The organism is Stenotrophomonas sepilia, assembly GCF_003244875.1.
Taxonomy (GTDB): Bacteria; Pseudomonadota; Gammaproteobacteria; order Xanthomonadales; family Xanthomonadaceae; genus Stenotrophomonas; species Stenotrophomonas sepilia.
Genome location: NZ_LXXZ01000026.1, coordinates 1 through 349,174 on the forward strand (window position 1 = coordinate 1; position 349,174 = coordinate 349,174).

At 66.6% G+C, this 349,174-nt stretch carries 330 protein-coding genes, 17 tRNA genes, 1 other RNA gene, 4 pseudogenes and 1 riboswitch; of the genes and pseudogenes, 143 read left to right on the top strand and 209 right to left on the bottom strand.

Annotation, left to right across the window (positions count from 1 at the left end; all coding sequences use genetic code 11):
- Positions 1-165 precede the first annotated feature (165 nt).
- Positions 166-1,365: an MFS transporter gene (locus A7X97_RS02250; protein ID WP_072168302.1), complete on the bottom strand. Its 1,200-nt coding sequence runs from the start codon at positions 1,363-1,365 to the stop codon at positions 166-168.
- A 72-nt stretch (positions 1,366-1,437) separates the two neighbouring features.
- Here A7X97_RS02250 and A7X97_RS02255 point away from each other — a divergent pair, with 72 nt between their 5' ends.
- Positions 1,438-2,235, top strand: coding sequence for an AraC family transcriptional regulator (locus tag A7X97_RS02255; RefSeq protein ID WP_065179663.1), 798 nt, complete (start codon positions 1,438-1,440; stop codon positions 2,233-2,235).
- A 122-nt stretch (positions 2,236-2,357) separates the two neighbouring features.
- Here A7X97_RS02255 and dnaJ read toward each other — a convergent pair whose 3' ends face one another.
- The 4 genes from dnaJ to hrcA form a co-directional block, all read right to left on the bottom strand.
- On the bottom strand, positions 2,358-3,482 hold the full coding sequence (gene dnaJ / locus A7X97_RS02260; protein ID WP_072168303.1) for a molecular chaperone DnaJ: 1,125 nt from the start codon (positions 3,480-3,482) through the stop codon (positions 2,358-2,360).
- Between the two features lie 154 nt (positions 3,483-3,636).
- Positions 3,637-5,559: a molecular chaperone DnaK gene (gene dnaK, locus A7X97_RS02265; protein WP_005416183.1), complete on the bottom strand. Its 1,923-nt coding sequence runs from the start codon at positions 5,557-5,559 to the stop codon at positions 3,637-3,639.
- Positions 5,560-5,740: 181 nt separating this feature from the next.
- Positions 5,741-6,256, bottom strand: a complete 516-nt coding sequence (grpE, locus tag A7X97_RS02270; RefSeq protein ID WP_061477936.1) for a nucleotide exchange factor GrpE — start codon at positions 6,254-6,256, stop codon at positions 5,741-5,743.
- Between the two features lie 63 nt (positions 6,257-6,319).
- Positions 6,320-7,384 carry a heat-inducible transcriptional repressor HrcA gene (hrcA, locus tag A7X97_RS02275; protein WP_005416180.1) on the bottom strand — a complete coding sequence of 355 codons (1,065 nt, stop codon included), beginning with the start codon at positions 7,382-7,384 and terminating at the stop codon, positions 6,320-6,322.
- Between the two features lie 115 nt (positions 7,385-7,499).
- Here hrcA and recN point away from each other — a divergent pair, with 115 nt between their 5' ends.
- Positions 7,500-9,161 carry a DNA repair protein RecN gene (gene recN / locus A7X97_RS02280; protein ID WP_111007560.1) on the top strand — a complete coding sequence of 554 codons (1,662 nt, stop codon included), beginning with the start codon at positions 7,500-7,502 and terminating at the stop codon, positions 9,159-9,161.
- A 134-nt stretch (positions 9,162-9,295) separates the two neighbouring features.
- Here the strand turns inward: recN and A7X97_RS02285 are convergent, their stop codons facing one another.
- The gene (locus A7X97_RS02285) at positions 9,296-10,213 is read right to left on the bottom strand and encodes a LysR family transcriptional regulator (RefSeq protein ID WP_111007561.1); all 918 of its coding nucleotides are present in this window, start codon (positions 10,211-10,213) and stop codon (positions 9,296-9,298) included.
- Positions 10,214-10,310: 97 nt separating this feature from the next.
- Here A7X97_RS02285 and A7X97_RS02290 point away from each other — a divergent pair, with 97 nt between their 5' ends.
- Entirely contained in the window at positions 10,311-11,555 is a 1,245-nt protein-coding gene (locus tag A7X97_RS02290; protein WP_111007562.1) for an SGNH/GDSL hydrolase family protein, read from the top strand.
- A gap of 58 nt (positions 11,556-11,613) precedes the next feature.
- Here the strand turns inward: A7X97_RS02290 and fur are convergent, their stop codons facing one another.
- Positions 11,614-12,021, bottom strand: a complete 408-nt coding sequence (gene fur / locus A7X97_RS02295) for a ferric iron uptake transcriptional regulator (protein ID WP_005409235.1) — start codon at positions 12,019-12,021, stop codon at positions 11,614-11,616.
- A 103-nt stretch (positions 12,022-12,124) separates the two neighbouring features.
- On the opposite strand from fur, the gene A7X97_RS02300 reads away from it, so the two are divergent.
- Positions 12,125-12,517 (top strand): outer membrane protein assembly factor BamE, encoded by a 393-nt coding sequence (locus A7X97_RS02300; protein ID WP_005409234.1) that lies wholly within the window; start codon positions 12,125-12,127, stop codon positions 12,515-12,517.
- Positions 12,518-12,551: 34 nt separating this feature from the next.
- Here A7X97_RS02300 and A7X97_RS02305 read toward each other — a convergent pair whose 3' ends face one another.
- A complete protein-coding gene (locus A7X97_RS02305; protein WP_072168307.1) occupies positions 12,552-12,809 on the bottom strand; it encodes an RnfH family protein in 258 nt (85 codons plus the stop codon).
- A gap of 3 nt (positions 12,810-12,812) precedes the next feature.
- Positions 12,813-13,238, bottom strand: a complete 426-nt coding sequence (locus tag A7X97_RS02310) for a type II toxin-antitoxin system RatA family toxin (protein WP_061477941.1) — start codon at positions 13,236-13,238, stop codon at positions 12,813-12,815.
- A gap of 57 nt (positions 13,239-13,295) precedes the next feature.
- Between A7X97_RS02310 and smpB the strand changes: the two genes are divergently transcribed.
- On the top strand, positions 13,296-13,799 hold the full coding sequence (gene smpB, locus A7X97_RS02315) for an SsrA-binding protein SmpB (RefSeq protein WP_005416174.1): 504 nt from the start codon (positions 13,296-13,298) through the stop codon (positions 13,797-13,799).
- 75 nt (positions 13,800-13,874) lie between these two features.
- Here the strand turns inward: smpB and A7X97_RS02320 are convergent, their stop codons facing one another.
- Positions 13,875-14,447, bottom strand: a complete 573-nt coding sequence (locus tag A7X97_RS02320) for a hypothetical protein (RefSeq protein WP_061477942.1) — start codon at positions 14,445-14,447, stop codon at positions 13,875-13,877.
- Positions 14,448-14,667: 220 nt separating this feature from the next.
- On the opposite strand from A7X97_RS02320, the gene ssrA reads away from it, so the two are divergent.
- Both ssrA and A7X97_RS02330 read left to right on the top strand, forming a co-directional pair.
- Positions 14,668-15,021, top strand: a transfer-messenger RNA (tmRNA) gene (gene ssrA / locus A7X97_RS02325).
- 165 nt (positions 15,022-15,186) lie between these two features.
- Entirely contained in the window at positions 15,187-16,392 is a 1,206-nt protein-coding gene (locus tag A7X97_RS02330; protein WP_245884929.1) for a tyrosine-type recombinase/integrase, read from the top strand.
- 3 nt (positions 16,393-16,395) lie between these two features.
- Here A7X97_RS02330 and A7X97_RS02335 read toward each other — a convergent pair whose 3' ends face one another.
- Positions 16,396-16,899, bottom strand: coding sequence for a hypothetical protein (locus A7X97_RS02335; RefSeq protein ID WP_088497207.1), 504 nt, complete (start codon positions 16,897-16,899; stop codon positions 16,396-16,398).
- Positions 16,900-17,178: 279 nt separating this feature from the next.
- Between A7X97_RS02335 and A7X97_RS21660 the strand changes: the two genes are divergently transcribed.
- Together A7X97_RS21660 and A7X97_RS02340 are read left to right on the top strand one after the other, a co-directional pair.
- Positions 17,179-18,027, top strand: coding sequence for an SEL1-like repeat protein (locus A7X97_RS21660; protein WP_143592539.1), 849 nt, complete (start codon positions 17,179-17,181; stop codon positions 18,025-18,027).
- A gap of 657 nt (positions 18,028-18,684) precedes the next feature.
- Positions 18,685-18,894: pseudogene (locus tag A7X97_RS02340) on the top strand (SOS response-associated peptidase family protein); the annotation flags it as partial.
- 3 nt (positions 18,895-18,897) lie between these two features.
- Here A7X97_RS02340 and A7X97_RS02345 read toward each other — a convergent pair.
- Genes A7X97_RS02345 through A7X97_RS02380 form a run of 8 tightly spaced genes read right to left on the bottom strand, consistent with a single transcriptional unit; the run spans position 18,898 to position 22,596 of the window.
- On the bottom strand, positions 18,898-19,245 hold the full coding sequence (locus A7X97_RS02345; RefSeq protein WP_088497206.1) for a tail fiber assembly protein: 348 nt from the start codon (positions 19,243-19,245) through the stop codon (positions 18,898-18,900).
- Positions 19,235-20,068 (bottom strand): hypothetical protein, encoded by an 834-nt coding sequence (locus A7X97_RS02350; protein WP_088497205.1) that lies wholly within the window; start codon positions 20,066-20,068, stop codon positions 19,235-19,237. The genes A7X97_RS02345 and A7X97_RS02350 overlap by 11 nt, the downstream gene beginning before the upstream one ends.
- Positions 20,068-20,931 (bottom strand): hypothetical protein, encoded by an 864-nt coding sequence (locus tag A7X97_RS02355; protein ID WP_088497204.1) that lies wholly within the window; start codon positions 20,929-20,931, stop codon positions 20,068-20,070. Before A7X97_RS02355 ends, A7X97_RS02350 begins: the two co-directional genes overlap by 1 nt.
- Positions 20,931-21,161: an Rz1-like lysis system protein LysC gene (lysC, locus tag A7X97_RS02360; RefSeq protein ID WP_242015785.1), complete on the bottom strand. Its 231-nt coding sequence runs from the start codon at positions 21,159-21,161 to the stop codon at positions 20,931-20,933. Before lysC ends, A7X97_RS02355 begins: the two co-directional genes overlap by 1 nt.
- A gap of 8 nt (positions 21,162-21,169) precedes the next feature.
- On the bottom strand, positions 21,170-21,604 hold the full coding sequence (locus A7X97_RS02365; protein WP_088497202.1) for a hypothetical protein: 435 nt from the start codon (positions 21,602-21,604) through the stop codon (positions 21,170-21,172).
- Positions 21,591-21,833, bottom strand: a complete 243-nt coding sequence (locus A7X97_RS02370; protein WP_111007564.1) for a hypothetical protein — start codon at positions 21,831-21,833, stop codon at positions 21,591-21,593. The genes A7X97_RS02365 and A7X97_RS02370 overlap by 14 nt, the downstream gene beginning before the upstream one ends.
- Positions 21,830-22,147 carry a hypothetical protein gene (locus A7X97_RS02375; RefSeq protein ID WP_005412901.1) on the bottom strand — a complete coding sequence of 106 codons (318 nt, stop codon included), beginning with the start codon at positions 22,145-22,147 and terminating at the stop codon, positions 21,830-21,832. The genes A7X97_RS02370 and A7X97_RS02375 overlap by 4 nt, the downstream gene beginning before the upstream one ends.
- Complete coding sequence (locus A7X97_RS02380) at positions 22,144-22,596, bottom strand: lysozyme (protein ID WP_049404266.1); 453 nt, start codon at positions 22,594-22,596, stop codon at positions 22,144-22,146. The genes A7X97_RS02375 and A7X97_RS02380 overlap by 4 nt, the downstream gene beginning before the upstream one ends.
- A 118-nt stretch (positions 22,597-22,714) precedes the next feature.
- Between A7X97_RS02380 and A7X97_RS02385 the strand changes: the two genes are divergently transcribed.
- The 4 genes from A7X97_RS02385 to A7X97_RS02400 all read left to right on the top strand — a co-directional run bounded on the left by A7X97_RS02385 (position 22,715) and on the right by A7X97_RS02400 (position 24,412).
- Positions 22,715-23,032, top strand: a complete 318-nt coding sequence (locus A7X97_RS02385) for a hypothetical protein (protein WP_088497201.1) — start codon at positions 22,715-22,717, stop codon at positions 23,030-23,032.
- A 277-nt stretch (positions 23,033-23,309) separates the two neighbouring features.
- Complete coding sequence (locus A7X97_RS02390; protein ID WP_111007565.1) at positions 23,310-23,534, top strand: hypothetical protein; 225 nt, start codon at positions 23,310-23,312, stop codon at positions 23,532-23,534.
- A gap of 94 nt (positions 23,535-23,628) precedes the next feature.
- Positions 23,629-24,117: a hypothetical protein gene (locus tag A7X97_RS02395; protein ID WP_111007566.1), complete on the top strand. Its 489-nt coding sequence runs from the start codon at positions 23,629-23,631 to the stop codon at positions 24,115-24,117.
- Between the two features lie 61 nt (positions 24,118-24,178).
- Positions 24,179-24,412: a hypothetical protein gene (locus A7X97_RS02400; protein ID WP_088497199.1), complete on the top strand. Its 234-nt coding sequence runs from the start codon at positions 24,179-24,181 to the stop codon at positions 24,410-24,412.
- Here the strand turns inward: A7X97_RS02400 and A7X97_RS02405 are convergent.
- The 4 genes from A7X97_RS02405 to A7X97_RS02420 are packed head-to-tail and all read right to left on the bottom strand — an operon-like array spanning position 24,359 to position 28,604.
- Entirely contained in the window at positions 24,359-26,515 is a 2,157-nt protein-coding gene (locus A7X97_RS02405; RefSeq protein ID WP_111007567.1) for a hypothetical protein, read from the bottom strand. The two genes, A7X97_RS02400 and A7X97_RS02405, sit on opposite strands and share 54 nt — an antisense overlap.
- Complete coding sequence (locus A7X97_RS02410) at positions 26,515-27,768, bottom strand: hypothetical protein (protein ID WP_088497197.1); 1,254 nt, start codon at positions 27,766-27,768, stop codon at positions 26,515-26,517. Before A7X97_RS02410 ends, A7X97_RS02405 begins: the two co-directional genes overlap by 1 nt.
- Positions 27,768-28,412, bottom strand: a complete 645-nt coding sequence (locus tag A7X97_RS02415; protein WP_088497196.1) for a hypothetical protein — start codon at positions 28,410-28,412, stop codon at positions 27,768-27,770. Before A7X97_RS02415 ends, A7X97_RS02410 begins: the two co-directional genes overlap by 1 nt.
- A gap of 3 nt (positions 28,413-28,415) precedes the next feature.
- A complete protein-coding gene (locus A7X97_RS02420; RefSeq protein ID WP_245884933.1) occupies positions 28,416-28,604 on the bottom strand; it encodes a hypothetical protein in 189 nt (62 codons plus the stop codon).
- 280 nt (positions 28,605-28,884) lie between these two features.
- On the opposite strand from A7X97_RS02420, the gene A7X97_RS02425 reads away from it, so the two are divergent.
- Positions 28,885-29,367: a hypothetical protein gene (locus tag A7X97_RS02425; protein WP_088497195.1), complete on the top strand. Its 483-nt coding sequence runs from the start codon at positions 28,885-28,887 to the stop codon at positions 29,365-29,367.
- A gap of 14 nt (positions 29,368-29,381) precedes the next feature.
- On the opposite strand, the gene A7X97_RS02430 is transcribed toward A7X97_RS02425, so the two are convergent.
- Positions 29,382-29,843, bottom strand: coding sequence for a methyltransferase family protein (locus tag A7X97_RS02430; protein WP_088497214.1), 462 nt, complete (start codon positions 29,841-29,843; stop codon positions 29,382-29,384).
- A 147-nt stretch (positions 29,844-29,990) separates the two neighbouring features.
- Between A7X97_RS02430 and A7X97_RS02435 the strand changes: the two genes are divergently transcribed.
- Positions 29,991-32,012 (top strand): esterase/lipase family protein, encoded by a 2,022-nt coding sequence (locus A7X97_RS02435; protein ID WP_111007568.1) that lies wholly within the window; start codon positions 29,991-29,993, stop codon positions 32,010-32,012.
- A gap of 17 nt (positions 32,013-32,029) precedes the next feature.
- Here the strand turns inward: A7X97_RS02435 and A7X97_RS02440 are convergent, their stop codons facing one another.
- Positions 32,030-33,253: a cytochrome P450 gene (locus tag A7X97_RS02440; RefSeq protein WP_245884935.1), complete on the bottom strand. Its 1,224-nt coding sequence runs from the start codon at positions 33,251-33,253 to the stop codon at positions 32,030-32,032.
- 379 nt (positions 33,254-33,632) lie between these two features.
- Here A7X97_RS02440 and hchA point away from each other — a divergent pair, with 379 nt between their 5' ends.
- The 3 genes from hchA to A7X97_RS02455 all read left to right on the top strand — a co-directional run bounded on the left by hchA (position 33,633) and on the right by A7X97_RS02455 (position 36,312).
- Positions 33,633-34,505, top strand: a complete 873-nt coding sequence (gene hchA / locus A7X97_RS02445; RefSeq protein WP_111007570.1) for a glyoxalase III HchA — start codon at positions 33,633-33,635, stop codon at positions 34,503-34,505.
- A gap of 4 nt (positions 34,506-34,509) precedes the next feature.
- Positions 34,510-35,214 carry a PA1136 family autoinducer-binding transcriptional regulator gene (locus A7X97_RS02450; protein ID WP_072168312.1) on the top strand — a complete coding sequence of 235 codons (705 nt, stop codon included), beginning with the start codon at positions 34,510-34,512 and terminating at the stop codon, positions 35,212-35,214.
- Between the two features lie 240 nt (positions 35,215-35,454).
- On the top strand, positions 35,455-36,312 hold the full coding sequence (locus tag A7X97_RS02455; protein ID WP_072168313.1) for an endonuclease/exonuclease/phosphatase family protein: 858 nt from the start codon (positions 35,455-35,457) through the stop codon (positions 36,310-36,312).
- A gap of 19 nt (positions 36,313-36,331) precedes the next feature.
- Here the strand turns inward: A7X97_RS02455 and A7X97_RS02460 are convergent, their stop codons facing one another.
- Complete coding sequence (locus A7X97_RS02460) at positions 36,332-36,595, bottom strand: hypothetical protein (protein WP_049414598.1); 264 nt, start codon at positions 36,593-36,595, stop codon at positions 36,332-36,334.
- 142 nt (positions 36,596-36,737) lie between these two features.
- Here A7X97_RS02460 and A7X97_RS02465 point away from each other — a divergent pair, with 142 nt between their 5' ends.
- A complete protein-coding gene (locus A7X97_RS02465) occupies positions 36,738-37,115 on the top strand; it encodes a VOC family protein (RefSeq protein ID WP_005416164.1) in 378 nt (125 codons plus the stop codon).
- A gap of 42 nt (positions 37,116-37,157) precedes the next feature.
- Here the strand turns inward: A7X97_RS02465 and A7X97_RS02470 are convergent, their stop codons facing one another.
- From A7X97_RS02470 to A7X97_RS02495, 6 genes are all read right to left on the bottom strand, one after another.
- Positions 37,158-38,579, bottom strand: coding sequence for an efflux transporter outer membrane subunit (locus tag A7X97_RS02470; protein WP_111007571.1), 1,422 nt, complete (start codon positions 38,577-38,579; stop codon positions 37,158-37,160).
- Positions 38,573-39,310: an SDR family oxidoreductase gene (locus A7X97_RS02475; RefSeq protein ID WP_072168315.1), complete on the bottom strand. Its 738-nt coding sequence runs from the start codon at positions 39,308-39,310 to the stop codon at positions 38,573-38,575. The genes A7X97_RS02470 and A7X97_RS02475 overlap by 7 nt, the downstream gene beginning before the upstream one ends.
- A gap of 67 nt (positions 39,311-39,377) precedes the next feature.
- On the bottom strand, positions 39,378-42,548 hold the full coding sequence (locus A7X97_RS02480) for an efflux RND transporter permease subunit (RefSeq protein WP_072168316.1): 3,171 nt from the start codon (positions 42,546-42,548) through the stop codon (positions 39,378-39,380).
- A gap of 127 nt (positions 42,549-42,675) precedes the next feature.
- On the bottom strand, positions 42,676-43,899 hold the full coding sequence (locus A7X97_RS02485) for an efflux RND transporter periplasmic adaptor subunit (protein WP_088497191.1): 1,224 nt from the start codon (positions 43,897-43,899) through the stop codon (positions 42,676-42,678).
- A gap of 91 nt (positions 43,900-43,990) precedes the next feature.
- Positions 43,991-44,761: an SDR family NAD(P)-dependent oxidoreductase gene (locus tag A7X97_RS02490; protein WP_072168317.1), complete on the bottom strand. Its 771-nt coding sequence runs from the start codon at positions 44,759-44,761 to the stop codon at positions 43,991-43,993.
- Positions 44,758-44,985, bottom strand: a complete 228-nt coding sequence (locus A7X97_RS02495; protein WP_049414419.1) for a hypothetical protein — start codon at positions 44,983-44,985, stop codon at positions 44,758-44,760. The genes A7X97_RS02490 and A7X97_RS02495 overlap by 4 nt, the downstream gene beginning before the upstream one ends.
- Before the next feature lie 147 nt (positions 44,986-45,132).
- On the opposite strand from A7X97_RS02495, the gene A7X97_RS02500 reads away from it, so the two are divergent.
- Positions 45,133-46,164 (top strand): LysR family transcriptional regulator, encoded by a 1,032-nt coding sequence (locus tag A7X97_RS02500; protein ID WP_061477953.1) that lies wholly within the window; start codon positions 45,133-45,135, stop codon positions 46,162-46,164.
- Between the two features lie 202 nt (positions 46,165-46,366).
- Here the strand turns inward: A7X97_RS02500 and A7X97_RS02505 are convergent, their stop codons facing one another.
- Both A7X97_RS02505 and A7X97_RS02510 read right to left on the bottom strand, forming a co-directional pair.
- Positions 46,367-47,062 carry a YiaD family glycine zipper/OmpA-like lipoprotein gene (locus tag A7X97_RS02505; RefSeq protein ID WP_005416156.1) on the bottom strand — a complete coding sequence of 232 codons (696 nt, stop codon included), beginning with the start codon at positions 47,060-47,062 and terminating at the stop codon, positions 46,367-46,369.
- A 139-nt stretch (positions 47,063-47,201) separates the two neighbouring features.
- Positions 47,202-48,617 (bottom strand): cryptochrome/photolyase family protein, encoded by a 1,416-nt coding sequence (locus A7X97_RS02510; protein ID WP_088497190.1) that lies wholly within the window; start codon positions 48,615-48,617, stop codon positions 47,202-47,204.
- Positions 48,618-48,726: 109 nt separating this feature from the next.
- On the opposite strand from A7X97_RS02510, the gene A7X97_RS02515 reads away from it, so the two are divergent.
- Entirely contained in the window at positions 48,727-49,311 is a 585-nt protein-coding gene (locus A7X97_RS02515) for an SMI1/KNR4 family protein (RefSeq protein WP_053499158.1), read from the top strand.
- Positions 49,312-49,330: 19 nt separating this feature from the next.
- Here the strand turns inward: A7X97_RS02515 and A7X97_RS02520 are convergent, their stop codons facing one another.
- The 4 genes and pseudogenes from A7X97_RS02520 to A7X97_RS02535 all read right to left on the bottom strand — a co-directional run bounded on the left by A7X97_RS02520 (position 49,331) and on the right by A7X97_RS02535 (position 54,995).
- A complete protein-coding gene (locus tag A7X97_RS02520) occupies positions 49,331-49,945 on the bottom strand; it encodes an inorganic diphosphatase (RefSeq protein WP_088497189.1) in 615 nt (204 codons plus the stop codon).
- Positions 49,946-49,955: 10 nt separating this feature from the next.
- Positions 49,956-51,323, bottom strand: a complete 1,368-nt coding sequence (locus A7X97_RS02525) for a purple acid phosphatase family protein (protein ID WP_072168320.1) — start codon at positions 51,321-51,323, stop codon at positions 49,956-49,958.
- Positions 51,320-52,435: an NHL repeat-containing protein gene (locus tag A7X97_RS02530; RefSeq protein WP_111007572.1), complete on the bottom strand. Its 1,116-nt coding sequence runs from the start codon at positions 52,433-52,435 to the stop codon at positions 51,320-51,322. The genes A7X97_RS02525 and A7X97_RS02530 overlap by 4 nt, the downstream gene beginning before the upstream one ends.
- Positions 52,435-54,995: pseudogene (locus tag A7X97_RS02535) on the bottom strand (TonB-dependent receptor). The gene A7X97_RS02530 and the pseudogene A7X97_RS02535 overlap by 1 nt, the downstream one beginning before the upstream one ends.
- A 169-nt stretch (positions 54,996-55,164) precedes the next feature.
- On the opposite strand from A7X97_RS02535, the gene upp reads away from it, so the two are divergent.
- Positions 55,165-55,797, top strand: a complete 633-nt coding sequence (gene upp / locus A7X97_RS02540) for a uracil phosphoribosyltransferase (RefSeq protein WP_088497186.1) — start codon at positions 55,165-55,167, stop codon at positions 55,795-55,797.
- Between the two features lie 185 nt (positions 55,798-55,982).
- A complete protein-coding gene (locus A7X97_RS02545) occupies positions 55,983-56,276 on the top strand; it encodes a PsiF family protein (protein WP_049413317.1) in 294 nt (97 codons plus the stop codon).
- Positions 56,277-56,317: 41 nt separating this feature from the next.
- On the opposite strand, the gene A7X97_RS02550 is transcribed toward A7X97_RS02545, so the two are convergent.
- The 6 genes from A7X97_RS02550 to rsmD form a co-directional block, all read right to left on the bottom strand.
- Positions 56,318-57,205 (bottom strand): MBL fold metallo-hydrolase, encoded by an 888-nt coding sequence (locus A7X97_RS02550; protein ID WP_072168323.1) that lies wholly within the window; start codon positions 57,203-57,205, stop codon positions 56,318-56,320.
- Between the two features lie 117 nt (positions 57,206-57,322).
- On the bottom strand, positions 57,323-59,053 hold the full coding sequence (gene ggt / locus A7X97_RS02555; protein WP_072168324.1) for a gamma-glutamyltransferase: 1,731 nt from the start codon (positions 59,051-59,053) through the stop codon (positions 57,323-57,325).
- Complete coding sequence (locus tag A7X97_RS02560; protein ID WP_004153175.1) at positions 59,050-59,331, bottom strand: YfhL family 4Fe-4S dicluster ferredoxin; 282 nt, start codon at positions 59,329-59,331, stop codon at positions 59,050-59,052. Before A7X97_RS02560 ends, ggt begins: the two co-directional genes overlap by 4 nt.
- Before the next feature lie 132 nt (positions 59,332-59,463).
- Positions 59,464-59,955: a hypothetical protein gene (locus A7X97_RS02565; RefSeq protein ID WP_005409092.1), complete on the bottom strand. Its 492-nt coding sequence runs from the start codon at positions 59,953-59,955 to the stop codon at positions 59,464-59,466.
- A 59-nt stretch (positions 59,956-60,014) separates the two neighbouring features.
- Positions 60,015-60,524 (bottom strand): pantetheine-phosphate adenylyltransferase, encoded by a 510-nt coding sequence (gene coaD / locus A7X97_RS02570; RefSeq protein WP_005416145.1) that lies wholly within the window; start codon positions 60,522-60,524, stop codon positions 60,015-60,017.
- Positions 60,525-60,550: 26 nt separating this feature from the next.
- Positions 60,551-61,129 (bottom strand): 16S rRNA (guanine(966)-N(2))-methyltransferase RsmD, encoded by a 579-nt coding sequence (gene rsmD, locus A7X97_RS02575; RefSeq protein ID WP_072168325.1) that lies wholly within the window; start codon positions 61,127-61,129, stop codon positions 60,551-60,553.
- Between the two features lie 641 nt (positions 61,130-61,770).
- Here rsmD and htpG point away from each other — a divergent pair.
- Positions 61,771-63,663: a molecular chaperone HtpG gene (gene htpG / locus A7X97_RS02585; protein WP_088496300.1), complete on the top strand. Its 1,893-nt coding sequence runs from the start codon at positions 61,771-61,773 to the stop codon at positions 63,661-63,663.
- A gap of 153 nt (positions 63,664-63,816) precedes the next feature.
- Here htpG and A7X97_RS02590 read toward each other — a convergent pair whose 3' ends face one another.
- A complete protein-coding gene (locus A7X97_RS02590) occupies positions 63,817-64,116 on the bottom strand; it encodes a hypothetical protein (RefSeq protein WP_088496299.1) in 300 nt (99 codons plus the stop codon).
- Positions 64,117-64,245: 129 nt separating this feature from the next.
- On the opposite strand from A7X97_RS02590, the gene ftsY reads away from it, so the two are divergent.
- The 3 genes from ftsY (at position 64,246) to A7X97_RS02605 (ending at position 67,016) form a co-directional block, all read left to right on the top strand.
- Positions 64,246-65,532: a signal recognition particle-docking protein FtsY gene (gene ftsY / locus A7X97_RS02595; protein WP_111007574.1), complete on the top strand. Its 1,287-nt coding sequence runs from the start codon at positions 64,246-64,248 to the stop codon at positions 65,530-65,532.
- Between the two features lie 84 nt (positions 65,533-65,616).
- Positions 65,617-66,741: an A/G-specific adenine glycosylase gene (gene mutY, locus A7X97_RS02600; RefSeq protein ID WP_088496297.1), complete on the top strand. Its 1,125-nt coding sequence runs from the start codon at positions 65,617-65,619 to the stop codon at positions 66,739-66,741.
- A gap of 5 nt (positions 66,742-66,746) precedes the next feature.
- On the top strand, positions 66,747-67,016 hold the full coding sequence (locus tag A7X97_RS02605; RefSeq protein WP_014036808.1) for an oxidative damage protection protein: 270 nt from the start codon (positions 66,747-66,749) through the stop codon (positions 67,014-67,016).
- A gap of 74 nt (positions 67,017-67,090) precedes the next feature.
- Here the strand turns inward: A7X97_RS02605 and A7X97_RS02610 are convergent, their stop codons facing one another.
- The 10 genes from A7X97_RS02610 to A7X97_RS22230 form a co-directional block, all read right to left on the bottom strand.
- A complete protein-coding gene (locus A7X97_RS02610) occupies positions 67,091-67,540 on the bottom strand; it encodes a DUF6491 family protein (protein ID WP_065195830.1) in 450 nt (149 codons plus the stop codon).
- A gap of 186 nt (positions 67,541-67,726) precedes the next feature.
- Entirely contained in the window at positions 67,727-68,440 is a 714-nt protein-coding gene (lolD, locus tag A7X97_RS02615) for a lipoprotein-releasing ABC transporter ATP-binding protein LolD (protein WP_032954095.1), read from the bottom strand.
- Entirely contained in the window at positions 68,433-69,674 is a 1,242-nt protein-coding gene (locus A7X97_RS02620) for a lipoprotein-releasing ABC transporter permease subunit (protein ID WP_005416136.1), read from the bottom strand. The genes lolD and A7X97_RS02620 overlap by 8 nt, the downstream gene beginning before the upstream one ends.
- Positions 69,675-69,697: 23 nt before the next feature.
- Positions 69,698-70,147: a hypothetical protein gene (locus A7X97_RS02625; RefSeq protein WP_072168330.1), complete on the bottom strand. Its 450-nt coding sequence runs from the start codon at positions 70,145-70,147 to the stop codon at positions 69,698-69,700.
- Positions 70,098-70,346 (bottom strand): FAD assembly factor SdhE, encoded by a 249-nt coding sequence (locus A7X97_RS02630; protein WP_049413478.1) that lies wholly within the window; start codon positions 70,344-70,346, stop codon positions 70,098-70,100. Before A7X97_RS02630 ends, A7X97_RS02625 begins: the two co-directional genes overlap by 50 nt.
- A 98-nt stretch (positions 70,347-70,444) precedes the next feature.
- Positions 70,445-71,230 (bottom strand): succinate dehydrogenase iron-sulfur subunit, encoded by a 786-nt coding sequence (locus A7X97_RS02635; protein ID WP_005409079.1) that lies wholly within the window; start codon positions 71,228-71,230, stop codon positions 70,445-70,447.
- Between the two features lie 66 nt (positions 71,231-71,296).
- The gene (gene sdhA / locus A7X97_RS02640) at positions 71,297-73,087 is read right to left on the bottom strand and encodes a succinate dehydrogenase flavoprotein subunit (protein ID WP_014036803.1); all 1,791 of its coding nucleotides are present in this window, start codon (positions 73,085-73,087) and stop codon (positions 71,297-71,299) included.
- A 31-nt stretch (positions 73,088-73,118) separates the two neighbouring features.
- Entirely contained in the window at positions 73,119-73,505 is a 387-nt protein-coding gene (gene sdhD, locus A7X97_RS02645) for a succinate dehydrogenase, hydrophobic membrane anchor protein (RefSeq protein WP_005409077.1), read from the bottom strand.
- Positions 73,502-73,894 carry a succinate dehydrogenase, cytochrome b556 subunit gene (gene sdhC, locus A7X97_RS02650; protein ID WP_005416132.1) on the bottom strand — a complete coding sequence of 131 codons (393 nt, stop codon included), beginning with the start codon at positions 73,892-73,894 and terminating at the stop codon, positions 73,502-73,504. The genes sdhD and sdhC overlap by 4 nt, the downstream gene beginning before the upstream one ends.
- Positions 73,895-73,950: 56 nt before the next feature.
- Positions 73,951-74,121 carry a DUF1674 domain-containing protein gene (locus A7X97_RS22230; RefSeq protein ID WP_005409075.1) on the bottom strand — a complete coding sequence of 57 codons (171 nt, stop codon included), beginning with the start codon at positions 74,119-74,121 and terminating at the stop codon, positions 73,951-73,953.
- A 39-nt stretch (positions 74,122-74,160) separates the two neighbouring features.
- Between A7X97_RS22230 and ygfZ the strand changes: the two genes are divergently transcribed.
- Positions 74,161-75,036 (top strand): CAF17-like 4Fe-4S cluster assembly/insertion protein YgfZ, encoded by an 876-nt coding sequence (ygfZ, locus tag A7X97_RS02660; RefSeq protein WP_088496296.1) that lies wholly within the window; start codon positions 74,161-74,163, stop codon positions 75,034-75,036.
- A 74-nt stretch (positions 75,037-75,110) separates the two neighbouring features.
- Here the strand turns inward: ygfZ and A7X97_RS02665 are convergent, their stop codons facing one another.
- On the bottom strand, positions 75,111-76,193 hold the full coding sequence (locus tag A7X97_RS02665) for an ABC transporter ATP-binding protein (protein WP_072168333.1): 1,083 nt from the start codon (positions 76,191-76,193) through the stop codon (positions 75,111-75,113).
- A 352-nt stretch (positions 76,194-76,545) separates the two neighbouring features.
- On the opposite strand from A7X97_RS02665, the gene zwf reads away from it, so the two are divergent.
- From zwf to eda, 5 genes are all read left to right on the top strand, one after another.
- The gene (gene zwf, locus A7X97_RS02670; protein ID WP_072168334.1) at positions 76,546-77,982 is read left to right on the top strand and encodes a glucose-6-phosphate dehydrogenase; all 1,437 of its coding nucleotides are present in this window, start codon (positions 76,546-76,548) and stop codon (positions 77,980-77,982) included.
- Positions 77,979-78,986: a glucokinase gene (glk, locus tag A7X97_RS02675; protein WP_072168335.1), complete on the top strand. Its 1,008-nt coding sequence runs from the start codon at positions 77,979-77,981 to the stop codon at positions 78,984-78,986. The genes zwf and glk overlap by 4 nt, the downstream gene beginning before the upstream one ends.
- A complete protein-coding gene (pgl, locus tag A7X97_RS02680) occupies positions 78,983-79,705 on the top strand; it encodes a 6-phosphogluconolactonase (RefSeq protein WP_049413491.1) in 723 nt (240 codons plus the stop codon). The genes glk and pgl overlap by 4 nt, the downstream gene beginning before the upstream one ends.
- 58 nt (positions 79,706-79,763) lie before the next feature.
- On the top strand, positions 79,764-81,680 hold the full coding sequence (gene edd / locus A7X97_RS02685; protein ID WP_088496295.1) for a phosphogluconate dehydratase: 1,917 nt from the start codon (positions 79,764-79,766) through the stop codon (positions 81,678-81,680).
- A gap of 204 nt (positions 81,681-81,884) precedes the next feature.
- The gene (eda, locus tag A7X97_RS02690; RefSeq protein WP_049429315.1) at positions 81,885-82,544 is read left to right on the top strand and encodes a bifunctional 4-hydroxy-2-oxoglutarate aldolase/2-dehydro-3-deoxy-phosphogluconate aldolase; all 660 of its coding nucleotides are present in this window, start codon (positions 81,885-81,887) and stop codon (positions 82,542-82,544) included.
- A 100-nt stretch (positions 82,545-82,644) separates the two neighbouring features.
- Here the strand turns inward: eda and A7X97_RS02695 are convergent, their stop codons facing one another.
- From A7X97_RS02695 to ispG, 3 genes are all read right to left on the bottom strand, one after another.
- Positions 82,645-83,292, bottom strand: coding sequence for a response regulator (locus tag A7X97_RS02695; RefSeq protein ID WP_005416124.1), 648 nt, complete (start codon positions 83,290-83,292; stop codon positions 82,645-82,647).
- Positions 83,293-83,462: 170 nt separating this feature from the next.
- Positions 83,463-84,242 carry a phosphatase PAP2 family protein gene (locus A7X97_RS02700; protein ID WP_088496460.1) on the bottom strand — a complete coding sequence of 260 codons (780 nt, stop codon included), beginning with the start codon at positions 84,240-84,242 and terminating at the stop codon, positions 83,463-83,465.
- On the bottom strand, positions 84,223-85,488 hold the full coding sequence (gene ispG / locus A7X97_RS02705; RefSeq protein ID WP_049414673.1) for a flavodoxin-dependent (E)-4-hydroxy-3-methylbut-2-enyl-diphosphate synthase: 1,266 nt from the start codon (positions 85,486-85,488) through the stop codon (positions 84,223-84,225). The genes A7X97_RS02700 and ispG overlap by 20 nt, the downstream gene beginning before the upstream one ends.
- Positions 85,489-85,602: 114 nt before the next feature.
- On the opposite strand from ispG, the gene A7X97_RS02710 reads away from it, so the two are divergent.
- Together A7X97_RS02710 and A7X97_RS02715 are read left to right on the top strand one after the other, a co-directional pair.
- Positions 85,603-86,829: an ATP-binding protein gene (locus A7X97_RS02710; protein ID WP_049414674.1), complete on the top strand. Its 1,227-nt coding sequence runs from the start codon at positions 85,603-85,605 to the stop codon at positions 86,827-86,829.
- The gene (locus tag A7X97_RS02715; RefSeq protein ID WP_005409063.1) at positions 86,826-87,389 is read left to right on the top strand and encodes a response regulator transcription factor; all 564 of its coding nucleotides are present in this window, start codon (positions 86,826-86,828) and stop codon (positions 87,387-87,389) included. The genes A7X97_RS02710 and A7X97_RS02715 overlap by 4 nt, the downstream gene beginning before the upstream one ends.
- A gap of 102 nt (positions 87,390-87,491) precedes the next feature.
- Here A7X97_RS02715 and pgi read toward each other — a convergent pair whose 3' ends face one another.
- The 6 genes from pgi to pcnB form a co-directional block, all read right to left on the bottom strand.
- Positions 87,492-89,006, bottom strand: coding sequence for a glucose-6-phosphate isomerase (gene pgi / locus A7X97_RS02720; RefSeq protein WP_072168337.1), 1,515 nt, complete (start codon positions 89,004-89,006; stop codon positions 87,492-87,494).
- Positions 89,003-89,383 carry an aspartate 1-decarboxylase gene (gene panD, locus A7X97_RS02725; protein ID WP_006432456.1) on the bottom strand — a complete coding sequence of 127 codons (381 nt, stop codon included), beginning with the start codon at positions 89,381-89,383 and terminating at the stop codon, positions 89,003-89,005. Before panD ends, pgi begins: the two co-directional genes overlap by 4 nt.
- A 161-nt stretch (positions 89,384-89,544) precedes the next feature.
- Entirely contained in the window at positions 89,545-90,384 is an 840-nt protein-coding gene (panC, locus tag A7X97_RS02730) for a pantoate--beta-alanine ligase (protein ID WP_061480289.1), read from the bottom strand.
- A complete protein-coding gene (panB, locus tag A7X97_RS02735; RefSeq protein WP_014646749.1) occupies positions 90,381-91,196 on the bottom strand; it encodes a 3-methyl-2-oxobutanoate hydroxymethyltransferase in 816 nt (271 codons plus the stop codon). The genes panC and panB overlap by 4 nt, the downstream gene beginning before the upstream one ends.
- 34 nt (positions 91,197-91,230) lie before the next feature.
- Positions 91,231-91,716, bottom strand: coding sequence for a 2-amino-4-hydroxy-6-hydroxymethyldihydropteridine diphosphokinase (folK, locus tag A7X97_RS02740; protein ID WP_072168338.1), 486 nt, complete (start codon positions 91,714-91,716; stop codon positions 91,231-91,233).
- Positions 91,717-91,719: 3 nt separating this feature from the next.
- Positions 91,720-93,093 (bottom strand): polynucleotide adenylyltransferase PcnB, encoded by a 1,374-nt coding sequence (gene pcnB / locus A7X97_RS02745; protein ID WP_088496465.1) that lies wholly within the window; start codon positions 93,091-93,093, stop codon positions 91,720-91,722.
- Between the two features lie 52 nt (positions 93,094-93,145).
- On the opposite strand from pcnB, the gene A7X97_RS02750 reads away from it, so the two are divergent.
- Positions 93,146-93,220, top strand: a tRNA-Glu gene (locus tag A7X97_RS02750).
- Positions 93,221-93,570: 350 nt separating this feature from the next.
- Here the strand turns inward: A7X97_RS02750 and A7X97_RS02755 are convergent.
- Positions 93,571-94,995: a sugar porter family MFS transporter gene (locus A7X97_RS02755; RefSeq protein WP_072168339.1), complete on the bottom strand. Its 1,425-nt coding sequence runs from the start codon at positions 94,993-94,995 to the stop codon at positions 93,571-93,573.
- A 194-nt stretch (positions 94,996-95,189) separates the two neighbouring features.
- Between A7X97_RS02755 and fdxA the strand changes: the two genes are divergently transcribed.
- The gene (fdxA, locus tag A7X97_RS02760; RefSeq protein ID WP_005409054.1) at positions 95,190-95,513 is read left to right on the top strand and encodes a ferredoxin FdxA; all 324 of its coding nucleotides are present in this window, start codon (positions 95,190-95,192) and stop codon (positions 95,511-95,513) included.
- Positions 95,514-95,711: 198 nt separating this feature from the next.
- Here fdxA and A7X97_RS02765 read toward each other — a convergent pair whose 3' ends face one another.
- Together A7X97_RS02765 and dapA are read right to left on the bottom strand one after the other, a co-directional pair.
- Positions 95,712-96,227, bottom strand: coding sequence for a hypothetical protein (locus A7X97_RS02765; protein ID WP_005416115.1), 516 nt, complete (start codon positions 96,225-96,227; stop codon positions 95,712-95,714).
- 32 nt (positions 96,228-96,259) lie between these two features.
- Positions 96,260-97,153 (bottom strand): 4-hydroxy-tetrahydrodipicolinate synthase, encoded by an 894-nt coding sequence (dapA, locus tag A7X97_RS02770; protein WP_111007575.1) that lies wholly within the window; start codon positions 97,151-97,153, stop codon positions 96,260-96,262.
- A gap of 164 nt (positions 97,154-97,317) precedes the next feature.
- Here dapA and A7X97_RS02775 point away from each other — a divergent pair, with 164 nt between their 5' ends.
- The 10 genes from A7X97_RS02775 to A7X97_RS02820 all read left to right on the top strand — a co-directional run bounded on the left by A7X97_RS02775 (position 97,318) and on the right by A7X97_RS02820 (position 103,277).
- Positions 97,318-97,878 (top strand): glycine cleavage system transcriptional repressor, encoded by a 561-nt coding sequence (locus A7X97_RS02775; RefSeq protein WP_005409051.1) that lies wholly within the window; start codon positions 97,318-97,320, stop codon positions 97,876-97,878.
- 79 nt (positions 97,879-97,957) lie between these two features.
- The gene (locus tag A7X97_RS02780) at positions 97,958-98,437 is read left to right on the top strand and encodes a peroxiredoxin (RefSeq protein WP_005416113.1); all 480 of its coding nucleotides are present in this window, start codon (positions 97,958-97,960) and stop codon (positions 98,435-98,437) included.
- Between the two features lie 84 nt (positions 98,438-98,521).
- Positions 98,522-99,922: a PhoH family protein gene (locus A7X97_RS02785; protein WP_111007576.1), complete on the top strand. Its 1,401-nt coding sequence runs from the start codon at positions 98,522-98,524 to the stop codon at positions 99,920-99,922.
- Positions 99,919-100,425, top strand: coding sequence for a hypothetical protein (locus tag A7X97_RS02790; protein WP_088496462.1), 507 nt, complete (start codon positions 99,919-99,921; stop codon positions 100,423-100,425). Before A7X97_RS02785 ends, A7X97_RS02790 begins: the two co-directional genes overlap by 4 nt.
- Positions 100,426-100,437: 12 nt before the next feature.
- A complete protein-coding gene (locus A7X97_RS02795; protein ID WP_053500054.1) occupies positions 100,438-101,106 on the top strand; it encodes a YoaK family protein in 669 nt (222 codons plus the stop codon).
- Positions 101,107-101,233: 127 nt separating this feature from the next.
- A complete protein-coding gene (gene thiD, locus A7X97_RS02800; RefSeq protein ID WP_088496463.1) occupies positions 101,234-102,043 on the top strand; it encodes a bifunctional hydroxymethylpyrimidine kinase/phosphomethylpyrimidine kinase in 810 nt (269 codons plus the stop codon).
- Positions 102,040-102,966, top strand: coding sequence for an alpha/beta hydrolase family protein (locus A7X97_RS02805; protein WP_088496464.1), 927 nt, complete (start codon positions 102,040-102,042; stop codon positions 102,964-102,966). The genes thiD and A7X97_RS02805 overlap by 4 nt, the downstream gene beginning before the upstream one ends.
- Positions 102,957-103,033: transfer RNA gene (locus A7X97_RS02810), tRNA-Arg, on the top strand. Before A7X97_RS02805 ends, A7X97_RS02810 begins: the two co-directional genes overlap by 10 nt.
- A gap of 58 nt (positions 103,034-103,091) precedes the next feature.
- A tRNA-Arg gene (locus A7X97_RS02815) sits at positions 103,092-103,168 on the top strand.
- A 32-nt stretch (positions 103,169-103,200) separates the two neighbouring features.
- Positions 103,201-103,277: transfer RNA gene (locus A7X97_RS02820), tRNA-Arg, on the top strand.
- A 577-nt stretch (positions 103,278-103,854) separates the two neighbouring features.
- Here the strand turns inward: A7X97_RS02820 and A7X97_RS02830 are convergent.
- A complete protein-coding gene (locus tag A7X97_RS02830) occupies positions 103,855-104,775 on the bottom strand; it encodes a LysR substrate-binding domain-containing protein (protein WP_111007578.1) in 921 nt (306 codons plus the stop codon).
- 140 nt (positions 104,776-104,915) lie between these two features.
- On the opposite strand from A7X97_RS02830, the gene A7X97_RS02835 reads away from it, so the two are divergent.
- Entirely contained in the window at positions 104,916-105,617 is a 702-nt protein-coding gene (locus A7X97_RS02835) for a pirin family protein (RefSeq protein WP_005416106.1), read from the top strand.
- Between the two features lie 169 nt (positions 105,618-105,786).
- Positions 105,787-106,926 carry an MFS transporter gene (locus tag A7X97_RS02840; RefSeq protein ID WP_088497758.1) on the top strand — a complete coding sequence of 380 codons (1,140 nt, stop codon included), beginning with the start codon at positions 105,787-105,789 and terminating at the stop codon, positions 106,924-106,926.
- An 81-nt stretch (positions 106,927-107,007) separates the two neighbouring features.
- Here A7X97_RS02840 and A7X97_RS02845 read toward each other — a convergent pair whose 3' ends face one another.
- Entirely contained in the window at positions 107,008-108,126 is a 1,119-nt protein-coding gene (locus A7X97_RS02845) for an alpha/beta hydrolase (RefSeq protein WP_088497757.1), read from the bottom strand.
- Positions 108,127-108,308: 182 nt separating this feature from the next.
- On the opposite strand from A7X97_RS02845, the gene A7X97_RS02850 reads away from it, so the two are divergent.
- The 4 genes from A7X97_RS02850 to A7X97_RS02865 all read left to right on the top strand — a co-directional run bounded on the left by A7X97_RS02850 (position 108,309) and on the right by A7X97_RS02865 (position 115,189).
- Positions 108,309-109,655 (top strand): c-type cytochrome, encoded by a 1,347-nt coding sequence (locus tag A7X97_RS02850; RefSeq protein WP_088497765.1) that lies wholly within the window; start codon positions 108,309-108,311, stop codon positions 109,653-109,655.
- Positions 109,652-110,578 (top strand): c-type cytochrome, encoded by a 927-nt coding sequence (locus tag A7X97_RS02855; RefSeq protein WP_088497756.1) that lies wholly within the window; start codon positions 109,652-109,654, stop codon positions 110,576-110,578. Before A7X97_RS02850 ends, A7X97_RS02855 begins: the two co-directional genes overlap by 4 nt.
- Positions 110,579-110,693: 115 nt before the next feature.
- Entirely contained in the window at positions 110,694-113,072 is a 2,379-nt protein-coding gene (locus tag A7X97_RS02860) for a TonB-dependent receptor (protein WP_088497755.1), read from the top strand.
- 8 nt (positions 113,073-113,080) lie between these two features.
- Positions 113,081-115,189 (top strand): phosphocholine-specific phospholipase C, encoded by a 2,109-nt coding sequence (locus A7X97_RS02865; RefSeq protein ID WP_088497754.1) that lies wholly within the window; start codon positions 113,081-113,083, stop codon positions 115,187-115,189.
- Between the two features lie 109 nt (positions 115,190-115,298).
- Here A7X97_RS02865 and A7X97_RS02870 read toward each other — a convergent pair whose 3' ends face one another.
- The 4 genes from A7X97_RS02870 to A7X97_RS02885 form a co-directional block, all read right to left on the bottom strand.
- Positions 115,299-116,894: an alkaline phosphatase D family protein gene (locus A7X97_RS02870; protein ID WP_088497753.1), complete on the bottom strand. Its 1,596-nt coding sequence runs from the start codon at positions 116,892-116,894 to the stop codon at positions 115,299-115,301.
- Positions 116,895-116,904: 10 nt separating this feature from the next.
- On the bottom strand, positions 116,905-119,850 hold the full coding sequence (locus A7X97_RS02875) for a TonB-dependent receptor (protein WP_111007579.1): 2,946 nt from the start codon (positions 119,848-119,850) through the stop codon (positions 116,905-116,907).
- Positions 119,851-119,990: 140 nt separating this feature from the next.
- Positions 119,991-121,013: a FecR family protein gene (locus A7X97_RS02880; RefSeq protein ID WP_088497751.1), complete on the bottom strand. Its 1,023-nt coding sequence runs from the start codon at positions 121,011-121,013 to the stop codon at positions 119,991-119,993.
- Positions 121,010-121,525, bottom strand: a complete 516-nt coding sequence (locus tag A7X97_RS02885; RefSeq protein WP_072166673.1) for an RNA polymerase sigma factor — start codon at positions 121,523-121,525, stop codon at positions 121,010-121,012. The genes A7X97_RS02880 and A7X97_RS02885 overlap by 4 nt, the downstream gene beginning before the upstream one ends.
- A gap of 327 nt (positions 121,526-121,852) precedes the next feature.
- On the opposite strand from A7X97_RS02885, the pseudogene aceE reads away from it, so the two are divergent.
- Positions 121,853-122,191: pseudogene (aceE, locus tag A7X97_RS02890) on the top strand (pyruvate dehydrogenase (acetyl-transferring), homodimeric type); the annotation flags it as partial.
- 68 nt (positions 122,192-122,259) lie between these two features.
- On the opposite strand, the gene A7X97_RS02895 reads toward aceE, so the two are convergent.
- The gene (locus A7X97_RS02895; RefSeq protein WP_061480151.1) at positions 122,260-122,742 is read right to left on the bottom strand and encodes a hypothetical protein; all 483 of its coding nucleotides are present in this window, start codon (positions 122,740-122,742) and stop codon (positions 122,260-122,262) included.
- 223 nt (positions 122,743-122,965) lie between these two features.
- Between A7X97_RS02895 and A7X97_RS02900 the strand changes: the two genes are divergently transcribed.
- The gene (locus A7X97_RS02900; protein ID WP_111007580.1) at positions 122,966-125,296 is read left to right on the top strand and encodes a TonB-dependent receptor; all 2,331 of its coding nucleotides are present in this window, start codon (positions 122,966-122,968) and stop codon (positions 125,294-125,296) included.
- 119 nt (positions 125,297-125,415) lie between these two features.
- On the opposite strand, the gene A7X97_RS02905 is transcribed toward A7X97_RS02900, so the two are convergent.
- The 15 genes from A7X97_RS02905 to rlmE all read right to left on the bottom strand — a co-directional run bounded on the left by A7X97_RS02905 (position 125,416) and on the right by rlmE (position 140,841).
- Positions 125,416-125,508 (bottom strand) — tRNA-Ser (locus tag A7X97_RS02905).
- A gap of 78 nt (positions 125,509-125,586) precedes the next feature.
- Positions 125,587-125,790: a carbon storage regulator CsrA gene (gene csrA, locus A7X97_RS02910; RefSeq protein WP_004152909.1), complete on the bottom strand. Its 204-nt coding sequence runs from the start codon at positions 125,788-125,790 to the stop codon at positions 125,587-125,589.
- Positions 125,791-125,937: 147 nt separating this feature from the next.
- Positions 125,938-128,586 carry an alanine--tRNA ligase gene (gene alaS / locus A7X97_RS02915; RefSeq protein ID WP_088497749.1) on the bottom strand — a complete coding sequence of 883 codons (2,649 nt, stop codon included), beginning with the start codon at positions 128,584-128,586 and terminating at the stop codon, positions 125,938-125,940.
- Positions 128,587-128,695: 109 nt separating this feature from the next.
- Positions 128,696-129,187, bottom strand: coding sequence for a recombination regulator RecX (gene recX / locus A7X97_RS02920; RefSeq protein ID WP_061480154.1), 492 nt, complete (start codon positions 129,185-129,187; stop codon positions 128,696-128,698).
- A 110-nt stretch (positions 129,188-129,297) separates the two neighbouring features.
- Entirely contained in the window at positions 129,298-130,335 is a 1,038-nt protein-coding gene (gene recA / locus A7X97_RS02925) for a recombinase RecA (RefSeq protein WP_005416046.1), read from the bottom strand.
- Positions 130,336-130,539: 204 nt separating this feature from the next.
- Positions 130,540-131,175 carry a transcriptional repressor LexA gene (lexA, locus tag A7X97_RS02930; RefSeq protein ID WP_005416045.1) on the bottom strand — a complete coding sequence of 212 codons (636 nt, stop codon included), beginning with the start codon at positions 131,173-131,175 and terminating at the stop codon, positions 130,540-130,542.
- Between the two features lie 182 nt (positions 131,176-131,357).
- Positions 131,358-133,040, bottom strand: a complete 1,683-nt coding sequence (ubiB, locus tag A7X97_RS02935) for a 2-polyprenylphenol 6-hydroxylase (RefSeq protein ID WP_072166933.1) — start codon at positions 133,038-133,040, stop codon at positions 131,358-131,360.
- A gap of 34 nt (positions 133,041-133,074) precedes the next feature.
- Positions 133,075-133,569 carry a CinA family protein gene (locus A7X97_RS02940; RefSeq protein WP_088497763.1) on the bottom strand — a complete coding sequence of 165 codons (495 nt, stop codon included), beginning with the start codon at positions 133,567-133,569 and terminating at the stop codon, positions 133,075-133,077.
- A gap of 122 nt (positions 133,570-133,691) precedes the next feature.
- Positions 133,692-135,002, bottom strand: a complete 1,311-nt coding sequence (gene hflX / locus A7X97_RS02945) for a ribosome rescue GTPase HflX (protein WP_111007581.1) — start codon at positions 135,000-135,002, stop codon at positions 133,692-133,694.
- 14 nt (positions 135,003-135,016) lie between these two features.
- Positions 135,017-135,292, bottom strand: coding sequence for an RNA chaperone Hfq (gene hfq, locus A7X97_RS02950; RefSeq protein ID WP_004152891.1), 276 nt, complete (start codon positions 135,290-135,292; stop codon positions 135,017-135,019).
- Between the two features lie 96 nt (positions 135,293-135,388).
- Positions 135,389-136,342 carry a tRNA (adenosine(37)-N6)-dimethylallyltransferase MiaA gene (gene miaA, locus A7X97_RS02955; RefSeq protein ID WP_111007582.1) on the bottom strand — a complete coding sequence of 318 codons (954 nt, stop codon included), beginning with the start codon at positions 136,340-136,342 and terminating at the stop codon, positions 135,389-135,391.
- On the bottom strand, positions 136,342-137,238 hold the full coding sequence (gene folP / locus A7X97_RS02960; protein ID WP_072166686.1) for a dihydropteroate synthase: 897 nt from the start codon (positions 137,236-137,238) through the stop codon (positions 136,342-136,344). Before folP ends, miaA begins: the two co-directional genes overlap by 1 nt.
- A gap of 678 nt (positions 137,239-137,916) precedes the next feature.
- A complete protein-coding gene (locus A7X97_RS02975; protein ID WP_049482998.1) occupies positions 137,917-138,102 on the bottom strand; it encodes a hypothetical protein in 186 nt (61 codons plus the stop codon).
- Positions 138,103-138,204: 102 nt separating this feature from the next.
- A complete protein-coding gene (gene ftsH, locus A7X97_RS02980) occupies positions 138,205-140,139 on the bottom strand; it encodes an ATP-dependent zinc metalloprotease FtsH (RefSeq protein WP_005416038.1) in 1,935 nt (644 codons plus the stop codon).
- Between the two features lie 69 nt (positions 140,140-140,208).
- The gene (gene rlmE, locus A7X97_RS02985) at positions 140,209-140,841 is read right to left on the bottom strand and encodes a 23S rRNA (uridine(2552)-2'-O)-methyltransferase RlmE (RefSeq protein WP_005409014.1); all 633 of its coding nucleotides are present in this window, start codon (positions 140,839-140,841) and stop codon (positions 140,209-140,211) included.
- A 65-nt stretch (positions 140,842-140,906) separates the two neighbouring features.
- On the opposite strand from rlmE, the gene yhbY reads away from it, so the two are divergent.
- Both yhbY and A7X97_RS02995 read left to right on the top strand, forming a co-directional pair.
- Positions 140,907-141,212 (top strand): ribosome assembly RNA-binding protein YhbY, encoded by a 306-nt coding sequence (gene yhbY / locus A7X97_RS02990; RefSeq protein WP_019658872.1) that lies wholly within the window; start codon positions 140,907-140,909, stop codon positions 141,210-141,212.
- 13 nt (positions 141,213-141,225) lie between these two features.
- Positions 141,226-141,600: an Mth938-like domain-containing protein gene (locus tag A7X97_RS02995; protein ID WP_061480160.1), complete on the top strand. Its 375-nt coding sequence runs from the start codon at positions 141,226-141,228 to the stop codon at positions 141,598-141,600.
- Between the two features lie 28 nt (positions 141,601-141,628).
- On the opposite strand, the gene A7X97_RS03000 is transcribed toward A7X97_RS02995, so the two are convergent.
- The 5 genes from A7X97_RS03000 to surE form a co-directional block, all read right to left on the bottom strand.
- Positions 141,629-142,117, bottom strand: a complete 489-nt coding sequence (locus A7X97_RS03000; RefSeq protein ID WP_088497745.1) for a YqhG/Tai3 family protein — start codon at positions 142,115-142,117, stop codon at positions 141,629-141,631.
- Between the two features lie 190 nt (positions 142,118-142,307).
- Positions 142,308-143,090, bottom strand: a complete 783-nt coding sequence (locus tag A7X97_RS03005) for a peptidoglycan DD-metalloendopeptidase family protein (protein WP_005416034.1) — start codon at positions 143,088-143,090, stop codon at positions 142,308-142,310.
- Positions 143,087-143,701 carry a YqaA family protein gene (locus A7X97_RS03010; protein ID WP_005416033.1) on the bottom strand — a complete coding sequence of 205 codons (615 nt, stop codon included), beginning with the start codon at positions 143,699-143,701 and terminating at the stop codon, positions 143,087-143,089. Before A7X97_RS03010 ends, A7X97_RS03005 begins: the two co-directional genes overlap by 4 nt.
- 18 nt (positions 143,702-143,719) lie before the next feature.
- Positions 143,720-144,397: a protein-L-isoaspartate(D-aspartate) O-methyltransferase gene (locus A7X97_RS03015; RefSeq protein WP_005416032.1), complete on the bottom strand. Its 678-nt coding sequence runs from the start codon at positions 144,395-144,397 to the stop codon at positions 143,720-143,722.
- Positions 144,394-145,173, bottom strand: a complete 780-nt coding sequence (surE, locus tag A7X97_RS03020) for a 5'/3'-nucleotidase SurE (RefSeq protein ID WP_005416031.1) — start codon at positions 145,171-145,173, stop codon at positions 144,394-144,396. The genes A7X97_RS03015 and surE overlap by 4 nt, the downstream gene beginning before the upstream one ends.
- A gap of 209 nt (positions 145,174-145,382) precedes the next feature.
- Between surE and A7X97_RS03025 the strand changes: the two genes are divergently transcribed.
- Positions 145,383-145,922 (top strand): Smr/MutS family protein, encoded by a 540-nt coding sequence (locus A7X97_RS03025; RefSeq protein WP_072166690.1) that lies wholly within the window; start codon positions 145,383-145,385, stop codon positions 145,920-145,922.
- 70 nt (positions 145,923-145,992) lie between these two features.
- Here the strand turns inward: A7X97_RS03025 and truD are convergent, their stop codons facing one another.
- The 10 genes from truD to A7X97_RS03075 all read right to left on the bottom strand — a co-directional run bounded on the left by truD (position 145,993) and on the right by A7X97_RS03075 (position 153,886).
- On the bottom strand, positions 145,993-147,024 hold the full coding sequence (gene truD, locus A7X97_RS03030) for a tRNA pseudouridine(13) synthase TruD (protein WP_111007584.1): 1,032 nt from the start codon (positions 147,022-147,024) through the stop codon (positions 145,993-145,995).
- Positions 147,021-147,518, bottom strand: coding sequence for a 2-C-methyl-D-erythritol 2,4-cyclodiphosphate synthase (ispF, locus tag A7X97_RS03035; RefSeq protein ID WP_061480165.1), 498 nt, complete (start codon positions 147,516-147,518; stop codon positions 147,021-147,023). Before ispF ends, truD begins: the two co-directional genes overlap by 4 nt.
- Before the next feature lie 34 nt (positions 147,519-147,552).
- Positions 147,553-148,251: a 2-C-methyl-D-erythritol 4-phosphate cytidylyltransferase gene (gene ispD / locus A7X97_RS03040; protein ID WP_005416029.1), complete on the bottom strand. Its 699-nt coding sequence runs from the start codon at positions 148,249-148,251 to the stop codon at positions 147,553-147,555.
- Positions 148,248-148,601 (bottom strand): cell division protein FtsB, encoded by a 354-nt coding sequence (gene ftsB, locus A7X97_RS03045; RefSeq protein WP_005416028.1) that lies wholly within the window; start codon positions 148,599-148,601, stop codon positions 148,248-148,250. Before ftsB ends, ispD begins: the two co-directional genes overlap by 4 nt.
- 4 nt (positions 148,602-148,605) lie before the next feature.
- Positions 148,606-149,898 carry a phosphopyruvate hydratase gene (gene eno, locus A7X97_RS03050; protein WP_111007585.1) on the bottom strand — a complete coding sequence of 431 codons (1,293 nt, stop codon included), beginning with the start codon at positions 149,896-149,898 and terminating at the stop codon, positions 148,606-148,608.
- 96 nt (positions 149,899-149,994) lie between these two features.
- Positions 149,995-150,324 carry a hypothetical protein gene (locus A7X97_RS03055; RefSeq protein ID WP_061480167.1) on the bottom strand — a complete coding sequence of 110 codons (330 nt, stop codon included), beginning with the start codon at positions 150,322-150,324 and terminating at the stop codon, positions 149,995-149,997.
- Positions 150,324-150,671, bottom strand: a complete 348-nt coding sequence (locus tag A7X97_RS03060; protein ID WP_072166696.1) for a hypothetical protein — start codon at positions 150,669-150,671, stop codon at positions 150,324-150,326. Before A7X97_RS03060 ends, A7X97_RS03055 begins: the two co-directional genes overlap by 1 nt.
- On the bottom strand, positions 150,668-151,498 hold the full coding sequence (kdsA, locus tag A7X97_RS03065; RefSeq protein WP_049412800.1) for a 3-deoxy-8-phosphooctulonate synthase: 831 nt from the start codon (positions 151,496-151,498) through the stop codon (positions 150,668-150,670). Before kdsA ends, A7X97_RS03060 begins: the two co-directional genes overlap by 4 nt.
- 89 nt (positions 151,499-151,587) lie before the next feature.
- On the bottom strand, positions 151,588-153,252 hold the full coding sequence (locus A7X97_RS03070) for a CTP synthase (protein WP_005408998.1): 1,665 nt from the start codon (positions 153,250-153,252) through the stop codon (positions 151,588-151,590).
- Positions 153,253-153,652: 400 nt separating this feature from the next.
- A complete protein-coding gene (locus A7X97_RS03075) occupies positions 153,653-153,886 on the bottom strand; it encodes a hypothetical protein (protein WP_005408997.1) in 234 nt (77 codons plus the stop codon).
- A 172-nt stretch (positions 153,887-154,058) separates the two neighbouring features.
- Between A7X97_RS03075 and parE the strand changes: the two genes are divergently transcribed.
- The 3 genes from parE to A7X97_RS03090 all read left to right on the top strand — a co-directional run bounded on the left by parE (position 154,059) and on the right by A7X97_RS03090 (position 158,310).
- The gene (gene parE, locus A7X97_RS03080) at positions 154,059-155,948 is read left to right on the top strand and encodes a DNA topoisomerase IV subunit B (RefSeq protein WP_061478449.1); all 1,890 of its coding nucleotides are present in this window, start codon (positions 154,059-154,061) and stop codon (positions 155,946-155,948) included.
- 176 nt (positions 155,949-156,124) lie between these two features.
- Positions 156,125-156,703: a GNAT family N-acetyltransferase gene (locus A7X97_RS03085; protein WP_111007621.1), complete on the top strand. Its 579-nt coding sequence runs from the start codon at positions 156,125-156,127 to the stop codon at positions 156,701-156,703.
- A gap of 110 nt (positions 156,704-156,813) precedes the next feature.
- The gene (locus tag A7X97_RS03090; RefSeq protein WP_088497742.1) at positions 156,814-158,310 is read left to right on the top strand and encodes a S10 family peptidase; all 1,497 of its coding nucleotides are present in this window, start codon (positions 156,814-156,816) and stop codon (positions 158,308-158,310) included.
- A gap of 390 nt (positions 158,311-158,700) precedes the next feature.
- Here A7X97_RS03090 and A7X97_RS03095 read toward each other — a convergent pair whose 3' ends face one another.
- Complete coding sequence (locus A7X97_RS03095; RefSeq protein WP_019658889.1) at positions 158,701-159,822, bottom strand: inorganic phosphate transporter; 1,122 nt, start codon at positions 159,820-159,822, stop codon at positions 158,701-158,703.
- A gap of 13 nt (positions 159,823-159,835) precedes the next feature.
- Positions 159,836-160,462 carry a DUF47 domain-containing protein gene (locus A7X97_RS03100; RefSeq protein ID WP_004152833.1) on the bottom strand — a complete coding sequence of 209 codons (627 nt, stop codon included), beginning with the start codon at positions 160,460-160,462 and terminating at the stop codon, positions 159,836-159,838.
- A 292-nt stretch (positions 160,463-160,754) separates the two neighbouring features.
- On the opposite strand from A7X97_RS03100, the gene A7X97_RS03105 reads away from it, so the two are divergent.
- Both A7X97_RS03105 and A7X97_RS03110 read left to right on the top strand, forming a co-directional pair.
- Entirely contained in the window at positions 160,755-162,059 is a 1,305-nt protein-coding gene (locus A7X97_RS03105) for a hemolysin family protein (protein ID WP_088497741.1), read from the top strand.
- Complete coding sequence (locus A7X97_RS03110) at positions 162,043-162,702, top strand: exopolysaccharide biosynthesis protein (RefSeq protein ID WP_053501113.1); 660 nt, start codon at positions 162,043-162,045, stop codon at positions 162,700-162,702. Before A7X97_RS03105 ends, A7X97_RS03110 begins: the two co-directional genes overlap by 17 nt.
- 112 nt (positions 162,703-162,814) lie before the next feature.
- Here A7X97_RS03110 and A7X97_RS03115 read toward each other — a convergent pair whose 3' ends face one another.
- The 4 genes from A7X97_RS03115 to A7X97_RS03130 form a co-directional block, all read right to left on the bottom strand.
- Entirely contained in the window at positions 162,815-163,312 is a 498-nt protein-coding gene (locus A7X97_RS03115) for a pyridoxamine 5'-phosphate oxidase family protein (RefSeq protein WP_005416015.1), read from the bottom strand.
- 69 nt (positions 163,313-163,381) lie between these two features.
- On the bottom strand, positions 163,382-164,377 hold the full coding sequence (locus A7X97_RS03120) for an LLM class flavin-dependent oxidoreductase (protein ID WP_088497740.1): 996 nt from the start codon (positions 164,375-164,377) through the stop codon (positions 163,382-163,384).
- Positions 164,378-164,569: 192 nt separating this feature from the next.
- A complete protein-coding gene (locus tag A7X97_RS03125) occupies positions 164,570-165,337 on the bottom strand; it encodes a sulfurtransferase (protein ID WP_088497739.1) in 768 nt (255 codons plus the stop codon).
- A 457-nt stretch (positions 165,338-165,794) separates the two neighbouring features.
- A complete protein-coding gene (locus A7X97_RS03130; RefSeq protein ID WP_111007586.1) occupies positions 165,795-166,160 on the bottom strand; it encodes a DUF6164 family protein in 366 nt (121 codons plus the stop codon).
- Between the two features lie 70 nt (positions 166,161-166,230).
- On the opposite strand from A7X97_RS03130, the gene A7X97_RS03135 reads away from it, so the two are divergent.
- Positions 166,231-166,665: an FKBP-type peptidyl-prolyl cis-trans isomerase gene (locus A7X97_RS03135; RefSeq protein ID WP_005416011.1), complete on the top strand. Its 435-nt coding sequence runs from the start codon at positions 166,231-166,233 to the stop codon at positions 166,663-166,665.
- Positions 166,652-167,899, top strand: a complete 1,248-nt coding sequence (locus A7X97_RS03140; RefSeq protein WP_111007587.1) for a TIGR03862 family flavoprotein — start codon at positions 166,652-166,654, stop codon at positions 167,897-167,899. The genes A7X97_RS03135 and A7X97_RS03140 overlap by 14 nt, the downstream gene beginning before the upstream one ends.
- A 39-nt stretch (positions 167,900-167,938) precedes the next feature.
- On the opposite strand, the gene A7X97_RS03145 is transcribed toward A7X97_RS03140, so the two are convergent.
- From A7X97_RS03145 to A7X97_RS03160, 4 genes are all read right to left on the bottom strand, one after another.
- Positions 167,939-168,400: a GNAT family N-acetyltransferase gene (locus A7X97_RS03145; protein WP_111007588.1), complete on the bottom strand. Its 462-nt coding sequence runs from the start codon at positions 168,398-168,400 to the stop codon at positions 167,939-167,941.
- 100 nt (positions 168,401-168,500) lie between these two features.
- Positions 168,501-170,123 carry an FMN-binding glutamate synthase family protein gene (locus tag A7X97_RS03150; RefSeq protein WP_061478458.1) on the bottom strand — a complete coding sequence of 541 codons (1,623 nt, stop codon included), beginning with the start codon at positions 170,121-170,123 and terminating at the stop codon, positions 168,501-168,503.
- Between the two features lie 55 nt (positions 170,124-170,178).
- Positions 170,179-171,465 (bottom strand): nucleotide sugar dehydrogenase, encoded by a 1,287-nt coding sequence (locus tag A7X97_RS03155; RefSeq protein WP_072166707.1) that lies wholly within the window; start codon positions 171,463-171,465, stop codon positions 170,179-170,181.
- Between the two features lie 143 nt (positions 171,466-171,608).
- The gene (locus tag A7X97_RS03160) at positions 171,609-172,043 is read right to left on the bottom strand and encodes a BLUF domain-containing protein (RefSeq protein ID WP_088497736.1); all 435 of its coding nucleotides are present in this window, start codon (positions 172,041-172,043) and stop codon (positions 171,609-171,611) included.
- 131 nt (positions 172,044-172,174) lie between these two features.
- Here A7X97_RS03160 and A7X97_RS03165 point away from each other — a divergent pair.
- Positions 172,175-172,261, top strand: a tRNA-Leu gene (locus A7X97_RS03165).
- Positions 172,262-172,282: 21 nt separating this feature from the next.
- Here the strand turns inward: A7X97_RS03165 and hemN are convergent.
- Together hemN and A7X97_RS03175 are read right to left on the bottom strand one after the other, a co-directional pair.
- Entirely contained in the window at positions 172,283-173,692 is a 1,410-nt protein-coding gene (gene hemN, locus A7X97_RS03170; RefSeq protein WP_072166936.1) for an oxygen-independent coproporphyrinogen III oxidase, read from the bottom strand.
- A gap of 44 nt (positions 173,693-173,736) precedes the next feature.
- Positions 173,737-174,177, bottom strand: coding sequence for a group III truncated hemoglobin (locus A7X97_RS03175; RefSeq protein ID WP_088497761.1), 441 nt, complete (start codon positions 174,175-174,177; stop codon positions 173,737-173,739).
- 178 nt (positions 174,178-174,355) lie between these two features.
- Here A7X97_RS03175 and A7X97_RS03180 point away from each other — a divergent pair, with 178 nt between their 5' ends.
- Together A7X97_RS03180 and A7X97_RS03185 are read left to right on the top strand one after the other, a co-directional pair.
- Entirely contained in the window at positions 174,356-174,643 is a 288-nt protein-coding gene (locus A7X97_RS03180; RefSeq protein WP_014036651.1) for a hypothetical protein, read from the top strand.
- Positions 174,640-175,689, top strand: a complete 1,050-nt coding sequence (locus A7X97_RS03185; RefSeq protein ID WP_111007589.1) for a 4Fe-4S dicluster domain-containing protein — start codon at positions 174,640-174,642, stop codon at positions 175,687-175,689. The genes A7X97_RS03180 and A7X97_RS03185 overlap by 4 nt, the downstream gene beginning before the upstream one ends.
- Positions 175,690-175,698: 9 nt before the next feature.
- Here the strand turns inward: A7X97_RS03185 and A7X97_RS03190 are convergent, their stop codons facing one another.
- Together A7X97_RS03190 and A7X97_RS03195 are read right to left on the bottom strand one after the other, a co-directional pair.
- A complete protein-coding gene (locus A7X97_RS03190; protein WP_005416001.1) occupies positions 175,699-175,935 on the bottom strand; it encodes a hypothetical protein in 237 nt (78 codons plus the stop codon).
- 359 nt (positions 175,936-176,294) lie between these two features.
- Positions 176,295-176,498 (bottom strand): helix-turn-helix domain-containing protein, encoded by a 204-nt coding sequence (locus A7X97_RS03195; protein WP_061478465.1) that lies wholly within the window; start codon positions 176,496-176,498, stop codon positions 176,295-176,297.
- A gap of 111 nt (positions 176,499-176,609) precedes the next feature.
- Between A7X97_RS03195 and A7X97_RS03200 the strand changes: the two genes are divergently transcribed.
- Entirely contained in the window at positions 176,610-177,011 is a 402-nt protein-coding gene (locus tag A7X97_RS03200; RefSeq protein WP_061478466.1) for a helix-turn-helix domain-containing protein, read from the top strand.
- A gap of 22 nt (positions 177,012-177,033) precedes the next feature.
- Positions 177,034-177,097, top strand: a riboswitch (Fluoride riboswitch).
- A gap of 81 nt (positions 177,098-177,178) precedes the next feature.
- Positions 177,179-177,571, top strand: coding sequence for a fluoride efflux transporter CrcB (gene crcB / locus A7X97_RS03205; RefSeq protein WP_088497734.1), 393 nt, complete (start codon positions 177,179-177,181; stop codon positions 177,569-177,571).
- Positions 177,572-177,574: 3 nt separating this feature from the next.
- On the opposite strand, the gene A7X97_RS03210 is transcribed toward crcB, so the two are convergent.
- Positions 177,575-178,408, bottom strand: a complete 834-nt coding sequence (locus A7X97_RS03210) for an AraC family transcriptional regulator (RefSeq protein ID WP_088497733.1) — start codon at positions 178,406-178,408, stop codon at positions 177,575-177,577.
- A 184-nt stretch (positions 178,409-178,592) separates the two neighbouring features.
- Between A7X97_RS03210 and A7X97_RS03215 the strand changes: the two genes are divergently transcribed.
- Positions 178,593-179,669: an alpha/beta hydrolase family protein gene (locus A7X97_RS03215; protein ID WP_072166719.1), complete on the top strand. Its 1,077-nt coding sequence runs from the start codon at positions 178,593-178,595 to the stop codon at positions 179,667-179,669.
- A 22-nt stretch (positions 179,670-179,691) separates the two neighbouring features.
- Here the strand turns inward: A7X97_RS03215 and A7X97_RS03220 are convergent, their stop codons facing one another.
- The 5 genes from A7X97_RS03220 to A7X97_RS03240 form a co-directional block, all read right to left on the bottom strand.
- On the bottom strand, positions 179,692-179,961 hold the full coding sequence (locus A7X97_RS03220) for a hypothetical protein (protein WP_088497732.1): 270 nt from the start codon (positions 179,959-179,961) through the stop codon (positions 179,692-179,694).
- 218 nt (positions 179,962-180,179) lie between these two features.
- Positions 180,180-181,094, bottom strand: a complete 915-nt coding sequence (locus tag A7X97_RS03225; protein ID WP_072166721.1) for an ADP-ribosylglycohydrolase family protein — start codon at positions 181,092-181,094, stop codon at positions 180,180-180,182.
- A gap of 122 nt (positions 181,095-181,216) precedes the next feature.
- Positions 181,217-181,290, bottom strand: a tRNA-Cys gene (locus tag A7X97_RS03230).
- 66 nt (positions 181,291-181,356) lie between these two features.
- Positions 181,357-181,432: transfer RNA gene (locus A7X97_RS03235), tRNA-Gly, on the bottom strand.
- Positions 181,433-181,574: 142 nt separating this feature from the next.
- Positions 181,575-181,650: transfer RNA gene (locus tag A7X97_RS03240), tRNA-Gly, on the bottom strand.
- 131 nt (positions 181,651-181,781) lie between these two features.
- On the opposite strand from A7X97_RS03240, the gene A7X97_RS03245 reads away from it, so the two are divergent.
- The gene (locus tag A7X97_RS03245; RefSeq protein ID WP_088497731.1) at positions 181,782-182,231 is read left to right on the top strand and encodes a hypothetical protein; all 450 of its coding nucleotides are present in this window, start codon (positions 181,782-181,784) and stop codon (positions 182,229-182,231) included.
- A gap of 4 nt (positions 182,232-182,235) precedes the next feature.
- Here A7X97_RS03245 and A7X97_RS03250 read toward each other — a convergent pair whose 3' ends face one another.
- The 21 genes from A7X97_RS03250 to A7X97_RS03355 form a co-directional block, all read right to left on the bottom strand.
- A complete protein-coding gene (locus A7X97_RS03250; protein ID WP_088497730.1) occupies positions 182,236-183,156 on the bottom strand; it encodes an HlyD family secretion protein in 921 nt (306 codons plus the stop codon).
- Positions 183,153-183,881 (bottom strand): ABC transporter ATP-binding protein, encoded by a 729-nt coding sequence (locus tag A7X97_RS03255; RefSeq protein WP_088497729.1) that lies wholly within the window; start codon positions 183,879-183,881, stop codon positions 183,153-183,155. Before A7X97_RS03255 ends, A7X97_RS03250 begins: the two co-directional genes overlap by 4 nt.
- Positions 183,882-183,891: 10 nt before the next feature.
- A complete protein-coding gene (locus tag A7X97_RS03260) occupies positions 183,892-185,031 on the bottom strand; it encodes an ABC transporter permease (RefSeq protein WP_088497728.1) in 1,140 nt (379 codons plus the stop codon).
- A complete protein-coding gene (locus tag A7X97_RS03265; RefSeq protein WP_088497727.1) occupies positions 185,028-186,491 on the bottom strand; it encodes an efflux transporter outer membrane subunit in 1,464 nt (487 codons plus the stop codon). The genes A7X97_RS03260 and A7X97_RS03265 overlap by 4 nt, the downstream gene beginning before the upstream one ends.
- A 605-nt stretch (positions 186,492-187,096) precedes the next feature.
- Positions 187,097-187,172 (bottom strand) — tRNA-Gly (locus tag A7X97_RS03275).
- A 114-nt stretch (positions 187,173-187,286) separates the two neighbouring features.
- Positions 187,287-188,570: a type II toxin-antitoxin system HipA family toxin gene (locus tag A7X97_RS03280; RefSeq protein WP_088497726.1), complete on the bottom strand. Its 1,284-nt coding sequence runs from the start codon at positions 188,568-188,570 to the stop codon at positions 187,287-187,289.
- Entirely contained in the window at positions 188,563-188,865 is a 303-nt protein-coding gene (locus tag A7X97_RS03285) for a helix-turn-helix domain-containing protein (RefSeq protein WP_242015856.1), read from the bottom strand. Before A7X97_RS03285 ends, A7X97_RS03280 begins: the two co-directional genes overlap by 8 nt.
- Before the next feature lie 170 nt (positions 188,866-189,035).
- Entirely contained in the window at positions 189,036-190,142 is a 1,107-nt protein-coding gene (locus A7X97_RS03290; RefSeq protein WP_088497724.1) for an NAD(P)/FAD-dependent oxidoreductase, read from the bottom strand.
- Between the two features lie 227 nt (positions 190,143-190,369).
- A tRNA-Gly gene (locus A7X97_RS03295) sits at positions 190,370-190,445 on the bottom strand.
- 235 nt (positions 190,446-190,680) lie between these two features.
- Entirely contained in the window at positions 190,681-191,307 is a 627-nt protein-coding gene (gene pgsA / locus A7X97_RS03300; protein ID WP_005412825.1) for a CDP-diacylglycerol--glycerol-3-phosphate 3-phosphatidyltransferase, read from the bottom strand.
- Positions 191,308-191,325: 18 nt separating this feature from the next.
- On the bottom strand, positions 191,326-193,170 hold the full coding sequence (gene uvrC / locus A7X97_RS03305; RefSeq protein ID WP_088497723.1) for an excinuclease ABC subunit UvrC: 1,845 nt from the start codon (positions 193,168-193,170) through the stop codon (positions 191,326-191,328).
- Positions 193,167-194,579, bottom strand: coding sequence for a hypothetical protein (locus A7X97_RS03310; protein WP_053500512.1), 1,413 nt, complete (start codon positions 194,577-194,579; stop codon positions 193,167-193,169). Before A7X97_RS03310 ends, uvrC begins: the two co-directional genes overlap by 4 nt.
- The gene (locus A7X97_RS03315) at positions 194,576-195,064 is read right to left on the bottom strand and encodes a low molecular weight protein-tyrosine-phosphatase (protein ID WP_072166737.1); all 489 of its coding nucleotides are present in this window, start codon (positions 195,062-195,064) and stop codon (positions 194,576-194,578) included. Before A7X97_RS03315 ends, A7X97_RS03310 begins: the two co-directional genes overlap by 4 nt.
- Positions 195,061-195,834 carry a 3-deoxy-manno-octulosonate cytidylyltransferase gene (gene kdsB / locus A7X97_RS03320; RefSeq protein ID WP_088497722.1) on the bottom strand — a complete coding sequence of 258 codons (774 nt, stop codon included), beginning with the start codon at positions 195,832-195,834 and terminating at the stop codon, positions 195,061-195,063. The genes A7X97_RS03315 and kdsB overlap by 4 nt, the downstream gene beginning before the upstream one ends.
- 75 nt (positions 195,835-195,909) lie before the next feature.
- The gene (gene lpxK / locus A7X97_RS03325; protein WP_072166738.1) at positions 195,910-196,929 is read right to left on the bottom strand and encodes a tetraacyldisaccharide 4'-kinase; all 1,020 of its coding nucleotides are present in this window, start codon (positions 196,927-196,929) and stop codon (positions 195,910-195,912) included.
- Positions 196,929-198,677, bottom strand: a complete 1,749-nt coding sequence (gene msbA, locus A7X97_RS03330; RefSeq protein ID WP_049438204.1) for a lipid A export permease/ATP-binding protein MsbA — start codon at positions 198,675-198,677, stop codon at positions 196,929-196,931. Before msbA ends, lpxK begins: the two co-directional genes overlap by 1 nt.
- The gene (locus tag A7X97_RS03335; RefSeq protein ID WP_005415977.1) at positions 198,674-199,096 is read right to left on the bottom strand and encodes an ExbD/TolR family protein; all 423 of its coding nucleotides are present in this window, start codon (positions 199,094-199,096) and stop codon (positions 198,674-198,676) included. Before A7X97_RS03335 ends, msbA begins: the two co-directional genes overlap by 4 nt.
- A 3-nt stretch (positions 199,097-199,099) precedes the next feature.
- Complete coding sequence (locus tag A7X97_RS03340; protein WP_061478482.1) at positions 199,100-199,762, bottom strand: MotA/TolQ/ExbB proton channel family protein; 663 nt, start codon at positions 199,760-199,762, stop codon at positions 199,100-199,102.
- Positions 199,763-199,765: 3 nt separating this feature from the next.
- Positions 199,766-202,165 (bottom strand): DNA internalization-related competence protein ComEC/Rec2, encoded by a 2,400-nt coding sequence (locus A7X97_RS03345; RefSeq protein WP_111007590.1) that lies wholly within the window; start codon positions 202,163-202,165, stop codon positions 199,766-199,768.
- 59 nt (positions 202,166-202,224) lie between these two features.
- Complete coding sequence (locus A7X97_RS03350; protein WP_072166740.1) at positions 202,225-203,568, bottom strand: sensor histidine kinase; 1,344 nt, start codon at positions 203,566-203,568, stop codon at positions 202,225-202,227.
- 1 nt (position 203,569) lies between these two features.
- Positions 203,570-204,241, bottom strand: coding sequence for a response regulator transcription factor (locus A7X97_RS03355; protein WP_111007591.1), 672 nt, complete (start codon positions 204,239-204,241; stop codon positions 203,570-203,572).
- 176 nt (positions 204,242-204,417) lie between these two features.
- Here A7X97_RS03355 and A7X97_RS03360 point away from each other — a divergent pair, with 176 nt between their 5' ends.
- Positions 204,418-204,702 (top strand): hypothetical protein, encoded by a 285-nt coding sequence (locus A7X97_RS03360; protein ID WP_111007592.1) that lies wholly within the window; start codon positions 204,418-204,420, stop codon positions 204,700-204,702.
- A gap of 96 nt (positions 204,703-204,798) precedes the next feature.
- Here A7X97_RS03360 and A7X97_RS21875 read toward each other — a convergent pair whose 3' ends face one another.
- The gene (locus A7X97_RS21875; RefSeq protein ID WP_005415970.1) at positions 204,799-204,939 is read right to left on the bottom strand and encodes a hypothetical protein; all 141 of its coding nucleotides are present in this window, start codon (positions 204,937-204,939) and stop codon (positions 204,799-204,801) included.
- A gap of 182 nt (positions 204,940-205,121) precedes the next feature.
- On the opposite strand from A7X97_RS21875, the gene A7X97_RS03365 reads away from it, so the two are divergent.
- Complete coding sequence (locus A7X97_RS03365; RefSeq protein WP_088497720.1) at positions 205,122-205,424, top strand: hypothetical protein; 303 nt, start codon at positions 205,122-205,124, stop codon at positions 205,422-205,424.
- Between the two features lie 126 nt (positions 205,425-205,550).
- On the opposite strand, the gene A7X97_RS03370 is transcribed toward A7X97_RS03365, so the two are convergent.
- The 3 genes from A7X97_RS03370 to uvrB form a co-directional block, all read right to left on the bottom strand.
- Positions 205,551-205,625, bottom strand: a tRNA-Val gene (locus tag A7X97_RS03370).
- Positions 205,626-205,723: 98 nt separating this feature from the next.
- Positions 205,724-205,798 (bottom strand) — tRNA-Val (locus tag A7X97_RS03375).
- A 106-nt stretch (positions 205,799-205,904) separates the two neighbouring features.
- Entirely contained in the window at positions 205,905-207,929 is a 2,025-nt protein-coding gene (uvrB, locus tag A7X97_RS03380) for an excinuclease ABC subunit UvrB (RefSeq protein ID WP_072166743.1), read from the bottom strand.
- A 92-nt stretch (positions 207,930-208,021) separates the two neighbouring features.
- Here uvrB and A7X97_RS03385 point away from each other — a divergent pair, with 92 nt between their 5' ends.
- Positions 208,022-208,594, top strand: coding sequence for a GspH/FimT family pseudopilin (locus A7X97_RS03385; RefSeq protein WP_306341169.1), 573 nt, complete (start codon positions 208,022-208,024; stop codon positions 208,592-208,594).
- A gap of 75 nt (positions 208,595-208,669) precedes the next feature.
- Here A7X97_RS03385 and A7X97_RS03390 read toward each other — a convergent pair.
- The 11 genes from A7X97_RS03390 to grxD form a co-directional block, all read right to left on the bottom strand.
- A tRNA-Asn gene (locus tag A7X97_RS03390) sits at positions 208,670-208,746 on the bottom strand.
- A gap of 80 nt (positions 208,747-208,826) precedes the next feature.
- Positions 208,827-209,249 carry a type IV pilin protein gene (locus tag A7X97_RS03395; protein WP_061478489.1) on the bottom strand — a complete coding sequence of 141 codons (423 nt, stop codon included), beginning with the start codon at positions 209,247-209,249 and terminating at the stop codon, positions 208,827-208,829.
- Positions 209,250-209,287: 38 nt separating this feature from the next.
- On the bottom strand, positions 209,288-213,034 hold the full coding sequence (locus A7X97_RS03400) for a pilus assembly protein (protein ID WP_088497719.1): 3,747 nt from the start codon (positions 213,032-213,034) through the stop codon (positions 209,288-209,290).
- Between the two features lie 11 nt (positions 213,035-213,045).
- Entirely contained in the window at positions 213,046-213,561 is a 516-nt protein-coding gene (locus tag A7X97_RS03405) for a pilus assembly PilX family protein (protein WP_072166745.1), read from the bottom strand.
- A gap of 2 nt (positions 213,562-213,563) precedes the next feature.
- A complete protein-coding gene (locus A7X97_RS03410; protein WP_061478492.1) occupies positions 213,564-214,724 on the bottom strand; it encodes a PilW family protein in 1,161 nt (386 codons plus the stop codon).
- A gap of 2 nt (positions 214,725-214,726) precedes the next feature.
- Positions 214,727-215,200, bottom strand: coding sequence for a type IV pilus modification protein PilV (gene pilV / locus A7X97_RS03415; protein ID WP_061478493.1), 474 nt, complete (start codon positions 215,198-215,200; stop codon positions 214,727-214,729).
- Positions 215,197-215,712 carry a GspH/FimT family pseudopilin gene (locus A7X97_RS03420; RefSeq protein WP_088497718.1) on the bottom strand — a complete coding sequence of 172 codons (516 nt, stop codon included), beginning with the start codon at positions 215,710-215,712 and terminating at the stop codon, positions 215,197-215,199. The genes pilV and A7X97_RS03420 overlap by 4 nt, the downstream gene beginning before the upstream one ends.
- Positions 215,713-215,873: 161 nt before the next feature.
- Positions 215,874-217,262, bottom strand: coding sequence for a nucleotide 5'-monophosphate nucleosidase PpnN (ppnN, locus tag A7X97_RS03425; RefSeq protein ID WP_088497717.1), 1,389 nt, complete (start codon positions 217,260-217,262; stop codon positions 215,874-215,876).
- Between the two features lie 253 nt (positions 217,263-217,515).
- On the bottom strand, positions 217,516-220,719 hold the full coding sequence (locus A7X97_RS03430; RefSeq protein WP_245884940.1) for a TonB-dependent receptor: 3,204 nt from the start codon (positions 220,717-220,719) through the stop codon (positions 217,516-217,518).
- A 232-nt stretch (positions 220,720-220,951) separates the two neighbouring features.
- Complete coding sequence (locus A7X97_RS03435; RefSeq protein ID WP_088497715.1) at positions 220,952-221,728, bottom strand: SDR family NAD(P)-dependent oxidoreductase; 777 nt, start codon at positions 221,726-221,728, stop codon at positions 220,952-220,954.
- Positions 221,725-222,045 carry a Grx4 family monothiol glutaredoxin gene (gene grxD / locus A7X97_RS03440; protein WP_005415957.1) on the bottom strand — a complete coding sequence of 107 codons (321 nt, stop codon included), beginning with the start codon at positions 222,043-222,045 and terminating at the stop codon, positions 221,725-221,727. Before grxD ends, A7X97_RS03435 begins: the two co-directional genes overlap by 4 nt.
- 120 nt (positions 222,046-222,165) lie before the next feature.
- Here grxD and A7X97_RS03445 point away from each other — a divergent pair, with 120 nt between their 5' ends.
- The gene (locus A7X97_RS03445) at positions 222,166-222,744 is read left to right on the top strand and encodes a superoxide dismutase (RefSeq protein ID WP_111007593.1); all 579 of its coding nucleotides are present in this window, start codon (positions 222,166-222,168) and stop codon (positions 222,742-222,744) included.
- Between the two features lie 114 nt (positions 222,745-222,858).
- On the opposite strand, the gene A7X97_RS03450 is transcribed toward A7X97_RS03445, so the two are convergent.
- The 3 genes from A7X97_RS03450 to purE all read right to left on the bottom strand — a co-directional run bounded on the left by A7X97_RS03450 (position 222,859) and on the right by purE (position 224,974).
- Positions 222,859-223,200, bottom strand: a complete 342-nt coding sequence (locus tag A7X97_RS03450) for a carboxymuconolactone decarboxylase family protein (protein WP_088497714.1) — start codon at positions 223,198-223,200, stop codon at positions 222,859-222,861.
- A 125-nt stretch (positions 223,201-223,325) separates the two neighbouring features.
- Positions 223,326-224,474: a 5-(carboxyamino)imidazole ribonucleotide synthase gene (locus A7X97_RS03455; RefSeq protein WP_111007594.1), complete on the bottom strand. Its 1,149-nt coding sequence runs from the start codon at positions 224,472-224,474 to the stop codon at positions 223,326-223,328.
- Entirely contained in the window at positions 224,471-224,974 is a 504-nt protein-coding gene (purE, locus tag A7X97_RS03460; protein WP_005412808.1) for a 5-(carboxyamino)imidazole ribonucleotide mutase, read from the bottom strand. The genes A7X97_RS03455 and purE overlap by 4 nt, the downstream gene beginning before the upstream one ends.
- A 58-nt stretch (positions 224,975-225,032) precedes the next feature.
- Between purE and A7X97_RS03465 the strand changes: the two genes are divergently transcribed.
- From A7X97_RS03465 to A7X97_RS03480, 4 genes are all read left to right on the top strand, one after another.
- Entirely contained in the window at positions 225,033-225,302 is a 270-nt protein-coding gene (locus A7X97_RS03465) for a Trm112 family protein (RefSeq protein ID WP_088497712.1), read from the top strand.
- Positions 225,299-226,150: a carboxylating nicotinate-nucleotide diphosphorylase gene (gene nadC, locus A7X97_RS03470; RefSeq protein WP_005415952.1), complete on the top strand. Its 852-nt coding sequence runs from the start codon at positions 225,299-225,301 to the stop codon at positions 226,148-226,150. The genes A7X97_RS03465 and nadC overlap by 4 nt, the downstream gene beginning before the upstream one ends.
- Positions 226,151-226,267: 117 nt before the next feature.
- Positions 226,268-227,257, top strand: coding sequence for a DUF2272 domain-containing protein (locus A7X97_RS03475; RefSeq protein WP_072166751.1), 990 nt, complete (start codon positions 226,268-226,270; stop codon positions 227,255-227,257).
- Positions 227,258-227,324: 67 nt separating this feature from the next.
- Entirely contained in the window at positions 227,325-227,675 is a 351-nt protein-coding gene (locus A7X97_RS03480; RefSeq protein WP_072166752.1) for a DUF3301 domain-containing protein, read from the top strand.
- 85 nt (positions 227,676-227,760) lie between these two features.
- On the opposite strand, the gene A7X97_RS03485 is transcribed toward A7X97_RS03480, so the two are convergent.
- The 7 genes from A7X97_RS03485 to A7X97_RS03515 all read right to left on the bottom strand — a co-directional run bounded on the left by A7X97_RS03485 (position 227,761) and on the right by A7X97_RS03515 (position 233,818).
- Positions 227,761-228,213, bottom strand: a complete 453-nt coding sequence (locus A7X97_RS03485) for a ClpXP protease specificity-enhancing factor (RefSeq protein ID WP_005412806.1) — start codon at positions 228,211-228,213, stop codon at positions 227,761-227,763.
- 84 nt (positions 228,214-228,297) lie between these two features.
- Entirely contained in the window at positions 228,298-228,933 is a 636-nt protein-coding gene (locus A7X97_RS03490) for a glutathione S-transferase N-terminal domain-containing protein (protein WP_005415948.1), read from the bottom strand.
- A gap of 134 nt (positions 228,934-229,067) precedes the next feature.
- Positions 229,068-229,817: a cytochrome c1 gene (locus tag A7X97_RS03495; protein WP_088497709.1), complete on the bottom strand. Its 750-nt coding sequence runs from the start codon at positions 229,815-229,817 to the stop codon at positions 229,068-229,070.
- A complete protein-coding gene (locus A7X97_RS03500; protein ID WP_005408840.1) occupies positions 229,810-231,069 on the bottom strand; it encodes a cytochrome b in 1,260 nt (419 codons plus the stop codon). Before A7X97_RS03500 ends, A7X97_RS03495 begins: the two co-directional genes overlap by 8 nt.
- Entirely contained in the window at positions 231,069-231,689 is a 621-nt protein-coding gene (petA, locus tag A7X97_RS03505; protein ID WP_004151998.1) for a ubiquinol-cytochrome c reductase iron-sulfur subunit, read from the bottom strand. The genes A7X97_RS03500 and petA overlap by 1 nt, the downstream gene beginning before the upstream one ends.
- Positions 231,690-231,883: 194 nt before the next feature.
- Positions 231,884-232,804, bottom strand: a complete 921-nt coding sequence (locus tag A7X97_RS03510; protein WP_088497708.1) for a lytic transglycosylase domain-containing protein — start codon at positions 232,802-232,804, stop codon at positions 231,884-231,886.
- A gap of 45 nt (positions 232,805-232,849) precedes the next feature.
- Positions 232,850-233,818, bottom strand: coding sequence for a helix-turn-helix transcriptional regulator (locus tag A7X97_RS03515; protein ID WP_072166755.1), 969 nt, complete (start codon positions 233,816-233,818; stop codon positions 232,850-232,852).
- An 80-nt stretch (positions 233,819-233,898) separates the two neighbouring features.
- Here A7X97_RS03515 and A7X97_RS03520 point away from each other — a divergent pair, with 80 nt between their 5' ends.
- Positions 233,899-234,519, top strand: a complete 621-nt coding sequence (locus A7X97_RS03520; RefSeq protein WP_088497707.1) for a glutathione S-transferase family protein — start codon at positions 233,899-233,901, stop codon at positions 234,517-234,519.
- Between the two features lie 195 nt (positions 234,520-234,714).
- Positions 234,715-236,133: a tRNA (N6-isopentenyl adenosine(37)-C2)-methylthiotransferase MiaB gene (miaB, locus tag A7X97_RS03525; RefSeq protein WP_111007595.1), complete on the top strand. Its 1,419-nt coding sequence runs from the start codon at positions 234,715-234,717 to the stop codon at positions 236,131-236,133.
- Positions 236,134-236,212: 79 nt separating this feature from the next.
- Here the strand turns inward: miaB and A7X97_RS03530 are convergent, their stop codons facing one another.
- From A7X97_RS03530 to A7X97_RS03540, 3 genes are read right to left on the bottom strand one after another with little or no spacing between them, the layout of a single operon-like run.
- Positions 236,213-237,325 (bottom strand): ABC transporter permease, encoded by a 1,113-nt coding sequence (locus tag A7X97_RS03530; protein ID WP_088497706.1) that lies wholly within the window; start codon positions 237,323-237,325, stop codon positions 236,213-236,215.
- Entirely contained in the window at positions 237,322-238,245 is a 924-nt protein-coding gene (locus tag A7X97_RS03535) for an ABC transporter ATP-binding protein (RefSeq protein WP_088497705.1), read from the bottom strand. The genes A7X97_RS03530 and A7X97_RS03535 overlap by 4 nt, the downstream gene beginning before the upstream one ends.
- Before the next feature lie 20 nt (positions 238,246-238,265).
- Positions 238,266-239,222 carry an HlyD family secretion protein gene (locus A7X97_RS03540; protein WP_088497704.1) on the bottom strand — a complete coding sequence of 319 codons (957 nt, stop codon included), beginning with the start codon at positions 239,220-239,222 and terminating at the stop codon, positions 238,266-238,268.
- A gap of 441 nt (positions 239,223-239,663) precedes the next feature.
- On the opposite strand from A7X97_RS03540, the gene A7X97_RS03545 reads away from it, so the two are divergent.
- The 6 genes from A7X97_RS03545 to A7X97_RS03570 all read left to right on the top strand — a co-directional run bounded on the left by A7X97_RS03545 (position 239,664) and on the right by A7X97_RS03570 (position 245,034).
- Positions 239,664-240,650: a PhoH family protein gene (locus tag A7X97_RS03545; protein ID WP_005415936.1), complete on the top strand. Its 987-nt coding sequence runs from the start codon at positions 239,664-239,666 to the stop codon at positions 240,648-240,650.
- The gene (gene ybeY / locus A7X97_RS03550; protein ID WP_072166760.1) at positions 240,647-241,132 is read left to right on the top strand and encodes an rRNA maturation RNase YbeY; all 486 of its coding nucleotides are present in this window, start codon (positions 240,647-240,649) and stop codon (positions 241,130-241,132) included. Before A7X97_RS03545 ends, ybeY begins: the two co-directional genes overlap by 4 nt.
- Before the next feature lie 107 nt (positions 241,133-241,239).
- Entirely contained in the window at positions 241,240-241,806 is a 567-nt protein-coding gene (locus A7X97_RS03555; protein WP_270067132.1) for a hypothetical protein, read from the top strand.
- Between the two features lie 64 nt (positions 241,807-241,870).
- Positions 241,871-242,752, top strand: coding sequence for a CorC family transporter (locus tag A7X97_RS03560; RefSeq protein ID WP_088497702.1), 882 nt, complete (start codon positions 241,871-241,873; stop codon positions 242,750-242,752).
- Positions 242,749-244,005 (top strand): lipoprotein N-acyltransferase Lnb domain-containing protein, encoded by a 1,257-nt coding sequence (locus A7X97_RS03565; RefSeq protein WP_088497701.1) that lies wholly within the window; start codon positions 242,749-242,751, stop codon positions 244,003-244,005. Before A7X97_RS03560 ends, A7X97_RS03565 begins: the two co-directional genes overlap by 4 nt.
- A gap of 6 nt (positions 244,006-244,011) precedes the next feature.
- Entirely contained in the window at positions 244,012-245,034 is a 1,023-nt protein-coding gene (locus A7X97_RS03570) for a magnesium and cobalt transport protein CorA (protein WP_065195776.1), read from the top strand.
- Between the two features lie 75 nt (positions 245,035-245,109).
- On the opposite strand, the gene A7X97_RS03575 is transcribed toward A7X97_RS03570, so the two are convergent.
- The 4 genes from A7X97_RS03575 to A7X97_RS03590 all read right to left on the bottom strand — a co-directional run bounded on the left by A7X97_RS03575 (position 245,110) and on the right by A7X97_RS03590 (position 249,462).
- The gene (locus A7X97_RS03575; RefSeq protein WP_111007596.1) at positions 245,110-246,474 is read right to left on the bottom strand and encodes an NAD-dependent succinate-semialdehyde dehydrogenase; all 1,365 of its coding nucleotides are present in this window, start codon (positions 246,472-246,474) and stop codon (positions 245,110-245,112) included.
- A gap of 83 nt (positions 246,475-246,557) precedes the next feature.
- On the bottom strand, positions 246,558-247,400 hold the full coding sequence (locus A7X97_RS03580) for an ABC transporter permease subunit (protein ID WP_005415928.1): 843 nt from the start codon (positions 247,398-247,400) through the stop codon (positions 246,558-246,560).
- Complete coding sequence (locus tag A7X97_RS03585) at positions 247,397-248,329, bottom strand: ABC transporter permease subunit (RefSeq protein ID WP_049469494.1); 933 nt, start codon at positions 248,327-248,329, stop codon at positions 247,397-247,399. Before A7X97_RS03585 ends, A7X97_RS03580 begins: the two co-directional genes overlap by 4 nt.
- Positions 248,326-249,462, bottom strand: a complete 1,137-nt coding sequence (locus A7X97_RS03590; RefSeq protein ID WP_111007597.1) for an ABC transporter ATP-binding protein — start codon at positions 249,460-249,462, stop codon at positions 248,326-248,328. The genes A7X97_RS03585 and A7X97_RS03590 overlap by 4 nt, the downstream gene beginning before the upstream one ends.
- 291 nt (positions 249,463-249,753) lie before the next feature.
- Between A7X97_RS03590 and A7X97_RS03595 the strand changes: the two genes are divergently transcribed.
- Positions 249,754-251,142, top strand: a complete 1,389-nt coding sequence (locus tag A7X97_RS03595; RefSeq protein ID WP_227837370.1) for a flavin-containing monooxygenase — start codon at positions 249,754-249,756, stop codon at positions 251,140-251,142.
- A gap of 43 nt (positions 251,143-251,185) precedes the next feature.
- Here A7X97_RS03595 and A7X97_RS03600 read toward each other — a convergent pair whose 3' ends face one another.
- From A7X97_RS03600 to A7X97_RS03610, 3 genes are all read right to left on the bottom strand, one after another.
- Positions 251,186-252,295 (bottom strand): polyamine ABC transporter substrate-binding protein, encoded by a 1,110-nt coding sequence (locus tag A7X97_RS03600; RefSeq protein WP_005415924.1) that lies wholly within the window; start codon positions 252,293-252,295, stop codon positions 251,186-251,188.
- A gap of 91 nt (positions 252,296-252,386) precedes the next feature.
- Complete coding sequence (locus A7X97_RS03605; protein ID WP_049416306.1) at positions 252,387-253,784, bottom strand: glutamine synthetase family protein; 1,398 nt, start codon at positions 253,782-253,784, stop codon at positions 252,387-252,389.
- The gene (locus A7X97_RS03610; protein WP_088497698.1) at positions 253,781-254,542 is read right to left on the bottom strand and encodes a gamma-glutamyl-gamma-aminobutyrate hydrolase family protein; all 762 of its coding nucleotides are present in this window, start codon (positions 254,540-254,542) and stop codon (positions 253,781-253,783) included. Before A7X97_RS03610 ends, A7X97_RS03605 begins: the two co-directional genes overlap by 4 nt.
- A 161-nt stretch (positions 254,543-254,703) precedes the next feature.
- Here A7X97_RS03610 and A7X97_RS03615 point away from each other — a divergent pair, with 161 nt between their 5' ends.
- On the top strand, positions 254,704-255,981 hold the full coding sequence (locus A7X97_RS03615) for an NAD(P)/FAD-dependent oxidoreductase (RefSeq protein ID WP_088497697.1): 1,278 nt from the start codon (positions 254,704-254,706) through the stop codon (positions 255,979-255,981).
- Between the two features lie 222 nt (positions 255,982-256,203).
- On the top strand, positions 256,204-257,796 hold the full coding sequence (locus A7X97_RS03620; protein ID WP_088497760.1) for an MASE1 domain-containing protein: 1,593 nt from the start codon (positions 256,204-256,206) through the stop codon (positions 257,794-257,796).
- A gap of 160 nt (positions 257,797-257,956) precedes the next feature.
- On the opposite strand, the gene A7X97_RS03625 is transcribed toward A7X97_RS03620, so the two are convergent.
- Positions 257,957-258,415, bottom strand: a complete 459-nt coding sequence (locus A7X97_RS03625; RefSeq protein ID WP_229766026.1) for a hypothetical protein — start codon at positions 258,413-258,415, stop codon at positions 257,957-257,959.
- Between the two features lie 489 nt (positions 258,416-258,904).
- Here A7X97_RS03625 and A7X97_RS03630 point away from each other — a divergent pair, with 489 nt between their 5' ends.
- The 3 genes from A7X97_RS03630 to A7X97_RS03640 all read left to right on the top strand — a co-directional run bounded on the left by A7X97_RS03630 (position 258,905) and on the right by A7X97_RS03640 (position 262,453).
- Positions 258,905-260,467, top strand: a complete 1,563-nt coding sequence (locus A7X97_RS03630) for an MASE1 domain-containing protein (protein WP_111007598.1) — start codon at positions 258,905-258,907, stop codon at positions 260,465-260,467.
- A gap of 95 nt (positions 260,468-260,562) precedes the next feature.
- Positions 260,563-261,906, top strand: coding sequence for a diguanylate cyclase (locus tag A7X97_RS03635; RefSeq protein WP_049416322.1), 1,344 nt, complete (start codon positions 260,563-260,565; stop codon positions 261,904-261,906).
- Between the two features lie 85 nt (positions 261,907-261,991).
- On the top strand, positions 261,992-262,453 hold the full coding sequence (locus A7X97_RS03640; protein WP_049416324.1) for a bacteriohemerythrin: 462 nt from the start codon (positions 261,992-261,994) through the stop codon (positions 262,451-262,453).
- Here the strand turns inward: A7X97_RS03640 and A7X97_RS03645 are convergent.
- Together A7X97_RS03645 and A7X97_RS03650 are read right to left on the bottom strand one after the other, a co-directional pair.
- Entirely contained in the window at positions 262,434-263,735 is a 1,302-nt protein-coding gene (locus tag A7X97_RS03645) for an MFS transporter (protein ID WP_072166939.1), read from the bottom strand. The genes A7X97_RS03640 and A7X97_RS03645 overlap by 20 nt on opposite strands.
- A 243-nt stretch (positions 263,736-263,978) precedes the next feature.
- Entirely contained in the window at positions 263,979-265,475 is a 1,497-nt protein-coding gene (locus A7X97_RS03650) for an aldehyde dehydrogenase (RefSeq protein WP_072166770.1), read from the bottom strand.
- Positions 265,476-265,579: 104 nt separating this feature from the next.
- Here A7X97_RS03650 and aptA point away from each other — a divergent pair, with 104 nt between their 5' ends.
- From aptA to A7X97_RS03685, 7 genes are all read left to right on the top strand, one after another.
- Positions 265,580-266,932: an omega-aminotransferase AptA gene (aptA, locus tag A7X97_RS03655; RefSeq protein ID WP_088497696.1), complete on the top strand. Its 1,353-nt coding sequence runs from the start codon at positions 265,580-265,582 to the stop codon at positions 266,930-266,932.
- A 63-nt stretch (positions 266,933-266,995) separates the two neighbouring features.
- The gene (locus A7X97_RS03660) at positions 266,996-267,874 is read left to right on the top strand and encodes a hypothetical protein (RefSeq protein ID WP_061478525.1); all 879 of its coding nucleotides are present in this window, start codon (positions 266,996-266,998) and stop codon (positions 267,872-267,874) included.
- A 124-nt stretch (positions 267,875-267,998) separates the two neighbouring features.
- Complete coding sequence (locus tag A7X97_RS03665; protein ID WP_088497695.1) at positions 267,999-269,285, top strand: DUF445 domain-containing protein; 1,287 nt, start codon at positions 267,999-268,001, stop codon at positions 269,283-269,285.
- Between the two features lie 244 nt (positions 269,286-269,529).
- Entirely contained in the window at positions 269,530-269,844 is a 315-nt protein-coding gene (locus A7X97_RS03670) for a DUF3649 domain-containing protein (RefSeq protein ID WP_053498676.1), read from the top strand.
- The gene (locus A7X97_RS03675; RefSeq protein ID WP_111007599.1) at positions 269,841-271,478 is read left to right on the top strand and encodes a PepSY-associated TM helix domain-containing protein; all 1,638 of its coding nucleotides are present in this window, start codon (positions 269,841-269,843) and stop codon (positions 271,476-271,478) included. The genes A7X97_RS03670 and A7X97_RS03675 overlap by 4 nt, the downstream gene beginning before the upstream one ends.
- Positions 271,475-271,804 carry a DUF3325 domain-containing protein gene (locus A7X97_RS03680; protein ID WP_005415908.1) on the top strand — a complete coding sequence of 110 codons (330 nt, stop codon included), beginning with the start codon at positions 271,475-271,477 and terminating at the stop codon, positions 271,802-271,804. The genes A7X97_RS03675 and A7X97_RS03680 overlap by 4 nt, the downstream gene beginning before the upstream one ends.
- 29 nt (positions 271,805-271,833) lie before the next feature.
- Positions 271,834-272,307, top strand: a complete 474-nt coding sequence (locus A7X97_RS03685) for a hypothetical protein (protein WP_088497693.1) — start codon at positions 271,834-271,836, stop codon at positions 272,305-272,307.
- Between the two features lie 121 nt (positions 272,308-272,428).
- On the opposite strand, the gene rlmKL is transcribed toward A7X97_RS03685, so the two are convergent.
- Positions 272,429-274,567 (bottom strand): bifunctional 23S rRNA (guanine(2069)-N(7))-methyltransferase RlmK/23S rRNA (guanine(2445)-N(2))-methyltransferase RlmL, encoded by a 2,139-nt coding sequence (gene rlmKL / locus A7X97_RS03690; RefSeq protein ID WP_111007600.1) that lies wholly within the window; start codon positions 274,565-274,567, stop codon positions 272,429-272,431.
- A 145-nt stretch (positions 274,568-274,712) separates the two neighbouring features.
- The gene (locus A7X97_RS03695) at positions 274,713-275,240 is read right to left on the bottom strand and encodes an alpha/beta hydrolase (RefSeq protein WP_024958728.1); all 528 of its coding nucleotides are present in this window, start codon (positions 275,238-275,240) and stop codon (positions 274,713-274,715) included.
- 72 nt (positions 275,241-275,312) lie between these two features.
- Here A7X97_RS03695 and A7X97_RS03700 point away from each other — a divergent pair, with 72 nt between their 5' ends.
- Positions 275,313-275,879 carry an N-acetylmuramoyl-L-alanine amidase gene (locus A7X97_RS03700; RefSeq protein ID WP_111007601.1) on the top strand — a complete coding sequence of 189 codons (567 nt, stop codon included), beginning with the start codon at positions 275,313-275,315 and terminating at the stop codon, positions 275,877-275,879.
- Between the two features lie 303 nt (positions 275,880-276,182).
- Here A7X97_RS03700 and A7X97_RS03710 read toward each other — a convergent pair whose 3' ends face one another.
- The 3 genes from A7X97_RS03710 to A7X97_RS03720 form a co-directional block, all read right to left on the bottom strand.
- Complete coding sequence (locus tag A7X97_RS03710; protein WP_072166777.1) at positions 276,183-277,085, bottom strand: sulfurtransferase; 903 nt, start codon at positions 277,083-277,085, stop codon at positions 276,183-276,185.
- Positions 277,082-277,885 (bottom strand): CoA pyrophosphatase, encoded by an 804-nt coding sequence (locus tag A7X97_RS03715; RefSeq protein ID WP_088497690.1) that lies wholly within the window; start codon positions 277,883-277,885, stop codon positions 277,082-277,084. Before A7X97_RS03715 ends, A7X97_RS03710 begins: the two co-directional genes overlap by 4 nt.
- 144 nt (positions 277,886-278,029) lie before the next feature.
- A complete protein-coding gene (locus A7X97_RS03720) occupies positions 278,030-278,731 on the bottom strand; it encodes an FKBP-type peptidyl-prolyl cis-trans isomerase N-terminal domain-containing protein (protein ID WP_005408797.1) in 702 nt (233 codons plus the stop codon).
- Between the two features lie 167 nt (positions 278,732-278,898).
- Between A7X97_RS03720 and A7X97_RS03725 the strand changes: the two genes are divergently transcribed.
- The 15 genes from A7X97_RS03725 (at position 278,899) to rnt (ending at position 291,983) form a co-directional block, all read left to right on the top strand.
- Positions 278,899-279,681, top strand: coding sequence for an enoyl-CoA hydratase-related protein (locus tag A7X97_RS03725; RefSeq protein ID WP_088497689.1), 783 nt, complete (start codon positions 278,899-278,901; stop codon positions 279,679-279,681).
- 4 nt (positions 279,682-279,685) lie between these two features.
- Complete coding sequence (locus A7X97_RS03730; RefSeq protein ID WP_005415900.1) at positions 279,686-280,039, top strand: hypothetical protein; 354 nt, start codon at positions 279,686-279,688, stop codon at positions 280,037-280,039.
- Positions 280,039-280,728, top strand: coding sequence for an endonuclease III (nth, locus tag A7X97_RS03735; RefSeq protein ID WP_053501078.1), 690 nt, complete (start codon positions 280,039-280,041; stop codon positions 280,726-280,728). The genes A7X97_RS03730 and nth overlap by 1 nt, the downstream gene beginning before the upstream one ends.
- A gap of 196 nt (positions 280,729-280,924) precedes the next feature.
- A complete protein-coding gene (locus A7X97_RS03740; protein WP_111007602.1) occupies positions 280,925-282,136 on the top strand; it encodes an OprO/OprP family phosphate-selective porin in 1,212 nt (403 codons plus the stop codon).
- Between the two features lie 222 nt (positions 282,137-282,358).
- A complete protein-coding gene (gene pstS / locus A7X97_RS03745; protein WP_072166779.1) occupies positions 282,359-283,375 on the top strand; it encodes a phosphate ABC transporter substrate-binding protein PstS in 1,017 nt (338 codons plus the stop codon).
- Positions 283,376-283,783: 408 nt separating this feature from the next.
- On the top strand, positions 283,784-284,872 hold the full coding sequence (gene pstS / locus A7X97_RS03750) for a phosphate ABC transporter substrate-binding protein PstS (RefSeq protein ID WP_072166780.1): 1,089 nt from the start codon (positions 283,784-283,786) through the stop codon (positions 284,870-284,872).
- Between the two features lie 82 nt (positions 284,873-284,954).
- Positions 284,955-285,923, top strand: a complete 969-nt coding sequence (gene pstC, locus A7X97_RS03755; protein ID WP_012479635.1) for a phosphate ABC transporter permease subunit PstC — start codon at positions 284,955-284,957, stop codon at positions 285,921-285,923.
- Positions 285,923-286,786, top strand: a complete 864-nt coding sequence (pstA, locus tag A7X97_RS03760; protein ID WP_005415894.1) for a phosphate ABC transporter permease PstA — start codon at positions 285,923-285,925, stop codon at positions 286,784-286,786. The genes pstC and pstA overlap by 1 nt, the downstream gene beginning before the upstream one ends.
- A gap of 19 nt (positions 286,787-286,805) precedes the next feature.
- On the top strand, positions 286,806-287,636 hold the full coding sequence (gene pstB / locus A7X97_RS03765; RefSeq protein WP_049411272.1) for a phosphate ABC transporter ATP-binding protein PstB: 831 nt from the start codon (positions 286,806-286,808) through the stop codon (positions 287,634-287,636).
- Positions 287,637-287,712: 76 nt separating this feature from the next.
- Positions 287,713-288,420, top strand: a complete 708-nt coding sequence (phoU, locus tag A7X97_RS03770) for a phosphate signaling complex protein PhoU (RefSeq protein ID WP_005415893.1) — start codon at positions 287,713-287,715, stop codon at positions 288,418-288,420.
- Positions 288,421-288,657: 237 nt separating this feature from the next.
- Entirely contained in the window at positions 288,658-289,011 is a 354-nt protein-coding gene (locus A7X97_RS03775) for a hypothetical protein (RefSeq protein ID WP_069137970.1), read from the top strand.
- Positions 288,998-289,873 (top strand): HvfB family MNIO-type RiPP peptide maturase, encoded by an 876-nt coding sequence (locus A7X97_RS03780; RefSeq protein ID WP_072166781.1) that lies wholly within the window; start codon positions 288,998-289,000, stop codon positions 289,871-289,873. The genes A7X97_RS03775 and A7X97_RS03780 overlap by 14 nt, the downstream gene beginning before the upstream one ends.
- Entirely contained in the window at positions 289,866-290,621 is a 756-nt protein-coding gene (locus tag A7X97_RS03785) for an HvfC family RiPP maturation protein (protein WP_072166782.1), read from the top strand. The genes A7X97_RS03780 and A7X97_RS03785 overlap by 8 nt, the downstream gene beginning before the upstream one ends.
- Positions 290,622-290,646: 25 nt before the next feature.
- Complete coding sequence (locus A7X97_RS03790) at positions 290,647-291,168, top strand: HvfX family Cu-binding RiPP maturation protein (RefSeq protein ID WP_072166783.1); 522 nt, start codon at positions 290,647-290,649, stop codon at positions 291,166-291,168.
- 230 nt (positions 291,169-291,398) lie between these two features.
- The gene (gene rnt / locus A7X97_RS03795; RefSeq protein ID WP_005408782.1) at positions 291,399-291,983 is read left to right on the top strand and encodes a ribonuclease T; all 585 of its coding nucleotides are present in this window, start codon (positions 291,399-291,401) and stop codon (positions 291,981-291,983) included.
- A gap of 332 nt (positions 291,984-292,315) precedes the next feature.
- On the opposite strand, the gene A7X97_RS03800 is transcribed toward rnt, so the two are convergent.
- The 3 genes from A7X97_RS03800 to A7X97_RS03810 all read right to left on the bottom strand — a co-directional run bounded on the left by A7X97_RS03800 (position 292,316) and on the right by A7X97_RS03810 (position 297,663).
- Positions 292,316-295,342: a ligand-binding sensor domain-containing diguanylate cyclase gene (locus A7X97_RS03800; protein WP_111007603.1), complete on the bottom strand. Its 3,027-nt coding sequence runs from the start codon at positions 295,340-295,342 to the stop codon at positions 292,316-292,318.
- 176 nt (positions 295,343-295,518) lie between these two features.
- The gene (locus A7X97_RS03805) at positions 295,519-296,928 is read right to left on the bottom strand and encodes an ATP-binding protein (protein WP_111007604.1); all 1,410 of its coding nucleotides are present in this window, start codon (positions 296,926-296,928) and stop codon (positions 295,519-295,521) included.
- A 6-nt stretch (positions 296,929-296,934) separates the two neighbouring features.
- Positions 296,935-297,663: a response regulator gene (locus tag A7X97_RS03810; protein WP_005415886.1), complete on the bottom strand. Its 729-nt coding sequence runs from the start codon at positions 297,661-297,663 to the stop codon at positions 296,935-296,937.
- A gap of 204 nt (positions 297,664-297,867) precedes the next feature.
- Here A7X97_RS03810 and A7X97_RS03815 point away from each other — a divergent pair, with 204 nt between their 5' ends.
- The 3 genes from A7X97_RS03815 to A7X97_RS03825 are packed head-to-tail and all read left to right on the top strand — an operon-like array spanning position 297,868 to position 302,497.
- Positions 297,868-299,106, top strand: a complete 1,239-nt coding sequence (locus tag A7X97_RS03815) for an efflux RND transporter periplasmic adaptor subunit (RefSeq protein WP_111007605.1) — start codon at positions 297,868-297,870, stop codon at positions 299,104-299,106.
- Positions 299,103-301,061 carry a MacB family efflux pump subunit gene (locus A7X97_RS03820; RefSeq protein ID WP_111007606.1) on the top strand — a complete coding sequence of 653 codons (1,959 nt, stop codon included), beginning with the start codon at positions 299,103-299,105 and terminating at the stop codon, positions 301,059-301,061. Before A7X97_RS03815 ends, A7X97_RS03820 begins: the two co-directional genes overlap by 4 nt.
- The gene (locus A7X97_RS03825) at positions 301,058-302,497 is read left to right on the top strand and encodes an efflux transporter outer membrane subunit (protein ID WP_111007607.1); all 1,440 of its coding nucleotides are present in this window, start codon (positions 301,058-301,060) and stop codon (positions 302,495-302,497) included. The genes A7X97_RS03820 and A7X97_RS03825 overlap by 4 nt, the downstream gene beginning before the upstream one ends.
- A gap of 81 nt (positions 302,498-302,578) precedes the next feature.
- Here the strand turns inward: A7X97_RS03825 and rlmB are convergent, their stop codons facing one another.
- The 3 genes from rlmB to rnr form a co-directional block, all read right to left on the bottom strand.
- Positions 302,579-303,322, bottom strand: a complete 744-nt coding sequence (rlmB, locus tag A7X97_RS03830; protein WP_005408775.1) for a 23S rRNA (guanosine(2251)-2'-O)-methyltransferase RlmB — start codon at positions 303,320-303,322, stop codon at positions 302,579-302,581.
- A gap of 94 nt (positions 303,323-303,416) precedes the next feature.
- On the bottom strand, positions 303,417-303,899 hold the full coding sequence (locus tag A7X97_RS03835; protein WP_088497683.1) for a GFA family protein: 483 nt from the start codon (positions 303,897-303,899) through the stop codon (positions 303,417-303,419).
- A gap of 94 nt (positions 303,900-303,993) precedes the next feature.
- Positions 303,994-306,459: a ribonuclease R gene (rnr, locus tag A7X97_RS03840; protein WP_111007608.1), complete on the bottom strand. Its 2,466-nt coding sequence runs from the start codon at positions 306,457-306,459 to the stop codon at positions 303,994-303,996.
- Between the two features lie 128 nt (positions 306,460-306,587).
- Between rnr and A7X97_RS03845 the strand changes: the two genes are divergently transcribed.
- A tRNA-Leu gene (locus A7X97_RS03845) sits at positions 306,588-306,672 on the top strand.
- A 205-nt stretch (positions 306,673-306,877) separates the two neighbouring features.
- Positions 306,878-306,962, top strand: a tRNA-Leu gene (locus A7X97_RS03850).
- Positions 306,963-307,046: 84 nt separating this feature from the next.
- Here the strand turns inward: A7X97_RS03850 and A7X97_RS03855 are convergent.
- A complete protein-coding gene (locus tag A7X97_RS03855) occupies positions 307,047-307,793 on the bottom strand; it encodes a sulfite exporter TauE/SafE family protein (RefSeq protein WP_111007609.1) in 747 nt (248 codons plus the stop codon).
- 99 nt (positions 307,794-307,892) lie between these two features.
- Between A7X97_RS03855 and A7X97_RS03860 the strand changes: the two genes are divergently transcribed.
- Together A7X97_RS03860 and A7X97_RS03865 are read left to right on the top strand one after the other, a co-directional pair.
- On the top strand, positions 307,893-308,792 hold the full coding sequence (locus A7X97_RS03860; RefSeq protein ID WP_088496949.1) for a LysR family transcriptional regulator: 900 nt from the start codon (positions 307,893-307,895) through the stop codon (positions 308,790-308,792).
- Positions 308,793-308,842: 50 nt separating this feature from the next.
- Positions 308,843-308,927, top strand: a tRNA-Leu gene (locus A7X97_RS03865).
- Between the two features lie 157 nt (positions 308,928-309,084).
- Here A7X97_RS03865 and emrB read toward each other — a convergent pair.
- Genes emrB through emrR form a run of 4 tightly spaced genes read right to left on the bottom strand, consistent with a single transcriptional unit; the run spans position 309,085 to position 313,808 of the window.
- Positions 309,085-310,674 carry a multidrug efflux MFS transporter permease subunit EmrB gene (gene emrB / locus A7X97_RS03870; protein ID WP_072166793.1) on the bottom strand — a complete coding sequence of 530 codons (1,590 nt, stop codon included), beginning with the start codon at positions 310,672-310,674 and terminating at the stop codon, positions 309,085-309,087.
- Positions 310,675-310,681: 7 nt separating this feature from the next.
- Entirely contained in the window at positions 310,682-311,863 is a 1,182-nt protein-coding gene (gene emrA, locus A7X97_RS03875; protein WP_111007610.1) for a multidrug efflux MFS transporter periplasmic adaptor subunit EmrA, read from the bottom strand.
- 11 nt (positions 311,864-311,874) lie between these two features.
- Positions 311,875-313,368 carry a multidrug efflux transporter outer membrane subunit EmrC gene (gene emrC / locus A7X97_RS03880; RefSeq protein ID WP_072166795.1) on the bottom strand — a complete coding sequence of 498 codons (1,494 nt, stop codon included), beginning with the start codon at positions 313,366-313,368 and terminating at the stop codon, positions 311,875-311,877.
- Entirely contained in the window at positions 313,365-313,808 is a 444-nt protein-coding gene (gene emrR / locus A7X97_RS03885) for a multidrug efflux system transcriptional regulator EmrR (RefSeq protein WP_005415875.1), read from the bottom strand. Before emrR ends, emrC begins: the two co-directional genes overlap by 4 nt.
- 172 nt (positions 313,809-313,980) lie before the next feature.
- On the opposite strand from emrR, the gene A7X97_RS03890 reads away from it, so the two are divergent.
- Both A7X97_RS03890 and parC read left to right on the top strand, forming a co-directional pair.
- The gene (locus A7X97_RS03890; RefSeq protein WP_180884620.1) at positions 313,981-314,862 is read left to right on the top strand and encodes a helix-turn-helix domain-containing protein; all 882 of its coding nucleotides are present in this window, start codon (positions 313,981-313,983) and stop codon (positions 314,860-314,862) included.
- A 59-nt stretch (positions 314,863-314,921) separates the two neighbouring features.
- Entirely contained in the window at positions 314,922-317,165 is a 2,244-nt protein-coding gene (parC, locus tag A7X97_RS03895) for a DNA topoisomerase IV subunit A (protein ID WP_111007612.1), read from the top strand.
- Between the two features lie 285 nt (positions 317,166-317,450).
- Here the strand turns inward: parC and bfr are convergent, their stop codons facing one another.
- On the bottom strand, positions 317,451-317,939 hold the full coding sequence (bfr, locus tag A7X97_RS03900; protein ID WP_072166798.1) for a bacterioferritin: 489 nt from the start codon (positions 317,937-317,939) through the stop codon (positions 317,451-317,453).
- Between the two features lie 123 nt (positions 317,940-318,062).
- Here bfr and A7X97_RS03905 point away from each other — a divergent pair, with 123 nt between their 5' ends.
- Entirely contained in the window at positions 318,063-320,390 is a 2,328-nt protein-coding gene (locus A7X97_RS03905) for a penicillin acylase family protein (RefSeq protein WP_088496945.1), read from the top strand.
- Positions 320,391-320,472: 82 nt separating this feature from the next.
- Here A7X97_RS03905 and A7X97_RS03910 read toward each other — a convergent pair.
- From A7X97_RS03910 to map, 8 genes and pseudogenes are all read right to left on the bottom strand, one after another.
- Positions 320,473-321,860: pseudogene (locus tag A7X97_RS03910) on the bottom strand (cation:proton antiporter domain-containing protein).
- Between the two features lie 101 nt (positions 321,861-321,961).
- Positions 321,962-323,653 (bottom strand): asparagine synthase B, encoded by a 1,692-nt coding sequence (gene asnB / locus A7X97_RS03915; protein ID WP_072166802.1) that lies wholly within the window; start codon positions 323,651-323,653, stop codon positions 321,962-321,964.
- Positions 323,654-324,030: 377 nt separating this feature from the next.
- Positions 324,031-325,158 carry a succinyl-diaminopimelate desuccinylase gene (dapE, locus tag A7X97_RS03920; protein WP_111007613.1) on the bottom strand — a complete coding sequence of 376 codons (1,128 nt, stop codon included), beginning with the start codon at positions 325,156-325,158 and terminating at the stop codon, positions 324,031-324,033.
- Entirely contained in the window at positions 325,155-325,526 is a 372-nt protein-coding gene (locus tag A7X97_RS03925; protein WP_172412123.1) for an arsenate reductase, read from the bottom strand. Before A7X97_RS03925 ends, dapE begins: the two co-directional genes overlap by 4 nt.
- A 31-nt stretch (positions 325,527-325,557) precedes the next feature.
- On the bottom strand, positions 325,558-326,424 hold the full coding sequence (locus tag A7X97_RS03930; RefSeq protein ID WP_111007614.1) for a hypothetical protein: 867 nt from the start codon (positions 326,422-326,424) through the stop codon (positions 325,558-325,560).
- A gap of 2 nt (positions 326,425-326,426) precedes the next feature.
- Complete coding sequence (dapD, locus tag A7X97_RS03935; RefSeq protein ID WP_111007615.1) at positions 326,427-327,506, bottom strand: 2,3,4,5-tetrahydropyridine-2,6-dicarboxylate N-succinyltransferase; 1,080 nt, start codon at positions 327,504-327,506, stop codon at positions 326,427-326,429.
- Complete coding sequence (locus A7X97_RS03940; protein WP_447897401.1) at positions 327,506-330,115, bottom strand: [protein-PII] uridylyltransferase; 2,610 nt, start codon at positions 330,113-330,115, stop codon at positions 327,506-327,508. The genes dapD and A7X97_RS03940 overlap by 1 nt, the downstream gene beginning before the upstream one ends.
- A gap of 20 nt (positions 330,116-330,135) precedes the next feature.
- Complete coding sequence (gene map / locus A7X97_RS03945; RefSeq protein ID WP_032955117.1) at positions 330,136-330,921, bottom strand: type I methionyl aminopeptidase; 786 nt, start codon at positions 330,919-330,921, stop codon at positions 330,136-330,138.
- Between the two features lie 230 nt (positions 330,922-331,151).
- On the opposite strand from map, the gene A7X97_RS03950 reads away from it, so the two are divergent.
- The 16 genes from A7X97_RS03950 to bamA all read left to right on the top strand — a co-directional run bounded on the left by A7X97_RS03950 (position 331,152) and on the right by bamA (position 348,885).
- Positions 331,152-331,682, top strand: a complete 531-nt coding sequence (locus A7X97_RS03950; protein WP_072166807.1) for a Csu type fimbrial protein — start codon at positions 331,152-331,154, stop codon at positions 331,680-331,682.
- Complete coding sequence (locus A7X97_RS03955) at positions 331,682-332,431, top strand: fimbrial biogenesis chaperone (protein ID WP_072166808.1); 750 nt, start codon at positions 331,682-331,684, stop codon at positions 332,429-332,431. The genes A7X97_RS03950 and A7X97_RS03955 overlap by 1 nt, the downstream gene beginning before the upstream one ends.
- 7 nt (positions 332,432-332,438) lie before the next feature.
- On the top strand, positions 332,439-334,811 hold the full coding sequence (locus tag A7X97_RS03960) for a fimbria/pilus outer membrane usher protein (RefSeq protein WP_111007617.1): 2,373 nt from the start codon (positions 332,439-332,441) through the stop codon (positions 334,809-334,811).
- Positions 334,808-335,845, top strand: coding sequence for a Csu type fimbrial protein (locus tag A7X97_RS03965; RefSeq protein ID WP_111007618.1), 1,038 nt, complete (start codon positions 334,808-334,810; stop codon positions 335,843-335,845). Before A7X97_RS03960 ends, A7X97_RS03965 begins: the two co-directional genes overlap by 4 nt.
- 42 nt (positions 335,846-335,887) lie before the next feature.
- The gene (locus A7X97_RS03970) at positions 335,888-336,214 is read left to right on the top strand and encodes a hypothetical protein (RefSeq protein ID WP_245884942.1); all 327 of its coding nucleotides are present in this window, start codon (positions 335,888-335,890) and stop codon (positions 336,212-336,214) included.
- Positions 336,214-336,912: a fimbrial biogenesis chaperone gene (locus A7X97_RS03975; RefSeq protein WP_111007619.1), complete on the top strand. Its 699-nt coding sequence runs from the start codon at positions 336,214-336,216 to the stop codon at positions 336,910-336,912. Before A7X97_RS03970 ends, A7X97_RS03975 begins: the two co-directional genes overlap by 1 nt.
- A gap of 219 nt (positions 336,913-337,131) precedes the next feature.
- A complete protein-coding gene (gene rpsB, locus A7X97_RS03980) occupies positions 337,132-337,938 on the top strand; it encodes a 30S ribosomal protein S2 (protein ID WP_005408748.1) in 807 nt (268 codons plus the stop codon).
- Between the two features lie 125 nt (positions 337,939-338,063).
- Positions 338,064-338,939 (top strand): translation elongation factor Ts, encoded by an 876-nt coding sequence (gene tsf / locus A7X97_RS03985; RefSeq protein WP_053463562.1) that lies wholly within the window; start codon positions 338,064-338,066, stop codon positions 338,937-338,939.
- A gap of 259 nt (positions 338,940-339,198) precedes the next feature.
- The gene (locus tag A7X97_RS03990) at positions 339,199-340,734 is read left to right on the top strand and encodes a GGDEF domain-containing protein (protein ID WP_005415855.1); all 1,536 of its coding nucleotides are present in this window, start codon (positions 339,199-339,201) and stop codon (positions 340,732-340,734) included.
- Between the two features lie 120 nt (positions 340,735-340,854).
- Positions 340,855-341,583 (top strand): UMP kinase, encoded by a 729-nt coding sequence (pyrH, locus tag A7X97_RS03995; protein WP_005415854.1) that lies wholly within the window; start codon positions 340,855-340,857, stop codon positions 341,581-341,583.
- 96 nt (positions 341,584-341,679) lie between these two features.
- Positions 341,680-342,234 carry a ribosome recycling factor gene (gene frr, locus A7X97_RS04000; protein ID WP_005415853.1) on the top strand — a complete coding sequence of 185 codons (555 nt, stop codon included), beginning with the start codon at positions 341,680-341,682 and terminating at the stop codon, positions 342,232-342,234.
- 5 nt (positions 342,235-342,239) lie between these two features.
- Positions 342,240-343,007, top strand: coding sequence for a polyprenyl diphosphate synthase (gene uppS / locus A7X97_RS04005; RefSeq protein ID WP_049412139.1), 768 nt, complete (start codon positions 342,240-342,242; stop codon positions 343,005-343,007).
- Positions 343,004-343,840 (top strand): phosphatidate cytidylyltransferase, encoded by an 837-nt coding sequence (locus A7X97_RS04010; protein ID WP_061480179.1) that lies wholly within the window; start codon positions 343,004-343,006, stop codon positions 343,838-343,840. The genes uppS and A7X97_RS04010 overlap by 4 nt, the downstream gene beginning before the upstream one ends.
- 2 nt (positions 343,841-343,842) lie before the next feature.
- Positions 343,843-345,033: a 1-deoxy-D-xylulose-5-phosphate reductoisomerase gene (locus tag A7X97_RS04015; protein WP_111007620.1), complete on the top strand. Its 1,191-nt coding sequence runs from the start codon at positions 343,843-343,845 to the stop codon at positions 345,031-345,033.
- A 55-nt stretch (positions 345,034-345,088) separates the two neighbouring features.
- On the top strand, positions 345,089-346,447 hold the full coding sequence (rseP, locus tag A7X97_RS04020) for an RIP metalloprotease RseP (RefSeq protein WP_061480177.1): 1,359 nt from the start codon (positions 345,089-345,091) through the stop codon (positions 346,445-346,447).
- A 74-nt stretch (positions 346,448-346,521) separates the two neighbouring features.
- Positions 346,522-348,885, top strand: a complete 2,364-nt coding sequence (bamA, locus tag A7X97_RS04025) for an outer membrane protein assembly factor BamA (protein ID WP_053497093.1) — start codon at positions 346,522-346,524, stop codon at positions 348,883-348,885.
- The last annotated feature ends 289 nt before the right edge of the window (positions 348,886-349,174 follow it).

Here is a 349,174-nt window from a genome sequence, read left to right on the forward strand (position 1 = left end):
GGTTGCGGGGGCGTGAGCGCCATGGATGGCGCGACCGAGCCTGCAGGGACGTATTCACGGCGTCCCCCGCAACCGGACCCACCCCGCCAATCCACGGATAGCGCGCTTCGGCTGTTGCCGTTGCCTCTGCGGGTGCAGGGCTGCAAGCCCTGCAACCCAACCCCCTCAGCGAGCAGCAGGCCGCGACGGCGGCAGCCACGCCGCCACGATGCCCAGCAACGGCAGGAACGCGGTCAGCTGGTAGACGTACTCGATGCTGGTCCTGTCCGCCAACAGGCCGAGCACGGCGGCACCCAGCCCGCCCATACCGAACGCGAAACCGAAGAACAGGCCGGACACCATGCCGATGCGGTGCGGCATCATCTCCTGCGCGTACACCACGATGGCCGAGAATGCCGAGGACAGCACGAAGCCGATCAGTACCGCGAGCACCGTGGTCCACAGCAGATCGGCATGCGGCAGCATCAACGCAAACGGCGCCACGCCGAGGATCGAGGTCCAGATGATCGGCTTGCGGCCGATCCGGTCACCCAACGGGCCGCCGAGGAAGCCGCCAGCGGCGGACGCCACCAGGAACGCGAACAGGTGCAGCTGCGCCTGCGCCACCGGAATGCCGAAATGGTGGATCAGGTAGAAGGTGAAGTAGCTGCCGATGCTGGCCATGTAGAAGTACTTGCTGAAGATCAGCACCAGCAGGATCGCCAGCACCTTGGCCACCGTGCGTGGTGGATGGCGCGGCGCCATCGAGGCGGTACTGGCTGGGCGCGGCGTGCCCAGATGCAGCGCGTACCAGCGGCCGACATAGGTCAGCAGCGCGATGCCGATCAGGGCCGCGCCTGCGAACCACGACGCGGCATGCTGGCCGTACGGCACGATCACTGCCGCCGCAATCAGGGGGCCCAACGCGGTACCGAAATTGCCCCCCACCTGGAACACCGACTGCGCGAAGCCATGACGGCCGCCCGAGGCGAGCCGCGCGATGCGCGAGGCCTCCGGATGGAAGATCGCCGAGCCGATGCCGACCATTGCCGCTGCCAGCAGCACCATCGCGTAGTTCGGTGCGAAGCCGAGCAGCAGCATGCCGCACAAGGTCGAGGCCATGCCGATCGGTAGCGAATACGGTGCCGGGCGGCGGTCGGTGGCTACACCGATCAACGGCTGGAAGATCGACGCAGTGAGCTGATAGGTCAACGTGATCAGGCCGATCTGGGTGAAGCTGAGACTGAAGCCACCCTTGATCACCGGATAGATGGCCAGGATCAGCGACTGCATCATGTCGTTGACGACGTGCGAGGTGGAAATGGCGGCCAGCACGCCGGGGGCCGCCGGGCGTGAGGTCGTTGCGGGAGAAGCCAGGGTCGACATGGACGCAGTCAGGTTGGGGGCGAGCCCCGCATGCTACGGTTGCCCTTCCCTCCCTTCTGCCGCGTTCAGGTCATGCCCTATCGCAAAAAGGACATAGCCAGTGACGTCGATCCGGCCGCGCCCTGGCGGGAGGTTCCACTGCATCGCCCGGTCACCTATCGGGTCACCCAGTACCCAGTAGGTACCCACATCCCTGGTCACAAGCATCAGCGCCACCAGCTGGTCTACGCCATCTCCGGCCTGATGGTGGTGCGGTCGGAAGTCGGGCGCTGGGTGGTGCCATCGAACCGCGCGATCTGGATGCCGGCCGGCATGGTGCACGCGGTGGACTGCATCGCCGCCGTGCACATGCGCAGCCTGTACATCGACCCGCCGTTTGCCCCGCACCTGCCGACCGAGCCGTTCGCGGTGCAGGTGTCGCCCCTGCTGCGCGAACTGCTGCAGGCCGCCACGCTGGTCAAGGGCGAGCACATCGAGGACAGCCGCGATGGCCGCGTGGTGCGCCTTCTACTGGACGAACTGCATCGCATGGACGTGCTGCCTCTGCACCTGCCTGCGCCAAGCGACCCGCGCCTGCTGCGGATCTGCCAACACCTGCAGAAGCACCCCGGCGACGACGCCACACTGCAGGACTGGGCACAGGCGCTGGAGGTGGACGTGAAAACCATCCAGCGGCGCTTCGCCACCGAGCTGGGCATGACCTTCGGCCAGTGGCGGCAGCAGGCACGGCTGCTGGCCGCGATGGAACGGCTGGCGGTCGGTGACAAGGTCATCGATGTCGCGCTGGCGACGGGCTACGACAGCCCCAGCGCGTTCACCAGCATGTTCAAGCGCCAGCTCGGGCAGACACCTGCGGCGTTTTTCCGGTAACGGCATCCACGCATGGCGTGGATCCACCATCGCGGCGCATGCCCGGCGGAAACCATCGCGGATCGCAAACGAGAACGCCGGGCATGGCCCGGCGCTTCCGCTTAACGCTTCGGTTGAGAAACTCAGGACGTCATCCGGTCCCAGAAGCCCTTCACGCCGTCGATGAAGGTGGCCGACTTCGGCGAATGCTTGCGCGCTTCCTCGCCGACGAAGGTGGCTTCGAACTGCTCCAGCAGCTTGCGCTGTTCGGTGGTGAGGTTGACCGGAGTCTCCACCACCACGCGGCAATACAGGTCGCCTTCGCTGCGGCTGCGCACCGAACGCACACCCTTGCCGCGCAGGCGGAACAGCTTGCCGGTCTGGGTCTCGGCCGGAATGCGGATCTCCGCTTCGCCGCCGAGGGTAGCCACGCGCACGGTGTCACCCAGTGCCGCCTGCGAGATGCGGATCGGCACTTCGCAGTGCAGGTCGTCGCCATCGCGCTGGAAGATCGCATGCTCGCGCACGCGCACTTCCACGTACAGGTCGCCCGGCGGCGTACCGGCCGGCCCGGCTTCACCCTCGCCCTGCAGGCGGATGCGGTCACCGGTATCGACGCCCGCCGGCACCTTCACCGACAGCACCTTGTCTTCCTCGACGCGGCCGTTGCCGTGGCAGGTCTTGCAGGGCTTGGCGATGATCTGGCCACGGCCGCCGCAGTTGTGGCAGGCCTGCTGCATGGCGAAGATGCCGCGCTGGATGCGCACCTGGCCGCGGCCATGGCACACGTTGCAGGTCTCGACCTTGCCGTCCTCGGAGCCACTGCCATCGCAGTCGCCGCACTCGGCCAGGGTCGGAATCTCGATGCGGCGCTCGACGCCGCGCACGGCCTCTTCCAGATCCAGCTCCATCACGTAGCCGATGTCGGCGCCGCGACGGGCCTGGCGCGGACCACCGCCGCCACCGCCAAAGATGTTGCCGAAGATATCGCCGAAGATATCGTTCATGTCCGGGCCGCCCGGGCCGCCGCCGCCCATGCCGTGCTCGAACGCGGCGTGGCCGTGGCTGTCGTACATGCGGCGCTTGTTGCCGTCGGACAGCACTTCGTAGGCTTCCTTGCACTCCTTGAAGGAGGCCTCGGCCGCCGCATCACCCGGGTTGCGGTCCGGATGGAACTTCATCGCGCAGCGACGGTACGCCTTCTTCAGCTCGTCGTCGGTGGCGGTGCGGGCAACGCCCAGCACTTCGTAGTAATCGCGCTTGCTCATATCGTGAATCGGGTTCCGGAAAGTCGGGATTCGTCAAAGCGGAAGAGCGGAACCAGGTCCGCTCTTGCGTCGGGCGCCCCGACACGCCGGTGGGCGGTCAGGACCCTGATGCGACAACGGGACGCTGGTGGCCAGCGTCCCGCGTCGGTCCGGATCAGGACTTCTTGTCGTCCTTGACTTCGGTGAACTCAGCGTCGACCACGTCATCCTGCGCCTTGCCGGCATTGCCGGCGTCGGCACCCGGGGCACCGCCCTGGTCGGCCGAAGCAGCGGCGAACAGCGACTGGCCAGCTTCTTCCAGTGCCTTCGACTTGGCTTCGATCTGTGCCTTGTCGTCGCCCTTCATCGCGGTTTCCAGATCAGCCAGCGCTGCCTCGACCTTGCCGATGACATCGCCGCCGACCTTGCTGCCGTGCTCGGTGATGGCGCTGCGGGTGCCGTGGATCAGGGCGTCGGCCTGGTTGCGGGCCTGCACCAGTTCCTGGAACTTCTTGTCTTCCTCGCGGTTGGCTTCCGCGTCGGCAACCATGCGCGCGATCTCTTCCTCGGACAGGCCCGAACCGGCCTTGATCTCGACCTTCTGTTCCTTGTTGGTCTTCTTGTCCTTGGCCGACACGTGCAGGATGCCGTTGGCGTCGATGTCGAAGGACACTTCCACCTGCGGCAGGCCACGCGGGGCCGGCTCGATGCCGGACAGGTCGAACTTGGCCAGCGACTTGTTGAAGCGGGCCTGTTCGCGCTCACCCTGCAGCACGTGCACGGTCACGGCCGACTGGTTGTCCTCGGCGGTGGAGAACACCTGCGAGGCCTTGGTCGGGATGGTGGTGTTCTTCTCGATGATCTTGGTGAACACGCCACCCATGGTTTCGATACCCAGCGACAGTGGGGTCACGTCCAGCAGCAGCACGTCCTTGACGTCGCCGCCCAGCACGCCACCCTGGATCGCCGCACCCAGTGCCACGGCTTCGTCCGGGTTGACGTCCTTGCGCGGTTCCTTGCCGAAGAACTCGGTCACCGCCTGCTGCACCTTCGGCATGCGGGTCTGGCCGCCGACCAGGATCACTTCGCTGATGTCGCTCGAACGCAGGCCGGCATCGTTCAGGGCGACGCGGCACGGCTCGATCGACTTCTTGATCAGGTCGTCCACCAGTGCTTCCAGCTTGGCGCGGGTCAGCTTGATGTTCAGGTGCTTCGGACCCGACGCGTCAGCGGTGACGTACGGCAGGTTCACTTCGGTCTGCTGGGCGCTGGACAGCTCGATCTTGGCGCGCTCGGCAGCATCCTTCAGGCGCTGCAGGGCCAGCGGATCCTTGCGCAGGTCGATGCCCTGGTCCTTGTTGAATTCTTCAACCAGGTACTCGATGACGCGGTTGTCGAAGTCTTCGCCACCCAGGAAGGTGTCGCCGTTGGTGGCCAGCACTTCGAACTGCTTCTCGCCGTCGACATTGGCGATCTCGATCACCGAGACGTCGAAGGTGCCGCCGCCCAGGTCGTACACCACGATCTTGCGATCCTTGTTGTCGCCCTTGTCCAGGCCGTAGGCCAGCGCAGCCGCGGTCGGCTCGTTGATGATGCGCTTGACGTCCAGGCCGGCGATGCGACCGGCGTCCTTGGTCGCCTGGCGCTGGCTGTCGTTGAAGTAGGCCGGCACGGTAATGACCGCTTCGGTGACCTTCTCACCGAGGAAGTCCTCGGCGGTCTTCTTCATCTTCTCCAGCACCTTGGCCGAGATTTCCTGCGGGGCCATCTTCTTGCCGTCGCTGGTGGCGACCCAGGCATCGCCATTGTCATGGGCCAGGATGCTGTACGGGACGTGGGCGATGTCCTTCTGCACCTCGCCATCGGTGAACTTGCGGCCGATCAGGCGCTTCACCGCGTAGAAGGTGTTCTTCGGGTTGGTCACGGCCTGGCGCTTGGCCGAGGCACCGACCAGGACTTCGCCGTCCTTGGTGTAGGCGACGATCGACGGGGTGGTGCGATCGCCTTCCGAATTCTCGATGACGCGGGCCTTGCCGCCGTCCATGATCGCCACGCACGAGTTGGTGGTGCCGAGGTCGATACCAATGATCTTGCCCATGGGGGAGACTCCTGAGGATGCTTGTTGGGGTCAGTCCGGCCGTTCGGCCGGTGGATGAATACGATGTGGGGGAGGCCCGTGGAACATTCAAGCCACCTCCCGAACGCTGTGTTTCCGGTCGCCCGGCGCGTTCAGCGTCGGGCCGGGTCGCAGGTGATTCCCGCCGCCCGGCCCGGCAGGGTCAGTCGGCGGCCACCACCACCAGCGCCGGCCGCAGCAGGCGCTCGTTGAGCAGGTAGCCCTTCTGGAACACGGTCACCACGCTGCCCGGGGCAGCGCCCGGGGTCGGCGCCTGGCTGATGGCCTGGTGGTGCTCCGGGTTGAACGGCTGGCCGATCGGGTCCAGCAGGACCAGGCCGTTGTCGGCAGCGACCTTGAGCAGCTGCTTGTAGGTCAGCTCCAGGCCTTCGCGCAGCGGGTGCGGGTCGTCGCCGGCGGCCTTCAGGCCGGCATCCAGGCTGTCGAACACCGGCAACAGCTCGCCCAGCAGCTTCTCGTTGGCGAACTTGCGGGCCTGCTCGATGTCACGGGCAACACGCTTGCGCTGGTTTTCCAGGTCGGCGCGCTCACGCAGCGCATCGGCCTTGACCTGCTCGACTTCGGCGCGCAGGCGCTCGACTTCGTCGTTGACGCCGGCGGTGGCAGCCGCATCGGCGGCACTCTGCTGGGATTCGATATCTGGATGTTCGTGGTTCATGTCTGGGTCCCTGGCGGTCACTCTCCGCCTCCACCCACCCTAGTGTGGGCGGGATGCTGCGTTTCAAGCGTCGGATGTTCCCGGCGTGCGTCCGGCCGGCGAAAAGGCCGCGCCAAGCACATCGGCGGTGGCCTGGACCAGTGGGATCACCCGGTCGTAGGCCATCCGCTTGGGACCGATCACGCCCAGCACGCCCAGCACCTGGCCATTGGCGGTATACGGGGCAGTGACCAGCGAGACGCCCTGCAGCGGCATCATTCCGGTCTCTTCGCCGATGAAGATGCGCACCCCCGGCGCCTGGATGGTCCGCTCCAGCAGCTGCAGGATTTCGCGCTTGCTGGAGAACAGCTCGAACAGTTCGCGCAGGCGCTCCAGGTCGGACAGGTCCTGCACGCCCATCAAGCGGGTCTGCCCGGCCACCAGCATGTCGTCGGCCGCCGGCTGCAGGGCCTGCTCGGCCAGTTCGATGCTGTGGGCCAGCAACTGCTCCAGTTCGGACCGGGCGTCGCGCAGCTCCAGCAGCAGGCGGGTACGGATCTCGGCCATCGGCAGGCCGGCGAAATGCGCATTGAGGTAATTGGCGACCTGCTCCAGCTGGCCTGGCGCAAACTCCTGCCGGGTCTCGATCACCCGGTTCTGCACCTCGTTGTCGGCAAATACCAGGATCGCCAGCACCCGGCGCCCGTCCAGCGCCACGAAATCGATCTGGCGGAAGGCGAACTGCTCACGCCGCGGGGCGCTGACCACGCCGACGAAGTGGCTCATCGCCGACAGCAGCTCCGAGGCGCTGCCGAGCAGGGCCTGGGTACTGCCGCCGCCGGCCAGTTCCTGGCGCAACCGGGCCAGCTCGCCCTCGCCCGGCGGCTGCATCTGCAGCAGGCTGTCGACGAACACCCGGTAGCCATGCGCGGTCGGGACGCGGCCGGCCGAGGTATGTGGCGAGGCCAGCAGGCCCAGATCCTCCAGGTCGCCCAGGATGTTGCGGATGGTGGCCGGGCTGACCTCCAGGCCGGCCACGCGCGCCAGCGTCTGCGAGCCGACCGGCTCGCCGTCCTGGATGTATCGCGCGATCAGCGTGCGCAGCAGGTGGCGCGCACGCGGGGCAAGCTGGTCGGGAGAACCGTGCATGGAATCAACCTGTGAGACACGGACACTAGATAATGGCGGCGCATCGCCTTGGCAAGTCATTGGACCTCCCGCGCCCGCGTGCTAGCGTTGCGCGGCTGCTGACACCCCCTTACCCATGCTCAGACATCTTTCGATCAAGGATTTCGCCGTCGTCCGCGCCACCGAACTGGAGTTCGGGCCAGGCATGACCGTGGTTTCAGGCGAGACTGGCGCCGGCAAGTCGCTGATGGTCGACGCACTGGGCTTCCTGTCCGGCCTGCGCGCCGACAGCGGCGTGGTCCGCCATGGCGCCGCCCGCGCCGAGCTTTCCGCCGAGTTCGCGCTCGAGCAGCTGCAGGCCGCCCGCCAGTGGCTGGCCGACAACGAGCTGGACGACGAGGACCAATGCCAGCTGCGCCGCGTAATCCGCGCCGACGGCGGCTCGCGGGCCTGGATCAATGGCCGCCCGGTGACGCTGGCACAGCTGGGCGACCTGGCCTCGCTGCTGGTGGAGATCCACGGCCAGCATGAACAGCAGGCGCTGCTGGCGCGCCCGTCGCAGCTGGCCCTGCTGGATGCCTATGCCGGCAACGAGAACGAGCGCCGCCAGGTGCGCCATGCCGCCGCGGCTTGGCAGGCACTGGTCGATGAATCGCTGGCGTTGTCGCAACAGGGCGACGTCAGTGACCGGATCGGCTTCCTGGAGCACCAGCTGCGCGAACTGGACCGCGAGGACCTTGAACCGGAGTCGATCGCCGCACTGGGTGCCAGCCACCGCCGCCAGGCCCACGCCAGCGCCCTGCTGAGCGCCTGCCAGGCGGCCAGCAACCAGCTCAACGGTGAAGACGGCAGCTCCGCGCTGGACCTGCTGCAGCAGGTGCGCCACGAGCTGTCGCGGCTGGTCGAGCACGACCCGCGCCTGGGCGAGGTGGACGGCCTGATCGAGAACGCCTCGATCCAGCTGCACGAAGCCCTGTCGCTGCTTGATCGCGTGCACGACGACCTCGACGCCGACCCGGAACAGTTCGAGGAGAACGAGCGCCGCCTCGGCCGCCTGCACGACCTGGCCCGCAAGCACCGCGTGCCGATGGACGAACTGGGCGCGCAGCGCGAGCGCATGCATGCCGAAGTGGAGCAGCTGCGTGGCGCCGACGAGCGCCTGCAGCGCCTGGCCGGCGAGATCGACAAGGCCGCCGCCGCCTGGCGCGTACAGGCTGAAGTGCTGACCGCCAGCCGCCGCAGCGCCGCCGCCGAACTGTCGGCCACCACCACCAGCATCATCGCCGAGCTGGGCATGGGCGGCGGCCAGTTCCTGATCGAACTGGAGCCACAGGACAGCGGCAAGCCCGACCCGCAGGGTGCCGAGCGCGTCGAGTTCCTGGTGGCGGCCAACGCCGGCCAGCCGCCGCGCGCCCTGCGCAAGGTGGCCTCGGGCGGTGAACTGTCACGCATCTCGCTGGCCATCGAAGTGGCCGCGCTGGACCTGGATGCAGTGCCAACCATGGTGTTTGACGAGGTCGACTCCGGCATCGGCGGCGCGGTGGCTGACATCGTCGGCCAGAAGCTGCGCGCGCTCGGCGAGAAGCGCCAGGTACTGTGCGTGACCCACCTGCCGCAGGTCGCTTCCAAGGGCCATGCCCATTACCGGGTCAGCAAGGCCCCGGTGGAAGGCATGACCCAGAGCGCAGTGGAAAAGCTGGACAACAAGGCGCGCGAAGAAGAGCTGGCGCGCATGCTCGGCGGCGTGGAAGTGAGCAAGGAAGCGCGCGCCGCCGCCCGCAAGCTGCTGCAGGCCTGAGGCCTGTTCACGGTTATCCACGCATGGCGTGGATCTACAACCCACCCGCACGGTAGTGCCGGACGCTGGCCGGCAACCCAACACCGGTGGACGATGATCGTGAGGTTGCCGGCCAGCGGCCGGCACTACCCGTATCACCCCAACGGCCGCGCCAGATCCACGTTCTCCACCAGGAAATCGAGGAACGCGCGCACCCGCAGCGGCAGGTAACCGCCCTGCCCCAGGAACACCGCGTGCACCTCTTCCAGGTCACCGGGATTGGCCTCTTCCAGCACCGGCAGCAAGCGCCCGGCAGCAATGTCCTCCTGCACCTGGAATGCCGCCAGCCGCGCCATGCCCAGCCCGCCCAGCACCAGCTGGCGCAGCGCATCGCCGTTGCTGGCGCGGGCATTGCCACTGGGCAGCAGCATCCGCTCGCGCCCCTCCTGCAGCAACGGCCACCCCTGCATCGCACGCGCGTGGCCGATGTCCAGCCGGTTGTGCGACTGCAGTTCCTCGGCAGTGCGTGGCAGCCCGTGCCGCTGCGCGTAGGCCGGTGCAGCCACGATCATCATCCGCGTCGCGCCCAGCCGTCGCGCCACCAGACTGGAGCTCTTCAGCGGCCCGGCCCGCACTGCCACGTCGGTGCGCTGCTCAAGCAGGTCGATCACCTCGTCGTTGAGGGTCAGGTCCACGCCCACCTGCGGGTTACGCTCAAGGAACGCCGGCAGCAGCGGCAACAGGAAATGGCGGCCAAACGGCACGTTGGAGTTGACCCGCAGCCGCCCGCGCGGCTCGGCATGGGCGCTGGCACAACGCTCGGCCTCCTCCAGGTCGGCCAGCACGCGCAGGCCACGCTCATAGAACGCGCAGCCTTCCGGGGTCAGCTGCAGCTGGCGGGTGGAGCGTTGCAGCAGGCGCGTGCCCAGCCGATGCTCCAGCCGCGCCACCAGCTTGCTGACCGCCGACGGCGTCATGTCCAGCGTGCGGGCCGCAGCGGAAAAGCCACCGGTCTCGATCACGCGCACGAACACTTCCAGTTCGCCGGATCGGTTGATGTCAGGTCGCGCCATGGCAATGAATCCAGTTCACAGATGATTGTCCATGCGCAGTCTAGTTCACAGATAAGCACGGAATCACCATGGCGGTCCCTCCACTCGGGACTGCCCGATGAACCGCTTGAGCCAGCTCACCGCCACCGCCCTGCTCGCCGTGTCCGGCGCCGCCAGTGCCGCATCCGCCCCGCACTGGGTCGCCAGCTGGCAGGCCAGCCCGCAGCCGGTCTGGAACGCGGATTTCCTGTTCCCGACCCTGGTCCCGGCCACACTGCAGGACCAGACCTTCCGCCAGACGGCGCGCATCAGCCTGGGCGGCCCGCGGCTGCGGGTGCGGCTGAGCAATGCCTACGGCACCCAGCCGCTGCGGATTGGAGCAGCCAGCGTGGCCGCACGCGCGGGCGCCATCCCGCAACCGCTCAGCTTCGGCGGCCAGCCCGGGGTGTTGATCGGGCCCGGTCAGGAACAGCTGAGCGATCCGCTCCCGCTGGCCACGGATGACCGCCAGGCAGTGCAGGTCAGCGTCTTTGTGCCGGGGCCGGCAACCGTTCAGACGTTCCATTGGGAAGGCCGCCAGACCAGTTGGATCGCCCCCGGCGACCAGAGCCGGGCCCAGGCCCTGAACGCAGCCAGCAGCACCACCGCCCGCCTGCTGCTGACCGGAATTGACGTCGAGGCCGGCGCCGACGCGCGCAGCGTGGTGGTGATCGGGGATTCGATCACCGACGGTGCCACCGCCAGCCTCGACCAGGACCAGCGCTGGACCGATCATCTGGCCGCGCGCCTGGCAGCGCGGGGCATAGCCGTGGTGAACGCCGGCATTTCCGGGGGGCGGCTGCTGCGCGACGGCATGGGTGAATCCGCCCTGGTCCGCTTCCGGCGCGACGCGCTGGACCAGCCTGCGGTATCCAGTGTGATCGTGCTGATGGGCATCAATGACATCAGCTGGCCAGGTACCGCATTCGCCCGCAACCAGGCCCGGCCCACGCTGGCCGAACTGCAGGCGGGGTATCGCACGCTGGCAGAACAGGCCCGCCACCGTGGCGTGCGGATCATTGGCGCCACCCTGCCGCCGTTTGCCGACGCCCTGCCCGGCACGCCACTGGACGACTACTACCACCCGGACAAGGATGCCCTGCGCCAGCGGATCAATGCCTGGCTGCGCACGGACAGCCCGTTCGACGCGGTGATTGACCTGGACGCGGCGCTGCGCGACCCGGCCGATCCCTCACGGATGGCCGCCGCCTACGACTCCGGCGACCACCTCCACCCGGGTGATGCCGGCAACCGGGCCATGGCCGAGGCGGTCGATCTTGAGGTGCTCATGGGGCCATCCACGCATGGCGTGGATCTACCGTAAGCAACGAAAAACCCCGGGCAGGCCCGGGGTTCCGTCGCATCCAGCTGGCCGGAACGGCTTACTTGCGCTTCTTGCGCACGTACAGCACCAGCGAGTGCTCTTCCAGCTCGTAGCCATGGTCTGCGGCGATCTTGCGCTGCAGCTCCTCGATCTCGTGGCTTTCGAACTCGATGATCTTGCCACTGTCCACGTCGACCATGTGGTCATGGTGGCCGCCACGGTCCAGTTCGTAGACCGCCTGGCCGCCCTCGAAATTGTGCTTGAGCACGAGGCCGGCGGCCTCGAACTGGGTCAGCACCCGGTACACCGTGGCCAGGCCGATCTCGTCGCCGTGCTCCAGCAGCTGGCGGTAGATGTCTTCGGCGGTCATGTGGTGCTGGGCATTGCGCTGCTCGAGCAGCGCCAGGATCCGCATCCGCGGATGGGTCACCTTCAGGCCGACTTTACGCAGGTCGTGGGTTTCCATAGGTCTCCGTTCATTGGCGATTTAGCGCCAGCTGCCTCGGATTGGGTCGCGGTGGCACGCCGGGAGTGTATCATCGGTTTGATTTCCCCAACCGCCAGTCCCGATGCGCAATCTCCTGTTGGTCGCCGCCGTCGCCCTGTCCACCACCGGGTGCGGCATCATCTACAAGCAACCCATCTATCAGGGCAACCTGATCCGGGAAGATGCCGTGGCCAAGCTGCAGGTCGGGCAGAGCAAGCAGCAGGTCACCGCGCTGCTGGGCACCCCGTCCATTCCCGACCCGTTCCACGCCCAGCGCTGGGACTACACCTCCAGCCAGCGCGTGAACCGCCTGGGCCGTACCGAAGTGAAGAACTTCGTGGTGTTCTTCGAGAATGACACCGTGACCCGCTGGGAAGGCGATTACTTCCCGGGCAACGACAAGGCCCTGGCCCAGCAGACCGTGCGCCAGTTCGGCCGCAATCTGCCGAAGGACAAGAAGAAGAAGGGCCGCTGAGCCCCCTGCCCGTCCGCAGGTACGGCTGCCGGAATCAACCGCCGAGCGCGCGACGCCGGCGGTTATCCTTCGGATCTGCCAGCAGCGGGCGCAGCAGTTCGATGCGGTCGCCGTCCAGCAGAACCTGGTGCGGGCGTGCCACTACGCCATGCACGGCGACGGCGGGACAATCGGCACTGCCTTCCAGTGCGGCCGCCGCGACAGCATCGGCGACGGTGGCCCCCTCTTCCAGCTGCAGGCGGCACGACAGCACCCGCTGCGGCCAGGCCAGTACCACCTCGACCTCGATCATCGCTCAGCCCTCGTCGGCGACGCGGACGAAATCGTTGACCATGCGATCGGCCAGCCCCTGGAAGCCGATTGCCAGCGCCGGACCGAGCAGGCGCGAGCTGGGTTCGAACTCCAGGGTCAGGGTGACCTTGCAGGCATCCTCGGCCAGCGCATGGAATTCCCAGCGGCCGTGCAGCTGCTTGAACGGGCCATCGCGCAGCTGCATATCAATGCTGTGCGGTCGCCGCAGCGTGTTTTCGGTCTGGAACCAGGTGCTGAAAGAGCCCAGGCCGAGGTCCAGGCGCGCCACCAGGCGGTCCTCGCCCTGCTCCATGATCTGGGCAGCCGAGCACCAGCGGAAACGGCTCGGATAGGCCTGGACATCATTGACCAGGTCGAACATGCGCGCGGCCGAATGTTCGACCAGGGCGCTGCGGCGGATAGTAGGCATGAATACAGGACGTTTCGGCAATCGACCGGGCGGGCCCGAATCGGAGACAATACGGAAATGAGCAAGAACAGCGGCAAGGATAAAGCAAAGAGCGCGACGGCCAACAAAACCATCGCGTTGAACAAGCGTGCCCGCCACGAGTACCACATCGAAGAGCGCTTCGAGGCCGGCCTCGCCCTGCAGGGCTGGGAGGTCAAGTCGATCCGCGCAGGCCGCGGCAACATCATCGACGCCTACGCCTATGTGAAGCGCGGCGAGATCTACCTGATCGGCGCACAGATCACCCCGTTGATCCAGGCCTCCACCCACGTGGTGGCCAATGACCGGCGCGAGCGCAAGCTGCTGCTGCACCGGAACGAGATCGACAAGCTGATCGGCAAGGTCGAGCGCGATGGCTACACGATCGTGCCCACTGCGATGTACTGGAGCAAGAACAAGATCAAGCTCGAAGTCGCGCTGGCCAAGGGCAAGCAGACCCATGACAAGCGCGATGCCGCCAAGGACCGCGACTGGGCGATCGAGAAGCAGCGTGTGATGCGTCGCGGCAACCGCGACGCGTAAGGCTGTAGCGCCGAGCCATGCTCGGCTTCGGCAAGAAGGGCAGCCGAGCGCAGGCTCGGCTCTACAAAAGGCGGGTCACCCCGCCAGCATGCCCTGCCCGCGCATGCGCGGTGCCAGCGCCGCGTGCATCACGGCCAGGTGCATCACCACTGCCAGTTCCGGGGCATGCCGGTCATCGCCCGCGCGCCACTGCTGTGCCATCTGGGCCGCATCGGCCGGCAACAGGGCCAGCAACTGGGCGTCATCCAGCGAATCGGCAGCGCCCTGCAACTGGCGCGCCAGCTGCCGCGACTGCCACACATGCACGCCGATGCTGAGGCTGGCCAGCGACATAAGGACCACGGCCAGCCCGTGCTCGAACCACTGCGACAGCACTTCCGGCCCCCACAGCAGGGCCGCCAACACCGCCATGCCGGGCAGACGCCAGCCCAGCCAATGGATGCGACCGCGTTGCGACCAATGCACCACCACCGCACTGGCGACCAGTGCTGCGGCCGCTGTGGCCGGCAGTTCGGTCAGCGCGGTGGCCGCAAGCAACGCCGCCAGTACCGCCCAGACCCAGCCGGGCGGCAGCGCGCGCCGCTGGTAGTCGGCCCCGACGGGCCCGACCAGCTGTCGCAGGCTGCGTTGTTGGCTTGCCTCGGTCACCCACAGTCTCCGTGTTTGTCCTGGCCCGGATGGTCGCCGCCAGTGTGTCGCAAATTCGTGCCCATGACGTTACCAATCCGCTATGACGGAGGCTCTACAACTTGTTGTGGATTGCCAAGGTGACTGTTCAGCTGTTTTGCCGTAGCATTGCCACTGTTGGGCAGGCACTGACCGTGGCGACACGAAACAGGCCTTGTACCTTGCAGAACTTGAAGAAACCGGGGGTGCATTGGTTTCGACGGGGGTTGTGAAGTCGCCTGGCGCATGCCGAGGGGGTAGCTTTCCTCGTAAATCCAGCTGCAAAACTCTAGTTGCCAACGACGACAACTACGCTCTGGCCGCTTAAGGCCTAAGCCTCGAAACCGCTTGTGTCCATGCTCGCGGTGTAGAGTCACTATCATGGAATCGCGCTGGACGGCTGCCTGTCAGTCCGGCACTAGAACACAACAGGCTGGTTCCCGGATGCGCTTTGCGCACCGTGCTGTTCGGGGGCGAGATCCAACGGTGAGCTAAGCATGTAGTGCTGGGGATGGAGTGCCTTCGGACGGCGGTTCAATTCCGCCCACCTCCACCAACGAACGGTTCGTCAAGGACCGGAGAAGCCCGGAAACCCCCGCATCACAAGGGTTTCCGGGCTTTTTTATTGTCCGCAGCAGACCGGGGCAATCCGTTTCAATCCATGAGACGGTGGGGGTATATCAAGGGGTATCCGACCGCACCCACTGAAGCGATACCCCCAATGCCTCTGACCGACGCAGCCATCAGGCGCGCCAAGCCCAGCGACAAGCCGCAGAAGATCACCGACGGTGGCGGCCTTTACCTCTACCTCACCCCGACCGGCGCACGCAGCTGGCGCTGGAAGTACCGCATCGCCGGCAAGGAGAAGCTGCTGTCGATCGGCCTGTACCCGGATGTCTCCTTGGCGCGCGCCCGCGAGGCCCGCGACGAAGCCCGCCGACTGCTGGCCCGAGGCGTCGACCCTGGCGCGCAGAAGAAGGCCGCTGCCCTCGCCCACTCCGCCCTTGGCTCGGACAGCTTCGAGACCATCGCCAATGAGTGGCTGGCCACACGCCCATGGGTGCCCAGCTATGCGGAGAAGGTCGAAGCCTGGATGAAGAATGACGTATTCCCGTGGATCGGGTCGCGCTCTGTAGCTGACCTCACCGCGCCGGATTTCCTCCGGGTGGCCCGACGCATCGAGGAACGCGGCGCAATCGAATCCGCGCATCGGATCATGCAGAACTGCGGCCAGATCATGCGCTACGCCGTGGCCACTGGCTGCGCCGAGCGAAACCCGGTTGCCGACCTGAAAGGAGCGCTCGCGCCGCCTAAGGAGGCCAACCATGCGGCGATTACTGACCCCGTGCAGCTGGGTGGCCTGCTGCGCTCCATCGAGGCATACAGCGGATCTGCCATCACCCGCGCGGCGCTGCGACTGGCGCCGCTGGTGTTCCTGCGTCCTGGCGAACTGCGACATGCGGAATGGGAGGAATTCGACCTCGACGCGGCCGTGTGGACTATCCCTGCCAGCAAGATGAAGATGCGTGCCGCACATTTGGTGCCGCTGTCCAGGCAGGCGCTGCAGATCCTGGAGGACATCAAGCCGATCACCGGCCGACACAAGTGGGTGTTCTCTGGCGCCCGCGATTCCAAACGCCCGATGTCAGAGAACGCCGTTACCGCAGCGCTGCGCAACATGGGTTACGACCGCACGATGATGACCGGCCACGGCTTCCGCGCGACGGCTCGCACCATTCTGGACGAGGTCCTGCACTTCCGCCCGGACATCATCGAGCACCAGCTTGCTCACGCGGTGAAGGATCCCAACGGCCGGGCCTACAACCGCACGTCGCACCTGCAGGAGCGCGTGCGGATGATGCAGGTCTGGGCGGATTACCTCGATGGTCTGCGCGACGGCAACGTGGTGAAGCTGCGGGCAGGATGAGGCCTACACGCCCCGCCGCATCTGCTGCAGCCCTGCCCTCACCCAGGCCTTGGTGCGAGCGTCCCTCGCTCGGGGTTTCGTCTCCGCTGGCGGCTTGCGCGGTTCAAGCGCCGCCTTGATCCGCTCGACCTCCTTCGCCCCTGCCTCGGCCAAGCGCCGGGCCTGTTGCTGCTGCTCGCGGGTTGGTGGCAGGCCGGGCAGCGGCGGCTCGGGCTGGATCGGGGTGCTGTCGGTCAGCCGGGCGACTGCCTGGCGCAGAGGCAGATCGGGATAGAGCCTGGCCGCACACCAGCGCTCGGCGTACCGCTTCGCCTGCCGGACGTTGGCCGCGCGCACTTCCTTCACCTGCCACATCTTCTGGCCTTCCATCCATAGCCGGACCCCAGGACCACCGTCGGGCGTGACGCTGGCCGTCTCGCGGCCGTTGTACCAAAGCGCCCAGCGCTCACCGGTTTGGACCCAGCCAGAGGGGATCGGGGCGGTGCGGAAGCCGTGGGAAGATCGCATGGCCGGAAGGATACGGCCGGCGGTCGCAGATCCTGCGAACACGGCGGCGACCTGGCTGAATCGTTCGGACTGGATGCCGGCGCGGCGCCACTCGGCGCTCCCGCTGAGCCAGCTGTGGCCCGACCTCGACTTTTAGCCTCAGCGCCATGAGAGCTCTGACGAGCGATATTGCGCGCTTCATGAATAGAAGCTAAATTCTACTCGCCCAGCCCTGCCAGCAAAATGTAAAGCTCACTGTGGAGCGATCGTAACGTGCTTAAGAGGAGCTAAGGAAATCGCATGAGAACCGGCCTGTCTGTTCTTTTAGGTGCGCTACTAGGTGCGCTGCTCATCATTGGCATCGGGATATGGTTTTCAGAAAGCCGAGCGGAGTCCAGTGCAGTCCCGCCGGCTGCAGTGCAACGTGCAGCCCAACCACCCAGACAGGCCGAACGCCGCCCTCTGACTACCCAGCGGGTTAATGGGACAAGCAACAACTACGTCGTGATGCCCGGACGTGCGATTGATGTCGAAGCACAACTGAGGAACTCCGCCACTGCCGGCGACGCGGATGCCGCTTTCAAAATCTACCTCAAGCTAAACCAATGCTCTGATTCCATTGTCAATGGGGTTAGTGAGCAGGAACTTGCCATGTACCGCAAGGCTGGTGTTGACACCAAAACCCTTGAATCAATGGCTTCCAAACTTCGGTCTGACTGTGAGGGGGCACAGCAGTTAATTGCCGAACGCGGACGGTGGCTGGACAAAGCAGCCTCGGGAGGTCTTGAAGAAGCCCAAAAGCTATTCGCTGCCGATCCTAGCGCAATTCTTGGGACAAGTGACGTAACCAAGATTGATCCAGCAGCCGCGGACGCTTACGCAGAACGGAGCGAAGGATACATGACAGCCCTAGCGCGGACAGGGGACGTTGACGCCATGCTCTCACTATCACTGATGTACAAGGCAAGCGAGTTTACCCCGCGGGATCCGGTGCGATCAGCCGCCTATCGCTTGGCTGCTGAAGGGGTCGCACCTCTACAGATTAGACCTCAGCCGATTGAAATGACCATGAGGGGATTGAGCTCCCGGGAACAGGCTGAGGTGACACGATTGGCCAGAGAGATTCAGTCTCTGTGCTGCAAGAACTAGGCACGTCTTGCCTAGGGCGTCCTCGCCCCATCCAACGCAGGGATGAAGGTGGACGGAACTTTTCAATCAGAAGGATATGATTGTGATCAAAAAGACCCTAGCCTTAGCTTGTGTGTTTGTCTCGGGAATCGGCGCAGGCATCGCCGGCAACTACGTCTTCGGAACACCTGAATTGTATGGTCCATTTGTGTGCCAGGACTGCACACTCCGAACTCCCGCGCCAGACGCGGGGTCAAGAGCATATATCGACTATACAGACAATTGGCTCAACGACGGGCCCAATTACACTCGACTGACTGGCGACAAGTTCGTCGTGTGCAACGCGACACACTGTGCGACTTATACGCGCACTGCGAGTGGAGACTATATGGGAAGCCCTGCGGTGCCCCAAGACATGGGAACTGGCAGCGGAGGCGACGGCAACGACGGTGGCGGTGCCGCAGGCGGAAATGGCGGGATGGATACTCCCGGCAGCAACTGGGGCAACGAGCCACCAACATGCGGCAGGACCCACTGCAGCGGCACAGTAACCGTTGGCGGCTAACCAAGCTGACCAAAGCGATGGGTCTGCGGCAGACCCATCGCATCAGTTCATGATCCTGTAGGCTAGAGATTCTCGCCTCTCACATCGAGCTCAGTATTTTCTGACACGATACAAACAGCAGCGGCGTCTCGGCCGACATCCACGACCGCATGCCGGTGTGGCTGCAGGCCAGTCAGATCGATGAGTGGATGGCCGCCAGCCCCGACGATGCCATAGCCATGCTGCTTGCCAGCGAGCCGCCGGCGATGGAGGCCTACCGGGTCAGCCGCGCGGTGAACACGCCTCGCAACAACCACGAAGATCTGCTGCAGCAGGTCGCCTAGCGATCAGGGATAGACAGCGCCCTCTCCAGAGCTGGCCGTGCCGTCCCTGATGGTGGGTAGCGTCGGCCACGGCACGTCGGGGAATCCTGGGAGGCTGGGCAAATCTCGCAGCGCCTGTCGGTAGGTCTGATAGGCGGCCTTCTCCAGCGCCGTCAGCGAAGCATCAGCCATCTGGGTCCAGTCAGTCGCGCGAAGGCGCCTACTCCGCTCGGTCCGCATCTGGTCAGCACGTATCCGAACAAGCAGGACATCAGGAATCTGAGTAACCTGCTGCTCGCCAGGCAACAGGGGCGCCCCTTTTTCAATCGCCCGATAGCCGGATTCGGATATAGCGTAGAACTCACCGCTCATAGGAATACCCCATTACACGGATGTATGCGCCAGTTCCTGCTGACGGGGTTGCGCTCAGCCGATATGAGATCGCCTGGCTTGAATCGACAGGGTGTCCGTCCATGCGGCTTACCGAAACCTGCGTGGATGACTCGGTGTAGCCGAGGAAATTGTTACTTGCCAATGCGGTCACAGGCATCTCTGAGTTGCCTGTAAATAGCGACGCTCCAGAGGCATCGAGGCTGATAATGAGTGTTGCTGCTACCGAAGTTACCGGGATGGTCGCGCTCAGGCTGACCGTGGTAGTTGTTGTCTGGGTCCCCGCATTCAGAGAAAGGTCCCGAATCGCAAGGTACGCAACATAGCCATTGCTGACGTTGTGCTTGAACTTAGCAATGGTGCCCGATGGGTCTGTCCGGAAGCTCCCGATGTACCGGCGCGAGGTGTCGCTAGTCTTGGTGCGGGCGGTGCCGCTGTAGGGGGTATCCGGCGCTGTGGTAGTCACCTCCACATCAGGCGTTCCGGCATTGCTGTAGAGGTAGGCGTGATACCAGGTGTTGGCGGCGAGCGTCGGCGTCTTCGTGACAGCCGCAGCGAGTGCCAGCGCTCGCCCCAGCGACGGGATGTATGCCGAGCCACTGGTGAAGCGCATCTGCGTGCCCGATACCCACTCCATCTTCAGGCCATCGATGTAGCCCGACGGGATCGGCTGACCGGTCATCGGCGTGACCAGGCCGGTGTCATCCTTGTACGACGGGATGCCTGTGTCGCTGACGAACAGCGTCACCTTGTTGGTGGCGGGAGTGGGGATCAGCGACGCCAGCCGCTTGAACATGGTCAGCATTACGAAACCTCCACCAGCGCGCCGTCCAGAACGATGCTGGACCCGTCGCCGAGGTTGATGGGGAGAGTGAACAGCGCCTGCTGATTCAGTGGCACTTGGAATGATTGCCCGTCAGGGATGTTGTAGGGCACAAAGCCCCCACCTGAAGCAGTCACGACGGTCCATGCGCCGCTCTGGCGGGCGTACTGTTGGCCGTCCGTCGGCGCCTCGGGGAAATACTTGTTGGTGCTGCCAGCAGGGAGGTCATCCGTGGTAGCCGACTGAGTGCCAGACACCCTGCCCTTTGTGTCCCGGGTGATCTTGACCAGCGCGGCACCTACGCCCGAGTTGGCGAGGTCGGCCAGCGAGATCGTTGGCAGACCAGCTGCGGCATCCCCGTTGGCCACGCCAATCTGGCTGGCGGTCCCCGTGATTGTGGCCGGCCGTGTTCCGGTCACCCTGCCCTTTCCGTCGCGCGTGACCGCCAGGAGCGTGCCAGTACCCGAGTTCGCGACGTCCTCCAGCCCGATCGTCGGGTTCCCTGCATCGCCGTCAGGGTTGGCGATGTCGATGCCAGTACCTTCCTGCAGCGTCCGCAGCGCCCAATCGCCGTTGCTCTGCCTCGCGGCGAAGCCGGCGCCGATCAGCGCTGCCAGCTTCTGGATGTTGGACGGGACTTCGCGGATCAGCTTCCAGATGGTCGAGGCGATGCTGCTAGGGCCGCCGCTACTGCCGCCGGTGGGGTTGATCACCTGCGCCGCAGTCAGGATCTGGCCATCGGGCCCACGCAGATTGACGCCTACCTGGGCGCCATTGGTCGCGTCGGGGTCGACATCAACGAAGCCGCGGGGATTCTGGTGCAGCGGGACGCGCTTCTTGCCCATTACCGCCCCAGCGCGCGGATCTCGCCCATGCGGGTGTTGCAGTCCTGCAAGGCGACCAGGTTGGCGTTGTACGCGCTGACCACCGCCTCGATTGTGCGCGATGCTGCCCGGGTTGCCGGGCACGGCTGCGTCAGCCGGTCATCGACCGGGACCAGCTTCTCCACGGTCACATGGACCTTTTCGGGCAGCTTCGGCCGCTCGGGCTGGTGCGCGCAGCCGGTCAGCAGCATGGCGGCGATCAGAGCAAGGGAATGGAATCGCAAAGCTGCATCTCCAGTTGGGACCGGCATGCCGGCGTGGTCTTGGCGGCCTGCAGCGCCTTCTCGGCGGCGGTGGCCCGGCGCTGACCCTCAGCCGCTGCCGCTTCAGCCCGGCTGGCTGCTGCAGCGGATGCCTTGCGCGCCGCCTCGGCAGCGTCGATCGATGCCTGGGTCTGCCGGTTGACCTCCTGCAGGAGCTGGCCGGCGGCGTTGGCCGCGCGCAGGTTCTCGGCCGCCTCGGCGCGCGCGCCATCGAGCTGGCGTTGTACCGCGCTGATCTGCTCCCGGTCGGCCGCAGCTTGGCGATCCTCGCCGCGCTGGCAGCCGGCCACGTACAGACCTCCGGCCAGTAGGCACCACAGGCCAAGGCGGATCAGCTTCGCGTAGGGTGCCAGCGGGTCAGGGATCAGCATGGCGCGCCGCCTTCGCCTTCTGTTTGAAGCTGGTGGCCACCGGTACCAGGAACGCCGACCCCACGGCCAGCACGCCCATGCCGATCAACGCCCACTCTGGGAATGCGTTCTGGGCTCGCTCGGGCATCAGCGCATAGGCGCCAAGGCCGGCCGTCGCGGCCGCCGAAAGGATCGCCAGCCAGGTGCTGGCGCGACCGGCCACGCCCTGCCAGTTGAATCGGTCCTTCACTTCAGCCCCCTGAGCTGCTTCAGCTCCTTGATGTCCTGCTTGTTCTGCTCGACCTGCACGGCCTGCTTGGCCAGTTCGAGCTTCAGCGCCGGCACGTCGGCCAGCTGCGTGTTGAAGGTCTGCAGCTGCTGCTGCACCGTCGCCATCTGCTGGTTCGTGACCTGCTGCTGCGTCAGCACGGCCTGCATGGAGCTGATCAGCCAGTAGCCGCCGGCGATCATGAAGCTGGCGAAAGCGCCAACGATCCATTTCTCGACCGGGCCGAGTGAAATACGGGTGCGGCCGTCCTGGCTCGGCTGGGCTTCCATGCTCATGCGCTCCCGCCCTGGCCTTCGAACACGCGGCGCTCATCGGCTCGGCGGTTGGACAGACCCTGCATGACCCTGCCGTTTGCCCTGTTCCAGCGCGGAAACTGAGCCGCAGCCCCTGCTACATCGCCGGCGTTGAACAGCTTCAGCAGGGTCGAGCTGCGGAATGCCGAGACGCCGATGTTGTAGGCCAGGCTGACCATCGCCCCCAGTTGCCGGTCGGTTGCCGGCCGTCGCAGCGCCGAACGCACGCCCTTGGCGAACCGGTCCAGATCGAGGGCCAGCCGGTCGTCGGCCTGCTTCTGGCTCCAACGGACGCCCTTTTCGATGCCAGGACCGGTGGCGCCGTAGCCGATGGTCCATGGCGCTCCGCCGGTGGCAGGGTCGGGGTATGCCTCCAAGCGGCACCCCTCCCACTTCTTCACCAGCTGTACCGCATATGCCAGGGCGCTCATGCCCGCTCCCCCGTGTGTGATGGGGCCATGCTGCCGGGGCTGGCGGGGGCTTCAACGGAGGCGCTAGGATTCAGCCAGGCCTCGGATTGGCCGCGGCCCAAACGGAGCAGGGGAAAGCATGAAGACGTTCTGGATTACTTTTCGCATTGCCGACCATGTGGCTGGCGGAAGGAGCTACGAAGCACGCTACGACGCGCTAAGCGACGCCGTGCACAGGCACGCAGGCACCCACTGGTGGGCCGAGCCAACTTCCTTTTGGCTCGTGAATAGCGAATCGAGCCAAGGCCAGATCGCCGCCAGCATTAAGCAGGCGATCAACACTGGCGTAGACCTGGCTGTGATCGGCACTGTCGATTACAAGGGGATAACCGTGATCGGCAATGCAGAGAAACTGGACGACCTGAAAGCGCTTGTACCCGACATCCGCCAGGCCTAATTGCGAAAACGCTTGATGAAGTAGCTGGAATGCACGTCCACAGGCACACCGAGGACGCGCGCTAACCACATCACAAGTTTCACTTTCATCGGTGCCTCTCCTCTCGGTAGGAGAGGTCACCCTACCCCCGCACCGGGCGGCTTCAACGGAGGCGGTTAGGAGGGCGGGCGGTAAAATGGAGATGAGATACCAGACCTGCCCATGATCTATTTACCACCACTACTGCTACTGGGGCTGTCCGATCTCACCCACTATTTCACTACCGATGAGAAGCCAAATGACCAAAGATGAACTTGCGCTAGCAAAGGAGATTTTCGTAGCTGCTGCTGCGAGAGTCGCCACTCACCATACCGCGATCATTGATTTCCCGGCGATAGCGGCAAAATCCATCGAAGCCGCCTGCGCATTCACGAAGGTATCGGCCGAAACTGCCAAACAGGGTGCCTACCCGAAGGGCTTTGACGTTGTGGCAGCAGTCCGCGGGACTGGGAAAGACGCTTGATTCCGCGGACGTCCGCTCGGCCCCATCCGCATTCGTTGGTCAGTGCTACGATGCGATGGGCCCTGGATTGGCCGGGGCTGCCAAGGAGATGGTGATGAGCTACTCGCTTGATGCGTTTGAATATCGGGATTTCGGCGAGCTGGAGCCTGGTACGGTCTTCGCAGACGAACGGGGGCGCTGGTACATGGCAGCCCGGCTGTTAGGGCGCAATGAGACCATGGCCCTGCGCTTGGACAGCGGCGAGCATGACAATGGGATTGGCGATCTGATCGCAAACGTCAGTGAGCGTGTTTTTGCCGTGGCAAAGCCTTATGGCACTTCGATCTACGTCGATGACCTCTTTGATCTTAGGAGATCAACCAGCGGTCCCTTCCCAGGCTGCATAATGCTTGCCTCACCCTTGGCCATCTTCGGGTTTGGCCATGAGCGACGCATGATCGGCCTAAACGGCTACGAAATCGACGAGGGGTCTGTTCATCGTGAGCGTGCCCGGTATCTGAAGTGGTCGGTTTGGCTGGTCGATGCTGACCGCAAGAAGGTCGGCGATTCACCACTGGTTAGCGTCGACGCGAGCCAGCAGTGAGCCCTGCACCGGCCAGCCCAGCGGCCGGTGCTACTATCCGCCCACCATCCGAGGCCGCGCCATGACCGACCAGACCGAAGACCGATTCAAGGGGACCGGCCAGTTCCACCCGGAGAAGACCTGGGCGAAGCTCGATCGTGAGGCCAAGGACCGAGCGTTCGAAGCAAAGTATCCGACCAAGTGGTGGCATAGCCTTTACTTCACGACGTGGGGGCTGGCTGCGATCGGACTGATTGCGTTCTCAGTCATCGGCCTGTTGATCTGGCTGTTCAGCGCTCCCTTCGCTCCACGCTGAGAGTTGGTCGGCTACATCCGAAACGCTTTCGTCTCCACCCTCTGAGGCCATCCTTTTCAGGACGTTGATCTGAGCTGGCAGCGCGCCGACGGGGATGTCGGTGCTCTTGGCCAGCCACCTGACAAACGTCGGGTTGGTCATCGCCCTGGCCAGACTGTTGGCCGCTGCGCCGCCCCCAACCGCCAGCCCAGCAGCACCAAGCTGGCCTGTGATAAGAAGGCCACCTATGGTCGCCGGATATGCAAGGGCCGCACCGCGGTTCACCGTTCCGCTTGGGTTTCGATACACCTCCGACCCTGTCTTGATTCGGTCCGCCACACGCGCGATCTTGTCCATGTCCTCGCTGAAGCTGGTGCCATAGCGGCCGAACAGCGTCCGACGCGCTTCGGGGCTCAGGTCGCTCCAGTTCTTCAAAAAGGTGTTCGGGCTGAAGGCATCACCCGCTGCGTTCTGCGCTCCCGAGTTGGCCAGGCCCATCCGCTTGATCACGGCAGCGCTGACCGCCTTCTGACCATCCTCCGGCAGTGAGCGCATCACCGCGCGCAGCGTCGTCGCACCGTCCTTCGTGCCCGACATGGCCGCCTGGAACACCTTTTCGGGGCCGCCGTTCTTGTCGACCACGCGCTCCAGCGTTTCCAGCCGATCGGCCGACGCCTTGAAGTAGTTGTTGGCACGGCGGACCGCGGCGACCGCGCTCGGCCCCTGTGCCTGAGCGGCAGCCTCCAGGTCCTGAGACAAGGAGCCGTAAAGGCGCTTCAGCTGTGCCGTCGGCCGATCAGTGGACAGCGAGAAATCAGACAGCTCCTCACCGATCTGGCTGCGAATCCGCTTCACGGCCTCATAGGGGATGCCAGCGAGACCGGCCTGCTGCGCTGCTGCTACGTCTTGGGTCAGGTTGTCGGCCATCTGCTGGATCTTGGGGCTGATCTGGGCGCCGGTGGTGGCTTCAGCGCCTGCAATGGGCGTAGTGAGGTCGGCAAGCGCCCGCTGGGTGTTCGATACACCGATCGGCGTGTCGCTGGGAATGTGCTGGTCAGCCTGCCAGTAGAGCGCCTTGCGCATGGCGTTCGTGTTCTTGGAGAACGTCTGGACACCGCGCTCGATCGCACGGCCAGCACGCTCGCCGCTGATGTTCCTGGCTAGCTGGTTGCTGACATCTGCCAAGCCGCTACCGATCTGCTCGTTCTGCGCCTCGGCAAAGCGGCGCATCACGCCGCCGCTGGTGGGCGTCCCACTCAGTACGCTCTCGACGCCCTGACGTGCCCAGCTGCCGGTTCCTTGACCCACAGAGGGCGTTGCTCCGAGCACGTCAAAATCCCGAATGGCATCACCGAGCGCTTGTCGGTTCGCCTCGCCTCCTCGGAAAGCGCCACGCAAGGCCGCCGGCGCACCAGCAGTGATTGATGCGGGCGCCAAGCCACCCAGCACGCCCGCAACAGTCTGGCCGAGCGCGCCCGCTCCGCTCTCCCTGGCCAACGAGCTAGCACCAGCGCCGGTGGCAGCGCTGGCCGTCTGCAGGATCGGCTGGGCCGTCAGCACCTCGGCCGCCCGCTCGCCCAGAGTCGGCGCAAGCTGTGGTGCGGGCGCAGCGCGAGTCAAGGTCGGTGCCAGGGCACGGCTCGCGCCGAGCGCGCCGCCGGCGCCCAGCGTCAGGCCGGTACCGGTCAGTGCCTCGCCCACGTCGCCGAGGACGCGGTCGCCGGAGGTCTGCGCTTTGGGCAGCCCGAGGGCGTCGCCCAGCGTCGCGGCGTTGTCGCGGAAGCTGGCCACGGGGCGGCCAGTGATCTTGGTCTCCAGCGCGCCGAGGGCGTCGCCACCGACCGCACCCAGAAGGCTGCCAACGCCCTGCAGCACCGAACGAGCTCCGAACGCCAGATCGCGCGGGATACCTGCCTTCCAGCCGTCAGCCTGCCGCCCATCGGCGGTGCTGGAAACGCTGCCGGTGACTTCGGAGAAGTCCGGCGGCAGGGCCTGGACGGTCCCGAGGGTCGGGATGTCCTGGTACTCCGTCCAAGGGCCAGCGTCCTCGGCCACCTGCGGCGCGCGCGGCGCAGGCTTGGCCTGCAGCTGCTGATACTCCTCCCACGGCAGCGGACCGGCCATCAGATCTTCTCCCACGCGTTTCGGTCGGCGGGATTGCCGCCACGGAAGCGGTAGCCGTTGCGCACAGTCCCTGGCGCCGGGCCACCTTGGGCCGGCAGGCCAGGGCCGCGAGCAGCGGGCGGATCGCCGAGCGTCCCACCGAAGCTCCTCGGCTCAACTCCAGGCGTGCTGGAGCGCCCGTAGTTTGCGTTGATGATGTCCTGCTTGCGGGTCTGCAGCTCAACCGCCTGACGGTTGAACTTGGCAAGCCTTGCGAGCGCGGCAGCCGCAGTCCTGGGATCATTGGCAGACATCAACTCATTCGCGGCACGCTGTGCGTCACCCTCGGTCTGGACACCCTTGTTGAGGCGCAGCGACTCGTTGACGATCTTGGTCAGGTCCGACTTCCATTCGTTCAGCGCCACGTCGCCTTCGGTAGCCACACCCAAGCCAGTGCGCCCCCATGCGAGAGCGGCGTTCTGCGGGCTGATCTTCAGCGTGCCGTCGGCCAAGCGCGCAGCGTTCTTCTGGATGATGTCATTGAGGACGGCCGTGCCGCCCAAGGCGTCTTCCACGGCCAACAGGTCCTTCAACGCACCCACCGGCAGCGGCTTGCCGCTGTCCCCAAGCGTGCCGGCAGACTTGCCGCTAGGGTTCCACTGGCCGCTGCGCTCCAGCCCGAACTTCGCCGCGTCGATGCCGGCCGCCTGCCGGGTGCGCGCCGCGCTGGCGTTGGAGTTGTTGGCGCTTGCGTAGCTCGATGCAGCCGAGGCATTGCGCTGTCCGATTGCGGCCTCGCCCAGGGGGGTCACGTTGACGGTCTGGTCCGACTGCGCATAGGGGTTATAGGCCACGTCGCCGGCGATCTTGGTCATCTCCAGCGGCTTGGTCGTGAGGCCGAGAGATGCGGCGCCGGCCCCGGCTAGGTCACCCAGCGTCGCGCGGTCGTACACGGCCTGGCGCATGATCGCGTCCTGACCCTCGCCGAGCGTCTTCAGGCTCACTTCCGGGTTGGACAAGAGCGCGGCGGTGAGAAACTCGTTCCTCGCTCCGAGGTCCCCTCCGAGAACACGGCCGAGCAGGTCTGGGTTATCAAGGGCCTGTCGCTTGGCCACATTTTGCTCGCCAAGCACAGCCTTCGAACGCGCCTGACGAGCCTCCTGCAGCGCCTGTTCGACCTGATAGTTCCGGCCCAGCTGATCCGTGTAGGTATCGCGCGTGTTGCCGAACAGCGCGACGCCGAGGGCCTGACCGGCCTGGTATGGATTGGCCATCAGGCATACCCCGTGGTGAGTGGATCGTAGGACCCGTAGAAGTTGGCGCCTGCTCGTGGGGCTGCCGCGGCGAATCCGCCGCCGCCTCCAGCCATCGCGCCGCCGGCGGAAGTGGCAAGGCCGGCCAGCAGATCGACTTCGGGCCGCCGGCGGATCTGCCGCAGGCGCAACTGGTCGATGAACTGTTGGCCGCGGCTCGCGCGCGCCTCCATGTCCAAGTCCGTTGCCAGCTTCCCGTACCCGAATGCCTCCTGCTGCCGCTGCAGCTGTGGCGCGTCGATGCGCGACATCAGCCCCGCAGTCGTGGCAGCGGCGTTGTCCGCGCCGGCGCGCGCGGCGCCGGCATCAGCCTGGAAGGTCGCGCCGCCGATCGGGCTGTTCAAGCCAGACAGGGCCTGCCTCTGGCCGCGCTGCAGCTGCTGCATGTACTGCCCCAGCCGCTGGGCTCGGTCATCCGCCGCTGTGCTGGTCTCCAGCTGGGCGATCTCGTCGTTGACGCGGCGGTCAGCGTCCTGCTGGCGGCGCGACTGATTCAGCAGGCCCTGCGCAGTCGCCTCGTCCTGCTTGCGCTCAACGCGCTGCGTTTCTGCTTGCTGCGCCGCCGTGCCGGCCAGAGCGATCGCGATGGGAATGAACTGGCCCATGAGTTACCCGCCGTATGCGGCACCGCCGCCGTAGAGGTTGAAATTCGCGTCCCGATTCGCCTGGCGCCGCGCCGCTTCCTCCCGGCGGTTCTTCACGAACCCGCCGATGGTCGCGAACTGGTCGCCCAGCTGCTCGCCGAAGGTCTGAGACTTGGCGTTCTCGAAGTTGGAGCGCAGCCCGGCCGCCGCCATTGAACCCGCCAAGGCTGCCTAGAGTGGGGGTATTGCTGGGGGTATCGGTTTCGGACACCAGCACCAACCAACATAACCATCAACAACTTACGTTCACATTGCGGTAGGGCCCACCTCCACCATCTGTAAGGCCTGTCGAGGCCGCAAGAAGCCGGATCTCCCGTCAACTGGGGTTCCGGCTTTTTTGTGCCTGCACGTCGCGCAGGAGGTGTGGCGCATAATCGGGATGACACCTCCAACACAGCAGTCCCTCCATCCGCGACCGCCAGAAGGATCTGCCATGAAAGCCCCCCTCGCGATGTCCCTGCTCCTCACCGCGCTCGCCGCAGCCCCAGCCACGCACGCCGCAGCCCCGGCCATCGCGCCGCCCGGCATCGCCACGCTGGAGGCGCTGCTGGCCTGCAAGGCAGGCTCGGATTTCAGTGCGGCCGACGCCATCGATGCGCTGCAGGCGGCCGGCCTGGCCAAGAAGCCGGGCGGCACGTTCGAGCCGGAGGACAAGCCGGTCGCGCTGTTTGGTGGCACGGTCAGCAGTGCCGATGTGAACGTGGCCGAAGGCGAGAAAGGCCTCTTCGTGTACTTGAACGGCGTCGATCCCAAGCGCCTGGCCAGGGCCTGGTCGATGACCGAGGTCAACGAGCATGCCAATACCGAGGAACCTTCCTACGTGAAGCGCATCGACAAGCGCCACACCCTGCACGTGATCGCGGGTGACGATTACGAGGGCTATTCGGCGGCGGTGAAGTGCCAGATCAGCCGCTGATGGCGTAGCCGACGCTACAGCCAGCGTGGCACGCGATGACGGTACTGCGCGTACGCCTCGGGAAAGCGGACCATCAGTGCCCGCTCCTCCGGCAGGATCTGCAGCCAAGTGATGTACGCCAGGAACAGCGGCACCACCAGCAGCGCGATCAGGTTCTGCAGGTACACCATGGCACCAAACAGGACCAGCGCCTGGCCGAGATACATCGGGTTTCGGGTGCGGCGACAGATTCCGCTGGTAACCAGCGCGCTCGACGCCGAAGGTCGCAGAGGATTGACGGTGGTACCGGCGCGTCGGAAAGAGATCTTGGGCAGCAAGTTGAGCACGACACCCAGCGTCACCGTCACCCCTGCCAGCAGAACCGGCACCGGCACCCGAAGGTGCAAACCCGGCCACAGCCAGCGTGCTGCAAAGCCCATAGCGGCGAACAGCAGCATTACCACGGGCGGGGGAATACGGGTTTCCAGCCAGACCATCGCGATCACCGTGTCCTTTCCATTGGCCGCAGTGTCACACGGGAATGGCTGAATCGCCCCAAGCGGCCAGGCGCAAACCGACCCGTCCGGTCTATTCCGCTTTGACAGGCCGGCCGCTAGAGTGGCGCCACCGCGCAGGAGGATCGCATGGCTACCACGGGCTTGGGCTTCATCGGCCGCACGACCCTCATCATCACCGTGCTGCTCACCCTGGGCGGCTGCGCGACGCTGCGCCAGTTCGGGCCGTCGGTGCAGGTTGCCTCAGTCACGCCCGGCCAGTACATCGCGCTCAAGCGCGGTGACATCCTGACCTCCGGCAAGCTCAGCGCGGCGACCATTGAGACCCTGCGCGTGGCCGGGCTCGATGAGGGCGTCTGTGCCAAGCCCGGCCTGCCCTGCATCGAGGCGATGGAAGGCAGCATCGTGGTGCGCGAGGAAGACAAGCGCTCCAGCCTGGCCGAGCTGTGGCTGCAGTATGCGATGACCCTGCCGGCGCCAAAGCGCGAGTACTCGGCATCCGGCCGCGCCAAGACCGCAGTCACCGAGCTGGATGCCGACTTCCAGCCACGCCTCGATGCGTGGATGCAGGTCGCGCGCCAGGCCTATGCCTATCTGTTCTTCACCGAGCGCACCGCCAACCAGCGTGGTTTCGAAGACCGCCAGACCCAGGTGCGCGACTACTACAACCTGGCGGTGCAGGAAGCCTCGGTGCAGCTGTACAACGCGTATGCCACCGGGCGCGTGCACGGCCAGGCCAGCCATTTCCAGCTGGGCCGCTGGACCTTCGTGCTGGCCCCTTCAGACCAAGCATCGGCGCTGGACCAGCGTTCCCCCAGCGAGCTGGTACCCGCCGCCTCGCTGTCGTTCACCGGTACGCTGCGCAGCGTGCATCGCCGCGATGGCTTCGGTGCCGAGCTGGTGGCGGTGATGGAGGACCCGGCCGGCAGCACGGCCACCACGCTTCGGGCAGCGGCGCAGGCAACGCAGGCCAGCACTTCGGCCACGCAGAGCTGGAGCGAGATGCCCTCGCCATCGATGACGGTGCTGCTGCGCTTCTCGGGGACAAACCTGTGGGAGGTGCTGCACGATGACGAGCCGGAGCTGGAGATCCACGATCCCTACCAGGTTTCGGAAGTGACCCTGCACGGCCAGCAGGTGCCACTGGCGGCCAACTTCACTGCCGGCTATGCGCTGTGGCTGGCCCGCTCCAACTTCAGCCGACAGTCGCTGCGCACGCTGTTCGGCGGCAAGGGCGGCATCGACACGCCGCATCTGTACATGATGCAGCCCTATGACCCGAACCGCCGCGTGCTGCTGATGATCCATGGCCTGGCCAGCAGTCCGGAAGCCTGGGTCAACGTGGCCAACGAACTGCTGCGCGACGACGAGATCCGCCGGGACTTCCAGGTCTGGCAGTTCTATTACCCGACCAACATGCCCATCGCGATGAGCCACGATGCGATGCGCCACACGCTGGCTGAAGTGTTCAAGCACTTCGACCCCAGCGGCAAGGCGCAGGCCTCGCATGACATGGTGCTGGTGGGGCACAGCATGGGCGGGGTCATCGCACGGTTGATGATCTCCTCCTCCGGCGACCACCTGGTCGACACCCTGCTGGCCACCGCGCAGATGACGCCCGCCCAGCGCGAACTGCTGCGCACCAAAGGCGCACCGGTGCTGACCTTCCTGCCGGAACCGGAAGTGTCCCGCGTGGTGTTCATCGCCACGCCGCATCGCGGCACCGACGTGGCGGGCACCCGCCTCGGCCGATGGATCGGCCGGCTGGTGCGGTTGCCACTGACCGTGCTGGAAGACGTCGCCACCATTGCCAACGATGGCCAGATCGACCGCAATGACGGCAAGCACGGCTACCAGATGAACAGCATCCAGAACCTGGACAAGGACGACCCGTTCGTCCGCGCCGTGGCTGACCTGCCGATGTCACCGAAGGTGCACTACCACTCGATCATCGCCCGCGCCAAGGCCGATGGCCCACTTGAGAAGACCGATGACGGGCTGGTGCCCTACTGGAGTTCACACCTGCCGCACGCGGATTCGGAGAAGGTGATCGTGTCCGGACACAGCGTGCAGGAAGCTACGCCGGCCATCGTCGAGCTGCGGCGGATCCTGCATGAGGACATGCAGGCACACGGGCGAACGGGAAAGTAAGCCGCCGTCCCGACAGATCAGGCACCGGCCGTACGCCGCGAGAACGTGCCATGCAGCGCCGCCGGAATCGCAAAGCCCTCCATGCGCACCTCGGGCCGATAGTCGGCGCTGGGGGTGAAGCGGAACTCGCGTGCCAGCAGCGCGCACAGCAGTACCAGCTGTGCATTGCCGACCGCCGACCCCACGCAGGAACGCGTTGGGAAGCCGTAAGGCACATAGATGCCGGCGGTACGCTTGCGCCGTTCGGGCAACCAGCGATCAGGATCGAACTGCAGCGGGTCATCCCAGTACTTCGCCGAGCGGTGCTGGATGAACGAACTCAACTCGAACACTGTGCCTTCGGCGATGGCCTCCCCTTCCACCTGCAGATCGCAGGCGGCCACCCGGCGGTTGTTGAAGGGCGTGGAGTACAGCCGCATCACTTCCTTCAGGAAGCGCATCGTGCAGGGAATCCTGGCGATCGGCAGCGCATGGATCTCCGCATCCGAGAGCGGCGCGAATTCCTCCTCGATGCGCTGGCGCCAGTGTGGATGCATCTGCATCGCCAACAGCAGGCAGGCGGCCATCATGCCGGGCACGCCGGAAATGGCGATCAGCTGCACGGTGACCAGGTAGGTGACCTTGTCCAGGCCGATGCGCTCTCGCAGGCTCAGCAATGACTGCGCGTAGTCCAGCGCCGAACGTCCGCTGCGGACCCGGCGCTTGAGTTCGGCGGCGATCGCCCGTGATTCGGCACGGCCGATGAGGAAGTTGCGCAGCAGGTGGCGCCGATGGATGACCTGCTCGACCTGGGTGGTGTAGCGCAGATGCAGGGCGCGTTCGATGGCTGCGGTGCCGCGTGCGTCGAGCCCATCGATCACCAGTGGCACCAGCGGATGCGCCATCACCTTCCACACGGCTGGCGTGGCATCCAGCTCGCGCCCGCACAGTGCGTCCAATGCCTGCCGCATGCGCGACTGCAACGCCTCCAGAGTCTGTGCACTGGTGAGTTCAGCACTGCGCGTGGCAATCAGGCTGCGCACTTCGGTCCAGCGCACGCGTTCGTGCCGGCGGAACAGGTCGGCCAGCGACTCGACCACGAACAGGTGCTCGGAATTCTCCTTATCGACCTTGCCGGCCAGTTCCGGGCAGAACACCCCGATTCCACCGGTTTCCAGCTTCAGCACAGGCCCTTCGCGCTCCACGCGCGCAGCCAGGCGCTCGGCAGCAATGGCGCTGCCTTCATTCGACATCCCTTGCATGCAGTGCGTCTCCGGCAGGAAGGGACTCGAAAGACGAGTCCCTTCGTCTTGCTACCGCTCAATCGCGGGTTTGGCCCGCAGGATCAGAATTCGACCCACAGAGGCCAGGTATTCCACACGCTGCTCTTTTCGTTCGGATGAATATTCAGAGTGACGCGCAATGCTCGGGCGAATCTTTTCATTTTCATTCCTTTGCTTGCTGTGTGGTTATGCCGGGATTATCCCGGCACCGGCTAGATAACACGACATAATCCCGCTGTCCAACCGGCCGGGTGGCGCACTGCAGCATCCTGGTTGCGGCCGATTGAGGGGAATCCCTCATCGCGCCTGCGCGTCCGGCCTCCTATGCTGGGCTCACTTTCCCCCAACGGAGGTCTGCATGAACACGCAAGAGTCCAGCCGCCAGCCCAGCCCCGATCCGGCCGAGCGCGATGCCTTCTTCCCGTCGCCGTATTCGCTCTCGCAGTTCACCTCGCCCAAGAGCGACCTGTCCGGCGCCGACTATCCGGATGCGCGCCGCGATGGTCGCTGGAAGGTGCTGATGATCGCCGCCGACGAGCGCTATCTGCCGACCGCCAATGGCCACCTGTTCTCCACCGGTAACCATCCGGTGGAAACCCTGCTGCCGATGTACCACCTGGACAAGGCCGGCTTCGACATCGACGTGGCGACGCTGTCCGGCAACCCCGTCAAGTTCGAATGGTGGGCCTTCCCACACGAGGACCGCGAGATCGGCACCCTGTACGAACGCTACCAGGCACGCTTCCGCCAGCCGTTGCAGCTGGACCAGGTGGTGGCCGGCCTGGGCACCGATTCGGACTACGCCGCTGTCTTCATTCCCGGTGGGCACGGCGCGTTGATCGGCCTCCCGGAAAGCCGCGCTGTGAAGGCCACCTTGCAGTGGGCCATGGCCGAGCAGCGCCACATCATCACCCTCTGCCATGGCCCGGCGGCGCTGCTGGCAGCGGGCGTCGACGAAGCCGAGGGTGACTCGTTGTTCCGTGGCTACCGCATCTGCGCCTTCCCCGACGCAATGGACCGGCAGACACCGGAGATCGGCTACATGCCCGGGCAGCTGCGTTGGTTCTTCGGCGAACGACTGGCCCAGCAGGGCGTGCAGATCGTCAATGAGGGCATCGATGGCAGCGTGCTGCAGGATCGCCTGCTGCTGACCGGCGACAGCCCGCTGGCCGGCAATGCGTTGGGCAAGCTGGCCGCGCGTACGCTGCTCGATGCACTGGCGGGGCGCTGAGCCCATGCCTGCGCTGGTGCCCGCGCTGCTGGAACTGGAACAGGCTCGGTCATTGCCTGCGGTGGGCGGCGTGCTGCGCGCCGCCGCCTCACCCTTGGGCTACGACCGCCTGTTGGTGTTTGCCACCGGAACCGGGCTGGAGCGCGGCGCACAGCGCGTGTACTGGATCGAAGGTGACTGGTTCGGTGACGGCAGCGATACCGCACTCGCCCGCTACCTGCATGCCTGCCCGGTCAACCGTCATGTGCTGGACAGCACTGCGCCGTTCTTCTGGAGCAAGCGCCAGGGCGTGCGCGGCGAACGCTATCAGGTGGTGAAGCAGCCGCGCGGCGATGGCCTGCATGGGCTGCAGGTTCCGGTGTTCGGCCCGACCGGTCTGGAGGGTGCGGTCAGTTTTGCCGGCACCTCGATTGATGCATCCGCCAGCGCGCGTGTGCTGCTGGACATGGTCGGCACCTCCGCCTTCCGTGCGGCGCGGCGTCTGGCCGAAGCGCCGGCCGACATCCGCGCGGGCGCGCTGAGCGCACGCGAACGCGAGGTGCTGCGCTGGGTCGCCGCTGGACGGCGCCAGGCAGAGATAGCGGCCACGCTGGGGCTGTCTGCGCGCACCGTTGAGAACCACCTGCGGCGAGCACGGCAACGACTTGGCGTGGCCACCACCGCTCAGGCAGTGCGCGCGGCAGGCCGCCGTGGCGAGATTGAAGACTGATCAGGATGGAGACACTTCCTGCTGCCTGATCAGCGTGCTGCATACGCGCTGGGCATCTGCGCGATTGCAGAAGGCAGGCGACGGGATGAGCTACGACCCGTGATCGCCGGTGCGCGGTCCACCGGGTGGGACGTTCATCGCCCGCCCGGCATCCGCGAGCCACCCATCCCTGCATAACGCTGTCCGCGCATTCGTGGCATGCTCTGTGAAACCGTTTTCATGGAATGGAGGGATTCCACGATGTTGTCGCGTTTCCGTCGCCCCGTACTCTGTGCCCTGCTGGCGCTTGCCCTGCCTGCGACCAGCGCCTGGGCCGCAGCCCCTGCGCCGTTGAAGGTGATGTCGTTCAATGTGCGCACCCCGGCCGATACCGAGCCCGGCAAGCGCTGGCCCGATCGTCGCGATGCGATGGTGAAGGTCATCCTCGATGCGCACCCGGCGGTGATCGGTACCCAGGAGCTGGTGCAGGAGCAGGCCGATTACCTTGCCCAGCACCTGCCCGGCTACCGCTGGTTCGGCGAGGGCCGCCGCGGCGGCAGCGGCGACGAGCACATGGGCGTGTTCTACGACAGCAAGGTGCTGGCGATCGAGGAATCAGGCAACTTCTGGCTGTCTGATACGCCCGATGTGCCCGGCAGCATCACCTGGGGCAACCTGTATCCACGCATGGTCACCTGGGCGCTGTTCCGCCGCATCGATGACGGCCGCCGCTTCTATTTCATGGATACCCACCTGCCCTACCGCGACGAGGACGAACCACGACGGGTGAAAGGTGCCGAGCTGATCGGCAGGCGCGTGGCCGGCCTGCCGGCCGACCTGCCGGTGGTGCTGACCGGTGACTTCAACAGCGAACCCGGCGGCGACACCTACAAGGCATTCACCCGCGTATTGCACGACACCCGTACCCAGGTGAAGACACCGCAGGGCCCGCGACTGACCTTCCACGATTTCACTGGCAAGGCCACCGCGCAGCTGGACTGGGTGCTGGTGCGCGGTTTCCACGCGCGCAGCTTCCTGACCGATGACCGCCGCATCGATGGCGTGCTGCCATCGGATCATTTCCCGCTGGTGGTCGAACTGGACTGGCCACAGCACTGACCCCGCACGGCAGCCGCAGCTACAGCGGCGGCTGCCGCGACAGCAGGCGATACAGGGCCTGATGCTGATCGCGCGCCTGGCAGATGCGGGCCCCTATCGCCAGGAACACGGCGACGCCGATCAGGCCCAGCCCCAGCATCGAATCCTGCAGGCGCAGGAAACCGACCGCTGCGGCCATCGTCGCCAGCACCAGCAGCACCACGACCGCCACTGACAGACCCGCACCCGGTGGACCCGGATCGCCGAACAACATCCGTTGGGTATCCCGCCTTCCGTCCGCCATTGCCTGTCCTCCCGAGTGCCTGACCCACTAGTTACACGGCGAGCCCGCAATCCGGCAGAGTCAGAAACGTCACGAAGGTGAAGACGTACGCGAAATGCACCGCGCTACCCTGCCGCGTACCCCTCGAACTGCGGAGCAGCACATGGCACACCAGAGCCGGCTGGCAGGATTCATCATCGACTGCCAGGACCTTCCCGCCGACGAAGGCGCCCGTTTCTGGGCCGCCGCGCTCGGCCTGCAGGCACAGGCGGCGCGTGCCGAAGGGGGCGCCGAGTATGCCGACCTGCTGGGCGCACCGGCGGGCCTGGACGTTGAAGTCCAGCGGGTCGATCACCCGTCACGGGTGCATCTGGACATCGAGAGCGACGACATCGATGCCGAAGCCGACCGCCTGGAGAAGCTCGGCGCGCGACGGATAGGCTTCGTCAAGCGCTGGTGGGTAATGGAAGCACCGACCGGCCATCGCTTCTGCATCGTGCGCATGCGCGAGCGCGAGGTGCCGGCCAATCAGTGGCCCTGAAAGAGTAAGGGGACGGAAGCCACGGCCTCCGTCCCCCCGGAGTCACTGCACCTGCGCCACGCTCGGTTGCTGCGGTGATTGCCCCCAGCCTCCGAGCGCCTTGTACACGCCCACCACGCTGACATTGACCTCGGACTCGGCCGCCGCCAACGCATCATCGGCTGCCAGCTGCGTGCGCTGCGCATCCAGCAGTGTCAGGAAGTCCTCCGAGCCCTCGCGATAGCGGATCTGAGCCAGCGATTCGGCACGCCGTGCCGCCTGCGCCTGCTCGACCACGATCGCCAACCGTGCCTGCTGCTTGGAATAGCGGGTCAGTGCGTTCTCGGTGTCTTCCAGGGCCAGCAGTACCGCCTGCTCATACTGCGCGGCCACGCCTTCGGCTTCAGCCTTGCTGGCACGCAGGCGTGCACGCACGGTGCCGAAGTCGAATGCCGCCCAGCTCAGCGATGGGGTCAGCGACCAGGCCTTGTTGTTGCCATTGACCAGGCCGCTGGCATCGCCACCGAGGAACCCGACGAAGCCGGACAGCGACAACCGCGGGAACAGGTCCGCCGTGGCCACGCCCACGCGTGCGGTCGCAGCCGCCAGGCGACGCTCGGCCACGCGCACGTCGGCACGCTGGCGCAGCAGTTCGCGGGTATCGCCCAGCGGCAGTGCCTTGGCGAAGGCCGGTACGTCGTGCGGCGCGAGCATGTCAGTCAGCACTTCCGGGCGCTGGCCGAGCAGCACGGCCAGCCGGTTGCGCGACTGCGCCTCGGCCACTTCCAGCAACGGGATGTCAGCCTCGATCGCCTTCAGGCGGGCACGGCTGCTCTGCACATCCAGCTCGCTGCCTGCGCCCAGCTCCCAGCGCGCCTCAGTCAGCTTCTGCGTATCGCGCAGGTTTTCCAGCGTGTGCTGGGCCACCGCGATGCGCTTCTGCGTACCACGCAGCTCGAAGTAATTGCGTGCCACTTCAGCGGCGACCAGGACCTGCGCATCGGCCAGGTTGGCCTGCTCGGCACCGAGGTCGGCGCGCGCGGCTTCAGCAGCACGGCGCTTGCGGCCGAACAGATCCAGCTCCCAGCCGGCGTCGAAGCCGAGCTGGTAGCTTTCACTGAACACCCGCTGCCCACCCAGCTGCGGATCGGGTTGCTTGCGGCGGTCGTAGCTGCCGCCAGCGGTGACGTGCGGAGCCTGGTCGAGGCGGCTTTCCACGAACACCGCGCGGGCCTGGCTGACGCGGGCCACGGCCACGCGAAGGTCCAGGTTGTCCGACAGTGCGCCGTGCACCAGCTGTTCCAGCACCGGATCATCGAACTGCGCCCACCAGCTGGCGACCGGCGAAGCGGTACTGAACACCGGCTGCTGTGCACCCTGCAGGACCACCGGTTCCTGCACCGGGGCCTTGTAGTTCGGGCCGACGCTGACACAGCCCGCCAGCACCAGGCTGGAGACGGCCATCGCCAACGTGCGGATCACCATGGCAGCACCTCGCCCAGGTAGGTGAAGCTGCCGTTCGGGCCTTCATGGCCGATCAGCGCCATCTGCACGCTGGAGCGCGCGCCTTCGGCGATTTCGATTTCGCCGTGGCCGCCGTTCATGTCGGTCTTCACGTAGCCCGGGTGCACGGTGTTGACCTTGATCGGCGTGTTGCGCAGTTCGTGCGCCAGTGCCAGGGTCCAGCTGTTCACAGCGGCCTTGGAGGCGTTGTAGGCCGGAACCTTCATGTCGTAGATGCCCGACGCCGGATCGGCATGCAGGGTCTGCGAACCGAGGATGCTCGAGACATTGACGATGCGGCCTGCCTTGGCCTGCTGCAGCAGCGGCAGGAAGGCCTGGGTCACCGCGACCAGTGCGTAGACGTTGGTCTCGAAGGTGCGGCGCCAGGTGTCCAACGACTGCTCCGACGGCCGCTGCGCCGGATTTTCCAGCAACACGCCCGCATTGTTGACCAGGATGTCGAGGCGGCCGTGGCGCTCGCGCACCTGCTGCACCGCCTCGGCGATGCTGGCGCTGTCGGTGACGTCCAGCTGCAGTGCTTCCACCGGCAGGCCCTCGGCCTGCAGCTTCAGCGCCTGCTCCACGGCGGCCTCACGCTTGCGCCCGGCCAGCAGCGTATGCACGCCGTTGCTGGCCAGCTGGCGTACCGTTTCGGCGCCGATGCCACGGGTGGCGCCGGTAACCAGTGCGATCTTGTTCTGATGGGAGTTCATGGAGTCATGCCTTGATGAGGGGGAAAACCGACACCGACCGGGCGGCCAGTGTCAGCAACGTTCCCTGTCAGTGATGGATGGTCGGTTCGCCGTGCTGCACCAGCTGGCCACCACCGTTGCGGGTGACGAACTTGCGCAGGGCCACGTAGAACACGGGGGTGAGGAACAGGCCGAACAGCGTCACACCCAGCATGCCAGCAAACACGGTGATGCCGGTCACCGAGCGCACTTCGGCGCCTGCACCGTGAGACAGCACCAGCGGCACCGTGCCGGCGATGAAGGCGATGGAGGTCATCACAATCGGGCGCAGGCGCAGGCGGCAGGCTTCCAGCGCGGCTTCAACGATACCCTTGCCGCCCATCTCCAGCTCTCTGGCGAATTCGACGATCAGGATCGCGTTCTTGCACGCCAGGCCCATCAGCACCACCAGGCCGACCTGCACGAACACGTTGTTGTCACCGCCGGTCAGCCACACGCCGAACAACGCGGACAGCAGGGTCATCGGCACGATCAGGATCACCGCCAGCGGCAGCGACCAGCTCTCGTACAGCGCGGCCAGCACCAGGAAGGCCAGCATGATCGCCACCGGGAACACGATGAAGGCGGCCTTGCCCTGGGTTGCCTGCTGGTAGCTCAGGTCGGTCCATTCGGTGGTCATGCCCACCGGCAGCACCTTGCCGGCGATCTCGGTCAGCTTGGTCATCGCTTCGGCCGAGGACAGAAGGCGCGGGTCGGCTTCACCGGCCAGGTCCGCTGCCGGATAGCCATTGAAGCGCAGCACCGGGTCCGGGCCGAAGGTCTGCTTGATGGTGACCATCGAACCGATCGGCACCATCTCGCCGCGGTCGTTGCGGGTACGCAGCTTGCCGATGTCCTCGACCGTCTCGCGGTACGGACCATCTGCCTGGGCGATCACCTGCCAGGTGCGGCCGAACTGGTTGAAGTCGTTGACGTAGGCCGAACCCAGGTAGGTCTGCAACGTGTCGAACAGCTCGGTGAGCTGCACGCCCTGTGCCTTGGCCTTGACGCGGTCGACCTCGGCATCGAGCTGCGGCACGTTGGCCTGGTAGCTGGAAATCGGGAAGGCCATGCCCGGCGTCTGCGCAACGGTGCCCTGCATGGCCTGCACCGCATTCTGCAGCGCGCCGTAACCCAGGTTGCCACGGTCCTCGATGAACATCTGGTAGCCATTGCCATTGCCCAGGCCGAGGATCGGCGGCGGCATCATCGCGAACGCGAAGCCTTCCTGCAGGCCGGCGATCTTCTGGTTGATCTCGGCATTGATCTGCGCGGCGGTGCGGCCATGGCGCTCGGCGAACGGCTTGAGTGGGATGAACGCCACACCGGTGTTCGGCGTATTGGTGAACTGCAGCGCGTTCAGACCGGGGAACGAGATGGTGTGAGCGACGCCATCGGTTTCCTGGGCGATCTTGGCGACCTTGCGCAGCATTTCATCGGTGCGGGCGATCGACGAACCTTCCGGCAGCTTCACACCGGCAATCAGGTACAGCTTGTCCTGGGTCGGAATGAAGCCCGGAGGCACCAGCTTGAAGATCACGCCGGTACCGACCAGCAGGATCGCGTAGACCACGAACACCGCACCGCGGCGGCCGAGGATGCGGGCCACGCCACGCTCGTACTTCTCCGAGCTGGACTTGAAGAAGCGGTTGAACGGACGGAACACCCAGCCGAACAGGCGGTCGATCAGGCGGCTCGGGCCGTCCTTCGGAGCGCCATGGGCCTTCAGCAGGCGCGCGGCCAGGGCTGGCGACAGGGTCAACGAATTGATCGCCGAGATCACCGTGGAAATGGCAATGGTGACCGCGAACTGCTTGTAGAACTGGCCGGTGACACCGGACAGGAAGGCCATCGGCACGAACACGGCACACAGCACCAGCGCGATCGCCACGATCGGGCCGGACACTTCGCGCATGGCCTGGTGGGCCGCGGCGGTGGGTGACAGGCCTTCCTCGATGTTGCGTTCAACGTTCTCCACCACCACGATCGCGTCGTCGACCACGATGCCGATCGCCAGCACCAGGCCGAACAGGCTCAGCGTATTGATCGAGAAGCCCAGCAGGTACAGCGCGGCGAACGTACCCACCACCGACACCGGCACCGCGATCAACGGAATGATCGACGCACGCCAGGTCTGCAGGAACAGGATCACGACCAGCACCACCAGGGCGATCGCTTCCAGCAGCGTGGAGACCACGGCCTTGATCGAGTCGCGCACGAAGATGGTGGTGTCATACACCGCTTCGTACTTCACATCGGCCGGCATGGTCTTCTGCATCTCGTCCATCGTCGAGATGACCTGATCGCGGATTTCCAGCGCGTTGGCACCCGGCGACTGGAAGATACCGATACCCACCGCGTTCTTGCCGTCCAGCTGCGAGCGCAGGGTGTAGTCGCCCGCACCCAGTTCCAGGCGGGCCACGTCGGACAGGCGCACGATCTCGCCATCGGTGCCGCTCTTGAGCACGATGTCGCCGAATTCCTTTTCGGTCTTCAGACGGCCCTGGGCATTGATCAGGGTCAGGAACTTGCTGTCCGGCAGCGGTTCGGCGCCGAGCTGGCCGGCCGAAACCTGCACGTTCTGCTCGCGCATGGCACGCACCACGTCGCTCGCGGTCAGGCCGCGCGAGGCCACCTTGTCCGGGTCCAGCCAGGCACGCATGGCGTAGTCGCCGCCACCGAAGATCTGCGCGTCACCCACGCCCGGAATACGCGCCAGCGCATCCTTGACGTGCAGGCGCGCGTAGTTGCGCAGGTACAGGGTGTCGTACTTGCCTTGCGGCGAGGTCAGGTGCACCACCATCAGGAAGGTCGGCGACTGCTTCTGCGTAGTCACGCCCTGCCGGCGCACGTCCTCGGGCAGGCGCGCCTGCGCCTGCGCCACGCGGTTCTGCACCTTCACCGCCGCTGCGTCCGGGTCCGTGCCCGGGCGGAAGGTGACGGTCATCTGCAGCACGCCGTCCGAGCCGGCCACCGACTTCAAGTACATCATGCCTTCGACGCCGTTGATGGCCTCTTCAAGCGGCGTGGCGACGGTCTCGGCAATGACCTTGGGGTTGGCGCCCGGATACACCGTGCGTACGACCACCGACGGCGGCACCACTTCGGGGTACTCACTGATCGGCAGGATTGGAATCGTGATCAGGCCTGCGGCGAAGATCACGATCGACAGCACCGCCGCGAAGATCGGCCTGTCGATGAAGAAGCGGGAAAAGTCCATGGAGGAATTCCTGGGAAAGGCATTCGGCGGGCAACAGCCACCCCGCCCCTCGCCGGGATGACGAAGGCAGGGAAGGCTGCCGCTGGCGCCGGCAGCTAAGCGGAAACGCGGATCAGGAGACGGCGGATCAGTGCTTCAGGGCAGCGGTGGCATCGCGGCCCGGTGCCGGCGCCGGCTGTGGCTGCATCGCCACCGCCTTGGCCTGCACCGGCATGCCCGGCATGAAGACCTTCTGCACGCCATCGATGATCACCTTGTCACCGGCGGCCAGGCCGTGCTCGACGATACGCAGGCCGTCGGCGGTGCGGCCGAGCTGGATGTCACGGCGCTGGGCCTTGCCATCCTTGTCGACCACGTACACGTACTTGCGGTCCTGGTCGGTCAGCACGGCCTTGTCGTCGATCAGCAGCGCCTGGAACTGGCCGCTGCCAAGCAGCTGCACGCGGGCGAACAAGCCCGGCGTGAACTGGCGATCGGCGTTGTCCAGCAGCGCGCGGACGCGGATGGTCCCGGTACTGCGGGCGACCTGGTTGTCGAGGAAGTCGACCTTGCCCGTGTGCGGGTAGCCTTCTTCACCGGACAGGCCGACCTTCACCGGCAGCGCGCTGTCACGCTCGCTCGGGCGCTCACCCTTGCGTGCCATCTGGGCGTAGCGCAGGAAGGTGCCTTCGTCGGCATCGAAGTAGACGAACACCGTGTCCAGCGAGACCAGCGTGGTCAGCACGCTGGCGCTGTCGCCGGCGGTGACCAGGTTGCCGGCGGTGACCATCGCGCGGCCGGCACGGCCGTCGATCGGTGCCCGCACCTTGGTGAACTCAAGATTGAGGCGGGCGGCATCCAATGCTGCCTGCGCGGCCTGCACGGCGGCGCCGGACTGGTCGGCAGCCGCACGGCGCTGCTCGGCGGTCTCGGTGGAGATCGCCTGCTGCTCGGACAGCCGCTTGGCGCGCTCGGACTCGCTGCGGGCCAGCGTGGCCTGGGTACGGGCGCGGGCCAGTTCGGCGGCTGCCCGATCGTACTCGGCCTGGTAACTGCGCGCGTCGATGGTGAAGAGCACTTCGCCCTTCTTCACTTCCTGGCCTTCAACGTAGTTGACCTTGTCGATGTAGCCGGACACGCGCGGACGCAGTTCAACGCTCTGCACCGCTTCGACGCGGCCACTGAACTCGTCCCACTGGCTGACCTGCTTGACCAGCACCGGCGCGGCGCTGACCTGCGGCGGCGGCGGTGCACCGCCTTCTTCGGCATGGCCGCCGCTGCAGGCTGCAAGCACGGCCGCGGCGAGGATCGACACGCCGGCCATCGCAATGCGATGGCCGAAACGATGTGGGGTGGTATTGGGGGAAGTCATGGCATGCATCCGTACGGAGGGGTGGTACAGCGATATGAGAACGTGTTGCAAAAATCGGCGGCGAATACTGCGACCTCAACCATGGTCGAGGTCAAGCGATGCCTGCGGTGTCGCGCCACAGCGGAGGAACTTCCAGGTGCAGCAGGCCACGCGGCAATTCGGCATCGCTGCTGTCGCAGCGGACGATGGCGCGGTTGTCGCGGCACCCATCAAGCAGGGAGACCACACGACGACCGACCAGCAGCGAGCTGGGCCACTCGATGCAGGCATTGGCCGCGTTGGCCGGGGTACACACCGGGCTGCAGACTTCCAGCATCTGCGCGCGCACGCCCAGCGCCTGCGCTTCCTGGTGCACCACCTGCGCGTACATGCGCAGTGCGGCGGTGGTGATCGAGGTCTCGCCGTAGCCCGCCCAGGGCTTGGCGTTGGCCGGGCTGCCGATCATCACGTAGCGGCGCGCATGCACGTTGTCCTGCAGCAGCGGCAGCAGGTGGCGCACGGCGTGCACGTGCGGCATCAGGTCGGCCTGCATCGCGCCCAGCAGCTCATCGCCCTTGCGGTCGATCACCCGGCCGCGACGGTAGGGGCCACCCATGGCCGCGATCACGGCGGCCAACGGACGCGGGCGCTGCGCGATGCGTTCGGCCAGCGCGCGTGCCGAGCCGTCATCGCTGAGCGAACCCAGCAGCGTCTCCAGTCCGGGCTCATCCGCGAACTGCTCATGCAGCGCGGCCAGCCGGCCCGGATCGCGGCCAACCACCAGCACCGGGCTGCCGGCTTCCAGCAACGCGCCGACCACGCCCTGGCCGACGGCACCGGTACCGCCAAGGACCAGGACTTCGGGCGTCAGTATCCCATTCACGGGACATTTCCTCCCAAATCCGGGATAGTCCCGATTCGACGCAGCCGGTCGCCCTTGTGCGGGACCAGGCGGATGGCACCGCCACGCTGCTGACGCATGGGCGCGGTAAACTCACGAAAGTCCTTGTGTACCAAGGAACTCGGACGGGCTTCGACGGTCATCGCCAGGTCCAGGGTGTTCTGGCCGGCGTTCCGGAGTCGGGCAAGAATGTTGCGCAGGCTCATGGCGGACGGGCTCCAATTAACGAATGGCGCCACGATAGACCTCAAACCTTTACTTGATTAGTCCTGATTAAGGGGAATAATCATCCCGCACCCGGTCCAATCGTTCTGTCACGATTGTCCCATCCCCGACGTCCAGGACCCCCGACCATGTCCCACGATCTCAACGAGACGCTGATCTTCGTCAAAGTGGTCGAGCAAGGCAGCTTCATTGCTGCTGCCAAATCGCTCGGCCTGCCCAAGACCACGGTCAGCCGCAAAGTGCAGGAGCTGGAAACGCGCCTGGGCGCGCGCCTGCTGCACCGGACCACGCGCCGCCTCGGCCTGACCGAAGCCGGTTCGATCTACCACGAGCACTGCCAGCGCATCGCGCGCGAGCTGGAAGAAGCGGAGAGCGCGGTGAGCCAGCTGCAGTCCGGCCCGCGCGGCTGGCTGCGCTTCACTGTGCCCTACTCGATCGGCATCACCTGGATTGCGCCGCTGCTGGGCCAGTTCCATGCGCAGTATCCAGAGATCCGCCTGGACATGCACATGGGCAACGAGAAGCTGGACCTGATCGCCGGTGAAGCGGACCTGGCACTGCGCGTGGGTGCCCTGCCCGATTCCAATCTGGTCGCGCGCAAGCTGGGCAGCCTGCGCACGCAGGTGTTCGCCAGTCCGGCCTACATTGAGCGCTATGGCGAACCGCTGCATCCGGAAGAGCTGCAGTTCCATCGCATCCTGGCGATGCGCAAGCCGTACCATACCGGCAACTCGCCGCGCTTCACCTGGCAGCTGGGCGAGAACGGGGGCGAACTGCGCGACTTCCCGGTCACCCCGCTGATGACCGCCAACGACATGTCTGCGTTGAATGGTGCATTGGTCTGTGGCGAAGGCCTGCTGCTGACCGGTGATGTGATGGCCAAGCCGTTCGTCGAATCGGGCATGGTGCGCCGCGTGCTGGCCGGCTGGACCGGCCCGGAAGTGGATTTCAATGCCGTATTCGCCGGCGGCCGCCTGGTCTCGCCGAAGGTGCGTGCATTTGTCGACTTCCTGGTCGAGAAGCTCAACTTCGATGCCAACTACATGCTGGCGCAGTGCCCCGGCGCGAAGCTGGCACAGCAGCAGAAGGCACAGGAAGATGCCGCGCTGGAGAACAGTGGCAAGCGGATCCTGGAGAAGGTGGCCGCTTCGGCGGCGTAACCTGCAACAAGAGCGCCTATCCATCTCCTGGTAGATGCCGACCTTGGTCGGCATGGCTTACAGAGGGAGTCGAGCGCGGCTCGACTCTGCATGCGCTGTCGGCGTGCCGAGCAACGCTCGGCACCCACAAAAATGCCGCCTGCAAGGGCGGCATTTTCGTTCCGGCCGATGCCCGGACCGGCTCAAGCAGCAACGCTACGCGTTATTGCTTGAGCGGAATCACCCGAATCTCGACGCGGCGGTTCTTGGCGCGGCCGGCGTCGGTGCTGTTGTCGGCAATCGGGTACGCCTTGCCGGCGCCCAGCGTTTCGATACGCACGCTCTGCACGCCCTGGCCGATCAGGTACTGCGCGACCGAGTCGGCGCGTTCCTTCGACAGGCGGTTGTTGACCGCGTCGCTGCCGATGCTGTCGGTGTGGCCAACCACCTCGATCATGGTCTGGTTGTACTCACGCAGCGTACCGGCCACGCCGTTGAGCGAGCCATAGAACTGCGGCTTCAGGGTCGCCTTGCCGAAGTCGAAGGTAATCCCGTCCGGGAGGTTCAGCATGATGTTGTCGCCCTGGCGCTGCACATCGATGCCGGTGTTGGCGGTGCGCTCGCGCAGTGCGCGTTCCTGGCGATCCTGGTACTGGCCGACGGCGGCACCGCTGAGTGCGCCGATACCGGCACCGATCAGCGCGTGCTGGCGCCGCTCGGTAGCACTGTCGCCGGTCAGCAGGCCGGCCGCCACGCCGATGGCGGTACCGATCAGCGCGTTGCGGCCGGTCCGGTTCTGCTGTTCGGTCGGGTTGCCGTACTGGTCACTCTGCACATAGGAGCCGCCGGTGGCGCAGGCCGACAGGACGGCCGCACTCATCAGGGCCAGTGCGACGTTGCGGGTGGTGTTGCGGATCATGAGGTTCTCCTTGGTTTCCGGTCGGCCGGCGGCTTGCGGGCGCAGAGAGGATAAACAGCCGAATGCGATGTCGGGATGATGATCCGGTGCGCCGACAGGGCCGCGTTCAGCTAACTGACCGGATCGCTCGGGTCACCCTTTACCCCGCCCCCGACTGGCGGTATGCCGCCAGCGCAGCATCGCGGCCCTCTGCCAGGTCCACCATCGGCGTGCGTGGGTAGTCAGGCGCGTGTGCGGCCAGGAGCAGAGGATGCTGCCACGGCGCAAACCGCGCCTTCACCGGCAGCGCCGCCAGCTCGGGCACCCAGCGGCTGATGTAGCGGGCCTGCGGATCGAACTTCTCGGCCTGGGTGACCGGGTTGAACACCCGGAAGTACGGCGCGGCATCGGCGCCGGTCCCGGCCACCCATTGCCAGCCCATCGTGTTGTTGGCCAGATCGGCATCGACCAGGGTGTCCCAGAACCAGCGCGCGCCATGCAGCCAGTGCGCGCGAAGGTGCTTGCACAGGTAACTGGCCACGATCATCCGAACCCGGTTATGCATGTAGCCGGTGTGCCACAGCTCGCGCAGTCCGGCATCAACGATCGGCACGCCGGTGTTGCCGCGCTGCCAGTCGTGCAGTTGCGCTGCAGTCGGCGCCGCCCAGGGGAAGCGGTCAAAACGCGGATTGAGGTTGTCCGTGGGCGTCTTCGGAAAGTGATGCAACAGGTGGTAGGCGAAATCACGCCAGCCCAGTTGCCGCAGATAGCCGTCGATGTCGGCATCGGTGCCGGCACTGCGCCGTCTTTCCAGCGCATGCGCGATGCGCCACGGTGCGATCTCACCGAAATGCAGGTGCGGCGACATCCGCGAGGTGCCCACGCGATCGGGCAGGTCTCGCTGCTCGCGGTAACCGCGCAAGGCGCCGTCCTCGAACACCGACAGCGCCTCCAGCGCACCGGCTTCGCCCGGCTGCCAGTGCTCCCAGAAGCCGGTATCCCAATCCAGCGTCGGTGCAAGCTGTAGATCATCAATTGCGAGGCTGTCGACCGCGTGCGTCGCCAGTGCCTGCGGTGCGGCCTGCAGTGCCGGCAGGCGCCAATGACTGAGCACGTTGCGCCAGTACGGCGTGAACACCTTGTACGGCTGTCCCTGCTGGGTGGCGATGTCCCAGGGCTCGAACAACAGGCTGCCATTGCAGCTCTGCGCGTCGACGCCCTGCTCGCGCAGCGTGCGCTTGATGGTGGCGTCGCGAGGCTGGGTGGCCGGCTCGTACTTGCGGTTCCAGTACACCGCCTCGGCGCCGGTCTGCTCGATCAGCAACTGCAGGGCCGGCAGGCTGTCACCACTGCGCAGCACCAGCGACGAGCCGCGCGTGCGCAGGTCGGCATCCAAGGCACCCAGTGAACGGTGGCGCCACGCATCGGAGGCGGCACCCGGCGTCCACTCCCCCTCTTCATGCGGCGCGTGGATGTAGACCGGCACCACATGGTGACCGGCATCCAGCGCGGCCTGCAGGGCCGGATTGTCCTGCAGCCGCAGATCACGGCGGAACCATACCAACGCTACCGACACAGGCAATGCCTTCGTTGTGGAAGGCGCACATGATAGCCAGCGGTGGTGAAGGCGATGCGCGCAGACGCCGTCTGCTAGGCTGCACGGCCGCTACCCGATGGACTCTGACATGGATGATCTTCACGCCTCATTCGCCCGCTTCGGGCTGCTGCATGCCCAGCACGAGAGCGACTGGCAGGGCCCGTTCCCGCTGCCCCCGGTACTGGCACGCTTCTACGCGCAGGTCGGGCCGCTGGGCGAAGTGATCAATGCCCGGGTAGGCACCGCCGGCATCACCGTTCCCGGCCTTGATGTCTGGATACCGCCGCTGCAACGCCTGTGGAGCCATCAGGCCGGCTATCGATGGCATGGCATCAGCGGCGAACGGATCAACGACTGGCCCTCGAACTGGCTGGTGATTGCCGATCGCAGCGCTGATCCGTTCATCCTCGATCTGGACGACGGCCGTGTGCTGTTCAGCCATCACGGTGCCGGCCTGCTGGATGCCGACGAAATGGCTGCCGACGTGCCGACCCTGATGGCAGCTCTGGCTGCAGCAGGCACGGTGTACCTCGATGCCGGCGATGACCTTTACAACGACGATGACGATGGCGGCATCCGCCCTGAACACCAGGACGCAGCCGTACAGGCGGTGGCCCGGGTACTGGGCGACCGCCTGCAGGCCGAATCGTTCATCGAGACGTTGCTGGACTGAATCCACGCATGGCGCGGATCTACCTTTCGAAGCGCTTCATCGCTTCGCTGATCAGCGCCCGCGCCTCGGCGGCGTTGCCCCAACCGTTGAGCTGCACCGCGTTGCGCCCGGCCGGCAGGTCCTTGTAGACCCGGAAGAACGCTTCGATGCGCTGTCTTTCGATCTCCGGCAGATCGGCCAGGTCGCGGATGTTGGCGTAGGTCGGGTCAACCTTGTCGGTCGGCACGCCGATGATCTTCTCGTCGTGCTCGCCGCCGTCGATCATCTTAAGGTAGCCGATCGGCCGGAAGCGTACGATCACGCCCGGATGCAGGGGTTCACGGGTCAGCACCAGCGCGTCCAGCGGATCGTTGTCGCCAGCCAACGTGCGCGGCATCGAACCGTAGTTGGCCGGATAGGCGACCGGCATCGACTGGAAGCGGTCCACATGCACCAGGCCGTCTTCCTTGATCTCGTACTTGGTCACGCTGCCGGCGGGAATCTCCACCGCCAGATTCACCTCCTGCGGGGCTTCCCTTGGCTGGGCCACCAGGAACGGATGCAGCACGGTATCGGCAGCGGTCACCGCACTGGTCAGCAACAGCAGAGCGGCGCCGATGGCAGCGAGAGGAAGGATGCGACGGGGCGTGGTCATCGGCGTGTCCTCATTCCCAGCAGCGATCGGCGCGACCCTTGGCGGTCTGCGCACGCGGGCAATCACGCGGCGTGATGCGGCCTTCGGTCAGCTCCATGCGCTGTTTTCCCCCCTTGGCATCGCGGCGCAGTTCGAAGGCATCGTAGAGACGGCCGGTCACGGTGCGCGCTTCATAGCGCAGGCGCTGCGGGTCGATGTTCAACACCTGGAACAACTGGGTGTCTTCGGCCACTGGGTTCATCGTCCTGCGCGCTTCATCGGACAGGCGGTACTGCTTCGGTCCGGCTACAGTCACCACGTACTGCGGCGTTGCGGCCTGCCCCTCGCCACGACGGCCATAGGTGTGGTCGTGGCCCTGCAGCACCAGATCGACGTTGTGGCGGCGTACCACCGGCAACAGCACCTCACGCAGCGCGGCGTTCTCGCGCCCTTCGCGCGGCGAGTAGAACGGCTGGTGCAGCAACACGATGGTCCACGGCTGCGGATTGCCGGTCAACACCTTGTCCAGCCATTGCGCCTGTGCCTTGGCCGTGCCAAGGTCGAGTGCCGAAGTGCCATCGACCACCGCCACGCGCACGCCCTGCGCATCGAACCAGTAGCTGCTCTGCTGCGCAGCGCTGGCACCATTGCCCGGCAACGCGAACGTGACCGGCCAGTGGCGGCCCAGCACCCGGCGCTCCTGCGGGGTGTCCTCGAATTCCTCGAAGTACTCGTGATTGCCTATGGCCGGCGCCACCAGCATTTCCTGCGCCAGCCAGCCGACGGCGGCAAACCATTCGCCCCACTCGCTGTCATCCATGTTGTCGCCGCCGCTGACCAGGTCGCCGGCAAACAGGCTCATGCGTGCCTGCGGTGCGGCCTTCTGCGCGGCACGCACCACGCGGCTGACATGGCTGACGTTCTTGTTCTGGGTATCGCCGAAGTACAGCAGGGTCAGCGGCTGGTCGGCGGCAGCCAGCGTGCGCAGCTGGTTCCATGCACTCCAACTGCCGTTGCCCTGCACACGGTAGACGTACTGGGTATCCGGCTGCAGGCCATCGATATCTGCACGATGGTGGTGCGACAGGCCGTTCTCGGTCTGCAGCGCGCGGGTCGTCGCACGAACCTGGCGGATGCCTTCGATGGCCGGCGAATCTGCGGCCATTGCGATCTCCAGCAGCGGCGCCTGCACGCTGCCATCGGTGCGCCAGGCCACTGCGAACCCATGGCTGGAATCGGCCGCCGGCGAGGCGACGATGCGGTCCGGCACCGTCGTCGCTGCGTAGTGGCGGCTACCTGCCGGCACCTGGGTATTCGGTTCGGCCGCCGCGATCGACAGCGACGGCAGCGCCAGCAGCAGGCCCAGGGCCAGCGTGCGCATCACGAGCTGCCGGCTCATGCACCACACTCCAGCGGCAGCGCCAGTTGCTTGGCGATGCTTTCCCAGTCGAAGGCCACCACACCCTGATCGTCGTGTACGGCATACAGCGCGCCGTGCGGGAAGCGCGTGCTGGCTTGCTGCATCATCCAGATGCCGTCGGTGTTGGCCACGGTATTGCCCTGGAACGCGCCGACCGGCTTCAGCGTGTGCCGGTCGAACAGATGGAACACGCTGCGCTGCTTGCCCTGTTCGGTGGTGATCCACCAGCCATCCTTGCCGCAGGTGCGCAGGGTCACGCCTTCGGCCTGCGCCTTGAACACGTCGCGGCCGAAGGTGGTGCCGGTGAAGCGGCCCGCCAGGGTGTAGACCTTGAACTCGCTGGCGTAGCTCTCGTCTTCTTCGGCAATCAACAGGCGGTCGTTCTCGGGATCGCCCCAGATCGACTCGACCACGCGCAGCGCTCCCGCCTCGGTGGTATCGCCGATGCTGGCCACCCGCTTCGCGTCGACCTTCTCACCATTGCGGGTCACGTGATACTGGCGCACGCGCTTGTCCAGCTCGGCCAGCGGCGGCAGGACGTCACGCCCCTGTGCATCCTCGCCGTTGTCCCAGGAGTCGGTGACGTAGACGCTGTAGCCATCGGCACGACGGTCGACCCACAGTCCGTAAGGCTTGCGCAGGTCGTCCGCAGCGAACGTCGCCAGCGGCGTGAAGTCCGGCAGGCGCAGTACCTGCACGCGGTGATTGTCGCGCTCCACGATCCACAGCAGGTCGTCGATCACCGCGATACCATTTGGGCGGTCGAACTGCCCCGGTGCGGTGCCGCTGCTGCCGACGTCACGCAGGTGCTGTCCGGTGCTGCCGTCGTAGACCACCAGCTTGTCGGTGGCCTTGGCGGTGGCGATCAGCCACAGCGCGCCGTCCGGCGCGCGCCAGGCCGCGGGGGAATCGATGTTGTCGGCTGGGGTCATCGGTGACAGGAAGGCTTCGGCGATGGTGGTCACCACGCGCTCGCCTCCGGCGGCCGGCGCGGCCGCTCCCGCAACCGGATCGGTGCCGGTGGCCGGCGTGCAGCCGGCGACCAGCGTAGCTGCCAGCGCGGCGGCCAGGACGGTGACGCCACGCCCCATCACAGCGCCACCTTCAGGCCCAGCGCATAGGTGCGGCCGTACTCTTCCATCTGCAGGGTGCGCGAACGCGTGCCCTGGTACAGCTCCAGCGGCTTGTCCAGCAGGTTCTGCGCTTCGAAGTACACGCTCACGCGCGGGGTGAACCTGTAGTCAAGCGAGAAATCGAGCTGGGTATTCGGCGCAACGTAGATATCGAACGCGCGGCCCTTGCCGATGCTGTCCAGGTACTCGCTGCGGTACACGGCCGCCAGGCGCGTGCTCAAGCCGTACTTCTCATAGCCGATGTGCGCGCTGTAGACGTGCTTGGAGGCGCGTGGCAGGGTGAAGTCCTCACCCGCACGGTCCTTGATGCCGGCATCGAACTTCGTATCCAGCCAGGTGCCACTGGCGCCGACCAGCAGGCCACCCAGGCCGTCCGGCAGGAAGGCCAGCTGCTGCTGCCAGTTGAACTCCGCACCACGCACGGTGGCCTCGCGACCATTGATCGGCTGCGTCACATCGAATCCACCGTAGGCCGGATCATTGGTGCGCACGGTTCCGACGATGTAGCCATCGATCGACTTGTGGAACAGGCCCAGCGAAACGATGCCGCTGCTGCCGATGTACTTCTCCACCGACAGGTCGATGTTCTTCGACTCGTACGGATCCAGTTCCGGGTTGCCCAGGCGCACTTCCTCGTCACCGCGGCTGTAACCCACGCGCGGCGAGACGTCGCCGAAGGACGGGCGCGATACGGTCTTGTTGGCCGAGGCGCGCAGCACCCAGTCATCAGCCGCGTCATAGCGCAGGTGCAGGCCCGGCAGCACGTTGGTGTAGCTGCTGTTGGCCACGCGCGGGGTGACGGTGAAGCTGCGGCCGTTGGCGGCCACGTCCACCTGGTTGCCGATCGCCTTGAAGCGGGTGTTCTCCACGCGCACGCCGCCGATGATGCGCAGCGCACCCACGTCCCAGGTACCCATGGCATAGCTGGCGAAGATGTCCTCGCTGGCCACGTAATCCTCTTCCAGCGACGTCATCGCATTGCCGCCGACGTCCTGCGGGCGGGCGCTGTACTGGCTGCCGTTGGCTGCCCAGAAGGCACGCATCGCAGCCGAATCCATACCGTCGCCGAAGTTGCCGTGGCGATGTTCGGGCGAGGAGGTGGTCCAGCCCGCCAGCGTCACCTTCGGGCCGACGCGCAGTTCGCGCTCATCCACATTCACGTCGCGGTCGCGCCAGCGGCCCAGCAGACCGAACTTGATGCTGCTGCTGTCGCCGTCGAAGCGCACGTTGACCTGCGCGCTGTGCTCCTTGTCGTTCACCTGCTTGGGCGAAAGCACGAAGCGGTCGAACGCGTAGTTGCTGTTGTCCAGCCACTGCGGGTTGTCGAAGCTGTAGCTGGGCAGCCGGCTGCTCTGGTCCAGGCTGCCGTTGAACGCCTTGCCGTTGAGCTTGAAACGCGCCTCCATCTCGTCGTTCACGCGCTCTTCGGTACGGGTGTAGCCGATCCGGTAATCGACCACGGCGTTGGTCAACTTGTTCTCGCCGCCCAGGCTGGCCGCGAAGGTGTTTTCCTTCTTGGTGCGGTAGCGCATGCGCTTGTCGATCGAATCCTCCGGCATGCCATCCAGGCGGTACTGGTCGGTGCCGGTCTTGACCATCTTCGCGTCGTCGAAGTTGAAGATCACGCGCTGGCGGGTCTCCGCATCGTCGAACTGGCTGTACAGCGTGCGCAGGTAGTACCGGCTGTCTTCGTCCGGCCGCCAGTCGAGGTTGAGGTTGGCGCCGATGCGCTTGCGCTCGATCTCGTACTTGCGGTGCTGCAGGTTGATCGCGGTCACGTCACCGGGGGCGGCATCGTCCTCGCCGTCGTACTCCACTTCGGTGTTGTCCGACTCGAACCTGCGCTTCTGGTAGTTCACGCCCAGCGCCACGCCGAAGGTGTCGTTGAACACTTCGCTGTAGTTGAAGGCCGCCTTCGGGCTGGTCTCGCCGGACAGCTGCTGGTGACTGCCCTCGATCTTGCCACGCAGGCTGCGACCGTCGCGGTCGAAGGCCGAGGCCGATTCCACCAGCACGGCACCACCGATGGCATCACCGGGCATGTCCGGGGTCGGCGACTTCACCACGCGAAGGCGTTCGGTGGAATCGGACGGGATCACGTCCAGCGGCGCGGCACGGCTGGAATCCTCCGGCGTGCCCACGGCGATGCCATCCACGCTGACGCTGTTGAGATTGGCGTCCAGGCCACGGATGACCACGAAACGGCCCTCGCCCTGGTCACGGGTCACGCTGATGCCCGGCAGGCGCTGCAGTGATTCGGCCACGTTCTTGTCCGGGTACTGGCCCAGGGCATCGGAGGACACCGCGTCTTCGATGGCGTCGCTGCCGCGCTTGAGGTCGACCGCTCGGATCTGCGATTCGAGCTGGGCGCGCACCTCGATACGGTCCAGGTCGACCGCGTCGGCCGCCACGGCGCCGGTAGCGGCTACCGCCTGCTGCCCGGCGGCCTGCAGCGGTGCCGCACCCCCATTGCCAGGGTCAGGGTGATGGCAACGGCCAACGGAGTCTTGATATGCACTGGGAATCCCCATTCCTGTTAAGAATGGGTCTGCACGGTATGTCCGCAAGGTTGCATGGCCGTGACATGCCTCTGCACATTTCATGTACAGCGGCCCCGGGCCCGGTTTGGGCTTCGCCCCGCCAATCCGGCAAAATGGCGGCCTCTCTCCCTATTCCCCTTCCCGACCATGAAGATCGTCGAAGTGCGCCACCCGCTGGTGCAGCACAAGATCGGCCTGATGCGCAACGCTGCGCTCAGCACCAAGGATTTCCGCGAGATGGCCAACGAGCTGGGTACGCTGCTGGCCTACGAGGCCACCGCCGACCTGGATACCGAGCCGCACACCCTGGCCGGCTGGGCCGGCCCGGTGACGGTGCAGCGCATTGCCGGCGCCAAGATCACCGTGGTGCCGATCCTGCGTGCCGGCCTGGGCATGCTCAGCGGCGTGCTGTCGCTGATTCCGGCCGCCCGTGTCAGCGTGGTCGGCCTGCAGCGCGATGAAGAAACCCTGCAGCCGGTGCCCTACTTCGAGCGCCTGACCGGCCGCCTGGAAGAGCGCGACGCACTGATCCTCGACCCGATGCTGGCCACCGGCGGCACGCTGATCGCCACCATCGACATGCTCAAGCGCGCCGGCGCCCGTCGCATCAAGGGCATCTTCCTGGTGGCCGCGCCCGAAGGCATCGAAGCAGTGAAGGCCGTGCACCCGGACGTGGAAATCTACACTGCGGCCATCGATGCCCAGCTCAACGACAAGGGCTACATCCTGCCCGGACTGGGCGACGCAGGTGACCGCATCTTCGGCACCCGCGTCGGCTGATCCGGCAAACCGCGGTCGGATCCCTCTCCGCAGGAGAGGGCTCTGACTCGACAACCGTTCGCGGGCGCGCTTCGCCGCGGCACGTGAACGCCCGTGGACGCGGGTGTGGCCGACGCGTGATTCTTCACGTGGCCTTGCCGGCCGGAGGCGAATGCTCCGCGCACCCGCCACCCTTGGAGCTCGCGATGAAGGCCTCATTCCTGCTGGCCGCCGTCCTGCTGGCCGGCCTGCCCCTGGCTGCCAACGCCACCACCCCGCAGCAGCAACGCATGGCCGAATGCTCGGCCAAGAACAAGGGCTTGAAGGGGGATGCCTACAAGACCGCGCAGAGCTCCTGCCTCAGTGGCCAGGCTGCCGAAACCAAGCCGGTCAATACGCAGCAGGAACGCATGCGCAAGTGCAACGCTGACGCGGGCGCGAAGAAACTGGCAGGCGATGCGCGCAAGACCTTCATGAGCAGCTGCCTGAAGGCGTCGTAACGACGAGTGATGCAGAGCCGAGCCCACGCTCGGCTCTGCCATTACCCCAGGGCGCGCGCCTTCAGCTCGCCCTGTTCGTGCAGGGTCACGAAACGTCCCTTGTCATCACGGCCCAGCTGCGCCAGCGCCACCTGCGGGTCGTGGGTGAAGAACAGCCGCACGTTGCGCGCCAGCTTGTCCTCAAGGAACTGCCGTTTCTCGTCGATCAGCAATTCGGCATTGCGGTCATAGCCCATGGTGATCGGCACGTGCACCCATGAACGACCTGGGATGAGGTCGGCACAGAACACCACGCCACCGTGCGCATCTTCACCGGCATGCGCGTGGCCAACGATCTCGGCCAGCATCAGCCCCGGCGTATGCCCATCGCTGTAGCTGAAGCGCACGCTGCGGCCGAGCGCCTTCGAGTACTCGCCATCCACCACTTCCAGGCGGCCACTGGCCTGCAGCAGGCCGGGCAGCTCAGGTATGAAACTGGCCCGATCGCGCGGGTGTGGCTGCACGGCGCGCTGCCAATGCTGCGCACCAACCACATAGGTTGCGTTGGGGAACAGCAGCTCGGGCTCACGCCCTTCGCTCCATGCGGCAAGCAGGCCACCGGCATGATCGAAGTGCAGGTGGCTGAGCACCACCACGTCGATGTCCTCGTGCTCGAAACCCGCTTCGCGCAGTGAATCGATCAGCACGTGCTGGCTTTCCTGCACGCCGTAGCGCTCTCGCATGCGCGGGTCGAAGAACGCACCGATACCGGTTTCAAACAGTACCGTCTTGCCTTCCAGCGGACTGGCAAGCAACGCACGGCAGGCCAGCTCAATGCGATTGAGCTCGTCCGGAGCCGCCCATTTTTCCCACAACGCACGCGGCGCGTTGCCGAACATCGCGCCGCCGTCCAGGCGCTGCGAGTTTCCACGAATAGACCAGAGTTTCATGCGTCGATTATCGGCGCCGGACCGTTAAATAATCGCTAGAAAGGAAACAGGAAACCCCGCCGGTTGGCGGGGTCCTGGTGATCTGCGGATTGCCGGCCAGTGGCCGGCACCACCACATCAGTGGGCCGGCACGACCTGGGCACTGCCCACCGGATTGCGCGGGTCGCTGCCACCGAACAGCTTGTTCGCCTTGCGGTCCCATTCCACGGTCTGCAGGTTGCCCCACACGTGGCTGGAACCGCGACCGCCGGCGGCGACATCGCCCGGCAGGTCGATCCTGTGGCCCATCGCCTGCAGCTGCTTCACCGTCGCCGCGTCGAACGCATCATCCTCGGCTTCGATCAGGTCCGGCAGCCACTGGTGGTGGTAGCGCGGCAGCGCGGCAACCTGCTGCGCGTCCAGGCCAGCGTCGTAGCCGAGGATGCCCAGCAGCACCATGGTGATGATGCGGCTGCCACCCGGGGTGCCCAGCACGATCACCTTGTCGCTGTTTTCCATGAAGGTCGGCGTCATCGAGCTGAGCATGCGCTTGCCCGGCTTCGGCGCATTGGCCTCGTAGCCCATCACGCCGAAGGCATTGGGCGTACCCGGCTTCAGCGCGAAATCGTCCATCTCGTTGTTCAGCAGCACACCGGTGCCCTTGGGAATGAGCCCCGAGCCGTACAGCAGGTTGACGGTCTGGGTGGCGCCGACGCGGTTGCCGTCGCGGTCGATGATCGAGAAGTGCGTGGTCTCGTCGTCTTCCAGCGGCGTCGGGTTGCCCGACAGCAGGTCGCTGGGCGTGGCCTTCTCTGGATGGATGGTCGCACGCAGGCCCTGTGCGTAGTCCTTGCTGGTCAGCACCTTCTGCGGGATCTGCACGAAGTCCGGATCGCCGAGGAAGAACGTACGGTCGCGGTAGGCACGACGCATCGACTCCACCACCAGGTGGGTACGGTGCGCCGGATCCATCTTCCTGATGTCCCAGCCTTCCAGGATCTGCAGCATGCTGGCCAGCGCAATGCCACCGGACGACGGCGGCGGCGCGGTGGTGATCTTCCAGCCGTTGTAGTTGAACACGATCGGCTCGCGCTGCTTCACGCGATAGCCGGCCAGCTCTTCGGCGGTCCACTTGCCGCCGGCCTGCTTGACGCCCGCCAGCAACAGCTTTCCGGTCTGGCCCTTGTAGAAGCCGTCGAAACCTCCAGCGGCCAGGCGCTCCAGCGTCTGCGCCAGCTCCGGCTGCTTGAACAGGTCACCGCTGGCGATCGGCTTGCCGTTGCGCAGATAGACTTCACGCGTGCCGGGATAGCGCTCCATCACTTCACGGCGCGACGCGTAGCCCTTGGCCATGCGGTCGTACACCGGGAAGCCTTCGCGTGCGATGCGGATCGCCGGCTGCAGCGAGGCCGACAACGGCAGCTTGCCGTGCCGGGCCGACAGTTCGACCAGCGCTGCGGGCAGGCCGGGAATACCCGCCGACCACGCACCGTTGACCGAGCGGTCGCGGTCCAGGTTGCCCTGCTTGTCGAGGAAGGCCTGCGGCGTGGCCGCCGCCGGTGCGGTCTCGCGTGCATCCAGCATCACGTCCTTGCCGGTGGCCGCGTCGTGCAGAAGGAAGAAGCCGCCGCCGCCGAGTCCGGAACTGATCGGCTCGACCACCGCCAGCGTGGACGAGACCGCCACCGCAGCGTCGAAGGCGTTGCCGCCCTGCGCCAGGATATCGATACCGGCCTGGGTGGCCAGCGCGTGGCCGCTGGCAATGGCTGCGCCGTCGGGGCGCTCGGCACGGGCCGGGCTGTCGGCCCAGGCCATCGGGCTCAGCAGCAGGCCGAGCAGCAACAGGGGGCGGACGATCAGCGTCTTCATTCGGATGGGGGCTCCGCATAGAGTTCGGGGTGATCGTGCTGCAGCTGGCGCAGCTTGGCCAGCAGCTGGTCTTCCGTTTCCACGATCTCCGGATCCGGGTCGATGCACTCGACCGGGCAGACGACCACGCACTGTGGCTCGTCGAAATGACCCACGCATTCGGTGCAGCGCGCAGGGTCGATCACGTAGATGGTTTCACCCATCGCAATGGCCTGGTTCGGGCAGGCCGGCTCGCAGACGTCGCAGTTGACGCAGAGCTCGTTGATTTTCAGCGACATGGCGATACTCCTCGCCCGCGCCTTGGGACAAAGGACCGGCCAGCGCGGGCGCGCGGGCCGGTCAGGTCATCAGCGGCGCCCTGGCAGGACGCCGCCCGGGCCATGCCGGAGCATGGCCGCCATGGCTCGGTATTACTTGGCTTCGACGAAAATGTACTCGGCACCGGTCGGCTGGATCGCAGCCTGCACGCGGGCGTTGTCGGCCGACTGGCCGATGAAGACGACGCGCACGCCCTTCATCGAATCCGGCGAAACGTCCTTGAACACGGCCTGGATCATGTCAGCCATCTTGCCCGAGGCCGACGAACCGAAGGCCAGCATGTTGCCCGGCTGCACGCCACGGGCCACGGCCTGGGTCGCGCTCTCGGTCTGGCGCTCGTACTTGGCCTGGAAGTCCGGGTCCGATTCCGGCGAGAGGTAATACAGGAACGGGCTGTTGGTGATGTTGCCCATGTTCTGGATGGCCACTTCCTGCAGGTACTTCTTCCAGCCTGCATCGTCGTCCTTGGCCGGGGCGACCAGGGCCTGCTTGGCCTCGTCGACCGGAGCGGCCTCTTCCTTCTTGCAGGCGGTGAAGGCCAGGGCCAACGAAGCGATCAGCATCGCGCGCATGGTGGTGTTCATGGATTTCCTCCCGGAATGGTGCGTGGTGTTGTACGTAATGGGGTGCAGGTACGGCGGGCTTACGACTGTGCCGCCTTCGCTTCGCGGACCTTGCGCAGGGCTTCGAGCACCGCGGCCGGCACGAAACCGGACACGTCGCCGCCCAGGCGCGCGATCTCGCGGACCAGCGAGGACGAAATGAAGCTGTGCTGCTCGGCCGGGGTCAGGAACAGGGTCTCGACCTCGGGGATCAGGTGGCGGTTCATGCTGGCCATCTGGAACTCGTACTCGAAGTCGGACACCGCGCGCAGGCCGCGCAGCAGCACCCCGCCCTGGACCGAACGTACGAAATGGGCCAGCAGGGTATCGAAGCCGATGACTTCGACATTGCCATGGTGGGCCAGGGCGCCACGCGCCAGCTGCACGCGCTGTTCCAGCGGCAGCGCCGGGCCCTTCGACGGGCTCTGCGCCACGCCGACCACGACCTTTTCGAACAGCGGCGCGGCCCGGCTCACAAGGTCGATGTGACCGTTGGTGATCGGGTCGAACGTGCCGGGATAGACGGCGATGCGGCGGTTGGCCACGGTCATGGGCGGTAGCAGATGTTCAGATGAGGTCAAAGTGTAGCAGTGGCACGGCGGTACAGGGCAAAGCGCACCTCACGGGTGCCGCCCTCGCGGTGCAGCAGCCAGCCCTGCGGCAGCACCGGCACGTGGCCGGCCGGCGACTCCAGGTACAGCCAGGCGTCGGCGGCCAGGTGCCGCGGCAGCTGGGCCAGCACGTCCTGCCACAGGCCATCGGCGAACGGCGGGTCGATGAACACCAGATCGGCCTGCTGCGCGGGCGCACCCTGCAGCCAGCGCAGGGCATCGGCCTGCACGACGCTGATCTGGTCGCTGGCCTGCAGCTTGGCGACGGCGGCGGTCAGGTTGCGTCCCAGCTGCGCATCGCGCTCGACCAGGGTGGCGTGGGCGGCACCGCGCGAGACCGCTTCCAGGCCCAATGCGCCGCTGCCGGCGAACAGGTCCAGCACACGGGCCCCGCCGAGCTTGGGCATCAGCCAGTTGAACAGGGTTTCGCGCACACGATCGCTGCTGGGCCGCAGTCCCGGCAGGGTCGGCACCGGCAGGCGGGTATTGCGCCAGCGACCGCCGATGATGCGGACCTGCCCGTCGTTGCCCCCACGGCCGCTCATTGGCGCCCCCGGCGGGAGGTATTCAAGAATTTCAGCATGAGTGGGATTGTAGTTCGGCCGGGCTTTGCCCGGCACCCGCAGAGTCCGAAGCAACGGCCGAAGCAACTTCAAAAGCTGGTTTCCTGTGGGTTGGCGGGGCGGGTCAGGTTGTGGGGGACGCCGTAAACCCGTCCATGGGGGCTTGGCCGCGGCATCCATGCCGCGGACACCCCCACAACCTGACCCACCCCGCCTTCGACAGTTTCCTGCGATCTGTCGGAACGGCTTTCTGCTCTCGTGGGTGCCGACCGTTGGTCGGCACAAATGAATTCATTCGATATCTGACAGATGTACCGACCAACGGTCGGCACCTACCAACAGCCGAGTGAACCTGTCAGAGGCGGGGCGGTGTGGGTTGGCAGGACCGTTGGCGCCATGGATGGCGCCATCGAGCCCCCATGGACGGGTTTACGGCGTGTCCTGCCAACCCACACCGCCCCGCCATCCCACGCAATGCCCGCTGTTGCTGTTGCTGTTGCTGTTGCCTCTGCAGGTGCAGGGCTGCAAGCCCTGCCGACCAGCCCCTTGATTTCGGGACAATCATCCCTACCCCTTGGCGAGGCCGCACGCGCTGGCGCGGCATTGCACATGGAGCCCTATCGATGACCGAGACCACCCAGACCGAAACCCTTGGCTTCCAGACCGAAGTCAAGCAGCTGCTGCAGCTGATGATCCACTCGCTGTACTCCAACAAGGAAATCTTCCTGCGCGAGCTGGTCTCCAACGCTGCCGACGCCGCCGACAAGCTGCGCTTCGAGGCCCTGACCCAGCCGGCGCTGCTGGAAGGCGACAGCGAGCTGCGCGTGCGCGTCAGCTTCGACGCCGCCGCCCACACCATCACCATCGAAGACAACGGCATTGGCATGAGCCGCGCCGAAGCCATCGCCCACCTCGGCACCATCGCCAAGTCCGGCACCGGCGACTTCCTGCGGCAGCTGTCCGGCGACCAGAAGAAGGATTCGCAGCTGATCGGCCAGTTCGGCGTCGGCTTCTACAGCGCTTTCATCGTCGCTGACGAAGTGGAAGTGACCTCGCGCCGCGCCGGCCTGGCTGCAGCCGAAGGCGTGCGTTGGAGCTCGCGTGGCGAAGGCGATTTCGAAGTGGCCACCGTCGACAAGGCCGAGCGCGGTACCCGCATCGTGCTGCACCTGAAGGACGGCGAGCACGACTTCGCCGATGGCTGGCGCCTGCGCAGCATCCTCAAGAAGTACTCGGACCATATCGGTCTGCCGATCCAGATGCCGAAGGAAGGTGGCGAAGAAGGCACCGCCGTCGAGTGGGAGACCGTCAACCGCGCCAGCGCGCTGTGGACCCGCCCGCGCACCGAGATCAGCGACGCCGAGTACACCGAGTTCTACAAGCACGTAGCGCACGACCATAGCGACCCGCTGGCGTGGAGCCACAACAAGGTCGAGGGCAAGCTGGAGTACACCTCGCTGCTGTACGTGCCCGGCCGCGCGCCGTTCGACCTGTACCACCGCGATGCGCCCAAGGGCCTGAAACTGTACGTGCAGCGCGTGTTCGTGATGGACCAGGCCGAGCAGTTCCTGCCGCTGTACCTGCGCTTCATCAAGGGCGTGGTCGATTCCAACGACCTGTCGCTGAACGTCTCGCGCGAGATCCTGCAGTCCGGCCCGGTCATCGATTCGATGAAATCGGCGCTGACCAAGCGTTCGCTGGACATGCTGGAGAAGCTGGCCACCGACAAGCCCGAGCAGTACGCCACGTTCTGGAAGGAGTTCGGCCAGGTGCTGAAGGAAGGCCCGGCCGAGGACTACAACAACCGCGAGAAGGTGGCCGGCCTGCTGCGCTTCGCCTCCACCCGCGGCGACGGCGATGCGCAGAGCGTGTCGCTGGCCGATTACATCGGCCGCATGACCGAAGGCCAGGACAAGATCTACTACCTCACCGGCGAGAGCTACAGCCAGGTACGCAACAGCCCGCACCTGGAAGTGTTCCGCAAGAAGGGCGTGGAAGTGCTGCTGCTGACCGACCGCATCGACGAGTGGCTGATGGGCTACCTGACCGATTTCGACGGTAAGGGCTTCGTCGACATCGCCCGTGGCGATCTCGACCTGGGCGCACTGGAAACCGATGCGGACAAGCAGGCACAGGAAGCGGCAGCAAAGGACAAGCAGGGCCTGGTCGAGCGGCTCAAGACGGTCCTGGGTGACGAAGTGGCCGAGGTGCGCGTGTCGCACCGCCTGACCGATTCGCCGGCGGTGCTGGCCATCGGCGAGCAGGACCTGGGCCTGCAGATGCGCCAGATCCTGGAAGCCAGCGGGCAGAAGGTGCCGGACAGCAAGCCGGTGCTGGAGATCAACCCGGGCCATCCGCTGATCGCCAAGCTCGACGCCGAAGCCGATGGCGCGCGCTTCGACGACCTCGGCCGGGTGCTGTTCGACCAGGCCGCACTGGCCGCCGGTGACAGCCTGAAGGACCCGGGTGCCTATGTGGCGCGCCTGAACAAGCTGCTGCTGGAGTTGTCGGCCTGATCGACAGATCGGGTGCCGGGCAGCGTCCCGATGGAGGCCAACCCTGGTTCACGCGCATTTGTAGAGTCGAGCCATGCTCGACTGCTCCATGAGTGCCGACCAAGGTTGGCACCTGCCAGGGGCAGCGGTTGGCACCGGCCAAAGCGGTGTTGCTCAGGTCTCCCGATCCAGCAGCGAGCCCAGCATCTGATCGTGTCGGCGGATCACCGAGGCATTGGCGGCGAAGGCCACTACCTCGGCTTTCGCCGCCAGCAGATCTCCCAGCAGTGCACCGACATCGACGCCGGCGGCAGTCACCGAGGCCTGCACCCCGCCCTGTCCAGTGGCACCGCGCTGCAACTGCAGGCGCTGCGCATCGGGGGTCGCCAGATTGGCCACGTTGTGCGCTGCAACCTGCACGCCCTGCTGGGCCGCACGCATGCCGCCTAGGGCGATTCCCATCACGTTGTTCATGGCGGTCTCCGGGCCGCTCCGCGCAACCCTCCGGACCGGTTAGCGGCCGGCCGGCCGCGATCTTGAGTCCACATCGGCCCGACAGGCCCGAGTGGTAGCATATCCCTCTGATTTCAGCGCCTTTTGCCAATGCTCAGTTTTTTCCGCCGCAAGAAGCCCCAGGATGCCCCCACCACGGAGGCGCCCAAGACCCAGCACTACTCGGCTGAAGAGCTGGCGGCGGCGTTCCCGCCGGCCGCCCCGGCCGAAGACGCACCCACCGCCGCGGTGGTCGAAGCCAAGGCACCGGAACCGGCCACCGTCGCCGTACAGCCCCCCGTCGCCGAAGTGCCTGCCGTGCCAGCTGCGCAGCCGGCCATTGCGCCCGAGGACGTCCAGGCTGAAACGCTCGCCGCGGCCGCTGTGCTGGCTCCTCTGGCTCCGGTCATTCCGGTCGAGGAACCAACCGCCCCGGCCACCGATCTGCCGGCGCTGGTGGATGCCCTTCCGGCGCCCGCCGGCAAGCCCGGCTGGCGCGAACGCCTGCGCAACAGCGTCATCGCGCGCAGCTTCGGCGGCCTGTTCTCGCGCAACCCCAAGCTCGACGACGATCTGCTGGACGAGCTGGAAACCGCCCTGATCACCGCCGACGTCGGTGTGGGCGCCACCACCGATCTGGTCGAGGGCCTGCGCAAGCGCATGAAGTCGCGCGAGTTCGCCGACGCCAATGCGCTGCTGGCCGCGCTGCGCGCCGAGCTGATCGCAATCCTGCAGCCGGTGGCCAAGCCGCTGGTGATCGACCGCAACGCCAAGCCCTTCGTGGTGCTCACCGTCGGCGTCAACGGCGTCGGCAAAACCACCACCATCGGCAAGCTGGCCAAGCGCTTCAAGGATGACGGCCACAGCCTGATGCTGGCTGCCGGCGATACCTTCCGCGCCGCCGCCGTGGCCCAGCTGCAGGCCTGGGGCGAGCGCAACGGCGTGGCCGTGGTCGCGCAGGGGCAGAACGCCGATGCCGCTTCGGTGGCATTCGACGCACTGCAGGCCGGCAAGGCCCGCGGCACCTCGGTGCTGATCGCCGATACCGCCGGCCGCCTGCACACCCAGTCAGGCCTGATGAACGAGCTGGGCAAGATCCGCCGCGTGCTCGGCAAGATCGATCCCACCGCCCCGCACGAAGTGCTGATGGTGATCGACGGCACCACCGGCCAGAACGCGCTGTCGCAGCTGCGCCAGTTCAATGCCGCAGTGAACGTGACCGGCCTGGTGGTGACCAAGCTGGACGGCACCGCCAAGGGCGGCGTGGTATTCGCACTGGCCCGCGAGTTCGGCATTCCGATCCGCTTCGCCGGCATTGGCGAGCGCCCGGAAGACCTGCGCGTGTTCGACCCGGAAGCCTTCGTCGACGCCCTGCTGCCCGAAGCATTGGGCGCCTGATACACCGTGCAGCCACGCATGGCGTGGCTCTACTGCGATCTGGTAGAGCCACCCCATGGGTGGCTGCCTCCTTCCGGAACACTCATGCCCCGCCAGCCGCACGCCAGCGCCGACACTGCCAAGGAAGACGACTTCGTCGCCCGCCTGCTGCACTGGTTCGACGACCACGGTCGCCATGACCTGCCCTGGCAGCACCCGCGCAGCCCCTATCGGGTCTGGCTGTCGGAAATCATGCTGCAGCAGACCCAGGTGGCCACGGTCATCCCGTACTTCCAGCGGTTCCTGCAGCACTTCCCGACCCTGCCCGACCTCGCTGCCGCCAGCAATGACGCAGTGATGGCGCAGTGGGCCGGGCTCGGCTACTACGCCCGCGCACGAAACCTGCATGCCGCGGCAAAGCGCTGCGTGGAACTGCACGACGGCGACCTGCCGCGCGATTTCGATGCACTGCATGCCCTGCCCGGCATCGGCCGCAGCACCGCTGGCGCGATCCTCAGCCAAGCCTGGAACGACCCGCTCGCGATTCTCGACGGCAACGTCAAGCGCGTACTCAGCCGCTATCACGGCATCGACGGCTTCCCCGGCCTGCCGGCCATCGAGAAACAACTGTGGGCGATTGCCGACGCGCACGTCACGCAGGTGCCGGCCGGGCGCATGGCCGATTACACCCAGGCGCAGATGGACCTGGGCGCGACGGTATGCAGCCGGGCCAAGCCGGCCTGCGTGATCTGCCCGCTGCAGGACGCATGCGTGGCGCGGCGCGAAGGCCGCACCGCTGAACTGCCCACGCCCAAGCCCAGCAAGACCCTGCCCGAACGCGAAGCAGTTGCACTGCTGCTGCGCGACGCCCAGCAGCGCGTGCTGCTGCAGAAGCGGCCGGACACCGGCATCTGGGCGCAGCTGTGGACGCTGCCGCAGGCCGAGGCCGGCAGCGACCTGCAGGACTGGTTCGACGCACATGTCGACGGCTCGCTGGAAGATGCAGAGGAACTGCCGGTGCTGCAGCACACCTTCAGCCACTACAGGCTGCACCTGCAGGTACTGTCACGGAAGGTGCGCGGCCTGCGCGTGGAAGAACCCACGCTGCGCTGGGTCGCCAACGACGAGCTACCCGCATTGGGCCTGCCGGCACCGATCCGCAAACTGCTCGACGGCGCCACGATCAAGACGCCGAAACGAAATTCCAGCAAACCCCGCAACCACGAGTGAATGCCATGCCCCGAACCGTCTTCTGCCAGTACGAACAACGCGATGCCGAGGGCCTGGACTTCGTGCCCTACCCCGGCGAGCTGGGCCAGCGCATCTTCAACAACATCGGCAAGCAGGCCTGGGCCGCGTGGCTGGCCCACCAGACCATGCTGATCAACGAGAACCGGCTGTCGCCGCGCACGCCGGAACATCGTGCGTTCCTTGAAGGCGAACTGGTCAAGTTCCTGTTCGAGAAGGACGCGGAAAAGCCGGCCGGCTTCACCCCGGAAGCCTGACAGGCAGGTCGTGCAGGCCGCTGGCCGGCAATCTGGCATCTGCGCGATGCCGGCCAGCGGCCGGGACTACCGCGCTATTTCGCGTTTTCCTCGCGCTCCTGCACCTGCGCCTGGCGCAGCTCCTGCTCGGACGCGCGCAGCGCCTTCACATCCAGCTTGCGGATGCTGTTGATGAAGCACGGCAGGCGCGGGCCGCCGGTGGGGTCGCGCACCAGCACTTTGTCAAAGCGCGACGACACACGGCCCATGCTGCTGGTCAGGCCGATGGCGGTCGCATATGGCAGGTCCTGGCAGGGGCCATTCAACTCCAGCAGATAGGCTTCGCTGGGACGGGTCCACACCGCCAGCGCACTGTCGCCCAGCTCGGTCCAGCCATTGAGGCTGCCAAAGAACTGCATGTCATTCTGCGGCGCGCCGGCGTGGGCACGGTACAGATCCAGTTTCTCGGTACTGCTGAGCCGGCCGGTGGTCGCACAGGCGGCCAGTGCCAGGCAGAGTCCGGCCATCAGGATCGGGGTCTTCATGGCGATCTCCTCGGGGAACTGTCGCCATCATGCGCCTGGGCTGGCAACGCCGGCGCGACGGCTCGCGCCCCATTCAGCCGCCGGTCGGCGGCTACTGGCCGGACCACGGTAGACGCCAACCTGGTTGGCGCTTGCCCTGCAGGAGCAGCCGACCAAGGCCGGCCTCTACCAGAGCGGTCCCAGCGCTCAGACGTCGGCGTGGGCCAGTGCGTGCAGGCGCCCTTCGCGTAGCTCCAGCACCCGGTCCAGGCGCCGTGCCAGGCTGCGGTCGTGGGTCACCAGCACCAGGCTGGTATGACGCGCGCGGTTGAGTTCCAGCATCAGCTCGAACACGGTGCCGGCAGTGCGGTCATCCAGGTTACCGGTCGGCTCGTCGCCGAGCACGCAGGCCGGATGATTGACCAGCGCGCGCGCCACTGCGGCACGTTGGCGTTCGCCGCCGGACAGCTCGCCCGGCTTGTGGTCCAGGCGATGGCCGAGGCCGACCGCTTCCAGCAGCGTGGTGGCCCGGCTGCTCGCCTCGGCCACGGCGGTGCCGGCCAGCAGCACCGGCATCATCACGTTTTCCAGCGCGGTGAACTCCGGCAGCAGGTGATGGAACTGGTAGACGAAGCCCAGCGCCTGGTTGCGCAGCAGGCCGCGCGCGGTATCCGACAGCGCCGACATGCGCTGGCCGGTCACATACACTTCGCCGGCAGTCGGAATGTCCAGGCCGCCCAGCAGGTGCAGCAGCGTGCTCTTGCCGGCACCGGAGGCACCGATGATCGCCACCGTCTCGCCAGCAGTCACGGTCAGGTCCAGCCCATCGAACACCGGGGTCTGCATGCGCCCTTCGGCATAGGTCTTGCCCAGCGCCTCGGCGCGGATCACTTCATCGCCGCGGTTGACGACCTTATTCATAACGCAGGGCCTCCGCCGGCTGGGTGCGTGCTGCCCGCCAGGCGGGATACAGGGTGGCCAGGAAGCTCATCAGCAGCGCGACCACGGTGATCGCCACCACGTCGCCGGTCTGCATGTCGGTCGGCAGGCCGGTGATGTAATAGACATCCTCCGGCAGCAGCTTGACGTTGAACACGCTCTCGATGGCGCCGAGGATGCGTTCCAGGTTGAGGGTCAGGGTGATGCCGCCGATCAGGCCGGCCAGCGTGCCGAAGATGCCGATCAACGAGCCCTGCACCATGAACACCTGCATCACCCCGCCCGGGGTCAGGCCCAGGGTGCGCAGGATGGCAATGTCGGCCTGCTTGTCGGTCACCAGCATCACCTGCGAGGACACCAGGTTGAAGGCCCCCATGGCGATGATCAGCGACAGCAGGATGCCCATCACCACCTTCTCCATGCGCAGCGAGTGGTAGAGGTTGGCGTTCTGCTGCGTCCAGTCACTCACGCGGTAGGCACCGCCGAGGCTCTGCGCCAGGTCCACGCCCACTTCCAGCGAACGGTCCATGTCGTGCAGCTTCAGCCGCACGCCGGTGGCGCCGTCACTGCGCAGAACACGCTCCAGGTCCTGCATGTTGGCGAAGCCGACGCCGCGATCGACCTCGTTGTACCCGGCCTCGAAGATGCCGCTGACGGTGAAGCGCTTCATCCGTGGCACCGCACCGGCCGGCGTGCCCTGCACTTCGGCAAAGGTCACCAGCACCTGGTCGCCAACGTCCACGCCCAGCCAGATCGCCAGCTCCTTGCCCAGCAGCAGGTTGAAGCTGCCCGGCTTGAGGCTGTCATAGCTGCCCTTGGTGACCTTCCTGTCGATCACCGAGACGTTCGGCTCCAGCGCCGGATCGATGCCCTGGATGATCGCGCCCTGCACGCGCGGGCCGCTGATCATCGATTGGATCTCGATGTACGGCGCGGCACCCGCCACGCGCGGATCCTTGCGGGCGACATCAACCACCCGCATCCAGTCCGGCATCGGCTCGCCATCGCGGCTGATGGTGGTATGGGCGGTCATCTGCAGCAGGCGGCTGCGGATTTCCTTCTGGAAACCGCTCATCACCGCCAGGGTGGTGATCAGCACCGTAACGCCGAGCGCGATGCCCAGGATCGATGCCATCGAGATGAAGGAGATGAAGCCGTTGCGGCGCTTGGCGCGCAGGTAGCGCAGGCCGATGGCCACGGGAATGGGTTTGAACATGCAGGCACGCCGGTCAATTCAGCTTATGGTGCCATTGACCGGGGCCGACGGGAAACGCTGCGTGTGGCCACGGCCAGTCGCAGTTCACGTCGCTGCCCTGAATCGAGCACATCCGGCCAGAACAGCAGGCGCCGGCGGCGCCGATCCTCCCGCCACAGCAACAACAACCATGGGCCACGCACCACCAGCCGTGGCGTATCGACATCCCGTCCGGCCACCTGCAATGCCTCGGGAAGCGGAGGCAGAAGCACCTGCACGCGCGGCCTGCGCTGGCGCCAGGCCAGTTCGGCCAAGCCGACGCCCCAGGCCAGCAGCAGCGCGGGCATCAGCAACCGCGCAGGCAGATCCGAGGCGCGCAACAACCAGGGCGCGGCCAGCAGCACCGCCAACTGGGCGGCGGCCTGCAGCCGCGAGGGGCGCCACTCAAGGCTTGAGGGCGAGGATCTTCTGCATGAGGGGGATCGCGTGCGCATGCGGGCAGGCCTCATAGCCCATGAACCAGCGCCACAACTTATCGTCCTCGCAGTCGAGCAGGAACAGGAAAACCTCGCGCTCTCCGGTCGGTGCAGTGCTCCACTCACGGTCCAGGTAGCGGCCGAACAGCTGGTCCAGTTCGCGCATGCCGCGGCGGCAGCGCCAGCGCAGCTTCTTCAGCAGGACATCGTCTTCCATCGTGCTTCTCCAGATACAGCAAAGCCACGCATGGCGTGGCTCTACTGGGTGGTGCAGCCTCACGTGACGTGGCTCCACCGGGTACTGCCAGGCCTGTATCAGGCGCGGCGCTCCATCATCAGCTTCTTGATCTCGGCGATCGCCAGCGCCGGGTTCAGGCCCTTCGGGCAGGTCCGGGCGCAGTTCATGATGGTGTGGCAGCGGTACAGCTTGAACGGATCTTCCAGATCGTCCAGGCGCGCGCCGGTGTCCTCATCGCGCGAGTCGATGATCCAGCGATAGGCCTGCAGCAGGATCGCCGGGCCCAGGTAACGCTCGCCGTTCCACCAGTAGCTCGGGCAGCTGGTCGAGCAGCAGGCGCACAGGATGCACTCGTACAGGCCGTCGAGCTTCTTGCGGTCTTCCGGCGACTGCAGGCGCTCGCGGTCCGGCGGTGCCGGGGTCTGGGTGCGGATCCACGGCTTGATCGAGGCGTACTGCGCGTAGAAGTGGGTCAGGTCCGGAACCAGATCCTTGACCACGTTCATGTGCGGCAGCGGGTAGATCGGCACTTCCTTCTTGCCGCAGTCCGAGATGGCTCGGGTGCAGGCCAGGGTGTTGGTGCCGTCGATGTTCATCGCGCACGAACCACAGATACCTTCGCGGCAGGAACGGCGGAAGGTCAGGGTCGGGTCGATCTCGTTCTTGATCTTGATCAGGGCGTCCAGGACCATCGGGCCACAGGCGTCCAGATCGACTTCATAGGTATCGGTGCGCGGGTTGCTGTCGTCGTCCGGACTCCAGCGGTAGATCTTGAAGGTGCGCACGTTCTTGCCGCCGTTCTTGACGGGGAAGTGCTTGCCCTTCGTGATCTTGGAATTCTTGGGGAGTGAAAACTCGGCCATGGCTGCTCTCGTTGGCTCAGGCGGCCCGCGCCCGTGGGCGCGGATTGCATGGTAGGCGGGGTCGGATCAGTACACGCGCGGCTTCGGCGGCACCACGGACACGTCGTCGGTCAACGTGTACATGTGCACCGGACGGTAGTCGAAGCTGCACTTGCCCTTCTCGTCGACGCTGACCAGGGTGTGCTTCTGCCAGTTGACGTCGTCGCGGTCCGGATAGTCCTCGTGCGCATGCGCACCACGGCTTTCCTTGCGCTGTTCGGCCGAGTTGATCGTCGCCACCGCGTTGAGCAGCAGGTTGTTCAGCTCGTAGGTCTCGATCAGGTCCGAGTTCCAGACCAGCGAACGGTCGGAGACCTTCACGTCCTGGAACGAGTCGAAGATCTTGTCCATCTTCTCGCAGCCTTCCTTCAGCGTCTGGCTGGTGCGGAAGACGGCCGCGTCGGCCTGCATGGTGCGCTGCATGCGATCGCGGATGACCGAGGTCGGGGTATCGCCGTTGGCGTGGCGCAGCTTGTCCAGCAGGCCCAGCGCCTTGTCGCAGGCATCGGCCGGCAGCGGCTTGTGCGCGGCACCCGGCTTGATGGTCTCGGCGCAGCGGTTGGCCACCGCACGGCCGAACACCACCAGGTCGAGCAGCGAGTTCGAGCCCAGGCGGTTGGCGCCGTGCACGGACACGCAGGCCGCTTCGCCGATGGCGTACAGGCCCGGCACCACGGCGTTGTCGTTGTCGCCGACCTTCTGCACCACTTCACCGTGGTAGTTGGTCGGGATGCCGCCCATGTTGTAGTGCACGGTCGGAATGACCGGGATCGGCTGCTTGTGCACGTCGACGCCGGCGAAGATGCGGGCGCTCTCGGCGATGCCCGGCAGCTTCTCGTCGATCACGCCCGGGCCGAGGTGGGTCAGGTCGAGCAGGATGTGGTCCTTGTGCTCGCCGACGCCGCGGCCTTCGCGGATCTCGATGGTCATCGAACGGCTGACCACGTCGCGCGAGGCCAGGTCCTTGTAGTGCGGTGCATAGCGCTCCATGAAGCGCTCGCCGCTGCTGTTGCGCAGGATGCCGCCTTCACCGCGGACACCCTCGGTGATCAGGCAGCCGGCGCCGTAGATGCCGGTCGGGTGGAACTGCACGAACTCCATGTCCTGCATGGCGATGCCGGCACGCATGGCCAGGCCGCCACCGTCGCCGGTGCAGGTGTGCGCCGAGGTGGCGCTGAAGTAGGCACGGCCGTAGCCGCCGGTGGCCAGCACCACGCCCTGGGCGCGGAACAGGTGCAGCGTGCCATCGGACATGTCCAGGGCCAGCACGCCGCGGCAGGCGCCTTCGTCGTCGAAGATCAGGTCGAGCGCGAAGTACTCGATCATGAAGCGCGCATCGTGCTTCAGCGACTGCTGGTACAGGGTATGCAGCATCGCGTGGCCGGTACGGTCGGCCGCCGCGCAGGTACGCTGCGCCGCCGGGCCTTCGCCGTACTTGGTGGTCATGCCACCGAACGGACGCTGGTAGATCTTGCCTTCGGCGGTGCGCGAGAACGGCACGCCGTAGTGTTCCAGTTCGATGATGGCCGGGATGGCCTCACGGCACATGTACTCGATGGCGTCCTGGTCGCCCAGCCAGTCCGACCCCTTGATGGTGTCGAAGAAGTGGTAGCGCCAGTCGTCCTCGCCCATGTTGCCGAGTGCGGCCGAAATACCGCCCTGGGCGGCAACGGTGTGCGAACGGGTCGGGAAGACCTTGGTCAGGCACACGGTCTGCAGGCCCTTGGCGGCCAGGCCGAACGTGGCGCGCAGGCCGGCACCGCCGGCGCCGACCACGACCATGTCGTACTTGTGTTCGGTGATCTTGTAAGCGGACATCTAATCTGGATTCCTGTGTAGGTGCCTGGGCTCAGGCAACGCCGAGGGCGATGCGGCCCACCGCAAACACACTGACGATCATGCCGAGCACGGCGACGAACTTCACCGCGGTCTGCAGCACCAGGGCCAGCAGCGATTCGTGGATGTAGTCTTCCAGCACGACCTGCATGCCGAGCTGCGCGTGCCAGAACATGGCGATCAGCAGGCCGATCAACGGCACTGCATTCCACGGCTTGGCCACGGCGGCGGCGGCGGTCGCGTAATCCGAGCCCAGCAGGCCCAGCACGAAGACCAGGAACCAGATGCCCAGCACCACCAGCGCGGCGGCGGTCAGGCGCTGGTGCACGAAGTGCTCGGTGCCGGTCTTGGCCGAGCCCAGGCCGCGCACGTTCTTCAGCGGGGTACGGAACTTGCTCACGCGGCACCTCCGAACATCACATAGGCCCACACCAGCAGGGTGATCACCAGGCTGCCGATGACCGACAGCCAGCTGCTGCGGATGAAGGCAGGGATGCTGAAGCCGATGGCGAAGTCCTGCACCACATGGCGGATGCCATTGCACAGGTGATAGGCGAACGACCATGTCCACGCGAACAGGAACACGCGGCCATACCAGGCCCCGGCATGGCCGGTGAAGCAGTTCCAGGACTCGGGCCCCATCATCAGGGCCAGCAGGCCGGCAGCGATGATGAGGGCACCAACAGACAGAAAGATGCCGGTGGCTCGATGCAGGATCGAGGTGGCCATCTGAATCTGCCAGCGATACACCTGAAGGTGCGGGGAAAGTGGGCGTTGTCTGGTCGCCATTCGCTGGGCTCGTTGTCTCGGCTGGGCGGCACGCGGCCGCGTTGGCTCAATGCTGATCAGAAATCGATGCAGCGTCCGTTTTTCTCCCAATCGCCATACCGCACCGGATCAAGTCCGCCGCGGCCGCCGAATTCCTCTGCTTTTTCCTGTTCCACGGGCACGGGTGCCGCGGGGACCAGCGGGGCTTCAGATTCGTCGTCGGGAGTGGGGGTTGTTTGGCCTATCATGTTCGGTCTCGCAACGCACAAATTTTAGACCTCGTTCACGTGCCTGACAACCTGCCCCCTGCTTTCGTCGGATATCCGCGCCTGCCCGGCCACCAGCTGCTGAGCCTGCAGGGCCCGGATGCGGCCGCCTTCGCCCACGCCCAGTTCAGCAGCGATGTCACCGCCCTGCCCCTGCTGCACTGGCAGTGGAGCGCCTGGCTGAGTGCCAAGGGCCGCACCCTGGCAGTGTTCCAGCTGCTCCGGCTGGCCGACGATCACGTGATGCTGGTGCTGGCCGACGGCGATGCCGATGCGATTGCGTCGCAACTGCAGCGCTTCGTGTTCCGTCGCAAGGTGAAGGTACAGGTGCGCAGCGATCTGGCCGTGGCCGGTGCGTTCACTGCACCCGAGGCTGCCAGCGGCGCCGCGATCGCGCACGCTGCAGGTGACGGCTGGGAGCTGGACCTGGGCAGCGACGCCCTGCCGCGCACCCTGCGCATCGGGGCGGCGGATGCCGTTGCATCCGGCAGCGAAACCGATGAGGCCGCCTTCGCCCTCGCCTGGCGCCAGGCCGACCTGCGCTACGGATTGCCGCGCTTGGACGAAAGCCAGCGCGAAGTGTGGACCCCGCAGCAGCTGGGCCTGGACCGCCTGAATGGCTACAGCGTAAAGAAAGGCTGCTACCCAGGCCAGGAAATCGTCGCCCGCACCCACTTCCTCGGCAAGGCCAAGCGCGCGGTGCAGCTGCTGCATACCGCGGCACCGGCACAGGCCGGCGATGGCGTGCTGCAGGACGGCGCGACGCTGGGCACGGTCGCCAGCGTGGCCGGCAACCTGGCGCTGGCGGTGCTGCCGCTGGAAGCCAGTGACGCCGACCTGCAGGTGGGCGGCGCCACCGCCCAGCGCGTGCCATTGCTGGACGGGCTGGCGCGCTGAATGAGTGGTAGTGCCGGTCGCTGGCCGGCAACCTCAACCAGGTGTGGTTGCCGGCCAGCGGCCGGCACTACCGGTTACAGGCGCTCGCCGCTCTCTGCGTTGAAGAAATGCAGGCCCTGCGGGTGAATCGCCACGCGGATCTGCTCGCCCACTGCTGGCAGCGACTGCGGTGCCACGCGCATGGTCAGCGCATGCTGGCCACTGCTCAGATTGACGAAGATCTCGTTGCCGACCGGCTCGATGCCTTCGATGCGCGCGGTGAATGCATGCGCATCATCGGCAGCCGCCGGCTGCAGGTGCTCCGGGCGCACGCCCACCGCGATCGGCTTCTGCAGCCACGCCGGATCGATCGTCGCCTGGCCCAGCGGTGCACGCCATTCGCCGTCGACCACGCTCACGCCGCCGGCATCGCCCTGCAGCGTGCCACGCAGCACGTTCATCGCCGGGCTGCCGAGGAAACCGGCCACGAACAGGTTGGCCGGGCGATCGTACAGCGCCATCGGCGTATCGATCTGCTGGATGATGCCGTCCTTCAGCACCACGATGCGCTGGCCCAGGGTCATCGCTTCGACCTGGTCGTGCGTCACGTAGATCATGGTGGTGCCCAGCTTGCGGTGCAGCTGCGCGATCTCGGTACGCACGCTGTGGCGCAGCTTGGCGTCGAGGTTGGACAGCGGCTCGTCGAGCAGGAACACCGCCGGCTCGCGCACCAGCGCCCGGCCCAGTGCCACGCGCTGGCGCTGGCCACCGGACATCGCCTTGGGCAGCTTGTCCATCATCTCGGTCAGGCCCAGCGTCTGCGCCGCCTCGGCAATGCGCTTGTCGATGGTCGCCTTGTCATGCCCGCGCAGCTTCAGGCCGAAGGCCAGGTTCTCGGCCACGGTCATGTGCGGGTACAACGCGTAGCTCTGGAACACCATGGCGATGTCGCGATCCTTCGGCGCCACGTCGTTGACCACGCGATCACCGATGGTCAGCGTGCCGCCGCTGATTTCTTCAAGGCCCGCCACCATCCGCAACAGGGTCGACTTGCCACAGCCGGACGGACCGACCAGCACCATCAGCTCGCCATCGGCGACCTCGAAGCTGGCGTCCTTCACCGCGACCTGGCCGTTGTCATAGACCTTGCGCACACCCTGCAACTGCACTTTTGCCATATCACCTATCCGGTCCGCCCGAAGCCGGGCTGTCTTTTGGGACTGCCTCGGCCCTCCCGATGGCAGTGATGATTGCGCGCTTGCCGCATGACGGCGAGCACTGCAATCGAATACAGTTGCCCATTCTGCCATGTAAACGTTTTCACGTGGCACTATCCGATGATCGGTGCGCACCGATCTGCGTCGGCGGTTGAACGAAGGTTCCGCCGAGGTAGTGGTTTCGAATGGAACGGTCTTCCGCAACACCGGAGATCGCCCCTGACGAACCTCGGACAGGCAGTTGCGCGGATGTCCCCCGAACCCAGCCATGAAGCGATTGACAACGATGTCACCCGGATCTGAAACTCGAGCGATGCACGACACCCTCTTCCTGTTCGGTGCCACAGGTGATCTGGCCCAGCGCTACCTGTTCCCTTCGCTGCTTCGCCTGCTTGGCGACGGCCTGCTGCCGGAGGACTTCCGCATCCGCGCACTGGCCCTGTCCGGGCATGACACCGAAGCCTTCCATGACATCCTGCGGCCGCGCCTGCAGCAGGCCATGCCGATGGCCACGCAGGACGACATCGCTGCCCTGCTGCGCCGTATCGACTACCGTTCGGTGGACCTGCGCGACGTCGACTCGGTTGCCGCTGCGGTCTCCGACCTGGTGCACCGCAAGTGCGTCAGCTACCTCGCCATTCCGCCGGGCCTGTACATTTCCACCTGCGAAGGCCTGGCCAAGGGCGGCGCCCTCGCCGCGCCGGCACGCCTGATGCTGGAGAAGCCGATCGGCAGCGACAGCGAGAGCGCCGAGGAAATCATCAGCACCATCGGCCAGTGGATCGACGAGGACCGCGTGTTCCGCCTCGACCACTACCTGGGCAAGGCGGCAGTGCAGAACCTGATCGCGCTGCGCTTCGGCAATACGCTGCTGGAAGCGGTGTGGAACCGCAACTACATCGAATCGGTGCACATCCTGGTGGCCGAGAGCGAAGGCGTGGACGGCCGTGACGCCTACTACGCCCGCTCCGGCGCGCTGCGCGACATGGTGCAGAGCCACATCCTGCAGCTGCTGTGCATGGTGGCGATGGAGCCGCCGGCGTCGCTGGAAGCCGACCGCATCCGTGACGAGAAGGTCAAGGTGCTGCGCGCCCTTCGCCCGCTCGACGCGAAGCACGCCGCGCGTGACAGCATCCGCGGCCGCTACACCGCTGGCACCATCAACGGCCAGCCGGCGCAGGCTTACCAGCCGCCGGAAGGCAGCGACGTGGAAACCTTCGCCGGTGTCACCGCGCATATCGACAACTGGCGCTGGAGCGGCGTGCCGTTCCATCTGGTCACCGGCAAGCGCCTGCCCGAGCGCACCACCCGCGTGGTGGTCACGCTGAAGCCGGTCACCCATTGGCTGTTCGAGCGCCCGCAGCGCGCGCAGGCCGCACCGAACCGCCTGGTGTTCCAGCTGCAGCCGCAGGAAAACATCGAACTGGGCCTGATGAGCAGCCTGGCCGGCCCGGAATGGGGCGCGCTGGAACTGCATCCGCTGGAACTGGAACTGTCAGTGCCAACCGGCCTGCATCGCCGCATCGCGTACGAGCGCCTGTTCCTGGATGCCTTCAATGGCAATCACACGCTGTTCGTGCGCGACGACGAGGTGCGTGCAGCGTGGGCCTGGATCGACAGCGTCGCCGACGCGTGGAAGGACGCCAAGCTGCCGCTGGAGCCCTACCCCGCCGGCCAATGGGGCCCGAGCAATGCCGGCGAGTTCCTGCCGCAGGACGTGGACGCACCGGACAGCGGAGCGTCGGCATGAGCGCCAGTTCGCAGCCGGTGCTGGTGGCCGACATCGGTGGCACCAATGCCCGCTTCGCCCTGGCTGACACCTCGCAGGACGCACCTCTGCAGAAGGACAGCATCCGCGAGTACGCGGTGGCGGAGTTCCCTTCGCTGGGTGATGCCGCGCGCCACCATCTGGAACAGATCGGTGCCACCACAAGCCGCGGCGTGTTCGCAGTGGCCGGTCGCGTTGATGGTGATGAAGCACGCATCACCAACCATCCGTGGGTGATCTCGCGCAGCCGCACCGCAGCGATGCTCGGTTTCGACGAACTGCACCTGATCAACGACTTTGCCGCACAGGCGATGGCGATCTCACTGCTGCAGCCCGAGGACGTGGTCCAGGTCGGCGGTGCCGCCTGGGTACCGGGCAAGCCGGGCCAGCCGCGCAACTACGCAGTGATCGGGCCGGGTACTGGCCTCGGCGTGGGCGGCCTGATCATGCGCCACGGCCGCTGCTACCCGCTGGAAACCGAAGGCGGCCATGTCAGTTTCCCGCCGGGAACCCCGGAAGAGATCCGCATCCTCGAGATCCTGTCCGAACAGTTCGGCCGCGTCTCCAACGAGCGCCTGATCTGTGGCCCCGGCCTGGTCAACATCCACCGCGCCGTGTGCGAGATGGCCGGTATCGACCCGGGCCAACTGCAGCCGGTGGACGTGACCGCCCGCGCCCTGCACGGTGATCCGCAGGCAATGCGCACCGTGGACGTGTTCTGTGCCGTGTTCGGCGCCATCGCCGGTGACCTGGTGCTCACCCAGGGCGCCTGGGATGGCGTGTTCCTGACCGGCGGCCTGACCCCGAAGATGCTCGATTCGCTGCAGCACTCCGGTTTCCGCCAGCGCTTCGAACACAAGGGCCGCTTCTCCTCCATCATGGCGCGCGTGCCCTCATTGGCGGTGATGCATCCCCACGCCGGATTGCTGGGCGCCGCCGCCTATGCCACCGACGCCGAACGTGACGCACCAGGAGTTGCCGCATGAACCCCAGCTTCCACGACGATCGCATCGAGTTCATCCAACACGGCGACGCCGACGGCTGGATCGAAGCGGTGGCCGCTGAGATGGCACGCACCCTCAACCACGACATCAATGAAGTGGGCCGCGCCCGCATCCTGCTGTCCGGCGGCACCACGCCGGCCCCGGTCTACCAGGCACTGGCCGAGCTGGACGTGCACTGGGACCGGGTTGAAGTGAGCCTGGCCGACGAGCGCTGGCTGTCGCCGCAGGATCGCGACAGCAACGCCTGGCTGGTGCGCGAGCACCTGCTCAAGCGCACCGAGGGCGCCCACTTCGATCCGCTGGTACGGATCGGCAAGCCACTGCCCGAATGCGTGTACACCGCCAACCTGCAGGCGCAGCACAGCCAGCCGCCGAGCCTGGTAGCGCTGGGCATGGGCAACGACGGGCACACCGCCTCGCTGTTCCCTGGCTCGAAAGACCTCGCACGTGCACTGGAAAGCACCCTGCCCTATGCCGCGCTGGATGCCACCGGCTGCCCAGGCGCGAACCAGTGGCCGCTGCGCATCACGCTGACCCCGCACGGCCTGCGCCAGTGCCGCCAGCGCCTGCTGCTGCTGCGTGGCAAGCAGAAGCTGCAGGTACTGCGCCAGGCGCTGGACAGCAACGACGCCCAGCAGTACCCGATCCTCAATGCGATCAACCTGGAAGGCGCGCGCCTGCGCGTCCACTGGGCTGATTGATGTCGGCGGCGGCGCCCTGCCGCCGCTTGCCTCTCGCCACCACGAACGCCGGTAGCCAATGAGCCTCCATCCTCAACTGCAAGCCATCACTAAGCGCGTCATCCGCCGCAGCGCCGCCTCGCGCGCCGCCTATCTGGCCGCGATCGATGCCTCCCTGCGTGAGGGCCCGTTCCGCAGCCGCCTGAGTTGCGGCAACCTCGCTCACGGGTTCGCCGCCTGCGGCGGCACCGACAAGAGCCGCCTGCGCGGCGGCGTGACGCCGAACCTGGGCATCATCACCGCCTACAACGACATGCTGTCGGCCCACCAGCCGTTCGAGACCTATCCCGAACAGATCCGCGACATCGCCCGCGAGCTGGGCGCCACTGCACAGGTCGCCGGCGGCGTCCCTGCAATGTGCGACGGTGTCACCCAGGGCCGTGGTGGCATGGAGCTGTCGCTGTTCTCGCGCGATGTCATTGCCCAGGCCACGGCCATCGGCCTCAGCCATGACATGTTCGATACCACCGTCTACCTCGGCGTGTGCGACAAGATCGTGCCGGGCCTGCTGATCGGTGCGCTGGCCTTCGGCCATCTGCCGGCGGTGTTCGTACCGGCCGGCCCGATGACCCCGGGCATCCCGAACAAGCAGAAGGCCGAAGTGCGCGAGCGCTACGCCGCCGGTGAGGCCACCCGCGAAGAGCTGCTGGAAGCCGAGTCCGCGTCGTACCACGGTGCGGGCACCTGCACCTTCTACGGCACGGCCAACTCCAACCAGGTGCTGCTGGAAGCCATGGGCGTGCAGTTGCCGGGCGCCTCGTTCGTCAATCCGGGCACGCCGCTGCGCGACGCCCTGACCCGCGAGGCAACCGAACGCGCGCTGGACATCACCGCACTGGGCGACGACTTCCGCCCGCTGGGCCGGATCATCGACGAGCGCGCGATCATCAACGCGGTCATCGCGCTGATGGCCACTGGCGGTTCGACCAACCACACCATCCACTGGATCGCGGTGGCGCGTGCGGCCGGCATCGTGCTGACCTGGGACGACTTCGACGAACTGTCGCAGCTGATTCCGCTGCTGGCCCGTGTCTATCCGAACGGCGAGGCAGACGTGAACCGTTTCGCGGCCGCTGGCGGCCCGGCCTTCGTGTTCGGCGAGCTGATCAAGGCGGGCCTGATGCACGGCGACCTGGTCAGCGTCGCGCGTGGCGGCATGGCCGACTATGCGCGCGAGCCGCAACTGCGTGACGGCCGGCTGGTCTACCTGCCGGGCCTGGAACACAGTGCCGATGACGAAGTGGTGCGTGGGGTCGACAATCCGTTCGAGCACCAGGGTGGCCTGCGCCTGCTGCGCGGCAACCTCGGCAAGTCGCTGATCAAGCTGTCAGCGGTGAAACCGCAGTACCGGACGATCGAAGCACCGGCGGTGGTGGTCGATGCACCGCAGGTATTGAACAAGCTGCACGCCGGTGGCCTGCTGCCGCAGGACTTCGTGGCGGTGGTGCGTTACCAGGGCCCGCGTGCCAACGGCATGCCCGAACTGCATTCGCTGGCACCGCTGCTGGGCCTGCTGCAGAACCAGGGCCGGCGCGTGGCGCTGGTCACCGACGGCCGCCTGTCCGGTGCGTCGGGCAAGATCCCAGCGGCCATCCATGTGACGCCGGAAGCGGCGCGCGGTGGCCCGCTGGCCAAGGTCCGCGAGGGCGACATGATCCGCCTCGACGGCGAGGCCGGCACGCTGGAAGTGCTGGTGGACGCGGCGGAATGGGCAGCACGTCCGCTGGCGCCGAACACCGCGCCGGCCGCGCATGACCTGGGCCGCAATCTGTTTGCGATCAACCGTCGCGTGGTGGGTCCGGCGGACCAGGGGGCGATTTCGATTTCGTGCGGGCCGGCGGCGGCCGATGGCGGGCCGTGGGACTACGACGCGGAGTATGAGCTGGGGCACGATGCGGCAGCGGCGGCGGCGCCGCATGAGGCGAAAGACGCCTGACGCGAAAAGCCGCGGCAGGCTCCCGGCTTGGGCAGTAGGGCGCCCTGGCCGGGACACGCCGTAAACCCATCCATGGGGGCTCGATCGCGGCATCCATGCCGCTCACGGTCCCGGCCAGGGCGCCCTACTGCCCTTGGACAATTCCCGGCGCGTCATTTGCGCTGCGGCCACTGAATCAAGAAGAGCAAAGGCAAGGGCAAAAGCATGGGTATCGAACAACATCAGGTGAAGGCGGCGGAGCTGTTGCATGCGGCGGGCATCCTGCCGGTGGTGACGATTCATACGCTGGACCAGGCGCGGGCGGTCAGTGCGGCGCTGCTGGAAGGTGGTCTGCCGGCGATCGAGCTGACGCTGCGCACGCCGGTGGCGATGGAAGCGCTGGCGATGCTCAAGCGCGAGCTGCCCGATGTGGTGGTGGGTGCCGGTACGGTGCTGACCGTGGAGCAGATGCAGCAGTCGATCGATGCGGGTGCGGACTTCCTGGTGACGCCGGGGACGCCGCCGGCGCTGGCTGATGCACTTGCCGCTGCGCCGCTGCCGGTGGTGCCAGGTGCGGCGACGCCGACCGAGCTGCTGTCGCTCTACGCCCGCGGCTTCCGCGTGTGCAAGCTGTTCCCGGCCACGGCCGTGGGCGGGCTGGCGATGATCAAGGGACTGGCCGGCCCGGTGGCGGACCTGAAGCTGTGCCCGACCGGCGGCATCACCGAGAACACCGCCGCCGAGTACCTTGAACAGAAGAACGTGGTCTGCATCGGCGGTTCGTGGATGGTGCCGGGCAACTGGATCGCCGACGGCGAATGGGACAAGGTGCGCGCCAGCGCCGCCGACGCGGCGAAGATCATCAAGCGCGTGCGCGGCCACTGAGCCCGAAGCAGGTGTAGAGCCGAGCCCATGCTCGGCTCCACTCCAGCGGAATGGAGAGCAGCCGAGCATGGGCTCGGCTCTACACAGAAGGCCGAAACCCTTACAACGGCCGCGCCGGATCCACCAGCCCGTACTGGCTGGCCATGCGCGCCAGCGCGATGTTGTCGTGGATCCCCATCTTCTCGAACAACCGCGCCTTGTGCGTGTTCACCGTCTTGGCACTCAGGCTCAGGCGCCGCGCGATGTCTTCTTGGCGCAGGCCCTGGGTCAGCAGCAAGGCTACTTCCAGTTCGCGCGGCGACAGGCTGTCGAACGGCGATCCATTGCCCTCCACCGTCGACAGGGCCAGGTTCTGCGCGATGCTGGTGCCCAGGTAGCGACGGCCCATGGCCACATCGCGCACCGCGCGCAGCAGCTCCTGTGCATCGCAGCCCTTGCCGATGTAGCCCGCGGCCCCCGCCTCCAGCAAGCGCTTCGGCAGCGGCCCGTCTTCCAGCACCGATACGATCACCACGCGGGTGTTGCGGTGGCTGCGGACGATGCGCTCGGTCACTTCCATGCCACTCACACCGGGCAGGTGCAGGTCGCAGAGCACCACGTCCGGCAGCAGCTGGCGGACGTCGCGCAGTGCGTCTTCACCGGTCTCGGCTTCGCCCACCACCTCGATGTCGGTCTCCCCCGACAGGATCATCTTCATCCCGGTGCGGACCAGCGCATGGTCATCCACCAGGTAGACTCGAATCGTCATTCACGTACCTCTTCGAATGCGGCCATTGCAGGTCAAGCTAGGCAGGACGCCGATACCCCTGCAAGCGCGTCCGGGACGCGATCCGGGCGTTCTGCCTTGCGCATCACAGTAACGCGCGTTGTGCTTGCCCCCTGTCTTGCAGAACCTGCTGCAACGAAACAACTGATCTATTACGTAGACGCCCCGGAAGGGTCATCCACGTCACCCCCCTGTGATGATGCTTCGCTGGCCGTCGCTGGCGGCGAATCCCGACGTCGCCAAGGATGCCGGCGACTGAACATGACCAGATAGCACCCTACCACCCAAACCAGCGCGGCACACCATCCGGCCAGGATGTCCGAGGGATAATGCACGCCCAGATAGACCCGTGAGACGCTCACCAGCAGGCTGAACGGGGGCGCCAGCAGCAGTACCGGCCAGCGCCAGCGTGTATTCCAGGCCAGCAGCACCAGGGTCACGGCAAGGGTCATCGAGCCCATGGCGTGCCCGCTGGGGAAGCTGAACGTCGATTCCGGCGCAATCGACTCCCACAGGCTGGGGCGCTGGCGCTGGAAGAAGTGCTTGCTGCCCATGTTCAGCAACGCCGATCCCACGAAACTGACCGCGACGAAGGTCGCCTCGCGCCAGCGCCGGTAGCCCAGCAGCGCACCGATGATCAGCACGTCAGCAGGGATCAGGAACCACTCGTAGCCCAGTTTCGAGATGAGCACGAAGAAGCGGTCCAGCCATGGCGAATGCAGGCCATGCATCTGCCACAGCAGCGGCGCATCGAAATGGAACGATTCAAATTCGTGCACTTCGTCAGCCAGGGCGACGAAGCCCGCCAACGGCAGCAGTACGCCACCGAACAGCAGGACCAGGCGCCAGGCGTTGCGCGCCATCCAGTGGCGGAAACCGGAGGCCGACTCCGGAGCGGCGAGGATCGCAGGCTTATCCGGCGCTTCGGACATATTTGTGTTCGACGTAATCGTCGATCAGGGCGACGAACTCCTGGGCGATGTTGTCGCCACGCAGGGTCACCTTCTTCTCGCCATCGACGAATACCGGTGCTGCCGGCGTCTCGCCCGTGCCCGGCAGGGAGATGCCGATGTTGGCATGGCGCGACTCACCCGGCCCATTGACGATGCAGCCCATCACCGCCAGGGTCATGTTCTCCGCCCCCGGGTGGTGGATCTTCCACAGCGGCATCTTCTCGCGCACATGGTTCTGCACCACTTTGGCCAGTTCCTGGAAGAACTCGGAGGTGGTGCGGCCGCAGCCCGGGCAGGCCGTGACCAGCGGCGTGAAGGCGCGCTGGCCGGTGGTCTGCAGCAGTTCCTGGGCGACGATCACTTCCTGCGTGCGCGACTGGCCCGGTTCCGGGGTCAGCGAGATGCGGATGGTGTCACCGATGCCTTCCTGCAGCAGCACGCTCAGCGCTGCCGACGAGGCGACGATGCCCTTGCTGCCGATACCGGCTTCGGTCAAGCCCAGGTGCAGGGCGAAGTCCGAGCGCTGGGCCAGGTCGCGGTACACCGCGATCAGTTCCTGCACGCCACTGACCTTGGCCGACAGCACGATCCGATCGCGCGGCAGGCCCAGTTCCACGGCCTGCTCGGCCGAATCCAGCGCCGAACGGATCAGCGCCTCACGCAGCACGCGGCCGGCGTCCCAGGGCTGCTCGCGCAGGCTGTTCTCGTCCATCAGCCTGGCCGCCAGGGCCTGGTCCAGCGAGCCCCAGTTGGCACCGATGCGCACCGGCTTGTTGTAGCGGATCGCGAACTCGATCAACTGGGCGAACTGCAGGTCCTTCTTCTTGCCGAAGCCGACATTGCCCGGGTTGATGCGGTACTTGGCCAACGCTTCCGCACATGCCGGCTCGGCGGTGAGCAGCTGGTGGCCGTTGTAGTGGAAGTCACCGATCAGCGGTACATCGATACCCATCATCGCCAGCTTGTCGACGATGCGCGGAATGGCCGCAGCGGCTTCCACGGTGTTGACGGTCAACCGCACCATCTCCGAACCTGCACGCCACAACTCGGCCACCTGCTTCACGCTGGAGGCCACATCGGAGGTATCGGTGTTGGTCATCGACTGCACCACCACCGGCTTGCCTCCGCCTACGGTGACCCCGCCGATCTGGACGGCATGGGTCTGGCGACGGGGCCAGGCGGTGGCATCGGAGGGGGGAGTCGGGCGGGTGACGGCGTCGTGCATGGGCGCATTCTACCGCCCACTCCCGCATTCGGGGTGACTCGCATTCAGCCTGCGGCACGGCTGCGGCCGATTGTCGCAGGCATGTACACGCATGAACGCATACGATGGGCGTGAATGACCGGTCCCGACGCCCCGTTTCTCCGTACCCTGTGCAGCCTGCGCTGGCTTGCCGTAGGCGGCCAGGCCGCCACCATCCTGGTCGCGACCTGGGTGCTGGGCCTGCCGTTGCCGCAGCTGCCGTTGTGGGCCGGCGTGGCGGTGCTGGCCCTGTTCAACGTCTACACCCAGCTGCGCCCGGAAGCGGCCGACACTGCGCCGCTGACCGCATTCGGCCATATCCTGGTGGACGTGATCATCCTGACCTGGATGGTGGGCTGGAGCGGCGGCATGGCCAACCCGTTCAGTTCACTGTTCCTGATCCTGATCGCGCTGGCCGCCTTCGCCCTGCCCCTGCGCTGGGCACTGGCGGTCGCGCTGGCCTGCCTGCTCGGCTACGCCGCCAGCGGCATCTTCGGGCAGGCGCTGCCGGACGGCTACTTCCGCGCACAGGACCTCAATCGCTGGGGCGTGGTCGCCAACTTCCTGATTTCCGCCACAGTGGTGCTGGCCTTCTCCACCCGCCTGGCACTGGCCCTGCGGGAGCGCGAACTGGAACTGTCGGCACTGCGTGAGCGCTTCGCCCGCAACGAGGGCATCGTCGCGCTGGCCACCCATGCCGCCTCGGTGGCACATGAACTGAACACGCCGCTGGCGACCATGACCCTGCTCGCCGACGATGTCGCCGAGCGCAGCGAAGAGCCGGAAGTGCGCGAAGACATGGAGACCCTGCGCGAGCTGCTGGTGCAGTGCCGTGAGCGCGTGCTGGCACTGGCCGCCCCGGCCTCGGCCGACGCGCCGGGCCGCAGCCATTCCAGCGCCCAGCAGGTGCTGGAGCAATGGCGCCTGGTGCGACCGACCATCGACCTGCATCGCAACGACGATGCGCCGCTGCGGCTGCCGCTCGACCCGGGCGTAGGCCACCTGCTGATGGTCCTGCTCAACAATGCCGCCGATGCCGGCGAGAAGGCCGGCCGGCCGCGCGTGGACCTGGACCTGCGCATCGAGGGCGACGACCTGATCGGCGAAGTACGCGACTACGGCCATGGTTTCGACGCCCGTGCCGCCGTGCTGCCGGGCAAGCTGTTCGGCAGCAGCAAGAGCGAGGGCATGGGCGTCGGCCTGGCCCTGTCCCATGCCACCATCGAACGCCTCGACGGCGAGATGTGGATGCGCCCGGCCCAGGGGGCCGGCAGCCGCGTCGGCTTCCGCCTGCCGCTGGCCCCACGCGAGGAAACCCCATGAGCGCCTCAACCCTTGGTCTGCTGGTCGACGACGACGAGCTGTACCTGCGTACCCTGCAGCGCAGCCTGGCCCGCAAGGGCCTGGAAACACAGACCGCACAGGATGCCGCCAGTGCCCTGGCACTGGCCCGCCAGCATCCGCCGGCGTTCGCGCTGATCGACCTGAAGCTGGGCAGCGATTCCGGCCTGGCGCTGATCCAGCCGCTGCGCGCACTGCGCGCGGACATGCGCATCCTGCTGGTGACCGGCTATGCCAGCATCGCCACCGCAGTGGAGGCGATCAAGCTGGGCGCGGATGATTACCTGCCGAAGCCGGCCACGGTGCCGATGATCCTGCGCGCGCTTGGCGAGGAGGACGACGGCCCGGCCGACGACGGCGAAATGGAAGTGCCCGATGCGATGACGCCGATCAGCCGCCTGCAGTGGGAACATATCCAGCAGGCGATGCACGAGACCGGCGGCAACGTGTCAGCGGCCGCACGCCTGCTCGGCATGCACCGGCGCTCGCTGCAGCGCAAGCTGGCCAAGCGGCCCAGCCCGGAACGCGATCCGAGCCGGTGAGACGCCACGTCGTGCACCGGTAGTGCCGGCCGCTGGCCGGCAACCTCGTGAACGATTGAAGCATCGCCTGGATGCCGGCCAGCGGCCGGCACTACCCGGGCATCAGCCCTTCAACTGCGCCAGGATCTCGCGGGTCATCGGATCGGCAACCGCCACATCCTCGCCCTGCAGCGCCGGCAGCAGGCCACTGGCCAGCTGCTTGCCCAGCTCGACACCGAACTGGTCGAAGGCGTTGATGTTCCAGATCACCGACTGCACGTATACAGCGTGCTCGTACATGGCGATCAGTGCACCCAGCGCCTGCGGGGTCAACGCGTCGAGCAGGATCAGCGTGCTCGGCCGGCCCCCCGGGTAGTCGCGGTGCGGATCTTCGCTGCCCTGGCCATTGGCCAGCGCTTCGGTCTGCGCCAGCAGGTTGGCCAGCAGGGCCTGGTGATTGATCGTATACGGATCATCGTTGTGCACACAGCCGATGAAGTCGGCCGGAACGATGCTGGTGCCCTGGTGCAGCGCCTGGAAGAAGCTGTGCTGCACGTCGGTCCCTGCCCCGCCCCACCACACCGGCACGGTGTCGACGGTGACCGGCTGGCCGTCGCGCTGCACGCGCTTGCCCAGGCTCTCCATCACCAGCTGCTGCAGGTAAGCCGGCAGCAGCGCCAGGCGCTGGTCGTAGGTCATCACCGCGTGCGTGGCATGGCCCAGCAGGTTACGGTTCCAGATGTCGGTGAGGCCGTGCAGCACCGGCAGGTTGCGCTCCAGCGGTGCATCCAGCGCATGCGCATCCATCTGCGCGGCGCCTTCCAGCAGCTGCTCGAAACGCTCGAAGCCGATCGCCAGTGCGATCGGGAAACCCACCGCCGACCACAGCGAATAACGGCCACCGACCCAGTCCCACATCGGCAGCACGCGATCGGCGGCGATCGCGAAGGCCTTGGCGGCGCGCTCCGGATTGGCGCTGACCGCATACAGGCGCTCGCTGCCACCCAGCCAGTCGTGCAGGATCTGGCCGTTGAGCAGGGTTTCCTGGGTACCGAAGGTCTTGGAGATCAGGATGCCGGCGGTCTTCGCCGGATCCAGCGTGGCCAGCGTGCGCTGCATGGCGGCGCCGTCCACGTTCGACACGAAATGCACGCGCAGGCGCGCACCGCTGACCGGGCGCAGCGCATCGGCGACCAGGCGCGGCCCGAGGTCGGATCCCCCGATGCCGACACTGACCACATCGGTCACGCCGCTGTCTTCCAGCGCGCGCACCAGCACGCCCATGCGCTGGCGGATGCCGCGCGCGGTGGCATAGGCCTCGGCCGCCACCGGCGCATCGACCACGTCGCCACGCAGCGCGGTATGCAGCGCGGCGCGGCCTTCGGTCAGATTGACCTGCTCGCCGCGGAACAGGCGGGTGATGGCGCCGCCGACATCACGCTCGGCAGCCAGCGCCAGCAACGCCTGCAGCGCCGCGGCATCGTACTTCTGACGGGCGAAGTTGACGTACAACGGACCGACCCGCAGCGCCAGGTCCTGCACGCGGCCGGGTTCGGCGGCGAGCAGGCTGGGAATGCTTGCGCCCTTCAGGCGCTGGGCGTGGGAATGCAGCGAGTCGAATCCGTTGTTCGTTGTCATGCGGCCTGGGTCGGGATCGTGTCGTTGGTGTGGGTGATCTGGTTGTTGCCATCAACGTACACCAGCTTCGGCTTGAAGCTGTCAGCTTCCTGCTCGGTCATGCTGGCGAACGCGGCGATGATGATGATGTCACCGACCTGCACGTGGCGCGCGGCGCCACCGTTGAGCGAGACAACGCCGCTGCCGGCTTCGGCGCGGATGGCATAGGTCGAGAAGCGCGCACCGTTGGTCACGTCCCAGATGTGCACCTGTTCGAACTCGCGGATGCCAGTGGCAGCCAGCAGGTTGTCATCGATGGCGATCGAGCCTTCGTAGTTCAGCTCGGAATGGGTGACGGTGGCGCGGTGGATCTTGGTCTTGAGCAGGGACAGGTGCATGGGGGGCGCTGCAACGGCAAAGGAAAGAGCGGATTCTAGCACCCGCACAGCGCCGGGCATTACGGCCGGCAACCTGTTCAGGTAGGCGGTGAAACCGGGGTCGGATCCCTTTTCCCTGGGAAAGGGATCTGACCCCATGCATCGCGCGGCACCGCCGGAACTCAGAACTCCAGGTTGTCGATCAGCCGGGTGGTACCCAGCCGTGCGGCGATCAGCGCCACCCGGCCGCCGCCGTCGAAGGTCGGCTCGGCCAGCTCCGGAGTGCGCAGCACCGCGTAGTCAACCTGGAAACCGGCCGCCTGCAATGCGGCAGTGGCCTCGGCCTCGATGCGTTCACGAGCCTGCCCGGCCACGTAGCCTTCGCGCATGCCCAGCAGGGTCCGGTGGATGGTGGTCGCGACCGGACGCTGTTCAGCGCTCAGGTACTGGTTGCGCGAGCTCTTGGCCAGGCCATCCTCGTCGCGCACGATCTCGGCGCCGACGATCTGGACCGGGAACGACAGCTCGGCCACCATCTGCTTGATCACGGCCAACTGCTGGTAGTCCTTGCGACCGAACACGGCCACGTCCGGCTGCACCTGCAGGAACAGGCGTGCCACCACCGTGCAGACGCCATCGAAGTGCCCCGGACGGCTGGCACCTTCCAGCACTTCACTCACGCCCGGCGCGTGCATGCGCGTGGTCTTGTCCACGCCCAGCGGGTACATCGCCTCGACGCTGGGCAGCCACACCGCATCACAGCCAGCCTGCTCCAGCCCGGCCACGTCGGCCTCGGGCGTGCGCGGGTAGCGGCTGAAGTCCTCGTTCGGCCCGAACTGGGTCGGGTTGACGAAGATGCTCGCCACCACCTTGTCGGCGTACTGGCGGGCCAGCGCCACCAGCGAATGGTGGCCCCCATGCAGGTTGCCCATGGTCGGCACCAGCGCCACGCGCAGGCCCTCGCGCTTCCACTGGGCGATCTGCCCGCGCAGCGCGCCGAGCTCGTTGAAGGTCTGGATCATTGGGCGTACGCGTGCTGTTCGTCGGGGAAGCTGCCGTCGCGCACGGCGTCGGCAAATGCGCGGGTGGCACCGGCCACCGAGCCGCCTTCGGCAAGGAAATCCTTGACGAACTTGGGACGGCGATGGCCACTGTCCAGGCCGAGGAAATCGTGCAGCACCAGCACCTGGCCATCGCACTGCGGGCCAGCACCTATACCGATGGTCGGCACATCCACCGCAGCGGTCACTTCGGCGGCGACGGGGGTCGGCACGCATTCAAGCACCATGATGCTGGCGCCTGCGGCGGCCACGGCCCTGGCATCCTCCACCAGCTGGCGCGCAGCATCGCCGCGGCCCTGGATCTTGAAGCCGCCCAGGCGCAGCACCGATTGCGGGGTCAGGCCCAGGTGCGCGCAGACCGGAATCTCGCGCTCGACCAGGTAGCGGATGATGTCGACCTTGAAGCCGGCACCTTCGATCTTGACCATCTCGGCACCGGCCTGCAGCAGCTGCAGCGAGGCATCCAGCGCGCGTTCCGGGGTGGCATCGGCGCCGAACGGCAGGTCGGCCACCAGCAGCGCACGCTGCAGCACGCGGGCCACGGCGCGGGTGTGGTAGACCATGTCGGCCACGGTCACCGGCAGGGTCGAATCATGACCCTGCACGACCATGCCCAGCGAATCGCCGATCAGGATCAGATCGACGCCGTTGGCATCGAAGGTGCGGGCGAAGCCGGCGTCGTAGGCGGTCAACATGACCAGCTTCTGGCCATTGCGCTTGGCCTCGGCCAGGGCGGGAACGGTCCAGGGCTTGCTGTCTGCGTGGGTGCTCATGTGCTGATAACCGGGGGAGATAACCCGGTCATTATCACCCTATCGGCGCAATCCCGCAGGCATCCACCCGCACCACTGCATCCCGCACGCTGCCATGACCGGGAATGGCCAGATCAGGCGCGATTTCGGCCAGCGGCACCAACACGAAGGCGCGCTCGTGCAGGTAGGGATGGGGTACCTGCAGACCGGGCTGATCGAGGACCTGCGTGCCATACAGCAGCAGGTCCAGGTCCAGCGCGCGCGGCCCCCAGTGCACCGCCGGATCGCGCACGCGGCCAAAGCCCCGCTCCAGCGCCAGCATGGCATGCAGCAACTCATCGGCCGCCAAGGTGGTTTCGACCGCAGCCACGGCATTGACGAACGGCGGCTGGTCTTCATTGCCCCAGGCCGGGGTTGCATAGAGCCGCGAGGCCTGTCGCAGGCGCGTTCCCGGCAGGCCGTCCAGCGCGGCAATCGCCGCGCCCACGGTCGCGGCCGCGTCGCCAAGGTTGGCGCCGAGGCCGATCCAGGCGAGGGTCATCGCTTACTCGCCCGCCGCAGCAGCACCGGGACGTCGACGGCGACGGCGGCGCTTGCGCGGTGCCCCGCTCTCGTCATCGCCGTCTTCACTGTGCATCGCATCCAGCGACGACTCCAGCTCGCGACCGGACTGCGCCTGTGCTTCGCGCCAGAACTCGACATCCACTGCATGCTCGGACGAAGCGACCTGGCGCAGGCTGAGGAAATCGAACGCGGCGCGGAAGCGCGGGTGGGTCAGGGTACGGAACACGCGCTTGCGCTGGCGCGAGCTGAAGCGCGACTGCAGCAGCCAGATCTCCTGCATCGGCAGCGAGAAGCGGCGCGGCAGCGCGATGGTGCTGAGCTGCTGCACGGTGACCCGGTCGGCGGCGCGGCGCTGCGCCTCTTCCGGTGCCACCCCCTGCTTGAGCAGGGTCGCCTGTGCGCGGCAGAACGCCGGCCACAGCAGCAACGCGAACAGGAACGCCGGCGAGACCGGCTCGTCGTTGGCCACGCGGGCATCGGTGTTGGCCAGGCCTTCGACCAGCATGCGGCGCAGCGCGCCGGTGCGGTTGGACTTCAGCGCCTTGGCGCTCTCCGGGAACAGCACGTCGAGCAGGCCGTAACGCTCAAGGCCTTCGAAGCTGGCCACGCCGTGCCCGGACAGGAACAGCTTGAGCACTTCCTCGAACAGGCGCGCCGGCGCGGCTTCATTGAGCAGGCCGGCCAGGTGCGGGATGGGCGCAGCGGTCCCCTCTTCGACCTGGAAGCCGAGCTTGGCCGCCAGGCGCACCGCACGCAGCATGCGCACCGGGTCTTCCCGATAACGCTGCTCGGGATCGCCGATCAGCTTCATCAGGCGCGCCTGGACGTCTTCGAAGCCGCCGGTGTAGTCGCGCACCGAGAAGTCCTCGATGGCGTAGTACAGGGCGTTGCAGGTGAAGTCTCGGCGGACCGCGTCGTCTTCGATGGTGCCGTACACGTTGTCGCGCACGAGCATGCCGTTTTCCATCTCGCGGTCGCCGCTGCCGTCATCGCTGTTGGCACGGAAGGTGGCGACTTCGATGATTTCGCGGCCGAACACTACGTGGGCGAGGCGGAACCGACGACCGATCAGGCGGCAGTTGCGGAACAGCTGCTTGACCTGTTCGGGCGTGGCATCGGTGGCCACGTCGAAATCCTTGGGTTGGCCATTGACCAGCAGGTCGCGCACCGCGCCGCCGACAAGGTAGGCGCCGAAGCCGGCATCGCGCAGGCGATAAAGCACGCGCAGGGCGTTCGGGCTGATGTCCTTGCGGGAGATCGTGTGCTGGTCGCGCGGGATGACGCGCAGGCTGAACGGTGATGTAGCAGGGGAAATGATGTTGGCGCTTCCGGTTGAAGTTTCGGGATTGCCCAATGGCATCGAGGTGCATATACTAGCGCTCCTGCCTCGGCAGCGACACAGTTACGCTCCCTTCGTCTAGTGGTTAGGACGTGGCCCTCTCAAGGCTAAAACAGGGGTTCGAGTCCCCTAGGGAGCGCCAGTCGCCGCAGCAGGAACCGAAAAAGCCCGCCTTGTGCGGGCTTTTCTGTTTTCCGGGGTTGCAGTGATTGCGGTCGGATTGGCCGCTTGTGCGCCTCTCTGTTCCTGCGTGGGAGGGGGCGGGCCACCCTGGCCTGGACACGCAAAAGCCCATCCATGGTGCTCGATGGCGCCATCCATGGCGCCAACGGTCCAGGCCAGGGTGGCCCGCCCCCTCCTGACAGTTTCCCGCGAATGCGGCACGAACAGCCTCGCTCATCCGCAGCCAATTCAATCCCGACGTACTGTCTTGGATCGGCTGGCCTGCCGCCTCCCCATGAAGAAAGCAGGCGCTGAAACACAGGCCGGCCGTCAGCCTTCCATCTGCTCCAGCTCCTTGCCCTTGGTCTCGCGCACGTAGCGGACCACGAAGACGATCGAGAGGATCGCCGCGACGGCGTAGATGCCATAGGCGCCGGCCAGGCCGATGCCGGCCAGCAGCATCGGGAACGTCACGGTGATCGCGAAGTTCGAGGTCCATTGCGCCGCACCCGCCACCGCCAGCGCCGGGCCGCGGATCTGGTTGGGGAACATCTCGCCCAGCATCACCCACATCACCGGGCCCCAGGACATGTTGAAGAACACCACGTAGACGTTGGCTGCCACCAGCGCCAGCCGCCCCATGCCATCGGACAGCTGCAGGCGCCCATCGACAAGGCTGCCGCTGGCAAACGCCACCACCATCAGCACCAGCGCCACCGACATGCCGACCGAACCGATCCACAGCAGCGGCCTGCGCCCGATGCGGTCGATCAGCAGTACCGTCAGCAGGCAGGCACCGATGCTCAGCGCGCCGGACAACACGTTGATCAGCAGCGCGTCGCTTTCCGAGAAACCCACCGCCTGCCACAGCACCGCGCCGTAGTAGAACACCACGTTGATGCCGACCAGCTGCTGGAAGATGGCCAGGCCGATACCCACCCAGAGAATTGGGCGCAGCTTGCCGGTGGTCTTGTTGCGCAGGTCGCCGAAGCGCGGCTTGTGCTGGTCCTGGGCAAGGCTGGCTTCGATCTCGGCCTGCTTGGCGGTGGCCGCGGCCTCGCCGTACAGCCGCGTCAACACCGCCCTCGCCTGCCCCTGCCGCCCCTTCAACACCAGGAAGCGCGGGCTTTCCGGGATCACCAGCAACAACAGCAGGAACAGCCCCGAGGGCAGCGCCTGCATCCAGAACATCCAGCGCCAGGCCTCATGGCCCAGCCACAGGGGCGCGGTCGAGGCGCCGGCGGCACGCGCCAGCAGGTAATTGCTGAGGAAGGCCGCAAACAAACCGCAGATGATCGCCATCTGCTGCACCGTGGCCAGCCGGCCGCGGTAACGCGCCGAGGCGACTTCGGCGATGTAGGCCGGTGACATCACGCTGGCCGCGCCCACCGCGAAACCGCCCAGCACGCGGGCGGCGATGAACAGCCAGGACGCGTGGGCCGCGCCGGCACCGAGCGCCGAGACAAGGAACATCAGCGCTGACACGATCAGGACACCGCGGCGCCCCAGGCGATCACCCAGCCACCCGGCCAGGAAGGCGCCGATCGCGCAGCCCAGCAGCATCGAGGCGACTTCGAAACCGAGCGCCGCCTCGCTGGAGTTGAAGGCCTGGCGGAGGCCATCGACCGTGCCATTGATGACACCACTGTCGAAACCGAACAGGAATCCACCAAGGGTGGCCACGCAGCTGATCAGGACGATGAATGCAGTGTTCTCACCGCCATGCGGCGCGGTGCTGGGCTGGGTTTGGGACATGGACGATCCTGCTGGGAAGGGAGTCCGGCCACGGTGGGCGACCGAGTGCCCCGCAGCGTCGCACAGCCCCCGCCGTGCCGCCAATGATTCCCACGGTCGCGCCTGCCAGACGCCCGTTTTCCGCCCCGCGCCGACACCGGGGGCCAACCTGTTCTAGAATTGGCGGGTTCAGGAATCGATCCACCCCCAAGCCCATGCCCTTTGTCGTCACCGAAAACTGCATCAAGTGCAAACACACCGATTGCGTGGAAGTGTGCCCCGTGGATTGCTTCCACGAAGGCCCGAACTTCCTGGTGATCGACCCGGATGAGTGCATCGACTGCACCCTCTGCGAGCCGGAGTGCCCGGTCAATGCGATCTTCCCGGAGGACGACGTTCCTGCCGGACAGGAAGGCTTCGTTGCCCTCAACGCCGAGCTGGCGAAGGAGTGGCCGGTGCTGACCGTGCGCAAGGACCCGCCCGCCGACGCCGGCGAATGGGATGGCAAGCCGGACAAGCTGAAGCTGCTGGAGCGCTGAGAAGCGCCCACGGCGGTAACGAAAAGGGCGCCCATGGGCGCCCTTTTCTGTTCTTCGGCAGACCCCAACCGTGCGTTCCGGCCGGTGCCAACCGCGCGACTTGGTAGGTGCCAACCTTGGTTGGCACAAAAGCGCCGACCAAGGTCGGCCGCTACCAGAGCGGGTGCGGACCAAGGCCCGCAGCCACCCGACCAGCCCTTACTGGGCGAGCTTCGCCTTCAGCGCGGCGATCAGCTTCACCGGCGCTTCGGCGGTGGCCGGCAGGCCACGCGGGTCAACCGCGGAGATGTAGGCGCCGGCATCGACGGCCACTACGCGGACCAGGAAGTTGCTGCCCTCGTAGGCCACGTCGTACGAACCCAGCAACTGCGCGCGGCTGGCGATGGTCACGCCCTCCACGCCTTCCAGTGCGGTACCGACCTTGGCGAAGGCTTCATCCTTGCCACCGGCAATGGTGAAACCGGTGCTGCCGGCTGCCGGAGCCGCAGCAACCGGCGCCGCCGGCTTGGTGGCCGAGGCCAACGTCGGCACCTTGTTGTCGGTGGTGGCATTGGGCAGGTTCAAGTCCGGCGGCACTTCCAGCGGACGCATTTCCGGGGCCAGGGCGTAGTCGCCCTTGGCGCCGCGCTTGAAGCAGCCGGTGGTGCCGGCAGCGACCGCCACAGCAAGCAGGGCATAGGACAGCACGCGGACGGTGGAAACGGATTGACGCATGTGAATCTCCTGGGTCAGACCAAGACGGAAGGTCAGTGGCTGGAAAGGGCTTCGACGGCGGCGATGTCGCCGGCAAGATGGTCGGCAGCCGGATGATGCGCTGCCGACAACGGCAGCAGTGGCAGGCGCAGGTCGTGACCGATGCCGACGCGGCGCAGCAGCGCCTTGACCGGGATCGGGTTCGGTTCGACGCCGCAGAAATCATGGAAGGGATGCAGGCGCGCATCCCACGACGCGGTGGCTTCGTGGTCGTGTGCGGCGGCCAGCTCGCACATCCGGCGGTAGGCACCGGGAAGCACGTTGGAACCCACTGAGATCAGGCCGTCGATACCGGCCTGGATCGAACGCGCGGCCGTACCGTCGTCCCCGCTGAGCACGGCGAACTGTGGGCTGCGCAGAGCGAGCAGCGCCTGCACCCGGCCGGTGTCACCCACCGCCTCCTTGATGCCGACGATGTTGGGGTGGCTGGCCAGCTCGGCCACGGTCTCAGGCTGCATGTCGCAACCGGTACGGCCGGGCACGTTGTACAGCACGACCGGCAGCCCGCCCTGGTCGGCCACCGCACGGTAGTGCGCGATCAGGCCGGCCTGGGTGGGGCGCACGTACGGCGGCGTGACCACCAGCGCGTGGCTGGCGCCGAGGGCGGCGGCACGACGGGTCTGTTCAATGGTCTTGGCAGTGCCCGAAAGGCCGGTACCGGCCATGACCGGAATGCGGCCGCCGATGCGCTCGACCGCGCTGGCCAGCAGCAGGTCGTACTCGGCGTCGGTGAGGGTTGCCGCTTCGCCGGTAGAGCCGGCTACGACAACGCCATGGACGCCACCTTCCAGTTGCAGATGCAGCAGGCGCTGCCAACCGTCGGGATCGAGGGCGCCGTCGGCCCGGAACGGGGTCGCCAGCGCGGTGATGAGGCCGGAAAGGGACAAGGACGTGCTGCTCTTGGCTGGGAAGGGAAAACGCCCGCCACGAAAGGCCGGGGGCGACTTGAATGTTACTTGCGGCGCGAAAGCACGGGCAAGTATGCTGGACACCGGTGGATCCCCGCCTCTGGCGGGCATTCAGACTAACGCATGCATTACCCGGAATCGCCTTGACCGACACCACCCCGCGCCCCGCGCCGAGCGAAAACCACCTCCTGATCAACGCCTATACGACGCATCCGGAGTCCCCCCTGCTGTCCGTCACCCGCCGCATCGCCGACAGCGGCTGCAATCTGGTGGATGCACGCCTGGCCACGGTCGGCCGCGATGTCTCGGTCACCGCCCTGGCCACCGGCTCCTGGGACTCGGTGGCCAAGCTTGAGGCGATGCTGACCCGGCTGGAGCGCGAGGAAGGCCTGAAGCTGGTCTGGTACCGCACCGCCGCCAAGCAGGCGCAGTCCAACCTGCTGCCGTACATCGTCGAAGTGATCGCCGCCGACAAGCCGGGCATCCTGTTCCAGCTGGCCGACTTCTTCGACCGCCAGGGCATCACCATCGAGAACCTGCAGAGCACGCGCTACCGCGCCATGCAGACCGGCGCGGAAATGTTCAGCGCACAGGTCACCATCGGCGTGCCGGCCAACATGCATATCGCCGCGCTGCGCGACGATTTCCTCGAGTTCTGCGACCACCTGAACCTGGACGCGATCATGGATCCGATGAAGTTCTGATTCTTCGCGCGTCTCTCACGGGCGCGTGGCGTTTCATGTAGCTGTAATGGCAAGAACCCAGGCTCGACAGAAGGACCTCATGAACAACGGCGACACCCTGGACAGCACCACCCTCTCCCTGCCGCTGGCCCTGTCCGGCGGCGACCAGGCCACCCTCGGCGACTATGCCGGCCAATGGCTGGTGCTGTACTTCTATCCCAAGGACAGCACCCCGGGCTGCACCACCGAAGGCATCGACTTCAACGCCCTGCTGCCGAAGTTCAGGAAAGCCGGCGCCGTCGTGCTGGGCGTCTCGCGCGACTCGGTGAAGTCGCACGACAACTTCTGTGCCAAGCAGGGCTTCAATTTCCCGCTGGTCAGCGATGGCGACGAAGCGCTGTGCACCGCCTTCGACGTGATCAGGATGAAGAACATGTACGGCAAGCAGGTACGTGGCATCGAACGCAGTACCTTCCTGATTTCCCCCGACAGCCGCATCGTGCAGTCCTGGCGCAAGGTCAAGGTTGCCGGCCATGCCGATGCCGTTCTCGCCGAACTGAAGGCCTCCCAGTCCAAGTGAGTCCCACTGCCTACTGTGTCTGCCATCACCCTGCCCCGCAGCAGGCCGTGGTGGTTTTTCCCTGTCCGTAACCAGGAATCGACGATGACCCGAGGCAAGCGCATCTACGTGCTGGATACCAACGTGCTGATGCACGATCCGACCGCGCTGTTCAAATTCGAGGAGCACGACATCTACCTGCCCATGCAGGTGATCGAGGAGCTGGACAACGGCAAGAAGGGCACCTCCGAAGCGAGCCGCAACGCCCGCCAGGTGAGCCGCTTCCTCAACGAGCTGGTGCAGGAATCGGGCCTGGACAACCTGGCCGACGGCATTCCGCTGCAGCGCCCCAACGGCCTGCAGCTGCGCGGCAAGCAGAGCGCCGGCAAGCTGCGCTTCCAGACCAGCCATTTCGACGCGGGCAAGAGCTTTGGCAAGGTCATTCCGGACAATGCCATCCTCGGCGCGATCCTGGCCCTGAAGGAAGAAACCCCCGACCTGCCGGTGGTGTTCGTCTCCAAGGACATCAACCTGCGGATCAAGGCCGCCATCGCCGGCATCGTGTCCGAGGACTACGAGAACGATCGCGCGCTGGACGATTTCAGCCTGCTCTACACCGGCGCTACCGAGCTGCCGGAAGACTTCTGGAAACGCCACGGCGACGACCTGCGCAGCTGGAGCGACAAGGGCCGCTCGCATTACGAAATCCAGGCGCAGGACGGCGAGGAGTGGTATCCGAACCAGTACGTCTACCTGCCGGGCGAGGATGAAGTCGAGCTGCGCGTCAGCCGCGTGGTCGGCGATGGCAAGGTGGTGCTGTCGCTGGTCGATGATTTCCGCCACGGCAGCCACGCCGTGTGGGGCATCAGCGCACGCAACCGCGAGCAGAACTTCGCGCTCAACGCACTGATGGACCCGGAGATCGACTTTGTCACGCTGCTGGGCACCGCCGGCACCGGCAAGACCCTGCTGGCACTGGCCGCCGGCCTGGCGCAGACAATGGACCAGCAGCGCTACCGCGAGATCATCATGACCCGCGCCACGGTCAGCGTCGGCGAAGACATCGGCTTCCTGCCCGGTACCGAGGAAGAGAAGATGACGCCGTGGATGGGCGCGTTGACCGACAACCTGGAAGTGCTCACGCACAACCAGGAAGGCGGCACATGGGGCCGCCAGGCCACCAACGACCTGCTGGCCAGCCGCATCAAGATCCGCTCGATGAACTTCATGCGCGGCCGCACCTTCCTGTCGCGCTACCTGATCCTGGACGAGGCGCAGAACCTCACCCCCAAGCAGATGAAGACGCTGATCACCCGCGCCGGCCCCGGCACCAAGATCGTGTGCCTGGGCAACGTCGGGCAGATCGACACCCCGTACCTGACCGAGACCACCTCGGGCCTGACCTACGCGGTGGACCGCTTCAAGAACTGGCCGCATAGTGCGCACATCACCCTGCGCCGTGGCGAGCGTTCGCGCCTGGCCGATTACGCTTCGGAGGTGTTGTGAACCGCTGCACGCGCCTGTTGTTGCCCACGGCTGCGATCACCCTCGCCGCCGTGCTCGGTGCCTGTACGACCACGCGCGGCCCGGCCAGCGTGCCCACCGCCGAGCGCACCGGCCAGTCCTGGGTGGTCACCCGCCCGATCATCGCCGCGCAGGTGCTCGACACCTGCTCGCGCCCCAGCCCCGGCCGCGAGGCCGGGCGGGTGTCGGGCTACTGGGCGCCCAGCCGGCAGCAGGTCGACCAGCTGGAGGCGAAGCTGTCGTCGCTGGAAGCGCAGGTCCCGAAGGTGCAGGGCTTCGACCGCCAGTACGTCGGCATCGAAAGCGCCGGCAAGCGGCTGATCTACATCAACGCCTTCCACCTGCCTGACGACAGCGGCGTCAATCCGGCCCGCGAAGCGATCCGCGTCTGCGATGGCGGCGCACAGTTCTGGGGCGCCGTGTTCGACCCGGCCAGCAACACCTTCAGCGAGCTGCAGTTCAACGGCGGCTTCGGCGGGCCCTGAGGGGCCTCGCCGATGGGAATACGCCTGCCCACCTGGGTCTGGATCGGCGCGGTCGCACTCTCGTGCGTGGCCGGCATGGTCAACGTGGTCGGCTTCCTCGGGTTCGAGCATCAGGCGGTCAGCCACATGACCGGCAGCACCAGCCAGCTCGGCATGGCATTGGCCCAGGGCGACTGGCGCGCGGTCGGCCACCTGTGGGGCCTGCTGATCGCGTTCTCGCTGGGCGCGATGCTCAGCGGCCTGCTGATCCAGGACAGCACCCTGCAGCTGGGCCGGCGCTACGGCGTGGCACTGGCGCTGGAATCGGCTCTTTTGCTGGTGGCCATTCCGCTGTTTGAAGAGCACCAGATCTGGGGCGCACTGGCCGCCGCCATGGCCTGCGGCCTGCAGAATGCAATGGCTACGACCTTCAGCGGCGCGGTGGTACGCACCACCCATCTCAGCGGCATGTTCACCGATCTCGGCATCGGCCTGGGCCACCTGCTGCGCGGGCTGCCGTTGCAGGTACGACGACTGACCCTCAGCGGCCTGATCATCAGTGGCTTCCTCGCCGGCGGCGTGATCGGCGCCTGGCTGTTCGCGCGCTGGCAGTACGACGCCCTGCTTGCTCCCGCCCTGCTCACCGGCCTGACCGGCCTGGGCTATGTGGTGTACCAGCAGTGGGCGCGTTGGCGGCATTGAGGGCCGCGCTGCGGGGGCCAGATCCCTTTTCCTGCTGAAAAGGGATCTGACCCCGCCTGACGGATCAAAGGCATCCACGCATGGCGTGGATCTACCCTCCCCTGCGGGACCACGGCACAATCGCCTGATGAGCCCGACCACTCCCGTATCCGCCCTCACCATCGCCGGCTCCGACTCCGGCGGTGGCGCAGGCATCCAGGCCGACCTGAAGGCCTTTGCAGCACATCGCGTGCACGGACTCTCCGCGATCGCCGCACTGACCGCACAGAACACCCGTGGCGTCATCGCCGTGCACGTGCCGCCGATCGATTTCCTGCGTGCACAACTGGATGCCTGCTTCGATGACTTCGACATCCATGCGGTGAAGCTCGGCATGCTGGCCAACACCGAGGTGATCAATGCCGTCGCCGATGCGTTGGAGCGCCATCACCCGCCACACGTAGTGCTGGACCCAGTGATGGTCGCCACCAGCGGCGCGCGCCTGCTGGAAGACAACGCTCTGCAGGCAATGCGTGAGCGGCTGATCCCGCTGGCCACGCTGATCACCCCGAACACGCCGGAAGCAGAGCTGCTGGCCGGACGGAAGATCGGCAACGGCGATGACGCCGAACAGGTGGCCTCCGCCCTGCTCGACCTGGGTGCCGGTGCGGTGCTGCTGAAAGGTGGCCACCTGCAGGAAGGCAACCGCGTAATCGACCGCTACTTCGACGGCGTGAGCAGCGAAGAATTCATCCACGCCCGCCTGCCGCTGGATGCACACGGCACTGGCTGCACGCTGGCCTCGGCCATCGCCGCGCAGCTGTGCAACGGCCTGAGCCTGGCCAACGCCTGCGAAGCCGGCATCGACTACGTTGCGCGCGGCCTGCAGCAGGGCTATGCCCCCGGCCGCAGCGAGGTACGGGTGCTCGACCACTTCGGCGCGGCACCGCACGCATGAACCTGACGCCGGCCCTCCTTCCAGTGCAGTGCAGCGACGGGCATCGCTACGAAGTGATGGCCTGCATGCCCGCACAGCCCATCGCCCGCTTGTTGTGGCTGCCAGCGCTGGGTGTGGCCGCGCGCCACTACCTGCCGCTGGCACAGGCGCTGGCAGCGAAGGGCGTGGCGGTCTACCTGCATGAGTGGCGCGGCAACGGCAGCAGCTCGCTACGCCCGTCGCGCGCGCAGGACTGGGGCTACCGCGAGGTACTCGAGCAGGATCTGCCGGCCAGCCAAGCGGTCATGGCGGCCGCAGACGAGGAAGCAGGCCCCCTGCCCTGGATCATCGGTGGCCACAGCCTGGGCGGGCAGCTGGCCTGCGTGCATGCCGGCCGCAACCCTCTGCACTTCCATCACTTGTGGTTGGCGGCCAGCGGCTCACCGTTCTGGCGTGGATTCCCGCCACCGCGCGGCTGGCTGCTGCCACTGGTCTACCGCTTCCTGCCGTGGATCGCGCAGCGCCAGGGCGTGCTGCATGGCCGTCGCCTCGGCTTCGGTGGCACCGAAGCACGCGGACTGATCGCCGACTGGGCACGCGTCGGGCTGAACAACCACTACGCTGCCGCGGGCATGGGTGAAGACCTCGACGCACAGATGGCGCGCGTGCACGGCAGCGCACAGGCCGTACTGATGGAACACGACTGGTTGGCTCCGACCGGATCGATGCAGGCGTTGCTCGCAAAGCTGCCGAATGTGGACGCGAAGCTGCGCGTGCTGTCCGCGCAGGAACTGGGCACGCGCGCCGATCATTTCGCCTGGCTGAAGGCACCGGATGCCGTGGCGGACAGCTTTTTCATTCAGTTGGATGAAAATTTTCACAAAACTGTTGACGGTGTGCGCCGACATCCGCATAATTCCGCTCCTGTCGCAGGGCGCCCGTAGCTCAGTTGGATAGAGTACCTGGCTACGAACCAGGCGGTCGGGAGTTCGAATCTCTCCGGGCGCACCACTCGACAGGTTTTCAGCATCCGCCGCTGGAAATGTTTTAAAATTTGATTGTGTACCGCGCGCCCGTAGCTCAGTTGGATAGAGTACCTGGCTACGAACCAGGCGGTCGGGAGTTCGAATCTCTCCGGGCGCACCATACACAGTCGGCACAACAAGTTTATGTAATTGGCGCCCGTAGCTCAGTTGGATAGAGTACCTGGCTACGAACCAGGCGGTCGGGAGTTCGAATCTCTCCGGGCGCACCATTACACCGAAACAGCAGGCCTCGGCCTGCTGTTTTTTTATGTGTGTTTTTCGGCAGGGCTGCGCCCTGCACCTGCAGAAGCTACGGCCGGAGCAACAGCAACAGCTGGCATTCCGAGGGATGGCGGGGCGGCATGGGCAGGCAGGACACGCCGTAAACCCATCCATGGGGGCTCGATGGCGGCATCCATGCCGCCAACGGTCCTGCCTGCCCATGCCGCCCCACCTCTGACAGATTTCAGCGATCTGATGGATCCACGCCATGCGTGGATGAATCTCCGTCGGAATCGAATATTTCGAATCAAGATCGAAAAGCATCCACGCATGGCGTGGATCTATCGTGTCGACCAAGGTCGACACACACTAACAGCCCCAGGAATGTGTCGAAGGCGGGGTGGGTCCGGTTGCGGGAGACGCCGTAGACCCGTCCATGGGGGCTTGGCCGCGGCATCCATGCCGCGGACACTCCCGCAACCGGACCCACCCCGCCATCCCTCAGCAAACCAGCTTCTGCTGTCGCTGTTGCTGTTGCTGTTGCTCTGGATCGTAGCGGGTACAGGGCGCAGCCCTGCCAATCCCCTACCCCTTGGCCATTGCCTGCCACCACTGCGACAGCAGCTCCGGCCTGCGCAGGCGCTCGCGCCACCAGCGCAATGCCGCTCCATCCTCACCGGTGCGCCAGGCCAGCCAGAAGGCCTCTTCCGGCTTGTGCTCCTCCACCTCACGGATCACCAGCTGGCCGCGCGCCACTGCAGCGCGCGCGCATGGCTCGGGCAGGAAGCCGAAGCCCACGCCTTCGCACTGCAGCTTCAATTTGCTGGCCATGTCGGGCACGGTCAGCATCTCCTGCCCCATCAACAGGCCCACCGTGCGCGGCAGCAGCCTGCGCGCCGAATCGGAAACGGCGATCGCGCAATGCTCGACCAGCTGCTCACGGCCCAGCACGCCCTGCACGTTGGCCAACGGATGATCGGGTGCCACCGCGAACACGAACGCCACCGTGCCCAGCGGCTCGACCACATAGCCACCACCACTGGGCCCCTCGCCCGGCGCGCCGACCAACAGGTCGGCACGGCGGTCGAGCAGAGCCTCCCAGGTGCCGGACAGGGCCTCGCCGATCAACCGCAACCGGGTTGGTGCCTCGGCCTCACGGAATGCGGCGATATCCGGCCCAAGCAGCCAGGTCGGGAACACCGAATCCACCGCCAGGGTCAGTTCGGTCTCCCAACCCGACGCCACCCGGCGCACCCGCAGCTCCAGCTCGCGGGCCGCGCGCAGCAGGTGTCGGCCTTCGTCCAGCAGCGCGCGCCCGGCCGCGGTCAGCTCTGCACGTGGGCCGACCCGGTCGAACAGCTGCACGCCCAGATCCTCCTCCAGCTTGGCCACGGTATAGGAGATCGTCGAGGGCACCTTGTGCAGGGCCTTGCCGGCGGCGGCAAAGGAGCCACGGCGGTCGATGGCATCCAGGATCTGCAGGGCATCGAGGCTGAGCTTAAGCATTCGAATTTTTCGATGATGGTCGTCAAAACTATCCGTTTTTCAAACCCCGGACGCAAGCGGATACTTCTCTCCAACGGGGAAACACAGCGGTCACTGGTCCACCCCGCCCCATCGAAACCATCGAACAAGGAGATTCCCTCATGCTGCAGATCCGCAAGAGCGCTACCCGTGGCCTGGCCGAGCATGGCTGGCTGTCCTCGCGCCATACCTTCTCCTTCGCCAACTACTACGACCCCCGTTACGTCAGCTTCGGCCCGTTGCGGGTGATCAACGAAGACAAGGTGATCGGCGGCCAGGGCTTCGGCACCCATGGCCACAGCAACATGGAGATCATCTCCTACGTGCTGGGCGGTGCACTGGAACACAAGGACTCGATGGGCACCGGTTCGGTGCTGCGCTACGGCGACGTGCAGCGCATGAGCGCCGGCAGCGGCGTCACCCACAGCGAGTTCAACCACTCCGCCGACGAGACCGTGCATTTCCTGCAGATCTGGATCTTCCCGGACACCGAGAACATCGCGCCGTCCTACGAGGAGACCCACTTCACGCCGGACAGCAAGCGCGGCCAGCTGCGCCTGATCGCTTCGCCGGACGGTGCCGAGGGCTCGCTGCGCATCCACCAGGATGCCCGCATCTTCGCCACCATTCTTGATGGCGGCCAGAAGCTGCACCATGCGCTCGGCAACGGCCGTGGCGCCTATGTGCAGGTGGCGCGTGGCCAGCTGCAGGTCAACGGCATCACCCTGGAAGCCGGTGACGCGCTGCAGGTCAGTGACGAAGCCCAGCTGACCCTGGAAAACGGCAACGACGCCGAAGTGCTGGTGTTCGACCTGCCGCTGTAAACACGCCCTGTCCTGAAGACGTGGCCCGGCGATGCGGAAAGGCATCGCCGGGCCCGCTGCGCCTGATGGACGGCCCGCAATCGTATTCGGCCTTCGGTGACCCGAATGCCCCTTGCCCGATGCGACTGGAAACGCTTTCATGACAGTGTTTATCCGGACCCGCTCTCGCATGACGCCTTCATCTCCGCGTGCCCAGCAGCACGCCACCCGTGCCGCCTTCTTCATTCCTGGATTCGCCACCGCCGCGTGGGCGCCGATGGTGCCTTACGCCAAGGCCAAGGCCGGGCTGACCGACGCCAGCCTCGGCGCCGTGCTGCTGTGCCTCGGGCTCGGCTCGCTGCTGGCGATGCCGCTGGCAGGTGCACTGACGGGGCGGTTGGGTTGCCGCCGGGTGATGGTGATCACCTGCGCGATGATGCTGTGCGCCCTACCCTTGCTGGTGCTGGCAACCTCGCCGGTGTCGCTGGGCGCGGCGCTGTTCGTGTTCGGTGCCGGCGTCGGTGCACTGGATTGTGCGATGAACATGCAGGCGGTGGCGGTCGAGCGCGATGCCGGGCGCGCGATGATGTCCGGCTTCCACGCCTTCTACAGCATCGGTGGATTCGTCGGTGCTGGCTGCATGACCGGGCTGCTGATCCTCGGCACGCCGCTGTGGCTGGCCGCGCTGGTTTCGGTGGTGGCACTTCTGCTGGTTGCGATGCTGTCGGCGCCGCATTGGCGTCCGCAACGGATCCTGCACGAAGGCCCGCTGCTGGCACTGCCGCATGGCGTGGTGCTGTTCATCGGCGTACTGGCCTTCGTGGTGTTCCTCGCCGAGGGCTCGATGCTGGACTGGAGCGCCGTGTTCCTGGCCGAAGTGCGGCAGGTGCCGCGTGACCAGGCCGGCGCCGGCTTCGCGTTGTTCACCCTGGCGATGACGGCAATGCGCCTGTTCGGTGACGGCATCGTCGAGCACCTCGGCCGCACCCGCACCCTGGTCTTTGGCGGTATCACGGCCGCGGCAGGCTTCACGCTGGCCACGCTGGTGCCCTCGTTTCCGGTGGCGCTGGCCGGCTACGTACTGGTCGGGCTGGGCTGCGCCAACATCGTGCCGGCGCTGTTCTCGATGGCAGGCCAGCAGCGGGTGATGCCGGAAAGCATCGCCATCACTGCCGTGACCACACTGGGTTACGCCGGCATCCTCGCTGGCCCGGCTGCGATCGGCGCAGTGGCGCACGCCACCAGCCTCGGCTTTGCCTTCCTGTGCGTCGCCGTACTGCTGCTGGGCGTAGCCGCCTCCGCCCGCTCACTGGCCCGACGCGTGGCCTGACAGAAAAAGGGGACGGAGGGGATTAAGTCGCACCTGCCCCGAGTGTGCTGCAAACGACTTAATCCCCTCCGTCCCCTTTTTTCAGCCGTGTGCCAGCCATTCGGCCTGGGCCGGCAGCTGTGGGGCTGGGCACGCGCTCTGCGGGTGGTGCTGGTCGCGCGCCATCCAGTCATCGACCACGCCGGCCAGCAGGTCCAGCCGCAGCGGCAGGGTGATGTGGTCCTCTCCACGCATTTCGATGTAGTGCGCGCGCGGGTTGGCCTGCGCAAGCTGCCGGCCCTGGCTGACCGGAATGTGCTGGTCACCCTGACCGTGCAGCAACAGCACGCAGGCGCGGGTATCGGCCAGCGCACGCGCGACGTCGACGCGGTCCAGATCGACATCGATACGGCGGCTGGCGGCGGCGATCACCTGGTTGATGTCCTGGCCCCCATAGCGCCAGCGTGCGTACGACGCCACCGCCTGCGCCTTCAGCCCCTCCGGCTGCAGTCCCATCAGGTGCGGGATCATCGTGCGGATCGCCGCACCGGCATTGGCGAACGATTCCATCGCCACCACACCGGCTACCTGGTCACCCAGCTTGTCGGCGGTGAACACCGCCGTGGCCGCACCATAGGACACACCGAACAGGTACAGCGGGCCGGTCACTTCGCCGCGCGCGCGCAGCTCGCCGATGACATCGACGACGTCATCCGATTCATAGGTGCCATAGCCGGACGGACCTGCACCGGACTGGCCATGGTTGCGAAGGTCGAGCGTGACCACGCGGTAGCCGGACTCGGCCAGCTGCAGCGACCATGGCAGCATCGAATCACCATTCATCATCCACCCGTGCAGCAGCACCACGGTGCCGCGTGGCGCCTGCGCGCGGAACGGCTGCGGCACGGCCAGACTCAGGCCGGTATCAAGAGGCAGGCCGTTCTCATGACGCTGCGGAAGGTAGTGGTAGTGCGCGCCGTAGTCGCCGGGGTCGAACGCGCGCCAGAAGATCGGCACGCCATCGCGACCCGCTGCGAAGCCATGCCGGTTGGGCAGCCCGGCAATGGCCGCGGCGATGCGCGGGCGATCGAGCAGGGTCGACACGCCGCCTGGCGCGATCAGCCGGTCGGCAAGCGAGGTGGACGAGGCGTTGATCGAGGATGAGCATGCAGCCAGCCACAGGCCGGCGCACGCCAGCAACAACAGCAGCAGGCGCTTCATGGGCAATCGGGAAAGGATGCGACAGCGTGGCAGGTTAACGACGCGGGCGTGGGCCATCTATCGCGCGTGGATGACGGCTTGATGACAATGCGGGATCGATTCAGGTTGTCACAATGGCGCGATCGACCTCGGCATTGATCCGGATCAATGAATACGCCGGCATGCTTGCCCACAGTGCCCCCATGCGCACCTCGTTCAAGCTCGCCATTGCCCTGGCCGCCACGCTGGCCGCCGCCTATGGCATCGCCCGCAGCACGCCCTACTGGTTCGCACCTCGGCAGGCCGCGCAGGTCGACATCCACGACCCGGCGCTGATCGCACAGGGGCAGTACCTGTCGCGCGCCGCCGACTGTGCGGCCTGCCACACCGCGCCGGGCGGCAAGCCGTTCGCCGGTGGCCTCGGCATGCAGACGCCGATGGGGACGATCTACTCGACCAACATCACCCCCGATCCGGAAACCGGCATCGGCGCCTACGACTATGCCGACTTTGAACGCGCGGTGCGCCGTGGCATCCGCCACGATGGCCAGCCGTTGTATCCGGCAATGCCGTACGCCTCGTACGTGATTGCCCGCGACGCCGAGATCAAGGCGCTGTACGCCTATTTCATGGGCTCGGTGCAGCCGGTGAAGCAGGACAACGCCGACAGCACGATTCCATGGCCAGCCAACATGCGCTGGCCTCTGGCATGGTGGCAACTGCTGTTCGCACGCCCACGCAGCTTCAGCCCGGATCCGTCGCTGGACGCCGGCCAGCAGCGTGGTGCCGAACTGGTGGAAGGCCTGGCGCATTGCGGTGCCTGCCACACGCCACGCGGGCTGGCGTTCCAGGAAAAGGCGATGGCCGATGATGGCAGCCGCCAGTTCCTGTCCGGTTCGGTGCTGGAAGGCTGGTACGCGAAGAACCTGCGCAACGAATCGACCGGCCTGGCCAGCTGGAGCGAAGGCGAGATCGTCGACTTCCTGCGCACCGGCCGCACCGATCGTTCGGCGGCTTTCGGCGGCATGGCCGATGTGGTCGAGCACAGCACGCAGTACCTGTCCGACGCGGACCTGCTGGCGATGGCACGCTACCTGAAGCAGCTGCCCGCCCGCGAAGGACGCAGCGCACAGTGGTCGCCCGGCACCGACACCACCACCGCCGCACTGCGCAGCGGCGACTACCGCGTGGCCGGTTCGCTGGCCTATGCCGAGCACTGCCAGGCCTGCCACCGCGCCGACGGCCGCGGCATGCCTCGCGTCTATCCGGCCCTGGCCGGCAACTCGATCGTGTTCGCTGACGATCCCAGCTCGCTGGTGCAGGTGACCCTGATCGGCGGCCGCACGCCACAGACCCCGCACGACCGCATGGCCTTCACCATGCCAGGCTTCGAGCAGCTGCCGAACGCGCAGCTGGCACAGATCCTGACCTTCATCCGCAGCAGCTGGGGCAATCAGGCCAGCGCAGTGAGCGAGTTAGACGTGGCGCGCATGCGCCGGGTGGTGCGCGACAAGCCGGTGCACTACGTTCCGCAGGAGGCCGCACAATGAAGCGTTCGCGCACGCGTTCCCGCCTGCTGATCGGTAGTGCGATCACCCTGGTGCTGCTGGCCGGCGCCGGTACCCTCGCTTACCGTCATCTGTACCCGGATCTGGATGCCGCCGTGACCGGCACGATCGATATCCTCGATGCACAGGGCAAGGTGGTCGGCGCCTACCATGCGCCGAGCGCCGAAGAAATCGCCGGGCTCGGCAATGCCGAGTCGGTGATGCTCGGCCGCCGCATCCTCAACGAAACCGCACGACTGCTGCCGGACAACGTCGGCAACGATCTGAACTGCAATTCGTGCCACATGGCCGAGGGCAAGCGTCCCTTCGGCAACCACTACTTCAACACCGGTGGCGGCGCCTATCCGCGTTACATGCCGCGGCCTGGCAAGGTGATCGGCCTGACCGAACGCATCAATGGCTGCCTGCAGCGTTCGATGAACGGCAAGCCGCTGCCGAAAGATTCACCGCAGATGCGCGCGATGCTCGACTACATGGCGTGGCTGAGCAGCCCTGTGCCAGCGGGTGCAAAGGTGGCTGCCCCCAGTGAGGGGCCCATCGACAGCACGCTGACCCCGGATCCGAACCGCGGCCAGGCGCTGTACGCCGCGCAGTGCGCTGCCTGCCACGGCGACAACGGCGAAGGCCGGCGCGACGCCAGTGGTGACATCGCTTTCCCGCCGCTGTGGGGCGACCACAGTTTCAACATCGGCGCCGGCATGGCGCGCCTCTACAAGGCGGCCGGTTTCGTCAAGCACAACATGCCACCGGCAGTGACCCGCGAACCTCCGCTGGGGCAACAGGTGATGCCCGACCAGGATGCGGTGGACATCGCCAGCTATTTCATCAACCAGCCGCGGCCGGACTTCGCCAACAAGGGCAAGGACTGGCCGCGCGACCCGAAACCCAAGGACGCGCGGTACTGATGCAGGCAGCAGCTGCGGGCCGTCACACAACACGGTTCCTGCATCTTCGCGTCATGCCGATGTCATTGGCGCTGCCGACACTCCGGGGCTTCCCTCTGCTGAAGGTCCGGTTTCGATGCGAACGATTGCGTGCTTTCCCCGTGTTTCGCTGCTTGCCCTGCTGATCGCCCCTGCACTGGACGCCCTGGCCGAAGCACCGCAGGGTGAAGCGGCCGAGGCGCGCAGCACTGATGCCCGTACCCTGGACCAGGTGCAGGTGATCGGCCAGGCCACCAGCTACGCCAAGACCTCGGTGCGCGCGGAAACGCTGAACCGGCAGACCGTGATGAGCAGCGTCAACGATGCACTCAACGAGGTGCCCGGCGTGGTGGTCAGCGAGGCCGATGCCACCGGTTCGTCGGTGTGGGGCACGCAGATCAGCATGCGTGGCTTCGTCACCAACCGCGATACGCAGCAGATCGGCACCACCATCGATGGCCTGCCCAACGGCGGTTCCGGTTACGGCGGCGGCTCGCTGGCCAACCGCTACATCGACACCCTCGACCTGGAAACGGTGGAAGTCAGCCAGGGCACCGCCGATATCTCCTCGCGCTCGAACGAAGCGCTGGGCGGCACGCTCAACTTCCTCACCAGCGACCCGTTGCAGGACAGCCGCCTGCGCTTCGTGGTCGGCGCCGGTGACAACGATGCGCGCAAGTACTACGTGCGCTTCGACACCGGCCTGCTCGGCGGCCACACCCGCGCCTGGGTCAGCGCCTCCTCGTCGAAGGTGCACGACTGGATCGACGGCACCGGGCACGCCAGCAACGACCACATCGCCGGCAAGTTCATCACCGAACTGGACCGCTGGACGCTGACCGGCTACCTGTCCTACAACGATGCGGACGAGCCGGAATACACCAGCGTCTCACCGAAGGGCTTCGCGACCAATCCGGATCGCGACAACCTGGTCGGTACCCTCACCGGCATTCCCTACCTGGACCAGAACTACCGTTCCGGCTCGCGTGCGTTGCGCGAGAACACCTTCGGCTACCTGCGCGTGGCCTTCGACGCTGGCAACGGCTTCAAGGCCTCGGTGGCCGCCTACGGGCACCGCATGCAAGGCCGCGGCGACTGGCTGCCACCGTACCTGGCGCAGGTCAGCGATGACGGTGCCGGCCGCCCCGAATCGGAGTACATCGGTGGAAAGACCGTGTACGGCGGCAGCAATCGTGGCCAGATCTTCTTCGTCAATCCCGACGGCAGCGCCGCGCAGCGCCTGGCCAACTGCACACCGCGGCTGGGTTTCACTGCCGAATATGATCCGAACTGCTACGCCGGCAACGTGCTGGGCGCGCAGTCGTATCGCCACACCCACTACGACAACGACCGCATGGGCGTGACCGCCGACGTCGAGTGGCGGCAGACCTTCGGCACGGTCGACAACACGATCCGTGGCGGCCTGTGGGTGGAGAAGCTGGACCGATCGGCACGCCGCGACTGGCATCGCCTGCTCAACGTCGGCCAGGATATCGCCTTCGACCATCAACCGTACTGGGTACAGTTCGAGGACAAGTACAAGGTTGACGAGCAGATGTACTACGTCGAGGACGTGGCGAGGTTCGGGCCGTTCAGCGCACGCCTGGGCGTGAAGCAGTTCTTCGTCGACCAGTCGCGCCGCCGCGTGATCGGTGCCAGCGAGCACGTCAGATCCGATTCCAGGTCCGACCCGCTGCTGTCCACCGGCTTGACCTGGGCGCCGGGCGTGGAAGGCATGGAGCTGTTCGCCGGCTTCTCGCAGAACTTCGCCGCGATTCCTTCCGGCGTGCTCGGCGAGACCGACCCGCAGCGCTTCCGCAACGTCGAGCCGGAAACCGCTGACAACATCGAAGTGGGCATGCGCATCAGCCGCTGGCCGCTGACCGCCTCGGTCACGCTGTACAACATCAAGTTCGACAACCGCATCGTCTACCTGCCGGCCGGCTTCGTCAGCGGCATCGACTACCTGGGCGAGACCGACGGCGTCTACGAGAACTTCGGCGGCGTGGAAAGCAACGGCCTGGAAGCGGCGTTCGGCTATGGCTGGGACAACGGCTGGCGCCTCAACGCCGCCTATACCTACAACCGCTCCAAATACCTGGGCAGTGGCGATGCCGCGCGTGATACCCAGCTGGGCATCGTCGACGGCGCCAAGGTGATCGGCCAGCCCGAACACACCCTCGTCCTGTCGGCGGACTGGCAGGGTGAGAACTGGAACTTCGGCCTGTCCGGCCGTTACCTGGGCACGCGTTATCTCGACGCCGCCAACGTCAACAAGCTGCCGTCGGCCACCGTGTTCAACGCCAACATCGGCTTCGACCTGCAAGGCCTGTCGCCGCGCCTGAAGGGCATGGGCGCCAACCTGGTGGTGAGCAACCTCACCGACAAGCGGTATCTTGCAGGGGTGGACGGCCGCGACAACGCCTTCATCGGCGCTCCGCGCACCGTCGGCATCTCTTTCCGCGTGGACCTGTGAGTGAGCCCGTGACCGATATCGGCCGACGCCGGTTGTTGCAGGCCGGCGTTGCCGCCGGCTTTTCTCCACTGCTGCCCAGCATCGCCCGGGCCGCCGCGATCGCCCCCGCCGCGCAGACGCGCAGCCTGGAAGACCTGCAGCACATCGTGGTGTTCATGCAGGAGAACCGTTCGTTCGACCACTACTTCGGCACGCTGCCGGGCGTACGTGGCTTCGGTGATCGGTTCGTCGCCCCGGCCGCCGCGCTGCAAGCTGGTGGCCGCGTCCGCAGCCTGTGGCTGCAGCCCGATGCCAGCGGCAAGCGCGCGATCGCGCCGTTCCCGCTGGATACCGCCGCGCATTTCGGCTACATGCGCGTGGAAGGCACGCCGCATACCTGGCCCGATGCGCAGCGCGCCTGGGACCAAGGTCGCATGGGGCAATGGCCGAAGGCCAAGCAGAACCATTCGATGGGCTACTTCCAGCGCAGCGACCTGCCGTTCCAGTTCGCGCTGGCCGATGCCTTCACGATCTGCGATGCCTACCACTGCGCAATGCAGGCCGGCACCAACCCGAACCGGGTGTTCCTGTGGACCGGCCACAACGATCCGCAGGCCCACGCTGGTGGCCCGGTGATCGCCAACTCGCACGACAATTTCCCTGAACAGGGTGGGCACCCGGCGTCGTACCGCTGGACCAGCTATGTCGAGCGCCTGCAGAGGGGCGGCGTGTCCTGGCAGATCTACCAGGACATGGCCGACAACTTCACCGACAACCCGCTGGCGGGTTTCGAGGCCTTCCGTCAGGCCCACCGCGCGGCGCCAGGGCATGACCCGCAGCTGCGCGCTCGCGGGGTCAGCACGCGGGGCCTGACGCAGCTGCGCCAAGACGTCATTGACGGGCGCCTGCCGCAGGTCAGCTTCATCATCGCCGACGCGGCCGGCAGCGAACATCCCGGCCCGTCCAGCCCGGCACAGGGCGCGGCCTATACCGCACGCGTGCTGGATGCGCTGACCGCCGATCCGGACGTGTGGAGCCGCACCGCCCTGCTGCTGATGTTCGACGAGAACGATGGCTTCTTCGACCACATGCCGCCCCCTGCCCCGCCTTCGCCGGTGGACGGTGGCTGGGCGGGTGTATCCTCGGTCAGCACCGAAGGCGAGTACCACCGGCACCCGGCACCGGGTGACGAAAAGTACGATCTCGCCGAACTGCGCGGGTGCCCGTACGGTCTGGGACCGCGCGTGCCCCTGTACGTGATCTCGCCGTGGAGTCGCGGCGGCTGGGTCGATTCGCAGGTGTACGACCACACCTCGGTCATACGGCTGATCGAGCGCCGCTTTGGCGTGGCCGCACCGGACATCTCGCCGTGGCGCCGCGCGGTCTGCGGCGACCTCAGCACTGCGTTCGACTTTGCCCAGCGCGATACCCGCCCGTTCGTCCGCGGCCTGCCCGACGTGAGTGCGGTTGCCGCACGCGCCGCTGCCTTGCCGGGACGCACCGTGCCCACGCTGCCAGAGGGGCTGAAACCAGCGAAACAGGAAAGCGGTGTACGCCCGGCGCGCGCCCTGCCCTATCGTCCGCAGGCATCGATTGCCGCAGTCGATGCCTCGGGTGTGGATCTGACGCTGTCCTGCGAAGGCGCGGCGGCCGTGCTGCATGTCTACGATCGGCTGCGGCTGGATGCGGTACCACGCCGCTACACGCTGCTGCCAGGTACGCCACTGCGCGAGCGCTGGCCGCTGGACGCCCAGGGTCGCTATGACCTTTGGCTGCTTGGTCCGAACGGCTTCCACCGCCACTTCCAGGGTGCGGTCAAGGCGCCTGCCGTGCAGGCTTCGATCGAGCGCGCGGACGGCCAGCTACGGCTGCAGCTGCGCAATCTGCACAACAGCGCGCAGAATGTGCGGGTGCAGGCCGGCGCCTATGCCGGGCACATGCCGGAGCAGGCGCTGGTGCTGCCGGCGCATGCTGAGGCCACGGTGGCGTGGGACGCGGCGCCCACCGCAGGGTGGTACGACCTGCGCATCGGTGCGGGCGACAGTGCACTGCGACTGGCCGGCCGCGCCGAGGATGGGCGCCCCGGCACCAGTGACCCGGCAATGGGCAGCGAGCCATTGCGGTTCGAGCACGATTGAGGAGCCCTCTGTAGAGCCGAGCCCATGCTCGGCTGCTTTGTCGGGGCAATGCGACCAGGGCGAGAAGCAGCCGAGCATGGGCTCGGCTCTACGGGGCAGATCGGCAGATTCAGGCCTCCTGCAGCCCCGGCCGGCCGTGCTCCACCGCATAGCGCTTCCAGCTCTGCAGCGCGCCATTCGGCTGCATTACGGTATCCAGCGTCTTCATGTCGCCGATCCACGCATCGCGGGTGACATCGCACAGCACGTAGCCACGCTTGTCGGTGGTCGCCTTCAGGTAGGGACTGTGCGCAAGCTGGTTCATGGCATACGCGTCCACGCCCTGGCCGTCGGCACCGGAAGTGATCGAGGTGGCGAGGAACTCGCTGGAGACCACACCCGAGTCACGGTGGTCCTGTACCAGATCGCTGGCGTAGTGGCGATGCGCGTCGCCGCAAGCGGTCACCACGTTGCCGAAGCCCACCTTCTGGATGTGATCGAGCAGGCGTCGGCGGCTGTCCAGATAGCCCGACCACTGGTCGTCGGACGACTGCACTACCCCGTCCTTCTCGCGCATGTAGTTGCCCAGCGCCACCTGGTGGGCGATGGTATGCCAGCGCGGCGCCGCATCGGCCAAGCCGTCGAACAGCCAGCGTTCCTGCTTCGCCCCCACAATGCTGCGCTCCGGCGATTCCACCTCCTCACGCAGCGCCATGTTCACCTGCTTGCTGCGGTACTGGCGGGTGTCGAGCAGGTGCAGATCCATCAGCGTGCCGTAGCGTGCGCGCCGGTACATCTGTATGTGGCCATCGCGCGGGAATGCCGTACGGCGCAGCGGCATGTTCTCGTAGTAGGCCTGGAACGCCTGCGCGCGCCGCAGCAGGAACACTTCGCTGGGCGTATCGTCCTGGTCTTCGGCGCCGGCCCAGTTGTTGTCCACTTCGTGGTCATCGAAGGTGACGAACCAGGGGGCCGACGCATGCGCGGCCTGCAAGTCGGCGTCGCTCTTGTACTGGGCGTAGCGGCGGCGGTAATCATCCAGCGTATAGATCTGCGGGCCGACGTGGTTGCGCAGGTTGGTGAACGGCTGGCCGTTCATCTTCCGCGGGCCCGGCTGGCTTTCGCCTTCGTAGATGTAATCGCCATAGTGGAAGACGAAATCGAGCGGTTCCTCGGCGATGCGTCGCCACGCGGTGTAGTGGCCTTCTTCGTAGTGCTGGCAACCAGCCACCACAAAGCGCACCCGGTCCACCGCTGCCGTGGCTGACGGCAGCGTGCGCGTACAACCCACTGCGCTGGCGTGGCCGCCTACGGTGAAGCGGTACCAGTAGGGCCGTCCGGGCGCCAGCCCGTCCAGCTCCACGTGCACCGCGTGGCCGAGTTCGGGATGCGCGAGGGCCGAACCCTGGCGTACCACCTTGCGCATGCCTTCGTCTGCTGCCAGCTGCCACTCGACCACCATCGGCCGGGCCGGCATGCCACCACCGAACACCAGTGGCTCGGTCGCCAGCCGTGTCCACAGCACCATGCCATCGGCCGAGGGATCACCCGAGGCCACGCCCAGGGTGAAGGGCGTGCTGGCAAAGCGCGGCGAGGCCAGCAGGTTGCGTGGGTTCAGTGCAGTGGCGTCGGTCTGCGCGGCCAGTGCGCGCGCCGTGCCCATCCAGGCCCCTGCGGCCGACAGGCCGGCCAAGGCCAGGAATCGCCTGCGATTGATCGTCTCCACGGATGCCCCCTCAGTTGTAGATGATGTGGAAATAGAAGAAGCGGCCATAGTCGTCGATCTCGGTTCGGAAACGCCCGTTCGGACCGGTGCTGTAGGTTGGCTGGGTGTTGAACAGGTTCTTGGCCTCGTACTTCAGCGTTACGTGCTTGCCGACCTTGTGGCTGAAAGCCATGTTGAACGTCATGTATGGGTCGTAGTACGAATCCAGCCATTCGGTGTCACCGAAGTCGACCAGCATCCGGCTGCGGTAGGTTCCGGACAGGCGCAGTTGCGAGCTCTTCCACGGCATGCGCCAGATCACTGACCCATTGAGCGACCAGTCCGGCTGGTACAGCAGGCGGTCCAGGCGCCGCTCGGTGCCATCGGTGATGCGGTAGTTGGTCTGGCCTTCCAGACGCGTCGCGTTGAAGTACATGTCGAAGCGCTGGCGGCCCCACTGCAGATTGCGATTGGCCACCGCGAACTCAACGCCACGCAGCTTCGACTCGTCGGTGTTCATCGGCTGGGTGACCCGGTAGCGAGTGTCCCCCACGTTCTCGAACGTGGTCAGGGTGTAGATATCGTCCTTGATCACCTTGTCGAACAGCGCCACCGAGACCAAGCCATTGTTGCCGTTGAAATACAGGTCCCACGCCAGGTCGACGTTGGTGGAACGGCGCGGCTGCAGGTTGGCGTTGCCCTGCTTGATGGTGCAGAAGCCCCTGCCCTCCTCGTCATCGCCACAGCTGGTGCTGGTGGCCTGGGCGATGTTGCTCGGCGTCGGCCGGCCCAGCGTACGGCTGGCGGAGAAGCGCAGGCGCTGGTCCTCGCTCAGCTTGAACGTCGCATTCAACGAAGGCAGCAGGTTGTTGTAGCCACCGCTCGTGTTGCGGAAGGCGGAGGTATACGTACTGCCGCCATCATCGCTGAACGGGCTGTAGGCATTGAAGCGTGTGTGGTCGTAACGCAGGCCGCCGATCAGCAGCAGCCGGTCCCAGGCGTAGTGAGCGGACACATAGGCATTGGTGATGTCCTCCACGTACTTGTAGTCGCTGGTGAAGTTGGCATTCGGGTACGCCGCATTGTTGTTGCCCAGCTTCGGCAGCAGTTCCTCGTTCCACTTGCGGTTGTCGATCAGCGGGAAGCCCGGCACGCTGCCCAGCAGCGTCGAACCCGGATACAGGTAATCGTTGAGCGTGGCACTGCTCTTGAAGTAGTCGAAGTCGATGTCCTGCCAGATCTTCAGGTGGCGGTACTCGGCGCCGGTGGCCAGGCCGAAGCCACGCGCATCGGCGTCGATGTTGTAGCTGAAGTCCGCGCGCAGGTTGTCGATGCTCTCCTTGGCATCGCGTGGGGAGACATAGGCCTGCGCCGGATTGAGCTTGAACGCGGAGCTGGTCAGCAGGCTGGAATCAGAAACCGCTACCGCGTTTGGGAACCCGTGACTGTCATTCTCGTAGTCGACGAACAGATTGCTTGGATAGGCGCGCACGCCCCAGTAGACCTGGTTGTTGTGGAAGGTCTCTTCGGTGTGGCCACCACGCAGGGTCAGGCGCGAACGGTCGCCGACGTCCCAGTTGAAGCTGGCGATGGCGCCACGGTTGCTGCGGTCCCAGCGGTCGTGGCGGTTCTTGATATAGATGCTGTTGATCTGCGTGGTGCCGCTGTCCTCGGTCTGGTTGCGGATCGGAAACTTGGCGTTGCCGTACAGATCCGTCTTGTTCATCGTCGAGTTCTCGTAGAACCGGTACGAGTACAGCAGCAGCGATGCGTAGAACGGATCATCCGAGGGCTTCCACTCAAGCTTGGCAGAGCCACCGAAGTTGGTGATGAAGTTGGTATAGGTGCCGGTACTGAAGTTGCCAGGCGCACGCAGGCCGTTCCAGCCCTTGGCCTCGTCCGGACCCGTGGTGCCGTCGGTGAGGTATTTTCCAGCATCGTTGTAGTAGTAGTTCGACTCCACCCAGCGCTTGACGCTGTTGCGTGAACGCTGCTCATAGCGTGCCACCGCAACGATGCCGAATTCCTGGTCGGCGCCGAACTGGTTGGAGAACACCATCTTGGCACTCTTGCCGAAATGGCCCAGGGTCTCGTGGTTGCCGCCGGCACTGCGCTCGACGTTGGTCTCGGCTGTGGAATAGATGCCTGCCACATCGGCAAACACGTACCTGCCCGACCGGTCGAAGGCGCTGCGGCTGATGATGTCGATCACACCGCCGATCGCATCCGGTGCCTGCTCCGCGCTGAAGCTCTTGTAGATGTCGGTTCGGGTACCGATGTCGCTGGGAATCAGCTGCAGATTGTTCATGCGCTCCCCGGAGCCACTGCCCCCCACGCTGGCGATCGCGATGCCATCGATGGTGGTGTAGTTGAGGTTGGCCTGCACGCCGCGCACGGTCACATAGCGTGGTTCGCCGGCATCCTCCACTGCACTCAGGCCTGGAGCGGCCATCAGGCTCTCGGCCAAGGTCTCGTCGCCGTAGCTGTCCATCTCGTCGTAGACCACCGAATCCTTGATCACCGGCGACGACTTCTTCTGGTCGATGACCTCATGCGCGGCAATCACCTTCACCGTGCCCAGGGTCGGCGCCAGCACCGCCCCGGCCTCGCGCGGCATCGGCGCGGCTGGCTTCGGCGCATTGCGTGCGGGTGCCGGATCGATGGCGATGACATTGCCATCCACCACGGTGTAGCCAAGGCCGGTACCCGCCAGCAGTGCGTCCAACGCCTGCTTGACGGTGGCGCCCCGCGGCACAGCCCCGGCCATGTGCGCTTCACCGCTGCCCGAGTACAGGAACTGCACGCCGGAACTGCGCGACAGCTGCTCAAGCGCACGTGCCAGCGGTTGCGCCGCGATCGCCGCCGACACGCGGGCTTCAAGGCCATCGGCAGTGGCCGCGGCCGCGGCCGCGGCCGCCATTGGCACGCTGCAGGGAGACAGGGCGAGGATGATCGACAGGTAGAGCGTGTTGCGCATCACGGGTCCTTGGAAGAGAAAAGGCTGCGAGGTCGCCGCGTGACTTGGCAGCGGCTTCTCCCAAGTAAGAGCCCGCATCCACCGAAGTGGAGAACAGGGATTCGATGAATTTTTTCTGACAGTCCACGACCACACGGGCCTCAGCGACTGTCGACCCGCACTGTGTCGCCTTCGCGCCTCACCACGAAGCGTGGGTCGCGTTCAAGGAAGGCCTGCAGCGCACCGATGCGATGCGCATCAAGGCTGCCGGACAACCGTGCCGATGCTGCGCCTTCGTCCAGCACGCGCACCTGCACCTGGTTGTGCCGGTTGAAGGCAGCTGCCACCTCATCGAGCCGCTCGTCGAGGAAGGAGACTTTGCGCTGCTGCCAGTCCAGCAGCATCGACAGCGGCATGTCCACTGACTCGACGGCATGGCTTCGCGCGTCGACCTGCACCACCCGGCCCTGCTCCAGCTGGGCCAGGCGGCGGGCACCCGCGCCCTGGCTCCAGACCTCGACCTCGCCGGAGACCACGCCGATGCGGGTGCTCTGCAGCCGTCGCGATACATCGAATACAGTGCCGATATCCCGGATCTCCAGGCCGTTCACTTCCACCTCGAACGGACGGCGGTCGCGGGCGATGTCGAACGTGGCCTCCCCCTGCAGCAGCTCCACCCTTCGACTGAACCAGCTCATGCGTACCCGCAGTCGGCTGTCCGCGTTGAGCCGCACCTGGGTCTGGTCGGGCAGCACCAGGTCGCGGAGTTCACCATGCCCGGCACTGTAGAGCTGCTGGGTGGGCATCATCTGCGAAACCAGGCCCACGCCGAGCAGGGCAACACAGGCCGCGGCAGAGACCGTCCACCAGCGCACGCGACCGCGACGCAGCGCGGCGCGGGGCGGCGCGTGCGCACGACCGAACAGCGGCACCACCTTGGCGGCGACCTGCTGCGGTGGCACCAGCGCCGCATCAGCCAACGGCGATTGCAGCGCCTCGCCCACCTGCCGGTGCAACGCGAGCGCGCGCATGTAGGCGCGAACATGCTCGGGCGAGCGCTTCATCCAGTCGAGGAACGCGACACGCCCGGCCTTGTCCAGCCCCCCCTCGCGATTGCACAGGAACCAGTGCGCCGCCTCACGTTCGATCGCGTCGTCAGGCCTGCGTGATGGATACCGATTCATGTGAGCTCCCTGGCGCCCAGCGCCTTCCTGCAGGCCTCCAGCCCCTTGCCGATATGCTTGCGCACCATGTGCACCGACACCTGCAGCTGCTGGCTGATTCCCGGGCAGTCCAGCCCGTCGCGGTAATGCAGCTCCATCACCCGGCGCGTGGTCGCCGGCAACCGCGCGATGGTGCTGCGGATATCGTTCCAGCGCTGCGCACGCTCGAATTCGCCCTCGATGTCTTCTTCGCTTTTCAGCACTTCGGCCAGCAGATCGACGTCCTCGAGCGGCGGTAGCGACGACCGCGCTCGTGCATGTTCGCGCGCCAGGTTGGCCGCCACGGTGAACAGGTAGGCTTCCGGGTTCTCGACCGCGTCGGCATCCTCGCCGGTGCTGCGCAGCAGCCGCAGGTAGACCTCCTGCGCCAGGTCTTCGGCATCCTCGCTGGCCGAACCGCGACGCAGGAAGAAGCCACGCAGCAGCCGGCGCCGCAGTTCGTAGCTCTTCTCCCAGATCCTCACGCTGTTCACGGCCGGCCAACCACCCCGAGGCTGGAAAGCCCAGCAGGGTGACGGCCATTGATGACAGGGGCGTTGCAGCAGACGAACGCACCAGGCATTCCCCGCCCGGCACGTCGGCGCACGATACGGCGCGCTGCTCCAACTCTTGCTTGCCAGAAACCGAAGCCGGGCCCGCCTATCGAAGGCGCGAGGACGGGCCTACGCTTGTCTCCTCGGTGGCTGCCACGTCCGCCCTTCGCGTCACGGCATTGCCGTGGCGACCCCGCTCCAGTGCTGTGCGCCCTGATGGTGTTGTCGCCTAGGCAGACGTCCGAGCGGCGCCCTCCGGAGACAGCCATGAACCAATTTCTGATCCCCTTCGATACCGACCCGCTGGAAACGCGGGAGTGGCGTGAATCGCTGCAGGCGGTGATGCAGGCCGGTGGCCGGCCACGCGCGCACTACCTGATCGATCAGCTGAGCGGGCTGGACGCCCCGCAGCACGGCGACCTGCATACCTGCGCATGGACGGCCTACGTCAATACCATCCCGCCCGAACGCCAGCCGGCCTATCCGGGCGACCTGGCCGTCGAGCGCCGCCTGAACGCGATGATCCGCTGGAACGTGATGGTCATGGTGCTGCGTGCTGGATGCAGGACGCCATGGGCAGGTATGGCATCGACACCGGCAAGCGCGACCCGGCCCCGGTGTAAGGCGGCGGTGTTCACCACGCCCGTTGTGCGGGCGTGGTGAACGCAGGATCGCTACGGCATGCGTTTGAACAGGTTGGTCTGCAGGATCGGCGTCCCGTCGTGAGCGTAGAACGCCTTGGTCTCGGTCATCGTCGCCTGGTCATCGGCCACGGTGTAGATACGGGTGGAGGCCGGCGTACCGTGGTCCACCAGCTGCATCACCAGGGTGTTCGGCGCCGGCAGCTTCAGGTTGGCCTTGTCCGCGCCATAGGTACCGGACAAAGGGCCCGGCGTACCGTCCAGCGCCAGCGTGCCGTCGGACTTCATGGTATTGCCATCATGCAGGACGATATCCACGTGCGAGCTCCAGCGCCCACCACCGGCGTCCTTGAACTCCAGCACCACCCGCTTCGGACGCTGCGCCTCGGGCAGTGCCGAGGTCGCGGTGTCCAGCGACCAACGCCCCAGCAGCGGCGACGGGGACGCTTCCACCGCCAGCGCCAACCCGGCCGGCAGCGAACACGCACACAACAACACAGCGGACAACAGCTTCATACGTTGCTCCGTTCCAGTGAAGAAGGTGCTGCGTGACGCGTTGTGGGGCGCAGCGCTTCGGATCGTGCACAGCATCGGGGCCCCGCACAAGGCAGGGCGCTGAACGCGCGGCAACCTCGTTCGCGCCTCCCGCGATTCAGGTCTGGCGGCAAGGCCTCGTCACGTCCTTGTCGATACAGATCGTTACGTTATAACATTTCACGCCTGTTTCACGAGTCCTGCTATGCGTCGCCACCTGCTCGCTGCCGCCATCCTGCTCGCTGTCCACACCGCCCACGCTGCGGACGCGCCTACCCTTCCCACCCTCCAGGTCCAGGCCTCCCCGCCCTCGCGCGTCGACAGCCGGGTCACCGTCGACAATCCACAGGCGCAGAACCGTACCCTCGGAAGCCTGCTCGAACATGTCTCCGGCGTGCAGAGCAGCGCCTTCGGGCCGAACGCGGGCGCCCCGGTCATCCGCAGCCTCAGCGGCAACCGCGTGCAGATCCTGCAGAATGGCCAGTCCATTCTCGGCATGAACGCGATCAGCGGCGACATCAACATTCCGTTCGATCCACTGTTCGTGCGCAGCGTCATCGTCAACAAGTCCTCCGATACCGTGCGCTATGGCGGCAATGCGATCGGCGGCAGCGTGGAGATCGATTCGGGCCTCATCCCGCGCAGCCTGGAAGACACAGAGCAGTCGATGGAGCTGGTCCTGCGCAAGGGCTTCAATGCAGCCGACGCGCAGGGCTTCCGCATGAACTTCAACAACCAGCGCAACCTCTCGACCAACCTGCAGGTCTCGCGCCAGCGCATCTCGCACTACGACATCCCGGGCAACAGCAAGGCCGACGTCTGCAACACCCGCCTGTTCCCGCCGACCGGCGGCGTCAACTCGGCGCTGGCCGACAGCTGCCAGAAAGAGGCGCGCGTCCAGCAGATCTACAACAAGGCCTCGCAGCCCTACATCGACCAGTTCATGAGCGAGAATCCGGACTGGGCCGATGGTGACTTCTCGTTCTACACCAACCATCCGACCTCGGTCTGGCAGCGCCGCACCTACATCAATCCGGCCAACCCGGCATACGTGCCCGGCACGCCGTCGTACGTGCAGAAGCAGATCAACAACGATGTCACGCCCGACTACCATCACCGGCTGGGCAACAGCTACGCACGCAACTCGCAGGTGGCCTTCGGCTCGACGCTGTTCTTCGACCGTGGCTACGTGGGTGTCAGCATCGATGCCAAGGACAGCGAATACGGCGTGCCGGGATTCTCGATGCAGAACCTGTCGTTCGGTTCGAACGATGCTGATGGCCTGCCGGTGGGCGTGGTGATCAAGCAGGAACGCTACGCGCTGGACGCCCTGCTGCGCGATCCGCTGCCGTGGTTCGAGCGCGCGGAGCTGCGAGTTTCCAGGCTGGACAACACGTCGGGCGAGCGCCTCGGTGCATCCAAGGCCAATGACTACGACTTCGAAAGCTCCCAGGCCGAGCTGCTTCTGAGCCATCAGCGCGTCGGTCCGCTCAGCGGCCTGCTCGGCTTCAGCCACCAGTCGCGCCAGGTCACCGGCAGCGGTTCACTGCGCTACCTGCCCGACGTCGACACCCGCAGCAACGCGGTGTTCCTGAAGGAGACGCTGGACTTCGGCTGGGCCAGTTTCGATGCAGGCGTGCGCCACGAGCGCGTTGACCATGACCTGCAACCAAGCCGCTTCAAGACAGCGCGCAATGCCGCCAACACGAAATTGCAGGACCGCGACTACCGGCTCAACAGCTACACCCTCGGATCGTATGTCGAGCTAGGCCCCTTGTTCGCCGCCAAGGTGCGCTACGCATCCTCGCAGCGCGCACCGGAGATCAACGAGCTGTATGCCAGCAACGCACACTATTCGGTGATGACCCAGGAAGAAGGCAACCAGAACCTCAAGCCTGAGCGCGCGAAGAACCTGGAGCTGACCGGCCTGTTCCACATCGGCGGTTTCGAGCTGTCGGCCACCGCTTACCGGATGAAGTACGAGAACTATCTCTACCTCGGCCATTCCGGCCTGCAGACCGCCAACCGTCTGCCGCTCAAGTACTGGAAGCAGACCGACACCACGGTGAAGGGTTTCGAGATCGACGCATCTCAGGTGCTGGACTTGGGCCGGTATGGCACGTTGAACATCTCTGCCTTCGCCGATCTGGTGAAGAACAAGGCCGACCACCCCGATCCGCTGCGCGCCCACAACGATGGCGAGTACCTCCCGAACATGCCGACCAACCGCTACGGTGCCAACCTGCAATGGCAGCGCGAAGGTTGGAAGGCGCAGCTGTCGAGCACCTACTACGACACGCAGAAGTACCTCGGCCGCAACGTCAGCGAGGAAATCCCGCTGGACGCGTTCAACCTGGTTGATCTGCAGGTCAGCCGCGAACTGCCGGTGCGCAGCAGCTACATCGCCGGCATGGAAGTGTTCGTCAACGGCAGCAACCTGCTCAATGAGGAAGCGCGTCCACACAACTCGCCGCTGAAGTACATCGCGCCGCTGCCGGGGCGGGGCTTCCAGGTGGGTGTGACGCTAAAGCTCTGAGGAGAGCCTGATTCGGTCGCCATCAGCGATCAATGATCGCTGGATGGCACGCCGGGACCCTGCATCCGCGCAAAGAAAAACGCCTGCAGATCGAGGATCTGCAGACGCTTCTTTGTATCTGGCGGAGTGAGAGGGATTCGAACCCTCGATAGAGCTTTTGACCCTATACTCCCTTAGCAGGGGAGCCCCTTCGGCCACTCGGGCATCACTCCGGGGTTTTCTCCGCGTCTGGTGCGTCGCACCTCAGCGGGGCGTGAATCATAACGTTAATCGAGTGCGAAGGTAAAGCGTTATTCGGCAGAATTTTCGCTACCGGTGCCACCGGCTTCATCACCACGCTGGATGCGCTGATAGATCTCTTCGCGATGCACAGCGACGTCCTTCGGCGCGGTGATGCCGATACGCACCTGGTTACCCTTGACGCCAAGCACGGTGACGCTCACCGAGTCTCCGATCATCAGGGTTTCGCCGACGCGGCGAGTCAGGATCAACATTTTTGTAAGTCTCCATGGAACCGTGTGGAAGGGTATCCCCCACCGGCTTGACGCTCCGTCAAGAAGCGCTACCACGACAAAGGGAAAAGATTCGCAATGGTACCGTCAGCCGTCCCGCTCCTACAAGGAGGGGGACGGCCAGGTTCATCACAGGCGGGGGCTGACCCATTCGACGACTGCAGCCAGCGCAGTGGCAAGGGCGGGCCCGTCCTCGCCACCACCCTGGGCGAGGTCCGGGCGTCCGCCGCCCTTGCCCCCGATCTGACCGGCGATATGGGACAACAGTTCCCCGGCCTTGACCTTGCCCATTGCGCTGCCGTTCACGCCTGCGACCAGGGCCGCCTTGCCGTCCTGGGCGCCGGCCAGCACGATCACCGCGTCGCCCAGCTGCTGCTTGAGGCGATCCATGGCGTCACGCAGGGCCTTGGCGTCGAAGCCCTCCAGGCGGGCAGCCAGCACCTTCACGCCAGCGACCTCGACGGCCTGGCCGGACAGGTCGGCCGTGGCACCCGCAGCAACCTTGGCCTTCACGGCCTCCAGTTCGCGCTCCAGCTGCTTCTGGCGCTGGCCGAGGGCACGGATCTTCTCGACCACGTCGGCGGCGCTGCCGCCGAGCAGCTCAGCGGCCTCGGCCAGGCGGGCCTCTTCGGCGTCCACGTAGTCCAGCGCGCCCTGGCCGGTCACGGCCTCAATGCGGCGCACGCCCGCGGAGACGCCGCCCTCGGAGGTGATCTTGAACAGGCCGATGTCGCCGGTACGGTTGACGTGGGTACCACCGCACAGCTCGGTGGAGTAGTCACCCATCTTCAGCACGCGCACGTGCTCGCCGTACTTCTCGCCGAACAGGGCCATCGCGCCGAAGTCCAGCGCTTCCTGCATGGCCATGGTGTGCACTTCGGCGGCGTTGTTGGCGCGCACCTGCTGGTTGACCTTGCGCTCGATCACCGCCAGTTCGTCGGCACTGATCGGCTGGAAGTGCGAGAAGTCGAAACGCAGGCGGTCCGGGGCGACCAGCGAGCCCTTCTGCTGCACGTGGGTGCCCAGCACTTCGCGCAGGGCGGCGTGCAGCAGGTGGGTGGCCGAATGGTTGAGGATGGTGGCGCCGCGGCGCTCGCCATCAACCTGGCCGGAGAGCACGTCGCCGACCTTCAGGCCGCCGCCGGACAGGGTGCCGACATGGCCATGGAACTGGCCGGCGAACTTCTGGGTGTCTTCCACCACCAGGCGCACGCCGTTGCCGGTCAGCACGCCGGTGTCGCCGACCTGGCCGCCGGACTCTGCGTAGAACGGGGTCTGGTTGGTGATGACGATGACTGCGTCACCCGCATCGGCCGACTGCACCGGACGACCGTCCTTGAGCAGGGCCAGCACGCCCAGGCCGTCGGCCTGCAGGCGGTCGTAGCCCAGGAACTGGGTCGGGCTGAGGGTCGCCACCAGCTCGGCTGGCAGGGTCACGCCGCCACCGAACTTGCCGGCCGCGCGCGCGGTCTCGCGCTGCTGCTCCATCGCGGCATCGAAGCCGGCGATGTCGACGGTCAGGTCGCGCTCGCGGGCGATGTCCTGGGTCAGGTCGAGCGGGAAGCCATAGGTGTCATACAGGCGGAAGGCGTCAACGCCCGGGATCACGCCATTGCTGGCCTTGCCGGCCACGTCTTCGAAGATCTTCATGCCGGCATCGAGGGTTTCGGCGAAACGCTCTTCCTCGGCCTGCAGCGCACGGGTGACCGTGTCCACCGCCGCCGGCAGTTCCGGATAGGCCTCGCCCATCTGCTCGACCAGCGTCGGCACCAGCTTGCTGAAGAACGGCTGGCGCACGCCCAGCATCCAGCCGTGGCGCAGGGCGCGGCGGATGATACGGCGCAGCACGTAACCCCGGCCTTCGTTGGACGGCAGCACGCCGTCGACGATCAGGAACGAGCAGGCGCGGATGTGGTCGGCAATCACGCGCAGCGACTTGTTCTCCAGGTCGGCGGTGCCGGTCAGCTCGGAGGCCTTGCGGATCAGCGCCTGGAACAGGTCGATCTCGTAGTTGGTGTGCACGTGCTGCAGGATCGCAGCCAGGCGCTCCAGGCCCATGCCGGTATCCACGCACGGCGCCGGCAGCGGCACCAGGGTGCCGTCGGGCTGGCGGTCGAACTGCATGAACACCAGGTTCCAGATTTCGATGAAGCGGTCGCCGTCTTCATCCGGCGAACCCGGGGGGCCGCCTGCGATATGGTCGCCGTGGTCGTAGAAGATCTCGGTGCACGGACCACACGGACCGGTGTCGGCCATCTGCCAGAAGTTGTCCGAAGCGAACGGCGCACCCTTGTTATCGCCGATGCGCACGATGCGCTCTTCCGGCACGCCGACCATGTCGCGCCACAGCTCGTAGGCTTCGTCATCGGTCTGGTAGACGGTGACCAGCAGGCGTTCGGCCGGCAGCTTCCAGACCTGGGTCAGCAGTTCCCAGGCCCAGGCGATCGCGTCCTTCTTGAAGTAGTCGCCGAACGACCAGTTGCCCAGCATTTCGAAGAAGGTGTGGTGGCGTGCGGTGTAGCCGACCTGGTCGAGATCGTTGTGCTTGCCGCCCGCGCGCAGGCAGCGCTGCACGTCGGCCGCGCGCACGTAGCTACGCTTCTCCGCGCCGAGGAACACGTCCTTGAACTGCACCATGCCGGAGTTGGTGAACAGCAGGGTCGGATCATTGCCCGGCACCAGCGGCGCCGAGGGCACGATGGTGTGGCCTTTGCCCTTGAAGAATTCAAGGAAGTCGCTGCGGATCTGGGATGTCGTGAATTTGGCGGATGCGTTCATTGGGGGCTGGCAGTCTGCGGGCCGGCGGACCCGGACCACCGGCCGTGTTGGCCAGAGTCGCGAGGGACCGCCGAAAACCTAAAGGGTATCAGGCCCGGCGCCGCCAGTCTCAGTCATCCGGGTCGTAGCGGGTCGCACGGCGGATGCTGTCGCCGTCGAAGCCCCGTCGGGCCAGCAGATCGGCGGCCTTGCGCCGCTGCGTCAGGTCCTGCGGACCGGCCTCGCCAAAGCGTCGGCGGACCAGATCACGGGCGTTCTCCTGCCAGTCGCCTTCGTAGCTGTCCATCGCTGCAGCAATCGCGGCACTGTCCAGGCCGTGGGTCCCCAGCTCGGCGCGGACATGGATCGGCCCATAACCGGTGTTGGCGCGCATCCTCACCAGGTTCTCGGCAAAACGGGTGTCATCCTGCCAGCCCGCCTCGGTCAGCTTGGCGACAGCGGCCTGCGCGGCTTCGTCTTCGATGCCACGGGCGGTCAGCTTGCGGGTGAGTTCCTTGCGCGAGTGCTCGCGGCGGACCAGCAGGCCCAGCGCCCGTTGGACGGGAGTCTGCTCACGCTGCCGGCGCTTGCGGCCGGTGGGAATGTCTTCGGCGTCGGACATCGGTGCTCCAAGGGTGGCGCCGTCCTTGGCGCCCTGCCCATCCCTGGGCGATTCGAACCTGCGGGACAGGGCGACGTCACTGACGGCGCCGCCCTGCCCCACAGCAAGCCTTACTCGTCGTCGCCTTCGTCGTCGCCTTCCTCGCGGGCCGCTTCGGCCGGCTGGAATTTCTCACGCAGCTCGGCCTCGAGCTTGGCGGCGACGGTCGGGTTGTCGCGCAGGTAGCCGCGGGCATTGTCCTTGCCCTGGCCAATGCGCTCTTCACCGTAGCTGTACCAGGCGCCGGCCTTCTCGACCAGCTTGGCATCCACGCCCATGTCGATCAGCTCGCCCTCGCGGCTGATGCCTTCGCCGTACAGGATCTCGGTGATCACCTGCTTGAACGGAGGCGCCAGCTTGTTCTTGACGACCTTGATCTTGGTCTGGTTGCCGATGATCTCATCGCCCTTCTTGATCGCACCGATACGGCGGATGTCCAGGCGGACCGAGGCATAGAACTTCAGCGCGTTGCCACCGGTGGTGGTTTCCGGGCTCTGGCCCGGCATCATCACGCCGATCTTCATGCGCAGCTGGTTGATGAAGATCACCAGGGTGTTGGAACGCTTGATGTTGCCGGTCAGCTTACGCAGCGCCTGGCTCATCAGGCGGGCCTGCAGACCCGGCAGCTGGTCACCCATTTCGCCTTCGATTTCGGCCTTCGGGGTCAGCGCGGCGACCGAGTCGACCACCAGGATGTCGACCGAGCCCGAACGGACCAGCATGTCGGCGATTTCCAGCGCCTGCTCACCGGTATCCGGCTGCGACAGCAGCAGGTCGTCCACGTTCACGCCCAGCTTCGCGGCGTAGATCGGGTCAAGCGCGTGCTCGGCATCGATGAAGGCCGCGGTACCGCCCATCTTCTGGCATTCGGCGATGGCCTGAAGGGTCAGGGTGGTCTTGCCCGAGGATTCCGGCCCGTAGATCTCAACGACACGGCCCTTCGGCAGACCGCCAATGCCCAGTGCGATGTCGAGCATCAGCGAACCGGTCGGGATGGCTTCGACGGGCTCGACCACGCGGTCGCCCATGCGCATCACCGAGCCCTTGCCGAACTGCTTCTCGATCTGGCCCAGAGCAGCAGCCAAGGCCCGCTTCTTGTTCTCGTCCATCGTATTGGTCCTTGCAGAGGTCATGTCGTTGGGGGTGCTGTCTTTGGGGGTCTTCTTTGCCATGGGTTCACTTTAAGTCGGACGTATCGCACAGGCTGAGATTCTGCCCGGCGCTCTGAAAAGAATTATCGGACATCCGTACCAACCTCAGTGGAACCAGAGAATCGCCACAAAAGACCGCGGGGTAATGCACTATGGAGCGGGTCAACGATTGGGCCGAAGCAGGCCGCAATAGAGGCCTTCGATCGCAAAATCCTGGTCCGGCAGCACCTCGATCGGCTTGTAATCGGGATTGCGCGGCAGCAGGCGGATGCGGTCCTTGGCGATCTTCAGCAGCTTGACGGTGATCTCGTCATCGATGCGGGCCACCACGATCTGCCCGGAACGGGCGTCGCGGGTGCGGTGTACGCCGATCAGGTCGCCGTCGAAGATGCCCTCGTCGATCATTGAGTCGCCCTGCACTTTCAGCAGGTAGTCCGGCGCTGGCGAGAAGAACACCCGGTCCAGCACCACGAAATCGTCGGAGCCGATGTCGGCACCGATCGGCAGGCCGGCAGCGACCCGGCCCAGCACCGGCAAGCGCAGCACGCTGTCCGGAAGGCCCGGCTCGGCGAGCTTTTCGACCGGCGGTGCCTGCACCAGGCGGATGCCGCGAGCCTGGCCCGGGATGCGACGGATCGCACCGGCCTGCTCCAGGGCTTCCAGGTGGTACTGGGCCGCGCGCACGCCCTTGAAGCCGAACGCACGTGCGATTTCAGTCTGCGACGGCGGTGCGCCTTCGCTCTCGATACGCTCGGCGATCAACTGCAGGATCGCCTGCTGGGTGTCGGTCAGGTCCATGATTAGTAGTATTACTACTAATGCGCACAACTGCAAGTGCCGGGTCTGTAGTGCCGCGCCATGCTCGGCAGTTGGGCCAATGGCCGCGCGGCAAAGGCAAAAAGCAGCCGACCAGCGATTGGCCCTACCGGAATCGCGCAGCGATTCCGCGGTTCCAGTGGGGAACCGCTGCGGCAAGCACACTATGTGTGCTTGCCGCTCCTCCATATCGAGTACAGGATCCACACGCCACAGAAGCCGGCGCCGATGAACCCGCACACCCCCAGCGCCAGCAGCCAGCGACTGGAGACCCCGCCAACGCTGTGCATCACGATCGAGGACCCGATGATCAGTGCGGCGGTGACGATACCCATCACCAGCCGGTTCGCTGCCCGATTCACCTGTTCGCCGAAGCCCTGCAGCGCGGTGGTTTCCACCTTCAGCTGGAGGCGGCCGCGGCGTGCGGCCTGGACCAGCTTGCGCAGGTCGCGCGGCAATTCCCCGGCGAAGTCGACCAGGCCCAGCAGGCTGCGTCGGCCACGCTTGAGCAGCGCCCTGGGCGCATAGCGCTGCAGCACCACCCGTTCAAGGAACGGGCGCGCGGCACTGGCCATGTCGAAATCCGGGTCCAGCTGGCGGCCCATGCCTTCCAAGGTCAGGAAGGCCTTGATCATCAGCGCCAGATCGGCCGGCAGGGTCAGGCTGTAGCTGCGCAGCAGCTGGGTGATATCGCCCAGCATCAGGCCGATGCGCAGGTCCTTCAGCGGCACGCCGCGATACTGGTCAACGAACTGGCTGATGTCGTGCTGCAGGCGGTTCTCGTCAACTTCCACGCCGCCGGCCCAGTCCAGCAGCACATCGGCCACGCCCTGCGGATCCTGCTCGACCAGCCCGTGCAGCAGCTGCGCGACCTGGAAGCGGCGCACTTCGGACAACGCGCCGACCATGCCGAAGTCAATCACGCCGATGCGGCCGTCACGCAGGTAGAGGATGTTGCCGGGGTGCGGGTCGGCGTGGAAGCAGCCGTCCTCCAGCACCATCTTGAGCACGATGCCGGCACCGCGCCGAGCCAGTTCGCGGCGATCCAGGCCCGCCGCATCGACGCCGGCCAGGTCACGCCCGGGAATGCCATTGACGAAGTCCTGGACGTTCAGGCTTTCGCAGGTCCACTGCCAGTGCACCCCGGGGATCAGGATGTCGTCACGGCCGTGGAAGTTGCGCGCGATGCGTTCGGCGTTGCGGCATTCGGCGGCGAAATCCAGCTCGCGTCGCAGCGACACGGTGAACTGCTGCACGACCTCGGCCGGACGATAGCGGCGCAGGTCCGGCAGCCGCGCCTCGACGATTTCGGCCAGGCGCGCCAGCAACCGCAGGTCGGCTTCAACCACGTCACGGATGCCGGGGCGGCGCACCTTCAGTACTACTTCGCGGCCGTCGTGCAGCCGTGCACGATGGGCCTGCGCCAGCGATGCGGCGGCCATCGGGATTTCATCGAGGAAGGCGAACACGTCTGCAGGCGAGGCACCCAGGTCGGCCTCCAGCTGCTCGCGGATATCGGCATACGGCAGCGCGGGTACCGCGTTCTGCAGCTCGGACAGTTCAGCGATCCATTCCGGCGGCAGCAGGTCGACGCGCGTCGCCAGCACCTGCCCGAGCTTGACGAAGGTCGGGCCGAGATCCTGCATCGCGCTGCGTACGCGCACCGGCGCGGTCATCCGCAGCAGTTCCTGGCGATCCTCGTTCCAGTGCAACAGGCGCCCTGCGCGCTCCAGCGTGGTGGCCAGGCCGATGCGCCGCACCACGTCACCGAAGCCATAGCGGATCAGGACGACCGCAATTTCCTGCAGTCGGCCCAGGTCACGGACCGTGCCCAGCGTTTCCCACATCATGCGTGCTCCGGACGATTACCGGAGCAGCATGTCACAGCTGGGCGTCGATGCCGCGCAATGCCGCCGCTACGGTTTGCCGGCGGATGGCTTCGCGGTCGCCCTCGAACTGGAACAGCTCGGCGCGGGCGTAGCCGCCGCGCCGCTTCCAGCCGATCCAGACGCTGCCGACCGGCTTGCCAGGGCTGCCACCGCCCGGTCCGGCAATGCCGGTCACCGCCACCGCGATGCCGGCACCGGAATTGACCAGCGCGCCCGACACCATCTCCAGCACGGTTTCGCGGCTGACCGCACCAAACTGCTCCAGCGTCTGTGCGCGCACGCCGAGCAGGCGCTGCTTGGCTTCGTAGCTGTAGACCACCATGCCGCAGTCGAAGAATGCCGACGAACCTGCGATGTCGGTCATGCACTTTGCAATCCAGCCACCACTGCAGCTTTCAGCGGTCACCAGCTGCAGCGAGGCCTGCTCCAGGCGCTGCCCAAGCGCGGCGGACTGGCTATTGAGTTCAGCGTCGGTGGGGATGGACATCGGCATGACGGTGGGGTGAAGAACCTGCACGTTGTACCGCAGATGACAGCCAGATGTCGCGCCCATCCGGGATGGTTGCGCTGCCGGCCGGCGGCCGGCACTACCGGGCATCGGCCGCTACCTCACCACTCCGGCGGTTTTTCCGGCAGCAGCGCGCGGATCGGGGCGCCATCGGCACTGCCGGCCAGCTTCTCGGCTTCGGCAATCGGCAAGTCGACCTGCAGCAGCCAGCCTTCCTCATCAGCCTGCTCACTGCGGATCACTTCCAGCTGGTGCAGGCGCGCGCGCAGGCGGCCGGCATCCGGCGGCAGGCGCAGTTCGCCGGAGACATGCTGCAGGCCCAGGCGCTTGCCCAGCACCGCCTGCAGCAGCTCCAGCCCCCGCCCGTCACGCGCGGAAATCCAGACCCGCTCGCGACGCGATTCGTCCGGGATACCGTCCTGGCCATCGTGGCGCACGTCGGCGCCGTCGATGCGGTCGATCTTGTTGAACACCAGCAATTGCGGCAGGTCACCGGCACCGACTGCGGTCAGCACCTCGTCGACCTGGGCGATGCGCTCCTCGCGGTGCGGATCGGCAGCGTCGACCACATGCAGCAGGAAGTCGGCCTCGCGCGCCTCGGACAGGGTCGAGCGGAACGCCGCGACCAGATCATGCGGCAGATCGCGGACGAAGCCGACGGTATCGGCCAGCACCACGTTGCCCCCCGGCACCGCGATGCGGCGCACGGTCGGATCCAGCGTTGCGAACAGCTGGTCGGCGGCATAGGCCTCAGCGCCGGTCATGGCGTTGAACAGAGTCGACTTGCCGGCGTTGGTGTAGCCCACCAGGGCCACGCGCGGCAGCTCGCTGCGCACACGCGCACGGCGCATCTGGGTGCGCTGCACTTCGACCTTTTCCAGGCGCTTCTGCAGCTGTTCCACCCGCTTCTGCAGCAGGCGGCGGTCGGTTTCCAGCTGGGTTTCACCCGGGCCGCGCAGGCCGATCGAACCGCCGCGCTGGCGCTCCAGATGGGTCCAGCCGCGCACCAGCCGCGTAGCCAGGTGGCGCAGCTGTGCCAGTTCGACCTGCAGCTTGCCTTCGTGGCTGTGCGCACGCTGGGCGAAGATGTCCAGGATCAGGCCAGTGCGGTCGATCACGCGGCGCTCGAGGAAACGTTCCAGGTTGCGCTCCTGGCCCGGGCTCAATGCATGGTTAACCAGGATCAGGTCGGCCCCGCTGGCGTCGGCCGCAGCCTTGATCTCGTCCAGCTTGCCGCTGCCGATCAGGGTCGACGGATTCGGACGGTCCAGGCGCGCAGTGATCGTCGCGGCGATGCTGGCCCCGGCCGAGCGGGCCAGATCACCGAATTCTTCGAGCACATCGTCTTCCAGCTTGCCGAAATGGGGCTGGATCAACAGGGCGTGTTCACCCTTTTTCGAGCGGTCAAACATTCACCGCTCCGGTATTACTCGTCTGCTTCATCACCTGCCTGACCGCCTTCACCCGACTGCACGTAACCACCGCCCGGACCGACCTTCACGTTGCGTGCCGGAACGACGGTGGAAATGGCGTGCTTGTAGACCATCTGACTGACCGTGTTGCGCAGCAGGACCACGAACTGGTCGAACGACTCGATCGTGCCCTGCAGCTTGATGCCGTTCACCAGGTACACCGAAACCGGCACGCGTTCGCGCCGCAGTGCGTTCAAGAAAGGATCCTGCAGCGATTGCCCCTTGGACATTGCACACTCCTGATTATTGTTCTTATTGGGTTGCCGACGGTTGCCGCGGCCCCCGAGCCGCCCGCCGACCGATGATGTTACACGGCTGGCGGGGATTCAGCGTGCGACGAAGGTCGACACCGCGCTGGCCAAGCGCTCACCATCAACATGGGGGTCGAACCAGCGCGCATCAAGCTCGCCGCGCAGCCAGGTCAGCTGGCGCTTGGCCAGTTGCCGGGTGGCAAAGATCGCCTTGTCACGGAAACGGGCGGCATCCCCCTCCCCGTCCAGGTACTCCCAGGCCTGCCGATAGCCGACCGCACGCACTGCCGGCAGGTCCAGGGGCGCCGCCACGGCAGCCATTTCCGGCATCGCGCGCAATGCCCGCACCTCGTCGAGAAACCCCTGCCCCAGCATGGCGTCGAAGCGCGCCTCGATGCGCTGGTGAAGAACCGCACGGTCGCGTGGGGCGAGGATAAGCTTGAGGGTGCGCACCGGCAATGGCGCTACGCCCGGCCGGCGCTGCCATTCAGTAATGGGGATACCGGTCAGGCGATAGACCTCCAGCGCCCGCTGGACGCGTTGCGGATCGGTGGCATGGATGCGTGCGGCGGCGGCCGGGTCGACCTTGGCCAGCTCGGCGTGCAGTGCCGCCCAGCCACGCTCGGCCGCCTCGGCGCTGAGCGCTTCGCGTATTGCCGGGTCGGCCTCCGGCATCGGCGACAGGCCCTGCAGCAGCGCCCGGAAGTACAGGCCAGTGCCACCGGCCAGGATCGGCGTCCTGCCACGCGCCACGATGTCGGCCACGACCCGCCCGGCATCGGCGGCGAACTCGGCCGCCGAGTAGGTCTGCCAGGGGTCACGCAGGTCCAGCAGATGGTGCGGCGCCTGCGCGCGCTCCGTCGCATCGGGCTTGGCCGAACCGATGTCCAGGTGGCGGTATACCAGTGCCGAGTCGACGCTGACGATTTCCCCATCCAGCTGCCGTGCCAGGGCGATCGCCGTGGCGGTCTTGCCACTGGCCGTCGGCCCCATCACGGCGATCGCCAGCGGCCGCCGGTCGATGCCCATCAGTCTTCGTCCGGCCAGCGGATCGTCGGCGCAGCGTCGGCGCGCGGCGTCGGTACGGCTTCCACCGCCTGCCAGATCTTCAGCGCATCAACTGTGGCCGCCACGTCATGCACGCGCACGATGCGTGCGCCGCGCTGCACCGCGATCAGGTGCGCGGCCACCGAGGCGGCCACGCGCTCGGACGGCGTGTCGCGACCGGTCAGTTCGCCCAGGCTGCGCTTGCGCGACAGACCCGCCAGCATCGGCACGCCCAGCTCCAGGAACCGCTCGGAGCGTGCCAGCAGGGTCATGTTGTGGGCAGTGGTCTTGCCGAAACCGAAACCGAGATCGATCAGCAGGTTCTTCTTCGCAATGCCCGCCATCTCGGCAGCGAACAGGCGCTGGACCAGGAAGCCGTGCACCTCGGCGACCACGTCGTCGTAATGTGGATCGACCTGCATGTGGCCTGGCTCGCCCTGCATGTGCATCAGCACCACCGGCACGCCGGTTGCAGCGGCGGCGTCCAGCGCCCCTTCCTGACGCAGGCCGAAGATGTCGTTGATCATGCCAGCGCCAGCCGCCACGGCCGCGCGCATCACTTCCGGCTTGAAGGTGTCGATGCTGATCGGCACCCGGGTGCGTGCGGCCAGCTGCTCGATCACCGGAATCACCCGGCGCAGTTCCTCCTCCACCGATACCGGCGCAGCGCCCGGCCGGGTCGATTCGCCGCCGATATCGAGAAGGTCCGCGCCCTCCTCGACCAGCTTCAGGCCATGAGCGACTGCGGCCTCGGTGGTGTCGTGCGCGCCGCCATCGGAGAAGGAGTCCGGGGTGACGTTGACGATGCCCATGACCTGGGCACGGTCGAGGCGCAGGATGCGGCCGGCGCAGTCGAGCTGGGGCGAGGTATCGAACATGGGCAATCCTGCAGGGACAACGGTGGGTAGTTTAGTTCGGCAGGGCGGCGCCCTGCACCCGCAGAGGCAACGGCCACAGCAAAAGCCCAGGCCACAGCAGAAGCTGGTTTCCTGAGGGTAGGCGGGGTGGGTCCGGTTGCGGGAGACGCCGTAAACCCCGCTCCGCGGTCCGGCCCAGCCGCTGGCGGCTGTGCGTTCGGGCGCTTGCGAAGCAGTGCTTCGCAAGCAAAGCGCCCTCACCCATGGGGGCTTGGCCGCGGCATCCATGCCGCGGACACTCCCGCAACCGGACCCACCCCGCCTTCGACAGATTTCCGCGATCTGTTGGAACAGCTATTGGGGTCAGATCCGTTTTCCGGAGGAAAACGGATCTGACCCCATATTGATTTCGATATCTGACAGCGATTCATCCACGCATGGCGTGGATCTACCGTGTCGACCAAGGTCGACAGCCACCAACAGCAGCAGGAATCTGTCAGAGGTGGGGCGGTGTCGGAGGGCGGGGTGTCAGCCGCATGGATGCGGCTGCCAAGCTTACAGGGAAGTACTTGCAGCGCCCCCGCACTCCGACACCGCCCCGCCATCCTACGGAAAGCCCGCTGTTGCTGTTGCTGTTGAGGTTGCCGGCCAGCGGCCGGCACTACCGCGGGTGCAGGGCGCAGCCCTGCCGACACCCCCTCAACGGCGGCGGCGCTTGCGGTCCACGTACAGGGTCTTGGCGATGCTCAGCACGATGCCAACGGCGATACCCACCACGCAGCCCAGCAGCAGGTTGTCGGCCCCCAGGCCCACACCGACGCCGACCACGGTGGCGATCACCATCTCGGCGGTGTGGGAAATCGGTTCGGGCTTCGGGGCGGACATGCGGGCTCCAGCGTCAGTTCGGTTCTTCGGAATGGGCCGGTAGCCCGGAAACGACGAAGCCGGGTTGCCCCGGCCTCGTCTGGTGTCACGCGCAGCGGGCCGTCAGTGCGATTCGGCCGGGCCCGCGATCGGCGGCAGCGGACGGGCGTCGCCGCCCTTGTCGTTGCCACCATCCTTGTTCGACTTGCTCCAGCCGGCCGGCGGCGGCGGATCGCGGCCTTCCATGATGGCGTCGATCTGCGGCGCGTCGATCGTCTCGTACTGCAGCAGCAGCTGGGACATCGCGTGCAGCTTGTCCAGGTTGGCCGTCATCAGCTCGGTGGTGCGCGCGTAGGCTTCGTCGAGGATCTTGCGCACTTCCTCATCGATGCGACGCGCGGTGTCGTTGGACACGCTCTTGTGCTGGGTGACCGATCGGCCCAGGAACACCTCGTCATCCTCTTCGCCATAGGCGATCGGGCCGAGCTGGTCGGACAGGCCCCACTTGGTGACCATGTTGCGGGCCATCTTGGTGGCGCGTTCGATGTCGTTGGAAGCGCCCGTGGTGACCTTGTCGGCACCGAAGATCAGCTCCTCGGCCACACGACCACCGTACAGCGAGCACAGCTGCGACTTGATCGCCACGCGGTTCATCGAATACTTGTCGCCTTCCGGCAGGTACATGGTCACGCCCAGCGCACGGCCGCGCGGGATGATCGTGACCTTGTAGACCGGGTCGTGCTCGGGCACCAGGCGGCCGACGATGGCGTGGCCGGCTTCGTGGTAGGCGGTCAGGGTCTTCTCTTCTTCGCTCATGGCCATTGAGCGGCGCTCGGCACCCATCAGGATCTTGTCGCGGGCACGGTCGAAGTGGTCCATGCGGACTTCCTTCTCGTTGCCACGCGCAGCGAACAAGGCGGCCTCGTTGCAGAGGTTGGCCAGGTCGGCGCCGGAGAAGCCCGGGGTACCGCGCGCGATCACCATCGGCTCGACGTCGTCGGCCAGCGGCAGCTTGCGCATGTGGACCTTCAGGATGTGCTCGCGGCCCTTCACGTCCGGCAGGCCGACCACGACCTGGCGGTCGAAACGGCCCGGGCGCAGCAGCGCCGGGTCCAGCACGTCCGGACGGTTGGTCGCGGCGATCACGATCACGCCTTCGCCGCCTTCAAAACCGTCCATCTCGACCAGCAGCTGGTTCAGGGTCTGCTCGCGCTCGTCGTGGCCGCCGCCCAGGCCGGCGCCACGGTGGCGGCCGACAGCGTCGATTTCATCGATGAAGATGATGCACGGGGCATGCTTCTTGGCCTGCTCGAACATGTCGCGCACGCGGCTGGCGCCGACGCCGACGAACATTTCCACGAAGTCCGAACCGGAGATCGAGAAGAACGGCACCTTGGCTTCGCCGGCAATGGCCTTGGCCAGCAGCGTCTTGCCGGTACCCGGCGGGCCCACCATCAGCACGCCGCGCGGAATCTTGCCGCCCAGCTTGGTGAACTTGGACGGATCGCGCAGGAAGTCGACCAGCTCGCCCACTTCTTCCTTGGCCTCGTCGCAGCCGGCGACGTCGGCGAAGGTGACCTTGATCTGGTCCTCGCCCTGCAGCTTGGCGCGCGACTTGCCGAAGGACATCGCGCCCTTGGCACCGCCGCCCCCGCCCTGCATCTGCCGCATGATGAACAACCAGAAGCCGATGATCAGGATGACCGGCAGGAAATTCATCAGGATCGCGCCCAGGGAGATGCCGCTGGACGGCTCCTCCTGCACGATCTCCACGTTCTTGGTGCGCAGCACGTTGATCAGGTCGCGATCGAACGGTGCGGTGATGGTGGATGTCTGCCCGCCGCGGGTGGTGTAGGTCAGCTGGCTGGTGCCACCGCGCATGTCGCCGCCGAAGGCGACCTTCTGCACGTTGCCGCTGTCCACCTGGTCCAGGAACTGCGAGTACGACGCACCCTGCGCGCCGGCTCCGGAGGACTTCGGCGAGAAGCTCTGGAAGACCACCATCAGCACGACGGCGACGACCACCCATAGCAGGAGGTTCTTGGTCAAGTCGTTCATCCTCATTGGCTCCGGTGTTCCTCTCAGTGCTGGCGTTGCGTGGGGGTCGAACTTGCGTACATTGCGAGCTTACTTCATGTGGGCGCGTTTTCCCTGACCCAAGGCGTACACCTCGGGAGAGCGCTTGCGCGAGGCTTCCGGCTTGCGGATGGAGACCTTGTCGTACCGGCGGCGCATGTCGCGCACGTAGTCGTCAAAGCCTTCACCCTGGAACAGCTTGATCAGGAACGCCCCACCGGTCTTGAGGTGGTTGTCGGCAAAATCCAGGGCCAGCTCCGCCAGATGCATCATCCGCGGCTGGTCGACCGCGCCCACACCACTCTTATTGGGGGCCATGTCCGACAGCACAAGGTCTACCGGCTGGTCCCCGAGCATGGCTTCAAACTGCGATAGGACGGCTTCTTCCCTGAAGTCACCATGAAGGAACTCCACGCCGGCCAGCGGCGGCATGTCCAGGATATCCAGGGCCAGCACCCGGCCGGTATCGCCGATCTGTCTCCGCACCTGTTGAGACCAGCCGCCCGGGGCCGCGCCGAGGTCGACCACCACCATGTGCGGCTTCAGCAACCGGTCACGTTCCAGCAGCTCTTCGAGCTTGTAGGCGGCACGCGAGCGCATGCCTTCGGCCTGCGCCTTCTTCACGAAGGGGTCGGAGAAGTGTTCCTTGAGCCAGCGCTGGCTGCTTTTGCTGCGGGTAGCCATTGAAAATAGGGGCTGATGGGGTCCTCATGATACCCTGATCGCCCCATTCAACCGTCTTTTCCTGCATGTCCATCGCCCTGACCGCCTCCCAGACCCGTTTCCTGCGCGGCCAAGCCCACGACCTGAAGGCCCTGCTGCAGACCGGCGGCAAGGGTGTGACCCCGGCCTTCATTGCTGAGCTGAACGAAGTGCTGGAGCGCCACGAGCTGGTCAAGGTGAAGGTCGCTGCCGAAGACCGCGAGGCCCGTGACGTGATGATCGGCGAGATCGTCGAAGCCACCGAAAGCGCGCTGGTGCAGCGCATCGGCCACGTCGCCGTGCTGTACCGCCCGAGCAGGGAACAGCGCCAGATCGTGCTGCCGCGCGGCTGATCGCCCTACCGTCATGCAGCTGAACCACGAACCGCCCGACTACGCCTACAGCCTGCGCGCCGCCGATGGCCGCTCGGCCAAGGTCAATGACCAGGTGCTGGACGGCAGCTTCTTCCTGACCCCGGACCAGCTGGTCGCGCATTGGCCGGTGGCGAGTGCCGCTGCGTTGCAGCTGGCGGACCTCGAGCCGATCCTGGCGCTGAATCCGGCGCTGATCGTGCTGGGTACCGGTGACCGCCAGGTGTTCCCGCCGGCGGTGGTAATGGCCGCCTGCCTGTCCCGCGGCATCGGCCTGGAAGTGATGAACAATCCGGCTGCCGCACGCACCTTCAACATCCTGGCCGGCGAAGGCCGCAAGGTTGCGGCTGCTTTCATCCTGGAAGGCTGAGTTCTCGAGCCACCGGCGCCTCCGGCCGCTAGCGGCCTGAAGGCGCGCAGCGGAGTGCCGAGAACTCCTGGAGCCGGCCGATCAGGTGGCCGCCCTGCCCCCATCGGATATCCATGACCTTCCAGTCGCGGTCCTGCCGCTGCAGCAGGACCCGGTCGGTCCAGCGATAGTCGCCCACTGCCATGTCGACGCGGATCCAGGTCGCGTCACCCCTCGATTCGGGCATTCCCACCGCTACCGTGTCCGGTCGATCCGGCGCCAGCAGATACGGACTCTGGTCGAGCATGTGCGGTTTCTCATCGTGCGCGGCCAGCGCGGTACAGGCCCGCTCGTAAGCATGCTGCGCATCGACCGCTGAGCGCAGTGCATCGCCCAGCAGCGAAGGAATGGCCGTTTCGTTCGACGTCGGCGCCTGGATGGCGTCGTAGAGACGGGTGACCACGTCATGTGGATCGCTGGCGGCGGTCGCCAAAGGCGCGACGATGAGCAGCACGAAAAGGGCTGTTGGTCGAGACATGCGGCACCGGATCGGGGGGGCTGGTTCCGTTGAAGCATGCCGCTTCCCTGGCTTGCCGGGAAGCTTGAGATGCGCCACTGAAGATCGCAGATGGCCACTCGCGGCGGCCAGCGTACAGCGAGTCGAGCATGGTTCGACTCTACAGGTCAGGAACGCCAGGCATGGCCCGGCATTCCCTGTTCCAACCGCGTCACCGTGCCGGCAGGTACTGCTGCGGATCGACCGGCTTGCCGTTGTAGCGAATCTCGAAGTGGACCATGTCGCGGTTCGCACCGGTGCGGCCCATTTCGGCGATCTGCTCGCCAGCCTTCACGCTCTGCCCTTCATTCACCAGGCGCTTGCGGTTGTGACCATAGGCGGACAGCCACTGGTCGCTGTGCTTGATGATGATCAGTTCGCCGTAGCCGACCAGGCCGGCACCGGAGTACACCACCACACCGTTGGCGGTTGCCTTGACCGGCTGGCCGCTGGTGCCGGCGATGTCCACGCCCTGCTTGGTCGCGTCACCGGCCACGTAGCGGCCGACGATCGCGCCATCGGCTGGCCAGCGCCAGGCGATGTTGCTCTTGACCGGCCCGACCGGCGCCGGGGCCGGCGCGGTGCTGCCGCCACTGCTGCCAGCCGAACGCGGCGGGGTGACCACCGTGGTCGGCGCACGGCCGCTGGTGGCCCCCTGCGGATACAGGCGGATCACCTGGCCGGGGTAGATGGTCGACGGGTTGTCCAGACGATTCCAGGCAATCAGGTCGGCCGGGGTGATGTCATGGATGCGGGCCAGCGCATAGATGGTGTCGCCCTTGCGCACCACCACGGTCTGCCCAGGCTTGGGTACCGAGGTCTTCGGCGTGGTCACGCCACCAGCGTTGCCGCCGCCCGGGCGGACCACGGTGGCGGTACCGCAGGCGGCCAGTGTGGAAACCAGCAACGCCAGCGCGCCGATGCGCACTCCCTTGCTCAGACGATCAGGATTCATGCGAACTTCGACCTCCATACAAGCCAGGCGATCAGCACCACCACCAGCACGGTGGCGATCCAGCCCAGCGGTTCAATCCAGCGACGCAGCGCCGCTTCGGCACGCGCACCACCGATACGGATGACCGCGGCCAGCACGAACACGCGCTTGCCACGACCGATCAACATGCTCAACAGGTACTGCGGCATCGGTACGCCGACGATACCCGATGCCCACGTGAAGACCTTCATCGGGATCGGCATGAAGCCGCCCAGCACCAGGAAGGTGAACACCGCCCACGGTGATTCGGCCATCTTCGCCTGCACGGTGGTGATGCCCTGCTCGATCGCTGGAAGCATGCCCAGCGCCTCGAACACTGGCTTGATCGCCTCGAAAGCGTAATGACCCAGCGCGTAACCCACCAGCGCGCCGACCATCGAGCCCGCCAGGCTGAGGGTGGCGAACCACCAGCCACGCTTGGGCTGGGCCACGCACATCGGTGCCAGCATCACTTCCGGCATCACCGGGAAGATGATCGCTTCAAAGAAACTCAATACCGTCAGATAGGTCGGCGCGCGTTCGTGCGCCGCCCACTTCATCGCCCGCTCGTACAGCGGCCCGAAAATCTTCATGCAACCCTGCTCCGTGGATTAGTCGAGCATGCCAGACAGCAGCGGCACGAACGTGACCGGCGCCAGCACGCGTTGTTCGATGCTGCCATCGGGCTTGCGGTCCAGCTGCACCAGCGACTGTCCGCCCGGGCCACCCACCGGCGCCACCAGGCGCCCCCCTTCAGCCAGCTGCCCGACCAGTTCATCGACCAGTGCAGGCGCCGCGGCGGTGACCACGATGGCATCGAACGGACCGTGCTCGGCCCATCCGGCGCGACCGTCGTCATGCTTGGTGCGGATGTTCATGCCCAGTGCGCGGAAGCGCTTGCGTGCCTGCCGCAACAGGTCACCGATTCGCTCCACGGTGTAGACCTCCAGGCCCAGCGCGCCCAGGATGGCGGCCTGGTAGCCCGAGCCGGTGCCGACTTCCAGCACGCGCTTCGGCGCGACCTGGAGCACTGCCTCGGTCATCCGGGCGACCACCCAGGGCTGCGAGATGGTCTGGCCATGGCCGATCGGCAGCGCGGTGTCCTCATAGGCACGCGAGGCCAGTGCTTCATCGATGAACAGGTGGCGCGGCACTACCCGGATTGCGTTCAAGGTGGACTCGTCGACGATGCCAGCTTCGCGCAGGCGATCGACCAGACGGTCACGCACGCGCTGCGAGGTCATGCCGATGCCGACAGCTTCCGGCTGCAGTCGCAGGCGTGGACTCATGCCGGCCGGTCCAGCGCGGCGCTGAGGCCACCCACCCAGCTGGCCACTTTCTCCAGCGCCTGGTAGCGGGTCAGGTCCACCTGGATCGGGGTGATCGAGATGTGGCCGGTGCGCACCGCGTGGAAGTCGGTGCCCGGGCCGGAGTCCTGCTCGCGCCCGGCCGGGCCGATCCAGTACACCTCGTTGCCGCGCGGATCCTTCTGCGCGATGCAGCCTTCGGCACGATGGCGGTTGCCGAGGCGGGTGACCTCGAAGCCCTTGACCTCGCTCCACGGCAGATCCGGCACGTTGACGTTGAGGATGGTGTCGGCCGGCAGCGGATCGGCCTTGAGCCGGGCGACGATCTCCACTGCGGCACGCGCGGCGGTGTCGAAGTGCTTCGGATCGTGGTTGCGGGTGACCAGCGAGACCGCCACCGCCGGCAGGCCGAGGAAGCGGCCTTCCATCGCCGCCGAGACGGTGCCGGAATAGATCACGTCGTCGCCGAGGTTGGCGGCGTTGTTGATGCCTGACACGACGATGTCCGGCTCGAATTCAAGCAGGCCGGTCAGCGCCAGATGCACGCAGTCGGTCGGCGTGCCCGCCACCGAGACGGTGTAATGGTCGATGCGCTTGAGCCGGATCGGCAGGTCCAGGGTCAGCGAGTTGCTGGCACCGGAGCGATCGCGGTCAGGCGCGACCACCGTGACTTCGTGTCCGGCCTCGCGCAGGACCGAAGCAAGCATCCGGATGCCTGCGGCGTCGACACCATCGTCATTACTGACCAGGATTCGCATCTTCGATTTAACCGCTTGATTTTCCAAGAATTCGATTCCGTCACCGTGCAGTGTGGGCGGGACCGTCGTACTCCCCTGCGGAAGCCGTCGACCCTGCAAGGGCATCGTCTATTGTGCCGCATGCGAGCCGCCGGTCCTACCCTGCCGGCGGTCACGACCGACATCGAGCCGTCATAGGCAGACCCGCGCCGGCGGTTTACCCTGTGCGCATGTCGCACCCTGAAGACGAAGATCCGGCCGCGCTGTTCCGTGCGGCCATCGGTGAAGTGACGCCGCTGCGCAAGGATGCCGAACCGGCGCCTGCTGCGCCCCGGCCGAAGCCGCGCGCACGCATGGCCGAACGCGACGACGCCGAAGCCGCGGGCGAGTTCGCCCGGCTGCTGCGCGACAGTACGCCGCTGGAAGCGGGCGACGTGGCCAGCTACCGCCGCGACAACCTGCCACCGCGCCTGTTCCAGCGTCTCAAGCGCGGCCAGTATTCGGTGCAGGATGAGCTGGACCTGCACGGCGCCACCGCCGCGCAGGCGGAAACCCTGCTGCGCCAGTTCCTGCTGGAAGCGCATGCACACGAGTATGGCTGCGTGCGCATCATCCACGGCAAGGGCCTGCAATCCGATGGCGGTGCACCGGTGCTGAAGAACCTGGTCGATCGTCTGCTGCGGCTGCGCAACGACGTGCTGGCGTTTCATTCGGCGCCGGCCGGGCAAGGCGGCACCGGCGCGGTGCTGGTGCTGCTGGCACGGCGTTGAGAAACAGGGACGGAGGGAATCAAGTCGTTTGTGCCACAAACGACTTGATTCCCTCCGTCCCCTTTTTCTATCAGGCCTGCGCGGCGTCTTCGACGGGGCCGAGTTCGTGCAGCACGGCGGTGGCGTAGCAGCCCGGCGGCAACGCGAACGAGAGTTCCAGTACATCACTGGCCAGCCACTGATGCTGCAGCAATGCCGGGCGCAGGCGCAGCGCGCGGCGCTCCTGCTTCAGCCGTGCGTCTTCCAGGCCAGCGCGCAGCGCGTTCGATTCCTCGTCGTCCAGCGCGGCCAGCTCCAGCTCACGTGCAGCGTCGGCGCTGCGCAGCTCGCCTTCGCCCCACAGCGGAGCGCTGGGATGGATGTCGAAACGCGCCAGGCGCTCGGCCAGCACGTCGGTGTAGGGTTCGGGGCCGAACACGCTGCGGCTGCCATCGAGCATCCACACTTCACCGTCCAGCGGTTGATCCCAGTTGCCCTGCTCCACGCGCGCGGCGAGCACACGATTGAACAGCGCCGAGCGGGCGGCTGACAGCAGCAGCGAACGCTGGTCCTTGCGCATGCGGCGGCCACCGAACATCGCCAATGCCGCCGGCACGTTGCCGCCGTCGCGGCCGAAGCGCTGCTCGCCAAACCAGTTCGGCAAGCCGCGCCCGGCGATCTGCTGCAGGCGCTCGCTGATCGCCGCAGCATCGCCCTGCACCTCGCGCAGCACCAGCCTGAAGCGGTTGCCGGCCAGTGCACCACGCTGCAGCTTGCGGTTGTGCCAGGTCGCTTCGAGCACTTCGATCTCGTCACTGGCCAGCTCGGCCAGGTCCGGCGCGATGCGCTTGGGCAGGTGCACGCTGAAACGCTGGGTGGTGACCGCATGGCGATCCTTCATGCCTGCGTAGCTCACCGCCATTTCCGGCAGGCCCGCCCACTTGGCCAGCAGCTTGGCCACATGCACGGTGTTGGCGCCGCGCTTGCGGATGTGCAGCAGCAGGTGCTCGCCTTCACCGGTGGCCTCGAACGCCGGCAGTTCATCCACCTGGAAATCGTCCGGCGTGGTGCGGATGCGCGCCGTCAACAGCGGCGCACCAAACGCCAACGGCAGCGGGATCATGCCGCCACCAGCAACACGACCGCCTGCGCGGCGATGCCTTCACTGCGGCCGGTGAAGCCCAGCTTCTCCGAGGTGGTGGCCTTGACGCTGACCGCGTCCAGCGGCAGCTGCAGCAACCCACCAATGCGCTCACGCATGGCCAGCGCATGCGGGCCAACCTTCGGCCGCTCGCAGATCACGGTGATGTCGGTGTTGCCAACGCGCCAGCCACGCTCGCGCAGCAGGCTGTCGCAATGGCGCACGAAATCGCTGCTGTCGGCGCCCTTCCAGCGATCATCGCTCGGCGGGAAATGCTGGCCGATGTCGCCCAGTGCCAACGCACCGAGCATCGCATCGCACAAGGCGTGCAGGATCACGTCACCGTCGCTGTGCGCCAGCACGCCGCAGCTGTGCGGCACGTTCACCCCGCCGAGCATGATGTGATCGCCTTCACCGAAGGCATGGACGTCGTAACCCTGGCCGATACGGACGGGCGGGAACGGTGCGGTGCTCATGGATGCAGCCCTTGCAGCAGGGCCGCGCAGGCAGTCAGCCGGCGCGGCGGGAAAGTACGAATTCGAACCGGTCCAGATCGGCCGGGGTGGTGACCTTGAAGTTGTCCTCGCTGCCTTCCACCAGCAGCGGGCGCTGGCCCTGGCGCTCCATGGCCATGGCCTCGTCGGTGACTTCAACACCGGCAGCGGCGGCGTCAGACAGCGCGCGGCTGAGCTGGTGGCGGCGGAACAGCTGTGGTGTCAGCGCACGCCACAGCCGCTCGCGCGGTTCGGTGCCATCGATGCCACCGTCGTCGCCCGCACGCTTGAGGGTGTCGCGCACCGGTGCGGCCAGGATCGCCCCGACCGGATCGGCACGCCCGACTTCAAGCAGGCGGCCAAGATCAGCCAGCGACAGGTTGGGTCGCGCGGCGTCGTGGACCAGCACGAATTCGTCGGCGCGCACCGAGTCCGGCAGTGCCTGCAGCCCGGCCAGCACCGAGGCGGCACGGGTCGCGCCACCGATGCAGGTCAGTACCGGTTTGCCGGCCCATTCGCTCCAGCCCGGCCAGTCGCCATCGTCCTGGCCGATCACCACCATTGCGCCGGCCACGGCCGGATGCGCCAGCAGCGCGTCCAGGGTATGGGCGAGCAGGATCTGCCCGCCCGCCTGCAGGTACTGCTTGGGCAGCGGCGCACCAAAGCGAGCGCCACGGCCGGCAGCCGGAACCACCACCCAGATCGCCGCGCTCATGGCACGTCCGCCGGGTGATCGCCGGCCTGGACAGTGACGCCTGCAGCGGGCTGCGCCGGACGGACCGGCGCATCCTCAACCACGCGGTAGAACTTCTCGCCGGGCTTGATCATGCCCAGCTCGCTGCGCGCGCGTTCCTCGATGGCGGACTGGCCTTCCTTGAGGTCCTTCACTTCGGCGGCCAGCGCGTCGTTGCGCTGCTGCAGGCCCTCATTGTCCCGTTCCTGGTTGGCGACCTGGGCTTCGAGCATCATCACTTCACCCGAATTGCCCGGACCGAACCAGAAGCGGTACTGCAGCCAGCCCAGCAACAGGGCCAGCACCAGCAGCATCCAGCGCCAGTCGCGCATCGGCTCAGCGCTTCAGCGAAACGAACGCGTCACGACCGGCGTAACGCGCGCCGGCGCCGAGGGCTTCCTCGATGCGCAGCAGCTGGTTGTACTTGGCCACGCGATCGCTGCGGCACAGCGAGCCGGTCTTGATCTGGGTGGCGGTGGTGGCCACCGCGATATCGGCGATGGTGGTGTCTTCGGTTTCGCCCGAGCGGTGCGAGACCACGGCGGCATAGCCGGCGCGGTCGGCCATGGCGATCGCTTCCAGGGTTTCGCTGAGGGTGCCGATCTGGTTGACCTTGATCAGGATCGCGTTGGCGGTGCCCGAGTCGATGCCTTCCTGGAAGATCTTCGGGTTGGTCACGAACAGGTCGTCACCGACCAGCTGCACTTTCTTGCCGATGCGGTCGGTCAGCAGCTTCCAGCCCGCCCAGTCGTTCTCGGCCAGGCCGTCTTCGATCGTGATGATCGGGTACTGCGCGGCCCAGTCGGCGAGGAAGTCGACGAACTGTTCGGAGGTCAGGCGCTTGTTCTCGCCGACCAGGTTGTACTTGCTGTTCTCGAAGAACTCACTGGAGGCCACGTCCAGGCCCAGCAGCACGTCTTCACCAGCGGTGTAGCCAGCCTTGCCGATCGCTTCGAGGATGGTGTCCAGCGCTTCGACGTTGCTGCGGAAGTCCGGCGCGAAGCCGCCTTCGTCGCCCACCGCCGTGCTCAGGCCGTGGCCCTTCAGCACCGACTTCAGCGAATGGAAGATTTCGGTACCAGCGCGCAATGCTTCGGAGAACGAGGTGAAGCCCACCGGCAGCACCATGAACTCCTGGAAGTCGACGTTGTTGTCGGCATGCGCGCCGCCGTTGATGATGTTCATCATCGGCACCGGCAGCGACGGGGTCACGCCTGTCCGGGCGGCCAGGTACTGCCACAGCGCCTGCTTGCTGGATGCGGCGGCGGCGTGCGCGGCGGCCATCGAAACACCCAGCAGCGCGTTGGCACCCAGCCGCCCCTTGTTCTCGGTGCCGTCCAGATCGATCAGGCGACGGTCGAGGCCGGCCTGGTCGGTGGCTTCGAAGGCCTTCAGCGCGGCGGCAATCGTGGTGTTGACGTTGTCCACGGCCTTGCGCACGCCCTTGCCCAGGTAACGGGTCTTGTCGCCGTCACGCAGCTCGACCGCTTCCTTGGTACCGGTCGAGGCGCCGGAGGGAACCGCGGCGCGACCGAACGAACCGTCCTCCAGGATGACTTCGGCTTCCAGCGTGGGATTGCCACGGCTGTCGAGGATTTCACGGGCGTGGATGCTGCGGATCGTACTCATGGTCGGGCCGGTTACCTGTCTGGAGAGGGGGCGACAAAACGAATGCCGCGTGATTATCCCCGGCTGCCTGCCACTTGCCAAATGGCGCAGGCGCCGTCAGGCCAGAGTGGCCCCGATCACCATCAGGATCAACGACACCAGTACCACCAGCAGGCCACCGGCAATGGCGGCCAATACGCCGCCGCGGCGGCAACGCCAGGCCATCACCATCGCCACCAGGCTGCCAACAAAGGACAGCACGAGCATGGTCAGTGCAGCCAGGATCCAGTACTGCATGGCCTGCATGCCATGGCTGCCATCCCCGGGCGAACCGAAACTGGCGGCGAAGGCGAATACAGCTGCCATCAGGCCGGCCCAGGCAAGAACAGCCAGCGCCAGCGCGATCAGGCCCCAGGGCCGATCACGGGTTGCCAGGGTCGCATTCATCAGAACAGCCCGTAGAACAGGGCACCAAGCCACAGCGACAGCAGGACGATCGCCAACCCGGCGGCCACCTTGCCACGGTTCAGGCGCCAGGCCAGTACGGCGGCAGCGACGCACCCCACGGCGCCGACCAGCTCTGCCACCAGCAGCGCAATGAAGTACGCCCGAAGATCGGGCGCGCTGCTGCCATCACCCGGTGGCCGCACCGATGCAGCACCGATCAGCACCAGGCAGAACATGCCCACGGTGAACACCACGGACAGCCCCAGCGCGAGCAGACCCCACGGCCACTGTCTCCAGTGCCGGCGGTGACGCTGGGTTTCCAGCGCCATCCACGGGTCACGACTCACGCGAAGCGCGAGAAACCGTGCTTCTTGGTCACCGCGTCGAGTTCCATCAGGGTCTCGAGCAGGGCCTCCATCTGGTCCAGCGGCCACGCGTTGGGACCATCGGACAGCGCCTTGGACGGGTCCGGATGAGTCTCGGCGAACAGGCCGGAGATGCCCACCGCCACGGCGGCACGGGCCAGCACCGGCACGTGCTCACGCTGGCCACCGGAACTGGTGCCCTGCCCGCCCGGCAGCTGCACCGAATGGGTGGCGTCGAACACCACCGGGCAACCGGTCTCGCGCATCACCGCCAGCGAACGCATGTCGCTGACCAGGTTGTTGTAGCCGAAGCTGGCACCGCGCTCGCAGACCATGATCTGCTCGTTGCCGGTGGCCTTGGCCTTCTCCACGACCGGCTTCATGTCCCACGGCGCCAGGAACTGGCCCTTCTTGATGTTGACCGGCTTGCCGGCCGAGCACACTTTGCGGATGAAGTCGGTCTGGCGGACCAGGAAGGCCGGGGTCTGCAGCACATCCACCACCGAGGCCACTTCATCCATCGGAGTGTACTCGTGGACGTCGGTCAGCACCGGCACGCCGATCTGCTTCCTGACCTCGGCCAGGACCTTCAGGCCCTCTTCCATGCCCGGGCCACGGAACGCGGTGCCCGAAGTACGGTTGGCCTTGTCGAAGCTGGACTTGAAGATGAAGTTGACGCCGAGCTTGTCGGTGATCTCCTTCAACTTGCCGGCGGTATCGAGCTGCAGCTGCATCGACTCGATCACGCAGGGGCCGGCGATCAGGAACAGGGGCTGGTCCAGCCCGACCTCGAATCCACACAGTTTCATGGCGTTTCCTTGTTGTCCGCAGCACCGGCCGGGCCGGTGCGCTGGGGGTTGAAGCATGCAGGATGGGGGCCGAAGCCCCCATTCACAAGTCAGGCGCGCGCTTCGGAAAGCAGCTTGCCGCCGGCCTTGCGCTCGCGCGCGGCACGGATGAAACCGATGAACAGCGGATGGCCGTCACGCGGCGTGGACAGGAATTCCGGGTGCGCCTGGCAGGCCAGGAACCACGGGTGGGCGTCGCGCGGCAGCTCGACCACTTCCACCAGGGTGTCGTCCATCGACTTGCCGGCGATCACCAGGCCCGCATCTTCCAGCTGGGTGCGGTAGCGGTTGTTGAACTCGTAACGGTGGCGATGGCGCTCGGCGACCACGTCCTTGCCGTACAGCTCGCGGGCCAGCGTGCCCGGCTTCAGGCGCTGCTCCTGCAGGCCCAGGCGCATCGTGCCGCCGAGGTCGCTCTTGTCGTCGCGCTTCTCGACATCGCCGGTGGCGGTGCGCCATTCGGTGATCAGGCCGATCACTGGGTTCGGCGACTGGCGATCGTTCTCGGTGCTGTTGGCACCTTCCAGCCCAACCACGTTGCGCGCGTAATCGACCACCGCCGCCTGCATGCCGTAGCAGATGCCAAAGTACGGCACCTGCTGCTCGCGGGCGAACTTCGAGGTCAGCACCTTGCCTTCGAAACCACGGTCACCGAAGCCACCCGGCACCAGGATGCCGTCGACATCGGCCAGTGCGGCCATGTCGGTGCCTTCCAGGTCCTGTGCTTCCAGCCACTTCAGGTTGACCTTGGTGCGCTGGCGCAGGCCGCCGTGCTTGAGGGCTTCGCCGACCGACTTGTAGGCATCCTGGTGATCGACGTACTTGCCGACCACGGCGATGGTCACTTCGTCCAGCGGGTGCAGGGTCGCATCGACCGCGTCTTCCCACATCGACAGATCGACCGGACCGGCCTTGTCGGCCAGCTTCAGCTGGTTCACCACGATTTCGTCCAGGCCCTGTGCATGCAGGCCGGACGGGATGCGGTACAGCACGTCCACGTCCGGCACGCTGATCACCGCACGCTCGGAAACGTTGGTGAACTGGGCGATCTTGCGGCGCTCCGAATCCGGCACAGCCTGCTCGGAGCGGCACAGCAGCACATCCGGCTGGATGCCGATCGAACGCAGCTCCTTCACCGAGTGCTGGGTCGGCTTGGTCTTCAGCTCACCGGCGGCGCCGATGTACGGCACAAGAGTGAGGTGCATGAACAGCGCCTTCTCCGGGCCACGTTCGGTGCGCACCTGGCGGATCGCCTCCAGGAACGGCAGCGACTCGATGTCGCCAACGGTGCCGCCGATCTCGACCAGCGCCACGTCGTAACCTTCCGTGGCTTCATCGATGCAGCGGCGGATCTCGTCGGTGATGTGCGGGATGACCTGCACGGTCGCGCCCAGGTAGTCGCCACGGCGCTCCTTGCGGATCACGTTCTCGTAGATGCGGCCGGTGGTGACCGAGTTCTTGCGGCTCAGGCGGGTGCGCACGAAGCGCTCGTAGTGGCCCAGGTCGAGGTCGGTCTCGGCGCCGTCGTCGGTGACGTAGACCTCACCGTGCTGGAACGGGCTCATGGTGCCCGGGTCGACGTTGATGTACGGGTCGAGCTTCATCATCGTGACCTTCAGGCCACGGGCTTCGAGAATGGCGGCCAGTGACGCAGCGGCAATGCCTTTGCCGAGCGAGGACACCACGCCGCCGGTTACGAAAATCAAGGGAGTCATGGCTGCAAGCATCCTGTCTGGAAATGGAAAACGGCAGCACCACGCGCACCCGGAGGGCGGGCATGGAGCTTGAAGGGGGTTTTCCGGTTCGCTGGGGCAGCGAGGGAGGTGCTGGGCCGTGCGGCGGCAGGCGCCGGACGGGGACCACCCTGCGAGGTCGGGGCGACCGTGCCGGTCAAATCGACCGTCACCTGCGACCCGCATTGCTGGCGACCACGCATGGTCGTGCCAGCCCATTCGCAAAGGGTGGACACGCACTTACTCCCGGAAAGCCATAGTTTACAGATTGATGGGCGCCAACCCAAGGGGCAGTTGCGGCCGTCACTCAAAAGAAACGCCCCGCTGGGCGGGGCGTCGGGGGGCGAATCCCTTGCGGCAAGGGCTTCGGAGGGCGGAAGAATTACTTCTTCTTCCGCGCCTCTTCTTCCTCTTCCTGCTGCGGGGCCGGCTGGCCCTGCGCCTTCATTTCGGCATTGGCCTGGGCGCGGCGCTTGGCCTTGGCATCGGCTTCGGCCTGCGCCTTGTCGGCCTGGCCACCCTGCTGCGGGGCCGGCTGGCCGGCGTTCTGCGCCACCACCAGCGGCACTGCAACGGCGGCAGCGGCCAGGATCGCAATGGTCAGCAACTTCTTCATGAGGTCCTCCTCGCGGTATGGCTTGGATGTTTCGACCCAACGGGGGTCGCCGGCATTCAGATTCCAGCGGCTGCCATTTTACCCCCTCCCCGCCGCCGAGGCTGAACCGCAGGCGTGCAAAATCCCGTGCCAGACCCCACACTTGCCCGTCGCTCCAAGCTTTCGAAGACAGATGAACGCCCGCTATAACGCCGCCGATATTGAAGTCCTGTCCGGCCTTGACCCGGTCAAGCGCCGTCCCGGCATGTATACCGACACCGCGCGCCCGAACCACCTGGCGCAGGAAGTGATCGACAACTCGGTGGACGAGGCCCTCGCCGGCCACGCCCGCTCGATCGAGATCACCCTGTACAAGGACGGCAGCGTGGAGGTCAGCGATGACGGCCGCGGCATGCCAGTGGACATCCATCCGGAGGAGAAGATCCCGGGTGTCGAGCTGATCCTCACCCGCCTGCACGCAGGCGGCAAGTTCAGCAACAACAACTACACCTTCTCCGGCGGCCTGCACGGCGTCGGCGTCAGCGTGGTCAATGCGCTGTCGACCCTGGTGGAGGTGCACATCAAGCGCGACGGTGCCGAACACCGCATCACCTTCCGCAACGGCGACCGTGCCACGCCGCTGGAAGTGGTCGGCAGCGTCGGCAAGAAGAACACCGGTACCCGCGTGCGCTTCTGGCCGGACCCGAAGTACTTCGATACGCCGAAGTTCGCGGTGCGCGCGCTCAAGCACCTGCTGCGCGCCAAGGCCGTGCTGTGCCCGGGCCTGACTGTGAAGCTGACCGATGAAGCCACCGGTGAAGTCGATACCTGGTACTACGAAGACGGCCTGCGCGATTACCTGAAGCTGGAGCTGGGTGATCGCGAGATGCTGCCGGCCGAGCTGTTCGTCGGCAGCCTGAAGAAGGACACCGAGGTCGTGGACTGGGCAGTGGCCTGGCTGCCGGAAGGCGAGCTGGTGCAGGAAAGCTACGTCAACCTGATCCCCACCGCCCAGCACGGCACCCACGTCAACGGCCTGCGTACTGGCCTGACCGAGGCGCTGCGCGAGTTCTGCGACTTCCGCAACCTGCTGCCGCGTGGCGTCAAGCTGGCCCCGGAAGACGTGTGGGACCGCGTGTCGTTCGTGCTGTCGCTGAAGATGACCGACCCGCAGTTCAGCGGCCAGACCAAGGAGCGCCTGTCCTCGCGCCAGGCGGCCGGCTTCATCGAAGGTGCCGCCCATGATGCCTTCAGCCTGCTGCTCAACCAGAATGTGGAGCTGGGCGAGAAGATCGCGCAGATCGCCATCGAGCGTGCCAGCGCGCGCCTGAAGACCGAGAAGCTGGTCGTCCGCAAGAAGGTCACCCAGGGCCCGGCCCTGCCCGGCAAGTTGGCAGACTGCATCAGCCAGGACCTGTCGCGCACCGAGCTGTTCCTGGTGGAAGGTGACTCGGCAGGCGGCAGCGCCAAACAGGCCCGCGACAAGGATTTCCAGGCGATCATGCCGCTGCGTGGCAAGATCCTGAACACTTGGGAAGTCTCGTCCAACAGCGTGCTGGCCTCGGAGGAAGTACACAACCTGGCCATCGCCATCGGCTGCGATCCGGGGAAGGACGACATCAGTGGCCTGCGCTACGGCAAGGTGATCATCCTGGCCGACGCGGACTCCGACGGCCTGCACATCGCAACGCTGCTGACCGCGCTGTTCCTGAAGCACTTCCCGGCGCTGGTCGATGCCGGCCACGTGTTCGTGGCGATGCCGCCGCTGTTCCGCATCGACGTAGGCAAGCAGGTGTTCTATGCCTTGGACGAAGAAGAAAAGCGCTCGATGCTGGACAAGATCGAACGCGAGAAGATCAAGGGCGCCATCAACGTGACCCGCTTCAAGGGCCTGGGCGAGATGAATCCGCCGCAGCTGCGCGAGTCGACCATCCACCCGGATACGCGCCGCCTGGTACAGCTGACCGTGGACGATGGCGAGCAGACCCGCTCGCTGATGGACATGCTGCTGGCCAAGAAGCGCGCGTCCGACCGCAAGGGCTGGCTGGAGAGCAAGGGCGACCTGGCGTCGCTGGAAGTCTGATCCAGCCCCATCATCCGGTAGTGCCGGCCGCTGGCCGGCACCCTCGGCATCCGCGTGATCAGGGCAGATCCGCCGGCCAGCGGCCGGCACTACCGGTTCATGCGCCCTTGGCATTACGCCGCCATCGGCAAACCCGGCGGAGCCATAATGCGCGTCCACCCGTGTGGACCATCGTATTGGCCAGCCACTCGTTGCTGTTCCCCGCCCTGCCGCTGCACAGCGCGCGGTTGGTGCTGAGCCCGATCCGCCGTGACGACGCGGCCGCGCTGTTCGCGCTGCAATCCAATCCGGACGTGATGCGCTGGTGGAACCATCCGGCCTGGACACGACCGGCCGAAGCCCGCGAACAGATCGACGACGACCTTGCCGCGCACGCGATCGGCACCCAATTGAAGCTGGCCCTGCGCGAATCACCCAACGGCCCACTGCTGGGCGTCTGCGTCGCATTCGCCATTGATCGTGAGGCCATGCGGGCCGAGATCGGCTATCTGCTGGCGCCCGACCGCCAGGGCCAGGGCTACATGCATGAGGCCCTGCAGCAGATGCTGGGCTATCTGTTCCGCACCTTGCACCTGCACCGCATCGAAGCCGAGATCGATCCACGCAACGTACCCTCGGCACATGTGCTTGACCGCCTCGGCTTCCACCGCGAGGGGGTGCTGCGCCAGCGCTGGCGCATCCAGGGCGAGCTTTCGGACTCGGCCGTCTATGGCTTGCTGGCCAACGACGAAGCGATAGCCGCCCTGCCCGTTTGATCCAATCTGGCCACAAGCCGCTGCAGAACGTGGCCATGCCTTTGGACACATACGGCACGGCACTCCACCGGCCTAGCATCGGAACCCCCTTCCGCTGCCGATCCGGTGCCATGAAGTCCCTGCTGCACACTGCCGCGCTCTGCGTCGGCCTGCTCATCGCCCCCACCAGCGTGCTGGCCGCGCCCGCCGCTGACACCAAGCCCGATTCGAAAGACGACAGGACCGACGCGCCTGCGCTGCCCGCCGATGCGTCGGCGCGCCAGAGCATGCGCCTGGCCGGCCGCACCCTGGACTACACCGCCACCGTCGGCACCCTGCCGGTGCGCGATGAGAAGGGCAAGGTCATCGCCGATGTGGTGTTCACTGCGTACACGATGCCGGGCAAGGACCGGCCGGTGACGTTCGCGCTCAATGGCGGCCCCGGTGCCTCGTCGGTGTACCTCAACATGGGCGCGATCGGGCCCAAGGTGGTCACCTTCGGTTCGGAAGGCGACAGCGCCTCGGCGCCCGCCACCCTGCATGACAACCCCGGCACCTGGCTGGACTTCACCGATCTGGTGTTCATCGATCCGGTCGGCACCGGCTTCAGCCGCGCGCGCATCGGCGACGATGAAGCGAAGAAGGCGCTGTACAACCCCAGCGCCGACATCGAATACCTGTCACGCTCGATCTACGACTGGCTGCTGCGCAACCAGCGCATGGCGTCGCGCAAGTACCTGACCGGCGAGAGCTACGGCGGCTACCGCGGCCCACGCATCACCCACTACCTGCAGACCCGGCTGGGAGTTGCGATGAACGGCCTGGTACTGGTCTCGCCGTACCTGAGCCCGACCCTGGAAGACAACGCCGATGTCTCGCCGATGGCGTGGATGCAGACCCTGCCGTCGATCGCCGCCGCGCACCTGGAGCGCCAGGGCAAGCTGACCGATGCAGCGATGCGCGACGTGGTGGAGTACACCCGTGGCGACTACGCCACCGCGTTGATGAAGGGCCGCAGCGATCCGCAGGCGACCGAGGCGATGCTGCGCCGGGTGACCGAACTGACCGGGCTGGACCCGCAGTTCGTGCGCCGTGCCGGTGGTCGGCTGGAAACCCAGGCCTACCTGCGCGAAGTATTCCGCGACAAGGGCACGCTGGGCAGCCGCTACGACTCCAATGTGACCGCGTTCGATCCATTCCCGAATGACCCGGAGCAGCGCGCCAATGATCCGCTGCTGGACAGCATCATCGCGCCGACCACCACGGCGATGGTCGACTTCGTGACGCGCGTGGTCGGCTGGAAGGTGGATGCGCGGTACCGGGCGCTGAACTACGACGTGAACCGGCTGTGGGACCGCAATGGCGAGCTGCGCGATGGCGCGGTGACCCAGCTGCGCCAGGCCGTGGCGATCGACCCGCACCTGCAGGTGCTGATCGTGCATGGCTGGAACGACCTGTCGTGCCCGTTCATGGGTTCGATCCTGACCGTGGACCAGATGCCGACGATGGGCAGCAATCCGGACCGGGTGCAGGTGCGCAGTTATCCGGGCGGGCACATGTTCTACAGCCGGGCGGACAGCCAGGCGGCGTTCCGCAGGGATGTGCTGGCGTTGTTCCAACGCAATTGAGGAGGGTCGGCCGGGCCTGCCGCTGGCCCGGCACCCGCCGGATCAACGGCAACGGCAACGTCAAAAGCAGAGTTTCCGTGGGTTGGCGGGCCGAGGTGGGCATGCGGGGGACGGCAAAAACCGCTCCTGCGTGCCTCGTAGAGCGCCATCCATGGCGCTCTGCGCCCCCGCCTGCCCACCCCGGCCCGCCTTCGACAGATTTCTGCGAGCCGTCGGTGGGTCCCGACCGTTGGTGGGTGCCGACCGTTGGTCGGCACGGGATCCGAACCTGATTCTGCTTTTGGTAGGTGTCGACCTTGGTCGACACGATGGGTGCAGAAATAATGTTCTTCCCATGAAAAAGCCCGCCGGAATCCGGCGGGCTTTTTCGTGTGCACCTTGGCGTGGCGATCAGGTCCAGCCGAACAGCTCGAACAGCTTCAGGATCAGGTACGCACAGCCGCCTGCCGCGGGAATGGTCAGGATCCAGGCCCAGACGATGCGCTCGATCACGCCGAACTTCAGCGAACGCGGGTTCTTGGCGAAGCCCACGCCCATGATCGCGGTGGAGATGCTGTGTGTGGTCGAGACCGGCATGCCGAAGTGGGCCGCCAGGGTCAGGATGGTGGCCGAGCTGGTCTCCGCGGCGAAGCCGTGGATCGGGTGCAACTTGACCATCTTGTGGCCCAGGGTCTTGATGATCTTCCAGCCGCCCGAAGCGGTACCGGCGGCCATCACCACCGCACAGGTCAGCACGATCCACATCGCGATGCCGTCACCGGCGTGGGCGTCCGGGTGCATGAAGGCCAGCCAGGACGGCAGATCGTTCAGTGCGCCGGTGGCTTCGGCACCAATCAGGGTCATCGCGATGATGCCCATGGTCTTCTGCGCGTCGTTGTGGCCGTGGGCGAAGCCCATGTAGGCCGCCGAGGCGATCTGCGCCTTGCCGAAGAAGGCATTGACGATGCGCGGACGGGCCAGGCGGCCGATGGCGCCACCGACCTTGGCCAGGCCGGCGATCAGCGCCCACAGCAGCACCATCACCACGATGCCGAGCAGGAAGCCGGCGATCGGCGAGGTGATCATCGGCACGAACACCTTCCACAGCAGGCCCTTGTTCTGCGCCCAGCTGCCCAGGCGCTCCGACCAGATCAGCGCGTCCCAGTTGTTGTGGGCCGCGGCCAGACCGGCACCGCAGAGGCCACCGATCAGGGCGTGCGAAGACGAGGACGGCAGGCCCTTCCACCAGGTGATCAGGTTCCAGATGATGCCGCCCAGCAGGGCGCACAGGATCACCTGCGGAGTAACCTCGACCACGTTGGTGTTGAGCAGGCCCGAGGCGATGGTCAGCGCCACCGCAGTGCCGGTCAGCGCACCGATGAGGTTCATGAAGGCGGCCAGCATCACCGCCCAGCCGGGCGAGAGCACCTTGGTCGCCACTACGGTGGCAATGGAGTTGGCAGTGTCGTGGAAGCCGTTGATGAACTCGAAGACGAGCGCGGCCAGGATCACCACCAGGACAAGGGTCAACATGCGGCGGCGTCCGTCAGCTGTTCTTCAACACGATCTGGTACGCCACCACGCCGGCCTCGCGGCAACGGTCGATGGCCTTTTCCAGGATCTCGAAGAATTCCTTCAGCAGGAACATCTGCAGGTTGTCCAGGCGACCGGAGTAGATGTCGCGGTACAGCTCGAGCATCAGGCGGTCGGCCTCGTTCTCCAGCGAGCGCAGCTTCTCGTTCAGCGCGGTCATCCGGTCCAGGTTCATGTGGCGCAGGTCGGCCACCATCTCCACCACCACGCCGGCGGCCTGTTCCAGCATCGCCGCGCGCGGCGCGAAGTCGATGTGCTCCAGGTGGGTCGTGGCCAGCGAATAGCGATCGGCGAACTTCTCGATCTGCTTCGGAATCTTGTACAGGGCCGAACCCAGCGCTTCGATGTCTTCGCGCTCGATCGGGGTCATGAAGCTGTCCACCAGCGCCTGGCTGATCTTGTCCGAGGCCGCGCGTTCGCGCAGGCGGGCCAGCTTGAAGGCGTCCAGCGCGGGCTGGCGATCGGCCTCGCGCAGCATGGAATGCAGCGCCTTGGCGGCATCGGAAGCCGCGACGGCAGCCTCATCAAGCAGGGTGTAGAACTGTTTGCCGGAACCGAAAATGGTCTGCAGAGAGAACATTGAGAAACCTGTCAGCCGTCGCGGGAAGGACGGCACCAGAGCGAATTATGACGGCTAGATGACCATCACGGGTATCCCCGCCCCCTTTCCGGGGCTTGGAACCCCGAACCTGAACAGGCGGTTGCCACCCTGCCACGCCCCTTTGCTAAGATGCCAGCGCGCCTTCGGGCGCATCCTATGGACGACGACCCTTATCCCCCAGCGCCGCGCCGGACCCTGTTCCTGAGCGCCAGCCGCCATCGCAAGCACCCGCCCTCCCTGCCACCAACCGGGGACGACGCCCGTGTTTGAAATGATCCTGATTGTCTTCGCGCTGGTTCTACTGAACGGCTTCTTCGCCATGTCCGAGATGTCGGTCATGACCTCGCGCAAGAGCCGCCTGAAGCAGATGGCCGCCACCTCCAAGCGCGCCGCCAAGGCGCTGGAGCTTTCGGAGAAGCCGGAGAGCTTCCTGTCCACGGTGCAGATCGGCATCACCGTGATCGGCGTACTGACCGGCTACCTCGGTGGTGATGCGATCGGCGACGCGATCGCCGGCTGGCTGCAGGGCCTGATGCCCGCCTTTGCGTACGCGCGCGAAGTAGGCACCGCCCTGGCGGTCTCGCTGATCACCTTCATCACGCTGATCTTCGGCGAACTGGTGCCCAAGCGTCTGGCCCTGACCCGCTCCGAGGCCATTGCCGGCCTGGTCGCGATGCCGATGAGCTGGCTGGCCAAGCTGGCCCTGCCCTTCGTCTGGCTCCTGTCCAAGACCACCCAGCTGGTACTGAAGGTGCTGGGCCTGGGCAAGGACGAGGCCGCGCAGGTGACTGAAGAAGAGATCCGGATGCTAGTGGCCGAGAGCCACGAAGCTGGCGTGATCGACGCCCACGAGCGCGACATGATGAACCGCGTCATGCGCCTGGGCGACCGCACCGCCGACAGCCTGATGACCCCGCGCAACCGCATTGCCTGGCTCGACACCCAGGCCGGGCTGGAGCGCAATCTGGACATCATGGCCGAGCACGAGTTCTCGCGGTACCCGGTGTACCGCGACAACGACATGGACGTGGTCGGCGTGCTGGAGCTGAAATCGCTGGCCACGCGCATGGCGCGCGGCGACAACGCGCTGTTCCAGACCCTGCGCGAACCGCTGTACGTCTCCGAATCGACCCACGCGATGAAGCTGCTGGAGATCTTCCGCGAGGAGCAGCAGTCGATGGCGCTGGTGGTGGACGAGTACGGCGAGATCCAGGGCCTGGTGACCATCAGCGACCTGATGGGCGCCGTGGTCGGCCGCCTGCAGGCGGTGGAGAATGCCGATGAAGACGCACTGGTGGTGACCCGCGAGGACGGCTCGCTGCTGGTCGACGGCTCGCTGCCGATCGAGGACCTGCGCGAGCTGATCGGAAGCAACGACCTGCCCGATGCCGAGGATGGCGACTACTACACGCTGGCCGGCATGTGCATCCATTACTTCGGCCGCATCCCGCACGCAGGCGAGTACTTCGACTGGGCCGGCTGGCGCTTCGAGGTGGTCGACCTGGACGGTGCGCGGGTGGACAAGCTGCTGCTGCGCACGTTGTCCGACGAGCAGGCCGATGAGCTCACCGCCTGAGGCCGGCCAGGGCCAGGGCGCGCAGCGCCCGACCTACCGCAACGAGGGCATCCGCACCCTGCTGGAGATGTTCGCCTCCGGCGATCCCGCCGAGCACATGCCGCTCGGCCAGATCCTCAGCAACCTGCAGCAGAGCGCGTTTGGCGTGTTCCTGTTCGTGGCGATCCTGCCCTCGTTCATCCCGATCCCGGGCATGGGGGGTGCGGTCAGCGGCCCACTCGTGGTCCTGATCGGACTGCAGATGCTGTGTTGCCTGCGCCGGCCCTGGCTGCCCGGTTTCATTGCCCGACGCGGGCCGAAGCGCGGCACCATGCACCGCTTCCTGGACCGTATCGATCGCCCGTTGCGGCGACTGGACAGGATGCTGAAGCCTCGCCTGCCGCAGTTGCTGACACCGCTGCCCGCGCACGCCTTCAGCGGCCTGCTGCTGGTACTGCTGGGCATCCTGCTGTCATTGCCGATTCCGTTCACCAACTTCCTGTTCGGTTTCCAGCTGCTGCTGTTCTCGCTGGCGCTGCTGGAGCGCGATGGTGCATTGATGCTGTTCAACTGGATCGCAGCGCTGGTGGCGATCGCGTTCTTCGGCTTCAGTTCGGGGCAGCTGGTGGGCTATACAGTGGAACTTTTCCAGCGCTGGTTCTGAAGCGGCATCCGGTAGAGCCGGCCGATGGCCGGCTGCCACGTTTCCAGGGTTGCCGGCCAACGGCCGGCACTACCGGCATCCGCTAGATCCACGCAACGCGTGGATGCGGCAATCACCGAAGGTCGACGAATCCGTTGTCCGCCAGCGGTGCCGGATCGTCCTGCACCGCCGACAGCACGAAGCTCAATGCCTTGCCCAGCAAGGTGCCCGGGCCATCCCAGTATTCGGCGCTATCGGCGCGCACGTGGATCAGGCGAAGGTTGGGGTCTTCCTTGCCGGCGGGGAAGAACAGCTTCATCGCCGGCGACCACAGCTCTTCGATCTTCGCGCGATCATCGACAACCCGCGCCCGCCCCGCCACAGACACATAGGTGTTCTTCGATGGCGAGGCATAGGCCACATTGACGCGCGGGTCGAGCGCGATCTCGGCCACCTTCGGGCTGTCGGCGGTGATCACGAACCACAGGTCACCGTCGAAGGCGACCTGCTGGGTGGCCAACGGCCGGCTGTAGAGCCGCCCATCGACGCCGGTGGTGGTGAACATCGCCACCTCCACGTCCTTGATCAGTTCAGCCAGTTGGGCAATGTGTTCGGCACGGGTCTCGGCCATGGTGGGAACTCCAGAAAGGGGAGCTCCCATCAGACGCGGATCGGCCGCAACGGGCCGTGACGCGATTGTTCAGCCCGCGTGGCGGCCATGCCAGGCGTTCATCGCCAGCTCGAAGGAACGCAGGCGCGCACGGTGGTCATACAGGTTGGCAGTGAGCATCAGCTCGTCAGGCTTGTGCCGCTCAACGAAAGCGGCGATACCCTCGGCCACCTGCTGCGGATCGCCCAGCACGGTGCAGGCCAGGGCCCGTTCCACGCCGAGCTTTTCGTGCGGCTCCCAGAAGGCTTCAATGTCGTCGATCGGCGGCGGGATCTTGCCCGGCCGGCCGCGGCGCAGGTTGACGAAACTCTGCTGTTGGCTGGTGAACAGGCGACGCGACTCGGCCTCGCTGTCGCTGGCAACAACATTCAGGGCCAGCATCGCGTGCGGCTGCTTCAACGTGGCCGAGGGGCGGAATTCGCGGCGGTACACCGCCAGCGCTTCGTCCATCACGTCCGGCGCGAAATGCGAGGCGAATGCATACGGCAGGCCCATCGAGGCGGCCATGCGTGCGCCAAACAGGCTTGAACCGAGGATCCAGGTCGGCACCCGCAGGCCACCACCCGGAACGGCCCGCACTGCCTGTCCAGGCTGGACCGGCTCGAAGTAGTGCAGCAGCTCGCGCACGTCCTGCGGGAACTGGTCGGCGCTGTCGAAATAGCGGCGCAGTGCTCGCGCGGTCGGCTGATCGGTGCCCGGCGCACGGCCCAGGCCAAGGTCGATGCGGTCCGGATACAGCGAGGCCAGCGTTCCGAACTGCTCGGCCACCTGCAGCGGGGCATGATTGGGCAGCATGATGCCGCCCGCGCCGACACGGATGCGTCGGGTGCCACCGGCAACATGGCCGATCAGCACGGCGGTGGCGGCACTGGCGATGCCGGGCATGTTGTGGTGTTCGGCCAGCCAGTAGCGGCGGTAGCCCAGCGCATCGGCGTGCTGCGCCAGTTCCAGCATGTTGGCGAAGGCGGCGGTGGTGTCACTGCCCTCGCAGACCGGGGCCAGGTCAAGGATCGACAACGGGATCATCAGGCGTTTTTCCGTCACAGGATCACCCTTGCATGGGGGCGGCCGGGCGCAGCGGCCAGTGACGGTGGCGGGATGCTGATTCCCGTAGGGCAGGTTCAGCGCCCACCGGATCGTGTAGAGCCGAGCCCATGCTCGGCTGCCTTTCGTCGACCAACAGCAGCCGAGCATGGGCTCGGCGCTACAGAAGCGCGGTCAGAACGCGCTGGGGCGCGGCTCCGGCAGCGGCTGGTCGACCATCGGCTTCAGCTCGGCATCCAGCGCCACACGCTCATCGAACACGAAGCAGCGGCCTTCGTAGCCTTCGCCGCCCACTTCCTCGAAGTAGCCGAGGATGCCGCCATCGAGCTGCAGCACATTGTCCATGCCGTCATTGACCATCCACAGCGCGGCCTTCTCGCAGCGGATGCCGCCGGTACAGAAACTGACCACGGTGCTGTCCCGCAGCGCATCGCGATGCGGCGCCAGCGCCTCGGGCAGGTCGGTGAACTTGCGGATGGGCAACACCAGCGCATCCTTGAAGGTGCCGTACTCCACTTCCTGCAGATTTCGGGTATCGAGCATCACCACCGGCTTGCCGGCGTCATCATGCCCCTGCCGCAACCAACGCTGCACGGTGGCCGGATCAACCGCTGGTGCGCGCGGATAGTCCAGCGGCTGGCCGTCATCGCGGCGGAAGCTGATGATCTCGTCCTTGACCTTGGCCTTCAGCCGCGCGAACGGCTGGTGCTCGCTCAGGCTGGTCTTGACCCGCATGTCGGCGAAACGCGCATCGGCACGCAGCGCTGCATAGAAGCCCTCGACCGCCTCCGGCGCCCCCGCCAGGAACAGGTTCAGCCCCTCGCCGGCCACCAGGATCGTGCCGCGCAGCTGCGCCGTCTCGGCACGGGCCAGCAGCTGGTCGCACAGGGCCTGGGGAGCGTCGATGACGGCGAAATGATAGGCAGCGGTATTGGCGATCATCCCGCCATTTTAGCGCCAGACCGCCCCAGGGTCAGATATCCCCATTCATCCGCGCATGGTGTGGATCTGCTGTGTCGACCAAGGTCGACACCTACCAATAGCCGGGAGGCTGTCAGAGGCGGGGCTGTGTGGGCAGGCGGGACCGTTGGCTCCATGGGCCCGAGGCATGCCTCGGGCGGGTTGGGCAGGACGCCCAACCCCGGTCTTGCGTGTGCGCAGGACAGCGCACACGAGCAAGGCGCCATCGAGCTCCCAGGGGTGGGGGCGCTTTGCTTGCGAAGCACTGCTTCGCAAGCGCCCGAACGCACAGCCGACAGCGGCTGGGCCGGACCGCGGAGCGGGGTTCACGGCGTGTCCCGCCTGTCCACACCGCCACGCCCTCCCACTGAAGCCCGGCTTTTGACGTTGCCGTTGATCTTGCTTCGGCGGGTGCCGGGTGCAACCCGGTCGAAACCCGTTACCCCCGCAACAGCAGGAACGGCAGCAGCACCAGCGCCGCCGCGCCGGCCATCGCCAGCAGCACCAGCACCACATAGGCCGGCCGCCGCCGGAACAGGCTGCCGAAGGTCTCGGCCGTGCCATCACGCAATGCCTGCTCACGCTCAGCGCGGATGCGAGGGCCGCGCTCGGCCTGGTACTCGGCCATCAACGCCTTCGCAAGCGGATGATCAGCGTCGTCGCGCAGCCACAGGCCACCATTGGAAATGCCCCACGGGCTGGGTTCGGTGCGATACCAGGCGATGCCGTGCTGATCGAGCAGCGTGCAGACATCGGCATATTCGTCGTCGCCGACGTTGCGCAGATTGAGCAGGAGTTTTGCCATGGCCCCATGATACCCGGCGCCGATGCGCTACCCTTGCCGCCCTCGCCCCGCGCCCTTCTGGAGACGCCCGATGCGCCGCCTGCTGCTTCCCCTGCTGCTGTCCCTCGCCGCCGCTGGCTGCTCGACCGAACCATCCGGCCCGCCGCCCGGCGGCACGCTGACCACCTTCGAGCGGATCGATACCGTGCCAGGCACCGGCGCCGAAGCCATCGCCGGCAGCAAGGTCACGGTGCACTACACCGGCTGGATCTACGACAACCGTACCGAGACCAAGCACGGCAAGACCTTTGACAGCTCCTTCAAGCACGGCGAGCCGTTCACCTTCGCGCTCGGCGCCGGCCAGGTCATCCGCGGCTGGGACGAGGGCGTGGCCGGCATGAAGGTCGGCGGCAAGCGCACGCTGATGATTCCGCCGGACTACGGTTACGGGGACCGCAAGGTCGGCCCGATTCCGGCGGGCTCGTCGCTGGTGTTCGACGTCGAGCTGCTCGATGTCAAACCGTAATGCCGCCATGCCCCATCGGGTCGCCGTCATTGGCGGCGGCCCGGCCGGCCTGTTCGCCGCCGAACGCCTGCGTGCCGCTGGGCTGGAGGTCGACCTGTACGAGGCCAAGGGGTCGCCTGGCCGCAAGTTCCTGATCGCCGGCAAGGGCGGCCTCAACCTCACCCATTCCGATCCGCGGCCGTTGTTCGACAGCCGCTACCGCGAGCAGGCCGCTGTGGTCGGCAACTGGCTGGACGGCTTCGACGCACAGGCACTGCGTGACTGGGCCGCCGGCCTGGGCGTGGAAACCTATGTGGGCAGCTCCGGCCGCGTGTTCCCGGTCGACCGCAAGGCGGCGCCGCTGCTGCGCGGCTGGGTGCGCCGGTTGAAGGAACAGGGCGTGCGCCTGCACGCCAACCACCGTTGGATCGGCTGGAGCGACGACGGCGCCCTGCGCTTTGCCACCGAGGCGGGGGAAATCGATGTGCACCCCGATGCCACGGTACTGGCGATGGGCGGCGGCAGTTGGCCGCAGCTGGGCAGCGACGGCGCCTGGGTCGTGCCACTGCAGGCGCGTGGCGTGGACATCGCGCCGCTGCAGTCAGCCAATTGTGGCTTCGACGTGGACTGGACGCCGTTCTTTGCCCAGCGCAATGCCGGCGCACCATTGAAGCCGGTGGTCGCGCACTGGATCGACCTGGCTGGACAACCGCGATCGCTGCAAGGCGAGTGCGTGGCCAGCGAATATGGCATTGAAGGCAGCCTGGTCTACGCGTTGGCCGCCGACCTGCGCGAGACCATCAACCGCGATGGCCACGCAATGCTGTGGCTGGACCTGGTGCCGGGTCGCGACGAGGCGCGCCTGCTGGCCGACCTGTCACGTCCGCGCAAGGGCCGAAGCTTCGGCGAGCACCTGCGCCGCCAGGCGGGTCTGGATGCGGTGAAGGCCGCTCTCGTGTTCGAGATTCTTGGCAAGGAGGCCGGCAACGACCTGCCGGCTGTGGCCACCACGCTCAAGCGCCTGCCGCTGCGCCTGCTGCGCCCAAGGCCGATGGCCGAGGTGATCAGCACCGCCGGTGGCGTGCGCCTGGATGCGCTGGATGACGGCCTGATGCTGCGGGCCGTTCCTGGCGTGTTCTGCGCCGGTGAAATGCTGGACTGGGAGGCCCCCACCGGCGGCTACCTGCTGACCGCGTGCTACGCCAGTGGCCGGCGTGCCGCCGAAGGCGTGATCGGTTGGTTGGCGGAGCGGTGACGCCTGTGGCGTAGCGTCGAGCCCATCCTCGACGCCACGTCACCACGGCCTGCGCATGCTCACCGAGGCCAACGCCACACCGCTGGGATGTGCATAGGCTTCCTCACGCACGCTGACAAAGCCCTGCCGTTGATAGAACGGCACCGCATTGAGCGAGGCCGACAGCACCACCTCGCGCTCACGATCGGCCATCGCCAGCAGGCGCTGCATCAGCGCCTGGCCAATGCCCAGGCCGCCATGATCCGGATCGACGAACAACGCATCGACTTCATTGGCATCGACATCAAAGACGCCGAAGCCAAGCAGGCCACCCTGCCCGTCCTCCGCCACTACGCATCCGCCCTGCGACAACAGCCGCGCATACTGCGAAGGCGGGGGCGACGCCGACCAGGGCGCAATGACCGCGGGTGGGTAATGGCTGCTGCAGGTCTCGCGCACGCAACGCGTGCGCAACGCCCACAGCATGGCCACGTCATCCATGGTGCCGGTCCTGAACTGCATGACATCTCCTCGTAGAGCCGAGCCCATGCTCGGCTGTTCTTCGTTCCGACCTCGCGATGAGAACAGCAGCCGAGCATGGGCTCGGCTCTACAACATCACGCTACCGCGACTTGCTGGCGCGCAGAGCCTGGATCTTCGGCGGCGGCTGGAACGAGTCGCTGCGCGCATCGGCCCAGAAGGCATGGAATACCGCATGATCGGGCACCTTGTGCAGCAGCTCGCCCGGTTCCAGGTAGCGGTAAAGCGACGCCAGCGAACGGATTTCCACCGGCGACACGCGACGCAGGATGTGCTCCGGCCCCAGCTCGGCCGGATCGTTCAGGCCCGCCGCGCACAACAGTTCCTTCAAGGCATGCAGTGTGTGCTCGTGATAGCTGTACACACGGGTGGCCTTGTCCGGTGCATCCAGGTGCTTCCAGCGCGCGGGGTCCTGGGTCGCGATGCCGGTCGGGCATTTGTCGGTGTGGCAGCTCAACGACTGGATGCAGCCCAGCGCGAACATGAAGCCTCGGCCGGCATTGCACCAGTCGGCACCCAGCGCGATGGTGCGCGCGATGTCGAACGCACTGGTGATCTTGCCAGCGGCGCCGATGCGGATGCGCTCGCGCAGGTCCAGGCCGACCAGGGTGTTGTGCACCAGTAGCAGTGCTTCATGCATCGGTACGCCGACATGGTCGACGAATTCAGCCGGTGCCGCGCCGGTGCCTCCCTCGGCACCATCGACCACGATGAAGTCCGGCAGCAGCCCGGTTTCCTGCATCGCCTTGGCGATGCCGAACCATTCCCAGGGGTGTCCGATGGCCAGCTTGAAACCGACCGGCTTGCCACCGGACAGCTCGCGCAGCCGGGCCACGAACTGCAACAGTTCGACCGGCGTCGAGAATGCCGAGTGACGCGACGGCGATACGCAGTCCACGCCCATCGGAACACCACGGGTCACCGATATTTCGGCGGTCACCTTTGGTGCCGGCAGCACGCCGCCGTGGCCCGGCTTGGCACCCTGCGACAGCTTGATCTCGATCATCTTGACCTGGTCGTGGGTAGCGTTGGCGACGAAGCGCTCTTCGCTGAAACCACCCTTCTCGTCACGGCAGCCGAAGTAGCCCGAGCCGATTTCCCAGACCAGATCGCCGCCCATCTCGCGGTGGTAGGGCGAAATCGAACCTTCGCCGGTGTCGTGGTAGAAGCCACCGCGCCGCGCACCTTCGTTCAGTGCGCGGATCGCGTTGGCCGAGAGCGAACCGAAGCTCATCGCCGAGATGTTGAACACGCTGGCCGAATAAGGCTTGGCGCAGTTCGGCCCAATCAGCACGCGGAAATCATGCTTGGCGATGGAGGTGGGAGCCAGCGAATGGTTGATCCACTCGTAATCCACCGCATAGGTACTGCGCAGGGTACCGAACGGCACCGTGTCCATTTCGTTCTTTGCGCGCTGGTAGATCAGCGCACGCTGCTGGCGCGAGAACGGCACGTCCTCCAGGTCGCTCTGCACGAAGTACTGGCGGATTTCCGGGCCGATTGATTCCAGGCCATAGCGGAAATGCGCCATCACCGGATAGTTGCGGCGCAGCGTGCTGCGCTTCTGCAGCAGATCCCAGGTCCCCAGCGCCACCATCGCGGCAGTCAGGCCGACGCCCCAGTACCAGGCCGGCCAGATCGTGGCCAACCACAGGCAGATGGGAAACATCAGGATGGCGAGCAGGTAGACGATATACCGGTGCATGGCGTTCCTTGGTTGCAACTGCCTGCGAGTCTACCGCGCCGGCCATCACCGGCGTTTACAGGCGACCGTCAACCACGTTGCGCGGCCAGGCCGATTTCACGTCGTAGACGATGCCGCCGGGCGCCAGCAGCGCCTGGATTGCGGCGTCATCCATGGCTTTGAATCGGGCATGGGCCACTGCCAGAACTACGGCGTCGTAACTCCCCGCCACCGGCTCGGCCAGCCAGTGCACGCCCGCGTCAGCCAATGCCGCCGGGCCGACCCACGGGTCGCTGACCTCCACCTGTGCGCCGGCATCACGCAGGCGCTGCGCCAGTTCCAGCGCGCGGCTGTTGCGCAGGTCCGGGCAATCCTCCTTGAAGGTCACGCCCAGCACCAGGATACGCGACTGCGCAGGTGCGCGGCCACGTTCGGCCAGCATTGCCAGCACACGCGACGCCACGTGCTCACCGACGCGGTTGTTGACCTGCCGCGCGGTGTGGATCAGGTCCGGGTGGTAACCCACGCTCTCGGACTTGTGCAGCAGGTAGTACGGGTCCACGCCGATGCAGTGGCCGCCAACCAGGCCCGGCCGGAATGGCAGGAAGTTCCACTTGCTGCCGGCGGCGTCGAGCACATCCTGGGTGTCGATGCCGAGCCGGTCGAAGATCAGCGCCAGCTCATTGACCAGCGCGATGTTGACGTCACGCTGGATGTTCTCCACCACCTTGGCCGCTTCGGCCACACGCATCGACGGCGCCGGGAAGGTACCGGCGGCGATGATGCGCTGGTACAGGCCATCAATCACCGCAGCCACTTCCGGTGTCGACCCCGAGGTGATCTTGCGGATATCGGCCAGGCGCCGCTGGCGGTCGCCGGGGCTGACCCGCTCCGGGCTGTAACCACAGTAGAAGTCTTCGTTGAAGCGCAGCCCGGAAAGCTGCTCCAGCAGCGGCACGCAGACCTCTTCGGTGGTGCCGGGGTACACCGTGGATTCGTAGATCACCAGGTCACCCGCACGCAGGTGGCTGGCGATCAGCCGCGTCGCCGAACGCAGCGGCTCCAGATCGGGCTGCTCATAGGCATCGATCGGGGTCGGCACGGTAACGATGTAGACATTGCAGGCATCGAGCAAAGCCGGATCGCTGCCGTACTGCAACTGCTGCGCACTGGCCAGCTCATCGGCCTCCATTTCCAGCGTATGGTCCTGGCCGTCGCGGAGCTCGGCGATGCGATCAGCATCGATGTCGAAGCCGAGCGTCGGCCAGTGCCGGCCGAAGGCCACCGCCAGTGGCAGGCCCACGTAGCCCAGCCCGATCACCGCGAAGCGCGGCGACGCTGCTGCCGCAAGCGGCGCGCTCAACGCCGCATCCCATGCAACGGCTGAAATCGCATGCGTACTGCCATGGGCATGGCCGACCTACTCATTCGCTTTGCCACTCCGGGAAGATCCATGCCAGAAAGGCTACAGCCTAACGGCCCGGGTGCCCGGCCGCCAAGGTGGGGTCAGGAACCCAGTGCGACCGCGGCCGGCTCCAGTTCGCCATCGGCGCCGGTCCAGGCCTGCAGCAGGCGCTCGAAGCCACCGCCGCCAAGCACGAAGCCCGGCCATGAGGCGTCGACGATCTGTACCAGCAGTTCTGTATCAATGCGCCGGGTCCCCATCGACCAGCGCGGGAATGCCCGCTGCGCCACCGGCGCGCGGCACAGCACCTTCAGTTGTCCATGGCTGCGCGCATTGGCGATGCGCTGGTACACCGAATCGATGCCATCCTCCGGGCCTTCCAGGTACTGCAGGAAACGGCTGCCATCGAACATCAGCACACCCGTGACACCGGCTACTCGGTTGAATGCCGTGGCATCGGCCAGCAGGCGGTCAAGATCGGTTGTCTGCAGGTCGGCGCGGGCCTCGCTGGCATAGGCAATCGCGTGCAGCGACATCGGGTGGCTCCCCCCCTGGGAACGAGGCTTTGGACTATGACATGAATGGGAGCGACAGTTAAGCACACCGCCGCTCCACTGCAATCCGGTCGGGATTCTGCAGCTGGGCTACAATCGGCGCCGCGCTGCAGGCCCGGATGGCGAAACTGGTAGACGCATCGGACTTAAAATCCGCCGGGGGCAACCCCATGCCGGTTCGATTCCGGCTCCGGGCACCATCGCACTTTTCACGACGAACGTCAGATTGCACGCGAGTAGCGCGGCTGCTCGCAGGCGGCACGCAGGTACGGGTCGAAGCACATCGCCAGCAGCCGCAGCAACGGCCGTCCAGGCTCGCTGGCGCGCACTACACCGTCACGGTACTCGGCGAGGCCATCTTCCTGCAGCCGCTGCACCGAACGCAGGTCTTCGGCGAAGTACTGCTCGAAATCCACGCCATGGCGCTGGCCCAGCACCGCACCGTCCACCTCGCCCTGGCACATCAGCTGCTGGATGAGTTCTGCGCGCAGCTGGTCGTCGGCGCTGAGCGCCACGCCGCGCCACACCGGCAACTGCCCCTGGTCCACGGCATCCTCCCACGACGGCAGGTCGCGCGGATTCTGACTGTAGGTGGCACCGATGTGGCTGATCGCACTCACGCCCAGGCCGAGCAGATCGGTGTCGGCGTGGGTGGTATAGCCCATGAAATTGCGATGCAACTGCCCGGCGCGCTGCGCACGTGACAGATCTTCTTCCGGCAATGCGAAGTGATCCATGCCGATGTACTGGTAGCCGGCCGCAGAGAGTTTCTCCACCGCCAGGCCCAGCAGCGCCAGCTTGTCTTCCGGCGAAGGCAAGCGGCGTTCGTCGATCTGCTTCTGTGCGCGGAAAAGATGCGGCAGGTGTGCGTAGCCGTACACCGCCAGGCGATCCGGGCGCAATGCCAGCACCCGTTCCAGGGTGCGGCCAAACCCTTCCAGGCTCTGTCCCGGCAGCCCATAGATCAGGTCGACGTTGACCGAACGCATGCCGCTGTCGCGGCAGGCCTGCAGGATGTCCAGCGTCTGCTGCACGCCCTGCACGCGGTTGATCGCTTCCTGTACCTGTGGGTCGAAATCCTGCACGCCCAGGCTGGCGCGGTTGAAGCCCAGCCGCGCCAGCATGGCGACATCGCGGGTATCGATGAAGCGCGGATCGAGTTCGATCGAGAAATCGCGCTGCGGCGAATCGCTGAAATCAAAGCGCCGGCGCAGTCCTTCCACCAGCGTGGTCATCGCCTCGGCCTCGAGGAAGTTCGGCGTGCCCCCGCCCAGGTGCAGCTGGATGACCTCACGGCCGTCCTCGAACTGCGGCGCCAGCAGGTCGGCCTCGGCCAGCACGCGCGCGACGTAGCTGTGGCCACGGCCGCGGTCGCGGGTGATCACCCGGTTGCAGCCGCAGTAGAAGCAGGGGCTGGAGCAGAACGGCACATGCACGTACAGCGACAGCGCGCGGGCCAGCTGGTTGCTGTCGGCGATTGCCCGGCGCAGTGCCGGCGCATCGAAGCCATCGTGGAAATGAGGCGCGGTCGGATACGAGGTGTAGCGCGGCCCGGGCCGGTCATGCCGGCGCAGCAGGTCGGGGTCGAAGGTCCAGGCCAGGCCACCGGCGGCGGGAGAGAACGTGTCCATGCCGCCAGCATCGCGCCGGGCGGACGCCACCGCCTTGACCCAGATCAATCGCGGGTGGGGATTCCCAGCACCGGCAGGCCGACCTGCGGCCAGCGCAGCATCTGGTAGCGCTTCCAGAAGGTGTCACCGATGCGCGCGGCGACGTCGTTGGCCAGCGCCTGCATGGGCGGGTTGCCGCACTCGGCGGTGGTGATCCGGAACAGCACCAGCCAGCGGTCGAACAGGTCCTTGTCCAGCTCGATGGCCATGTGCTTGGACATCGGCGAGCCCTTGAAGCGGCGCGTACCGCGCAGCATTGCCGACCAGAAATCGACCAGCTGCGCCAGGTGTTCCGGCCAGTCGCGGACGTGTGCCTCGAACACAGGCCCCAACCGCTCTTCCTCGCGCACGCGCGCATAGAAATCGTGGACCAGGCGGGTCACTTCCTGCTCGGTGCACAGCCCGGGCGAGGCGACGGGCAGCACAGGTGGCGATATTGCGTTCATCGGGTACCCAAAGCTTGCCGGCAGTGTGCCGTAGCTGGCCGGCACCGCCGTTGATCCAGATCAATGTCGGCGCAGTCCGCTGCACCTAGGCTGGCACGCGTGCAGGAAGCATGCCCTGCGGATGCTGCGCCAGCCTCGGCGGAGTATACGCGCCGCCCTCATTCCGATCCGGGACAGCATGAACAGACCCTCTCCCAGCCGCCGCCAGCAGCTGATCCAGCACTGGGGCGCCATCCTTTGGCCCAGCTTCATCGCTGCAGGCCTGGCCAGCGTGGTGTTCTTCGCCTTTGTCGACCCGCTGCGTCTGCAGGCGATCAGCTTTCCGGGTACGGCGATCAGCCGCGAACTGGGCTATACGGCAGGATTCTTCATGTTCTGGTCGGTGACCGCACTGTCCAGCGCGGTCACCTGGTACCTGCAGCGACCGATGCCAAGCGACGACGACGACGAGCTGCCGCTGGGATGAGTACGCCCTGCACCGGAATCCCACGCCGCTGGCATTGGCGCGCCGCGCTCAGCATGCTCTTGCTGGCGTTGTTCTATGCCCTGCCATGGCTGCGCTGGAATGGGCGGCAGGCCCTGCTGCTGGACATCAACGCACGGCGCTTTGACCTGTTTGGCTGGACATTGTGGCCCAGCGATGTCGGCGTGCTGATCGGGTTGCTGGCGGTGCTGGCGGTGGGCCTCGCGCTGCTCACCCACCTCGCCGGCCGCATCTGGTGCGGCCACGCCTGCCCGCAGACGCTATGGCGCCGCGCCTTCGACTGGATTGCGCGCGCCATGGCCCGGGCTTTGCCAGCGCCCGGCGTGGGCCCTGCCACCCAGCTGGCATGGGGGCTGCTGTCGCTGTGGACCGGCATCACGTTCGTCGGTCTGTTCAGCCCGATCGAAGAACTGGTGGCCGCCGCGCCGCATGCCGGCTGGAGCGGCTGGGAAACGTTCTGGGTGCTGTTCTATGCCGCCGCCACCTGGGGCAATGCCGGCTTCCTGCGCGAGCAGGTGTGCCGTTCGCTGTGCCCGTTCGCGCGCCTGCAGCCGCTGCTGACCGATCCGCATACACCGCGCATGTTGTACGACGCGCGCCGCGGCGAACCGCGCGGCATGCGTCCGTCGGGGCTGGGGGGCGTGCTCGGACGCGGCCGTGGCCTGCTCGACCCGACCACCGCGCAGGACTACGTGTTCCGCGCTGCACACCCGCTGCTGGCCGGACCGATGCCCACCTTCAGCGCCGACCGCCTGGGCGACTGCACCGATTGCGCTGCCTGTGTCAGCGCCTGCCCGATGCAACTGGATATCCGCCAGGGACCTCAGGCCGATTGCCTGGCCTGCGGCGCCTGCCTGGAGGCCTGCTCGCGGCAGCAGGACCAGGCCGGTTTCGGCCCGGGGCTGGTGCGCTACTGCAGTCCGCAGGCCATGGCCGGGCAACCGCGGCAATGGTGGCGACCGCGGACCCTGGCACTGCTGTCGATACTGCTGGCGCTGTTGGCCTGCGGCGCCTGGCGCCTGCTTTGAATCAACGGATCAACGCGGCCCGTTGGCGTGCGGCGGCACCAGCTGCGCGCGTCGGACGATGCCCAGCTGCTCGATGATCAGCGCCATTTCATTGGTAACTTCGGTACGCTCGGTCCCTTGCGGGACCAGGCGGTCCAGCACCTGCTGGTAGGTATCCCAGAACGCCGGACCGCATCCGTGTTTGTGATAACTGGCTTCCAGTTCGCGGCGTACCCGTTCAGCCAAGCCATGCATGCCGTATTCCATACGACCTCCGTTGGACTTGTTCTGCATCGTTGACGGTCTACCGACTCACTTGCGAGCTACTGAAAGACTCCCGGGCTTCACGTCCGGTTGATCCCAATTAGTCATAGATTTCACGACAGGTCAATTACATACCGCGACTTTCGTGATCGAAATTATTAATCGTTCACGAAACCACATACGGGGAGACGGGGTGCCCGGATGGGTCGGACCCGACACACTGCCCCGATTTCCCCGGTCCCGCCCTGGTAGGCGCCATCGATGGGCCAGCCCCGTTTCATCGAAGTTTCCAATATTGCTAAGCATACTTAGCAAATACTGTTTAGAGTGCTATATGCGACAAAAGGCGGCGTAGTTGGGGCTTACTCGCCCTGCGTCGCCTCAGTCGCGGGGAACAGGTTGGGATAGCGCTGATGCAGGATGTATTGGCGTAGCGCAGGAATCGGGAAGTTCTTGGGCCATTGCGACACGGCAGATCGGCTTATGCCAAAAAAGCGCGCCAGTTCGGCATCGGTCCGGAAACCCAGCCGGGCGCGTACCTGCCCCTTGCTCCAGAATTCGGTCACGGTCGGTCCTTCTGTTAACCAGACTTATTCTTGGAACAAGGGAACTTTGCGATCCACGCGTTAAGCTGGCTTGCATAGATGAATACTCTCGGCCAACGACTCGCCATTGCCATGAAGAAAGCCGGGCACCCTCGCCCGGCCGATCTGGCCCGCGCCGCCGATTCGACGACGGCAACCATCAGCAACTGGCTCAACGACCATGTCAGCCCCGCCCATGTGAAGGCCGAACAGCTGTTCCGCATCGCCGATGCGGCCAAACTGGACGCGCGTGAACTGCTGTACGGCGTGAGCGGGCTTGGCGTCGGTGAGCGGGGCAATACCTATATCCCCAGCCAGGCCCACCTGGATGTCTGGCAGGACGCCTACGAACTGGTCAGCCATCTGGTGGAGGAGAAGGGATTGCAGATCGACCATCGCCGCCATGCGGCCCTGGACCTGCTGGCCTTCGAACTGCTGATGGACGGCTTCAGCCGCAGCAAGGTCATCCGGGTACTGACGACCTCGATGACGTGAATGCACTGCCACTGGTAGCATGGTCGCGGATGGGGATGGGGCTCCCCCGATAACCGCCCGGAAGGGCTGATGGCTCCTGCCAGGACGAACCGGTCTTCGTCGATGGCGGGCCGTGCCTGCCGTCGGCGTTCGCCATCGAATCAGCGAACCCGCAACCGAGGCACGTGATGCACGCATTGAACAATTATCTGCTGGTCTTCATCGGCGGCGGGCTCGGCGCCTGCCTTCGCCATGCCTGCAACCTGATCGGTACGCGGGTAGCGGTCGGCAGCCCGTGGCCATGGTCGACCTTCCTGATCAACATCAGCGGTGCACTGCTGATGGGCGTGCTGGTCGAAGCCTTCGCCCTGCGCAATGGCGCCTCGCCGCAGTTGCGCCTTCTGCTGGCCACCGGCGTCCTCGGCGGCTACACCACATTTTCCACCTACGCACTGGAAATCGGACTGCTGCTGCAGCGCGGCCAGCATGGCCTGGCGGCGCTGTATGCCGGCGGTTCGGTGGCACTGGGCCTGGTCGGCCTGTTCGGTGGCATGAAACTGGCCCGGCTGGTGCTGGGCTGAGGCTCAGCCCGCGCCGGCGCGGGCCTGTCCGCGCCACTCCCGCGGCGACTGTCCGGTATGTGCCTTGAATGCACGCGACAGTGCGGCTTCGCTGCCATAGCCGACGTCGTCAGCGATCCGCTTCAATGGGCGCCCCTGGCGCAGCGCCTGCTGCGCCAGGCCCACCCGCCAGCCCTGCAGGTACTGGCCCGGGGTAGTGCCCATCGCCTCACGGAAACTGGCAGCAAAGACGCTGCGTGACATGCCGGCGACCTCGGCCAGGTCTTCCAGGGTCCAGGACTGTGCGGGCGCCTCATGCATCGCCACCAGCGCCAGCCGCAGCCGCGGATGCCCCAGCCCGGCAAACAGGCCACCACGCATCTCGCCCCCTTCCATCAGCTGCCGCAGCACCTGGATCATCACCACCTCGAACAGCCGGTTGACCATCGCCGCACGCCCGCAGCGCTGCTCGAAGGCTTCTTCGAACAGCAGCTCCAGCGCTGCGTTGCCGCCGTACAGATCGGCCAGCGGCAGGCAGATGAAATCGGGCAACGCCGCGCTGATCGGGTTGAGCCGCCCGCCCTCGAAATGCAGATTGGCGCAGGCCATGTCGGCGCCATGCTGCGGATCGGTGCTGAATCGATGCGGCATCGGCCGTGGGTACAGCAGCAGGCTCGGCACCTCGACCTGGACGATCTGCTGGCCATGGCTGACCTGCAGCGGGCCACGTCGCACCAGATGCAGCTGCCCGGCGTCATCCTCGCCCGCCAGCGTGTTGATGCCGCACAACGCGCCAGCATGGAACACCGAGGCGGTAACCGCAAAGCGTTCAAGCAGAATGGCAAGACGGTCGACCATGACGGGACCCTGGGTAAAGTAGAAAGAGATCAAGGCGACACATCGTATCGGAATCACCCCCTTAGCGGACGTGATCAACTCTGGGAGCGGGTGCCCCCCAGCCCGCCCTTCCTGCGGCAGTGCAGCGCGCGCAACATTTCGCTGGCATCTATGCTCGGGGTCATTCCCGCATGGAATGACCCCGATGCCCGCCCTGCTTCGATGCGCCCTCGCCCTCGGCCTGCTGCTGCCTTCGACGACCTTGCTGGCGTCAGCGCCAACGGCGGCACGCACGCTGAGCGGCGAGCTGCAGGGCGCGCCGTGGCGCCTGGACGTGCCGGCCGACTGGAACGGTGACCTGGTGATGCTGGCGCACGGCTACGAGCCGGTAGGCATGCCACGTGCTACGCCGATGGCTGCCAATGACGGCACCGCGCCATTGCTGGCTGCAGGCTACGCCGTCGCGCAGAGCGCCTATGCCAGTCAGGGCTGGGCGGTGGCCGATGCGATCACCGACATGGAACGCCTGCGCCGACATGCAGTGGCTGAACTCAAGCACGTGCGCCATATCTGGATGCTGGGATTTTCGATGGGCGGCGCCGTGACCCTCGCCAGCCTCGAACGGTTCCCGCAACACTACGCTGGTGGCGTGTCGCTATGCGGCGCCAATCTCAGTGGCGAACAGATCGCGAGTGATCTGCTGACCACGCTGGTCGCTTTCGATTACTTCTTTGCCAAGGCCGAAGGCCTGCCGGCTGCGGGACTGGTCTCACGCGACGCGGCTGCGCTGCCACAGGGCGAACTGTACCAGGGCATCTCCAATGCGCTGCAACGCAGCCCCTCGCATGCCGCGTTGCTGGCACAGCGGCTGCAGGTGTCCGCCGATGCACTGGCCGGCACGATCAGCCTGCATGCACTGGTCCTGCACGAACTGGCCACGCGCAGTGGCGGCATGCCGGTGGGCAACAGAGGTGTGGCTTACAGCGGCTTCGGTGACGACATGGCGTTCAATGCCGGCGTGCAACGTATCGATGCCGTGCCTGCCGCGCAGGCCGCTGTCCGCAGGGAGCTGGCATTGAGCGGTGCGTTGAGGCGACCACTGGTGATCCAGTTCAACAACAACGACCCGACGATCGTGCCGCGCATGCAGACGGTGTATCCGCAGACGGCCGCACGGGCCGGCGCCCGTCCGCTGCCACAGGTGCTGCCGCCCGTTGGCGAAGGCCATTGTGGCTTCTCCGGCGCGCAGATCATCGAGGCGTTGAAGGCCGCGCAGCGTTGAGCAATCGCGGCCCACGCGCAGGTCAGCCGCCCAGCGTGCCCATCGTGAAGGTGTAGCCCGAGCTCATCAGGAATTCGCGCATGCGCATTTCCGCGCGCCGTGGTGAGGCCAGGTTGGCCGGCGCGTACAGGGCATACACCAGGCCCGACCCTTCGATACGCTCGCGGCGCACCCCGCAGCGGGCGGTTTCCGAGGCGATGACCCATCCGTCCTTCAGCCGATCCGGGCCAATGGATTGCCCGTTCTTCAAGCGGAAGGTCAACCAGCGCACATCTGCCGTGACTTTGCTCATTTCCGTTTCGCTCCGTGGCTGGAACGACGCGTGATGTCCTTGCTCGCCATTGCGGCTCCCTGAGACGTGGAACTCGACCATAGCGCCTTTCCATGTCGTGGCCGGCTGAGACTGGCGACCGGGGCGCGGCGAACGGCTGCAGGTGAAGCAGCGCGGCGTCGGAAATGGCGGCCGCAGGGAGCGCCCTGCCGGCGCAGTTCACAGGCAGGGAACCCGACTCACGCAGCGCAGTCGCTGCCCTGATTCAAGGCGTGCAGCGCATCGGCCAGCGCCTGGATTTCGGCACGCAGGGCCAGCCGCTGCAACCACCGCCCGGGGATTCCGCGCGCACCATGGAATGCGCCCGCCAGCTGCCCCGCAATGGCGGCCGTGGTGTCGGCGTCCTCGCCAAGATTGGCCGCCTCGAGTACGACGGCTTCAAAGGTGTCGTGGCGATCAAAGCACCAGAGTGCAGCTTCCAGACTGTCGGCAACATAGCCATTGCCACGGATCTGCTCACGCGTGGCACCGCGGTAGCCGCCCGCCGCGATCTGCTGCAGCCGCGCGCTCTCGACGGGGACATTGCTGAGATCCAGCACCGCGTCACGGGTGCCACCTGCCAACGCCCGCTCCAGCGCGACCGCCAGCAGGCGGCACGCCTCCAGGCACTCCTGCGCACCGTGCGTGGTTCGCGAACTCAACGCGGCCATGGCCTGCAGGTCGGGAGTCCCGGCGTAGCGCAATGCTACCGGCGCCAAACGCATGATCGAGCCATTGCCAGCGCTGCGTGGGTCGTCACTCCCCGCCAGCGGATGGCCATCCTGCAGGAACCGGTCGATGGCAGCCCGCGTTGCCATACCGATATCGAAGCACTCGCCGGTCGCACTCCAGTACCCATGCCGGTACCAGTTGGCGTAGCGGTTCATCTGATCGTGCACATCGAAGGTGTCACAACGCACCAGGCTCTCGGCCAGGCACATCGCCATGGAGGTATCGTCGGTCCATTGCCCCGGCTGCAGCTGGAACGGCCCACCACCCACCATGTCGGTGATCGGGGTGAAGCTGCCACGAGGCTTGAACTCCAGCGTGGTACCGACGGCATCGCCGCACGCGAGGCCGAGCAAGGCGCCGCGGAAGTGATCAATCTGGTTCATCACGCGAGTGTAGCGCCACCGCATCCGCCATGACTGACCGCCAGGTCGGGTGGCGATCGCGCGAGCGGGGAATCGATTGCAGCCAAACAAAAAAGCCCTGACCGGAGTCAGGGCTTTTCAATTGGAGGCCTCAAGCGGAATCGAACCGCTGTAAACGGATTTGCAATCCGGTGCATAGCCACTCTGCCATGAGGCCAACGTACTGCGCGCCAGGAACCCAGCCCTGACAAGACAAAACCCCAAGATGGGGCCTGTCGGAACATGGAGCGGGAAACGAGACTCGAACTCGCGACCTCAACCTTGGCAAGGTTGCGCTCTACCAACTGAGCTATTCCCGCGTAAGCCGACATGTTACCGGAAATCCGGAAAACACGCCAGCGATTTCACCTTTCTGACTGCGCGTAAAGCCTTGTGGCCCAACGTGCCCCGCCTTGCCGGGGCGGGAGAAAAACAAGGCCCCTACCGGGGCCCTGTAGAATCTGGAGCGGGAAACGAGACTCGAACTCGCGACCTCAACCTTGGCAAGGTTGCGCTCTACCAACTGAGCTATTCCCGCAGATTCTTCGACCTGCGTCGAAGGAGCGCTATTGTGTCCAAATTCCTTCACGCCGTCAACAGTCTTCACATCATGCGGTCACGAGCGTCCGGGTTGGGGTACGCTGCCCCGCCCAAGCACGGACACCGCCGATGCCGAGACGCTACGTCCGCCTGTTCTGGTTGCTGGTCGCGCTGACCTGGTTGGCGCTGATCGCCGCACTTGTCAATGCTGGCTTTACCCCAGACTACTGGCTGCTGCATCGCCTGGAAGGCGCCCAGCTGCCCTACCCGACCAGCACGGTCATCGTGTTCGCGTTGCTGGGAACGGTTGAACTGGTGGTGGCCGCGTTGATCGTGCGGCCGTGGCGACTGAAACGACTGTGGCTGCGCCTGCTGATCGCCTTCGCCCTGCTGCTGGTCTGGTCGATACCGTGGATGCTGTCGGCGATGCACCAGCCTCCGGTACAAGGCATGCACCTGCTGTGGTTGCTGCTGCTGGACGTGGGATTGCTGCTGGCGCTGTGCGTGGTGTCGGCGGTGAGCGCGTGGCGGGCGCTCTGCCGGCGCGGGTCACCACAGACTCCCCCGCCGCAGCGCTAGAGACCTACTTCCGGAACTCCACCCGCACGTGCTGGCCGAAGCGCGCCTTGGCTTGCCCATCGAACTCCAGCACGCACTCCACCACTTTGGCCACGCCACGCCCTGCATCTTCAGGCAGGCGTGCCTGCGCGAACACCGGACTGATGCGCACCACGCGTGCAGGCGGCAGCGTGCCCGTGTTCTCCGCGCCATCACTATCCGGCACGACAGTAGCCTTCATGCCCACCTGCACGGCATCGGCGTAGGCGGCGCTCAGTTCGGCGCGCACCTGCAGCGGGCGCGCCGGCAGCAACGAGATCGCCGGCTTGCCCGCCTGCACGAAGGCACCGACGCCCGGCACCTGGCCGACCACGGTGCCGGCTTCCGGCGCGCTCAACGACATCTGCTGCAGTTTCAGCTTCGCGTGCTCCAGCTTGTGCTGCGCCATGTCGACCTGCGCACCGGCCACGTCGACATCGGCGCGCACGCCAGCCAGCTGCTGTTTGGCTGCATCGGCCTGCTGGTTCGAGGACACGCCTTCGCTGGCGCCCGTGGACAGGCGAGTGGCGTTGCGCTCCAGTTCGCGCAGCTGCGCCTGGCTGCCCTTCAGGCGGTCATTGGCCAAGGTCAGATCGGCGCTGGCCATCGCCACCTCCTGCTGCAGCAGGGCACCATCCAGCGACAACAACAGCTGCCCCTTCTTCACCGTGGCGCCTTCCTTCACCGGTGCGGCGATGATCGAGCCATCCACCGGCGGTGCCAGCGCGATCAGGCCACCTTCGACGTCAATGATGCCCCGCGCCACGGCGACCTTGCCGGCGGCGGCAGTACCCTCCTTGCCTGAGGGGGCCGATGCAGCGGTGGGCGCTTCCCTGGAACAGGCGCCGAGCAGCAGTGCCGCGGACAGGGCCAGGCTGAGGGGAAGCAGATGCGACGTCTTGGTCATGGGGCGGACTCTACGGTTTCGTTCTGGCGGCGGTCATCACGGACCATGCCGTCTTCCATGGCGATCACCCGATCGGCATGCCGGATCAGGCGCGGATCGTGGCTCACGCACAGCACGGTGGCGCTATGCGCACGTGCGTAGCGATGCAGGATGTCGATCACGCGCTGGCCGTTCTCGGCATCCAGCGCGCTGGTGGGTTCGTCTGCGAAGATCAACGTCGGCGACTTGGCGAACGCGCGGGCAACCGCCACGCGCTGTTTCTCGCCACCGGACAGCTGCGCCGGGCGCATGTGGCTGCGATGGCTGAGGCCGACTTCTTCCAGCGCCTGGCGGGCCAGCGGCTCGCTTTCGCGATTGCGCATGCCGCGGTAGCCCAGTGGCAGCTGCACCTGCTCCAGCGCGGTCAGTGCCGGGAACAGGTTGAAGCCCTGGAACACGAAGCCGACATGGTGCAGGCGGAAACGCTCCACTTCACTGCGGGTCATGTGACCCACGTCCTGGCCCAGCGCGTGCACGCGACCGCCATCGGGTGCGGACAGGCCGGACAGCAGCGACAGCAGCGTGCTCTTGCCGCAGCCGGACGGGCCGGATACCAGGGTCAGCTCGCCGGGATAGATGTCCAGCGACAGGCCACGCAGCACCGGCACCTGCACATCACCGGACATGAAGCCTTTTTCCAATGCTTCGGCCTGCAGGGTCGGGGCGATGGCGCGTGTGGAAGTCATCGGCCGGTCCTCAACGCAGCAGCAACGATGGATCGGAGCGGAGGACGCTGCGCACCGCCATGATGCTGGAGAGCATGGCCATCACCGCGACCAGCGCCACGCAGCCCAGGATCACCATCGGCGTCAGCTGCACCGGTACGCGCTGGGTCTGCGCGAGCAACAGCACCACGGTGCTGAAGGCCGCCGCCAGCAACATGCCCACGCCGCCGATCAGCAACGCCTGCTCGAACACCACCCGTGCCAGCGCATAGCGGCCTGCACCGAGTGCATTGAGCGTGGCGTACTCGCGTACCGAGCCGGCCACCACCGAGGCGAACGACTGGTTGGTGATCACCGCACCGACGAAGCAGACGATGACGGCCATGAACAACACGGCGATACCTGCGCCGGTATCGAACAGCCAATACTGCTGCGAACGGCTGGCGAACGCCGGCGCGGTCCAGAACTCGACCGGTGCGGCCTGGCCCATCGACGCGGCCAGGCGGTCACGCACGCGGTCGGCCAGGTCCGGCGAGCGCAGGCCCGCCACGAAATAGGTGCTTCCCGCGTGTGGGTCGGTGCCGGCGATGGCGCGCGCGGTGTCCAGCGAGGCCAGTACGTTGACACCACCAAGGCCCCGCAGGCCCGGTTGTGCAGCGACCACGCGCACCGCCTTGCCATTGATCCAGGCACGGTTGTTCTGCAGGTCCACGCCCAGCGTATCCAGATCGGCGCTGTCGACGATCACCGCACCCGGCTCGCGAAGCTGCGCGCGCAGGTTCGCAGGGAGGATGCGCGCGAACATCATCGCGTCGTCCCGGGTGGAGATGCCGGACAGGTACACCGACACATTGCCGGTGCCCTGCGCGCCGGACCGCCATTCGCCATCGACCCACTCGTAGGGCTCGACGCGGGTGACATCCGGGTCCATGCGCAGATGGCTTTCCACATCCGCGCTGATTGCATGGCCGTAATTGACGCTCTGGGTGCCGGGGAAACCAGCCCAGATATCGGCCGAGGACGCCTTCACGTAGATCGCGGCGGTACCGAAGATGCCCAGCACCAGTGCGGCCTGCACGATCAACAGCACACCGGCGAAACACATCGCCAGCACCACCGGCAGGAACCGGCGCCACTCATAGGCCAGGGTCTTGCGCGCGAGTGCGATCATTGCGGTTCGCCCTCACCCTCGGCAGGCAGCGGGGCACCGCCGAGGGCGCGGTACAACGATGCAAAGGCCAGCACGCGCGCACCCTGTGCAGCGATCAGATCAGCCTGCGAGGCGAGTGCGGCGCGTTGCGTGTCGAGTCCGTCGAACTCGCTGGACAGGCCCAGCTGCACCTGCCGCGCCTGGCGCTTGACCTGCTGGTCGGCGGCATCATTGGCCACACGCAGCGACTGGATGCTGCTGTCCTGGCGCGCCAGGCTACCCAGTGCACCTTCCACTTCGCCCACGCCTTCCAGCACCGCCTTGCGGTATCCCAGCAGCGCGGCGTCCAGTTGCTTCTCATCGGCATGGAAGCGCGCGCGACGCTGGCCCCAGTCCCATAGCGGAATATCGATGTACGGGCCGATCGACGGGCTGGAGTCGGAATTGGAACGGGCGTTCTGGGTGAGGTTGTAGGCATACAGGATCGAGCCACCCAGGCTGATCCGCGGATACATCGCAGCGCGCGCCGCGCCTTTGCTGGCGGCGGCCTGCATCACCTCCGATTCGGCCAGCAGGATCTGCGGTCGATGTCGCAGCAGGTCAGCCGGGACCTGCTGCAGCGTGAACGCACCCAGCGTCGGCGGCGTGCGATAGGCGTGCCAGGCCGGATCCGGGCCATCGCGGCCCAGCAGCAATGCCAGCGCACGGGCGGCGTTGTCGGCGTTTTCCCGCGCCTGCGCGATGGCGGCACGGGTGGCCGCCTGCCGCGCGCGCAGCCGTTGCAGCTCGCCCGGCTCATCCAGGCGCAGCCGCTGACGGACCAGCGCCAGCTGTTCGCCGCGGTCGTCCACGGCCTGTTGTCGGGCCAGCAGGTCCTGCTGGGCCTGGGCCACGGTCAGGTCGAGATAACTGCGCACCACGTCGGCGATCACCGCCACCTGCGCGGCATTGCGCAACGCCTCGGCATTGCCGGCCGAGGCCTGCGCGCTCAGCTGCGCGCTCTCGGCGGCGCCGAACAGCCCCAGGTCCCAGATCGCTTCGATGCCTGCATGGAAATAGGTGTCGACCGCGGCGGCGTCCTGTACCTGCTTGGCGCTGGCCGAGATTTCCGGCAGGAAGCGCGAATCCGAGGCGCCGGCGACGATCCGCACTGCCTGCAGGCGCAACGTGGCCTGCTGCAGATCAAGGTTGCCGGCGATGGCCCGGTCGACCAGGCCATCCAGCGCTGGGTCGGCCAGCACCTTCCACCACTGCCTGGCATCCACCGCCACGCCCTGGCCCTGCGGCACCTGGGTCCAGGCGGTGGGTGTGCGGTCAGGCAGGTCCGGAGCCGGCACCGACATGCAACCTGCCAGCGCCAGGCTGGTCAGCAGCGTGCCCGGGCGCAGCACTGCCTGCAGGAAGAGTCCGCGCCCGGTCCTGGGCACTGCCACTGGAGTGATACGCCTGACCACCAGCCCGCCAACGTGTAGAAGGAGCATGAAGGCTACCGTGCGATTGTGGAGCGAACATGGAGAAATCGTCCGAAAAAGGTCACAGCACGCGTGTGGTTCAGGCAACGCCGACCCAGACTTTCACTACGCTTTCAATGCGTTCCCGGCACGGAACACTGGACGACTTCCACGGCGTATTGCACATTGCGGTAATTCCTTGCTTCGATGCTGCACGACCGTGAAACACCCTCGCCGTTGGCTGCTGATTGGCTCGATCACGACAGCGACTGTCGGTGTGATCGTGCTCGTCCTGACCACCCCACTGGTCTCGAACGCCCTGCTGCTACTGATGGAGCGCAGCAACTTCATTCCCGCCGAATCCTCGATCCTCACCTTCGAGCCGTATGCGATCAACGACGGCTCGTCGAACTACTGGTTGTATGGGAAGGACCGCACCTACTACTACCACTTCACCTACGAGGATGACGTTCCCTACGTCTACATCCCGCAGGACAACCGCTGCCCCGGTTTCGACCGGCAGAATGCCCGGACCTGGTGCAGCGCCCTGCCCGGCAAGGCACGCTGGCGCGGTGGTGGTGCAACCGGTGTGACAAACGAAAAACGCTCCCTTTCGGGAGCGTTCTTCTTGAATCTGGAGCGGGAAACGAGACTCGAACTCGCGACCTCAACCTTGGCAAGGTTGCGCTCTACCAACTGAGCTATTCCCGCAGATTTCGTTCGACCTGCGTCGAAGGAGCGCTATTGTGTCGATATTGCTGCACGGCGTCAACAGGAATTTTCGGCCGCATTGTGGGGCGGCGTTCAGGCCCTTGGACCCGGCCCTCAGGTCCGCAGGCCACGCCGGACTTCCCGCAACAGAGCTACGTTCTCGTTGATGCGCCCCTGGATCATGATCAAGGTGTCTTGAGCAATAGCGTTTGAGTACATGCTGTTGGCGATTTCCGTGAATTGGCTGGCCACGTCGCAAATGCTGCCAATCGCCAGACTGGCGTCCGCGTGCTGCACTTCTGCCTCTTCGGCAAGGCGAAGCAGGTCAGCACGGGAAATCTCCAGTGCCTCCCCCATGACGTCCATCTGGTGATATCCGTTGGGTCCTTCGCAGAAGGTCACGTCGTAGGCCGGAGCCAAACGCCATTGCCCATCCGGCGACATGATGTAGGCAAAGTTTTTCGGATGATCGTCCCGGTTGTTGAACGCAACGTTGAAGACCGCACGTTCGAAGGCTACGGCCATTTGCCGCACGTCATTGGTGCACAACCGGGTCGCGCGCAGGAAGTTGACATAGTCCAGCGACCCCGCCGTCTGGTAGTTGGCGCCCGTGAATGCAGCAAGACTCTGCATCGGCACACGCAACCCATCGTGGCGATCAAAGCGCTTGCTGGCGAACGCGGCCAGCCCGTTGGGCAGGCTGAAGTACTGCGTGTCCGGGGTCTCGATGCCACACCTGCGCAGGCACTCGGCGTAGACCATTTCGATGGCGCACACCTCGGCATGCTCTTCTCTGGCCGGGAACTTGATCAACCAGGCTTCGAAGCCGGGCGTGACGGCCGTGGTGAACGCGCCCGATCGCGGATCGCGATAGACCAGGGCCTTGGGCCTTGCACCTTGGGGCGAACCACCCACCAGCAGCAAGGTCTGCAGGAATTCACCACCTTCTCCGTGGAGCACCTGCTGCACTTCCGCGGAAAGCTGCTCGAGCGGTATATGGACCTTCGGCGCCTCACCTTCGGGCGCCACGGGCTCAAACGTCATGGCCCCCATCGCGTTGCCACCGATATAGGCCAGCCGCTGGAGCGGGCCAATGCGTGCTGCGTTGATTCCGCGGCGCCTGAACATGCGGTCCATCAGCAGCATGCCCCAGCCGTCTGGCAACGCGTCATACACAGGCCCGGGCAGTTGCAGCTGATGGTCCGGAAAATCCCGCCGCAACGGAGGGCCGGCCAGCGGCAGCTTGTACGAAGACAGTTCCAGTCCCCTTCGCCGGGCCTCGTTGCTGTACTCGAACGCGATCAGCGGACGACCGGTCAGGGCGATGCTGGAGATCAGCGTTCCCCAGTGCCATCGCTCTCCCCACCCTTCGTAGAAGACCTTCACCTGTTCAGGCATTACGGGGCTTCCTCTTCGTCCGGAGGCGGTTCGCAGCCTCTTCGTAGCGCCGAATGTCTTCGATGCTGTCCAACTTTGGCTGGAACAGGCCTTCGAGCTCGTTGATCCGACCAAGGACCATCGCCACGCGGACCACCACCTCGAAGCCAACATTGCGCCCGGCCTCCAGGTTGGACACGGTGTTGGTACCAATGCCGGCACGCCCGGCCAGATCCGACTGTGTCATGCCCAACGCCATGCGTTCTGTACGCAAGCGCCCGCAGAGTCGCTTGACGACCTCGCTGGGCTTGCTCAAGCTTAAATCCAACATAGCGTGCATGATCCCCTGTCTATGCCATTTAGCACCCAAAATTATAGAATTAACCCCAACTCCATTCAATTGATTTAACTCCCGAATTTTGTGTCTTATTTGCGCATTCAACTATATAAATACAGAATTCTGGAATTACACTTGCAAAGCGCGCGTCACGTGCGCAGGCCACGGCGGTGGAAGTAGACCTGCTCGGCAATGCGCCGCGTGGCCGCCGTGTGCAGCAGCGCGTTGAGCGGCCAGTCGGCCTGCAGATGATCCATTGCCCAGCGCAGCAGGCGCTTGCCATGGAACGCCGGCGCCACCTGCCGCGCCACCCGTTCCGCTTCCGGCCCCTGCCCACGCAGATGGCGGGCCATCGCCTCGCCGACCGCCCAGCCGTGCCGCCACGAGGAGTGGATGCCCCCTGCGGAGAGCGGCGAGACGATGCCCGCCGCGTCGCCGGTCAGGATCACGCGTTGGCCGGTGATCGGCCCATCCGGTCGGCCGCAGGGCACCAGGCCAGCGCGGGTGGCCGAGGGACGCGCAGATGGCGGGATGCCGACCACATCGCGCACATGCTCAAGGAAACCATCAATATCCAGCGGCCGCGCCTGTCGCGGATCATGACGCAGGGCCAGCCCGACCTGCAGGCCGGTCGGATTCTGCGCGACCCAGCCGATGTAGCCCGGTGCAAAGCGCTTGCTGAGGAAGCAATGCAACGCGTCGCCCTCTGTCACCTGCAGGCCGGCGAACTCACGCTCGACGCCGTAGAGGTTGTCACGCACCTGGCCAAGCCCGGTGCGCTGGGCAACGCGTGAGCGTGCGCCATCTGCGCCGACCAGATAGGCGCAGCGCCCTGTCCCTTCGACCTGCCAGCCGTCACCACAGCGGCGAGCGTCGGTGAAGGACTGCTGCAGGCGCAGGTCGACACCGTTCGCGCGCAGTTCGCTGGCCAGCCAGCGCATCACGTTCGGCGTATCGGTGGTGAGGAAGTAATAGCCCGGTGCGGCCAGCAATACGCTGCGCAGGTTCGGCGCATAGAGGCGCACGTTGGCGACCCGCTGCACCAGATGTTCGGGCATGCGCCCCAGCCAGGTCTGCTCCATCGCTTCCTTCACCACGATGCCGGTGGTGTGCAGGCGCTCGCCGGGGTCGGTCTTGCGTTCCAGCACGCAGACGCGCAAGCCGTATTGAGCAGCAGCCAACGCGCAGGCGGCACCGGCGAAGCTGGCGCCGACGATGACCACATCGTGGTCGTAGGCGGAGGGAGTTTGGGGCATGGCTGCATCGCCGTGGAGAATCGGAGATGCAGGTTCGCCAGCGCGGATGGTAGGGCGATGGGGTGTGGGTGAAGTCGGGATGAAGCGGTGGATTGTTGGCGAGGGATGGCGGATTTCAGACATCACCGGCATGCGTTCGCGTGCATCGGCGCAGGACGAAGACTGATTGCCGGCGGGACGACCGCAGAACGAAAAACGCCCCCTTCCGGGAGCGTTTTTCTTGAATCTGGAGCGGGAAACGAGACTCGAACTCGCGACCTCAACCTTGGCAAGGTTGCGCTCTACCAACTGAGCTATTCCCGCTTGGGAGGCGAAATTCTACCTGTTCTGGGAATGGCGTCAAGCGGTTTTTTCGAGGCCTGCGAGGCGCCTTGCACCGCGTATCCACGCATGGCGTGGATCTACTACAGCATCCCCGCAAACCGATAGATTCGCATCCTTCGTGGATGCAGCATTTCCAGTAGATCCACGCCATGCGTGGATGGGCGCATCAATGGGGTCAGAGCCCTTTCCTTCGGAAAGGGATACGACCCCGGGCTCAGTTGCCCAGCTTCTTCTGCCGTGCACGCTCGCGCGCGGCACGCTCGTCATCGCGCAGGCTCGGCCAGGCCGCGTGCAGGTACTGCAGGCCCGACCACAGGGTCAGCACGGCGGCAATCGCCAGGGTCCAGTCGCCGATGTGGAACACCGGCCAGCCCATCCAGATGTCTTCCACCGGCACGTTCGGTGCCACCGAATACAGCAGGCACAGCAGCGCGACCATCTGCGCGGTGGTCTTGATCTTGCCGATCATCGCCACGCGCACCTTGGCGCGCTGGCCCAGCTCGGCCATCCATTCGCGCAGCGCCGATACCGCGATCTCGCGGCCGACGATCACCGCCGCCCAGAATGCCATCCACGGCGTCGGATGGCCCTGCACGATCAGGAACAGCGCTACTGCCACCATCAGCTTGTCCGCAACCGGGTCGAGGAACGCGCCGAAGGCCGACTCCAGCTGGTAACGGCGTGCGATCCAGCCGTCGAGCCAGTCGGTGATCGCGGCCAGGCCGAAGATCGCCGCCGAAGCGAAGTTGGTCCAGGTGTAGGGCAGGTAGAACACCAGCACCAGCACCGGGATCATCACGATCCGCAACAACGTCAGCCAGGTGGGCAGGGTCAACTTCATGCTTGCGTGCTTCTCTCTCTACTCGGCCGCATCGGGCGTGGCCAACCCGTGCAGGTTAGCGTAGATACGTGCCGCGAGGGCGTCATTGATGCCTTCCACCTTGGCGATTTCCGCTTCACCAGCGGCTTTCAGGCCCACCAGGCCGCCGAAATGCTTGAGCAGGCTGGCGCGGCGGCGCGGCCCGATGCCGGGGATATCCTCCAGCTTGCTGGTCATCCGTGCCTTCTGGCGGCGCCCACGGTGGCCGGTGATGGCGAAGCGATGCGCCTCGTCGCGCACCTGCTGGATGAACTGCAGCGCCGGGTTGGCCGCGCCCGGGCGCAGCTCGCGGCCATCGGGCATCACCAGCGCTTCGTGGCCGGCGCGGCGCTCCACGCCCTTGGCCACGCCCACCAGCAGCACGCCTTCCACGCCCAGGTCGGCCAGTGCGGCCTGCGCCTGCGCCAGCTGGCCGGCGCCACCGTCGATCAGCAGCACGTCCGGCAGCACGCCCTGCTCTTCCACCGCGCGGCGGAAGCGGCGGTCGATGGCCTGGCGCATCGCGGCGTAGTCGTCGCCCGGCTCGATGCCGCTGATGTTGAAGCGGCGGTACTGCGCACGCACCGGGCCGGCCGCATCGAACACCACGCACGAGGCCACGGTAGCCTCGCCCAAGGTGTGGCTGATATCGAAACACTCGACCCGCTTGACCGGCTCGGCCAAGCCCAGCATCTCGCGCAGTGCGTCGCTGCGTGCGTGCTGTGCGTTGCGGCTGTTGAGCTCGGTGGCCAGGGTCAGCTGCGCGTTGCGGCTGGCCAGCTCCACATAGCCGGCGCGTTCACCGCGCACGTTCCACTTCAGCTGCACCTTGCGCTCGGCCGAGGCCGAGAGCGCGGCGACCAGCAGGTCGGCGTCGGGAATTTCGCGGTCCAGCAGGATCTCGCGCGGCGGCTCGAACTCGATGTAGTACTGCGAGACGAACGCGGCCAGCACTTCCTCCGGACTCTCCTCGCCGTTGGTGCGCGGGAAGAATGGGCGGGTGCCGAGGTTGCGGCCATCGCGGAAGGCCAGCAGCAGCACGCAGGCCTGCGAACCCTGCATGGCCACCGCCAGCACGTCCAGGTCGGCGGCGCGGCCGTCCACGTACTGGCGGGTCTGCATGCTGCGCAGCGAGGAGATCAGGTCGCGCAGGCGCGCGGCCTGCTCGAACTCCAGCGCCTCGCTGGCGGCCTGCATCTGCTCGCCCAGCTCGCGGGTCAGTTCGTCGCTCTTGCCTTCCAGGAACAGCGCAGCGCGGCGCACCGACTCGGCGTAGTCCGGCGCCGGCACCAGCTCCACGCAGGGCGCGCTGCAGCGGCCGATCTGGTATTGCAGGCACGGCCGCGAGCGGTTGCGGAACACGCTGTCCTCGCAACTGCGCAGCTTGAACAGCTTGTGCATCAGGTTCAGCGTTTCGCGCACTGCGGTCACGCCCGGATACGGCCCGAAATAGCGGCCGGGAATGGCGCGCGGGCCACGATGCAGGGCGATGCGCGGCCAGTCCTCGCGGGTCAGCAGCACATGCGGGTAGGTCTTGTCGTCGCGCAGCGAGACGTTGTAGCGCGGCGACAGCGACTTGATCAGCTGATTCTCCAGCAGCAACGCCTCGGCTTCCGAGCGCGTCACGGTCACGTCCATGCGCGTGATCTGCGAGATCATCGACATGATCCGCGCGTTCTTCGGGCTGCCGTTGAAATAGCTGCCGACGCGGTTGCGCAGCGCGCGCGCCTTGCCCACGTACAGCAGGGTGTCGTCGGCCGCGTACATGCGGTACACGCCGGGGGCAGTGCTGAGCTGGGCCGCGAAAGCCTTGCCGTCGAAGGCCGGGGCGGGAACGTCGGTCATTCGCTGATCGGGACTTCGCTGAGCACGCCGCTGTCGGGGTCGAATCGCAGCACGGCATGGGCGTCGGTCTCGGCGATCCACACCGCACCTGCGCCCACGGCCAGGCCAGCCGGGCCGTGCAGGCGGCGCGGCAGCGGCTGGGTGGTCAGTTCACCGCCGCCCAGGCGCAGCGTGCGCAGGCGACCGTTGCCGGTGTCGGCGATCCACAGCAGCGGGGCGTCCGCGCCCAGTGCGATCGCCTGCGGGAACTGCAGGCTGGCCTGCGCGCGCGGGCCGTCTTCACTGCCGAAGCGCCACGGCCCCTGCCCGACCAGTGTCTGCACCAGGTCACCACGCAGTTGCAGTGCACGGATCGAGGATCCCAACGCATCGGCGACGTACAGCACCTGCTGCACCACGGCCAGCGCGGTCGGTTGCGCGAAGGCAGCCAGATGGCCACTGCCATCACGCTCGTCGATGGAACCACTGCCGGCGCGCCATTGCAGGCTGCGCTGACCCAGGTGATAGCTCCAGATGCGGTTGTCGCCGGCCATCGCGATGTGCAGCTGATTGTCGGCGATGGCCAGGCCAACCGGATGGTCCAGCGAGACCTGCCGCGCCTGCGCGACCGGGCCTTCCACCGGCGCACCGGGTCGCCCGTTGCCGCACAACGTGTCGACGATGCCGGTCAGCAGGTTGATACGGCGCACCGCGTGGTTGCCGGTGTCGGCGACGTACAGCGAATCGCGCTCCAGCACCAACGCCTGCGGGCGGTGGAATGCCGCTTCGGCGAGGTTGCCGTCCATGAAATCGGCGGTGCCGAGGCCAAACTGGCGCAGGATGCGGCCGCCATGGCTGCATTCGAGAATGCGGTGATGGCCGCTGTCGGCGATGTACAGGCGTTCGGTGCTGACCGCCAGGCCCTGCGGGAAGCGCAGGGCCTGGCGCGGTTCCGGATGCAGTTCGCTGCCGCCACGCGGCGGCGCCGAAGGTGCACCCTGGCACAGCGCGTTCAAGGCGCGCTCCAGTTCACCGGGCGCGCCCTGCCCGACCAGCCGTTGCTGTTCGCGGCCCTGCGCGTCCAGCAGCACCATCGTCGGCCAGGCGGTAACGCCGAAGCGGCGCCAGCCATCCCAGTCGGCATCGAGCAGCACGGGCATGCTCAGGCCCTGACGGCGCAGCAGCTTCAGTGCGGCCGTGGCATCGCGTTCGAAATCAAAACGCGGCACCTGCAGCACCAGCGGCTGCAGCTTGCCCGGGTGGCGCGACATCCATTGACCGAACTCGGCCAGGCGTTGCGCACTCCAGGCGGAGGCCGCATTGACGAACAGCAGCGCGACCGGCCGGCCGCGCAGTTCGGTCAGGGTGCAGGGGGTGGCATTGAGCCAGGTGGCGAATTCGGGCAGGTCCGGGACGGGCTGGACGTTCATGACCTGATTATGCCGGAGTCGGCGCCATGCAACAGTCGTGCCACCGCACGTTTTGCAGCATCGTCGACCAGCGACCAGACCTGTTCGAAATGATCGCTGCCGCCGGTGTAGGGGTCAGGGATGGCTACCCGCCCCTGCCCGCCGGACCAGGGCAGGTACAACGCCAGCCGTTCACGCTGGGTCGCCGACGCCAGGCGCCCGGCATCACGCAGGTTGGTCTCGTCGGCACACAGGATCCAGTCGAAACGGTCGAAATCCACCGCCTGCAGCTGACGTGCGCGCAGGCCGCCAATGTCCACGCCGTGTCCGGCCGCGCAGGCGATCGCGCGGCGGTCCGGCGGCTCGCCCACGTGCCAGTCGCCCGTACCGGCCGAATCGACCTGCACCCGCCCGGCCAGCGGCGAGGCATCCAGGCGTGCGCGCAGCGCCCCTTCGGCCATCGGCGAACGGCAGATGTTGCCGAGGCAGACGACCAGCAGCCTCATCGCGCGGCCATCGCCTGCAGCAGCCCCTCGGCGCGCTCCAGGTCCTCGGGGGTATCGATGCCCGGCGGGAACGGCTCGGGCGAGATCGCCACGCTGATCGGGTAGCCCGCTTCCAGCACGCGCAGCTGCTCCAGCGATTCGACCTGCTCCAGCTGGCCCGGCGGCATCGCCGCGAACTGCTGCAGGAAGCCGGCGCGATAGCCATAGATGCCGATGTGGCGCAGCCAGTCGTGGCCGTCCGGCAGCGTGTCGCGGCTGCGTGCAAAGCCGTCGCGGTGCCAGGCGATCGGCGCGCGGCTGAAGTACATCGCCTCGTTGCGCACGTTGCGCACCAGCTTCACGACGTTCGGGTCGAACAGGGTGTGTGCGTCCTCGACGGTCGTGGCAAGAGTCGACATCGGCGCAGTGCCAGCGACCAACGCATCTGCCACCGCGCGGATGCCGGTCGCCGGCGCGAACGGTTCGTCGCCCTGCAGGTTGACCACCACCGTGTCATCGGCCCAGCCGGCAATGCGTGCGCACTCGGCCAGGCGATCGGTGCCCGAGGCATGCGTGGTCGCGGTCATCGCCACCTTCACCTCGGCCAACCCGGACAGTGCATCGGAAATGCGTGGGTCGTCGGTCGCCACCCAGACCTCGCGGGCACCGGCCTGCAGCGCGCGGCGCGCCACATGCAGCACCAGCGGCTCACCGCCCAGCGGGCGCAACGGCTTGCCCGGCAGCCGCGAGGCGGCAAAGCGGGCCGGAATGGCGACGACGAATTCGGTCATGCGGGCGGTTCTCGGCAGGCTCGTTACAACGGGAATGCGGCCAGCGGCGCGTGAATGCAAGCGCCGCGGCGCCGCTCAGTTCGGTCGCAGCTTGTCCAGGCGATCGGTCAGCGCCACCCAGAACGCGGCGGGCAACTCGGCGCGCAGCGGAACCGCGTAGTGCCAGTCGTTGCCGAACGCCCGGCATTTCACCGCATCCTTTTCGGTCATCAGTACCGGCAGCTGGCTGCCGAAGGACAAGTCCTGCGGCTGGTAGGCCTGGTGGTCGGCGAATGCATGCGGCACCACGCCGATCCCGCGCGCGCGCAGCATGTCGAAGAAGCGCTGTGGATGGGCGATGCCGGCCACCGCGTGCACGCGCTGGCCCTTGAAGTACGCCAGCGGGCGCGCGCGGCCACCGGCCAGCGGCTGCGCACTGTCGATGTGCAGGGCCATTGGCCACTGGCCGAAGCCACAGGCCTGCGCCGCAGTCTCCTCATCGGCCTGGCCGAGGTTGACCACGCGGAAATCGCACTCGCTGGCGCGGCTGACCGGCTCGCGCAACGGCCCTGCCGGAATCATCCGGCCATTGCCATAGCGACGCTGGGCATCGACCACTTCGATCTCGATGTCGCGCGCCAGCCGGTAGTGCTGCAAACCGTCGTCGCAGACGATCACATCGCAGCCGGCCTCGATCAGCGCCTTGCCCGCAGCAACCCGATCACTGTCCACGCGCACCGGTACGCCGGTCTTCCAGGCGATCAGCACCGGTTCGTCACCGCCCTTCGCGGTTGGCGTATCGGCCTGCACCCACAGCGGCTTGTCGGCGTCTTCGCGACCATAGCCGCGGCTGGCCACGCCCGGCTTCCAGCCGGCCGCACGCAGGCGTTCGACCAGCGCAATGGTCAGCGGCGTCTTGCCGGTACCGCCAGCCGTGATATTGCCGACCACGATGACCGGCACCGGCAGCGAATGGCGCTTGCGCCAGCCACGGCGATAGGCGCGCCGGCGCAGCGCGGTGACACCTGCGTACAGCGGCGCCAGCAGGCGCATCGCCCACGGAACCGGGGTGCCGTCATACCAGTACGGCGGGGTCTGGGTGCCCTTGCCGGCCATCAGTCCTGCCTTTCGCGGAACTGCATGCTGTGCAGATGCTGGTACAGACCGCCCAGTTCGAGCAGCTCCTTGTGCGTGCCGCGTTCAACGATGCGGCCATGATCCATGACCAGTACCTGGTCGGCATGCTCGATGGTCGACAGCCGGTGCGCAATGACCAGCGTGGTGCGTTCGGGCATCAGGCGCTGCAGCGCGTCCTGCACCAGGCGCTCGGATTCGTTGTCCAGCGCCGCAGTGGCTTCGTCGAGGATCAGGATCGGGGCGTCGCGCAGGATCGCGCGGGCAATGGCCAGGCGCTGGCGCTGGCCACCGGACAGCAGCGCGCCGTTCTCGCCCACCGGCGTCTGCAGCTGCTGCGGCATGCGTGCGATGAACTCCCACGCGTTGGCGGCTTCGGCCGCCGCGCGGATCTGCTCGTCGGTCGCTTCCATGCCATAGGCGATGTTGGCAGCGATGGTGTCATCGAACAGCATGACCTTCTGCCCGACCATTGCCACCTGCCGGCGCAGGTCGGCCAGCGGGTAGTCGTCCAGTGCCACGCCGTCGAGGGTGATGACACCGCCGCTGGGCTCGTAGAAGCGTGGCACCAGCCGGATCAGGCTGGTCTTGCCACTGCCGGAACGGCCGACAATGGCCGTCACCGTGCCTGGCCTGGCAACGAAGCTGATGTCGTCCAGGGCGATGCCGCTGTCCTCGCGGTAACGCAGCATGACGTGGTCGAACGCCAGTTCGCCCCGCACGCGCTGCACGCGTCGCTGCCCCTGGTCGCGCTCCACTGGCATGTCGAGGATGCCGAACAGGCGCTCGGCAGCGGACACACCGCGCGAAATCGAGGTCTGTACGCTGGTCAGGCGGCGCAGCGATGGAATGATGGCCATCATCGATGTCATCAGGCCCATGAACTGGCCGGCATTGAGCCGGCCGGCCAGGGCTTCGCGGGTCGACACCCAGACGATCACCGCCAGCGCCAGTGCGGCCAGGAACTGCACCACGCTGGAGGCGGCGGCGCGGGTGACCTCGACCTTCATGTTCAGCGCCAGCATGCGGTTGGCCAGGCGCGAGTAGCGCGAGATCTCATGTTGCTGGGTGCCGTGCACCTTCACTTCCTGCTGCGCGGCCAGCGACTGCTCGGCAGTCTGCGCCATGGTGCCCATGCCGTCCTGGATGCCACGGCTGATGCGGCGGTAGCGCTTGCCCACGTAGGACACGATGCCACCGATCAGCGGCACCACCAGCAGCATCGCCAGGGTGACCTTGACACTCATCTGCAGCATCACCGCCAGCATCGCGACGATGGTGAGGGTATCGGCCACCACGGTCTTCAGCGCGTCGGCGCTGGCCTGGGTGACCTGCTCGGTATCGAAGTTCAGGCGGCTGACCATCACCGGCGTCGCTTCGGTATCGAAGTGCGACGACGGCAGGTGCAGGTACTTCTGCAGCACCTGCTCACGCAGGTCGCGGACCACGCTGCGGCCGGTCTTGGCCAGCGTGTAGTCACTGACCCAGGTGGCCACGCTGCGCATCAGGAACAGTCCGAGGATGGTGAGCGGCAGCACCACGGCCGCGCGCGGCTGCGGGTCGACGAAACCTTCGTTGACCAGCGGCTCCATCAGCTTGGTGAAGTGGTAGCCGGCCAGGGCCTCGACCACCATGGCGATGACCGCGCCCACCATGAACACCCAGTAGGTGCGGGTGTAGCCCAGCAGACGTTTGTAGATCGGCCACACCGGCGCGTGATGGGAACTCATGGACGCACCTCTGGCGCAGTTGCAATGGCGATACGACGGAAACCGAGTTGACCGAGCGCGTCCTGCGCGGTCACCACGGCCTGGTAGGGAGTGCGTGCGTCGGCGCGCAGCAGCACGGGCTGGCTGCGGTCACTGCCGGCCACGGACGCGATGGTCTGCTTGACCGACTCGACGTCGCTGCGCAGCACTTCCTGGTCATTGATGAAATAACGGCCTTCGGCGTTGATCAGCACGCTGAGCGAACGCGGCGGCTCGTTGTTGGGCTGCTGGCTGGCGGTAGGCAGCTGCACCTGCAGCGTCGAGCGCGCATCGAAAGTGGTGGTGACCACGAAGAAGATGATCAGCACCAGGATGACGTCGATCAGCGGGACCAGATCGATATGCGGTTCATCCTGGGAGCGGTCATTGCCGATACGCATCGATCAGGCCTTCGCCGCAGCGGCGTTGGCCGGTCGCGCCGGCGCGACCGGGTTCATCACCCCGGGGCGACCGTCGAGCGTGTCCAGCAGGGCACTGGCTTCCTGCTCCATTTCCACCACGTAGCCGTGGATGCGGCCCTTGAAGTAGCGATGGAACATCAGTGCCGGAATGGCCACGATCATGCCCGTGGCGGTGCACACCAGCGCCTTGCCGATACCGCCGGCCAGCTGGTTCACGTCGCCCACCCCATGGTCGAGGATGCCCAGGAACATCTGGATCATGCCGATCACGGTGCCCAGCAGGCCCAGCAGCGGGCCGGCCGAGGCAATGGTGCCCAGCGCGTTGAGGAAACGTTCCATGCGGTGCACCAGGTGGCGGCCGGTGTCCTCGATGCGCTCGCGGATCTGGTCGCGCGGACGATTGCGGGCTTCCAGCGCGGCCGCCAGCAATGCCCCCAGCGGCGAGTTGGCACGCAGGGTCTGCAGGTGCGCCGGGTCAAGCTTGCCGCGTGCGGCCCAGTTGCGCACTTCCTGGCCGAGGCCGGGCGGCAGCACTTCAGTCCGCCGCAGGGACCAGAAACGCTCCAGGATGATCGCCAAAGCCAGTACGCCCAACAGCAGCAGCGGCACCATCGGCCAGCCACCGGCCTTGACCAGTTCCCACACGTTTCAACCCTCCGGCCCAACGGCCGCTTGTTTGATCGGCGATAGGATAACAGCCGACCGCGCCCGCCCAGCGGCATCCCACCACCGGGATGCATGGATACGCTGTTCACGCAGCTGCAGCCCTTGTGCGCCAAGCCATACGCGGATCGCCCCGGACTCCGCAGTGGACACCACCTCGGCTCCCTGCGCCTGCCAGCGCCGGACCACGTCCCGGCGCGGGTGGCCGAAGCGGTTCTGGTGCCCGGCCGAAACCAGCGCCAGCCGGGCTGACACCGCCGCCACCCAGGGCGCGCTGGAGCTGCCGCCGCTGCCATGGTGCGGCACCAGCACCACATCCGCCTTCAGCGCCGCCGGAGACGCCCGCAGCAGCGCCTGTTCGGCCGGGCGGCCGATGTCCCCGGGCAACAGGACCCCACCATGCGCGCTGGCCACGCGCAGCACGCAGCTGTCCTCGTTTCCGGCCCGCTGGCTGCCGGCATCGGGGTGCAGCACCTGGAAGTCGACGCCGTCCCAGCGCCAGCGCAGGCCGCGCTGGCAGCGCCCGGCCCCGGCGATCGCGCTGCCCGGCGGCGCCAACAGGGGCAGCTCCGGCAACTGAAGGCGCAGGCTCGGCAGGTTGTCGGCATGATCGAGATCGTCGTGACTGATCAGCACGCGGTCGGGCCGTGCCTGCCCCAGCGCCCGCAATGACGGAACCAGGACCCGCTCACTGCCCTCACCCCCGATCGGCGGTCCCACGTCGTACCAGAGCGCATGCCGTGCGGTACGCAGCAACACCGCCGTGCCCTGCCCGACGTCGTGCACCAGCAGCTCCAGCTCCCCCTCGGCCGGCCGCTCGCGCAATGGCCACAGCAGCGGCAGGCACAGCAGGAGGCCAGCCAGCCCGCCCCCGGCACCGCGTGGCAGCAGCCACCAGAACACGCCCAGCAGCGCCGCCGGCACTGCCCAGGCCGGTGCCTCGGCCAACCACCACATCGCCTGTGGATGCGCCGCCAGTGGCTGCAGGGCCTGCCAGCTGGTTTCGAACAACCACGCCGCTGCACGCCACGCCCAGCACCCGGCGCCGTCATGCAGCACCTGCAGGGCGGTGCCCAGCAGCGACAAGGGCACCACCAGCAATGTCCACCACGGGATGACCGGCAGGTTCACCAGCGGCCCCAGCCAGGCGGTGCCACCGAACAAAGCGATGCCCAGCGGCAACAGGCCGACGCTGGCCACCCCCTGTGCGGCCAGGAACCCGCGCAGGTTGGCGACCACCCCACGCGGACGTCCCTGCGGCAGGCACCAGACCAGCCACAGGACGCCGCCGAAGCTGAGCCAGAAGCCCGCGGACAGCACTGACAGGGGCGCCGGCAGCAGCAGCGCCAGCGCCGCCAGGGCAAGCCCCTGCACGAGACCCAGTGGGCGCCGCCCGCTACGCGCCAGCGCCACCAGCCCGATCATCAGTGCGGTGCGCACGGTCGGCAATTCACCGCCGGCCAGCACCGCATAGCCCGCTGCGGACAGGGCGGCAGCGCAGGCCGCCGCCTGGGGGCGTGGCCAATGCCGGGCCAGCAGCGGACACAGCCACCACAGCCCTCGGCACAGCAACGCCCCCAGTCCCGCCACCACCCCGACATGGAACCCGGAAATGGCCACCAGATGGGTCAGGCCCAGCGCCCGCAACTGATCCCAATCGGCGTCGGACAGGCCACGCGTATCGCCCAGGGCAAGCGCCTGCACGAAGCGCGCAGCTGGATGGGCCACCTGCGCGGCGATGGCGGCGCTGGTGCGTTCACGCCATGCCGGCAGGCCATGCGCGGCCTGAAGCTCGCACGCGCTGGCCGGCGCCCGCACCGTGCCGTTGCCGGACACGCCGCGCAGCAGCGCATGGCGTTCACCGTCGAAACCACCGGGATTGATCCGCGAACGCGGCGCACGCACGCGCAGGGCCAGATGCCACTGCGCGCCGGCCAGGACCTGATGGCGCCCACGCCCGGCGTCGGTGCCATCAGCGGCACGCCAGGCATCGTTCCACGTGACCTGCAGGCGCTTGCCGCGCAGCGATGGCAGTTCGCTGCTCTCGCTGACCTGCAGCAGGAAGCGGGTGTGCGCGGCTCCATGGTCCGGCAGATCGATGACCCGTCCACTGACCACCACATCCCGTGCTGGCTGGCCTGGCGGTAGCTGTTCCTGCATTGCCCAGTGCCCGTGCATCGCCGTCCATCCGGCGCCCAGCAGCACGACCGCGGGCAGGCGCCCCCGCCAACGCAGGCCCCACCCCGCCATGCCAAGCACGATCATCACCATGCAGCCCCACAGCGGCGGCAGCTGTGGCAGCTGCACGCAGGCCAGCGCCCCCAGTGCCAGCGCCGCAGCGGCGCCACTGCCCAGCAAGGGAGAAGGGGAACGCTCGACGGCCATGGGTCCAGCCTGCCGCTACCGGCGGCAGGTTGCCTATCGGGACTTGCCCCGCAAACGCGTCAGCGCCGGACGCTGCCGCGATGGAAATTGACCCGGAAGCTTGCGCCGCCTCCCGCAGCCTCACCGACACTGACCGAGCCACCGTGGTGCTGCACGATCTCCTTCACCAGGTGCAGGCCCAGGCCACTGCCGCTGCCCGCCGCGCGCAGGCGATGGAACGGCTCAAAGATCGCCTCGCGGTCGCCCACTGGAATGCCCGCGCCCTGATCGCTGACCTCCAGCAAGCCGCGCGCATCCAACCGCACGCAGATGGTGCCACGGCCACCACCATGCACGATCGCGTTGTGCACCAGGTTGGCAATCACCCGCCCCAGCGCCAGACTGTCGCCGTGGATCCACACCGGCGATTCCGGCGCGTCCACTTCGAATCCATAGCCGGCGCCGACCACCAACGGCGCCAGGTCCGCGGCGGCCTCACGCACCAGCAGCGCCAGGTCCAGCTGCTGCAATGCGCCGACATTGCGGTCAAGGCGCTGCAGATCGAGCAGGTGCTCGGCAACATTGCCCAGCCGCGCCACGTCGGTCAGCAACTGCGATTTCAACTCACCCTGTGGCAGCTGCGCCAGGCGCGCCTGCACCACGGCGATCGGCACGCGCAGCTCGTGCGCCGCGTCGGCGAGGAACTTGTCGCGCGCGGCGTAGCCCTGCTGCACCTTGTCGATGGCATCGTTGAACGCTTCCACCAGCGGCGCCACTTCCGTGGAGACCAGCCGCGCATCCAGCCGAGCACCGGGCTGGCCGATGTCCAGTTCCTTGGCCTGCTGCGCAGAACGGCGCACACCGCGCATGGCACGGTGGATCACAGTCGGCATCACCAGCAGGGTGACCACGATCAGTGGCAGGAAGAACCACAGGCCGATCAGGCGCAGCACCATCAGCGCGCCATCCAGCAGCCCGCCCTTGGGCGCGCCACCGACCATCACGGTGATGCGGCGCCCGTCCTCGTTGCGGATCATCACCCGCGCCACGTCCAGGTAAGGGGGCACCAGCGAGCCCAGTTCCGTGGCGCCCACGGTCGGCAGCCGCGCCAGCATCGGCGCGTGGATCGCTGGGATGGTGCCGCGCTCCAGCCACATGCCCTTGTCATCCACCGCGGCGAACCAGAGATTTCCCCCGGCGTTGGCATCGAGCTTGTCCCAGCGCGCCTGGTCCAGCACCAGGCGGCCGCCTTCGCTGTGCACCGCCTTGGCCACCGCCTCGGCAACGAACATGTCCATGCCCCAGGAGTCCTTGTCACCCCAGGTCAGGATCAACGCGACCACCGCGAACAGTACGGTGAAGGCCTGTGCCAGGAACAGGCGCCAAGCCAGGCCAAGGGTGATCGAACGGATCGGACGGGCCATCTCAGGCCTCCGCCAGCAGGTAGCCGACGCCGCGGATCACGTGGATCTCCACCCCCGCCCCGGCCTGCTGCAGCGCTTTGCGCAGCTTGGAGATATGCGCATCGAGCGCATTGGACTGGATCTCATCATCGAACCCGTACACTGCAGCCTCCAGGGCACTGCGGGTCACCGTGCGGCCCTGCCGCATCGCCAACGCCTGCAGCACCAGCACCTGCCGACGTGGCAATGCCAGGGGCTGGCCCTCCACCTGTGCCTGCAGCGATTCGAGATCGAACTCGAGCCGCCCCAGCCGCAGGCTCGGCGTCACCATCGCCGAAGGCCTGCGCGATACCGCGCGGATGCGTGCCATCAGTTCCTCGATCGCCACCGGCTTGACCAGATAGTCATCGGCGCCGACGTCCAGGCCTTCGACCTTGTCCGACAGCGTCCCCTTGGCGGTGAGCATGATCACCGCCAGGTTCGGCCGCAGCGCACGCGCCGACGCGACGAATCCAGCACCATCGCCATCGGGCAACTGTCGATCGAGCAGCAGCAGCTGGTGCACCGGTTCGCGCAACGCGAGCGCGGCCTCGGCCAGGCTGCCGACCACGTCGGCGACCACGCCCTGCCGCTCCAGGCCCGATTGCAGGGCGCGGGACAGATCAGGATCGTCTTCGACCAGGAGGATGCGCATCAGGGACTCGTCAACCGGAAACGCTGCCGATCATAGTGCCTGGGGCCATGGTTTTGCGCCCATGCATGCCAGCGGTTGCAGGCGCAATGTTCTGACAATGTTGCCCCTTCAGCATGCGCAGCCATCACCCGCAATGTGGCCGAACGATGCTGTCGCTGCCCCTGACAAGGACCCCCATGGCCTCCGTCTCCCCCACCGCAGAAGCCCACGCGATCCTGCGTGCACCGGACCTGGACAGCGCAGAACGCGCCTATCTGGGACTGATGCCCGACCTTGAACATGTGAATGCACTGGCCCGCCGTGCAGTGAGCCTGTCACGCGTTGCCGACGCGGCACGCGGCTATGCGTTGTCGATGACTCTGGTCGGACTGCGCCTGCAGGAGCTGGAAATGGGCGAGCCAACGGCCAGGGAACATCGCCAGGCCACCCTGCGCAGCCTGCGCCAGGCCTTCAGCGCCTGACAGCACCCGCACAGGCACTGCCGCCGCACCGGCGGCAGCGGGAGTGATCGGGTCAGCAGGACCCGCCACCCGGCAGGCCTGGCGCGGCAGCGTCATTCAGCGCAGCGTGGTCCACGCCAGCAGCGCGCTCAGGATTGCGACCCAGATCACTGCCTTGAACGTGCCTTCCAGCATGTTGCCGCCGAACAGGCGTTCCAGGAGCGGATTGGGCCTGGACACCGGGACGTGATCACTCATGCGGCAGCTCCTTGCAGTAATGGCGCGTTTGCGCAGCAGCGCCGAGTCTACGCCTGCGCGGCCCGGATTCATCGCCATCTGCCTGCCTTTGGCGGCCCAATTCCCGCCTTCGTCGCAGGCCGGCTGCGATGCCCGGCCGACCCTGCCAGCCTGCACGCACTTTCCCGCTGGAGCACCGTGCCATGCCGATGCTTGCCCTGATCCTGCTGTTCTCCAGCCTGTTCGGCGACGGCTGCGGGCCCACCGAGGATGCCCTGCGCAGCCAGATCCTGCGCACCGAGAATCGGCAGGCCATGCATGAAGCGCAGCCCCTTCAGCTCTATCACCTGCGCCAGGACCGCGTGCTGCGGCTGGGCAGCCAGCAATCGCCAGACGACACTGGCGCCAGCCCTCATCCGGCACGGGCCCCGGTACGTGTGGCGCAGCTGTGGGAACGCGTCGACGGCCAGTGGCGCATCCAGCGTTCGATCAGCATTACCCACTGATTTCATGCCAATGAACCGGCACGGATGCAGCTTCGCGGGAACGCCAGGCTCGCCGGAACGAAAAAAGCCGGCCCCGGGGCCGGCTTTCATCGTTTCCACCGCTTCACCGGCAACGCCGGGAGCAGGTGGTGGGCGGTACAGGGTTCGAACCTGTGACCCCTACCATGTCAAGGTAGTGCTCTACCGCTGAGCTAACCGCCCATCTTGTTCTTGCCGCCCGAAGGCTGGCCTTGCTACGTAAAAACCCGGCGCCAGGGCCGGGCTTTGCAGTTCACGACAACCCTCTTCCGAGGGTTTCGTGGTGGGCGGTACAGGGTTCGAACCTGTGACCCCTACCATGTCAAGGTAGTGCTCTACCGCTGAGCTAACCGCCCGTTTTGCTTCTGCATTTCTGCGATTGCGTCGGTGCAGGCCGCGTATATTACGGATGCGGGCCGTGAAGCGCAATACTTTTGTGAAGATGATGCTGCACTGCCACGTTCAGCCCAGGCTGGCTTCCTTCAGCTGCCGGATCTGGTCACGCACCCGTGCGGCATCCTCGAATTCCAGGTCCTTGGCGTGCTGGTACATCTGCTGTTCCAGCGCCTTGAGACGGGTCGCCAGCTGCGCCGGAGACAGCGAACGATAGTCGGCCGCTTCTTCGGCCACACCCGCCCGGCCCTTGCCCTTACCCTTCTTGGCTTCCTTCTCGGCGGCATCCGAACGCGCGCCTTCAAGGACATCGACGATCGGGCGCGCCACCGAGCGCGGCACGATGCCATGTTCTTCGTTGTACTCGACCTGCTTGGCACGGCGCCGGTCGGTCTCATCGATCGCCGCCTGCATCGAGCGGGTGATCTTGTCGGCGTACAGGATCGCCTTGCCGCGCACGTTGCGTGCGGCGCGGCCGATGGTCTGGATCAGCGAGCCGGTGGATCGCAGGAAGCCTTCCTTGTCGGCATCGAGGATCGCCACCAGCGATACCTCGGGCATGTCCAGGCCCTCGCGCAGCAGGTTGATGCCGACCAGCACGTCGAACTTGCCCAGGCGCAGGTCGCGGATGATCTCCACGCGCTCGACCGTATCCACGTCCGAGTGCAGGTAGCGCACGCGGATACCGTGTTCGGTGAGGTACTCGGTGAGGTTTTCAGCCATGCGCTTGGTCAGCGTGGTGACCAGCACGCGGTCGCCCGCCTTGATGCGCGCGTTGGCCTCGCTCATCAGGTCGTCGACCTGGGTGCCGACCGGCCGGATCTCCACCACCGGGTCGATCAGGCCAGTCGGGCGCACCACCAGTTCGGTGATCTCGTCACCGGCTTCACGCAGTTCATAGGGCCCGGGCGTGGCCGACACGTAGATGCTGCGCGGGCACCGCTCCTCCCATTCCTCGAAGCGCAGCGGGCGGTTGTCCAGCGCCGACGGCAGGCGGAAACCGAACTCAACCAGGGTTTCCTTGCGCGAGCGGTCACCCTTGAACATGGCGCCGATCTGCGGAATGGTCACATGCGATTCGTCGATCACCAGCAGCGCATCCGGCGGCAGGTAGTCGAACAGGGTCGGTGGCGGCTCGCCGGCATTCTTGCCGGTCAGGTGCCGGGAGTAGTTCTCGATGCCGTTGCAGTAACCGACCTCGGCCATCATCTCCAGGTCGAACTGCGTGCGCTGCGCCAGGCGCTGCGCCTCCACCAGCTTGTTCTGCGCGTAGAGCTGCTCCAGCCGCTCCTTCAGCTCTACCTTGATCGTCTCGATCGCCGCCAGCACGCGCTCGCGAGTGGTCGCATAGTGGGTCTTCGGGTAGACCGTGAAGCGCTGCATGTTGCGCAGCGTCTCGCCGGTCAGCGGGTCGAACAGGGTGATCTTCTCGACCTCGCCATCGAACAGTTCAAGGCGCAGTGCTTCGCTGTCCGACTCGGCCGGGAACACGTCGATCACTTCGCCGCGCACGCGGAAGGTACCGCGCTGCAGCTCGTACTCATTGCGCGTGTACTGCAGCTGGGTCAGGTGGTTGATCAGGTCGCGCTGGTCGATGCGCTCGCCCTTGGACAGGATCAGGCGCAGTGAAAGGTAGTCTTCCGGCGCACCCAGGCCATAGATCGCGGACACCGTGGCCACCACGATCGCGTCCGGGCGCGACAGCAGGGTCTTGGTCGCGGCCAGCCGCATCTGCTCGATGTGTTCGTTGATCGAACTGTCCTTCTCGATGAAGGTGTCCGACGACGGCACGTAGGCTTCGGGCTGGTAGTAGTCGTAATAGCTGACGAAATACTCCACCGCGTTGTGCGGGAAGAACGCCTTGAATTCGCCATACAGCTGCGCCGCCAGCGTCTTGTTCGGCGCCATGATCAGCGTCGGCTTCTGAATGTTCTGGATGACGTTGGCGATGGTGTAGGTCTTGCCCGAGCCGGTCACGCCCAGCAGGGTCTGCTTGGCGATGCCGGCCTCGAAGTTGCTGGTCAGCTTCGCGATGGCGTTGGGCTGGTCGCCCGCCGGCGAATACGGCGAGACAAGTTCAAAACTGTCGCTCATGGTGTTGCCAGTTCCCGGGAAGGGTGAGTATACGGGGCGAGGAGTGACGGCCGGCTGAGGGGTTGCCGGGCAGACCGCTACGGGGATTCCCGATGGCGGCCGCACAGCCGGGCGCGGAGGCTGGATGCATGCGCACTCACCGCTCTTCCGGTTGCGCCGCGTCGCGCGGCATGCACCTGATCGAAATCCTGGTCGTCACGGCGGTACTGGCCGTGCTGCTGGCCGCCGGCTGGCCCTCGCTGCAGGCGCTGCTGCTGCACCAGCGCGCGGAAGCCACCCGGTTCAGCCTGCAGGCCGCCCTGGCAACGGCACGCACCCAGGCCATCATGCGTCGCGAACTGATCGGCCTCTGCGCCAGCGCGGACGGCCAGCGCTGCGGGGACGACTGGAGCCAGGGCTGGATTGCCTACCGGGCCGCAGGCGCATGGCAGCCCCCATCCACGGCCGATGCCATTGTCCTGCATCAGGGCGGCCGTCCGGACGTCACGATCAATGCCGCCAGCAACAGCGGGCGACCGCAACTCTATTTCCAGCCGGATGGCCGCAGCCCCGGCAGCAACCTGACGCTGCGCGTCTGCGTGAGGGGGCGCGAGCACGCGCGGATCATTGTCAGCAACAGTGGGCGGATGCGTTCGTCCACCACGCGGACTGGACAAGCCTGTTGAAACGACGCCCCTGCGCTCTCAAGCAGGCAACAAAAAAGACCTGCGAAAGTCCGCAAGCCTTTGATGTGTAACGTCTGGCGCCCGAAGTTGGACTCGAACCAACGACCCCCTGATTAACAGTCAAGTGCTCTAACCGGCTGAGCTATTCGGGCGGGGACGCGCATTGTAATCACGTCGAACAGGGAGTGCAACACTCCCGTTCACATGCTTGCATTCTCTGTTTGCGGCAGTGTCACCAGCACTCGGACAGCGTGGTCTTGGCGGTCTTCACGTTGGCCTGGTTGAGCGTCAGGTTTCCACACTTGTCCTTCGCCTGCGCGTTGACCGCGGTGGCGGTGAAGGTGAATGTCGACTGCGCGGTCTGCATGGACAGAGTGTAGGCCGCCGTGCCGCCCTCGCGCGGGGAGTTGATCGAATCGGCGTTGCCCGGGAACTTGAAACCGACATAGGTGTTGTTGACCGTGTGGAAGCGCTCGGCCAACTGTGCGTATTCGACCAGGTCGGCCTTAGCCTGGGCCCGTCGCGACTTGCGCACATGTTCGCTGTAGTTCGGGTAGGCGATCGCGGCGAGGATTGCCACGACCGCCACCACGATCATCAGCTCGATCAGGGTGAAACCGCGGGCCAGGCGACCCGCCGCGAAAGATTGGCGCATTGCACGGGCTCCTGCTGCCGGGGAAGGATGGACGCCGGTCACTGGATCTGCCTCCAGGACTGGCGGCCACAGGGGTATGGCAGGTACATCGGATCAGCACCGGCCACCGAGATCTGCATCAGGCACGCCTCACCGGGCGGCTGCGGCGGCGGATTGCCGGGAGTGCTGTCCGGCGGCGCCAAGCGCGGCACCACCGACGTCGTCACGTCCCTCACCGGCGCGTTGCCGCCCGTGTTGAGAGCAACGCCGGCCGTACCCGCCCCCGGCGATCGGCCGTCGGGGGCTCCGAAGCGCACCTGCGACATCGCGGCCTGGCCGGTGCTGGCCTGCAGGCCGAGCAGCCAGTTCGCACCGTCCACCGAGCAACCCTGAGCGTCGGACGGAATATAGGTCGGGAAGAACACCACGCCGGACACGATCCTCGGATTACCGACCGCACGCTCCTTGTTGGCCAGCACCACGGTCCAGCCGCGGCTGACCGTAGGCACGGTCCCGCCACGCAATGTCCGCACGCCGGAACCAATCTCGGCCGTATACGAGCTCAGGTTTGCCGAGGTCAGCGTCGTCGTCGGCTGGCCCGCTGCGGTGTCGTTGATACCGTACAACGCCTGCACCGCCGTATCGTTCTCGTCACCGTAGTAGGAGAAGCTGCCGGTGCCGAAGATCAGCATCACGCCACCGGACGGCCCGGTGGTCACCGTCATGCCACCGGTGATCGGCTGGCGGTAGGTCCGGCGGTCGGCGGGATCGACATGGGTATTGGTGGTGAACAACGGTACGGTTGGCGCGGTAGTCCCGCGCAGGTCGAACTTCCAGATAACGCCACGCTTGTCGGCGCCATAGACCGTATCGGCCAGGCCATCGCGCACCCGCGCGTTCTGCCCGGTTCCACCCCAGCGATCAACCACCACGATGTTGCCCAGCCCGTTGCTGCCCGACGGCAGGTTGGTACCCGACTCGATCGCCTCGATCATGCGGATGGTCGGCGTGCGGCCTGCCACCATGTCAACCACGAACAGTACCGCCTTGCCACTCCTACTCTCGTAGCCGTTACCGAAGATCGCCTTGAAGCCCACCGAACCGTCGGCGTTCTTCACCGGCACGATCACCGGCTTGCCCAGCACATGGCCGATGTTGGCGCGCACAGCATCGTCAAGCGAAGCGTCGAGGTCACTGATCTCCCACAGCAGGGAGCCGGTGGCGCCGAAGTTGCCCGGATCGGACACATTCAGCGCGAACACACTGCGGCCGCCGGCACCGGCCGTGCCCACCAGTGACGTGGTCCACCCGTTGCTGCCGTAGGTGTCGCTGATCGTCACCGGGCCATCGACGTAGTAACGGTGCTGGAAACGCTGGGCGTTCTGGTTGGTGGGGTCGTTAGGCAGCAACAGGTTGCCCATGTGGCCCAACGCGGTCGAGGGAATGTAGGCGAACCGCTCCTTGCCACCGTCGGCGTCCATCTGGCCGTCGGCGCCCATGCCACCATCGAAGGCATGCAACATGCCGTCGTTGGCGCCGGCGTAGACCATGTAGCGGCGACCATTGCGCTTGGTGGTCATGTAGGCGGCGTAACTGCTGCCCATCGTGCCCGGAAGGCGGCCAAACCCATAGTCATCCAGAGGCGAACTCAGCACCGGGGTGGAGGTGATGATGTCGCCAAGTACCGTGCTGCGATCACGCAGCTTGCCGCCGTTGCGCTTCTCGCTGGAGGTTTCACCACGCAGGTAGGCCACGGCCGTGGCGGAATCGGTGGCTAGGCCAGCCAGCTCGGACGCGCTGCAGATCAGGATGCCCGGATACAGCGTCGACGACTTGGTGCACAGATTGGCCAGGCTGACATTGCTGCCGGTGAAGTCTTCCAGCGCGCCGTTGCGCCAGAACCGGATGCGGCGTGATGCAGGCGCCGGCATCTTCGCAGATGCTTCCCAGGCCTCTTCCGAAACGATCTTGCGGGTGGACGGCTCGACGCTCAGCTTGAAGGCGCGCAACTTGCTGTACCAGTCGGTGCCGTTGTTGGTGGCCTCGTAGAACGGCTCCACCGACAACGAGCCGACGCCGATGCGTGCGCCGGTCAGCGAACGCGAGCCGGACGGCGTGGCGCCCTGGGCGACGTTGCTGATGATACGGCGCATGGCTGCGGTGATTTCGGCCGGGCGCGTGGCGTTGACCATTTCGCCACGGGTGTCATAGACCGCGTTCCACAGCTCATCAACGGCCTCGGGCTTGAGGTCCTGCGTCGTCGTCGGGAAGTTGGGCTTGACGACGTACGGGTCCGGGCTGAGCACCCACGGGCGCACTGGATCCGGCAGGTACCGGACGCCGAACTCCTTGCCCTGCGTGCCCAGCGTCACGCCGTAGAAATTCATGTGCAGGTGGGTCTTGCAATCCAGCGACGGATTTGGATTCGGCCCCTTGCACTCGGCCGGCACCGGCACGGAATTGGTCTCCTTGCCCGGCACGAGAGAACTGTTGTAGTACGGCGCTACGAGATCCTTCATCAGCGTCGTGTTGCCGGACTCATTGATATAGCCATCGGTGAACAGCATGCCCGCATTCTTCTGGCATGACAGGAGCACCGGCGCGTTCTGATCCGTGCGCTGGAATTGTTCGCCAAGGTACTGTGCGGCGGAACGATTGGGCGTACTGCTGCTGGCACGCATTTCGCCGATGATCTGGCTGAGCAGCTGCTGCTTCTCCGGCTCGTTGGTCATGTTGAACATGGTCACCGCGCGGCGGCCATTGATACGGAACCAGCCCACGCGCAGATTAGTCGTGTCGTACAGCGCATTCGTAGCCGCACCGATCAGCGCTTCGCGTCGCGTCCGGTACAGGCTGAACCAGTTGGCGAAGCTCTGCATGGCAGCGTTGTACTTCGCTTGATTGTTGCCGAAGTTCGCAAGCTTGATTTCGTACTTGTACAACGTACCCGGCCGGCCGCCCGGAGGATTTGCAACGGCAACAGGAGCCGCGGTGTACCCATATTCCGCCGGCAGCGTAGACGGATCTGCCAGGAAGAACGTAGCCGGATAGAAGCCGACGGCAGCATCGCAGCTTGAGCTGCTGATGGTAGTCTGGCGCGTCACGTTGTCGAACGAGCCTTCCTGCCGGACAGCCCCCCCGCTCAGGTTGCATCGCCCACGCTCAATACGGGTTCCGACCGGCAGCGTCATGCCGGAACGGAAGCGGAAGCGCCAGTTCGCGCCGGTCCGCCCGCCGGTGTCCATGCTGGTCAGCAGCGAGTCCACAGTCAGGTCCAGCGCGCCAGCGATCTTGTTCGGTGCATTGCCCGGACGCGGGTCCAGCGGCGCGCTGGACGCCCTGATGTCCAGATAGTTGGCAAGGGCTGTATCGGACAAGCCGGTCTTCCAGCCAGGATAGATCTCACGCGGGTCGTAGTAGGACGGGTTGACGTCCGGTGATCGGGCGAAACCGAAGCTGTCGAGCGGCGGGATGGCCGCCTGGTCGTCGCGTCCATAGCTGGGGAAGACGTACAGGTAGCGCTGCCCAGACCCATCGTAGCCGTTGACGGCACCCTGGTTGTAGAAGCCACTGCCATCCCAGCGGTACACGCCATCGCGCGTGTTGTTCAATGTTTCCCACAGCATCGAGCCGGAATCATCCAGCGCCATCAGGAAGGCCGGCGGCGTCTGCACCTGGATGTTCAGCGGCGCCTGCGCCAGCGTGCCCTGGGCCTGGGCCGCCATCAGGCTGTAGATGACATAGCCGCCCCCGAGCGCCAGTGCGGCGCCGCCTGCGGCCATGAAACGGAATTTGCGCGAAGCCATGGCCTGCGTCCTCAGAGTTTGAATACGGTATCGATGACCACCGACGACGAGCTCGCATCGGCATCGTCGGTCGCGAAGCCGGTGATCTGGTAGATCGGCGTGACGTCTTCCAGCGGACGGCCCATGTCGAGCGACGATTCGCCCATCACACAGCTGTCAATCTGGCGGACATTGACCGCAGGACGCGTCTGGTTGCGGCGGCTTTCGGCCCAGATGGCCGGATCGAAGCCGTCATCGCAGACCCGCGACAGAGTGCTGGACTGCACCAGGCTGTCGTTCCCCACATCCTGACGGTTGGCGATTTTCTCCACCGAGCGTTCGGCCGCACGCACCACGCCCTCCGAGTTCTGGAAGGCCCGGTTGGCGGCGCGGTAGTTCGCTGCCATCTTCTCCTGCATGCCGGCCACCTGCATGCCCGCAATGCCGAGCAGCGCCAGCAGGATGAGCATGATCAACGCGACATAGAGCACGGCGCCGCGCTGGGTGCGAGCGGAGGCGGGCCTGAACGAACGTGAGAAGGTCGTCATGATCAGTTCCCGAACAGGCGATTGCGCAGTGCAATCGAGACTTCATAGCTGGAGCGGTAGCGGCCGTCAGGCTTGTCACTGCTGGCAAAGCCAACGCCGAGTACCGACAGCGGGTTGGCCGGCGTGCTCGAAGACGACGGCGTCGGGCTGCGTGCCAGCAGCCCCACCTGCACCTGCCCCACCCGCAGCCACTGCGCGGCACCGGCAGCGTTAGCGTTGCTGCTGACGCCAGTCGCGGCGGCCAGGCGGGTGATGTTGCCGGCCGGCGGCGTGCCCAGGCTGATGTTGGCGGTACTGTCCAGGCCATACAGCAGCTGCAGGCTTTCGATGCCTTCCACAAGTTCTTCATTGACCGCATAGGCGCCAGCACTGTTGGCGCGCGCACGACGCAGGCCCGGCTGACCGGTCTCCGGATTGATGCCGACGTAATAGACCATCGACTCGGCGCGATAGAGCATCGTCTGCCCGGTCGGCTGCGCGGCATAGCGCGACAGGTCCAGCGAGGGCGCGGTCACACGTGCCGCACTCAACGTACCGGCGAAGATGTCCGCATGGGCACAGTCGGCGATGCCGAACAAGGTCGGTGCCGCCACGCCCCCCGAGGTGAGCCTGGCCACCCGGGTGCTGTCCATGTCCAGTAGCGCATTGCCGCCGCTGGACGAAATGCCGGTCACCGGCACCCCCTCAGGGGCCAGGTAGCGCAGTACCAGCACATCGCTTCCGCCTGCCGGCGCAGGGCTGAGCCGGGTGATCGCTGCCGGCAACGCTGACGGTGCGGACCATGTCGCCCCGAGTGCGAGCCTCCCGCCCGGCGCGGTTCCCGGTGCATCGAAGCCCTGGATGGAAACGCTGAAATCAAGCGGGCTGCCATCGCCCGAGGATGCACCCAGATGCGATACCGGATCGCCTTGGTTCTTCACCACGTGGGCCTGGTCGTTCACGCAGCCCATGTGCCCGGCCATGCGGATGTCTCGCTCAAGGAAATCCAGCGCGAAACGGGCGTTCTCCTGCACGCGCGAGGCCCCCTCGGACAGTCGCGAGGCAGCCTGCGAGGCCATGAAGACCTGCACCACCCCCAGCATCAGCACCAGGCTGATTACCAGGGCGATCATCAGTTCCACCAGCGACAGGCCGGCCATGGTGGCACGTCGGTTCAGGCGCATGCTCACAGCTCCGTAGCCAATGCAAAGGTGGTGGCCTTGTCCGGGTCATCCGGATCCCAGCGCTGGTCGCCCCAGGTGATCGCCACATTGACCACGCCGCCATTGAAGGTGACATTGGCGCCTGCATCGTCGCCCAGCGCCTTCACCACCTGGCATTGCCAGCGCGCGATCTTCTTTTCAATGGAGACGTCGCCGGTATCGCTGGTGCACGCGGTGGCGGCGGTCTTGCTGCCTGCCGCGAACGACGCGCCGGTGTACCAGGCCGCCTGGAAGCGGTTGCTGCGCATCTGCTCGGTCAGGTCGTACGCAAGGTTGGTGGCCTGGGTTCGATAATTGGCGCTCTGCACGAATCGGACGTTCATGGTCTGCAAGAGAGCAAAACCCAGCAGGCCGAACGCCAACACGATGATGGCGATCAGTACTTCAAGCAGGGTGAAGCCCCCGGCCTGGCGCGCACGGAAGGTACGGGTGGTCATGGACAGGCTTCCTTAGTGCTGCGGATCTGCCCGGAGGCGTTCACCGTCAGTGTGCGCTTGTGCAGTGCGCCCTTGCTGCAGACGTCCGGCTCCAGCCGTACATCCTGCTCGGCGCTGGCGCGGCGACGGCCGCGCCCGTCAAAGGCGATCTCCGTGGCCGGCCCAGTGATCTTCAGCTTGGGATTGCCACTGACGAAGCGCAGGACGGTTTCACCTGCCGACAGCGCACCGTCGCCATTGGCATCGGCAAAGGCCAGCATGCCGCCCGACCAGCCACCATCACAGCTGGCACCGTCGCTGCTTCCACAGACGCCGCCACCGCGGTTGCTGCGGATCGCCTCGCTGCGGGCAAGACTGAGCAGGCCCAGGACCTCGTTGTTGGTCGAGCTCACCCGGCTCGAACGGATCGTGCTCTGGAAACTTGGAAAGGCGATCGCAGCCAGGACCGCCACCACGGCGATGGTGACCATCAGCTCGATCAAGGTGAAGCCGTTTTCCCGGCGCAAAGACATTGGACGCTCCCCAGCGTGTTGGTGGCCACGATGGGCCATCGCCCCGCCACCGGCAAGCGGCGGCAGGATGAACGGTCAATCCGGGGCGACGGGCGTCAAAGGCTTGACGACCCGTCCTCCCCTGCCAGTGCCGGCGCGATCCCCATCACGCCGGCCCGGGTTCAGGCCAGCACCTGGTAGCAGGGCTGGTACTCGCCGGAGATCTTCATCCGGCGCTGCTCGACGAAGGCGCGCAGCAGCGCATCCAGCGCCTGCATCATGTCCGGGTCGCCGTGGATCTGGAACGGCCCGAACTGCTCGATGCGGCGCATGCCGTCTTCCTTCACGTTGCCGGCGACGATGCCCGAGAACGCGCGGCGCAGGTCGGCCGCCAGCGCGTGCGGGGCACGCCCATGGTGCAGGTCCAGCGCGGCCATCGCTTCGTGGGTGGGTACGAACGGCTGCTGGTACTCCCACGGAATCTCGATCGACCAGTTGAAGAAGAACGAGTCCTTCTGCGCCAGACGGTGCTCGCGCACGCGCTTGATGCCGTTGGCCATCTTCTTCGCAACCGCCACCGGGTCGCCGATGATGATCTCGTAGCGATCGGCAGCCGCATCGCCCAGGGTCAGGCGGATGAAGCGATCAATCTGCTCGAAGTACGGTGCCGCTACCGTCGGGCCGGTCAGGATCAGCGGGAACGGCAGGTCCTTGTTCTCCTCGCGCAGCAGGATGCCGAGCAGGTACAGGATCTCTTCGGCGGTACCGACGCCACCGGCGAACACGATGATGCCGTGGCCGATGCGGACGAAGGCCTCAAGGCGCTTCTCGATGTCCGGCATGATCACCAGGTGGTTGACGATCGGGTTCGGCGACTCGGCGGCGATGATGCCCGGCTCGGTCAGGCCGATGTAACGCGTCACGGTACGGCGCTGCTTGGCGTGGGCGATGGTGGCACCCTTCATCGGGCCCTTCATCGCACCCGGGCCACAGCCGGTGCAGATGTCCAGGCCGCGCAGGCCCAGTTCATAGCCCACCTGCTTGGTGTACAGGTATTCGTCGCGCGAGATCGAGTGTCCGCCCCAGCACACCACCAGGTTCGGATCACCCGGATTGAGGATGCGCGCGTTGCGCAGCAGGCCGAACACCGCGTTGGTGATGCCCTCGGATGACTCCAGCTCGGCCGCGTAGGCCGGGCCCATTTCGATGGCCATGTAGGCCAGGTCGCGCACGACGGCGAACAGCAGTTCGGCGACACCGCGGATGATCTCGCCGTCGACGAAGGCCATCGCCGGTGCGTTGACCAGATCGATGCGCACGCCGCGATCCTGCTGCGCTACCTGGATGTCGAAATCAGGGTAGAGATCGCGCGCGGCGCGCGGATCGTCGGAGGCGCTGCCGCTGGTCAGCACGGCCAGCGCGCAGCGGCGCAGCAGCTCATGCATGCCGCCGGCGGAGGCATCGCGCAGGCGTGCCACCTCGGCCCGCGACAACACATCCAGCCCACCGCGCGGGTAGATCCGGGCATCCTGCACCGGCAGTGCACGGGCCGATTTTTCGTTCGTGGTCATGTCCAATTTTTCGCTTCCTTCAAGGTTTCCGACTGTACTGCCGCCCCCTTAAAAAGCAAAACGGCCGGGAAGCCCGACCGTTGGATGTGTACCGCCCGCGTCCGCCATTTCGGGACCGCATCGGCGGCGTTGGCACCGCGCACATTTCTGGATGCTACGCCGTTGCCCCACGCCCTGCAAGAACTTTCGCCTGAACGGAAAACGGCCGGGTTTCCCCGGCCGTTTCCGTTTACAGCCACGCTACGTCAGTGCATCAGAACTGGTAGCGGAAGCCCAGCTGCAGCGACCACTGCGAGACACCGACGTCGAAGCCATCTGCGTCGTTGTTGGCCACCGTCGGCAGGTCAGCACCGCGGAAGTTGTAGACGTACTTGCCGTCCTTGATGCCCTGCAGGGTAGCCACGCGCGCATCGGCGAAGAAGCCGTAGTCGTAGATGTTGCCCCACTTCTTGTTGAGCATGTTGCCGACGTTCTGGATGTCCAGCCACACTTCCGACTTGTGACCCTTCATGAAGCCCGGCAGCTGCTGGCTGATACGGATATCGAAGGTATTGATCCAGCCGGTACGGAACTGGTTGGCCGGAGCGTAGCCACCTGCGTACTTGGCCAGCTGCGGGTTGGCCGCCAGCCATTCGTAGAACGACTTCTCCATAGCCGCATCCGGGGTGAAGTTGCTGCCCACCAGATTGCCGAACAGAACCTCACCCGGGTTCGGCACGTAGAACAGGTCGTTCGCGGAGCGGCCGTCGCCGTTGGCATCGTTCACGTACACGTAGCTGTACGGACGGCCGCTGCGGCCCTCATACACCAGGCCGACCTTGGTTTCGTAGTCGCCGAAGAACTTGTGCTTCCAGTTCAGCGAGCCCGACAGGCGGTCACGGATCTGGTAGCGCGAGGTGTTCTCGGTTTCGCTGTTGGCGTTGAAGGCGTACTGGTAGTTCCAACCCGAGCTTGCGGTGGAGCTGGTCAGCGAACCCACTTCAGTAGCGTCGGTGTAGGTGTAACCGATGTTCCAGGACCAGTCACTGGCGTCCGACCACGGCTTGCTCAGCGACACGGTGAACTGCGAGGTGCGGCCCTTGTCGGTGTTGGCGATTTCGTAGACGGCGTCGTAGCCGCGATTCCGCCCGAAGCGGGCATCGTTGTTGGTCCACAGGTTGCCGTTGCGCGACGCAGCGTAATAGAGCTCACGACCGTCCGGACCCAGCTGCTGCACCGGGCCCAGGTTCAGGTTCCTGTAGTACAGGGCATCCTTGACCTTGGTGACCAGCAGCTCGGCCGAAGCCACGATGCCGTACCACGGGGTTTCATGATCGAAGGCCAGGTTGGCCTTGTACACCGACGGCATCTTGAAGTCGCTGCCGACGAAGTTGACGTTCTGACGGTTCGAGCCCGGGGTAGTCGGGACCGGCTGACTGTCCTTGTTCCCGCTGAACGGCAGCGTGCGATCGTAGGCAGTGTAGGCGTACACCGAATTGTTGAAGCCGGTGGCCGAGTAGCTGTTGCTCAGCCACACCTGCGGCGCATCACCCTGGAACAGGCCCACGCCGCCGCGCAGCTGGGTCGGACGCTCGCTGTCGAAGGTGTAGTTGAAACCGACGCGCGGCTGGATCAGGAACTTGTTGCTCAGCACCTCGCTGTTGTCGCGACCGAAGAAGGTCGAGGCTGCAGCGTTGTAGGTCGGGGCCGGGCTGGTGTCGGCACGGTCGGCACGCACGCCCAGGGTCAGGGTCAGGTTGTTGTTGACATACCAGGTGTCCTGCACGAACAGGGCCAGGTTGCTGTACTTGTAGTCAGCCGGAATCGAGCCCGGGGTGCGCTCCGGGTTGTAGTTGTAGCTGCTCCAGCGGCCAGCGGCGAAGTTGTCCAGGCCGTAGAAGGTGTAGGCACCCCACGAGTTGGCGCCGAAGTAGTTGTAGATGTCGTTGGTGTCGTACGAGGCGCCGAACTTGACGTCGTGGTCACCCAGGGTCCAGGTGGCGGCGGCGTAGTAGTTCCATGCCTTGGTCTCGAGGATGTTGTCCTGCGAATTGACCTCGGTACCCAGGTACAGCGAGTCGCCCGACGGCGCTGCCTCGTTGCCGCCGAAGTAGATGCGGATGCTCGGCGCGTCGGTGGAGACGTTGCGGATCGCCGAGTACTCGCGGTACGACGCCTTCAATTCGGTCGAGAAGTTCGGGGTCCAGTCGCTGAACAGCTGGGCGACGTAGCTCTCGTTGGTCTTGTCATGCTGGTACCAGTACGAGCTCAGCGAGGCCGAACTGGTGGTCATGCCGTTGATGCGCAGCTTGCTCTGGTCGATCTTGCTGTAACGGATGTTGGCGCGGTGGTTCTCGCTGATGTTCCAGTCCAGCTTCAGCGCGTACTCTTCCATCTCCGTGTCGCCGTTGCTTTCCAGACCGCCGGCATTGAAGCCATAGTTCTGCGCGATCTGCTGCGCGCGGGTCACGTCGGCCAGGGTGAACTGCGGATTGGCCTTGCCCAGCGCGGTGCCGCTCAGGTCGGCACCCGGGGCGGCCTGCTTGAACTTTTCATAGTTGGCGAAGAAGAACAGCTTGTCCTTGACGATCGGGCCGCCCAGGGTCATGCCGTAGGTTTCTTCCTTGGTGAAGCCCTTGAACGGCTGGCCTTCCGGGTTGTCGCCGAACCAGTCGCCATCACGGTAGGTGCCGTATACCGAACCGTGGAATTCATTGGTACCCGACTTGGTCACCGCGTTGACGGTGGCACCGGCGGCAGCAGCGATGCTGACGTCGTAGTTCGACAGGTTGATGTCCAGGGCTTCGATGGCTTCCATCGCGACCGGCTGGCGGCGGGTCGGCATGTTGTTGCCTTCCAGGCCGAAGGTGTCGCTGGCCGAGACGCCGTCGATGTTGATCGAGTTGAAGCGCGGGTTCTGGCCACCGGCCGAGATCGAGCCCGAGGCGCGATCGATGAAGGTCACGCGCGGATCCAGGCGCATCAGATCCTGGATGTTGCCGCCGATGGACGGCGCAACTTCGATCTGCTGCTGGCTGATGTTGGTGCCCGAGCCCATCTTGGTGGCGCTGAACACTTCCGAACCACCGCCGACAGCGGTGACCTGCACGGTGTCCAGGTTGGTCGCGGCGAGGTCGCCGGCCAGGGTGGCATTGATGGTGCCGGTCTGGTTCACGCCCAGGTAGACGCCATCTTCGGTCTTGGTGCCTTCACCCGGCTTGGTGATGGTGATCGAGTACGGACCACCCACGCGCAGGCCGCGCGCGTTGTAGCGGCCGGCCGCATCGGTGGTCGCACGCGAAACGGTGCCCGACTCGGTGTGGGTGATGGTGACTTCAGCGCCGGCAACGGGCTGGCCGCTGCGGGACACGACCTGGCCGCCGACACCGGCAGAGGTGCTCTGGGCGAAGGCGGGAGCGGCAGCAAGTGCAGCCACGAGACCAAGGGTAAGCTTGGACATCCGGAGTGGGTGGGTCATTTTTCGGTAGCCTCGATGCGAGTTGGCGATGGCGGAAAAAAAGCGCATCCAAGCAGCCCTGCGGGTGGCTGATCGGAGAGTTATCTGGGGTTCCCTACCGCTCGGCTGAAGGCAGCCCTAACGGTTAACACTAGATTAACACGCTACGCCATCATTGTGACGGTTGTGCGACAAACGGCACCGGTTCGCAACGCAATCGTGACGGGTTCTTCACTCCGTCTTTCCACAGGGCTCACCTTTCCCGGGGCGTCTCACTGGCATCGAGAATCTGCCCGCGCCAGGTGCTCCCAGCGGCGGACAGCAGGGTCACCGCGGCGGCCGCCGCGGCTTCCGGGCCTTGCGCAGCCGGGTCCTGGTCCACGGAATAGGCGCGGGCCCGAAGCGCCGTGCGCAGGGGGCCGGGGTACAGGCCGCTGACCCGGATGGGACTGCGGCCCAGTTCATCGTGCAGGCTGGCGATCAGGCCACGCAGGCCGTGCTGGGCCACGCCATACCCCCCCCAATAGGCCTGCCCCACCCGGTCGGGGGCATCGACCGCGAACACCATGGCGGCATCCTCGCGTTGCCGCAGCAGCGGCAGGCAGGCCTGGGCCAGCCAGGCCGGTGCGGTCAGGGTGACATGGACCGCACGGGCGAAACTGGCCGGGTCAGCCAGTTCAAACGGAGTCAGCCCGGGGAAATGCGCGGCGCAGACCAGCAGTCCATCCAGCCGCCCCAGCTCGCGCTGCAGGGCCTGGGCCAGTTCGGCATAGTCATCGGGACTGGCGCCTTCCAGGTCCAGCGGGTACAGAAGCGGTTCCGGACCGACCGCCTGGACCTGGGCATAGACCCGGTCCAGCCGGCGCGGCTTGCGTCCCAGCAGGACCACGGTGGCACCGGCTGCGGCTGCGGCGACCGCCGCGGCACTGCCCAGCCCTCCCCCGGCGCCGGCGACCAGTACGACGCGATCCTGCAACGGGCGGCCATCGATCGCCCCGTCAGTCGGTGACGTCGACGGCCAGGCACTCATCCCTGGGTCGCCTCTTCGACGATGCGCTTGAGCTCGCCGGATTCAAACAGTTCCATGACGATGTCGCAGCCGCCGATCAACTCACCGTTGATGAACAGCTGCGGGAAGGTCGGCAGATTGGAAAAGCGCGGCAGGTTCGCGCGGATCTCCGGCTCTTCGAGCACGTTGACAGTGCGCAGGGTGACGGCGCCGGCTGCCATCAACGCCTGCACGGCGCGACTGGAAAAGCCGCACATCGGGTATTGCGGGGTGCCCTTCATGAACAGCACGAGCGGGTAACGATCGACCTCGGCCTGGATTTGCTGCATTACCGCCACAACCACACTCCTTGCTTCGCCGGACAAACCGACCGTGATGGTCGGCTAGACTGCCCACGGTAGCCGCCATTGTAAGCAGATGGAACAGGCTACCGCCGTCCCCTGGCCACGAACCTGTCCATGCCCGTCGAATTGCCTGCCCTGCCCTACCTCCCCGGCTCCCTGCAGCCCCACCTGTCCGCGCAGACCGTTGAGTTGCATCACGGCCGCCACCACCGCGCCTACGTTGACGCGGTCAACGCCGGCACTCTCGGCACCGAGTGGGAGGAGGCGTCACTGGAAGAGATCGTGCGCCATGCCCAGGGCACGCTGTTCGATGCGGCCGCCCAGGCCTGGAACCACGGCTTCTATTGGCAGTGCCTGCGCCCGCGCGGCGGCGGCGAGCCGCAGGGCCGGCTGGGCGAGCTGGTCAAGCGCCAGTTCGGTGATGCGCAGCGCCTGCGCGAGGAATTCAACCGCACCGCGCTGGGCCTGTTCGGCTCGGGCTGGGTGTGGCTGGTGCAGCACCCCGGTGGTCAGCTCGGCATCCAGGCCACCCGCAACGCCGGCACGCCACTGACCGGCGAAAGCACCCCGCTGCTGTGCTGCGATGTCTGGGAGCACGCCTACTACACCGATTACCAGAATGATCGCGCGCGTTACCTGAATGCCTTCTGGCAGATGGTCAACTGGGAATTCGCCGAGAGCCAGCTGCGCTGAGGCAGCGGCTCGGTCCCGGGGTAGTGCCGGCCGCTGGCCGGCAACCCACTGGACGCACAAGGATGCCGGGGTTGCCGGCCAGCGGCCGGCACTACCGAAATGCAGAGCGGAGCGTCACGCGTTCTCGTGCGCAGCCACCGCGTCCATCACCCGCGCCGAGTACACCAGCGCCGCGCCGGCATTGAGCGACACCGCCACGCCCAGTGCTTCGGCGATTTCCTCGCGACTGGCGCCCTGCTTCAGTGCAGCGTCCACGTGCACGGTGATGCAGCCGTCGCAGCGGGTGGTCACCGCCACCGCCAATGCGATCAGCTCACGGGTCTTGGCATCCAGGTGGTTGGTCTGGGCACCGGCATTGGCCAGGGTGGCGTAGCCCTTGACCGTGTCCGGCGAGAGCTTGCCGATCTCGCCGATGCGGCCCTTCAGTTCCTTGCGGTAGGCATTCCAGTCAAGCATGGTCGTGACTCCTGTGAAAGGAGCTCCACGCTACCACCGGCAATGGTGCGCCGATGCCTGCACCGGCGCGCCACACCGTTGCAGGCATACAGGGTTGTGCCGGCCATTGGCCGGCACGCCCGGGCTCAGCGGTTGCGCAGCGCGTGCACTGCCGGCGCCACCTGAGCCTGGCGGTCCAGCTCCAGGCCGACCTGGTCCAGCGCATCGGCCAATGCAGCGGCATCATCGTCGCGCAACGTGGCGTGGCCGACCTTGCGACCTTCGCGCGGCTCCTTGCCGTAATCGTGCCAATGGCCACTGGCCTGACCCAGCACCGGCGCCGGATCGGGCATCGCGCCCAGCCAGTTCAGCATGCAGGCATGGCCGAGCATGCGGGTGCTGCCCAGTGGCAGGCCCAGCACGGCACGCAGGTGGTTCTCGAACTGCGAGGTCTCGCTGCCTTCGATGGTCCAGTGCCCGGAGTTGTGCACGCGCGGTGCCATCTCGTTGGCCAGCAGTTCGCCGTCGCGACAGAACAGCTCCAGTGCGAACACGCCCACATACTGCAGGTGCTCGGCGACGCGGCGGGCATAGCCGATCGCTGCCTGCCGCTCGGCGTCGGACAGCACCGCTGGTGCCACGCTGGCCGACAGCACGCCGTCGACATGCCAGTTGCCGGTGACCGGCCAGGCTTCGAAGCTGCCATCGCGGCCACGCACGGCCACCACGCTGACCTCGCGTTGGAAGGCCACGAAGCCCTCCAGGATCAGTCCGGTGCGCTCCGCCTGGGCACCGAGCGCATCCCATGCGGCGTCGATGTCGGCTTCGCTGCGCAGGCGGAACTGACCCTTGCCGTCGTAGCCGAGGCGGCGGGTCTTGAGGATGCACGGCTGGCCGAACTCAGCCGCCTTCGCCGCCAGCTCGTCGCGGTTACGGATGTCGGCGAAGGCCGGCAGCGGAATACCCAGCTGCTGGAACAGGGTCTTCTCGCTCAACCGGTCCTGGGCCACCGCCAGCGCGGCCGGCGGCGGATAGACCGGCACGCGGTCGGCCAGGAACTGTGCACTGTCGGCAGGTACGTTCTCGAAATCGAAGGTGACCACATCGACCTTGGCGGCGAAGTCCGCCAGGGCCTGGCGGTCATCGAAGGCGCCCACGGTGAGCGGCGCCAGCGGGCCGCTGCAGGCGTCGGCGGCCGGGTCGTACAGTTCGAAGCGAAGCCCCAGCGGCGCACCGGCCAGGACCATCATGCGGGCGAGCTGGCCGCCGCCCAGGATGCCGACGGTCAGGCTCATTGGCGCGGATCGTCGTGGGCCATCACGTCTTCGGTCTGGCGTGCACGGAAGGCATCGAGCGCCTGGCCGATCGCCGGCTGGTCGCTGGCCAGCATCGCCGCCGCGAACAGCGCGGCGTTGGAGGCGCCGGCGTTGCCGATGGCGAAGGTGGCGACCGGGATGCCGGCCGGCATCTGCACGATCGACAGCAGGGAATCCATGCCGTTGAGGGCTTTGGACTGCACCGGCACACCCAGCACCGGCACGGCGGTCTTGGCCGCGATCATGCCTGGCAGGTGCGCGGCCCCGCCGGCACCGGCGATGATCGCGCGCAGGCCACGCGGGCCCGCCTGCTCGGCGTAACTGAACAACACATCCGGCGTCCGATGCGCGGACACCACCTTCACTTCGAACGGAACACCCAGGGCTTCAAGCTTCTGGGCGGCGTGCTGCATGGTTTCCCAGTCGGAACGGGAACCCATGACGATGCCGACAAGCGGCGCGATCGGGTTGGGGGTCATTGGCCGTCACCTGCCTTAAAGACGTATTCTAGCCGTCTTCCACGCAAGACGAAGAACCATGGATCGCAAGCTGCTCGACCTGCTGGTGTCCCCGGACACCCGCCAGCCCCTGTCCCTGCTGGATGGCAAGGGCCTGGAAGCCCTCAACAAGGCCATTTCCGCCGGCACGGTGACCAAGGCCGATGGCAACCCGCTGGCGCAGCCGCTGCGCGATGCGCTGGTCACCCGTGACCGCAAGCAGGTGTTCCGCGTCGACGACGGCATCCCGGTGCTGCTGGCCGAGGAAGCCATTCCGACCGCCCAGATCGCCGACTTCCCGGCCGCATGAGCACGCTGCCGACGCCGGATGCGGCCGTTGTCGCCGCCGATGTCGCGCGCGCGCTGGCCGAGGACCTGGGCAGCGGTGACGTCACCGCCGCCCTGCTCCCCGACCAGGCCGACAGCGCCTACCTGCTGTGCAAGCAGGATGCGGTGATCGCCGGGCGGCCCTGGTTCGACGCCACCCATCGCGCGCTCGACCCTGACGTGCGCATTGAATGGCACATCGCCGAAGGCGATGCCGTCACCGCCGGCACCGTGCTGGCCCTGCTGCACGGGCGCAGCCGCAGCCTGGTCAGTGCCGAGCGCACATCGCTGAACTTCCTGCAGACGCTGTCCGGCACCGCGACCACCACTGCCCGCTACGTGGCTGCGGTGGCCGGTACCGGTACCCGCATCCTCGACACCCGCAAGACCCTGCCCGGCCTGCGCCTGGCACAGAAGTACGCGGTGCGCTGCGGCGGCGGCGAGAACCATCGCTTCGGCCTGTACGACACGGTGATGCTGAAGGAGAACCACATCCGTGCTGCCGGTTCGCTGGCCGCGGCGGTGGCCGCCGCACGCCGGCAGTGGCCTGCGCTGCCACTGGTGGTCGAGGTCGAAGACCTGGCACAGCTGCGCCAGGCGCTCGAAGCCGGTTGCGAACGCATCCTGCTGGATGACTTCAGTCCCGACCTGCGCCGCGAGGCGGTGCGCATCACGGCCGGGCGCATTCCGCTGGAAGTCTCCGGCAGCGTCGGCCTGGGCGGCCTGCGTTCGATCGCCGAGGATGGCGTCGATTGCATCTCCATCGGCGGGCTGACCAAGCATGTGCAGGCCATCGATCTGTCGTTGAAGCTGGGCCCGCCGCCGGCTTGAGGCCTACGCGACCTTGTGGAGCCGAGCGTAGGCCCGCCTCTACACGACCCGGGCGCCTTCACGGCTCGGCTACGCCAGCCTCTGCGACGCTGCGGGCATCCCCCACAGGAGCCGCGCATGCGCCGGATGCTCTTGCCTGCCTGTCTGCTGCTCGCGGCAGCCCCCTTGTCCGCCGCAGCCGCTGAAGCCTGCGATGTCCCTCCCCGCTTCGGCCTGAGCCCATTGGCGGTGGCCATCCGCAATACCGCCTGCAATGAACACCGGCTCTGGTTCCGGCCCTTCATCGATCGCGATGGCCGCGCGGCGAGTCTGAGTGTCACCGAGGCCGAGAACGAACACCTGGCCGACAACGGGCTGATTGCCTGGCAGCGCGTGGCCGGCTACTGGCGCAACAGCGGCACGCTCAACGCGATGGGCAGCATCGCCGGTGCCAGCAGCTGCGTGGCACCGCTGGGTACGCGCTACACCGACAGCGACTGCCGCGCCTTCCTGATCGACAATCCGTGGTCGGCCGCTTTCATTTCCTGGGTGATGGTGCAGGCCGGCGTTCCCGGCTTCAACACGTCGCCGCGCCACATCGACTACATCCGTGCCGCGTACCAGGGCGGCCCCTCGGGCGTGCCGTACCGGCTGGTCGATCCCGCGACCGCAAAGCCCGCACCGGGCGATCTGTTGTGCTTCCTGCGCGACCGCAGCACGACGCTCAGCTACAGCGGGCTGGTGCAGGCGCTGGGCAACGGTTCGGTGGGCCACTGGAAATCGCATTGCGAAGTGGTGGTGGCTGCCAACCTGGGGGGCGACCAGACCCTGTACCTGGTCGGTGGCAACGTGATGAACACCGTGGCAATGCGCCTGCTGCCGCTGGACCGTACCGGATTGATCAAGCTGCCCCCGGCACGCGAACGCAACAGCACCGGCATCGACCCCAGCTGCACGCCGGGCCGCGAGGACGAATGCAGCTTCAACCGCCAGGACTGGGCGGCCCTGCTGCAGTTGACCGCGACCGCGCCATTGGTGATGCCGTCACCCTCCGCAGCGCCGATGCAGGCCGTACCGGCCAACGCGCCCGCAGCACCGATGACGGGCCAGCCACCGCCGAGCCGGTGATACCCGTGCTTGATCCAGCGCGCGTTCGCCGCCATCTTTGCCGGATCGACCTCTGACGGCTGACGCCATGCCTACCCTGCTGCTGTTGCTGATTGCCGGCGGAATCATCTACTTCTTCTGGAACGCCGCACGCTCGGCCGCCGAGCGCGCGGTCGAGCTGGGACGCAATGCCTGCCGCGCCGCCGACGTGCAGTGGCTGGACCAGGCGGTGCACGCCACCGGCCTGCGACTGTCGCGTGGCGAGGATGGCCGGCTCGGTTTCGAGCGCACCTTCAAGTTCGAGTATTCCTACGATGGCATCGATCGCCACGTGGGCCGCATGGTGCTGCGTGGCGACCAGCTGATTTCGTTCACCGGCCCCGGTGCCGCGCGGATCAGCCAGATCCGGCCGGATGCGGAGGATGCCGAGGATGCCTAGGGTTTGAAGATGTGCCGGCCAACGGTCGGCACCCACCGCCAAACGGGCAAAGAAAAACGCCGCCCATCGGGCGGCGTCAGAATGGTTACTTGACCACGCGCAGGTTCGGGCGGCCCTTCGGTGGCGGACTGGCCGGCGGCGTGTCGTCCGGCGGCGTGCCTTCCTCGTGCAGCAGCTCATCGCTGGTCGGTGCGGTTTCGTTGCCCGGAATGTCATCCGGCAATGCCATGCCCTGCCCGGTCTCGCGGGCGTAGACCGCCAGCACGGCGCTGATCGGCACCTGCACCGGGTAGCTGGTTCCGGAGAAGCGGGCCGAGAAGCTCACCATTTCGTTGTCGATCATCAGCCGCACGACAGCACGTTCGGCGATGTTGAGCACGACCCGGCCATCCTTGACCGCCGAAGGCGGGACCTGCACGCCGGGGACGCCGGCGTCGACCAGGATGTGCGGGGTCAGCTGGTTGTCGTTGATCCATTCCACCAGCGCCCGCAGCAGGTACGGGCGGTGGCTGGTCATGTGGAAGAAGTCTTCGGTCATGCGTGAAGTGTACGCGCCCGGCGCCCCGCCGGGGCGGATCGTCTGCACGCCGGTCGGCCTGCAGACGGGTAACGCGGGGACGGATCAGACCGGCAGATCGCGCAGTTTCTTTTCCTGCTCGGTCAGGCTGCGGACAAATCCGGGATGGCGGAAGATGCGGTTGCCGTAGTCCTCGATCGCCTTGCCATCCTTCGGCAGCGGCACATCCAGCGACTGCAGGCGCCAGATGATCGGCGCCATCGCGCAGTCGGCCAGGCTCATTTCCGGATTGAGGAAGAATTTGCTGGCCTTGAACAGCGGCAGCGAGGCGGTCAGCAGTTCCTTCAGGCGCTTGCGCCCGGCCTCGGCCTGGGTCTTGTTGCCCAGCTGGATGGCCTGCACCTGCGGCACCCAGTCGTGCTCGATGCGCAGCATGGCCAGGCGGATGCGCGCACGCGACAGCGGGTCGACCGGCATCAGTGGCGGATGCGGGTAGCGCTCATCCAGGTATTCGCTGACCACCGATGCGGCGTACAGCACCAGCTCGCGTTCGACCAGGGTCGGCACCGAGTGGTACGGATTGAGGTCGATCAGGTCTTCAGGCGGGTTCTGCGGATCGACCGGAACGAAGTCGAAGGTGACGCCCTTGGCCGCCAGGACCAGGCGTACACGGTGGCACAGTACGTCGTCGTTCGAGGAAAACAGCGTCAGTGTATTGCGCATGCGTACGCTCGCCGCCATCAAAGGCTCTCCCACGACAGGAGACCGCCTGCCGCATCGGCGCCGCCGGCACCGTGCCAGCGGTCGACTCCTCCCCGAGTGTGCAACCGACCATCACAAAAGCCAATAGGCCCACGCGATGGCCGGCGCCAGAATCAGTGAACGTCCTTCCAGTATTCCTTCTTCAGCAGATACAGCAGGAAGGTCAGCAGGGCCAGGAACAGGATCACCCACACGCCCAGCTGCTGGCGCTTGAGTGCGGCCGGTTCGCCGGCGTATTCGAGGAAGTTGGTGATGTCCCGCACGGCCTGGTCGTACTGCCCGGCATCGACCGATCCCGGCGTTTCAATCTTCAGGCCGGTCACCGGCGGGTCCATGCCGGGCGCTTCCGCCTTGCCGTGCACCGCATGCTGCAGCCCCTGCATCTCCCACAGCGGGTTGGGCATGGAGGCGTTGGCGAACAGCGCGTTGTTCCAGCCCAGCGGGCGGCTGCTGTCCAGATAGAACGACTTGAGATAGGTGTAAACCCAGTCACTGCCCCGCACGCGCGAGATCAGGCTGAGATCGGGCGGCATCTTGCCGAACCACTTCTCCGCGTTCTCCTTGGGCATCGCCACCGGGATCGGGTCGCCGATCGCCGAGCCGGTGAAGTTGAGGTTGTTCATCACCTCTTCTTCGGTCAGGCCCAGGTCCTGCGCCATCCGCGAGTAGCGCAGGTACTTCAGCGCATGGCAGCCGGAGCAGTAGTTCATGTACAGCTGCGCACCCCGCTGCAGCGAGGCGCGGTCACCGAGGTCGTTGCCGGCCTGCAGCAGCTTGGTGCCGCCCTCGGCGGCGGAGGCCAGGAAACTGCCCAGCATCAGGGTGGCCGTCAGGGCCAGCCGGACAATCCAGCGCTCAGTCATGCGTGGTCACCCTCTCCGGTACCGGCTTGGTCTTGTCCAACCTTGTCCATAGCGGCATGGTGATGAAGAACGCGAAGTACAGGAAGGTCAGCACCCGCCCGATGTAGGTTTCATGCACGTCGGTGCCCGGGCCGGAGCCGATCACGCCCAGCCACACGAAGCACACCGCCAGCACGCCCAGCATCACCTTCGAGATCCAGCCGCGGTAGCGCACCGACTTTACCCTGGCCTTGTCCAGCCACGGCACCAGGAACAGGATCGCAATGGCCGAGAACATGACCAGCACGCCACCGAGCTTGTTCGGTACCACGCGCAACATCGCGTAGTACGGCGTGTAGTACCAGACCGGCTTGATGTGTTCGGGGGTCACCAGGCGGTTGGCCTCGGTGAAGTTGTCGTGTTCCAGGAACAGGCCGCCGAAGCCCGGTGCGAAGAAGATGATGAAGGCGGCGATGATCAGCAGGAAGCCGGCGCCGACACCATCCTTGAGCGTGTAGTACGGGTGGAACGGAATACCGTCGGCCGGCGCATTCGGCGACCAGCGGTTGCCCTTCGGTCCTTTCTTGATCTCCACGCCATCGGGGTTGTTCGACCCCACTTCGTGCAGCGCGCCCAGATGCAGCACCACCAGCAACAGCAGCACCAGCGGCAGTGCGATGACGTGCAATGCGAAGAAGCGGTTGAGCGTGGCGTCACTGGGCAGGTAATCGCCCATGATCCATTCGGTCAGGCCGTTGCCGATCACCGGTATCGCGCCGAACAGCGAGATGATCACCTTGGCGCCCCAGAACGACATCTGGCCCCACGGCAGCACATAGCCCATGAAGGCTTCGGCCATCAGCACCAGGTAGATCAGCATGCCCAGGATCCACACCAGCTCGCGCGGCTTCTGGTAGCTGCCGTACAGCAGGCCGCGGAACATGTGCAGGTAGACCACGATGAAGAACAGCGAGGCGCCGGTGGAGTGCATGTAGCGGATCAGCCAGCCCCACTCCACATCACGCATGATGTATTCGATGGAGCCGAACGCCTCCGCGGCGCTGGTCTTGTAGTGCATCGTCAGGAAGATGCCGGTGACGATCTGGTTGACCAGCACCAGCAGTGCCAGCGAGCCGAAGTAGTACCAGATGTTGAAGTTCTTCGGCGCGTAGTACTCGCTGACGTGCTTGCGATAGACCGGCATCAGGCCCGGCGCGCGGGCATTGACCCAGTCGGCGACGCCGCTGGCGGTACGGCTGAGGATATTGGCCATCAGGCAGCCCCCTGCGGATCGACACCGATGATGATGGTGTTGTCGTCCTGGTAGTGGTGCGCGGGCACCTTCAGGTTGATCGGCGCCGGCACATCCTTGAAGACGCGGCCGGACATGTCGAAGCGCGACTTGTGGCAGGGGCAGAAGTAGCCCCCCTTCCACTGCGGGTCATAGGGCTCGGGCCGGATCTCGGCGACCATTTCCGGCGAGCAGCCCAGGTGCGTGCACAGGCCGACCAGCACGGAGATGTCCGGCTTGATCGAGCGCAGCTCGGGGTTCTGCTTCAGCACGTAGTCCGGCTGCTGGTCCTTCTCGCCGGACTCGGGGTCCTTGAGGCGGCCATCCAGCCCGTGCAGTGCATCCAGGATCGCCTTGGACCGCTTGACGATCCAGATCGGCTGGCCACGCCACTCCACGATCAGGCGTTGGCCTTCCTGCAGGGCGCTGATGTCGGCCACGACCGGTGCACCGGCAAGCTTGGCGCGGGCACTGGGGTTCCAGGATTTGATGAAAGGAACGGCGGTGAATCCGACGCCGACGGCGCCAACCACAGCAGTGGTGGCAGAAAGAAAACGCCGACGTCCGGTGTTGACTGGATCGTGTACCCCATCGTTGGCCATCCGGCACTCCGATATTGATTAGGTAGCTTTAAGGCTGCCAGCGGATCCGGTGGGGGCCAGAGCCGCATTGAATCATGGGCGAGTGTAGCGGAACCGTCGCGCGCCACACAACGCATTGCAACAACATTGATTACGGGGTTGCCGGCCAGCGGCCTGCACTACCTTTCAAAGGAGTGCCGACCAACGGTCGGCACCTACTGGTGACTCAGGGCGGTGCGGTAACGCTCGGCCAGCTGCCCAACCCGGCGCACGTAGTACTGGGTCTCGCTGTAGGGCGGCACGCCACCGTGGCGGTCGACCGCGCCTTCGCCGGCGTTGTAGCCGGCCGCGGCCAGGGTCAGGTCGCCATTGAAGCGCTTCAGCAACCACGCAAGATACTGCACGCCACCACGGATGTTCTGCCCCGCATCATAGGAATCGCTGACCCCGAAGCGCGCGGCTGTCGGCGGCATCAGCTGCATCAGCCCCTGCGCGCCGGCGCGGCTGAGCGCGGTCGGGTTGTAGGCCGATTCGGCGTGGATGATGGCACGCACCACGGCCTCCTCGACGCCGAACTCGCGTGCCGCCGAGGTGATCTCGGCCTGGAACGCGGTGGTGTTCAGGCGCACCGAACCGAAGTCCACGCGCGGGTTGACGCCGCACGCGTAGCAGCGCTCCATGAAACTGTAGCGGATGGTGCGCACCGGACCGAGGTTGGCCACCTGGGTCGGCCGCGCACTGGTGTAGTGGCGCACCCCATCCTTCATGAAGGAATAGACGTGGCCGCTGACCATCCGCCCGGCCCGCGAGGCCGTCGGTGCCGCGGCAGGCGCGGGTGCAGCAGGCGTCGGCGCGACCGCAGCGGGCGCAGCAGCGCTGGCCGCCACAGCGACCGGATTGCGTTCGATGCTGGCCACCGAGGTCGGCGCAGGCTTCGGTGCGGCCACCACGGGGCGCGGTGCCGGGCGGGTATCGCGGCTGTAGCTGATGCTGCTGCAGCGCGCGCCGGCCACTCGCTTGCTCACGTAGCTGGTGACCCCGTCGGCGCCCTGGCACTTGTACAGGGTGCCGGCGCTGGCCGGCGCAGCGGTCAGCGCAGCGATGATGATCGCCGTTGTCCCCAGTATCCCCTTCATGCCGCGAGTGTCCCAGCTTCGCCGGGGCTTGCCAAGCGACGCGGCTCAGCCTGTGACCGGCGGCACAGCCAGCACCTGGCCCAATCCGGCCAAACGCTGTGCCAGCTCATCGCGCAGGCCCGGCGGTGTGGTCCACAACGCCACCGGCACCCGGTCCAGGCTGAGGATCTGCGCCAGCATCATGCCGCCGCTCTCGGCGCCCATGCGCAACAGGCAATGGTCGGCGCCATCAGCCTCCAGCACCCCACACCACGGCGGGATGCGCCCTTCCAGCTCGGTGCGGCTGCCGGCCAGGCGGACGATGGCCTGCAGCGCGAAGGGCGCCTGGCTGACCGCCTGCCGCACCATCACGTCCGGGGGCGCGGGCGTGCGTCGATGCATGCCCGGCCCGGCGCATTCGCGCACCGCGCCCATCCGGTCCACGCGCAGGGTGCGCCAGTCCTGCCGGCCCAGATCCCAGGCCAGCAGGTACCAGCGCCGCCCATAGTTGACCAGGTGCTGCGCCTCGACCTCGCGCTGGGTCACCGCCTCCTGCGCACTGCGGTACTCGAAGGCCAGCCGTGACGCCTGTCGGCAATGCTGGGCCAGCCGTCCCAGCAGGCGTGCGTCGGTGGAGGGAAGGTCGGACAGGGTGGCCGTCGCCGCATGCACCTCGCCGGCCTGCTGGCGGCGACGGGTCGGCACCAGCGGGTCGAGCTTGGACAACAGGCCCCGGGCGGTGTCGTCGATGCCAGCGACGGTCGCGGACGCGGCCCGCAGCGCGATCGCCAGGGTGGTCGCCTCTTCCTCGTCCAGCAGCATCGGCAGTACCGGTGCCCCGGCCCCCAGCTGATAGCCGCCACCGACCCCCGACGAGGCCCGGACCGGATAGCCCAGTTCGCGCAGCCGCTCGATATCACGCCGGATGCTGCGCCGGTCCACGCCCATGCGCTCGGCCAGCTCAGCCCCGGACCACTGGCGGCGGGCCTGCAGCAGGGCGATCAGGCGCAGCAGTCGATGGGCGGTATGGCGCATGAAGAATCGAGGACAGAAGTCGTCCGCAATGGTGCCCCAGGATGGCTTCCAGTTCACCACCCACCGCAAGGAGCAATGCCATGACCTCACGCCAGATCACCCTTTATCACGCCGCCCGATCCCGCTCGAGCGGCGCCGTGGCCCTGCTCGAAGCGCTGGGTGCCGACTACCGCATGCAGGTGCTGGACCTGAAGGCCGGCGCCAACCTGGCCCCGGCCTATCTGGCCATCAACCCGATGGGCAAGGTGCCGGCCATCGTCCACAACGGCGCGCTGGTGACCGAACAGGTGGCCATTTATCTGTACCTGGCCGACCTGTATCCGGAAGCCGGGCTGGCGCCGCCGATCGGCGATGCCCTGCGCGGGCCCTACCTGCGCTGGATGGCCTTCTACGGTGCCTGTTTCGAGCCGGCGATGATCGACAAGGCGATGCACCGCGAGCCGCCGCCGCGCATGATGTCGCCGTACAACGACGCCGAGACCGTGCTGCAGGTGGTCGAGGCCCAGCTGGCACAGGGTCGCTACCTGCTCGGCGAGACGATGAGTGCCGCCGACGTGCTGTGGGGCAATGCGCTGGCCTGGACCACGGCCTTCGGTCTGGTGCAGCCTGCGCCGGCCACGGCTGATTACATCGCACGGATGAGCGCGATGACCGCCTTCGACCGTTCGCGGCAGATCGATGCGGAGCTGGCGGCGGCATAAGCAGCGCCGGCTGGCTTTCCTTGTAGAGCCGAGCCCACGCTCGGCTGGCTTCAGTAGAGCCAGGCCATGCCAGGCTGCCCCATGGGAAGCGGGAAGAGCAGCCGAGCGTGGGCTCGGCTCTACAAGGGCGCGGCGGCTGGCGCGGGATGCGGGTAGAATTGCCCGCTTTCCCGCCACCCGAATGGATTAAGCGCCATGACCGGGACGCCAGACGTCTTTCCGCCCGCCACCCCGGGCGGTACCCCGCTCGTTGCCCTGCCCGCTGGTCCGCGCAAGCCCGACCAGGTCAAGGGCAAGCTGTACATCGAGACCCACGGTTGCCAGATGAACGAGTACGACTCGGCCAAGATGGCTGACGTGCTTGCCGCCAGCGATGGCCTGGAACTGACCGACAGCCCGGACGACGCCGACGTCATCCTGGTCAACACCTGCTCCATCCGCGAGAAGGCGCAGGAGAAGGTGTTCAGCCAACTCGGCGTGTGGAAGGGCCTGAAGAACAAGGGCCGCGAGGTCATCATCGGCGTGGGCGGCTGCGTTGCCTCGCAGGAAGGCGAAGCGATCATCAAGCGCGCCCCGTTCGTGGACCTTGTGTTCGGCCCGCAGACCCTGCATCGCCTGCCGGAACTGATCCGCGCGCGGCGCGAGCAGAAGCGCCCGCAGGTGGACATCAGCTTCCCCGAGATCGAGAAGTTCGACCGCCTGCCCGAGCCACGCGCCGAAGGTGCCTCGGCGTTCGTGTCGATCATGGAAGGCTGTTCCAAGTACTGCTCGTTCTGCGTGGTGCCCTACACCCGCGGCACCGAAGTCAGCCGCCCGTTCGAGGACGTGGTGGTGGAAGTGGCGCAGCTCGCCGCGCAGGGCGTGCGCGAGATCAACCTGCTCGGCCAGAACGTCAACGCCTATCGCGGCCCATATGGAGACGGTGAGTTTGCCGACCTCGGCCTGCTGATCCGCACCATCGCCGAGATCGATGGGGTCGGCCGCATCCGCTTCACCACCTCGCACCCGCTCGAGTTCAGCGATTCGCTGATCGACGCGTTCCGCGACGTTCCGCAGCTGGCCAACTTCCTGCACCTGCCGGTGCAGGCCGGCAGCGACCGCGTGCTGTCGGCGATGAAGCGCGGCTACACCGCGCTGGAATTCAAGTCGAAGATCCGCAAGCTGCGCGCGGTGCGCCCGGACATTTCCATCAGCTCGGACTTCATCGTCGGCTTCCCCGGCGAGACCGATGCCGACTTCGAGAAGACCATGAAGCTGATCGAGGACATCGGCTTCGACCACAGTTTCTCCTTCATCTATTCGCGTCGACCGGGTACACCGGCGGCCGATCTGGAGGACACGATCAGCGATGCCGAGAAGCACGCTCGCCTGTCGCGCCTGCAGGAGCGCATCAATGCGCACGCCGCCAGCATCTCGCAGAAGATGGTCGGTACCGTGCAGACCGTGCTGGTGGAAGGGCCGTCGCGCAAGAACCCGAACGAACTGACCGGCAAGACCGAGAACATGCGGTCGGTGAATTTCCCGGCGCCTGCGCGGTTGATCGGCCAGTTCGTGGATGTGCTGATCACCGAAGCGCTTACCAACTCGCTGCGTGGGCGCGTGGTGGCGGAATAAGGCTAGGGTGTGCCGACCAACGGTCGGCACCCACCGGAAATGATGCCGGCCAGCGGCCGGCACTACCGAATGACAGGCCTCAATCCAGGCGCTTGCGGAAACGCAGGATCGCCAGGGTCATCATCACCACGATGAAGGCCAGCAGCGCCAGTGCGTCGTGCCACAGCTCCCATAGCGAGGCGCCGCGCAGCATGATGCCGCGCACCAGGCGCAGGAAGTGGGTCAACGGCAGCACTTCGGCCAGCCACTGCACCGGCCGCGGCATGCCGGCGAACGGGAACATGAAGCCCGACAGCAGGATCGACGGCAGGAACAGGAACAGGGTCATCTGCATCGCCTGGAACTGCGAACGCGCGCGCGTGGAGATCAGCAGGCCCAGCGCCAGGTTGGCCAGCACCAGCAGCACTGCGGCCAGGTAGATGTCGAGCAGGCTGCCGCGGATCGGCACCTGGAACAGCCAGGTGCCCAGCACCAGCACCAGCGTGGTCTGCAGCATACCGATCGCTGCATAGGGCAGCACCTTGCCGACCATCAGTTCGCTGCGTGATACCGGCGTGGCGATCAGCAGTTCCATGTTGCCGCGCTCGCGTTCGCGCACCACCGCCACCGCCGTGAACATCACCAGGGTCATGGTCAGGATCACCCCGATCAGGCCGGGCACGATGTTCACCGCCGAGCGCCGTTGCGGGTTGTAGAAACTGGTCACGCTGACCTGGCCACCGGCAATGCTGCCTTCGCGCAGCGGCCGCGTATTGCTGGTCGGGCGCGTATCCAGTGGCACCTGCGCCAGCTGGATCGCCGCACTCTGCACCACGGTGTCGCTGCCATCGACCAGCACCTGTACCGCTTCGCGTCCATCGAAGCGGCGACGCTCGAAGTCCGCCGGCACCACGATGCCGACGCTGATCTCGCCGCGGCGCAGCGCCTGCATCAGCTGGTCCGGCGTGTAGGCCTCGCTGCGTGGCGTGATCACGCCGGTGGCGACCATGTCCTGCACCAGCGCGCGTGAGGCGGCGCTGTTGGCCTGGTCGGCGATACCCGCATCGAGGTGGCGCAGGTTGAGGTTGATCGCATACCCGAACAGCAGCAGCTGCATCACCGGAATGCCGACGATCATCGCCAGCGTGATGCGGTCGCGGCGCAGCTGCCGCAGCTCCTTGAGCATGATCGCCCACAGCCTGCGCAGGTTCATGCCGCTGGCTCCCTGCCACGGCCACGGGTGGCGGCCACGAACACGTCCTCCAGGTTCGGCGCCACGCTATCGATATGCGCTTGCGGGTCGGCGCTGGCCAGCGCGCGCCGCAGCGCCGCGACATCCGCTGCGCCTTCGTTGCACAGCACGCGCAGATGGGTGCCGATCTGCGCCACGCTCAGCACGCCGGGCAGCTCGGCCAGCACGCGGCTGGCCTGGCGTGGCTGCGATGACGTGACCTGCAGCGTTCGTCCTTGCAGCCGTGAACAGAGCTCGGCCGGCGTGCCGTCGGCCACCAGTGCGCCGCGATCAAGGATCGCCAGGCGATGGCAGCGCTCGGCTTCGTCCATGTAATGGGTCGACACCAGCACCGTGGTTCCCGCGTCGGCCAGTTCAAACAGGGCCTCCCAGAAATCGCGGCGCGACTCGGGATCGACCGCGCTGGTCGGCTCGTCCAGGAACAGCAGTTCGGGCGAATGCACCACGGCGCCGGCCAGGGCCAGGCGCTGCTTCTGCCCGCCGCTGAGCGTACCGGCCAGCTGCGGCTGCCGGTCCTGCAACCGGTACTGCTGCAGCAGCGCATCGACCCGTTGCCGGGCCTGGTTGCGCGGCAGGTCCTGGATGGCGGCGAGGAATTCCAGGTTCTCGCGTACCGACAGGTCTTCGTACAGCGAGAAGCGCTGGGTCATGTAGCCGATGCGCCGGCGCAGTGCTTCGGCCTGCTCGGGAACCGCCAGGCCCAGCACCTCGATCTGCCCCGCACTGGGTTCCAGCAGGCCGCACAGCATGCGGATGGTGGTCGACTTGCCTGACCCGTTCGGGCCCAGGAAGCCGTACACCTGCCCGCGCGGGACGGTCAGGTCGACCTTGTCCACGGCCAGAAGATCGCCGAAGCGGCGGGTCAGGCCCTGCGCATGCACCGCGATGTCCGCACCGGTGTTCAGAAGCGCACCTGCACCGGCAGTCCGGCCGGAAGCTTCTGCATGTCGCTGGCTGCATCCACGTCGACCTCGGCGAGGTAGCTCAGGCGCTCGACGTCATCGCCGGTGAGTGCGTAGTACGGGGTGAAAGAAGGCTCGCTGCGGATCGCGCGCACATGGCCCTTCAGTACGGTGCCCCCTCCCTCCAGCTGTATCTGCGCTGGCTGACCGACCTTGACCTGCAGGCGCAGCGGCTGCGGCAGGTAGACGCGCGCATAGGGGCGCTCGCCGACCAGCATCACCGCCAGCGGCGCCCCGATCGGTGCCTGGTCACCCTGCCGGTAGGGCAAGGCATCGATCACGCCATCGCGCGGTGCGCGCAGCTGCAGCTTCTGCAGGTTGACGCCCTGCACCACCTGCTGCGCCTGTGCGGCGTCGGCGGCCGCCTGGCCCTGGGCGATGTCCTGCGCGCGACTGCCGTGCACCCGTTCCAGCCAGGCCTGCTCGGCGGCACGCACGCTGGCCGCGGCATGGCCGGCGGCCGCCCGTGCACGGTCCAGCTCGGCGGCGGCGATCAGGCGCTGGCGTGCCAATGGCTGCACCCGACGATAGTAGGCAGTGGCTTCAGCAGACTGCGCGCGCAACGCGGCCAGTTGTGCCTGGGCCTGTGCGATCTGTTCCTGGCGCGGGCCGAGCTTCAGCTCTTCCAGCTGGGCCTGCGCGCGCGCCGTGTCGGCCTGCGCCGCCGCGAACTGCGCGTCGCCGCGGGCGGGATCGAGCTGCATCAGCACGGCCCCGGCCTTGACCCGCTGGCCCTCGCGCACCTCCACCGTGGCGATCACCTCGGCCGCCGGCGCCGGCACCGTGATCCGGTCCCACTCCAGCGTGCCCAGCGCCGTTGGCGTTGACTGCCCACAGCCCGCCAGCAGGCCGATGCCCGCCAGCCCGAGTCCACGCATCCCGTTGCCGATGCCCATGCCATCCCCTCCTGCGACGGCGACACGGTGCCACCTGCCCCGTGCACCCTCAATGATTCCGATCAGCCCTGACGGTTTTTTCGCCACGCGCGGGCAAGCCTTTTGCTGCAAGGTTGCTCCCCACCTATCCACAGCTTGATTCAGCATCATTCCACAGCCGGTGTGGAGAACCGGACGGGGGCGGCCGTACTGGCTGCCTGGCAGCGGAAGATGCGCTGCCGTCACGGGCTCCGGCCGACCGTGACGGTTTTTTCACCACCACCTCATACGCCTTGTGGCACAAGCACTGCGAAGGCCTATCCACAGCTTTTCGCGCCCCCCGTCCACACCGGGTGTGGAAAACCGCGTATCGGCCCGCCGCTGGCCGCATGCCCGGTACGCGCGTAACCTTGTCACCCCGAGTCCATCGCGGTGGACGGCGCCCCCGCCCCACCCCAAGCAATGAAAAGCATCGATCATCGAGACTTCACCCTGTCGCCGGAAGACAACGAGCGACTGGCCAACCTGTGCGGCCCCTTCGACGGGCACCTGCGCCAGATCGAGCTGAAGCTCGGCGTGGAGATCGCCAATCGTGGCTTCGTGTTCCGCATCAGCGGGCCCAACGAAGCCATCGTGGAGGCGCAGAAGCTGGTTGAAGCGCTGTACGCCGAAGCCGGCGAAACCACCTTCGACAACCACGCCATCCACCTGCGCCTGGCGCAGGCCAACGTCGAGCAGATCGCCGAGCGCTCCTACGAAGCGCAGGACGTGGCGATCAAGGTCAAGCGTGGCACGGTACGCGGCCGCGGCGCCAACCAGGGCCGCTACCTGCACCAGATCGCCACGCATGACATTAACTTCGGCATCGGCCCGGCGGGAACCGGCAAGACCTTCCTGGCCGTGGCCAGCGCGGTCGAAGCACTGAACGAGTCGCGGGTGCAGCGCCTGATCCTGGTGCGCCCGGCGGTGGAAGCCGGCGAGAAGCTGGGCTTCCTGCCCGGCGACCTGAGCCAGAAGGTCGACCCCTATCTGCGACCGCTGTACGACGCCCTGTACGAGATGATGGGCGTGGAAAAGGTGGTCAAGCTGCTGGAGAAGAACGTCATCGAGATCGCGCCGCTGGCCTACATGCGCGGCCGCACGCTCAACGATGCGTTCGTGATCCTGGACGAGGCGCAGAACACCACCATCGAGCAGATGAAGATGTTCCTGACCCGCCTGGGCTACGGCTCCACCGCGGTGGTCACCGGTGACCTGACCCAGACCGACCTGCCCAAGCACGTGAAGTCCGGCCTGCGCGACGCCATCGATGTGCTGCGCGAGGTCGAGGGCGTCAGCTTCACCTTCTTCGAATCCCGCGACGTGGTCCGGCATCCGCTGGTGGCGCGCATCGTCAGCGCCTACGACCGCCGCGACCTGCATCAGATCCAGCCTGGAGCGACGCCATGACCCGTGGTCCCGTGCGACTGGACGTCGCCGTCAGTTATGCCCTGCCGCGTACCGGGCTGCCGGCGGCAGTGAGCTTCCGCAAGTGGGTGGCCGCTGCCTTGAAGGGCCGCATCCGCGAGGCCGACCTGGCCATCCGCGTGGTCGATGCCAAGGAAGGCCAGTCGCTGAACCGCCATTACCGTGGCAAGGACTACGCCACCAACGTGCTCAGCTTCCCGGCCGAAGTGCCCGAAGGTCTGCCCAAGGGCGTCAAGTTCCCGCTGCTGGGTGACCTGGTGATCTGCGCACCGGTGGTGGCGCGTGAAGCCGACGAACAGGGCAAGGCGCTCAATGCCCACTACGCGCACCTGACCGTGCACGGCGTGCTGCACCTGCTTGGCTGGGACCACGAGGACGACAAGGAGGCCGAGGCGATGGAACAGCTGGAGCGCGAGATCCTGGCCGAGCTGGGCATTGACGACCCGTACGCGGGCGAGCGCTAAGGCCTATACAGCCGCGCCTACGCTCGGCTCCAACGCATCGCCCCCCGCAAACCTGACCGAAATGCAGCCGAGCATGGGCTCGGCTCTACAACGGGAATTTCTTTGTGCTGCTGCGTATTGCCCTGCCCCTGCTGCTCGTCGCGTCCGCCCCGGCCGCTGCCTTGGACCTGCCGGCGCTGATCGAATGCCGCCAGGGCGTGGCCGAGCAGACAGCGCTGGCGCCGCTGCTGGCCGACCCGCTGAAGGCCGTGGCCCGGGGCCTGCAGCCGCTGCCGCAGGGCAACCAGTTCATGAGCGAGTACCGGCTGGCCAGCCCGATCACCGTCTTCGGCCAACAGACCGAGCGGGTGGCGGTGGCCGGCGCCAGCATCATGGCCGTCCTCGACCAGGCCGACCCACGCCCGCTGGCCAAGCGCCTGGCGCTGGAGATCGGCTACGACCAGGACGGCAAGTTCATGGCCGGTCGCGAGCTGGTCAGCCGCGACGTGACCGACCCGAAGACCGGCGAGTCTCAGATCGAGTCGATCATCCTCAGCGTCTCCACCGTGGCCTCCCACCCGGGCAAGACCCTGGCCGGCTGTACCTACAGCCTGGACCTGCCTGAAGAAGAAGCCCCTGCCCGGCCTGAACTGGCCCCGCCGCCGATCACCGGACCGGGCAGCGACGGTCACTGACAGGCCGCCACATCCTGCTAGACTTGGGCCAACGCCCGGCCTGCCGGGTGCCTTTTTTCCAGAGATGTCAGAAGACGACAGTAGTAGCTCCCCTTCGGAGCACAGTGAAAAGAAGCGCGGTTGGCTTGAACGCCTGACCTCGGCCTTCTCCGGCGAACCCCACACCCGCGACGAGCTGGTCGCTGTCCTGCACACCGCGCAGGAAGAGGGTCTGATCGCCGCCGATACCCTGAAGATGATGGAAGGCGCCATTTCGGTGGCCGAGCTGACCGTGGGCGACGTGATGATCTCGCGCTCGCAGATGGTCTCGCTGCCGGTCGAAGCGCCCTTCCTGGAACTGATGAAGCAGGTGGTCGAATCGGGCCATTCGCGCTTCCCGGTGCACGGCGAGAACAAGGACGACATCCTTGGCATCCTGCTGGCCAAGGACCTGCTGCGCGGCGTGGTCGCCGACAACGGCCCGGCCAACGTGCGCGAGCTGCTGCGCCCGGCGGTGCTGATCCCGGAGGCGAAGAAGCTGAACGTGCTGCTGAAGGAGTTCCGCCTGTCGCGCAACCACATGGCCATCGTGGTCGACGAGTACGGCGGTGTCGCCGGCCTGGTCACCATCGAGGACGTGCTGGAGCAGATCGTCGGCGAGATCGACGACGAGCACGACGAGGCCGAGGATCCGTCCGCGCAGATCGCCATCCAGTCCGACGGCCAGTACGTGGTCGACGCGCTGACCCCGATCGGCGACTTCAACGAGCGCTTCGGCGCGACGTTCTCCGACGAGGACTACGACACCATCGGTGGCCTGGTCACCGAGGCCGTGGGCCATCTGCCGGAAGTCGGCGATGAGCTGGCGCTGGACCGCTTCATGTTCCGCGTGGCCCGCGCCGATGCGCGCCGGGTGCAGGCCTTCCACGTGACCGTGCTGCCGCCGGACGCGCAGGACGACGCTTGAAGCGCCGCAGTCTGATCCTGACGGCGTGGCTGGCACTGTGTGTGCTGGCCATGACCATGGCCCTGCCACTGGCCGCCTTCGCGCAGCCGGCGGCAGCCGTGCCCGCACCTGCCACCGCCAACGCCGAGGCCCCGGTCCCGCGTATCGGCGTGGTGACCATGCAGCCGGGCACCGTGTTCTTCGAACGCTTCGGGCATGATGCCATCGTGGTGATCGATCCGCTCAGCGGCCAAGCGACCTCATACAACTTCGGCTACTTCGATCCGTCCGAGGACGATTTCATCAGCCGCTTCGTGCGCGGCGACATGATGTATTACCTGGTGGCGCTACCGCTGCAGCAGGACCTGTCGTACTACGACGAGACCGGCCGCGGTGCCAGCGTGCAGTGGCTGGACCTGCGCCCCGACCAGGCGCGTGCCCTGGCCGCTGACCTGGCCGAGCGGGCCAAGCCGGAAAACGCGCGCTACCACTACGACTACTACACCGCCAACTGCGCCACGATGGTACGCGACACGGTGGACAAGGCGCTGGGCGGTGGCCTGCAGTCGCAGTTGTCGGGGCGTTCGCGCGGCAACACCTACCGCAGCGAGTCGGTGCGCTTGGCCTCGCCCGCCCCGTGGATGTGGCTGGGCTTCGATGTCGGCCTGGGGCCGTTTGCCGACCAGCCGCTGTCGCGCTGGCAGGAAGCGTTCGTGCCGATGCGCCTGGCCGATGCGCTGCGCCAGGCACGCAACAGTGATGGCCGGCCGCTGGTGCAGTCCGAACAGGAACTGCTGCCACACCGCATCGATCCGGAGCCGAAGGAATTCGCGCGTCGCTGGTGGCCGTGGCTGCTGCTTGGTCTGGCCGTGGCCGGCGGCGTGCTGGTGCTGCGCAACCGCCCGCGCCTGCTGGCCGGGCTGGCCCTGCCGTTCTGGCTGCTGTGCGCCATCGCCGGCAGCCTGCTGGTGTTCCTGTGGGGCTTCAGCATCCACTACGCCGCCTGGGCCAACCGCAACCTGCTGCTGCTTTCGCCGGTGGCCGTGCTGCTGCTGCCCGGAGCAATCAGCCTGCTGCGCCGGCGCGTGCCGGGCCGCATGTTCAGGGTCGTGCTGTGGCTGCTGGCAGTGCAGGCCGTGGCGGCGCTGGTGCTGCACTGGCTGAGCCTGCAGGCGCAGTACAACGTGCAGTGGATCGTGCTGCTGCTGCCCGTCCACGTCGCGCTGGCGTGGGTACTGGGGCGCCATCCTCACTTGTCCGAAACACGGCGCTGACGCACGATGGCGGGCATGTCATTGCCCGCCTCCGCTTCCGCCCCGGCTTCAGCCAACCCCGCCTGCGTCATCAACTGCGTCCACTACGATGACGAGGGCAAACGCCACGACATCACCCTGGACGCCATCAGCGATGTCATTGCCAGTGGCAATGGCTTTGTCTGGGTTGGCCTGTACGACCCCAACGACGATGTGCTGCTGAAACTGCAGGAGGAGTTCTGCCTGCACGACCTGGCCATCGAGGATGCGCGCAACGCCCACCAGCGGCCCAAGGTCGAGACCTACGGCAATTCAATGTTCGTGGTGGTGACCACCGCGCAGATGGTCGACGAGCGCATCCAGTATGGCGAAACCCATGCCTTCCTCGGCCCGCGCTTCCTGGTAACGGTGCGCCACGGCGCCTCGCTTTCCTACGCGCCGGTACGTGCTCGGGTCGAGCGTGAGCCGCAGCTGCTGAAGATGGGCCCGTCGTACTGCCTGTACGCGGTGACCGACTTCGTGGTCGACAATTACCTGCCGATCGTGCACCGCTTCCGCGACACCCTGGACCTGCTGGAAAAGGACATCTTCGCCGAGAACTACAAGCGCAGCACCGTGGTACGCCTGTACGAGCTCAAGCGCGAACTGAACAAGATGCGGATGGCGGTGGCGCCGCTGCAGGATGTGCTGGCCCAGCTGCGCCGTTACCAGGGCGAGCTGGTTCCGGACGAAGTGAAGCTCTACATCCGTGACGTGCACGACCACGCGGTACGCATCAGCGATGTGATCGACACCCTGCGCGAGATGCTGGGCACCGCGCTCAGCGTGAACCTGTCGCTGGTGACGCTGGCGCAGGGCGAGACGGTCAAGCGCCTCGGTGCGTGGGCCGCGCTGCTGGCGGCACCGACGCTGATCACCAGCTGGTACGGGATGAACTTCAGCCACATGCCGGAGCTGAGCCAACCGTGGGCCTACCCACTGATGATCGTTGGTGTGGGCGGCGTCTGCGTGGGCCTGTACCGGTTGTTCAAGCGCGCAAAGTGGTTGTGACCCGCTGGTGGTAGTGCCGGCCGCTGGCCGGCAACCAGGGCAATGCCGGCCAGCGGCCGGCATTGCCATTCGGCATCAAGCTACGTAAACGGTCTTGATGTTCATGAACTCATGGATGCCGTGGTCGGCCAGTTCCCGGCCAAACCCAGACTGCTTGCTGCCGCCGAACGGCAGCCGCGCATCGCTCTTGACGATCGCGTTGACGAACGCGGCGCCGCATTCCATGCGTTGTGCGAAAGCTTCGCCGCGCACCGGATCGCGCGTCCACACGCTGCCGCCGAGGCCGAAGCGGGTGTCGTTGGCCACGCGCAGTGCCTCGCTCTCATCAGCGACCCGGATCACCGCAGCCACCGGACCGAACAGTTCCTCGTCGTAGGCCGGCATGCCCGGGCCGACCTGGTCGAGCACCGTGGCCGGATAGCCGGCATGGGTGCCGGCAATCGGCTCGCCGCCTATCAGCACACGCGCCCCCTTGGCCACGCTGGCCTGTACCTGCTTGTGCAGTTCATCGCGCAGATCGGCACGGGCCATCGGCGCCAGCGTGGTGCCCCGCTCATCGGGGTCGCCGTACTGGCGCTCGGCCGCAGCTTCAACGAAGCGACGGGTGAATTCATCGGCTACCGCCTCGACCACGATGAACCGCTTGGCCGCGATGCAGGTCTGCCCGCTGTTGTCGAAGCGCGACTTCACCGCTGCCGCAACCGTCTTGTCGAGGTCGGCATCGTCGAGCACCACGAAGGCATCGCTGCCACCCAGCTCCATCACCGACTTCTTCAACTGGCTGCCGGCGTTGGAGGCGATCGAGCGCCCTGCCCGCTCGCTGCCGGTCAGCGTCACCGCCTTCACCCGTGCGTCGCGCAGCACGTCGGCGGCCTGGTCGTTGTCGATGTGCAGCACGTCGAACACGCCGTCCGGCAGGCCGCCATCACGGCACACCGCCAGGATCAGGTCGGCACACTGCGGCACGTTGCTGGCGTGCTTGAGCAGGGCCACGTTGCCGGCCATGAACGCCGGTGCGAGGAAGCGGAACACCTGCCAGATCGGAAAATTCCACGGCATCACCGCGAACACGCAGCCGATCGGCTCGTAGCGCACATAGCTGCGCTGCGCTTCGGTGTCGATCAGCTGCGGTTTGAGATAGTCGGCCGCATGGTCGGCGTAGTACTCGCAGGCCGCCGCGCACTTGTCGACCTCGGCCAGCGCTTCGGCCTTGAGCTTGCCCATCTCGTGGGTCATCGCCTGCTGCAGGTCGTCGCGGCGCGTGCGCAGCTGCGCCGCGATCTGGCGCAGGATCGCGCCGCGTTCCTGCAGCGAACGCTCGGCCCAGCCGGGGAACGCATCGGCGGCGGCCTGCAGGCGCTGCTCGATGTCAGCAGCGCCCATCAGTTCATGGCGGTAGGTCACCTGGCCGGTGGCCGGGTCGATGATCTCGACGGTCATGGGGGGTCTCCATCAAAGTGACCCCCATTGTGCGCCGCCGGCCGTGAGCCGGATGTTGCCGGCGCTGTCGACAGACCGTGTGCTCAGCCGTTGTCCTGCCGTGCCAGCTGCAGGTCACGCTGGCGCCGCTTCTCGGCGCGGGCGTTGATGTACCAGCCGATCACTGCAGCGATCGACACGGCCGACACCAGCAGCGTGGCCAACGCGTTGATCTTCGGGCTGATGCCCATGCGCACCGAGGCGAACACTTTCATCGGCAGCGTGGTCGAGCCCGGCGTGGCCACGAAACTGGCCACCACCACGTCATCCAGCGACAGCGTGAAGGCCAGCAGCCAGCCCGCCACCAGAGCCGGCGCGATGATCGGCAGGGTGATGCGGGTGAATACGGTCAACCGGCTGGCACCGAGGTCCATCGCCGCTTCTTCCAGCGACAGGTCCATTTCCTGCAGGCGCGAGGACACCACCACGGTGACGAAGCATAGGGTGAAGGTCACGTGTGCGATCCAGATGGTGGCCAGGCCACGCGCGGGGAAGCCGGGAATCGCGCCCATCGAGGCCAGCAGCGCCATCAGCGAGAAGCCCAGGATCACATCCGGCATCACCAGCGGCGCGGTGACCAGCGCACCGAACAGCGGCTTGCCCCGGAAACGCTTGAAACGGGTCATCACCATCGCCGCCAGCGTACCCAGCACGGTGGCGGTGCAGGCGGTCCAGAACGCCACCACCAGGCTGGTCCACATCGCATCCATCAGCGCACGGTCGGCGAACAGGTCGCTGTAGGCACGGGTGGAGAACCCGGCCCAGACCATCGCCAGCCGCGAACTGTTGAACGAATAGAACATCAACAGCAGGATCGGCAGGTACAGGAAGGCGAAGCCGAGCAGCAGCACGCCCAGACCCAGGCCCTTGGCGGTACGCGGGCTCATGCCTGCTTCCCTTCCAGCAGGCGCTGCTGGGAACGGTTGAACAGCAGGATCGGCACCAGCAGCAACAGGATCATCGCCACCGCCATCGCCGAGGCGCCTGGCCAGTTGCGGTTGTTGAAGAACTCGTTCCACAGCTGGCGGCCGACCATCAGCGTCTCCGAACCACCGAGCATTTCCGGGATCACGAACTCACCCACCGCCGGGATCATCACCAGCATGCAGCCGGCGATGATGCCGGCCCTGGACAGCGGCAAGGTGATGCGCAGGAACGCCTGCCACGGCTTGGCGCCGAGGTCGTAGGCCGCTTCCAGCAGGCGGTGGTCATGCTTGACCAGGTTGGCGTACAGCGGCAGCACCATGAACGGCAGGTAGCAGTAGACGATGCCGATGTAGGCGGCCGTCGGCGTATCGATCAGCTGCAGTTTCGGCAGCCCCATCGACGTCATCAGCGTCTGCAGGCCAGTGAACTGCAGGAACTGGTCGAGCAGGCCATTGCGGTCCAGGATCGCCTTCCACGCGTACACGCGGATCAGGAACGAGGTCCACGACGGCAGCACCACCAGCATCATCGCCACGTTGCGCGCGGCCGGCGACAGGCGCGCGATGGCATAGGCCATCGGGTAGCCGATCAGCAGGGTCAGGAAGGTGGAGATCGCCGCGATCCTGATCGAACTGAGGAAAGCCTGCGCATAGATCGAATCGCGGAACAGCGCCAGGTAGTTTTCCAGGTTCAGCTTCAGCGAGAAGCCGCCGTCCGCGTACTGGAGCAGCCAGGTGTACGGCGGCGAGCCGACCCGGCTGAGCGAGAAGCTGATCATCAGCACGATCAGGAACGGCACCGCGAAGAACAGCAGCAGCCACAGGTACGGAATGCCGATCACCGTGGCACGCAGCCCCGGCAGCCAGCGCTTCAGGCCGGCGACGCTCATGAGGTCAGCACCACGCCGTCGTTGTCGCGCCAGTGCACCCACACGCTGTCCCCCCAGGTCAGGCCATCGCTGGCCCAGCGCTGCGAGTTGGCGAAATTGGCCAGCACCTTGGCACCGCTGGGCAGGCGCACGTGGTAGACCGAATGGCTGCCGAAATAGGCGATGTCCTCGATCACGCCCTGGGCCTTGTTGGTGTGCCCTTCCGGCTCGTCCTTGCCGATCATCACCTTTTCCGGGCGCAGCGCGAATGCGACCGGCTGCCCTTCGTAACAGGTGATGCCATGGGCGATGTAGATCGGCGCCGGGAACAGCGGCGAGCGCACGGTCACATACTCGGGCAGGTCCTCGTCGATCACTCCATCGAACAGATTGACCGAACCGATGAACTCGGCAACGAAGCGGTTGGCCGGCTGCTCGTAGACCTCGTCCGGCTTGCCGACCTGCTGGATCCAGCCGGCATCCATCACCGCGATGCGGGTGGCCATGGTCATCGCTTCTTCCTGGTCGTGGGTGACCATCACGCAGGTCACGCCCGACGATTCGATGATGCTGACCAGTTCCAGCTGCATCTGCGAGCGCAGCTTCTTGTCCAGTGCGCCCATCGGCTCGTCCAGCAGCAGCAGCTTCGGCCCCTTGGCCAGCGACCGCGCCAGCGCCACGCGCTGCTGCTGGCCGCCGGACAGCTGGTGCGGCTTGCGCTTGCCCAGGTGGCCCATCTGCACCAGGTCCAGCATCTCGCCGACGCGCTTGCCGATCGCGTCCTTGCCCAGGCCATCCTGCTTCAGGCCGAAGGCAATGTTCTGCTCCACCGTCATGTGCGGGAACAGGGCATAGGACTGGAACATCATGTTGACCGGCCGCTGGTACGGCGGCAGTGCGTCCAGGCGCTGGCCATCGAGGGTGATGCTGCCCTTGGTGGGCGTCTCGAAGCCGCCCAGGCAGCGCAGCAGGGTCGACTTGCCACTGCCGGAGCCACCGAGCAGGGCGAAGATCTCGCCCTTGCGCACGTCCAGATTGACGTCGTCGACGGCGACGAAACCGTCGAATTCCTTGCGCAGGTCGCGAATGGAGAGATAGCCGGGCGCACCGGTCGTGTCGACGACGGTGGCTACCGGCTGGGCTTCAACGGGCATGGGGGCTCCGGGAGCGGGCGGTGGACAGCGGCGGTCATTCTAACGGCCGGGGGCCGAAGGGGATATGACGGGAGTGGGTGGAAGCGGCCGCTGGCCCGCCCAGGGCCCCCGAGGGCGTGTCGGTTTTCCCCGCGATGGTGGCCTGTCCGCCCCACGGCCCGGGCTCCCCTGGACGACCCTGCAGCCGTCCCGGCCAGACACTGCGGGCGGCAGCCCGATCTGCAACATTTTTCAGAACGGGATCCATTGAAAGCCCCGGACATTCCCCGCGCAATGTCCCGCATCTAGGCCTTGCATGGACCGCCCCTGGTGATTTCCCCGGACAGCCCCTCCCCTTTCCCGCCCCGCCTGCCGGGCTGCCTGCCTGCACGGCTGCCGCTGGTCATCATCGGCGCCGGCCAGGCCGGGTTGTCGCTCAGCGCGCTCCTGCAGGAGGCCCGCGTCGAGCATCGCGTGCTGGAGGCCGAAACCGTGGGCGCCAGCTGGCGGCGGCGCTGGGATTCGTTCCAGACCAACACCGCCAACGCGACGATGGCCCTGCATGGCCATGCCTATGCCGGGGATGACCCGGAAGGGTTCATGGGGGCCCCGGAAGTGATCCGACGGCTGCGCGACTATGCCGACGAGCGCGCGTTGCCGATCAGCGAGGGGTGCGTGGTCCATCGGGTCGGGCCGGAGTCCGGTGGCTATGCCATCGACAGCAGCCGGGGGCTGATCCATGCCCAGGCGGTGGTGGTCGCCACCGGTGAATACCGCCGGGCGCGGTTGCCCCGGGCCCCTTTCGCGCCCGCAGCAGGCCTCACCGTGCTGCACTCCAGCGACTACCGCAGTCCCGGCCAGCTACCCCCGGGCGCGGTGCTGGTCATCGGCGGCGGCCAATCCGGCGCACAGATCGCCCAGGACCTGTGCGACGCTGGTCGCAGCGTGTACTGGTCATTGGCCGATCGTCATTCGCACACCCGTCGGCTGCGCGGCAAGGACTCGATGACCTGGTGGGACATGGCCGGGCGCATCCATCAACACGTAAGCCAATCGGCGGCCGTACTGGCAGGCGAGCCGGACGCGCTGCGCAAGGCCCGCACCGCGGAGTTCCCCCTGATTTCCGGCAAGGGAGGCGCCGGCCTGGGCAGTTCGATCAGCCTGCTGGCGATGCACCGCGCAGGGATCAGGTTGCTGGGACGGTTGCAGGAATTCAATGGAAACACCGCCCGCTTCGCCGATGTCCGCCCGCAGCTTCGCACCGCGATTGAAGCGACGCGGGCCGAGTACGCCTATCTCGATTCGCTGGCCAGCGCGTACTACGCCACGCGGCCCGAGCCGCGCACCGACGATGCCCGCTACATTCCCGAAGAGGTCTATCTGCACTGGGAGCCGGACATAGCCCCGGATGAACTGGATCTGCAGGCGGCAGGCATCCGCTCGGTGGTGCTGGCCACCGGTTTCGTCGCCGAGTGGCCCTGGCTCGATGTGCAGGGCGCGCTGGATGCCCACGGCTATCCGCTGGGCGAGTTTGGCGTTTCCCCGCAACCGGGCTTGTTCTTCATCGGCATGCACAACCTGCAGCGGATGAGTTCGTCGTTCCTGTGCAACGGCGGCCGCGATGCACGCGACCTGCTGCCGGCCATCCTGAGGCACCTTGACCAGGCCGACGGTACCGATTCCGGCACGGTGAAGCGGTGAAGCAAGGCGGCCGCCGGGCAAGGCCCGGCGGCGCCAGACCGGCTTAACGGCCGGTCTTCACCTCGGTCCACAGCCGGGTGTAGAGCTTGTCGGTCTCCGGCGTGTTGATCGAGTAGGTGAACATCTTCTCGGCCACGTCGGCCGGCGGGTAGATCGTCGGGTCGGTGCGGATCGCCTCGTCCACCAGCGGTGTCGCGGCCGGGATCGGGTTGGCGTAGTGGATGAAGTTGGTGTTGGCCGCGGCGACCTTCGGTTCCAGCAGATAGTTGATGAACCTGTAAGCCGCTTCCGGGTGCTTGGCGTCCTTCGGGATCGCCAGCATGTCGAACCACTGCGGCGCACCTTCCTTCGGGATCGAATAAGCCACGTGCACGCCATTGCTGGCTTCCTCGGCGCGGTCGCGGGCCTGGATGATGTCACCCGACCAGCCGACCACCAGGCAGGTGCCGCCATTGGCCAGCGAACCGACGTACTGCGAGGAGTGGAAGTTCTGCACGTACGGGCGGATCGACTTCAGCAGGTCGGCCGCCTTCTGCAGCTCGGCCGGGTCGCCGCTGTGCGGATCCAGGCCCAGGTAATGCAGCGCGATCGGGATCATGTCGGCCGGCGTGTCCAGGATGGTCACGCCGCAGTCCTTCATCTTGCTGATGTTCTCCGGTTTGAACACCAGGTCCCAGCTGTTGGCGATATCGGTGCTGCCGCCGAAGCGCTGCTTCAGCATGTCCACGTTGTAGCCGATGCCGGTGGTGCCGATCATGTACGGCACGCCGTACTGGTTGCCCGGATCCTGGGTGGCGATGCGCTTCATAACCGCCGGATCGAGGTTGGCCAGGTTCGGGATCTTGCTCTTGTCCAGCGGCAGGAACACGCCGGCCTGGATCTGGCGGCCGAAGAAGTTCAGGGTCGGCACCACCACGTCGTAGCCGCTGTTGCCAGCCAGCAGCTTGGTCTCGACCATCTCATCGCTGTCGAACACATCGTAGGTCACCTTGATGCCGCTCTCCTTCTCGAAGGTCGGAATGGTGTCCTCGGCGATGTAATCGCTGTAGTTGTAGACGTTCAGGACCTGGCTGTCCTGCGCGCCGCCGTTGCCACCGCCACAGGCGGCAAGCATGGCGGAGGCCAGGCCGAGCGTGAGGATACGCAGCTTCATCGGGTGCTCCAGAATGCGGGAAGGGGGGCCGGCGGGGCCGGCGACGGGTGCCAGCCTACCCCCCGGCGGCGGATTTTTCTATTCCAGATGCTCAGACGTTCAGCAGCAGGAACTCGCGCTCCCACGAGCTGATGACGCGGAAAAAGGTCTCGTATTCCTTGCGCTTGACCGAGATGTAGGCGCGGCAGAAACGCTCGCCCAGCAGGGCCTGGAGCTCGCTGCACTGCTCCAGCCCGTCCAGTGCCTCGCCCAGCGAGCGCGGCAGGTTGTAGCCCAGTTCCTTCGCGCTGCCGGTCACCGGCGCGTCCGGCGCCAGCCGCTCGCGGATGCCGAGCAGGCCGCAGGCCAGGGTCGCGGCCATCGCCAGGTAGGGGTTGGCGTCGGAGCCGGCGAAACGGCTCTCCACGCGCATGTTTTCCGGCGTATCCAGCGGCACGCGCAGGCCGCAGGTGCGGTTGTCGAAGCCCCAGTGCACGTTGCTCGGCGAGACTTCGCCGAACACCAGGCGCCGGTAGGAATTCACGTTCGGCGCGAAGAACGCCATCGCCTGCGGCGCGTACTTCTGCAGGCCGCCCAGGTAGTGGCCGAACACCGGGCTGAACTCGCCCTCAGCATCGGTCTCGCCAGCGAACACATTGCTGCCATCGCTCACCCGCACCAGGCTCTGGTGGATGTGCATGGCACTACCGGGCTCGTTTTCCATCGGCTTGGCCAGGAACGTGGCGTACACCCCGTGGCGCATCGCCGCCTCGCGCATGGTGCGCTTGAACAGGAACACCTGGTCGGCCAGGTCCATCGCATCGGCATGGGTGAAGTTCACCTCCAGCTGTGCTGCGCCGGATTCGTGGATCAGCGTGTCCACGTCCAGCTTCATCGCATCGGCGTAGTCGTACATCAGGTCGAGGATCGGGTCGAACTCGTTGACCGCGTCGATCGAGTACGACTGTCGCGCGGTCTCCGGGCGCCCCGAGCGACCGGCCGGTGGCAGCAGCGGGAAGTCCGGGTCGGTGTTCTTCTGCACCAGGAAGAACTCCAGCTCCGGCGCCACCACCGGGCGCAGGCCCAGTTCCGCATAAGCCGCCAGTACGCGGCGCAGCACGTTGCGCGGCGCAAGCTCGTGCGGTTCGCCGCTCTTGGTGTAGCAATCGTGGATGACCTGTGCGGTGGCATCGGCTGCCCACGGCACCATGCGCACCGTATCCGGGTCAGGGCGCAGCATCATGTCCGAGTCCGACGGCGAGGTCAGCTCGTAGTAGTCGTCAGGGAACTCGCCGGTGACGGTGGTGGCGAAGATGCCTTCCGGCAGGCGCGTGCCGTAGTCGTGCGAGAACTTGTCGGCAGGAATGATCTTGCCGCGGGCGTTGCCGGTGATGTCCGGCACCAGGCATTCCACCTCGGTGATGCGCCGCTCCTTCAGCCAGCGCAGCAGGCTGCTTTCCTGCGGTGCGGGGGGCGTGGCCGTCTTGCGCGGGCGCGTTCGGGAACTCATCGGGAATCCAGTCGGTTCTGTTGGTGCTGCCGGCAAGCTTGGCCGAACGCACGGAAAATAGCGTGATAGAACGGCGTCTGCGTGACACGCCACTCCGGATGCCACTGTACGCCGAGCACAAATCCATGGTGCAGGCTGCGCGCCGCCTCGACCAGTCCGTCATCGGCCATGGCCTCGACCTGCAGGCCCTGCGCGAGGCGGGCGATGCCCTGTCCGTGCACCGAATTGACCTGCGCGCGGCCACTGCCGTGCCACTGCGCCAGCCAGCCGTCGGCGGCCAGGGTCACCGCATGGGCCGGCCCATACTGCACGTCCACCGGCGCCTGCGGGTCGTCGCGATGGTCGGCCAGGCCGGGCACCGCATGCACCTGCGGATGCAGGGTGCCGCCCAGTGCGACGTTCAACTCCTGGAAGCCCCGGCAGATCGCCAGCACTGGCAGGTCCAGCGCCAGCGCCTCGTGCAGCAGCGCGAAGGCATTGGCATCGCGGGCAGGGTCATGCGGATTGCCTGGCCAGCTGCGGCCGCCTTCGTAGTGCTGCGGTTCGATGTTGCTGACCGCGCCGGTCAACAGCAGGCCATCGAGCCCAAGCAGCCAGTCGCTGGCCGGCAACGGTGGCTGCAGGCTCAGCAACACCACCGGGGTCACCTCGGCCGCCTCGGCCAGCGCGCGCACATACTTCTCGCCGGCCACCGCGAAACGGTGGTGGCCGAGCACGGTGCTGTCGGTGGGCAGGCCCACCCAGGGCAGGCGGCGCATGGGAAGACTCCTTGGCGTGCCGACACGTTACCCGTCGCCTGGCAACGGCGGCAAGTCGCTGCCGTCACACCACAGCTGCCATGCATCGGCGAAACTACCGGGGTGAACGCTGATCGACCTGCCCTGCTCCGCCCGCCCGCACTGCACCCACGAGGCCTGCAGTGAGCGCCGCCTTTCCGCCCAGCTGGTATGCCTCCAGCCTGCCCGAACCGCCCGCACTGCCCGCGTTGCAGGGGCAGGTGCAGGCCGACGTTGCGGTGCTGGGCGCCGGCTATACCGGCCTGACCGCCGCACTGGAACTGGCCGTGCGTGGCCAACGCGTGGTGGTGCTGGACGCACAGCGGATCGGCTGGGGCGCGTCCGGCCGCAATGGTGGCCAGGTGCTGGTCGGCTATGGCTGCGAGGTGGACGAACTGGAGCGTCAGCTCGGCCGTAACGATGCGCGCCACCTGTTCGACTGGTCGCGCGACGCAGTACAGGCGATGCGCAGGCGCATCGACCGCCATGGTATCGACTGCCATTGGGTGGAGGGCCACGCCAGCGTCGCCATCCGCGAGCGCCATGAGCGCGACCTGCGCGCCAACTGCGAGCATCTTCAGCGCCACTACGACTACCCGATGCAGTGGTGGGACCGTGATGCGCTGCGCGCACAGCTGGACAGCCCGCGCTACCGCGCCGCGATGTTCGATCCGCACAGCGCGCACCTGCACCCGCTGGCCTATGCGCGTGGCCTGGCCGATGCGGCACGTGCGGCCGGCGTGGTGATCCACGAGAACTCCGCAGTGACCCGCGTGCAGCGCGGACCGCAGCCCACCCTGCATACCGCGCAGGGAAGCGTGCGCGCTGCGCATCTGGTGGTGGCCGGCAATGCCTGGCTGCAGGGCCTGCTGCCCGACCTGGAACGGCGGATCATGCCGGTCGGCACCTATATCGGCGCCAGCGCGCCGCTGGGGGCCGAGCGCGCCCGCGCCCTGATCGGCAACAACATGGCCGTGGCCGACACCGCGTGGGCACTGGACTATTTCCGCCTCAGCCACGACCACCGGCTGCTGTTCGGCGGCCGCGCCAGTTACTCGGCGTTGCCCCCACCCGGCCTGCACAGGGTGATGCAGCGGCGCATGCACCAGGTGTTTCCACAACTGGCCGACGTGCCGCTGGAGCAGGTCTGGGGCGGTTACGTGGACATCACCCGCAACCGCGCTCCGCATTGGGGCCGGCTGGACGGCAACCTGTACTTCGCGCAGGGGTTCTCCGGCCATGGGGTGGCCGCCGCCGGGCTGGCCGGCGAGGTCATCGCCGCCGCGATTGCCGGCCAGAGCGAGCGCCTGGACGTGTTCCAGCGCCTGCGGCATGCGCCTTTCCCCGGCGGCCGGCTGCTGCGCACGCCGCTGCTGGTGGCGGCGATGTCCTGGTACAAGCTGCGGGATGCGTTGTGGTGAAGATTCCGCATCTCCTGGATTGAACGCTCTGACAGGCGCACCGCAGCGCTGATCGTGCTGCACACGTCACAGATTTTCACGCAACATCTGTGATGGATGGTTGGTCAACTCCCTAAATGCGCCGCTGTGCAATTGCATAATCGTTCGCAGACCGATAACGTCCTGAGAAACCGGGCCTCGCGGCGAATGGAAGCTGACAGGGGACACGTAGGAGAGGGGGACGTGCGATTGGACTGGTGGAAAGAAGGATTGTTGCTGAAGGTGCGCATTCGTCCGGCTGGCCTGATGCTTGCCTTGCTTTATGCAGTTGCCTATTGGGCAACCCGACAGCTGTCGCTGGATCAGTTCTATTTGCCAGCCGGCATCCGGGTGGCGGCCGTACTGTTGTGCCCGCCGCGCCTGTGGCCGTATCTGCTGCTGGGCGAATATGCGTACTTTGCACAGTCCCGCGTGCCAATGATCGAGAAGTACGGCCTGACATGGGTCATTGTTGCCTCCGCGTTCCTCATGCCCGCAGTGATGTTGATTGTGAAGCTGCAACGGCGACTGATGGCGGAGTCGCAGACGATCGGCCTTTTGTTGATTGCCGCCGCTTCCAGCGTCGTAGTTACGCTGCTGAACCTCAGCTTTTCCCATCTGCTCTGGCCAACACCCCCTTCCACGCCCTTCCTGACCAGTGCGGCGCGTTACAGCGTGGGCGACTTCATCGGCATTCTGACGGTGGCCCCCATCGCCATGCTGTGGGCGCGACAGGACCTGGGGCAGGAGTGGAACGCTGGACGAAAGACCCCGATGCTGGCGGCACTTTCATCGATGCTCCTGATCGGGATAGCAGCAACTCAACTGCCCGCAGACTGGGTTGCGCTGAAGGCAACGCTCCTGCTGCTGCTGGCACTCCCCGCGGCCGCACTTACCTGCCTGTATGGCTGGAAGGGTGCCGCCCTTGCAGTACCGGTGCTCAACATGGTCATCGGCCTGACCACGCCCAACACCCATCCCACCGCATTCGATCCCGCGGCCTTCATCACCCAGCAGATCATGGCGATCAGCGGCATCGTATTGCTGTTGCTCGGATCACGCATCACCCACTTCTACCATCGTTACAGGCTGCGCGAGATGGGGGAAAGGGACGCCATCCATCTTGCGAGGAGCTCGCAATTGGCCAGCGAGATGGAGCTGCGTGAGCGTGCCCTGCACCTTCGCAAGCTCGGCGACGGCATTGATACCTCACTGGTGGAGCTGGCCGACTGGCTCAAGGCCCAGGGACATCACACAGTGGCCAGCAGCCTTCTGCATACTTCGAATGTACATTCGCGGCTCCTTCGCGAACAGACAAGCATGGTCTATCCCTCGGGTCTGGAGCATCTTGGGCTTTACGTGGCTTTGCAGGCTGGTGGCATCCGTGAGTCGTGGACGCTGACGGAGCGCGTTCTCCGCCCTGATCTGAAAGGCGACCCCTGCAACCTGAGCGTGGAACTGCAGTTGGCCGCTTACCGGACACTGATTGATGCAGTCTCCATTCTTCTCAAGCATGAAGGTGGACAGATTCGCATTCGTGCAAGATGCGGCGGAATGGGCTCCAGGCGCGGAATCCTCATGGTCGTGTCGCTGCTGGAGTCGCGTCGGCGCCTTTCCCAGCAGACAACCATGGCAGCGTTCGAGCGGCTGACCGGGCGAACCCTGCCCTATGACGGGACCGTTGACTGCTATCGCAACCGGGTCAGGATCCTGTTCCTCGACCGTGAAACAAAACTTGAGACACAGCCCAGTGCTCCATCACGGTACAGCTGCCCTGCACCCTCTGCGCTGCAGTAGCGCATTTCACAGTCAAGCGATCGGATCGAACCAAGGCAGCGGTATCGCATGAACGTCCCGCTCATCCCGCTGGCCAAAGGCGTCATGGGCACCCGGCGAACATCCGGGTGCCCATGCAGTCTGACACTGAAGCTCTCCGATATCCCGGCAACAGGCGGTATCAGGGTGCCTCTACCGCCCACAAGACATCAGCTCCGCTTGCATATCTGACCAGCGTGAATGCGGGGGACCGATAGACAACCGTCCTGGTGGCTTTGGCGGGAACAGGCAGGCGCTGCTCAGGCAACGACACCTTCGCAGATGGGTCACCTGCCGGCAGTACCCAGAACGTGCCCGCAGCATTGCCGATCACGATGTGCACGTGGCCCGCGAGATCGTTTACCTGGAAATAATCCATACCATCGCGCTCGAACCCATAGACCAACCAGCCGGGATCCACGCTCAGGTCCTGTGCCTGCGGAATCGACTGGCCGAGTCCTTGGCCGGCCATCTTGATTCCATGGTCGTCACTCGGGGCAAAAGCAAGAACGGATACCGGCACCAACATCAACGCACCAGCAAATGCATGAATTCGGAAATTTCCCACACTAACCTCCAGGTTGGATGCAATACGGATCAAGCAGGATGCTACCCCCAATCGCATCAGCATATACCGGGCGGACTCCGTAAAGCCCATGGGACATAATCGACTGGATCGATGCAAACCCATGCCACGCCGATGCAGCGTCCGAAATCGCCAATACCCGTAGCGAAACCCGCCCACGGTGCGGGTCAGCTGCATCTGCGACAAATGACCTGGACAGGCGCGTGTAACAGCAGGACATTGTCGATTGCGCGATAGTGAACACAGTGGACAGCATCAACTGCCGAATGTAGCGGGTGCAACGGCTGCAACGTGATCGAACCGAGGACGCGCTGATTGTGGATGATTCACCGTCCGCTGGTGGCTATGCCGACGCACTGCTGACCGTGTAGGGCCACGAAGCGCAGGAAGCCGGCAATTGCAGCGCAAAGGGAGGCCAGACACCTCGATTGCGCCCTTCTCCGACTGTCGATAATGTCTACGGACGTGGCCAGTCATCATTGGCCGGGAGGCAAGAGGCGGGGCTTGGACCGATTCAAAGAAGCAATTGAACTGAGCTTCCGGATCCGACCCGTCGGAATCGCACTCGCGGCCGTCTACGCTTTGAGCTGCCTTGTCTCGCGTCAGTTCTCGCTGGATCAGTTCTTCCTGCCAGCGGGCATCCGGGCAGCGGCACTCCTGATCGTCCCGACCCGCCTGTGGCCCTACCTGCTGCTTGGCGAGTACGCCTACTTCGCAACCCTGCGCATCCCCATGATCGACAGCTACGGCCTGGCCTGGGTCATCCTGGCCTCGACGCTGCTGATGCCGATGGCGATGCTGGTGGTCCACCTGCACCGCATGAGAATGCCATCGGAGTCCGCCGCCGGCCTCTGGCTGCTGTCGCTGACCTTCTGCACGGCGTTGTTCGTCCCGGTTCTCAATATGGGCATTTCATTCGCCCTGTGGTCGAACCCGCCGCCGAGCAACCTGCTTAGCGCAGTTGATCGCACGATCTTTGGCCACTTCGCCGCCATCATTACCCTCGTGCCACTGGCATTCCTCTGGTCGCGACGAGACGCGGCCCCCAATTGGACGCGCCGCTTTGCTGCACCTACGGTCACGGCCATCCTGGTGATGCTGGTCCTGGCCCTGTGCATGCAGCTTACGGCCATCAGCGCCCACACCACACGCACCCACCTGGTGCTGCTGTCCTCCCTACCGGCGATCGCCCTGACCTTCATGCATGGGTGGCGTGGCGCTGCCATCGCGATTCCGCTGTTGAACCTTCCACTCCATTTCGCCACTCCCAGCACCGGCCTACCGTCCTCGTTCGACCTGGGCACCTTCGCCACCCAGCAGAACATGGCCGTGATGAGTGTCGCACTGCTCGCCCTGGGATCCAGCATCAGCTATCACCACGAACGTGCACGGTCCCGTGGACTGGCTGAGGAAACCACATTGCGCTTGGCACGTAGTTCGCATCAGATCCGTGAGCGTGAACTTCGCGAGCGCGCCTCCCATCTCAGGCAACTCGGCGAAGGCATGGACAGCTCGCTCGGCGAGATGGTCAGCTGGCTGAAGGCGCAGGGGCATCATGCGGTGGCCAACAGCCTGCAGCACGCCTCATCCGTGCACTCGCGGCTGTTCCGTGAACAGGCCAGTCTGGTCTACCCCACGGGGCTGGAGCAGGTTGGGCTGTATATCGCGCTGCGCGTTGGCGGCGCGTGCGAGAACTGGGACAACTCCCATCGCGTGATACCGCCCCGGCTGGAGGGGAACCCCTGCATGCTGACTGTTGACCTGCAGCTCGCCATCTATCGCTCGCTGATCGAGGCGGTGTCGCTGCTGCTGGAGCTGGAGTCGGGACAGGTCAGCGTGCGCGCCCGGAGCGGCCAGGCTGGCGACCGCCGCGGCATTGTGGTGGTCGTGGGCCTGCTTGACCGCAGTTGCACGCTGTCGAGTGGGACCGTTCAGCAGGCCACGGAGCGTCTGGCCGGCCGGATAATGGCCTACGGCGGTACGGTGCATTGCCGTGGCAACCGGCTCCGGTTCGTCCTGCACGAATCCATTGCGGGCACAGCGGCGTCATTCACATCGCCCGCCTGATCGCCGAACGACACGCAGGGCATACTGCCCCGCTAAAGTTACACCCGAAACCGCCGCTATCCGTGCCGAGCCCCTCCCTCGTGAGCCACCGCATCATGCCCGTGCTGCCGCAGGCCGCCGTCGATGGCGACCTGGCCGATCCGCTGCCGCAGCGGATCCTGCTGGTCGAAAACTCCCGTGCGTTCACCGGCATGCTGCGCGAAGCCATCGAGCAGCGCCTGGAACTGCCGGTGGTGATTGCCTCCACCCTGGCCGAGGCCGACCGGCTGCTCAGCGAAGGCGGGGGCTGGTTCCTGGTGCTGACCGGACTGGTGCTGGCCGACGGCGACCGCGATGCAGTGGTCGAGTTCTTCCTCAAGCGCGACCTGCCGACGGTGGTGGTCAGCGGCGTTTACGACGAGGACCTGCGCAAGCGCGTACTACAGCAGCAGATCATCGACTACGTGCTGAAGAATACCCCGGGCAGCATCGACTACCTGGTGTGGCTGGTGCAGCGGCTGGAACGCAACCGGCGCATCGCCGCGCTGGTGGTGGACGATTCGCCGTCCGCACGTGGCTATGCCGCCGCCCTGCTGCGGATGTATGGGCATGAGGTGCACGAAGCCGCCGACGGCAACGAGGGCCTGGCTGCTATCGAGGCGCATCCGGCGATCCGCCTGGCGGTGGTCGACCAGGAAATGCCCGGCATGCAAGGCGTGGAATTCACCCGTCGCCTGCGCACCCTGCGCTCGCGCGACAAGGTGGCGGTGATCGGCATCTCCGGCAATACCGACGCCTCATTGATCCCGCGCTTCCTGAAGAACGGCGCCAACGATTTCCTGCGCAAGCCGTTCTCGCGCGAGGAGTTCTTCTGCCGCGTCTCGCAGAACGTGGACCAGCTGGAACTGATCGGCACCCTGCAGGACCTGGCCACCCGCGACTTCCTCACCGGCCTGCCCAACCGGCGCTTCTTCCTGGAGCAGAGCCAGCGCCAGCTGCCGCAGCTGCAGCTGCACGGCCAATGCGTGGCGGTGGCGATGATCGACATCGACCACTTCAAGCACATCAACGACACCCATGGCCACGAAGCAGGCGACGACGCGCTGCGCGCGGTGGCCGGCGCGGTGACCGCGCATGCACGCAGCCACGACCTGATCGCGCGCTTCGGCGGCGAGGAGTTCTGCCTGCTGGTGCCAGACATGGAACAGGACGAGGCGCTGCTGTACTTCGAGGAGCTGCGCCAGCGCATCGCCGCACTGGAGGTGGACATCGGCACCGCTACCCTGCGCATGACGGTCAGCATCGGCCTGTGCTGCCTGCGCCCGCAGCGCGATGCGCTGCACCGGCTGATCTCCGAGGCCGACCGCCAGCTGTACCTGGCCAAGGCCGGTGGCCGCAACCGGGTCAGCTGCACCACGGTGGCCAGCCCGCTGCGTCCACGCGAGCCTGCGCTGACCTGACCGGCTCGCTTTGATCCAGATCAACGCCGTTCCCGCACGGCAGCTCTACAGTCGGCCCCGACATACGCATGAAGGGGAGCCGGGGATGGCACTACTGGTCTGGCAGGACGATCTGAACATCGGCATCGATGTGATCGACCAACAACACCGCCGCATCATCGAGATGCTCAACCACCTGCACGTGGCGCAGACCAGCCTGCAGCGTGCAGCGGTGGGTGAAGTGATCGACGAAGTCGTCGACTACACCATGTCGCACTTCGCGTTCGAGGAAGAGCTCATGGAGGAGGCGGGCTACCCGTTCTGTGCAGCGCACAAGCGCGTGCATGAGATCTTCATCAAGCGCGTGGCCGAGTACCGGTTGCGCTTCCAGGCCGGCGAGGACATCAGCGACGAACTGCGCACCATGCTCTCGCGCTGGTTGTTCAACCACATCCGCGGCGATGATCAGGCCTATGCCGAACAGGTCAAGGCGCACCTGAACCAGTTCACCCGCGAGCACCAAGGCGGTGGCTGGCTGGGACGCACGCTCAAGCGCTTCTTTGGCTGAACCGCAGCGCGCGCCGGTGCAGTGCCACCAGCGCGCACAGCGTCGCTGCCGCAGTCAGGCACAGGTAGTAGCCGACCGCGACCAGGCCGAAGCGTTCGGCCAGCCAGGTGGCCAGGTACGGCGCCGGTGCCGCACCCAGAATGCCGGCCAGGTTGAATGACAGCGATGCGCCGGTGTAGCGCACCTCCACCGGGTAGATCTCGGCCAGGAAGGTACCGCAGGGGCCATAGGTCAGGCCCATCAGGAACAGGCCCAGGCACAGGAAGGCGGTGACCATCCACGGGCTGTGCGGCTGGAACAGCGGCGCGAACAGCACGCCAAAACCGATGATCAGCACGCTGGCCACGATCATCGTGCGGCGCGTCCCCCAACGGTCGCCATAGCGCGCCGACAGCGGGATGCCCAGCGCGAAGAACAGCATGCCGGCCATCTGCATCAGCAGGAACTGCTCGCGGCTGTAACCCAGCACGGCCGTGCCGTGGCCGAGGCTGAACACGGTCATCAGGTAGAACAGCACGAAGGTGGCGAACGCGCCCAGGGTACCCAGCAGCATCGGCACCGGGTGGTCACGCAGCACCGTCCACATCGGCAGCCGCACCGGCGCCTTGCGCTCCAGCGCCTGCTTGAAGTCGGGGGTCTCGTGGATGTTCAACCGCACCCACAGGCCGAGGCCGACCAGCAGCGCGCTGGCCACGAAAGGAATGCGCCAGCCCCATTGCAGGAAGTCGGCCTGGCTCAGGCAACGGCCAAGCACCAGGAAGATGCCGGCCGACAGCAGGAAGCCGAGCGGTGCACCCAGCTGCGGGAACATGCCGTACCAGGCACGCTTGCCCGGCGGTGCGTTCTCGGTGGCCAGCAGCACTGCCCCGCCCCACTCCCCGCCCAGACCCAGGCCCTGGCCGAAACGGCACAGCGCCAGCAGCGCCGGCGCCCACAGCCCGATCTGTGCGTGCGTCGGCAGCAGGCCGATCAGCACCGTGGACAGCCCCATGGTCAGCAGCGCAGCCACCAGGGTGGCCTTGCGGCCGATGCGATCGCCGAAATGGCCGAACACTGCCGAGCCAACCGGGCGTGCGATGAAGGCCACCGCGAAGGTTGCCAGCGACTGCAGCAAGGCTGCCTGTTCGCTGCTGTCCGGGAAGAACAGGTGCGGGAACACCAGCACCGCGGCCGTGGCGTAGATGTAGAAGTCGAAGAACTCGATCGTGGTACCGATCAGGCTGGCCAGCAGAACACGACGGGGGGAATTCACGGGCGGCGCGGCAGCGGTGATCGTCGACATCGGCAACATGGGAAATGGCAGATCGCCCGATTCTGCCACGGGCAGGCGGCGGTACGGCACGATGGTTTCAGCCGACACCGATGCCAACGAGGGGCCAGGCGCCTCTGTAACGTCGAGCCATGCTCGACGGTTCTTCTCTTCGCGAGATGCAGCCGAGCATGGCTCGGCTCTACAGAAGAACGAACGGCAGTCGAGCATCCCTCGACTCTACAGAGAGCGAACAGCCGTCCAGCAGTCGCGTCGTTACAACTGGATCCAGGTGGCCTTGATCTCGCTGTACTTGTCGAACGCATGCAGCGATTTGTCGCGCCCGTTGCCGGACTGCTTGTAGCCACCGAACGGAGCGGTCATGTCGCCGCCATCCCAGCCGTTCACCCATATGCTGCCGGCGCGCAGCTGGCGCGCGACGCGGTGGGCCCGCCCCAGGTCCCGTGTCCACAGGCCGGCGGCCAGGCCGTAGCGGCTGTCATTGGCCACGCGCACCGCTTCGGCCTCGTCTTCGAACCCCAGCACGGCCAGCACCGGCCCGAACACTTCCTCGCGCGCCAGTGCCTGCTCCGGACGCACCTGGTCGAACACGGTGGGCTGGACGTAGCTGCCGCCGGCTTCCACTTCGGCGCGCCGCCCACCCAGCAGCAACCGGGCGCCCTCGCCTTCGGCGCGCGCGATATCGTCCATCACCTTGTCCAGGTGCGCGGCATCCACCAGCGCACCCATCGGCGCATCGGGGTCCAATGGATGGCGGGGGTGCATGTGCTGGCCATAGGCAACCACCTGATGCACGAAATCCTCGCGGATCGAACGCTGTACCAGAAGCCGCGAACCTGCGGTACAGACCTCGCCCTGGTTGAAGAAGATACCCTGTGCCACCGCCTTCGCGGCGGCGTCCAGATCAGGGGCGTCGGCGAACACCACATGCGGGCTCTTGCCGCCACACTCCAGCCAGACCCGCTTGAGGTTGGATCGCCCGGAACACTGCAGCAGCTTCGCGCCCGTGGCGGTGGAGCCGGTGAAGGCGAGCACGTCCACATCCATGTGCAGGGCCAACGGCTCACCGACGCGCGCACCGTACCCCGGCAGCACGTTCAGCACGCCCTCTGGCAGGCCCGCTTCGGCGGCCAGCGCCGCCAGCCGCAACGCACTCAAGGGCGAGCGCTCGGACGGCTTGAGCACCACCGAGTTGCCCATGGCCAATGCAGGCGCGATCTTCCAGCAGGCCATCAGCAGCGGAAAGTTCCACGGAACGATCGCGGCCACGACCCCGGCGGCCTCGCGCGTGACCAGTCCCAGTTCGTGCGGGCCGGTCGGCGCGATCTCGCCGTACAGCTTGTCGACGGCCTCGGCGGTCCAGCGCAGGCAGCGCACCGCGCCTGGCAGGTCGATGCGGCGCGCATCACGCACCGGCTTGCCCATGTCCAGGGTTTCCAGCAGGGCCAGCTCGTCGGCGTGCTTTTCCACCAACGCCGCCAAGGCCAGCAGCACGCGCTTGCGATGGGACGGGCTTGCCTGCGACCAGTGCCCCGCCTCGAAGCTGCGCCGCGCGGCCAGTACCGCGCGCTCCACGTCCTGCGCGTCGCAGTCGGCGACCGCCCCCAGTACGCGACCGTCGATCGGGCTGACGCAGTCGAAACGGGCGCCGCTGGCTGCATCGACATAGCGGCCATCGATGAAGGCCTGGCCTGGCATCGACAGCTGGAGGGCCAGCGCCTGCCAATGGCTGCGGTCGGGAAAATCGGCCATGGGAAGCTCCAGCATTCAACGAACCTTGGTTATACCGGGGTCACCGCGACTCCGCCGTGACGTGGCTGCGCTACATTCATCGCATCGGACCCGATGGAGCTGGCATGAAGCGTTCCGCGAGCGACCTGCACGACCTGGCCACACAGCGCCCCGAGTCACTGGACGCTTACTGGATGCCATTCACCGCCAACCGCCAGTACAAGGCGGCACCACGCATGCTGGTCCGCGCCGAAGGCATGCACTACGAAGACATCGATGGCCGACAGATCCTTGACGGCACCGCCGGCCTGTGGTGCTGCAACGCCGGCCACGCGCGACCGCGCATCGTCGAGGCCATCGCCGCGCAGGCACGCACGCTCGACTACTCGCCCGCTTTCCAGATGGGCTCGCCGCCGGCCTTCGCGCTGGCACAGCGGCTGGCCGCACTGGCTCCGGCCCCGCTCAACCATGTGTTCTTCACCAGCTCCGGCTCGGAGGCGGTGGATACCGCGATGAAGATCGTGCTGGCTTACCACCACCAGCGTGGCGAGGGCCAGCGCACGCGCTTCATCAGCCGCGAGAAGGCCTATCACGGCGTCGGTTTCGGTGGCATGGCACTGGGCGGTCTGCCCAACAACCGCAGGGCGTTCGGCCTGCAGCTGGGGGGCGTGGACTATCTGCGCCACACCCTGGACCTGCAGCGCAACGCGTTCAGCAGGGGCCTGCCGCGCCAGGGCGCGGAGCTGGCCGACGACCTGGAACGGCTGATCGCGCTGCATGACGCCTCGACGATTGCCGCCGTCTTCGTCGAGCCCATCGCCGGCTCCGCCGGGGTGATCCTGCCCGCGCCCGGATACCTGCAGCGCCTGCGCGAATTGTGCGACCACCACGGCATCCTGCTGGTGTTCGATGAGGTCATCACCGGTTTCGGCCGGGTCGGCATGCCCTTCGCCGCACAACGCTTCGGGGTCACCCCGGACCTGCTGACCTTTGCCAAGGCGGTCAGCAACGGCGCGGTGCCGCTGGGCGGCGTGCTGGCCAGCGACGCCGTGCATGCCACGCTGATGCAGGCCCCGCCGCAGGCCATCGAGCTGTTCCACGGCTATACCTACTCGGGGCACCCGCTGGCCTGCGCCGCAGCGCTGGCAACACTGGACGTCTACGCCGAGGAGCGCCTGTTCGAGCGCGCCATCGAACTGGGCGAGTACTGGCAGGAACGGCTGCACGCGCTGCAGGGCCTGCCCAACGTGATCGACATCCGCAACTTCGGCCTGGTCGGCGCGGTCGAGCTGGCACCGCGCCGCGATGCACCTGGCAGCCGCGGCTACGAGGTGTTCCGGCGCTGCTTCCACGATGGCCGGCTGCTGGTGCGCTGTACCGGTGACATCATCGCGCTGTCGCCGCCGCTGATCGTGGACAAGGCACAGATCGACCAGATCACCGGCACGCTGGGCGAGATGATCGGGGCCACCGCCTGAGCCCGGGCCGGTGGTGGCGAGCGGGTACAATGGGCGGTTCCGCTCCTGCTCGCTGCCGTGCCCATGGATATCGTCGTCAAAGAAGAACTCAAGGCCTACATCGACCCGCTGACCGCGGACGAACATGACGCGCTGGAGCGCAGCATCCTGGCCGAAGGCTGCCGCGATGCGCTGGTGCTGTGGGGTAATGTGCTGGTCGATGGTCACAACCGTTTCGGCATCTGCCAGAAGCATGGCCTGCCCTTCAACACCGTGCAGAACACGCGCTTCCAGAGCATGGAAGACGTGCACCTGTGGATGATCGAACAGCATCTGGGCCGTCGCAGCGTGTCCGATTTCCAGCGCGGCGTGCTGGCGCTGCGCAAGCGCGACATCCTGGCCGCCCGCAAGCAGGTCGAGCAGGCGCAGCTGCAGCGCGAGAGCGACGGTACCGCCGAAATCGCCGATGAGGCGGGCGAAGACAGCCCGCCGTGGGAGCCGGCACCGAAGCTCAGCCGCGCCGAGCTGGCCCGCGAAGCCAAGCTGAGTACCAGCCAGGTCGGCATGATCGAGCGGATCCACGCCCAGGCTGCCCCCGAAGTGGTGGAGGCAGTGAAGGCCGGCGTGATCTCGATCAGCGCCGCTGCGGCCGTGGCCGACCTGCCCGAAGAGGAGCAGCGCGCCGCCGCCGCCGGTGGCAAGGACGAGCTGAAGCAGGCGGCCAAGCGCGTGCGCGAATCCAAGCGCAAGCCGCGCGCGCCGAAGCCGGACGCGGCCGAGATGGACTTCGAGGAACCCAGCGAGGACGAGATCGCCAGCCGCGACGCCGAAGTGCTGTTGGCGCTGGAACAGCTGGGCGAGGATGCCCCGGCCCTGCGCCGCCGCGTGGTCGCGTTGACCCGCGAGAACGACACCCTGCGCGCGCAGCTGGCCGCGCTGCGCAAGCAACTGGAAGCGCTTTAAAAACGCGCGAGCCTCTCATGTAGAGCCGAGCCAATGCTCGGCTGCGGTTTGCCGCGCGCAAGGCAGCCGAGCATGGGCTCGGCTCTACAGGCAGGCATCACCGGGCTGCGGTTAGACTCGTGCAATGACGCCTGCCCACGATCCGCGCCGCGCCCAGCTGCGGCGCCTGAAAGCCCTCGCACTGGGCCTGCTGCTGTTGATGCTGGCCGGATTCGCGGTCAGCCATTGGCACGGCGAACGCGGCATCTGGGCCTGGGTTTCGGCCTTCTGCGAGGCCGCTGCGGTCGGCGCGCTGGCCGACTGGTTCGCGGTCGTTGCGCTGTTCCGGCGGCCAATGGGCCTGCCGATTCCGCACACCGCGATCATCCCGCGCAGCAAGGAGCGCATCGGCGACAGCCTGGCGCTGTTCGTGCGCGACCAGTTCCTGGAGCCAGGTGTGCTGCTGGCCAAGCTGCAGGTGTTCGATCCGGCCAGCCGTCTCGGCAGCTGGCTGTCCGACCCGGCACGCTCGCGGATGCTGGCCGACATGGCCCGCAGCTGGGCGCTGCAGGCACTGGATTTCTTCGACGAAACCGCGGTACGCCGGCAACTGCACGCCTTCGTGGTGCAGCAGCTGCGGCAGTGGAATGCCGCTGCCACCGCCGGTGAACTGCTGGCCCTGCTGACCGCCGAGGGACGCCACCAGCGCGTGCTGGACGAGGGCCTGCAGCGGCTGGGGCGCTGGCTGGAGCAGCCGGAGGTGAAGGAACGCGCCTCGCAGCTGATCGTGCGCTACATCCAGCGCGAATGGCCGACGCTGTCGAGCACGGTGAACTGGGTCAAGCCGATCGACGAGATCGGCGACAGCCTGGCCGAACGCCTGGCGCGGGCGGTACTGGAAGAACTGCAACAGGTGCTGGCCGAGCCGCAGCATCCGCTGCGCCAGGACTATGAGACCTGGCTGCAGAACTACGTGCAGCGCCTGCGCGAAGACCCGGCGCTGGCCGAGCGCATCGAACAGCTCAAGCAGGACATGATCGACCACCCCGCCCTGCAGGACTACGTGCAGGGGCTGTGGGCGCGCATCCATGCCAGCCTGCGCGCCGACCTGCAACGCGAGGACTCGGCACTGGTCGGCCACCTGCAGCGCAGCCTGGCGTCGCTGGGCAGCAGCCTGCAGGCCGACCCGGCCCTGCGCGAGGCCCTCAACCAGCACCTGCTGGAAGGTGCGCAGCGCCTGACCGGGCGCCTGCGCGAGGGCGTGACCACGCATATCGCGCAGACCGTGAAGGGCTGGGACGAGCGGCACCTGGTCGAGCAACTGGAACTGAGCGTGGGTCGCGACCTGCAGTTCATCCGCTTCAACGGCACCCTGGTGGGCGGGTTGATCGGCCTGCTGCTGCATGCGGCAACCGCGGTGTTCAGGTTCTAGCCCCGGCCAACGCCCACGATCAGCACGCTTGATTCATAAAATGCGAATACATATCATTTACTGATCGGTTGTACGCTTAGCCAAACGGGCACGAAGACGTGCCCATCGCCCGTGTACTGCCCCGACTTCTGGGCTGCCCGTCTGCGCGGGCAGTGCTTCGTCGATGGGACACGCTGGGCGACATGCGCAGGGCGCAAGGGGGCCGCGGACGCGTTCCATCCCTTCTCCTACCTTCAGGAACGCCGTGGACCGCTCGCCCACCCCCGCCAGCCCCCGCACCTTGTTCTCCAACCCGCGCTGGGGCGTGCTGTCACGCGCTTTGGCCGCGATTTTCGGCGGCTATGCGCTGGCCTCGATGACCAGCGTGTTCTGCGCGGTGGCGTTGCCCGGCGCGCGCGGCCAGACCGTGCTGACCGGCATGCTGCTGGCCATTGTGGTGGCTGCCTGCGCGGCGCTGTGGGCCTTCGCCACCCGCAGCGCACTGCGGGCCTGGGTCGGCATCCTCGCCCCCGCCCTGCTGATGGCGGCGGTCGCACGCCTGTTGGGAGCCTGGGCATGAAGAACGGATTCCGCCAGTCGATGGCCTGGCTGCATACCTGGACGGGCCTGCTGGTCGGCTGGTTGCTGCTGCTGATCTTCATGGCCGGCACGGCCAGCTACTACCGCGAGGAAATCAGTCGCTGGATGCGCCCGGAGCTGCCGTCCAGCAACGTCAGCATCGACGTGGCCGCGCAGCGCGCGGTGGACTACCTGCAGGCCAATGCGAGCCACGCCGAGAACTGGTTCGTCACCCTGCCGCAGCCGCGCAACCCGGCCATGCAGCTGTTCTGGCGGCTGCCACCGGAACTGGCTGACCCCAGTCGTGGCCGTCGCGGTGGCTTCGGCGACGCCACGCTCGACCCGAACACCGGCCAGGCATTGAAGGCGCGCGAGACCCGTGGCGGCGACTTCTTCTACCGCCTGCACTTCGACCTGCACTACATCCCGGTGTACTGGGCGCGCTACCTGGTCGGGTTCTGCGCGATGTTCATGCTGGTGGCGATCATCACCGGCGTCATCACCCACAAGAAAATCTTCAAGGACTTCTTCACCTTCCGCAAGGACAAGGGCCTGCGGTCCTGGCTGGATTTCCACAACGTCAGCGCGGTGATGGCCCTGCCGTACCACGCGATGATCACCTACACCGGCATCGTCACTCTGATGATCATGTACCTGCCGTGGGGGGTGAAAGTTGCCTACCCGCAGGACGAGGACAAGTTCTTCAGCGAAGCCTTCGGCGGCATGCCAGAGGTGACCGCGCCGGCACAAGGCCGCGCCACGCCGCTGCCGATCGCACAGCTGCTGGACAGCGCGCGTGCACACTGGCACGGCGTGGAAGTGGCCGGCTTCACCGTGTCCAACCCGGGCGCTGCCAATGCGGTGATCGACATCCGCCAACGCGACGGCAGGCGTTTGTCCACCGACACCCCGGCGCTGCGCTACAACATGGTCAACGGTGCGCTGCTGGAAGAGACGCCGCCGTCCGGCGGCGCCACCGCCACCCGTGGCGTGCTGTATGGCCTGCACCTGGCGCGCTTCGCCGACTGGGGCCTGCGCGCACTGTTCTTCCTGTCCGGCCTGGTCGGCTGCCTGATGGTCGCCAGCGGCGTGGTGCTGTGGGCGGTGAAGGAGCGTCCCAGGCATGCCAAGAACGGGCGTACCGGATTCGGCCTGCGCCTGGTCGATGCGCTGAACATCGGCACCGTGGCCGGCCTGCCGATCGCCTTCGCGGCGTACTTCTGGGGCAACCGCCTGCTGCCGCTGCAGATCGCCGAGCGCTCCAGTGCCGAGGCCAACGTGTTCTTCTACGCCTGGGGCGGCGCGCTGCTGGCCGCCTTCATCTGGCCGAAGCGGATGATGTGGGCGTGGCAGCTCTATCTGGGTGCGGCCGCGTTCGCACTGGTGCCGGTGGTCAATGCAGTGACCACCCATGCCCACCTCGGGGTCACACTGCGCAGCGGCGACCGGGTACTGGCCGGCGTCGATCTTTCGATGATCGCGTTCGGCGCGATGCTGGCGCTGTGCGGCTGGCGCATGCAGCGCTGGACGCCACCGCTGAGTGCGGCCGAGAAGAAGAAACGTGCGGCCGCTGCGGCTGCACCGAAGGCATCGGTGAACACTGTGGAAGCGGCCGAAGCGGAGGCCAGCGCATGATGCTGCTGGCACTGGCGCTGTCGTTCTCTGCGTTCACCGCGCTGTCGCTGTCGATGGAAAAGCACCAGCACGACCTGCATGGCAAGGCCGCGGCCGCACCCGCACGGCGGATGCAGTGGCGGGTGCTGGGCTGGGCGCTGCTGGCGGCGGCGTTCGCACTGTGCGTGGCCGACCACGGCTGGGCGATGGGCCCGGTGCTGTGGCTGGGGGCAATGACCCTGGCCGGCGTGACGCTGTCGTTCGGGTTGTACCCGTATCGTCCAACATGGATTGCGCCGCTGGCGATCGCGCTGCCGGTGCTGGGGTTGGTGCTGGAATTGCTGTAGCCGCAGGACGGGGACAGCGGCATCCACGCATGGCGTGGATCTACAATGCCCGTATGGATAGCATGCTGCAGCGGATTTCTGGAATCGGCTTTTTTTCCCGGTTGGGTGAAACACTGCCCATAACGGCCGGCGTCGTCGCCGTTCGGTCGCTGGCCGAAGCACTGCGGACCATCGATACCGATGGTTTCGAATGGATGCCCACCACACTGGGCGATTCGGATCCGTTTCACGGCGCCCTGCCCCATCCAGCCGAACTCGCCGACGCCCGACGCGAACTCAACCGCACGTTGATGCGCGCGCTTTCGGCACTGGATCTGCCGGCACTGCGCTGTGGTGCACATGACCTGCAGCTGGTGGCGCGCGATGGGGCGATGTTCGCCTTCCGGCAACGCCTGCTGGAGATGCATCTCGGCCTGCCGGCACACTGGGAGCCTGTGCTTGCGCTGTACGAACAGGGCCATTGGCCCCTGGCCCATGCGCCGGGGCGATTGTTGGTGCTTTAGGCCGATCCACGCATGGCGTGGATCTACGGACCAGATGCGGTAATGCCGGCCGCTGGCCGGCATCCCGCGGACCTTCCACGATTCTGACGCAGTTGCCGGCCAGCGGCCGGCACTACCGGGCTTACCCCAACCGCTTCAGTTCCCACGCGCGGTGGATGCGCGCGTTGCGCTCGAAATCCGGACCAATCGTGCGTGCGGTGATCTCGCGGCAGTGGGCGAACTCGGCGATGGCGTTCTCTTCCAGCTTGAAGCGGCGGAAGTTGTTGGAGAAGTACAGCACGCCACCCGGTGCCAGCCGCGCCACCGCCGCACGCAGCAGCTTCAGTTGTTCGCGCTGCACGTCGAAGTCATCGGCGCGTGCGGAGTTGGAGAAAGTCGGCGGGTCACAGAAGATCACGTCGTACTGGCCACGGTCGCCTTCCAGCCACGCCATCGCGTCGGCCTGGACCAGCAGGTGCTGGTTGCCCCCCTGTCCGTTCAACGCCAGGTTGTCGTAGCACCATTGCAGGTAGGTAGCCGACAGGTCGACGCTGGTCGTGCTGGCGGCACCCGCCACGGCGGCCTGCACGCTGGCCACGCCGGTGTAGCAGAACAGGTTCAGGAAACGCTTGCCACTCACCTGCTCGGCCATCATCCGGCGCAGCGGGCGGTGGTCAAGGAACAGGCCGGTATCGAGGTAGTCGAACAGGTTCACCTGCAGCAGCGCGTTGTTCTCTCGCACCACGATGAACTCGTCGCGCTGCTCGAAGCGGCCGTACTTGCTGCCGCCCTTGCCGCGCTCGCGCGATTTCATCGACACCTGCTCCGGCGGCACGCCGAATACTTCGCGCGAGGCGGCCAGCAGCTCATTGCGGCGGCGGCGCACGTCGTTCTCGGGAATCGCCGCCGGTGCCGCATATTCCTGCACATGCAGGAAGGTACGCCGCCTGCCACCCTCTTCCTCGTAGACGTCGATGGCCGCCGCGTACTCCGGCAGGTCGGCGTCGTAGGCGCGGAAGCAGGTGATGTCCTCGCGGGCACGCCAGCTCTTGAACTTCTTCAGGTTCTTGCGCAGGCGGTTGGCCACCATCTGCGCGCCTTCGCTCAGCTCGCGGGGCTGTGCCGGATCACGGCCCGGCACAGCGATCGGATCGCAGACGATCAGCGCGCATTCCAGCGCACCGTTGAACATCTGGTACTTCTTGCTGGCGCGCAGGCCGGTGGCAAAGGCCAGTTCGTCATTGCCACACAGCAGGCTGGCGCGCCACTGCGGCACCGCCTTCTGCAAGGCATTGCCCAGTGCACGATACAACGCTGGATCGGCGGCCAGGCGCTCGTCGTACGGCGGGTTGCAGACCACGGCACCGATCTCCTGTTCCGGCGCGGCCAGGTCGGCGACATCGGCGCGGGTGAAACGGATCGCGTGGGCGACGCCGGCGACCTCGGCATTCTCGCGGGCCGCCTGGATCGCAGCCGGGTCGATGTCGCTGCCGTGGATGACCGGCTTCAGCGCGGCCAGGCCGGCCGCTTCGCGCTCACGTGCTTCGCTCTGGATGGACTTCCAGGCCGCCTTGTCGAAGCCCAGCCAACGGCTCGGCGGCAGGCTGCCATGCCGCATCAGGCCTGGGGCAACGTCGGCGGCCATCAGCGCGCCTTCGATCAGCAGCGTGCCGCTGCCACACATCGGGTCCAGCAGCCCACCGCCGGCGGCATGCAGGCGCGGCCATTGCGCGCGCAGCAGCAGCGCGGCGGCCAGGTTTTCCTTCAGCGGCGCCTCGTGGGCGGCACCGCGCCAGCCGCGGCGATGCAGCGGGCCACCGCCGAGGTCGATCGACAGCGAGGCGCGGCCCTTGCGCAGCGAGAGGTTGACGCGCACGTCGGGCAGATCGGTATTGACCGAGGGCCGCTCCAGGCCTTCGTCGCGCATGCGGTCGACGATCGCATCCTTGATCCGCTGCGCGGCAAAGCGTGCATGGGTGATCTTGTCGCCGGACACGTGCGCATCCACCGCCAGGGTCATCTCCGGCGAGATGTGCTCGTGCCACGGCAGTGCACGCACGCCGTCATACAGGGCCTGCTCGTCCGGGCAGTCGAACTCGTCGATCGGCCACAGCACCCGGCTGGCCAGGCGCGACCACATCACGATCCGCAGCGCCTGCGCCAGTTCGCCGTCGGCGTTGACGCCGGCAATGGTGGCGGTGGCCTTGCCAAGGCCCAGGGCCGACAGTTCATCGGCAAGCAGGTATTCCAGGCCCTTGGCGCAGGAGACGAAGAATTTCACGGGATCGGTTCGCAGGTGGTCGGGCGCGGCACAGGGGCCGGGCCGGTCGGAAAGGAGGGCCGTAGGCACGGCCGGCAGGCCCGCGCCGGGGGCGGCGGGGCTGCCATTGTAGTCAATGCGGGCGGGCGCGCCGTGCGCCCTGGCTTCACAGTTGCCGCAGCAGGCGCTCGAAGGCCTGCGCGGAGGCCTCCACGTGGCGCTCCAGGCGGTGACCGTCGTCAACCAGCAGCAACTGCGCCGAACGCGCCTGCGCCCAGGCAATCACGCCGGCAGCCGGTACCACATCGTCATGCCAGGCCTGCACCACCGTGGTCGGCACCGCAGCGGCGTCCAGCGCCGGCATCGGGCCCATGGTGGTCGGTGGCACCATCAGGAACAGGCCGGCTACCGGCACCTGCAGCGAGGCGATGGCGGAGATGTAGGCGCCCAGGCTGGAGCCGGCCAGCACCACCGGCCCCTGACGGGCCGCGATGGCGGCGCGTTCAACCAGACGGCGCAGGCGGGTCGGCACGTCGCCCACCCGGCTGACCTCGCTCATCGCGTCCAGGTCGGTGTAGTCGGGGCGCTCGTGGGTCCAGCCCAGGCGTTGCGCCACCTCGGCCAGCGCGGTGACCTTGGTCGCCTCCGGGCCGCTCTCGAAGCCATGGGAGAGGATGCAGTGGCCGCGGCTCATGCGCGTGCTCCATGGGCGCGGGCCGGCGAGGAAAGGGAAGGCAGGTTCATGCCGCAATGCTAGCATCGCCGGATGCCCAACCCGCTCCTGCCCGGCCTGCAGCTGCAGCCCCTGCCCTATCACGACCGACTGCCGCTGCGGGATCCCGCCTCGCTGGAAATGGTAGTGATCCACTGCACCGAGCTGCCCGATCTGGCGATGGCCCGCGAGTACGGCGAGCGCGTGCTGTACGACAGCGGCGCCGGCAACAGCGGGCACTTCTACATCGACCGCGATGGCAGCGTGGTGCAGTACGTGGCGCCGGAACGCGTGGCCCATCACGTGCGCGGCATGAACGCGCATACGCTGGGCATCGAGCTGGTCAACCGCGGGCGCTATCCGGACTGGTTCGACAGCCGCCACCAGGCGATGGACGAGGCCTACACCGAGCCACAGCTGGAAGCGCTGGAGCGGCTGCTGCTGGCGCTGGTGGCGCGCTATCCGTCGCTGCGGCGGATTGCCGGGCACGACCAGCTGGATCTGGAGCAGGTGCCGGCCAGCGATGATCCGACGCTGAGGGTGGCACGCAAGCGCGATCCGGGGCCCTTGTTCCCGTGGGCACGGGTGCTGGCGAAGGTGCCGCTGCAGGGGTTGGAGTAAGCAGCAGGGCTGCGCCCTGCACCTGCAGAGGCAACGTCAACGTCAAGAGCTGGCATTCCGGGGGATGGCGGGGTGGATCCGATTGCGGGGGACGCCGTAAAGCCATCCATGGCGGCTTGGCCGCGGCATCCATGCCGCGGACACCCCCGCAACCGGACCCACCCCGCCTTCGACAGTTCTCCGCGATCCTTCGAATCGACACGGGGGCGGCTCCCGTTGGTACGCAACGGGCTCTGACCCCGATTTTCGGTTGATGGGGTCAGAGCCGTTCTCCGTTGGAAAACGGATCCGACCCCGCGCGGCTCAGGCGCCGGTCGCCACCGGGCGGCTGCTGTCGCTCACCCAACCACTCCAGGAATCGGCATAGATGCGTGCGCCGCTCAGGCCGGCCGTTTCCATCGCCAGCAGCAGGTGGCAGGCGGTCACGCCGGAACCGCACATCAGCACCACCTGCTGCGGATCGCGGTTGCCGATCACGCCCTGCAGTTCGGCGCGCAACTCCTGTGCGTCGCGCAGGCGGCCGTCGAGCACGTTCAATGCGAACGGGCGGTTGACCGCGCCCGGCACATGCCCGGCCACCGGGTCCAGCGGCTCCACTTCACCACGGAAGCGTTCACCCGCGCGCGCGTCGACCAGCCAGCCCGGCGCATGCTTCAGCCGCGCGGTGATTTCATCGGCGTTGGCGATCTGGGTGGTGTCGAAACGGCCTGGGTAATCAGGCAGCGCGTTCACCCCAGCCTGTCCGCTTTCCAACGCGTGGCCGGCGGCCTGCCACGCGGCGATGCCGCCGTCGAGTACGGCTACCCGGGTGTGACCGATCAGGCGCAGCAGCCACCACAGGCGCGAGGCGGCCATGCTGCCGTCGCTGCCATCGTAGACCACGACCTGGGTGTCGGGGCCGATGCCCCACTGCCCCAGCTTCGCAGCAAAGGCATCGCTGTCCGGCAATGGGTGGCGACCATGGCCGACGCGGCTGAGATCGGACAGATCACGGTTGAGATCGGCATGCACCGCAGTCGGTATGTGCCCTGCCAGGTACTGGCCGCCCGCAGCCTGCGGGTCGGCCAGCGAAGCACGCGCATCGACCACGCGCACGGCGGTACTGGCGGTGGCGCGCGCGTCGACCACCCGCACGCCGTCGCCCAGCGCAGCGGCAAGGGTGGCGACATCGACCAGGGTGGTCCACGGCGGATCGATCGGCTTCATTGCACTTGCTCCAGGCGGCGACGCAGGTTGTAGAGAATGGCGGCGGTCGCCCCCCAGATGCGCTGGCCCGGCCAGCCATACTCAAGGACGTGGCGAACCCGGCCGCGATGATTGATTTCGACCTGGCGCAGGCTGTCGGGCGCCATCAGGTAATCCAGTGGCACCTCGAATACCTCGGCCACTTCACTGGGCTGCGGGACCGGCACGAACTCCGGATCGACCACCGCCACCACCGGCGTGACCCGATAGCCGGTGATCGTCACGAAGGGATCGAGATAGCCCAGCGCCTGCACCTGGCCGGGCGCCAATGCGATTTCTTCCTGGCTCTCGCGCAGCGCGGCCGCCAGCGCGTCGCGGTCATCGGGTTCGGTGCGGCCACCGGGGAATCCGACCTGGCCACCATGGGTGCGCAGTGTTTCGGTGCGACGGGTGAGGATCACCTGTGCGCCGTTGGCGCGCGGCACGATGCCGGCCAGCACCGCCGCCTCCACCGGAGGCCCGGGCGGTAGCAGGTCGACCAGCTCACTGCGGTTCCAGCCGTCGCCCGCAGGTGGTTGGGCCAAGGGGTGCAGCGCGCGCATCAGTCGCTCGTGGTCGGCCAGCGAGCCACGCAGCGATTGCTGCAGTTGTTCGCGCAGGGGCTGCACGCGATGCAGGATGCGGCTGCGTTCCTCGTTGCTCATCGACGACCACCGCGCGATCTCATCGATATGCCGCCCGCAGCCGGTGCATTGCCGGTGCGGATCCAGCGTGCACACTCCGATGCAGGGACTTGCGACAACACGCGCCGTTTCTTCCATTGTTTGCACCCGCCAACAGTAGCGCGATCGGGCTGAATTTGCGCGGGACGATACGACGCCCATGGCGCAGCGCTACAGGTCGCGCACTGCGCAAACAAAAACGCGCCGGTGGGGTCACCGGCGCGTTTGGTTTGCTGCTTCGATTTACTTGACGCTGACCAGCTTGATCTCGAACTGCACAGCCACGTTCGGCGGGAACGGGGTGCGCGGATCGGCACCGTAGGCCTGGTCCGGCGGCAGGGTGACTTCCCACTTCGAGCCTGCCGGCATCTGCAGCAGGGTCTCGCGCATGGCCTTCATTTCGACTTCGCTGACCTTGATCGACGGGATCTGCTGGGCCGGGCGGGCTTCGGTCGGGCGCTGGCCGTACGGGAACGGACCGGCCACTTCCAGCTGCACGGTGCTGGCCTGGGTCGGCTTGGCGCCCTTGCCGGCCTCGATCACGCGGTACTGGACGCCGCTCGGCAGGGACTGCACGCCGGCCTTGGCCTTGTTCGCCGCGATGAACTGGTCGCTCTTGGTCTTGTTTTCGGCAGCCGCCTTTTCGTACTCGGCCTTGGCGGCCTGGGCACGGCCCTGCTCGCGCTTCTGGAACGCTTCAACGGCCGGCTTCAGCTGCTCGGCGGTGATCGCCGGCTGCTTCTTGGCGTAGGCATCCTGCAGGCCCTTCACCACCGAGTTGATGTCCAGCTGCTCACCACGACCGGTCAGCTCCGCCAGGTTGTTGCCGTAGTCGTAACCGAAGTAGTAGCTCAGCTTGCCCTTTTCGGACGAGACGTCCTGGGCGAAGGCATTGCCCGTCAGGGCCAGGGCCGCGACGGCGACCGCGATAGAACGCAACTTCATCAAACAGTTCTCCAGGGGTGGTAACTCAGGGACGTTCTGCGCCGCCCTGAGGCGACGGGTTAGGATAACGGGCGCAACGTGTAACCGCTACTCACGATGCAGGCTATGACCCGTCTGCGTTTCCAGAGTTCAATATCACTTTTTTTTAACGTTCCAGGAGTTTCCCCGTGGCCGATGCCCTGATCGCTGTCGCTGACGACGGCGCCATCCGCACCGTGACCGTCCAGCGCCCGGACAAGCTCAATGCCCTCAACGCCGCGACCCTGCAGGCCCTGGCCGATGCCTTCAGCGACGCCGCCGCCGATCCGGAGGTGCGCGTCGTGATATTGACCGGGGCGGGCCCCAAGGCGTTCGTGGCCGGTGCCGACATCGCGGAAATGAACACTCTCAGCGCCGTTCAGGGACGTGATTTCTCGCTGCTGGGCCAGGCCCTGATGCGCCAGATCGAACGCATGCCCAAACCGGTCATCGCACGCGTGAATGGTTTCGCACTGGGCGGTGGCCTGGAACTGGCGATGGCCTGCCACCTGCGCATCGCCGCAGATACCGCCAAGGTCGGCCAACCGGAAATCAACCTCGGCCTGATTCCCGGCTTCGGCGGCAGCCAGCGCCTGCTGCGCCTGTGCGGCCGCGCCGCCACCCTGGAGCTGTGCCTGCTGGGGGCGCCGATCAACGCCGCGCGTGCGCTGGAACTGGGCATCGTCAACGAAGTCGTGCCGGCCGACGCGCTGGACAACCGGGTGCAGGACGTCGCCCGCCAGCTGGCACGCTCGGCCCCGCTGGCCCTGCGTGGCCTGCTCGACGCGGTGCACGTGGGCGGCGAATGCAGCCTGGAGGCCGGGCTGGCATACGAAAGTGCGCAGTTCGGCCTGCTGTTCGCCACCGAGGACATGCGCGAAGGCACCAGCGCCTTCCTGCAACGCCGCGCGCCGGCCTTCCAGAACCGCTGACGCCATGGCATCCCGACCCAACCCCGCGCAGTTGTTCGCCCGGGTCCAGGCAGACGATCTCGATGGTGCCCTGCAGGCCGGGCTGATGGACTACATCGTCCGTGCCGGCGACGACCGGTTGCTGCCTGACCACCCCGACCTTCCGCAACGCCTGTGCCAGGCCCAGCAGCAACTGCGCGCGGCCTGGGCTGCACGCGAACGCTACCGCGCCCGTGCGGTGCGCCTGGCCCGCCGCGAGGCCGAGCGCGATGCACGCCGCACCCCGGCACCAGCCCCGGACGTGAAGCCTGCCCTGCCCGCTGCGGCAGCCGCGATTCTGGCCCGGGCCAAGGCCCGCGCCAGTGGCAAGGAACAGTAATGGCCACCACGAAAAAGACCGCACGCGCCCCGGCGCGGCGTGGCGGCACGATGCCACGCGCCGACGTGGTGGAGATGTTCACCCGCCTGCGCGAACTCAACCCGCACCCGAAGACCGAACTGGAGTACAGCTCGCCGTTCGAGCTGCTGGTGGCGGTGGCGTTGTCGGCGCAGGCCACCGACGTCGGCGTCAACAAGGCCACGCGCCGCCTGTTCCCGGTCGCCAACACGCCGGCGAAGATCCTTGCGCTCGGCGAGGATGGCTTGAAGCAGTACATCGCCACCATCGGGCTGTTCAACGCCAAGGCAAAGAACGTGATCGCCACCTGCGCGATCCTGCTGGAGAAGCATGGCGGTGAAGTGCCGCGTGATCGCGAAGCGCTGGAAGCGCTGCCGGGTGTCGGGCGCAAGACCGCCAACGTGGTGCTCAACACCGCGTTCGGCGAGCCGGTGATGGCGGTGGACACGCATATCTTCCGCGTCGCCAACCGCACAGGACTGGCGCCGGGCAGGAACGTGCGCGAAGTGGAAGACAAGCTGGTGAAGGTGATCCCGGCCGAGTTCCTGCTCGACGCGCATCACTGGCTGATCCTGCACGGGCGTTATGTGTGCAAGGCGCGCAAGCCGGATTGCCCGGGCTGCGTGATCGCCGACCTGTGCCGGTTCAAGGAAAAGACCACGGCCGAGTGACGGCAGCATCCACGCAGGGCGTGGCTCTACTGCAACCGGGTCGCAATCCGGGCGTCATACGCAAGCGGTTTCAATGGCAGGCCCTGCCGTGACGGGGCCTGCGGCGGATGTCTGCCGCGCGTGAACTGTCACATTTACGCAATCTTTACCTTCTAGCCTGCGCGCATCTTCCCACCTGCCTGCAAGGCTCCTCTCCATGAAACTGCATCACCAACTCCTGACGGTGGCCGTGGTTGCTGCGCTGTATGTGCCGGCTGCACACGCCGAAGTCGCCATCGACGTGATCGGCGGTTCGGAAATCACCTTCGAAGGCCTGGTCCAGGCCGACGGCAACTGGTTCCACAACGATGTGGTCGACCTCAACGGTGGCGACGCCGGCAACGGCAAGAACAGCGAATTCGAACTGCGTCGCGCCGAGCTGGTGCTGAAGGGAAAGGGCCCGGGCAACGTGGAGTGGGTGGTCGGCTATGACGCCAAGGCCGACAAGTTCCTCGACACCAACGTGAAGTACAAGCTGCTGGGCAACGCCAACCACTTCCTGCAGCTGGGCCAGTTCAAGCAGCCCAACAGCCTGGAAGAACTGTCCAGCACCAAGAACAACGATTTCATTTCCAAGGCAGCGGTCACCAATACCTATGCCATCGCCCGCCGCCTGGGCGGCGCGTACAGCTACGGCCAGGACAACTGGTCGGTGACCGCCAGCGCCTTCGGCCGCGAGCTGACCCGCAACCTGGCCCACGGCAGCGGCTACGGCGCGCGTGGCACCTGGGCCCCGATCAATGAAAAGGGCCAGGTCCTGCACTTCGGTCTGAGCTACGTCAACTACGACGCCGACGCCGACACCCTGCGCGTGCGTGCGCGTCCGAATGCCGACCTCGCCACTGCCCGCCTGGTTGACAGCGGCAACCTGACCGACACCGACCGCGTCAGCACCATCGGTGCCGAAGCGATGTACTTCCAGGGCCCGTTCAAGGCCCAGGCCGAGTACTACACCAGCAAGGCCAAGCGCTACGACCACGACAACTACACCAGCGACGGCTACTACATCAGCGGCGTGTGGAACGTCACCGGCGAGACCTGGAGCTACAAGGGCGGCACTCCGGGCACCGGCCTGCCGAACAACCCGGCCGGCGGCCAGTGGCAGCTGGGCGTGCGCTACGACCACATGGACCTCAATGACGGCAACCTCGCCGCCAATCCGGTCGCCGGTCGCCCGCCGATCGTCGATGGCGTGCTGGGTGGCAAGATGGACATCTGGACCGTGGGCGCCAACTGGTACCTGCGTTCCAACTTCAAGCTGATGCTCAACTACGTGATGGTCGACAGCAAGAAGTACAGCTCCACGGCGCGCGGTTTCGTCAACGACGATCCCAACATCCTGGAAGCCCGCGCGCAGTTCTTCTGGTAAGTCCAGCCACCTGCATTGAACCGCGAAGGCACGGCCCCGGCCGTGCCTTCGTCGTTGCAGAGGTACCCGTGCCGCCCTGCCGGCGCAGCGGACGTGACATCCCTCATGACGCGTGTCACGCCCGCGTCATATGACAGACGCGGACGTGTCACGCAACCGTTATGGAATGTGCACCGAAACGTCGGGCAACCGCCCTTCGACCACCACCCCAGGAGTCTCCCCGTGATCCACGCCTTCAAATCGCGCGCCGCTGTCGCCATCCTGGCTGCATCGTCCGTGTTCGCCGCCAACGCCGCCGACATCACCGGCGCGGGCGCATCGTTCATCTACCCGGTCATGTCCAAGTGGTCGGCCGACTACAGCGCCGCAACCGGCAACAAGGTCAACTACCAGTCCATCGGTTCCGGCGGCGGTATTGCCCAGATCAAGGCCAAGACCGTTGATTTCGGCTCTTCCGATGCGCCGCTGAAGCCGGAAGACCTGGCTGCTGCAGGCCTGGCGCAGTTCCCGTCGGTGATCGGCGGCGTGGTGCCGGTGGTCAACGTGGCCGGCATCGCGCCGGGCGCGCTGAAGCTGGACGGCGCCGTGCTGGCCAACATCTTCCTGGGCAAGATCAAGAGCTGGAACGACCCGGCCATCGCCGCACTGAACCCGGGCGTGACCCTGCCCAACGCCAAGGTCACCGTCGTGCATCGTTCGGACGGCTCGGGCACCACCTTCAACTTCGTCAACTACCTGTCCAAGGTCAGCCCGGAGTGGAAGAGCTCGGTCGGTGAAGGCACCTCGGTGCAGTGGCCGGCCGGCATCGGCGGCAAGGGCAACGAAGGTGTTGCCGCCTATGTGAAGCAGATCAAGGGCGGCATCGGCTATGTCGAACTGTCCTACGCGCTTCAGAACAAGCTCTCCTACACCGCGATGAAGAATGCCGCCGGCAAGTTCGTGCAGCCGAGCGACACCTCGTTCGCTGCCGCCGCTGCCAGCGCCGACTGGGCCAACGCCCGCGACTTCTACCTGGTGATGACCAATGCGCCGGGCGCCGAGTCCTGGCCGATCACCGCCACCAACTTCATCCTGGTGCAGAAGACGCCGAAGAATGCTGCCAATGGCAAGGCGACCCAGGAGTTCTTCCGCTGGGTCTACAAGAACGGCGACGCCCAGGCCCGCCAGCTGGACTACGTGCCGCTGCCGGACAGCCTGGTCCGCCAGATCGAGACCTACTGGTCGCAGAACCTGAAGTAAGCGCGTTCCCCTGCAGGAACGGGGGCGGCGGGTCCTCTCTCCCCCGCCGCTCCCACCCGGGCGCGAGATCCTCGAGATCTCGCGCTCTTCTTGTTTTCGGGGATGCACCTGCCTCTGTAGAGCCGAGCCGACGCTCGGCTGCGCTCTGGAGCGTGCGGACCAACGGTCCGCACCTACCGTGGGCAGGGAGCTGTCGCGCATTGACGCTGCAAGGACCAACCCGCCGTCATATCAGTGCGCAGATCCGGGGTTTCCGGGTCCCGGCCGGATCGGCGCCAACCCTGTGAAACCCTTGTCAGAACGTGATCCAGGACACCTCTGTCATGGTCGTAATACGGCTGTAACAAAAACATCATTTCATAGCCGCATCCGCCGACCACGTCGGCTCTTCCCCGCTATGGAGTGACCATGAAACTGCACTCGGCCGGCCTTGCCGCCCTTTCCCTGGCCATCGCCCTGGGCCTGTCGGCCTGCGGTGGCGACAAGCAGGCCGCGCAGCAGCCGGCTGCCGACGGTAACGCCGCTCCGGCCGCCGCCGGTGCCAAGGTGACCGCCGAAGTGTCCGGGGCGGGCGCGTCCTTCATCTTCCCGCTGGTCTCCAAGTGGTCGGCTGACTACAACGCCAGCACCGGCGCCAAGATCAACTACCAGTCGATCGGCTCCGGCGGCGGCATCGCCCAGATCAAGGCCGGGACCGTCGACTTCGGTTCGTCCGACAAGCCGCTGAGCAGCGAGGAGCTGGCCCAGGCCGGCCTGGCGCAGTTCCCGTCGGCCATCGGCGGCGTGGTGCCGGTGGTCAACATCGAAGGCCTGGAAGCCGGCAAGCTGCGCCTGAGCGGCGCCCTGCTGGCCGACATCTTCCTGGGCAAGGTCAAGACCTGGAACGACCCGGCGATCGTCGCCGCCAACCCGGGCGTGAAGCTGCCGGACGGCAAGATCACCCTGGTCCACCGTTCGGACGGTTCGGGCACCACCTTCAACTTCTCCAACTACCTGTCCAAGGTCAGCCCGGAGTGGAAGAGCAAGGTCGGCGAAGGCACCTCGGTGCAGTGGCCGGACGGCGTCGGTGGCAAGGGCAATGAAGGCGTTGCGTCCTACGTGAAGCAGATCAAGGGCTCGATCGGCTACGTCGAACTGGCCTATGCCCTGCAGAACGGCATGCCGTACACCGCCATGCAGAACGCCGCCGGCAACTGGGTCGAGCCGAGCGCGGAAACCTTCGCCGCTGCGGCCGCCAGCGCCGACTGGGCCAGCGCTAAGGACTTCAACCTGGTCATCACCAACGCCCCGGGCGAGCAGGCGTGGCCGATCACCGCCACCAACTTCATGCTGATGCAGAAGCAGCCGAAGGACGCCAAGCGCAACCAGGACACCCTGGCCTTCTTCAAGTGGGCCTTCGAGAACGGCCAGGCCCAGGCCAACGAGCTTCACTACGTGCCGCTGCCGGCCGAACTGGTCAAGCAGATCGAGGCCTACTGGGCGACCGACCTGAAGTGATGGACTCGACGGTGCCCGCCCCGCGCGGGCACCGCTTGTTCCACGCCGTGCCGCCCCGCCCCTTCCTGGCCCAGCCGTCCCCATGAATGCCATCGCCCAGCCTGTAGCCGCCCCGTCCACGCGTGATGCGCGTGATGCCCGCAACGACAAACTGTTCCGATGGGTGCTGGTCGGCACCGTCATCTTCGTACTGATCGCCCTGGCCTGCGCCGCGCTGTCGATGCTGTGGGGCGGTCGCCATGCCCTGCAGATGCAGGGGCTGAGCTTCTTCTTCTCCGCCGACTGGAATCCGGTCGAAAACAAGTTCGGCGCCCTGGCTCCGATCTACGGCACCCTGGTCACCGCCGTCATCGCGATGGTCATCGCCGTGCCGGTCAGCTTCGGCATCGCCTTCTTCCTCACCGAAGTCGCGCCGCGCTGGCTGCGTGGCCCGGTCGGTACCGCCATCGAACTGCTGGCCGGCATCCCCTCGATCATCTACGGCATGTGGGGCCTGTTCGTGCTGGTGCCAGTGATGACCGAGTACGTCACCCCGTTCCTCAACGAGACCCTGGGCGAATGGCCGGTCATCGGCCCGATGTTCCAGGGCCCGCCGCTGGGCATCGGCATGCTCACCGCCGGTTTCGTGCTGGCCATCATGGTCATTCCGTTCATTTCCTCGGTGATGCGCGAGGTGTTCCTGACCGTGCCCACCCGCCTGAAGGAATCGGCCTACGCGTTGGGCTCCACCAAGTGGGAAGTGAGCTGGGACATCGTCCTGCCCTACACCCGTTCGGCGGTCATCGGCGGCATCTTCCTCGGCCTGGGCCGCGCGCTGGGCGAAACGATGGCGGTGGCCTTCGTGATCGGCAACAGCGTGCGCCTGTCGCCGTCGCTGCTGGAACCGGGCACCACCATCGCCGCGCTGATCGCCAATGATTTCGGCGAAGCCACTGAAACCTACCGTTCGGCCCTGCTGCTGCTCGGCTTCGTCCTCTTCATCGTCACTTTCGTGGTGCTGGCCATCGCCCGCCTGATGCTGATGCGCCTGTCCCGCAAGGAGGGCAACTGATGTCCACCACCGCTGATTCGCTGTACCTGCGCCGCCGCATCGGCAACGTCGTTGCGATCACTGCGTCCTGCGCCACCGCCCTGTTCGGCCTGTTCTTTCTGGGCTGGATCCTGTTCACCCTGGCTGCCAAGGGCCTGGCCGGCATCAACTGGGATCTGTTCACCAAGATGACCCCGCCGCCGATGCAGGACGGCGGCCTCGCCAACGCCTTCTTCGGCAGTGCCGTGATGTGTGCACTGGCCATCGGCATCGGCACCCCGCTGGGCGTGCTGGCCGGTACCTGGCTGGCCGAGTATGGCAACGCCCGCAAGGCCGGCACCGTGGTCCGCTTCGTCAACGACATCCTGCTGTCGGCGCCGTCCATCGTGCTGGGCCTGTTCGTCTACACGCTGTACGTGATGCAGACCGGGGGCAACTTCTCGGCATTCGCCGGCGCCCTGTCGCTGGCCTTCATCGTGCTGCCGGTGGTGGTACGCACCACCGACGAAATGCTGCGCCTGGTGCCCTCGCAGATGCGCGAAGCGGCCCTGTCGCTGGGCATCCCGCAGTGGAAGGTGATCGTGCAGGTGCTGTACCGCAGTGCCTCGGCCGGCATCATCACCGGCATCCTGCTGGCGCTGGCCCGCATTTCCGGCGAGACCGCTCCGCTGCTGTTCACCGCCTTCGGCAACCAGTACTGGAACAACAACATCTTCCAGCCGATGGCTTCGGTGCCGGTGGTGATGAACCAGTTCGCCGGCAGCCCGTATGAATCCTGGCAGGTACTGGCCTGGGCCGGTGCCCTGGTGCTGACTGTCTTCGTGCTGCTGGTCAGCCTTGCCGCCCGCGGCATCCTGCTGCGCAACCGTATCTCCCATGACTGACCTTTCCGTGGATAACGCCATGAACGACCTTTCCAACGCCGTGCCGATGCAGCGCATCGCCGTGCCGTCCTCGCACGAGAGCCTGCACACCCCGGCTCCGGTCAAGCTTGCCGCGCGCGGACTGGACTTCTACTACGACAAGTTCCACGCCCTGAAGGGCATCAACCTGGAAATCCCGGAGAAGCGCGTTACCGCGCTGATCGGTCCTTCCGGTTGCGGCAAATCGACCCTGCTGCGCATCTTCAACCGCATCTACGCGCTGTACCCGAAGCTGGAAGCGCGCGGCGAGGTGCTGCTGGACGGCGAGAACATCCTGTCGCCGAAGTATCCGATGAACCGCCTGCGCAGCAAGGTCGGCATGGTGTTCCAGAAGCCGGTGCCGTTCCCGATGACCATCTTCGAGAACGTGGCCTACGGCATTCGCCACCATGAGAAGCTGAGCAAGGCCGACATGGCCGACCGAGTCGAGCAGGCGCTGCGCCAGGGCGCACTGTGGGACGAAGTGAAGGACAAGCTGGGGCAGAGCGCACTGGGCCTGTCCGGTGGCCAGCAGCAGCGCCTGTGCATCGCCCGTGCCGTGGCCCTGCGCCCGTCGGTGCTGCTGCTGGACGAGCCGACCTCGGCGCTGGATCCGATCTCGACCAGCCGCATCGAGCAGCTGGTGGAAGAGCTCAAGCACGAGTACACGATCGTGATCGTCACCCACAACATGCAGCAGGCTGCGCGCGTGTCCGACTACACCGCCTTCATGTACCTGGGCGACCTGATCGAGCACGACCGCACCGAAGTGATCTTCTCGCAGCCGTCGCAGCGGCAGACCGAGGACTACATCACCGGTCGCTTCGGCTGAAACCTCAGTCGAGCATGGCTCGACTCTACAGACAACGTCAGTCGAGCATGGCTCGACACTACAGAGCGGAACAACCATGAACCTTCCCAACGACCACATCGTCAAGAGCTACGACGAGGAGCAGCAGCGCCTGGTGGCCGAAATCGTGCGCATGGGCGAGATGGCCGTCGCCCAGCTCGAAGCGGCGATGGACGTGATCGAGAAACGCGACGAGAACGCCGCCCATCGCATCATCGCCAACGACGAAGCGATCGACGCGCTTGAGCAGCAGATCAGCCACGACGTGATGCGCCTGGCGCTGCGTGGGCCGATGGCGCGCGACCTGCGCGAGATCCTCGCTGGCCTGCGCATCCCGGCCGACATCGAGCGCATCGGCGACTATGCAGCGAACGTGGCCAAGCGCTCGATCGCGCTGGGCAAGGTGCCGCCGCTGCCGCAGATCCAGGGCCTGCGCGCGCTGGGCCGCCTGGCCGCGCAGCAGGTGCGCCGTGCCATCGCCGCCTACCGCGACAACGATGCCGAGGCCGCATTGGCACTGCGCGAGGACGACGCCCGCCTGGACGCCCAGTACACGGCGCTGTTCCGCGAGCTGCTCACCTACATGATGGAAGACCCGCGCAACATCACCCCGTGCACCCACCTGCTGTTCATGGCCAAGAACCTGGAGCGCGTGGGCGACCACGCGACCAACATCGCCGAGAACGTGTGGTTCCTGGTGCACGGCGAGCAGCCGCTGCCACCGCGTGAGAAGCGTGACGAGACCTCCAGCACCGGCCAGCCCTGACGCTGCACTGCAACACCGGAGTCGACTCCAAGGTGGCCGCTGTCCTGTGACAGCGGCCTTCCTTTTTTGCGGTGTTCCGCCCGCGTTGTGGGCGCCGTGCTTGCCCGGCGCAGACCTTCCGGATGCTTCTGTAACAAATCTCACGAAAATTTGAGTTCTTGGCGAGGATTCGTTGAGTAGGATCGCTGCACCATCGTTTCACCCCGGGCACCTGCCCACCACCCAGGAGTAAGACCGATGAGCAGTTCCAACAAGACCCTGTCCCTGCTGACCGCTACCGCCCTGGCCGCCGGCCTGGGCATGACCGCCAGCGCCTCGGCGCTGAGCATGAGCGACCTCGCCCAGGGCTACCTTGTGGCCGGCCAGGCAGCCAAGGCCAGCACCGATGCCAAGGCCGCCGACACCAAGATGGCCGCTGACGCGACCAAGCACGCCGAAGGCAAGTGTGGTGCCGATGGCAAGAGCGGCGAAGGCAAGTGCGGTGCCGACAAGGGCAAGGCTGCCGGCGCAGCGGGCGCCAAGGCCAAGGCCGGCGACACGAAGTCGGCTGAAGGCAAGTGCGGCGAAGGCAAGTGCGGTGGCAAGCACTGACGTCCGCGCCAGCCTCGTCCACCCGCGGTCGCCGCTTCGTGCGGCGGCCGCCGGGTTGGGCCTGCGCCGGGCGCTGCTGCAGGACCTGCGTGACGCCCCGGAAGGCGACTTCGACTTCCTCGAATGCGCACCGGAGAACTGGATCCATGTCGGCGGCCCGGCCGGTGATGCCCTGGCTGAACTGGCGCAGCGCCATCCGCTGAGCTGCCACGGCCTGTCGCTGTCGCTGGGCGGCAGTGCACCGCTGGATACCCAGCTGCTGGAACAGGTCGGCCGGTTCCTGGAGAAGCACCGCGTGCCGCTGTACAGCGAGCACCTGAGCTACTGCAGCGACGACGGCCACCTGTACGACCTGCTGCCGATTCCCTTTACCGACGAAGCCGTGCGCCATACCGCCGCGCGCATCCGCACGGTGCAGGACCTGCTGGGCCGCCGTATCGCGGTGGAGAACGTGTCCTACTACCTGGCACCGGAACCGGCGATGGACGAGCTGGCGTTCACCAATGCGGTGCTCGCCGAAGCCGACTGCGACCTGCTGCTGGACGTCAACAACGTCTACGTCAACGCCTGCAACCACGGCTACGATGCCGATGCCTTCATCGCCGGCCTGCCTGCGCAGCGCATCGTCTGCCTGCATGTGGCCGGTCATCTGGATGAAGCCCCGGACCTGAAAATCGATACCCACGGCAGCGCGGTGATCGATCCGGTCTGGGCGCTGCTGGCACGTACCTATGCACGCATCGGCCCGCGCCCCACCCTGCTCGAACGCGATTTCAATTTCCCGCCTTATGCAGAACTGCAGGGCGAACTGCAGACCATCCGCCGCCTGCAGGCCACGCACGCCGGGATGGCACATGATTGATTCCGCCGACACCCTGCGCGCGCAGCAGCACGCGTTCACCGCACACCTGCGCGACCCGCAGGCGGTACCTGCGCCGGCCGGCCTGGATCCACGCCGGGTCGCGGTATACCGGCACCTGCTGTTCAACAACCTGCTCGGCCTGTTGAGCAACGGTTTCCCGGTCTGCGTGCGCCTGCTTGGCGAACCGGCCTGGAGCGCCCTGGTGCGCCACTACTTCGCCACGCATCGCTGCCAGACACCGCTGTTCACCGAATTGGCCGCTGAATTTGTGCAGTGGCTGCAGGCGCAGCCACAGCTGCCGCACCCGGCATTGGCCGAACTGGCGCACTACGAGTGGGTGGAAACCGCGCTGTACCAGCTGCAGGCCGAACCGCTTCCTGCGCCTGGCGATACTGATCCACTTCGGGTGCCGCTGCGGCGTTCGCCGCTGGCATGGCCGCTGCTGTACCAATGGCCGGTGCACCGTCTCGGTGCAGAGGATGCGCCGACCCAGCCCCTTCCAGAACCCACCGGCCTGCTGGTCCGCCGCGAAGCCGACGGTGAAGTGCGATTCGCCGCGCTCAGCCCGCTGGCGGTACACCTGCTGGCCAGCATCGGCGAACGGCCCGGCCTGGAAGGACAGACGTACCTGCAGCAGCTGGCCACCTCGCACGGCCTGGCCGAAGACGCACTGGCCGAGCCCGGTGCTGCACTGCTGCTGCAGTTCCTGCAGGCCGGCGTGATCGGCCCGCTCGCACCCCCGCCCTGACGCCTCTTCCACTGGAGATCCAACGATGAACCTGCCGCTCCTGGCCGCCGCGCGCGGCCGGCTGGACCGTCTCGCCCCTTGGGTGGCGCCGCTGGGCCTGCGCCTGCTGCTGGCCTGGGAATACTTCGAATCCGGCCGTGAGAAGCTGCACGGCCAGAACTGGTTCGCCGACCTGCAGGACGCCTTCCCGTTCCCGTTCAACCAACTGCCTGCTGCCCTGAACTGGCAGCTGGCCACCTGGTTCGAACTGGTTGGCGCGGCCTGCCTGCTGTTTGGTTTCGGTACCCGCTTCGCCGCCGCCAGCCTGCTGGTGCTGACCGTGGTGGCGACCTATGCGGTGCATTGGCCGATGCAATGGAATTCGCTGGGTGACCTCGCGATGGGGTATGCCATCAGCGACCAGGGCTACGGCAACTTCAAGCTGCCGGTGCTGTTCATGGCCATGCTGCTGCCGCTGATCTTCACTGGCGCCGGCAAGCTGAGCGTGGACGCCTGGTTGGCCCGGTGGCAGCTATCGGTCACGACGGCACGGCCTGCGGTGCGCTAGATGCCGGCCATGATCGGTGCGCCGTGTGCCAACCAAGGTTGGCACCGGAATCCTGAGCGTGCGGTGCCCGGTAGGTGTCGACCTTGGTCGACACACGCCCACGCAGGGAACCCATGCGCAGAAGGCTGGCCGGGCGCTCAGGGTCGCTCTGCTAGAATTCACGCATGACTGACTCCCCCTCCGCACCTGCCGCCGCTCCCGATTCCGCAGTACCCCAGGCGCAGCGCGCGATGTCACAACGCTTCCGCGGCTTCCTGCCGGTGGTGGTGGATGTGGAAACCGGTGGCTTCGACAGCCAGCGCAATGCGCTGCTGGAAATCGCTGCGGTGCCGATCGAGATGGACGAGAACGGCCTGCTCTACCCCGGCCAGACCGCCAGTGCCCACGTGGTCCCAGCCGAGGGCCTGGAAATCGATCCGAAGTCGCTGGAAGTGACCGGCATCATCCTCGACCACCCGTTCCGGCTGGCCAAGGAAGAAAAAGCGGCGTTGGACCACATCTTCACTCCGGTGCGTGCGGCGATGAAGAAGTACGGCTGCCAGCGCGCGATCCTGGTGGGCCACAACGCGCATTTCGACCTCGGCTTCGTCAACGCGGCCGTGGCCCGCACCGGCCACAAGCGCAACCCGTTCCATCCGTTCAGCGTGTTCGACACGGTCACCCTGGCCGGTATCGCCTACGGCCAGACCGTGCTGGCGCGTGCGGCCACCGCCGCCGGGCTGGGTTGGGATGCCAACGAGGCACACAGCGCGGTGTATGACACCGAGCAGACCGCGCGGCTGTTCTGCACCATCGCCAACGCCTGGCCGCGGTGAAGCGGCCAACGGCGGAGCCCCTCGTGGCGTGAAGCGAATCATCAGTTGGGCCGGGCGGGTGGACTGCGCAGGGGACGCTGCAAGTACGTCCATGTAAGCTCGGTCGCCGCATCCATGCGGCTCACGCCCCTGCGCAGCCCACCCGTCCGGCCACGGACACGTTGCTGGGTGCCACGGAAAGATCAGAAAAGCAGGAGCAACAGCGGATCGCTGCGCTCGTTGGGGCTGCCGACGACCTCTGTGGTGGGTACTCCTTTGGTGGGTGCCGACCATTGGTCGGCACCGCCGCTTGGTGCGGCACTCCAGTAGATCCACGCCATGCGTGGATGCGATCAACCGATGCTCGTGCGATCGCGGCCGTCGCTCTTGGCGCGGTACAGCGCGCGGTCGGCGCGCTGGTACAGCAGTGCCGGGGTGCGGTCGTCGGCATCCAGCTCTACCAGGCCCGCGCTGAAGGTGACACGCAGGCCCGCCACGCCGCCCCAATCGGGATGATCATGGAACAGGCCACGCAGGCGCGCGCACAGCTGTGCGGCTTCCTCCAGGCGGGTGTCGTTGAGCAGCAGCGCGAACTCTTCGCCGCCGGTGCGCGCCGGCAGGTCGGAGTCGCGGCAGGCCGCTGCGATCAATGACGCCACCTGCACCAGCACGGCATCGCCGATGCTGTGGCTGTGGCGGTCGTTGACCTCCTTGAAGTGATCGATGTCGAGCACCACCAGGCACAACGGATGACCACTGCGCTGTGACCGGGCGAAGTCACGCGCCAGCGTTTCGTCGAAGGCGCGGCGATTGGCCAGGCCGGTCAGGGCATCCTCGCGGGCCTGCCGCTCGAAGGCTTCGGCCTGGCGCGCCAGGCGCTCGGCCAGTTCGGTCTTTTCCTGGTTCAGCGCCTGCAGGTGCACCGTCTTGGCCTGCAGGTCGAAGGTCGCTTCGTCCACCCGCCGTGCCAGGCGCAGATTGCTGGCCTTCAGCTGCTGCAGCAGCAGCCGGTACAGGGCCACAAGGCCAGCCAGCAGCAGCATCCCCGCCAGCACCTGCACGCTGCGGCGCTGCCACCAGAACGGCTCCACGGTGAAGCTCCACACCGCCTCCTGTTGGCCCCAGCTGCCGCCGGGATGGGCGGCCGCCACATGCAGGGTGTAGTCGCCCGGCGGCAGTCCGACGAACTCGACGCTGCGCTGCGGGCCGCGCTCGACCCAGCCGGCATCCAGCCCGTCCAGCCGCGTGCGATAGCGGATCCGGTCGGACATCAGGTAGCTCAGGCCGACATAGCTCACCGCCAACCGGCGCCCCCCGGGAACATGGTTGCGATCCGGCCCTTCCCAATGCACCGGCGCGCCATCCACCTGCACGCTCTCGATCGCGGCTGGCGGCGATGGCCGCTCGCGGAAACGCTGCAGGCGCTGCGGGTCGACCGTGCTCAGGCCGCCTTCGGTGACCACCCAGAACGTGCCGTCCTGGCGCAGGATCGCCGATGGGCTGGAGCTGCCGTTGGCCTGTGCATTGGCCATGCCGTCGATCTCGTTGTAACGCTCCACCGCCACCCGCGGCGTGCGGCCATCGGCCACGGCGTTGAGGGTGGCCATATCGGTGCGCAACACGCCGCGATTGCTGCTGATCCACACATTGCCAAGGCGATCCGGCACCAGCTGGAACACCGCATCCACCGGCATGCCCTGCTCCAGGCCGACCCGTGCCAGCCTGCCATTGCGCCAGCGGTAAAGGCCGCGATCACTGCTGATCCACATCGCGTCGCCCAGCTGGTGGAAGCCGAACACGCTGCGGCCACCGCCCAGCGGCGCTAGGTCGATCGACTGCACGTGGTCGCCGCGCAGCACGCGGATGCTTTCGATGGTGCCGATCCACAGGTTGCCCTGATGGTCATGCTCAAGCGCGGTGATCAGGCCGCCGGGCATGCCCGGCACGTTCGAGACCTGCACATGGTCGCCGTCGATGCGCACCACGCCCTTCTGCGTGCCGGCCCAGACCACGCCCTGGGAATCAACGCTGATCGCGCGGATGTTGCCACCCGGCATGCCGTCGGCTGCGGCGTAGTTGTGGCGCAGGTGGCCGTCGCGGCCGAGCCGGTAGACACCATCGCCGAAGGTTCCGACCCACAGGTCACCGTCCGGCCCCTGCGCCAGGCTCAGGACGGACGGTGCCTTGCCACCGCGGTTGTGCAGCGGCACGGCACGGAACCGGCCATCCGGCGTCTGCAGGTCCAAGCCACTGGCGCTGCCGACCCACAGCTGGCGATCTCGATCCTCGAATACCGTGCGCACGTAGTCGCCACTGAGCCCATCGCGCTCGGTGTAGCTGCTGAACAGTGTTTCGCGCAGGCGATAGAGCCCGCCGTTGGCGCCCACCCAGATGCTGCCTTCGGCATCCTCGCGCAGGCTGACCACGCGTCCGCCCGGCAGGTTCAGGCCGGCCGGCAGTCGCTCCAGGCCATGTGCGGAGATGCGCAGCAGGCCCTGGTTCTCGGTGCCCAGCCACAGGTCACCGTGCCGGTCCTGCAGCATCGAGGTCATGTGCAGCTGGCCCGGCAGGCGGTGCACCAGCACCAGCTGGTCGTCCTCCACCCGGTACAGGCGCTCACCGGCGACGATCCACAACGCGCCATCCGGCGCACGGTAGGGCCACGACAGGCCACTGCCGGCACCCAGCCCCCATGCGGCGGGGGCGCGCTTGAGCACGCCATCGTTGTCGCGCAGCACCAGCCCGTCCAGCGTACCGACCCAGACCCGGTCCTGCGCGTCGACCACCAGCCTGGTGAAGCTCATCGCCATCGGCAGGTCCGCCGCCGGCGCCTGGTAGACAATGCCGCTGTCCGGCGTCAGGTAGCCGATGCCCTTGCCTTCGTACAGCAGCCACAGCCGGCCCTGGCTGTCCATCTGCATGGACTGGATCAACACCTGCGGCGTATCGGCCTGGTGCTCCCAGACCCGCCATTGGCCATCACTGCCACGGTGGCTGACGTTGCCGCGTGAATCGCTGATCCACAGTCCGCCCTGGCGGTCGACGAACAGGGCGCCGATGCCGTTGTCGCGCAGGCCCGGGCGCGTGCTGCGGTCGAACACGGTGAAATCCAGGCCGTTGTAGCGCACCAGCCCTTCCCAGGTGGCGAACCACAGATGGCCTTCCGGTGTCTGCGCAATGTCGCGCAGCGAGTTGTGCGGCAGGCCATTGCGCGAGGTCCATACATCAATGGCGTAGTCGCGCAGCGGGGGCGCGCCTTCCTGCGCAGCCAACGGCAGCGCGAGGGCCAGCAGCAGCCACAACAGGCCCTGCCGCAGTGCCCGCCTAAATCCTGATGCGCGGCGCTCCACCCAGCGCCTCTTGTCCCCCTGCCCGCCCATCACCGCAGCGGCGGCGGCCAGGTGCGGCTGCAGGACGCGGCAGCGTGCGGGAACGGCCGGGCAGCGTGCAATGGCATGCCGGCAGGAACGGGCTGGCTCATCGGGGGGAGACTGGGGAGATGCGCAGATGATAGGCCAAACCGCGGCCCCGGCGTCACCGTCCGCAGCGCGCCGACTCAGCCGGCGCGGCCGGGCGCCACCACCTGGGCACTGGCCGGCCACTGCACCACCGCCTCCAGGCCACCTTCGGCCCGGTTGCGCAGCCACAGCCGGGCGCCGTCCTTCTCGGCCAGGGCGCGCGCGATGGTCAGGCCCAGGCCGGCCCCGCCGGTTTCGCGCGAACGCGAGGTCTCCACCCGCACGAACGGATCGAACACCGCCTCCAGCTGCTCTTCGGCCAGGCCCGGGCCGTCATCGGCCACCACCACGGTAATTGCACCGCCGCTCCGCTCAACCCGCACCCGTGCCCGCTGCGCGTACATCACCGCGTTGTCCACCAGGTTGGAGAACAGCCGGTGCATGGCCAACGGACGCAACATCAGCACCGAACCACTGCCCCCTTCGAAGACCACATCACCGCCGCCTTCGGCGGCGTCCTCAACAATGCTCTCCAGCAGCGAATCCAGGTCCAGTGCGGCGCGCTGCTCGGCACTCTCGGCGCTGCGCGCCAGTTCCAGGCCCTCGCGCACCAGCGCCTGCATCGCCGCCAGGTCGCCGATCAGGCGCTCACGCAGGGCCTCGTCGCTGACATTCTCCAGGCGCAGGCGCAGCCGCGTCAGCGGCGTCTGCAGGTCGTGGGTGATCGCCGCCAGCATCTGCGTGCGTTCGGCCAGGTGCCGCTGCAGGCGGTGCTGCATGGCGTTGAAGGCTTCGGCGGCACGCTGCACTTCGCGCGGCCCGCGCAGTGGCAACGGGTCGCGCTGCAGGTCATCGCCAAGGTCTTCTGCGGCTGCGGCCAGTTCCTGCAGCGGCGCGCTGGCCATGCGCGCGACGATATAGGCCAGCACGGCAATCGCCAGCACCAGCAGGGTCAGGAACCATGGGTCCACGGCGAGGATGCCGTTGTGCGCCACCGCCGGCGAGTCCAGTGCCAGCTTCAGCAGCGTGCCGTCGTTGAGGGTCACGTCCACTGCACGGCATCTGGGCGGGATGAACGCGGGGTCGCGTTCGCGCGGCGGCCGCCGGTGGCCCGGCGGCGGCGGCGGCAGCAGCTCCTGCAGTTTGGGAATGCAGGAGCGGAACGAAGCGAAGTGCACGTGCGCGCGCGACACCGGCCCGGGGCGGTCTTCCAGTACTTCCATCAGCGCCGTGTCGGCACGCCCCAGGCGTGCGCCCGGCTGCAGCGCGCGCACGCTCGGCCCGCCGATCGCCAGCAGGCGCTCGCGCAGCTCCGGATTGCCGTCCAGCAGGTTGACGTAGCCCTGCAGGCGGTCGGCGATGCGGTTCAGGTTCTGCCGCTCGAACTCCTGCTGGCGCTTGGAGGTGGCCAGCATGGTCGCGCCGATCGCAACCACCGCCATGCCCAGCAGCAGGATCACGAACAACCGCCCGACCATCGAGGACAGGAAATGGCGCAGGCGCTTCATCGCGGTTTATTCCAGGTTGACCGACGAGGCCAGCACGTAGCCTTCGTTGCGCACGGTCTTGATCAGTCCATCCGGGCCACCATCGTCGCCCAGCTTGTTGCGCAGGCGGCTGACCTGCAGGTCGATCGCGCGGTCCTGAGCCTCGTAGTTGCGGCCACTGCTGAGCGCGACCAGCTGCTCGCGCGACAGCACCTTGTTGGCGTGGGCGATGAACACCCGCAGCAGGCGGAACTCGGCGCCGGACAGCACCACCACGCGGCCATCCGGATCGACCAGGTGGCGATGCTCCAGGTCGAATACCCAGCGCGAGAAACGCGCGCGGCGTACCGCCAGTGGTTCCAGGTTGGCCGGCAGCGCCTCGGTCCGGCGCAGCACGTTGCGGATGCGCGCCAGCAGCTCGCGCGGCTCGAACGGCTTGGCCAGGTAGTCGTCGGCGCCCATTTCCAGGCCCAGCACGCGGTCGATCGGCTCGGCGCGCGCGGTCAGCATGATCACCGGCGTGTTCGAACGCGCACGCAGGTCACGGCACAGGGTCAGACCATCCTCGCGCGGCAGGTTGAGGTCCAGCACGATCAGGTCCACGTGCTCGCGGTCCAGCAGCTGGCGCATGGCGGTGCCATCGGCCGCAGTGCTCACCTGGTAGCCGGCGCGGCCGAGCTGCTCGGCCAGCAGCGTGCGGATGTCGTTGTCGTCGTCGACGATCAGCAGTCGATGCATCGGGTTTTCAGTCTCCATGTCGCGATCATCCCGTGTCGGCAGCTGAACCGCATCCGGGGCAATGCGTACCAGTGTATCCACCCGCGGGCGGGATACCTGTGGTTACGCCTGTTCACCGACAGTGTTACATACAGACATACCCCGAGGATTGAGCCGTCCATCGCCCGGTCTTCACAATGCCCATCAACGCCGCCTTCGCGGCCTCGAGAGTGAAGCCACGACGTGACGTTCCGCCTGCTGCCAGCGACCCACCGGAGTCGCCTGATGCTGATCGCCCTGCTCGCCCTGATCGTCGCCGCGACCGCCTGGTGGCTGCTGCGCAAGCCCGCCGCCCCGGCGGTGGCAACCTCGCCGGTCAGCCGCGGTGACATTGAACAAACGGTGGATGCCACCGGCGTGATCGACGCCTACAAGCTGGTCAGCGTCGGCGCGCAGGCCTCGGGCCAGATCAAATCGCTGAAGGTACAGCTGGGCGACACCGTGAAGGAAGGCGACCTGATCGCCGAGATCGATGCCACCACCCAGCAGAACCAGGTGCTCAACGCGCAGGCCTCGCTGGACCAGGTCACTGCCCAGCGCGCGGTGCAGCAAGCCACCCTGCGCCAGGCCGAACTGGAGTTCGCGCGCCAGCAGCAGATGCTGGCCGCCGAGGCCACCTCGCGCCAGGAATACGATGCCGCCGAGGCACAGCTGAAGACCGCCCGCGCCCAACTGCAGTCCTACGAGGCGCAGATCAAGGGCCGCGAAACCGAGCTGGGCACCGCCCGCGCCAACCTGGCCTACACCCGCATCACCGCACCGATGGACGGCACCGTGGTCGCGGTGGTGGCCGAAGAAGGCCGTACCGTGAACGCCAACCAGACCGCACCGACCATCGTCATGCTGGCGCGGCTGGACGTGGTCACCGTCAATGCCGAGATCTCCGAGGCCGACGTGGTCAAGATCAAGCCCGGCATGCCGGTGTACTTCACCACCCTGGGCGACCCGGACCGCAAGTATCACGCCACGCTGCGCCAGATCAATCCGGCGCCGGCCTCGATCGCCAACGAAAGCTCCTCCAGCTCCAGCAGTTCGTCCAGTTCCAGTTCCAGCAGCGCGGTCTACTACAACGCGCTGTTTGATGTGGAAAACCCGGACGGTACGCTGCGCATCGACATGACCGCGCAGGTCTCGGTACTGCTCAAGCAGGCCAAGGGCGTGCTGATGGTGCCGGCGGTGGCACTGGGACCGAAGCGCCGTGGCGATGAGCGGATGGTGCGGGTGCTGGACGACGAGGGCCAACCGCAGCCGCGCAAGGTCACCGTGGGCATCAACAACGGCGCCTCGGCCGAGATCCTGTCCGGCTTGAAGGAAGGCGAGCGCGTGGTGGTCGGCGAAGCCGGTGCGGCCGGTGCCAGCACCGGCGGCAACCGCGGCGGCATGCAGATGCGGGTCGGTGGCCCGGGCATGGGGCGCCGATGAGCACGACGGCGCCGCTGCTGCGCCTGCGCGACCTGCGACGTGAATTCCCGGCCGGCGACGATGTGATCGCCGTACTGCGCGACGTCCATCTCGACATCCACGCCGGCGAGATGGTCGCCATCGTTGGCCAGTCCGGCTCGGGCAAGTCGACGCTGATGAACATCCTCGGCTGCCTTGACCGTCCCACTCGCGGCAGCTACCAAGTGGCCGGCCGCGAAACCGGAAAGATGGAGCCGGACGAACTGGCCGAACTGCGCCGCGAGCATTTTGGTTTCATCTTCCAGCGCTACCACCTGCTCGGCGACCTCGACGCGCGCGGCAATGTGGAAGTGCCGGCCGTTTACGCCGGCAGTCCCGGGCCGGTGCGCAACGCGCGTGCCGAGCAACTGCTGCGGCGGCTGGGGCTGGGCGACCGCATGCATCACAAGCCAGGCCAGCTTTCCGGTGGCCAGCAGCAGCGCGTGTCGATCGCACGCGCCCTGATGAACGGCGGCGAGGTGATCCTGGCCGACGAACCAACAGGCGCGCTCGATACGAAATCCGGTGAGGAAGTGATGGCGATCCTCGGCGAACTGCATGCCGAAGGCCACACCATCATCATCGTCACCCACGACATGAGCGTGGCCCAGCACGCGCAGCGCATCATCGAGATCCGCGATGGCGAGATCATTGCCGACCGCGCCAATCCGGATGCGCCGAGTTACCGCGCCCAGCGCGAAGCCAGTACCGGCGTCGCCCACGGCAACAGCTGGCGGGCGGCCCGCGACCGCTTCACCGAAGCGTTCCGCATGGCGCTGCTGGCGATGAACGCCCATCGCCTGCGCACCTTCCTGACCATGCTCGGCATCATCATCGGCATCGCCTCGGTGGTCTCGGTGGTGGCGCTGGGCGTTGGCTCGCAGCAGCAGATCCTGCAGAACATCAGCGCGCTCGGCACCAACACCATCGACGTCTATCCAGGCCGTGGATTCGGCGACATGCGGTCGGCGCGGGTACAGACGCTCAAGGCCAGCGATGCCGATGCACTGGCAAAGCAGAGCTACGTGGACAGCGCCACGCCCAGCGTGTCGACCTCGGTCACCGCGCGTTACCGCAACCAGTCGTCCACCGCCCAGGTCAGCGGCGTCGGCGAGCAGTTCTTCCGGGTCAAGGGCGTGACTCTGCTCAGTGGCAGCTTCTTCGATGCCGATGCAGTCAAGGGCCTGGGCCAGGTGGCGGTGATCGACGAGAACACCCAGACCCAGTTCTTCCCCGATGTCGACCCGGTCGGACAGGTGATCCTGCTCGGCAACGTGCCGGCACGCGTGGTCGGCGTGGCCAAGCGCCAGAGTTTCGGCTTCGGTGGCAGCACCAGCCTCAGCGTGTGGGTGCCCTACACCACGGTGATGTCGCGCATGCTCGGCCAGAGCCATGTCTCCAGCATCACCGTGCGCGTGGACGACAACACACCGATGGATGCCGCTCAGGAAGCGATCACCCGCCTGCTGACGATGCGCCACGGCACCGAGGATTTCTTCCTCAGCAACAGCGCGGAGATCCGCGACACCATCGAACAGACCACGCGCACGATGACCCTGCTGATCGGCGCCATCGCCGCCATCGCGCTGCTGGTCGGCGGCATCGGCGTGATGAACATCATGCTGGTGTCGGTGACCGAGCGCACCCGAGAGATCGGGGTGCGCATGGCCGTCGGTGCACGACAAGGTGATATCCGCCAGCAGTTCCTGATCGAAGCGGTGCTGGTGTGCCTGCTCGGTGGCGTGCTCGGCATCGGCCTGGCCCTGCTGCTGGGCTCGATGATCGGCCGCTTCGCCAGCGACTTCCAGGTGCTGTTCTCCACCGCCTCGATTGTTGCCGCCTTCGCCTGCTCGACCCTGATCGGCGTGGCATTCGGCTTCCTGCCCGCGCGCAACGCCGCGCAGCTCGACCCGGTAGAGGCCCTGGCACGCGAATGAAGATGATGACCCGACTGCCCTTCCCTGCCCCCTCGCGCCGGCTGCTGGCGGGTGCCGTTCTGCTCGCCCTGTCTGGCTGCGCCTCTGTCGGCCGCTATCCGGTGGCCGATCCCGACGTGGCGGCCCAGTATGGGCGTGGCGATGCCACCCTCAACGCACCGGCCGACGACCCGCGCAGCAGCCTGGACACACCGGGCCACGACATCCGCCAGGACACCTGGTGGACCGGCTTCGGCGACGAGCGCCTGGACCGCCTGGTGGCGCAGGCGCTGGCCGCCAACAGCGACCTGGCCGCCGCCGGCCTGGCCGTGCAGCGTTCGCGCCTGCAGGCCGGCCTGGCCAGCAACGCGCTGTGGCCGCAGCCTTCGTCATCGGGCGTCAGCGGCAATGCCAGCCGCGCCACCGACCAGGCCGACGAATGGCGCCGCAGCTACTCCACCGGCGTATCGCTGGGCTGGGAGGTGGATCTGTGGGGACGCCTGCGCACCCAGCGCGACATCGCCCGCTGGGAAGCCGAAGCCAGCGAGGAAGACCGGCAGAATACCGCCCTGCTGGTGATCAGCGACACCATCACCCAGTACTGGAACCTGGCCTACCTGAACCAGTCGATCGCCACCGGCCAGGCCAACCTGGAGCGGCTGGAGCGCACCCGCGAACTGGTGCAGGCCCGCTTCGACGCCGGTGCGGTATCGCGCCTGGAAGTGCGCCAGGCGCTGCAGAACCTGCAATCGCAGCGCGCCTCGCAGAGCGCGCTGGAACAGCAGCGGGTGGAGGTGCGCAACGCACTGACCGTGCTGCTGGACGGCACGCCCTGGCCCCAGCAGGACGAACCGCAGGACCTGCTGGGCGCACACAGCCCGCGCATTGTCGAGGGGCTGCCGGCCGACCTGCTCGGCCGCCGCCCCGACCTGCGTGCGGCAGAACTCCGCCTGCGCAACAGCCTGAAGACCATCAGGGTCACCGCCACCCAGTACTACCCGGCGCTGAGCCTGACCGGCAGCCTCGGTTCCAGTGCGGCCTCGCTGGGCGATGTACTGCGCAATCCGGTGGCCACGCTGGGCGCCGGCCTTTCGCTGCCATTCCTCAACCTGCAGCGCGCGCAGCTGGATACCGATATCGCCGGCACCAGCTATCAGATCGCCGCGACCAATTTCCGCAAGACGCTGTACACCGCGCTCTCGGAAGTGGACAACGCCCTGTCCGCGCGCGAGCAGCTGGCGCGCCAGGTCGCTGCCTCGCAGGCTTCGTACGAGGAAGCGGTGGAAGTGGAGCGCGCGCAGGAAGTGCGTTATCGCGTGGGTGCTACCGATCTGCGCACCTGGCTGGAAGCGCAGCAGACCCGGCGCGATGCCGAGCTGTCGCTGGCGCGCGTGCGCCAGGGCCAGCTGAACAACGACGTGACCCTGTTCAAGGCACTGGGTGGCAGCGCGGGGTAGCGGCTTCTTAGAGCCGAGCCCATGCTCGGCTGCTTTCCTGATCGGGTATGCGATAGCCGAGCGTGGGCTCGGCTCAACAGATCAACCGCGCTGGCGCACGGCCTCGAACAGGCTGACGCCGGCCGCGACGGAAACATTCAGACTCTCGATCTCGCCCGGCATCGGGATCTTGACCAGGCCATCGCAGTTCTCGCGGGTCAGGCGGCGCAGGCCATCGGCCTCGCCGCCCAGCACCAGCGCGATGTTGCCCTTCAGGTCCAGCTGGTACAGCGACGCGGTGGCCTCACCGGCCAGACCGTAGATCCACACGCCCTGCTTCTGCAGGTCCTTCAGGCAGCGCGACAGGTTGGTTACCGCCACCACCGGGATGAGGTCGGCGGCGCCGGCCGAGGTCTTGCGCACGGTGGCGTTGACCGTGGCCGACTTGTCCTTGGGGATGATCACTGCAGTCGCACCGGCCGCAGCGGCCGAGCGCAGGCAGGCACCCAGATTGTGCGGGTCCTGCACCTCGTCCAGCACCAGCAGCAGCGCCTTGCCCTCGGCCGCAGTGACAAGGCCTTCCAGCTCGTTCTCGCTGTAGGTGCGGGCGGCGGCATAGCGCGCGGCCACGCCCTGGTGGCGCACCGAGCCGCCCACACCGTCCAGCGCCTGGCTGTTCACCTTGCGCACGTCGATGCCCTTGCGGCGGGCGTTTTCCTCGATCTCGGTCAGGCGCGGGTTCTTCGCTCCGGCCTCGACCAGCACTTCGCGGACGTTCTCGGCGTCGTTCTCGATGGAGGAGGCGACGGCGTTGACGCCGACGATCCACTGGCTGTTCTTGCTCATGCGGGCGGGGACCGGAAAGGGGGTGGCTATGGTAGAGCATCGGTGGCGGCCGCGCTTCAAGGCCGCCGAGCATGGGCTCGGCTCTACACAAACCTCACCGGCTGCGCGGTGGCCAGTGCGGCGTGTCGTGGTCGGGGTGCTGGTGGGACACGATCGTGGCCAGGAAGTCCAGGGCCGCGATGTCCTGCTCGGTACGCCGTACCGGCAGGCTGGCCAGGCTGTCGACGAAGGGCAGCTTGCGTTCGACCCCGTACTGGATCGTCGGTGGCAGGCGTTCGGGTTTGTCGAACGCGCCGGCAGCCACCGCCACGCCATCGGGCGCTTCGTAGGTCAATGGCGTGCCGCAGTCTGCGCAGAAGCCACGCCGCACCACGTTGGACGACTGGAAATAGCGCGGCTGGCCGCGGGTCCAGCTGAACTGCACGCCGCGCACCGACACCAAGGGCGCGTAGAAGGCACCAAAGGCCTTCTGGCACATCCGGCAATGGCAGATCGAGCTGTCGGTCAGCGCGCCACGCACGTGGAAGCGGATCGCGCCGCACTGGCAACCGCCGCTGTATTCGGGTTGGCCTTGCATGCGATGTCTCCTGGTGGTGCCGGCCGCTGGCCGGCAACCCGTCGGTGCCGAGGGTGCCATGGATGCCGGCCAGCGGCCGGCACTACCACGGTCATCAATATTTCTCTTTCTTCCGCTTGGCCGGCTTGCCCCGCTCAGGCAGCGGCGGCAGCCCGTCACCCTCGTCCTCGCCCTTGTGTTCGACCAGCCGGAAGTCGATCTTGCGCTCTTCCATGCTGGCCTTCAGCACCAGGATGCGCACGCGGTCGCCCAGCCGGTAGCTGCCGCCGCGGCGCTCGCCGGTCAGCGTCTTGCGGGTCGCGTCGAACTTGTAATAGTCCTGCGGCAGCTGGGTCACGTGGACCAAGCCCTGCACCTTCGACTCGTCCAGTTCCACGAACAGGCCGAAGCTGGTCACGCCGCTGATCACGCCGTCGAACTGGCCGCCCACGTGCTTTTCCATCCACGCCGCGCGGTAACGCTCGTCGACCTCGCGCTCGGCCTCGTCGGCACGGCGCTCACGCTCGGAACACTGCAGCGCCAGCGCGGCCATCTCGCGGGCGTTGTAGGTGAACTTGTCCAGCGGCTTGCCGGACAGCGCATGCTTGATCGCGCGGTGCACCAGCAGGTCGGGATAGCGACGGATCGGCGACGTGAAGTGCGCGTAGGCCTCCAGCGCCAGGCCGAAGTGGCCGTGGTTCTCCGGGCTGTAGATCGCCAGGCTCTGGCTGCGCAGCAACACCGACTCCAGCAGCGTCGCATCGGGGCGGTCGCGGATCTTCTTCAGCAGCTTGGTGTAGTCACCCGGGCGCACCTTCGACCACGGTGGCAGGCTCAGCTTGAACTCCTTGAGGAATTCCAGCAGGTCGGCGTACTTGGTTTCCGGCGGCTTCTCGTGGATGCGGTACGGGGCCGGCACATGGCGCGACAGCAGGTACTTCGCCGCCTCCACATTGGCCGCGATCATGCATTCCTCGATCAGCTTGTGCGCGTCGTTGCGCACCAGCATGCCGGCCTGGGTGACTTCACCACGGTTGTCCAGCACGAAGCGTACCTCGCTGCTTTCGAACTCGATGGCACCGCGCTTGGCACGTGCCTTTGACAGCACCTTGTACAGCTGGTGCAGGCGCTGCACCTGCGGCAGCAGGTCACCCATCCAGGCCTTGGTATCGGCATCGTCCTCGCCCACCGCCTTCCACACCTGGGTGTAGGTCAGGCGCGCGTGCGAATTCATCACCGCCTCGTAGAAGCGCGAATGCGTGACCAGGCCATCGCGGTCGATCTGCATGTCGCAGACGAAGCACATGCGGTCGACCTTGGGCATCAGCGAGCAGATGCCATTGGACAACGTCTCCGGCAGCATCGGCACCACGAAGCCCGGGAAGTAGACCGAGGTGGCACGCTTCTGCGCTTCTTCGTCCAGCGGTGTGCCGGGGCGGACGTAGTTCGAAACATCGGCAATGGCCACCACCAGGCGGAAGCCATCGGCATTCGGCTCGCAGTACACCGCGTCGTCGAAGTCCTTGGCATCCTCGCCATCGATGGTAACCAGCGGCGTGCTGCGCAGATCGACACGATCGCCGATCATTGCCGGCTCGACCACCAGCGGCACCGAGGCGGCTTCGTCCAGCACCTCCTGCGGAAACTCGAACGGCAGTTCATGGCCGTGGATGGCGGTCTCCACCACCAGCGATGCGGTCAGCTTGTCGCCGAGCACGGCGATGATGCGGCCGATCGGCGGGCGGCGGCTGTCCGGGGCCTGGGTCAGTTCGCAGACCACCAGCTGGCCATCACGCGCGCCCCCGGTCTGGTCCGGCGGTACCTGCACGTTGCGCTGCACGCGCTTGTCGTCAGGTACCACGTAATTGATCCCCATCTCGACGCTGAAGCGGCCGATCAGGCGGGTCATGCCGCGTTCGAGCACGCGCGCAATGCTGCCTTCGCGACGGCCACGGTGGTCGATGCCGGTCACGCGGGCCAGCACCTTGTCGCCGTGCATGACCTTGCGCATTTCATACGGCGGCAGGAACAGGTCGTCGCCGCCCTCGACCGGGCGCAGGAAGCCGAACCCCTCCGGGTTGGCGATCACCACGCCGGTGACCAGGTTCAGGGTCTGGATCGGGGCGAAGCCGCCGCGGCGGTTCTGCACCAGTTGGCCATCACGGACCATGGCACCAAGCCGGCGCGACAGCGCCTCGGCCCGATCCGGTGCGGTCAGGCCCAGGCGTGCCCCCAGTTCCTCGGCGGTCTGCGGCCCTTCGCAACGCTCCAGCAGGGCCAGGATGGCCTCGCGGCTGGCGATGGGCTGTTCGTATTTCTCTGCTTCGCGGGCGGCATAGGGATCGTCGATCACCTTGCCGGTCGGCGGCAGCTTGCGGCCCGGGGCCGGGCCGGGTGCTGCCGCATCAGCGGTGCGGACCTTGCGGCCGCGTGGCGGCGCACCGCCTTCATTCAATTCGGGGAACCAGCCCGGCAACGGCTTGCCCGGCTTGGTGGTGCGGGCTGCGCCCGCCTTCGGGCCCTTCTTCGGGCCTTGGCTGCGGGACTTGCTCCCGCCCTTGCTTGGTTTTTTGGTAGTCATCGCCCTACATGGTAGCCGTTGACGGCGTGCAGAACGGGTCAGCGCCCGCCTTGGAGGCGTTGGATGAAATAATTTCAGGAAGTCGTTGACAGCTCCCGGATTCATCTTCACAATTGCGCCTCTGGAACGCCCAGGTGGCGGAATTGGTAGACGCACTAGTTTCAGGTACTAGCGGGTAAAACCGTGGAGGTTCGAGTCCTCTCCTGGGCACCAACGAAAAAACTCCTCGCTTCGGCGGGGATTTTTTTTGCCTGCGATCCGGTAGCGGGGTCGGATCCCTTTCCGAAGGAAAGGGCTCTGACCCCAAGCGAGTGAGATGGGGTCGTAGCCCATCTCGCAGGCGAAACCGGATCCACCCCCAGGCCCACAAAAATTGTTGACACCCCCGTAACAACACCCCATAATCTCGCTCCTCGACGCCCAGGTGGCGGAATTGGTAGACGCACTAGTTTCAGGTACTAGCGGGTAAAACCGTGGAGGTTCGAGTCCTCTCCTGGGCACCACGTCGAGAATGAGAAAGACCCGCGAAAGCGGGTTTTTTCATGCCTGTCATCCGGCATTGCCACGCCTCCCCGGGGCGGCCGGCGTCACAGCAGCGGCCGCAGCACCAGCTCCAGCCCGAGCAGCAGCAGGAAACCCAGAAAGCAGGCGCGGAACAGCCGCGCACTGATGCGCTGCCGGATCACCTGCCCCAGCCACATGCCCAGCAGTGCCGGCACCACCGCCAGTGCACTCAAGCCCAGCTGCTGGATGCCGAACGCACCGTGCAGCACCAGGCCCGTGGTCAGTGCAATCGTCGATACGGTGAACGCCAGCCCGAGCGCCTGCACCAGTTCTTCGCGCTGCAACCCCAGTGATTGCAGGTACGGCACCGTCGGCATCACGAACACGCCGGTGGCGCCGGTCACTACGCCGGACAGCGCGCCCACCAGCGGCCCCAGCCAGCGCTCGCGCCGCTGCGGCACGCGGAACACCGGCGCAAGCAACGCATAGGCGGCATAGACCATCAGGGCCACGCCCAGCGCAACGCGCGACCCGCTGCGATCGACCCGTACCAGCAACGCTGCCGAACCCAGCGTCACCACCACCACGGCCAGCATCATCGGCCACAGGCGCCGCACGATGTGGCCCAGTGACGGCCCGGACAGCAGCTGCCACGCATTGGTGACGAAGGTCGGGATGAACAGCATCGACGCCGCCGCCACCGGCGACAGCGCGCCACCGAGCAGGCCCATCGCCACCGTCGGCAGCCCCATGCCCGTCACGCCCTTGACCACGCCGGCCAGCACGAACACCACCACCAGCAGCCCATAGAAGTACATCGATTCATTCATGCCTTCATTGGATCGGGCCGTCGCCCGGCGCACAATGCGGTCTTCCCGGCCCTGCCTTCGGCTGATCCGAAGGCTCAGCCGTTGCGACGAGGGCATCACATGCGGATGGACATCGCCGACCTGCGCCTGTTCCTGGCAATCGCCGAGGCGGGGAGCATCACTGCCGGCGCAACGCAGGCGAACCTGGCCCTGGGTTCGGCCAGCGAGCGGCTGCGCACGATCGAAGCCGATGCCGGCATCCTGCTGTTGAACCGGCATCCACGTGGCGTCAGCCTGACTGAAGCCGGCGCCGCCCTCGCCCACCATGCACGCCTGATCCTGCAACAGCAGGCGCAGCTGCGCGGCGAACTGCAGGCATTCGCGCAGGGGGCGCGCGGCACCCTGCATCTGTATGCCAACACCGCAGCACTGACCAGCTACCTGCCCTCGCGGCTCGCACCGTGGTTAGCCGAACGCCCCCGCCTGCACGTCGAACTGCTGGAACGCACCAGCCCCGAAGTCGTGCGTGCAATCAGCGCTGGCCAGGCCGAGGCCGGCATCATCAGTGATGCGGTCGACGCCACCGGCCTGCAGCAGCATGTGGTGGCCGAAGATCCGCTGGTGATGCTGCTGCCTGCCGATCACCGGTTTGCATCACTGCGCAGCGTGACCTTCGCCGATGCCGCCGGCGAGACCTTCGTTGCCCTGGCCGATGGCAATGCACTGCAGACCTACATCGAAGACCAGGCGCGCGACATCGGTCGCCGACTGGACGTGCGCATCCGCATGAAGACCTTCGAGGGCGTCTGCATCATGGTCGGCCACGGCATCGGTGTCGGCATCGTGCCGCGGAGCATCGCGCGCCAGCATCGACGCAGTACGCATACCGTTGCGGTGCCGCTTGCCGATGCGTGGGCACAACGCCGCCTGTGCGCCTGTTTCGCCGGGTGGGCGCAGCTGTCACCGGCGATGCGCAGCCTGCTGCACCACCTGGGCGTGCAAGCGCAGAAAAAAGTGTGAAATGTTGTTGACACACTCTCTGCCGTGCCGCACAATTCTTCTCCTGAGTCGCCCAGGTGGCGGAATTGGTAGACGCACTAGTTTCAGGTACTAGCGGGTAAAACCGTGGAGGTTCGAGTCCTCTCCTGGGCACCACGACTCAAGATGATCAAACCCGCGAAAGCGGGTTTTTTCGTTTCCGGGATTCGGGAACCCACACGACCCCGGGATCCATCCACGCATGGCGTGGATCTACCAAAAGAAAAACCCCGCCTTGCGGCGGGGTTTTCTGCGTTTCAACGCCAATGGTCGATCAATGCCCACCGCCCGCGGACGCCGCACCCGCGCCTGCGCCGAACGGCGGCTTGGCCAGCCACAGGAAGGTGATGATCGCCAGGAAGATCCAACCCAGCAGGAAGAAGATGTCGTTGAAACCCATCTGCGATGCCTGGTGGTTGATCATGTTGTTCAGTACCGCTGCGCCGTGCTGCAGGTCGCCCTGCCCCATCGCCGCCACTTGGTCCTGCATGCCCGGCTGATAGGCCGAGATATGCTCGGTCAGGTCGGCATGGTGCACCTGGGTACGCCGCGCCCACAGCCACGTCGTCAGCGAGGCCGCGAAGCTGCCGCCCAGCGTGCGCAGGAACGTCGCCAGGCCAGAGCCCGCCGCGATCTCGCGCCCATCCAGGTCCGACAGCAGGATCTGCAGCACCGGCATGAAGAACAGCGCCACGCCAATGCCCATGATCAGCTGCACGCCGGCCACGTGCATGTAGTCCACCTGCAGGTTGAAGTTCGAGCGCAGGAAGCTGGTCATCGACAGCACGATGAAGGCCACGGTGGCCAGCATCCGCATGTCGAAGCGCGACGCATACTTGCCCACGAACGGCGTCATGATCACCGGCAGGATGCCGATCGGTGCGGTCGCCAGGCCTGCCCAGATCGCGGTGTAGCCCATGTCACGCTGCAGCCACTGCGGAATCAGCAGCGCCACGCTGAAGAACGCCGCGTAGGCCACCACCATCGCCAGCGTGCCGGCACGGAAGTTGCGGTGCCGGAACAGCTTCAGGTCGACGATCGGATCCTTGTCGGTCAGTTCCCAGATCAGGAACACCGTCAGCGTCACCACCGCCACGCAGGCCAGCACCACGATCTTCATCGACGAGAACCAGTCCTCGTCGTTGCCCAGGTCGAGCACCAGCTGCAGCGCGCCGACACCAATCACCAGCGTGATCAGGCCGACGTAGTCCATCTTCGGCTTCTCGATCTGCTCCGGGCGTCCCTTCAGCTGGCTGCCCACCACCAGCGCGGCGAAGATGCCCAGTGGCACGTTGATCAGGAAGATCCATTCCCAGCTGTAGTTGTCGGTGATCCAGCCACCGAGGATCGGGCCGCAGATCGGCGCCACCACCGTGATCATCGCCAGCAGTGCCAATGCCTGCCCGCGCTTCTCACGTGGATAGATCGAGACCAGCAGCGACTGCGTGATCGGGTACATCGGGCCGGCCACGAAGCCCTGCAGCGCACGCGACACCACCAGCATGCCCATGCTCTGCGCAAGGCCGCACAGCAGCGAGGTGATGACGAAGGCCAGGGTCGCCCAGACGAACAGTTTGCGTTCGCCGAAGCGGCGGCTGAGCCAGCCGGTCAGCGGCAGCGCGATGGCCGTGCTGACCGCGAACGAAGTGATGACCCAGGTCGCCTGCTGCGAACTGGCACCGAGGTTACCGGCGATGGTCGGCAGCGAGACGTTGGCGATGGTGGTGTCGAGCACCTGCATGAACGACGCCATCGCCAGGCCTACGGTGCACAGGGCGACGCTGGGCGGCAGGAACCCGGAGGCCGCAGCCGGCGCCGCCGGTGCGCCCGGAGCGCCGGGCGCGGCTGGAGCTTGTGCGGACATGGCGACCTCAGCCCACCTTCGCCTGCTGCTGCGGCAGGTTGCCCTGGATGATCGTGTGGATCACCTCGTCGGCATCATGCAGCTGCTTGGCATACACGTCGGTGTCGAACACCGTACCCTTGGCCGGGGTGCTCGGCAGCACTTCGCCCTTCTGGTCGCGCAGGCTCACTTCGGCCTTCATCGACAGGCCGATGCGCAGCGGGTGCTCGGCCAGCTGCTTGGCATCGATGGCGATGCGCACCGGTACGCGCTGCACGATCTTGATCCAGTTGCCGCTGGCGTTCTGTGCCGGCAGCAGCGAGAACGCCGAGCCGGTGCCCAGGCCCAGGCTCTGGATGCGCCCCTTGTACTTCACGTCGCCGGCGTACAGGTCCGACTTCAGCTCCACTTCCTGGCCCAGGCGCATGTGGCGCAGCTGGGTTTCCTTGAAGTTGGCCTCGACCCACATCTGCTCGGTCGGCACCACGGCCATCAGGGCATTGCCCGGCTGCACGCGCTGGCCGACCTGCACCGAACGACGGGCGACGTAGCCGGAGACCGGTGCAACGATGCCGGCGCGGGCGTTGTTGAGGAAGGCCTGGCGCAGCTGCGCAGCGGCGGCCTGCACATCCGGCTGGGTGGCGATCACGGTGTCGTCGACCAGCGCGCGGTTGCGCTCGACGGTCTCGCGCGAACCGGCCACGGCCGCTTCGGCCGCGGCCAGCTCGTCGCGGGCGTGGGCCAGTTCTTCGTTGGAGATGGCGCCGGTGGCGGCCAGGTCCTTGCGGCGGGCGTAGTCTTCGCGCACGCGCTTCAGGGTCACCTGGCGGGCGTTCAGGTCCGCCTGCGCGCCTTCTACGCTGCGGTACAGGCCGCGGGTCTGGCGCACGGTCTTGGCCAGGTTGGCTTCGGCCTGCTGCAGCGCCACTGCGGTGTCGGACGGGTCCAGCTGCACCAGCAGCTGGCCGCGCTCCACGCGCATGCCGTCATCGGCATTGATGGCGACCACGGTGCCGGCCACCAGCGGGGTGATCTGCACCTGGTTGCCCTGCACGTAGGCATCGTCGGTCTCTTCGAACCAACGGCCGAACATGAAGTACCACAGCGCCAAAGCGGCAAACAGCAGCACGACGATCACGAACAGGCCGCGCAGCAGGTGGCCGCGGCGGTTGGGGGCGGCCGGGGCCGCGGTGTCTTGGGTCTGGCTCATGTCGGAGATCTTCAGGAATGCGAGGAATCGGAATGGGAGGCGATCGGTGCGCGGTCGGCGTCAGTGGGCTGGAAACCACCGCCCAGCGCCTTGCTCAGGCGCACCGAGGACTGCACCTGCTGCGACTGCAGGCCGGCCAGCTGCTGCTGCGACTGCAGCAGGGTGGACTGCGCGGTCAGCACGTCCAGGTAGCTGCCGATGCCGGCGCGGTAGCGCTGCTGGGCCAGGTCGAAGGCAGCGCGTGCGGTGTCCACCGCCTGCTGCTGCGACTGCGCCTGCTGTGCCAGCGAGCGCACCGCGTTGACCTGGTCGGCCACATCACGCAGCGCATCGAGCACGGTCTGGTTGTAGTTGGCCACCGCCAGGTCGTACTGCGCATCGGTATTGGCCAGGTTGGCGCGCAGCTTCCCGCCCTCGAAGATCGGCAGGCTCAGCGCCGGGCCGATATAGGCAAAGGTGGAGCTGCTCTTCAGCAGGTCGCCCACGTTCGGGGCGACCACGCCGGCCAGCGCGGTCAGGTTGAAGCTCGGGTAGAACTTGGTCTTGGCAACCTTGATCTGCTTGTCGGCCGCTTCAACGCGCCAGCGTGCGGCGACGATGTCGGGGCGGCGGCCAAGCAGCTCGCTGGGCAGCACGCCCGGCAGCTGCAGTGCCACCGGATTCAGCGGCCGCGGGCGCTGGATCGACAGGCCACGGTCCGGGCCCTTGCCGACCAGCGCGGCCAGCGCGGTGCGGGCGGCGTCGATACGCTGCTGGGCGGCCTGCACCTGCTGCTGCGCGGCCGGCACACGGGCCTCGGCCTGGCGCACCTGCAGATCACTGTCGATGCCGGCGCTGCGGCGCTGGCGGGTCAGTTCAAGTGACTTCTGCGAACGGGTCAGCTCTTCCTCGGCCACGTCGTTGAGCTGCCACGCGTAGGCCAGGTCGGCATAGGCCTGGGTGATGCCAGTGGACAGGTTCAGGCGTGCAGCCTGCGCTTCAACGGTGGCGGCGTGCGCACCGTCCACGGCGGCTTCCCAGGCGGCGCGCTTGCCGCCCCACAGGTCCACGCCGTAGCTGAAGTCGAAGGCGACCTGGCTGCTGCCGCCGTAACGGCCACCCATCTCGCTGCCGACCATCGATTCGGGCAGGCGCAGGCCGGTGTAGCCACCGGACACCGACAGGCTCGGCAGTTCGTCGGCACGTGCGGTGCCGACCTGGGCCTGGGCCTGGCGCAGGCGGGCATCGGCGGCGTCGAGGCTCGGGTGGCCGGCCAGGCCCTCTGCGACCAGCGCGTCCAGCTGCGCATCACCCAGTGCCTTCCACCAGTCCTGCGCCGGGAAGCCAGTGGCGCTCAGGTCGGTGTCGGCCAGGGTGCGTTCGCTGTGCAGGCTGTCCACGTCAAGCACGTGGCCCTGCGGGTTGAGGCCACGACTGCTGGCACAGGCGGCCAGGGCCAGGGCCAGCGCTGACACCAGCAGCGCGCGCCCGGACCGGCGGAAAGTGGAATGCGGGATCGGGTTCATGGGGTCGTCAGTGAATCGCGGATTCGGGTAAGGAGGGACAGCAGCAGCGTGCGCTCGTCGGCGGAAAGATCACGCAGGGCGTAATCCATCACCGCGTCGCCACGCAGCTTCAAGCGCGCCCACAGCGCGCGGCCTTCGTCGGTCAGCACGATCTGCAATGCCCGCCGGTCCTGCGCATGCGGTTCGCGGCGGACGCAGCCCAGCGCTTCGAGCTTGTCCAGCAGCCGGGTCACCGCGCTGGGCACCTGATCGATGGCCTGGGCCAGTTCGTTGGCGGTGCACGGCGCCATGTTCGAAAGCACCTTCAACCCGATGTAGTGGGTGAAGCCGATGCCCAGATCTTCTTCAGCCATGGACGCGTCGAGTTGGCGGACCAGGCCGTCGCGCACCTGGCGCAGCAGCAGGCCGAAGCTGGGGGGAGTGGTTGCAGGACAGATCATGGGGGAGCATTCTCTTCCAAAAAAAATATTTCTCAATGGAAATATTTGATCTGGCATCGAATGCTGTGTTGCAGCAGTGGGCTGGATCGGTGAAGGCGCCTACCTTAATGACCTGGTCAGGTGGCCCGGTAGTACAATCCAGCCAATGGATGACACATTTCAGCCAGCAGACATGATGAACAAGGCAGAAATCCCTACTCCCAAACGCCTGCTCAGGGACGAAGCACTGGACTGGTTCGAGCGCAACGACGGTCCCCCGGTGGTCGGTTTCCGTTTCGACAGCCCGCAAGGGCTGGTCCGTGAAGTGGATTGGCATCATCACCAGCGCGCGCAGCTGATCTGCGTCGAGCGCGGCCTTCTGACCACCCGTACCTCGCACGGCACCTGGTCGCTGGCGCCGGGCTCGGCCGGCTGGATGCCACCGCTGGAGCCGCACACGGTCACCCTCGACGGCCCCCTGCGTGGCTGGGGCATGGCGCTGGCGGCTCCGGTCTGTGCCACCCTGCCCTCCGATCCCTGCGTGCTGGGCCTGTCCAAGCTGGCGCAGGCGCTCGCCGAGCGCATCTGTGACTGGCCACCGGGCTACGACACCACCTCCGAACGCCAGCACATCATCGAGGTGCTGGTGGACGAGATCCGCACAGCGCCACGCCAGCGCATGCACTTGCCGATGCCGCATGACCGGCGCCTGCTGAAGATCGCCTCGCAGCTGCTGGCCGACCCGTCCGACGAACGCAGCCTGGCGGAATGGGCGCACTGGGCCGGCCTGTCACCGCGCAGCCTGACCCGCCACTTCCGCGACGAGACCACGCTCAGCTTCGCTCAGTGGCGGCAGCAGGCCCGGCTCTCCGAAGCCCTGCGCCAGTTGACCGATGGCCGCAGCGTCGCCGACATCGCCCATGCACTGGGCTTCAGCAGCGCCAGCGCCTTCGTCACCGTGTTCCGCCGCCACTTCGGGCTGCCACCGGGGCGCTACCTGGCGCGGGCCGGCCACGGCCTGGAAACCGGGCTGGACCCTGCACGCGGCTTGGCATCCCCCGCCGCATCCGGATAATCACAGGATTGCGAGCGGCGACCGCCGTCGCCGCCTCCCGACATAGGTAACAACGCCGCATGACCGAACTTGCCCGCCCCGTGTTCCACGGATTCGAACAACTGCCGCTGCGCGAGTACGCCGAACGCGCCTACCTCGACTACTCGATGTACGTGGTCCTGGACCGTGCCCTGCCGTTCATCGGCGACGGCCTGAAGCCGGTGCAGCGCCGCATCATCTATTCGATGAGCGAGCTGGGCCTGAATGCCGCGTCCAAGCCGAAGAAGTCCGCGCGCACCGTCGGTGACGTCATCGGTAAGTACCACCCGCACGGCGACAGTGCATGCTACGAAGCACTCGTGCTGATGGCGCAGCCGTTCTCGTACCGCTACCCGCTGATCGAGGGCCAGGGCAACTTCGGCTCCAGTGACGACCCGAAGTCGTTCGCGGCGATGCGTTACACCGAATCCAAGCTGACCCCGATCGCCGAAGTGCTGCTGGGCGAACTGGGCCAGGGCACCACCGACTGGGCACCGAACTTCGACGGCACCCTGCAGGAGCCGACCTGGATGCCGGCGCGGCTGCCGCACCTGCTGCTCAACGGCACCACCGGCATCGCCGTGGGCATGGCCACCGACGTGCCGCCGCACAATCTCAACGAGATCGTCAGCGCGCTGCTGCACCTGCTGGACAATCCCGACGCCAGCGTGCGCGACCTGTGCGAACACGTGCAGGGCCCGGACTACCCGTCCAGCGCCGAGATCATCACTGCGGCCAATGACCTGCGCAACATCTACGAGACTGGCAACGGCAGCGTGCGTGCACGCGCGACCTTCACCAAGGAAGCCAGCAACATCGTGATCACGGCGCTGCCGTTCCAGGTGTCGCCTTCGAAGGTGATCGAGCAGATCGCCGCACAGATGCGCGCCAAGAAGCTGCCGTGGCTGGAAGACATCCGCGATGAATCCGACCACGCCAACCCGGTGCGCGTGGTGCTGGTGCCGCGTTCGAACCGCGTCGACGCCGACCAGCTGATGGGCCACCTGTTCGCCACCACGGACCTGGAGCGCAGCTACCGCGTCAACCTCAACGTGATCGGGCTGGACGGCCGTCCTCAGGTGAAGAACCTGAAGATGCTGCTCAGCGAATGGCTGACCTTCCGCAGCAACACCGTCACCCGCCGCCTGCAGCACCGCCTGCAGAAGGTCGAGCGCCGCCTGCACCTGCTGGAAGGCCTGCTGGTCGCCTTCCTCAACCTGGACGAGGTGATCCACATCATCCGTACCGAGGACGAACCGAAGGCGGCGCTGATCGCGCGCTTCGGCCTGTCCGAGGAACAGGCCGAGTACATCCTGGAAACCAAGCTGAAGCAGCTGGCCCGCCTGGAAGAGATGAAGATCCGCGGCGAGCAGGACGAGCTGGCCAAGGAACGCGAGAAGATCCTCGGCATCCTCGACAGCAAGGCCAAGCTGAAGAAGCTGATCCGCGACGAACTGACTGCCGACGCCAGGAAGTTCGGCGACGCACGCCGTTCGCCGCTGGTGCAGCGTCAGGCGGCGCAGGCCATCGACGAGACCGAGCTGGTGCCGAGCGAGCCGATGACCGTGGTGCTGTCGGAGAAGGGCTGGATCCGTGCCGCCAAGGGCCACGACGTCGATGCATCTGCCCTGTCCTACCGTGAAGGCGACGGACTGCAGGGCGCGGTGCGCGCACGCAGCACCCAGCAGGTCGCGTTCCTCGACAGCGAGGGCCGCGCCTACTCGACGCCGGTGCACACCTTGCCCTCCGCGCGTGGCAACGGCGAGCCGCTGACCGGCCGCTTCTCGCCGGCACCGGGCACCAGCTTCGTGACCCTGGCCAGCGCCGAGCCGGACACCCGCTTCGTGCTGGCCTCCAGCCACGGTTATGGCTTCGTCACCCGCTTCGAGAACCTGATCGGCCGCAACAAGGCCGGCAAGGCGATGCTGAACCTGTCGTCCGGCTCGTCGGTGCTCACCCCGTCGATGGTCGCCAACGTGGCCACCGACCGCATCGTGGCGGTGACCAGTTCCGGCAACCTGCTGGCGATCGCCGCCAACGACCTGCCGGAACTGGACAAGGGCAAGGGCAACAAGATCATCGAGATCCCGAAGGCCAAGCTCGCCACCGAACGCGTGGTCGCCATCGTGGCGATCAGCCCGGGGCAGACCCTGCAGGTGCGCAGCGGTCAGCGCACGATGGGGCTGAAGTTCAACGAGCTCGACGCCTACCTCGGCGCCCGCGCCACCCGCGGCCACCTGCTGCCGCGCGGCTGGCAGAAGGTGGAAGGGTTGTCGGTGGAGTGAGGAGCACGGGGGTCGGATCCCTTTCCACCGGAAAGGGCTCTGACCCCGGACACGAAAAAGCCGGGGCATTCCCCGGCTTTTTCGTTGTCGGCTGGCAGGCGGTGGAGCGGCTGGCGGGCGAAGGCTGGCTGGCGGTGCTCCGGTGCTGGCGGGCGACAGAACGCTGTACTTCTTCTGGTACAGCCGACCGCTGGTCGGCTGCATTTCGCAGAGCAGCCGACCAGCGGTCGGCTCTACCGGAACGCAGCCGAGCATTGGCTCGGCTCTACAAAAAGCGGTGCCGGCTCAGTGCGCCGGGGCGCCGGTGCCGTCGATCTTGCTCAGCTGGTACAGCTCCAGGCCGATGCGCTTGATCAGGCCCAGCTGCTGTTCCAGCCACCAGGCATGGTCTTCTTCGGTGTCCTTCAGCTGCGCCAGCAGGATGTCGCGGCTCACGTAGTCGCCCTTCTCCTCGCACAGCTTCATGCCGGCGGCCAGATTGTTCCGAACCGCGTATTCAGTGTCGAGATCCTTCTGCAGCATCTCCTCCACGGTCTTGCCCGGCTCGGTGGCATGCGGGCGCATGTCCGGGTCGCCCCCCAGGAACAGGATCCGGCGCAGCAGCGCATCGGCATGCTGGGTTTCCTCTTCCATCTCGTGGTTCAGGCGTTCGTACAGCGCGAACAGGCCCTGGTCCTCGTAGCGGCGGGAGTGGATGAAGTACTGGTCGCGGGCAGCGAGCTCGCCGCGCAGCAGTTCCTTCAGGCAGGCGATGACGTCCGGGTTGCCTTTCATGGGGGGCTCCTGTGAATCGATGCGGCATAGGGTGCCGCATTTCAAAATACGGTGATCTAATCGGAATCAGTCGCAGTTGCGCCTGCGGCTACAATCGGCCCACGAGTTCGGAAAGGACGTGCGATGCGACGTACATGGCGTTGGGTGCTGGGCGTGTTGGTCGCCATCGTGCTGGTCACCGCACTGGTCCTGTGGCTGCTGCTGCGCGGCAGCCTGGCCGACCTGGACGGCGAGCATGCGCTGCCCGGTCTGGCCAGGCCGGTCACCATCGAGCGCGATGCGCTGGGCGTGGTCACCATCACCGCCACCAGCCAGGCCGACGCGATGCGCGCATTGGGCCGCGTGCATGCGCAGGAACGCTATTTCGAGATGGACCTGATGCGCCGTAGCGCCGCCGGCGAACTGTCCGCACTGTTTGGCCCGAAGGCGATCGATGCCGACAAGCGCATGCGCGTGCATCGGCTGCGCGCGCGCACCGAGGCGAACATGCAGGCTGCGCTGGGCGACAACGTCGACGCCGTGAGCGCCTATGTCGGTGGGGTCAATGAGGGCCTGGCCGGCCTCTCCGTGCGGCCATGGGCCTACCTGCTGCTGCGGCAGTCGCCGCAACCGTGGCAGGCCAGCGACAGCGTGCTGACCGGGCTGGCCATGTACGCCGACCTGCAGGACCCCGGCAACCAGACCGAGCTTGCACTGAGCCGCATCCGCGCAGTGGTGCCGCCGGCGCTGTACGCATTGATCGCCCACGACGGCACGGAATGGGATGCGCCGCTGTTCGGCGAACCCACCGGCAACGCCACGCTGCCCGATGCCAGCCAGCTGGACCTGCGCACGCTGAAGGGAAAGCCGGGCACCGGGCAGGAAGAGGCCGATGTCATCGGCAGCAACAACTTCGCCGTGGCCGGCGCGCTCACCGCCGACGGTCGCGCGATCGTCGCCGACGACATGCATCTCGGCCTGCGCGCGCCGGGTCTGTGGTTCCGCGTGCGCCTGCGCTACCCCGACCCGCAGGCCGCGGGCGGACAGGTCGACGTCACCGGCTTCTCGCTGCCTGGCCTGCCGGCGGTGATCGTCGGCAGCAACGGCCACGTCGCCTGGGGCTTCACCAACAGTTACATAGACACTGCCGATTACCGCACTGAACCAGCCAACGCCGCAGTGACCGTGCATGAAGAGCGGATTGCGGTGGCCGGCCGGGCGGATGTGCTGTTCCCGGTACGCGAAACCGCCTGGGGGCCGATCCTGCACACGCATGCCGATGGCAGCGGCGACGCGCTGCGCTGGGTCGCCCAGCTGCCCGGTGCGGTGCGCCTGGACTTCGGTGACCTGGCCCGCGCCGGTGACCTGGACGCGGCCCTGCAGTTCGCCGACCACGCCGGCATTCCCGCACAGAACCTGGTGGTCGGCGACCGCAGCGGACGCATCGCCTGGCGCCTGATCGGCGCCCGCCCCGACCGCGGTCCGGGCTGCGCGCCGGCCGGCTTCAACGCCGCCCACAACCAGGACTGCGCCCCCTGGCCGATCCGCAGCGACGCCTCGCCGGCATTGATCGACCCACCGAACCATCGCCTGTGGACCGCCAACGGCCGCGTCCTCGACGGCGAGGCACTGGCCAATGTCGGCAACGGTGGTTATGACCTTGGCGCCCGTGCGCGGCAGATCCGCGACCTGCTGGCGATCCAGGAGCGCTTCGACGAACACGACCTGCTGGCGATCCAGCTCGACGATCGCGCGGTGTTCCTGCAGCGCTGGTGGGCGCTGCTGCACGACGTCATCGAACGCAGTGACGACCCTGCACTGAAGCGCATGAAGGAGGCCAGCCATCAATGGGACGGCCGTGCCTCGGCCAGCTCGGTCAGCTACCGGGTGGTGCGTGAGTTCCGTACGCAGGTGATGAAGACACTGTCCGATGCACTGCTGGCACCGGCCAATGCGCAGCTGGGCGATGACTATCTGGAGCCGCGCCTGGCGCAGCTGGAAGGGGTGGCCTGGCCGATGCTGCAGCAGCGGCCGGCCAATCTTCTGCCACCGGCCTTCGACAGCTGGGATGCACTGCTGATCGACGCCGCACGCCGTACCGAGAGCGAGCTGACCAGGCAGGGACCGCTGGCCAAACGGAGCTGGGGCGAACGCAACACCGCGGCGATCTGTCATCCCATCGCACGGGCGCTGCCGGACATCGCCAAACGCTGGCTGTGCATGCCGGCCGACCACCTGCCCGGCGACCGCGACATGCCGCGCGTGCAGACGCCGAACTTCGGCGCTTCCGAGCGCATGGTGGTTTCGCCGGGCCACGAGGCCGACGGCATCGTGCACATGCCCGGCGGCCAGAGTGGGCATCCACTGTCGCCCTACTGGGGTGCCGGCCACGAAGACTGGGTGCATGGCCGGCCGACGCCGTTCCTGCCGGGCAAGGCGCAGCACACCATGACGCTGGTGCCAGCGCGGTAGTGCCGGCCGCTGGCCGGCATCCATGCAGGTGCATCCAGCATCATGAGGTTGCCGGCCAGCGGCCGGCACTACCGTTCAACGCTCAGCCCCTGCGCCGCTCGATCAGGTTCAACAGTGGCCCGGTCATCGCCGTTGTCACCAGCGCCATGATCACCAGCACCGCGAACAGCCGGTCACCGAGCAGGCCAAGTTCGTAACCCAGGTTGAGCACGATCAGCTCCATCAGGCCACGGGTGTTCATCAGTGCACCCAGCCGCCACGCCTCACGGGTGGGCATGCCGGCACTGCGTGCGGCACTGAAGGTGCCCAGCAGCTTGCCGGTCGTCGCTACCGCGATCACCACCACGCACAACAGGACATCGCTGGCCTGCAGCGTATCGGCGCGCATGCGCAGCCCGGTCATGGCGAAGAACAGCGGCAGCAGCAGCGTCACCGCGAACGGTTCGACGCGCGCCATCAGCAGCTCGCGCAACTGCACATTTGACGACACCGCCACGCCAGCCGCGAACGCACCGAACAGCGCATGGATGCCGAGCATCTCGGTGACCAGGGCACTGGCCAGCGACAGCAGCAGGATGCCGAGCAGCCAGCGTCCCTCACGACCCGGCGCGATCTGCTGGCGGGCGAACCACGGCTTCACCAGCCCCAGCATCAGCGCCACGAAGGCGACTACGCACAGCAGGTTGAGGCTGGCCGGCAGCCATCCGCTGGCCTGTGCAGCCGCCACGATCAGCGCCAGCAGGCACCACGCGGTGGCATCACCCAATGCAGCGCAGGCAATCGCGGTCTGCCCCAGTGGCGCCTGCGTGATACCGCGGTCGGCAAGGATACGCAGCAACACAGGGAAGGCCGTGATGCTCATCGATATGCCAACGAAAAGTGCGAATGCGGTGAAGCCCACGCCCTGCGGACCGTGCTGCGGGTACAGCCAGATCGCCAGGGCGACGCCAAGCACAAACGGCACCGCAATGCCGGCATGGCTGACCGTAAAGGCAAAACGCCGGCGTCCACGCAGCGCCGCCAGGTCCAGCTCGGCACCGGCCACCAGCAGGAACATCAGCACACCCAACTGGCTGAGCATGCCCAGCGGGCCCAGCGAGCTGGGCGGGAACAGGGCTCCATGCAGCGGCGGCAACAGGCTGCCGAGCATCAATGGGCCCATCATCAGGCCGGCGGCCATTTCGCCGATCACCGCCGGTTGTCCAAAGTGCTTGAGCAGCGCGCCTGCGCCCTTGGCCACCAGCAACAGCACCAGCAGCTGCAGCAGGAACAGGCCCAGCGGCGACGCCAGATGTGCACCCAGGTGGCTTCGGCCGTGGCCGTGGCGCGGGCAACAGCCTCGGGCGCCGCCGGCCCGGCATAACGGGCCAGCAGCACGCCAGCCAGCAGCGGGACCCCGGCCCAGGCCAGGTAGCGCCATCCCCACTTCGTCGGTGGCGCCGGGCCCCCGCTGTGTACGTCCATGAACATTCCCCAATGTGCAGGGGGGCGATCATACAAAAAGGGGACGGAGGGGATTAAGTCGTTAGTGGCACAAGCGCCCCGGTCCCGCTCCGTCCCTTTTTCGGGGCTTACGCCAGTGCCTGCTCGTGCACGCCAGCGATCGCGCGCCCCGACGGATCTGCAGCTGCGGCGAAGCTGGCATCCCACGCGATCGCCGCCGGCGACGAGCAGGCAATGGACTTGCCACCCGGCACGGTCTCGGCGGCCGCACGGCTCGGGAAGAACTGCTCGAACAGATGACGATAGTAGTAGGCCTCCTTGGTCTGCGGCGGGTTGTGCGGGAAGCGCTTGTCGGCCGCTGCCAGCACACGGTCGCTCACCTGAGCTTCGGCATGCGCCTTCAGCCCGTCGATCCAGCCATAGCCAACGCCATCGCTGAACTGCTCCTTCTGCCGCCACAGGATGCTGTCCGGCAGGTAGCCTTCGAACGCCTCGCGCAACACCGCCTTCTCGATGCGGCGGCCACCAAAGCCCGCACCGACCATCTTGTGCGCGGCGTCGAAGCGCATCGCCACATCGAGAAATTCGCGATCCAGGAACGGCACACGCGGCTCCACGCCCCAGGCCATCATCGACTTGTTGGCGCGCAGGCAGTCGTAGTTGTGCAGCGCGTCGAGCTTGCGTACCAGTTCGTCGTGGAATTCACGCGCATCCGGCGCCTTGTGGAAATACAGGTAGCCACCAAAGATCTCGTCGCTGCCCTCGCCGGAAAGCACCATCTTCACCCCCATTGCCTTGATCCGCCGTGCCAGCAGGAACATCGGCGTCGATGCGCGGATGGTGGTGACGTCGTAGGTCTCGATATGGCGGATCACTTCCGGCAGTGCATCAAGGCCCTCCTCGAACGTGTACTCGAAGCCGTGATGCACGGTGCCCAGCGCTTCGGCGGCGATTGCAGCGGCGGCAAGATCGGGAGAGCCCTTCAAGCCGATCGCGAACGAGTGCAGGCGCGGCCACCAGGCTTCGGTCTGCCCCCCATCCTCGATGCGACGGCGTGCATAGCGCGCGGCCACCGCCGCCACCAGCGACGAGTCCAGGCCACCAGACAGCAGCACGCCGTACGGCACATCGCTCATCAGCTGGCGTTCCACCGCATGCTCGAAGGCCTGGCGCAGTTCGGCCAGATCGGCCTGGCGACCCTGCACGTCAGCGTAGTCGCGCCACGGCTGCTGGTAGTAGCGCACCAGCTCACCGCTGGCACTGTCGAAATAGTGGCCCGGCGGGAACTGCGCGACGTCGGCACAGGTATCGACCAGTGCCTTCATTTCCGAGGCCACTCGCAGACGTCCCTGGGCATCGTGGCCCCAGTACAGCGGCACCACGCCGACCGGGTCGCGCGCCACCAGCACACGACCGGCACCACGGTCCCACAGCGCGAACGCGAAGATGCCGTTGAGCTGCTCCAGCCACTGCGCCGGCGAAGCGCCCTGGCGGTACAGCGCATTGATTACTTCACAGTCCGAACCGGTCTGGAAGTCATAGGCGGTGGTCAGTGCGGCCTTCAGTTGCTGGTGGTTGTAGATCTCGCCGTTGACCGCCAGCGCCAGCTGGCCGTCGGCCGACAGCAGCGGTTGCGAGCCGCCGGCCGGGTCGACGATGGCCAGCCGCTCGTGGACCAGCAGCGCACCTTCGTCAAGATACACGCCGCTCCAGTCCGGGCCGCGGTGGCGCTGGCGCTGCGACAGTTCCAGCGCATGGCGGCGCAGGGCCGGAAGATCGTCACCGGCCTGCAGGCCGAAGATTCCGAAGATCGAACACATGGGGGAGCTCCTGTTGGGGGAATTTCACGGGTGGGAGGGTGTTCGACCGGCCATCCAGGCCCGGGTGGGGCTGCGCCCGGGCACAAAAAAAACCCGCATCGACCGATGCGGGTTTTCTGGTGTCCGGGCGTGTGTTGCTGTCTATCTACCCAGGGCGCAGTCCCGCATCGGCCGCGCACGATTATTCGCGCGCAGATTATTGCGGTAGTTGTTATTGACGGCGGTGGCCAGGCGGATCGACATGGCATCGACCCTACCCCGGTTTCCGGCACGGCGCAACCGTTGCGTTGGCAACCAGGTGAAGGTGTGCCGACCAACGGTCGGCACCCAGCAGTCGGCCCACAGGGGTAGCGCCGGGCCGTGCCCGGTGCCATGCCTCACACCAGCAGCCGCTCCACCAGCCGCTGGTACAGCCCGGGCAGCGCTTCCAGTTCGTCCACGCGCACGTTCTCGTCCACCTGGTGGATGCTGGCGTTGACCGGCCCCACTTCGATGCACTGCGCGCCCAATGGCGCGATGAAGCGCGCATCGGAGGTGCCGCCACCAGTGCTTTCCTCAGGGGCACGACCGATGTGCTCGGCCAGCACCGCGCGCGCGGTGGCGCGCAGCGTGCCTTCCGGGGTGTAGAACGGTTCGCCGCTGCGATGCCACTTCAGCGTGTACTGCAGGGCATGCCGATCCAGCAGAGCGGTGATCTCCGCTTCCAGTTTCGGCGCATCCCAGTGCGGGTTGTAGCGGATGTTGAAATCCACTTCGAGCTCGCCGGGAATCACATTGTTGGCGCCCGTACCGGCATGGATGTTGGAGACCTGCAGGCTGGTCGGCGGGAAACTCTCGTAGCCGTCATCCCAGCGCCGTGCGCTCAACTCGGCCAGGGCGGGCGCCGCCTGGTGGATCGGGTTGCGCGCCTTGTCCGGGTACGCCACATGGCCCTGTACGCCCTGCACCCGCAGCTTGGCCGACAGGCTGCCACGACGACCCACGCGCAGCAGGTCACCGAGCGTCGCGGTCGACGACGGCTCGCCGGTGATGCACCAGTCGATGCGTTGGCCGCGCTCGGCGAACAGCCGTGCGACGTGGCGCACGCCATCGATGGCATCGCCCTCCTCGTCGCTGGTCAGCAGCACCGCCAGCGTGCCGGGGTGATCGGGATGCGCGGCAACGAACTGCTCGGCCGCCACCACGAACGCCGCCACGCTGCCCTTCATGTCGGCGGTGCCGCGACCATACAGCACGCCATCACGGATCGTCGGCGTGAAAGGATCGCTGGTCCAGGCCTCGCGCGGCCCCGTCGGCACCACGTCGGTATGGCCTAGCAGCACCAGTACCGGCGCGCCCTGGCCATGGGTCGCCCACAGGTTGTCGACCTCGCCCAGCCGCAGGTGATCGCACTGGAACCCGGCCTGCTTCAGGCGTGCCGCCAGCAGTGCCTGGCAGCCGGCATCATCGGGCGTCACCGAGGGCCGTGCGATCAGCTCGCAGGTCAGGTCGAGGACCGCGCTCACGCGTCACCCACGCCGAAGCGGGCCTTGAAGCCATTGTCACTGAAACCCTGGCTGACCGTGCCGTCGGCGGTGACCACCAGCGGGCGCTTGATCAGCTGCGGGTACTCGCGCAGCAGCAGCTTCCATTCGGCCTCGGAATCGGCGGCCTTGCGGTTGTCCGGCAGCTGCCGCCAGGTGGTGGAGGACCTGTTGACCATCGCGGCCAGGCCACCCAGCTGCTCAGCCCACGCCAGCAGTGTTTCCGGGCTCGGCTTGTTGTCGCGGTAGTCAACGAAGGTGTACGGCACGCCGAAGCGGTCCAGCCACTTGGTCGCCTTCTTGCAGGTATCGCAGTTCTTCAAACCGTAGACAGTGGTGCTCATGGCCATCTGTGATGCTGGAAAACAGAGGCCCAGAATCTCACAACAGGCGCTCGGACACGACCCGGAACGGTACCCTTGGCAGCCGGAAGGCCAGCCCCTCGTGCAGCGCCACGTCCATCGCCTGCAGGCGCGGGCACTGCAGTTCGCCTTCCAGCTGCAGCGGCTGCAGGCTGTCGACATCCACCGGCAGCGCGATGCGGGTGCTGGCCCAGTGCCGGTCACAGGTGCGCGCAACGGCCTCATCCTGGCAGGTCAGGAAGCGCAGCAGGGCCTGATGGCCACCGAAGGCCCCCCGCCACGCCCCGTCCTCCCAGCCCGCAGCGGCCCGCCACTGCAGGTGCAGGGCAGGCGCACTGCCCTGCCCGCCTTCGATCAGGGTGTGCCCATCGCCATCGGCGCGCACCACATGCTCGAAGCGCGTGGACAGGTGGGGCTGCATGGCATCGCTGAAAGCGCGCGCGCCGGCGACGAAGGCCAGCTGGTCCATCACGTTGCGATCGAACAGCACCACCGGGGCCCCGCCTGGATCATGGTCACGGCGCAGGTACCAGCGCCAGTTGCTCTGCCTTGGCGACGGCATCAAGCAGCGCAACGGTCCCGCCAGCACCGGCCCGAAATGGCCGTGCCGGTAGCTGAGGATGGTGTAAGGCGTGCGTCCGGCATGCACCACGTAGTGGTGGCCCGGCGGAGGCGTTGGCGCGCGCCCTACGTCGACCCACCAGCTCACGTACACCACGTCGCGCACATCGCTGGCCAGCACCGGCATCGGCCAGCGCCGCGACAGCGCGCGGCGCAACCGGGTCCAGCGCGGGGCGTGCAGCAGGCGCGGCAGCATCCGCCCGAACAGGGTGCCGGACGGATGCCGGTAGATCGCGGACGTCGCCAGATCCTCCGGCGCAGTCATCTTCAGTCGGCCAGGCCGCGCAGCAGGTCGTTGACGCTGGTCTTGCTGCGGGTCTTGGCATCAACCTGCTTGACGATCACCGCGCAGTACAGCGAATGGGTACCGTCCTTGCTCGGCAGCGAGCCGGACACCACCACGCTGTACGGCGGGATGTAGCCGTAGCTGATCTCGCCGGTGGCACGGTTGTAGATGCGGGTGCTCTGGCTGAGGAACACGCCCATGCCGATCACGCTGTGGTGGCCGACCACCACGCCTTCCACCACTTCCGAACGCGCACCGATGAAACAGTGGTCCTCGATGATGGTCGGGCTGGCCTGCAGCGGCTCCAGTACGCCGCCGATGCCGGCACCGCCGGACAGGTGGCAGTGCTTGCCGATCTGCGCGCACGAACCCACCGTGGCCCAGGTGTCGACCATGGTGCCTTCGCCGACGTAGGCGCCGATGTTGGTGAAGCTCGGCATCAACACCACGTCCTTGCCGAAGTACGAGCCGCGGCGGGCAATCGCGCCCGGCACCACGCGCACGCCGCTCCGGCGGAACTTCGCTTCGTCGTAGCCGGCGAAGCGCGATTCGACCTTGTCCCAGAACGGTGCCGGTCGTGCATCGACCACCGCCATGTCGTTGACGCGGAAATACAGCAGCACGGCCTTCTTCAGCCACTCGTTGACCTTCCAGCCGCCCTGGCCGTCCGGCTCGGCGACGCGGAATTCACCGCTCTCGAGACCGTCGATCACGCGGTTGACCAGCGGCCTGGTCGAGCCTTCCAGCTCATGCAGGGTCAAGGTGGCGCGGCGCTCGAAGGCGCTCTCGATGCCGAACCTGAGTTCTTCCACGCCGGGTGCCGACGGCTTGCGCAGCGACTTGCGGGCGATGGTTTCGGCGCGGACGGCTTCGGCGCTCTTGGCCGGGGCCGACTTCTTCACAGCACGCTTGACCGCAGCCGTTTTCTTCGCCGGGGCCTTCACCGCGGCGGCCTTCTTCGGCGCAGTGGCCTTCTTTGCGGCCGGTGCGGCTGCAGCAGGTTTCCGGGCCGCTGCGCTCTTGGGGGTCGCGGCGGTCTTCTTGGCGGGCTTGGTGGCCATCAGGCGGGGTCTCCGGCGTTTCGATCAGGGTCCAGGCAGGCCAGCATTGCGTCATGCAGCTGCTGCCGGGCAGGTTCAGTCAGGGGGAGGTCGTGTTCGTCACTGATCACGAAGGTGTCTTCGGCGCGCTCGCCGAACGTGGCAATGCGCGCATCATGCACGCGCAGGCCCTGGTTGCGCAGCACGAACGCCACATCGGCCAGCAGGCCGGGACGGTCGGGAGCGACCAGGGCAAAACGGGTTGCGCCCGGTTCATCGCGGAACTCGATGCGCGGGGCGAAGCGGAAGTGCCGCAGTTGCCGCGGTACCACACGGCGCGACGGCCGCAGGCGCGACAGGTCACCACTGAGTGCCTCGCGCAGCGCCGCCTCCAGGTTGGCACTGCTGCCATCGGCAAACGTGTCGGCCGGGTTCACTTCGAAGGTATCGAAGATGGTATCGGCCGGACCGTCCAGCACGCGTGCGCGGTGAATGCCATAGCCCTTGCGGTCCAGGGTCATCACGATCGCGGCGAACAGGCCGTCGCGGTCGGGCGAGTGCACGAACACTTCCAGCGCCGGGTCATCCACACTGATCCGGCGCACCTTCACCAGCACCTGGCCCTGCTTCACCGGCACCAGCGCGGCTGCCTGCCAGGCCAGCTGCTCGGGGCGCAGACGAATGAAGCCCTCATCCGGCATCACCGCGAACTGGCGATCGATGGTGGCGTCGTCGTAACCCTGCTCGCGCACCAGTGCGCGCACGCTGTCACGTGCCTCGGCCACGCGTTCGGCGGCCGGTACCGGATGCTCCAGCCCCTCGCGCAGCGCGCGCCGGGTGGCGAAGTACAGGTCGGCCAGCAGGCGGTCCTTCCAGGCATTCCACAGCTTCGGGCTGGTGCCGGCGATGTCGGCACAGGTCAGCAGGTACAGGTAGTCCAGGCGGTCGCGGCTGCCGACCAGGGTGGCGAAGCGATGGATCACTACCGGATCGGCGATGTCCTGCTTCTGCGCGGTCACCGACATGCGCAGATGCTGTTCGACCAGCCATGCCACCAGCTCGGTATCGGTGCCACTGAGCGCATGCGCCTGGCAGAACGCACGCGCGTCCACCGCACCCAGCTCCGAGTGGTCGCCGCCGCGGCCCTTGGCGATGTCATGGAACAGGCCGGCCAGCAGCAGCAGTTCCGGCTTGCGCAGGCGGGGCCACACTTCGTGCGCGATCGAGAAGCGTTCGTCGGCACGGCTGCTGGCGAACTGGCCGATGTTGCGCAGGACCATCAGCGTGTGCTGGTCGACCGTATAGACATGGAACAGGTCGAACTGCATGCGCCCGCTGACCTGGGCAAACGCGGGGATCCACTGGCCAAGCACACCCAGCCGCGCCATGCGCGAAAGCGTGTCGACCGGACGCTGGCCGCGCAGCAGGGACAGGAACTGCTCGCGTGCATCGGCATCGGCCTGGTCGTAGGCCGGCAACAACGGCAGCGCTTCGGCCAGCGCGCGCGCGGTCAGCGAATGCAGGCCTCGCACCTGTGGATTGTTGGCCCAGCTGGAAAACAGGGCGAACACCTGGCCGATGTCACCGCGCGGCCAGTCGGCCTCGTTGGCGGCCAGGTAGCCGCGGCGCAGGGAGAAGCCCACGGTCAGCGGTTCCGGCTGGGCCTCGCCATCGAACTGTTCCTCGAAGCGCTGCAGCAGGCGGTCGCTTATCCGGCGCACCACCAGCGCGGCGCGGTAGAAGCCCTGCATCATTTTCTCGACACCGAGATTCTCGGCATCGTCTTCGAAGCCCAGGCGCGCGGCCAGGGTCTTCTGGTAATCGAAGCGCAACCGTTCTTCCGGGCGGCGCGCGACCAGGTGCAGGCCGAAGCGCAGCCGCGCCAGCACCGCACGCTCGCGCTTCAGCGCAGCCGCTTCGTCGGCACCCAGGTGGCCCAGGCCGACCAGCGCTTCCAGGTCGCGTACGCCGAAGGCGCGCAGCGCCATCCAGCCCAGCGTGTTGAGATCGCGCAGGCCGCCGGGACCATCCTTGAGATCCGGCTCCAGGTTGTCGGCAGTGTCGCCGAAGCGCTGGTGGCGGTTGCGCAGCTCTTCCAGCTTGGCCAGGAAGAAGGCACGCGCCGGCCACAGCTCACGGTCGTCGATGGCCTCGCGCAGCGCACGGCGCGCCGCATCATCGGCCAGGATCGGACGCGCCTCGATCAGCGCGGTCAGCACGGTCTGGTCAGCCGCCGCCTCGCGGCACTGCAATGCAGAACGCACCGCATGGCTGACCGCCAATCCGCAGTCCCACAGCAGCGCGAACAGGCGTGCCAATGCCGCTTCGTGCGCCCGTTGTGCGGGCGGGTCGCCGAACACCAGCAGGTCGATGTCCGAACGCGGAAACAGTTCACCCCGGCCATAGCCACCGACCGCGAACAGCGACAGGCCGCTGTCGGCCGGCAGGCAACGCTGCCAGGCCAAGCGGATCAGATGGTCCGCCGCGCGCGCCCGCAGCGCCAGCAGGCGCTCGATGTTGTCGCCCTGGTCGAAGCGGCGATACAGGCGCGCGTCGGCCTGCTGCAGCGCCTGGCGCGCGGCAGCAGCCCAATCCGGGTCGTTGAGCGACGCGGCCGGCGTGTCCAGCAGCGAACTCGCCGGCAGCATCGTCAGGAGACCTGCGACTCGCCCGGCGACAGCGTCAGCACGTCGACGCCGGTCTCAGTGACCGCGACCATGTGCTCCCACTGCGCCGACAGCTTGCGGTCCTTGGTCACCACGGTCCAGCCATCCGGCAGCACCTTGTTGTAGCGGGTACCCTCGTTGATCATCGGCTCGATGGTGAAGGTCATGCCCGGCTGCAGCACCAGGCCCTGGCCCGGGCGGCCGTAGTGCACCACCTGCGGCTCGTCGTGGTAGACCTTGCCGATGCCGTGGCCGCAGTACTCGCGCACCACGCTGAAACGCTCGCCTTCGGCATAGCTTTGGATGGCATGGCCGATGTCGCCCAGGGTGGCGCCCGGGCGCACCGCGCGGATGCCGCGCCACATGGCTTCGTACGTGGTTTCCACCAGGCGGCGCGCCATCACCGACGGGGTGCCGACGAAGTACATGCGGCTGGTGTCGCCGTGCCAGCCGTCCTTGATGACGGTGACGTCGATATTGATGATGTCGCCATCCTTGAGCACCTTCCCTTCGCTGGGGATGCCGTGGCAGATGACATTGTTGACCGAGGTGCACACGGTCTTCGGGAAGCCGCGGTAGCCGACGTTGGCCGGAATCGCGCCCTGCACGTTCACGATGTGGTCGTGGCAGATGCGGTCCAGTTCCTCGGTGGTGACACCGGGCTTGACGTGGGGGGTGACGATGTCGAGCACTTCGCTGGCCAGGCGGCCGGCGATGCGCATCATCTCGATTTCCTGCGGGGTTTTCAGATTCACGCTCATGGCACCCATTATCGCCGATCCGGCCGCAATCTGAACGAACGCCACCCAACTGCCGATCCGGGTGATGCACGGTTCCGGCAAGGAAAGTGAAAGCGTGATGGTCTCCGCTATTTCGTCTGCCTAATTATCACGGATTACAGACACTTACGCCTCCTAAGCTGGATCCACCGTCGTCAAAGCGGCACCGAACGTGCCGTCTTCGCCTTGTTCAACGGACCTTCGGGTCAGGGAGGTTGTTCATGCGATCCCCAGTTCGATCCCCGCTGGCATGGGCCGTGGCCGGGTTCCTGCTGTCCAGCCCGGCACTGGCCGCCGACACCACCACCTTCAATGTCACCCTGGTGGTCACCAAGGCCTGCACCATCACGGCGGCGGCGGCCACCAACGTGGACTTCGGCACCGCGGCATCAACCACCACCACGCCCACCCTGGGCCAGGGCACGGTGACCGCCCAGTGCTCGGCACTGACGCCCTACACGATTGCACTGAATGCGGGCGCCAATGCCAGCACCGCCAACGACGTCACCACCCGGCGGATGAAGAACACCAATGCGGCGGTGACCGCCAACAACTATGTCGGCTACCAGCTCTACCAGGATGCCGCACATACCCTGGTCTGGGGCGCCACAACCGGCACCAACACCCAGGCCGGCATCGGCACCGGCCTGGCCGTGCCCTACATCGTCTACGGCCAGATCCTGAACCTGAGCACCAACAACCCGGCCGCCGGTAGCTACCTGGATACGGTTACCGCCACGATCACCTATTGATGGAGCACGCCCGCATGGCCGGATCCCGCCCGTGGCGCGCCACCGGCGTGGCGCTGCTCGCCCTGTACCTGCTTGCCATCGCGGCCGCCGGCGCCACCAGCCTGCAGGTGGCCCCGACCAGCCTGCAGCTGGAAGCCCGCCAGCGTGCCGGCGAATTGTGGCTGACCAACAGCGGCACCTCGCCGGTGAAGCTGCAGGTACGCGTGTTCCGCTGGGTGCAGCAGGACGGCCAGGAACAGCTGCTGCCCACCGATGCGTTGATGGCCACCCCGCCGATGCAGGAACTGGCCGCCGGACAGCAGCAGCTGGTGCGGGTCATGCGTGCGGACAAGGAACCGCCAGCGGCACAGCAACATTACCGCCTGATCGTTGACGAGGTGCCCGACCTGGCCATCCGCGCGGGTGGCATGCAGTTCGTCCTGCGCTATTCGATCCCGGTGTTCGTGCAGCCCTCGGCCGGCACGCTGGCGCCGCAGCTGCAGGCCCGGCTGGTAAAGCTGGCGGACGGCCGCAACGGCGTCGAAGTAGCCAATTCGGGCAACAGTTACGCTCAGATCGCCGATCTCGCGCTGGGCAGCGCCACGCGCCCACGCATCGTCCATCCCGGGCTGCTGGGCTACGTACTGCCCGGCCAGGTGATGCGCTGGCCGATCGAACGCACGGCGATCGACCGCGACAACGACCAGATCACGGCCAAGCTCAATGGCGAGTCGGAACAGACGCCACTGTCGCCCCCACCGGCTCGCTGAGGCCATGATGGGCGCGTTGCTGGCTGCCCTGGTTCCCGCGGCGACCGAGGCCGCCGATGTGTCCGGCGTGGCCACGGCGGCTGATGTATCCGGCGTGTCGGCCGATGCGATCCTGCCCCCCCCCACCCCGCTGACCGCCAGCCAGACGCTGTACCTGGATGTGTCGCTCAACAGCACGCCGCGCGGCCTGCTGCCGTTCATCGAGAACCGTGGCCGGCTGCAGGCCAGCCCCGAAGTGCTGCGCCAGCTCGGCTTCAACGCCAGCGGCGATGCACCGGTCTACCTGGACCAGATCAGCGGTGCGGTGGTGCGCTACGACGCCCACATGCAGACCCTGGCGCTGGACGTGCCGCTGGACCAGCTGACACTGCCCACCACCGTGCTCAGCCGCCCGCAGACGCGCGCCCCCACCGGCAGCGCCTCGCCCGGCGTGCTGCTCAACTACAACGTCTACGGCAGCCGGGTGGACACGCTCGGCAACCTCAGCCTGAGCTCGGAGCTGCGCGTATTCGGTATCGGCAATGGCACTTTCGAGAACACCGCCATCAGCCGCCGCTACCAGCAACCCGGCGACCGCCATTGGCGCGGCGAGAGCGTGCGCCTGGACACGCGCTGGAGCCTGGATTTCCCCGATAGCGCAACGACCCTGGAGATCGGCGATTTCTACAGCGGGTTCGTCGACTGGACCCGCCCCGTGCGCCTGGGTGGCCTGCAGATCGGCCGCAACTATGGCCTGCAGCCCTACCGCGTGCTGACGCCCACGCCGAGTTTCCTCGGCCAGGCCGTGGTGCCCTCCACGGTCGAGCTGTATGTCGATGGCCTGCGCCAGTACAGCGGGCAGGTGCCGGTCGGTCCCTTCCAGCTCGCAGCACAGCCCGGCATCAGCGGCACCGGCAACGCGCAGGTGGTGGTGACCGACGCATTCGGCCGCATGCAGACGCTGGACTTCAGTTTCTACGGCACCCAGCAGCTGCTGGCCAAGGGCCTGTCGGACTGGTCAGTCGGCGTCGGCCACCTGCGCCGGGATTTCGGCGAGCGCTCCTTCGCCTATGACGATCGCACGGTGGCCAGCGCCAGCTGGCGCGGCGGTGTCACCGACACGTTCACCGGCGAGGCGCATGCCGAAGGCGGCGGCGGCCTGGCCCAGGGCGGCATTGGCGGCTGGTGGTTGCTCGGCGCCGCCGGCGTGTTCAATGCCGCCTATGCGCACAGTGACTACCACGGCCTGCAGGGTGGGCAATGGGCGCTGGGCTACAGCTGGAACAACCGTCGCTTCAACGTCAATCTGCGCAGCGTGCGCAGCCACGGCGACTACCGCGACCTGGGCGCGCTGCAGGGCAACCTGCCACCAAGCATCAGCGAGCAGGCCACGGTCGGCCTGGACCTGCTGCGGCTGGGCACGCTCAGCGCCAGCTATCTGCGCCTGCGCTACCCCGACGGCGACGACAACCGCTATGCCAGCCTGTTCTGGTCGCGCACCTGGAGCCAACGCTGGTCGGCCTACCTGTCGGTGAACCAGAACCTGGACCGCAGCGATGACCGCAGCATCTACCTGTCGATGACTGCCAGCCTGGGCAACAATCGCCAGGCCAGCCTCTCCAGCCAGCGCAACGGCGACAGCCAGAGCTGGGTCGCGGACGTGACCCAGCCGGTGCCCGGCGATGGCAGCGCCGGCGGCGTCGGCTGGCGCGCGCAGCTGCGCCACGGCGAGGACGGCAACGGCGGCCTGGCCGAGGTCGGCATCCTCAACGATGTCGGCCGCTATTCTTTCGGTGCCTCCCGCCAGGGCGGGCTCAACTATGCCTACGCCAGTGCCAGCGGCAGCCTGGTGTGGATGGGCGGGCACGCCTTCGCCACGCGCGAGGTATCCGATGCGTTCGCGGTGATCAGCACCAATGGCGTCGGCGGCGTCCCGGTGCGGCTGGAGAACCGCTTGATCGGTGTCACCGACGATCGCGGCCTGTTGCTGGTCAGTCCGTTGCTGTCCTGGCAGCGCAACCGGGTCTCGATCGACACCCTGGACCTGCCCGAAGACATGCGTGCCGACCGCATCGAGGACTGGGTCACGCCGCGCCAGCGCGCCGGCACCCGCGTGACCTTCCAGCTGCGTTCGCGGTCGTCACTGAGCCTGACCCTGCTGGCGATGGACGGCCAGCCTCTGGAGGCGGGCAGCGAGGTGCAGCTGCCTGACGGTCGCCAGGCCACGGTCGGCTACGACGGCCTGCTCTATCTGGAAGACGTCGCCGCCGGCAGCGTGCTGTACGTCACCACCAGCCATGGCCCGTGCCGGGTGAAGGTACCGGACCTGCCCAAGGTGGTGGCGTCCGGTGCCCGCCCGAAGCCGGCACCGCAGCAGTGCATTCCGGAGGTGGCGCCATGAAGGTGCTGCTGCTCGTCCTGCTGCTGTGGGCCGGCCTGCTGGCAGCGGCGCCGGCCGGTGCCACTGCGGTCTGCACGGCGGTCGCCGATCCGACCCTGCCGTTCGGCAACATCAACAGCAATGCACCCGGCCCGAGCACGGCCAACCTCAACATCACGGTGACCTGCACCACCGCCGCGCTGAGCCTGTTGGCCACCACCGGCGTGCGCGTCTGCGTGGGCATCGGCGCAGGCAGTGGCGGCGGCAGCAGTTCCACGTCCCGCACGATGGCCACCTCCACCAGCGACACGGTGAATTTCCAGCTATATAACAACGCCAGCTTCGGCCAGGTCACTGGCCTGGTCCCGCGCGGCACGCCGCCAGCGCAGGAGCTGACCATGAGCTACAACGTACCGCTGCTGACCGGCGGCAGTGGTGCGCAGACTGTGCAGCTGTTCGGTCAGATTCCGGCCAACCAGGTCCTGGCCTCCGGCGCGTACAGCAGCACCTTCAGCGGCGCCAGCGTGGTGCTGACCTGGGCCTGGAACGAAGTCCTGCTCGGCACCGCCACCGTTCCCGCCACCTGCAACGGCGGCGCCACCGGTACCAACAGCGCGAGCGCGGCCTTCAGTTTCACCGCCACCGCCAACGTGCTGCCGCAATGCGGCAGCTACGTCACCACCAACATGAATTTCGGCAACGTCACCGGCGGCATCCCGGCCAACATCGACCAGACCGCCACCCTGACCCTGACCTGCCTGAAGAACACCGCCTTCCAGGTCGGCCTGAACAACGGCCAGAACAATCCCGCCGCCACCACCACCCGGCGCATGGCCACCACCATCGGCAACAGCACCTATTACCTCCCCTACGAGCTGTACCGGGATCCGGCACGAAGCCAGCGCTGGGGCAACACCCTGACGGTTGACACGGCCAGCAGCACCGGCACCGGAAGCGCACAGCAGCTGACCATCTACGGCCGGGTACCGCCGGTCACCGGCCAGCCCCCGGCCGGCACCTACAACGACCTGGTGACGGTGACGATCACCTACTGACCTGCGTGCCGACCAACAGTCTGCACCCACCGGACGAAGGCCGTGCCGAGCGCGGGCTCGGCGCTACAGTTGCGGCGCATCCAGCCGATACCGCGCAGCAAGATCTTTCAGCACGGTGGGCAGGTGATTCGCGCATTTCTGATCGGGGCGATGCTGGTCGCCAGCACGCCGGCCCGCGCCGAACCGCGCAGCAGCACGCTGCAGATCCGGCTGACCGTGGTCGAATCCTGCAGCGACGATGCCGGCGCTCCCCGTTGCGCGGCGCCACACCAGCGCAGTGACGACCCCAAGGTGCCGCCCCAGGTCCGCGACCTCGCACCACCGACGACAGACGACAGCGCAATGCCCTCCGTGACCCTCATCTACTGATGCGCGCGCTGCTGATCCTGCTTGGACTGCTGCTGGCGCAGCCCTCGGCGGCGCTGGAGCTGTTGCCGACCACCCTGCAGCTACCCGCCGAAGGCGGCCGCGCCGAACTGTGGCTGCGTAATCCGGGGCCCGGCCGCTGGCAGGGCCAGGTGCAGGTGCTGGCCTGGGAGCAGCAACTGGACGCCGAACGACTGCAGCCCAGCGACCGGATCCGGGTCAGCCCTGCGCGGCTGGACCTGCCCCCTGGCAGCACCCAGCGCGTCTGGCTGCTGCCAGGCGGTCCGCCAGCATCCGTGGGTGAACAGGCCTATCGGATCGTACTGGCGCCGGCCTTGCCGGGATTGCCCCGCTACTCGCTGCCGTTGTTCCGCGGCCCAGCGGCGCCAGCGCTGCATGCCCGGTTGCAGGCCCGCGTCGAGGCACATGGGCCTCAGGCCATGCTGCGACTCAGCAATTCCAGTACGCTGCATGGCCGCCTGCACGATCTGCAGTTCATAGCGACCGACGGCCAATCGTCGCTGCTGGTGGCCGGGCTCGCCGGCTATATCCTCGCAGGCCATGAACGCCGCTGGCCCCTGCCCGCCCGCCCCGATGGCTATGTGGGCGGCCACTTCCGGGCCCGTCTGCAGGACGGCCGCGAGGTCGATCTGGCCGCATCTGACCCTGCAATTGCAGCGGACGCCCCCAGCGGGCTATAATCGACCGGATTCCTGCCGCCAGCGTGCGCGGGAGCCCGTCCACACCGGACGTCACCGGTGAATCCACACCTGCTGCCCCCATCCGTGCCGGGGTGCTCCGCGAGGAGTTCGGCCACGGAGGCAACAGGGAAGCCCAACCCCGGAACCGATCGCGCTTCCACGCGTCCCGCATACCTATCCCGCGGGCGGAATCGCTGGTTCCATATCAGGAGTATTGCAATGCCCCAGGTCACCATGCGTCAGATGCTGGAAGCCGGCGTCCACTTCGGCCACCAGACCCGCTACTGGAACCCGAAGATGGCTCCGTACATCTTCGGCGCCCGCGGCAAGATCCACATCATCAACCTGGAAAAGACCGTCCCGCTGTTCAACGATGCGATGAACTTCATCTCGTCGGTTGCCCAGAAGCGCGGCACCGTCCTGTTCCTGGGCACCAAGCGCAGCGCCCGCGAAACCATCAAGGAAGAAGCCGAGCGTTGCGGCATGCCGTTCATGAACCAGCGTTGGCTGGGCGGCACCCTGACCAACTTCCGTACCGTCAAGCAGTCGGTTGCCCGCCTGAAGGAACTGGAAGCCGGTGAAACCGACGGCACCTTCGAGAAGCTGGTCAAGCACGAGGTGCTGGGCCTGCGTCGCGAGCGCGACAAGCTGGAAGCCTCGCTGGGCGGCATCAAGGACATGAACCGCCTGCCGGACGCCATCTTCGTGATCGACATCGGCCACGAAGACATCGCGATCAAGGAAGCCAAGAAGCTGGGCATTCCGGTCATCGCCGTGGTCGACACCAACTACAACCCGGAACTGGTGGACTACGCCATCCCGGGCAACGACGACGCCATCCGCGCTGTGCAGCTGTACGCCCGCGCCGCTGCCGACGCCGTGCTGGAAGGCAAGGCCGCTGCGCCGCACGCCGCTTCGGTGCGCGAGGAAGAGTTCGCGGAAGCCGCTGCTGAAGGCGAAGAGAAGCCGGCCCGCCGCGCTCCGGCCAAGAAGGCTGCCAAGAAGGGCGACGACGCCCAGGCCTGATCCAGGCCCCGGGTGGACGCCCGGCGTCCACCCTCCCTGCACGCAGCCCCTGGCGCGTGACAGGACCGTGTCACACGGGCCGGCCACCATGCCGGCCCAACCCCTTTCTTTCGTGAGGTAATCCCGTGGAAATCACTGCTTCCCTGGTCAAGGAACTGCGCGAGCGCACCGGCGCCGGCATGATGGAATGCAAGAAGGCGCTTACCGAAGCCAACGGCGACATCAACGCCGCTGCTGAAGCCATGCGCAAGTCCGGCGCTGCCAAGGCCGACAAGAAGGCTGACCGCGTGGCCGCCGAAGGCCGTCTGGGCCTGGCCCAGGACGGCGGCAAGGCCGTGCTGGTCGAAGTCAACTCGGAAACCGACTTCGTCGCCAACGATGACAACTTCAAGTCCTTCGTCAACGCCGTCGCCGCCGCTGCCCTGGCATCGGGCGCCAATGACGTCGAAGCCGTGAAGGCCGCCACGCTGGCCGACGGCCGCACCGTAGAAGAAGCCCGCGCCACCGCCGTGCAGACCCTGGGCGAGAACATCCAGATCCGCCGCATGGTCAAGGTCGACACCACCGGCAACATCGGCGCCTACGTCCACACCAACGGCAAGGTTGGCGTGCTGGTCGACCTGATCGGCGGCGACGTCGAGCTGGCCCGTGGCCTGGCGATGCACGTGGCCGCGCTGAAGCCGCCGCACAACAAGGCTGCGGACGTTCCGGCCGAGTTCGTCGAAAAGGAAAAGGAAATCGAGCTGGCCAAGATGACCGAGAAGGACAAGGCCAAGCCGGCCGACATCCTGGAAAAGATCATCAGCGGCAAGATCAACAAGATCGTCAGCGACGTGACCCTGTACGGCCAGACCTACGTGCTGGGCGACACCACCGTCGAGCAGGTGGTCAAGGCCGCTGGTGCGGACGTGGCAGGTTTCAAGCTGCTGATCGTCGGCGAAGGCATCGAAAAGGTGGTGGAAGACTACGCCGCCGAAGTTGCCAAGGCGATGCAGGTCTGATTCCAGCCCTCCGGCTGTGAAGCGACCAGAAGGAGCCGCGGGAAACCGCGGCTCTTTTTTTATGCATGGGCCCAGGGATTAACCCATGGCCCATCGGTGGGTGCGCACCGTTGGTGCGCACAACCGGCACCTTTGCGTTGCGCTCGAATCAAGCCGATACTCAGTCGCAGGGAATCCTCAGTCACTTAGCAGGAACGAAAATCGCGGACTGTGATGCATTCCTAGGTATTCTTGTCCCAATGGAATTGAACGACCCGACATGCCTCCCGAGCTGACAGCTGCCCTGGCGCTCTGCCGCAACCTGCCTTCGCCACCCGGTATTGCCCTGCGCATCATCGAACTGGCTCAGGACCCGGAAGCGGACATCGCCACCGCCGCCGACATCATCGCCATCGACATGGCGCTGAGCGCTCGCATGCTGCGCATCGCCAATTCGCCGCTGTATGCCAGCCGCCGCCGCATCGAGAACCTCGGCCAGGCGCTGACCATGCTGGGCCTGAACGCCACGATCAGCCTCGCCCTCGGCTTCACCGTCACCCAGGGCCTGACCGGCGGTGGCGCCGATCATGACCTGCGCCAGCGCGCGTGGAAGCGCAGCATCCTCAGTGCCCTGGCCGCCAGCCAGCTGGGCCAGGCGCGCGGCCTGCGCCGGCTGGAGGAGCTGATGCTGGCCGGACTGCTGCAGGACCTGGGCGTGCTGTGCCTGGCCCAGGCCGAGTCGGAGCGCTACCTGCCACTGCTGCGCGAGGCACGCGACAACATCGACCTGGTTTCCCGCGAGCGCGAGGCGCTGGGCTGCAGCCACGCCGACGTCGGCGCCTGGGTGGCCGAGCAATGGGGCCTGCCACGTTACCTGGTGGAGAGCATCAGCCACAGCGAGGACGAGGACGCCGCCGAATCGCCATTCCAGGCCTGCGTGCAACTGTCCGGCGCAGTGGCCGACATCTGGCTGGATAACGATGCCGATGCCGCGCGCGAGCGCGCCCTGCAGCAGGTGCACGACCGCCTGGAGCTGGACAGCGCGCGCTTCGACCAGGTGCTGGCCCGCATCAGCGAGGCCCTGCCCGACATCGCCAGCCTGTTCGATGCCGGCCTCAATTCGCCGGCGCGGGTGCGCGAGCTGATCGATCACGCGCAGGAACTGGCCACGCTGCGCAACCTGCGCGAACTGCAGGATGCCGACCAGGCACGCCGCCGTGCCGACGAATTCGAGGCGCGCGCCAAGCGCCTGGCCGACCAGGCCCATCGTGATGCATTGACAGGCGTGCTCAACCGCCGCCAGCTGGAAGCGGTGCTGGAGCAGGAATTCCTGCGTGCCGGCCGCCAGGGCTGGCCACTGTCGGTGGCCTTCATCGACCTGGACGACTTCAAGAAGATCAACGACGCCCACGGCCACCTGACCGGCGACGAGGTGCTGCGCGCCTTCGCCGGCAAGCTGCAGGGCCAGTTGCGCAACAGCGACACCGTGGCCCGCTTCGGCGGCGAGGAGTTCGTCGCGCTGCTGCCCAACACCAGCGAAAGCGTGGCCCTGGACGTGATCCGCCGGGTGCTGGCCAACATCGTCGCCACGCCGATGGCCGAGCTGGAGGGTGGTCCGCTGTTCGTCACCTTCTCCGCCGGCGTGGCCACCCAGGGCGGCTACGAGCGCTTCGCCGACGTCCAGGACCTGCTGCGCGCCGCCGACGACGTGCTGTACCGCTCCAAGAACCTGGGCCGCAACCGGGTGATCGCCCGCTCGCCGGGGGCGCTGGGCCATGACGAGCTGTCGGCCACGGCCAGCGCCGAACTGGGCTGAACGGGACGCCCCGGCTGATCGGGCGAACCACCGGATTCTGCGCCGCAGTGCACAAAACACTTTGGCACAACGCCGCATGCGCGTAGAATCGCCCGCGATTTCCACGCACCCGAGGTCCCCATGTCCAAGCTCGCCTATCGCCGCATCCTTCTGAAACTGTCCGGGGAGGCGCTGATGGGAGACGAGGACTACGGCATCGACCCCAAGATCATCAATCGCCTCGCCCGTGAGGTCATCGAAGCCCAGCAGGCCGGTGCCGAGGTCGCGCTGGTGATCGGAGGTGGCAACATCTTCCGCGGCGCCGGTCTGGCCGCCGGCGGCATGGACCGCGTAACCGGCGACCAGATGGGCATGCTGGCCACCGTCATCAACGCCCTGGCCATGCAGGACGCCCTCGAGAAGCTGGGTGCCAAGGCCCGGGTGATGAGCGCGATCAAGATCAACGACGTGTGCGAGGACTACATCCGCCGCCGCGCCATCCGCCACCTGGAAAAGGGCCGCCTGGTGATCTTCGCTGCCGGCGTCGGCAGCCCGTTCTTCACCACCGACTCCGGCGCCGCCCTGCGCGCGATCGAGATCGGCGCCGACCTGCTGCTGAAGGCCACCAAGGTCGATGGCGTGTACGACAAGGACCCGAACAAGCACAGCGATGCGGTCCGCTTCGACAGCCTGAGCTACGACGAAGTGATCCGCCGCGGCCTGGAAGTGATGGACACGGCGGCCTTCGCTCTGGCCCGCGACAGCGACCTGCCGATGCGCGTGTTCGACATGGGCCAGCCGGGCGAACTGCTGAAGATCCTCAACGGCGCGAACATCGGCACCCTGGTCCAGGGCCGCGACCCGGCCTGACCCTGAGCGCAAAGCGACAACCGGGCCGATTCAGGCCCGGCAGCGTCCCGTATTCGCCTATAATCGCCCGATTCCAGATACATCCAGGACCGGGCGATGCTCAACGACATCAAGAACAACGCGCAGACGCGCATGGCCAAGAGCATTGACGCTCTGAAGCACACCCTCACCTCCATCCGGACCGGCCGCGCCACCCCGGCCCTGCTGGACCGCGTGACGGTCAGCGCCTATGGCAACGCCAGCACCCCGCTGAACCAGGTCGCGTCGATCTCCAACGCCGACGCGCACTCGCTGCTGGTCACCCCGTTCGACAAAGGCATGATCAAGGAGATCGAAAAGGGTCTCTACAACGCCGAGTTCACTCCGAACACGCTGGGCACTGCGATCCGCATCAACATGCCGCCGCCGACCGAAGAGCGCCGCAAGGAGCTGGTCAAGCAGGTGCAGAAGGAAGGGGAAGGCGCCAAGATCGCGATCCGCAACATCCGTCAGGACGCGAACAAGGAAATCGCCAAGCTGGTCAAGGACAAGGCGATCAGCGAAGACGAGAAGAAGCGCGGCGAAGACGACATCCAGAAGCTGACCGACGCCAACATCAAGGACGTCGACAAGGTCGTTGCCGACAAGGAAAAAGAACTGCTGTCGGTCTGAAGTCGATGCCTTCAGTCCCGCCTCCGTTGCCTGCCTCCCTGCCCCGCCACATTGCCATCATCATGGATGGCAATGGGCGTTGGGCACAGCAGCGCCGTCGCCCCCGCGTGATCGGCCACCGTGCCGGCGCGCGCGCGGTCAACCGCACCATCGAGCGCTGCCTTGAACTGGGCATCCCGGCACTGACCCTGTTCGCCTTCTCCAGCGAGAACTGGGGCCGGCCGCAGGAGGAAGTGGACGCGCTGATGAAGCTGTTCCTCGGTGCACTCGACCGCGAAGTGGACGAGCTGCACCGGCGTGGCGTGCGCGTGCGCTTCATCGGCGAACGCGAGCGCTTCGGCGCCGGGCTGGTCAGCCGCATGCAGCTGGCCGAGCAGCGCACCGCCGACAACACCACCCTGACCCTGTCGATCGCCGCCAGCTACGGTGGCCGCCAGGACATCGCCCGCGCCGCGCGCGCCCTGGCCGTCGAAGTGGCGGCCGGTCGCCTTCTGCCCGAGCAGATCGATGAATCGCTGCTGGGCAGCCAGGTGGCCCTGGCCGACCTGCCGCCGCCGGACCTGTTCATCCGCACCGGCGGCGACACCCGCATCAGCAACTTCCTGCTGTGGCAGCTCGCCTATACCGAACTGTGGTTCACCGAGGCCCTGTGGCCGGACTTCGACGCCGGGCAGCTGCAGCAGGCGCTCGACGCCTATGCCGGTCGCGAGCGTCGTTTCGGCCTGACCAGCGCCCAGATTGCCGCACTGGCCACCGAGACTTCCAGCCCATGACCAAGACCCGAGTCCTTGCCGCGCTGATCATGGCGCCGCTAGCCATTGCGGCGATCCTGCTGCTGCCCACGCAATGGCTGGCCGCCGCCGCCGCCGCCGTGCTGCTGATCGGCCTGTGGGAATGGCTGAAGCTGGCCGGTATCGAAGACACCCTGGCGCGCACCGTGCTGCTGGTGCTGAACCTGCTGCTGATGGTGCTGCTGGTCTGGGCCGATGGCAGCACCCTGGTCCTGTTCCAGATAACCACGCTGGCCGGCGTTGCCTGGTGGCTGGCCGCGCTGGTCTGGTTGCGCTTCTTCAACTTCGGCGCGCAGCCGTCGGCACCCTCGCGGATCCTGAAGATGCTGGCCGGTACCCTGGCCATCGTGCCGGCGTGGGCCGCGCTGGTGCTGATCCATGCCGGCGGCGATCCGCCGGGCCAGCAGGGCCACCTGTGGCTGCTGGCTGCGCTGGCGCTGGTGTGGGCGGCCGACTCGGGCGCCTATTTCGCTGGCCGCCATTTCGGCAAGCACAAGCTGGCGCCGCGGATCAGCCCCAACAAGACCTGGGAAGGCCTGTTCGGCGGCCTGCTGGCCGGTGTCGCCGTGGCCCTCGGCCTGGGCTGGCTGGCTGGCATCGATGCCGCACACCTGCCCGGCCTGTTGATCACCGCGGTGGTGGCGGTGTTCGCCTCGGTCCTGGGCGACCTGTTCGAGAGCCTGATCAAGCGCCATGCCGGCGCCAAGGACTCGGGCCACCTGATCCCGGGCCACGGTGGCGTGCTCGACCGGGTCGACGGCGTCCTCGCCGCCGTGCCGGTGTTCGCGCTGGGCAAGGAAATCTTCGGGTTCTGACCATGAATGCTGCTGCAGACCTGCGCCGGGTCGCCGTGTTCGGCGCTACCGGCTCGATCGGCGCCTCCACGCTGGACGTGATCGCCCGCCACCCGCACCGCTACCAGGCCACGGTGCTCGCTGCCGGCCGCCAGGTGCAGGCGCTGCTGGCGCTGTGCCGCCAGCACAGACCCGCGCACGCGGTGATCGCCGACGCATCGCTGTTCGCCGAGCTGCGTGACGGCCTGCGCGAGGCCGGACTCACCACCGAGGCCCATGCCGGCCAGGCCGCGCTGGACCAGCTGGCCGCCAGCGATGCCTGCGATACCGTGGTCGCGGCCATCGTCGGCGCGGCCGGCCTGTCCTCGACCCTGGCTGCCGCCGCCGCCGGCAAGCGCATCCTGCTGGCCAACAAGGAATCGCTGGTGCTGGCCGGCGAACTGCTGACCCGGACGGCCGAACGTGCCGGTGCCGAAATCATCCCGATCGACAGCGAGCACAGCGCGATCTTCCAGTGCCTGCGCTCGCGCGATGCCAGTGTCGACGGCGCCGGCGTGCGCCGGATCCTGCTGACCGCCTCCGGCGGCCCGTTCCGTGGCCGCAGTCGCGCCGAACTGGCCCAGGTCACCCCCGCCCAAGCAGTTGCCCACCCCATGTGGTCGATGGGGCCGAAGATCTCGGTCGATTCGGCGACGTTGATGAACAAGGGCCTGGAAGTCATCGAGGCCCACCACCTGTTCGGCGTGCCCGGCGAGCGCATCGAGGTGCTGGTGCACCCGCAGAGCCTGGTCCATTCGCTGGTCGAGTTCGTCGATGGCTCGACCCTGGCCCAGATGGGCCTGCCGGACATGCGCACCACCCTCGCCGTTGGCTTGGGCTGGCCGCAGCGCATCGAATCGGGCGTGGCCGGGCTGGACCTGCTGGCCCAGGGCCGCCTGGATTTCGAGGCCCCGGATACCGACGCCTTCCCCTGCCTGGCGCTGGCCTGGCAGGCGATGCAGGCCGGCGGCACCGCGCCGGCGGTGCTGAACGCTGCCAATGAAGAGGCTGTTTCAGCGTTTCTTCAGGGCCGGATCGGTTTCCTGACGATCCCGGAGCTGGTTGCTAACGCTCTTTCAACACTGCCGACCCAGCCAGCCGATACACTGGAGGTCCTGTTGTCCGCCGACCAGCGGGCACGCCAGCTCACCCTGAACGCCATCGACGCCGCCTGAACGACCGCCTCGCCCAGCATGACGCCGCCGCCCTTGCCCACCACTGTGAGCCTGCATGACTGACTTCATCGGATCGGTCTGGTGGATGATCGTCAGCCTCGGGCTGCTGGTCACCTTTCACGAGTTCGGGCATTACTGGGTCGGGCGCCTGTGCGGGGTCAAGATCCTGCGTTTCTCGGTCGGCTTCGGCCGGCCGCTGTGGTCGCGCCGCGACCGGCACGGCACCGAGTTCGCCATCGCCGCCATCCCGCTGGGCGGTTACGTGAAGTTCCTCGACGAACGCGAGGTCGAAGTGCACCCGCACGAGCGCGGCCAGGCCTTCAACCACAAGACCGTCTGGCAGCGCATCGCGATCGTTGCCGCCGGCCCGATCGCCAATCTGCTGCTGTGCATCCTGCTGCTGTGGGCGATGTTCGTGATCGGCAAGCAGGATTACTCGCCCACCATCGGCCGTGTCAGCGGCATCGCCGCCAGTGCCGGCCTGGCCAGCGGCGACCGCGTGCTGCGCGTGGACGACCGCCAGGTGGTCACCCTCGGCGAGGCCAGCATGGCGCTGACCGCAGCCGCGATGGACCGCCGCGACGTGAAGCTGGAAGTGCTGGATACGGCCGACCAGGTACGCACGCGCACCTTGCCGCTGTCGCAGCTGCCGGCGGGTTTCGATGAGCGGCGGGTGCCGATCCTGGCTGGCCTGCACTGGCAGTCGTGGCTGCAGCCGGCGCAAGTGGAGTCGCTGACTGCGGACTCCGTGGTGGCAGGGCAACTGCAGCCAGGCGACCTGATCGTGGCCATCGACGGCCAGCGCATCGACAGCGTCGACCAGGTGATCGGCGAGATCCAGGCCCTGGGCCGTGCCGGCGGGCCGGGAATGATCGAGGTCCTGCGTGGCGGCGAGCGCCTGGCGCTGGAAGTCACCCCGCGCCAGGGCAAGGACGGCAAGGGCAATCCGGTCTGGCAGATCGGCGTCGGCTTCCCCACCAGCTACAGCCCCGCCTATGACACCCTGCTGCGCTATGGCCCGCTGGATGCGGTGACCGTGGCGGTGCGCGAGACCGGCCGCCTGGCCGCCGACTCGCTGGGCATGATGGGTCGCATCGTGACCGGCAAGGCCTCGCTGCAGAACGTTTCCGGGCCGGTCACCATCGCCCGCGTGGCCAATGTCTCGGCCAAGCGCGGCCTCGACTGGTTCCTGCAGTTCCTTGCCCTGCTGTCGCTCAGCCTGTGCATCATCAACCTGCTGCCGATCCCGATCTTGGACGGCGGCCACCTGCTGTATTACCTTATCGAGTTGGTCAAGGGCAGCCCGCTGAGCGAGCGTGCCATCGCCGCCGGCCAATACATCGGCCTGGCGTTGCTGGCCGGGCTGATGGGGTTGGCGTTCTACAACGACATCCTCGGCCTGGTCCCGCGATGAACTTTTCCACGTTGTTGCCGTCTACAGCGTCGGCATCCCGCACCAATGAAATCGACCTTCCTACCGGACGTGACATGACGCGACTCCCCAATCGCCGCCTGCTGGCCCTCGCCCTCGCCGCCGTCACCGGCGCTCCCGCCCTGGCCCAGGCAGCCGAGCCCTTCACTGTCAGCGACATCCGCGTCGATGGCCTGCAGCGCATCAGCTCGGGCACGGTGTTCACCTACCTGCCGGTGGAACGCGGCGAGACGATCACCGACAACAAGGTCGGCGAGACGATCCGCGCCCTGTACAAGACCGGCTTCTTCGAAGACGTGCAGCTGGACCGCCAGGGCACGATCCTGGTGGTGACCGTCAAGGAACGCCCGGCGATCAACAAACTGACCGTGACCGGCAACAAGGACATCAAGTCCGACCAGCTGCTCAAGGGCCTGTCCGACATCGGCCTGACCGAGGGCGGCACTTTCGATCGCCTGAGCCTGGACCGCGTGACCCAGGAACTGCGCCGCCAGTACAACGACCGTGGCAAGTACAACGTCGACATCACCCCGACGGTGAGCCCGCTGGACCGCAACCGCGTGGACATCGCCATCGCCATCAAGGAAGGCAAGGCCGCCAAGATCCGCCACGTCAACCTGGTGGGCACCGAAAAGTTCGAGAGCAAGGACATCCTGGAGACCTGGGAGTCCAAGGAGCACAACTGGGCGTCGTGGTACCGCCGTGACGACCAGTACTCCAAGGAAAAGCTGTCCGGCGACCTGGAAAAGCTCAATTCCTGGTACCTGGATCGCGGCTACGTCGATTTCAGCATCGATTCCACGCAGGTCTCGATCAGCCCCGACAAGCGCGACATGTTCCTGACCGCGGGCGTGACCGAGGGCGCGCAGTACAAGATCTCCGAGATCAAGGTCAGCGGCGACACCATCCTCCCGCAGGAGGACGTCGAGCGCATGGTGATCCAGAAGTCCGGCGACACCTTCTCGCGTGCCCTGCTGGAATTCAGCTCGGACACCATCACCAATTCGCTGTCCAACATCGGCTACGCGTTCGCCAAGGTGAATCCGATCCCGACCACCAACCGCGCCGAGCAGACCGTGGCCATCAACATGCAGGTCGTGCCCGGCCCGCGCGTGTCGGTGCGCCGCATCCTGTTCCGCGGCAACACCCGCACGTCCGATGAAGTGATGCGTCGCGAAATGCGCCAGTTCGAGAACAGCTGGTACTCGCAGGCCGCGATCGACCGCTCCAAGATCCGCCTGCAGCGCCTGGGCTACTTCGAATCGGTGGAAGTGGAGACCCCGGCCGTCAGCGGCAGCAACGACCAGGTCGACGTCGTCTACAACGTCAAGGAAACCACCTCGGGCAGCTTCGTGTTCGGCCTGGGCTACTCGCAGTCCTACGGCATGACCACGTCGGTGCAGCTGTCGCAGAACAACTTCCTCGGCGGCGGCAACCGCGTGTCGGTCGAAGCCTCGCGCAGCAGCTACCTGCAGCGCTACGGCTTCAGCTACACCAACCCGTACTTCACCGATGACGGCGTGTCGCTGGGCTACAACCTGTCCTGGCGCGAACTGGATTACTCCGACTTCAACACCGCGCAGTACAACAGCACCAACGGTGCCGCGCAGGTGGTGTTCGGCGTGCCGCTGACCGAGACCGACACCGTCTCGCTGATGTTCGGCATCGACAGCAACCAGATCACCACCTACCAGGGCTCCACCCCGCAGTCGATCATCGACTACATCAACGCCGTCGGTAAGCGCACCTTCCATGCCTGGCGCACCGAGCTGGGCTGGGCGCGCGACTCGCGCAACGACTACTTCATGCCGACCCGCGGTACCTACCAGCGTGTGGGCCTGGAAACCACGCTGCCGGGTTCGACCATCGAGTACTACAAGCTGAACTACCAGATCAGCAAGTACTGGCCGATCATGCCGTCGCTGGTGATCAACACCCGCGCCGAAATCGGCTACGGCGATGCCTACGGCAAGGACTACACCCGTACGCTGACCAATCCGGATGGCACCACCCGCACCGTCACCGCCAGCGGCCTGCCGTTCTTCGAGAACTTCTACGCCGGTGGTACCAACTCGGTACGCGGCTTCGAGGACAACACCCTCGGCCCGCGCGAAGTCACCACTGGTTATCCGGAAGGCCAGCCGCTGGGTGGTTCGCTGAAGACCGTCGGTTCGGTGGAAGCCTACTTCCCGCGCCTGTTCGACAGCCCGTCGGCGCGCGTGTCGGCCTTCGTCGACTTCGGCAACGTGTATACCGGCGTGGACAACTTCAAGGCCAACGAGCTGCGCGTATCCACCGGTGTGGCCCTGCTGTGGCGCGCCCCGGTCGGCCCGATCTCGATCAGCTATGCCTTCCCGTTGAAGAAGGAAGACGATGACAAGATCGAGCGCCTGCAATTCACGTTCGGTGGGCAGTTCTGACGAACCGCGGGGCGGTTCGCCAGAACTGCCCCCGCATTCCACCTATCCCCCGCGCCGCTACGCATGCCATCCATGGCATGCGCCCTTCGGGCCGTTGCATAGCAACGTTGGGAATCGCTCCTGCGATTCCCAGGGGCGCGCCCCCCTTAACAAAGGGGGGCTCTCCACCAGACGGGGCGCGAAGCGCCGGGCATTGCCCGGCGTTTTCGTTTGGCCTGGATGCCGGAAGCGCCCGCTCTGCTTTTGATCTTTTCTGTTTTTCCGTGGCTGGCACTCGCGCCAAGCCGTC

What these genes read in the sequence shown, in the direction of transcription:
- A7X97_RS02610 (WP_065195830.1), bottom strand. Translation starts at nt 67,540, where the DNA reads ATGAAGACCCCGATCCTGATGGCCGGACTCTGCCTGGCACTGGCCGCC.
- A7X97_RS02845 (WP_088497757.1), bottom strand. Translation starts at nt 108,126, where the DNA reads ATGAAGCGCCTGCTGCTGTTGTTGCTGGCGTGCGCCGGCCTGTGGCTG.
- A7X97_RS03110 (WP_053501113.1), top strand. Translation starts at nt 162,043, where the DNA reads ATGAGCTCACCGCCTGAGGCCGGCCAGGGCCAGGGCGCGCAGCGCCCG.
- A7X97_RS02310 (WP_061477941.1), bottom strand. Translation starts at nt 13,238, where the DNA reads ATGCCTACTATCCGCCGCAGCGCCCTGGTCGAACATTCGGCCGCGCGC.
- A7X97_RS03990 (WP_005415855.1), top strand. Translation starts at nt 339,199, where the DNA reads ATGCCTCCCGAGCTGACAGCTGCCCTGGCGCTCTGCCGCAACCTGCCT.
- A7X97_RS02975 (WP_049482998.1), bottom strand. Translation starts at nt 138,102, where the DNA reads ATGTCCGCCCCGAAGCCCGAACCGATTTCCCACACCGCCGAGATGGTG.
- A7X97_RS02605 (WP_014036808.1), top strand. Translation starts at nt 66,747, where the DNA reads ATGCCCCGAACCGTCTTCTGCCAGTACGAACAACGCGATGCCGAGGGC.
- A7X97_RS02835 (WP_005416106.1), top strand. Translation starts at nt 104,916, where the DNA reads ATGCTGCAGATCCGCAAGAGCGCTACCCGTGGCCTGGCCGAGCATGGC.
- A7X97_RS02475 (WP_072168315.1), bottom strand. Translation starts at nt 39,310, where the DNA reads ATGAACTCCCATCAGAACAAGATCGCACTGGTTACCGGCGCCACCCGT.
- hflX (WP_111007581.1), bottom strand. Translation starts at nt 135,002, where the DNA reads ATGTTTGACCGCTCGAAAAAGGGTGAACACGCCCTGTTGATCCAGCCC.
- pstB (WP_049411272.1), top strand. Translation starts at nt 286,806, where the DNA reads ATGAACGACCTTTCCAACGCCGTGCCGATGCAGCGCATCGCCGTGCCG.
- A7X97_RS03385 (WP_306341169.1), top strand. Translation starts at nt 208,022, where the DNA reads ATGGCGGCCGCACAGCCGGGCGCGGAGGCTGGATGCATGCGCACTCAC.
- A7X97_RS03665 (WP_088497695.1), top strand. Translation starts at nt 267,999, where the DNA reads ATGACGCCTGCCCACGATCCGCGCCGCGCCCAGCTGCGGCGCCTGAAA.
- A7X97_RS02375 (WP_005412901.1), bottom strand. Translation starts at nt 22,147, where the DNA reads ATGAGCATGGAAGCCCAGCCGAGCCAGGACGGCCGCACCCGTATTTCA.
- pstS (WP_072166780.1), top strand. Translation starts at nt 283,784, where the DNA reads ATGAAACTGCACTCGGCCGGCCTTGCCGCCCTTTCCCTGGCCATCGCC.
- A7X97_RS02875 (WP_111007579.1), bottom strand. Translation starts at nt 119,850, where the DNA reads ATGCGCAACACGCTCTACCTGTCGATCATCCTCGCCCTGTCTCCCTGC.
- A7X97_RS03835 (WP_088497683.1), bottom strand. Translation starts at nt 303,899, where the DNA reads ATGCAAGGCCAACCCGAATACAGCGGCGGTTGCCAGTGCGGCGCGATC.
- A7X97_RS02665 (WP_072168333.1), bottom strand. Translation starts at nt 76,193, where the DNA reads ATGGCAAAAGTGCAGTTGCAGGGTGTGCGCAAGGTCTATGACAACGGC.
- A7X97_RS02430 (WP_088497214.1), bottom strand. Translation starts at nt 29,843, where the DNA reads ATGGTCTGGCTGGAAACCCGTATTCCCCCGCCCGTGGTAATGCTGCTG.
- A7X97_RS02695 (WP_005416124.1), bottom strand. Translation starts at nt 83,292, where the DNA reads ATGACGATTCGAGTCTACCTGGTGGATGACCATGCGCTGGTCCGCACC.
- hfq (WP_004152891.1), bottom strand. Translation starts at nt 135,292, where the DNA reads ATGTCCAAGGGGCAATCGCTGCAGGATCCTTTCTTGAACGCACTGCGG.
- rlmB (WP_005408775.1), bottom strand. Translation starts at nt 303,322, where the DNA reads ATGAGCAAGAACAGCCAGTGGATCGTCGGCGTCAACGCCGTCGCCTCC.
- A7X97_RS03730 (WP_005415900.1), top strand. Translation starts at nt 279,686, where the DNA reads ATGGCATCCCGACCCAACCCCGCGCAGTTGTTCGCCCGGGTCCAGGCA.
- A7X97_RS03515 (WP_072166755.1), bottom strand. Translation starts at nt 233,818, where the DNA reads ATGCGCCATACCGCCCATCGACTGCTGCGCCTGATCGCCCTGCTGCAG.
- A7X97_RS03120 (WP_088497740.1), bottom strand. Translation starts at nt 164,377, where the DNA reads ATGATCCCGTTGTCGATCCTTGACCTGGCCCCGGTCTGCGAGGGCAGT.
- A7X97_RS03890 (WP_180884620.1), top strand. Translation starts at nt 313,981, where the DNA reads ATGATGAACAAGGCAGAAATCCCTACTCCCAAACGCCTGCTCAGGGAC.
- A7X97_RS03055 (WP_061480167.1), bottom strand. Translation starts at nt 150,324, where the DNA reads ATGAATGCGACCCTGGCAACCCGTGATCGGCCCTGGGGCCTGATCGCG.
- A7X97_RS03480 (WP_072166752.1), top strand. Translation starts at nt 227,325, where the DNA reads ATGCCTACCCTGCTGCTGTTGCTGATTGCCGGCGGAATCATCTACTTC.
- eda (WP_049429315.1), top strand. Translation starts at nt 81,885, where the DNA reads ATGGGTATCGAACAACATCAGGTGAAGGCGGCGGAGCTGTTGCATGCG.
- A7X97_RS03100 (WP_004152833.1), bottom strand. Translation starts at nt 160,462, where the DNA reads ATGTTCTCTCTGCAGACCATTTTCGGTTCCGGCAAACAGTTCTACACC.
- A7X97_RS02400 (WP_088497199.1), top strand. Translation starts at nt 24,179, where the DNA reads ATGACCGACCAGACCGAAGACCGATTCAAGGGGACCGGCCAGTTCCAC.
- kdsB (WP_088497722.1), bottom strand. Translation starts at nt 195,834, where the DNA reads ATGACCGAATTCGTCGTCGCCATTCCGGCCCGCTTTGCCGCCTCGCGG.
- A7X97_RS03925 (WP_172412123.1), bottom strand. Translation starts at nt 325,526, where the DNA reads ATGGCCATGAGCACCACTGTCTACGGTTTGAAGAACTGCGATACCTGC.
- A7X97_RS03700 (WP_111007601.1), top strand. Translation starts at nt 275,313, where the DNA reads ATGCCCAACCCGCTCCTGCCCGGCCTGCAGCTGCAGCCCCTGCCCTAT.
- A7X97_RS03355 (WP_111007591.1), bottom strand. Translation starts at nt 204,241, where the DNA reads ATGCGCATCCTCCTGGTCGAAGACGATCCTGATCTGTCCCGCGCCCTG.
- A7X97_RS02420 (WP_245884933.1), bottom strand. Translation starts at nt 28,604, where the DNA reads ATGGCGGCGGCCGGGCTGCGCTCCAACTTCGAGAACGCCAAGTCTCAG.
- A7X97_RS03635 (WP_049416322.1), top strand. Translation starts at nt 260,563, where the DNA reads ATGCCCGTGCTGCCGCAGGCCGCCGTCGATGGCGACCTGGCCGATCCG.
- A7X97_RS02395 (WP_111007566.1), top strand. Translation starts at nt 23,629, where the DNA reads ATGAGCTACTCGCTTGATGCGTTTGAATATCGGGATTTCGGCGAGCTG.
- emrA (WP_111007610.1), bottom strand. Translation starts at nt 311,863, where the DNA reads ATGAGCCAGACCCAAGACACCGCGGCCCCGGCCGCCCCCAACCGCCGC.
- panD (WP_006432456.1), bottom strand. Translation starts at nt 89,383, where the DNA reads ATGCACCTGTCCCTGCTCAAGACCAAGATCCACCGCGCCACCGTCACC.
- A7X97_RS03395 (WP_061478489.1), bottom strand. Translation starts at nt 209,249, where the DNA reads ATGCGCCAATCTTTCGCGGCGGGTCGCCTGGCCCGCGGTTTCACCCTG.
- A7X97_RS03140 (WP_111007587.1), top strand. Translation starts at nt 166,652, where the DNA reads ATGTCAAACCGTAATGCCGCCATGCCCCATCGGGTCGCCGTCATTGGC.
- miaB (WP_111007595.1), top strand. Translation starts at nt 234,715, where the DNA reads ATGACCGGGACGCCAGACGTCTTTCCGCCCGCCACCCCGGGCGGTACC.
- parC (WP_111007612.1), top strand. Translation starts at nt 314,922, where the DNA reads ATGACCGAACTTGCCCGCCCCGTGTTCCACGGATTCGAACAACTGCCG.
- A7X97_RS03315 (WP_072166737.1), bottom strand. Translation starts at nt 195,064, where the DNA reads ATGAGGCTGCTGGTCGTCTGCCTCGGCAACATCTGCCGTTCGCCGATG.
- ispG (WP_049414673.1), bottom strand. Translation starts at nt 85,488, where the DNA reads ATGCACGACGCCGTCACCCGCCCGACTCCCCCCTCCGATGCCACCGCC.
- A7X97_RS02560 (WP_004153175.1), bottom strand. Translation starts at nt 59,331, where the DNA reads ATGTCGCTGAAAATCAACGAGCTCTGCGTCAACTGCGACGTCTGCGAG.
- A7X97_RS03265 (WP_088497727.1), bottom strand. Translation starts at nt 186,491, where the DNA reads ATGCTCCTTCTACACGTTGGCGGGCTGGTGGTCAGGCGTATCACTCCA.
- dnaK (WP_005416183.1), bottom strand. Translation starts at nt 5,559, where the DNA reads ATGGGCAAGATCATTGGTATCGACCTCGGCACCACCAACTCGTGCGTG.
- petA (WP_004151998.1), bottom strand. Translation starts at nt 231,689, where the DNA reads ATGGCCAACGATGGGGTACACGATCCAGTCAACACCGGACGTCGGCGT.
- A7X97_RS03605 (WP_049416306.1), bottom strand. Translation starts at nt 253,784, where the DNA reads ATGAGTTCCCGAACGCGCCCGCGCAAGACGGCCACGCCCCCCGCACCG.
- pilV (WP_061478493.1), bottom strand. Translation starts at nt 215,200, where the DNA reads ATGACCACCCGTACCTTCCGTGCGCGCCAGGCCGGGGGCTTCACCCTG.
- A7X97_RS02380 (WP_049404266.1), bottom strand. Translation starts at nt 22,596, where the DNA reads ATGAGCGCCCTGGCATATGCGGTACAGCTGGTGAAGAAGTGGGAGGGG.
- A7X97_RS03960 (WP_111007617.1), top strand. Translation starts at nt 332,439, where the DNA reads ATGGGCGCGTTGCTGGCTGCCCTGGTTCCCGCGGCGACCGAGGCCGCC.
- A7X97_RS02425 (WP_088497195.1), top strand. Translation starts at nt 28,885, where the DNA reads ATGAAAGCCCCCCTCGCGATGTCCCTGCTCCTCACCGCGCTCGCCGCA.
- ftsB (WP_005416028.1), bottom strand. Translation starts at nt 148,601, where the DNA reads ATGCGCGACTGGCGCTGGATGCTGCTGGTGCTGGCCCTGTTGCTGGGC.
- A7X97_RS02525 (WP_072168320.1), bottom strand. Translation starts at nt 51,323, where the DNA reads ATGAGCCGGCAGCTCGTGATGCGCACGCTGGCCCTGGGCCTGCTGCTG.
- recN (WP_111007560.1), top strand. Translation starts at nt 7,500, where the DNA reads ATGCTCAGACATCTTTCGATCAAGGATTTCGCCGTCGTCCGCGCCACC.
- A7X97_RS03965 (WP_111007618.1), top strand. Translation starts at nt 334,808, where the DNA reads ATGAAGGTGCTGCTGCTCGTCCTGCTGCTGTGGGCCGGCCTGCTGGCA.
- dapD (WP_111007615.1), bottom strand. Translation starts at nt 327,506, where the DNA reads ATGGCCACCAAGCCCGCCAAGAAGACCGCCGCGACCCCCAAGAGCGCA.
- A7X97_RS03360 (WP_111007592.1), top strand. Translation starts at nt 204,418, where the DNA reads ATGGCCTCCGTCTCCCCCACCGCAGAAGCCCACGCGATCCTGCGTGCA.
- A7X97_RS02415 (WP_088497196.1), bottom strand. Translation starts at nt 28,412, where the DNA reads ATGGGCCAGTTCATTCCCATCGCGATCGCTCTGGCCGGCACGGCGGCG.
- pyrH (WP_005415854.1), top strand. Translation starts at nt 340,855, where the DNA reads ATGTCCAAGCTCGCCTATCGCCGCATCCTTCTGAAACTGTCCGGGGAG.
- msbA (WP_049438204.1), bottom strand. Translation starts at nt 198,677, where the DNA reads ATGAGTTCCCATCACGCGCCGGTGTGGCCGATCTACAAACGTCTGCTG.
- A7X97_RS02635 (WP_005409079.1), bottom strand. Translation starts at nt 71,230, where the DNA reads ATGGCCGAGTTTTCACTCCCCAAGAATTCCAAGATCACGAAGGGCAAG.
- A7X97_RS02455 (WP_072168313.1), top strand. Translation starts at nt 35,455, where the DNA reads ATGTTGTCGCGTTTCCGTCGCCCCGTACTCTGTGCCCTGCTGGCGCTT.
- A7X97_RS02495 (WP_049414419.1), bottom strand. Translation starts at nt 44,985, where the DNA reads ATGAGCCTGCGCAACATTCTTGCCCGACTCCGGAACGCCGGCCAGAAC.
- miaA (WP_111007582.1), bottom strand. Translation starts at nt 136,342, where the DNA reads ATGGGCATCGACCGGCGGCCGCTGGCGATCGCCGTGATGGGGCCGACG.
- A7X97_RS02355 (WP_088497204.1), bottom strand. Translation starts at nt 20,931, where the DNA reads ATGGGCAAGAAGCGCGTCCCGCTGCACCAGAATCCCCGCGGCTTCGTT.
- A7X97_RS02785 (WP_111007576.1), top strand. Translation starts at nt 98,522, where the DNA reads ATGACCCGAGGCAAGCGCATCTACGTGCTGGATACCAACGTGCTGATG.
- A7X97_RS02805 (WP_088496464.1), top strand. Translation starts at nt 102,040, where the DNA reads ATGAACCTGACGCCGGCCCTCCTTCCAGTGCAGTGCAGCGACGGGCAT.
- coaD (WP_005416145.1), bottom strand. Translation starts at nt 60,524, where the DNA reads ATGACCGTGGCCAACCGCCGCATCGCCGTCTATCCCGGCACGTTCGAC.
- csrA (WP_004152909.1), bottom strand. Translation starts at nt 125,790, where the DNA reads ATGTTGATCCTGACTCGCCGCGTCGGCGAAACCCTGATGATCGGAGAC.
- asnB (WP_072166802.1), bottom strand. Translation starts at nt 323,653, where the DNA reads ATGTGTTCGATCTTCGGAATCTTCGGCCTGCAGGCCGGTGACGATCTT.
- A7X97_RS03410 (WP_061478492.1), bottom strand. Translation starts at nt 214,724, where the DNA reads ATGCGCCTGAACCGACGTGCCACCATGGCCGGCCTGTCGCTGGTGGAA.
- A7X97_RS02880 (WP_088497751.1), bottom strand. Translation starts at nt 121,013, where the DNA reads ATGAATCGGTATCCATCACGCAGGCCTGACGACGCGATCGAACGTGAG.
- A7X97_RS03210 (WP_088497733.1), bottom strand. Translation starts at nt 178,408, where the DNA reads ATGGTCGACCGTCTTGCCATTCTGCTTGAACGCTTTGCGGTTACCGCC.
- A7X97_RS03130 (WP_111007586.1), bottom strand. Translation starts at nt 166,160, where the DNA reads ATGGCAAAACTCCTGCTCAATCTGCGCAACGTCGGCGACGACGAATAT.
- A7X97_RS03290 (WP_088497724.1), bottom strand. Translation starts at nt 190,142, where the DNA reads ATGCCCCAAACTCCCTCCGCCTACGACCACGATGTGGTCATCGTCGGC.
- A7X97_RS04015 (WP_111007620.1), top strand. Translation starts at nt 343,843, where the DNA reads ATGAATGCTGCTGCAGACCTGCGCCGGGTCGCCGTGTTCGGCGCTACC.
- A7X97_RS03955 (WP_072166808.1), top strand. Translation starts at nt 331,682, where the DNA reads ATGGAGCACGCCCGCATGGCCGGATCCCGCCCGTGGCGCGCCACCGGC.
- recA (WP_005416046.1), bottom strand. Translation starts at nt 130,335, where the DNA reads ATGGACGAGAACAAGAAGCGGGCCTTGGCTGCTGCTCTGGGCCAGATC.
- A7X97_RS02630 (WP_049413478.1), bottom strand. Translation starts at nt 70,346, where the DNA reads ATGGAAGACGATGTCCTGCTGAAGAAGCTGCGCTGGCGCTGCCGCCGC.
- zwf (WP_072168334.1), top strand. Translation starts at nt 76,546, where the DNA reads ATGCACGACACCCTCTTCCTGTTCGGTGCCACAGGTGATCTGGCCCAG.
- A7X97_RS02850 (WP_088497765.1), top strand. Translation starts at nt 108,309, where the DNA reads ATGCGCACCTCGTTCAAGCTCGCCATTGCCCTGGCCGCCACGCTGGCC.
- pgsA (WP_005412825.1), bottom strand. Translation starts at nt 191,307, where the DNA reads ATGAAGTTGACCCTGCCCACCTGGCTGACGTTGTTGCGGATCGTGATG.
- A7X97_RS03310 (WP_053500512.1), bottom strand. Translation starts at nt 194,579, where the DNA reads ATGAACGTCCAGCCCGTCCCGGACCTGCCCGAATTCGCCACCTGGCTC.
- A7X97_RS03715 (WP_088497690.1), bottom strand. Translation starts at nt 277,885, where the DNA reads ATGGAAGAAACGGCGCGTGTTGTCGCAAGTCCCTGCATCGGAGTGTGC.
- ispF (WP_061480165.1), bottom strand. Translation starts at nt 147,518, where the DNA reads ATGAGCACCGCACCGTTCCCGCCCGTCCGTATCGGCCAGGGTTACGAC.
- grpE (WP_061477936.1), bottom strand. Translation starts at nt 6,256, where the DNA reads ATGAACCACGAACATCCAGATATCGAATCCCAGCAGAGTGCCGCCGAT.
- A7X97_RS02460 (WP_049414598.1), bottom strand. Translation starts at nt 36,595, where the DNA reads ATGGCGGACGGAAGGCGGGATACCCAACGGATGTTGTTCGGCGATCCG.
- folK (WP_072168338.1), bottom strand. Translation starts at nt 91,716, where the DNA reads ATGACCCTCGCCTGGATCGGCCTCGGCGCCAACCTTGGCGACGCGGCC.
- A7X97_RS03825 (WP_111007607.1), top strand. Translation starts at nt 301,058, where the DNA reads ATGAAGATGATGACCCGACTGCCCTTCCCTGCCCCCTCGCGCCGGCTG.
- A7X97_RS03345 (WP_111007590.1), bottom strand. Translation starts at nt 202,165, where the DNA reads ATGGCCGTCGAGCGTTCCCCTTCTCCCTTGCTGGGCAGTGGCGCCGCT.
- lysC (WP_242015785.1), bottom strand. Translation starts at nt 21,161, where the DNA reads ATGCTGCTGACCGGCTGCGCGCACCAGCCCGAGCGGCCGAAGCTGCCC.
- A7X97_RS03810 (WP_005415886.1), bottom strand. Translation starts at nt 297,663, where the DNA reads ATGGAGACTGAAAACCCGATGCATCGACTGCTGATCGTCGACGACGAC.
- A7X97_RS02390 (WP_111007565.1), top strand. Translation starts at nt 23,310, where the DNA reads ATGACCAAAGATGAACTTGCGCTAGCAAAGGAGATTTTCGTAGCTGCT.
- A7X97_RS03545 (WP_005415936.1), top strand. Translation starts at nt 239,664, where the DNA reads ATGAAAAGCATCGATCATCGAGACTTCACCCTGTCGCCGGAAGACAAC.
- A7X97_RS03800 (WP_111007603.1), bottom strand. Translation starts at nt 295,342, where the DNA reads ATGGGCGGGCAGGGGGACAAGAGGCGCTGGGTGGAGCGCCGCGCATCA.
- A7X97_RS02700 (WP_088496460.1), bottom strand. Translation starts at nt 84,242, where the DNA reads ATGTCCGAAGCGCCGGATAAGCCTGCGATCCTCGCCGCTCCGGAGTCG.
- pstC (WP_012479635.1), top strand. Translation starts at nt 284,955, where the DNA reads ATGAATGCCATCGCCCAGCCTGTAGCCGCCCCGTCCACGCGTGATGCG.
- A7X97_RS03500 (WP_005408840.1), bottom strand. Translation starts at nt 231,069, where the DNA reads ATGGCCAATATCCTCAGCCGTACCGCCAGCGGCGTCGCCGACTGGGTC.
- A7X97_RS03905 (WP_088496945.1), top strand. Translation starts at nt 318,063, where the DNA reads ATGCGACGTACATGGCGTTGGGTGCTGGGCGTGTTGGTCGCCATCGTG.
- A7X97_RS02940 (WP_088497763.1), bottom strand. Translation starts at nt 133,569, where the DNA reads ATGTCCATCCCCACCGACGCTGAACTCAATAGCCAGTCCGCCGCGCTT.
- A7X97_RS03610 (WP_088497698.1), bottom strand. Translation starts at nt 254,542, where the DNA reads ATGCGCCGCCTGCCCTGGGTGGGCCTGCCCACCGACAGCACCGTGCTC.
- A7X97_RS03435 (WP_088497715.1), bottom strand. Translation starts at nt 221,728, where the DNA reads ATGAGTGCCTGGCCGTCGACGTCACCGACTGACGGGGCGATCGATGGC.
- A7X97_RS02530 (WP_111007572.1), bottom strand. Translation starts at nt 52,435, where the DNA reads ATGGGGCGTGGCGTCACCGTCCTGGCCGCCGCGCTGGCAGCTACGCTG.
- A7X97_RS02780 (WP_005416113.1), top strand. Translation starts at nt 97,958, where the DNA reads ATGAACAACGGCGACACCCTGGACAGCACCACCCTCTCCCTGCCGCTG.
- A7X97_RS03010 (WP_005416033.1), bottom strand. Translation starts at nt 143,701, where the DNA reads ATGAAGATTTTCGGGCCGCTGTACGAGCGGGCGATGAAGTGGGCGGCG.
- A7X97_RS03485 (WP_005412806.1), bottom strand. Translation starts at nt 228,213, where the DNA reads ATGACCGAAGACTTCTTCCACATGACCAGCCACCGCCCGTACCTGCTG.
- A7X97_RS02840 (WP_088497758.1), top strand. Translation starts at nt 105,787, where the DNA reads ATGACGCCTTCATCTCCGCGTGCCCAGCAGCACGCCACCCGTGCCGCC.
- A7X97_RS02365 (WP_088497202.1), bottom strand. Translation starts at nt 21,604, where the DNA reads ATGCTGATCCCTGACCCGCTGGCACCCTACGCGAAGCTGATCCGCCTT.
- A7X97_RS02900 (WP_111007580.1), top strand. Translation starts at nt 122,966, where the DNA reads ATGCGTCGCCACCTGCTCGCTGCCGCCATCCTGCTCGCTGTCCACACC.
- A7X97_RS03695 (WP_024958728.1), bottom strand. Translation starts at nt 275,240, where the DNA reads ATGAGCCGCGGCCACTGCATCCTCTCCCATGGCTTCGAGAGCGGCCCG.
- A7X97_RS03350 (WP_072166740.1), bottom strand. Translation starts at nt 203,568, where the DNA reads ATGGCCCGTCCGATCCGTTCGATCACCCTTGGCCTGGCTTGGCGCCTG.
- htpG (WP_088496300.1), top strand. Translation starts at nt 61,771, where the DNA reads ATGACCGAGACCACCCAGACCGAAACCCTTGGCTTCCAGACCGAAGTC.
- frr (WP_005415853.1), top strand. Translation starts at nt 341,680, where the DNA reads ATGCTCAACGACATCAAGAACAACGCGCAGACGCGCATGGCCAAGAGC.
- A7X97_RS02765 (WP_005416115.1), bottom strand. Translation starts at nt 96,227, where the DNA reads ATGCGTCAATCCGTTTCCACCGTCCGCGTGCTGTCCTATGCCCTGCTT.
- A7X97_RS03465 (WP_088497712.1), top strand. Translation starts at nt 225,033, where the DNA reads ATGGATCGCAAGCTGCTCGACCTGCTGGTGTCCCCGGACACCCGCCAG.
- A7X97_RS03805 (WP_111007604.1), bottom strand. Translation starts at nt 296,928, where the DNA reads ATGAAGCGCCTGCGCCATTTCCTGTCCTCGATGGTCGGGCGGTTGTTC.
- A7X97_RS03675 (WP_111007599.1), top strand. Translation starts at nt 269,841, where the DNA reads ATGAAGAACGGATTCCGCCAGTCGATGGCCTGGCTGCATACCTGGACG.
- panC (WP_061480289.1), bottom strand. Translation starts at nt 90,384, where the DNA reads ATGATCCAGACCTTCAACGAGCTCGGCGCGCTGCGCGGGCAGATCGCC.
- A7X97_RS03400 (WP_088497719.1), bottom strand. Translation starts at nt 213,034, where the DNA reads ATGGCTTCGCGCAAATTCCGTTTCATGGCCGCAGGCGGCGCCGCACTG.
- sdhC (WP_005416132.1), bottom strand. Translation starts at nt 73,894, where the DNA reads ATGGCGACCAGACAACGCCCACTTTCCCCGCACCTTCAGGTGTATCGC.
- A7X97_RS03075 (WP_005408997.1), bottom strand. Translation starts at nt 153,886, where the DNA reads ATGAAGAAGTTGCTGACCATTGCGATCCTGGCCGCTGCCGCCGTTGCA.
- A7X97_RS03640 (WP_049416324.1), top strand. Translation starts at nt 261,992, where the DNA reads ATGGCACTACTGGTCTGGCAGGACGATCTGAACATCGGCATCGATGTG.
- A7X97_RS02710 (WP_049414674.1), top strand. Translation starts at nt 85,603, where the DNA reads ATGACCGGTCCCGACGCCCCGTTTCTCCGTACCCTGTGCAGCCTGCGC.
- A7X97_RS03190 (WP_005416001.1), bottom strand. Translation starts at nt 175,935, where the DNA reads ATGGAATACGGCATGCATGGCTTGGCTGAACGGGTACGCCGCGAACTG.
- panB (WP_014646749.1), bottom strand. Translation starts at nt 91,196, where the DNA reads ATGAGCACCCACGCAGACAGCAAGCCCTGGACCGTTCCCGCCCTGGCC.
- nth (WP_053501078.1), top strand. Translation starts at nt 280,039, where the DNA reads ATGGCCACCACGAAAAAGACCGCACGCGCCCCGGCGCGGCGTGGCGGC.
- A7X97_RS03820 (WP_111007606.1), top strand. Translation starts at nt 299,103, where the DNA reads ATGAGCACGACGGCGCCGCTGCTGCGCCTGCGCGACCTGCGACGTGAA.
- A7X97_RS03520 (WP_088497707.1), top strand. Translation starts at nt 233,899, where the DNA reads ATGACCTCACGCCAGATCACCCTTTATCACGCCGCCCGATCCCGCTCG.
- A7X97_RS03160 (WP_088497736.1), bottom strand. Translation starts at nt 172,043, where the DNA reads ATGTCGCTGCACGCGATTGCCTATGCCAGCGAGGCCCGCGCCGACCTG.
- A7X97_RS03255 (WP_088497729.1), bottom strand. Translation starts at nt 183,881, where the DNA reads ATGACTTCCACACGCGCCATCGCCCCGACCCTGCAGGCCGAAGCATTG.
- A7X97_RS03855 (WP_111007609.1), bottom strand. Translation starts at nt 307,793, where the DNA reads ATGAATGAATCGATGTACTTCTATGGGCTGCTGGTGGTGGTGTTCGTG.
- A7X97_RS02410 (WP_088497197.1), bottom strand. Translation starts at nt 27,768, where the DNA reads ATGGCCAATCCATACCAGGCCGGTCAGGCCCTCGGCGTCGCGCTGTTC.
- A7X97_RS03600 (WP_005415924.1), bottom strand. Translation starts at nt 252,295, where the DNA reads ATGAAGCTGCGTATCCTCACGCTCGGCCTGGCCTCCGCCATGCTTGCC.
- edd (WP_088496295.1), top strand. Translation starts at nt 79,764, where the DNA reads ATGAGCCTCCATCCTCAACTGCAAGCCATCACTAAGCGCGTCATCCGC.
- A7X97_RS03025 (WP_072166690.1), top strand. Translation starts at nt 145,383, where the DNA reads ATGTCGCACCCTGAAGACGAAGATCCGGCCGCGCTGTTCCGTGCGGCC.
- A7X97_RS03105 (WP_088497741.1), top strand. Translation starts at nt 160,755, where the DNA reads ATGATCCTGATTGTCTTCGCGCTGGTTCTACTGAACGGCTTCTTCGCC.
- purE (WP_005412808.1), bottom strand. Translation starts at nt 224,974, where the DNA reads ATGACCCCCAACCCGATCGCGCCGCTTGTCGGCATCGTCATGGGTTCC.
- A7X97_RS03530 (WP_088497706.1), bottom strand. Translation starts at nt 237,325, where the DNA reads ATGAACCTGCGCAGGCTGTGGGCGATCATGCTCAAGGAGCTGCGGCAG.
- A7X97_RS04010 (WP_061480179.1), top strand. Translation starts at nt 343,004, where the DNA reads ATGACCAAGACCCGAGTCCTTGCCGCGCTGATCATGGCGCCGCTAGCC.
- A7X97_RS02250 (WP_072168302.1), bottom strand. Translation starts at nt 1,365, where the DNA reads ATGTCGACCCTGGCTTCTCCCGCAACGACCTCACGCCCGGCGGCCCCC.
- hrcA (WP_005416180.1), bottom strand. Translation starts at nt 7,384, where the DNA reads ATGCACGGTTCTCCCGACCAGCTTGCCCCGCGTGCGCGCCACCTGCTG.
- A7X97_RS03200 (WP_061478466.1), top strand. Translation starts at nt 176,610, where the DNA reads ATGAAGAAAGCCGGGCACCCTCGCCCGGCCGATCTGGCCCGCGCCGCC.
- rseP (WP_061480177.1), top strand. Translation starts at nt 345,089, where the DNA reads ATGACTGACTTCATCGGATCGGTCTGGTGGATGATCGTCAGCCTCGGG.
- A7X97_RS02855 (WP_088497756.1), top strand. Translation starts at nt 109,652, where the DNA reads ATGAAGCGTTCGCGCACGCGTTCCCGCCTGCTGATCGGTAGTGCGATC.
- hemN (WP_072166936.1), bottom strand. Translation starts at nt 173,692, where the DNA reads ATGGACACGTTCTCTCCCGCCGCCGGTGGCCTGGCCTGGACCTTCGAC.
- A7X97_RS03580 (WP_005415928.1), bottom strand. Translation starts at nt 247,400, where the DNA reads ATGAGCCCGCGTACCGCCAAGGGCCTGGGTCTGGGCGTGCTGCTGCTC.
- A7X97_RS03585 (WP_049469494.1), bottom strand. Translation starts at nt 248,329, where the DNA reads ATGAGCGTCGCCGGCCTGAAGCGCTGGCTGCCGGGGCTGCGTGCCACG.
- ppnN (WP_088497717.1), bottom strand. Translation starts at nt 217,262, where the DNA reads ATGACCACGAACGAAAAATCGGCCCGTGCACTGCCGGTGCAGGATGCC.
- A7X97_RS02830 (WP_111007578.1), bottom strand. Translation starts at nt 104,775, where the DNA reads ATGCTTAAGCTCAGCCTCGATGCCCTGCAGATCCTGGATGCCATCGAC.
- A7X97_RS03245 (WP_088497731.1), top strand. Translation starts at nt 181,782, where the DNA reads ATGCCGAGACGCTACGTCCGCCTGTTCTGGTTGCTGGTCGCGCTGACC.
- A7X97_RS03790 (WP_072166783.1), top strand. Translation starts at nt 290,647, where the DNA reads ATGAACCTGCCGCTCCTGGCCGCCGCGCGCGGCCGGCTGGACCGTCTC.
- A7X97_RS03445 (WP_111007593.1), top strand. Translation starts at nt 222,166, where the DNA reads ATGCCCGTCGAATTGCCTGCCCTGCCCTACCTCCCCGGCTCCCTGCAG.
- surE (WP_005416031.1), bottom strand. Translation starts at nt 145,173, where the DNA reads ATGCGAATCCTGGTCAGTAATGACGATGGTGTCGACGCCGCAGGCATC.
- A7X97_RS02485 (WP_088497191.1), bottom strand. Translation starts at nt 43,899, where the DNA reads ATGACTTCCCCCAATACCACCCCACATCGTTTCGGCCATCGCATTGCG.
- thiD (WP_088496463.1), top strand. Translation starts at nt 101,234, where the DNA reads ATGAGCCCGACCACTCCCGTATCCGCCCTCACCATCGCCGGCTCCGAC.
- A7X97_RS03215 (WP_072166719.1), top strand. Translation starts at nt 178,593, where the DNA reads ATGCCCGCCCTGCTTCGATGCGCCCTCGCCCTCGGCCTGCTGCTGCCT.
- A7X97_RS03490 (WP_005415948.1), bottom strand. Translation starts at nt 228,933, where the DNA reads ATGGCGGCGAGCGTACGCATGCGCAATACACTGACGCTGTTTTCCTCG.
- A7X97_RS21660 (WP_143592539.1), top strand. Translation starts at nt 17,179, where the DNA reads ATGAGAACCGGCCTGTCTGTTCTTTTAGGTGCGCTACTAGGTGCGCTG.
- A7X97_RS03775 (WP_069137970.1), top strand. Translation starts at nt 288,658, where the DNA reads ATGAGCAGTTCCAACAAGACCCTGTCCCTGCTGACCGCTACCGCCCTG.
- A7X97_RS02500 (WP_061477953.1), top strand. Translation starts at nt 45,133, where the DNA reads ATGTCCCACGATCTCAACGAGACGCTGATCTTCGTCAAAGTGGTCGAG.
- sdhA (WP_014036803.1), bottom strand. Translation starts at nt 73,087, where the DNA reads ATGTCCGCTTACAAGATCACCGAACACAAGTACGACATGGTCGTGGTC.
- A7X97_RS03005 (WP_005416034.1), bottom strand. Translation starts at nt 143,090, where the DNA reads ATGAATCCTGATCGTCTGAGCAAGGGAGTGCGCATCGGCGCGCTGGCG.
- phoU (WP_005415893.1), top strand. Translation starts at nt 287,713, where the DNA reads ATGAACCTTCCCAACGACCACATCGTCAAGAGCTACGACGAGGAGCAG.
- lolD (WP_032954095.1), bottom strand. Translation starts at nt 68,440, where the DNA reads ATGAATAAGGTCGTCAACCGCGGCGATGAAGTGATCCGCGCCGAGGCG.
- A7X97_RS02860 (WP_088497755.1), top strand. Translation starts at nt 110,694, where the DNA reads ATGCGAACGATTGCGTGCTTTCCCCGTGTTTCGCTGCTTGCCCTGCTG.
- A7X97_RS02590 (WP_088496299.1), bottom strand. Translation starts at nt 64,116, where the DNA reads ATGAACAACGTGATGGGAATCGCCCTAGGCGGCATGCGTGCGGCCCAG.
- A7X97_RS03740 (WP_111007602.1), top strand. Translation starts at nt 280,925, where the DNA reads ATGAAACTGCATCACCAACTCCTGACGGTGGCCGTGGTTGCTGCGCTG.
- A7X97_RS02300 (WP_005409234.1), top strand. Translation starts at nt 12,125, where the DNA reads ATGCGCAATCTCCTGTTGGTCGCCGCCGTCGCCCTGTCCACCACCGGG.
- alaS (WP_088497749.1), bottom strand. Translation starts at nt 128,586, where the DNA reads ATGAACGCATCCGCCAAATTCACGACATCCCAGATCCGCAGCGACTTC.
- A7X97_RS03185 (WP_111007589.1), top strand. Translation starts at nt 174,640, where the DNA reads ATGAGTACGCCCTGCACCGGAATCCCACGCCGCTGGCATTGGCGCGCC.
- A7X97_RS02435 (WP_111007568.1), top strand. Translation starts at nt 29,991, where the DNA reads ATGGCTACCACGGGCTTGGGCTTCATCGGCCGCACGACCCTCATCATC.
- A7X97_RS02505 (WP_005416156.1), bottom strand. Translation starts at nt 47,062, where the DNA reads ATGATCCGCAACACCACCCGCAACGTCGCACTGGCCCTGATGAGTGCG.
- recX (WP_061480154.1), bottom strand. Translation starts at nt 129,187, where the DNA reads ATGTCCGACGCCGAAGACATTCCCACCGGCCGCAAGCGCCGGCAGCGT.
- fur (WP_005409235.1), bottom strand. Translation starts at nt 12,021, where the DNA reads ATGGAAACCCACGACCTGCGTAAAGTCGGCCTGAAGGTGACCCATCCG.
- emrC (WP_072166795.1), bottom strand. Translation starts at nt 313,368, where the DNA reads ATGAACCCGATCCCGCATTCCACTTTCCGCCGGTCCGGGCGCGCGCTG.
- A7X97_RS03405 (WP_072166745.1), bottom strand. Translation starts at nt 213,561, where the DNA reads ATGACGACCTTCTCACGTTCGTTCAGGCCCGCCTCCGCTCGCACCCAG.
- A7X97_RS03220 (WP_088497732.1), bottom strand. Translation starts at nt 179,961, where the DNA reads ATGAGCAAAGTCACGGCAGATGTGCGCTGGTTGACCTTCCGCTTGAAG.
- A7X97_RS22230 (WP_005409075.1), bottom strand. Translation starts at nt 74,121, where the DNA reads ATGATAGGCCAAACAACCCCCACTCCCGACGACGAATCTGAAGCCCCG.
- mutY (WP_088496297.1), top strand. Translation starts at nt 65,617, where the DNA reads ATGCCCCGCCAGCCGCACGCCAGCGCCGACACTGCCAAGGAAGACGAC.
- A7X97_RS03175 (WP_088497761.1), bottom strand. Translation starts at nt 174,177, where the DNA reads ATGAACGCAATATCGCCACCTGTGCTGCCCGTCGCCTCGCCCGGGCTG.
- truD (WP_111007584.1), bottom strand. Translation starts at nt 147,024, where the DNA reads ATGATCCCGCTGCCGTTGGCGTTTGGTGCGCCGCTGTTGACGGCGCGC.
- pgi (WP_072168337.1), bottom strand. Translation starts at nt 89,006, where the DNA reads ATGACAACGAACAACGGATTCGACTCGCTGCATTCCCACGCCCAGCGC.
- A7X97_RS03095 (WP_019658889.1), bottom strand. Translation starts at nt 159,822, where the DNA reads ATGTTGACCCTTGTCCTGGTGGTGATCCTGGCCGCGCTCGTCTTCGAG.
- A7X97_RS02515 (WP_053499158.1), top strand. Translation starts at nt 48,727, where the DNA reads ATGGATGATCTTCACGCCTCATTCGCCCGCTTCGGGCTGCTGCATGCC.
- map (WP_032955117.1), bottom strand. Translation starts at nt 330,921, where the DNA reads ATGGGTGCCATGAGCGTGAATCTGAAAACCCCGCAGGAAATCGAGATG.
- A7X97_RS03510 (WP_088497708.1), bottom strand. Translation starts at nt 232,804, where the DNA reads ATGAAGGGGATACTGGGGACAACGGCGATCATCATCGCTGCGCTGACC.
- A7X97_RS03575 (WP_111007596.1), bottom strand. Translation starts at nt 246,474, where the DNA reads ATGACCGTCGAGATCATCGACCCGGCCACCGGCCAGGTGACCTACCGC.
- A7X97_RS02480 (WP_072168316.1), bottom strand. Translation starts at nt 42,548, where the DNA reads ATGGACTTTTCCCGCTTCTTCATCGACAGGCCGATCTTCGCGGCGGTG.
- emrR (WP_005415875.1), bottom strand. Translation starts at nt 313,808, where the DNA reads ATGATCTGTCCTGCAACCACTCCCCCCAGCTTCGGCCTGCTGCTGCGC.
- aptA (WP_088497696.1), top strand. Translation starts at nt 265,580, where the DNA reads ATGAAGCGTTCCGCGAGCGACCTGCACGACCTGGCCACACAGCGCCCC.
- A7X97_RS03540 (WP_088497704.1), bottom strand. Translation starts at nt 239,222, where the DNA reads ATGGGCATCGGCAACGGGATGCGTGGACTCGGGCTGGCGGGCATCGGC.
- uvrB (WP_072166743.1), bottom strand. Translation starts at nt 207,929, where the DNA reads ATGAGCGACAGTTTTGAACTTGTCTCGCCGTATTCGCCGGCGGGCGAC.
- rnt (WP_005408782.1), top strand. Translation starts at nt 291,399, where the DNA reads ATGTCACAACGCTTCCGCGGCTTCCTGCCGGTGGTGGTGGATGTGGAA.
- A7X97_RS03125 (WP_088497739.1), bottom strand. Translation starts at nt 165,337, where the DNA reads ATGATCGCCAATACCGCTGCCTATCATTTCGCCGTCATCGACGCTCCC.
- A7X97_RS03260 (WP_088497728.1), bottom strand. Translation starts at nt 185,031, where the DNA reads ATGATCGCACTCGCGCGCAAGACCCTGGCCTATGAGTGGCGCCGGTTC.
- hchA (WP_111007570.1), top strand. Translation starts at nt 33,633, where the DNA reads ATGAACACGCAAGAGTCCAGCCGCCAGCCCAGCCCCGATCCGGCCGAG.
- A7X97_RS03070 (WP_005408998.1), bottom strand. Translation starts at nt 153,252, where the DNA reads ATGACTCCCTTGATTTTCGTAACCGGCGGCGTGGTGTCCTCGCTCGGC.
- A7X97_RS03495 (WP_088497709.1), bottom strand. Translation starts at nt 229,817, where the DNA reads ATGACTGAGCGCTGGATTGTCCGGCTGGCCCTGACGGCCACCCTGATG.
- A7X97_RS02545 (WP_049413317.1), top strand. Translation starts at nt 55,983, where the DNA reads ATGAAGGCCTCATTCCTGCTGGCCGCCGTCCTGCTGGCCGGCCTGCCC.
- lexA (WP_005416045.1), bottom strand. Translation starts at nt 131,175, where the DNA reads ATGGACCTGACCGACACCCAGCAGGCGATCCTGCAGTTGATCGCCGAG.
- A7X97_RS02440 (WP_245884935.1), bottom strand. Translation starts at nt 33,253, where the DNA reads ATGCAAGGGATGTCGAATGAAGGCAGCGCCATTGCTGCCGAGCGCCTG.
- A7X97_RS03560 (WP_088497702.1), top strand. Translation starts at nt 241,871, where the DNA reads ATGTCAGAAGACGACAGTAGTAGCTCCCCTTCGGAGCACAGTGAAAAG.
- A7X97_RS02565 (WP_005409092.1), bottom strand. Translation starts at nt 59,955, where the DNA reads ATGAACACCACCATGCGCGCGATGCTGATCGCTTCGTTGGCCCTGGCC.
- rlmE (WP_005409014.1), bottom strand. Translation starts at nt 140,841, where the DNA reads ATGGCTACCCGCAGCAAAAGCAGCCAGCGCTGGCTCAAGGAACACTTC.
- A7X97_RS03455 (WP_111007594.1), bottom strand. Translation starts at nt 224,474, where the DNA reads ATGAGCCTGACCGTCGGCATCCTGGGCGGCGGCCAGCTCGCCCGCATG.
- A7X97_RS03860 (WP_088496949.1), top strand. Translation starts at nt 307,893, where the DNA reads ATGCGGATGGACATCGCCGACCTGCGCCTGTTCCTGGCAATCGCCGAG.
- bfr (WP_072166798.1), bottom strand. Translation starts at nt 317,939, where the DNA reads ATGAAAGGCAACCCGGACGTCATCGCCTGCCTGAAGGAACTGCTGCGC.
- uppS (WP_049412139.1), top strand. Translation starts at nt 342,240, where the DNA reads ATGCCTTCAGTCCCGCCTCCGTTGCCTGCCTCCCTGCCCCGCCACATT.
- A7X97_RS03450 (WP_088497714.1), bottom strand. Translation starts at nt 223,200, where the DNA reads ATGCTTGACTGGAATGCCTACCGCAAGGAACTGAAGGGCCGCATCGGC.
- A7X97_RS03015 (WP_005416032.1), bottom strand. Translation starts at nt 144,397, where the DNA reads ATGAGTCCACGCCTGCGACTGCAGCCGGAAGCTGTCGGCATCGGCATG.
- A7X97_RS02995 (WP_061480160.1), top strand. Translation starts at nt 141,226, where the DNA reads ATGCAGCTGAACCACGAACCGCCCGACTACGCCTACAGCCTGCGCGCC.
- A7X97_RS03570 (WP_065195776.1), top strand. Translation starts at nt 244,012, where the DNA reads ATGGCGGGCATGTCATTGCCCGCCTCCGCTTCCGCCCCGGCTTCAGCC.
- A7X97_RS03590 (WP_111007597.1), bottom strand. Translation starts at nt 249,462, where the DNA reads ATGCCCGTTGAAGCCCAGCCGGTAGCCACCGTCGTCGACACGACCGGT.
- A7X97_RS02450 (WP_072168312.1), top strand. Translation starts at nt 34,510, where the DNA reads ATGCCTGCGCTGGTGCCCGCGCTGCTGGAACTGGAACAGGCTCGGTCA.
- A7X97_RS02550 (WP_072168323.1), bottom strand. Translation starts at nt 57,205, where the DNA reads ATGAAACTCTGGTCTATTCGTGGAAACTCGCAGCGCCTGGACGGCGGC.
- A7X97_RS02620 (WP_005416136.1), bottom strand. Translation starts at nt 69,674, where the DNA reads ATGTTCAAACCCATTCCCGTGGCCATCGGCCTGCGCTACCTGCGCGCC.
- parE (WP_061478449.1), top strand. Translation starts at nt 154,059, where the DNA reads ATGAACGCCCGCTATAACGCCGCCGATATTGAAGTCCTGTCCGGCCTT.
- A7X97_RS03430 (WP_245884940.1), bottom strand. Translation starts at nt 220,719, where the DNA reads ATGACCCACCCACTCCGGATGTCCAAGCTTACCCTTGGTCTCGTGGCT.
- rnr (WP_111007608.1), bottom strand. Translation starts at nt 306,459, where the DNA reads ATGACTACCAAAAAACCAAGCAAGGGCGGGAGCAAGTCCCGCAGCCAA.
- yhbY (WP_019658872.1), top strand. Translation starts at nt 140,907, where the DNA reads ATGTCCATCGCCCTGACCGCCTCCCAGACCCGTTTCCTGCGCGGCCAA.
- A7X97_RS02385 (WP_088497201.1), top strand. Translation starts at nt 22,715, where the DNA reads ATGAAGACGTTCTGGATTACTTTTCGCATTGCCGACCATGTGGCTGGC.
- A7X97_RS03680 (WP_005415908.1), top strand. Translation starts at nt 271,475, where the DNA reads ATGATGCTGCTGGCACTGGCGCTGTCGTTCTCTGCGTTCACCGCGCTG.
- A7X97_RS03280 (WP_088497726.1), bottom strand. Translation starts at nt 188,570, where the DNA reads ATGCCTGAACAGGTGAAGGTCTTCTACGAAGGGTGGGGAGAGCGATGG.
- A7X97_RS03090 (WP_088497742.1), top strand. Translation starts at nt 156,814, where the DNA reads ATGAAGTCCCTGCTGCACACTGCCGCGCTCTGCGTCGGCCTGCTCATC.
- kdsA (WP_049412800.1), bottom strand. Translation starts at nt 151,498, where the DNA reads ATGAAACTGTGTGGATTCGAGGTCGGGCTGGACCAGCCCCTGTTCCTG.
- dnaJ (WP_072168303.1), bottom strand. Translation starts at nt 3,482, where the DNA reads ATGAGCAAGCGCGATTACTACGAAGTGCTGGGCGTTGCCCGCACCGCC.
- nadC (WP_005415952.1), top strand. Translation starts at nt 225,299, where the DNA reads ATGAGCACGCTGCCGACGCCGGATGCGGCCGTTGTCGCCGCCGATGTC.
- pgl (WP_049413491.1), top strand. Translation starts at nt 78,983, where the DNA reads ATGAACCCCAGCTTCCACGACGATCGCATCGAGTTCATCCAACACGGC.
- upp (WP_088497186.1), top strand. Translation starts at nt 55,165, where the DNA reads ATGAAGATCGTCGAAGTGCGCCACCCGCTGGTGCAGCACAAGATCGGC.
- A7X97_RS02520 (WP_088497189.1), bottom strand. Translation starts at nt 49,945, where the DNA reads ATGACCACGCCCCGTCGCATCCTTCCTCTCGCTGCCATCGGCGCCGCT.
- A7X97_RS02335 (WP_088497207.1), bottom strand. Translation starts at nt 16,899, where the DNA reads ATGCGATCTTCCCACGGCTTCCGCACCGCCCCGATCCCCTCTGGCTGG.
- A7X97_RS03710 (WP_072166777.1), bottom strand. Translation starts at nt 277,085, where the DNA reads ATGAAGCCGATCGATCCGCCGTGGACCACCCTGGTCGATGTCGCCACC.
- A7X97_RS03225 (WP_072166721.1), bottom strand. Translation starts at nt 181,094, where the DNA reads ATGAACCAGATTGATCACTTCCGCGGCGCCTTGCTCGGCCTCGCGTGC.
- ftsY (WP_111007574.1), top strand. Translation starts at nt 64,246, where the DNA reads ATGCTCAGTTTTTTCCGCCGCAAGAAGCCCCAGGATGCCCCCACCACG.
- A7X97_RS03685 (WP_088497693.1), top strand. Translation starts at nt 271,834, where the DNA reads ATGGCGTGGATCTACAATGCCCGTATGGATAGCATGCTGCAGCGGATT.
- A7X97_RS21875 (WP_005415970.1), bottom strand. Translation starts at nt 204,939, where the DNA reads ATGAGTGATCACGTCCCGGTGTCCAGGCCCAATCCGCTCCTGGAACGC.
- rsmD (WP_072168325.1), bottom strand. Translation starts at nt 61,129, where the DNA reads ATGAGCGGCCGTGGGGGCAACGACGGGCAGGTCCGCATCATCGGCGGT.
- A7X97_RS02350 (WP_088497205.1), bottom strand. Translation starts at nt 20,068, where the DNA reads ATGCTGACCATGTTCAAGCGGCTGGCGTCGCTGATCCCCACTCCCGCC.
- folP (WP_072166686.1), bottom strand. Translation starts at nt 137,238, where the DNA reads ATGTTCGATACCTCGCCCCAGCTCGACTGCGCCGGCCGCATCCTGCGC.
- A7X97_RS03150 (WP_061478458.1), bottom strand. Translation starts at nt 170,123, where the DNA reads ATGCACCGGTATATCGTCTACCTGCTCGCCATCCTGATGTTTCCCATC.
- A7X97_RS03720 (WP_005408797.1), bottom strand. Translation starts at nt 278,731, where the DNA reads ATGAAGTTGCGTTCTATCGCGGTCGCCGTCGCGGCCCTGGCCCTGACG.
- A7X97_RS03975 (WP_111007619.1), top strand. Translation starts at nt 336,214, where the DNA reads ATGCGCGCGCTGCTGATCCTGCTTGGACTGCTGCTGGCGCAGCCCTCG.
- A7X97_RS02795 (WP_053500054.1), top strand. Translation starts at nt 100,438, where the DNA reads ATGGGAATACGCCTGCCCACCTGGGTCTGGATCGGCGCGGTCGCACTC.
- A7X97_RS02895 (WP_061480151.1), bottom strand. Translation starts at nt 122,742, where the DNA reads ATGAAGCTGTTGTCCGCTGTGTTGTTGTGTGCGTGTTCGCTGCCGGCC.
- crcB (WP_088497734.1), top strand. Translation starts at nt 177,179, where the DNA reads ATGCACGCATTGAACAATTATCTGCTGGTCTTCATCGGCGGCGGGCTC.
- ybeY (WP_072166760.1), top strand. Translation starts at nt 240,647, where the DNA reads ATGACCCGTGGTCCCGTGCGACTGGACGTCGCCGTCAGTTATGCCCTG.
- pstA (WP_005415894.1), top strand. Translation starts at nt 285,923, where the DNA reads ATGTCCACCACCGCTGATTCGCTGTACCTGCGCCGCCGCATCGGCAAC.
- A7X97_RS02285 (WP_111007561.1), bottom strand. Translation starts at nt 10,213, where the DNA reads ATGGCGCGACCTGACATCAACCGATCCGGCGAACTGGAAGTGTTCGTG.
- A7X97_RS03650 (WP_072166770.1), bottom strand. Translation starts at nt 265,475, where the DNA reads ATGGCCGATTTTCCCGACCGCAGCCATTGGCAGGCGCTGGCCCTCCAG.
- fdxA (WP_005409054.1), top strand. Translation starts at nt 95,190, where the DNA reads ATGCCCTTTGTCGTCACCGAAAACTGCATCAAGTGCAAACACACCGAT.
- ftsH (WP_005416038.1), bottom strand. Translation starts at nt 140,139, where the DNA reads ATGAACGACTTGACCAAGAACCTCCTGCTATGGGTGGTCGTCGCCGTC.
- uvrC (WP_088497723.1), bottom strand. Translation starts at nt 193,170, where the DNA reads ATGACCGACGTTCCCGCCCCGGCCTTCGACGGCAAGGCTTTCGCGGCC.
- A7X97_RS03420 (WP_088497718.1), bottom strand. Translation starts at nt 215,712, where the DNA reads ATGTCTTTGCGCCGGGAAAACGGCTTCACCTTGATCGAGCTGATGGTC.
- A7X97_RS03475 (WP_072166751.1), top strand. Translation starts at nt 226,268, where the DNA reads ATGCGCCGGATGCTCTTGCCTGCCTGTCTGCTGCTCGCGGCAGCCCCC.
- A7X97_RS03335 (WP_005415977.1), bottom strand. Translation starts at nt 199,096, where the DNA reads ATGCGTATCGGCAATGACCGCTCCCAGGATGAACCGCATATCGATCTG.
- A7X97_RS02715 (WP_005409063.1), top strand. Translation starts at nt 86,826, where the DNA reads ATGAGCGCCTCAACCCTTGGTCTGCTGGTCGACGACGACGAGCTGTAC.
- eno (WP_111007585.1), bottom strand. Translation starts at nt 149,898, where the DNA reads ATGAGTACGATCCGCAGCATCCACGCCCGTGAAATCCTCGACAGCCGT.
- glk (WP_072168335.1), top strand. Translation starts at nt 77,979, where the DNA reads ATGAGCGCCAGTTCGCAGCCGGTGCTGGTGGCCGACATCGGTGGCACC.
- A7X97_RS03135 (WP_005416011.1), top strand. Translation starts at nt 166,231, where the DNA reads ATGCGCCGCCTGCTGCTTCCCCTGCTGCTGTCCCTCGCCGCCGCTGGC.
- lpxK (WP_072166738.1), bottom strand. Translation starts at nt 196,929, where the DNA reads ATGGCCGGCAAGGGCACCCAGACCCCGCCGTACTGGTATGACGGCACC.
- A7X97_RS03115 (WP_005416015.1), bottom strand. Translation starts at nt 163,312, where the DNA reads ATGGCCGAGACCCGTGCCGAACACATTGCCCAACTGGCTGAACTGATC.
- ispD (WP_005416029.1), bottom strand. Translation starts at nt 148,251, where the DNA reads ATGAGCGCGGCGATCTGGGTGGTGGTTCCGGCTGCCGGCCGTGGCGCT.
- A7X97_RS02470 (WP_111007571.1), bottom strand. Translation starts at nt 38,579, where the DNA reads ATGGTGATCCGCACGTTGGCGATGGCCGTCTCCAGCCTGGTGCTGGCG.
- A7X97_RS02465 (WP_005416164.1), top strand. Translation starts at nt 36,738, where the DNA reads ATGGCACACCAGAGCCGGCTGGCAGGATTCATCATCGACTGCCAGGAC.
- emrB (WP_072166793.1), bottom strand. Translation starts at nt 310,674, where the DNA reads ATGTCCGCACAAGCTCCAGCCGCGCCCGGCGCTCCGGGCGCACCGGCG.
- A7X97_RS03365 (WP_088497720.1), top strand. Translation starts at nt 205,122, where the DNA reads ATGCCGATGCTTGCCCTGATCCTGCTGTTCTCCAGCCTGTTCGGCGAC.
- A7X97_RS02625 (WP_072168330.1), bottom strand. Translation starts at nt 70,147, where the DNA reads ATGCGCACGCGATCCCCCTCATGCAGAAGATCCTCGCCCTCAAGCCTT.
- A7X97_RS03645 (WP_072166939.1), bottom strand. Translation starts at nt 263,735, where the DNA reads ATGTCGACGATCACCGCTGCCGCGCCGCCCGTGAATTCCCCCCGTCGT.
- A7X97_RS03785 (WP_072166782.1), top strand. Translation starts at nt 289,866, where the DNA reads ATGATTGATTCCGCCGACACCCTGCGCGCGCAGCAGCACGCGTTCACC.
- A7X97_RS03250 (WP_088497730.1), bottom strand. Translation starts at nt 183,156, where the DNA reads ATGACCAAGACGTCGCATCTGCTTCCCCTCAGCCTGGCCCTGTCCGCG.
- A7X97_RS02755 (WP_072168339.1), bottom strand. Translation starts at nt 94,995, where the DNA reads ATGTCCCAAACCCAGCCCAGCACCGCGCCGCATGGCGGTGAGAACACT.
- A7X97_RS03000 (WP_088497745.1), bottom strand. Translation starts at nt 142,117, where the DNA reads ATGTCTCGACCAACAGCCCTTTTCGTGCTGCTCATCGTCGCGCCTTTG.
- A7X97_RS03660 (WP_061478525.1), top strand. Translation starts at nt 266,996, where the DNA reads ATGGATATCGTCGTCAAAGAAGAACTCAAGGCCTACATCGACCCGCTG.
- A7X97_RS02255 (WP_065179663.1), top strand. Translation starts at nt 1,438, where the DNA reads ATGCCCTATCGCAAAAAGGACATAGCCAGTGACGTCGATCCGGCCGCG.
- A7X97_RS02345 (WP_088497206.1), bottom strand. Translation starts at nt 19,245, where the DNA reads ATGAGCGGTGAGTTCTACGCTATATCCGAATCCGGCTATCGGGCGATT.
- rpsB (WP_005408748.1), top strand. Translation starts at nt 337,132, where the DNA reads ATGCCCCAGGTCACCATGCGTCAGATGCTGGAAGCCGGCGTCCACTTC.
- A7X97_RS02305 (WP_072168307.1), bottom strand. Translation starts at nt 12,809, where the DNA reads ATGATCGAGGTCGAGGTGGTACTGGCCTGGCCGCAGCGGGTGCTGTCG.
- bamA (WP_053497093.1), top strand. Translation starts at nt 346,522, where the DNA reads ATGACGCGACTCCCCAATCGCCGCCTGCTGGCCCTCGCCCTCGCCGCC.
- A7X97_RS02330 (WP_245884929.1), top strand. Translation starts at nt 15,187, where the DNA reads ATGCCTCTGACCGACGCAGCCATCAGGCGCGCCAAGCCCAGCGACAAG.
- A7X97_RS03950 (WP_072166807.1), top strand. Translation starts at nt 331,152, where the DNA reads ATGCGATCCCCAGTTCGATCCCCGCTGGCATGGGCCGTGGCCGGGTTC.
- A7X97_RS03930 (WP_111007614.1), bottom strand. Translation starts at nt 326,424, where the DNA reads ATGACTGCGCCGGAGGATCTGGCGACGTCCGCGATCTACCGGCATCCG.
- A7X97_RS02405 (WP_111007567.1), bottom strand. Translation starts at nt 26,515, where the DNA reads ATGGCCGGTCCGCTGCCGTGGGAGGAGTATCAGCAGCTGCAGGCCAAG.
- A7X97_RS02290 (WP_111007562.1), top strand. Translation starts at nt 10,311, where the DNA reads ATGAACCGCTTGAGCCAGCTCACCGCCACCGCCCTGCTCGCCGTGTCC.
- A7X97_RS03145 (WP_111007588.1), bottom strand. Translation starts at nt 168,400, where the DNA reads ATGCAGTTCAGGACCGGCACCATGGATGACGTGGCCATGCTGTGGGCG.
- ubiB (WP_072166933.1), bottom strand. Translation starts at nt 133,040, where the DNA reads ATGTGGGAAACGCTGGGCACGGTCCGTGACCTGGGCCGACTGCAGGAA.
- ggt (WP_072168324.1), bottom strand. Translation starts at nt 59,053, where the DNA reads ATGAAGACGCTGATCGTCCGCCCCCTGTTGCTGCTCGGCCTGCTGCTG.
- smpB (WP_005416174.1), top strand. Translation starts at nt 13,296, where the DNA reads ATGAGCAAGAACAGCGGCAAGGATAAAGCAAAGAGCGCGACGGCCAAC.
- A7X97_RS03180 (WP_014036651.1), top strand. Translation starts at nt 174,356, where the DNA reads ATGAACAGACCCTCTCCCAGCCGCCGCCAGCAGCTGATCCAGCACTGG.